At 65.5% G+C, this 448563-nt stretch carries 404 protein-coding genes, 3 tRNA genes, 1 other RNA gene and 6 pseudogenes (1 of these 414 only partly in view); 200 read left to right on the top strand and 214 right to left on the bottom strand.

Annotation, left to right across the window (positions count from 1 at the left end):
• From V3596_RS02070 to V3596_RS01985, 18 genes are all read right to left on the bottom strand, one after another.
• On the bottom strand, positions 1-85 hold the 5' end (the start) of the coding sequence (locus tag V3596_RS02070) for an LPD7 domain-containing protein (protein WP_334275927.1). The gene continues 1067 nt to the left of window position 1, outside the view; 85 of the gene's 1152 nt are visible here — the first part of the coding sequence; it begins with the start codon at positions 83-85; its stop codon lies beyond the left edge, outside the window.
• Between the two features lie 23 nt (positions 86-108).
• Complete coding sequence (locus V3596_RS02065; RefSeq protein ID WP_334275926.1) at positions 109-780, bottom strand: OmpA family protein; 672 nt, start codon at positions 778-780, stop codon at positions 109-111.
• Positions 781-792: 12 nt separating this feature from the next.
• Positions 793-2820: a type IV secretory system conjugative DNA transfer family protein gene (locus V3596_RS02060; protein ID WP_334275925.1), complete on the bottom strand. Its 2028-nt coding sequence runs from the start codon at positions 2818-2820 to the stop codon at positions 793-795.
• The gene (gene virB11, locus V3596_RS02055; protein WP_334275924.1) at positions 2817-3902 is read right to left on the bottom strand and encodes a P-type DNA transfer ATPase VirB11; all 1086 of its coding nucleotides are present in this window, start codon (positions 3900-3902) and stop codon (positions 2817-2819) included. The genes V3596_RS02060 and virB11 overlap by 4 nt, the downstream gene beginning before the upstream one ends.
• Before the next feature lie 4 nt (positions 3903-3906).
• Entirely contained in the window at positions 3907-5328 is a 1422-nt protein-coding gene (gene virB10, locus V3596_RS02050) for a type IV secretion system protein VirB10 (protein ID WP_334275923.1), read from the bottom strand.
• Entirely contained in the window at positions 5325-6287 is a 963-nt protein-coding gene (locus V3596_RS02045; RefSeq protein WP_334275922.1) for a TrbG/VirB9 family P-type conjugative transfer protein, read from the bottom strand. Before V3596_RS02045 ends, virB10 begins: the two co-directional genes overlap by 4 nt.
• Positions 6284-7066, bottom strand: a complete 783-nt coding sequence (locus V3596_RS02040) for a VirB8 family type IV secretion system protein (protein ID WP_334275921.1) — start codon at positions 7064-7066, stop codon at positions 6284-6286. The genes V3596_RS02045 and V3596_RS02040 overlap by 4 nt, the downstream gene beginning before the upstream one ends.
• Before the next feature lie 45 nt (positions 7067-7111).
• A complete protein-coding gene (locus V3596_RS02035) occupies positions 7112-7816 on the bottom strand; it encodes a TrbJ/VirB5 family protein (RefSeq protein ID WP_334275920.1) in 705 nt (234 codons plus the stop codon).
• 25 nt (positions 7817-7841) lie between these two features.
• Entirely contained in the window at positions 7842-8906 is a 1065-nt protein-coding gene (locus tag V3596_RS02030; protein ID WP_334275919.1) for a TrbL/VirB6 family protein, read from the bottom strand.
• 9 nt (positions 8907-8915) lie between these two features.
• On the bottom strand, positions 8916-9323 hold the full coding sequence (locus V3596_RS02025) for a hypothetical protein (RefSeq protein WP_334275918.1): 408 nt from the start codon (positions 9321-9323) through the stop codon (positions 8916-8918).
• On the bottom strand, positions 9320-11809 hold the full coding sequence (locus tag V3596_RS02020; RefSeq protein WP_334275917.1) for a VirB4 family type IV secretion/conjugal transfer ATPase: 2490 nt from the start codon (positions 11807-11809) through the stop codon (positions 9320-9322). The genes V3596_RS02025 and V3596_RS02020 overlap by 4 nt, the downstream gene beginning before the upstream one ends.
• Positions 11793-12125, bottom strand: a complete 333-nt coding sequence (locus V3596_RS02015) for a VirB3 family type IV secretion system protein (protein ID WP_334275916.1) — start codon at positions 12123-12125, stop codon at positions 11793-11795. The genes V3596_RS02020 and V3596_RS02015 overlap by 17 nt, the downstream gene beginning before the upstream one ends.
• A gap of 18 nt (positions 12126-12143) precedes the next feature.
• A complete protein-coding gene (locus tag V3596_RS02010) occupies positions 12144-12434 on the bottom strand; it encodes a TrbC/VirB2 family protein (RefSeq protein ID WP_334275915.1) in 291 nt (96 codons plus the stop codon).
• The gene (locus V3596_RS02005; protein WP_334275914.1) at positions 12431-12940 is read right to left on the bottom strand and encodes a lytic transglycosylase domain-containing protein; all 510 of its coding nucleotides are present in this window, start codon (positions 12938-12940) and stop codon (positions 12431-12433) included. The genes V3596_RS02010 and V3596_RS02005 overlap by 4 nt, the downstream gene beginning before the upstream one ends.
• A 10-nt stretch (positions 12941-12950) precedes the next feature.
• On the bottom strand, positions 12951-13523 hold the full coding sequence (locus V3596_RS02000) for a hypothetical protein (RefSeq protein WP_334275913.1): 573 nt from the start codon (positions 13521-13523) through the stop codon (positions 12951-12953).
• Positions 13524-14003: 480 nt separating this feature from the next.
• On the bottom strand, positions 14004-16493 hold the full coding sequence (locus tag V3596_RS01995; protein WP_334275912.1) for a DUF4238 domain-containing protein: 2490 nt from the start codon (positions 16491-16493) through the stop codon (positions 14004-14006).
• Positions 16494-16557: 64 nt separating this feature from the next.
• Positions 16558-18906 (bottom strand): AAA family ATPase, encoded by a 2349-nt coding sequence (locus V3596_RS01990; RefSeq protein WP_334275911.1) that lies wholly within the window; start codon positions 18904-18906, stop codon positions 16558-16560.
• Between the two features lie 71 nt (positions 18907-18977).
• A complete protein-coding gene (locus V3596_RS01985) occupies positions 18978-19655 on the bottom strand; it encodes a hypothetical protein (protein WP_334275910.1) in 678 nt (225 codons plus the stop codon).
• Between the two features lie 70 nt (positions 19656-19725).
• Here V3596_RS01985 and V3596_RS01980 point away from each other — a divergent pair, with 70 nt between their 5' ends.
• The 5 genes from V3596_RS01980 (at position 19726) to V3596_RS01960 (ending at position 27609) form a co-directional block, all read left to right on the top strand.
• Positions 19726-19968 carry a hypothetical protein gene (locus V3596_RS01980; RefSeq protein ID WP_334275909.1) on the top strand — a complete coding sequence of 81 codons (243 nt, stop codon included), beginning with the start codon at positions 19726-19728 and terminating at the stop codon, positions 19966-19968.
• A gap of 443 nt (positions 19969-20411) precedes the next feature.
• On the top strand, positions 20412-20912 hold the full coding sequence (locus V3596_RS01975; protein WP_334275908.1) for an RNA polymerase sigma factor: 501 nt from the start codon (positions 20412-20414) through the stop codon (positions 20910-20912).
• A 16-nt stretch (positions 20913-20928) separates the two neighbouring features.
• Positions 20929-21996, top strand: coding sequence for a FecR family protein (locus V3596_RS01970; RefSeq protein WP_334275907.1), 1068 nt, complete (start codon positions 20929-20931; stop codon positions 21994-21996).
• Between the two features lie 73 nt (positions 21997-22069).
• A complete protein-coding gene (locus tag V3596_RS01965) occupies positions 22070-25096 on the top strand; it encodes a TonB-dependent receptor (RefSeq protein ID WP_334275906.1) in 3027 nt (1008 codons plus the stop codon).
• 101 nt (positions 25097-25197) lie between these two features.
• Entirely contained in the window at positions 25198-27609 is a 2412-nt protein-coding gene (locus V3596_RS01960) for an alpha/beta hydrolase family protein (protein WP_334275905.1), read from the top strand.
• 36 nt (positions 27610-27645) lie between these two features.
• On the opposite strand, the gene V3596_RS01955 is transcribed toward V3596_RS01960, so the two are convergent.
• Both V3596_RS01955 and V3596_RS01950 read right to left on the bottom strand, forming a co-directional pair.
• The gene (locus tag V3596_RS01955; protein WP_334275904.1) at positions 27646-28668 is read right to left on the bottom strand and encodes a nucleotidyl transferase AbiEii/AbiGii toxin family protein; all 1023 of its coding nucleotides are present in this window, start codon (positions 28666-28668) and stop codon (positions 27646-27648) included.
• On the bottom strand, positions 28661-29257 hold the full coding sequence (locus tag V3596_RS01950) for a DUF6088 family protein (RefSeq protein ID WP_334275903.1): 597 nt from the start codon (positions 29255-29257) through the stop codon (positions 28661-28663). Before V3596_RS01950 ends, V3596_RS01955 begins: the two co-directional genes overlap by 8 nt.
• Positions 29258-29617: 360 nt before the next feature.
• Here V3596_RS01950 and V3596_RS01945 point away from each other — a divergent pair, with 360 nt between their 5' ends.
• Complete coding sequence (locus V3596_RS01945) at positions 29618-30316, top strand: glutathione S-transferase family protein (RefSeq protein WP_334275902.1); 699 nt, start codon at positions 29618-29620, stop codon at positions 30314-30316.
• On the opposite strand, the gene V3596_RS01940 is transcribed toward V3596_RS01945, so the two are convergent.
• From V3596_RS01940 to V3596_RS01920, 5 genes are all read right to left on the bottom strand, one after another.
• Complete coding sequence (locus tag V3596_RS01940; protein WP_334275900.1) at positions 30302-31204, bottom strand: LysR family transcriptional regulator; 903 nt, start codon at positions 31202-31204, stop codon at positions 30302-30304. The genes V3596_RS01945 and V3596_RS01940 overlap by 15 nt on opposite strands.
• Before the next feature lie 261 nt (positions 31205-31465).
• Positions 31466-33292, bottom strand: a complete 1827-nt coding sequence (locus V3596_RS01935) for an ABC transporter ATP-binding protein (RefSeq protein ID WP_334275899.1) — start codon at positions 33290-33292, stop codon at positions 31466-31468.
• Between the two features lie 30 nt (positions 33293-33322).
• Entirely contained in the window at positions 33323-35119 is a 1797-nt protein-coding gene (locus tag V3596_RS01930; protein WP_334275898.1) for an asparagine synthase C-terminal domain-containing protein, read from the bottom strand.
• 16 nt (positions 35120-35135) lie between these two features.
• A complete protein-coding gene (locus tag V3596_RS01925) occupies positions 35136-35864 on the bottom strand; it encodes a lasso peptide biosynthesis B2 protein (RefSeq protein ID WP_334275897.1) in 729 nt (242 codons plus the stop codon).
• A 109-nt stretch (positions 35865-35973) separates the two neighbouring features.
• Positions 35974-36108 carry a rubrivinodin family lasso peptide gene (locus tag V3596_RS01920; protein ID WP_334275896.1) on the bottom strand — a complete coding sequence of 45 codons (135 nt, stop codon included), beginning with the start codon at positions 36106-36108 and terminating at the stop codon, positions 35974-35976.
• Positions 36109-36409: 301 nt separating this feature from the next.
• On the opposite strand from V3596_RS01920, the gene V3596_RS01915 reads away from it, so the two are divergent.
• Complete coding sequence (locus tag V3596_RS01915; protein WP_334275895.1) at positions 36410-37447, top strand: hypothetical protein; 1038 nt, start codon at positions 36410-36412, stop codon at positions 37445-37447.
• A gap of 136 nt (positions 37448-37583) precedes the next feature.
• Positions 37584-38402 (top strand): NYN domain-containing protein, encoded by an 819-nt coding sequence (locus V3596_RS01910; RefSeq protein ID WP_334275894.1) that lies wholly within the window; start codon positions 37584-37586, stop codon positions 38400-38402.
• Positions 38403-38494: 92 nt separating this feature from the next.
• On the opposite strand, the gene V3596_RS01905 is transcribed toward V3596_RS01910, so the two are convergent.
• A complete protein-coding gene (locus V3596_RS01905) occupies positions 38495-38725 on the bottom strand; it encodes a helix-turn-helix transcriptional regulator (RefSeq protein ID WP_334275893.1) in 231 nt (76 codons plus the stop codon).
• A 135-nt stretch (positions 38726-38860) separates the two neighbouring features.
• Between V3596_RS01905 and sucA the strand changes: the two are divergent.
• Positions 38861-39385: pseudogene (gene sucA / locus V3596_RS01900) on the top strand (2-oxoglutarate dehydrogenase E1 component); the annotation flags it as partial.
• 633 nt (positions 39386-40018) lie between these two features.
• Complete coding sequence (locus tag V3596_RS01895; protein WP_334275892.1) at positions 40019-42322, top strand: TonB-dependent receptor plug domain-containing protein; 2304 nt, start codon at positions 40019-40021, stop codon at positions 42320-42322.
• A gap of 254 nt (positions 42323-42576) precedes the next feature.
• Here the strand turns inward: V3596_RS01895 and V3596_RS01890 are convergent, their stop codons facing one another.
• From V3596_RS01890 to hemP, 7 genes are all read right to left on the bottom strand, one after another.
• Entirely contained in the window at positions 42577-43221 is a 645-nt protein-coding gene (locus tag V3596_RS01890; RefSeq protein WP_334275891.1) for an energy transducer TonB, read from the bottom strand.
• Positions 43221-44024, bottom strand: a complete 804-nt coding sequence (locus V3596_RS01885; RefSeq protein ID WP_334275890.1) for an ATP-binding cassette domain-containing protein — start codon at positions 44022-44024, stop codon at positions 43221-43223. Before V3596_RS01885 ends, V3596_RS01890 begins: the two co-directional genes overlap by 1 nt.
• Positions 44024-45097 carry a FecCD family ABC transporter permease gene (locus V3596_RS01880; RefSeq protein ID WP_334275889.1) on the bottom strand — a complete coding sequence of 358 codons (1074 nt, stop codon included), beginning with the start codon at positions 45095-45097 and terminating at the stop codon, positions 44024-44026. Before V3596_RS01880 ends, V3596_RS01885 begins: the two co-directional genes overlap by 1 nt.
• On the bottom strand, positions 45094-45948 hold the full coding sequence (locus V3596_RS01875) for a heme/hemin ABC transporter substrate-binding protein (RefSeq protein ID WP_334275888.1): 855 nt from the start codon (positions 45946-45948) through the stop codon (positions 45094-45096). The genes V3596_RS01880 and V3596_RS01875 overlap by 4 nt, the downstream gene beginning before the upstream one ends.
• On the bottom strand, positions 45942-47048 hold the full coding sequence (locus V3596_RS01870; protein WP_334275887.1) for a hemin-degrading factor: 1107 nt from the start codon (positions 47046-47048) through the stop codon (positions 45942-45944). The genes V3596_RS01875 and V3596_RS01870 overlap by 7 nt, the downstream gene beginning before the upstream one ends.
• Before the next feature lie 20 nt (positions 47049-47068).
• Complete coding sequence (locus V3596_RS01865) at positions 47069-49267, bottom strand: TonB-dependent hemoglobin/transferrin/lactoferrin family receptor (protein ID WP_334275886.1); 2199 nt, start codon at positions 49265-49267, stop codon at positions 47069-47071.
• Between the two features lie 78 nt (positions 49268-49345).
• Positions 49346-49483 carry a hemin uptake protein HemP gene (gene hemP / locus V3596_RS01860; protein ID WP_282823787.1) on the bottom strand — a complete coding sequence of 46 codons (138 nt, stop codon included), beginning with the start codon at positions 49481-49483 and terminating at the stop codon, positions 49346-49348.
• 248 nt (positions 49484-49731) lie between these two features.
• On the opposite strand from hemP, the gene V3596_RS01855 reads away from it, so the two are divergent.
• Entirely contained in the window at positions 49732-49899 is a 168-nt protein-coding gene (locus V3596_RS01855; RefSeq protein ID WP_334276496.1) for a hypothetical protein, read from the top strand.
• A 277-nt stretch (positions 49900-50176) separates the two neighbouring features.
• Here the strand turns inward: V3596_RS01855 and V3596_RS01850 are convergent, their stop codons facing one another.
• Together V3596_RS01850 and V3596_RS01845 are read right to left on the bottom strand one after the other, a co-directional pair.
• Positions 50177-51463, bottom strand: coding sequence for a serine hydrolase domain-containing protein (locus tag V3596_RS01850; RefSeq protein WP_334275885.1), 1287 nt, complete (start codon positions 51461-51463; stop codon positions 50177-50179).
• Positions 51464-51758: 295 nt separating this feature from the next.
• Complete coding sequence (locus tag V3596_RS01845) at positions 51759-52679, bottom strand: LysR family transcriptional regulator (RefSeq protein ID WP_334275884.1); 921 nt, start codon at positions 52677-52679, stop codon at positions 51759-51761.
• 149 nt (positions 52680-52828) lie between these two features.
• Here V3596_RS01845 and V3596_RS01840 point away from each other — a divergent pair, with 149 nt between their 5' ends.
• The 8 genes and pseudogenes from V3596_RS01840 (at position 52829) to V3596_RS01805 (ending at position 62081) form a co-directional block, all read left to right on the top strand.
• Complete coding sequence (locus tag V3596_RS01840) at positions 52829-55246, top strand: TonB-dependent receptor (RefSeq protein ID WP_334275883.1); 2418 nt, start codon at positions 52829-52831, stop codon at positions 55244-55246.
• 5 nt (positions 55247-55251) lie between these two features.
• Positions 55252-56745, top strand: coding sequence for a purine-cytosine permease family protein (locus V3596_RS01835; protein ID WP_334275882.1), 1494 nt, complete (start codon positions 55252-55254; stop codon positions 56743-56745).
• The gene (speB, locus tag V3596_RS01830; protein ID WP_334275881.1) at positions 56738-57697 is read left to right on the top strand and encodes an agmatinase; all 960 of its coding nucleotides are present in this window, start codon (positions 56738-56740) and stop codon (positions 57695-57697) included. The genes V3596_RS01835 and speB overlap by 8 nt, the downstream gene beginning before the upstream one ends.
• Entirely contained in the window at positions 57694-59109 is a 1416-nt protein-coding gene (locus tag V3596_RS01825) for an aldehyde dehydrogenase family protein (RefSeq protein WP_334275880.1), read from the top strand. Before speB ends, V3596_RS01825 begins: the two co-directional genes overlap by 4 nt.
• Positions 59110-59135: 26 nt before the next feature.
• Positions 59136-59477 (top strand): cupin domain-containing protein, encoded by a 342-nt coding sequence (locus V3596_RS01820; protein WP_334275879.1) that lies wholly within the window; start codon positions 59136-59138, stop codon positions 59475-59477.
• A 17-nt stretch (positions 59478-59494) separates the two neighbouring features.
• Positions 59495-60925 (top strand): NAD(P)/FAD-dependent oxidoreductase, encoded by a 1431-nt coding sequence (locus tag V3596_RS01815; RefSeq protein ID WP_334275878.1) that lies wholly within the window; start codon positions 59495-59497, stop codon positions 60923-60925.
• A pseudogene (locus tag V3596_RS01810) lies at positions 60922-61122 on the top strand (aminotransferase class III-fold pyridoxal phosphate-dependent enzyme); the annotation flags it as partial. The gene V3596_RS01815 and the pseudogene V3596_RS01810, both read left to right, overlap by 4 nt.
• Before the next feature lie 100 nt (positions 61123-61222).
• Positions 61223-62081, top strand: a protein-coding gene (locus V3596_RS01805; protein WP_334275877.1) for an IS5 family transposase whose coding sequence is annotated in 2 segments (ribosomal slippage) — positions 61223-61629 and positions 61628-62081 — 861 coding nt in all. Because the reading frame shifts where the segments join, the coding sequence is not laid out codon by codon here.
• Between the two features lie 142 nt (positions 62082-62223).
• On the opposite strand, the gene V3596_RS01800 is transcribed toward V3596_RS01805, so the two are convergent.
• The 7 genes from V3596_RS01800 to nosZ are packed head-to-tail and all read right to left on the bottom strand — an operon-like array spanning position 62224 to position 71019.
• Entirely contained in the window at positions 62224-62835 is a 612-nt protein-coding gene (locus V3596_RS01800; RefSeq protein ID WP_334275876.1) for a nitrous oxide reductase accessory protein NosL, read from the bottom strand.
• A 13-nt stretch (positions 62836-62848) separates the two neighbouring features.
• The gene (locus V3596_RS01795) at positions 62849-63388 is read right to left on the bottom strand and encodes a nitrous oxide reductase accessory protein NosL (protein ID WP_334275875.1); all 540 of its coding nucleotides are present in this window, start codon (positions 63386-63388) and stop codon (positions 62849-62851) included.
• Positions 63385-64212: an ABC transporter permease gene (locus V3596_RS01790; RefSeq protein ID WP_334275874.1), complete on the bottom strand. Its 828-nt coding sequence runs from the start codon at positions 64210-64212 to the stop codon at positions 63385-63387. The genes V3596_RS01795 and V3596_RS01790 overlap by 4 nt, the downstream gene beginning before the upstream one ends.
• Positions 64209-65153, bottom strand: coding sequence for an ABC transporter ATP-binding protein (locus V3596_RS01785; RefSeq protein WP_334275873.1), 945 nt, complete (start codon positions 65151-65153; stop codon positions 64209-64211). Before V3596_RS01785 ends, V3596_RS01790 begins: the two co-directional genes overlap by 4 nt.
• Positions 65134-66399, bottom strand: coding sequence for a nitrous oxide reductase family maturation protein NosD (locus V3596_RS01780; RefSeq protein ID WP_334275872.1), 1266 nt, complete (start codon positions 66397-66399; stop codon positions 65134-65136). The genes V3596_RS01785 and V3596_RS01780 overlap by 20 nt, the downstream gene beginning before the upstream one ends.
• Positions 66396-69032: a 4Fe-4S binding protein gene (locus V3596_RS01775; protein ID WP_334275871.1), complete on the bottom strand. Its 2637-nt coding sequence runs from the start codon at positions 69030-69032 to the stop codon at positions 66396-66398. The genes V3596_RS01780 and V3596_RS01775 overlap by 4 nt, the downstream gene beginning before the upstream one ends.
• 55 nt (positions 69033-69087) lie before the next feature.
• On the bottom strand, positions 69088-71019 hold the full coding sequence (gene nosZ, locus V3596_RS01770; RefSeq protein ID WP_334275870.1) for a TAT-dependent nitrous-oxide reductase: 1932 nt from the start codon (positions 71017-71019) through the stop codon (positions 69088-69090).
• 567 nt (positions 71020-71586) lie between these two features.
• Between nosZ and V3596_RS01765 the strand changes: the two genes are divergently transcribed.
• Together V3596_RS01765 and V3596_RS01760 are read left to right on the top strand one after the other, a co-directional pair.
• Entirely contained in the window at positions 71587-71976 is a 390-nt protein-coding gene (locus V3596_RS01765) for a c-type cytochrome (protein ID WP_334276473.1), read from the top strand.
• Positions 71977-71992: 16 nt separating this feature from the next.
• Positions 71993-72997: an FAD:protein FMN transferase gene (locus V3596_RS01760; protein WP_334275869.1), complete on the top strand. Its 1005-nt coding sequence runs from the start codon at positions 71993-71995 to the stop codon at positions 72995-72997.
• Here the strand turns inward: V3596_RS01760 and V3596_RS01755 are convergent.
• The 7 genes from V3596_RS01755 to V3596_RS01725 are packed head-to-tail and all read right to left on the bottom strand — an operon-like array spanning position 72959 to position 78969.
• Positions 72959-74029, bottom strand: coding sequence for a hypothetical protein (locus V3596_RS01755; protein WP_334275868.1), 1071 nt, complete (start codon positions 74027-74029; stop codon positions 72959-72961). The genes V3596_RS01760 and V3596_RS01755 overlap by 39 nt on opposite strands.
• Positions 74026-74355: a metal-sulfur cluster assembly factor gene (locus V3596_RS01750; protein WP_334275867.1), complete on the bottom strand. Its 330-nt coding sequence runs from the start codon at positions 74353-74355 to the stop codon at positions 74026-74028. The genes V3596_RS01755 and V3596_RS01750 overlap by 4 nt, the downstream gene beginning before the upstream one ends.
• A gap of 4 nt (positions 74356-74359) precedes the next feature.
• Positions 74360-75547, bottom strand: coding sequence for an NnrS family protein (locus V3596_RS01745; protein WP_334275866.1), 1188 nt, complete (start codon positions 75545-75547; stop codon positions 74360-74362).
• 4 nt (positions 75548-75551) lie between these two features.
• Positions 75552-76958, bottom strand: a complete 1407-nt coding sequence (ccoG, locus tag V3596_RS01740; protein WP_334275865.1) for a cytochrome c oxidase accessory protein CcoG — start codon at positions 76956-76958, stop codon at positions 75552-75554.
• A gap of 5 nt (positions 76959-76963) precedes the next feature.
• Positions 76964-77446: an RrF2 family transcriptional regulator gene (locus tag V3596_RS01735; RefSeq protein WP_334275864.1), complete on the bottom strand. Its 483-nt coding sequence runs from the start codon at positions 77444-77446 to the stop codon at positions 76964-76966.
• A gap of 29 nt (positions 77447-77475) precedes the next feature.
• Positions 77476-78669 carry an NnrS family protein gene (locus V3596_RS01730; RefSeq protein WP_334275863.1) on the bottom strand — a complete coding sequence of 398 codons (1194 nt, stop codon included), beginning with the start codon at positions 78667-78669 and terminating at the stop codon, positions 77476-77478.
• A 15-nt stretch (positions 78670-78684) separates the two neighbouring features.
• Entirely contained in the window at positions 78685-78969 is a 285-nt protein-coding gene (locus V3596_RS01725) for a DUF2249 domain-containing protein (protein WP_334275862.1), read from the bottom strand.
• Between the two features lie 127 nt (positions 78970-79096).
• On the opposite strand from V3596_RS01725, the gene V3596_RS01720 reads away from it, so the two are divergent.
• Positions 79097-79516 (top strand): putative zinc-binding protein, encoded by a 420-nt coding sequence (locus V3596_RS01720; RefSeq protein ID WP_334276472.1) that lies wholly within the window; start codon positions 79097-79099, stop codon positions 79514-79516.
• A 206-nt stretch (positions 79517-79722) separates the two neighbouring features.
• Here V3596_RS01720 and V3596_RS01715 read toward each other — a convergent pair whose 3' ends face one another.
• Positions 79723-80127, bottom strand: a complete 405-nt coding sequence (locus tag V3596_RS01715; RefSeq protein ID WP_334275861.1) for a SirB2 family protein — start codon at positions 80125-80127, stop codon at positions 79723-79725.
• An 18-nt stretch (positions 80128-80145) separates the two neighbouring features.
• The gene (locus V3596_RS01710; protein WP_334275860.1) at positions 80146-80871 is read right to left on the bottom strand and encodes a TonB-dependent receptor; all 726 of its coding nucleotides are present in this window, start codon (positions 80869-80871) and stop codon (positions 80146-80148) included.
• 2 nt (positions 80872-80873) lie between these two features.
• Here V3596_RS01710 and V3596_RS01705 point away from each other — a divergent pair, with 2 nt between their 5' ends.
• Positions 80874-81146: a hypothetical protein gene (locus tag V3596_RS01705; RefSeq protein ID WP_334275859.1), complete on the top strand. Its 273-nt coding sequence runs from the start codon at positions 80874-80876 to the stop codon at positions 81144-81146.
• Position 81147: 1 nt separating this feature from the next.
• Here V3596_RS01705 and V3596_RS01700 read toward each other — a convergent pair whose 3' ends face one another.
• The 8 genes and pseudogenes from V3596_RS01700 to V3596_RS01665 form a co-directional block, all read right to left on the bottom strand.
• Complete coding sequence (locus V3596_RS01700; protein ID WP_334275858.1) at positions 81148-81858, bottom strand: Crp/Fnr family transcriptional regulator; 711 nt, start codon at positions 81856-81858, stop codon at positions 81148-81150.
• Between the two features lie 169 nt (positions 81859-82027).
• A pseudogene (locus tag V3596_RS01695) lies at positions 82028-82730 on the bottom strand (Crp/Fnr family transcriptional regulator).
• 91 nt (positions 82731-82821) lie between these two features.
• Positions 82822-83163, bottom strand: a complete 342-nt coding sequence (locus tag V3596_RS01690; protein ID WP_334275857.1) for a hypothetical protein — start codon at positions 83161-83163, stop codon at positions 82822-82824.
• Positions 83164-83249: 86 nt separating this feature from the next.
• Complete coding sequence (locus V3596_RS01685; protein ID WP_334275856.1) at positions 83250-85088, bottom strand: nitric oxide reductase activation protein NorD; 1839 nt, start codon at positions 85086-85088, stop codon at positions 83250-83252.
• Position 85089: 1 nt separating this feature from the next.
• Positions 85090-86079 carry a 4Fe-4S binding protein gene (locus tag V3596_RS01680; RefSeq protein WP_334275855.1) on the bottom strand — a complete coding sequence of 330 codons (990 nt, stop codon included), beginning with the start codon at positions 86077-86079 and terminating at the stop codon, positions 85090-85092.
• Positions 86072-86878 carry a CbbQ/NirQ/NorQ/GpvN family protein gene (locus V3596_RS01675; RefSeq protein WP_334275854.1) on the bottom strand — a complete coding sequence of 269 codons (807 nt, stop codon included), beginning with the start codon at positions 86876-86878 and terminating at the stop codon, positions 86072-86074. The genes V3596_RS01680 and V3596_RS01675 overlap by 8 nt, the downstream gene beginning before the upstream one ends.
• Positions 86875-88302, bottom strand: a complete 1428-nt coding sequence (locus tag V3596_RS01670) for a cbb3-type cytochrome c oxidase subunit I (RefSeq protein WP_334275853.1) — start codon at positions 88300-88302, stop codon at positions 86875-86877. The genes V3596_RS01675 and V3596_RS01670 overlap by 4 nt, the downstream gene beginning before the upstream one ends.
• A gap of 7 nt (positions 88303-88309) precedes the next feature.
• Positions 88310-88735 (bottom strand): c-type cytochrome, encoded by a 426-nt coding sequence (locus V3596_RS01665; protein WP_395385775.1) that lies wholly within the window; start codon positions 88733-88735, stop codon positions 88310-88312.
• Positions 88736-88901: 166 nt separating this feature from the next.
• Here V3596_RS01665 and V3596_RS01660 point away from each other — a divergent pair, with 166 nt between their 5' ends.
• The 4 genes from V3596_RS01660 to V3596_RS01645 all read left to right on the top strand — a co-directional run bounded on the left by V3596_RS01660 (position 88902) and on the right by V3596_RS01645 (position 92987).
• Positions 88902-89294, top strand: a complete 393-nt coding sequence (locus V3596_RS01660; protein WP_334275851.1) for a ribonucleotide reductase subunit alpha — start codon at positions 88902-88904, stop codon at positions 89292-89294.
• 665 nt (positions 89295-89959) lie between these two features.
• On the top strand, positions 89960-91990 hold the full coding sequence (locus tag V3596_RS01655; protein WP_334275850.1) for a ribonucleoside triphosphate reductase: 2031 nt from the start codon (positions 89960-89962) through the stop codon (positions 91988-91990).
• A gap of 59 nt (positions 91991-92049) precedes the next feature.
• Positions 92050-92244: an anaerobic ribonucleoside-triphosphate reductase gene (gene nrdD / locus V3596_RS01650; RefSeq protein ID WP_334275849.1), complete on the top strand. Its 195-nt coding sequence runs from the start codon at positions 92050-92052 to the stop codon at positions 92242-92244.
• Between the two features lie 20 nt (positions 92245-92264).
• Positions 92265-92987: an anaerobic ribonucleoside-triphosphate reductase activating protein gene (locus tag V3596_RS01645; RefSeq protein WP_334275848.1), complete on the top strand. Its 723-nt coding sequence runs from the start codon at positions 92265-92267 to the stop codon at positions 92985-92987.
• Between the two features lie 329 nt (positions 92988-93316).
• Here the strand turns inward: V3596_RS01645 and V3596_RS01640 are convergent, their stop codons facing one another.
• The 6 genes from V3596_RS01640 to ubiU form a co-directional block, all read right to left on the bottom strand.
• A complete protein-coding gene (locus tag V3596_RS01640; protein WP_334275847.1) occupies positions 93317-94861 on the bottom strand; it encodes a methyl-accepting chemotaxis protein in 1545 nt (514 codons plus the stop codon).
• Between the two features lie 115 nt (positions 94862-94976).
• Positions 94977-96611 (bottom strand): indolepyruvate/phenylpyruvate decarboxylase, encoded by a 1635-nt coding sequence (gene ipdC, locus V3596_RS01635; protein ID WP_334275846.1) that lies wholly within the window; start codon positions 96609-96611, stop codon positions 94977-94979.
• 11 nt (positions 96612-96622) lie between these two features.
• Positions 96623-97759, bottom strand: a complete 1137-nt coding sequence (locus tag V3596_RS01630; RefSeq protein WP_334275844.1) for a DUF1513 domain-containing protein — start codon at positions 97757-97759, stop codon at positions 96623-96625.
• Between the two features lie 29 nt (positions 97760-97788).
• Positions 97789-98235, bottom strand: coding sequence for a ubiquinone anaerobic biosynthesis accessory factor UbiT (gene ubiT, locus V3596_RS01625; RefSeq protein ID WP_334275843.1), 447 nt, complete (start codon positions 98233-98235; stop codon positions 97789-97791).
• On the bottom strand, positions 98228-99163 hold the full coding sequence (locus V3596_RS01620) for a U32 family peptidase (protein WP_334275842.1): 936 nt from the start codon (positions 99161-99163) through the stop codon (positions 98228-98230). The genes ubiT and V3596_RS01620 overlap by 8 nt, the downstream gene beginning before the upstream one ends.
• 11 nt (positions 99164-99174) lie before the next feature.
• Entirely contained in the window at positions 99175-100194 is a 1020-nt protein-coding gene (gene ubiU / locus V3596_RS01615; RefSeq protein ID WP_334275841.1) for a ubiquinone anaerobic biosynthesis protein UbiU, read from the bottom strand.
• A gap of 290 nt (positions 100195-100484) precedes the next feature.
• Here ubiU and V3596_RS01610 point away from each other — a divergent pair, with 290 nt between their 5' ends.
• From V3596_RS01610 to V3596_RS01595, 4 genes are read left to right on the top strand one after another with little or no spacing between them, the layout of a single operon-like run.
• Positions 100485-101084, top strand: a complete 600-nt coding sequence (locus tag V3596_RS01610; RefSeq protein WP_334275840.1) for a TetR/AcrR family transcriptional regulator — start codon at positions 100485-100487, stop codon at positions 101082-101084.
• Positions 101081-102271: an efflux RND transporter periplasmic adaptor subunit gene (locus V3596_RS01605; protein WP_334275839.1), complete on the top strand. Its 1191-nt coding sequence runs from the start codon at positions 101081-101083 to the stop codon at positions 102269-102271. Before V3596_RS01610 ends, V3596_RS01605 begins: the two co-directional genes overlap by 4 nt.
• Positions 102268-103482, top strand: coding sequence for an ABC transporter permease (locus V3596_RS01600; RefSeq protein ID WP_334275838.1), 1215 nt, complete (start codon positions 102268-102270; stop codon positions 103480-103482). Before V3596_RS01605 ends, V3596_RS01600 begins: the two co-directional genes overlap by 4 nt.
• A gap of 11 nt (positions 103483-103493) precedes the next feature.
• Positions 103494-104201, top strand: a complete 708-nt coding sequence (locus V3596_RS01595) for an ABC transporter ATP-binding protein (RefSeq protein ID WP_334275837.1) — start codon at positions 103494-103496, stop codon at positions 104199-104201.
• A 413-nt stretch (positions 104202-104614) separates the two neighbouring features.
• Here the strand turns inward: V3596_RS01595 and V3596_RS01590 are convergent, their stop codons facing one another.
• The 8 genes from V3596_RS01590 to V3596_RS01555 are packed head-to-tail and all read right to left on the bottom strand — an operon-like array spanning position 104615 to position 115955.
• Positions 104615-105319: a carbonic anhydrase gene (locus V3596_RS01590; protein ID WP_334275836.1), complete on the bottom strand. Its 705-nt coding sequence runs from the start codon at positions 105317-105319 to the stop codon at positions 104615-104617.
• A gap of 11 nt (positions 105320-105330) precedes the next feature.
• Entirely contained in the window at positions 105331-106197 is an 867-nt protein-coding gene (locus V3596_RS01585; RefSeq protein WP_395385781.1) for a peptidylprolyl isomerase, read from the bottom strand.
• Between the two features lie 19 nt (positions 106198-106216).
• Positions 106217-106936, bottom strand: a complete 720-nt coding sequence (gene narI, locus V3596_RS01580) for a respiratory nitrate reductase subunit gamma (protein ID WP_334275834.1) — start codon at positions 106934-106936, stop codon at positions 106217-106219.
• Entirely contained in the window at positions 106933-107637 is a 705-nt protein-coding gene (gene narJ / locus V3596_RS01575; protein ID WP_395385782.1) for a nitrate reductase molybdenum cofactor assembly chaperone, read from the bottom strand. Before narJ ends, narI begins: the two co-directional genes overlap by 4 nt.
• 8 nt (positions 107638-107645) lie before the next feature.
• Positions 107646-109169: a nitrate reductase subunit beta gene (narH, locus tag V3596_RS01570; RefSeq protein WP_334275832.1), complete on the bottom strand. Its 1524-nt coding sequence runs from the start codon at positions 109167-109169 to the stop codon at positions 107646-107648.
• Positions 109166-112948, bottom strand: coding sequence for a nitrate reductase subunit alpha (locus V3596_RS01565; protein ID WP_334275830.1), 3783 nt, complete (start codon positions 112946-112948; stop codon positions 109166-109168). Before V3596_RS01565 ends, narH begins: the two co-directional genes overlap by 4 nt.
• 26 nt (positions 112949-112974) lie before the next feature.
• Positions 112975-114627 (bottom strand): MFS transporter, encoded by a 1653-nt coding sequence (locus tag V3596_RS01560; RefSeq protein ID WP_334275829.1) that lies wholly within the window; start codon positions 114625-114627, stop codon positions 112975-112977.
• Between the two features lie 29 nt (positions 114628-114656).
• Positions 114657-115955, bottom strand: coding sequence for an MFS transporter (locus V3596_RS01555; RefSeq protein WP_334275828.1), 1299 nt, complete (start codon positions 115953-115955; stop codon positions 114657-114659).
• A gap of 251 nt (positions 115956-116206) precedes the next feature.
• Between V3596_RS01555 and V3596_RS01550 the strand changes: the two genes are divergently transcribed.
• Positions 116207-117055: a Crp/Fnr family transcriptional regulator gene (locus V3596_RS01550; RefSeq protein ID WP_334275827.1), complete on the top strand. Its 849-nt coding sequence runs from the start codon at positions 116207-116209 to the stop codon at positions 117053-117055.
• 319 nt (positions 117056-117374) lie between these two features.
• Here the strand turns inward: V3596_RS01550 and V3596_RS01545 are convergent, their stop codons facing one another.
• From V3596_RS01545 to V3596_RS01515, 7 genes and pseudogenes are all read right to left on the bottom strand, one after another.
• Positions 117375-118052, bottom strand: a complete 678-nt coding sequence (locus V3596_RS01545; protein ID WP_334275826.1) for a response regulator — start codon at positions 118050-118052, stop codon at positions 117375-117377.
• On the bottom strand, positions 118049-119959 hold the full coding sequence (locus V3596_RS01540) for a type IV pili methyl-accepting chemotaxis transducer N-terminal domain-containing protein (RefSeq protein ID WP_334275825.1): 1911 nt from the start codon (positions 119957-119959) through the stop codon (positions 118049-118051). Before V3596_RS01540 ends, V3596_RS01545 begins: the two co-directional genes overlap by 4 nt.
• 719 nt (positions 119960-120678) lie before the next feature.
• Positions 120679-120825: pseudogene (locus tag V3596_RS01535) on the bottom strand (IS3 family transposase); the annotation flags it as partial.
• Between the two features lie 51 nt (positions 120826-120876).
• Entirely contained in the window at positions 120877-121653 is a 777-nt protein-coding gene (locus V3596_RS01530; RefSeq protein WP_334275824.1) for a hypothetical protein, read from the bottom strand.
• A gap of 40 nt (positions 121654-121693) precedes the next feature.
• Complete coding sequence (locus V3596_RS01525) at positions 121694-123661, bottom strand: sensor histidine kinase (RefSeq protein ID WP_334275823.1); 1968 nt, start codon at positions 123659-123661, stop codon at positions 121694-121696.
• 13 nt (positions 123662-123674) lie between these two features.
• Entirely contained in the window at positions 123675-124736 is a 1062-nt protein-coding gene (locus V3596_RS01520; protein WP_334275822.1) for an ABC transporter substrate-binding protein, read from the bottom strand.
• Between the two features lie 201 nt (positions 124737-124937).
• Positions 124938-125915, bottom strand: coding sequence for a diguanylate cyclase domain-containing protein (locus tag V3596_RS01515; protein WP_334275821.1), 978 nt, complete (start codon positions 125913-125915; stop codon positions 124938-124940).
• Between the two features lie 34 nt (positions 125916-125949).
• Between V3596_RS01515 and V3596_RS01510 the strand changes: the two are divergent.
• Positions 125950-126813 (top strand): annotated as a pseudogene (locus V3596_RS01510) (ISL3 family transposase).
• Positions 126814-127179: 366 nt separating this feature from the next.
• Positions 127180-127743, top strand: a complete 564-nt coding sequence (locus tag V3596_RS01505) for a 2'-5' RNA ligase family protein (RefSeq protein ID WP_334275820.1) — start codon at positions 127180-127182, stop codon at positions 127741-127743.
• A gap of 14 nt (positions 127744-127757) precedes the next feature.
• Here the strand turns inward: V3596_RS01505 and V3596_RS01500 are convergent, their stop codons facing one another.
• Positions 127758-129005, bottom strand: a complete 1248-nt coding sequence (locus tag V3596_RS01500) for a nucleoside recognition domain-containing protein (protein ID WP_334275819.1) — start codon at positions 129003-129005, stop codon at positions 127758-127760.
• A 126-nt stretch (positions 129006-129131) separates the two neighbouring features.
• Between V3596_RS01500 and V3596_RS01495 the strand changes: the two genes are divergently transcribed.
• The 9 genes from V3596_RS01495 (at position 129132) to V3596_RS01455 (ending at position 136165) form a co-directional block, all read left to right on the top strand.
• Complete coding sequence (locus V3596_RS01495; RefSeq protein ID WP_334275818.1) at positions 129132-129707, top strand: 2'-5' RNA ligase family protein; 576 nt, start codon at positions 129132-129134, stop codon at positions 129705-129707.
• A gap of 33 nt (positions 129708-129740) precedes the next feature.
• On the top strand, positions 129741-129968 hold the full coding sequence (locus V3596_RS01490; protein WP_334275817.1) for a hypothetical protein: 228 nt from the start codon (positions 129741-129743) through the stop codon (positions 129966-129968).
• A gap of 159 nt (positions 129969-130127) precedes the next feature.
• Complete coding sequence (tadA, locus tag V3596_RS01485) at positions 130128-130697, top strand: tRNA adenosine(34) deaminase TadA (protein WP_334275816.1); 570 nt, start codon at positions 130128-130130, stop codon at positions 130695-130697.
• Positions 130694-131677: an LD-carboxypeptidase gene (locus V3596_RS01480; protein ID WP_334275815.1), complete on the top strand. Its 984-nt coding sequence runs from the start codon at positions 130694-130696 to the stop codon at positions 131675-131677. The genes tadA and V3596_RS01480 overlap by 4 nt, the downstream gene beginning before the upstream one ends.
• Positions 131678-132265: 588 nt before the next feature.
• Entirely contained in the window at positions 132266-132913 is a 648-nt protein-coding gene (locus V3596_RS01475; protein WP_334275814.1) for an ABC transporter substrate-binding protein, read from the top strand.
• 104 nt (positions 132914-133017) lie between these two features.
• Positions 133018-133842: a MotA/TolQ/ExbB proton channel family protein gene (locus tag V3596_RS01470; RefSeq protein WP_334275813.1), complete on the top strand. Its 825-nt coding sequence runs from the start codon at positions 133018-133020 to the stop codon at positions 133840-133842.
• Positions 133843-133866: 24 nt separating this feature from the next.
• Complete coding sequence (locus V3596_RS01465) at positions 133867-134292, top strand: ExbD/TolR family protein (RefSeq protein ID WP_289253251.1); 426 nt, start codon at positions 133867-133869, stop codon at positions 134290-134292.
• Positions 134293-134307: 15 nt separating this feature from the next.
• Entirely contained in the window at positions 134308-134745 is a 438-nt protein-coding gene (locus V3596_RS01460) for an ExbD/TolR family protein (RefSeq protein WP_334275812.1), read from the top strand.
• Between the two features lie 163 nt (positions 134746-134908).
• Positions 134909-136165: a hypothetical protein gene (locus tag V3596_RS01455; RefSeq protein ID WP_334275811.1), complete on the top strand. Its 1257-nt coding sequence runs from the start codon at positions 134909-134911 to the stop codon at positions 136163-136165.
• An 82-nt stretch (positions 136166-136247) separates the two neighbouring features.
• Here the strand turns inward: V3596_RS01455 and V3596_RS01450 are convergent, their stop codons facing one another.
• The 7 genes from V3596_RS01450 to V3596_RS01420 all read right to left on the bottom strand — a co-directional run bounded on the left by V3596_RS01450 (position 136248) and on the right by V3596_RS01420 (position 140967).
• Positions 136248-137006 carry a 3-hydroxyacyl-CoA dehydrogenase gene (locus V3596_RS01450; protein ID WP_334275810.1) on the bottom strand — a complete coding sequence of 253 codons (759 nt, stop codon included), beginning with the start codon at positions 137004-137006 and terminating at the stop codon, positions 136248-136250.
• An 89-nt stretch (positions 137007-137095) separates the two neighbouring features.
• Positions 137096-137749 (bottom strand): adenylate kinase, encoded by a 654-nt coding sequence (adk, locus tag V3596_RS01445; protein ID WP_334275809.1) that lies wholly within the window; start codon positions 137747-137749, stop codon positions 137096-137098.
• 168 nt (positions 137750-137917) lie between these two features.
• Entirely contained in the window at positions 137918-138673 is a 756-nt protein-coding gene (kdsB, locus tag V3596_RS01440) for a 3-deoxy-manno-octulosonate cytidylyltransferase (RefSeq protein ID WP_334275808.1), read from the bottom strand.
• Positions 138670-138876: a Trm112 family protein gene (locus V3596_RS01435; protein ID WP_334275807.1), complete on the bottom strand. Its 207-nt coding sequence runs from the start codon at positions 138874-138876 to the stop codon at positions 138670-138672. Before V3596_RS01435 ends, kdsB begins: the two co-directional genes overlap by 4 nt.
• A complete protein-coding gene (gene lpxK, locus V3596_RS01430) occupies positions 138869-139897 on the bottom strand; it encodes a tetraacyldisaccharide 4'-kinase (RefSeq protein WP_334275806.1) in 1029 nt (342 codons plus the stop codon). Before lpxK ends, V3596_RS01435 begins: the two co-directional genes overlap by 8 nt.
• Positions 139894-140310: an ExbD/TolR family protein gene (locus tag V3596_RS01425; protein ID WP_334275805.1), complete on the bottom strand. Its 417-nt coding sequence runs from the start codon at positions 140308-140310 to the stop codon at positions 139894-139896. Before V3596_RS01425 ends, lpxK begins: the two co-directional genes overlap by 4 nt.
• Positions 140311-140313: 3 nt before the next feature.
• Complete coding sequence (locus tag V3596_RS01420; protein ID WP_334275804.1) at positions 140314-140967, bottom strand: MotA/TolQ/ExbB proton channel family protein; 654 nt, start codon at positions 140965-140967, stop codon at positions 140314-140316.
• A gap of 333 nt (positions 140968-141300) precedes the next feature.
• On the opposite strand from V3596_RS01420, the gene xseA reads away from it, so the two are divergent.
• Both xseA and V3596_RS01410 read left to right on the top strand, forming a co-directional pair.
• Positions 141301-142593: an exodeoxyribonuclease VII large subunit gene (xseA, locus tag V3596_RS01415; protein WP_334275803.1), complete on the top strand. Its 1293-nt coding sequence runs from the start codon at positions 141301-141303 to the stop codon at positions 142591-142593.
• Between the two features lie 59 nt (positions 142594-142652).
• Positions 142653-143234: a superoxide dismutase gene (locus tag V3596_RS01410; RefSeq protein ID WP_334275802.1), complete on the top strand. Its 582-nt coding sequence runs from the start codon at positions 142653-142655 to the stop codon at positions 143232-143234.
• Positions 143235-143292: 58 nt separating this feature from the next.
• On the opposite strand, the gene V3596_RS01405 is transcribed toward V3596_RS01410, so the two are convergent.
• Complete coding sequence (locus V3596_RS01405; protein ID WP_334275801.1) at positions 143293-143745, bottom strand: DUF192 domain-containing protein; 453 nt, start codon at positions 143743-143745, stop codon at positions 143293-143295.
• Positions 143746-143806: 61 nt separating this feature from the next.
• Between V3596_RS01405 and V3596_RS01400 the strand changes: the two genes are divergently transcribed.
• The 9 genes from V3596_RS01400 to V3596_RS01360 are packed head-to-tail and all read left to right on the top strand — an operon-like array spanning position 143807 to position 151354.
• Positions 143807-146023, top strand: a complete 2217-nt coding sequence (locus V3596_RS01400; RefSeq protein WP_334275800.1) for a heavy metal translocating P-type ATPase — start codon at positions 143807-143809, stop codon at positions 146021-146023.
• Between the two features lie 2 nt (positions 146024-146025).
• On the top strand, positions 146026-146196 hold the full coding sequence (ccoS, locus tag V3596_RS01395) for a cbb3-type cytochrome oxidase assembly protein CcoS (RefSeq protein ID WP_334275799.1): 171 nt from the start codon (positions 146026-146028) through the stop codon (positions 146194-146196).
• Between the two features lie 57 nt (positions 146197-146253).
• Positions 146254-147693 (top strand): cytochrome-c oxidase, cbb3-type subunit I, encoded by a 1440-nt coding sequence (ccoN, locus tag V3596_RS01390; protein WP_334275798.1) that lies wholly within the window; start codon positions 146254-146256, stop codon positions 147691-147693.
• 20 nt (positions 147694-147713) lie between these two features.
• Complete coding sequence (gene ccoO / locus V3596_RS01385) at positions 147714-148331, top strand: cytochrome-c oxidase, cbb3-type subunit II (protein ID WP_334275797.1); 618 nt, start codon at positions 147714-147716, stop codon at positions 148329-148331.
• A 15-nt stretch (positions 148332-148346) separates the two neighbouring features.
• Complete coding sequence (locus V3596_RS01380; RefSeq protein ID WP_334275796.1) at positions 148347-148508, top strand: cbb3-type cytochrome oxidase subunit 3; 162 nt, start codon at positions 148347-148349, stop codon at positions 148506-148508.
• Entirely contained in the window at positions 148501-149409 is a 909-nt protein-coding gene (gene ccoP, locus V3596_RS01375) for a cytochrome-c oxidase, cbb3-type subunit III (RefSeq protein WP_334275795.1), read from the top strand. The genes V3596_RS01380 and ccoP overlap by 8 nt, the downstream gene beginning before the upstream one ends.
• Positions 149410-149415: 6 nt before the next feature.
• A complete protein-coding gene (ccoG, locus tag V3596_RS01370; RefSeq protein ID WP_334275794.1) occupies positions 149416-150822 on the top strand; it encodes a cytochrome c oxidase accessory protein CcoG in 1407 nt (468 codons plus the stop codon).
• 20 nt (positions 150823-150842) lie between these two features.
• Positions 150843-151076 carry a hypothetical protein gene (locus tag V3596_RS01365; protein ID WP_334275792.1) on the top strand — a complete coding sequence of 78 codons (234 nt, stop codon included), beginning with the start codon at positions 150843-150845 and terminating at the stop codon, positions 151074-151076.
• Positions 151073-151354 carry a hypothetical protein gene (locus V3596_RS01360; protein WP_334275791.1) on the top strand — a complete coding sequence of 94 codons (282 nt, stop codon included), beginning with the start codon at positions 151073-151075 and terminating at the stop codon, positions 151352-151354. The genes V3596_RS01365 and V3596_RS01360 overlap by 4 nt, the downstream gene beginning before the upstream one ends.
• 3 nt (positions 151355-151357) lie before the next feature.
• On the opposite strand, the gene fnr is transcribed toward V3596_RS01360, so the two are convergent.
• Positions 151358-152119: a fumarate/nitrate reduction transcriptional regulator Fnr gene (gene fnr, locus V3596_RS01355; protein ID WP_334275789.1), complete on the bottom strand. Its 762-nt coding sequence runs from the start codon at positions 152117-152119 to the stop codon at positions 151358-151360.
• A gap of 99 nt (positions 152120-152218) precedes the next feature.
• On the opposite strand from fnr, the gene hemN reads away from it, so the two are divergent.
• The 4 genes from hemN to icd all read left to right on the top strand — a co-directional run bounded on the left by hemN (position 152219) and on the right by icd (position 157982).
• Positions 152219-153622: an oxygen-independent coproporphyrinogen III oxidase gene (gene hemN / locus V3596_RS01350; protein ID WP_334275788.1), complete on the top strand. Its 1404-nt coding sequence runs from the start codon at positions 152219-152221 to the stop codon at positions 153620-153622.
• Between the two features lie 8 nt (positions 153623-153630).
• The gene (locus tag V3596_RS01345; RefSeq protein ID WP_334275787.1) at positions 153631-154317 is read left to right on the top strand and encodes a sulfite exporter TauE/SafE family protein; all 687 of its coding nucleotides are present in this window, start codon (positions 153631-153633) and stop codon (positions 154315-154317) included.
• Positions 154318-154443: 126 nt separating this feature from the next.
• Positions 154444-156681 carry an NADP-dependent isocitrate dehydrogenase gene (locus tag V3596_RS01340; protein WP_334275786.1) on the top strand — a complete coding sequence of 746 codons (2238 nt, stop codon included), beginning with the start codon at positions 154444-154446 and terminating at the stop codon, positions 156679-156681.
• Positions 156682-156728: 47 nt separating this feature from the next.
• Entirely contained in the window at positions 156729-157982 is a 1254-nt protein-coding gene (gene icd / locus V3596_RS01335) for an NADP-dependent isocitrate dehydrogenase (RefSeq protein ID WP_334275785.1), read from the top strand.
• A gap of 126 nt (positions 157983-158108) precedes the next feature.
• Here icd and V3596_RS01330 read toward each other — a convergent pair whose 3' ends face one another.
• Complete coding sequence (locus tag V3596_RS01330) at positions 158109-158372, bottom strand: cold-shock protein (protein WP_334275784.1); 264 nt, start codon at positions 158370-158372, stop codon at positions 158109-158111.
• A gap of 298 nt (positions 158373-158670) precedes the next feature.
• Here V3596_RS01330 and clpS point away from each other — a divergent pair, with 298 nt between their 5' ends.
• Both clpS and clpA read left to right on the top strand, forming a co-directional pair.
• Entirely contained in the window at positions 158671-159027 is a 357-nt protein-coding gene (gene clpS, locus V3596_RS01325) for an ATP-dependent Clp protease adapter ClpS (RefSeq protein ID WP_334275783.1), read from the top strand.
• On the top strand, positions 159024-161348 hold the full coding sequence (gene clpA / locus V3596_RS01320; protein WP_334275782.1) for an ATP-dependent Clp protease ATP-binding subunit ClpA: 2325 nt from the start codon (positions 159024-159026) through the stop codon (positions 161346-161348). Before clpS ends, clpA begins: the two co-directional genes overlap by 4 nt.
• A gap of 17 nt (positions 161349-161365) precedes the next feature.
• On the opposite strand, the gene V3596_RS01315 is transcribed toward clpA, so the two are convergent.
• The 5 genes from V3596_RS01315 to V3596_RS01295 form a co-directional block, all read right to left on the bottom strand.
• The gene (locus tag V3596_RS01315) at positions 161366-162127 is read right to left on the bottom strand and encodes a M90 family metallopeptidase (protein ID WP_334275781.1); all 762 of its coding nucleotides are present in this window, start codon (positions 162125-162127) and stop codon (positions 161366-161368) included.
• A 4-nt stretch (positions 162128-162131) separates the two neighbouring features.
• Positions 162132-162902, bottom strand: coding sequence for a UDP-2,3-diacylglucosamine diphosphatase (locus V3596_RS01310; protein ID WP_334275780.1), 771 nt, complete (start codon positions 162900-162902; stop codon positions 162132-162134).
• Positions 162889-163392, bottom strand: a complete 504-nt coding sequence (locus tag V3596_RS01305; RefSeq protein WP_334275779.1) for a peptidylprolyl isomerase — start codon at positions 163390-163392, stop codon at positions 162889-162891. The genes V3596_RS01310 and V3596_RS01305 overlap by 14 nt, the downstream gene beginning before the upstream one ends.
• Entirely contained in the window at positions 163389-163982 is a 594-nt protein-coding gene (locus V3596_RS01300; RefSeq protein ID WP_334275778.1) for a peptidylprolyl isomerase, read from the bottom strand. The genes V3596_RS01305 and V3596_RS01300 overlap by 4 nt, the downstream gene beginning before the upstream one ends.
• Positions 163983-164049: 67 nt before the next feature.
• Positions 164050-164595, bottom strand: a complete 546-nt coding sequence (locus tag V3596_RS01295; protein ID WP_334275776.1) for a tetratricopeptide repeat protein — start codon at positions 164593-164595, stop codon at positions 164050-164052.
• A gap of 238 nt (positions 164596-164833) precedes the next feature.
• On the opposite strand from V3596_RS01295, the gene cysS reads away from it, so the two are divergent.
• The 6 genes from cysS (at position 164834) to V3596_RS01265 (ending at position 170729) form a co-directional block, all read left to right on the top strand.
• Positions 164834-166210 (top strand): cysteine--tRNA ligase, encoded by a 1377-nt coding sequence (gene cysS, locus V3596_RS01290; RefSeq protein WP_334275775.1) that lies wholly within the window; start codon positions 164834-164836, stop codon positions 166208-166210.
• Between the two features lie 4 nt (positions 166211-166214).
• A complete protein-coding gene (locus V3596_RS01285) occupies positions 166215-166865 on the top strand; it encodes a DNA-3-methyladenine glycosylase family protein (protein WP_334275774.1) in 651 nt (216 codons plus the stop codon).
• Between the two features lie 85 nt (positions 166866-166950).
• The gene (locus tag V3596_RS01280) at positions 166951-167922 is read left to right on the top strand and encodes an acetyl-CoA carboxylase carboxyltransferase subunit alpha (RefSeq protein ID WP_334275773.1); all 972 of its coding nucleotides are present in this window, start codon (positions 166951-166953) and stop codon (positions 167920-167922) included.
• Positions 167923-167926: 4 nt separating this feature from the next.
• The gene (gene tilS, locus V3596_RS01275; RefSeq protein ID WP_334275772.1) at positions 167927-169207 is read left to right on the top strand and encodes a tRNA lysidine(34) synthetase TilS; all 1281 of its coding nucleotides are present in this window, start codon (positions 167927-167929) and stop codon (positions 169205-169207) included.
• 110 nt (positions 169208-169317) lie between these two features.
• The gene (locus V3596_RS01270) at positions 169318-170589 is read left to right on the top strand and encodes an aspartate kinase (protein WP_334275771.1); all 1272 of its coding nucleotides are present in this window, start codon (positions 169318-169320) and stop codon (positions 170587-170589) included.
• 47 nt (positions 170590-170636) lie between these two features.
• Positions 170637-170729, top strand: a tRNA-Ser gene (locus tag V3596_RS01265).
• Between the two features lie 65 nt (positions 170730-170794).
• Here V3596_RS01265 and V3596_RS01260 read toward each other — a convergent pair.
• From V3596_RS01260 to pdxR, 3 genes are all read right to left on the bottom strand, one after another.
• Positions 170795-171328 carry a hypothetical protein gene (locus V3596_RS01260; protein ID WP_334275770.1) on the bottom strand — a complete coding sequence of 178 codons (534 nt, stop codon included), beginning with the start codon at positions 171326-171328 and terminating at the stop codon, positions 170795-170797.
• Complete coding sequence (locus V3596_RS01255) at positions 171325-172125, bottom strand: DUF72 domain-containing protein (RefSeq protein WP_334275769.1); 801 nt, start codon at positions 172123-172125, stop codon at positions 171325-171327. Before V3596_RS01255 ends, V3596_RS01260 begins: the two co-directional genes overlap by 4 nt.
• Positions 172126-172226: 101 nt before the next feature.
• Positions 172227-173699 (bottom strand): MocR-like pyridoxine biosynthesis transcription factor PdxR, encoded by a 1473-nt coding sequence (gene pdxR / locus V3596_RS01250; protein WP_334275768.1) that lies wholly within the window; start codon positions 173697-173699, stop codon positions 172227-172229.
• Positions 173700-173773: 74 nt separating this feature from the next.
• Here pdxR and V3596_RS01245 point away from each other — a divergent pair, with 74 nt between their 5' ends.
• Together V3596_RS01245 and V3596_RS01240 are read left to right on the top strand one after the other, a co-directional pair.
• A complete protein-coding gene (locus tag V3596_RS01245) occupies positions 173774-174388 on the top strand; it encodes an FMN-binding negative transcriptional regulator (protein ID WP_334275767.1) in 615 nt (204 codons plus the stop codon).
• Positions 174388-174828, top strand: coding sequence for a GNAT family N-acetyltransferase (locus V3596_RS01240; RefSeq protein WP_334275766.1), 441 nt, complete (start codon positions 174388-174390; stop codon positions 174826-174828). The genes V3596_RS01245 and V3596_RS01240 overlap by 1 nt, the downstream gene beginning before the upstream one ends.
• 32 nt (positions 174829-174860) lie before the next feature.
• Here the strand turns inward: V3596_RS01240 and V3596_RS01235 are convergent, their stop codons facing one another.
• The 4 genes from V3596_RS01235 to V3596_RS01220 all read right to left on the bottom strand — a co-directional run bounded on the left by V3596_RS01235 (position 174861) and on the right by V3596_RS01220 (position 180001).
• Positions 174861-176546, bottom strand: coding sequence for an electron transfer flavoprotein-ubiquinone oxidoreductase (locus V3596_RS01235; RefSeq protein ID WP_334275765.1), 1686 nt, complete (start codon positions 176544-176546; stop codon positions 174861-174863).
• A 79-nt stretch (positions 176547-176625) separates the two neighbouring features.
• A complete protein-coding gene (locus V3596_RS01230) occupies positions 176626-177030 on the bottom strand; it encodes a DUF1850 domain-containing protein (protein ID WP_334275764.1) in 405 nt (134 codons plus the stop codon).
• The gene (locus tag V3596_RS01225) at positions 177027-179051 is read right to left on the bottom strand and encodes a TRAP transporter permease (protein ID WP_334275763.1); all 2025 of its coding nucleotides are present in this window, start codon (positions 179049-179051) and stop codon (positions 177027-177029) included. The genes V3596_RS01230 and V3596_RS01225 overlap by 4 nt, the downstream gene beginning before the upstream one ends.
• Positions 179048-180001, bottom strand: coding sequence for a TAXI family TRAP transporter solute-binding subunit (locus tag V3596_RS01220; RefSeq protein ID WP_334275762.1), 954 nt, complete (start codon positions 179999-180001; stop codon positions 179048-179050). The genes V3596_RS01225 and V3596_RS01220 overlap by 4 nt, the downstream gene beginning before the upstream one ends.
• Positions 180002-180224: 223 nt before the next feature.
• On the opposite strand from V3596_RS01220, the gene V3596_RS01215 reads away from it, so the two are divergent.
• The 5 genes from V3596_RS01215 to V3596_RS01195 all read left to right on the top strand — a co-directional run bounded on the left by V3596_RS01215 (position 180225) and on the right by V3596_RS01195 (position 183856).
• Entirely contained in the window at positions 180225-181007 is a 783-nt protein-coding gene (locus V3596_RS01215) for an SDR family oxidoreductase (RefSeq protein WP_334275761.1), read from the top strand.
• A 19-nt stretch (positions 181008-181026) separates the two neighbouring features.
• Entirely contained in the window at positions 181027-181671 is a 645-nt protein-coding gene (locus V3596_RS01210; protein WP_334275760.1) for a YceH family protein, read from the top strand.
• Between the two features lie 10 nt (positions 181672-181681).
• Positions 181682-182104, top strand: coding sequence for an acyl-CoA thioesterase (locus V3596_RS01205; RefSeq protein ID WP_334275759.1), 423 nt, complete (start codon positions 181682-181684; stop codon positions 182102-182104).
• Between the two features lie 165 nt (positions 182105-182269).
• Positions 182270-182677, top strand: a complete 408-nt coding sequence (locus V3596_RS01200; protein ID WP_334275758.1) for a hypothetical protein — start codon at positions 182270-182272, stop codon at positions 182675-182677.
• A gap of 15 nt (positions 182678-182692) precedes the next feature.
• The gene (locus V3596_RS01195) at positions 182693-183856 is read left to right on the top strand and encodes a hypothetical protein (protein ID WP_334275757.1); all 1164 of its coding nucleotides are present in this window, start codon (positions 182693-182695) and stop codon (positions 183854-183856) included.
• 43 nt (positions 183857-183899) lie between these two features.
• Here V3596_RS01195 and V3596_RS01190 read toward each other — a convergent pair whose 3' ends face one another.
• Positions 183900-186671 (bottom strand): TonB-dependent receptor, encoded by a 2772-nt coding sequence (locus V3596_RS01190; RefSeq protein ID WP_334275756.1) that lies wholly within the window; start codon positions 186669-186671, stop codon positions 183900-183902.
• Positions 186672-187014: 343 nt separating this feature from the next.
• On the opposite strand from V3596_RS01190, the gene V3596_RS01185 reads away from it, so the two are divergent.
• From V3596_RS01185 to V3596_RS01155, 7 genes are all read left to right on the top strand, one after another.
• Positions 187015-188205 (top strand): cyanophycinase, encoded by a 1191-nt coding sequence (locus V3596_RS01185; RefSeq protein ID WP_334275755.1) that lies wholly within the window; start codon positions 187015-187017, stop codon positions 188203-188205.
• A gap of 61 nt (positions 188206-188266) precedes the next feature.
• The gene (locus V3596_RS01180; RefSeq protein WP_334275754.1) at positions 188267-189382 is read left to right on the top strand and encodes a succinylglutamate desuccinylase/aspartoacylase family protein; all 1116 of its coding nucleotides are present in this window, start codon (positions 188267-188269) and stop codon (positions 189380-189382) included.
• A 12-nt stretch (positions 189383-189394) separates the two neighbouring features.
• Positions 189395-190783, top strand: coding sequence for a YfcC family protein (locus V3596_RS01175; protein ID WP_334275753.1), 1389 nt, complete (start codon positions 189395-189397; stop codon positions 190781-190783).
• Positions 190780-191778: a GlxA family transcriptional regulator gene (locus tag V3596_RS01170; protein WP_334275752.1), complete on the top strand. Its 999-nt coding sequence runs from the start codon at positions 190780-190782 to the stop codon at positions 191776-191778. The genes V3596_RS01175 and V3596_RS01170 overlap by 4 nt, the downstream gene beginning before the upstream one ends.
• Complete coding sequence (locus V3596_RS01165; protein WP_334275751.1) at positions 191765-192826, top strand: arginine N-succinyltransferase; 1062 nt, start codon at positions 191765-191767, stop codon at positions 192824-192826. Before V3596_RS01170 ends, V3596_RS01165 begins: the two co-directional genes overlap by 14 nt.
• Positions 192823-193569 carry an arginine N-succinyltransferase gene (locus tag V3596_RS01160; RefSeq protein ID WP_334275750.1) on the top strand — a complete coding sequence of 249 codons (747 nt, stop codon included), beginning with the start codon at positions 192823-192825 and terminating at the stop codon, positions 193567-193569. Before V3596_RS01165 ends, V3596_RS01160 begins: the two co-directional genes overlap by 4 nt.
• A gap of 82 nt (positions 193570-193651) precedes the next feature.
• Entirely contained in the window at positions 193652-194848 is a 1197-nt protein-coding gene (locus tag V3596_RS01155) for an erythromycin esterase family protein (RefSeq protein WP_334275749.1), read from the top strand.
• 9 nt (positions 194849-194857) lie between these two features.
• On the opposite strand, the gene V3596_RS01150 is transcribed toward V3596_RS01155, so the two are convergent.
• Together V3596_RS01150 and V3596_RS01145 are read right to left on the bottom strand one after the other, a co-directional pair.
• Positions 194858-195394, bottom strand: coding sequence for a LuxR C-terminal-related transcriptional regulator (locus tag V3596_RS01150; protein ID WP_334275748.1), 537 nt, complete (start codon positions 195392-195394; stop codon positions 194858-194860).
• Positions 195395-195411: 17 nt separating this feature from the next.
• Positions 195412-195813 (bottom strand): PaaI family thioesterase, encoded by a 402-nt coding sequence (locus V3596_RS01145; RefSeq protein WP_334275747.1) that lies wholly within the window; start codon positions 195811-195813, stop codon positions 195412-195414.
• 116 nt (positions 195814-195929) lie between these two features.
• On the opposite strand from V3596_RS01145, the gene V3596_RS01140 reads away from it, so the two are divergent.
• On the top strand, positions 195930-196637 hold the full coding sequence (locus tag V3596_RS01140; RefSeq protein WP_334275746.1) for a CoA transferase subunit A: 708 nt from the start codon (positions 195930-195932) through the stop codon (positions 196635-196637).
• Positions 196638-196639: 2 nt separating this feature from the next.
• A complete protein-coding gene (locus tag V3596_RS01135) occupies positions 196640-197278 on the top strand; it encodes a 3-oxoacid CoA-transferase subunit B (RefSeq protein WP_334275745.1) in 639 nt (212 codons plus the stop codon).
• Positions 197279-197379: 101 nt separating this feature from the next.
• Here the strand turns inward: V3596_RS01135 and V3596_RS01130 are convergent, their stop codons facing one another.
• A complete protein-coding gene (locus V3596_RS01130; RefSeq protein ID WP_334275744.1) occupies positions 197380-197907 on the bottom strand; it encodes a PEP-CTERM sorting domain-containing protein in 528 nt (175 codons plus the stop codon).
• Between the two features lie 251 nt (positions 197908-198158).
• On the opposite strand from V3596_RS01130, the gene V3596_RS01125 reads away from it, so the two are divergent.
• From V3596_RS01125 to V3596_RS01115, 3 genes are all read left to right on the top strand, one after another.
• Positions 198159-199898 carry a DUF1800 domain-containing protein gene (locus V3596_RS01125; RefSeq protein WP_334275743.1) on the top strand — a complete coding sequence of 580 codons (1740 nt, stop codon included), beginning with the start codon at positions 198159-198161 and terminating at the stop codon, positions 199896-199898.
• A gap of 139 nt (positions 199899-200037) precedes the next feature.
• Positions 200038-201426, top strand: a complete 1389-nt coding sequence (locus V3596_RS01120) for a DUF1501 domain-containing protein (protein ID WP_334275742.1) — start codon at positions 200038-200040, stop codon at positions 201424-201426.
• A 22-nt stretch (positions 201427-201448) separates the two neighbouring features.
• Positions 201449-203224 carry a gamma-glutamyltransferase family protein gene (locus tag V3596_RS01115; RefSeq protein WP_334275741.1) on the top strand — a complete coding sequence of 592 codons (1776 nt, stop codon included), beginning with the start codon at positions 201449-201451 and terminating at the stop codon, positions 203222-203224.
• Here the strand turns inward: V3596_RS01115 and ubiM are convergent.
• The 3 genes from ubiM to V3596_RS01100 form a co-directional block, all read right to left on the bottom strand.
• A complete protein-coding gene (ubiM, locus tag V3596_RS01110; RefSeq protein ID WP_334275740.1) occupies positions 203211-204404 on the bottom strand; it encodes a 5-demethoxyubiquinol-8 5-hydroxylase UbiM in 1194 nt (397 codons plus the stop codon). The two genes, V3596_RS01115 and ubiM, sit on opposite strands and share 14 nt — an antisense overlap.
• A 66-nt stretch (positions 204405-204470) precedes the next feature.
• Positions 204471-204956 carry a disulfide bond formation protein B gene (locus V3596_RS01105; RefSeq protein ID WP_334275739.1) on the bottom strand — a complete coding sequence of 162 codons (486 nt, stop codon included), beginning with the start codon at positions 204954-204956 and terminating at the stop codon, positions 204471-204473.
• A gap of 3 nt (positions 204957-204959) precedes the next feature.
• A complete protein-coding gene (locus tag V3596_RS01100) occupies positions 204960-205430 on the bottom strand; it encodes a RidA family protein (RefSeq protein WP_334275738.1) in 471 nt (156 codons plus the stop codon).
• Positions 205431-205480: 50 nt separating this feature from the next.
• On the opposite strand from V3596_RS01100, the gene V3596_RS01095 reads away from it, so the two are divergent.
• Positions 205481-207886, top strand: coding sequence for a DNA internalization-related competence protein ComEC/Rec2 (locus tag V3596_RS01095; protein WP_334275737.1), 2406 nt, complete (start codon positions 205481-205483; stop codon positions 207884-207886).
• Here the strand turns inward: V3596_RS01095 and mltB are convergent.
• Genes mltB through V3596_RS01075 form a run of 4 tightly spaced genes read right to left on the bottom strand, consistent with a single transcriptional unit; the run spans position 207832 to position 212947 of the window.
• Entirely contained in the window at positions 207832-208971 is a 1140-nt protein-coding gene (mltB, locus tag V3596_RS01090) for a lytic murein transglycosylase B (RefSeq protein ID WP_334275736.1), read from the bottom strand. The two genes, V3596_RS01095 and mltB, sit on opposite strands and share 55 nt — an antisense overlap.
• Positions 208972-208992: 21 nt before the next feature.
• The gene (locus V3596_RS01085) at positions 208993-211026 is read right to left on the bottom strand and encodes a transglutaminase TgpA family protein (protein ID WP_334275735.1); all 2034 of its coding nucleotides are present in this window, start codon (positions 211024-211026) and stop codon (positions 208993-208995) included.
• On the bottom strand, positions 211023-212003 hold the full coding sequence (locus tag V3596_RS01080) for a DUF58 domain-containing protein (RefSeq protein WP_334275734.1): 981 nt from the start codon (positions 212001-212003) through the stop codon (positions 211023-211025). The genes V3596_RS01085 and V3596_RS01080 overlap by 4 nt, the downstream gene beginning before the upstream one ends.
• On the bottom strand, positions 212003-212947 hold the full coding sequence (locus tag V3596_RS01075; protein ID WP_334275733.1) for an AAA family ATPase: 945 nt from the start codon (positions 212945-212947) through the stop codon (positions 212003-212005). Before V3596_RS01075 ends, V3596_RS01080 begins: the two co-directional genes overlap by 1 nt.
• A gap of 29 nt (positions 212948-212976) precedes the next feature.
• On the opposite strand from V3596_RS01075, the gene V3596_RS01070 reads away from it, so the two are divergent.
• Both V3596_RS01070 and V3596_RS01065 read left to right on the top strand, forming a co-directional pair.
• Positions 212977-213912 (top strand): histone deacetylase family protein, encoded by a 936-nt coding sequence (locus V3596_RS01070; protein ID WP_334275732.1) that lies wholly within the window; start codon positions 212977-212979, stop codon positions 213910-213912.
• 39 nt (positions 213913-213951) lie between these two features.
• Positions 213952-215232 carry a mechanosensitive ion channel family protein gene (locus V3596_RS01065; RefSeq protein ID WP_334275731.1) on the top strand — a complete coding sequence of 427 codons (1281 nt, stop codon included), beginning with the start codon at positions 213952-213954 and terminating at the stop codon, positions 215230-215232.
• Between the two features lie 23 nt (positions 215233-215255).
• On the opposite strand, the gene ahr is transcribed toward V3596_RS01065, so the two are convergent.
• The 3 genes from ahr to V3596_RS01050 form a co-directional block, all read right to left on the bottom strand.
• Positions 215256-216275: an NADPH-dependent aldehyde reductase Ahr gene (ahr, locus tag V3596_RS01060; RefSeq protein WP_334275730.1), complete on the bottom strand. Its 1020-nt coding sequence runs from the start codon at positions 216273-216275 to the stop codon at positions 215256-215258.
• A gap of 91 nt (positions 216276-216366) precedes the next feature.
• The gene (locus V3596_RS01055) at positions 216367-217911 is read right to left on the bottom strand and encodes a fumarate hydratase (RefSeq protein WP_334275729.1); all 1545 of its coding nucleotides are present in this window, start codon (positions 217909-217911) and stop codon (positions 216367-216369) included.
• Positions 217912-217972: 61 nt separating this feature from the next.
• Positions 217973-218599, bottom strand: coding sequence for a TIGR00645 family protein (locus tag V3596_RS01050; protein WP_334275728.1), 627 nt, complete (start codon positions 218597-218599; stop codon positions 217973-217975).
• Positions 218600-218749: 150 nt separating this feature from the next.
• On the opposite strand from V3596_RS01050, the gene acs reads away from it, so the two are divergent.
• The 3 genes from acs to V3596_RS01035 all read left to right on the top strand — a co-directional run bounded on the left by acs (position 218750) and on the right by V3596_RS01035 (position 224565).
• Positions 218750-220711, top strand: a complete 1962-nt coding sequence (acs, locus tag V3596_RS01045; RefSeq protein ID WP_334275727.1) for an acetate--CoA ligase — start codon at positions 218750-218752, stop codon at positions 220709-220711.
• 405 nt (positions 220712-221116) lie between these two features.
• A complete protein-coding gene (locus V3596_RS01040) occupies positions 221117-222352 on the top strand; it encodes a hypothetical protein (protein ID WP_334275726.1) in 1236 nt (411 codons plus the stop codon).
• Between the two features lie 260 nt (positions 222353-222612).
• Positions 222613-224565 carry a hypothetical protein gene (locus V3596_RS01035; RefSeq protein ID WP_334275725.1) on the top strand — a complete coding sequence of 651 codons (1953 nt, stop codon included), beginning with the start codon at positions 222613-222615 and terminating at the stop codon, positions 224563-224565.
• Positions 224566-224636: 71 nt separating this feature from the next.
• On the opposite strand, the gene V3596_RS01030 is transcribed toward V3596_RS01035, so the two are convergent.
• A complete protein-coding gene (locus tag V3596_RS01030; RefSeq protein ID WP_334275724.1) occupies positions 224637-224960 on the bottom strand; it encodes a c-type cytochrome in 324 nt (107 codons plus the stop codon).
• 118 nt (positions 224961-225078) lie between these two features.
• Here V3596_RS01030 and V3596_RS01025 point away from each other — a divergent pair, with 118 nt between their 5' ends.
• Complete coding sequence (locus tag V3596_RS01025) at positions 225079-225324, top strand: TIGR04438 family Trp-rich protein (protein ID WP_334275723.1); 246 nt, start codon at positions 225079-225081, stop codon at positions 225322-225324.
• A 30-nt stretch (positions 225325-225354) separates the two neighbouring features.
• Here V3596_RS01025 and ilvD read toward each other — a convergent pair whose 3' ends face one another.
• Positions 225355-227034 carry a dihydroxy-acid dehydratase gene (gene ilvD, locus V3596_RS01020; RefSeq protein ID WP_334275722.1) on the bottom strand — a complete coding sequence of 560 codons (1680 nt, stop codon included), beginning with the start codon at positions 227032-227034 and terminating at the stop codon, positions 225355-225357.
• Positions 227035-227135: 101 nt separating this feature from the next.
• Here ilvD and V3596_RS01015 point away from each other — a divergent pair, with 101 nt between their 5' ends.
• From V3596_RS01015 to V3596_RS00940, 16 genes are all read left to right on the top strand, one after another.
• Positions 227136-228065: a LysR family transcriptional regulator gene (locus V3596_RS01015; protein WP_334275721.1), complete on the top strand. Its 930-nt coding sequence runs from the start codon at positions 227136-227138 to the stop codon at positions 228063-228065.
• 70 nt (positions 228066-228135) lie between these two features.
• Positions 228136-229137, top strand: coding sequence for a tetratricopeptide repeat protein (locus V3596_RS01010; protein WP_334275720.1), 1002 nt, complete (start codon positions 228136-228138; stop codon positions 229135-229137).
• 99 nt (positions 229138-229236) lie between these two features.
• Complete coding sequence (gene lgt / locus V3596_RS01005; protein WP_334275719.1) at positions 229237-230046, top strand: prolipoprotein diacylglyceryl transferase; 810 nt, start codon at positions 229237-229239, stop codon at positions 230044-230046.
• A 3-nt stretch (positions 230047-230049) separates the two neighbouring features.
• Positions 230050-230763 (top strand): DNA polymerase III subunit epsilon, encoded by a 714-nt coding sequence (dnaQ, locus tag V3596_RS01000; protein ID WP_334275718.1) that lies wholly within the window; start codon positions 230050-230052, stop codon positions 230761-230763.
• 73 nt (positions 230764-230836) lie between these two features.
• A tRNA-Val gene (locus V3596_RS00995) sits at positions 230837-230911 on the top strand.
• Positions 230912-230985: 74 nt separating this feature from the next.
• Positions 230986-231060 (top strand) — tRNA-Val (locus tag V3596_RS00990).
• A 137-nt stretch (positions 231061-231197) separates the two neighbouring features.
• On the top strand, positions 231198-231563 hold the full coding sequence (locus V3596_RS00985; protein ID WP_334275717.1) for an ArsR/SmtB family transcription factor: 366 nt from the start codon (positions 231198-231200) through the stop codon (positions 231561-231563).
• A complete protein-coding gene (soxC, locus tag V3596_RS00980; protein ID WP_334275715.1) occupies positions 231560-232939 on the top strand; it encodes a sulfite dehydrogenase in 1380 nt (459 codons plus the stop codon). The genes V3596_RS00985 and soxC overlap by 4 nt, the downstream gene beginning before the upstream one ends.
• On the top strand, positions 232923-234008 hold the full coding sequence (locus V3596_RS00975; RefSeq protein ID WP_334275714.1) for a c-type cytochrome: 1086 nt from the start codon (positions 232923-232925) through the stop codon (positions 234006-234008). Before soxC ends, V3596_RS00975 begins: the two co-directional genes overlap by 17 nt.
• 79 nt (positions 234009-234087) lie before the next feature.
• Complete coding sequence (soxY, locus tag V3596_RS00970) at positions 234088-234558, top strand: thiosulfate oxidation carrier protein SoxY (RefSeq protein WP_395385858.1); 471 nt, start codon at positions 234088-234090, stop codon at positions 234556-234558.
• A gap of 53 nt (positions 234559-234611) precedes the next feature.
• Complete coding sequence (soxZ, locus tag V3596_RS00965; RefSeq protein WP_334275713.1) at positions 234612-234923, top strand: thiosulfate oxidation carrier complex protein SoxZ; 312 nt, start codon at positions 234612-234614, stop codon at positions 234921-234923.
• Positions 234924-235033: 110 nt separating this feature from the next.
• Positions 235034-235834 carry a sulfur oxidation c-type cytochrome SoxA gene (soxA, locus tag V3596_RS00960; protein WP_334275712.1) on the top strand — a complete coding sequence of 267 codons (801 nt, stop codon included), beginning with the start codon at positions 235034-235036 and terminating at the stop codon, positions 235832-235834.
• Positions 235835-235846: 12 nt separating this feature from the next.
• On the top strand, positions 235847-236488 hold the full coding sequence (gene soxX, locus V3596_RS00955; protein ID WP_334275711.1) for a sulfur oxidation c-type cytochrome SoxX: 642 nt from the start codon (positions 235847-235849) through the stop codon (positions 236486-236488).
• A gap of 69 nt (positions 236489-236557) precedes the next feature.
• The gene (gene soxB, locus V3596_RS00950; protein ID WP_334275710.1) at positions 236558-238291 is read left to right on the top strand and encodes a thiosulfohydrolase SoxB; all 1734 of its coding nucleotides are present in this window, start codon (positions 236558-236560) and stop codon (positions 238289-238291) included.
• Positions 238292-238393: 102 nt separating this feature from the next.
• Complete coding sequence (locus tag V3596_RS00945; protein WP_334275709.1) at positions 238394-239707, top strand: OmpP1/FadL family transporter; 1314 nt, start codon at positions 238394-238396, stop codon at positions 239705-239707.
• A gap of 28 nt (positions 239708-239735) precedes the next feature.
• Positions 239736-240314: a DUF302 domain-containing protein gene (locus V3596_RS00940; protein WP_334275708.1), complete on the top strand. Its 579-nt coding sequence runs from the start codon at positions 239736-239738 to the stop codon at positions 240312-240314.
• 39 nt (positions 240315-240353) lie between these two features.
• On the opposite strand, the gene V3596_RS00935 is transcribed toward V3596_RS00940, so the two are convergent.
• Positions 240354-240797 (bottom strand): DsrE family protein, encoded by a 444-nt coding sequence (locus V3596_RS00935; RefSeq protein ID WP_334275707.1) that lies wholly within the window; start codon positions 240795-240797, stop codon positions 240354-240356.
• A 102-nt stretch (positions 240798-240899) separates the two neighbouring features.
• Between V3596_RS00935 and V3596_RS00930 the strand changes: the two genes are divergently transcribed.
• From V3596_RS00930 to V3596_RS00900, 7 genes are read left to right on the top strand one after another with little or no spacing between them, the layout of a single operon-like run.
• Complete coding sequence (locus V3596_RS00930) at positions 240900-242027, top strand: YeeE/YedE family protein (RefSeq protein WP_334275706.1); 1128 nt, start codon at positions 240900-240902, stop codon at positions 242025-242027.
• Positions 242028-242031: 4 nt separating this feature from the next.
• On the top strand, positions 242032-242571 hold the full coding sequence (locus tag V3596_RS00925; protein ID WP_334275705.1) for a YeeE/YedE thiosulfate transporter family protein: 540 nt from the start codon (positions 242032-242034) through the stop codon (positions 242569-242571).
• Positions 242572-243186 carry a DUF6691 family protein gene (locus tag V3596_RS00920; RefSeq protein WP_334275704.1) on the top strand — a complete coding sequence of 205 codons (615 nt, stop codon included), beginning with the start codon at positions 242572-242574 and terminating at the stop codon, positions 243184-243186.
• A gap of 34 nt (positions 243187-243220) precedes the next feature.
• Positions 243221-243502, top strand: coding sequence for a hypothetical protein (locus V3596_RS00915; protein WP_334275703.1), 282 nt, complete (start codon positions 243221-243223; stop codon positions 243500-243502).
• Between the two features lie 26 nt (positions 243503-243528).
• The gene (locus tag V3596_RS00910; protein ID WP_334275702.1) at positions 243529-244161 is read left to right on the top strand and encodes a DUF6969 family protein; all 633 of its coding nucleotides are present in this window, start codon (positions 243529-243531) and stop codon (positions 244159-244161) included.
• Between the two features lies 1 nt (position 244162).
• Entirely contained in the window at positions 244163-245191 is a 1029-nt protein-coding gene (locus V3596_RS00905) for a sulfurtransferase (protein ID WP_334275701.1), read from the top strand.
• Between the two features lie 6 nt (positions 245192-245197).
• A complete protein-coding gene (locus tag V3596_RS00900) occupies positions 245198-245821 on the top strand; it encodes a c-type cytochrome (RefSeq protein WP_334275700.1) in 624 nt (207 codons plus the stop codon).
• 27 nt (positions 245822-245848) lie between these two features.
• On the opposite strand, the gene V3596_RS00895 is transcribed toward V3596_RS00900, so the two are convergent.
• Together V3596_RS00895 and V3596_RS00890 are read right to left on the bottom strand one after the other, a co-directional pair.
• Positions 245849-247144 (bottom strand): MFS transporter, encoded by a 1296-nt coding sequence (locus V3596_RS00895; RefSeq protein ID WP_334275699.1) that lies wholly within the window; start codon positions 247142-247144, stop codon positions 245849-245851.
• A 24-nt stretch (positions 247145-247168) separates the two neighbouring features.
• The gene (locus V3596_RS00890; RefSeq protein ID WP_334275698.1) at positions 247169-247828 is read right to left on the bottom strand and encodes an ArsR/SmtB family transcription factor; all 660 of its coding nucleotides are present in this window, start codon (positions 247826-247828) and stop codon (positions 247169-247171) included.
• 74 nt (positions 247829-247902) lie between these two features.
• Between V3596_RS00890 and V3596_RS00885 the strand changes: the two genes are divergently transcribed.
• The gene (locus tag V3596_RS00885) at positions 247903-248748 is read left to right on the top strand and encodes an energy transducer TonB family protein (RefSeq protein WP_334275697.1); all 846 of its coding nucleotides are present in this window, start codon (positions 247903-247905) and stop codon (positions 248746-248748) included.
• A gap of 67 nt (positions 248749-248815) precedes the next feature.
• Here V3596_RS00885 and V3596_RS00880 read toward each other — a convergent pair whose 3' ends face one another.
• Together V3596_RS00880 and V3596_RS00875 are read right to left on the bottom strand one after the other, a co-directional pair.
• The gene (locus V3596_RS00880) at positions 248816-250105 is read right to left on the bottom strand and encodes an NAD(P)/FAD-dependent oxidoreductase (protein WP_334275696.1); all 1290 of its coding nucleotides are present in this window, start codon (positions 250103-250105) and stop codon (positions 248816-248818) included.
• A 10-nt stretch (positions 250106-250115) separates the two neighbouring features.
• A complete protein-coding gene (locus V3596_RS00875; RefSeq protein ID WP_334275695.1) occupies positions 250116-250439 on the bottom strand; it encodes a c-type cytochrome in 324 nt (107 codons plus the stop codon).
• 123 nt (positions 250440-250562) lie between these two features.
• Here V3596_RS00875 and V3596_RS00870 point away from each other — a divergent pair, with 123 nt between their 5' ends.
• From V3596_RS00870 to V3596_RS00855, 4 genes are all read left to right on the top strand, one after another.
• Complete coding sequence (locus V3596_RS00870; RefSeq protein ID WP_416383951.1) at positions 250563-251516, top strand: MBL fold metallo-hydrolase; 954 nt, start codon at positions 250563-250565, stop codon at positions 251514-251516.
• On the top strand, positions 251513-252004 hold the full coding sequence (locus tag V3596_RS00865; protein WP_334275694.1) for a TlpA disulfide reductase family protein: 492 nt from the start codon (positions 251513-251515) through the stop codon (positions 252002-252004). The genes V3596_RS00870 and V3596_RS00865 overlap by 4 nt, the downstream gene beginning before the upstream one ends.
• 138 nt (positions 252005-252142) lie before the next feature.
• Positions 252143-253666, top strand: coding sequence for a methyl-accepting chemotaxis protein (locus V3596_RS00860; RefSeq protein ID WP_334275693.1), 1524 nt, complete (start codon positions 252143-252145; stop codon positions 253664-253666).
• Entirely contained in the window at positions 253666-255657 is a 1992-nt protein-coding gene (locus tag V3596_RS00855; RefSeq protein WP_334275692.1) for a sensor histidine kinase, read from the top strand. The genes V3596_RS00860 and V3596_RS00855 overlap by 1 nt, the downstream gene beginning before the upstream one ends.
• 5 nt (positions 255658-255662) lie before the next feature.
• Here the strand turns inward: V3596_RS00855 and V3596_RS00850 are convergent, their stop codons facing one another.
• On the bottom strand, positions 255663-256022 hold the full coding sequence (locus tag V3596_RS00850) for a carboxymuconolactone decarboxylase family protein (protein WP_334275691.1): 360 nt from the start codon (positions 256020-256022) through the stop codon (positions 255663-255665).
• A 96-nt stretch (positions 256023-256118) separates the two neighbouring features.
• On the opposite strand from V3596_RS00850, the gene V3596_RS00845 reads away from it, so the two are divergent.
• From V3596_RS00845 to V3596_RS00820, 6 genes are all read left to right on the top strand, one after another.
• Complete coding sequence (locus V3596_RS00845) at positions 256119-257687, top strand: methyl-accepting chemotaxis protein (protein WP_334275690.1); 1569 nt, start codon at positions 256119-256121, stop codon at positions 257685-257687.
• Positions 257688-257833: 146 nt separating this feature from the next.
• Complete coding sequence (locus tag V3596_RS00840; RefSeq protein ID WP_334275689.1) at positions 257834-257980, top strand: DUF3149 domain-containing protein; 147 nt, start codon at positions 257834-257836, stop codon at positions 257978-257980.
• Between the two features lie 70 nt (positions 257981-258050).
• Positions 258051-258566 carry a hypothetical protein gene (locus V3596_RS00835; protein ID WP_334275688.1) on the top strand — a complete coding sequence of 172 codons (516 nt, stop codon included), beginning with the start codon at positions 258051-258053 and terminating at the stop codon, positions 258564-258566.
• A gap of 195 nt (positions 258567-258761) precedes the next feature.
• Complete coding sequence (locus V3596_RS00830; protein WP_334275687.1) at positions 258762-259073, top strand: c-type cytochrome; 312 nt, start codon at positions 258762-258764, stop codon at positions 259071-259073.
• 75 nt (positions 259074-259148) lie between these two features.
• Positions 259149-259478 carry a hypothetical protein gene (locus V3596_RS00825; protein ID WP_334275686.1) on the top strand — a complete coding sequence of 110 codons (330 nt, stop codon included), beginning with the start codon at positions 259149-259151 and terminating at the stop codon, positions 259476-259478.
• 79 nt (positions 259479-259557) lie between these two features.
• Positions 259558-259914, top strand: coding sequence for an ArsR/SmtB family transcription factor (locus V3596_RS00820; RefSeq protein WP_334275685.1), 357 nt, complete (start codon positions 259558-259560; stop codon positions 259912-259914).
• 19 nt (positions 259915-259933) lie between these two features.
• Here V3596_RS00820 and V3596_RS00815 read toward each other — a convergent pair whose 3' ends face one another.
• The 4 genes from V3596_RS00815 to V3596_RS00800 form a co-directional block, all read right to left on the bottom strand.
• A complete protein-coding gene (locus V3596_RS00815; RefSeq protein WP_334275684.1) occupies positions 259934-260674 on the bottom strand; it encodes a Crp/Fnr family transcriptional regulator in 741 nt (246 codons plus the stop codon).
• A complete protein-coding gene (locus V3596_RS00810) occupies positions 260671-261996 on the bottom strand; it encodes a DUF3422 family protein (protein WP_334275683.1) in 1326 nt (441 codons plus the stop codon). Before V3596_RS00810 ends, V3596_RS00815 begins: the two co-directional genes overlap by 4 nt.
• A gap of 5 nt (positions 261997-262001) precedes the next feature.
• Positions 262002-263570, bottom strand: coding sequence for a sensor histidine kinase (locus V3596_RS00805; RefSeq protein ID WP_334275682.1), 1569 nt, complete (start codon positions 263568-263570; stop codon positions 262002-262004).
• 95 nt (positions 263571-263665) lie between these two features.
• On the bottom strand, positions 263666-264691 hold the full coding sequence (locus V3596_RS00800; RefSeq protein ID WP_334275681.1) for a GGDEF domain-containing protein: 1026 nt from the start codon (positions 264689-264691) through the stop codon (positions 263666-263668).
• Between the two features lie 218 nt (positions 264692-264909).
• On the opposite strand from V3596_RS00800, the gene V3596_RS00795 reads away from it, so the two are divergent.
• From V3596_RS00795 to V3596_RS00770, 6 genes are all read left to right on the top strand, one after another.
• Positions 264910-265311, top strand: coding sequence for a VOC family protein (locus V3596_RS00795; protein WP_334275680.1), 402 nt, complete (start codon positions 264910-264912; stop codon positions 265309-265311).
• Positions 265312-265459: 148 nt separating this feature from the next.
• On the top strand, positions 265460-267028 hold the full coding sequence (locus V3596_RS00790) for a peptide MFS transporter (RefSeq protein WP_334275679.1): 1569 nt from the start codon (positions 265460-265462) through the stop codon (positions 267026-267028).
• A 623-nt stretch (positions 267029-267651) separates the two neighbouring features.
• Positions 267652-268764: an ABC transporter substrate-binding protein gene (locus V3596_RS00785; RefSeq protein WP_334275678.1), complete on the top strand. Its 1113-nt coding sequence runs from the start codon at positions 267652-267654 to the stop codon at positions 268762-268764.
• Between the two features lie 49 nt (positions 268765-268813).
• Positions 268814-269719 carry a DMT family transporter gene (locus V3596_RS00780; protein WP_334275677.1) on the top strand — a complete coding sequence of 302 codons (906 nt, stop codon included), beginning with the start codon at positions 268814-268816 and terminating at the stop codon, positions 269717-269719.
• Between the two features lie 52 nt (positions 269720-269771).
• On the top strand, positions 269772-272147 hold the full coding sequence (locus V3596_RS00775; RefSeq protein WP_334275676.1) for a penicillin acylase family protein: 2376 nt from the start codon (positions 269772-269774) through the stop codon (positions 272145-272147).
• A gap of 79 nt (positions 272148-272226) precedes the next feature.
• Entirely contained in the window at positions 272227-273177 is a 951-nt protein-coding gene (locus tag V3596_RS00770) for an SH3 domain-containing protein (protein ID WP_334275675.1), read from the top strand.
• Here the strand turns inward: V3596_RS00770 and V3596_RS00765 are convergent.
• Positions 273174-274106, bottom strand: a complete 933-nt coding sequence (locus V3596_RS00765; RefSeq protein WP_334275674.1) for a DMT family transporter — start codon at positions 274104-274106, stop codon at positions 273174-273176. The two genes, V3596_RS00770 and V3596_RS00765, sit on opposite strands and share 4 nt — an antisense overlap.
• 71 nt (positions 274107-274177) lie before the next feature.
• Between V3596_RS00765 and V3596_RS00760 the strand changes: the two genes are divergently transcribed.
• Positions 274178-275167, top strand: coding sequence for a quinone oxidoreductase family protein (locus V3596_RS00760; RefSeq protein WP_334275673.1), 990 nt, complete (start codon positions 274178-274180; stop codon positions 275165-275167).
• Here the strand turns inward: V3596_RS00760 and V3596_RS00755 are convergent.
• The 3 genes from V3596_RS00755 to lspA form a co-directional block, all read right to left on the bottom strand.
• Entirely contained in the window at positions 275147-276646 is a 1500-nt protein-coding gene (locus V3596_RS00755) for an ATP-binding protein (protein WP_334275672.1), read from the bottom strand. The genes V3596_RS00760 and V3596_RS00755 overlap by 21 nt on opposite strands.
• Before the next feature lie 76 nt (positions 276647-276722).
• On the bottom strand, positions 276723-277520 hold the full coding sequence (locus V3596_RS00750; RefSeq protein WP_334275670.1) for a DUF2189 domain-containing protein: 798 nt from the start codon (positions 277518-277520) through the stop codon (positions 276723-276725).
• Positions 277521-277623: 103 nt separating this feature from the next.
• Positions 277624-278115, bottom strand: a complete 492-nt coding sequence (lspA, locus tag V3596_RS00745) for a signal peptidase II (RefSeq protein WP_334275669.1) — start codon at positions 278113-278115, stop codon at positions 277624-277626.
• A gap of 166 nt (positions 278116-278281) precedes the next feature.
• Here lspA and V3596_RS00740 point away from each other — a divergent pair, with 166 nt between their 5' ends.
• Entirely contained in the window at positions 278282-278794 is a 513-nt protein-coding gene (locus V3596_RS00740) for a DUF1269 domain-containing protein (RefSeq protein WP_334275668.1), read from the top strand.
• A gap of 62 nt (positions 278795-278856) precedes the next feature.
• Here V3596_RS00740 and ileS read toward each other — a convergent pair whose 3' ends face one another.
• The 8 genes from ileS to V3596_RS00700 form a co-directional block, all read right to left on the bottom strand.
• On the bottom strand, positions 278857-281703 hold the full coding sequence (gene ileS, locus V3596_RS00735) for an isoleucine--tRNA ligase (RefSeq protein ID WP_334275667.1): 2847 nt from the start codon (positions 281701-281703) through the stop codon (positions 278857-278859).
• A 104-nt stretch (positions 281704-281807) separates the two neighbouring features.
• On the bottom strand, positions 281808-282842 hold the full coding sequence (locus tag V3596_RS00730; RefSeq protein WP_334275666.1) for a bifunctional riboflavin kinase/FAD synthetase: 1035 nt from the start codon (positions 282840-282842) through the stop codon (positions 281808-281810).
• Between the two features lie 31 nt (positions 282843-282873).
• Positions 282874-284691 carry an ATP-binding protein gene (locus tag V3596_RS00725; protein ID WP_334275665.1) on the bottom strand — a complete coding sequence of 606 codons (1818 nt, stop codon included), beginning with the start codon at positions 284689-284691 and terminating at the stop codon, positions 282874-282876.
• A 178-nt stretch (positions 284692-284869) separates the two neighbouring features.
• A complete protein-coding gene (locus V3596_RS00720; RefSeq protein ID WP_334275664.1) occupies positions 284870-285586 on the bottom strand; it encodes a pseudouridine synthase in 717 nt (238 codons plus the stop codon).
• 7 nt (positions 285587-285593) lie between these two features.
• Positions 285594-286562 (bottom strand): P1 family peptidase, encoded by a 969-nt coding sequence (locus V3596_RS00715; protein WP_334275663.1) that lies wholly within the window; start codon positions 286560-286562, stop codon positions 285594-285596.
• Positions 286562-287101, bottom strand: a complete 540-nt coding sequence (locus V3596_RS00710; RefSeq protein ID WP_334275662.1) for a DUF3617 domain-containing protein — start codon at positions 287099-287101, stop codon at positions 286562-286564. The genes V3596_RS00715 and V3596_RS00710 overlap by 1 nt, the downstream gene beginning before the upstream one ends.
• 47 nt (positions 287102-287148) lie before the next feature.
• Entirely contained in the window at positions 287149-288258 is a 1110-nt protein-coding gene (locus V3596_RS00705; protein ID WP_334275660.1) for an acyl-CoA dehydrogenase family protein, read from the bottom strand.
• Positions 288259-288278: 20 nt separating this feature from the next.
• On the bottom strand, positions 288279-289457 hold the full coding sequence (locus V3596_RS00700; RefSeq protein ID WP_334275659.1) for an acyl-CoA dehydrogenase family protein: 1179 nt from the start codon (positions 289455-289457) through the stop codon (positions 288279-288281).
• A 143-nt stretch (positions 289458-289600) separates the two neighbouring features.
• Between V3596_RS00700 and V3596_RS00695 the strand changes: the two genes are divergently transcribed.
• Complete coding sequence (locus tag V3596_RS00695; protein ID WP_334275658.1) at positions 289601-290581, top strand: isoaspartyl peptidase/L-asparaginase family protein; 981 nt, start codon at positions 289601-289603, stop codon at positions 290579-290581.
• Between the two features lie 92 nt (positions 290582-290673).
• On the opposite strand, the gene V3596_RS00690 is transcribed toward V3596_RS00695, so the two are convergent.
• The 4 genes from V3596_RS00690 to V3596_RS00675 all read right to left on the bottom strand — a co-directional run bounded on the left by V3596_RS00690 (position 290674) and on the right by V3596_RS00675 (position 295768).
• The gene (locus V3596_RS00690) at positions 290674-291552 is read right to left on the bottom strand and encodes a PEP-CTERM sorting domain-containing protein (protein ID WP_334275657.1); all 879 of its coding nucleotides are present in this window, start codon (positions 291550-291552) and stop codon (positions 290674-290676) included.
• Between the two features lie 163 nt (positions 291553-291715).
• On the bottom strand, positions 291716-294526 hold the full coding sequence (gene prsT, locus V3596_RS00685) for an XrtA/PEP-CTERM system TPR-repeat protein PrsT (protein ID WP_334275656.1): 2811 nt from the start codon (positions 294524-294526) through the stop codon (positions 291716-291718).
• Between the two features lie 70 nt (positions 294527-294596).
• On the bottom strand, positions 294597-295253 hold the full coding sequence (locus V3596_RS00680; RefSeq protein ID WP_334275655.1) for a retropepsin-like aspartic protease family protein: 657 nt from the start codon (positions 295251-295253) through the stop codon (positions 294597-294599).
• Between the two features lie 20 nt (positions 295254-295273).
• Positions 295274-295768 (bottom strand): YajQ family cyclic di-GMP-binding protein, encoded by a 495-nt coding sequence (locus tag V3596_RS00675; protein ID WP_334275654.1) that lies wholly within the window; start codon positions 295766-295768, stop codon positions 295274-295276.
• Between the two features lie 86 nt (positions 295769-295854).
• Between V3596_RS00675 and murB the strand changes: the two genes are divergently transcribed.
• On the top strand, positions 295855-296883 hold the full coding sequence (gene murB / locus V3596_RS00670) for a UDP-N-acetylmuramate dehydrogenase (protein ID WP_395385896.1): 1029 nt from the start codon (positions 295855-295857) through the stop codon (positions 296881-296883).
• A gap of 4 nt (positions 296884-296887) precedes the next feature.
• Here murB and V3596_RS00665 read toward each other — a convergent pair whose 3' ends face one another.
• Positions 296888-298441 (bottom strand): S10 family peptidase, encoded by a 1554-nt coding sequence (locus tag V3596_RS00665; RefSeq protein ID WP_334275652.1) that lies wholly within the window; start codon positions 298439-298441, stop codon positions 296888-296890.
• Positions 298442-298509: 68 nt separating this feature from the next.
• Positions 298510-299844, bottom strand: a complete 1335-nt coding sequence (argG, locus tag V3596_RS00660; protein WP_334275651.1) for an argininosuccinate synthase — start codon at positions 299842-299844, stop codon at positions 298510-298512.
• Positions 299845-299997: 153 nt separating this feature from the next.
• On the opposite strand from argG, the gene V3596_RS00655 reads away from it, so the two are divergent.
• Complete coding sequence (locus V3596_RS00655; RefSeq protein WP_334275650.1) at positions 299998-301704, top strand: long-chain fatty acid--CoA ligase; 1707 nt, start codon at positions 299998-300000, stop codon at positions 301702-301704.
• 9 nt (positions 301705-301713) lie between these two features.
• Here the strand turns inward: V3596_RS00655 and V3596_RS00650 are convergent, their stop codons facing one another.
• Both V3596_RS00650 and V3596_RS00645 read right to left on the bottom strand, forming a co-directional pair.
• Positions 301714-302565, bottom strand: a complete 852-nt coding sequence (locus V3596_RS00650) for a DUF924 family protein (protein ID WP_334275649.1) — start codon at positions 302563-302565, stop codon at positions 301714-301716.
• Positions 302566-302568: 3 nt separating this feature from the next.
• The gene (locus V3596_RS00645) at positions 302569-304632 is read right to left on the bottom strand and encodes a prolyl oligopeptidase family serine peptidase (protein ID WP_334275648.1); all 2064 of its coding nucleotides are present in this window, start codon (positions 304630-304632) and stop codon (positions 302569-302571) included.
• 192 nt (positions 304633-304824) lie between these two features.
• Here V3596_RS00645 and V3596_RS00640 point away from each other — a divergent pair, with 192 nt between their 5' ends.
• On the top strand, positions 304825-304956 hold the full coding sequence (locus V3596_RS00640; protein ID WP_334275647.1) for a hypothetical protein: 132 nt from the start codon (positions 304825-304827) through the stop codon (positions 304954-304956).
• 12 nt (positions 304957-304968) lie between these two features.
• On the opposite strand, the gene V3596_RS00635 is transcribed toward V3596_RS00640, so the two are convergent.
• Entirely contained in the window at positions 304969-305532 is a 564-nt protein-coding gene (locus tag V3596_RS00635) for a YaeQ family protein (protein ID WP_334275646.1), read from the bottom strand.
• Between the two features lie 123 nt (positions 305533-305655).
• On the opposite strand from V3596_RS00635, the gene V3596_RS00630 reads away from it, so the two are divergent.
• The 4 genes from V3596_RS00630 (at position 305656) to V3596_RS00615 (ending at position 308056) form a co-directional block, all read left to right on the top strand.
• A complete protein-coding gene (locus tag V3596_RS00630) occupies positions 305656-306378 on the top strand; it encodes a hypothetical protein (RefSeq protein WP_334275645.1) in 723 nt (240 codons plus the stop codon).
• A 280-nt stretch (positions 306379-306658) separates the two neighbouring features.
• Entirely contained in the window at positions 306659-306952 is a 294-nt protein-coding gene (locus V3596_RS00625; RefSeq protein WP_334275644.1) for a hypothetical protein, read from the top strand.
• Between the two features lie 38 nt (positions 306953-306990).
• Entirely contained in the window at positions 306991-307758 is a 768-nt protein-coding gene (locus V3596_RS00620) for an SDR family oxidoreductase (RefSeq protein ID WP_334275643.1), read from the top strand.
• Between the two features lie 25 nt (positions 307759-307783).
• Positions 307784-308056, top strand: coding sequence for a hypothetical protein (locus V3596_RS00615; RefSeq protein ID WP_334275642.1), 273 nt, complete (start codon positions 307784-307786; stop codon positions 308054-308056).
• A gap of 12 nt (positions 308057-308068) precedes the next feature.
• On the opposite strand, the gene rsgA is transcribed toward V3596_RS00615, so the two are convergent.
• From rsgA to V3596_RS00600, 3 genes are all read right to left on the bottom strand, one after another.
• Positions 308069-308974: a ribosome small subunit-dependent GTPase A gene (rsgA, locus tag V3596_RS00610; RefSeq protein WP_334275641.1), complete on the bottom strand. Its 906-nt coding sequence runs from the start codon at positions 308972-308974 to the stop codon at positions 308069-308071.
• A 73-nt stretch (positions 308975-309047) separates the two neighbouring features.
• Positions 309048-309377, bottom strand: a complete 330-nt coding sequence (locus V3596_RS00605) for a 4a-hydroxytetrahydrobiopterin dehydratase (protein ID WP_334275640.1) — start codon at positions 309375-309377, stop codon at positions 309048-309050.
• Positions 309374-310669 carry a M48 family metallopeptidase gene (locus tag V3596_RS00600; RefSeq protein WP_395385905.1) on the bottom strand — a complete coding sequence of 432 codons (1296 nt, stop codon included), beginning with the start codon at positions 310667-310669 and terminating at the stop codon, positions 309374-309376. The genes V3596_RS00605 and V3596_RS00600 overlap by 4 nt, the downstream gene beginning before the upstream one ends.
• A gap of 55 nt (positions 310670-310724) precedes the next feature.
• On the opposite strand from V3596_RS00600, the gene orn reads away from it, so the two are divergent.
• The 6 genes from orn to V3596_RS00570 all read left to right on the top strand — a co-directional run bounded on the left by orn (position 310725) and on the right by V3596_RS00570 (position 318357).
• Positions 310725-311309, top strand: a complete 585-nt coding sequence (orn, locus tag V3596_RS00595) for an oligoribonuclease (RefSeq protein WP_334275639.1) — start codon at positions 310725-310727, stop codon at positions 311307-311309.
• Positions 311310-311331: 22 nt separating this feature from the next.
• Positions 311332-313167, top strand: coding sequence for a chorismate-binding protein (locus V3596_RS00590; RefSeq protein WP_334275638.1), 1836 nt, complete (start codon positions 311332-311334; stop codon positions 313165-313167).
• A gap of 21 nt (positions 313168-313188) precedes the next feature.
• A complete protein-coding gene (locus tag V3596_RS00585; RefSeq protein WP_334275637.1) occupies positions 313189-315027 on the top strand; it encodes a helicase-related protein in 1839 nt (612 codons plus the stop codon).
• A gap of 374 nt (positions 315028-315401) precedes the next feature.
• Complete coding sequence (locus V3596_RS00580) at positions 315402-317135, top strand: DEAD/DEAH box helicase (RefSeq protein ID WP_334275636.1); 1734 nt, start codon at positions 315402-315404, stop codon at positions 317133-317135.
• A gap of 68 nt (positions 317136-317203) precedes the next feature.
• Positions 317204-317848: a cold shock and DUF1294 domain-containing protein gene (locus V3596_RS00575; protein ID WP_334275635.1), complete on the top strand. Its 645-nt coding sequence runs from the start codon at positions 317204-317206 to the stop codon at positions 317846-317848.
• Positions 317845-318357: a GNAT family N-acetyltransferase gene (locus tag V3596_RS00570; RefSeq protein WP_334275634.1), complete on the top strand. Its 513-nt coding sequence runs from the start codon at positions 317845-317847 to the stop codon at positions 318355-318357. The genes V3596_RS00575 and V3596_RS00570 overlap by 4 nt, the downstream gene beginning before the upstream one ends.
• An 8-nt stretch (positions 318358-318365) precedes the next feature.
• Here the strand turns inward: V3596_RS00570 and V3596_RS00565 are convergent, their stop codons facing one another.
• Genes V3596_RS00565 through V3596_RS00555 form a run of 3 tightly spaced genes read right to left on the bottom strand, consistent with a single transcriptional unit; the run spans position 318366 to position 321493 of the window.
• On the bottom strand, positions 318366-319139 hold the full coding sequence (locus tag V3596_RS00565; protein WP_334275633.1) for a fumarylacetoacetate hydrolase family protein: 774 nt from the start codon (positions 319137-319139) through the stop codon (positions 318366-318368).
• A 6-nt stretch (positions 319140-319145) separates the two neighbouring features.
• The gene (locus tag V3596_RS00560) at positions 319146-319880 is read right to left on the bottom strand and encodes a hypothetical protein (RefSeq protein ID WP_334275632.1); all 735 of its coding nucleotides are present in this window, start codon (positions 319878-319880) and stop codon (positions 319146-319148) included.
• The gene (locus V3596_RS00555; protein ID WP_334275631.1) at positions 319877-321493 is read right to left on the bottom strand and encodes a mechanosensitive ion channel family protein; all 1617 of its coding nucleotides are present in this window, start codon (positions 321491-321493) and stop codon (positions 319877-319879) included. Before V3596_RS00555 ends, V3596_RS00560 begins: the two co-directional genes overlap by 4 nt.
• A 331-nt stretch (positions 321494-321824) precedes the next feature.
• On the opposite strand from V3596_RS00555, the gene V3596_RS00550 reads away from it, so the two are divergent.
• Together V3596_RS00550 and V3596_RS00545 are read left to right on the top strand one after the other, a co-directional pair.
• Positions 321825-323975 (top strand): TonB-dependent receptor plug domain-containing protein, encoded by a 2151-nt coding sequence (locus V3596_RS00550; protein WP_334275630.1) that lies wholly within the window; start codon positions 321825-321827, stop codon positions 323973-323975.
• Positions 323976-324057: 82 nt separating this feature from the next.
• Complete coding sequence (locus tag V3596_RS00545) at positions 324058-324306, top strand: DUF3297 family protein (RefSeq protein WP_334275629.1); 249 nt, start codon at positions 324058-324060, stop codon at positions 324304-324306.
• A gap of 10 nt (positions 324307-324316) precedes the next feature.
• On the opposite strand, the gene V3596_RS00540 is transcribed toward V3596_RS00545, so the two are convergent.
• Complete coding sequence (locus V3596_RS00540) at positions 324317-324739, bottom strand: PilZ domain-containing protein (protein ID WP_334275628.1); 423 nt, start codon at positions 324737-324739, stop codon at positions 324317-324319.
• Positions 324740-324985: 246 nt separating this feature from the next.
• Between V3596_RS00540 and V3596_RS00535 the strand changes: the two genes are divergently transcribed.
• Complete coding sequence (locus tag V3596_RS00535; protein WP_334275627.1) at positions 324986-325822, top strand: UDP-2,3-diacylglucosamine diphosphatase; 837 nt, start codon at positions 324986-324988, stop codon at positions 325820-325822.
• 9 nt (positions 325823-325831) lie between these two features.
• Here V3596_RS00535 and V3596_RS00530 read toward each other — a convergent pair whose 3' ends face one another.
• Complete coding sequence (locus V3596_RS00530; RefSeq protein WP_395385911.1) at positions 325832-326887, bottom strand: M14 family zinc carboxypeptidase; 1056 nt, start codon at positions 326885-326887, stop codon at positions 325832-325834.
• 234 nt (positions 326888-327121) lie between these two features.
• Between V3596_RS00530 and V3596_RS00525 the strand changes: the two genes are divergently transcribed.
• Positions 327122-328759, top strand: a complete 1638-nt coding sequence (locus tag V3596_RS00525) for an AAA family ATPase (protein ID WP_334275626.1) — start codon at positions 327122-327124, stop codon at positions 328757-328759.
• 20 nt (positions 328760-328779) lie between these two features.
• Positions 328780-329397, top strand: coding sequence for a general secretion pathway protein GspB (locus V3596_RS00520; protein WP_334275625.1), 618 nt, complete (start codon positions 328780-328782; stop codon positions 329395-329397).
• Between the two features lie 93 nt (positions 329398-329490).
• Here V3596_RS00520 and V3596_RS00515 read toward each other — a convergent pair whose 3' ends face one another.
• The 4 genes from V3596_RS00515 to V3596_RS00500 all read right to left on the bottom strand — a co-directional run bounded on the left by V3596_RS00515 (position 329491) and on the right by V3596_RS00500 (position 334538).
• The gene (locus V3596_RS00515; protein WP_334275624.1) at positions 329491-330936 is read right to left on the bottom strand and encodes a sigma-54-dependent transcriptional regulator; all 1446 of its coding nucleotides are present in this window, start codon (positions 330934-330936) and stop codon (positions 329491-329493) included.
• Complete coding sequence (locus V3596_RS00510) at positions 330933-332357, bottom strand: sensor histidine kinase (protein WP_334275623.1); 1425 nt, start codon at positions 332355-332357, stop codon at positions 330933-330935. Before V3596_RS00510 ends, V3596_RS00515 begins: the two co-directional genes overlap by 4 nt.
• Positions 332358-332424: 67 nt before the next feature.
• Positions 332425-333978 (bottom strand): InlB B-repeat-containing protein, encoded by a 1554-nt coding sequence (locus tag V3596_RS00505; protein ID WP_334275622.1) that lies wholly within the window; start codon positions 333976-333978, stop codon positions 332425-332427.
• A 20-nt stretch (positions 333979-333998) separates the two neighbouring features.
• Positions 333999-334538 carry a hypothetical protein gene (locus V3596_RS00500; RefSeq protein WP_334275621.1) on the bottom strand — a complete coding sequence of 180 codons (540 nt, stop codon included), beginning with the start codon at positions 334536-334538 and terminating at the stop codon, positions 333999-334001.
• 373 nt (positions 334539-334911) lie between these two features.
• Here V3596_RS00500 and V3596_RS00495 point away from each other — a divergent pair, with 373 nt between their 5' ends.
• Positions 334912-336156, top strand: coding sequence for an HD-GYP domain-containing protein (locus tag V3596_RS00495; protein WP_334275620.1), 1245 nt, complete (start codon positions 334912-334914; stop codon positions 336154-336156).
• Positions 336157-336362: 206 nt separating this feature from the next.
• On the opposite strand, the gene V3596_RS00490 is transcribed toward V3596_RS00495, so the two are convergent.
• The 4 genes from V3596_RS00490 to V3596_RS00475 form a co-directional block, all read right to left on the bottom strand.
• Positions 336363-338339, bottom strand: coding sequence for a TonB C-terminal domain-containing protein (locus tag V3596_RS00490; protein ID WP_334275619.1), 1977 nt, complete (start codon positions 338337-338339; stop codon positions 336363-336365).
• 278 nt (positions 338340-338617) lie between these two features.
• Complete coding sequence (locus tag V3596_RS00485) at positions 338618-338953, bottom strand: hypothetical protein (protein ID WP_334275618.1); 336 nt, start codon at positions 338951-338953, stop codon at positions 338618-338620.
• Between the two features lie 38 nt (positions 338954-338991).
• Positions 338992-339192, bottom strand: coding sequence for a hypothetical protein (locus tag V3596_RS00480; protein WP_334275617.1), 201 nt, complete (start codon positions 339190-339192; stop codon positions 338992-338994).
• Positions 339193-339295: 103 nt separating this feature from the next.
• The gene (locus V3596_RS00475) at positions 339296-339976 is read right to left on the bottom strand and encodes a DUF938 domain-containing protein (protein ID WP_334275616.1); all 681 of its coding nucleotides are present in this window, start codon (positions 339974-339976) and stop codon (positions 339296-339298) included.
• Positions 339977-340033: 57 nt separating this feature from the next.
• Here V3596_RS00475 and V3596_RS00470 point away from each other — a divergent pair, with 57 nt between their 5' ends.
• From V3596_RS00470 to V3596_RS00455, 4 genes are all read left to right on the top strand, one after another.
• Positions 340034-341398 carry a hypothetical protein gene (locus tag V3596_RS00470; protein WP_334275615.1) on the top strand — a complete coding sequence of 455 codons (1365 nt, stop codon included), beginning with the start codon at positions 340034-340036 and terminating at the stop codon, positions 341396-341398.
• Positions 341395-342186, top strand: coding sequence for a DUF4194 domain-containing protein (locus V3596_RS00465; protein ID WP_334275614.1), 792 nt, complete (start codon positions 341395-341397; stop codon positions 342184-342186). Before V3596_RS00470 ends, V3596_RS00465 begins: the two co-directional genes overlap by 4 nt.
• Entirely contained in the window at positions 342186-345029 is a 2844-nt protein-coding gene (locus tag V3596_RS00460) for an ATP-binding protein (RefSeq protein WP_334275613.1), read from the top strand. Before V3596_RS00465 ends, V3596_RS00460 begins: the two co-directional genes overlap by 1 nt.
• A 212-nt stretch (positions 345030-345241) precedes the next feature.
• Entirely contained in the window at positions 345242-347839 is a 2598-nt protein-coding gene (locus V3596_RS00455; protein WP_334275612.1) for a zinc-dependent metalloprotease, read from the top strand.
• Positions 347840-348558: 719 nt separating this feature from the next.
• Here V3596_RS00455 and V3596_RS00450 read toward each other — a convergent pair.
• From V3596_RS00450 to V3596_RS00430, 5 genes and pseudogenes are all read right to left on the bottom strand, one after another.
• Positions 348559-349317, bottom strand: a complete 759-nt coding sequence (locus V3596_RS00450) for an MgtC/SapB family protein (RefSeq protein WP_334275611.1) — start codon at positions 349315-349317, stop codon at positions 348559-348561.
• Between the two features lie 79 nt (positions 349318-349396).
• Positions 349397-349744 carry an FKBP-type peptidyl-prolyl cis-trans isomerase gene (locus V3596_RS00445; RefSeq protein WP_395386837.1) on the bottom strand — a complete coding sequence of 116 codons (348 nt, stop codon included), beginning with the start codon at positions 349742-349744 and terminating at the stop codon, positions 349397-349399.
• A 30-nt stretch (positions 349745-349774) separates the two neighbouring features.
• Positions 349775-350119 (bottom strand): annotated as a pseudogene (locus V3596_RS00440) (FKBP-type peptidyl-prolyl cis-trans isomerase); the annotation flags it as partial.
• A 25-nt stretch (positions 350120-350144) separates the two neighbouring features.
• Positions 350145-351035 (bottom strand): tRNA glutamyl-Q(34) synthetase GluQRS, encoded by an 891-nt coding sequence (gene gluQRS / locus V3596_RS00435; RefSeq protein ID WP_334275610.1) that lies wholly within the window; start codon positions 351033-351035, stop codon positions 350145-350147.
• Positions 351035-352006: a LysR family transcriptional regulator gene (locus tag V3596_RS00430; RefSeq protein ID WP_334275609.1), complete on the bottom strand. Its 972-nt coding sequence runs from the start codon at positions 352004-352006 to the stop codon at positions 351035-351037. The genes gluQRS and V3596_RS00430 overlap by 1 nt, the downstream gene beginning before the upstream one ends.
• A gap of 179 nt (positions 352007-352185) precedes the next feature.
• Between V3596_RS00430 and V3596_RS00425 the strand changes: the two genes are divergently transcribed.
• Together V3596_RS00425 and V3596_RS00420 are read left to right on the top strand one after the other, a co-directional pair.
• Complete coding sequence (locus tag V3596_RS00425) at positions 352186-352908, top strand: pirin family protein (protein ID WP_334275608.1); 723 nt, start codon at positions 352186-352188, stop codon at positions 352906-352908.
• A gap of 10 nt (positions 352909-352918) precedes the next feature.
• Positions 352919-353641, top strand: coding sequence for a DUF599 domain-containing protein (locus V3596_RS00420; protein WP_334275607.1), 723 nt, complete (start codon positions 352919-352921; stop codon positions 353639-353641).
• Here the strand turns inward: V3596_RS00420 and V3596_RS00415 are convergent.
• From V3596_RS00415 to V3596_RS00400, 4 genes are all read right to left on the bottom strand, one after another.
• On the bottom strand, positions 353638-354564 hold the full coding sequence (locus V3596_RS00415; RefSeq protein WP_334275606.1) for a TIGR01777 family oxidoreductase: 927 nt from the start codon (positions 354562-354564) through the stop codon (positions 353638-353640). The two genes, V3596_RS00420 and V3596_RS00415, sit on opposite strands and share 4 nt — an antisense overlap.
• A gap of 69 nt (positions 354565-354633) precedes the next feature.
• On the bottom strand, positions 354634-356019 hold the full coding sequence (locus tag V3596_RS00410) for a TolC family protein (RefSeq protein ID WP_334275605.1): 1386 nt from the start codon (positions 356017-356019) through the stop codon (positions 354634-354636).
• A 5-nt stretch (positions 356020-356024) separates the two neighbouring features.
• The gene (locus tag V3596_RS00405) at positions 356025-358040 is read right to left on the bottom strand and encodes an ATP-binding cassette domain-containing protein (protein ID WP_334275604.1); all 2016 of its coding nucleotides are present in this window, start codon (positions 358038-358040) and stop codon (positions 356025-356027) included.
• A 9-nt stretch (positions 358041-358049) separates the two neighbouring features.
• The gene (locus V3596_RS00400; RefSeq protein WP_334275603.1) at positions 358050-359243 is read right to left on the bottom strand and encodes an efflux RND transporter periplasmic adaptor subunit; all 1194 of its coding nucleotides are present in this window, start codon (positions 359241-359243) and stop codon (positions 358050-358052) included.
• Positions 359244-359352: 109 nt separating this feature from the next.
• Here V3596_RS00400 and V3596_RS00395 point away from each other — a divergent pair, with 109 nt between their 5' ends.
• On the top strand, positions 359353-359886 hold the full coding sequence (locus tag V3596_RS00395; protein ID WP_334275602.1) for an SLOG cluster 4 domain-containing protein: 534 nt from the start codon (positions 359353-359355) through the stop codon (positions 359884-359886).
• A gap of 30 nt (positions 359887-359916) precedes the next feature.
• On the opposite strand, the gene V3596_RS00390 is transcribed toward V3596_RS00395, so the two are convergent.
• From V3596_RS00390 to V3596_RS00375, 4 genes are all read right to left on the bottom strand, one after another.
• Positions 359917-360885 (bottom strand): alpha/beta fold hydrolase, encoded by a 969-nt coding sequence (locus tag V3596_RS00390; protein WP_334275601.1) that lies wholly within the window; start codon positions 360883-360885, stop codon positions 359917-359919.
• A 7-nt stretch (positions 360886-360892) separates the two neighbouring features.
• A complete protein-coding gene (locus V3596_RS00385) occupies positions 360893-361678 on the bottom strand; it encodes a sulfurtransferase (protein WP_334275600.1) in 786 nt (261 codons plus the stop codon).
• A 74-nt stretch (positions 361679-361752) separates the two neighbouring features.
• Entirely contained in the window at positions 361753-363723 is a 1971-nt protein-coding gene (locus V3596_RS00380; protein ID WP_334275599.1) for a DUF1631 family protein, read from the bottom strand.
• A 61-nt stretch (positions 363724-363784) separates the two neighbouring features.
• Positions 363785-364768, bottom strand: coding sequence for a peptidylprolyl isomerase (locus V3596_RS00375; protein ID WP_334275598.1), 984 nt, complete (start codon positions 364766-364768; stop codon positions 363785-363787).
• Positions 364769-364929: 161 nt separating this feature from the next.
• On the opposite strand from V3596_RS00375, the gene dnaE reads away from it, so the two are divergent.
• Together dnaE and V3596_RS00365 are read left to right on the top strand one after the other, a co-directional pair.
• Positions 364930-368424, top strand: coding sequence for a DNA polymerase III subunit alpha (gene dnaE, locus V3596_RS00370; RefSeq protein ID WP_334275597.1), 3495 nt, complete (start codon positions 364930-364932; stop codon positions 368422-368424).
• 94 nt (positions 368425-368518) lie between these two features.
• A complete protein-coding gene (locus V3596_RS00365) occupies positions 368519-369805 on the top strand; it encodes a patatin-like phospholipase family protein (RefSeq protein ID WP_334275596.1) in 1287 nt (428 codons plus the stop codon).
• Between the two features lie 4 nt (positions 369806-369809).
• Here the strand turns inward: V3596_RS00365 and V3596_RS00360 are convergent, their stop codons facing one another.
• Entirely contained in the window at positions 369810-370091 is a 282-nt protein-coding gene (locus V3596_RS00360; RefSeq protein ID WP_334275595.1) for a ComEA family DNA-binding protein, read from the bottom strand.
• Positions 370092-370100: 9 nt separating this feature from the next.
• Positions 370101-371843: an ABC transporter transmembrane domain-containing protein gene (locus tag V3596_RS00355; protein ID WP_334275594.1), complete on the bottom strand. Its 1743-nt coding sequence runs from the start codon at positions 371841-371843 to the stop codon at positions 370101-370103.
• Between the two features lie 132 nt (positions 371844-371975).
• On the opposite strand from V3596_RS00355, the gene V3596_RS00350 reads away from it, so the two are divergent.
• Positions 371976-373088 (top strand): glycosyltransferase, encoded by a 1113-nt coding sequence (locus V3596_RS00350; RefSeq protein WP_334275593.1) that lies wholly within the window; start codon positions 371976-371978, stop codon positions 373086-373088.
• An 82-nt stretch (positions 373089-373170) separates the two neighbouring features.
• Here V3596_RS00350 and V3596_RS00345 read toward each other — a convergent pair whose 3' ends face one another.
• The 13 genes from V3596_RS00345 to gyrA all read right to left on the bottom strand — a co-directional run bounded on the left by V3596_RS00345 (position 373171) and on the right by gyrA (position 387724).
• On the bottom strand, positions 373171-374001 hold the full coding sequence (locus V3596_RS00345) for a hypothetical protein (RefSeq protein ID WP_334275592.1): 831 nt from the start codon (positions 373999-374001) through the stop codon (positions 373171-373173).
• Positions 373998-374726 carry a glycosyltransferase family 25 protein gene (locus tag V3596_RS00340; protein ID WP_334275591.1) on the bottom strand — a complete coding sequence of 243 codons (729 nt, stop codon included), beginning with the start codon at positions 374724-374726 and terminating at the stop codon, positions 373998-374000. The genes V3596_RS00345 and V3596_RS00340 overlap by 4 nt, the downstream gene beginning before the upstream one ends.
• Before the next feature lie 22 nt (positions 374727-374748).
• Positions 374749-375528, bottom strand: coding sequence for a glycosyltransferase (locus V3596_RS00335; RefSeq protein WP_334275590.1), 780 nt, complete (start codon positions 375526-375528; stop codon positions 374749-374751).
• Entirely contained in the window at positions 375528-376682 is a 1155-nt protein-coding gene (lapB, locus tag V3596_RS00330; RefSeq protein WP_334275589.1) for a lipopolysaccharide assembly protein LapB, read from the bottom strand. Before lapB ends, V3596_RS00335 begins: the two co-directional genes overlap by 1 nt.
• Positions 376672-376968: a LapA family protein gene (locus V3596_RS00325; RefSeq protein WP_334275588.1), complete on the bottom strand. Its 297-nt coding sequence runs from the start codon at positions 376966-376968 to the stop codon at positions 376672-376674. Before V3596_RS00325 ends, lapB begins: the two co-directional genes overlap by 11 nt.
• Positions 376969-376999: 31 nt before the next feature.
• Positions 377000-377308 carry an integration host factor subunit beta gene (locus V3596_RS00320; RefSeq protein ID WP_334275587.1) on the bottom strand — a complete coding sequence of 103 codons (309 nt, stop codon included), beginning with the start codon at positions 377306-377308 and terminating at the stop codon, positions 377000-377002.
• Positions 377309-377419: 111 nt separating this feature from the next.
• Entirely contained in the window at positions 377420-379135 is a 1716-nt protein-coding gene (gene rpsA, locus V3596_RS00315; RefSeq protein WP_334275586.1) for a 30S ribosomal protein S1, read from the bottom strand.
• A 148-nt stretch (positions 379136-379283) separates the two neighbouring features.
• Complete coding sequence (locus V3596_RS00310) at positions 379284-381308, bottom strand: bifunctional 3-phosphoshikimate 1-carboxyvinyltransferase/cytidylate kinase (protein ID WP_334275585.1); 2025 nt, start codon at positions 381306-381308, stop codon at positions 379284-379286.
• A 24-nt stretch (positions 381309-381332) separates the two neighbouring features.
• Entirely contained in the window at positions 381333-382223 is an 891-nt protein-coding gene (locus V3596_RS00305) for a prephenate dehydrogenase (RefSeq protein ID WP_334275584.1), read from the bottom strand.
• Between the two features lie 21 nt (positions 382224-382244).
• Positions 382245-383354, bottom strand: coding sequence for a prephenate dehydratase (gene pheA, locus V3596_RS00300; protein ID WP_334275583.1), 1110 nt, complete (start codon positions 383352-383354; stop codon positions 382245-382247).
• Positions 383347-384459, bottom strand: coding sequence for a 3-phosphoserine/phosphohydroxythreonine transaminase (gene serC, locus V3596_RS00295; RefSeq protein WP_334275582.1), 1113 nt, complete (start codon positions 384457-384459; stop codon positions 383347-383349). The genes pheA and serC overlap by 8 nt, the downstream gene beginning before the upstream one ends.
• Before the next feature lie 11 nt (positions 384460-384470).
• Entirely contained in the window at positions 384471-385079 is a 609-nt protein-coding gene (locus V3596_RS00290) for a DUF2059 domain-containing protein (protein WP_334275581.1), read from the bottom strand.
• Positions 385076-387724, bottom strand: coding sequence for a DNA gyrase subunit A (gene gyrA / locus V3596_RS00285; protein ID WP_334275580.1), 2649 nt, complete (start codon positions 387722-387724; stop codon positions 385076-385078). The genes V3596_RS00290 and gyrA overlap by 4 nt, the downstream gene beginning before the upstream one ends.
• 270 nt (positions 387725-387994) lie before the next feature.
• Between gyrA and ompA the strand changes: the two genes are divergently transcribed.
• The 11 genes from ompA to V3596_RS00230 all read left to right on the top strand — a co-directional run bounded on the left by ompA (position 387995) and on the right by V3596_RS00230 (position 395218).
• Complete coding sequence (gene ompA, locus V3596_RS00280; RefSeq protein WP_334275579.1) at positions 387995-388669, top strand: outer membrane protein OmpA; 675 nt, start codon at positions 387995-387997, stop codon at positions 388667-388669.
• A 99-nt stretch (positions 388670-388768) separates the two neighbouring features.
• The gene (gene ubiG / locus V3596_RS00275; RefSeq protein ID WP_334275578.1) at positions 388769-389473 is read left to right on the top strand and encodes a bifunctional 2-polyprenyl-6-hydroxyphenol methylase/3-demethylubiquinol 3-O-methyltransferase UbiG; all 705 of its coding nucleotides are present in this window, start codon (positions 388769-388771) and stop codon (positions 389471-389473) included.
• Positions 389470-390168: a phosphoglycolate phosphatase gene (gph, locus tag V3596_RS00270; protein WP_334275577.1), complete on the top strand. Its 699-nt coding sequence runs from the start codon at positions 389470-389472 to the stop codon at positions 390166-390168. The genes ubiG and gph overlap by 4 nt, the downstream gene beginning before the upstream one ends.
• 96 nt (positions 390169-390264) lie before the next feature.
• Positions 390265-390637: a transfer-messenger RNA gene (gene ssrA, locus V3596_RS00265) on the top strand.
• Positions 390638-390810: 173 nt separating this feature from the next.
• The gene (locus V3596_RS00260; RefSeq protein ID WP_334275576.1) at positions 390811-392100 is read left to right on the top strand and encodes a tyrosine-type recombinase/integrase; all 1290 of its coding nucleotides are present in this window, start codon (positions 390811-390813) and stop codon (positions 392098-392100) included.
• A gap of 92 nt (positions 392101-392192) precedes the next feature.
• Positions 392193-392987: a hypothetical protein gene (locus V3596_RS00255; RefSeq protein WP_334275575.1), complete on the top strand. Its 795-nt coding sequence runs from the start codon at positions 392193-392195 to the stop codon at positions 392985-392987.
• Positions 392988-393101: 114 nt separating this feature from the next.
• Positions 393102-393353: a helix-turn-helix transcriptional regulator gene (locus tag V3596_RS00250; RefSeq protein WP_334275574.1), complete on the top strand. Its 252-nt coding sequence runs from the start codon at positions 393102-393104 to the stop codon at positions 393351-393353.
• A gap of 9 nt (positions 393354-393362) precedes the next feature.
• Positions 393363-393671: a helix-turn-helix domain-containing protein gene (locus V3596_RS00245; protein ID WP_334275573.1), complete on the top strand. Its 309-nt coding sequence runs from the start codon at positions 393363-393365 to the stop codon at positions 393669-393671.
• Positions 393668-393814: a hypothetical protein gene (locus V3596_RS00240; protein ID WP_334275572.1), complete on the top strand. Its 147-nt coding sequence runs from the start codon at positions 393668-393670 to the stop codon at positions 393812-393814. Before V3596_RS00245 ends, V3596_RS00240 begins: the two co-directional genes overlap by 4 nt.
• 3 nt (positions 393815-393817) lie before the next feature.
• Positions 393818-394396, top strand: coding sequence for a hypothetical protein (locus V3596_RS00235; RefSeq protein ID WP_334275571.1), 579 nt, complete (start codon positions 393818-393820; stop codon positions 394394-394396).
• A 294-nt stretch (positions 394397-394690) separates the two neighbouring features.
• Positions 394691-395218 carry a hypothetical protein gene (locus tag V3596_RS00230; protein WP_334275570.1) on the top strand — a complete coding sequence of 176 codons (528 nt, stop codon included), beginning with the start codon at positions 394691-394693 and terminating at the stop codon, positions 395216-395218.
• Between the two features lie 131 nt (positions 395219-395349).
• Here V3596_RS00230 and V3596_RS00225 read toward each other — a convergent pair whose 3' ends face one another.
• The 5 genes from V3596_RS00225 to V3596_RS00205 all read right to left on the bottom strand — a co-directional run bounded on the left by V3596_RS00225 (position 395350) and on the right by V3596_RS00205 (position 401460).
• Entirely contained in the window at positions 395350-396072 is a 723-nt protein-coding gene (locus tag V3596_RS00225) for a hypothetical protein (protein ID WP_334275569.1), read from the bottom strand.
• 166 nt (positions 396073-396238) lie between these two features.
• Positions 396239-396925: an SOS response-associated peptidase gene (locus V3596_RS00220; RefSeq protein WP_334275568.1), complete on the bottom strand. Its 687-nt coding sequence runs from the start codon at positions 396923-396925 to the stop codon at positions 396239-396241.
• A 528-nt stretch (positions 396926-397453) separates the two neighbouring features.
• Positions 397454-399259, bottom strand: a complete 1806-nt coding sequence (locus tag V3596_RS00215; RefSeq protein WP_334275567.1) for a DUF885 domain-containing protein — start codon at positions 399257-399259, stop codon at positions 397454-397456.
• Positions 399260-399300: 41 nt separating this feature from the next.
• Entirely contained in the window at positions 399301-401187 is a 1887-nt protein-coding gene (gene feoB / locus V3596_RS00210) for a ferrous iron transporter B (RefSeq protein WP_334275566.1), read from the bottom strand.
• Between the two features lie 6 nt (positions 401188-401193).
• Positions 401194-401460: a FeoA family protein gene (locus V3596_RS00205; RefSeq protein ID WP_334275565.1), complete on the bottom strand. Its 267-nt coding sequence runs from the start codon at positions 401458-401460 to the stop codon at positions 401194-401196.
• A 327-nt stretch (positions 401461-401787) separates the two neighbouring features.
• Between V3596_RS00205 and V3596_RS00200 the strand changes: the two genes are divergently transcribed.
• The 11 genes from V3596_RS00200 to dut are packed head-to-tail and all read left to right on the top strand — an operon-like array spanning position 401788 to position 412356.
• Positions 401788-402774: a BMP family lipoprotein gene (locus tag V3596_RS00200; RefSeq protein WP_334275564.1), complete on the top strand. Its 987-nt coding sequence runs from the start codon at positions 401788-401790 to the stop codon at positions 402772-402774.
• Between the two features lie 12 nt (positions 402775-402786).
• Positions 402787-404367, top strand: coding sequence for an ABC transporter ATP-binding protein (locus V3596_RS00195; RefSeq protein WP_334275563.1), 1581 nt, complete (start codon positions 402787-402789; stop codon positions 404365-404367).
• On the top strand, positions 404364-405488 hold the full coding sequence (locus V3596_RS00190; RefSeq protein ID WP_334275562.1) for an ABC transporter permease: 1125 nt from the start codon (positions 404364-404366) through the stop codon (positions 405486-405488). Before V3596_RS00195 ends, V3596_RS00190 begins: the two co-directional genes overlap by 4 nt.
• Positions 405481-406470: an ABC transporter permease gene (locus V3596_RS00185; protein WP_334275561.1), complete on the top strand. Its 990-nt coding sequence runs from the start codon at positions 405481-405483 to the stop codon at positions 406468-406470. The genes V3596_RS00190 and V3596_RS00185 overlap by 8 nt, the downstream gene beginning before the upstream one ends.
• A gap of 10 nt (positions 406471-406480) precedes the next feature.
• Complete coding sequence (cdd, locus tag V3596_RS00180) at positions 406481-406897, top strand: cytidine deaminase (RefSeq protein ID WP_334275559.1); 417 nt, start codon at positions 406481-406483, stop codon at positions 406895-406897.
• Between the two features lie 25 nt (positions 406898-406922).
• Positions 406923-407768, top strand: coding sequence for a purine-nucleoside phosphorylase (locus V3596_RS00175; RefSeq protein WP_334275558.1), 846 nt, complete (start codon positions 406923-406925; stop codon positions 407766-407768).
• A 2-nt stretch (positions 407769-407770) separates the two neighbouring features.
• The gene (gene deoC / locus V3596_RS00170) at positions 407771-408532 is read left to right on the top strand and encodes a deoxyribose-phosphate aldolase (RefSeq protein ID WP_334275557.1); all 762 of its coding nucleotides are present in this window, start codon (positions 407771-407773) and stop codon (positions 408530-408532) included.
• 22 nt (positions 408533-408554) lie between these two features.
• Positions 408555-409865, top strand: coding sequence for a thymidine phosphorylase (deoA, locus tag V3596_RS00165; RefSeq protein WP_334275556.1), 1311 nt, complete (start codon positions 408555-408557; stop codon positions 409863-409865).
• A 32-nt stretch (positions 409866-409897) separates the two neighbouring features.
• The gene (trmB, locus tag V3596_RS00160) at positions 409898-410638 is read left to right on the top strand and encodes a tRNA (guanosine(46)-N7)-methyltransferase TrmB (RefSeq protein WP_334275555.1); all 741 of its coding nucleotides are present in this window, start codon (positions 409898-409900) and stop codon (positions 410636-410638) included.
• Between the two features lie 33 nt (positions 410639-410671).
• Complete coding sequence (gene coaBC, locus V3596_RS00155; protein ID WP_334275554.1) at positions 410672-411901, top strand: bifunctional phosphopantothenoylcysteine decarboxylase/phosphopantothenate--cysteine ligase CoaBC; 1230 nt, start codon at positions 410672-410674, stop codon at positions 411899-411901.
• Entirely contained in the window at positions 411898-412356 is a 459-nt protein-coding gene (gene dut / locus V3596_RS00150; RefSeq protein ID WP_334275553.1) for a dUTP diphosphatase, read from the top strand. Before coaBC ends, dut begins: the two co-directional genes overlap by 4 nt.
• Before the next feature lie 6 nt (positions 412357-412362).
• Here dut and V3596_RS00145 read toward each other — a convergent pair whose 3' ends face one another.
• Positions 412363-412887, bottom strand: a complete 525-nt coding sequence (locus V3596_RS00145; RefSeq protein WP_334275552.1) for an FKBP-type peptidyl-prolyl cis-trans isomerase — start codon at positions 412885-412887, stop codon at positions 412363-412365.
• Positions 412888-412944: 57 nt separating this feature from the next.
• On the opposite strand from V3596_RS00145, the gene V3596_RS00140 reads away from it, so the two are divergent.
• The 3 genes from V3596_RS00140 to V3596_RS00130 all read left to right on the top strand — a co-directional run bounded on the left by V3596_RS00140 (position 412945) and on the right by V3596_RS00130 (position 414938).
• Positions 412945-414060 carry a JmjC domain-containing protein gene (locus tag V3596_RS00140; protein ID WP_334275551.1) on the top strand — a complete coding sequence of 372 codons (1116 nt, stop codon included), beginning with the start codon at positions 412945-412947 and terminating at the stop codon, positions 414058-414060.
• A 29-nt stretch (positions 414061-414089) separates the two neighbouring features.
• Positions 414090-414587 carry a hypothetical protein gene (locus V3596_RS00135; protein WP_334275550.1) on the top strand — a complete coding sequence of 166 codons (498 nt, stop codon included), beginning with the start codon at positions 414090-414092 and terminating at the stop codon, positions 414585-414587.
• Between the two features lie 156 nt (positions 414588-414743).
• The gene (locus tag V3596_RS00130; RefSeq protein WP_334275549.1) at positions 414744-414938 is read left to right on the top strand and encodes a hypothetical protein; all 195 of its coding nucleotides are present in this window, start codon (positions 414744-414746) and stop codon (positions 414936-414938) included.
• An 82-nt stretch (positions 414939-415020) separates the two neighbouring features.
• On the opposite strand, the gene V3596_RS00125 is transcribed toward V3596_RS00130, so the two are convergent.
• The 8 genes from V3596_RS00125 to V3596_RS00090 all read right to left on the bottom strand — a co-directional run bounded on the left by V3596_RS00125 (position 415021) and on the right by V3596_RS00090 (position 424064).
• On the bottom strand, positions 415021-415794 hold the full coding sequence (locus tag V3596_RS00125) for an MBL fold metallo-hydrolase (protein WP_334275548.1): 774 nt from the start codon (positions 415792-415794) through the stop codon (positions 415021-415023).
• A 23-nt stretch (positions 415795-415817) separates the two neighbouring features.
• Positions 415818-418409, bottom strand: coding sequence for a zinc-dependent metalloprotease (locus V3596_RS00120; RefSeq protein WP_334275547.1), 2592 nt, complete (start codon positions 418407-418409; stop codon positions 415818-415820).
• Positions 418410-418533: 124 nt separating this feature from the next.
• The gene (gene bamC / locus V3596_RS00115; protein WP_334275546.1) at positions 418534-419712 is read right to left on the bottom strand and encodes an outer membrane protein assembly factor BamC; all 1179 of its coding nucleotides are present in this window, start codon (positions 419710-419712) and stop codon (positions 418534-418536) included.
• Between the two features lie 74 nt (positions 419713-419786).
• Complete coding sequence (gene dapA, locus V3596_RS00110) at positions 419787-420668, bottom strand: 4-hydroxy-tetrahydrodipicolinate synthase (protein WP_334275545.1); 882 nt, start codon at positions 420666-420668, stop codon at positions 419787-419789.
• Positions 420669-420702: 34 nt separating this feature from the next.
• A complete protein-coding gene (locus V3596_RS00105) occupies positions 420703-421257 on the bottom strand; it encodes a class I SAM-dependent methyltransferase (RefSeq protein WP_334275544.1) in 555 nt (184 codons plus the stop codon).
• A 36-nt stretch (positions 421258-421293) separates the two neighbouring features.
• Entirely contained in the window at positions 421294-421416 is a 123-nt protein-coding gene (locus V3596_RS00100) for a hypothetical protein (protein ID WP_334275543.1), read from the bottom strand.
• Positions 421413-422636, bottom strand: coding sequence for an MFS transporter (locus tag V3596_RS00095; RefSeq protein ID WP_334275542.1), 1224 nt, complete (start codon positions 422634-422636; stop codon positions 421413-421415). The genes V3596_RS00100 and V3596_RS00095 overlap by 4 nt, the downstream gene beginning before the upstream one ends.
• A gap of 18 nt (positions 422637-422654) precedes the next feature.
• A complete protein-coding gene (locus tag V3596_RS00090; protein ID WP_334275541.1) occupies positions 422655-424064 on the bottom strand; it encodes an amidohydrolase family protein in 1410 nt (469 codons plus the stop codon).
• An 81-nt stretch (positions 424065-424145) separates the two neighbouring features.
• Between V3596_RS00090 and V3596_RS00085 the strand changes: the two genes are divergently transcribed.
• Genes V3596_RS00085 through parC form a run of 5 tightly spaced genes read left to right on the top strand, consistent with a single transcriptional unit; the run spans position 424146 to position 430735 of the window.
• Positions 424146-426131 carry a DNA topoisomerase IV subunit B gene (locus tag V3596_RS00085; protein ID WP_334275540.1) on the top strand — a complete coding sequence of 662 codons (1986 nt, stop codon included), beginning with the start codon at positions 424146-424148 and terminating at the stop codon, positions 426129-426131.
• Positions 426132-426133: 2 nt separating this feature from the next.
• Positions 426134-427174 carry a histone deacetylase family protein gene (locus tag V3596_RS00080; RefSeq protein WP_334275539.1) on the top strand — a complete coding sequence of 347 codons (1041 nt, stop codon included), beginning with the start codon at positions 426134-426136 and terminating at the stop codon, positions 427172-427174.
• Positions 427171-427689 (top strand): GNAT family N-acetyltransferase, encoded by a 519-nt coding sequence (locus V3596_RS00075; protein ID WP_334275538.1) that lies wholly within the window; start codon positions 427171-427173, stop codon positions 427687-427689. The genes V3596_RS00080 and V3596_RS00075 overlap by 4 nt, the downstream gene beginning before the upstream one ends.
• Positions 427686-428333: a lytic transglycosylase domain-containing protein gene (locus tag V3596_RS00070; protein WP_334275537.1), complete on the top strand. Its 648-nt coding sequence runs from the start codon at positions 427686-427688 to the stop codon at positions 428331-428333. The genes V3596_RS00075 and V3596_RS00070 overlap by 4 nt, the downstream gene beginning before the upstream one ends.
• Positions 428330-430735 carry a DNA topoisomerase IV subunit A gene (gene parC / locus V3596_RS00065; RefSeq protein WP_334275536.1) on the top strand — a complete coding sequence of 802 codons (2406 nt, stop codon included), beginning with the start codon at positions 428330-428332 and terminating at the stop codon, positions 430733-430735. The genes V3596_RS00070 and parC overlap by 4 nt, the downstream gene beginning before the upstream one ends.
• Before the next feature lie 4 nt (positions 430736-430739).
• On the opposite strand, the gene V3596_RS00060 is transcribed toward parC, so the two are convergent.
• Together V3596_RS00060 and V3596_RS00055 are read right to left on the bottom strand one after the other, a co-directional pair.
• Complete coding sequence (locus V3596_RS00060; RefSeq protein ID WP_334275535.1) at positions 430740-433817, bottom strand: NHL repeat-containing protein; 3078 nt, start codon at positions 433815-433817, stop codon at positions 430740-430742.
• Positions 433818-433981: 164 nt separating this feature from the next.
• Complete coding sequence (locus V3596_RS00055; RefSeq protein ID WP_334275534.1) at positions 433982-434491, bottom strand: DUF1993 domain-containing protein; 510 nt, start codon at positions 434489-434491, stop codon at positions 433982-433984.
• Between the two features lie 140 nt (positions 434492-434631).
• On the opposite strand from V3596_RS00055, the gene V3596_RS00050 reads away from it, so the two are divergent.
• The 3 genes from V3596_RS00050 to V3596_RS00040 are packed head-to-tail and all read left to right on the top strand — an operon-like array spanning position 434632 to position 437853.
• A complete protein-coding gene (locus tag V3596_RS00050) occupies positions 434632-435045 on the top strand; it encodes a GntR family transcriptional regulator (protein ID WP_334275533.1) in 414 nt (137 codons plus the stop codon).
• A 23-nt stretch (positions 435046-435068) separates the two neighbouring features.
• The gene (locus V3596_RS00045) at positions 435069-436028 is read left to right on the top strand and encodes an ABC transporter ATP-binding protein (RefSeq protein WP_334275532.1); all 960 of its coding nucleotides are present in this window, start codon (positions 435069-435071) and stop codon (positions 436026-436028) included.
• Complete coding sequence (locus tag V3596_RS00040) at positions 436021-437853, top strand: hypothetical protein (RefSeq protein WP_334275531.1); 1833 nt, start codon at positions 436021-436023, stop codon at positions 437851-437853. The genes V3596_RS00045 and V3596_RS00040 overlap by 8 nt, the downstream gene beginning before the upstream one ends.
• Before the next feature lie 461 nt (positions 437854-438314).
• Here the strand turns inward: V3596_RS00040 and V3596_RS00035 are convergent, their stop codons facing one another.
• The 4 genes from V3596_RS00035 to V3596_RS00020 all read right to left on the bottom strand — a co-directional run bounded on the left by V3596_RS00035 (position 438315) and on the right by V3596_RS00020 (position 445689).
• The gene (locus V3596_RS00035; protein WP_334275530.1) at positions 438315-440831 is read right to left on the bottom strand and encodes a hypothetical protein; all 2517 of its coding nucleotides are present in this window, start codon (positions 440829-440831) and stop codon (positions 438315-438317) included.
• Positions 440828-441511 carry a hypothetical protein gene (locus V3596_RS00030; RefSeq protein ID WP_334275529.1) on the bottom strand — a complete coding sequence of 228 codons (684 nt, stop codon included), beginning with the start codon at positions 441509-441511 and terminating at the stop codon, positions 440828-440830. Before V3596_RS00030 ends, V3596_RS00035 begins: the two co-directional genes overlap by 4 nt.
• 140 nt (positions 441512-441651) lie before the next feature.
• On the bottom strand, positions 441652-444540 hold the full coding sequence (locus tag V3596_RS00025) for a PKD domain-containing protein (RefSeq protein WP_334275528.1): 2889 nt from the start codon (positions 444538-444540) through the stop codon (positions 441652-441654).
• Positions 444541-444648: 108 nt separating this feature from the next.
• Positions 444649-445689 carry a quinone-dependent dihydroorotate dehydrogenase gene (locus tag V3596_RS00020; RefSeq protein WP_334275527.1) on the bottom strand — a complete coding sequence of 347 codons (1041 nt, stop codon included), beginning with the start codon at positions 445687-445689 and terminating at the stop codon, positions 444649-444651.
• 65 nt (positions 445690-445754) lie between these two features.
• Here V3596_RS00020 and V3596_RS00015 point away from each other — a divergent pair, with 65 nt between their 5' ends.
• The 3 genes from V3596_RS00015 to V3596_RS00005 are packed head-to-tail and all read left to right on the top strand — an operon-like array spanning position 445755 to position 448079.
• Positions 445755-446867, top strand: coding sequence for a 3-deoxy-7-phosphoheptulonate synthase (locus V3596_RS00015; protein WP_334275526.1), 1113 nt, complete (start codon positions 445755-445757; stop codon positions 446865-446867).
• A 21-nt stretch (positions 446868-446888) separates the two neighbouring features.
• A complete protein-coding gene (gene rpiA, locus V3596_RS00010) occupies positions 446889-447548 on the top strand; it encodes a ribose-5-phosphate isomerase RpiA (protein WP_334275525.1) in 660 nt (219 codons plus the stop codon).
• Between the two features lie 3 nt (positions 447549-447551).
• On the top strand, positions 447552-448079 hold the full coding sequence (locus tag V3596_RS00005; protein WP_334275524.1) for a BRO-N domain-containing protein: 528 nt from the start codon (positions 447552-447554) through the stop codon (positions 448077-448079).
• Positions 448080-448563: the final 484 nt, after the last annotated feature.

The raw sequence follows: 448563 nt of genomic DNA, 5'->3' as shown, positions 1-448563 counted from the left end.
TGGCAATGGCAGCGCGGTTGGCTGGCTCGACGCTGCCGCCGCGAATCGGCGCGGAGCGATGGTGCAAGGAATGGTCTTCGTCCATGATGTCGCCTCTCATGCGGCTGCTCAGTCCGTCGATCTGCCGTTCTGTGCCACAGCATTCATTGCCAAGGGAATGGCGCGGTAGATTTCGATTTCGACGCGCCGGTTGAGCGCGCGACCACGGGCAGTTTGGTTGTCGGCAGCGTGGTCGCCAGTGCCTTGATAGGTTGCCCTGATTTGCGACGGGTTCACGCCGGCAGCCAACAGGTAGTCGCTCACCGCTCTGGCGCGGGCCCGCGCGATGTGGCTCTCTATGGGCGCATCACCGATCCCATCGGTGCGGCCACGCAACAGGATCAGCGGCGCGGCCTTCGCCTCTCTAGTCAGGTCCAGCGCCACGTCCGTTGGGATGTTGAACCGGGTGCTGCCGTAGTCAAAGCGAACGGTGAAAATGCTGTTGGGCCGCACGGCCGCTGCGGGCATCAGAGCCTGCGCCTGCAGGCCGGTCAGGGCCTGCTGAAGCGCGGCGATGTTTGCCTGGGTGACTGCGCTGGTCTCGGCGGCGCGCCCGGATTCGATGGCTCGCAGCCGGGTGTTCTGAAGATCGTTCTTGCAGACCTGCAGCTCAACGGCCATTGCCGTGTTTGCGGGGCGCTTTCGCGATTCATCGACCGATGGCGGTTTTGGCGGTGCACTGCAGGAGGCCAAGAGCGCAAGCCAGGGCACCAAGGGCGTGAGCAGGATCGCTGGTCGCATGGTTTTCTCCAGTCAGGAGTGGGTGAGATCTGTGCTTCGGTCTGCAGTGGCAGTTGCGTCCGCGTGGGGCGCGCGGCTTGTCATCAGGACACCGTCGCCGTCGGCCATGGGCTCGACCGTGCCTCCTGCGGCAAAGGCCGCGGGCGCTGATGGGTTGAAGAACTCGATCAGGGCGGCCGCCAACTGCTCGGGCGGCAGGTCGAAGTTGTCTGGCAACTGCGACATGTCGTAGGCCAGCGCACTGATATCAATGCCCTCGCCAGGCGCCAACTCATCGTCAACAAAACGCCAGCGCTGCTGGACATGGGCGAGGTGGCGATCCATATCCATCGGAGCCACAACCGGCGCCGGCAGCAGCCGCTTCCTGAACGCCTCATCGCAGTAGTAGCGGATCTTTTCGCCGAGGATGGGCTTGCAGCCCTCCATGATCACCACCAGGCGTTCGCTGCCGAGTTCCTTGAACTCCTGCGGCAACAGCAAGGCGCGCCGCTGCTCGCTGTCGTTGCGGCTGATGGTCGTGTGGCCCTGTCCGCTGGTGGACCGGCTGCGGCCACGCGAGGTGGCCTGCTCGGTGAAATTGCCGAGCATGGCGCTGTATTCGTTCGCATCACGCTGCTCACGTGGCGCGAACAGAATCTGCAGCCCGTGGTTCGTTGCGAAGGTCCGTGCCTCTTTGTCGCCGTACAACGCATCGAGCTGGGACATCGCTTGGACCACCGTCAGCAGGCGCAGGTTGTAGCCCGCGAGAAAGGCGGCCGAGTTCGTGATCACGGACACGCGCCCCATGGCCGTGAACTCGTCGTTCACCAGCAGACATTGGTAGCGCAACGTCGGGTCGTGCTCTGGCAGCTGCTGCGTGTTGAGACTCACCAACTGCGAGAAGAAGAGATTCAGCAGAGGCCGCGCGCTGGCGAGCCGATGCGGAGGAATGCGCACGTAGATCGACATTCGCGTGCGGCGTGGGTCTGCCAAGCTGAAGTCGTCGGCACTGGTGGCGGCGTCGACGATGGCGTCCGCAAAGATGGTCAGCGGTGCCACGAAGGTGGCCACGATGCTCGACATGGTGTTGTCGGAGTTGGACAGCAGGCGCTGAAGGGCATCGGTGCATTCGTCCGACAGCGGCTTCCGCTGTTCATGGCGTTTTGCAATCACCCCCGCCAGGTGCCCTCGCAGCGCTTGCCCCTTGCCCGATGATTGCCGCAACATCTCGCCGATGCTGCGAGGCAGTTCTGGGGATTCCAGCAGCAGCAGGCCCAGGCCCAGAAACAGGTTGCGAGCCTGGTCGTTGAAGAAGGCTTCGGACGAGCTGCCGCTGCCGTCGTTCGGAAAGAACACTTGCCCGATGTTCAGCAAGTCGCCGACCCGGTGCAACTCGCTTGAGCGCACGGCTGTCAAGGGATTCCAGCGATGGCTTCGGGCCCCATCGTCGAACGGCGAGAACGCATAGACCGTCTGTCCGCAGGCGTGGCGATAGCCGGCTGTGACCTCGTAGTTCTCGCCCTTGATGTCGAGCACGACAACCGAGTCGGGCCAGTTCAGCAGATTCGGTATGACGACGCCCACGCCCTTGCCGCTGCGTGTCGGTGCAGACAGCATCACCGACAGCTGCCCCTGCAGGGAGAGGAACTTGCCACGATGCCGCCCGACGAGGATGCCCGGCCTACCCGTGTCGTTCAGGCCTGCGAGCCGAATCTCGGTCGCCGTGGCAAATCGGGCGCTGCCATGAAGCGCTCGCCGTCGCTGGCTTGCCGCGACGAGCGCCACTGGCAGGACGACGAGCAGGCCGCCTGCCGACACGCCGATGGCGGCCCAGAGCTTCTTGCGCAGCGGCGGATCGTCGGCGTAAAGCCGCCAGTACTGGGCAATGCTGGTGAGCCTCGCCTGCGCAGGGTTCGCCTTGTTCAGCAGCAGGAACAGCGCGCCCGACAGGTAGGTCGCCGCACAGGTCAGCACCGCATACCCGGCGAGCGCGAAGATCCCGGCTGCAAGTTTTCTGCCGGTCGACCAGGCCGCAGACGGCAGGGCACCTGGGCCGCTCATGGCGATGCGTCCGGTCTGCCGCCGTACTGCGCCAGGCGGCGTGCGCGGGGTTCGTAGTAGATCTCGGAGATGAAGCGTCCCCGCTCGTCCCGGTCGAACTGCACGATGATGTCGATGACCAAGTGAAGCAGCCGCTTGATCTCGTCCATGGTCATGGCACCGCCAGCGCCTGACTCGCGGATCATCAACGCCATCTGTTCGACGGCCAGTGCGCAGCTGCCGGCATGGACGCTGGTGATGCTGCCGGGGTGGCCCGAGGCGGCCAGTCGAATGAATTGAAAGCACTCTTCGCCACGGACTTCCGCGAGGAAGATCCGATCAGGCTTCATGCGCAGGCAGGCCTCCAATAGCGACTTGGCCGTGACGCGCGCCGTGCCTTGGCCGTCCTTGCTGTAGAACAGGTGAACAACGTTTGGGTGATGGGGCAAGGTGAGCTCGGCCGCGTCCTGGATCGTGATCAGGCGCTCATGCCTGGGGACCTCCTCGATCAGGCCTTTCATGAAGGTCGTCTTGCCCGAACCGGTCCGTCCGCTGACGACAATCGTTTGGCGCTGGCGCACGGCCAGCCGCAGGAAGTCGGCGTAGTGGCGCGCCTCCTGGAGCTGAAGCAGCTTGGCTTCAAAGGACGGAACATCATCGCCGACTGTCGCCGCGCAGGCTGTGCGCTCGAACAAGCCCTCCTGCTCGAATGCGCGCAGGTCCTTGATCAGCGTGGCGGGCTTGCGCAAGGTGATGGACACCATGCCACGGGGCACAGCCGGTGGAATGGCGAACTGCACGCGTTCTCCAGATGGCAGCGTGGCCGACAACAGCGGCCGTTCCTGGTTGATCTGTTGGTCGCAGAACGTCGCGACGGCAGTCGCCAGTGAAAGACACCGTTCTGCCGTCATGTCCGGCGCGGCTACCGCCCGCCAGCCTTCCGCACTCTCCACGAGCAGTTCGCCGGGGCGGTTCATGCAGACCTCCTGCACGTTCGGCGCATCCAATTGCTCGCGCATGGGCCTCAGGAACTCGACGACCGAGGTGGCTTCCCCGTGCCATGCGGTCTCGCCATCGGCGCGGTCAGGCAGGTGAATGGACATGGCGTCAGGGCCGAGCCGGCCCCCCGGCGGTGGGCACCAGCGCGTACACGCTCGAGAAATCGACATCGCGCACGACGTAGATGCCGACGATGCCGCCCTGGTTCTGATAGATCAGCGGTGGAATGTTGATGGTGCTGTCCAGCACCTTCTCGGCCAGCTTGCTGCCGTTGGCCGTGGTGGAGGGCAGCACGATGGTGTCGCCCTGGCGGTCGTTGGACTGGTGTTGAATGACGAGCTTCACCGAGTCGTCGATGAGCGAGAGCAGCATCGCAGCGCCGATCCGCTCGCTCCAGCGGTTGTCGACATGGCCATCGATCCCGGATTCGCCGAGTTGCCCGGTCGCTGGCGAGTCGAGGTCGACGGTCACTCCCAGCGGGGTGCGTACGCGCGTCCACAGCACGGGGATGCGCACCATGCCGGGACGAGCCGTGGTGACGCGGTACTCGCCATCCAGATGCGAGCCGCGCTCGATCAGCAGCACGCGCCCGTCATCGCCGTACACATTGCGCTGGACCAAGCAGCCGACCATGCCTAAGCTTGCCGTGACGATCCGTGTCTTGAGGGCGCAGGTGAAGGCGGTTCCCTTTGGCAAGGTGAGGCTGCGGTTGCCAATCATGGATGCTGCGACCTTCGGCGTAGAGGATCCGAGGAGCTGGCCGCCGAGCAATCCGGCGTGTGAGGGGCTGCCGTACGCGTTTGGCGCGGGCATGCCCGTCGGGGCCATCGCCGGCAAGGCGCTGGCGCTGCGGGCCAGGTCGGCCGTTCGGTTCAGGTTCTCCAGCAGGCCCTGGAGTTGTCGCTGGTAGGTCTGCAGATTGCGTGACGTCGCATTCAACGGGTCATGGGAGCCGGTGTCGGCGTCGCTGGCATCGACAGGCCCGTGCGTCTCGGCGGCACGAAGCCCAGGGCCCGTGACCGGACCCTGGCCGGGTCGGGTGCTGACCAGGAGCACCGGCGCGTCTTCGGGCTGCAGCGGTTTGATGCCTGTGGCGCTCGATGGACTTGATCCCGTCCGGCGAACGCCGATTGGCTCCGCCAACTCCTCTTCGGTTGGCACCAACGCAGGGACTCTTGGCCCTGGTGTGGACGACCTTGGGGCTGCCGCTGTTGCGATCGTCCCAAGCTCAAGCCTGCGTGGCTCGCCGGTCGCCGCAGCCGGCTTGTCGCGGAGCATCTTGCCGTCCTCTGCATGGGTCGTCGTGGTCCTGACTGTGAAGCGCTGAATCGCGAGGGCTGAGGCGACCACCAAGCTGCTGACGAGCAGTACGACTGCCACCACCCCCTTCTTGGAGACGGGCTGCCGCTGCTGTGCCGCAACATCGGGCAGGCCCATTTCGCCAGGCAAGGGGGAGAACGAGCCATCACCCGCGCCCGGAGGCTCAGCGGTGCCAGCGGCGCCCTCGATGCGCGGTGGTTCTGCGGTCATGGGGCACCTCCCGGGCGATCAGATCGAAGGACTGCTTGTGCGGGCCGTCCTGGTTGCTCAGTCGCCCTCAGCGTGCGCCGAAGGCCAGGGACGGTCGTTGCCTCTTCGGGTGGCACGCCGTCGAGGTCGAAAGCCTCGTTCCAAAGCCCCACGACAGCCGCGCCGGCGCGCAGCACGAGTCGGCGGCTCACCCGGTCAACCACCAGCAGATCGTCTTCAATGCGCGCATTGACAAGCGTCTCGCTGCCGTCCGGCAGGACGTGGAACACTGCTGGTATTTCACGGTTTCCGAGGAAGCGCAGGTAGGTGAAACGGCCGTCATCGAAGACCAGGGTCGGCACGATGTCCTGCGAGTAGGCGCCTTCGGCCAAGGCGTACTGAGTGTTGAGCACGACTGGCTTCGCTTGCAGCCGCTCCGACACCAGCTGCTCCGCCGACGGGCGTGGAGGCAGCGGCGCCAGTGAGGCGTTCAGCGCTGGTGCGGACTGCATTGCCTGGGCTCTTGCCAGAGGGGCAAGGGCTGGCGCCGCGAGGGGTGGGGCTTTGACGACGAGTCGGTGGAGCGACGGCCGGGGATCTTCGTCGGCGAGGACAACGAGCCGGAAGTTGTGAATGCGCCGGTTGGTGACGACCGCGAGATTGTTGGGTGAGGCAGCGATGCGCTTGGGCTTGATGAACAGCGTCCGCCCCCCAGGCTGGGCCGCAATGCACCAGGCTGACTCCAATTTGGCGCAGTCGCCGCCGAGACCGGCGCCCACCTCGCTGATGGCCTCGTCCGCATCGAGCACCACCAGGGTCACGACGCCACGCTTGACCGGCACCGCGACCACGGCATGGGGGTCGTAGTGGACTTCGCGAAGGTGAGCATCGGTTCCATGGGCCGTGGCTCGCTGGGCCATCGCTCCTGCGCAGACGACCAGCAGGCTGCAGGCCGTCGCAAGATGCAATTCAGTCTTCATGGCCGGCCCCCTACGGTGGCGGTGGCGATCTCGGGGTCGGATCGATACGCCAGAACGACGAAGCCGAAGGGGTTCTCAAGTCGATCCCGCTCCTTGGCAAAGACGCGAGGTTGGTACTGGAACACGACACTGGCGATATGGCGTGTGGTCACCTCGGGCAGATTGCGGTCCGCGACCCGCGCCACCTTGTCGTAGGTGACCGTGGCCTCGCCCCTGTTACCACTGCGCCCCGATGCGGACAGCCGGATGCTGACGATGCCGATGCGCCAGTCTTCGGTCGCACCGACCTTTTTCTGCAGGGCGCTGTCGCCCTCGAACTGGCGGTTGTAGTCTGCAAACACGGCTGGCACGGCCATGCGAGCGACCTGGTCGAAGTCGCGCTGCAGGAACATCCAGCTGTAGCCCTCCCGTGCGCGGACGAAGGCGGCCAGATTGTGTTTGTCGAGAGCCTCCAGCGGGGGCACGGTCTCGACGCTGAGCCGCTGCTGGATGGTGGTCTCGCCCGTGAGTCGATCCACCACAATCGGGATCTCGACCACCTGCCGCAGCGGACCTTGAACAAAGACTGCGGCGATCCCGGTCAGCCCGATGAGCATGCTGGCGCCAGCGACCCACCAAGCGCGGCGCTCTGAGTATTCGAGCATCAGCGCCCGGTCAATCTCCCAGGCGGCGTTGGCGCTGATCGACGTCGTCGCTTCGGTGTCACTGCGATCAGTGTTGTCTTGATCAATGGGACCGGGCAATGCAGCGGCTCGTCCTGGCATCAGGAGTGCACTCATGGCTGTTCCTCATAGGGCCGCGCGGTCGCGCGGTTGGGGCTGGGTTCAGGGCAGGTAGTCGGCGACCTTCCCTGTACGGGTCAGCATCTGGTACTGACGCTCTCGATCACGCGACCGCGCGATGCGTTCCTCACTGTCCGACATGCCCTGCAGCATCTGAATTTGGGACATCTCGTGGTTCAGCAGCGCGTTCTCTGCGCCGATGCGTGCCTGGATTTCCAGAACGGCCTTCTGATCGACCGTGGCGTTGATCTGGCGCATCAAGGACTGGATCTGGTTGAGCCGGCCCGCTGCGGACTTCATGGCGTCCTGCAGCATGCCCTTCTGCTGGTATGGCTGTGCCAGCGCCGCCTGACATCGGGTTTGATCGTCGCCGCTGCGGTCGAGGCAGTTGTAGACCATGTGCCGATCACGCAATGCTTTCGCGGTGATGTTGAGACCCGCGTAGCCGGAGGCGTTGACCGCGTTGAACAGGGTATAGGCCTCGGCCGGCACATAGTTCCGCAACGTCGGATTGTTGAACACCTCTCCGAGGTTGCGAATGCCGCTGATGCTGCGGAGCTGGTCCTCCAACTGGACGATCTGTTGCACCTGGTTGTTGATCGCGGTGATGTCGTTCATCACCTGCTGGACAGTCTGGATCAGGTTGGCGACGTCTATCACTGGGATGCCTTGCGCCTGCGCTCGGTGGGGGCCGAAGGTGCCCGCGAGAATGCAGACGGCGGCGGCCAGATGAAGTCGTTTGCGCATGGCAGTGCTCCTGTGCTGGATGGAGTTACGTCCGGCCGCGCGTCGCGGCGAGCTTGTAGGCGGCAGCCCGTGCCGCACCGTATCCGCGGCTAGCCGCAGCCCTTGTACTAGAGGCTGCCGCGCCGACGGCTTGACCCATCGCGTACGGCGCCCCGGTGCCGGCCCGAACAACGCCTCCCTGAGCACCGCCGGCCGCCCCTCTTGCGAACGACGCTGAGCGCAGGCCCGAGACCATCATGACGTTCTGGATCATCTGGACGCCTTGCTGTACGGCAGCCCCGCCGGTCAGCGCCGCAGCGAGGCTCGGCGCCTGGAAGCAAAGGATCGCCAGCAGGATCATCACGATGCTGTACTTCAGTGATTCAGCGACGACGTTGAAACTAGGGCCGAGGAAGCCGCCTTGATCTTGAATGACTTGCACAAGCCTTTCTCCCATGGCAGCGCTGAGCCCCAACGAGAAAAACGCGAACCAGGCGAGTACCACAGCATTGAGGACCATGGACAACCAACTGTCGAAGAAGCGAGCAGTCGGGCGCCAGGCTAGACATAGGATGAAGAGCGGGCCGACCGCCAAGCTGAATGTGAGGAACACTTTCGCCAGCGTCACGACGAACAGCGCCAGACAGAGGAAGATGACGTTGCCGAGCGCTGTGACGACGGCTGCGAACACCAGGTCCAGCCGCGTGATGCCAGCGTCTTTTAGAAGGTCGACGACGAGCTGGCTGGCTCGTTCATTGAATGCGTCAAGAATTGCGTAGGGCGTTGTGGTCGTTGCGGGATTCGCGGTTGACGGAAGGAAGGTCGCGGCGACACCGGTCGCCAGCGCGTTTGCCGTTTCTGCCACTTGTTTGATGTAGACACCCGACTGGAGGGCGAACGCGAGCACCATGCCGATCTTGAAAACCTTCCAGACGAAAGCCGGAACGTTGTCCGACACCTCGTTGCGCAGAACAGCCCAGCCGAACAGCGCGACCCAGATCGTCATAGCTGACAAGGCGACCGGCGTGATCGAAGTCATCAGCGCCGCAATCACGCCGACCACGTAGGTGTTCAACACACCGTCGAACTGCGAGCCGACCCAGGCGAACATGATGATTTCTCACTGAACGATGGTGTTGGGCAGCGTCTTTGTGGTGACGCACTTGCCATCTAGGCTTGGCCGTTCGCACTGCAGCCACTGCCCCTTGGACTTCACGACCCAAAGTCTCGGCCGCTTCTCAGCGCCGAACGACGAGGCACGGCAGGTGCCCGGCCGTGCATAGAGCTCGGTGCACTCCTGAAGCCCTCCATTCGTCTCAATCATCAGCCAGCCGCCAGCGGTGCATGCGGGGCTGGTGGCAGGGCACGGCTTGCCAAGAGTGGCCTTGGGCAACGGCGGCGTCTCGACCCTGGTCGTGCCGTCGGCATGCCGGCTGACCGCCTCATTGCCCGTCACGAATTGCGCGCAAGCGCCTGTGGCTGCCAGTGCCAGCGCACTCAACGCTGCGAGATGCTGAACTGCGTTCATGCTGCTCTCCCGATATTGCGAAGCCTTCGATCCTGAACCTCCCGCAGGAAAACGGGAAGCCACTGAAACGGATCGTTGCCATGGCGTTCACGCACCGTATCGAGCATGGCTACGTTGTCGGTGGTGCCCGACAGCACGGCGATGAAGTCATCCAGGCCGGTCAGGTCCAATTCGCAGATTGCGCTGGTGTGCCCCTGCTTCACCAGGAATCTCCGGCCGCCTTGCGCGCTGAGGCCCCGCACGATGTCGAACTCGGCCTGGGTGAGCCCGAAGCCTTCGACATACTCCTCTCGAACAGCCTCGGGATTGGCCAGGAAGATCTTGGTCACACTCTGCTCGATCATCGTGCGGCCGATGGGGTGGCGCAGCACGTCGGACGGGCTTTGCGTGTCAAAGATGCCCAGGCCGTTCTGCTTGCGGATCGTCTTCTGCTTTTGCTTGGCGAAGTCGCTGAAGACCTCGTGGTCGAGCGCCTTCCAGAACTCGGAGATCACGTAGATGAGCCGCTCACCATTGACGAGTTCTTCCATCACCTGCAGCAGGTACATCATCACCGGCGTGCGGACCTCGGGCAGGCCAAGGAACTCGGTAGTGTCGAAACCGATGACTGCCGCGGCCTGCAGGTCGAGCAGCCGGTCGTCGGCTTCGTCGAAAACCCAACCCAGCGCGCCACCCTGGCACCAGCGGCCCAAGCGCTCGAACAGGCTGTTCTCGCCAGACTTGGGTAGGTTCTGCCGTACGGTCGAGAACCGGCGCAACGGTGCCGGCATCATCGCCACGGCCCGGACGGCATCCGCGATGGCGCGTTCGTCGGCGGGGAGCAAGGGCAGGGCGACGGTACCGATGCAGGTGCGTACCAGCTGCTCCCAGAACTGGATTCGCGCCGGCGTGGGTTCGCGCTGCAGAGGGTTGCAGCCCGTGGGTTTGCCTGCTTCCAGCGTGAAGTAGCGGCCTCCCAGCGCGCGGATGGCGATCTCACAGCCACGGTCCAGATCGAAGAGCACCAGACGTGGCGCGGGGGACCATTTTTGTGTGAGCGTCAGCAGGAACATCTCCAGCGTGGTCTTGCCCACGCCGGTCGAGCCGATGATCAGCGTGTTGCCCGGCAGCTTCTTGTCGGCCGAGTCTTCGCCTTCCGGGCTGCTGTGCAGATTCAGGTAGAACGGTTGACCGGAGGGCGTGCGCAGCAAGGCCAGCGCCTCGCCCCAGGGATTGCCATCGCGCTTGCCGCTGGCGAAATTGTGCGCGCTGGCCAGCGCCGCAAAGGCGCGCGATGACAGCTTGGCATCCCGTGGCCGCCATTGCCAATTGCCGGGCATCTGGGCAAACCAGGCGGCATCCGCCACCAGGTCCACAGGCGACATCTGCAGACTCGACGCTTCGCCGACGGCGCCAATGGCCTGCGCGGCACGCCGGCCGGCGTCGGCCAGGTCCTGGCCGAAGACGACCAGGCTGTAGTGATACTCGCCCATGCAGAACTGGCCATCTCCGAGGTCGTTCAGCGCCGTGTCCATCTCGGCGATCTGACTCGCCACCACGTCCTCGCTGGCGATCAATTGGTCGCGCTGCAGTTCCAGTGCCCGCATGGCGTCGCGGCGAGGCAGGATGGAGAAGCTCTGCGTCTCGATGAACTCGCTGTTTTCATAGAGCAGGGCGTTCAGGATGCCGGGCTCGACCGCATCCGCGTACTCCTTGATGTCGACCAGGGCGGCGTAGCGCCGCGTGTCGCCATGCCGCAGTTCGAGCTTGTCTCCGCCGAAGGACAGACGCACCGTGGGCAAGGTTCGGTACAGCGGACCGGCCGCCATCGGCACAGGACTCGAACGACCGTTGACCAGATAGCCGAAGAACTCTGCGACCTCGGAGTAGCTGCGTCCGCCCCGATGCCGGGCGCCCAGCAGCCGAGGACCGAAGCCCCGGAGCACGCGCGCCACCAGCGCAGACCGCTCTTCCATCACGCGCATCGCGTCGGCCTGGGCCTCGGCAATGGCAACCCGCGAACGCGGCCTGGCCCGCAGCGTGCGGCTGAGGCGGGAGGCAGCGGCCGGTCGATAGACCAGCGTCAGGTAGAGCTCATTGCTCATCATCGGATGCGTGCTGATTCTTGCCTGGTAGGCTCGGGACAGGTCGCGAGCAAAGCCTGACTCCGGCGGCTCATGCAGCTGATCGGTGACATGGCGGTGCAGGCGATGGGTCCAGACTGCCCATTGGCCTCCGGCCAGGTTGCGCAGCAGGCTGCAAAGCGCCTCATGTCGCTCCGCGATCTGGTGCTCGTCGGCACATTCGAAGGCGATGCCCTCCAGGCGCCAGACCCGCAGAAAGTCTCCGCCGCGCGTGATGACGTCGTGCGGACTGAGCATCGACGAGAAGGGGACGAAAGCGGCGAGGGGGTTCTCCGCACGTGCTCGCTCCCAGTGCCGCGGCTGGGCCTTGCGGCGCCATGGCAAGCGGCGCGCCGCCTCGGGAGTGCTAGTTGTGCCAAACATCGCGGGCTCCTCTGTAGTGGCTGGGTGAGTAGCTGCGCGCGCCCCAGAACCGGTGGTTGCGGTCATGCAAGCGCAGCTTCAGCGCGACGAAAACTTGCCTGAAGCGCTGATCGTCCTTGGTGCTCACGAGTCGCATCCAGAGCCATGTGGGGCCAACGGCTGCGACGACGCACAGGGCGACCCACCAACTGATCAGGATGCCGCCCCACAGGATTAACAGCATGCCGGCGCCCAGCAGCACCACCAGGGGAGTGAGCGGGACGCCCAGCGTCATGGCCGGCCGCGTCGCGCCCTTGTAGATGGTTTCGCGTTGCATCGCAGTCACCGCCCTGGGTCAGCTCACGATGAACGCTGCAAACGCACCGGCGCCGCCAATCAGCGTGCCGCCGATCAGGATGTTCGCCACATCGACCAGGCGCGCCGCCTGAAAGATCATCTTGAACCCCGCCCAGATGATGGCGATGGTGACCACCGCGATCGACACCACCACCAGGATGGCGTTGACGTTCATGACCGTGGTGTTGATCTTCTCGAATCCCTGGGCGAGGGCGGCCTGAGTCAGTGTCCCCAGTAGCAACGGCAGCAATGCGCTCGCGGCCCGGCGAATCGTCGTGATGATCTTCATGGCTTTTCCTTTGGTTGCGCAGTGGTGGATGGGCGGGCCAGGTCGCCAGCCGCAGCGGCGACTTTGCGCACATAGCCGTGTTTGAAGCCGGTGACGAAGTCGCCGCTGTAGTAGCAGGACAGCGCCTGTCGCAGCGCGGTCTGCTCCGTACTCGGCAGGTTTTGGGGCGCTGGGACCCGGGCCATGCATTCGGTCAGCACCGCCTGCATGGCGCTCAGGTTGGTGCAGGGCTCAAAGGCCGTGTCCACCGTCAAGCCCAGGCGCTCGAAGTTGCCCAGGTTGATCTGGCCAAGCCCTACGCTGAAATTCCATCCGGTGGCGTGCAGGGCCTGGGCCGTGGCCAAGGCTTCAGGGCGGTTGCGGGGCTGGCGCGCCAGCTGGCCGCCGACCACGCCGATCGCCCATGGGTTGAAGGCGCTCTCGACGCTGACCAGCGCGCGTGCCGTGTCGGCATGCAGCTGCGGGGCGCAGGCCAAAGCCAAAGCGACGAAGGCGGAGGCATCCATGCTCACGCCCTCAGTTGGCAGTGCCAGCCGGCGGCGGCTGGTTGGCGAGCCAGGCGGCGTAGTCGTCGTCGAACCGCGTGTCCCAACTGCCGAGTTGAGCCTTGGCGGCCGGACTGAACTCGGTCACCGTGCTGCCGTCCATGCTCCACCAGGTGCGAGCGAAGGGTGTGCCGTTGACCGTGACGGACACGGCGCCGGCGTAGTCGCAGTAGTAGCGCGGGCCCTTGGAGCCAGCGGGGAGCCGTGTGTACTGAGGCGGGCAGAAGCCGGGCGCACTGGCCCAGGCGTGGCTAGCGGTGTTGTCGCTCCCGACCATCGCGCAGTTGGGGAAGGTCTTACCCCGAGCCAGGTCCCGCAGCAGCTGAGTGATCGTGGGCACGCATTGGGGAATGGAGCGCCAGCTCGGGGCGGCAAGGCAGAGCAAGACCTGGCACCCGTCGACCGCTGCTGCGGGCGTGCTCGTGCCCAGCAGCACGGCGAAGGTCGTCAGCGTGGCAGCGCCGCCGCGGATCCGGCGGATGGGCGTCGCAGCGGCATCCCTTCTGGATGGGCTGAGTGGTGCGGAGGTCAGGCAGGTAGTCATGGCGGAGCTGGCAGTAGTTGGGACCGAGGGGTTTCGCATCAGGGCGCGTTGCTGCGTCCTGTATGGAAACTCTAGGTGCCAAAACGGCTAGCTCGTGTGATGGCTTTTGACGAAGAATCAGCGGGGACGGTTTCCACAAGCTGTGCTGGTCGCGAGCGGCTGTTGCGCAGCGTCAAGAGCCAGTCACGACCGCCAAGCCTGCCCACGCTAGGTATCGATAGGCCGACATCCGATGCGGCGATCCGCATTGGGATGGATGGCCGAAGTTCGACGTACAGCGGACCATGGCCAGCGACTGATCGGCCGTACGGCTTGAACGCCTGCTTCGTCGTCATGCGAACTCACGGTGCCGACCCATTTCAGCCCTCGGGTTGCTTGGACTGGACGCCTATAACCTGCCGCTCAGAGATTAGCTCGCGCTGATGCGCGCCGTAGAAATGACAGTACACACACAATTCAATGCGGGCTGCGGTCTCGACTTTATCGGCGCAACGCTGCGTGCGGGGCGGGGATTCCGCCAGAGCCACTGGCCGGCTCCGGAGCATCTGCGTCGTCGGCTTCATCGAACACGAGGCGCAGCGCATACGGCACAGAACGGGGCCGGGTCGCGCCCGCGAACATCACCAGCAGCCGCTGCACCTCGTGGCGGAAGAAGCCCTCCGGCGGCACATGCAACTCCAACCGCGCGGTGAGCAGGTTGTTGTCGTCGATAGCGGGATCCTTGCGCTCAGCCTTGCCGCGGGCCTGCCGCAGCTGCGTGGCCAGGGCTTGGGGTTTGGCGCCTTTTTCCGGGGACGCGACCGAATCAGCCAGGCGTCGCAGCAGCGCATTGATGGGCGGTAGCTCGCCCTCGTTCAACCGCTCAGCCACGCGGACCGGATTCAGGTCCACCGGGAAGGTGATCGCGGCCAGGGCCTGTCGAACGCGCGCCCAGCCGTGCTGTGACGCCGCGCCTGCGGGCTGTGCGTCCATCAGCAGCTGTTCCCAGTGAGCGTCTGTATCCACGTGGATCACCGATCCGGTCAAAGTGGCCAGGTAGAGCGCGGACTCCAGGTTCAGCCCTTTGTAGATCTGGTGCTGCGCACCGGCTTCTCTCACGGGCAGCGGCTGCAGAAGTAGGTATGGGTCGGCCTCGGCCTGGCGCCGGAAGTACGCGACCATCTGATCCACCATCGCGTCGCCTGCGTCGGGGGCCTGGTTGGCAATGTGGCGGCGCAGGGAGTCTTGCGGCAGCATCCGGATCATCCGGCGACCCTCGTCCTCGGCGAGCTTGAGCCGTTGGTGAAGGCCGCCCTTGGGCGGTTTCCACCCAGCGGTGCGGCGGGTCAACACCTGCCTTACGTGCTGGCCGAGAGGGGCGCAGACCTCGCCGGGATCCGGCACGAAATGGACGAGGCCGGCACGGATGTACGGCTCCAGCTTTAACAGCAGCATGACGTTTTTGAGCGTCTGCATCTTGTGGCCGGCGGGCGAGTCGATTGGGCTGAACTCGGGCTTCAAGTTCCGCGCCACGAAGAACGGGTTCACGAGCACGATCTCATTGACATATGGCAGCCAGCCCAGCACCGCCGCTTCTACCGTGCGTGGATCGGCCAGACCGAGGAAGACCGAGCGCAGCTTTTTGGGATGGGGACGCGGCAGCAGCGTGGCGAGGTCGGTGTCGTCAGGCCAGAGGGACGAGAAGGCGCCGTTGATGCGCTGGACTTGGTCGTCGCTCAGGGTGCGGCGCACGTCATCCCAGGTCGCACCGTCCTGCAAGCCGAGGATGCCAGTGACGACATTGCAGAACATCAGGTTGCGCTCGCGCAGGCCGTAGACCTCCCACGGCGGGCGCTCGGCGAGGGGCAGGCGCTGGCAGCAGTCCTTGAAGGCGTACGCACTGCCGCAGCCGCAGTAGTCGTTGGCCGCGATGCTCTTGCACGGCGACTTGCGGGTCAGGAATTCGTGGGCCTTGGACGTGCGGCCGTGTTCGTCCCAGTACCCGGAGCTGCCATCCTTGTAGCCGACAAAGATCTCGCCCCCGAACTGCCAGAGGTCGGACTTCGGCAGCAGCACCTGGGCGATCTCGGCCCATGTGCCGCGGTAGTGCCGCTCAGGGTAGAGCCAGTCCTTGTGAGCCGCCGCGATGCAGCGCTTCGCGCGCAACTTGAGCAGGTGGTTGATCGCGATCACCTCGTCGCGGGTCAGGCGACGGTCGCGGATGAACGCGTCCGTGCGCACCAAGCCCATGCCCTGGTGCCGGGCGTTCGTGCGAAGGCGCGTCAGGTCTTGCCGGTCGGGCGCCTTGGCATATTCGAGGTGCGTAAAGATCAGGCAGGTGTTGGCGTCCAGCACGAACACGGTCTGCGTGCCAAGCGACGCCACCATCGGGTCCAACGGATAGGCGCAGTCCTGCTTCGTGGGATCGATCTGCGGGTTGTAGACCGTCACCGGGTGGTCCGTCACGATGAACTTCACGTCCGAGTCAGCCGCCGACACGACCTCCCGAACGCCCTCGGCCCACATCGTGCAGTGCATGGTCCGCAGGGCCTGCATTTCCACCATCAGGTCGATCTGGTCCAGCTTGCCGTAGCACGATCGGATCCAGTCCAGCCCCTTGGGCGTGCGTAGCTTCTGCGCGGCCATGTGCTCGAAGAAGTCCTCGAACAAGTCATGGACATCGGCGTGATCGCCCTTCACGAAAGCGAGCACCGCCTTGGCACCCTGGTCATCGATGGCGCCGAACAGGTGCTTCTCGATGTCGTCGCTAACGATCGAGCCGAAGTGCGTGGTGTACAGGTCGTACTCCACGAAGCAATTCACAGGGCCCCATTCGTGGAGCGCCTTGCGCGGGACCTGGCGGCCATCAAGCAGCGTCTTGCGGTCCGGATCGAGGTTGAGGTGGAAGAGACGAGACTGGCCCGGGGCGAGGAAGCCTCGTTGGTACCACTGCGGGACGTAGTGGTTGTTCCGGGTCTGCTGGTCGGTCATCCGCTCACTTGGGTCGTTCGGAATCCTGATTGTCCCTTGGGTGCGTCCGACCACCGTGCGCGCCTCATACGCTTGCAACGAGGTCGTTCATGCTCTTGAAGTGAGCCGCGTCACTGTGCTCGATCAGGGCAAACAGATCCCTGAGCACCGACGGCGTCTCGGCCAGCATCGACGGGTTGTGCTCCGGATCCGCGATCTGGTCCAAGTGCGAGAAGGCGTGCAGGAACCGCAGGATGCGCGTCTTGGCGGCGTTGTCGTGGTCGATGGCGTCGAGCTGCTTGTAGAGGTCGCCGGTCTGGTGAGGAACCCGGAAGGCGAGGAACGCCTCAAGCAGGCGTCGGGCCATGTTGGGCAGCGCGTAGTACGCCTCCAGCGTCGGCGCACTGGGCTTCTTGGACTCATCCTGCAGACGCTTGAAGAGGTAGTGGTACTCGGACTCGTAGCCCTTGAGCAGGGGATCCAGCTCGGAGAGCTTCGCGCCGCGCGTGCCGTCCTTCACCTCCGTGGACAACATGTAGAACCTCGCGGGGTGGAGCGCGGCATCCTTCTTGTTCTGCTGCGGCAGCTTGTCGAACCAGAGCCGGACCTGACGGAACAACGTGAAGTTGTGGGTCAGGACGAACAGCTGGCCCGCCGCAGCCGTCCGGGCCTTCATGTAGCCGAACGCGCTGAAGAGGGAGTTCGCATCGAGGCTGGAGACGGGGTCATCGATGACAACGACGCCGTTCTCCAGATCGAAGTCGGTGCCCTTCAGGGACTTCAGGAAATACAGGAACGCGATGGACGTACGCTCGCCGTCGCTCAGGTGCAGCGCGGGCTGGTCGCCGCGCATGATCTTGTAGCCGTTCTGCTCCACATCGAAGCGCAGCTCGTCGCGCCCGAGGTACGAGGCCAGTTCCTTGTTCAGCTCCTCGGCGGGCCGCCGGTGCTGGCGCACCTGTTGCTCCAGCGCGGCGATCTGCCTTTTGAGGTCGTTGGCGGTATCCGTCGCAGTCTTCTGATCGGCAGTCGCGGTGGAGACTGCGGCGGATCTCGTCCTCCAGTCGGGCAGGGCGCGGAGCAGCTCATCGCGGGCCAGCGACTTTCTCGCGTCGGCGACGATGGTCTCGAAGTTCGCGGTCTGGAGGTTGTGCTCGGTGATCAGCTCGCTGAGTTTCGCGAACGCGGTTTGCCCGAGCGCCGCGCCGACGACCGCCATGCCGGTGTACAGGCCGCGGAAGAGCGTTTCCCACCCGCTGGCCGGTGCGTCATCAGGCTTGTGGCTGCTGATGAACGGCATCAGCTCCATGCTCTTGAACGGCTCATCCCGCTTGGCGTGCAGGGCTCGAAGCAGGACATCCAGCGCCGACGTCATCATGCTAGCCTGGCTGTTGAGGGACTTGAGCGCCTCGCCGTAGGCGGTGCGCAGGTTGGCGTAAAGCGCCTCCTTGGGCGGGATCTCCAGCGATTTCTGAAACGCTTGGGCCTTCTGGACCTCGGCGATCAACTGGCCAAGCTCTGACTGGAATCGCTTGAACTCGTCGTTGAAGTGATCTTCAAGCTGCTGGACGCGCTCGGGCTTCAACGGGCCGCCGCAGAACTCGCAGGTGTCGGTCGCGTTCTCCCCGGTGTGTAGGGTCAGGCCGGAGGCCACCCAGGTGGCAAGGCTCGGGTTGGCTGCCAGCCGATCCACCACCTTTGACACGACGGAGCGCTCAAGCGCCGCTCGCGTCTTGTTGGTCATATCAACAAGATCGGGAAAACCCTCCGATGGCTCATTGACGGTGTCCATGATGGCGGCGTTCCTCGCGTCGAGGTGCTTCTTCCGGTCGACTTCCGACAGCTTGGCAGGCTCGGGGTTGGCCTGGGCGAGGCTCGCGACGTCCGCCTTGAAGTTGGCAGCGTTGTAGTTGTTGTACGGTCCACCACCGGCGACCGTCAGCAGGCTCTTGATGCCCTTGGCTTCTTCGGAGCAGAGCGACTCGAAAGCAGTGCTGGCGGTGGCCTCGTCCCTGCGATGCTTGACCGCCTGTTCCAGCGCCGTGTTCAGCTGGATCGTGAGCTGTTCGATCTGCTTTTGCTTCTCGACGCTGTCCTCGCCGAGGAAGAACACGGGAGGCAGTTGCTGGCCGGCGGACTCGAAGACGCTGCGGTCGACCGTATCCCGATTGAAGACGCGCAACGCGGGCAGGGGCGCGGTGCCGAAGTCAGCGCCGTTGACGATCGCCTGGTCGACGAGCACTTGCACCTGGCCCTCGGAAAGTGGCTGCTTGAGCTGGAGGTGCCGGAAGATGGTGGACAGCGAGGTCTTCCCCGCACCGTTCCATCCGTAGATGACGTTGTAGCGGCTGAAGTCGTGAAGGCCCGTCGCGGGCCAACTGAAATCCCGAAAGATGCGATAGCCGTGGGCCTTCGCAAGGCGTGCAATCCTCATCCGATCTCCCTGGTTCTCTGTCTCGTGCCGGGGCGCCTTTCATGCGTCATTGAAAAAACGCCTTTTGGCGCTCATGCGTAGACCTTGAACAAGCGATCCCGTCGGCCAGCGATAAAAACCTTGATGAAGATTCGTCGGCCATCGAGTGCTTTCGCGCTCCAACCGAAGTAGTCCGCACCAGTGAATCGCAGGGTCGTCGTGGAATGCGCCTCTACCTTTGAGTCCGAGTGGTCGTAGTCCGGACTCGCAATCACCTCAAACGAACGCAAAGGCCAATAGCCCGTTACGTAGTACAGCTCCCAATAGGTGAGCAGCAATGGGCTACCGGAAATGTTGCGAACCAGGACGCAGTTTCCTTCCTCGGGATTGCTTGTAAAGGAGTGGCTGAGGTTGGCGCCGGCTGGCGTTGGCACGATGAAGCAGGAACGGAATCCATACTGGCTTGCGAGATTGATGGCCTCTTGGTCTGCGCCTTCTTCGATCCTCACCTGGCGGTCGGTGCCGGGGATCGTGTGCGTGCGTGCGAATCGGAACCAGGGGTGCGTCAGGATGGGCCCGAGGCCGTCTTGCGCAGGCGCGTAGTCTGGGTGGCAGGCGAAGAGGGTGAGGCAGGAGGGTTCAGGGCCGCCCTCTGGGATGGCCGCGGAAAACAGGCTCGCGCTGGCGCCAATCGCCGCCGTGGCATTGACCAACCTGACGAGGAGTTCCGGCGGATCTGTCGCCGCAGGGATCTGCACGATGGCGTCCAAGGCTTGGGCTGGGTAGTTCGCCGTTCGCGCGCGCTCCCGAATGCTCATGCGAAGTGGGACTGTCAAAGACATGGGCGAACTCCTTTCTGAGCTGCGCAAAGCGGATCGGGTCGTCGAAGCGCAGCGGATCGGTGGCCAGGAATGCGTCGAATTGCTCGCGTGTGGCGAACAAGGTCCAGGACTGCGCATGGGCGTTGCCATGGACCCGCCGGGTCCGACTTGCCGCCACGCCGGACGGCACAGCGATCAGGCGGAGCCGGGCAGCGGGCGCGACATGTTGCGGGAGTTTCCCCGCGTGTTCTCCGGTGATTGACGCGATGTTGGCTGTGTTTCGGTGCGTCACGGTGTGCTCCCTGCAGACGCTGACTCAGTGCGTTGACTGCGTCTTGCGCGTACGGAATGATGTTGATGTCTGTGTGTGCTTTCAAGAGCTGATGAGGGTTTGAATTCCGCCGTTCGGAAAATCCGCACTTGACGTGGTGCGCGTCTCCACGCCGCTTCGATTTGCCGCAACGAAGCGTTCTTCCTGGGCAATGGCGTCTGGATCCGAGGTTGTTAGCTCGTGACGGTGCTGCGTGCGGCCAGATGAAACAGTCGGCCGGAAGCTGTTGGCTGGCCTTCGAACGTGGCGGTATTCGTTCGGCTCTCGGTGCTCACGCCGAATGTGGCTGGCGCTGTGGGGTTTCCCGCTCAGGGCCGCTGGCCTAAGATCGTGGCGATCAACTCCGATGGCTTCGGGCTGGAACGGGAGGTTCCATGGCAACGGTCAAGGATTGGCGAGCCCTGTTCTCGCGCGTGAAGGCTGCGCTAATGCACCGTGGTTGCACGAGCGACGACGCCGATGACCTGGCTCAGGAAGCCTACCTGAAGCTCATGTGCTACGAGCTCAAGCACACGGTGATGAAGCCCGATGCCTTTTTGATGCGAACGGCGCTGAACCTGGCGATCGACGCCTATCGGGTGCAGCGAAATCGCGGCGAACTGGTGCTGCTTGAAGAGATGACGCTCGACGAGTTGGTGCGGGCCGACCCGGTGCCGACCACCGAGGCCACTGTGTTGGCGAAAGAGCGGCTGGCACGACTCGCCGAGAGTCTGATGGACGTCGGCGTCAAGACGCGCCGGATCTACCTGGCGCATCGCTTGGACGGCATGACGTATCCGGAGATTGCGCAGCACCACGGGATGAGCGTCAGCGCCGTCGAGAAGCATATGGCCAAGGCTACGATGGCGGTGATGCAGTGGATGGAGGGCTGGTGAGATGGGAGCCGGTGGCATGAACAGCCTGGACGGGTCGGATAGCACGGGCGGCGATCCTGCGCCCGTCGTGACGCGCAAGATCGCTGCAGAGGCTGCGACCTGGATCGCCCGTCTTCACGGTCCCAGCAGGTCGCCTGAGATGGAACAGGAGCTGCGCGAGTGGCTGTCGCGTTCCGCCGCCCATCGCCACGCTTTCGAGAAATGCACCGATGTCTGGCAGGAGGTGGAGGGCGTCAGCGTGGCGGACGTCTACGCCGGCGTTGCGGCCCGGTCATTGAATGCCGCCCTGGCGGGCGAACGCAGGTGGGCACGCATGCGGTGGCCGCTGGCGGGCCTGCTGGCGGTGTTGATCGCCGCGGCAGCATTCGCGGCGCATCGGTGGTGGGGCGTGGATGTCTACGCCACCAAGGTTGGCGAGCAGCAGCTGTTGTTGCTGGAGGACGGCACCCGCCTGTCCCTGAACACGGACACCCAGGTCCGCGTGGAGATCGACTCTGCTCGAAGATCAGTGCGCGTCGAGTGGGGCGAAGCGATCTTCGAGGTCGCCAAGGACCCGTATCGCCCGTTCGTTGTGCGCGTGGCCGACAGCGAAGTGCGTGCCATTGGCACCGTCTTTGCGGTGCGCCTGCCCGGCCGCAGCACAGATCACCGCGATGAACCGGTGGCGGTGACCTTGATCGAAGGGCAAATCAGCGTGCGCTCCGCCGTCGGCGACGCGGGGCAGGGCGTAGCTTCGGCGCAGCCGGTGACGATGCAGGCGGGTGATCGCATGCTGCTGGTCGGTACTCAAGGAAGGCCCGGCGTTCCTGCGATGGAGCATCTGGATCGACCTCATCTCGACCGCCTGGTCGCATGGAAACGCGGTGAGATCGTGTTCGACAACATCCCACTGCCTGAGGCGGTGGCCGAGATGAATCGCTACACGCGCACGCCGATGGTGTTGATCGGTGATGCGACCGCGCTGCGCGTGAGCGGTCTGTACCAAACCAGCGACAGCCCCGCCTTCGCGCGGGCTATCGCCGCGCTTCATGGACTGCAGGTCCATGAACATGCGGGACGTCTTGAGCTGGCCACCACTCATTAGGAGTAGCCCTGACGGAAATCATTCGGTGCTCTCGTCATCTTGTTATCACCCCACAACAAGACGAGAGGCAAGAATGATTCGCAAGATCTTCCATGGCGCGCGCCTGAGCAGCAATCACTTTCGGGATGGCACGGTCATCGCACTGATCCTCTGTTGCGGCCTGGCCTGCGCGGCGGATGCCGTCAATGCAGTGCGCCATCGCATTGATCAGCCTTCGCAGCCACTGGCTGAATCGCTGCGCGCCATCGCCCGGCAAACCGGTATCTCCGTCATCTTCGATCCCGACAAGGTCAACGGACGAAGCGCTCGCGCAGTGTCGGGACAACTGACGGCAGAGGAGGCGGTGGCGCGGGCCTTGGAGGGCTCAGACCTGGTGTTGACGGTGATGCCGGACGGTCCGATCGTGATCCGGGCTGCGAGGACCTCGCCAGCCTCTGCTCCCCGTCCATCGACTCCGGCCGGCAAGCCAGGGCGCGCGGGAGAGTCTGGCACCGCTCCCGTTGCGGTCCTTGCGCAGGCTTCTCCTGCAACGCTGACCGATGCTGCGCGCGGGAGGGCCGCCGACACCGCTGCAGCCCCGACGTCGCTCACGCGTGTCGAGGTCACCGGATCCCGCCTCAAGCGCATCGACGCGGAGGGTCCGACGCCGGTCAATGTCTACACCCGGGCGGATATCGAGCGCAGCGGTCAACCGACGCTGGATCGCTTCTTGAGCGGACTGAACGAGGTCTCGATGAACCCGGGTGAGGGCGGATCAAGCCAGACGAACGGGCAAGGCTCGGTGCAATTGCGCGGGCTGCCGCTGGGATCGACGCTGGTGCTGGTCAACGGCCGTCGATTGCAGGCAGCGGGGTCGTCGCCGGGCAACTTCTTCAATCTCAGCGTGATCCCCATGGCGGCCGTTGAGCGGGTCGAGATCGTGCCTGTCGGATCGTCTGCCGTGTACGGCGGTGATGCGCTGGCAGGCGTGGTCAATATCATTCTCAAGAAGCAGATCGATGGCATCGTGCTCGACGCGCGGGCGGGCTCTGCCAGAGGCGTTGGCGACGGCAGCGTGTCCCTGGGCACGGGCGGCACCGATGAAACGGGCTCGTTCCTGGTGCTGGGCTCTTACCGCAAGGCCAGCCCGCTGACGATGTCCGAGCGCGGGTATTTTTCAGATGGGGACTACCGCCGCTTCGGGGGCGTGGATGGTCGGACGCGGTTTTGCACGCCAGGCACGGTGAGCAGTTCGACCGCCGCGAATCTGCCGGGTTTGAACAGCACCTTCGCTGGCATCCCTTCGGTTGTAGCGGGGCAGCCGCTCACCGTCGCCAGCTTTGCGGCGACATCGGGCCAAGCGAACTTGTGCAATTCGATGGCCAATGGCCACGGCAGTGCGCTGGTCCATGGCTTCGAGACCTTCGGCCTGCATGCCGGTGGCGAGCGTCATCTCAGTGAGGCCTGGACAGCGTTCGGCGAAGTGACGCTGGCGCGTGAGCGGCTCCATGCCGAGCAGGCCGGCCTGCTGCTCAACAACGTCCTGGTACCGGCGACCAATCCCTACAACCCCTTCGGTGTGGCGGTGCGCGTCAACGGCCGGCTTGGATTGGAGAACGGTGCGGAAACCTTGCACCGCGAGACCGACTTCAAGCGCATCCTGTTGGGGGTTCGCGGCGATCTGGGGCCGGGATGGGAGTTGGAGGCGACCGCCTCGACCACGCGGGACGATGGACTCAATACCCTGTCCAACACCACCGCGAATGTGGCCGCGCGCACCGCCGCGCTGGCGTCTTCGACGCCGGCCACCGCGCTCAATCCGTTTACCGCTGGTCGTGCGGCCAGCGACGAGGTGCTGCAGGCGATCTGGCAGGACTCGAATCGCGATGGGCGTGGTCGCAAGGACCAGGCCAGTGTGTTCGTCCGCGGATCGGCGCTGACCTTGCCCACAGGCAGCGTTGACGTCATCGTCGGCGCAGAAACGGCACATGACCGCTACCTCTCCGCCATCCGAGGCGGCAACAGCGTGGGCGGTAGCCGTTCGAACAGCGCGGTCTACGGCGAGGCGCGGATACCGCTGTGGAGGGCCGACGCTGCTGCCGGTCCTGCGCGGGATCTGGCCGCGCTCACGGTGGCCGCGCGCCGGGACGTCTACAGTGACTTCGGTGGCGCCAACACCTACCAGGCAGGGATCGAAGTTCGGCCCACGCGAGGCAGCCTGCTGCGCGCGTCCACGGCCACGTCTTTCAAGCCGCCCACGCTGCTGCAGACGAATGTCAATGACGTGTCGCTGACCACGGACGCCTATGCCCTCAGGGATCCCCGGCGAGGCAATGCACTGATCACGGGCGGCGAAGTCCTGCGGACGACGAATAGGAACCTGAATCCGGAGATGGGTCGGGCCATGTCGCTCGGCGCGGTGTGGGAGCCCGAGTCTGCCGCAGGTACCCGGCTCGGCCTGTCCGCCTGGCAGGTCAGGATCAATGGGTTGATCTCGCTGCTGTGGCCGCAGACTGCAGTGGACAACGAGGCGCTGTTTCCCGGCTTCGTTACGCGCGCACCGACGGTCGGCGGCGTACCCGGCGCGATCACTCGCGTGCTTTATGCCGAAGTGAATTTCGGGAAGGTGGACACCGCCGGCGTCGATATGGAGATCGCGCATGCCTGGAAGACTGCGGGCGCGAAGTGGACTGCATCGGCCAGTGCCACCCGCACCAGCAAGTACGACGTCGCGCTGGCGCCAGGAGCGGCGGTGACTCAGCGCCTGAGCCTGCGTGCAGTCGACTACTGGGCGCCCAAGTGGAAAGGCCGGATTCAGGCAGGGGTCGAGCAAGGTGCCTGGGGTCTGGGCCTGACGAGTCGCTACCTGGGGGCCTACCGGGACATGGCGCCGGACGGGCGGGCCCTCGGCAACTACTGGGTTCATGACCTGTCGGCCTCCCTGGACTTGAAGCGCTTCGGCCTTGGCGTCTCTAACCTCAGGGAAGCGCGCCTTTCTTTGGCGATTGCCAACGTCGCCGATCGCCAGCCCGAGTACGTTGGCACCTCTCCGTACTACGACGTCACCCAGGCGGACTGGCGCGGGCGCTACACGACGCTGCGTGTGTCGCTGAGCTGGTAGCACGAACGCGCTGCCCCGGGGCGGTAGTTGCGACCGCCTGCATTCCGTACTGGCTTCCTACCCCCTCATTCTCTGTCCCGGCCCTGTGCCGAGATTGCGCCATGCTGTCTAAAAATCTCTTCAATACGCTTCTTGCGGGCAGGGTTTGGCTCTGTGTTCCGAGGGCGCTTCTGCTGGTGCTCCTGCCGGCGCTCACCGTGGGGCTGGCCAGGCCATCGATGGCAGGCGTCGGCCCGAGCGTGCAGGAAGTGATCGAGTTCACTCGGATCATTCAACCTGTCAAGCTCGACGACGACACGTTGCAGACCCAGATCTCGCCGGACGGCGAGCAGCTGTTCATCGTCACTCGCAAGGCGGATGTGGCGACCGACAGGAACCGATTCGATATCTTGCTGATGGAGGTGTCGCCCGCGCGGCTCGCGGCCCTGAAGGGGCTGCCCCCGGCGCCCACGCGTTTGGTGTCGGTGGATGCTGTTCATGACAAGGCCGATGCGCATCCTTCCTTGCGGGATGCTCGATGGGTCGGCAACCGGACGATCGTCTTTCGGGCTCGGATGAACGATGAGCCGTACCAGGTGTACCGGGTGGACGTGCTCACGAGGAAGGTCTCGCAACTGACCTATGCGCCGCTGGGCGTCGTTGCCTTCGATGTGCCGGATGATCTGCGCCGGGTGATCTACCTCACCTATGAGCCCAATCCCGCCATTGCGCCCGGTTCGCGTAGCGTCATTGCCGGCGCTAAGTCGTTCTGGAGTGTTCACAGTCAGCAGGACAACCTGGAGGCGCAGCTCCGGCGATACCAGTTCTATCTGGCGGAGGCGGGATCGCGCACGCCGGCGCGTGCGCTCGGCACCTCGTTCGCGGAGAGTAGCAATGGAACACCGAGGGCCAGCATTTCGCCGGACGGCCGTTGGCTGCTGCTGCCGAAGTACCGACCGGATCGCCAACTCGCCTGGGGCAAGCTGTATCCGCCCGTCGCCGAAGCATCGAAGCAGGACAGCCCTTCCTTGATGCGGGATCCTCTGGGCTACTACTCGCGGCCGGCGAGCTACGTCACGCGCCAGATGATGGTGTATCGGCTCTCCGATGGCCAGGAGCGTGCGGTGATCGACGCACCGGATGACTCGCGGGGCGGCAATCAGCAGCGCACCGATCGTTTGTGGCTGGACGGCGGTCGGTCGGTGGTCATTGCTGGTACCTACCTGCCTCAAGGCGGTGGTGCCGGGGCGGCCAACGACGCGGCCTCGCACATCATCGAGTACTGGCCAGCCTCCGGCGAGTGGAAATCCATCGCGGTGCTCAAGCAACGCTTGCAGAACGCGCACGCCATTGCCGGCACGGAGGGCGACTTCATCGCGATCGATGGCGACCAGCGGCGCGTCTTCAAGCGTGACCCGAAAGGGGGCTGGCATGAGGCCTCGGAAGCGGCGTCCGGACAGTCCCAACGCCTGGACGCACCGCAGTCCTGGCGCGTGCTTGTACGGCAGGCCTTGAACCTGCCGCCTGACATTGTCGCGACGGGGCCATCCGGCCAGGAGGTGCGCCTGACCGCGCTGAATCCGCAGTTCTCTGCCGCGCAATGGGGCACGATGAAGGAGTTCAGTTGGACGGACGCGAAGGGCAGGAGGTGGGACGGCGGCTTGATGGTGCCTGCCGACTTCAATCCCCGCAGCAAGTACCCCTTGGTGATCCAGAGCTATGGATTCTCGGCGACGCGGTTCTATCGGGACGGTTCGAACATCTACGACGGTTTCACCAGCGGCTTTGCCGGCCGCGCATTCCTGCGCGAGGGCCTGCTGGTGCTGGCGCTGCCGTGGCGAGCCTCAAGCGGCGCACCGAGCGACGAGCACGGGTCCATCGTGGCGTTCGGCGATGGCGTGCGCGCGGCCATCGAGGCCCTGGTCGCCGAGGGCCTGGTGGACCGTGAGCGGGTAGGCATCTTGGGTTGGAGTGCCACGGGGGTTCGGGTGCTGAACCTGGTCACCTTCACCGATGTGCCGATCCGCGCGGCCACGATGATGGACGGTGATTCCAACACGCTCTACTCGATGACGATCACCTATGCGGTGACGGATGGGATCCAGGCGATGAAGGAGAACGCGAACCAGGGCGGGCCGTTCGGTGAATCCCGGGAACGCTGGATTCGCAATGACCCCTCGTTGCACACCGACTGCGTTCGGGCGGCGCTGCGGATCGAGTCTTACAGCGTCGAGCCGAAGAACAACTGGGACATCTATGCGCTGCTGCGCCGGCAGTACCGGCCCGTCGAACTGATCAAGTTCCCGGAAGGCGCCCATGCACTGTCGCGCCCCAGCGAACGGATGATCTCGCTGCAGGGGAACGTGGACTGGTACCGCTTCTGGCTGAAGGGGGAGAGGCGCTCCGAGCTGGTCATTCCCTCGGAGACTGCCGAGAGCCTGAAGGAGCAGTACGCACGGTGGGACCAGATGCTGCCGATGAAGGAGGCTGCCGATGCAGCGCCGCGGTGCGACCGTGTCGCGTCCCGCAATTAGGGCCTGAGATTTCGGCCATGTCGGCGTATCAGGCGTTCACAGCTGGCGGCTTGCCGCGTTCGCTTTCTCTTGAATGCTTCGGCATTGATGGAGGAGGGCATCGAAGGACTCGACCTCATCGAGAAACAGGCCGTCGTCAACCATGTGTTGGTAGTCGGTGGCCAACTTGGCCAAGGCACTGTCGTCGGGGACGAGTTTCAGACCTCCCGAGACCGCAGCTTGGTAGTCGATCGACTGGCCGTCCGGACCCTTCTCTGCGAAGAAGATGCTCTTGTGATCCGCCACCGCCTTCGCCAGCGCGGTGTCCTGGATGGCTAGGTCTGCAATACCTGCGGCGTCCAAGCGGGTCACGTCATGCCAGTGGCGGGCGAACCGGTCGCCGCCCCGAAAAACCCCTTGAGCGCAGAAAACGTGAATCGCTGTGGCCTTCTCCCAGAAGGTCCGTTCGGCGCGCATCACCTGCGGCGTCGCCTCGGGGAACTTCACGCCCTGCAAATGAGCGGCGGCATCGCAGACAACGGCGCGCTGCTCTGACGGCTCGCCCGTGGATCGAGCGCCGAATTCGAGCATGACGGCCGGCGGCACGTAGCCCGTTCCCGAGACCAGTGGCGTGTAGTCGATGAACACCTTGTCGTCTTCTGCCCGGGCTGTGGCCGGCAGGCCATGCTGCTGCAGGTCCTGCTGCAGCCGCGGGACGACTTCGGCCGCCACCCAGTGGGCCAGGCGGGTGCGTATTTCCTTGCTCCACCTCTTCTCCTGACTCTTGGTGGCCGGGAGCGGCGTGCCCGCATCGCCGATCAGATCGCCGGCGATGGCGCGAATGTCATAGGTGAGATCCACGTCCTCTGAGAACCGCTGGATGACGCCATAGGCCTTCGACAAGGAGGTGCCACCCTTGAAGACAAGGTGAGGCGCATAGGGCGCGGCGAAGACATGTCGCAGCGACCACACGACCCAAACGTCCTTTTCAAGGAGGTGGGGAGGGCGGCCGGACGCATCGGCGGCCTGCGCGAGTGCCTCCAGGCGCTCGTTGGCCGAGAGCTGGAAGAACTCAACCATGCTGTACCAGGGCGCTGACCTCCTGCGCCATCCACGTCGGCAGGCGCGCACGTGCAGCTACCACTTCCTTCATCTCGGACGGCGGCAGTTTGGCGCGCAATGCCCGCAGCGCTTCGCCGGCCTTCTCCGGCCCCAGCCAGGCCAGGGCCCGCACCAGGTCGCCGGCGGCTCGGCCAGGAAAGATCAACTGCCACACCGGCGCATGCCGAAGCTCCACCGTCTGGGCGCCCAGCTTCAAGCGGCGGCTGGGGCCGGACGTCAGGTAGACGGCCCGCATCGGCACTTGGGTGGTGAGGCCCAGTGCGTTGGCCGCCGCCGCACCATGCGACACGATGGTTTCCGCGCGCTGGCTCGCCAGCCCTTCGACCATCTTGGCGGTCGAAGGGGCCCTGGAACCGAACCGGCTCTCAATCGGCAGGACATAGATGCCGCGGCCAGCGCGCAGCAGTGTGCCGCGTTGCACAAGGCGGGACAGAACCTGGTCCACCGCGGCCCGGCTTCCCAGATGCAGCAGTTCCTTCGCGACCAAGGGGGTGCCTTCCGGCAATCCGGCGGCGTGCTCCAGAACCTGTTTGGCGAGGGTTTGCATGGGGATGGCTTTCAACTGGTAGAAGTATGAACGAGTTTCTGACAGTTTTCAAGCGGCTGCGGATGGCGGGGCTGGTATTGCATCCAGCTTGCATCGCAATTGACAGATGTGGTGCTGCGGCCCCTGCCATGCCTGGATACGTTGTCGTCGGCCTGCGGTCACGGCAAGGATTTCGCTTGCCACTGCGCTGGAGAAGCGGGCCATGTCTTGCTCCGGATGGTCAATGGGCACCTCTTCCAGTCGTCGCACGTGAGCGCGCGCCAGCCACTGCAAGTTTTCGCACAGTGGCCTGCACAAGCTTTCGATGGTGCCACGTGCAGGCGGTGCGTAAGGTCGTGTGCTCATCCACAAGGACCTGGCATGCACCACTTTGAACTCATCAGCAACATCCTTTGCCCGTTCACCCAGCGGGCGGCCATCCAGCTCGCCGAGAAGGGCCTGCAAGCCCGGCGAACCTACATCGATCTCGCCGACAAGCCGGCTTGGTTCATCCAGCTCTCGCCGCTGGGCAAGGTGCCGGTGCTGCGCGTGGGCGGCACCGCTGTCTTTGAAACGGCCGTCATCTGCGAGTACATCGAAGAGGCGGCCATCGGCCAGGCGCCCATGTGGCCGGCCCAGCCGCTGGATCGCGCTCGCCACCGCGCCTGGGCCGAGTTCGCCTCGACCGTGATCGCCGACGTGTTCGGCTTCTACATGGCCCCGGACGAGGCCGCCTTCGAGCGCAAGCGTGCGGAGCTCGCCGGGCGCTTTGCGCGGCTCGAAAGCCAGCTGGCTGGCGCGGGGCCGTACTTCGATGGCGAACGCTTCGGCCTGGTCGACGCCGCATTCGCGCCCATCTTCCGGCTGCTGGAGACCTTTGATCTGCTGGCGGACTTTCGGCTTCTCCAAGGGCTGCCTGCAACAGCCGCCTATCGTCTCCAGCTGGCAGCGAGGCCGAGCGTGCACGCGGCCGTCGTGCCCGACTACGGGCAGGTCTTCCTGCGCTATCTGGCCGGGCGGGGTTCCTACATGGCACGACTCGCGGCAGCCGCCGTCGAGTCGACCTCAGTTGAGGCCTGACATCAGCCGGGACGATCGCGCGATCTCCTCGGCCAGCGCCGCGCTCGCACGGCGCATGCGCGGCACGCGAGCGACATCCTCGTGCATCAACAGCCACAGCGGCTGTGCCAGCTCGTCCAGCGGCGGACCGAGCCGTACCAGCTCCGGGATCGACCCGCCAACGAAGCAGGGCAACACGGCGCAGCCGATTCCCGCGCGCGCCGCCTGCGCGGCGCCGAGCAAGGTGTTCGCGCGAAACCGCACCTCGTCGGCAGCGACGTTGCGCGCCAGCCAGCTTCCGGGCGCACTGCAGGCCAGGCCTGCGTCGAAGCCAACCCAGGGCAGACGGGCCGGCGGCGTCGACGCATCGCGCGTCCCGGCCAACTGACGCGGCGCATAGACCGCCATCGCCACGGTGCCCACCTCGCGTCCGCGCAGCGTCTCCTGCGGCGCCCGGGTCACGCGAAGTGCGATGTCCGCCTCGCGCTGCGCCAGCGAGATCACGTCGTTCGACACATGCAGCTCAAGCTGCAGCCCGGCATGCGCCCGGCAGACGGCGGCCAGCACGTCGGGCAGCAGGTACTCGGAGACCGCATCCGGCGCCGTGACGCGCACCGGCCCGTCATGGCCCTCGTCGCGCCCGCCAATACGACGCTCCAGGCTGGCGACCTCGTCTCGAAAGCGAAGCGCCAGCGCCCTGACTTCTTCGCCCGCCTCTGTCGGCCTCAAGCCACCCGGGGTGCGCTCGAACAAGCGCGTTCCGAGCCGCCGCTCCATCAGCTGCAGACGGCGCGACAGCGTTGGATGGCTGACATGCAGCGTGGCAGCCGCGCCGGACAAGGTGCCACTCTCCATGATGGCGAGGGCAATACGCAGGTCGTCCCAATCAAAAGCGGAGGTGCGGCTCATGGCTGCCATTGTCGCTGCACGCATCCGAGATGTTGACTCCCGATTCGCGGACCGCGCAAGCGCTCGGCTCTGCAAACAAAGTCCGCAATGAAAGCGGCTGGCGTCAGTCAGCTCGACGTAGTCAATGGCCGTAGCCGCTACATGCTCTCGCCTATTGCGTGTTTCGGGCGCTCGTGCCCATCTAATTCGGTAGCAACTGGACTGAATTGCCCCGGGTTTCGTGGAGGCCATTTGGTTTAAGTTGGGCCGCCATGGACATTTTCAGCAACAGGTTGTCTGCTGTCCATGCCACATTGAGGCGTAGATACCGCCGCGGGCGAGCAGCCGTGCGTGGTCGCCTCGCTCGACGATCCTGCCCTCTGCCAGTACGGCGATCTCATCGGCATGCTGGATCGCCGTGAGCCGGTGGGCGATTGTGATTGTGGTGCGGCCGACTGAGATCGCCTTGATGTTCTGCAGGATCGCGCGTTCCGTCGGGCCGTCGAGCATCGAAGTCGCCTCGTCGAACACATACACCAACGGGTCTTTCAGGATCGCGCGCGCGATCGCAATCCGCTGGCGCTCGCCCCCTGAGAGTTTGAGTCCGCGCTCGCCAATGGCCGTGTTGTAGCCACAGGGGAGGGCGGCAACGAAGCCGTGCAGGCCGGCCAGACGCGCGGCATTCTCGATCTGCAAAGGCGTTGCGCTTTCCAGGCCAAGACCGATGTTTGCAGCGATGGAGTTGTTGAACAGCGCCAGGTCCTGCGGCACGACGGCAATCATTGATCGAAGCTGGGCCACTGGAAGGGTGTTGATCGGAATGCCGTTGAGCGCGATGCTGCCGGCGTCGGGTTCGCAAAGTCGGAGCAGGAGTCGCACAAGGGACGATTTGCCGCAACCGCTCGCGCCGACGACGGCGATGGATCGGCCCGCCGGCACTTCCAGAGTGAAGTCATTCAACACCGGTCGGCCACCGTCGAACGCCAGTCGGACGCCCCGAAAACTCACGGTCACAGCTCGGCGCCCAGCTTCCGGGTCATCAATCGCGTGATCGCCGTAACGGGAGTCAGTGTCGACTGCGTGCTGCCTCTCCTGCATTGCCTCAGTTGGCGTTTGAAGAATCTCGATCAGGGGACGGACGAAGGCGAGTCCTTGGGACACGTCGCGCACCGCGCTGCACAGCATCTCAAGTGGGCGAACCATCTGCAGCATGTAGAGGTTGGCCAGCACGAAGCCCCCAACTGTGAGCGTCCCTTGGGACACCGCGTGCACGGAGATGGCGAGGGATGTGGCCAGGCTCAGGGTGAAGATCACAGTGACCGCGACACCTATGGCCGTGCGCGTCCGATGCAGGCGCATCCAGCACGCTTCCAGGGCGCGAGAGAGTTGCGCGAAGCGATCGACGGTGCTGCGCTCGGCGCCGAAGCACTTGATGGGTTCGTAGTTGATCAAGCTGTCGGCCAGATGCGAGTGGGCGTCGATGGTTGCCTGCGAAACGGCACGTGCGGTTGCGCGCAGCCGGGCCATGCGCAGGCTGATGGCGATCGAGAGCGCGACCGCGGTCATTGCAAAGCTTGCCGTCATTGCGGGAAGGCCGAGTGAGACCAGTACGAGCGCGACGGTCACGCTCTCGACCATCACGGGCACGACGCCATTGACGAGGCTGGAGAGAATGATCTGATAGCCTGAAACGGCCTGCAGCAGGCTGTGTCCCAAGGCCCCACTTCGCCGGGCCAGATGAAAGCTCAAGGGCAAGTCGAGCAGGTGCTTGAAGTAGCGCAGGCGCAGCCCCGCGTAGAGGCCTTGCTCCACAGTCCCGATGAGCAGGGGGCGGATTTCGGTGACGAGGCGGCCGATGCTGAGACATAGCAGGTATGCGAAGCCAAAGCCTGCGATGCCAAGTCCCGTCAAGGTGGTGTGGGGCGCCTGAGTACTGCCGCCACCGCTCGCGGTATCAATCATCTGCTTGAGCATCAGCGGCGCAATGCCGGCAAGGACGCCGCCTGCCAGAGCCATTGCGTTAGCCGCAGCGATGCGTCGGACCATGCCCGGATTCATTCCATCGAACAGCAGCCGAAGGGCGGAGCAGAACTCTTTCAGTGACGGCATGACGGCACTTTTCCGGTGGGGACGGCTTCGCTACTGCGTCCAGCGGGAGAGCCAGGCCTCGACGGCGACCAGGCCATGGATCTGGCTGGGAGAACAGGTCAACGTCGTCGGTCTACCGGACAAAAGCTCATCTACCTTGCGTCGGTCAAGGATGCCGCGGCGGCTGAGTTCACCTTCAAGCAGCAGATCCCTCACGAGATCGATGTTGGTGTCCAGCACGGCCTTGATGTGTTCCTCCATCCCGCCTTTGGAGCGGCGGTTGGCGATTTGCGGTGGCAGATCCGCCGCGAACGCGGTCCGGGCCAGGGCCCGTCCCCGTCCGCCGTGCGCCAGCACATAGGTCGGCAGTCGAAGGCACAGCTCCACCAGTGGCTGTGAAAGCAGGGGGTAGACCAGTTCCGGCGCCAATGCCTGTTCGAAGGGGTCGTAGTAGCCGACGGGATGCATCAGCGCCACGGTCTGCATGTACTTGCCGATCGGCAGGAGGAGGGCCCCCTCGGGCAGTGCTGGATGCATGTAGCGCTGGTCATCCGCGTGTGCCGATATCCAGTCGCGATCCAGCAAGGGGTGCTGCATTCTTGGCAACCTCGCCGACAGATCGGGGCGCATGCGCTCTCGCACAGCCAGCGCAAGCGTGCGCCAAACGGACAACTTTCCCAGCCGGGCTGCGTCGAGTGCGGCAGCCGGCAACCCAGCATCAAGGCCGTTGTCGTGCAGGTAGTCTGCTGCAGGCCACCAGCGGGGCAACTCATAAAACAGCGCATCGCCTCCCGCGCCGGTGAACATTGCGCTTGCGGCGTGGGCGGACGCCAGCCTTGCGTCAGTGGCGGTGTTCATGCCGCCCACATAGGTGACCGGGTTCGGCATGCGGGCAATTTGCAGTACGCGCTCGATCCGGAACCCCAGGTTGCGCTCGCTCAGCAGCAGGTCGCGCCCGACCCGGCTCGCGGCCATCAGCGCATAGGGACGTTCGTCGCTGTCGGCGCCTGGCGAGTGGTAGTTGACGCAGATCACGTCGGCAGGCGTGCTGCCAGGGGCCAGGCAGCAGAGAAGGATTGACGAATCGACGCCGCCGGACAGGCGAAGCAGCAGGCTGTCGTAGCACGACGCCCACGCACGCGTGCAGGACCGCACGGCCTGACCCAGCAGGTGGCTCGCTTCGGCGATGTCGTACCTTGTCGGCGTTCGGGCGATATCCACGGCGCTCCAAAGCAGGACCGATCGATCCGTGTCGAGGTCGAGAATCTCGCCGGGGAGGACTTGCGAAATGCCGGCCAGTGCTGTCTCACGACCACCCAGCGGGCCACGTAGCATCTGAGCCGTCAGGACATTCCAATTGACAGTGGGGCGCTCCGAGGGACCAAGCATCTGCAAGGCATCCTCAAGCCAGGAGAAGACGATCGAGACGCCCTGATATCGGAACCGGAAGCAGGGCAAGGTCCCGCTCGGATCTCGCATGACCAGGTTGTCCCCTGCGGCATTCCGAAGAAGTGCCACGTAGCGGCCCCAGTAGCGGTCCACCAGGACGCGGCCGCTGCTTTCGAGAATGCTGGCCGCGTCCGTGCAGTTGATGCTTGCGCTGGGCGCTGCGGTCGAATCGAGCTCCGCGCGTCGAAACAACTTGCCGAAAACCACCCCCAGCCCGCCTTGCAGCGGCCAAACCTCGTTGATGCCTGGCCTTGTTCCCGTCGCGAAAACATGAAGGCCCGGTCGCAGCAGGGCGGCATTCCAGTCGGCGTTCTGCTGCCACCCTAGGCTGAAGCGCTGAGCCACGGCAGCAGCTTCTGGCGACGACTCTTTCCAGGCGAGGGCGACATATCTGAACATGCTGGCAACGCTCGGGCTATACAACAAGGATCGGACGGAACTGACGAACGTACGCGTGTTGATCGTTCAACACGGTTTTGCCGCATTGCACCCATGAGTGCGCGCCGAAAGGACCTACCTTGACCCCAATGACCCAGCGTGGGGCGAATCCCTCTTTGGCAAGAAAGGTGACGAGCGTCAGTGAGTCCAGCAGGCACTTCTCTCGCGCTGTGAAGACAAAGGGCCGGAGCGCCTCGTAGGCAGCCACCCCTGACCTCATGCCCTGAAGCGATTCAGCCTCTGGCATGAGCAGCTGCGCACGGCGAGCGGCAATCGAACGGGCGACCGTCTGCAAAGAGTGGTATCGCAATCCCCACGCCGCGATCGCGACGCTGGTCGTGAACTGGAGGAGGCGTCGCGTGCCGAAGTTGCGAAACGCTGGCGAGACCTCAACATCCATCGACGCTGTCGCGTCCTCGAGGTTGATCATCGGTGGTGGGTCGGACAGATGCTTGGTCAGAATTCCTTGGGAGAGGAGACTGCGCGCACCGTCAGCGAATGCGTCTTGCCGCGTCTCAGCGTCTTCGGCCATCCCGGTGTGTACCGGCCAACCGTCGACGCGGCCAGCCAGCGCCCGCGATACCGATTCAGTGACACCAAGGTAGCGGTCGCGTTGCAGGTCGAGCAGGATGACGCCGCGGCCGCAATTGCATGCGCGGATATGGGATGCGAGTCTCAGTCGATCCGGGGATATGGCGTCTGGCATCGATCCCTCTGCCAAAGGTAGGGCCCATCGGTGCCGCCGCGGGTGAGGCTCGCGGCGGCGTACAGGGTGCTAGGCACGAACTGCGGATCGCGGTTCGCGCCTAGATCTGTCAGGGCTCAAGGCGCCCGGGGATCGACAGATCCTCCTCGGCGTAGATCACATCCGGGAAGCCCATGGTCAGTGCCTTGGCATCGCCGAGGTCGACGACTTGCGGCTCCAGTGCCGCTTGTGATTGCTCGTTCATGATGAACTCCTTCAAGTTTCGGTTGAGTCCGATGCCCTTTGGCCGGATTGCCATCGGGCGACCTGAAGTTAGTCCAAGCTGCCGACACGGTCGATGGATGCGAGGCTGCGATATGGATCGTTCGGCTGCCGATCCCGGGGCCTGACGCTGGGTCAGCGGAGACAAATCCCAGGCGCCTACAGCATGCCAAGCACCCTGTACTTGTTCGGCTGTTTCGATCATTGCAGTGGAGTTTTTATGAAAACTGCTGATCGCATAGCCAGTTAGGTGAGGGTTTGACTCACGGCATCGTCATACATGCATGGGAGTTGAAAAATCAGCGGAGGGCGCGCAGGGCGCCGGGGCGACGGTATGGAGTCTGACCTGGCAGTCGATAGCTGGCCGCGACTTTCTCGCGAGCAAGAATCTGATTGCGAGAATTCGAGAGCGCCTGATCCGCGCGCATCGGTCACCCAGCAAGGTGCTCCTCTACTTTGTCATGCTGCCATCGGAGATCCATGCCGTCGCGCGGATCGATGGCGGCGAATCGGTCGCAAGCATTACCCGCTCATTCAGCCACGTTTTGTCGCGATGGGTGCGCGAAGCGCAGGCCATGCGAGGTCCAGTGTTCGCCGGACCCTGCCATATCGAGCCCATCATGTCCGAGGCGGCCCTGCGCAGTGAAATCCGCATGTTGGCATGGCGACCGGTGAGACGGACCTCATGCAAGATCGCCACGCATTACCCGCATGCGGCACTTCGGGTTGCCCTGGGGGCCAAGGCCGGCGAAGGCTTTGATGCCGGGCCGTTACGCGCAGTATTTGGAGAGTCCAAGGCCGAGGCGCGCGCTGCGATCCGACGCTGCATTCGCAGGGCGCCGACGGACGATGAGTGGCGGGTCTGGGAGCTGATGCGCGGGCTTGAACTGCCGGAGGAGCATGTTGGATCTGAGCAGGTCAAGGTGGTGACCAAGCCGCTCGGCGTCGTCGCGGCATCCTTGATTGTGGCTGGAGGGAGCTTTCGCATCGATGATGCACTCCGTCTGCTCGAGGCGTGGGTGACAGCGAAGATTCATCCAGGTCGCAACATGGGCCATGCCAATCGATCTAGCATGTTGACTGTCCGAGGGCGTGCTTTGGTTGCCTGTCTGGCTGTCAGCCACGGACTTTGCTCAGCAGCGTTTGTGGCTCGACATTTTGAACGGGCGAAGGGCACGCTGAGCGAGCAGATGAAAGCGTGTCGATCACGTCACGCAGATCGGCTGATCCTTGCAACACCCCTTTCCCGCATCCTCGAAGAATCGGCTGCTCTGCGCGCCTCGGATGGCAGTCAACGGCATTGCGCGTGCAACCGGCAATGATCGCCGCTTGTCGCGGACGAGGACGTTTGACGTGACATGGCCCGATGGCCGTGGCCCGGGCCAAGATCAAGCCAGGTTGCCATTGCAGAGCATCAGCACAGTAGGATGCTGCGTCTGAGAGCTTTGGGAGAACAAGATGGCCTACGGGGATCGCGAGGAGAATCGATCGGTCGCGCTCTATTGGGACTTCGAGAACTTGCATGCGGGCTTGGCGGAGGCGAAGTTCGGCGAGGGCTACTACGCTAAACCTGACACCAGGTTCAAGCCGCAGGAGCCGCTCGTCGATGTCCAGGCGGTGACGGAGTTGAGTGCCTCCTTCGGCCCCATCGCAATCAACAGGGCCTACTGCAACTGGCAGTTCTACGGCCGCTATCGGGATGCTTTGCTTCAAAGCGCAGTTGAGCTCATCCAGTTGTTCCCGCCGGGCGCGTCCGCGAAGAACGGTGCGGATATCAAGCTCTGCCTCGATGCGACGGAGGACATCAGCCGCTTCGGGCATGTCGGCACGATCATCATCGTCGGTGGCGATAGCGACTTCATGCCCGTGGCGCAGAAGATCAAGGCTGCTGGAAAGATCCTGATCGGCGTCGGCACGCGCAGGAACACCAACCGCCATTGGGCAAAGAGCTGTCATGAGTTCAGGTATTACGAGAACTTGGTTGAGGATGACGTCGCCGAGTCGCTTGCCAAGCCAAACATTGGTCCCGCCGCTCCGCCTTTACCACCCGCCGACCCCGCAGCCGAAATCCTGAAGCGAGCCATTCGTCTGCTTGCTGAGACCAAGGGGGAGCCTTGGGTCAACAAGGGATCGGTCTGGCACATGGTCAAGCGGCTGGATTCGACGTTTGATCCCAAGGACCATGGTCACGCAAATTTCGCGGAAATGGTGAAAGCCTTGGATGCCTTGGTGGAAGTGCGAAAGGGCGACTCGGATCACATTGTTCGCCTCAGATAGGAAGCCGACACCCGTGGACGTAGATTTCGCGACTTGGCGAGACGCTGAAAATGCCCGGATGGCGAGGCGGTCTGGTCCCGATCATCCCGGCCCTAGTGTGAAGTTGGTTTGCGTGCACGGCTCCACTGTTCCAGGTCCGATAGCCGCCATCCAACGGCCCGGCTGGACAGTTGCACAGGCGGGGGGAATTGGCAAGCAGCCACAAGCCGATAGATTGTTGATCGGCCGAGCCCAGTCATCTGCCGGACCGCTGCAATTCGGACGAAGCGCGATGCCTGCGGATCAACGCCACCGGCATCGCTTGGGACGGGGAGAGCACTCATGGCCAGACTCCATCGGTGATGTTGTTTCAAGCGTAGGCCCGGTTGGCGGATAAGCGCACGATGACTTCTATCAATAATCAGTCGACGGCCATCAGGGGAGGTGGCCGTCAAGCAGCCAGGGAAGTGGAGGCACTGGCCACAACTGACGAAGGCCGCCACACGGTCGCCCCAGTGCTGACCAACTTCAAGAGCAAGTACGCCACTGACTGGTCGCCGTACCTGGGCAAGAAGTGGACCGCCAGCTGCGACACCGCGCTGCCGGTGGCCGAGTTCAAGCGCCTGGCCGAGAAGATCACCACCCTGCCTTCTACCTTCAAGGTCCACTCGTTGGTCGAAAGGGTCCTGGCCGCTCGCGCGGCCATGGGCCGGGGCGAGGTCAACATCGACTGGGACATGGGCTAGCACATGGCCTTCGCCTCCCTCGTGGCCAGCGATTACCCGGTGCGCCTTTCCGGTGAAGGCTGCGGTCGCGGCACCTTCACCCACAGCCATGCCGTGCTGCACGACCAAAACCGCGAGAAGTCCGAGGAAGGCTGCTACATCCCGCTGCAGCATGTGGCCGAGGGGCAGGCACCCTTCGTCGTCATCGACTCGATCTTGTCCGAAGAGGCGGTGCTTGCATTCGAGTACGGCTATGCACTGGCCGACCCGGTGACGCTGACGTATTGACGGCGTTCGAGGCACTGCATACAGTATTTACTGTATAAAAAGACAGTCCTATTTTTGAGATTCGAGGGAGCTTTCATGGGTACCAACACAAGGTCCACTTCCCGCGGAGTTGCCTCGCTGGCGGGCAAGACTCTCCAGAGTGGGACGGCAAGCGTCCGGCGCGCGTCAAGCTACTTGTCGCCTGAGTCATGCAGCTATTGGTTGTTTAGTGATCCCGCTTGACGACTTCGTGCCGTTCAAAAATCACGTTAACGATCTGCGCAGTCGAAGTCATCCGTAATCCTGCTGAGAGGGATTACGCCGAACCGCGGACTTGGGCGAGTAGCGCGCGCTTGACGCAGCGTCGATTTCAAGAGCGGTCGTCGACCAGCAGCAGTTATTCTTAGGTTTTCCATGGACTTAGCGCTCACTGGTCAAATCGGCATCCTCGTTTCGTAGATCACTTTTTGAGCGCAATTCGCACATATTTACAAACCTACCCACAAACCCGACCTGTTAGGTCTTACATCAGGTGGAACCCTGCATGCAGTCTTGAGAAGGCTCATTTGGAGCATTAGCTCTAGATCTCCACGCTAATATCCGCACGCCTCAACCTGCGCACTGGTTTGCTTACTTGCTATGCCCATGACGCCCGTTCTGTCGATTGCTTGCATTTCTCTTTGCTTGACATTGCCTGCCTTAGCGCAAGATCAGCAGCCAAGGAAGCCCGAGTCGACAGATGAGAAGGCGCCCCCCAAGACGGCGGCCAAGCCTGAGTCAGAGCCTCAGAAGCTTGATCGCGTCAATGTCTCTGGGAATGCGAATGACGACGACGCGCGTCGCGCTTCCACGGCGGCCAAGATCGTCATCGGTCGCGAGGAGCTCTTACGGTACGGGGACAGTTCGGTCAGTGAGCTGATGAAGCGTTTGCCCGGCGTCACCACAGGCGGCGTGGCTGGCCGCGGAGGAGATATCCGGATGCGAGGCATGGCAGGCGGCTATACACAGATCCTCGTCAACGGCGAACGTATGCCACCAGGTATGTCTCTGGATAGACTGCCTCCTGAGCAAGTTGAGCGCATCGAAGTAATGCGAGCGCCAACGGCTGAATATGGTGCCCAGGCCATCGCAGGGACTATCAACGTGGTGCTCCGTCAGGCACCGCCGCGCCTAGTCAATGAGCTTAGATTGGGCGTGTCTACAGAGAATGGAAATTTGAGGCCGACGCTCAACTGGAGCCGAAACGACAAGCTCGACGATAGGGGCATCAAGACCTACAACCTCACCGTCAACGCCCAGCAATCGGACTTCAGCAACGAGAACCATGGGCGCAGCGATGTACACGACCTGCGCAACGGTCAAGACAGCGTAATAGAGACTCAAGGCCGGAACGAGAACCACAGTCGCGGGCTTAACGTGAGTGGCAGGCTGCAGTGGAAGCCGTCGAACCGAGAGTTGCTGGCGATATCTCCCTTTCTCAATGCTGGCGATGGCAAAGGAGCAGGGGAATACCTGCGAACGCAGACTCCTACGCCGCTCCCTGGCGACCCACTATCGCGCTTTGATCGGTATCGCAATACCTTTAAGAACAACTTCTCTGGCGCGGGCCTGGGCGGTCAATGGCACACCGGCATTGGGAGCGACGGCAAGTTGGAATCAAGCGCGACCCTGGGGCATTTCGGAAGCACACTCACGAACGACACCAGCGAGTTCAAAGGCGCCACTTTAGTGACTGCGCGTCAAGATCGTAGCCAGTCCAACAATGGCAATTGGAGCCTGCGCAGTAAGTTCTCTCAACCGCTGATGGAGGACCACAGCTTCGTCGCCGGAATAGAGACTGAGGGGCGGAGCATGAAACAGGACCGCCGTTGTACGGAGAACGGACTTTCCTGCGACTACCTGCTCGACTTCGGCGATCAGCTCGACGCAGGCAGTCGTCGCTTGGCTGTCTATGCCCAAGATGATTGGAACGTGGGTAAGCAGTGGTCGTTCTATGCGGGCATTCGCTGGGAGGCTATCAACACGGAAAGCACAGCAAAGAACTATGACGTCAGCAACACCTCTCGGGTGTTCACGCCCTTGTTCCATGCACTCTATAAGTTCAGCGACGATCCCAAGAAGGGCCGAGATCAAATCCGCTTGAGTCTCACGCGCAGCTACCGCGCGCCCGAACTGAACGACATGATTGCCCGGCCCACAGTCAACTCGCTATACCCTTGCCCATCCGGCGGGCGCTGCCAAACAAGCAACGAGTTTATCTACGCAGATTTCGCAGGCAATCCGCTGCTAAAGCCCGAACTGGCGACCGGTATTGACGTCGCTTACGAACAGTACCTAAGCAAAGGTGGGCTGCTAAGTGCCAACATTTTCTTGCGCCAAATTAGCAACTTGGTGCGCCGAATGACGGAGTTGGAGAACGGCGTGGCTTGGTCCGATGCTCCGCGTTGGGTCTCCCGCCCACGCAACATCAGCTCAGCAGTGACGGCAGGTCTTGAGCTCGAAGCCAAGTTCCGCCTTGACCAGTTCATTGCAGACGCCTTGCCCGTCAACGTACGCAGCAATCTAAGCCTCTACAAGTCATCGGTCGATGGCATCCCTGGTCCGCACAACCGCCTGGCTCAACAGCCACGCTTCGTCGCGAATCTTGGCGGCGACTACCGATTGAAGGGCTTGCCGCTCAGCTTGGGCGCGAGTCTCAACTACACGCCACTGACAACACTGCAACAGACACAGCAAGTTGCGTCCCGCAACTCAAAGAAGCAGGTGCTGGACGGATACGCCAGTTGGAGCTTCGACACCAACACAGTGCTACGCCTCTCAGCAGCCAATCTTGCGCCCCTGGACTATCAGAACGACAGCTTCACCACTACCCCGGACAAGATCGTCAATGGCCGTAGTTGGGGGCGCACCTACACCATCTGGACCTTGAGGTTGGAGATGAAGCTCTAGCCAGTTGCGCATCTTTCATAGACCCCGGCGCACCAGCAACCGACCTTGATAGAGCTCAATGTGTCGTCGCACATCAGGCGCCGCTCCCACAGCCGACGCCGGCGCGAGCCGAGTAGGCTCACAGCCGTGGGCACGGGCAGCTGCAAGGGGCGCTGGGGCCGCCGACTTCGAGGGGCAGGCGGCTGAAAATGTGGCTGCTGTTGTTCTTCTCTTTGTCGCACATGGCATTCCTCCTTTCGGGAATCAATTGCTGCTCAATGCAGGGCGAAGCGGATTGGGTATTCGACCCAGGCCGGCAGGCGCTGCTCGCCACGCCGGGCCGGGAGGTACGGGCAGGCCAGCGCGATCTGGCGGGCCGCGTCGTCTAGCAGGCGCCAGCCGCTGCCGCCTTGCACCAGGACCTCGGCCGCGCGGCCCTGCTCATCGACCTGCACGCGCAGCAAGACATGACCCTGGACGCCGCGCTCGCGCAGCAGCGCCGGGTAGTACCGCTCGACACCGCGTGCGCTGCAACTGCCATGCTCGGGCGGCAGCGAGGCGGGCTGGTAGCTGCTTGAGGGCGGCGGCGGATCGGCGGTGGCGATGCTGGGCGCTGTTGTCGCTGCTGCCCTTGCCACGATGGCGACGGCTGGCGATGCGGCTGGCGCAGCTTGCGCGGCAGCCGGTTCGGCGCTGGCGTTGATCTGGATTTCAGGCGTCGGCAGCGGCGCGGACAGGGCCGGCATCGGCAACGCCGGCTCCTGCAGCTTGAGCAAGGAGACCGGCGCAGCCGCTGCCGGAATCAAGCGCGTTGTCAGCACGGCCGCCTGCGCCTTGGGTTGCAGGGGGCTGCCCGACATGACGAGCAGCAGCACGAGGCCATGCACGCCCAGGGTCAGCACTAGCCCGGTCTTGTTCATCACGCCGCCTGCGCCATCGCGCGGCCCAAGCTGGCCAGCACGGCGATGCCTTCGGCGTCGCGCAGCAGGCGCAGGCGCACGCCGTAAAGCTGCTCAAGCAAAGGCAGGCAGGCGGGCACGGCATCGCAGTCCGCGAGGATGCGGCCTTCGCGCAGCAGCCACAGGCGCTCGAAATGATTGAGCGCGATGTTGAGGTCGTGCAGCACGGCCACCAGCGCATGGCCACGCTCGCTGGCGAAACGCTGCATGGCCTGCATCAGCTCCAGCGTGAGGCCGGGGTCGAGCGCGGCCAGGGGCTCGTCGAACAGCAGCAGGCCGCCGCGCTGGTCCCAGGTCTGCGCGAACACGCGGGCCAGTTGCACGCGGGCCTGCTCGCCGCCGGAGAGGCTGTCGAAGCGGCGGCCGCTCAGGTGCGCAGCCTGGGCCTGCGCCAGCGCGAGCTCCACGATGCGGGCCTGCTGCCCATCGTGACCCCGTGCCATGTGACCCAGTGCCACGCGGCCCAGCGCCACGACCAGTTCCACCGGCAGGCCAAAGGCGACCGCATGCGATTGCGGCAGCACGGCGCGGCGGCGCGCCAGCGCGGCCACCGGCCAGTCCTGCAAGGCACGGCCCTCGAAGACCAGCTCGCCGCTGGCCGGCGGGAGCTCACGCGCCAGCAGCTTCAGCAGCGTGGATTTGCCGGCACCACTGGGCCCGAGGATGGCCACGCGCTCACCCGGCTGCAGCCGCAGCTGGAAGGGGCCGAAGCGCTGCTGGCCAAGCAGCAGCGCCGCATCATTCACATGCAATAGGGCACTCACTAAGCACTCCCCGTTCGGCGCATCGCGCCGCGCAGCAGCCAAAGGAACCAGGGCGCGCCTATCAGTGCGCTGAACACGCCCACCGGCACTTCGGCCGGTGCGGCCACGGTGCGGCCCAGGGTGTCGGCGACCAGCAGCAGCAGGGCGCCGCTGACCATGGCCATGGGGATCAGCCGACGCTGGTCGGCGCCCACGAACTGGCGTGCCAGATGCGGTGCCATCAGGCCGATGAACCCTATGCTGCCGCACCAGGCCACGGCCAGCGCGCTGAGCAGGGCCAGCAGGGCGATGGCGCGCACGCGCAGGCCCTGCACCTCGATGCCCACATGGGCCGCTGCGGCTTCGCCCAGGGCCAGCGCGTTGAGCCTTTGCGCCATGCGCAGCGCCGCCCAGCCGCCCAAGGCAAGGGCCACGAGCATCACGCCCGCCATGATCCAGTTGGCGCCGGCCAGGGAGCCCAGCGTCCAGAAGTTGATCGCCCGCAGCTGCTCGTCGTTGGCCAGGTTGCTGCACAGGCCGATCAGCGCGAAGCACATGGCTTGCAAGGCCAGGCCGGTCAGCAAGAGCCCGGCTATCGAGCCCGGCGCCAGCCAGCGCGCCATGCGCTCCAGGGCGAAGCAAACCACCAGCGCTCCGACGAAGCCCACGACCGGCAGCAGCCACATCCGCAGGGGCGGCGGCAGCGCGAATTGCAGGCTGGCAAACACCGTCAGCGAAAGCGCGACGGCCGCGCCCGCGCCGCTGCTGACGCCGAGCAAGGCCGGGTCCGCCATCGGGTTGCGGAACAGCGCCTGCGCCAGCGAGCCGGCCAGCGCCAGCGCTGCGCCCACCGCCAGGGCCAGCACCAGGCGCGGCAGGCGCAGCTGCCACAGCACATGGACACTGCCGCTGAAGCCTTCGCTCTCGACCCAGGGCGGCAGCAGCCAGTCGCCGAGCGGGATCGGCAGAGCGCCAAGCTGGGCGCAGACCACCGCCGCGAGCAGGGTGAGCAGCCCCATCACCACGACCGGCGACGGGCGGGGCAGCCTGCGCGAGGGCAGGACCGGGCCGCCGAGCGTCAGGTCTTGCTTCATGCCTTGTAGAGCGACTCGGCCAGCTTGGGCAGCAGCTGCGGCAGGCGCGGTCCGAAGCCCAGCAGTTCCAGCGCATCGAAGGACACGACGCGTTTAGCGCGGCCGGCCGGCGTCAGCGCGAGGCCCGGTGCCTGCAGGAGCGGCGCGATGCCGCCGGCGGCCTGCAGGCCTTCATTGGTCGTGAGGATCACGTCCGGCGCGGCGGCGATGGCGGCCTCGGGCGTCAGCTGCTTGTAGCCGCTGACGCCGGCCAACGCGTTGCGAACGCCGGCATAGCCGAGCATGGCATCGGCGGCCGTGCTCTCACCGGAGATGCGCAGCTGGGCCATGCTGTGGGCCAGCACGAAGAGCACGCGCGGCGGCTTGCCGGCCTGGCCCAGCTGTTGCACGCGCTGCTGGCCGGCGGCCCAGTCGGTGCGCATGCGCTCGACCAGGGCCTTGGCCTGCGGCGCGCGACCGAGCAGCTCGGCAACGCGCTCGATGCGGGCCAGCAGGCCCTCGAACCTGTGCTCCGAGCGCAGGATGTGCAGCGGCACCTTGGCCAGCTCCAGCTGGCGCAGCACGGGCGGCGGGCCGGCGTCTTCGGTGGCCAGTATCAGCGTGGGCGCCAGCGCCAACAGGCCCTCGGCCGACAGTGTGCGCATGTAGCCGACATCGGGCAGGGCACGGGCCGCGCTCGGGTAGACCGAGGTGCTGTCCACACCGACCAGCGAGCCCTCAGCGCCCAGCGCATAGACCACCTCGGTCAGCGAGCCGCCGACGCTGACCACGCGCTGGGCGGGCGCTGCCACGGCGGGCCGCAGGGCCAGCGCGGCCGGCGCCAGCGCCAGCAGTTGCCGGCGGCTCAGCATGCGGCCTCCAGCGGGGTGGTGTCGGTCAGGCTTTCCAGCAGCTCGCGCCAGTCGCAGCGCTCGGCCTGGCCGGGCTTGCGCTCGCCGAAGAACTGGGCGATCAGCTGCTGCCTGGCATCGAACAGTTCCAACGAGCAGACCAGACCGTCGCTGGTGGGCTTGCGCACCAGCCAGGCGCTGGCGATGTGGTCTTCGCGCAGGTGCAGGTTGAAGCCCGGATCCAGCACGTTGAGCCAGGGGCCCATCACGGCCACGCGTTTCACTGGGCCGCTGTGGATCTGGATCATGCCGGGGTTGCCGACGAAGCACATGAGGGGCACGGCTTCCTGGGCCGCGCGGCTCAGCAGCTCCTGGGCGCTGGCGGCCGCGAGCGGCTGGACGAAGCCGGCATCGGCGAGCCGCAGGGCCTGGGTGCGCGAGACGCCGAAGCGCTTGAGCATGCCGAAGAACTCGTGCGTGTCGCGCAGCGAAGCCCAGGCCTCGCGGAAGGCGGCGACGTCGACCTCCGCGTCGAGCTTCTCGGCAGCATCGGACCAGGCGGCGCCCAACTCGATGCCGGCTTGCTGGTCTTCGGCCAGGAACACCCCGACCAGCGACTCGAACGCGGCGACCTCGGTACCCGGGCGCAGGAAGATCTTGTGCACGGCCTGGCCGGCGGGATCAAAGAACTGCAGGCTGCGCTGGATCGCGCCGTCGGCGAGGCGTTCGGCGACCGCAAAGCCATGGGCCCATTGCGCATAGAACACGCGCAGGTCGATGGCGCCGCCCAGCACCAGGGCCACGCCATGCTGCGTGCTGGCATGGGCGTAGACGCCGACCTTCTCGTGCACGCAGGACTCGTTGCGGGTCAGGGCCATCAGCTCGCCCAGCGGTTCCAGTGATTCGATCAGCAGGCTCCATTCCTCGCGCAGGCGGCGGGCTTGCAGCGGCGATTCCCCGGCAGCGAATTCACCGCAGTGCGCGGCGATCAGTTCACCTTCGGAGAGGTCCAGCTGTGCCGCGATGTCGCGGTGGCGGGCGGGCCCTGCCTGGGCTTGGTCTTGGGCTGGCTGGCGGGCAGTGGCAAAGGCCTGGCGGATGTGGTCAAAGCTGGCTTGCATGGTCGGGTTCCTTTCCTCGATCAGAAATCGGCGCGCAGCGAGAGCTGCAGCTGGCGGCCGGGAGCGGTGTAGGCGTCGAGCACGGTGCTGGTGGCGGCGATGCCGCGCACGTCGGACCAGCGCCAGTACTTCTTGTCGGTGAGGTTGGTGACGTAGGCGGCGAGGCGCAGCGAGGGATTGATGCGGTAGCTGGCGCCCAGGTCGAGCACGTCGTAGCTCGGCGGCAGGAAGTTGGTGGCCGTGCTGCTGCGCGAAGCCTGCTTGGCCGCGCTGTGCAGCCAGGAGGCCTGCAGGTCCCAGTCGCCAACTTCCCAACGAGCGGCGAGGTTGGCGCGGGTTGGCTGCACGGTGTCCAGCGGCGTCTGCACGCCGGCGCGCTCGCTGTGGCCGCGCGTCTGCGAGATCGCGCCGCTGAAGCTCAGGCCGGCCAGCGGCTGCCACATCAGGCGCGCCTCGGTGCCGCGGATGCGGGCGGTGGCCAGGTTGACGTACTGGAACACCAGCGGATTGCTGGTGGTGCCGGCGCCGCTCACCACTTCCTGGCTGATGAAGTCGCGGTAGCGGTTGTCGTAGGCGCTCAGCTGCCAGTGCAACGTCTCGGCCAGCTTGCCGCGCAGGCCGACTTCCAGGCTGTTCGCATGCTCGGGTTTCAGGTCCGGGTTGCCGATGCTGCGATAGCCCTGGGTGGGGTTGGCGAAGCCGTTGTTGACCTGATCCGACGTCGGTGCGCGGAAGCCCTGGGCCCATTGCGCATAGGGCTGGAAGCCTGGCGAGGCGCGCCATATGAGGCCGAGGCGCGGCGTGACGGCCTGGTCGGAGAGTGCCACGACCGTGCCGCCGGTGTAGCCGTCGGCCTTAGGTCTGAGCGAGTAATGCTCAAAGCGCAGTGCCGGAATCAGGCTGAAGTCGCCGGCCTCGATCTCGTCCTGCACGAAGGCGCCGGCGAGAAGGTAGTCGGTGTCCGGGAAGGGCTTGTTCGGGAAGGTCTCGCCGGCCGGCGGCACGCTGCCGTCGCGCAGGCCGGAGATGCGGTTGCGGCTCAGGTCCAGGCCGTAGCTGAGGCGCTGGCCGCTCAACTGACTGAGTTGAGTTTGGCCAATGCTGGAGAGGCCGATCAGCTTCTCCTTGTAGTAGCCGTCGCGCGTGCGGTCGGCCGAGACATAGCGGTCCTCGGCGGCGTACTGGCGGGTCTGGCTGTCCTGCATGTAGACCGTGGTCTTCAGCGACTGCAGCCATTCGGCGTTCAGGTCTTCGTAGCGGTGCTCGAGCGAGAAGCGCTGGCGGTCGAGCTTGTCGTTGGCCAGCAGCGAGACCACGGCCGTCGGCGTGGCGGCGCTGAAGCTCGCGGCGCGGGCCGTGATCACATCGGTGTCGATCTTGCGGCGGCGCGCTTCCAGTGTGGCCATCAGGCGCTGGCTGCCGTTCAGCTTCAGGCCCAGCTTGCCCATCAGGGTCTCGGTCGAGATGTTGGTCGGGTTGGGCGTGGTGCGGGTGCTGTTCTGCGCCTCGTTCTCGCCCTGGTTCTTGGTCTCATGGCTGTTGCGGACCGTGGCCATCAGCAAGCCTTCCCAGTCGCCCGAGGCGGCGGCGAAGGCGGCGGTGGCCTTCTTCGAGCGGTCGGTGCTCAGCGTGCCGAGGGTGAGGAAGCCGGCCTGCTGCTTGCCGTTCACCAGCAGATCGGACGGCGACAGCGTGCGCAGGCTCAGGGCGCCGCCGAGGCCGTCGCTGCCGAACTGGGCCGAGGCCGGGCCGCGCAGCACCTCGGCGCCGGCCAGCATGTCGACCTCCAGATAGTCGGCGCGGCCGCTGGCGAAGGCGCCGAAGCTGAAGCTCTGCGGCATGCGGATGCCGTCGATCATCATCAGCACCTGGTTGCCCTCGAGGCCGCGGATGTTGATGCCTTCGTTGCCGCCCCGGCCGGTCGAGGCGCCGGCGGCGGTGAAGCGCGGTGCGACGGCGCGCATGGCGACGTCGACCTCGTTTTCCAGCAGGTCCTTGAGGTCGCGTCCCTCGCGCTGCTGCAGGCGCTTCTTGTCGTAGACCGTCACCGTGCTCGGCACGGCGTCGGTGCTGCGTTCGGTGCGGGTGGCGCTGATCGTCAGTTCGCCCAGGCGAGCGGGTTCAGCAGCAGCGGGCGTGGTGGTGGGAGCGGTCTGGCTCTGTGCAGAGCCGAAGAGGGCGACGAGCGCCAGCGCGACCGGAGTCTTGCGCGACAGCATGGGCGAGTCCTTGTGAGGTGACTGGCACGGGCTGGCGCGGGCTGGCTGGTGCGGTGATGACAGGTGAAAGGCGAAGGGCTACTTGGTCAGGATCAGCTTGCCCAGGGTGGTCAGGCGCAGGCGATAGACCTGGCCGGCATGCTCGATCTCGACCTCGCGGCGGCCCTGCAACAGGGCCTGGCTGCTCAGGCGCGGTGCCGTTGCAGGAGGCGCCATCGGCCAAGGGCTTGGGGCGGGGATTGAAGTGGACATGCAGTCACTATAAATGAGAATGAGTCGCAATTGCAATGCAATGAAGAGGCTGCAACACGATTCGCGGCGGGCGTCAAAGACCGCGTGAGTGTTGCTGAAGGGCGGAATCGGGACTATTTGCGCCCAAACCGAGACAATCCTGGGCGCGAGGACTCGCAGGCTCGGCCTTCCAGGCTTAGTAGCCGCTGGGATGCACCTTCATGACCTGACACATGCGCCGCACGCTGTGTTCACGCTCGTGGCGCTCGATGAACGCGTGCTTCATCTTCGCAACCGGCGTGCTGTTTGACATCAACAAGAACTACCAACTGGCCTTCGGCCTGATCTGCGTGTTGCTGGCACTTTCGCTGGCTGCGTCAACAAGGGTCAAGCGATATTGATCCGCATTGAAGAATTCAAGACGACCTGAGCGTGGGTCTTTCGGTGATTCGGCCCCAGATCGCTGGACGGTAACCTACGCATTTGCAGCGCTACTGTCTTCTGCGCAATCCGCAGGTCCACTGAAGCGGCGGCAGCTCAAGGGAATGCACACGTCTGATCTGTTGATGCATCTGTCAATCGGAACTTGGTCCACGGACGTATGTAGCGCTGGCAGCCCACCGGACATGCCTGATAGATATGGTCGATTCGGCGATTGCGCTCTGAACTCCCGAACATTCAGCCTCGCAAGGCTTCATTCCAAAGCAAGTCCTGGAGCTGCTCTTCCCACGCTGGAAAGCTGCTGCGTTGGCCAGGGTGCATCGAAGGGTTGGCGCCCGTACCGCTGATGGCATACACAATGCCACACTGGCGCTCGGGCACCATCAGGAAGGCCGACACCAAGCCATAGGCGAAGCCCAGATGTCCCCAGGCATGAAGGCCACCGTTGTGTAGCAGTCGATCGCCCCACCCCTCGCGTCCTCGATCGATGAAATGCTGCATCCCGACGCCCCAGGCCTGGAAGATGCCGGCCCCGTCGTCTCCGTTGTTCCCGTCAGATCGCCAGGTCTCTGACATTAAGGTTCGAAGGCTTTCCGGCTTGAGAAAGGTTTGACCTCGGTAATTGCCCCCATCGACCAGCACCGCCAGCAGCGTTCCGAGGTCGGCAACACGGGTACGAAGTCGCCCCTGGGGGCCGAACGCCGCACCCCGCGATCCCGGAACATAGCCGGCTGAATCCTCGAGGACTGGGCGTGGCGGGGTGACAAGGAAGTCGTCTGCTTGGGGCACCCAAGGACCCGCGGTGTCCCAAGGGCCATCATCGTCAGGCGCCTTCCGGTAGAGCGTGGCGACCTGGGACAGTTGCTTGACCGGTAGGCTGGCAGGATCGAATCCGCCCTGCATCGAGAGGGGATCCAGAACCAGCCTCTGCATCAGCTGATCAAACCGCGAGCCGGTCGCGCGCTCCATGGCCGCAGCCACCACGGCAAAGTTGATGTTGGCATATTCGAACCAACTGCCGGGCTCATGGCCATTCCAGGTGGGGCCGGATTGGCTGAGCAGCTGCCGCAGGTCAACCGCGGGGTCGGTGTAGTCGGTGCCGCGGTCAGTGAGTCCACTGCGATGGCTAAGCAAGTGCCGCAAGCATAGTGACTTGAACAGACGGTGGCCGAGGAGTTCGTCCAAGTTGGCGTCCAGGTCGAGCTTGCCAGCGTCCGCGAGGCGCATCACCCCGATGGCGACCACCAGCTTGGTGACAGATGCCATACGGAAAATCGTGTCGCGCGTGACGGGCAAGTCAGGGCCCACATGACGCCAACCGAACTGCGCCTCATAGACCACGCGTCCGTTCCGCCTGACGAGCACCGACAGGCCGGTGAGAGGGCACTGCCGATCGTTCACGAGCGCATGGAGGGCTTGATCGAGCGTGGCAGGGCGGGCCATGGAGGGCGTGCTGGGCAGCGCCAGCAGACCGATCAGGTCCCGGCGGCGCAAGCCCGGTGGAAAAGTGGAATCAATGGACATGAACGATCCTGCTGGAATCGGCACTTCCGCAGTTCATCTCGGTAGTTGCCGACGTTGATGGTGGCTGGGACGCTGATGTCCGAGCGAGCGTGACGGGCACCGCAAAGCGCGCTGCGACATCGGTTCCATCAAATCCTAGTGGGCACTCTCTGCGCAACAGGCTGAAGTTCTGTGGGGGGGCTCATAACCCAAGGACATGCCGAGTGGCAACCCGCACAGGGCATTCCCTGAAGACTCGGTGGGCAAGACCGCTTTAACGCGCGCAAATGTCCAGGGCTGCAAGGTCTGCAGTCGCTCAGCGACCGGCGCGGCAGTGTGCCAAATGGTCCACCAGGCCGTCGAGGAACAGCGTGAGCTTGCGTCGCCCACGCTGTCCTTGCGGATAGACCGCCCACAACTCGGCCGCTCCGTAGGCATCGCTTTCGAAGCGCCAGTCTTCCAGGCAGGTCTGTAGCGCGCCCGCATGAAGCTCCGATCCCACCAGCCAGTCGAAGCAGGGCAGCAGGCCGTCACCAGCGCGCACGCTGGCCAGCAGGAATTCATCGCTGTTGGCCATGACGGGGCCGCGGGGAACGATGACATGGGCCTCGTCGCCGCGGTGAAAGCGCCATCGCGCATCCAGCGGAGCGCACCGGAACGCCAGGCAGATGTGTCTTTCTAGCGCGGCGGGCGATTGCGGACGGCCATGCCGCTCGAAATAGGTGGGTGAGCCGACCAGGTGCACACGGTTGCTGCCAAGTGGACGGCCAATGAGGCCGGCAGCCGTGCCTTGCTCGTGGCGGACAGCCAGGTCAAAGCTGTGCCGAATGGGATCCAGGTCGATATCGCTGAGCTCGACGTCGATCTCGACTTCCGGGTGCTGCCGACGAAATTGCACGACGTAGGCTGCCAGCACGGCATGGCCCAGGAGCACCGACGCGGTGATGCGCAGCCGACCACTGATGCGACCGGACTGCTCTGCGATTTGGTCCTGGGCCTCGCGGAGGTTGCGCTGCGTTTCCCGTGCGACTTCGGCGTAAACGCGTCCTGTGTCGGTCAGGCGCAGCGGACGGGCTGCATGTTCCACGAGGGCATGGCCGACCTCACTTTCGAGACTCCTGATGATCTTTGACAAGGCCGACGGCGTTCGATGCAGGCGACTGGCTGCCTGGGCGAGGCTGCCGCATTGCTGCAACTGGAGAAGCACTTCAAGGGGATTCAGGGCATCGCAGGGCATTGATGCATGGTCTCCGATTCCACTGCTGCCGCCAATTCGGGAAAGACCAGCTTTCCAGTTGCGACCGCTATTGAGTGCCGCGGACCAAGAAGATGCGGGTCGAGCCGGTTTGGCTGGCCCTATCCACATCAACGGAAAGTAGAGATGCGATGAAAAAACGCCCTGCCTTGCACCCGCTGGCCGCCAGCCTTCTCCTGATCGGCAGCGGCCTGTCTCATGCGCAGACCGCTGCGCCGCCGGATGCCGCGGCGTCGGCCCCCAGGGCCGCCAAGCCCTCCGACAAGGATTCGAACGACCGCACCAAGCTCGACACGGTCATCGTTACGGCGAGCAAGCGCGAGGAAGCGGCCCACAAGCTGCCGATCAACATCGAGTCGATGTCGGAGCAGAAGCTGCGCGAGGAGAACATCACCGACCTGAAGTCGCTGATTGCGGCCAGCCCTGGTATCGATGCCCCCGGCAACAGTGCCCGCTTCACGGACTCCGTCACCGTGCGTGGACTGAACATTTCTTCGGTCAGCGCGAACAATGTTGAGTGGTTTACCCGCTCGACGCTGTCCTACTACCTGGACGATACGCCGCTGCCTGACATCGGCCTTCGCATCAAGGACGTGGCGCGCGTGGAGACACTTCTGGGACCACAGGGAACGCTTTACGGTGGCGGCGCACTCGGGGGGACGGTGCGCTACATCACCAACCGGCCCAAGCTTGACCGAACCCATGCGCGCCTGTCGACCAGCATCTATCAGACCCGAGGCGGTGGCATCTCCAACGACACCGACGGCGTGGTCAACCTTCCGTTGGGCGACGCCCTGGCTCTTCGATTTTCGTTCGCGCGGCTCGACGAAAAAGGCGTGACGGATCGCTACGCGTGCACGCCGACCTACCTTTCGGCGTCGCCATGGAAGGCCAAGCCAGACGCCAGCCAATGCCTCTACAAGGATGACGACTGGCAAAAGACCAACACCGGTCGCCTGGCGCTCTTGTGGCAGGCCTCACCGGATCTGAGCTTCCAGCTGTCCTATGCCAACCAGTCGCAATTGGCGCATGGCAGCAGCGGGGCCCAGCTCTTGCCCGCGACCGGCAATCCCGGCCGCTACAACGCCCCGCTGGCGTTCGACGACCAGACCGTTCTGTCTCCCTATCCAGAGTACACCGACCGCAAGATTGATCTGACCACGCTGGAGATCGATTGGCGGCTGCCGGGCGCCCGGCTGCATTCCGCCACCTCAGGCTACAGCGACAGCCGCGTCGGGCAGGGCGACTACCTGGGCACCGGTTCGTTCTTCTATGGTGACCTCGGTTACTCGCGTTTCAGGCTGGGTAGCGGAAGCTGGGCTGGGAACACCGCCTACATGACCTACAACAACCAATACCGGGGCACCGTGCATGAGACCCGTCTGGTCTCCGATCCTGGGATTTGGAGCTGGGTTGCAGGCTTGTACCTGGCTGAGCAGAAGCGCAGTCAGCAGTTCTCCGAGTGGATGCCTGGCCTGGAGCCACTCAAGACGCCCGGACGGGGTCGTACCGACGAGGGCTACTCTGAGACGCAGAGCAGCCATTACCGTGAGAGCGCCCTGTTCGGTGAACTGAACTGGAAGGCCCTTGACCGCCTGACCCTGACGGCAGGTGCGCGCGTGTTCGCTTACAAGGATCGCGCCGACACCCAGGTGGAGGACTACGCCTTCGACCTCGTGACGGGCAACATCCAGAACAATGAGAAGGGCAACGGCAAGAGCTATTACAAGTTCAACGCTGCCTACCAGCTCACGAACGATCTGCTGACGTACGCCACGTTCTCGCAAGGATTCCGACGGGGCGGCGCGAATGGATTCCGCGCCCAGGGGGGGCAGACCGTTGCACCCGAGACGCGACGCTACCTGCCAGACAGCACCGACAACTTGGAGGTGGGGTTCAAGGGATTCCTGCTTGATCGCACGGTCTACCTGCAGGCCGACGTCTACCGCCTCAACTGGAAGGACCCGCAGACGTACTTCTCGCAAGACGTCAACGGCTTCCCTGTGTGGGGCACCACTAATGGACCCAAGGCCTACTCGCAGGGCTTCGAAATGCAAGCGCGCTGGCGCGTCGTCCCAGACCTTGAGCTCAATGCAGCGACCACCTACTCGGAGGCCAAGTGGGACGGTACCAAGACCGTCTGCCTGTATGCCGCCAACACCGAGTGCCGGACCTACGAGAAGGGCGGCAAGCTGGGCGGCACGGCGCCCTGGAAGCACACCTTGGGCGTGCGTTGGAGTGGGGGTACGGACAACGGACTGGACTGGTGGGTGGCATTGAACGCCCGCCGCATCGCCAACAAGGCCAGCGATCGAGGCGACAGCCCCGACGAGACGGTATTTTCCTACCCCGCCTACAACACGCTGTCGCTGCGAGGCGGCCTGAGCTGGGGAAACTGGGACCTTAGCGGTTGGGTGAATAACCTGACCGACACGCGACCCCTGGTGTCCTTCCAGGGAACGTCTGCGGTCGCTCAGCGTGTGGGCCTGCGCGCCATCTACCTGACGCCGCGAACCGTGGGACTGTCGGCCAGCTACCGCTTCCATTGACCGCCATGAGCCGGCTCACCGACATCGAGACCCACAGCTTCGAGCAGATCCCTGCCCGCGACCGGTTGGCGCGGCCTGCGGATCTGTTCCGTCTGCTGTTCGGTGGGTGCAACACCTTCTCGACGTCGGCGCTGGGTAGCTTTCCGATCCTGGTGGGCTTGTCGCTGCGCGACGGCGTGCTGGCGCTGCTGGTGGGACTGGGCATCGGCAGTGTCCTGCTGGCGCCCATGAGCCTGTTCGGCCCGCGCAACGGCACCAACGATCCTGTGTCCTCGGGCGCCCACTTCGGCATCCACGGCCGGCTGGTGGGCTCGTTCCTGCTGCTGCTCACCGCCATCTGCTTCTTCGCGCTGGCGGTGTGGAGTTCGGGCGACGCGCTGGTGGGCGGCGCGCATGCGCTGCTGGGCCTGGCGGCCACGCCGCTGATGCTGGGAAGCGCCTACGCCTTCTTCGCGGCACTGGTGGTGGCCATTTGCATCTACGGCTTCCGGCTCATGCTGTGGGTCAACAAGATCGCCGTGTGGACGGCCAGCGGGCTGTTCCTGGTCGCCGTGCCGGCTTTTGCCGGCGCCTTCGACGGGAGCTATGCCGGCACGCTGCATGCTGGCGACACCGGCTACTGGCCGGCGCTGGTGGCAGCGGCCACCGTGGCGGCCAGCAATCCGCTGTCCTTCTCGTCCACGCTGGGCGACTGGGGCCGCTACATCCCCGAGGGCACGTCGCGCTGGCGGCTGATGGCTGCCGTGCTGGCGGCCCAGGCGGCCACGCTGCTGCCGCTGGGCTTCGGCCTGATCACGGCGACGCTAATGGCTACGCAGGCGCCCAGCTATGTGCAGGCCAGCGACTACATCGGAGGGTTGCTGGCTATCTCGCCCGGATGGTGCCTGCTGCCGGTCTGCCTGATCGCCATCGTCGGCGGCATTTCCACCGGCACCACGGCGCTGTACGGCACGGGGCTGGACATGGCCAGCATCTTCCCGCGCTGGTTCTCCCGCGCCGGCGGCACGCTGGCCGTCGGCCTGCTGTCGATGGCCGTGATCTTCGTCGGCCGCTTTGTCTTCAACCTGCTGGAGAGCGTTTCCACCTTCGCCGCCGTCATCTCCGCGGCCAGCTGCCCCTGGCTGGCCATCATGGTGATCGGCTTCGTCACGCGACGCGGCCACTATCTGCCTGCTGACCTGCAGGTTTTCAACCGCGGCCAGCGCGGTGGCCACTACTGGTTCACCGGCGGCTGGAATCTGCGCGCTCTGGCCGCCTGGGCGGTGGGCACCGGCCTCGGCTTGTTATGCGCCCATGTGCCAGGCCTGTTCACCGGTCCACTGAGCGCCCGCCTGGGCGACTTGGACCTCAGCGCACCGGTATCACTGCTGGCCGGTGGCCTCAGCTACCTCGCTCTGTTGCGGACCTTCCCCGAACCCGAGGCCGTCTACGGCCCGCGCGGCCCGGCGCTGCTGCCGCGACCGCGTCGCCTTCCTTCCGCCCTGCATCGCCATGCCTGACCCTCATCGCTTCAACCAGCCACTGGGCGGTAACGAGATGCCGCGCTTCGGCGGCATTGCCACCATGATGCGGCTACCCCAAGCCGCGACGACTGCTGGCCTGGACGCCTGCTTCGTCGGAGTGCCGCTGGACATCGGCACTTCCAATCGACCTGGTGCTCGCTTCGGCCCGCGGCAGATCCGTGCCGAGTCCGTGCTGCTGCGCCCCTACAACATGGCCACGCGAGCGGCACCCTTCGATTCGCTGCAGGTGGCCGACGTCGGCGACGTCCGCCTCAACCCCTACGATCTGAAGGACTCGGTGCGCCTCATCGAGGCCGCCTACACGGACATCGTCGCGAACGGTTGCCGCCCCATCACGCTTGGCGGCGACCACACCATCGCTTGGCCCATCCTTCGTGCGCTGAAGGCCCGGCATGGCCGTGTGGCCGTCGTGCACGTGGACGCCCATGCCGACGTCAACGACGCGATGAACGGCGAGAAGATCGCCCACGGCACGCCCTTCCGTCGTGCTGTGGAGGACGGGCTGCTGCTGAACGACCGCGTCACCCAGATCGGCCTGCGCGGCACCGGCTATCACGCCGACGACTTCGACTGGTGCCGACGCCAGGGCTTCACCGTCGTGCAGGCCGAGGACTGCTGGCATCGGTCCCTGGTGCCGCTGATGGCCGAGGTGCGGGAGCGCGTCAACGATGCGCCGGTCTACCTCAGCTTCGACATCGACGGCATCGACCCGTCCTTCGCCCCTGGCACCGGCACACCGGAGATTGGCGGGCTGAGCGTGCCGCAGGCCCTGGAAATCATCCGAGGCCTGCGCGGACTCAATGTGGTGGGGGCCGACATCGTCGAGGTCTCGCCGCCCTACGACACCACGGGCACCACGGCCTTGCTGGCCGCCAACCTCGCGTACGAGATGCTGTGCGTGCTGCCGGGCGTGGAGGTCCGGGCATGACGACGATCCGCCATCCTGCCGCTCTCTTGGGCGCCAACTTGCTCCGCGCCGACGAGGCCACGCCCATCTACGCCGCCGGCGACGGTGCGCTGGTCGCCTGGCAGGAAGCGGCCACGCCGGGCCACATCGACGCTGCTGTGGCCGCGGCCCGTGCCGCGCTGCCGGCCTGGCGCGACACATCGCCGGCCCAGCGGGGCACGATGCTGCGGGCCGTCGCTAGCGGGGTACACGAACACCGCGAGGCGCTGGCCGGGCTGCAGCAGCACATCAGCGGCAAGCTGGCGGCCGAGGCCGAAGCGGACGTCGCGGACGTCGTTGCCTGCTTCAACTTCTATGCACGGATGTGCGAGCAAGGCGAGGCGTTCGATGCCGAGCTGCTGGATGTCGGTGATCCCGGCGTGGTGGCACAGCGGCGCCATGAGCCGGTGGGTGTGGCCGCCCTGGTCGTGCCCTGGAACTTTCCCATGGTGACCACAGCCTGGAAACTCGCGCCTGCGCTGGCGGCAGGCTGCACCGTGGTGCTTAAGCCTTCGGAGCTGACCTCGCCGGCCGAGCTGGCACTGCTGGACTTGGTGGCTCACGCAGGCGTGCCTGCCGGTGTCGTCAACTGCGTGAATGGCGGCGCGGCCGTGGGCGCGGCGCTGGTGGCCCACCCGGGCGTGAACAAGATCTCCTTCACCGGCAGTACCGCGGCGGGCCGACAGGTCGGCCGCGTGGCGGCCGAGCAGTGCAAGCGCGTGACACTGGAGCTGGGCGGCAAGTCCAGCCTTATCGTGCGCGACGATGCCGACCTGGACCTGGCCGTCAGTCTGGCGCTGAGCGGGGCCTTCACCAACGCCGGCCAAATGTGCTCGGCCACGGCGCGCATCCTCGTCGACCAGCGAGTCCACCAGCCATTCCTGACTGCACTGGGCGACGCGGTCGAGGTCCTGACCATCGGGCCGCTGATCTCCAGCCTTCACCGCTCACGCGTTCAGGCGCTGGTCAGTCAGGGTCTGGAGGCCGGCGCCAACGTGCTGCGCAGTGGCCGCCTGGCCGGCCGCGCCGGCGACGGCTACTTCATGGCCCCGCTGCTGCTGGCCTGCGGGCCCGACAACCCGCTATGGCGCGACGAGATATTCGGCCCCGTCGCCTGCGTGCGCACCTTCGACAGCGACGCCGAGGCGTTGGCCGCAGCCAATGACACCCCCTACGGCCTGGTGGCCACCGTCGTCACCCGCAGCGAGGCTGCAGCGGCTCGCTACGAGCGCGACCTGCGCGCCGGCCTGGTGTGGGTCAACACGCCGCAGCTGATCTTTCCGCAGGTCAGCTGGGGTGGCCTGGGAGCCAGCGGCCTGGGCCGCGAGCTGGGCCTGGCCGGCTTGCGTGCCTACCAGGAGCTGCGCCACGCGGTGGGCGTACGGCGCGCCTGAACGACAACCATTTTCCGGAGAAGCACATGAAACTGATAGCCGACATCACCCGGCTGGGTGCCGGCGTGGGCGCGCACACGGCGCTGAACTACGGCATGGACGAGGACGATTGGTGCGCGCTGCGCGGACCGGCCAGTGGCTACACGGTGGGTTGGTGGGAGGGCCGCGTCGGCGCGGTGGACTTCCCCGCCACGACGGCCGACGAGATCGTCTGGCTCGCCGAAGGTCGCATCGCGCTGATCGACCAGGCCGGCGGCCGCATCGAGTTTCGCGCGGGCGACAGCTACCGCCTGCCGGCTGGTTTCGCAGGGCGCTGGGAGACGTTGGAGGACGCCAAAAAGCTCTACGTCCTGCTGGACAAGGCCTGAAGGCAAAGGTAGTTCGCATGCTTCAGGCCCTGGACTTCCACGCACTTCCCGCCGCAGGTCCGGTGGGGCTGGCCGCCGCCTTCGAGCACACCCGGCTGATGCCGTTCTGGTTGGACACGCCCGACGCTCCTGCGCCTACGCCGCCGCTGCTGGAGTCCACCGAGGCCGACCTGCTCGTCGTCGGCGGCGGGTTCACGGGCCTGTGGGCCGCGATCCAGGCCAAGGAGCTGATGCCCGAGCTGGACGTTGTCCTGATCGATGCGGGCCGCGTGGCGCATGGCGCGTCAGGCCGGGCCGGTGGCATCGTGTCCACGTCCATCATGCACGGCCTGCCGAATGCCCAGCGTGTCTTCCCCCAAGACATCGAGCGGCTGGAAGCCCTGGGCCAGGCCAATCTCGACGGCTTCGAGGCCGCACTGGCACGTTACGGCATCGATGCCGATGTCGAGTGGGGTGGCGAGATGACGGTCGCCGTCGACGACGCACACCTTGCCACGCTGCGCGCGGACTTCGAGCTGCACCGTCGCTATGGCCATCGCGTCGAGCTACTGAATCGTGCGCAGACGGCCGAGCACATCCGCTCACCGCTGTTCGCAGGTGCCCTGTGGTCGCGCCAGCGCAGCGGCACCGTGCATCCGGCCAAGCTGGCCTGGGGCCTGCGCCGTGCTGCGATCTCGCTGGGCGTGCGCCTGTCCGAAAACACCCCACTCACGGCCATCCACGAGCGCGGCGACCGGGTCGAGGTGCTCACGCCGAACGGCGCCATCACCGCCCGCCGCGTGCTGTTCGGCACCGGTACGGCCAAGGTCGGCGTGCCCGACATGAACCGCCGCGTGCTGACCGTGCGCGACCACGTGCTGGCCACCGAGCCGCTGACGCCGGAGCAACTGTCCCGCCTGGGCTGGGCGCGTCGCCAGGGCATTTACGACACCCGCACGCAACTCAACTACTTCCGGCTCACCAAGCAGAACAACATCATCTTTGGCGGTCTCGTCAGCTACCACTACGGTGGCCAGGGCGAGCCGGCCGTGGACGGGAACAAGGAGACCTACCACCGCCTTGCCGCGGCCTTTTACCGCACCTTTCCGCAGCTAGCTGACCTGCGTTTCTCGCACGCCTGGGGCGGCCCCATTGACTACTGCTCGCGCGGCTCGGTGTTTGCCAAGCCTTACCTCGGCGGCAAGGCTGTGTTCGTTGCCGGCTACACCGGCTTCGGCATCGGCGCCAGCCGCTTCGGCGCGCTGATGGGCCTCAACATGCTGTTCGACCGCGCCAGCCCCGAGCGCCAGCTCGACATCGCCCGCCTGAGTCCGAGCTGGATCCCGCCCGAGCCGCTTCGTTGGCTGGGCGCCCGCATCACCTTTCACGCCTTCGACGGCGCCGACGCGGAGGGCGGCTGGAAGCGCGCCTGGATCCGCGGCATCAAGGCGCTGGGCTTTCCGATGTGAACCTCATGACTGACCACCACAACACCCATTGGCTGGCGCGCCGCCAGGCCGCAACCGCCCGCGGCATCGCCGTTGCGCAGCCCTTCTTCGCCGACCGCGCGCTCAACGCCGAGCCGTGGGACGTCGAAGGTCGGCGCTACATCGACTTCGCCAGCGGCATCGCTGTGCTCAACACCGGCCACCGCCAACCTCGCTTGCCGCCCAGCTCGATGCCTTCCACCACACGGCCTACTAAGAACTTATCCGTAAATAAGGAATAATGACTTCCCATGCGCGATGACCGCGTTTGGAGCGGCGATGGCAAAAGCCAAGGCTTGGGAAGTCACGGATGATTTCTGGAAGCGGGTGGAGCCGCTGATTCCGGTTCGGCAACGTCCAGCCGATCAGAACTACGCCCGAAGCGCTGGCGGCGGCCGCAAGCCGAAGGATCCACGCCTTGTCTTTGAAGGGATCGTTTACGTTCTGCGGACAGGCTGCCAATGGAAGGCGCTGCCCGCTGAACGGTACGGTAGCGCCAGTGCCATTCACGCTCGATTTCTTGAGTGGAAAAAGGCTGGTGTCTTTGAGGCGCTGTGGAAATTGGGCCTGGCGGAGTACGACGAATTCGAGGGCATCGCGTGGCGATGGCAAAGCATTGACGGCGCGATGATGAAAGCGCCACTTGCACAGCAGAGCGTAGGGGCCAATCCGACGGATCGGGGGAAAAAACGGGAGCAAGCGCCATCTACTGGTGGACGGTCGTGGCGTCCCGTTGTCGCTCGTCGTGACCGGAGCGCATCGGCATGATGTCTCTCAACTGACGGCAGTATTGGATGCAGTCATGGTTGATCGTCCGAGTCCACCTCGACGGCGTAGCAAGCATCTTTGCGCTGACGCAGGCTACACCGGAGCGCCAGCACTGAAAGCCATGACAGAGCGTGGCTACATCGCGCATGTCAAAGGACGAGGCCAGGAAGCCAAAGAACTCAAGCGAAAGCCGGGCTCAACGGCAAAGCGCTGGGTCGTCGAAGTGGCGCACAGCTGGTTCAACCGATTCCGCAAACTCTTGGTTCGATATGAAAAGCTGGACCGCAGCTTCCTTGCCCTCAATCACTTGGCCGCCGCGATCATGACCCTTCGGAAGATCAAGTTCGCGACGAACATTATTTACGGATAAGTTCTAAGTCGTGCCCTATGCCTCCTACGTGGCGCTGGCCCAGCGTATCAATGCGCTGACGCTGGGCGCGGGCGTCAAGAAGACAGCATCTATCACTCAATTCGCGCTGACGTTCGCCCGTGTCGCTGGCTCCGTGAGGTGCTCAGTGGCGGTGGGGCGCTAGCTGCTGCAGATCCTTCGGCAAACGAACGCGCAGCTCTGCAGCGCTCGTTAGCGTGCCTCCGTGGCGGGCCCGGAAGGGAAGCGAGGCAGCTTCGCTTTCGAAGGCCGGCAAGTTGCCGGCACGCATTGGCCCCAGCAGGCTGGATTCCTGCAGAAAGCGCGCCTGTTCGGTCGGCAGCCAGATGCCGCTGGCGTAATCACTCACATAGACCTTCGCGATCTCCGCCGCCTGTCGTCCTGGCGTGTAGCGGCTGACCTGCTGCAGGTAGTGAAAGAGGCTTAGCGGTGAATCAAGGAATTGCACATGGCCATCGCTGAAAATCACCTGCGCCGCCCAACGCCGCTGGCGTGCCGGGAACATGCCGCATACCGGGCAGCGTGCCTGAGACGGCACCTCGCGCGCCGCCAACGGCGGCAGGCCACTGGCCGGGTCGTATGCAAAGGTGGGCGCGACAATGCACACGTCGTCAGGAACAGGCACGGCTGCCGCAGGCCTGTCCCGGACCCGTGTCGCCAGATAGCCGCTGCCAGCCAGTGAGGGCAGCGCAATCAGCAGGGCGCCGCGCAGCAGAGTGCGACGGGGGAGGCTCATGTCGATACTCGCGTCACATCCGAGTGTCGTGCAGGGCGCCGCCACTCAGGTCAACCAATTCAGGCTTCAGCTCGGCATAGCGCAGCACCTGGCCGCCCCATTGCTGCGCGAAGGACTTTGCCGCGGTCTCCTGGGCGAACGAAGCGGCGGTTGGGCCCATCGAGCCGCGGCGTTTGCTCCCCAGCACGTAGAAGGCGCTGCGGGCATCGATCCAGTGTCCGCGTGGCTGTTCCCAGTCCGCCAGGGCCATGTCCTGCACATGGGCTGATTGCAGCGCGCGCACCTGTTCGGGCCGTAACAGCGTGGACAGCAGCTCCACGGTGTCGCAAAACCATTGCGTTTGCGCCTCATCCGCATAGCGTAGCTGCCCCTTGGGGCCGGGGTACTCAGCCAACAGCATGCCGTCCAGCGAGCAGCTTGCCTGGGCGTCAAAGTCTTGCGGCCCGGTGCTCGCTGTGTCGTCCTTGCGGCCGCAAGCGGCGAGGCCTAGTGCGGCCAGACCTGCGCAGCCGCACAGCAGGCGGCGACGTCCTTGGTTGTGTTTCTCGTTCATGGTTTGAATCTCCAGCAGGCCAGAGCCAGCGGCCCGACGATCCAGGTCAACATGGCGCTGCCCATCAGCCAGGGCTGTCCCAGCGCGGGCGGCACGATGCTGGCCAGACCGTAGAGGCGGCGCACATCGTCCAGCGAAAACACATTGAGGATGCGGAATACATCCGCGGGATTGAGCAACAGCAGGTAGGCGAAGCTATCGCCACCCAACGCGCCGCCGCTGGCTACCAGCAGGCCCAGCAGCAGCAGGTCAAACACCAGCACCATCGCAAACCAAAGCGCGATGGCCAGGCCCGAGGCGCGGGTGCGGTCGCGTGCCAGCACCGACAGCAGCAGGGCCAGGCTCAGGAAGGCCAGGCCCAGCAACACCGAGCTCAGCACGAAGCCGGCGTAGTGGTAGACCCCGGCACTTCCGAAGCGCTGGAACAGCAGCACGGCCACCAGCGCAAATCCAGCCAGCGTTGACAGCGTCAGTGCCGCAGCCAGACCAAGGTACTTGCCCAGCAGCAGTTCCAGTCGCGTAATTGGCAGCGCCAGCAGCAGGTCCAGCGAGCCACGCTCGCGCTCTCCGACGATGGCGTCGAAGCCCAGCAGAAGCGCGATCAGCGGGATCAGGTAGATCACCAGGGACACCAGGCTGGCGATGGTCAACTCGATCGATCGTGGCCCGATCTGGCCCTGGGCAGCTGCGCCGAAATAGGTGATGGCCAGCGAGAACAGCGTAAACACCAGCGCCACCGCCAGCACCCAGCGATTGCGCAGGCGGTCGCGGAACTCCTTGGTGCCCAGGGCCGTGATCTGGCTGAGTTGCACGCGCCCGCTCATGAGGCCTCCCTGAGGTCGAAGTACACGTCTTCCAATGTGGGTTCCTTGATCTGCAGATCGTGCAGGCCGGCTGGCGCCAGCAAGGCGAGCAGCGGCATCTTGTGCTGGCGCGGGCAGCGCACCAGCAACTCGACGGGGCCGCGCCGTTCCAGCCGGAGATCGGAGCCGGGCAAGGCGGTCGGGATCGATTGCGCCAGGGCGTCCAGCTTCTCGGGTGGAGCGCTGACGAGTACGGTCAGCGGCATGCCCGAACGTTCGCGAAGATCCTGCACGCTGCCCAAGGCCAGCACGCGGCCGTTGCCCAGCATCGCCAGCGCGTCGATGCGCTGTTGAAGCTCGGCCAGGATGTGGGAGCTGATCACCATCGTCACGCCCTCGGCGCGCAGCGCGTCGAGTTGGGCGTAGAAGTCACGGATGGCGCTGGGGTCCAGGCCGGTGGTGGGCTCATCGAGCAGCAGCAGGCGTGGGCTGCCTAACAAGGCTTGGGCAAAGCCCAGGCGCTGGCGCATGCCCTTGGAGTATTCGCGCACCGCGCGGCGTGCAGCGCTGCGCAGGCCGACGCGCGCCAACAGCGGCTCACACTGGCTGGCGGGGGCGCCTTTGAGGCGAGCGAAAAACTGCAGCGTCTCCAGGCCGCTGAGGTTGTCGTAGAGCACCAGGTTCTCAGGCAGATAGCCGATGCTGCGGCGCGCCTCGCGGAAGTCGCGACCACCGACTTCGCAGCCGTTGACGCGAAGGCTCCCACTGCTGGGCGTGATCAGGCCCAAGACCAGCTTGAACAGCGTGCTCTTGCCGGCACCGTTGTGGCCGATCAGACCGAACAGCTGGCCTCGCGGCACGCGCAGGTCCACGCCGTCCAGTGCCAGCAGCGGCGCGCGTGCGCTGCCGTATTGCTTGGTGACACCCTCGAGGTACAGGGCATCAGCGGAATTGCTTGTCACGCCATTCGCTCCAGTTCTTGTGTTGCGGCAGCATGGCCGGATGGGCGTCCACGACGCTCGGTACGCGCAGCACCGGGAATTGCTGGCCGAGCAGTCGCAGTGCCTGCACCGCCGGGCTGCCCAGCAGCAGCTTGACCGAGGGGTGTCGCCACTGCAGGCGGTCCACCAGATCGTTGGCTTCGTAGGGCAGGTCGCCGACGCCGTCGCCGTCCCGGTCCCAGCCCAGGTAGTTGCTCCAGTGATTGCCCTTGCCGGGCTTGCTAGCGCCCCAGCGCTCGTCACGTGCGCCCACATAGCGCACCTGCTCGCGGTTGGCGATGAAGTCGTTGCTCTGCACGGTATTGCGCGTGGAGCCGGCCGACAGGTGGACGCCGACATGGTTGTCCACCACCAGGTTGCCACGCAAGGTCGCGTACTCGACGTCGTAGATGAAGAAACCGCGGTTGTTGCCAGCGACGACATTGCCTTCGATCACCGAGTCCTGCAGCGTGCGCAGCATGATGCCGTGGTCCGAATTGCCCCAGGTTCGGTTGTTGCGAACGATGTTGTCGCGCACCTCCATCAGCGCCAGCCCGCCGCGGTTGTTGTAGCTGTCGTTGTCCTCCCACAGGTTGTAGTAGGAGTTCATGTAGTGCGTGCCGTACCGGCTGTGGTGCAGCTTGTTGCGACGGAACTCCGCGTGGTGGGACACGTCCACATAGAGTGCGTCGCGCACGAAGCTGACGTTGTTGCCGCTGATTCGAGCGCCGCGGGTGTTGTAGAGCTGAATGCCGTTGCCGCGCTGCGAGGAATTCACGTCGCGCAGGCCGGTGATCAGGTTGTTCTCGATGCGCACGTCGTCGGCCTTCTCGATCCACAGGCCGAACAGGTTGTAGACCAGGTCGCAGTGGCGCACCACGGCGCGGTGGCTGCCGGGCTGGATGTAGATGCCAGCGTGCTGCTCCTTCAGGCCGTGGCCGGAGTCGCGCACGATCAGGCCTTCGATGGTCACGTCGGGTGCGGCCACGCGTATCGTGTCGCCGCGCTGGCCGCCACTGAGGGTGGGCCGGCCTCGGCCGCGCAGCGTGAGTGGCTTGGCGATGTGCAGATTGGTGTCGTAAAAGCCTCGCTCGACTTCCACCACATCGCCGGCGGCCGCGCGCGTCACCGCAGCCTGCAGGTCCTCGCCAGGCATGACGCGCCAGGTGGCGGCCCAGCCGGGGCCGGCCAGCAGCAGGCACAGCACAATGGCGATGCGTCTTCTCATGCGACCAACCGCCCCAGGGCCTTCAGCGTCAGGAAGAGCACGGCGCCGATCAGCAGGTTCTTGAACGCGACGTAGCTGATCATGTCCATCCAGCCGGCCACCCGGTAGTTGGCGCGCCACCAGGGGCCGTCCTTCACATAGCGGCGGCCGTTCATGCGGATCAGCACCTCGTAGGCGCTCCATCCGAACCACCAGCCGATGATGGCAGCGGACGACAGGCGACCGCTGGCAGCCAGCAGCCAGGCGAGCGTGGCTGCCAGAGCCAGTGAAATGCCTGCGATCTGCAGCGCGCGCTGTGACTGCCAACCTTCGCGGCTCCAGGGCAGCAGATGGTCGCGCAGTTCCAGAAGCAGCCAGCCCAGGCCGCTGCGGCCGGCCTTGTGATACGGCGCTGCAGGCTCAGTCGGCATGCGCGGGTCCGGCCCTTGTGCCGCCTTGGCGCTGACGGCCGGCACGGCGTCGATCGGGATGAAGTAGCCGTCACGGCCGATGGGCGTGATCAGCAGCCCGTCGCGTTCGCGGCGCTTGCGCTCCTTGGCCAGCGGCGGGCAGCCCATCTGGTCGGTGTACAGCACCATGCAGTCCAGACAGTGCAGGCATTCGCGATGGTCGATGCGGCCGGCGGCGTCAATCGCCTGGGCGCCGCAGCCGACCGCGCAGGCCTTGCAGCTGTTGCAGTCCTGCTTGCGCCTCAGGCCGAACCAGCGGAAGGTGCTGGGCATGGCCAGCGAAGCGCCCAGCGGGCAGATGTACTTGCAGTAGGGGCGCTCGATGAAGATCGACAGGCCCAGGATCAGCGCGACAAACAGGCCATAGGGCCAGGCCCGGTTGCCGATGCCCACCAGGAATGTGGTCTTGAAGGGCTCGACCTCGGCCAGGATCTCGGCGCGGCCCATGTCGAACATCGAGACCGCCAGCAGACCCAGGAAGATGGCGTACTTCAGCCATTTGAGCCTGTCGTGTAGCGCCTGCGGCACCGGCTTCTGCCAGCGCTTGAGGCCGATCTTTCGGGCGATCTTGAAGATCGCCTCCGACAGTGAGCCGAAAGGGCACATCCAGCCGCAGAACAGGCCACGGCCGAACAGGAACACCGTGACGATGATGAAGATCCAGAAGACGAAGATGAAGGGGTCGCTGAGGAACAAGGACCAGGTCCACTGGAACAGCAGGCTGTGGAACCAGGTCAGCACCTGGGTGATCGAGGGCTGGGCCATCACGCCGAAGCCGACGAAGACGATGGACAGTGCCCAGGCGCTGTACTTGAAGGCGTTGACCGGCCACTTGTTCTTGTGGGTTGAGAGGCGCGTGAGGCGCTCGCGCAGCGCGTAGACCACCGTCACGGCGATCAGCAGCGCGCTGAACAACGCGATCTCCAGCGCGCGGCTCTTCCAGATGCGCACCCAGGGGGCATCAGGCTCGATCACCTGCGGGCGGTCGCCCTCCAGCCATGCGCCTGGCAGCCAGTATTTGCTCTCGAACACTGCGAAGCTGCGCTGTCCCGTGGCGCGATCCACCCGGTTGCCCAAAAACGCCAGCTTCCATGGATAGGCGGCTGAGAAGGCGTCAGACCGGATCACGAAGATCGCCGACTCGGTGTAGGCCGGAGCCCCCTCTGCTTCCAGTCCGTAGAGGTTGTAGGCGTCCAGGTCGCGGAAGGTGAAGGCATCTGCACCCTGTTTGACCTGCACTCGGTCGTAGATGCCGCCGCGCACGAAACCCGAGCCCTTGAAGGACTCGGCACCGGCGCTGCGCAGCACGAAGAGCGCCTGCTCGCCCTCTTTCAGGCGCGAGCGCAGCGTGGCGAAGCCACTCTTGCCCAGCAGGCTTTCGCCCAGGTCCGGATGGTTGAGGTCGCCGAACCACAGCTCGATGAAGGGCTCGGTGCTGCGCTCAAGGCCAAGCTGCTCCGGCATCACGCGCAGTTGCTGCACGGCGCCGACCTGCACCAGTTCGTCCCAACGGTAGTGGCGGCCACTGCTCGCGAAGCGCGCGGCATCGCGGCGGGTCGGTTCGATGATGCCGACCTGGCGCGCCACGGCGGCGCCGGAGAGCTGCATCACCTGATTCTGCGCGATCACGGTGACGGTGGCGCCCGAGATGGCGTCGACGCCCAGCACGTTCTCGTCCGGGCGCGAAGGCCCCACCTCAATCTGGTCGGTGACTGACTTGCCGAGGTATTGGTTGTTGAACTTGATCAGCGTGGACTCGGGAATGCCCAGCAGAAGGATGGGCTCAGAATGCTTGAGCACCTTGACGCCCACATAGCGCCCACGCACATCCATGCCGATCAGAGTCACCACTGGCTTGCCGGAGTAGGCCGGCGTGTCGGTGATGTCGGTGGACAGCATCACATAGCCGAGCAACTGCTTCTTGCCGGGCTGCTGCGGATCGGCCGCGCCATAGGCCTCGACATAGGGCGGTTGCCCTTTGCGCGGCGAAAAACTGCTGGCGCCGGGAAAGACCTCGGCGCAGGGCACCAGCGCGCACAGATCGGCGGCAGTGGCCAGGTCGGCTGGCAGATGGGCCTCGTAGGCCTGGGCCATCGCGGACTGCGCGCCTATTTGCAGCAGCAGTGCAAGAAAAAGCGCGGCCAAGACCCGAAGGCTGGCCGCGAACTGTCGAACTACCGGCATTGTTATGTCCTCGGACCGCGCCCCGTGCTCGAAACGGGACGCGGCCGCTCCCTCATCAGGCTTCCACAATCATGCGAGTGCGCATCTCAAGGTGCAGTGCATGGCAGAAGTGCGTGCAGTAGCACCAGTACACGCCGGGTTCACCGGCTGTGAAGGTGACCGAGGCCGTCTCCTGCGGATTGACGATGAAGTTGACGTCGTGGTTCGGAATGGCGAAGCCGTGCGTCAAGTCCTCGATCTTGTCCAGATTGGTCAGGATCAGCGTGACCTCGTCGCCCTTCTTGACCTTGAACTCGCGCAGCGAGAAGGCTGGCGCCTGCGAAGTCATCTTCACGGTGACCTTCTTGCCGTTGCGGACCACGCCGGATTCCTTCGGATCCTTCACCGCGTTCGGGAAGTCGTCCAGTGCATAGACCTGCTTGGGCTTGACCAGATCGCGCTTGAAGATGATGAAGTCATGCGGCTCGCCACGCACCGGGTGGTCGGCCAGCAGCACCATCTTCTCGCCCGACATGTCGATGATCTGCTCGTTCTCAGCGTGCAGCGGACCCACGGGCAAGAAGCGGTCCTTGGAGAACTTGCAGCCCACCGCCAGATACTTGCCGTCGGCGGCGATGGTCTCGGACTGCGAGCCGTTGATGTGGCCCGGCTGATATTGCACGTCCAGACGATCGACGACGTATTTGGCGTTCTTGTCGCCCTTGTGGAAGGCGATCGCCTTTTCGACGTTCCACTTGACGATCTGGCTGTCGAGGAACAGCGTGGTGTAGGCGTTGCCGCGGCCGTCGAAGGCCGTGTGCAGGGGGCCCAGGCCGATCTCGACTTCGGCGGCGATCGCGCCGTCGATCTTCTCGAGCTTGCCGTCGAACCACTCCAGCACCTTGGCCAGCTCAATCACCGTAGCGGTGGGTGATAGCTTGCCGGCGCAGATGAAATACTTCTGGTCCGGGCTGGCGTTGACGCCGTGCGGATTCTTGGGCACCGACACATAGGCAGTCAGGGCGCTCTTCGGATCCTTGTTGGCTTCATGGGTTCCGTCCACCACCGGCACCTTGGAGTTGCCGAAGGTCTTGAACTTGCCGGCCTTCACTGCTTCTTCGATGCGCGCGATGTTGAAGAAGATGCAGGCGTCGCGCTCGGCGGACATCATGTCCTCGTACTTGGCACCCATCTCGGTGTTGTACTGGTTCGACGCTGCCAGCTTGCCGTCATAGGAAGTCGCTACCAGGTCGCAGTTGCCGTCGATCAGCACTTGCCAGCGCACCTGCATGGTCTCCGCATCGACGCAGCTGAACAGTGAGCGGTACTTGCTCGAATCCTCAGTGCCTGCGTTGGGCAGCGGGATACCGAACTCGCCACCGCAGAACACACGCGTGGTGTAGTTGATCGCCGGATCGACCGGGTCGCGCTTGTCCGGGAAGATGCCGTGGAAGCCCTGCACATTGGGCAGTTGCGTGATCTTGTCGCAGACGAAGTAGTCCAAACGGATACGGGCGATGCGGCTGTTGATCTTGTCGTTGATCCAGGCGTAGCGGCCGTCGTAGTTACCGTCCTTGTAGGAGGCGTGCGTGTGGTGGGTGTCGCCGACTGAGTAGCGCAGCGAGCCGTCGGCCTTGGTGCCCATGATCTTCTTCGACTCGTTGGTGTGGCCCCAGCCCACCAGTGCATCGGGAACGAAGCAGGGGATACGCAGCAGCTCGCGGCCGGAGGGCAGACCGAGAACGCGCATGTCACCGGTATGACCACCGCTCCACAGGCCGTAATAGCTGTCCAGCTCACCAGGTTTCAGGTGCGTGCTATTCGCTCCGTGTGCCGCGGCGGGTGCCGAGCCGGCTGCCGCTGGCGCGCCAGCTTCGGGCTTCTTCTCTGCGCAGGCTGCAACCCCCAGCGTCAGGCCGGTCAGTGCTGCGGTGTTGATGAAGCGGCGGCGGGCCATGCCTGCGGGCACGGTGTCGATGACGGTCTTCTTGTCTTCTTTCATGGTCATACCTCTCGGGGGAAAATTTCAGAGAACAGGGGGGGCGCGCGCGCTGGCGGCGGCGCGGCGCTGGCAACGGTGAGGGTGAATCGCTGTCTAAGGCCCAGCGTGGGCGGGCCCGGCGGAATGAAATCTGGCAGCCAAGCTGAGGCTGGAGGCGGGCCCCCGCCTGTGAGGCAGAGTGCGCAGTCGGGCATGGACGAGGAGGCTTCCTCGCCGGTCGACAGATCGACCAGACGCAGGCCGCCCGCGCTGCTGCAGACCAAGTCCAGCGCCGCGGGATGGATCAGCGGCGCGGCATAAGCCAAGCACCAGCTCAACAGCAGGCAGCCAAGCAGCCAGCGGCAGACACAAGGTCTGCGCAAGTGCGATAGCTGTAGGGTGCGCATGTTGGGAACTGGAGTGCAAGGGCAGGAGACGGGCGCATCCTCGCTACCGACGGTGAAGCTGTCCTTGAAGCAGTTCAAGATTCGCAATTAATCCAATAATATGTATCGTTGATATAACAATGTGCTGGTGCAGGAGTTCGCTAGCTCGCAGAATCCGCGCATGTTTCAACTGAGCGTCAGTTCCCACATGAAGATCATCAGCACCACTTTCCTTGGCCTGGCCTTGCTGGGTCTTGCCGCCTGTGGAAAACAGGAATCTGCCCCGACGGCGACGCCCGCGCCGGTCGCGGCAGCAGTGCCCGCGCCGGCTCCAGTGGCCGAAAACGCGCTGGGCAAGAGCGTCTATGGCAAGACTTGCGCCATGTGCCACGCTGCTGGCGTGGCCGGAGCCCCAAAGCCGGGTGACAAGGCCGACTGGGGTCCGCGCTTTGCCCAAGGCAACGATGTGCTCTACAAGCACGCGATCGAGGGCTTCACCGGCGCTAAGGGCATGATGCCTGCGCGCGGCGGCGGCGCCACGCTCAGCGACGATGAAGTCAAGGCCGCAGTCGACCACATGGTGGCGCTGTCGCGCTGATGTCATGAGCGGGCAGATGATGATGTTGCGGCGTCGGCCGCTGGTCCTCGGCCTGCTGGCGGTGGCATTGCTGCCGCGCCAGGTGATGGCCAACGGCGGATCCGTGCAGCGCGCCTCGGCACCGCTGCTGGGCACCCAGGTTGACATCACCGTCTCGCACCCCGATGCTGACCTGCGCCGCCAGGCGCTTGGCGCGGCTTGGCGCGAGATGCTGCGCCAGAGCGAGATGATGAGCCGCTATCGCAGCGCCAGCCAGGTGTCAGCTTTGGCGCGCGCCGCTGGAACTGCGGCCGTGCCAGTGGCGCCGGAGTTGATGCAGGTCTTGCTGGCCGGACAGCAGCTGGCGCGTGACAGCGAAGGACATTTCGACCTCACGGTCGGCGCCTATGCCGACTGGGGTTTTGAGCCGGGGCAGGCGCACATGGCCGAAGCCAGCGCCTTGCGGCGTCAGCAGCGCCTGGTGGACTACCGCGATCTGCAGCTCGATAGCGCGACCTTGAGCGCGCGCCTGCGCCGTCCCGGCATGCGTCTGGATCTGGGCGGCATCGCCAAGCTTCCGATTCTGCAGGCCGGGCTTCGCTCCCTGCAGTCCATGGGTATTCGCGACGCCCTGATCAACGGCGGTGGTGATGTGCTGTGCAGCGGCCAGCTGCAGGGGCGCGACTGGCGCATCGGTCTGCGCGACCCGCGCGAGCCGGCTCAGTTGCTGGGTGTGCTGAGCCTGTCCGGCGGCGTGGTTGCGGCCTCTGGCGATTACGAGCGCGGCTTTGACCTGGGCGGTCGTCGCTACCACCACATCCTGGACCCGCGCAACGGCCAGCCTAGCCAGGGCCTGCAAGGCCTGGCGCTGGTGGCGCGGGATGTCGAGGCTGTCAATGGCTGGGGCGCAGCCATGATGGTGGCAGGCGCGCCGATGGCAAGGCGTTGGTTGGCGGCCATGCCGGGCGTAGAGGCCATGCTGGCTGGCCCGCAGGGCCTGTGGCTATCGCCAGGCTTGCGCGGCCGGCTGGCGTCGGCATAGACGCGCCATAGTCAGTCCGAAGACCAGCAGTGCCAAGGCATGGCCGGCGCCGGCGAGAGCCAAGGCGGACGGCCAGCCGCGCAGCGTCGCCATTGTGCGCAGGGCCAGGCTCAGGCCCATGATGCCCAGCGCTAGCAAGGCCCAAGGGCTGTGCCGGGGCCGCAGCCCGGCCAGAGGTGGCAGCATCAGGGGCGCATGGCCGAACACCATCGCGAACACGAAGCCCAGCCACAGCAGATGCCAGGCGATGCCAAGGTTTGCCAGACCGGCACCAGCAGCCGCCAGCAGCCAGCCATAGCCGACCAACAGACAGATTGCCGTGTGCCCAGCCCAGCCGGGCGCGCGCCACTGCAGGCGCGCCAGATCGAAGCGCAGCAGCCACAAACCGAGCAGACCCAACAGACTCCAGCCCAGCTTCGCTGCGTGCTCCGGCGCCAGCCACAGCAGCAGCGGCAAGGTCGCGAACGAAGCCCAGCCCAGAAGGAAGGCCCGGCTAGCCCAGGCAGGCAGTGCGATGAAGCGCATCAGCTCGCGGCGCTCGCCGGCGATGGTCAGAACCAGGAACAGGCTCCAGCCCCAGCGCGCCGCCTCGAGCTCTCCCCACTTCAGGGTCAGTGCTGCGCCCAGCAGCGCCAGCGCGCCGCTGGCTTCCACCGCCAGGGGCAACGACCAGGCGCGCGTGTGACCGGCCCACAGATACAGCCCGCACAAGCCAGTCGCGCTGACAACCCAGGCGATCTGTGCCGGCAGCCAAGCTCCTGACAGGGCCAGCACCCCCCCCAGCGAGGCTGTGAGCGGAACCCAGAGTCCGCGTCGCAGCGCCGCCACCCGTTCCAGTGCAATCACGCTTCCAAAGAAGCCGGCCATCATCAGCGCTCCATGCATCAGCAGGGCCTGGCGGGCCAGTGGACCTTCGATGCTGAGGCTGCCCAGGCGCTGCAGGCCGCCGCCCAGACCGCATATGAGGTTCAGCACGGCGAGTAAGGCGCAGCCGGCCAGCGCCAGTCGCGGTGGACGCGCCGAGATATTCATGGCCTACCCGTCCATCCGAAGCGGGCGCGCAACTCAGGCGTCATGCGCTCTGGCGTCCAGATGCCGTCCCAGTCCATGTCGACCTCAATGACCCAGCCGGCGGGGCACAGGCGCTCCAGCGCGCAGCCAGCATCGTCGATCAGCTGGTCGGCCATCGGGCAAGTGGCGCTTGTGGGCAGCAGGATCAGCTCTGCCCGGCCCGGGGTCAGTGTCAAGCGCTCCACCAGGCCCAGCGCCACGATGCTTTCTCCAATCTCTGGATCGGCCACCTGGCCGAGCGCCCGCATGGCCTCGATGTGCAATGCACTCAGCGCCATCTCGTTCATGATTTCAGTCCTTTGCTGGTTTCGTTCGGCCGCGCAGCAGCCAGGGGCCGTAGCGTAGGGTCCATCCCACCGCGAGCAGCGCGAATCCGCCGGCCGCTGGCCCCAGCATCTCGGGGGCCATGGCCCCGAGCATGCGGGCGAGCGTCGAGGCCTGCAGCAGGCACTGCAGGGCCCACAGCAGCGCATCCACCGCAATGCTTCGGCCGTGCTGGACGGCGCTGACCCGGCTGACCATAGCCAGCAGCGTGGTTCCCATGAAGCCCAGGCTCAGCGCGTGCAGTGGCAGCAGTCCCAGCCGACCGGCCTGGCCAAAGCTGGTCAGCAGCAGCGCCGCGGCTTCCAGTGCGAAGCTCAGGGCCAGCCACAGGATTCCCAGATGCAACTGGGCCAGCAGCGGTGTCCTTAGTGCAGCAGCCAGCTCTCGACGCAGGCTTGCCTTCAGCAGCACAGCCGCGAGGCCCATGCAGGCCAGTGCCGCTGGCATGGTCATCCACGCCGGCGGCGCGGCGAGCCAGGGCGCTGCCAGATCCAGCCCACCGCGGAGCCAAGTTCCCAGCAGCAGTAGTATCAACAGCCACGGTGCGCGCTTGCCCTGCTGGTGCAGGAAGGGACTCAGTCGTTGCAAGGCGACGGCAAACACCGTGGCGACACCGAACCACAGGCCCAGGCGCGCAGCCTGGCGAATCAACAGTGGCTGCATCAGCGCTGCGCCGGCCGCTGCCAGTGCCAAGGCCAGGGCGCACACGGCCAGGCCGGACGTCACGGCATAGGCATGATGAGCATCACCAGCTGCGCCCCGGCGACACAGGCCCAGCAGTTGGCCGGAGAGTCCGGCCAAGCCCAGGGCTGCCAACGCGAGCCCCCAGGTCAGCAGCGTCATGCTCGCCAGCGGGCCAGCCGCCGCCAGCACCAGCAGCCAGCCCAGCAGGAGTGCCGTGACGCTGGCGCTCAGTCGGCGTGCGTCCACCGGGGGCAAGCCCAGCCAACGCGGTACCGTCGTGAAGCAAAAGCCGGCGATGAAGCAGGGCATGAAGCTCAAACCCATCAGCAAGCCGTGCAAGATCGTGACGTCCAGTGGCGTAGAGGTCGGCTCCCATAGCTGCACCATCCACCATACCGTACTGCTTACCCACAAAAGGCCGCCGACTAGAAAGAGCGGACGGTGTGGTGCGATCAGAGGATCCGCACGCATGGTGCTAGTGCGGCAGGTAGAAGCTCGCCTTGGCTTCGAACGTGGTGTTGAGTTGCTCTTGGTTACGGGCTTGCAGCCGCACTTCGTGAGCACCCGACGCCAGCGCCGGGCTGTGAGGCAGGCGCAACTGCACCGGCAGCGCCACAATGGCTGCCGGAGGCACTGTCACCGTGCCGACTGTCTGCAACTGCAGACCCGGAAGGCCGCTGGCGCTCAGTGTGAGGCGCAGCGGCCGCTCCGTGCGGTTGATCAGTTGCAGTCGGTAGACGTTTTCAGTTTCGCCGTCGCCTACCTGGCGTGCCAGCGTGTTTCGGTCCTTGATCACATCGATCACCAGGTCCTGCCGGTGCGTCAGAGTCCAGCCGAAAGCCATCAGCATGGCCGCGAGTGCTGAGCCGTAGATCAGCACGCGCGGCCGCAGCGCCCTGCGCATCATCTGTGCTCGTGTCCAGCCGCCGGCCACGCCGTTTTCTGTGGCGTAGCGAATCAGGCCGCGCGGCGCGCTGATCTTGTCCATCACCTGGTCACACACGTCAATGCAAGCGGCACAGCCGATGCATTCATTCTGCAGCCCCTTGCGGATGTCGATGCCGGTCGGGCAGACTTGCACACAGAGCGTGCAGTCGATGCAGTCGCCCGTGCCCTGTGCGAGCAACTCGGCACTCTTCTTGGAGCGGGCGCCGCGCGGTTCTCCGCGCCGGGCGTCGTAGCTGATGATCAGCGAGTCGGCGTCGATCAGCGCGCTCTGGAAACGCGCGTAAGGGCAGATGTACTTGCACATCTGCTCACGCAGCCAGCCGGCATTGCCGTAGGTTGCGCCAGCGTAGAACAGCACCCAGAACAGCTCCCAGGGGCCGAGGGTGGGCAGGCTTGATGCCAGCGTTCGGATTGGCGTGAAATAGCCGACGAAGCTGAAACCGGTGACTAGCGCCAATCCGATCCAGGCACCATGTTTGGCGCTCTTGCGGACCAGCTTGGCTGCGCTCCAGGGGGCAGCATCGAGCTTGATGCGGGCTTGGCGATCGCCTTCGGTATGGCGTTCGATCCACAGGAACAGCTCGGTATACGCAGTCTGTGGGCAGCTGTAGCCGCACCACAGCCGGCCGGCAAGCGCGGTGAAGAAGAACAGCGCCAGCGCACTGAGCACCAGCAGTGCAGCAAGGAAGATGAAGTCCTGTGGATACAGCACCAGGCCGAGCACGTAGAAGCGCTGTGCTTCCAGATCGAAAAGCAAGGCTTGGCGGCCGTTCCACTGCAGCCAGGGCATGCCATAGAAGAACAGCTGGGTGATCCAGACCATGGCCCAGCGCCAATTGGTGAAACGTCCACTGACCGAGCGCGGGTAGACCTTGGCCTCGGCGGCGTAGAGAGAGCTGACCTGGCGGGCGGCCGAGGCGGAATCAGGAGGCATGGAGATCAGGCTTCTAGACTGCGCTTGGGCGTGGCACGCTGCCCATTCTTCGGTAGTGCGATCACCTTGCCGCGCGTTGCAGCCGCGCGCCGAGGTCGCAGCATGTCAGCCAAGCTGTGTCGGTCAAGTTGTTCAAGAAAGGCAGCCAGCGCGTCGTTGAATACGCCGGTCAGCGCGCAGGCGCCGGTAATGGCGCAGGCGTTGTTCTGGCCCAGGCACTCGACCAAGTAGAAATCAGGCTCCACGGCACGAACCAGTTCTCCGAGCATGATGTCCTCGGGCGGCAACGCGAGCTTCATTCCGCCACCTTTGCCTCGCACTGTGTTGATCCAGCCGCCCAGCCCCAGTTGGTGGGTGATCTTGGTCAGGTGCGCCTCTGAGATGCCATAGGCTTGCGCCACCTCGGCGGTTGTGCACAGGCGCTCAGGATGCTGTCCCAGGTAGATCAGCAGGCGCAGCGCATAGTCAGTCATCGTAGTCAGTCGCATCGCGATTTCCTTGCTTGCTGGACCAGTGGCTATCCCGGCAGTCCATCGGCACGCGGGCGCAGCAGTATCGGTGTATACCGCCACAGGTACAAGGCGAAGGCCAAGCTCCATAGCGCAGCCGACATCTGCACGCTTAGCATCAGCGCTGAAGGGATGGCCAATGGCAAGAACACGCGCACCAGGGCGGCTCCCAACATCGCCAGAAATGCTGCCTGCTCGAAAGGCCCAGCCTTGAGCGGCCGGCCGGTATGACCCAATGCAGTGCGGGTGATCATGCCGAGCGTTATCAGGCCGATCACGCCGACCGTCAGAGCATGTGTGGCGGGGCCGGCAACGATCCAGCCTAGGCTGGCGGCGGTACGTAGCGCCAGATGGATCGGTAGCCACAGATACGCGGCATGCAACACCCATACCAGCGGGTTGCGCAGGCTCTTCCACGGTTGCCACAGCCACCAGCGCAGCAGATGGGCGCCGAACGCCAGCGGCAGGACGATACACAGAGGAACGCCATCGATGCCAAGACCGTCCAGCAGCATCAGCAGCAGCACGCTGCCCAAGGCCGCTTTCTCGACCAGCGGCTCACGCTGCGCCTGCATGCCCGGCACTCCGTTGTTGGAGAACATCGGCACCACCCGGCCAGCCATCACCGCCACCATGAAGAGCACGATGTCCAGCGCCAGTGGCAGGAACGATCCCGGCGCCGTCGGCAACCAGCCCAGCAAGCTCAGGTGCAGCGCACCACTGGCCGCGCCCATCATCAGCAGGAGAGCGACAAAGAAATAGTTGCGCCGGTTGCCACCAGCGCGCAGCGCGCGCCACAAGCCCCAGGCCGCGAGCCACGGCACGGCCACGTTGAGCAGTGCCGCTGCCTCGGCATACGGCGTCAGAACCAGGACGCGCGCGGCAATCCACAACGCGGCAAGCGCCATCAGCGGACGCCCGGTGGGCGTGGGCTGCCCCGACCAGTTGCGCCCGGCAGTGAACAGAAAGCCGATGATCACGGCAAGCGCGTAGCCGAACACCATCTCGTGTCCGTGCCACACGGCGCCGCGCAGCCAGGCGCGGTCTAGAAGTCCGGAAAATTGCAGCGCCCACAGCGGCACCGTCAGCAGTGCTAGCGTGGCCGCCAGCAGATAAAAAGGCCGAAAACCCAGTTGCCACAGCGCGATACCGCCCTGCGCACTGGGGCGAGGCTCCTGCAAGGGAATGAAGAGGCTGTTCATGGCGGGGTCCAGTGCTCAGCCGCCGCAACTGCCGCAGCAGGTTTTTGCCTGCGGGCGACGGCCGATTCGGGTGCGCCATTCGAGAGGTCCGGCTTGCATCACCTCCCAGTCGAACTGCCCGGTCCATTGCGCCTGAAACTGTGCCTTAAGCGGCAGCGGCTCATGGTCGCTCAGCAAATCGATCCAGCCACCCACCGGCAGCTGTTCGAAGGTCGCGAAGATGCGGGCGTGGCGTTCGCGGGGTGCGATCAGGCGCACATCGATCAGGGGCATCCCGTGGGGCATCTGGGCTGTGTTCATGCTTCACTCTAAAGGTGTATGTAAGATGAAGCTATTGTGGGGTGCTTGACCGGTAAATGCAACTTTTTATATGCAGCTTTTGATCTGGTTCAAGCCCATGCTCGCCCGCGCAGTGGAGCATGCGGGAATGAAGACTTCTGTCATTCCGCTGGTCTACAGCTGCTCTGGATGTTCAGATGCCGCGCAACTCGCGAATCACTTGGCGGTGCGCCTGGACCGCGCCGGGCTGGCGGAGATGTCCTGCATTGCCGGGGTCGGCGGCGGCGTGCCGAACTTGGTCCGAAAGGCGCGCGAAGCGGCCGAATCCGGCAGGAAGATTCTGGCGCTGGACGGGTGTGTGCTGGCCTGCACCCGCGCCTGTCTCGGCGCGCAAGGACTGACACCGAGCCAGCATTTGCGCCTGCATGAAATGGGTGTGCGCAAGCACTACCACGCAGATTTCGATGCCGGGCAAGCGGACCAACTGTTTCAGAGGGTAGCTGACATCGCTGTGTCGCTTGTTGCGCCAGCGCCTTGCTCTGATCGAAGCAGTCAAAGCGCGGTCTGAGCCTGGGCGCTGACTTCAGGTGCAGAGCCACAGCGGTGCTCTAAGGCGACGCTGAACAAGTCCCCGCGATAGGGCGCGCCCTGGTTCGGGATGAGCTGCAAGGCACGAACCGCAGACGTAGCTTGCGGCTACGGCGAGAATTTGCAACGCAGCAGATCGCCCAAAGCAGGGATGCGCAGTGCGCGAGGGACTTTTTCAGCGTTGCCCTAAGCTGCCAGCAGGCCCGCTGGGCTGTGCTTGAGCGCGACCGTGACCATGAAGCCGAACAAAACCAGCGCCAGTACGAAGAACAGTGCCTTGTGCCTGCGCGTACGGCCACGTTTGAGCGCAAGCGAGCCCAGCACGATATAGAGCAGCAGCAGGACCAGCTTGGTGCCTAGCCAGTGCTCTCGCGCCGGGTTCAGTCCCAGCATCGTCCAGAGAGTGAGGCCAGCTGCGAGAAGCAACACGTCGATGGCCACGCTCAGGCGCCGCACCCAGGCAGCCATCGGCCAAGTTGCGCCAGCCAGCACGCCCAAGCCGCGAGCGGCAAACAGCGCACCGCTGGCGCTGACCAGCCCGATATGACTGTTGCGGAGCGTCATGTAATGGTCCAGCAGGGTCGGGCTCATGATCCGATCATCTCAGCATCAGAAGCGCCCGCGCAGCGCCAAGCGCCAGGTGCGAGGCGCCTCACTCCAGGTGTAGAGCGCGGAACGTTGGGCCAGGTCAAGGTTACCCAGATTGCTGGCGCCGAAGTCCAGGTCGAGTTTGGGGCTCATCGCATAGCCGACGCTGAAGGCGGCTACTGTGATGTCCGGCACCCGCTGCGGCGCTTGTCCGGTGACACCCGTGGTCAAGACCATGCCGGCCGAATGGTCGGCGCGCAGGCTGGCACGCCAGGCGCCATGCACCCAGTCGAGGCTGGCGCCCAGGCTGTGGCGAGGGCGCTTCTCCAGCCGCAGCCCGGCGCCGTCGCGCGCGTCAAGATACTGGTAGTTCAGCTGCAACGCGAAGCCTGTGCCCAGACTGTGGCGCACGCCGAGCTCCAGCCCGCGCAGGCGGGCATGCTCAACATTGTCAAAGCGCAGGGTCTGGCGCGTGCCGGCGCTGCCGATCAGCGTGGAAAGAACCAAGTCCTCCACGCGGTTGTCGAACAGCATGGCCTGCACGCCAGCGTCGCGACTGTCCCAGGCCAGGCCCAGCTCGGCCGAGCGATTGCTCTCGGGGCGCAACGCGGGGTTGGAGACATAGGTGTAGGGACCTTCGTCCTCAGTGAAACCGGGCGTGATCTGCTTGAGTGTCGGGGGCTTGAATCCTGTGCTGTAGCCACCTTTGAGCGTCCAGCCGGGCGCAGCGCGCCAGACGGCATACAAGCGTGGGCTCAGCTGGGTGCCGACGCACACCGCTGGACCTGCCGCTGAGCGCTGCGCAGCTGGTCGAAGGGCAACCCTGGCTGGTGGCGCAGCAGGGAGCGGATGCCGTGTTGATTCATCTGGACGCACGCCGGCTTATCGCCAGGGTGCCAGCAGCCGATGCGCTGTCGGCGCGACTGCAGTTCACGCCGGATGGTGTGCGGGTTTTGGTCTTCGGTGAGGGTCAAAGGCAGCAGCGCCTCGACACCCGGCGATGGCTGTTGCTGGAGCCTTGATTCAAGCCTCAGCCTGCGAGTAATGCGCCAGCCGGCGTGTGTCCGGGATGTGGATGTCGCGCTTGTCCACCCGGATAAGGCCCGCCTCATCCAGCTCACGCAGCACCCGGGAAAAATACTCTGGCGTCAGCGAAAGGCGGGCCGCGATGGCCGCCTTGCTCACTGGCAGGGAAACCGTCAGCGGCCTGCCGCTGCTGCATTTCGAGGGGACTTCGTCCGCTTGATCAAGCAAATAGCCCACCACGCGTCGCAGCCCGCTGTGCAGGCAATAGGATTCCACGTCCCGCAACAGCCCCTGCATGCGCTGCGAAGCCCCGGCCAGCATCCGCAGTGCAAAGGCTGGATGCTTCAGTACCAGCGCGGTGACGGCGGTCTTGGGCACACGCACCAGCAGGGCAGGCGTCAGCGCCTGCACATTCAAGCCGTGGCTGTGCTCATTGAAGACGCACAGCTCGGCGATGGGCTGTCCCGGACCGGCCAGCTCAAACACCTTTTCTGCGCCGTTGTCAGCCACCGAGTAGACCTTCAGGTGGCCGGTGACGACCAGATGGAAGGCGTCACAGCGGTCGCCGGCCGCGAACAGCATTTCGCCGCGTTCCAGGCGCTGTAGGCTGCAGCCGTCACGGGCGATGCGCTCACGGTCCTGCGCCGGCAACTCGCTGAACAGCGGCAGCACGGAAAGATAGCGGACGAGATCGAAAGTGGTTGTCATGGTGCGCTCTCCCGGGAAACTTCTTGAGAGCGCGATTCTTCGGCCAGCGGCGCCAGCGAGTTTGACTAGCATCAAGCCTGAGCGGCGACTAGTTCGAGAGAACTATGTCGACAGGATCTACCCTCGTCCGTTCGAACGAAGCCGGGCCGCAGGCTCAGCGTCACGGCAGCTATACAGGACGTGCAGGGTAGTGTGACAGGCCTTGCACATCGAGAATGCGGATGTCGCGCTTGTCGATCTCGATCAGGCGTGCGGCCTCCAGTTCGTGCAGCACTCGGGAGAAGTATTCCGGCGTCAGGCTCAGGCGCGAGGCCAGCGTGGCCTTGCTGACAGGTAGTGAAACCGTTATCACCTCGCCGCTGACGCAATCCTCAGCCTGTTGGTCACGAAGCAGGTAGCCGATGACGCGTTGCACGCCGCTGTGCAGCGCGTAGGCCTCAACGTCATGCACCAGGCCGTGGAGGCGCCTGGAGATGCCGGCCAGCATACGCAGCGCGAAGCGCGGGTCGTGCGCAATCTCGGTCAGCACGGCCTGCTTGCTGACACTCAGCAGCAGTGTCGGTCAGGGCCTGTGCATTGATGATGTAGGGCTTGCCGGTGAACATCAGCGCTTCGGCGAAGCTGTGGCCGGGAGCGACCAATTCGATCACCTTCTCCTGCCCGGCGGGTGAGATCGCATAGAGCTTGACTTGCCCCGTCACCGTGACATGGAACTCCTCGCAAGGCTCGCCGACGCGGAAGATGGTTTCGCCGCGCGCCACCCGCAAGAGCCGGCAACCGCCGGACAAGCGCTCCAACTCCGTAGGCGACAGATCGATGAACAGCGGCAGTACCGAGAGATAGCGAGGAAGGTCAAAGCTGCGGGCGTCCATTGGAAAGGCTCCACCGCCCAGGGGACGGCCTGCTGCGATTGTGTCGATCTTGCGTCTGTGCTGCCTTGACTCCGGTTAAGTCCGAAGCCGATCAAGGGTGCAGCAGTTCAGGCTGCCCCTGATATGGTGTGGAGCATGAATCTCCTGGGGAGGAGAGGGAATTCCGCGCACCTGGCGCTTGCTTCGGCCGCAATACGTCTCGGCCGAGCAAGACCCACCGCAGGATGGTGCCGAAGGTGGCGGTGCCGATGCCGCCCAGCGCCCGGCCTGGATTGGCGCGGGTGTCCGAGTCGGCATGGCGGGTGTCGCTGAACCTCTCGATCACGTGCTGCACACCCATCACAGCAGTCTTCGGACAGGGCAGGGGTTCGTCAGGCGCGTCCACATCGGCGGGGGTGAGGCGCATGTCTCCGCCGCTGAACATCGAGCGCATGGATGGACGTCCTTCCGTTCTCTTGTCGCAGGGGCGCTCCACCGTGCCAAATGTGTGAGCAGGGTGGAGAGTCTCGCGACGCCGGTTCAGCCCTGGCGCGCCAATTGGGCGTAGAGCGCCGTCAGCCGCTGTGGCAGCTGGGTGGGCTGGCGCACCTGGGCCCAGCCTTGGCGGCCGAACAAGTGCGGCAGGTAGGCATGTGCCTCTTCGTCGATGCTCAGGCAGAAAGGCGTGAGCCCGGCCTCACGTGCCTGCGCCACGGCGTGACGCGTGTCCTCGATGCCCCAGCGACCTTCGTAGACGTCCAGGTCGTTGGGCTTGCCGTCGGTCAGGATCAGCAGCAGGCGCTGGCGCTCTGGGCGCTGCGCCAGGCGCTCGGTAGCAGCGCGCAGGGCGGCGCCCATGCGTGTGTAATAGCCGGGCTTGATGGCGCCCACGCGGGCCTGCGCCGCCGCGCTCCAGCGCTCGTCGAAGGCCTTGAGCAGCTGCAATCGCACATGGCTGCGCCGTACCGAAGAGAAGCCCAGCATCTCGAAGGCATCGCCGCAGCCGTCCAGCGCCTCGCCGAACACATAGAGCGCTTCGCGGATCACATCGATCACGCGCTGCTCGTTGCTGCAGTAGGCGTCAGTGGACAGCGACAGATCGGCCAGCAGCAGGCTGGCCAGCTGGCGTTCGCCGCGGGCACGGCGCGCGAACACCGCCGGCTCGGCGCCGCGGCGGTCGCCCTGGCTGCCGCAGGCGTGGCGCACCCACGCATCCAGGTCCAGCGCCTCGCCGTCGGTGCAGCCGCGCTGCCATTGCGGTGCGGCGCGCAGCACCTCGAGGCGGCGCCGCATGCGCCGGGCGGTCGCGCGCAAGGCCGGCGGCGGCTCGAACAGGGTGCCAGGGCGCGCCTGCAAGGTGTGCACGGCGCAGTACGCGGGCAGCAGTCGCTTGCGCTTCCAGTCCCATTCGGGCAGCGCCAGCGGTGCACCCAAGGGCACATCGTCCTGTGCGGCGCTGGGCAGGTCGAGGTCGAACTTGATGCGCGAGGCGCCAGTCTGGCCCTTGCGGCTGAGGGTCAGGCGCTCCATGTCGTCGGCGGCGCGGCTGGCATTGCCGTCGTCCTCGTCGTCCTCGCCGCGGTCCAGCGAGGCACGCTCGCTCCAGGTCATGATGGATTCCAGCTTGGAAGCCAGCAGCAGTGGCGCGCGCAGCTGCGCGTCGGGATCTGCCTGTCGGCTGCGTCTGCGGGTGGCACCACCGTTGGCAGCCGCCGTTGCGCGCTGCGAGGCCTGGCTATCGCTGCGCTTGCCAGCGCTTGCTGCGGCCGGTGTGTTCACGGCCTCCAGCCACATCCAGACTGGCGCCACGTTGACTGGGTCGGCACGGGCAGCTTCCGGCGGCGCTTGATCTCCGTCGCGCAGTGCCGCATGAACTGCGGCTTCGGCGGCGTCCAGCGGCCGGCCGCTGCGCGGCGCTGGCCGTAGTGCCAGTTCGGCATGTCGCAGGCGCTCCCAGCGCGGACGCAGGCCGGGACAGCGCTGCAACGCACGCGCGCTGGCGGCCAGGTTGTCGGCGATCCAGCCGTGGCTGGGCTGGTAGGCGGCGGCCAGTGCGGCCAGCCAAAGATACAGATCGCGGTTGAGCTGCAGCTCGGCGTGCACGGCAATGCGCGGCGGCAGGGCCAGCGTGTCGGCATCGAGCTGCGGGCGCTCCGCGCGCAGTCCGCTGCCGGCCAGGCGTTGCAGCCAGTCGCGTGTGCCACCGCTGCGGGCTGCACCGGCCGGCACCAGGCGCACCCCCGGCGGCCCGCCAGCGGCGCGGAACAGCAGGCCGGCGCTTCGCTCGACCTCGGCCAGCGTGACGGCGGCCTGCGCATGGCTGGAGTCAGCCACGCGCGTGATGAAGCGATGCCAGCGTTCGCCGATCCACTCTTCCATCTCAGCGCTGCTCCTCGCGGCGTTGGCGCAGCGTCTCGCGCACTGCCTCCAGGCCGACTTTCCATTCCAGGTTGACGCCTGGCGTGGGCCGCGCGGCATGCGAGCTTTCGCACTCGGTCACGCATTGGCCGCACTGCACGCAGGAGAACATCATGCGTTTGATGTTGCGCGGGTTCAAGCGCATCGGGCAGGCCACGTCGCAGGCGCTGCCTTGCGGGGCCTGCTCGGTCTCGCAGCCGCGGCAGTCGCGCGCGCGGCGGCGGTCGAATGCCACCACCAAGGCCTTGGGGTTGGCCATCCAGGCCAAACTCTGGAACAGGCCGACCGCGCAGCCGAAGCGGCAGAACAGATGTCGCGCCAACAGCAGCTCGGCAGTGAAGACGCCGCCAGCGATCAGGATGAAGCGGGCCTCGGCCGGCGTCAGCGAGGCGCTCAGCAGATGACTCCAGACCCGCACCGGCGGCAGCAGATAGGTGAGCAGCGTGATCGACCACAGGAAGCCGAAGAAGGCGCAGCTGATGAAGAACAGCGGCCACCAGCGCGCATCGGGCGCCTCGCCCGGGCGCAGCGTGCGCTGCCGGTCCCACAGGCTGAAGCGGCCGCTGGCCTTGTGCAGCAGCGCGTTCAAGCCTTCCACCAGCGAGAAATGCGGGCACAGCCAGCCGCAGTAGAGCCGGCCCCAGCGCCAGGCGACATAGAGAAAGCCGCCCACCAGCGCAAGCGCTGGAAGGATGCCGCGCATGATCAGCGCCAGCGCGGCCTCGGTGGGCGTGACTTGATGCTGCGCCAGCGCGTCGATCCCCAGACTCCAGCGCAGGCCCAACACCCAGAGCTGTGTCTCGGTGAGATCGAAGCGCAGCAGGTTCAGCGCCGGTGCCAGGAGGAACAAGGCGAAGAAGGCCGCCTGCGCGAGGCGCCGCTGGCGCTGCAGACGCGCCAGTGGCAGCGCGTCGTTGCGCTGGAACAGGGCAGCGCGGGCCGGATCAGGCATGGCCGAGCACCGCGGCCGCCACCTCGGCCAGGGCGGCCACGGTCTCGCCGTCGTCGCTCAGAGCGGCGATCACCGCGGCCTGCACCGCATCAGCCAGCGGCAGGCCTGCCACTGCCAGGCGAGCAGCCATGACCAGCAACCGGGTGCTGGCGCTTTCTTCCAGATCGTGGTCGGTTAGGCGGCGCAGCGCCTGCGCCAGCCATACCAGCTGCGCGGCCATGTCAGCCGTGCAGCCGCTCTCGGCCTGCACGATGCGGGCCTCGATCTCGGGCGTCGGGTAGTCCAGCGCGAGCGCCACGAAGCGCTGGCGCGTGCTGGGCTTCAAGCCTTTGAGCAGGTTCTGGTAGCCAGGGTTGTAGCTGATCACCAGCATGAAACCTGGCGCGGCGGCGATCTGCTCGCCGGTCCGCTCGATGGGCAGGACACGACGGTCGTCGGCCAGCGGGTGCAGCACCACGGTGGTGTCCTTGCGCGCTTCCACGACCTCGTCCAGATAGCAGATCGCGCCTTCGCGCACCGCCCGGGTCAGCGGGCCATCGCACCAGCGTGTGTCGCCGCCGGCGATCAGGTGGCGGCCCACCAGATCGGCGGCGCTGAGGTCGTCGTGGCAGCTGACTGTGATCAGCGGACGGTTCAGCCGCGCCGCCATGTGCTCGACCAGCCGCGTCTTGCCGCAGCCGGTCGGGCCCTTGATCAGCAGTGGCAGCCGCGCCGCATGGGCCTGCGCGAACAGTTCGCACTCGCGGCCCTGGGCCGCGTAGAACGGTGCCGTCTCGCAGGCCTGGGCCAGCATGTTCATGCCGTCCTCAGCGCTGCGTTGCCGGCAATCCGCTCGTCCTCATCGCGGCCAGGGCCAACGAAGAAGGCGGCCAGATAGGTCAGCAGTCCGGCCAGGAACATCACGCCGCCGGCGACCCGCACCCAATAGAAGAAACGCAGTTGGTCTTGCGTGGCCATGAAGCCCATTGCGCCTTCGGTGGGGATGCGTTGCAGCCAGACCTGCAGGATGCCGGCGCCGGTCAGTGCCAGCACCATCACGGCCATGCCGATGCTCATGATCCAGAAACTCCACATTTCCCAGGCCTGGGCGCGCTTGGAATTGGCCTCGCGACCGCGCAGGATGGGCATGGCATAGCTGATCACTGCGATCACGACCAGCACATAGGCGCCGTAGAAAGCCAGGTGGCCGTGTGCCGCTGTAATCTGGCTGCCGTGGGTGTAGTAGTTCACCGGGCTCAGCGTGTGGATGAAGCCCCACAGGCCCGCGCCCAGGAAGCCCATCACCGCACAGCCCACTGCCCACAGCACTGCTGCCTGGTTGGGATGTTCGCGCTTGCGACGCTGCACCATGTTGAAGGCGAACAAGGTCATCATGAAGAAGGGTATGGGCTCCATCGCGCTGAACACGCTGCCCACCCACTGCCAGTAGCCCGGCAGGCCGATGAAGAAGAAGTGATGGCCAGTGCCCAGGATGCCGGTGACCAGGGCCATCGTGATGATCAGATACAGCCACTTGTCGATCACCTCGCGGTCCACGCCGGTGGTCTTCACCAGCACGAAGGCCAGCAGCGCGCCCATGATCAGCTCCCAGGTGCCTTCCACCCAGAGGTGAACGACGAACCACCAGTACATCTTGTCGCGCACCAGATTGCTGGGGTTGACGAAGCTGAACAGGAACATCAACGCCAGGCCCCACAAGCCCATCAGCAGCACCAGGGTGATCGCAGTCTTGCGGCCTTTGAGCACCGTCATGCTGATGTTGAACAGGAAGGCCAACGCCACCACCACGATGCCTAGCTTGGTAGGTAGCGGCTGTTCGAGGAACTCGCGGCCCATGGTGGCGAGGATGTCATTGCCGGTGGCTTGCGCCAGGGTGGCGTAGGGCACCAGCAGATAACCCAGGATGGTGGCTGCGCCAGCGGCCAGGAAGATCCAGAACAGCGCGATCGCCAGTTTGGGGCTGTAAAGCTCGGTCTCGGCCTCCTCTGGCACCAGGTAGTAGGCCGAGCCCATGAAGCCCATCAGCAGCCACACGATCAGCAGGTTCGTGTGCACCATGCGGGCGATGTTGAAGGGGATGTAGGGGAAGAACAGATCGCCGATCAGGTATTGCAGGCCCAGCGTGATGCCAAACACGATCTGACCGATGAACAACCCGATCGCGCCGATGAAATACAGGCGAGCGACGGACTGCGACTTGAATTTGAGCGTAGCGGTTTTCATTTCGTGCTTACCCCTCGATATTGGGCGGCCACTTCTCGGTGTCCACGCCGTTGGTCCATTTCAGGAACTCGACCATGTCGTCAAGCTGGGCATCCGTCAGATGGAACTGGGGCATCTGGCGCCGGCCTGGTGCCTGGGTGGGTTGGGCCTTCATCCATGCCTTGATGAAGTCCGGGCCGCGGCGCGTGTAGACATTGCCCAGTTCGGGGGCGAAATACGCCCCTTCGCCCAGCAGCGTGTGGCAACCGATGCAGTTGCGGGTTTCCCAGATGTGTTTGCCGCGCACGACGGCCGGGGTGATGTCGCCCGACTTCGAGCGCGCCGGGATGCGTTGCTCGGTGTCGAAGATCAACACGGCAAACAGCAACACGAAGAATGCCGTGCCACCGTAGAAAATATTGCGCGCCATCTGGCTGGTGAAGCCTCGGCTCATGGTCATCCTCCGGGGATAGATTGGGATGCCGACAGCCTAGGGAAACGCTCGGGAATTTCCTTGAAGCTGTATAAGAAATCCAAGTTTTGCGTCGCTTGGGATCCCCTGCGTGGCGGCTACGCTGCAGAACTGCGCTCGGGGACTGCTCCCTCGTACACTGATCTGCATGAACATTTCCTCATTTGATGAACTCTTGCTGGCTGCTCGCCAGCAAGCGGAGCCTCAGCGTCTGCTGATGGTTTTTGTTGGCGCAAGCCTTGGCGAGGAGGCCAGCCAAGCCGAGCGCGCAGCCTTCGAGCAGGGAGCCGGCGGCGAGATTACTCCTCTGATGTGCGTCGACAAGTGCGTGACGGAGCTGTCCGACTTTGCATCTCTGGCCGGCGAAGCTGACACCATGGCGCAAGCCTGGGTGCTGGTTTTTGCTGGGGCAATTGCTGCCGCAGCCGAGGCGCGTGAAGTCGACACGGCGCTGCGCAAACTGGTTGAGTCGGTCCGTGTCGGGCAAGTGCAAAGTTTGGCCGTCTTCAATCGCGAAGGGCAGGCAGTGATGCTTCGCTGATGCGGCCGACTTGAGCCGCTGCGCCCCAGGGCCTTGGGGCAAGCAGGCGTTTTCGGGCGTCTCCTTCGGCATGGTCTGCTTGGCGCTACGACTCGGCGTTGGCTGAGACGCTACACCGCCAGAGGGGCCTCAGGGGGGCTGCCCTGTGTCGGCCAGGTGTTCCCGCTGCAGCGCAGTCGCGCCCGCGGTACTGGCCGAATTCCGCGTTTCAGCCACCGGTCGGGTCACCCTGCACGACGCGGTGATAGGCGACTCCTGCGCTGAGGTCTGCGCTATTCAGCGAGCGCGTCGAGCGGCTTGCATGCCGGCCTGTTGAACGCAGCCGAGCCTCGAACAACCCGTCATGCCCTAACGCCATATGTCGTGGAGCACTTCTGGCCTTGATGTGGGACTTGTCCTGGGTCAGTTCAGAACGATGCTCGCGCAATGTCGTCTCCCGCATCGGTGTTTTCAGCTGGCAGCGCACCGGGTTTGCGCCGGCGCAAACTCTGAGCAGTCTTTCGGTATTCGCCTCCTGGCACTACATATAGTGTCCGACATCGAATCGAAACACTAAATGTGTGTGTTTCATTCGGCTTGCCGCTGAAGAGAAGTGCCATGTGCGCGCATCAGAGACCTACCCTTCTTTGCCCAGACGCCGCCGCAGCGGCAGACACAACATGTCCATGAAAATCCCTGCTCAGACCGATTCATTGCCTGGACTGCCTTCCTTGATCAGCAAGCGCAATGGGCGTGAGCTGGCGTTCGATCCCGAGAAGATCGTTCAGGCTCTTGTCCGGGCGGGTGCTGCTTGCGATGAACTCGACGCTGGCGGCGCGCGGCGCCTCACCTACGAGCAGGTCTTGCCTTCGCTTGCCGCACAGCAGATCTGCAGGCCGTCTGTCGAGGCGGTGCAGGATCTGGTTGAGGCGGCGCTGTTCGACGCCGGGTACCGCCGGACACTTCGCGCCTATGCCGTCTACCGGGAACAGCACCGCAGCCTGCGCAAGGCTCGGCAGACCCTGGTCGATGTGCAGGCGACGATGGACGAGTACCTGGGTCAGCAGGATTGGCGCATCAAGGCCAATGCCAACCAGGGGTGGAGCCTGGGCGGGCTGATTCTGAACGTATCCGGAAAGGTTGTGGCCAATTACTGGCTGGACCAGGTCTACCCGCCTGAGATCGGCCAGGCCCACCGGGAGGCCGACATCCACATCCATGACCTCGACATGCTGAGTGGCTACTGCGCCGGCTGGTCCTTGCGTACGCTGCTAAACGAGGGGCTGAACGGTGTTCCCGGAAAAGTTGAAGCCGGCCCGCCCCAACATCTGAGCAGCGCGGTCGGGCAGATCGTCAATTTCCTCGGCACCTTGCAAAACGAGTGGGCGGGCGCACAGGCCTTCTCCAGCTTCGACACCTATCTGGCGCCCTATGTGCGCAAGGATGCTCTGGGCTACGCGCAGGTCCGCCAGGCGATGCAGGAGCTGATCTACAACCTCAACGTCCCTTCGCGGTGGGGCACGCAGACGCCGTTCACCAATCTGACCTTCGACTGGACTTGTCCGGACGACCTGCGAGAGCAGGTGCCGATGATCGGCGGGCGGGAGATGCCGTTTTGCTACGGCGATCTACAGGCCGAGATGGACCTGATCAACCGTGCTTACATCGACGTGATGATGGCCGGGGATGCCAAGGGGCGCGCCTTTACTTTTCCGATCCCCACCTACAACATCACCCGGGACTTCGATTGGGACAGTCCCAACTCGCAGGCTCTTTTCGAGATGACGGCGCGCTACGGATTGCCGTATTTCCAGAACTTCCTGAACTCCGAGCTGCAGCCGAATATGGTGCGCTCGATGTGTTGCCGGCTTCAGCTCGACCTGCGCGAGTTGCTCAAACGGGGCAATGGCCTTTTCGGCTCTGCCGAGCAGACCGGATCCCTGGGGGTGGTGACTGTCAACTGCGCGCGCCTGGGCCATCTGCACGCCGGTGATGAGTCTGGACTGCTGGCCGCACTGGATCGCCTACTGGAACTAGGGCGCGACAGTTTGGAGATCAAGCGCAAGGTGATCCAACGTCTGATCGATGAGGGATTGTTCCCCTACACGAGGCGCTACCTGGGAACTCTGCGCAACCACTTTTCGACGCTGGGAGTCAACGGCGTCAACGAGATGCTCCGCAACTTCAGCGCGGACCGGGAGAACATCACGACGCCAGCCGGCCATGCCATGGCGGTGCGTTTGCTGGACCATGTCCGTGCGCGCATGGTGGAGTTCCAGGAACAGACCGGGCATCTCTACAACCTGGAGGCAACGCCGGCGGAAGGAACGACTTACCGCTTCGCGAAGGAAGACCGCAAGCGCTTCCCAGGAATCCTGCAGGCGGGAACACCAGAGCAGCCCTACTACACGAACAGCTCGCAACTGCCGGTGGGCTTTACCGATGATCCCTTCGAGGCGCTGGAGCGCCAGGACGAGTTGCAGCGCAAGTACACGGGAGGCACCGTGCTGCACCTGTACATGAACGAGGCGGTGTCAAGCAGCGCGGCCTGCCGCGAACTGGTGCGCCGGTCCTTGTCGAGCTTCCGCCTGCCCTACATCACTGTCACGCCAACTTTTTCGATCTGCCCCAAGCATGGCTATCTGAGCGGGCATCACGAGTTTTGCCCCAGATGCGACGGTGAGTTGCTGGCCTGCAGCGAAGCTGCCTGCGCCTGAAGAACCTCACATTCCCCGATCTCTACTCTCCACAACCAGGCCCAAGGAGGCCAAGCACCATGCAACGACAACAGAACCAGTCCTTCAATCAAGTCCAGTCTCCGCTGTTGCGCGATGAGGAGCGGCAGCGCTGCGAGGTATGGACGCGGGTTATGGGATATCACCGCCCGGTCAGTTCCTTCAACACAGGAAAGCAGGGTGAGTTTCGCGAGCGGCTGCACTTCGAGGAGTCGCGTGTGCCTGCGGGACGCTGAGCACAGGGAAGGGCAGCCAGATGAAGGATCTTTGCGTAGGCGGGCTGACGCCGTTCAGCACGTCGGATTGGCCGGGACATCTGGCTGCTGTGGTGTTCGTGCAGGGGTGCCCCTGGCGCTGCACGTACTGCCACAACGAGGACTTGCAGCAGCGATCGGCAGCCAAGCTTGATGGCGGCACACTGTTGGCATGGTTGAAACGTCGTCGGGGCCTGCTCGACGGCGTCGTGTTCAGCGGTGGAGAACCTCTGATCGATAGGAGCCTAGCGAGCGCGCTTGAGCAGGTGCGCAATCTGGGTTTCGCGACAGGACTGCATACTGCTGGCATCTATCCGGCCAAGCTGAAGCAGATCCTGCCCTTGCTCGATTGGGTCGGGCTGGACCTGAAGGCTTCGCTCGATGCCCAAGGCAGCTACAGCCGGGTGACGGGGGCCAAAGGCGCCCATCGGCCCGTGCTGCAGTGCCTGGACCTGATTGTGGAAGCGCATCACCGCACAGGCCTCAGCTATGAGTGCCGCACGACCTATCACCCAGAGTGGATCGATGAACCTCAGCTGCTGAGGACCGGAACCCAGTTGGCCGCCCGGGGCGTGAAGCACTGGGTGCTGCAGGAAGCCCGGGCGACACAGCATTGGCAGCCGGCCCAACATCTGACGTCAAGCTTCGACAGGCTGTCGTGGCTGCTGGATCTGCTCAAGGTGCACGTTCCCAGTCTGGTCTTGCGACCAGCGGCGGTGGCGTGAGCGCGCGGGGTTTATGCCCACCATTTGTGGTGGCCTCGCGTTCACTCCGCCTTGCTGCTGCACACATCAATTCCCTTCTCCGCGTGCCCAATTTGCACAGTCAGCGGACGACGAAAATTCTCCGTTCGTCCGAGCCGTCGCCATCTTGCCGCCTTTGCTGTTGACGGGCGCTACAGGCTCCAGCAAGCCGAAGCCGGTAGATCAGATGGCCGCTCGTGTTCGGCAGCATCGATGCTCGCTCAAGAAGCGCCTACTGATCAGTGCAGCATGTGTTGCATCGCACAGACCGAAGAGCCGCGTGTAATGGTGTGGAGCTGTGGGCTGCTGAATCAACGCAGCTTGAAGCTCGCGACAAGCTCAGTCAGTTGCTGCGCCTGGTTGCGAAGGCTTTCGGCTGCGGCAGCGCTTTGCTCCACCAGCGCTGCGTTCTGCTGTGTTACCTGATCAAGCTGGCCAACTGCTTCGCCGACCTGGCTTATGCCGCGCGACTGCTCGCTGCTGGCGCTGGCGATCTCACTGATCAACGTGCTGACCCGCTGAACCTCGGCCACGATGTTCTGCATAGCGCCGCCGGCATGCTCGGCGAGCCGGTTGCCGTCCTCGACCTGGCGCTGACTATTGCCGATCAGACTCTTGATCTCGCGGGCCGCCTCGGCGCTGCGTTGAGCCAGGCTGCGGACTTCGCCGGCCACCACGGCAAAGCCGCGGCCCTGTTCGCCGGCGCGCGCAGCCTCCACCGCTGCGTTCAGCGCCAGGATATTGGTCTGGAAGGCGATGCTGTCAATGACACCGATAATCTCGACGATCTTGTTCGACGACACTGAGATCGCGTGCATGCTGCTCACGAGCTCGTTCATCACCTCGCCGCCACGGTTCGCGGCTTGGCTGGCTCCGCCAGCCAGTTGCTGTGCCTGGGCGGCTGTCTGTGCGTTGTTGCGCACGGTGCTGGAGAGTTCCTCCATCGTCGCAGCGGTCTGCTGCAGATTGCTGGCCTGACTCTCGGTGCGAGCGCTGAGGTCGGCGTTGCCTGTCGCGATCTCGCTGGATCCGGTGCTGATGCTCTCGCTGCTGTCTCGCACCTGGCTCACGATGACGCGCAGGTTCTCGGTCATGCGACCCAAGGCTTGCAGCAATTGAGCCATCTCGTTGCGGCCGCTGGCCCGTATGCTGGCGCTCAGATCACCGGCGGCGACCTGCTCTGCCAAGCCCAGGGCCTGGCGAATCGGGCCAGTGATGGAGCGACTCACTTGCCAGGCTAGCCAAGCGCCCAGCGCAATGGCGACGAGTGTGCCCACGATGTTCAGCATCAACACCTGACGCTCCTGCTGCCGGGATTCGGTGTACTCCTTGGCCGCCTCGTCGATCTGCAGCTTGATCAGTCCGTCGACACCCTGCTGGGCATCGGCGCCCATCGGCACGACCACCGACTTGTAGGTACGTGCAGCGATGTCCATGGACCTGTCCCTCACAGCGTCACGCACCGTCAGCAGCCCATCCTTCACATAGCGAGTCCGCACCGCGAGGAAAGCGTCTGCCATCGTAGATTCCTGGGCGGTCATGGTCGAAGCGGCGTAGGACTTCCAGGCCGCTGCGACCTGCTCAATGTTCGCGCGCAGCCTCGAGTCCAGCCCGCTCAAGCTGGCCGGTTCTGCCATCATTTCGGCAACCAAAACGCGGTTCTGCAACATCAACGAGTTGACCCGGGCCAGGTGCTGCAGCGGCACCGCGCGGTCTTCGTAGATATGGCTGCCACTTTGCGCAATGCTTCGCGCACCCAGACTGCCCATGACCGCGATCAGCAGCAGGAGTGCGATCACAGCAGAAAAACCCAGCGTCAGCCGGGCACCGATCGTCAAGTTCTCAACTGTTGGCATCTGCTTCTCCCTGTTAGGCGGCTGGCAGGTGACGCAGCTCTCTTGCCGCGTTAGGTCGTATAGGGAGTGTGCTTGCGCTGGACCACGGCCAGCCAGACCTGTCCCTTGAAAGAGCTCAAGTCGGCATCGACAGACGTTTGACTGCTGCCACAAAGCGCTGCAACTTAGGCGAAAGCACACCGGGTGCCAGCCGGATATCGATCAGCTGGAAGCTCCCGCGCCGTGCCTGGGCCCAGAACAGGGCTTCTTGCAGCTGGCCCACTGTCTCGACCCGGTAGCCGGTGCCTCCCATGCCGGAGGCCATCGAGGCGAAGTTCCAGTCGCCGCGGTCGTGGTACCCGCCCTCGGGCTGGAAGGTGCGCAGCATCTCCCAGCTCGCGTTGTTGAGCAGCAGCACGATGGGATCGCAGCGCAGGCGCCTCGCGTTGCCCAGCTCCCAGCCCGTCATCTGAAAGGCGCCGTCGCCCACCAGCACCAGGGGGCGTCGACCGGTAGCTACCTGCAGGCCCAACGCTGCGGGCACACCGTATCCCATGGTGGCGTAGTAGCCAGGTGCGATCAGGTCGGTGGGCAGCAAGTCCAGCGCCGTGAAAAGGCAGTCACCCACGTCGCAGGCGACAGGCATGCTCCCATGGGCGAGCATCAGCGCATTGGCAGCGGCGGCGATCGCCGCTGGTGTCACCGGCTCCTCAGGCGCCGGCAGCGCAATGGCAAATGGCGTCGGGGTTGACTCGGGCTTGGGTGCTCGGGTCGGGAGCCGCTGAAGCAGGGCTTCGACCAGTGCAGAGATCGGCACTTCTGGGTAGATATGGTGACCCATCTCGACCTGACCCTGCCAGACCCGGATCGCATGGCGGAAGTCGATGCGTCTGGCTGAAACTGCGAAATTGGTATCACTGACGATAGCGCCCAGCAGCACCAGCGCGTCTGAGCTTTCGACCTGCTCAGTCAATGCCGCATCGCCGGCCAGGCCCAGATAGGTGCCGGCCAGACGGCAGCCCGAGCCGTTCAGCAGGCCGCGGCCCATCAGCGTGGTGGCCACGGGAATTTCCAGCCGGAGCGCCAGTTCAGCCACCTGAGCTTCGATGCCGAAGCGGCGAATTTCTACACCAACCAGCAGCATCGGTCGGTACGCCTGGCGCAGCCGCGCCAGCAACTCGTCAGCGCAGGCGTCCAGTCGTTCGCGGTCCACGAGCACCGGCGCCACTTCCGGCACCGGGCCGCATTCGCGCTCGGGGCAGTCGCGCGGAATCTCCAGATACACCGGGCCGCAGCGGTGGAGCGCGCTGTCCAGTACCCGTGCAATCAAGGCTGGAGCGGTAGCGGGATCGTCGAGCCGCGCTCGGTCCACTGTCACCTCCTCGAAAAGCCGCCACTGCGAGTCCAGGGTCTTGACCTGGTGGTGCAGCAGCAAGCCGCTGGCTGCCTCATGGGCGGCCGGCGCCCCCGATATCACCACCAGCGGCACCCGCTCGGCGTAAGCGCTGGCGACGGGATTGATCATATTCAACGCACCGGCGCCATAAGTGACTGCAGCCACGCCCAGCCCGCCGCCAACTCGAGCTGCAGCGTCTGCCGCAAAGCCCAGGCCTGGCTCGTGCGAGAGCGTGTGAAGGGGCAGGATGGCGGCCTTCTCGATCGCGCCGAACAGTGGCAGTGCGAAGTCGCCGGGAATGCCGAAGACCTCAGTGGCGCCACGTGCCTTCAGGGCCAGCAGCAGTTGCTGGGTCAGGTTCATCGCAGTGCTCATCGGTTTGTCACTCACAGGATCAGCGCTGCATGGTTGTCGGGTGCCATGGCAACGGGCCAGGCCAGCATGCGTGCGCCGCTGCCTTGCCAGCGCGCAATGCCAGAGGCCGCCGCCATCAGCAGGCCGGTTTCGCCGGCTTGACTGCACCAGCTGACCAGCGCGCAGACTTCGCGCAATTCGGCCAAACGAAGCAGATCGGTCGGTGCGTCTGGATGCCACAGCAAGCCGCGGCCGGCCTTCTGTGCACTGAGCAGAAAGCTGCCGCCTGGGCCAGCGGCGATGTCTCCGGCATAGCCCGCACCATCAGCAGCCCAACTCGGCAGGCTGAGCTGCTGGCCATTGAAAACCGCCAGCAGCGGCGCCGAGCGGCGCGCCTCGGTGCTGTCGTGCTCGGCCTGCAAGCCGATGCCCAGCAGGCGGCGTTCGCCGCCCCGCGACCAGGCCATGTGGCGCAGGCTCAGCCGCTTGTCGGGCAGCTGCCAGCGGCCGAGCAGGCGCCCATCCTCGGTACTCAGCCGCACCAGACTTGGGTCCATCACGTCCAGTGAATGCTTGCGTCCGGCCGCATCGCGCGGGATGCCTCCGTTGGCTACCAGCAGGCTGGCGTCCGTCTCATCCAGCAGCAGATGGTGCGGGTCCATGCCATGACTGGGCCATGCCTCCTCGCAACGCAGGCTTTGCGCGTCGCGCCGGACAATCCAGCCTAGACCGCTACGCGCATCAGTCTCCGTGCTGTAGATCCAGCGTCCGTCAGCGCTGAGAAGCAGGTGACCGTTCAGGGTTCGCGACGAGGACTCGTCACTGATTGGGTTCAGCAATCGCGGGGGACGATTGGCGTCCGCATCGACATGAATGAGCCAGGTGCCAGGCCGCGTCGCCACAGCGTAGAAGCCGCCGCGGCGGTCAGCCACCAGGCCATGGGCACGGCCTGGCACGCGCAGGGCTCGCAGCAAGCTGATCTGCTTGGCTTGCCAGTCCAGCCTGACCAGTCCCACATGATCGGCACTGCCTGCGTCAGGCTGGCTGTCGCTCAGGGCGCTGCCGCTGCGCCATGCCAGGGCCAGATCCTGGGATGACGCCTCTGAGATGCTGGAAGCCCGGCTTTGAGCCGGGGTAAGGGTCGAGCTCAGCGCAGTCAGTGCGCTCATGAAAACACGTCTTTGCATCTGTCGCCTGATTACTGGTGCAGGCCGCTTGCCGGCCAGTCCTTGATGAGGGGGCCGATCGCATCCAGTGTGTTCTTGAGGATCAGCCCATACTCAGTGTCGCCCTCCATCACGAGGGCGCGTTCGAAGAAAAGGCGGTCTGCGTCCTCCTGACCTCGCAGCAGGCGCCAGATGGCCTCGCTGCGTGCACGCAAGGTAAGCGCTGTGGTGCCGTCCCTGGCCCGTGCGACTCGAAATCCTTGTGGCCCGAGCCGGAGCCTCAGCCGCAGCCCTGGCTCGATCAACTCCAGCTCGACGACACGGCCCTGCAGGGCCTGGCGTTGTGCTGCGTCCAGACGTGGCCATAGCAGCTGGTCCAGCGCACGCGCAGCCAGAAAGGAGGGGGGCTCCGCGGGCAGGCGCCGAACCAGAGAGCGTGCCGTCGCCAGCAAACGCCGCACAGCAGAGGTTTCAGACATGGGCGACCTCCAGCATGCCAGGTTGACGTTGGGCGAATCCATGAACCAGGGCGCCAGGCAGTGGCAGCGCCTGCAGCTGCTCCAAGGTGGCGGCGGCGCAAGCGCCTTGATTGAATACCGCGTCGAACTGCTGCAGCACCTCGGCAAAGCCCCGGCTGCAAGGTGAGAGCCGTAGGCGAGTAACGCCTGCGTTGCGCAGTTCTGGCCCTTGCGCGATCAGACATTGCATCGTCGCGGACTGTGTCGCAATCCCGTTGAGTGCAAGAAATGGCTGCCCCTCGCCGGTGCGCAGCAGCAGGCCATCGGCATCGTCCCGACATCGGAACTCGCATTGGTCCTTGCTCAGTCGGTGGTGGCGCGCGGTGAAACAGCGTGCTGAAAACGCCAGGGGCATACGGCCGAAGCCAAAAACCTCGGTCGGAACTGTCTGCCCGAGTCCCGGCGGATTGATGCGAGCGATGGCGTCCAGCGAGAGCTCCATGGCTGGTACCCAGGCGCTGATGCCGTGCTCCGTCAGATGCTCCTGCAGCGCGCTCGCGCTATAAATATTGAGGTGCGGACCCAGAACCAGTGGCCGTCTCTGAGTGATAGGGAGTCGGCTCCATGCCTGCAAGGCTGCAGCATCGCCAGCCTCGATCTCGAACTCCTCTTGTTCTACGCTGCGGCGCAGCGTGCGCAACTCGGCCTCGCTCATCAGCAGGGGCATGGTTGCCAGGCGCACGGTCTTCCCGCAGGCCTGCAAGTCGCGGCCCAGGGCCAGCCAATCGTTGAAGCTGAACTCATTGCGGCGCGAACAGGTCACCTCGCCCAGCACTATGGTCTGGGCCGGGCCTTCAGCCAGCTCGGCGTAGAACTGCGTCAGTTGCTGGCGTGGCCACCAGTACTGCAGGGGACCAACCGTGAGTGTGATCGGGTGGGTGGTTTTCATGTGCTGGTCTTTCATCTCCAGGGCCGGTCATAGGCGCCCAGGGTGTGCTGCTGGCCTTCGGCCCAGCGCGCAAGTTCGCTTTGCCATGCCGGCGCCACGACAAAACGGTTGCCTTCGGCCAAGCTGTCCAGGGCTTGACGCCAGACCCTCGTCACGCTGGCCACATAGCTGGGGCTGCGCTGCCTACCTTCGATCTTGATGGCCTTCACGCCGCTGGCTGCAAGTTGTGGCAGGAGCGCCAGGGTGTTCAAACTGGTCGGCTCTTCGAGCGCGTAATCGTGCTTCAGTGCAGTGCCTACATCGAAGCGCCCCTTGCAAAGGGTCGGGTAGGCGCGGCCTTCCTCCGGGCCATAGCGGTCGATCAACACGCCGCCCAGACGCGCCTCCACACCAGATGCTGTATCACGCCACTGCACTTCCGAGGGTGGTGAGCACACACCCGCGGTATTGGGTGACTGGCCGGTCGCGTAGGAGGAGAGGGCGCAGCGCCCTTCCACCATGACACACAGGCTGCCAAAGCCGAAGACCTCGATTTCCACCGTCGTGTTGCGTATGACGTGCTGCACCTGTTGCAGCGTCAGCACGCGCGGCAGCACCGCGCGTTGGATGCCGTAGCGCTGGCGGTAGTACTCAATGGCCTCGTAGCTGGTCGCTGAAGCTTGAACGGAGAGATGCAAGCGCAGCCCCGGGTGCTCGTCCCGCGCGTACGCCATCACAGCGGTGTCTGCCACGATCAAGGCATCGGCACCCAGCGTGGCGGCAGCATCCACCGCCTGCTTCCAGGGACTTTCGTCGCGCGCATCGGCGTAGGTGTTAAGTGCCATCAGCACCTGTCGGCCACGGGCGTGGGCATACGCAACGCCCTCGCGAACCTGCGCATCATCAAAGTTCAGGCCTGCAAAGTTGCGGGCATTGGTGGCGTTCTTTAGCCCGAGGTAAACGGCATCTGCCCCGGCATCTACAGCGAGCTTCAGGGCGCGCAGAGACCCTGCCGGGCAAACGAGGTGTGGAACCGATTCGATAGTTGACATGAGCCCAGTGGATGGCCAGCGAAGCGTCGTAATCTAGAACTGAGTCAATGGCATGGTTTTGCCTTGACGCAAAGACGCAGGCCCTTGGGGCGCTGTGACTGATCGGTCCTGACGACTGCGGCCATCTTTTTGGACTGGTGAGGGTTGGCTTGCGGTGGATTGCCGCACTGCGGCCCAGCGTGCACTACCCGTTGCTTCAATTCCTGAAATCACTGCGCACAGAGAAACGTAAACGTGTATCATGGTAAGTATTGGATTACTTACATACGTAGTCAGCGAAAGCCCTCAACATGCAGACCAGATTGCCCACCGAGCAGCGCCAGGCGGAAATCGTCATGGCTGCGTTGAATCTCGCCCGGGACATCAGTCCAGCGGCAATCACCACCGGTGACATTGCCAGCGCCGTTGGTGTCACGCAGGGCGCCTTGTTCAAGCATTTCCCGACCAAGGACGCGATCTGGCTGGCGGCAATGAAGTGGGTGCGCGAGCATTTGCTGCTTGAGCTGGAGCAAGCCGTGCGGGCAACATGCCCGGGCGCGCTCGCTCTCGAAGCGGCGTTCCATGCCCACGTGGCATTCGTGATCGCCCATCCCGGCGTCCCTAGGGTCATTTTTCACGAGCTGCAGCGGCCCGCAGACTCTCCCATAAAAGCGGAAGTCAGGGCGCTGCTGCAGGCCTATCGACAGCTGCTGCTAGAGCATTTCAATGCAGGAAAGAAGTCGGGAGCGTTGCCGACGAGGCTGGACTCTGAAGCCGCCTCTACGCTCTTTGTTGGCATCGTCCAAGGTCTGGTCATGCAATCGATGCTGGCGGGCAAAGCTTCAGTGATGAAGGCGCAAGCTGAAGCTGTGTTCAACCTGTACCTTCGCGGCATTCAGGCGGCGGCATGAAGTTTCCATCAAACTGGTCGCGCCGGCTCGGTCTGAGCCTGCTGGGGGTGATTCTCATCGCTGCACTCGGCTATGTGGTCATGCGATCAGGCCCATTGGCGCCTGTCCGCGTGACAGTGAACCATGTCACCGCCGGCAGCCTGTCGCCATCTCTATTTGGCATCGGCACTGTTGAGGCTCGCCGCGCTTACCTGATCGGCCCGACCACGGCTGGACGGGTCAGCAAGGTACTGGTCGATGTCGGTGATGCGGTCGAGGCGGGCCAACTACTGGCCGAGATGGATCCGGTTGACCTAGAAGAGCGCGTCAAGGCCTTGGACGCGTCGATCGCACGTGCAGCGCACGTGGTCGCTGCGGCGCAAGCGCAGCGACACGACGCTCAGGCACGCAGCGAGCTCGCGACTGTGATGGCTCGCCGTTCTGTCGAACTAGGCGCACAGAACTTCATGAGCGCTGGCGCTGTCGAGGCCAAGCAGCAGGAGCAAGCCTCGGCCGAAGCTGCGTCGGCAGCCGCTGACGCGAACCTGGCCGCCGCGCGCCAGGACACCCAGCGTCTGGCGGCAGAACGCGCCGCCCTGCGTCAGCAGCGCGAGAACGTGCGATTGCTCGCGCCTGCACAAGGCGTCGTAGTCAGTCGTGACGCCGAGGTGGGATCGACCGTGGTTGCTGGACAGGCCGTTTTGCGTCTCATCGAGCCCTCGTCCCTCTGGATTCGGGTACGGCTGGACCAGGGGCGCTCGGCTGGTCTGCGCACTGAGCTGCCGGCGTGGGTCGTGCTGCGCTCCGATCCGTCGACGCGCCTGTCCGGCAAAGTGGCCAGAGTCGAGAGCAGCAGCGACAGCGTTACTGAAGAGCGCGTGGCCTTGGTGTCGCTGGACACACTACCTCGCGGTCTGTCTGCCGGCGAGATGGCCGAGGTCACCTTGACGCTGCCTGCCACAGCCGAAACCTTGTTGCTGCCGAATCCTGCGATTCAACGCCGAGCCGATCAGGTCGGTGTGTGGCGACTTGAGGGCAGCCAGCCGAAGTTCACGCCTGTGCGTCTTGGATTGACCAGCCTTGATGGGCGAGTGCAGGTGCTTGAAGGCCTCAAGGCTGGTGACGAGGTGGTCGTCCACAGCGAGAAGACGCTCACACAGAGCACTCGCGTCAAGGTCGTCGATCAGCTCCGCGGCAGCACGCCATGATCAGCTTGGCCGGCCGCGACATACTCCACTCCTGGGGAAAGTTCGTGCTTACAGGGGGCGGCCTGGGGCTGCTGATCGGCGTGACGTTGACAATGGCAGGGGTCTACCGTGGCATGGTCGATGACGCACGTGCATTACTCGACAACAGCGGAGCCGATCTTTGGGTGGTGCAGCAGGGCACGCAAGGGCCATACGCGGAGTCGTCGAGCTTGCGCGATGACGTGGTGCGCAGTGTGCTGGGCCTACCGGGCGTGGCGCGAGCCGCAAATGTCACCTACTTGACGATGCAGGTGCGCGAAGGCGCAAGCCCAATGCGCGTCGAAGCCCGAGAGGTGCGCGCGATGATTGTCGGGTTCGAGCCGGGCCAACCGGGGGAGCCCGGCTACCTGGTGGCCGGCCGCCACATCACGCGCGGCCATTACGAGGCAGTGGTCGACGTGCGGACCGGCTACAAGCTGGGTCAGCTCATCCGGATCCGACGCCACGACTACATGGTGGTGGGTCTGACGCAGCGCATGGTGTCGTCGGGCGGTGACCCCATGGTTTTCATCCCGCTCAAGGATGCCCAGGAGGCACAGTTCCTGAAGGACAACGACGCTATCCTGAACGACCGCGCCCGCACCGCTGCAAACCCGGCGCTAAATCGGCCGGGGGTGCCCGGGCTGCTTGAGGCGATCCAGGCCTCGCAGGTCGCCAATCGCAATGTCAACACGGTACTGGTGCAAGTCCAGCCGGGTGTGTCAGCGCAGACCGTGGCCGAGCCGATCCGGCGCTGGAAGCATCTGGAGGCTTACACGCGCGTGCAGATGGAGGAGATCCTGGTCGCAAAGCTGATCGCCACCTCGGCGAAGCAGATCGGTATGTTCCTGGTCATTTTGGCCATCGTCAGTGCAGCGATCGTTGCCTTCATCATTTACACGATGACCTTGGGAAAGATCCGCGAAATCGCGGTGCTCAAGCTCATCGGCACCCGCAACCGAACCATCGCCGGCATGATCCTGCAGCAGGCACTTGGGCTGGGCCTGATCGGTTTCGTCGTCGGCAAGGTGTCCGCCACGTTCTGGGCGCCCATCTTCCCAAAGTATGTGCTGCTAGAAGTGAACGATGCACTGCTCGGGTTCGGCGCGGTGATGGTGATCTGCGCGCTGGCCAGCACGCTGGCGATCCGCGCGGCGCTCAAGGTCGATCCGGCTGCGGCCATCGGCGGGTGAAAGGGGCCAATGTGAGCGAAACCGGCATCCGCATAGAAGGTCTGCGCAAGCGTTACGGTGAAGGCGACACGGCGGTTGACGCGCTGAAAGACGTCAATATGGTCGTAGCGCCCGGCGAGGTCGTGGGACTGATCGGCCCCTCGGGCTCGGGCAAGAGCACCCTGCTGAAATGCCTGGGCGCCGTCATCGAGCCGACGGGGGGGCGCATGATCCTGGGCGGGCAGACCATTTATGACCATGGCTGGAAGATCCCCGACCTTCGAGCGTTGCGCCGCGACAGTATCGGCTTCGTGTTTCAAGCACCTTACTTGATTCCGTTCCTGGACGTCACCGACAACGTTGCCCTGTTGCCGATGCTGGCTGGTTGCTCGAACAGTGAGGCTCGCGCGCGAGCACTCGAACTGCTTGTGGCGCTGGATGTTGGGCACCGCGCCAAGGCGCAACCGTCCGAACTATCGGGCGGCGAACAGCAGCGTGTGTCGATCGCGCGGGCTCTGGCCAACCGGCCGCCGGTGATCCTCGCTGATGAGCCCACGGCTCCTCTGGACAGTGAGCGGGCCTTGGCGGTTACTCGCATCCTCAACCAGATGGCGACGCAGTTCCATACCGCCATCATCGTGGTGACGCACGATGAGAAGATCATCCCCACCTTCAAGCGGATTTATCAAATCCGGGACGGCCGAACTGACGAAGAGGCTGGGCAAGGGCTGAGCCTTTGATCAGGATTGCCCTGATGAGCCCAAATATCGCGCGTGGAGACGTCCTAGCGAGACCTGCAAGTAAAAGCTGCGAGTGAAAACCGCAGACCGTGCGCTTTGATCTGTTGTCGGGCATGGGCGCCTGCGTTGAACCAGCCTACAACGCAAGCCTCTAGGCGTGGCGCGACGGCGGCCGAGACCGGTTGGAAGTAGACGCGGCTGACCATACCAGGTGGCCAAATGGTTCAGGGCTCTTGCTTAGGCCGCATATGTCTCCCAGGCGGTTCCTCGACGGCCCGGAGCTTAGCCGAGGACCGCACGTTAGCGACGGACGTCCGGACACGATGATAGCCAGCTTGAGTTCCTGCCAAGGTTGTGTGAGAGCGAGAACCTGGCAGGCCATCTGTGATGGTCCGGTTCCAAGAAATCGACTTCTATCGGGGGCGCCATGCCTCGTCAATTTCGTTGAAGATCGGACTCACGCCATCGTGCACCGGAGTCAGGCTGTACGGGCCTGTTCCGCTGTGCTCTGAACTTGATGCCGGTACGAAGCGACCCTGATGCACGTCGAAGACGTTCACCTCTCCGGCCTCGATCACATAGTGCCAGCCGTGCAGGGCCAACTCTCCGCGTTCGACGCGCGAGCGCACCATCGGATAGTCCATCAGGCGTTCGAGTTGCAGCACAACCGAGCGCTCTTCCGTGCGGTGTAGCGCTTCGTCGCTGAGCTGCACGGGCAGGCAGGCCTCCCGGCCCAGTTCCAGCCAGGCCTTCAGGTTGCTGGCTTCGTCAGGCACCTCGCCATAGAGAGCACGGATGCCGCCACAATGGCTGTGGCCGCAGACGATGATGTGCTGCACATTCAGCGCCAGCACCGCATATTCGATTGCGGCTGCCGTGCCGTGGTGGCCGGCCGAGCCATCGTACGGGGGCACGAAAGCCGCGACATTACGCACCAGGAACAACTCCCCTGGGCCGGCGCCCGTGAGCATGTATGGAACCAGGCGTGAGTCCGAGCAGCCGATGAAGAGGGTGGTTGGGTGCTGTCCCTGCTCGACGAGGTCTTTGAAACGGTCCTGGTATTGCGGGAAGAAGTCCGTATTGAAACGCCGCAGGCGGGACAGCAGTTCGTCGGGCATTGCGGCCTCGGTTACTGCAGCAGCGGCGAGTCGGCGCCTTCGAGCGCCAAGCCTTCGATCTTGGCTGCACCGGCCAGCAGATTGAGGTACTGGCGCAGCGCCGTCACATAAGCCTGCTGGGCCAGCGTCTGGGCAATCGCGCCACGCACCGCTTCGAAGGGCTGCTGCACACCGGGTTGGCGTTCGTCGACCCGGACGATGTGGAAGCCGAAGCGGGTGCTGATCAGGCGCGGCAGCACGCCCACATGCGCATTCGCCTCGTCTTGAGCAAACAGCGCGGCGGCGAATTCCGGCGCGCAGTCCTCGCGGCCCAGCCAGCCCAGGGCGCCGCCTTCGGCGCCGCTGGGGCAGTTCGACTGCTCAGCGGCAGCGCGTGCGAAGTCTTCGCTGCTGCCGCAGCGCAGGCTCACCAGCAGTCCTTCGGCTCTGCGACGCAGGGCGTCCACGTCTACGCCGGGCGTGACGGCGAACAGGATGTGGCTGGCCAGCGTGCGCTCGCCCAGTTGATAGCGTGCCGCATGCGCTTCATAGAAGCGCTGGCAGGCGGCGTCGTCAGCTTGGGGTAGCTGCAACTCCCTGGCCAACAGCTTTTCAATGGCCTGGGAGGCCGCTTCGCTGAGCACGCCATCCAGCGCCGGCAGGTCGCCCACCGCCAGAAGCCCTGAGCGCTGCGCAGTCTGGCGGAGCAACTCGCTGTAGGCGCGCTGTCGCAGCGCTTCAGGGTCGGGCGACTCGCCAGCGCCGTGCAGAGGCACGCCGTTGACTGTCGCGAGCACTGAGGCAGCAGCCTCCTCCATCAGCGCTGTGGCGGTGTCGCTGCTTTGGCTCGATCCGCCGCAACCGCAACTGCCGCTTCCGCATCCACCTTGTTGTCCCATGATGAGCTCCTTATTTTTCTTAGCGTTGCGATTGCGTGTGATTGGCGGGCAGATTGATTCGCCGGCTGCGCACCATCTGGTAGGGGCGGACGATGTAGGCCAACGTGCCGAAGCCGCTCCACACATGCACCAGACGGGTGAAGGGGAAGACCAGGAAGATGCTCATGCCCAGGAACATGTGCAGCTTGAAGATCCAGCCGGCTTCCGCCAGCAGTTCCACCGCGCCACCGCGGAAGGTGACGATGCGCTGCGCCCACTCGGCCAGCTTCATCATCATGCCGCCGTCCAGATGCTGGGCCGACAGCGGGATGGTGGCCAGGCCCAGGGCCAGCTGCAGCCACAGCAGCAGCAGCAGCACGATGTCGCTAGTCTTTGAGTTGCGGCGGATGCGCTCGTCCGACAGGCGACGGTGCAGCAGCAGGCTGACACCGATGAAGCCCAACACGCCAGCGACGCCGCCCACAATCATCGCCATCAGCTGCTTGGCGCCGGCGCTCATGAAGGGCTCGTAAACGAAGTGCGGCGTCAGCATGCCGACGGTATGGCCGAAGAACAGCACCAGGATGCCGACGTGGAACAGGTTGGAACCCCAGCGCAGCGAGCCGGCGCGCAGCAGCTGCGAGGAGTCGCTCTTCCAGCTGTACTGGTCGCGGTCGAAGCGGATCAAGCTGCCGAGCAGGAACACGGCCAGGCAGATGTAGGGATAGAGACCGAACAAGGCAAAATTGAGCGAGTTCATGGACGCACTCCTTGGGAAGCTGCGGAAGACGCGGTCTTCCTGACAATGTAGATGGGCTGCGGCGCGCCGGGCTTGCTCTGGCCCTTGCTGGAGCAGCCGTCGAAGGCGGCAGGCTCGAGCCAAGCCTCGTCCAGCGGCTCGTCAACGGTGATGCTGACGGCCTGCGGTTTCTCGCCGGCCAGCTCCAGCACCGCACCGATGGCAGCGGCATAGGGCAGGTTGTCGCGCTTGATCAAGGCGCTGTGGATGGCATTGAGGATGTGCGCCATCTCGGCCAGAAATTCGCGCGCCACTGCCGGCGGCTGCGTGGAGGCGAACTCCAGCACCACAGGCAGGTAGTCGGGCAGCTCCTTCGCATCGAAGAAGACGCCCGCCTGCTCGTAGGTCTTGGCCAGGTCAACCAAGGCAGGCCCTCGCTCGCGCGAGTCGCCGTGCACATGCTCGAACATGTGCAGGCTGGTGGCACGGCCGCGGTCGAAGCTCTCGACATAACGAGCCTGCACCGCGTAACTCTCGCCGCGTGCGAGCACTGCAGCCAGTGCATCCAGTTCGGCCAGCCGCGCCGGGCTCAATGCGCTTTCCTGGTGCAGGGCTTCGCGCAACTCGGGCAGCACAGCCAGCATTTCGTCGCTGGGATAGTCGAGCAGGCGCGCCAGCACGCGGCAACTGAGCGAGATCGGGTGGTTCTTTGAACTCATCATGATTCTCCTCAGACCGTGGTCTTGATCGGGATGGTGCGCTTCTTGGCGCCGCCGAACAGGCTGGTCTCGGTCTGCCCGTCCGAGCAACCGTTGCCGAAGCTGAAGCCGCAGCCGCCGCGCAGGTCGTAGGCGTTTTCGGCGTATTCGCGGTGCGTGGTCGGGATGACGAAGCGGTCCTCGTAGTTGGCGATGGCCATGGTCTGGTACATGTCCTCGACTTCGTTCTTCAAGAGACCCACCTGGTCCAGCACCGTCTTGTCCTCGACGCCGTCCACATGCTTGCCGCGCTGGTAGGCGCGCATCGCCAGCATGCGCTCCAGCGCCCGCTCCACCGGCTTCACGTCGCCGGCGGTGAGCATGTTCGCCAGGTACTGCACGGGGATGCGCAGCTGCTTGACGTCCGGGATCTGGCCGTTCACGCCGATATGGCCGGCGTTGGCGGCCGAGCTGATCGGCGACAGCGGCGGCACATACCAGACCATCGGCAGCGTGCGGTACTCGGGGTGCAGCGGCAGGGCCACCTTCCAGTCCACCGCCATCTTGTAGACCGGGCTCTTGCGGGCCGACTCCAGCCAGGCTTCAGGAATACCATCCCTGCGGGCCTGCTCGATTACGCGCGGGTCGTTCGGATCAAGGAAGATGTCAAGCTGGGCCTGATAGAGGTCCTTGTCGTCCTTGACGCTGGCGGCCTCCTGGATGCGGTCGGCGTCATACAGCAGCACGCCCAGATAGCGGATGCGACCGACGCAGGTTTCCGAGCACACGGTCGGCTGGCCGGCCTCGATGCGCGGATAGCAGAAGATGCACTTCTCGGCCTTGCCGCTCTGCCAGTTGTAATAGATCTTCTTGTAGGGGCAGCCCGAGACGCACATGCGCCAGCCGCGGCACTTGTCCTGGTCGATCAGCACGATGCCGTCTTCCTCGCGCTTGTAGATCGAGCCCGAGGGGCACGATGCCACGCACGCCGGATTCAGACAGTGTTCGCACAGCCTGGGCAGGTACATCATGAAAGTGTTTTCGAACTGACCGTAGATGTCCTTTTGGACGTTCTCGAAGTTCGCATCCTTGCTGCGCTTGGCGAACTCGCCGCCCAGGATCTCTTCCCAGTTCGGGCCCCACTCGATCTTCTGCATGCGCTGGCCAGTGATCAGGCTGCGCGGTCGCGCAGTGGGTGCGGCCTTGGATTTCGGCGCAGACTGCAGATGGTCGTAGTCGAAGGTGAAGGGCTCGTAGTAGTCGTCGATCTGCGGGAGGTGAGGGTTGGCGAAGATGCGCATCAACAGCTTCCACTTGCCCCCCTGCCGCGGCTCAATCTCACCATTGGCCTTGCGGATCCAGCCACCATGCCACTTGTCCTGGTTCTCCCACTCCTTGGGATAGCCGATGCCGGGTTTGGACTCGACGTTGTTGAACCAAGCGTATTCCATGCCCGGACGGTTGGTCCAGACGTTCTTGCAGGTGACTGAACAAGTGTGGCAGCCGATGCACTTGTCCAAGTTCAGCACCATGCCGATTTGCGCGCGGACTTTCATGCGTGTGCTCCTTGATTTGCGCTTTCCTCATCCATCCAATCCACTTTGGCCATCTTGCGCACCAGCACGAACTCGTCGCGGTTGGTGCCGATGGTGCCGTAGTAGTTGAAGCCGTAGCTCAGCTGCGCGTAGCCACCGATCATGTGCGTGGGCTTGGTGACGATGCGGGTCACCGAGTTGTGGATGCCGCCGCGCGTGCCGGTGATCTCGGATCCCGGGGTGTTGATGATCTTCTCCTGCGAGTGATACATCATCACCATGCCCGGATTGACCCGCTGGCTCACCACCGCGCGGGCCGCAATGGCGCCGTTGGCGTTGAACAGCTCGACCCAGTCGTTGTCGACAATGCCGGCCTTGGCCGCGTCGTCCTCGCTGAGCCAGATCACCGAGCCGCCACGATTCAGCGTCAGCATCATCAGGTTGTCGCTGTAGGTGCTGTGGATGCCCCACTTCTGGTGCGGCGTGATGAAGTTGAGCGCGATCTCCTTGTTGCCATTGCTCTTGATGCCCTGCACCTCGACCAGGGTCTTCAAGTCCACCGGCGGGCGGTAGCTGCTGAAGCCCTCGCCGAAGGCCTGCATCCAGGGGTGGTCCTGGTAGAACTGCTGGCGGCCCGTCAGCGTGCGCCATGGAATCAGTTCATGCACATTGGTGTAGCCGGCGTTGTACGAGACCTTCTCGCTCTCCAGACCTGACCAGGTCGGCGAGCTGATGATCTTGCGCGGCTGCGACTGGATGTCGCGGAAGCGGATCTTCTCGTCCTCGCGGTGAAGCGCCAGATGGGTATGGTCCCGCCCGGTCTGCTTGCCCAGAGCCTCCCAGGCCTTCACGGCCACGTGGCCGTTTGTCTCGGGAGCCAGTTGCAGCACCACTTCGGTCGCGTCAATGTCCGTCTCGATCTTGGGCATGCCTTGCGTGACGCCTTCGTCACGCACCAGGCCGTTCAAGTCGCCAAGTTGCTCGACCTCGGTCTTGGTGTCCCAGCCGATGCCCTTGCCGCCATTGCCCACCTTGTTCATCAAGGGGCCAAGGGCGGTGAAGCGTTTGTAGAGGTTGGGGTAGTCGCGCTCGACCACCGCGATCTGCGGCGCGGTCTTGCCGGGGATCAGCTCGCACTCACCCTTCTTCCATTCGGACACGCCGAAGGGCTGGGCCAGCTCGGCCGGGCTGTCGTGCATCAGCGGCGTCAGCACGATCTCCTTTTCGACACCGAGATGGCCGACACACAGCTCGCTGAATTTCTTGGCGAAGCCCTTGTAGATCTCCCAATCGCTGCGCGCCTGCCAGGCCGGATCCACCGCCGTGGATAGCGGGTGGATGAAGGGATGCATATCGCTGGTGTTGAGGTCGTTCTTCTCGTACCAGGTGGCGGTGGGCAGCACGATGTCCGAGTACAGACAGGTGGTGCTCATGCGGAAGTCCAGCGTCACCAGCAGGTCCAGCTTTCCTTCCGGCGCCTTGTCGTGCCATTCCACTTCCTGCGGCTTGGCGTCGTCCTTGCCGAGGTCCTTGCCCTGCACGCCATTGGTGGTGCCCAGCAGGTGCTTGAGGAAGTACTCATGTCCCTTGCCCGAACTGCCCAGGATGTTGGAGCGCCAGACGAACATATTGCGCGGCCAGTTGGCCGGGTGGTCCGGGTCTTCGCAACTCATGCGCAGCGAGCCGTCCTTGAGGCCCTTGACCGCATAGTCCTTGGCGTCCATGCCGGCGGCCTGTGCGTCCTTGACCACCTGCATCGGGTTGGTCTGCAGCTGCGGCGCCGAAGGCAGCCAGCCCATGCGCTCGGCGCGCACGTTGTAGTCGATCAGGCTGCCACCGAACTGGGCCTTGTCGGCCAGGGGCGAGAGCACCTCGGCGACGTCCAGCTTCTCGTAGCGCCACTGGTCGGTGTGGGCGTAGAAGAAGCTGGTGGAGTTCATCTGGCGCGGCGGGCGGATCCAGTCCAGCGCAAAGGCCAGCGCTGTCCAGCCGGTCTGCGGGCGCAGCTTCTCCTGGCCCACGTAATGCGCCCAGCCGCCACCCGATTGGCCGATGCAGCCGCACATCATCAGCATATTGATGATGCCGCGGTAGTTCATGTCGGCGTGGTACCAGTGGTTCATCGCCGCACCGATGATCACCATGGACTTTCCATGCGTCTTGTCGGCGTTGTCGGCGAACTGGCGCGCCACGGTGATGATCTGCTCGCGCTTCACACCGGTGATGCTCTCGGCCCAGGCCGGGGTGTAGGGCTTGTTGTCGTCGTAGCTGTTCGGCGCGTCATCGCCCAGACCACGGCTGATGCCGTACTGCGCCACCTGCAGGTCAAACACGGTGGCCACCAGCACTTCCTCGGCGTCTTCATGCTTGCCCAGCTTGAGGCTGACAGTCGGCACCCGGCGCGAGATCACGTCTTGCTGCTTGTTGCTCTTGAAGTTCGGTGTGTCGATTCCGCCGAAGTAGGGGAAGCCCACTTCGTCCACCTGATGTGCCTGGGCACCATCTTCGAGCACCGAGAGCTTGAGCTTCACATCGCCGTCGTGGATCGCTTCCTTGGACTCCAGATTCCATTTGCCCAGGTCGGGGCGCTCGCCCGCGCCCCAGCGGAAGCCGATCGAGCCGTTCGGTAGCACCACCTTGCCGCTGGCATCGAAGGCCACGGTCTTCCACTCGGGGTTGTTGTCCTGGCCCAGCTTGCCGCCGAAGTCGCTGGCGCGCAGATAGCGGTCAGGCACCAGCAGAGCGCGGCCGTCCGGTGTGGTCTGCTTCTTCAGCTTCACCAGCAGCGGCAGGTCGGTGTAGCGGCGCGCGTAGTCGTCGAAATACGTGGACCGCTTGTCGAAGTAGAACTCCTTCAGGATCACATGGCCCATGGCCATCGCGATCGCCGCATCGGTGCCCTGCTTGGGGTGCATCCAGATGTCGGCCAGCTTGGAGATCTCGGCGTAGTCGGGCGTGATCGCCACCGTCTTGGCGCCCTTGTAGCGCACCTCGGTGAAGAAGTGCGCGTCCGGTGTGCGCGTCTGCGGCACGTTGGAGCCCCAGGCGATGATGTAGTTACTGTTGTACCAATCGGCGCTCTCGGGCACGTCGGTCTGCTCGCCCCAGATCTGCGGGCTGGCCGGCGGCAGGTCGCAGTACCAGTCGTAGAAGCTCATGCAGACGCCGCCGAGCAAACTCAGGTAACGGCTGCCGGCGGCATAGCTGATCATCGACATGGCCGGAATCGGCGAGAAGCCGATCACGCGATCCGGCCCATGCTTCTTGACTGTGTAGATATTGGCGCTGGCGATGATCTCGTTGACCTCGTCCCAGCTGGAGCGCACAAAGCCGCCCAGGCCGCGGTCCTGCTGCCATTCGCGGCGCTGCTCCGTGTTCTCGACGATGTTTGCCCAGGCGTCCACCGGCGTCTTGGTCACAGCGCGCGCGGCGCGCCAGTGCTTGAGCAGCGAGCCACGCACCATCGGGTACTTGACGCGATTGGCACTGTAGAGATACCAGCTGTAGCTGGCCCCGCGGGCACAGCCACGCGGCTCATGGTTGGGCAGGTCCGGGCGGGTGCGCGGATAGTCGGTCTGCTGGGTTTCCCAGGTGACGATGCCACCCTTCACATAGATCTTCCACGAGCAGGAGCCCGTGCAGTTGGTGCCGTGGGTGGAGCGCACGATCTTGTCGTGTGCCCAGCGGGCCCGGTACGCGTCTTCCCAGGTTCGGTCTTCGCCCGTGGTGCGGCCGTGGCCGTCGGCGAAGTCCTCTTTCGGTTGAGCGAAGTAGCTCAGGCGGTCGAGAAAGTGACTCATGGTTTGCTTCCTTGTCTTCTCGGGTATCAGGGATTCTTCACGTACGCATTGGCACGCAGATAGAACCACCAGTTCAGGATCAGGCACACGGCGTAGAAGACCGCGAAGCCGTAGAAGGCGAATTGAGGTGTGCCGGCTTTGATTTGCTGGCCGATGAGCACCGGTGCGATGAAGGCGCCGTAGGCAGCCACTGCCGAGGTCCAGCCCAGCACCGGGCCAGCTTGCTGGCGGTCGAAGATGAAACCGACGCTGCGAAAGGTTGAGCCGTTGCCGATGCCGCTGGCGGCAAACAGCAGAACGAACAGGCCCATGAACAGCGGGAAGTGTTGTTCGGGTGTGGCCGAGCCGTAGGCCTGCATCATCACGTAGCCCACGGCTGCCGAGGCGAACACCATGATGGCCGAGATGATCTGGGTCACGATGGACCCGCCGACCTTGTCGGAAATCCAACCGCCGATGGGCCGCACTGCAGCGCCCACGAAGGGCCCGATCCAGGCGTAGGTCAGGGCCGATGGCGCGTGGGGATTCTTGACCGTGTGCTGCATCACGCCGGCTGCGTCAGGCGCGTGGATGAAGCCGAAGATCACCGTGATCGCCAGCGGCAGGGCCATCGAAAATCCGATAAAGCTGCCAAAGGTCACGACGTAGAGCGCCGTCATTGCCCAGGTGTGCTTGTTGCGAAAAATCTCGAACTGCTTGGCGACGTTTTCCTTCATCGTGCCGAAGGCAGCCAGCTTCATCACCAGCAGTGCAGCGATGATGTCCAGTGGGATCGCCACCCACATGTTCAGCAGGCCCAGGCCCGTGGGTGCTGGCAGGTAGAGGTAGAGCATCCCGATCGACGGGATGAAGGCCAGCGAGTAGAGGTAGACGATCTTCAGGAAAGCGCTGATCGGTGAACCGGCGGCGGCCGTCACCGTCTTCAGGTTGTTCATGCCGAACCAGCAAAGGATGGACAAGGGCACCAGCGAAAGCACCCATGCGAAGCCAGCGTTTTGAATCCACGTGGGCGTTCCGGCGGCAATCTTGCCGAAGATCCAGCCGCTGTCCTTCAAGAGTGACTTCGACTCACCGCCCAGCGCGCCGAACAGTCCGACCGTCATCACAAGAGGAATGACGATTTGCATGGTCGTCACGCCGAAGTTGCCCAGGCCCGCGTTCAGCCCCAGCGCCGTGCCCTGCAGACGCTTCGGAAAGAAGGTACTGATGTTGGACATCGACGAAGCGAAGTTGCCGCCGCCCACGCCTGACCAGAGTGCCATCAGCTGAAATACCCATAGCGGCCACTCGGGGTGCTGCAGCGCGAAGCCTGTACCGATGGCCGGTGCCAGCAGCATGGCCGTGGTCAGGAAGATGGTGTTGCGGCCGCCAGCCATGCGGATCAGGAAGCTGGCCGGAATGCGCATGGTCGCACCCGAAATGCCGGCGATGGCCGTGAGCGTGAACAACTCGGCCTGGCTGAAGGGAAAGCCCAGGTTGAGCATCTGCACGGTGATGATGCCCCACATGCCCCAGACCGCGAAGCCGCACAGCAGGGCGGGTATCGAGATCCATAGATTGCGGTAGGCGATCTTCTTGCCAGTGTTTTCCCAGAACTGCTCGTCCTCGGGGCGCCAGTCGGCGATATCGCCGGCGCCTTGCGGGCCGGACGTGCGGGCGCCGGCGGTGCTGGTATTCATGAGTGAAAACTCCGGTTGAGTTGCGTTGTTCAGCGCTGGAAGGAGCGGCTGAAGGGGCCTTCAGGCGCTTCCTTGCCCATCACGTGGGTCTTGCGGACTTCGGTCCAGTACATCCAGATCAGCGAGACCCAGACCACGCCGTACATCAGCATGAAAGCGCTGGAACGCACGCCGGTGAGGTCCATCAGGGCGCCAAACATGATGGGCAGCACGAAGCCGCCCAGTCCGCCGGCCAGGCCGACGATGCCGCTGATGGCGCCGATGTTCTGGCCATAGTCGTCGCTGATGTACTTGAAGACGCTGGCCTTGCCGAAGGCCCAGGCGATGCCGAGGATGAACATCAGGCCGGTGAAGGCATAGACATTCAAGCCGATGTGGAAGGTCTTGGCGCCGTTAACCGTCATCACGGTGAAGTCGGTCTGCGGGTAGGACAGCAGGAACAGGCAGATCCAGCTCACCCACATCACCCACCAGGTGACGCTGTGTGCGCCGTACTTGTCGCTCATCCAGCCGCCGATCGCGCGCAGCACGCCGCCGGGCAGCGAGAAGCAAGCCGCCAGCAGCGCGGCCACGCGAATGTCCAGGCCGTACTCGCCGACGTAGTACTGCACCATCCACAGGCTAAGCGCCACATAGCCGCCGAACACGATGCTGTAGTACTGGCAGTACTTCAGCACCTTGGGGTCCTTCAACGCCTGCAGCTGGCTCATGAAGCTCGCATTGCTGACCACCAGATGCTTGTCATCCGAGTGGCTGAAGAACCAGAACAGGATGGCAGTGCCCAGCAGCACTGCGGCATAGACATGCGGCACCATGGTCCAACCGAAAGCCACCACCAGCCCGGGGGCGACGAACTTGTTGACCGCCGCACCCGAGTTGCCGGCGCCGAACACACCCATCGCGAAGCCCTGGCGACTCTTCGGGAACCAGCGCGCCACATAAGGTGTGCCCACCGAGAAGCTGCCGCCGGCCAGGCCAACGAACAGGCCGATCACCAGAAAGTGCCAGTAGGCGGTGGCGTAGCTCATCATCCAGATCGGAATGACGCAGGCCAGCATCAGCGCGAAGAACACGATGCGGCCGCCGTACTTGTCGGTCCAGATGCCCAGTGGCACGCGGATCAGCGAGCCGGTCAGCACCGGCGTGGCGGTGAGCAGGCCGAACTCGGTGGCATTGAGGCCCAGCTGCTTCTTGATCGGGATGCCGATCACGCCGAACATCATCCACACCATGAAGCACACAGTGAAGGCCAGGGTGCTGACGATCAGCACCGAGAGGGCCTTGCCGGAACTCGAGCCGTTTGTCGTTGTTGGGTTGTTGGCGCTCATGAACGCACTCCGTTGTTGATGCGTTTACTTTAGGAAGTTAGCCGCCCGCGCAACATCCTCTTCTGGACCTGCAGGCCGCGCGGCAAAAGAACTAGCTCGCCACAGCTTGACTAGTACCAAAGAACTATTCAGGCGTTTGATGCGCAGGAGTTTGTTGCAGATCAAATCCACACAGGACTCCGCGATGTTCGACTGCGGCCTTCTGCATGCGCCATCAGCGCGCATTCCGTAACACCTATTGGGGTGCCCACATGACCGCTCAAGCCTTCGAATTGCCACGCAGTGCTGCTCGAGCCGCGCCACTTACGCTGTTGACGTCGCCGCCAGCGCCGCCGCCGGAGTGGATGGTGCGCGGGGAGCCGACGCCGGCCCCGGCACCGCCCATCAATGCGTATCGCGGAAGCGTGCGCGAGGCCATCGCGTCAGCATGCCGACCCTATGCGCTCAGCGACTGGTCGGTGGCCGAGATGGCAGCCTTGGGGCAGGGACATCGCTACCGGGCGCGAAGTCAGGTGCTGTCCGCCGGCGGCTTGCCGGCGAGCAGCCTTTGGTTGCTGGTGCGCGGGCGTATCAGCCTGGGCAAGCGAGACGCTGGCGGCCGTTGGTGGCAGAGTCAGGGCCTGAGCGCGGGCGAATGGATCGACGTGTCAAGCGCCTGGATGGGAGAAAGCCATCCAGAGACCGCGCTCGCATTGACCCCCGTGAGGGTGCATGAGTTTCCAGTCGAGGAGGTGGTGGGGCACTGCCTCAACGATGCAGCGCTGGTGCGCGTGCTGCTGGCTTGCGTGGCGGCCCAGGCGCGTGGCGCAACCTTGCAGAAGCAGGCGCTGCTGACCAAGGACACACGTGCGCGCCTGGCTGCCTGGCTGTTGGACTGTTGCCAGGCTCAGGGTTGCGACCACGGCCAGCAGTTCCTGCTGCGACAGCAAAAGAAGGATCTCGCCTCGCAGCTGGGCATCACGCCGGAAACACTTTCCCGCTGCTTGCGCCAGCTGCAGGAGCAAGGGCTGCTCGAGATGGACGGCTACCGGATGTGCCTCACAAACGTTGGCGAGATGCGCGAGCTCGCCGAGCGCGAGCCGCCTCGCTATATGCGCTGAGGAGCAGAGGCGCCGCCAGTGCCTTGATCGGGTCTCGCGTCGGTAGCGCGTTTTTTTTTGGCGCTCAGCGCAAGCGTTCACGGGTCAATTGCGGATGAGATCCAGACGCACCGCTACGGAGCAACAAGTGGGGGCAGTGCGCCGCACACCTTTCGATTGGGTCAGCCCGACCCAGCAGCTGATCGGGAGTTGGCAGTGGCCGGCCTATGCGCTTGCAAGCGCAGGGCATGGGCCAGCGCCGGCGACCGGACTTCGCTTAGCAGCTGGCGGAAGGGTGGCTCGTTTGCCTCGTCTGGGAATTCCGAAACCCGCCTGGAAGTCAGCCCATGCCCTGCTCGTTGCCCCAGACGGCGGCCTGCACGCGTGAGCTCAGATTGAGCTTGCGCAGGATGTGCTGCACATGAATCTTTACCGTGGGCTCGGCGATGCCCAGAATGCGGGCGATCTCCTTGTTGCTGGCGCCGCGCGTCAGCTGCTTGAGGATGTCAATCTCGCGGGGTGACAGCTGCGGGGCGTCCTTGTCTGGCTCCGGCTCCGGCTCCGGCTTGGCCGGGCTGGCCGCGCCGCCGGCATTGCGCAGCGCGTTCAGCAGCTTGTGGCTCATCTCCGGGCTGACCACCGACTCGCCGCGCATCGTGCGTATCAGCGCCGCGGCCAGGTCCTCGCCGTCGATGGTCTTCAGCAGATAGCCCTGGGCGCCATTGCGCAGCGCCGCGCTGAGGTCTTCCTCGTTCTCGCTGACGGTCAGCATCAGCACCCGCGACGCCGGCACCACCTGGCGCAGCGCCGGCAGCAGCGCCACGCCGGTGACGCCGGGCATGTGGTTGTCCAGCAGGATCAGATCGGGCTGCAGCGCCTCGGCGATACGCAGCGCATCGCTGCCATCGGCTGCCTCGCCCACCACCTTGACGCCGTCCTCCTGTCCCAGCAAGGAAATCAGGCCGCGGCGAAACAGCGTGTGGTCATCGACGACCAGGATGGTGATGAGCTCTTTCATGAGTACTGGGCACTTTGCAATGTCGGTTCTGTGGCCTGCAGTGAACTCAGCAGGGGTAGCGTCAGGCTGACAAGGGTACCGCCCTCCGGCGCGCGGCTGACCTGCAGTTGGGCACCAATGCGCTGGGCACGCTCCTGCATGATCTGCAGGCCCACATGGGTCTGCCCGCTGCCGACATCGGCAGGCTCGATGCCGCGCCCGTTATCGCGCACTTCGAAGCGCCAGCGCGGCAGCTGATCAACGCTGACGCTGACATGGTCGGCCTCGGCATGTTTGCGGACATTGGACAAGGCCTCCTGGATAATGTGCAGCACCTGCACCTGATGATCGGGTGGCAGGGGCAGGCCATCGCCCTGCAAGCGCAGATGGGTGCTCAAGCCGCTCTGACGCTCGAACTTGGCCAGCGTGCTGCGCAGCGCATGCTCGATGTCTTCATGCCCCGGCCGCGTGCGGAAGTGCACCAGCAACTCGCGCACGTTGGTGTAGCACTCCTTCACGCCCGCATCGATCTCGTCGAGGCTGCGCGCCACTTCCTCGGGCCGCTGCCGGGCCAAGGCGCCGCGCAGCAGCTGCACCTGGATCTTCAGGAAGGCCAGCACCTGGGCGATCGAATCGTGCAGCTCCTGCGCCAGCAGATTGCGCTCTTCGGACACCGCCATCTCGCGGTCGCGCGCGGCGAGCCGCACGTTGTCGACCTGGATAGCGAACTGGCCCACCAGCGCATCCAGAAGCAGGCGCTCAGCCTCGACCAGGCTGCGCTCGCTGTAGAAGAACAGTTCCACCTCGCCGAGCAAGCGGCTACCGGTCCGCATCGGCACCGAAATGATGCTTTGGTAGCCCGCCGCTTCGCAGTGCCTCAGCTTCGGGGTTTCAAGGCTGTGGATGGTGATGACCCGGGCGCCAGGCGCGCCGGGTGTGGCGTTGCCGCAGGCGCAGTCGCCCTTGCGCAGGCAGCGCTCGGCGTCGATCATGGATTGGGGCATGCGGTTCTGGCCCATCAGCAGCCAACGCTCCTCGTCCTGCGCGGCCAGGCGCACGGCGCTGGCGTCGGCCCGTGCGATGCGCGCCACCTTGGCCGCAAAGGAGTGCGACATCGATTCGAGGCTGGCATCCGCCTGCCCCGCCATCAGTGCCACGTCAAACAGCGCTTCCAGCCGCTCGTTCTGCTGGGCCAAATGGGCAGTCTTGTCCCGCACCTTGCCTTCGAGGTTCTGATGGGCCTCGTCCAAGGCAACCGCCATCTGGTTGAAGCCTTCGGCCAGGCTGCTGAACTCGACCACCGAACTGGTTTCGTCGACCCGCACCCCAAGCTTGCCGGCTGCCATCTGCAGCAGGCCATCGCGCAGGCGCTGCAGCGGCTGGACGATCCAGACATAGGTGCCCGAGACAAACACCACCGAGGCCGCCACCACCAGCACTACCAGGCTGAAACACAAGCCTCCCAGGATGGCAGTGCGTGCGGCGATGGTGCGTTCGATGGCGCCCACCAGCTGATCGATGGTGGCCACGAAGCTGTCGACCTGGGGCCGCAGTCCAGGTCCCGGAGCCTGCAGCGCAGCACGCAATGTGGGCCAATTCTGCTCCACATCGAGCAGCCGCTCGCTGCATTCCTCGGTGTCTGGCACGAACAGGGGCCGCTGCGAATCGCCGACGCGCAAGCGATGCACCATCGCGTCGAACTCCTGCAAATCGCGCTGCAAGGCGGCGGGCGTGGCATCAGCGTGCGACAGCACCATGCGATAGCTCAGCATGCGCATGCGCCCGGCCTCGTTGATCGCGCCAGCGCCGCCCTCCAGCTGCCATGACACCCATAGCGTGAAGGCGATCGAGGCCAGGGCAACCACGAGGAAGCCGGTCTGTATCAAGGCCAGCTTCCCTACGAGGCTGCGGAGGTGGTAGTAGCTCATAGTTCAATCTTATTCTCACGAAGGGGGCGGGCGGCTTGGTAGCAACGTGCCTCGACTCATGCTGGCTATCCAATACGCGCGCAGATTTGCGCCCGACAAGCGCTTGCTGCGTTGATGTCACGCAGTTAGCTCCGGAAAACGCTGCACGATTTGGTCGGCGCGATACCTGCATACCGTGCCTCACACCGCGTCGGACATAGCTTCACTAGCAAACAACGACGGTTCAGGCGATGTGACTGCGGCGTACGCCCGCCACCGCAAAGCGCCATTCAGCCTAACTCATCGGCGCGGCGGGGCACGTGCGCACATGCACGCCGCACGCAGCCGCAGCCGCAGCCGCAGCCGCAGCCGCAGTCTGAACCTCTAACTTCGCAGCGCATTTGGCACAGCTCGGCGAAGGCAAGCTGGCGCAAGCTTGGACGGGGCTGTCGCGGAGCTCCTCAGGTTTTCCAGCAAGACGACGGGGCCTTGAGGGGGATTGCAAACCAGGGGCCTCGAGCAAGACGCGGCATCGCTTCTATGGCGCATCCCTGTGGCGTTTGCCTGGGCCGATGAGCTCCTTGGCCTTCGTCCCTCCGGCCAGCGCGGCAAGCAAGTCAGCCCAGGCCTGTAGCGCGGACAGTCGTTCGAAGTAGTAGTCATGGCGATCGTAGATGCCTTCCACGCCCTTCAGCTTGTGGCTCAGGGCGCGTTCTGCGACGAACCAATCGATGCCAAGCCTCGCCAATTTTGTTCTCGACGGATCCGTTCTGCATGGGTCTCCCAGGCTGAATCAGGATGTGCCGCACGCTATGGGCTTGGGCCCAGGCAATGAAGGCCCGGCAGGTGAGCTCCGGCCCGTTGTCGGTCCTCACCGCCGCCGGGTATCTTTTGCGCTGGTACGGCAGGGAGGGAGCAGCTCACTCGCACGACTCGACTCAGTCGCGCTGGAATTCGGGCAAATTTCGCATCCTGCCCATTGCTGCCCACAGACGTTCGGCAGTAGCGAAGTTGGCAGAAAGATGAAGCTGCGAGATCACCGCGAAGTAGTCATTGCGCCGCAGCGCTCGCGGCAGCACGACTGAAGACTGGACTTCGGGGTCGGCGAGCGCCACCTCCAGTTCTTCCTGCAGACCCAGGACCAGATCGACGCGATTTCCTACCAGCTTGCGCAGCAACTGCTTGGGAGTGTGGGCGGTATCGTCTACCTGGACCGACAGATGGCGGAGGGCATTGGTCGCCAGAAGTTGTCCAGCGCGGGTACCGACGACCAGCGCTTTGCCGGCTGGTGCCCCGGTCAATTGTTTGCCATCCCAGTCCAGTTGGCTGTCCGAGCGTCGCACCCAAATCAGGTTGATGTGGGCGACGGCTTGGTCTGGGTCAGGGATGCCAGCCTTCATGGGAAAGCGCCATTCGGCCAGATTCTCAGGCGTAGGGCCGCCCAATGTCATGTCTGAGTCGCCTGAACTGAGGGACGCACGGCAGCGCTTGTTCGGACAGCGCTGCAACATGACGTTCATCCCGATTGAGCGGCCAGCCTCGACAAGCAGGCGCTCCGCGCGGCCGAGGTGCTTGGGGTCATTGAGTACATAGGGGGGGACAGGTTGATCGCCCACACAGACCCGCCAGACCCGTGGCACGTCGGCTTGAGAAAAAGCAGTCTGGCAGAGGGCCATGAGGCTGGCACATATAGCTGCGTCGCGAAGTGTGGTCACGGCGCGCGTTTGAGGGGTCGGTTCAGTCCTGGGCAAGGTCTCACTCCTCGGGAACGCATGCAAGTCGCTCAAGACTTTCGCCACCCGAGTTGTCGCTCAGTTTGACGGTGCGGTCCTGCCCACTTTGTTGGACAACAGGCGCAACGCGCGGCAGGGTCAGGCAAAAACACGCGCCTCCGCCCACGGCTGTTTGCAGTTCAACCCGACCCGCCAATATGGTCGTCGTCACGGTGTACACAATGTTGAGGCCGAGGCCGCTGCCGCCCTGACCCAGCTTGGTGGTGAAGAAGGGATCGAAGGCACGTTTGGCCACGTGCTCTTGCATGCCTATGCCGTCATCCTCAAAGCGGATTTCGACTTGGTCCAACCCTATGAGCGTTGCGCTCAGCTTCATGGTGCCGGCGGAGCGGCCCTCGAAGCCGTGCAGCAGGGAGTTGTTGATGAAGTTGATGATGATGCGCGACAGCGGACCGGGGTAGCTGTCCATTTCCAAGTCGTCAGGAATGTCGAGTACCAATTGATAGGGGAGCACCTTCAACCTTGGCCTCATCGCCGTCAGGACCTCTTGCGCCAGTGACATCAAGGCGAACTTGCGGCGTTGGTCCGAGGTCTGGTCCATGGCCAACTGCTTGAAGTTGTTGATCAGCTCCACGGTGCGCTGCAGATTCGCCACCAGCATCGTCAGGCCGTCGACGTTCAGATTGAGATAGTCCTTCAGAGCAGCACGCGTCAGATTGCCAGGAGATTCTTGTGCAAACGCCAGCGAGCGATCCTTCAGCGTACTGGCAACCAGAACCGCATTGCCGACGGGCGTTCCCAGCTCATGTGACACGCCCGCCACCAAGGCGCCCAGACTGGCCAGCTTTTCGCTTTGCACCAGATCGTCGCGGGCCCGCTCGAGATTCACCAGCGTCTCAAGAAGCTTGGTGTTGGCCTGGTTGAGCTCCTTGGTACGGTCCTGAACCCGCTGTTCTAGCGTTGCGTTCAACTCCCGGATGGCGTGCTCGCTTCGTGCGATATAGCGTGCAGCCAGGGCGACCAGCGAAGTTACCGCCAGGAAGAAGATGATTCCCAGTCCAAGTAGGCGGGCAAACGTGGCGCGTATCGACGCCAGGGCTTCATCGGAGTCTCGCAGCGCCACCATGCTGAGACCTTCCGACGCGCCAAGGTGCAGGTGGCGGAAGGCCATCAGCATCTCGCGACCATCGCCAATAGGGATCACCTTGAAACCTTCGGAGCCTGGGTCCACATGGTTTCCGACCTTCTCGAGCGCAGCAGCTCCGGATCCTGACGCTGGGCTGCCCAGCACCCTGCGATCCGGCCCTACAAACATCAGCGCTCCGCCATGGCCTTGGGTCCGCTCTGTTGCCCCTCCCTCGTCCGTGAGATGTGCCCGCAAGCTGATCCCGGCAACGACGACCGCCAGAACCTCCCCGTCCGGAAGCCCATCGGCATCGCGGCCTTGCACTTGATTGCTGACCACCAACACCGGCTCACCGGCCTGTTGGATCAGGTACACGAACTCGGTCAGACCGGGCTGCAGCGCATCCTTGTGGATGGCTTCGTGAGACTGAACGAGGGCTGAGCCTGTCAAGATGGCGGCGTCCGATGCGGCGAGCACCTTGCCTTGTCGATCCAGCACGTAGAGGTAGTCATACGCACCGGGATTGACCTCCTGGATCATGCCCAGTCGCCGCTGAAGCGCCGCACGATGTGCAGAGCGGCTGCGATCGTCGTGCTCATTTGCGGCGCCCGCGTGTCTCGAAAAGGCTTCGTCACGAACGACGAGCTGCAGTTCACGCCGACGCTCGACAAACCACTTCTCAAACGCATCCCGGGACTTGTCGACAAGGTTCTCAAGCGATGCCACGGCCCGGCGGTGTTCGGCCGACTGAATCCCGTCAATGTTCAGTGGCGGAATGCCATACATCCACAACACGACAAACGTGACCGCCGCGGCCAGCGAGATCACGCCGAAGTAGATGTGCAGGCGAAGGCGAATCTGCATATGTCGCTGCCCGTCAACGGGCATAGTCAAAGCGGAACAGGCTGAAGCGCTTGGGGTCGGCCTGCACCTGCGTCAGGCCCTGGTAGGCAAATGCTTCACGCAAGGGCTTGTCGTCGCGATCCGACGCGATCCGCCCGATATCCTTCAGGAAGGCGAATTCGCGCGACAGGGGCGGAGCACCATCGACCAGCGGCGGCGTCGCCGGCGCACCAGGCACATCGAGCAGATCCTTGCGAGCAATTTCCATGGCCCGCTCCGCCGTAATGGCTGACTTGGCGCCCGTGAAAGCTTGGCCGTCCTGCAGAACCCAGCTGGCTGCGTGTTCAAGATTGGACTTCGACCTGCGCATCCAATTGATGGCGCGGACATAGGCTGCGATCAGGGATTGCGCAACTGCGGGCGAACTCGTGGTCAGTGAGCGCCGCAGCACCACCCAGTCGGTGCTCATGCCCTTGAAGATGGCACGATTCCTGGGATTGCGCGCCAGCGCAATCGACGGCGTCGGCTCCCAAGCGGAGAATGCATCGACCGCACCGCTTTCCAGCGCGTCCGGCATCTGCGCGGGATCCAGCGCGACCAACTCCACGTCACGCTCGCTGAGTTTCGCCGAGCGAAGACCATGCATCAGCACCAGATGGGAAGACGAGCCGGGTGAGTAACCCAGCTTGTGGCCACGCAATTCTTCCAGCCGAGCGTAGTCGCGCGAGATGACCGAAGAAAAATTGCGCTTGCCCAGACCGCCGATGGCGATGGGCATCCTGACGGCCAGGTTCACCGTCGGCATGTCACCGACAAAGGCCATGTCGAAGGCACTTTCGCTGGCGACCTGAACAATGTCATTGCCTTTGCGGAAAGCAAACACCTGCAGCTTCAACTGCGCCTTGTCGAGTTCACCGCCGAGTATCCGGTCGCGCTGCATGACCGAGCTGATGAAGGCCAGCGGATAGGCCATCGGTTGGACAGCCAAGCGGATGACACCGGGTTGCGGGCGCAAGTCGTAGCGCTCGTAGTACTCCTCCGCTCCCGCGGTGGTCAGGGCAAAAGACAGCATCAAGAGCAGAAGCGCCTTCAGCACCTTGGTCCAATGCTGCGGTTCAGTGGTGTCATTCATGAGTGTTCCTCGGGAAAGACTGCTCAGCGATCTCTGTGAGGCGTGAAGTTAGCATCTTCATTTCGCGTCCGCCAGACCTTGGGCCCGCCGGGTACTGGCTGAAGCAGGCAGCCGCTGTAGGTGATGTCTGTGCATTCAGCCTCTTGATGTGTCGGACGCCAACGGCTAAGCCGGCCGGCCTCTTTTGTTGAAGTACATGGCACTGTCGGCCTTCCTGAGCAGCATGTCAGCATCATCTGCGTCGCCCTGGAACAGAACCGTACCTAGACTGGCGGAACCCTTGTGGTGGATGTCGCCAAGCACATAGTCCTGATTCAATGCGGCCTGGACCTTGGCCTCTATCCGGGCTGCCTGCTGCCGAGCCAGCGCCGGGTCAGCGGCCAGACCTTCAAACAGCGCCACAAATTCGTCGCCACCGAGCCGAGCCACGGTGTCGCTGTCCCGTACCAATTGGCGAAGGCGCTTGGCCACTTCCACCAGCAACAGGTCGCCCACGTCGTGGCCGTGTGTATCGTTGAGTTGCTTGAACTTGTTGAGGTCGATGAAGACCAGCGCACCGTGGCTGTTCTGTCGCTTGGTCATACGGACGGCATGTTCAAGGCGGTCCAGCAGGAGGCGCCGGTTGGGGATACGTGTCAGAGGATCCTGAAATGCCAGGTTGCGCAGGTCGCTTTCCAGGTTCTTGCGCTCGGTCAGGTCGACGAACTGCACCAGCACATGCCTTTTCCCATTCAGCATGGTCGGTAGTATGTGGCAATCCAGCCAGACTTCCTTGCCAAAGGTGGTGACAGTATTCAGCTCCAGTTGCTGGGGTTGACCGCTTTGCAATGCACGATGGCAGGTCGCCAGCAGTCCAGATGTTTTCCAGGAGGCGGTCGTCTCGAAGTTTTGCGCCAGCAAGGACTTGAGCGTCCCTCCGACCAGCGTGGCATAAGCCTCGTTGGCCCGCACGCATTGGCCGTCCTCGGCATACACCCCGATGGGCAAGGGAGAAGCTCGCACAATGGTCTCGCTGAAGTCCATGGCTTCCGACAAATGCACGGTGCGCTCTCGGACCCGCAAGTCCAGCACGTCGCGCTCGACAGCCAATTGCTGGCGGGACTTCTTGCTGGTGCGCAGGGCATGTATCAGCGCCGCGATCAAGACGGACTCCAGGAGCATTGCCACCAGCACCCCGATGATTTGCCAGTGGTACCTTTGGGCTTCGGTGGACCAGAATGGCGAGCGCCTGAACAGCGCAGGCAAGTACGAGCTGTACATACGCAAGGACCAGTTCCCCAAGGTCGAGGCCTTCTGGTCGTTCACGATGTATCAGGACTTCAACCTGGTAGTCAACGAGATCAACCGCTGGGCCAAGCGCGTGCTCTGGCTCGGCCTGGGCTTAGGGCGTCAGAATGTGCGGCCCTTCTTCGAACTTTTGGGCCCTACCGGGCGTGCATCCATGCAGGCCGTGGCCATGAACATAAATGAGGGCTACGCACAGGAGGTGAGCGCGCAATGCCCGGCCGCCAAGATCGTCTATGACCTTTTCCACGTCGTGGCCAAGTACGGCCGGCATGTGACTAACCGCGTTCGTGCCGACGAGGCCAACCAGCTTCACCATGACAACCCGGCCCGCGAGCTGGTCAAGACCTCTCGCGGGCTACGGGCTAGCAACCCCGAGAACATCACGCGGCCTGAAGACCAGGTCCAGCTACGAGAGCTGCTTGCCAACAACCGCGCCCTGTTCGTCGTCTAGGTGATGAAGGACGACCTCAAGGCGCTCTGGACCTACCGCCACAGCGGCCACGGCGAACGCTTCTGGAAGCAGTGGTACAGCCGTACCTTGCACAGCCACATTGCCCCACTCAAGACCTCTGCTCGCAACATCAAAGCTTACCTGCCGGGCATCCTGTCGCACTGCCGCTGGATTCTGGGCACCAAACTTGTCGAGGGCATCAACAACAAGATCACGGTCATCAAGCGCATGGCCTACGGCTACAGGGATGACGCCTTCTTCTTCCTCAAGATGCGAGCTGCCTTCCCCGGAGATCGGCTATAAACCGTGAATTTCCCTGATCGCCCCCCACTGCCAAGCGGTGGGGGGGGCTGCCGAGTAGATACCGCTAACCCCTTGGAAGTGCCCTTGTGTGATACCGTCAGCGCTTGGGCCCGAGCCTTGTCTGATACCGTCGTCGCCCGAAGGGGCGGCCGCAGTTTTCTCTCAATTTGGGCTTCACAGTGATGTCTTGCAAAGATGATCGTGCAATCCCTTTGCAGGCACCTCGATGGCGAGACCGAATCTTGGAACCAAGGCGCTCGGGCTTGACGGCACGCGCGACGGTACGCCGAGTCGTTCTCGACACCTGGACCCGCGCCAAGCCTAGGCGGGGCTGCGGACTTGACAATCGAGTGGGAATGATTCGACATGTCACAACGCCCCGACAAATTCACCGATCGACTGTTCTTTGCCTTGCGCCCCGACGCAGCAGCTCTGGCGAGCATCCAGGCCGCGTGTGAGCGCCTGCGGGCCGAGCAGGGCCTGCTGGGCCAGCCCCTGAAGGCCGAGGACCTACATATCACGCTGCATCACCTGGGCGATTTCGTGCGCTTTCCGACAGCGCTTGCTGACAAGGCCATGGCTGCCGCTGCGACCGTCGCGGCGCCAGCCTTCGAGATCACGCTGGACCAGGCGGCGAGCTTCAAGCGCCGCACCGTCAAGAACCAGCCCTGTGTGCTGCTGGCCGGCGGCGCAGGCCTGGCCGCGCTGAAGGCATTCCACGGCCAACTGTCCGCGGCGCTCAAGGCCGTGGACCTGTATCGCTACGCCAGCTTCACGCCGCACCTGACGCTGCTTCATGACGCCATTGCGGTCGAGCAGCAGCCTGTCGAGCCGATCCGCTGGGCGGCTGACGAATTCGTGCTGGTGAACACCCGGCTCGGTACTGCCGAGCATGAGGTGCTGGGCCGCTGGCCCCTGGCCCAGCAATGAGCAAGTGAGCCGGCCTACTTGAAGAACCAGTAGCCGACGACGATGGCGCCCACCAGGCCCACCATGTCGGCTATCAGGCCGCAGGTCAGCGCATAGCGGGTCTTCTTGATGTTGACGCTGCCGAAATAGACCGCCAGCACATAGAAGGTCGTCTCGGTCGAGCCCTGGATGATGGCGGCCAGCTTGCCCTGGAAGGAGTCGACGCCATAGGTCTTCATCACGTCGACCATCAGGCCGCGTGCGCCGCTGCCTGAAAGTGTCTTCATCAGGCCCACGGGCAGGGCGGGCACGAAGTCGGTCGGGAGGCCGACGGCACCCACGCACCAGGCGATGGCACCCACCACGTAGTCCATGCCGCCGGTTGTGCGGAACACCGAGATCGCCACCAGGATGGCCACCAGGTAGGGAATGATCTGGATCGCGACACCAAAGCCTTCCTTGGCACCTTCGACGAAGCTCTCATAGACGTTGATGCGCCGCCAGGCGCCCACGGCAATGAAGGCGACGATGATGCTCATGATCACCAGGCTGCCCAGCAGCCCGATGTAGCGCGACATCTGCTCTGCGGGATAGTTGTGCAGCCAGCCCCACAGCGCAGCCATCAGCGCGCTGAAGCCGCCGAAGAAGGCCAGCATTGGCGCGCTGGTGAGCTTGATCTTCTGCACCCAGGCCACCGCTACCAGGCCGGCCACGAAGCTGATGAAGGTGCCGATCAACGTGGGCAGGAAGATGTCGGCCGCATTGAAGCCCACGATGTGCTGGTCGATGGCGATGGTCTGGCGGATCGCGATCACCGAGGTCGGGATCAAGGTGATGCCCGCGGTGTTCAGCACCAGGAACATGATCATCGCGTTGCTTGCCGTGTCCTTCTGCGGGTTGATCTCCTGCAGTTCCTTCATGGCCTTGAGGCCCAGCGGCGTGGCCGCGTTGTCCAGGCCAAGCATGTTGGCGGAAAAATTCATCACCATCGAGCCGCCCGCCGGGTGGCCCTTGGGCACCTCGGGGAAGATGCGCGAGAAGAACGGGCTGATGGCGCGCGCGAACAGCTGGATCACGCCGGCGTTCTCGCCGATCTTCATGATGCCCAGCCACAGGCTCATCACGCCCACCAGGCCCAGCGAGATGTCGAAGCCCGTCTTGGCGGTGTCGAAGATGCCGCTGAGCACCTGGCTGAAGATCATCAGATCGCCCTGCATCAGGCGTATCAGCGCCACGCCGAAGCCGGCCAGAAAGAAGGCGATCCAGATGTAGTTGAGCACCATGGCGGTTCCGAGTGGAGGGGAGCGGCGAAGCCGCGATTATTCAGGCTGGCGGCAAGGCTGGGTGGCGCTGCCCCATCGCCAACAGATGTCTGGCCATCACCACAGCTCATGCGCTAGGCTCGGCCGATGTCCGCCCCACCTGCAGCAGCAAAGCCGGCCAGGCCCACTGACCGTCTGTTCTTCGCCCTGCGGCCGGATGCAGCCACGGTCGCGGCCGTCAGCCGGCGACTTGATGGCCTGCGCAAGGAGCTGGGGCTCAAGGGGCGACCGCTCCTGGCCGAGCATCTTCACATCAGCTTGCATCACGTCGGTGACTTCGAGAGCTTCCCGGCGGACCTGGTCCATCGCCTGCTGGAAGCTGCGCAGGCTGTGCATGCGCCGGCGGTGCCGATCTGCCTGGATGCGCTGCTCAGCTTCGGCCGCACCAACCGCAGGAACAACCCACTGGCCCTGCTGGCGGGCGAGCCCCTGGAGCCGCTGCGTGCATTTCACCGCAGCCTGGGCGTGCACCTGCAGTCGGCTGGCATCACCGGATTGCAAGGCCGGTTCACGCCCCACCTGACCCTGCTCTACGATGATGCGCTGATTGAGCTGCGGGCAATCGAGCCTTTGCGCTGGACGGCCACCGAGTTCATGCTGATCGACCGGCTGATCGGCCAGACCCGGCAGGTGGTGCTGGGCCGCTGGCCCCTGCATGCCTGAATCCAATCACTGCCATTCAAAGGACCAAGAACCATGCGCGCAGCTTTCAGCATTCTGGGCCTGGTCATCGCGTTTGCGGTGGCCATGTTTGTGATGAAGAACCAGGCCAAACAGTTGCTGCCGCCCGTGCCTCAGCCGGTGGCGGGCACATCTCAAGCCGCCTCATCCGCCGCGCAGTTGCCGCTGCCGGCCGCGGTGGGTGCGCAGGTGCAAGGCGCCATCGACCAGGCCGCGGCACGCGCATCCGAAGCGCAGCCCTGAGGCATCAGGATCTGCCCGGCGCCGCGGTTTCGGCGCGACTGGCGCATCTGCCATGGCAAGCTTGCCAAACAGATCCTGCCGGGCCAAGGCGACCGGTTCTTCCTCTTCCATCATCGGGGCGCAGCGTAGCCGGCTTGCTACACTGACCGCGCCTCTGCCATGACCGACGACCTGCTCCTTCCCGCCGACGAATACGCGATGCGCCTGGCGCTCGATCAGGCCCACAACGCGCTGCTGGTCGGCGAGGTGCCGGTCGGTGCCGTGCTGATGCGCAACGGCCAGGTCATCGCCACTGGCTACAACCGACCGATCACGACGCACGACCCCACGGCGCATGCCGAAATCGTCGCCTTGCGACATGCGGCCACGCTGCTGGGCAATTACCGCCTGCCGGAATGCGAGCTCTACGTGACGCTCGAGCCCTGCGCCATGTGTGCGATGGCCATGATGCATGCCCGTTTGAAGCGGGTCGTGTTTGCGGCGCCCGACCCCAAGACCGGCGTGGCCGGTTCGGTGCTGGACCTGTTTGCCCAGGCCCAGCTAAACCATCACACGGCCGTGCAAGGCGGGGTGCTGGCTGAACCGGCGGCGCGCCTCTTGCGTGAGTTCTTCGCCGAGCGACGTGAGCAGGCTCGCCAGCGTCGCGACCTGGCGCGTGCCGCCGCCACCCAAGATCAAGAGCGCATTCCCACCGGGGATGCCATTCACCTGGACGACATCAAGCCATGACCTCTTTGACCCTGTACACGCCGGCCGGCGTGCTGGCCCAGGCCCAGCCCCTCAAGCGGGCGGCCAAGCGCCTGGCCCAGCTCGGCTTCGAGGTCGCCATCGATGAAAGCGCGCTGGCCAAGCATCAGCGCTTTGGCGGCGACGACGAGACCCGCCTGGCCGCCTTGCACCGCATTGCCAAGGCCAGCCCCAGCGTTGCGCTGGCCTCGCGCGGTGGCTATGGCCTGACCCGGCTGCTGGACCAGATCAACTGGAAGCAGCTCATCAAGAGCACCGAGCGTGGCACGCGCTGGGTCGGGCAGAGCGACCTGACCTCCTTGCAGCTGGGCATGCTGGCACACGCCAAGGACGGCCAGCGGCCGGTCAGCTGGGCCGGCCCCCTGGCCTGCGACGACTTCGGCCGCAGCGAGGAAGAGGGTGGGATGGACGAGATCACCCAGGACTGCTTCACGGAGGCCATGAGTGGCGCGCTGGAGGCCGTGGGCTTCCGCACCGAGGCTGGCTTCGAGGAGCTCGGCGTGCGCGGCACGCTCTGGGGTGGCAATCTCTGCGTGCTGAACTCGCTGCTGGGTACGCCGCATTTCCCCAAGATCAAGGGCGGCATCCTGTTCCTGGAAGACATCAACGAGCATCCCTATCGCGTCGAGCGCAGCCTTCTGCAATTGCAGCAGGCCGGTGTGCTGGATGCGCAGAAGGCCGTCGTGCTGGGTGACTTCAGCGGCTGGCGCAAGTCACCGCTGGACCGTGGCTACTCGCTGAAAGCTGCCATCGAGGCAGTGCGCGCCGCGACCCGCACGCCGGTCCTGACCGGTCTGCCGTTTGGCCATGTGCGAACCAAGGTATGCCTGCCCGTCGGAGCGAAGGCCGAGCTGTATGTGCAGGGGCGCGAGGTCCTGATCGGCTGGGCCAGCGAGCATGGGCATGACAACAATCATCATCATGATCATCACGATGCGCCTGGGCACTCGCATGGCCACTGATTGGGCGCAGGGCGCGCAGACAGTTGCAATCTAGGTAAAAACCCTTGCGCTCCTGAACCCGAGGGGTATTTGGATACCAATAAAATACCAGCAGTCGATGGCTGGGCGTGGCGTGTCTGATCATCAACCGGGAAGCCGCTTGACAAGGGCTCTTTGCAAGGAGGCTGGGGAATTCCCCAGGACCAAGCTAGGGGGCTGCTCGTTTATGATGGGAGGCGTTCGAGGGAAGCTGACGAGTAGTTCTGCTACATCGTTCATTGCCGACCCACGGAAGTCGCCCGCAGGTCTTTGGCCGGCGGGCATTTTTGTTGAGTGATGGCTTTCCATCTGACCCAGTGTTTTGAGACTTGATCTTCGTTCAGCCGGCGGCTGCGCAGTGCCCCTCTTGTCGTCGGGGCGCAGTGGTGCGAAAGTGCCAATCCCGCGCAGTCTTGCTGGTGACTTGCATGGCCAGCGGTTTGCAGTAATTTCGGCCCGGCTTCTCGAAGCTGGGGACATTGACAGAACTTTCAACGCGGGCGCTGTGCAGGGTCAACAACCCCCACATCAAATGATGGAAAAGATTGGCAGTCTTATGAAGGAGCGCGCATGAACTTTGCGCAGGAACAGAAGGGTACGTCGCGCGCTACAGGCTTCGGTATCGTGGTGTTGATCCACATCCTGATCATCTGGGCGCTGGCCAGTGGTTTGGCTCGCAAGATCGTCAAGGCCGTGGCCGAGCCGATCGAGACCAAGGTGATCGAAGAGAAGGTCAAGCCGCCGGAAGAGATCAAGAAGGTCGAACCGCCGCCGCCGAAGCTGGACACCCCGCCGCCGCCGTTCGTGCCGCCGCCTGAAGTGGTGATCACCGCCCCGGCGCCGCCGGCCGTGATCAATACGCCGACAACGTCGACACCCCCGCCCGCGGCGCCCATCGCGGCCACGCCGCCGGCCCGCCCGGCTCCGGCTCCGGCTCCGGTGGCCCGTACGGGCCCGGTCACGGCAGCCATGGTCTGCACCAAGATGGGCAAGCCCGAAGCTCCCAGCATGAACTGGAGCGGCGAGGCCCTGATCAAGGCAACTGCCACGGTTCGCTCCGGTCGCGTTGTCTCGGTCGAGTACGCCAGCCTGCGTGGTGGCGTGGAACGCAAGGCGCTGCGCGCCATGCAGCAAGCGATCGACGCGACGCTCAAAGAAGCTTACGAATGCCCGGGCGACCATGTGTTCGAACAGGAATTCCAGTTCCGCATCGAATAAGGCTCGCACCAACAAGCACGCATGGGGTGGCTTGAAAGCAAGCCCCCTCATTCTCAAAAACCGATATCTGATCGATATCCGATTTCTTCCTAGGAGTTGACTCCATGATCTCTCGTATCTCCGGCTTCCTGGCCGCCGTTGCAATGGCCGCGACCCTGGCGCTGTCCTCGCAAGCCTCCTTCGCGCAAGCTGCTGATGCAGCATCTGCCGCCCCGACCACCGAAGCTGCTGCCCCGGCACCTGCTGCCGCTGCTGCTCCGAAGAGCGAAGAGAATCCCTACGGCCTGGGCCACATGCTGTCGCACGGCGACGCCGTGTCCAAGGGCGTGCTGTTCCTGCTGGCCATCATGTCGATGGGTAGCTGGTACATCCTGATCACCAAGCTGTGGGACACGCAAAAGCTGTCCAACGAAGCCAAGGAAGTGCGTGCCACGTTCTTCAAGAAGGCCAGTCTGGCTGATGGCGTCAAGGGTCTGAAGGACACTGGCGCTTTCCGCTTCATCGCTTCGTCGGCCATCGAGGCTTCGGAGCACCATGAAGGCGCCCTGACCGAGAACATCGACCACAGCAGCTGGGTGACGATGAACGTCGAGCGCGCCGTTGGTGAAGTCAACAGCCGCGTCGGTTCGGGCCTGGGCTTCCTGGCTACCGTTGGTTCGACCTCGCCGTTCATCGGCCTGTTCGGCACGGTGTGGGGCATTCTGCAAGCACTGACCGCCATCGGCGTTGCCGGCCAGGCTTCGATCGACAAGGTGGCAGGCCCGGTGGGTGAAGCGCTGATCATGACCGCCATCGGTCTGGGCGTCGCTGTGCCGGCCGTGCTGGGCTACAACTGGCTGGTCAACCGCAACAAGGCCGTCATGGCCGAAGTGCGTGCCTTCGCTGCCGACCTGCACGGCGTGCTGATGGGCAACCGCGCCAAGCGTTAATCCCCGCTTCCCGGAGAACCCATCATGGGAATGAACGTCGGATCTTCTTCCGGCGATGATGAGGTGGTTTCGACCATCAACACCACGCCCCTCGTGGACGTGATGTTGGTGCTCTTGATCATCTTCCTCATCACCATCCCGGTGGTGACGCAATCGGTGAACCTGTCTCTGCCCAAAGAGACAAACATCGTCCGCGTCACCAAACCGGAAAACATCGAAATCGCGGTGACCAAGGACGGCGACGTCTACTGGAACACTGCGCTGGTGCCCGACATGGAAGCACTGGTCACCCGCCTGAAGGAAAAGTCGGTGCTGAACCCTCAGCCCGAAGTCCACATCCGCGGTGACGACCGGTCGCGCTACGAGTCGGTTGGCAAGGTCATCTATGCCTGCCAGCGCGCTGGCATCATGAAGATCAGCTTCGTCACCGAGCCTCCGGCTCGCAACTGAAGCTAGGAGCCAAGCATGGGAATGAATGTAGGTAGCTCTTCGGGCAGCGACGAACCCGAAGTCATGATGGACGTCAACACGACGCCCCTCATCGACGTGATGCTGGTGCTGCTGGTGATGTTGATCATCACCATCCCGATCCAGTTGCACTCGGTCAACCTGGACATGCCGCCGCCGAGCAACCAGACGCCCCCGAAGGAGCCGACGGTTGTTGAGTTGTTCATCGACTTCGACGGCGTTGTCAGCTGGAACGGCGTCCCGGTGGCCAGCATGGCTGAACTGGACAGTCGCCTCGGCGAGCAAGCCCAGATCCCGGTCGCGGACCAGGCTGAAATCCACATCAAGCCGAACAAGCTGGTGGAGTATGGTGTGGTTGCCGCGGTCATGGCCTCGGTGCAGCGCCACGGTTTGACCAAGATGGGCATGGTTGGCAACGAACAGTTCGCCAAGTGATTGCTGTCAAGCTTTGATGAACGCGCTGCCCGCAAGGGCCGCGCGTTTTTTCTTGGCTCTTTGCGCTTTAATTCGTGATCGCCAGGGAGGCTGTGTTGCTCCGGAAGCCTGAAGTTATCAACCAGCGCGCAAAGTGCCTGATCTTTCGCAGGAGATATTCGAGATGAAACTCAAGACTCTGGCCGCGGCCGCCGTCGGCGCCGCCGCCTTCGTGATCGGTGGCACGCCTGAAGGCGGCGTCGGTTTCCCGCAAGCCCAGGCCCAGGCCGAAGGCGTGCGCCCTGAGGTGGGCAAGCATCTGAAGGATGCCCAGACGCTGATCAAGGCAAGCAAGTACAAGGAAGCGCTGGCCAAGGTCCGCGATGCCGAAGGCGTCTCGGGCCGCAACGCGACCGAGAACTCCACCATCGAATACATGCGCATGGCCGCCGCTTCGGGCGCGGGCGATGCCGATCAGGTCGTCAAGGGCTTCGAAGCCCTGAAGGCAGCCGGCAAGATCGACAACGCCAGCCAGATCCGCACGATGGAAACCATTGCCGGCACCTATCTGCGCGCGGGAAATTCGGCCAAGGCGCTCGAGTGGGCCAACAAGTATTTCGCAGCAGGCGGCAACAGCCCGGGCATGAAGCAGGTGCAGCTCAACGCCCAGGTGAAGTCGGGCGACATGGCCACCGTGCTGAAGGACGCCATGGCAGACCTGCGCGCCGACGAGGCTGCGGGCCGTGTGCCGTCCAAGGACAAGCTGGACCTGGCGCACTTCGCTGCACTGAAGCAGAAGGACAACAACGCCGTCGCCCTGATCGAGGAAAAGAAGCTCAACTTCTATCCCACGAAGGACATGTGGACCCAGGTGCTGGCAGGCCTGACCCAGAAGAAGTACTTCTCGGACAAGTACACGCTGGACGTCTACCGCCTGAAGCTTGTCACCGGCAATATCGTCAAGTCCGATGACTACATGGAGATGGCTCAGCTGGCCGCGCAGGCTGGCTATCCCGACGAAGGCAAGAAGATCGTTGAAAAGGGCATTGCAGCCGGCGTCCTGGGTCAGGGTACCGAAGGTGCCCGCCACAAGCGCCTGGCTGACCTGCTGACCAAGAAGATCGCCGAAGCCAAGGCCGCTGCGCCCGAGGCCGAAAAGGTGGCGTCCGAATCCAAGGACGGCACGCCGATGGTCTCGCTGGGCCTGGCAATCGCGTTCCGCGGCGATACGCTCAAGGGTACGCAGATGATCAAGGCGGCCATCGACAAGGGCGTCAAGAGCAACGAAGACGCCAATCTGTACCTGGGCCTGGCCTACCTCAACGGCGGTGACGTCTCCAAGGCGCAAGCAGCCTGGAAGGCAGCATCGCGTGGTGGCGCCAACAATGCCGCTGCCGAGCTGGCGCGCCTGTGGATCGTCCAGTCCCGCAGCGCCAAGTAATGAAGCACGGGCGCCATGCGCCAAGAGCAAACGGGCCCCGAGGGGCCCGTTTTTTATTGCCGCGTCATGGGCGCCGCCAGCATCACTTCGGTGCCAGGCGGATCGCGCCGTCCAGGCGGATCACTTCGCCGTTGAGCATCTCGTTGGTGATGATCTGGTGCACCAGCTTGGCATAGTCGTTCGGCGTGCCCAGGCGCGAAGGGAAGGGCACATTGGCAGCCAGCGCGTCCTGCACTTCCTGCGGCATGCCGAACAGCATCGGCGTGCCAAAGATGCCGGGCGCGATGGTCATGTTGCGGATGCCGTTGCGGGCCAGGTCTCGAGCGATAGGCAAGGTCATGCCCACCACGCCGCCCTTGGAGGCTGCATAGGCTGCCTGGCCGATCTGGCCATCGTAGGCGGCCACCGAGGCCGTCGAGATCAGCACGCCACGCTCGCCGGTGCTTTCCGGCTCGTTCTTGCTCATCGCTTCGGCCGCCAGGCGGATCATGTTGAAGCTGCCGATCAGGTTGACCGTGATCGTCTTCGAGAAGCTGGCCAACGGATGGGCGCCATCCTTGCCTACGGTCTTGGTGGCGGGTGCGATGCCGGCGCAGTTCACCAGGCCCATCAGCTTGCCCATCGAAACAGCCTTGGCCACGACGGCCTGGCCATCGGCTTCCTGGCTCACGTCGCAGCGCACAAAGGCGCCGCCCAGCTCGGCGGCGATTGCTTCGCCGCGCTCGGCTTGCAGGTCTGCGATCACGACCTTGGCGCCTTCGCGCGCCAGCATGCGGGCCGTGCCTTCGCCGAGGCCCGAAGCGCCGCCGGTGACGATGAATACCTTGCCTGCGATGTCCATGATTTCTTCCTTACGTTGACGTAAACGTCAATTGTCGAACAAATGAAAGGCCGCTGGAAGCGGCCTTGGCAAATTGGCGTGGGCTGGTATCAGCCGAGTGCAGCCAGCGCGCGTGCAGTGATCTCGTCGACCGTGCCAATGCCTTCGATGCGGCGGTACTTCGGCGCCTGTGCATCACCTGCAGCGGCCCAGCCGGAGTAGTAGTCCACCAGCGGTCGGGTCTGGGCCGAATAGACCTCCAGGCGCTTCTGGACGGTTTCTTCCTTGTCGTCGTCGCGCTGCACCAGGTCTTCACCGGTCACGTCGTCCTTGCCTTCCACCTTGGGCGGGTTGAACTTGACGTGATAGGTGCGGCCCGAGGCCGGATGTGAGCGGCGGCCGCTCATGCGCTCGATGATGGCCGAGAAGGGCACGTCGATCTCGAGCACATAGTCCAGCTTCACACCAGCGGCCTTCATGGCGTCGGCTTGCGGGATCGTGCGCGGGAAGCCGTCGAACAGGAAGCCACTGGCGCAGTCGGGCTGGGCAATACGTTCCTTGACCAGGCCGATGATGATGTCATCGCCAACCAGGCCGCCCGAGTCCATCACCTTCTTGGCCGCGAGGCCCATTTCAGTGCCGGCCTTGACCGCGGCACGCAGCATGTCGCCGGTGGAGATTTGCGGGATGCCGAACTTTTGGCAGATGAAGGCTGCCTGGGTGCCTTTGCCGGCGCCGGGGGCGCCCAGAAGAATCAGTCGCACGGGGTCTCCTAATACTCAAGACAGGGCGCAATATGGGTACGGCCGCCCTGCAAAACTGCGGGCGAGGATAGCATGCACTGCCCTGCACCAAACTGACGCGCGCCCCGATTGACGCTGGGCTGAAACTGCACTCCCGCTGCGCTGCTTCGGGCTTCGGGGCGCTTCTGCTCAGTGTCCGGCGGCGATCAGTGCGCGCACGCGCTCCAGATCTTCGGGCGTGTCGACGCCTGGCCCCGGCCGCTCGGCGCTGACGTGCACAGCAATGCGCTCACCATGCCAGAGCACGCGCAGTTGCTCGAGCGACTCGATGCGCTCCAGCGGGCTCACAGCGAGCGTCGGGAAGCGGCGCAAAAAGGCGGCGTGATAGGCATAGAGGCCGACATGGCGCATCGCCGAACCTGGCTGTGGCCCGGGTACTTGCTCAGCGTCGCGCCACCAGGGAATCGGCGCGCGCGAGAAGTACAAAGCCGTGCCGCGCGCATCGGTCACCAGCTTGACCACATTCGGGTTCGTGAACTCGGCTGCGTCTTCCAGCGCATGGGCTACGGTGCTCATCACACAGTCGGGGCGCGCCTGCAATTGCGCGGCGCAGGCGTCGATCATGCCGGGCGCGATTAGGGGTTCGTCGCCTTGGACATTGACGACCAGGTCATTGCCATCAAGACCCAGCAGCGCGCAGGCCTCGGCCAGCCGGTCGCTGCCGGACGGGTGATCGGCGCGCGTGGCGACGGCTTCAACGCCGTGCGCTGCGCAGGCTGCCAGCACTTCCGGTGCATCGGTGGCGACGACAACGCGCGCGGCCTTGGACATGGCCGCCCGTTGCGCCACGCGCACGATCATCGGCAAGCCGCCGATGTCAGCCAGCGGCTTGTTGGGCAGGCGCGTGGACGCGAGGCGCGCGGGAATGACGACCGTGAAGCTCATCGCGCGGCGTTGAGTTTTTCCATCTCCACGGCGTCGATGGCGCGGGCTTCGTTTTCCAGCATCACCGGGATGTCGTCGCGCACCGGGAAGGCGAGGCGGTCGGCGTGGCAGATCAATTCGCGTTGGCTGTTGTCGCCGCGATGCAGGGTCAGCGGGCCCTTGCAAAGAGGGCAGACCAGCAGTTCCAGCAATCGGTTATCCATGATTCGAAATTCTCGGCTTGAGGCGTTGCAGCAGGGCTTGCTCGAACGCCGGATCGGGTCGGAAGTCTAGCGCCACCACCCAGACCCGGGTGGCTGAAATGGACTCCGGCCGCAGCTTGACAGCGTCCTTCTCGGTCACGCACACATCGGCAGTGTCTGCCGGCCAGGGCAGGGTGGCGAAGGAGGCATGGTCGGGCAGGGGCAGCTCGTTGATCTGCAGGCCCTGCTCGCGCAGCATCGAGAAGAAGCGCTGGGGCTGCGCCATGCCGGCCGCGGCGAGCATTGGCTTGCCCCGCAATGACTGCAGCGTGGCGACATCGGCCGGCTGCCCTTGCCACCAGTCCTTGAGGCTCACGGCGCCGCTGAGCCTGCGGTGGCCAAGATGGCCTGGCAGCGTGGTGGTCGGCGCAGTGGCGTTGTAGAGCACGAGGGCATCGCCAGGCAGCACGGGGCTCGCAGGCTGGCGCAAAGGGCCGGCGGGCAGCAGGCGGCCATTGCCGATGCCGCGCTCGTCGAACACGAGGACAGACAAGACCCGCGGCAAGCGCAGATGCTGCAAGCCGTCATCGCTGATCAGCACTTGCAACTCGGGATGGAGGGACAGCAGGCCTTCGGCGGCCGCCACGCGATCGCGGCCCACCGCCACGGGCACGCCGCTGCGCAGATGGATCAGGAGCGGCTCATCGCCGACCTCGGTGGCCAGGCTGTCTCGATGAACCATTTGCACGCTCTGCTCATCGCCGCGGCCATAGCCCCGCGAGATCACGCCGGCCCTGATGCCCTCGCGCTTCAGCAGGTCAAGCAGCGCGAGCGTGGTAGGCGTCTTGCCGGCGCCGCCGACGATCCAGTTGCCGACGACGACAACGGGCACCGGCAGGCTGGCCGTCTTTTTTACGCCGAGTCGGTAGAGGACATTGCGCAGCGCGAGCAGCGAGCCGTAGAGCCATGCCAGCGGCCGCAGTGCCAGCGCGAGCAGCCCGCCCTCGCTCCAGGCGCGCTGTACCCGCGCTTCCAGCGTCACTGCGTCGAACCTTGGGTCGCGAAGCTCAGCCGGTTCAGACCAGCGCGGCGCGCCCCATCCATCACATTGATCACCGATTGGTGGGCCGCGGCGGCATCTGCCGAAACAATTACCACGGCATCTTCACTGCCGTTGGCGGCAGCGCGCAAGGCTGCTGCCAGTTGCTCGGGCGTGCGGCCATCCACCAGCTGCTTGTTGATCGCATAGCGGCCATCCGCCGACACCGCGACGATGATCTCGGTGGGCCTGTCTTTCAGCTTCTCTGCGTTCGCTGTCGGCAGGTTGACCTGCAGCTCGGTGAACTTGCTGTAGGTGGTCGACAGCATCAGGAAGATCAGGATCACCAGCAGCACGTCGATGAAGGGGATCAGGTTGATCTCCGGTTCCTCGGCGCGACGATGTCTGAACTTCATGGCTCAGCCCTTGATGTTGCCATTGGCCGCGGGCGGCTGCTGGATCGCAAAGCGCATCAGGTGGCCCAGCATGCGATCGCTCGACTGCTCCAGCTCGAGGATGATTTCCTCGACCTGGCCGCGGAAGTAGCGATAGAACATCAGCGAGGGGATCGCAACGATCAGGCCGAAGGCCGTGTTGTAGAGCGCAATCGAAATGCCATGTGCCAGCTGCGCCGGGTTGCCGCCACTGGGCCCCTGGCTGCCGAAAATCTCGATCATGCCCACCACCGTGCCCAGGAGGCCCAACAGCGGTGCTGCGGTGGCGATGGTGCCCAGCGTGTTCAGGTAGCGTTCCAGCTGGTGGATGGCGCTGCGGCCGGCCAGCTCAAAAACCTGGCGCAGCTTCACCTCGGTGATGCGGGGCTCGACGATGACGGCGCGCAGGCCGCTGGCCAGCACTTCGCCAAGTACCGAGTTGTCGGCCAGCTTCTCGACCACGTCGGCGCTGGGCAGGCTGTGGCTGGTGACGCTGAGCACCTCGTCAAGCAGGCGCGGCGGCGTGACGCGACGGCGGCGCAGGCTGGAGATGCGTTCAATGACCAGGGCCAGGGCCACGATCGAGCACAGCAGAAGCGGGTAAATCGGCCAACCAGCGGCTTGTATGATCGAAAACAAGGGCGTCCCTCCGAGGCTTGCGGTGCGCGTGCCGACCGGTGTCGGCGTTCAGCGGGCGATTATGGGCCCAAGCCGAGGCCAGTTTCGGCCGGGTGAACCCGCCAACAATCCACCGATGCTGTGGATAACTTTGTGGGCAAATTTGCGCGCAACTGTCGCAGAGCACGCAGGAATGCGGCCTGGAACAGATTGCCTCATTCTTGAGCAGGAAAAAGGCCTTGAGATTCAAGCAGTTAACCCCTTGTGACAAACGCGTGACGCCAGCGATGCCCCGCCAGCCCAGCATTGGCGCGGCTGTGGAGTTCTGGACCCGCGCCAGCGTTGGCTTTGCGCATGGTTGAGCCTTTCAAAGCCGCGCCACAGCGTGTGGTCTGGGGTGTCGCCGGCCTGCTTGCAGCGGTGTCCGACAGCTTGCAAGCCCGCTTTTCGGTGGTCACGGTCCAGGGCGAAATCTCCGGCTTCACCCGGGCCGCGAGCGGCCATTGCTACTTCAGCCTGAAGGACGCCGAGGGCAACGCGCTGATGCGTTGCGCCATGTTTCGCCGGGCGGCCGGCATGCTCGGCTTTGCGCCACGGGACGGCCAACTGGTGGAGCTGCGCGGCCGGCTGGCGCTCTATGAACCACGCGGCGAGTTGCAGTTCGTGGCCGAGGCGATGCGCCAGGCCGGTGCCGGCGCCTTGTTCGAGCAATTCCTGCGGCTCAAGGCCCAGCTCGAGGCGGAAGGCCTGTTCGATGTCACTCGCAAGCGCGAGCTGCCGGGTTTCCCGAAGCGACTGGGCGTCATCACGTCCACTGCAGGCGCCGCGCTGCACGATGTGCTCACCGCGCTGGCGCGCCGAGCGCCGCAGGTCGAAATCATCATCTATCCAAGTCCTGTGCAAGGCGCTGAAGCACCGGCAGCGTTGATCAACGCGCTGCGCACGGCGAACGACCGCGCCGAAGTCGATGCCCTGATACTGTGCCGTGGTGGCGGCTCGATGGAAGACCTCTGGGCCTTCAACGACGAGCGGCTGGTTCGCATGGTGGCGGCCTCCGACATTCCGGTCATCTGCGGCGTCGGCCATGAAACCGACATCACGCTGTGTGATCTGGCAGCCGATCTGCGCGCGCCCACACCTACGGCAGCGGCCGAGCTGGCCGCGCCGGAGCGGGAGGCCTGCCTGGACGAGCTGGCCGGTCTGGCGCTGTCGCTCCAGCGTCGCATCCAGCAGCGCCTGGACGCTGCCGCCCAGCGCCTGGATCGCGCCGGCCTGCGCCTGGCCCGGCCCGGCCAGGCCCTGGGCCAGCAGCGCCGGCGCCTGGCCCTGCTGGCGCAGCGCTGGGGCCAGGTCTTGCCCAATCGTCAGCATCTTCAGCAGCAGAAGCTCGAGGCCCTTGACGCCCGCCGTGCGCGTGCCTTGCCTGCTCTATTGCAGGCGCACGACCGGCGACTCGAGGCGCTGAAGGCGCGCCTGGCGGCGCTCGACCCGGCCCGTGTGCTGGCCCGCGGCTATGCCTGGCTGGACGACGGCTCCGGCCGCGCGCTCACCTCGGTCGCGCAATTGCAGCCGGGCCAGAACGTGAAGGCGGTGCTCGCAGACGGCGCAGCGGAGATGGCGGTCATCCGCACAGACAAGAGGGTTTGATGATCGCTGCCTACAATCGGCGCCGACCTGCTCTTCCCACAACATCACAAGGAGTTGATATGGAACATACCCTGCCCGCACTGCCATATGCCAAGGATGCCCTGGCACCTCACTACAGCGCCGAGACGCTGGAGTTCCACCATGGCAAGCATCACAACGCCTACGTGGTGAACCTGAACAACCTGCAAAAGGGCACCGAGTTCGAGAGCAAGACGCTGGAAGAGATCGTCAAGACCTCCAGCGGCGGTATCTACAACAACGCTGCCCAGATCTGGAACCACACGTTCTTCTGGAACTGCATGAAGCCCGCAGGCGGTGGTGCTCCGAGCGGCGCGCTGGCGGATGCCATCAATGCCAAGTGGGGCAGCTTTGACGCCTTCAAGGAAGCCTTCGTGAAGAGCGCCGTCGGCAACTTCGGTTCGGGATGGACCTGGCTGGTGAAGAAGGCCGACGGCACGGTCGACATCGTCAACACCGGCGCCGCCGGTACGCCGCTGACCACGGCTGACAAGGCACTGCTAACCGTCGACGTCTGGGAACACGCCTACTACATCGACTACCGCAACCTGCGCCAGAAGTTCGTCGAGACCTTCCTCTCGAACCTGGTCAACTGGGAATTCGCTCAGGCCAACTTCGCCTGATTGCGCTTGCTCCAAGAAAAAGCCGGCTCAGCGCCGGCTTTTTCCATTGCGTCCGGGCTTACTGCGCCCAGGGCTTGCCGCGCAGCTTGGTGCCGGGCTTGATGCCCTTCTTGGCAAACCAGCCGGTATTCATCTCGAGCGCATAGCGCACCGGCTTGGCCGAGCAATGCGAGTCCAGCGTCTGCGGCTTCATTTCTTCGATGTTGACGATCGTGCCGTCGTCAGCGACGAAGGCGATGGACAGCGGCAGCAGGGTGTTCTTCATCCAGAAGCACTGCGGCTGTGGCTGATCGAAGACAAACAGCATGCCGTTGTTGGCCGGCATCGTGGGGCGGTGCATCAGGCCGATGGCGCGCTGCTCATCAGTCTGCGCCACTTCGGCCTGAATCAGGTGCATGCCGGCGCCCAGCTGGATGCTGGGCAGCTGTTGCGCCCGTTCCTGGGCGCTCGCCAGGGTGGCGCTCAGGCTCAGAATCAGGGCGGCGAAGCTGCGAGTCTTGATATGGATCATGTCGAAGGGCGGATGGTTTCTCTAGATTATGGTCCGAGGCCGCTGTCGCGGTTACGAAGCCATGACTGCTGCCAACACCGCTTTCCCCAGCCAAACCGCCGACGATCCGGACCTGCTCGCGCCCTTCACGCGCTGGGAGGGGACCGAGGCCTTGTCGGCCTTGCAGCTTTCGGGCCTTCATTGCTCGGCCTGCGCCGGCATCATTGAGCGGGCCCTGCTGAATGAGCCTGGCGTGCTGGCCGCGTCGGTGCATGCAGCCGCTGCGCGCCTGAGCCTTCGCTGGCAACCCGGCCAGACGACGCTGGCGCGCCTGGTGGCCGCGATCGAGCGCGCCGGCTACGGCGCCGTGCCTGATGTGGCTGCCCAAGCGCGCATGCTTCGCCAGCGCGAACAGCGCCAGGCGCTGTGGCGGCTGTTCGTGGCCGCTTTCATGATGATGCAGGTGATGATGCTCGCGGCGCCGATCTACTGGGCGGCGCCGGGCGAGATGGCAACCGACCTGGTGCGCCTGCTGCAATGGGGCGAATGGGTGCTCTGCCTGCCGGTGCTGCTGTTCTCGGCGACCCCGTTCTTCAGGGGCGCCTGGCAGCAGATCCGCCAGCGGCAACTGGGCATGGACGTGCCCGTGGCGCTGGGCCTTGCGGTGGCCTTTGTGGCCAGCAGCGGCGCCACCTTCGAGCCCGGAGGTCTGTTCGGGCATGAGGTCTATTTCGATTCCTTGACGATGTTCGTCAGCTTCCTGCTGGCGGGACGCTACCTGGAACTGCGCTGGCGCCATCGGGCTGCGCAAGAGCTGGAGCGCGTTGCGGCCAAGATGCCCGAGATGGTCGAGCGGATCGACAGCGCCGGCCGCAGCGAGCAGGTGCCGCCGAGCCGCCTGCGTGCCGGCGACCTCGTGCGAGTTTGCGCTGGTCAGGCCTTTGCAGCCGATGGTCGCGTTGAGCGCGGCCAGAGCTCGGTGAACGAGGCCTTGCTGAGCGGCGAATCCCTGCCAGTGATGAAGAACCAGGGCGACGCCGTGGTCGCCGGCAGCCTGAACCTCGATGCGCCCTTGCTGATGCGAGTCGAGCGCGTCGGCGCCGACACGCGTATCGAGGCCATCGTGCGGCTGATGCGGGAGGCGCTGAGCCAGAAGCCCGCCAGCGTGGCCCTGGCCGAGCGCGTGGCCGGACCTTTTCTGTGGGGCGTGCTCTTGCTGGCAGCGGGCGCTGCCGCCTGGTGGTCGTACTGGGAGCCTGCGCGGGCGGTGTGGGTGGCTGTGTCGGTGTTGATCGTCACTTGCCCCTGTGCGCTGTCGCTGGCGGCGCCCGCGGCTCGCGTGGCAGCGACAGGTGCTTTGGCCAAGCGAGGCTTGCTCTTGCGTCGCACCGAGCTGCTGGAATCTCTCTGTGAGGTGGACTTGCTGGTGCTGGACAAGACCGGCACCTTGACCGAAGAGCAGCTGCATTTGCGCCAGCATTGGTTGGCGGCTGGCGCCGATGCCGCCTTGCTCGAGCAAGCTGCAGCGCTCGCCGCGCATTCACGCCATCCGCTTTCTCAGGCGCTGGTGCGCGCCTGGCCTGATGCGAGTGCCGACTGGACGGACCTGCAGGAGTTGCCAGGTCACGGCCTGCAGGCCATGGATTCGCAAGGCCGGCAATGGCGGCTCGGCGCGCTCGCCTGGGTGGGCGAGGGCGTTGATCCTTCCGCGGGCCTTGCACAGCTCGCATTCGGCTGCGAGGGCCAGGTCTTGCTCTGGCTGCAGTTCGATGAGCGTGTACGCGAGGGTGCTGCCGAAGCCATTGCTGCCTGGCATGCCGCTGGCCTCGGTACCCTGCTGCTGTCTGGCGATGCGCCCGAGCGTGCCGAGCGCGTGGCTGCAGCGGCTGGCGTGCAGCGCTGCATTGCCGGTGCCAGCCCAGAGCGCAAGTTGGCCGTGGTGGCCGAGTTGCAGGCAGCGGGCCGCAAGGTACTGATGGTGGGCGATGGCATCAATGATGCGCCGGTGCTGGCACGGGCCGACGCCAGCGTGGTGATGGGGCGGGGCGCGCTGCTGGCACGTGCGCAAGCCGATGCCGTGCTGGTCAACGAGCAACTGGCCGTGTTGCCGCGTGCCCGTGCCATGGCGCTGCGCATGCGCAGGGTGGTGAAGCAGAACCTCGCCTGGGCCGCGGCCTACAACCTGGCCTGTGTGCCGCTGGCGCTGAGCGGCTGGCTGCCGCCCTGGGCAGCCGGCCTTGGCATGGCGCTCAGCTCATTGGCAGTGGTAGCGAATGCACTTCGCCTGGCGCGAGGCTGACGATGGAATCGCTCTACATCCTGGTTCCACTGTCGGTGCTTTTGGTGCTGGTACTGGTCGGCTTGTTCGGCTGGGCGCTCAACAGTGGCCAATTGGACGATCTCGAGCGCGAAGGCGAGCGGATTCTGGAGCCGGACTCGCCTGCAGTTGATGCGGATCAACCGGGCAAGTGAGCTGCCGCCAAACAATTCTTCGCATTCAAGCGCATTGACTGAAAAAGGAGTGTGGCGATGGCCCAATCTGCGCCAAGTACGGCGATCAACTATGAGGACGGACCGGTCCGCGCGTTCGCGCTGGCGGCGGTCCTATGGGGTGTGGTGGGGATGCTGGTTGGCGTGATCATCGCCGCCCAGCTCGCCTGGCCCGACTTCCTCGGCGGCATTTCCTGGCTCAGCTACGGCCGCCTGAGGCCGCTGCATACGAACGCGGTGATCTTTGCCTTCGGTGGCTGCGCCTTGTTCGCGACCTCCTACCACGTGGTCCAACGCACTGGCCAGACGCGCCTGTTCGCGCCGGGCCTGGCCTGGTTCACCTTCTGGGCCTGGCAGCTGGTCATCGTTGCGGCTGCAGTTTCGCTGCCGCTCGGCGTCACCAGTGGCAAGGAGTACGCAGAGCTGGAGTGGCCGGTGGACCTGTTGATCACGGTTGCCTGGGTCAGCTATGCCATCGTGTTCTTCGGCACAGTGGGTACGCGCAAGATCCGCCATATCTATGTGGCGAACTGGTTCTTCGGCGCCTTCATCATCGCGGTGGCGCTTCTGCACCTGGTGAACAGCGCGGCACTGCCGGTGAACCTGTTCAAGAGCTACTCGGCCTATGCCGGTGTGCAGGACGCCATGGTGCAGTGGTGGTACGGCCATAACGCCGTGGGCTTCTTCCTGACAGCCGGCTTCCTCGGGATGATGTACTACTACATCCCCAAGCAGGCTGGCCGCCCGGTCTACAGCTATCGCCTGTCCATCGTCCACTTCTGGGCGCTGATCTTCACCTACATGTGGGCGGGCCCGCACCATCTGCACTACACGGCGCTGCCGGACTGGGCGCAGAGCGTGGGCATGGTGTTCTCGCTGGTGCTGCTGGCGCCGAGCTGGGGCGGCATGATCAACGGCATCATGACCCTGAGCGGGGCCTGGCACAAACTGCGTGACGACCCAATCCTGAAGTTCCTGATCGTCTCGCTGTCCTTCTACGGCATGTCGACCTTCGAGGGACCGATGATGTCGATCAAGACGGTCAACGCGCTCAGCCACTACACCGACTGGACGGTGGGCCACGTGCACAGCGGCGCCCTCGGCTGGGTGGGCCTGATCTCGATGGGCTGCCTGTACCACCTGATCCCCCGCATGTACGGTCGCACGGAGATGTTCAGCAAGCGCGCCATCGAGCTGCACTTCTGGATCGCCACCCTGGGCATCGTGCTCTACATCGCCGCGATGTGGATCGCCGGCGTGATGCAGGGCCTGATGTGGCGCGCGGTCAATCCGGACGGCACGCTGGTCTACACCTTCGTCGAAAGCGTCAAGGCGACCTACCCCTTCTATGTCGTGCGCCTCACGGGCGGCCTGCTCTACCTCAGCGGCATGCTGATCATGGGCTGGAACGTCGTGAAGACGATGCAAGCGGGCAAGACCACGCCGGTGCCTGTGCCGGCCGTGCTGGCCCACGCCTGAAGCCACGGAGTCAATAAGCTATGGCAAGCCATAACGTCAAAGGTCACGAGAAGATCGAGACCAGCAATTTCCTGATGATCGTGCTGGTGCTGCTGACGGTCATCGTCGGCGGTGTCGTCGAGATCGTGCCGCTTTTCTTCCAACGCTCCACCACGCAGCCAGTGCCCGGGCTCAAGCCCTACACCGCGCTGCAGGTGGCAGGGCGCGACATCTATGTGCGCGAAGGTTGCTACAACTGCCATTCGCAGATGATCCGCCCCTTCCGCGCCGAGACGCTGCGCTACGGCCACTACTCGCTGGCCGGCGAATTCGTCTACGACCGTCCGTTCCAGTGGGGCAGCAAGCGCACCGGACCCGATCTGCAACGCGTGGGTGGCAAGTACAGCGATGAATGGCATCGCATCCACCTGATCAATCCGCGCGATCTGGTGCCTGAGTCCAACATGCCGGCCTACCCCTGGCTGGCCACACGGCCGGTTGACGACAGCGACATGGGCAAGAAGCTCAGCGTGCTGCGCACTCTCGGTGCGCCCTACAGCGATGCCGAGGTGGCCGGTGCCGCCGAGGCCGTGAAGGGCAAGACCGAACTGGAAGCCGTGATCGCCTACCTGCAGGTGCTGGGCACCTCGGTGAAATAAGCAAGAGAGGTCATCATGGATCTCAACCAAATTCGAAGCGTCGTGACCCTGCTTTCGCTGGCGTGCTTTGGCGCCATCGTGTGGTGGGCTTACCAGCGCGCGCGCAACTTCGATGAAGCCGCCGCACTGCCGTTTGCCGACGAACAGCCGGGCTCGCAAGGAGCAAGCAATGAGTGATTTCGTTTCTGCCAGCTGGTCCTGGTTCGTGGCTGGCGCCACCATCGTGGGTCTGGTGCTGTGCCTGCTGTTGCTGATCATCGCGGCGCGTCGCCGCGTCATGGCCACTGACAACACCACCGGCCATGTCTGGGATGAAGACCTGCGTGAGCTGAACAACCCGCTGCCGCGCTGGTGGATGGGCCTGTTCGTGCTGACGGTGCTGTTCTCCGGCATCTACCTGGCCCTCTATCCCGGCCTCGGCGCAATGGCCGGCAGCCTGGGCTGGAGCAGCCAGGGGCAACATGAGGCGGAGATGGCCAAGGCCAACGAGGCGATGACCAAGGTCTACGCCCAGTTCCAGGGGCAGCCTGCAGAGAAGCTGGCACAGGATCCCAAGGCCATGGGCATTGGCGAGCGCCTGTTCGCCAACAACTGCGCCGGTTGCCATGGCTCGGATGCCAAGGGCAGCAAGGGCTTCCCCAATCTGTCCGATGACGACTGGCTCTATGGCGGCAGCCACGAGACCATCGTCCAGACGATCGCCAAGGGCCGCCAGGGTCAGATGCCGCCGATGGCTGCAGCCGTGGGTGGTGCCGAAGATGTGAAGAACGTCGCCAACTACGTGCTCAGTCTGTCGGGCAGCCCGCACAACTCGATCGCTGCACAATTGGGCAAGACCAAGTTCGGCGCCTGCGCAGCCTGCCATGGCATGGACGGCAAGGGCAACCAGGCCCTCGGCGCGCCCAACCTGACCGACAAGGTCTGGCTGCATGGCTGGGGCGAAGAAGCCGTGGTGCGCATGATCAACGAAGGCAAGACCAACCAGATGCCGGCCCACGAGTCGCGACTGAGTCCTGATCAGATGAACGTGCTCGCAGCCTACGTGTGGTCGCTCTCGCACAACGGGCCCAAGCAGTAAACCCTGATGAATCAGTCCGAAGATTCCAGCGTCCAGGTCATCTCGCTGTACAAGGCCCAGGACAAGATCCATCCGCGCGCAGTTCACGGCTGGTTCGCGGCCTGGCGCTGGGCGCTGGTGTGGGGCACGCAGTTGCTGTTTTACGGGCTGCCCTGGCTGGAGTGGAATGCCCGGCAAGCTGTGCTGTTCGACCTCGGCAGCCGGCGCTTCTACATCTTCGGTCTGGTCCTGTATCCGCAGGACTTCATCTACCTGACAGCGCTGCTGATGATCTCGGCCTACGCGCTGTTCCTGTTCACAGCGGTGGCCGGGCGGCTCTGGTGCGGCTATGCCTGCCCGCAGACGGTCTACACCGAGATCTTCATGTGGGTGGAGAAGCTCTTCGAGGGTGACCGCCAGGCCCGCATCAAGCTCGACAAGGCGCCCTGGAACTTCAACAAGCTCTGGCGCAAGAGCGGCAAGCAGGCTGCATGGATCGTGTTCGGCCTGTGGACCGGTTTCACCTTCGTCGGATACTTCACGCCGATCAAGGTGCTTGCCGCCGAGGTCATGAGCTTCGGCCTGGGGCCCTGGGAGACGTTCTGGGTGCTGTTCTATGGTTTTGCCACCTATGGCAATGCCGGCTACATGCGCGAGCAGGTCTGCAAGTACATGTGCCCGTATGCGCGCTTCCAGAGTGCGATGTTCGACAAGGACACGCTGATCATCAGCTACGACAGCGAGCGCGGCGAGCCGCGTGGTTCGCGCAGCAAGAAGGCGGACCCGACAGCCCAGGGCCTGGGCTCCTGCATCGATTGCACGCTTTGCGTGCAGGTCTGTCCGACCGGCATCGATATTCGCAAGGGCTTGCAATACGAATGCATAGGCTGCGCCGCCTGCATCGACGTCTGCAACGACGTGATGGACAAGATGAGCTACCCGCGGGGGCTGATCCGCTACGACACCGAGAACGGTCTGTCGCAGCACCTGACGAAGCTGCAGCTGATACGGCGCATGTTCCGGCCGCGCGTGATGGTCTATTCGGCCGTGCTCTTGCTGGTCTGCATCGCACTGGTCTACAGCCTGGCCACGCGTGCCCCGGTGCGCATGGACGTGGTACGTGATCGTGCCAGCTTGGCCCGCATCGTCGAAGATGGCCTGGTCGAAAACATCTACCGCGTGCAGTTGATGAATGCCACCGAGCAGCCGCAGATGCTGCAGCTTGATGCACGCGGTCTGCAGGGCCTGAAGCTCGCGGCGCCGGTGAGCCTTACGCTGGCGCCGGCCGAAGCCCGCTGGGTTACGGTAGCGCTGCGCTTGCCGCCAGAGGCCGCCACGGCGGCCGGTGCTGGCGCTCAGCACATAGAGTTCGTCCTGAATGGCGCGGGTGCGGCCCCCCTCGCCGAGAAATCCACCTTCGTGGTGCCACGATGAATACAGAGCAAGGAGTCCCCATGTCCGACGCAATCCATGCAGCCAAGCCCTGGTGGCGCTATCGCTTCATGTGGCTGGTGATTGGCGGCCCTGCCGCCGTGGTGGTGGCGAGCTTTGCCACGCTGACCCTGGCCATCACGCATCCCGATCCGGTGATCGAGCAGGCCTCGCGGCCCTCGGCCGAGGGCATCGACGATGCCGCTCAGCAGCCTGCGATGCGGGCCCGCAACCACGCGGCCACGGGCGGCAAATGAGCACCGAGCCGGTCAGCGGGCGAGGCCTGGCGATGGTCGTGCTGTGGCCGGCCTTTGTGATGGCCGGTGTGCTGGAGGCCCTGGTCTTCGCGCAGGTCGACCCCAGCGAGCTCTGGATCAGCGAGCACCTGAGCCTGTCGAGCCAGGGCGTTTACACGCTGACCTTTCTCGTCCTGTGGCTGGTGATCAGCATTGCATGCGCCATCAGCGTGTTGATGGCCCGCATGCCGGATGAAGAAGAAAAAGGGCGCCGCAGCGCCCCTCACTGGCCCCGCTGAACGTCAGTTCGCGGCGCAGTTCGTGCCGTTGACCAATTGCTGCAAGCCTGCCTGGTCGATGATGCGGATCTGGCGCTGCTTCACTTCCAGCAGGCCGTCGTCCTGGAACTTCGAGAATGTGCGGCTGACGGTCTCGAGCTTGAGCCCGAGGTAGCTGCCGATTTCTTCACGCGTCATGCGCAGCACCAGGCTCGAAGCCGAGAAGCCGCGCGCCTGCAGGCGCTGCGTGAGGTTCAGGAGGAAGGCGGCGAGGCGCTCCTCGGCGCGCATCGACCCCAGCAGCAGCATCACGCCATGGTCGCGCACGATTTCGCGGCTCATGATCTTGTGGAACTGGCGCTGCAATTCATTGAACTCGCGCGACAGTTCTTCCAGGCGGCTGAACGGGATCACGCACACCTGCGAGTCCTCAAGCGCCACGGCGTCGCAGCTGTGGTGGTCGCTGCTGATGCCGTCCAGGCCCAGCAGTTCTCCAGCCATCTGGAAGCCAGTCACCTGGTCGCGGCCGTCTTCCGACGACACGCAGGTCTTGAAGAAGCCGGTGCGCACCGCGAAGATCGACTGGAAGGGGTCGCCGCTGCGGAACAGCGCTTCCCCGCGCGGCACCTGCTTGCGCTGGCCGACCATGTTGTCGATCTGGTCAATGTTTTCCTGGCTCAATCCGACGGGCAAGCAGAGCTCGCGCAGATTGCAGCTGGAGCAGGCGACCTTGAACGGCTCGGGCTTGATAGGGGTGCTGGCGCTCATTGCGGTATCGGTGAACATGATGATCCTCAATCGTTGGCGCATTGTTCTCTGCCGCAAGCGATGAGAGATTGATCCGGATCAAGTCTGAAGGCGGGGAGCTTGGTCACAGTGGCGTTCATGGTCAAGACGCTCACCGAATCCACCGCCGGCATCGATGCCGACCTCCTGCGCCGCTTCGACGTCGCCGGCCCCCGCTACACCTCGTATCCTACCGCCGACCGCTTTGTCGAAGCCTTCGGCAAGACCGAGTACATCCAGGCGCTGGAGCAGCGCAAGGAAATGGTGGGGGGCAGCGCGCCCTTGTCGGTCTACGTGCACATACCGTTCTGCGAATCGGTCTGCTACTACTGCGCCTGCAACAAGGTGATCACCAAGCACCATGAGCGCGCCGGTGAATACCTGGTCGCCTTGCGCAAGGAGATCGAGCTGACGCTGCGCCACCTCGACCGGCAGCCGCAGGTCTCGCAGATGCATTTCGGCGGCGGCTCGCCGACCTTCCTGAGCGATGCCGAGCTCGAGGGCTTGATGGGCGACCTGCGCCAGGCCTTCCGGCTGCAGCCGGGCGCCGAGGTGTCGATCGAGGTCGATCCGCGCACGGTCAATGCCGAGCGTCTGGCCCATCTGCGCAAGATCGGCTTCAACCGCCTGTCCTTCGGTGTGCAGGACTTCGATCCGGACGTGCAGAAGGCCGTGCACCGCGTGCAGAGTCATGACAGCGTGGTTGACCTGATGCGTGAGGCCAGGGCGCTGGGCTTCGAGTCGATCAATGTGGACCTGATCTACGGACTGCCGCTGCAGACGTCCACCTCGTTCGCGCGCACCGTGGCCCAGGTCGCGGCATTGAAGCCGGACCGGATCGCGCTCTACGGCTATGCGCATCTGCCGCAGCGCTTCAAGCCGCAGCGCCGCATCGACGCGGCCGAGCTGCCGCAGGCCGGCGACAAGATCCAGATGCTGGCCGGTGCGATCAGCGGCTTCCTTTCCAATGGCTACAGCTATATCGGCATGGACCACTTCGCGCTGTCCACCGATTCTTTGGCCGTGGCCAAGCGCCAGGGGCGGCTGCATCGCAACTTCCAGGGCTACAGCACGCAACCGGATTGCGACCTGATCGGTCTGGGCGTCTCGAGCATCGGCCGTGTGGGTGCCACCTACAGCCAGAGCGTGAAGACGCTGCCTGAGTATTACGACGCCCTGCGTCATGACGCGCTGCCCACCGCGCGCGGCCTGGCCCTGAATCGCGACGACCTGGTGCGCCGCGCGGTCATCATGGCCTTGATGTGCCAGGGCCGCGTGGAGTTTGAATCCATCGAGCTGGCGCACCTGGTCGACTTCAAGCGCTACTTCGCTGCCGAGCTGGAGAAGCTCCACGCGCTGGCCGAAACGGGCATGGTCGAGATTGAGCCCGGCGCGATCCAGGTGACGGCGCTAGGCTGGTACTTCGTCCGCGCCGTGGCCCTGGTGTTCGACCGCTATCTGCAGGCCGACCAGCAACGCGCGCGCTTCTCGCGAATCATCTGAACGCTGCCATGCTGGATGCTGCACTCGCCGGATCTGCCCTGCTGATGGGTCTCGCTGGCACGCCGCATTGCCTGGCGATGTGCGGCGCGGCGGCGACAGGCTGCAGTCGCGGTGGGCGCAGTTCTATGGGCGCTTTCCAGCTTGGGCGCCTGCTCAGCTACGCGCTTGGTGGCGCCATCGCTGCCGCCAGTGTTGGTGCCCTGGCCTGGCTCGGCGGTGCTGCGGCCTGGCTGCGGCCCCTGTGGTTGCTGGTTCATTGCGCGGCGCTGCTGCTGGGGCTTTACCTGCTGGTGTTCGCCCGGCAACCGGCCTGGCTGGGCCAGATTGGCAGGCAAGTCAGTGAGCAGGCAGGCGAGGTGAGGCTGGCGATGCCTGGCGCCGGGCGGGTCACCCTGTCCGCCCCGGCGCGGTCCGGTCTGCTCGGCCTGGCCTGGGTGGCCTGGCCCTGCGGCTTGCTGCAATCCGCCTTGCTGACCGCTGGCCTGGCCAGCAGCGCCCCTGCCGGTGCCCTGGTCATGGCTGCCTTTGCCTCAGCCTCGGGCATCGGGCTCGCGCTGGGTCCGACGCTGCTGCGCTCGCTGGGCGCACAAGGCACGGGCTGGGCCATTCGTCTGGCCGGCCTTGCCTTGGCCGCTGCGTCCACCTGGGCGTTGGCCATGGGCTTGTGGGACCAGATTGCTGCGTTCTGCAGCTAGCCCGCGCCGACCCGCCGAGCGCAAGACTTATATAAGACTGGGCTCCCAGTCTGGCCCGGCTGTCCTAGAATCGCCTCTCTAGTTGTCCCACCACTGCGCCTGATTGTTGGCCGACCTGGATACCCCATGACACTGCAGCAACCGACCATCATCTACACCTTGACCGACGAAGCGCCGCTGCTGGCGACGGCGTCGTTCCTGCCCATCGTCCGCGCCTTCGCTGCGCCTGCGGGCGTCAATGTCGAGACGAGCGACATCTCCGTTGCCGGCCGCGTGCTGGGCCAGTTCCCGGAATGCCTGCGTGAAGACCAGCGCGTGCCCGACCGCCTGTCGGAGCTCGGCCGCCTGACGCTGAAGGCCGAAGCCAACATCATCAAGCTGCCCAATATCAGCGCCTCCGTCGCGCAATTGAAGGCTGCGATCAAGGAACTTCAAGGCAAGGGCTACGCCATTCCGGACTATCCGGAAGCACCCAAGACCGACGAAGAGAAGGACATCCGCGCGCGCTACAACAAGTGCGTGGGCAGCGCGGTGAACCCGGTGCTGCGTGAAGGCAACTCCGACCGCCGCGCACCCAAGGCCGTCAAGGAATACGCCCGCAAGAACCCGCACAGCATGGCCGACTGGAGCCAGGCCTCGCGCTCGCATGTCTCGCACATGCATGCCGGCGACTTCTATCACGGCGAAAAGTCCATGACGCTGGACCGCCCCCGCAATGTCAAGATGGAGCTGATCACCAAGAGCGGCAAGACCATCGTCTTGAAGCCCAAGGTCGCCCTGCTGGACCGCGAGGTGATCGACAGCATGTTCATGAGCAAGAAGGCCTTGCTGGACTTCTACGAAAAGGAAATCGAGGACGCGCGCCAGACCGGCGTGATGTTCTCTCTGCACGTGAAGGCCACGATGATGAAGGTGTCGCACCCCATCGTGTTCGGCCACTGCGTGCGAATCTTCTACCGTGAGGCTTTCGAGAAGCACGGCAAGCTGTTCGACGAGCTGGGCATCAACGTCAACAATGGCATGGTCGATCTGTACAACAAGATCGCCACGCTGCCGCAGAGCAAGCAGGACGAGATCAAGCGCGACTTGCACGCCTGCCACGAGCACCGCCCCGAGCTGGCAATGGTCGATTCGGCCAAGGGCATCACCAACTTCCATTCGCCCAACGACATCATCGTCGACGCGTCCATGCCCGCGATGATCCGCAACGGCGGCAAGATGTGGGGCGCCGACGGCCGCCTGAAGGACGTCAAGGCCGTGATGCCGGAGTCGACCTTCGCCCGCATCTACCAGGAGATGATCAACTTCTGCAAGTGGCATGGCGCCTTCGACCCGAAGACCATGGGCACCGTGCCCAATGTCGGCCTGATGGCCCAGCAGGCCGAGGAATACGGCTCGCACGACAAGACCTTCGAGATCTCGGAAGACGGCGTGGCCAACATCACCGACCTGGACAGCGGCGAGGTGCTGATGAGCCAGGAGGTGGAGCAGGGCGATATCTGGCGCATGTGCCAGTGCAAGGACGCCGCGATCCGCGACTGGGTGAAGCTGGCCGTCAACCGCGCCCGCAATTCGGGCATGCCGGTGGTGTTCTGGCTCGACCAGTTCCGCCCGCACGAGGCGCAGCTGATCACCAAGGTCAAGATGTACCTGCACGAGCACAACACGCAGGGCCTGGACATCCAGATCATGAGCCAGGTGCGCGCGATGCGTTACACGCTGGAGCGCGTGATCCGCGGCCTGGACACCATCAGTGCCACCGGCAACATCCTGCGCGACTACCTCACCGACCTGTTCCCCATCATGGAACTGGGCACCTCGGCCAAGATGCTCTCCATCGTGCCACTGATGGCCGGCGGCGGCATGTACGAAACGGGCGCTGGCGGTTCAGCTCCGAAGCACGTGCAGCAACTGGTGGAAGAAAACCACCTGCGCTGGGATTCGCTGGGTGAGTTCCTGGCCCTGGCGGTCAGCCTGGAAGACCTGGGCCTGAAGAACAACAATGCCCGCGCCAAGCTGCTGGCCAAGACGCTGGACACGGCCACGGGCCAACTGCTGGACAACAACAAGAACCCCAGCCCCAAGACCGGGCAGCTGGACAACCGCGGCAGCCAGTTCTACCTGTCGCTGTACTGGGCCCAGGCCCTGGCTGCACAGACCGACGACGCCGAACTGGCCGCCAAGTTCGCGCCGCTGGCCAAGGCCCTGGCCGACAACGAAGCCACCATCGTGGCCGAGCTGGCCGCCGTGCAAGGCAAGCCGGCGGACATCGGCGGCTACTACCTGCCCGACATGGCCAAGCTGGATGCCGTGATGCGCCCAAGCGCGACCTTCAATGCCGCGCTGGCAATGGTCGCTGCCTGACGTTCCGCCGTCGACTTCCTGCATTCATTCCCGGAGACGCTTCCTACATGTATCAGCACATCAAGGTCCCCAGCCAGGGCAGCAAGATCACCGTCAACGCCGACATGTCGCTCAATGTGCCGGACGAGCCCATCGTCCCGTTCATCGAGGGTGATGGCACGGGCCTGGACATCACCCCCGTGATGCTCAAGGTGGTCGATGCTGCCGTGGCCAAGGCCTATGGCGGCAAGAGGAAGATCCACTGGATGGAGGTCTTTGCCGGCGAGAAGTCGACCAAGGTCTATGGTCCCGATGTGTGGCTGCCGGCCGAGACGCTGGAGGCGCTGCGCGAGTACGTGGTGTCCATCAAGGGCCCGCTGACCACGCCCGTGGGCGGCGGCATCCGCTCCTTGAACGTGGCCCTGCGCCAGGAGCTGGACCTGTACGTCTGCCTGCGCCCGGTGCAGTACTTCAAGGGCGTTCCCTCGCCCCTGAAGGAACCCGAGAAGACCAATATGGTGATCTTCCGCGAGAACTCGGAAGACATCTATGCCGGCATCGAGTACGAGGCCGAAAGCGAGAAGGCCAAGAAGCTGATCAAGTTCCTGCAGGACGAGATGGGCGTCAAGAAGATCCGATTCCCGAACTCCTCGGGCATCGGCATCAAGCCGGTCTCGCGTGAAGGCACCGAGCGCCTGGTTCGCAAGGCCATCCAGTACGCCATCGACAACGACAAGCCCAGCGTCACCATCGTGCACAAGGGCAACATCATGAAGTACACCGAGGGTGGTTTTCGTGACTGGGCCTATGCGCTGGCGCAGAAGGAATTCGGCGCTGAGCTGATCGATGGCGGCCCCTGGTGCAAGCTGATCAGTCCGAAGACAGGCAAGGGCATCACGATCAAGGATTCGATCGCCGACGCATTCCTCCAGCAGATCCTTCTGCGCCCGGCCGAATACTCCGTGGTGGCGACGCTGAACCTGAACGGCGACTACATTTCCGACGCGCTGGCTGCGCAGGTGGGCGGCATTGGCATTGCGCCGGGCGCAAACATGTCGGATTCGGTGGCCTGCTTCGAGGCCACGCATGGCACGGCGCCCAAGTACGCCGGCAAGGACTACGTGAACCCCGGTTCCGAGATCCTGTCGGCCGAGATGATGCTGCGCCACATGGGCTGGGTCGAAGCAGCCGATCTGATCATCAGCTCGCTCGAGGCGGCCATCGCCAGCAAGAAGGTGACCTACGACTTTGCCCGCCTGATGGACGGCGCGACCCAGGTTTCCTGCTCGGGTTTTGGGCAGGTGATGATTGACCAGATGTGAATCGAAAGTAACTCGCGGCGCAAGCTGCGATTTGATTTCGCCCAGCAGAGAAATTGATTTGCCAACTGCTTGGTAAATTAAAAAGGCCCGCGAAGCGGGCCTTTGTTTTTGCTGCCTGATATTGCTTCAGGCACTGGCGCTGTGTGCGAGCTCCTGCGCTGCAGGCGGTGGCAAGTCGCCTTCGCCGTCCATGGGGGTGATGTTCTGCGCCAACTGGCCCTTGGGGCCCTGCACCAGCTCAAAATTGACCCGTCCGCCCTGTCGCAGTGTTCGGAAGCCCTCCATCTTGATTGCTGAAAAATGGGCGAACACGTCGTCGCCGCCTTCTTCGGGTTCTATGAAGCCAAAACCCTTGGCGTCGTTGAACCACTTGACTGTTCCAGTTTGCATACTTTCTCCAATTCTCCATCCCGGTGTCTAACGCACCGAGGCGGATTCTCAAAGGCTAGTCAGCTTCGTGTCAATTGCGTAAGGACCCGGACTCCCCACTGAGATGGGTGGTCGGCTCCGCGGTGCAGTGCAGGCAACCGTTTGCTTCCTGGTTTGGCGCAATTGCGGGGCATCTGCAGGGCGGCAGCCAGGTGCCTGCATGAGCTGCGCACGGTGCTTGCATTGAAGGCCGGAGGCCCCAGATGGGATAGCAGTCCGCGGCCGGCAGGGCCCAGTCCCAGTCGATAGAATCAAAGCCATGTCAGATACCCCTCGCCAGCCGCCCGCGCCCCCCGTCGTCAAACCCGGCCGAGAAGATGTGGATGGCACGACCACGCTGGAGCGCGTGCCGCAGAAAACCGAGCCGCCGCGCCTCTACCAGGTGCTGCTTCTGAATGACGATTTCACGCCGATGGAGTTTGTCGTGATGGTGTTGCAGGAATTTTTTCGCCACGATCTGGATACAGCGACCCAGATCATGCTCAAAATCCATCACGAGGGCCGGGGCGTCTGCGGTGTGTTCACCAAAGACGTCGCCGCGACCAAAGTTGAGTTGGTGCTGGCTGCCGCGCGGCGTGCAGGCCATCCCTTGCAGTGCATTATGGAGGCCGCATGATTGCCCAAGAGCTTGAAGTCAGCCTGCACATGGCGTTTGTCGAAGCACGCCAGCAGCGCCATGAGTTCATCACCGTGGAACACCTGCTGATGGCGCTGCTGGACAATCCCAGCGCCGCCGAGGTGCTGCGCGCCTGTTCGGCCAATATCGAAGACCTGCGCAAGAGCCTGACGCAGTTCATCAAGGAAAACACGCCCACCGTGGGCGGCAGCGACGAGGTGGACACCCAGCCCACGCTCGGCTTCCAGCGCGTTATCCAGCGCGCCATCATGCATGTGCAGTCCACCGGCTCCGGCAAGAAGGAAGTGACAGGCGCCAATGTGCTGGTGGCCATCTTCGGCGAGAAGGATTCGCATGCCGTGTATTACCTTCACCAGCAGGGCGTGACGCGCCTTGACGTGGTGAACTACATCGCCCACGGCATCAAGAAGAGCGAGCCGCCCGAGCCGCCCAAGGGGCAGGACGGTAGTGGCAGTGGCCAGGAGAACAGCGAGCGCGAGGAAGCCGAACCGCAGGGCAAGGGTTCTCCGCTCGAGCAGTTCACGCAGAACCTCAACCAGCTCGCAAAGGAAGGCAAGATCGACCCGCTGATCGGCCGTGAGCCCGAGGTCGAGCGTGTGGTGCAGGTGCTGTGCCGCCGCCGCAAGAACAATCCGCTGCTGGTCGGCGAGGCCGGCGTGGGCAAGACAGCCATTGCCGAAGGCCTGGCATGGCGCATCACCGAGGGCGACGTGCCCGACGTGCTGGGCGACAGCGTGGTCTATTCACTGGACATGGGCGCACTGCTGGCGGGCACCAAGTACCGCGGCGACTTCGAGCAGCGCCTGAAGGCCGTCCTCAAGCAGCTGAAGGAACAGCCGCACGCCATCCTCTTCATCGATGAGATCCACACGCTGATCGGCGCTGGCGCCGCATCGGGCGGTACGCTGGATGCGAGCAATCTCCTGAAGCCCGCCCTGAGCTCGGGCGCGATGAAGTGCATCGGCGCCACGACCTTCACCGAGTACCGCGGCATCTTCGAGAAGGATGCGGCACTCTCACGCCGCTTCCAGAAGGTGGACGTGAACGAGCCCTCGGTCGAGCAGACCATCGAGATCCTGAAGGGCCTGAAGTCGCGCTTCGAGGAGCACCACAGCGTCAAGTACGCGCTGGGCGCACTGCAGGCGGCAGCCGAGCTCTCGGCCAAGTACATCAATGACCGCCATCTGCCGGACAAGGCCATCGACGTGATCGACGAAGCCGGCGCCGCCCAGCGCATCCTGCCCAAGAGCAAGCAGAAGAAGACCATCACCCGCACCGAGGTCGAAGACATCGTTGCCAAGATCGCGCGCATTCCGCCGGCCTCGGTGTCCACAGACGACCGTGGCAAGTTGAAGAGTCTGGACCGCGACCTGAAGAGCGTGGTCTTCGGCCAGGAACCGGCGATCGATGCCTTGGCCGCCGCCATCAAGATGGCGCGTTCGGGCCTGGGCAAGCCGGACAAGCCCATCGGCAGCTTCCTTTTCAGCGGCCCCACCGGCGTCGGCAAGACCGAAGTGGCCAAGCAACTGGCCTACATCCTCGGCATCGAGCTGATCCGCTTCGACATGTCGGAGTACATGGAGCGCCATGCCGTCAGCCGCCTGATCGGTGCGCCTCCGGGCTATGTCGGCTTCGACCAGGGTGGCTTGCTGACCGAGGCCATCACCAAGAAGCCGCATGCAGTGCTGCTGCTCGACGAAATCGAGAAAGCGCACCCGGACGTGTTCAACGTCTTGCTGCAGGTGATGGACCACGGCTCTCTGACGGACAACAACGGTCGCAAGGCCGACTTCCGCAACGTCATCATCATCATGACGACGAATGCGGGCGCCGAGACCATGAACAAGTCCACCATCGGCTTCACCAACGCCCGCGAGCAGGGCGATGAGATGGCCGACATCAAGCGCCTGTTCACGCCCGAGTTCCGCAACCGGCTGGATGCCATCGTGTCCTTCCGTGCGCTGGACCAGGAAATCATCATGCGCGTGGTCGACAAGTTCCTGCTGCAGCTGGAAAGCCAGTTGCAGGAGAAGAAGGTCGAGGTCACGTTCACCGACGAGCTGCGTCAGCAGTTGGCCAAGAAGGGCTTCGACCCGCTGATGGGCGCCCGCCCGATGCAGCGCCTGATCCAGGACACGATCCGCCGCGCGCTCGCAGACGAGCTGCTGTTCGGGCGTCTGGTCGATGGGGGGCGCCTGAGTGTGGGTGTCGATGCCGAGGGCAACACGACGCTGGACATCCAGCCGCTGAAGCCGGCCAAGGACAACAAGCCCAAGGCGGAGCCGGCAACGACGACCTGAGCGAGCTGAACCAGCGTCTAGTTGAAGAAGCCAGCGAGCAGCGCGTGCAAACGCGGCTGCTCGTTTTTCATGTCTGTTGGCGCCACGAAGAAGGCCTCCACCGCCACGGCAAAGAACTCTTCCAGGCTCTCGGCGCCGTAGGGGTCGATCAAGGTGGGCTCGCCGGCATCGACCCGCTCGCAGAATTCAGACCATTCAGCTTCGATCACGTCAAGCCAGGCCTCGCGCGCCGCGCTGCTCGCGAGCGGCGGCACGCCATCGGCCCAGCCGTCGCTCATGTCGATCACATGGGCGAACTCGTGGATGACGACGTTGTAGATGCTGTCGCCTGACTCGAAGGCTGCGTCGGCCTCGCTCCAGGCCAGCATCAAGGGCCCGCCTTCCATGGCCTCGCCGGCCAGCAGCTCCTCGTACTGGTGGACAACGCCATCCTCGTCCATGTACTCGCGCTGGGCCAGCACTTCGCTCGCATGGACGACGATACCGACGAAGCCGTCATACCAGGCGAGGCCCAGCTTCAGTACCGGCAGGCAGGCCTGCGCGGCAATGGCGAGCGCGATCTCGTCAGTCACCTCGAAGCCGGCGGCGCCGTGGAATTCCTTCTGCGCAAGAAAGAGCGAGCAGAGTCGGCGCAGCTCGATCAGCTCGCCGGCAGTGCGCTCGCTGATGAAGGGATAGCGCGCCAGCGTCAATTGCCAGAGCGGCTCGGGGATGGCGTGGCGTTCCAGCTGCGCAGCCTCGCGGCGCTGTTGCCAGGCCTTCAAGAGGCGAGAAATCACTGCTTCAATCGAGCTGCATGCGCTGCAGGCCGGCTGCGCTCAGGCGCAGCACGTCACCGCGCGGCTGCTCGCCGTCGAAGTCCCAGTCGGACAGCACATGGCGCTGCAGGCCCAGGCCCAGCTCATGCGCCATCGGCCGGTGCGTGTGGCCATTGATCATCTGCGTGCAGCCAGCGGCCCGCAGCCAGGCGATGCAGGCCTCGGTGTCGAGGTCGGCATAGGTTTCCTGCGCGGCCTGCTTCTGCTGGCTGGCGTCGCGCAACTGCCTGGCCAGAGCCTGACGCACGGCCAGCGGCTGGGCCAGCGTGCGCTGTTGCCAGGCCGGGTCGCGCACCATGGCGCGGAAGCGCTGGTATTCAACGTCGGCCAGGCACAGCGCATCGCCATGCGTCAGCAAGATTTGCTGTCCGAACGCCGAGAGCACGGTGGGATCAGCGAGTGGCTGCAAGCCGCAGTCTGCCAGCATCTGCTCGCCGACCAGGAAGTCGCGGTTGCCGATCATGTAGAACAGCGGACGCTGCCTGGCGGCTTCGCGGAGCAGGGCGGTGATTTCCGCCTCGAAGCCCTCGAAGCGGGCGTCGTCGCCCAGCCAGACCTCGACGACGTCACCGAGCAGCAGCACCGCCGAGGCCGGCGTTTCGGCGAGGTGGCGGCGCAGCCGCTCCACCGTGCGCGGCAGGGCGGGCGAGAGGTGCAGGTCCGACAGCAGATCGATCGCCGTCCATGTGGGCGGCGCTATCAGACTGGCGAACGCCGGAACTTCAGTCGACTTCAACCGCGCGCTCGATCACCACGTCTTCCAGCGGCACGTCGTCGTGGAAACCGCTGCGGCCGGTCTTGACCTTTTCGATCGCATCGACCACGTCCTTGCCGTCAACGACCTTGCCGAACACGGCATAGCCCCAGCCCGAAGGCGTCTCGGACTTGAAGTTCAGGAAGCCGTTGTTGGTGGTGTTGATGAAGAACTGGCTGGAGGCCGAGTGCGGCGCATTGGTGCGGGCCATGGCCAGCGTGTAGTGATCGTTGGTCAGGCCGTTGTTGGCTTCGTTCTGGATCGGTGCGTCGCTGCTCTTCTGCTTCATGCCGGCTTCCATGCCGCCACCCTGGACCATGAAGCCCTTGATGACGCGGTGGAAGATCGTGCCGTCGTAGTGGCCCTTGCGCACATAGCTCAGGAAGTTGGCGACTGACAGCGGCGCCTTCTCGACGTCGAGTTCAATGCGGATCACACCCTTGTTGGTATGCAGTTCGACGGTATTGCTCATTTCTTGGACTCCACAATGGCTTTGGTGATCAGAATGTTCTTGAGGGGCAGGTGCTGGAAGGCCTCGTTCTTTTGCGACGGTGCCACCGGCACGGCGCGGATCTGGTCGACAACTTCCATGCCTTCGATGACGCGGCCGAAGACAGCGTAGCCCCGGCCGTCAGGGAAATTCTCGGCATCGAGGCCGGGGTTGTCGACCGTGTTGATGAAGAACTGCGAGGTGGCCGAATTCGGGTCGTTGCTGCGGGCCATGGCAATGCTGCCGCGCACATTGGACAGGCCGTTGCCGCTTTCCAGCGGGATCGGTGGCTTGGTCGGGCGCTGGTCCAGCTTGGGCGTATAGCCGCCGGTCTGGATCATGAAGTTCTCGATCACGCGATGGAAGATCAGGCCGTTGTAGTGGCCGGCCTTCACGTAGGCAATGAAATTGGCCACGGTCTTCGGTGCCTTCTCGGCATCGAGTTCAACGCGGATGTCGCCGGCGGTGGTGGTCAGCTTGACCACGGTCTGCGCCAGCGCGCTGGCGCTGCAGGCCAGGCTGATGCTCAGGGCAGCGAAGACTTGCAAGCTCCGGGAAGCGAGGGTTTTCATCGGCAATCGTGTCTCGGTCTGTCGGTGCTGCACCCATGGCTGCAGCAAGCGGAATGGTGATTGTGGCTCAGCGCTTGTCGCTGCGGGCATTGCCTGCATTGCTGGCAATGAGTTCGCGGGAGCGCGCCAGCTTGACTGCGGCCTGTGCCTGTGTGGCGCTGGGCAGCTTGGCTGCCAGCTCGTAGGCACGGGCCGCCATGCGCAGAAGGATGTCGCCGAGGTTTTCCTGGGCCAGCACGTGGTCCGGCTGCAGGCGCACGGCCTGCTCCAGCGCCTGGTGCGCCGCGTCGAGCTCGCCGCGGGCGGCCAGGATCACGGCCAGGTTGTTGAAGGGGTCGGCCAGGTCCGGGAAGTCCTGCGTCAGTGCAGTGAAGAGCTTGGCTGCCGTGTCTGTTTCGCCGCGCTCCATGCGCATCACGGCCAGTGCGAAACGGGGGCGGGCCTCGTTCGGAGACTGGGCTACCAGGCGCTCGACAGCCGCGATTGCTTCGACCTGCTTGCCGGCATGCCAGAGGGCCTGCGCTTCATCCAGGGGCGCGATGGCGCCAGCCGCGAAGGGCAGGGCGAGGGCCAGGGTGGCGATGAGCCGTGCGAGGTGCCGGGAGGTGGGCATTGTCTGATGTCGTCCGGTTGGGGTGCGAAAGCGCACGCCGGGGCAGGGTCAGTGCGGGCGCGTTGCCAAACCCCTGTCGGTATACTGGACCGGCATTCTAAGGCGCTGCCGCCATTGACGCCCTGGTCCACAGCCGGAGGCCGCCGGGTCGGCACAAGCTGCCCGATTCATCCTGAAGTACTGAAGCATTCCCACTCTGTCGGCTTTCGCAGCCGTGGAAGTGGTCACCAGAAGTCCCATGTCCCTGCGCATCTACAACACGCTGACCCGAGCGGTCGAGCCCTTTGCTCCCATCGAACCTGGCCATGCGCGCATGTATGTCTGCGGCATGACGATTTACGACCTCTGTCATGTCGGCCATGCCCGCATGATGATGGCCTTCGACGTGGTGCAGCGCTGGCTCAAGGCCTCGGGCTTCAAGGTCACCTATGTGCGCAACATCACCGACATCGACGACAAGATCATCAAGCGCGCCGTCGAGCGCGGCATGAGCATCCGCGCGCTGACGGACGAAATGATTGCCGCCATGCACCGCGACATCGGCGCCCTCGGTGTCGAGCGCCCCACGCATGAACCGCGCGCTACCGAGTACGTGCCGCAGATGCTCTCCATGATCAGCACGCTGGAAGGCAAGGGCCTGGCGTACCGCGCCAGCAATGGCGACGTGAACTACGCGGTGCGCAAATTCGAGGGCTACGGCAAGCTGTCCGGCAAGTCGCTGGACGATCTGCGTGCCGGCGAGCGCATTGCCGTGGACGAAGGCAAGCTCGATCCGCTGGACTTCGTGCTCTGGAAGGCGGCCAAGCCGAGCGAGCCGGCGGATGCCAAGTACGAAGGTGAGTTCGGGGCCGGCCGTCCGGGCTGGCATATCGAATGCTCGGCCATGAGCTGCGCGCTGCTGGGTGAGCGCTTCGACATCCACGGCGGTGGCATGGACCTGCAGTTCCCGCACCATGAGAACGAGATCGCGCAGAGCGAAGGCGCGCTGGGCCATCCCTTCGTCAACACCTGGATGCACAACGGCTTCCTGAATGTCGACAACGAGAAGATGTCCAAGAGCCTGGGCAACTTCTTCACCATCCAGGACGTCTTGAAGAAGTTCGATGGCGAGACACTGCGCTACTTCATGCTGCGCACGCATTACCGCAGCCCCTTCAATTTCAGCGACGCCCATCTGGACGATGCACGCAGCGCCTTGCGCCGCCTCTACACGGCGCTGGACGGCGTGGGCGAAGTCGAGGCTGGCGAGATCGACTGGCGCCACCCGCAGGCGGCCGCCTTCAAGGTGGCCATGGACGACGACTTCAATACGCCGGGCGCGATCGCCCAACTGTTCGAGCTGGCCACCGAGGTGAACCGCAGCCGCTCGCTGGACGACGCCCGCTTGCTGAAGAGCCTGGGGGCCACCCTGGGCGTGCTGCAGCAGTCGCCCAAGGCCTATCTGCAGGCCGGCAGCGGCCTTGACGAGGCCGCGATCCAGGCCCAGATCGACGCTCGCGCTGCCGCCAAGGCTGCGAAGAACTTCGCCGAGGCTGACCGCATCCGCAAGGAGCTGTCGGCCCAGGGCATCGAGCTGAAAGACACGCCGCAAGGCACATCCTGGGTGAAGGCCTGAGCCGATGGCGCGCACATCGGCGGGGGTGACCCCGGACTATTGGGATGAGGCCTGCCGCCACCTGGTCAAGCGCGACCGGGTGATGAAGAAACTCATCCCGCAGTTTGGCGAGGCCAGGCTGCAGAGCAATGGCGACGCGTTCACGACGCTGGCCCGCTCGGTGGTCGGCCAGCAGATCTCGGTCAAGGCCGCGCAAGCAGTCTGGGACCGTTTCGCGGCGCTGACCTCGGGCCCGTCCACCAAGATCCAGCCGGCTGCCGTGCTGGGCCTGGCAACCGAGGCGCTGCGGGGTGTCGGCCTGTCCGCGCGCAAGATCGAGTACCTGTCGGACCTGGCGCAAAGCTTCGAGGCCGGAAAGGTTCATGTGCGCCAATGGACGCAGATGGACGACGAAGCGATCATTGACGAGCTTGTTGCGATCCGGGGCATCGGCCGCTGGACGGCCGAGATGTTCCTGATCTTCCACCTGATGCGGCCCAATGTGATGCCGCTGGACGACCTGGGCCTGCTCAAGGGCATCAGCGAAAACTACTTCTCCGGCGAGCCGGTGTCCCGCGCCGAGGCACGGGAGGTGGGCGACGCCTGGGCTCCCTACCGCTCGGTAGCCACATGGTACATTTGGCGCAGCCTCGACCCGCTCCCTGTCGATTACTGACAGCCGGCGGGTCACGCGCCCGGCACCTGATCAAGAGTTCTGTGCCGCCCGCCTGACGGCATCATCACTGAGAGACCCTAGCAGGATGAGCAAGAAACATTTCCTCGAATTCGAGCAGCCCATCGCCGAGCTCGAAACCAAGATCGAAGAGCTGCGCTACGTGCAAAGCGAGTCGGCCGTCGACATCTCCGAAGAGATCGACCGCCTCTCCAAGAAGAGCCAGCAGCTGACCAAGGACATCTACGGCAACGTGATGCCGTGGCAGGTCTACCAGATCGCCCGGCATCCGCAGCGCCCGCAAACGCTGGACTACTGCGCCGAGGTCTTCACCGAGTTCCAGGAGCTGCACGGCGACCGCCACTTCGCGGATGACCCGGCCATCGTCGGTGGCCTGGCCCGCTTCAATGGCCAGCCCTGCATGATCGTGGGCCACCAGCGCGGCTCAGACGCCAAGGAGCGCACGCTGCGCAACTTCGGCATGCCGCGCCCCGAGGGCTATCGCAAGGCCCTGCGCCTCATGAAGCTGGCCGAGAAGTTCGGCCTGCCGGTGTTCACCTTCATCGACACCATGGGTGCCTATCCCGGCATCGGTGCCGAGGAGCGTGGCCAGTCCGAAGCCATCGGTCGCAACATCTTCGAGATGGCCCAGCTGGAAGTGCCCATCATTGCCACCGTGATCGGCGAAGGCGGATCTGGCGGCGCGTTGGCCATCGGCGTGGCAGATCAGGTCCTGATGCTGCAGTTCTCGGCCTACTCGGTGATCTCGCCGGAAGGCTGCGCCTCCATCCTCTGGAAGTCGTCCGCGCGTGCCTCAGAGGCCGCCGAGGCGCTGGGCATCACCGCCCATCGTCTGAAGGCCATGGGTCTGATCGACAAGATCATCAGCGAGCCGGTGGGCGGCGCTCATCGCGATACCAAGATGATGGCCTCCAGCCTGAAGCGCGCCCTGGGCGACGCACTGCGCCAGGTCAGCGACCTGAAGCCGGACGCCCTGCTGGAGCGCCGCTACGAGCGCCTGCAGGCCTATGGCCGTTTCAGCGACACCAAGAACCGCTGAGCCCTTGCCGGTCGTTGCGGTGGCCTACAGCGGCGGCCGTGATTCCACCGCGCTCCTCCACGCAACAGCCCGCAGTGCCCAGGAACTGGGTCTGCGGGTTCTTGCTTTGCATGTCCACCATGGCTTGAGTGCGCGCGCCGACGGCTGGGTCGCGCATTGCCGCTCGCAATGCGAGGCCTGGGCGGCACAGGGCTTGCCGGTGCAGTTCTCGTTCCGTCGCTTGGCAGGAGCGCCTGCAGGGGGGCAGAGTGTCGAGGCCTGGGCGCGGGAGGGACGCTATCTGGCACTGCAGGCCATGGCTGAAGAGCAGGGCGCCGACTTGGTCCTGCTCGCTCAGCATCGCCGTGATCAGGCGGAGACCTTCTTGCTTCAGGCTTTGCGTGGCGGCGGTACGGCCGGCCAGGCGGCCATGCCAGCTTTGCAGTTTCGCGATGGCATGAGCTGGGCTCGGCCCTGGCTGGGTCAGCCGCGCGACGCCGTTGAAGCCTATCTGCAAGAGCATGGGCTGCGCTTCGTCGATGACGACAGCAACGCCGACCCTCGTTATGCCCGCAACCGTCTGCGCCTGCAGGTCTGGCCGGCCTTGTGCGAGGCCTTTGCGCAAGCCGAAGCCTCCTTGGCTCAGGCGGCGCAATGGGCACAGGAGGCGCTGGATTTGCAGCGCGAGATGGCGCAGCAGGACCTGCAGGCGCTGGAGGACGACTTGGGCATTGACCTGGCCGGCCTGCGACTGCTCTCGCCAGCCCGCGCCAGCAATGCCCTGCGCGCCTGGCTCCTGGAGCAACTGGCCCAGCCTGCGCCGGCGAGCCTCGTGGCCCGATTGCTTCACGAGGCTGATGAGCATGGCAGCTGGCCCTGCGCAGGTGGGCATTTGCGCCTCTATCGCGCGCGCCTGAGCTTCATCGAAGACGGCGCAGAGGCCGAACGCCCCGAACTTGAACTCGACCTCAGCAAGCCAGGTCGCTATCCACAGCCGGCTTGGCAAGGCGCGTGGTTGGTCGAGCGGGCCGAGATCGAAGGGGCTTCGGAAAATGTCTTGCGATGCTTGACGATGCGCGAACGCAGGGGCGGCGAGCAGTTCCAGTTGCACGCAAAAGGGCTGCCGCGCAGCCTCAAGAAATGCTTCCAGGATCGTGCGGTGCCAGCCTGGCTACGCCAGGGGCCGATGCTTGTTTGCGGCAGTGAACTGGTCTTTGTGGCGGGCCTTGGAGTGGACGCTCGTCACCTGGCTGAGGCGGGCTCGCCGCAGCTGCGCCTCAGCTGGATTCCTGACGCCGCGCCGTAACCGTCTGCGGGTAAATGCTGCATTGCGGTAGCTAGAATCGACGGTTCGCATCCGTGCGCCGTTCAGTGAGCGACGCACGCCGACGAATTCCGCGCTTCCAAAGAATTCCAATGGCACTAATCGTTCACAAGTACGGCGGCACGTCGATGGGTTCCACCGACCGCATCCGCAATGTCGCCAAGCGCGTCGCCAAATGGGCGCGTGCCGGCCATCAGATGGTGGTCGTGCCCTCGGCCATGAGCGGCGAAACCAATCGCCTGCTGGGCCTGGCCAAGGAGCTTTCGCCCGCCACCAGCAGCCCCGAGCTGAACCGCGAGATGGACATGATTGCCGCCACCGGCGAGCAGGTGTCCGTGGGCCTCCTGGCCATCGCCTTGCAGGCCGAAGGCATGGAGGCTGTCAGCTACACCGGCTGGCAAGTGCCGGTGGCGACGGACTCCTCGTACACCAAGGCGCGCATCGAAAGCATCGACGACAAGCGCGTGCGCACCGACCTGGCGGCCGGCAAGGTCGTGGTCATCGCCGGCTTCCAGGGTGTGGACGAGGACATGAACATCACGACCCTGGGTCGCGGTGGTTCGGATACTTCCGCTGTGGCCATTGCCGCCGCGATGAAGGCCGACGAATGCCTGATCTATACCGACGTGGACGGTGTCTACACCACCGATCCGCGCATCGTTCCCGAGGCGCGCCGCCTGCACACGATCAGCTTTGAAGAGATGCTGGAGATGGCGAGCCTTGGCTCCAAGATCCTGCAGATCCGCTCGGTCGAGTTCGCTGGCAAATACCGTGTGCCGCTGCGCGTGCTCTCGAGCTTCACGCCCTGGGACATCGACATCAACGAGGAAGCCAAGTCCGGCACCTTGATCAGTTTTGAAGAGGACGAAAACATGGAACAAGCCGTCGTGTCCGGCATCGCCTTCAACCGCGACGAAGCCAAGGTGACCCTGCTGGGCGTGCCCGACAAGCCCGGCATCGCCTTCCAGATCCTGGGCCCGGTGGCCGACGCCAATATCGATATCGACGTCATCATCCAGAACGTCTCGCAAGACGGCAAGACCGACTTCTCCTTCACCGTGCACCGCAATGATTACGCGCGCACGATGGAGTTGCTGGAGAAGGTGGTCGGCCCCGCGGTGCAGGCTGCGCGCGTGATGGGTGACCCGAAAATCTGCAAGGTCTCGATCGTCGGTATCGGCATGCGCTCGCATGTGGGCGTGGCCTCGAAGATGTTCCGCGCGCTGAGCGAAGAGGGCATCAACATCCAGATGATCTCCACGAGCGAAATCAAGACCAGCGTCGTGATCGACGAGAAGTACATGGAGCTCGCCGTGCGTGCGCTGCACAAGGCATTCGATCTCGACCAGGAAGTTTCGGCCTGATTGGGCTGAGAGCCACGAAAAACGCTGCTATACTGCGAGGCTCTTCTGGAGTCGTGACCGAGTGGCCGAAGGTGCTCCCCTGCTAAGGGAGTATGTGGGCAAAACCTGCATCGAGAGTTCGAATCTCTCCGACTCCGCCAGAACATGGAAAGCCCCCAAGCGAAAGCCTGGGGGCTTTGCTGTTTCTGGCCGGGTCGCGGGGCGTCTAAAGCTGCTGACCGAAGTACTGGGCGAGTAGCTTCCAGTCCTTGCCGACACGCGCCCAGGTCAGATGGTAGGTCACGTCGCGCTTGTTGCCATTGGCGTCGGTGAGGGTCAGGGTGTTGATGCTGATCGCGGTGTCGCAGCGTATGCCTCCAGCACCGTAATTCCAAAACGTGAGCCGCTGGCCATCGGTCTTGTTCAACAGCTCCGTGATCACGCGGTCCCGGGTGAGTACCGTTTGGGCGGCGTCATGCATCACGCCTTCTGCATGCATGGGCAGATCATCGTAGATTTCGGAGAGCGCTTTGACATCGCGCGCGATCACAGCATTGCTCCAGGCCCGGTGCCGGGCAATCATGTCGAATCCTTCGCCACGATTCCTCAGCTTGCATTGCGGATCGGGGTCGGGTGTGGCGGCAATGGGCAGCGGTGCGGAAGGCGCTGGTGGTGGAGTCGAGCAGGCGCCAAGCGCGGCGAGCGACGCCAGCAGTGCGATACAGAACAGGGCGACGCAGACTCTTTTCATGAGTTTCATTCCAGGCGATCAAGCAAGGCCATGGCGGCGGCCGGCGCCCGCTCCTTGGCGCCACTGATGAAGAACAGGAACACATCGCGCTCGCTGCCGGCTGCCGGCGCGGGCTCGAGCAAGGGCAGGCCACTGGGCGTCCCGCCTGCCTGCCACTTGCGGCAGCTGGCAGCCAGGCCATCCAGCACCGCGGGCGTGCAACCCTGCGGCAGCTCGGGCGCGGTGCGCATCACGCGGCTGTAGATGAAGGGGCCGGTCGCGTCGGCGATGGGCGGATGGTCTTCGGACTCGGTGAACACGGTGGCCACACCATGGCGGCGAGCCAAGGCCAGGTAGTCGGTGCTCTGGAAGCTGGCATGCCGCACATCCATGGCATGGCGCAGCGGCAATCCGCTCACTTCAGCTGGCAGCAGCTTCAGGAAGGCCTCAAAGTCGACCGGATCGAACTTCTTGGTCGGCGCGAACTGCCAGACGATAGGCCCGAGCTTCTCGCCCAACTCGGCAATGCCGCTCTCCACAAAGCGTTGCACCGATTCGCCGGCCTCGGCCAGCACGCGCCGGTTGGTGGCAAAGCGCGAGGCCTTCAGCGAGAACATGAAGCTCTCGGGCGTTTCGTCTCGCCACTTGGCGAAGGTCGTGGCCTTCTGTGAGCTGTAGTAGGTGCTGTTGATCTCGATGGCCGTGAGCTTGCTGCTGGCGTATGCCAGCTCACGGTGTTGGGGCAAGCCCTTGGGGTAGAAGTTGTCGCGCCAAGGTTCGAAGTTCCAGCCGCCGATGCCAACTCGGATCTTGCTTGCACTCATCATGATTCCTGCTGTTGCTGCTGCGGAGCTTGCGGAGCAGGCAATCTATCGGGCACGGCGTGGCGGCGCAAGCGCATCGGCCCTGTGTCAAGCCTTGCCAGTTTTCAGCCCCTGTTCCAGGCCTTGTGCAGCGTTCGTACCGCTTTATGCAAAACCTCGGGCGCGACGGCGGCAAAGCCCAGCACGATGCCGGCCCGGCTGCTGTGCGATGGCAGACCGCCGACCTCGCGCATGCCGATCAACTCCAGCCCGGCGGCCAGGCCCGCCTGCACGAGGCGCTGCTCCTGGCCCGGTTCATCCAGAGGCAGCAAGGCATGCAGGCCTGCGTCAATGGGCGCCAGCGGCAGGGCGCCGCCGAAGTTCGCCTGCCAGGCATCGAGCAGGGCATCGCGCCGCTGCGTGGCGGCGCGCCGGGCGCGGCGCAGGTGGCGCAGGAAATGACCTTGCTCGATGAAGTCGGCCAGCACCGTCTGCTCCGCTATCGGCGAATGGCGGTCCAGCAGCTTGCGCAGGCGCGCCAGCGTCGGTGCCCAGGCCGCTGGTGCAACGAGATAGCCCAGCCGCAGGCCGGGCACGAGGATCTTGGAAAAGCTGCCCACATAGAGGGTGCGCTGATGACTGTCCAGCGAGGCGAGCGGTGCCAAGGGAACACCGGCATGACGGTACTCGCCGTCGTAGTCGTCTTCGAGGATGAAGGCATCGTGGCGCTGCGCCCAATTGAGCAGCGCGAGGCGCCGCGGCAGGCTCATGGCCACGCAGGACGGGAACTGGTGCGAAGGCGTGACGTGAACCAGTCGGCAAGGGCCCGTCGCTTCCAGGGCGCCAACCTGCAGCCCCTCGGCATCGACCGGAGTCGGCAGCAGTTCGGCGCCGTTCAGAGCCAGCGCGGCCGCTGCGGCGCGGTAGCCAGGCGACTCCACCGCCACTCGGTCGCCGGGCTTCAAGAGGGCCAGCGAAGCCAGCGCAATCGCTTGCTGAGCGCCGCCGGTGATGATCACCTGTTCGGCCGTGCAGACCAGGCCTCGGCTGTGACTCAGGTAGGCGGCAATCAGCGCGCGCAGCCGTGGCAGGCCCTGCGCTTCGCCATAGCCGAGATTGTGCTGGTCGGCGCGCCGCCAGAAGCGGGCCAGCAGGCGCGACCAGGTCTCGCTCGGAAACAGCTCCAGCGCCGGCACACCGTGGCGGAAGGCGCGGGGCGGGCCCGTGAGAGCGCTTGAGGGTTCGAAGGCTTGCAGGCGCGCCCACATCGGCGTGTCAGGTGGTGGCGGCTCCGTCTGTTCGGTGCTGAGTGCCGCCGGCGCTGTGTTGCGCAGCGCTGCCACATAGGTGCCGTCGCCGGTGCGCGTGCGCAGATAGCCTTCTGACAGCAGCCGCTCATAGACCCGCACGACCGTGTTGCGCGAGATGCCGAGCGCATCCGCCAGCGCCCGCGTGGTGGGCAGGCGCAGCGCGGCGGGCAGCTGGCCTTGCAGGATGCGGGCTTTCAGTTGCTCGTGGAGCTGCGCTCCCAGGGCGGTACCCGGCAGCAGCGCGATGCCGGCTGCGTCGAGACCCAGGCTGGCATCGATTGGTTCCATGGAATCGGCAGATATTGGAGCTTTCATCGTACCAAGCTGGAACCTAAAGTCGCGCCAGGACTGAACGAGGCCCCATGTACAACCCCAAGCACTTCAATCTCAGCGATCTGGACCTTGCGCGCCAGTTGATCGACGAGCGCCCCTTGGCCGCACTGATCGGCCCCGATGCACAAGGGCATTCCTTTGTCAGCCACCTGCCGCTGGGCTGGGGCGCTGATGAATCCGGCTGGTGGCTGGAGGGCCATATGGCCCGCGCCAACCCGCATGGGGCCTGGCTGGCGCAACAGCGCGAAGCACTGGCGGTTTTCAGCGGGCCGGACGGCTACGTCTCGCCCAGCCATTACGACACCCACCTCGCTGTGCCGACCTGGAACTATCTGGCGGTCCATGTCTACGGTCAGGTCGAGCTGATCGACGCGCCACTCGCCAAGGATCACCTGCTCAAGCGTCTGATCGCCCGCCATGAGCCCGGGTATGCGGCGCAATGGATCGAGCTGCCGGAGGACTACAAGGAGAAGTTGCTTGGCGCCATCGTCGGCTTCCGCATCCGCGTCACGCGCTGGGAGGCCAAGGCCAAGCTGAGCCAGAACCGCGCTGCCAGCGAGCGCGAGCGGCTGCGCGCGCATTTCGCCGGGCAGGGCGCGCGAGGGCAGGACATGGTGTCGTGGATGGAAAGGCTGGGCATCTGATGACTGCGTTTGAGATCCGTCCGCCGCAGCCCGGTGACCGTGCCGGCTGGGAGCAGCTCGCGCGCGGCTACAAGCAGTTCTACGAGACCGAGCTGGACGACGCCGGCTACGAGCTGGCCTGGCAGCGGCTGCTGTCTGCCAACGAGGTCCACGGCCTGGTGCTCCTGGATGAGTGCCGGCTGGTCGGGATGGCGCATTACCTGATGCATGCCTCGACCTGGAGCGGCCCGGTCTGCTATCTGCAGGACTTGTTCGTGGCTGAGGCTGCGCGCGGGCGGGGTGTGGCCGCAGCGCTGATCGAAGCAGTGGCTGCAGCGGCGCGTGCTCGAGGCGCTGCGCGCTACTACTGGCTCACGCACCAGGACAACGCGCGCGCGCGGGGCCTCTACGACCGCGTGGGCCAGCACCGGGGTTTCCTGCGCTACGACTACAGCTTGTAGAAACGAAAAGGGCGACCGCGGCCGCCCTTCGATCACATGCCCGCGTAATTCGGGCCGCCGCCACCTTCTGGCGTGACCCAGACGATGTTCTGCGTCGGGTCCTTGATGTCGCAGGTCTTGCAGTGCACGCAGTTCTGCGCATTGATCTGCAGCTTGTCTTCGCCGGCATCGGTCTTGATGAATTCGTAGACACCGGCCGGGCAGTAGCGGCCCTCGGGGCCGGCGTACTTGGCCAGGTTGACCGCGACGGGCACGCCCTCGTTCTTCAAGGTCAGGTGGGCAGGCTGGTTCTCTTCATGGTTGGTGTTCGAGATGAACACCGACGAGAGCTTGTCAAAGCTGAGCTTGCCGTCAGGCTTCGGATAGTTGATGGGCTGACACTGCGCCGCCGGTAGCAGGCACTCGTTGTCGCGCTTGCTGCCATGCAGGGTCCAGGGCGGGGATTGCACGCCGACTTTGGGGAGCAGCCATTGCTCGATGCCGGTCATCAGCTGGCCGGTGAGCTTGCCCTTCTTGAACCACAGCTTGAAGTTGCGGGTCTGCTGCAGCTCTTCATTCAGCCAGCTCGCTTCAAAGGCCGTGGGGTAGGCGGCCAGCTCATCTTGCGCGCGGCCGGCGAACAGCGCATCGGCCATGGCGTCAGCGCAGAGCATGCCGGACTTGATGGCGGCATGGCTGCCCTTGATGCGCGCGGCGTTCAGGTAGCCGGCATCACAGCCGACCAGGGCGCCGCCCGGGAACACGGTCTTGGGCAGGGCTTGCGGCGTGCCGTTGTTGATGGCGCGGGCCCCGTAGCCGATACGCTTGCCGCCCTCGATATGGGCGGCGATGGCCGGATGGGTCTTCCAGCGCTGCATTTCCTCGAACGGGCTCATGTACGGGTTCTGGTAGTCCAGACCGATCACGAAGCCGAGCGTGACCTTGTTGTCTTCCAGGTGATACAGGAAACCGCCGCCGAAGGTGTCGTCGGTCATCGGCCAGCCGGCGGTGTGGACCACGAGGCCAGGCTTGGCCTTGTCGGCCGGCACTTCCCACAGTTCCTTGATGCCGATGGCGTAGGTCTGCGGGTCCTTGCCCGCATCGAGCTGGTACTTGGCGATCAACTGCTTGCCGAGATGGCCGCGTGCGCCTTCGGCAAACACGGTGTACTTGCCCAGCAGTTCCATGCCGAGCTGGAAACCATCGTGCGGCGCGCCGTCCTTGCCGATGCCGAGATTGCCGGTGGCCACGCCCTTGACCCGGCCCTGTTCGTCATACAGCACTTCGGCTGCCGTGAAGCCCGGAAAGATCTCCACGCCCAGGGCTTCCGCCTGCGTGGCCAGCCACTTGACCACATTCGACAGCGAGACGACATAGCAGCCGTCGTTGTGGAAATTGCGCGGCACCAGCCAGTCGGGCGTGCGGGTCGATCCGGTTTCGGACAGGAACAGGATGTCGTCGCCGGTCACGGCCTGACCCAGGGGCGCACCTTGAGCCTTCCAGTCCGGGATCAGCTCGCTCAGTGCCCGCGGGTCCATCACTGCGCCAGAGAGGATGTGGGCGCCAGGCTCGGAGCCCTTTTCGAGCACCACGACGGAAATGTCCTTGCCGTCAGCGGCAGCGCGCTGCTTCAGGCGGATGGCGGTGGCCAGGCCTGCCGGCCCGCCGCCCACGACCACCACGTCGTATTCCATGCTTTCGCGGGGGCCGAATTGGGCGAGGAGTTCTGCGGAGGTCATGTAGGAGGTCCTGTGAAGTACTGCTGTCTCTCGTTGGCGGCGCATTCTACTGGCGCCCACAAAAAATAGAACGGTCGTGCTATTTTTTGTGGCGAAGGGGACAAGACCGCAACACCGTCGGACCCTCTGCGTCGTGGTCCAGCGGCAGCCAGTCCGTGAGGGGGCGGCATCCCGCCGCCGTGCAGAGCTCGTAGTCAGGCACGAAGCCGGAGCGCGCCAGCACCAGTTCGCGATGCCAGCGTTCGGTCGGGCGGTAATGCCAGACGCCGTGCAGCAGCACCGCACCGGCCGGCGGCTCCATGCCTGCGCCGGAGCCGCGGATGCGGGCCTGCGACAGGTGCAGCCAGTCGCCGGCGAGTTCGTAGTCCTCGGCCCATTCGGTCTTCTCGATCGAGTGCCGCCAGCGCAGCGTGAAACTGGACATCGGCAGCTCGACCCGCAGTGCGCCGGCGCTGAGGCACAGGGCCAGCAGTGCCGTGCTCACGCAGGCGCGATGCGCCGCGCGCGCGGCACATGCCAAAGCACAAGCGCCGCCGTCATCAGGAGCCCGATCCCGTCGGTCAGCGGCACGGCGGAGATCAGCAGGGCCGCGGCGACGAAGGCCCAGACGCGCTCGTACCAGGCCAACGGCACGAGCCAGTAGCCGATGGCCGTGCCGCCCCATAGCAGGATGGCCAGCACAGCCTTGACGACCACATAGGCCGTGTCCCACCAGGTGCCGCCCTGCAGCATCAGCGCCGGCGCGTAGACCGCCATGAAGGGCACCACGAAGCCGGCTATCGCGATGCGCATCGCCTGCAGGCCGATCTTCATCGGCGATTCGCGCGCGATGGGCGCGGCCGCGAACGCCGCCAGCGCCACCGGCGGGGTCAGGTCGGCCATGATGCCGAAATAGAAGACGAACATGTGCGAGACGATCAGCGGCACGCCCAGCTGCAGCAGGGCCGGCGCGGCCAGCGAACTGGTGATGATGTAGTTCGGGATGGTCGGTATGCCCATGCCCAGCACCAGGCAGACCAGCATCGTCAGCAGCAGGCTCAGCAGCAGGCTGTCCTGGCCGAGCTGGATCACCATGCCGGCGAACGAGGTCGCCGCACCGGTGAGTGTCAGCGAGCCGATGATCACACCCACCAGCGCACAGGCCACGCCCACCGGCAGCGCATGCCGCGCGCCGTCGGCCAGCGCACCGAGCGCCAGGCGCAGCGTGTCGCGGCCCCCCTTGGCAAACCACAGCGCCGTGCCCAGCACGGCACACAGCAGCATGATGGCCAGGATGCCGAAGCGGAAGAAGCTCGACGCGGCCAGCCCGATCAGCACCCAGAACAGCAGCTGCAGCACGCGGCGCCCGAGCAGCGGCGTGAGCCCGGCGCCGAAGATCAGCACCACGGTGAGTGCCAGCCCCACCATGCCCGAGAACAGCGGCGTGTAGCCGGCGAACAGCAGCCACACCAGCACCGCCAGCGGCAGGATCAGGTACCAGCGCAGGCGCAGCGCGGCCCAGGGGTTGGGGCACTGCTCCTTGGGCAGGCCGACAAGGCCGGCACGGCCGGCTTCGAGATGCACCATCACGAACGCGGTGAGGAAGTACAGCAGCGCCGGAATGGCCGCGGCCTTGCAGATCTCCACATACGGCACGTTGATGGTCTCGGCCATGATGAAGGCGACGGCGCCCATCACCGGCGGCATGATCTGCCCGCCCATGCTGGCGCAGGCCTCCACGCCACCGGCGAACGAAGCCCTGTAGCCGAAGCGCTTCATCAGCGGGATGGTGAACTGGCCGGTGGTCACGACATTGGCAACGCCCGAACCGTTGATCGTGCCCATGAGGCCGGACGACACCACGGCCACCTTGGCCGGCCCACCCTTGGCATGGCCGAACAGGCCGAGCGCGAAGTCGGTGAAGAGGGTGATCATGCCGGCCTGCTCCAGGAAGGAGCCGAACAGGATGAACAGGAAGATGTAGGACGAGGAGACGTAGGTGGGTGTGCCGTAGAGGCCCTCGGTGCCGAAGCCCAGTTGCGACACCACCTGGTCGAGTCCGAAGCCGCGGTGTGCCAGGGCGCCGGGCAGATGCTCGCCGAACAGCGCATAGCCGAGAAAGGCCAGGCAGATCAGCGGCAGGGCCAGGCCCATGATGCGCCGTGCGGCCTCGAAGACCAGCACGATGCTGAGCACGCCCACCACCATGTCGGCCCGCGTCAGCTCGCCGGCCCGCTGCACCAGCTGCGCCTCGAACACCCAGTGGTAGAGCCCCGCCGCGAAGGCCAGGCTGCCCATGATCCAGCCCAGCCAGCCGCGCCTGAGCGGCGGATGCAGGGTGAAGGTGAGCAGCAACAGGAAGCCGACATGCACCGCCCGCACCACCGAGCTCGACAGCGGGCTGAAGGCGGCCGTGACGATCTGGAAGGTCGAGAAGATGACGGCAATCCAGAACAGCGCGCCGCTGAAGCCCCCGGCATGGCCGGGTTCCTGCAGTTGTGCGTCCGGCGTGCTGCCGGCGATCACTTGATCAGTCCCGCTTCGCGGAAGTACCTTTCAGCGCCCGGATGCAGCGGCACCGGCGTGCCGCCCAGCGCGGTGTCCTTGCGGATGCCCTTCGCGGCGTTGTGGGCAGCCACCAGGGTGTCGAGGTTGTCGTACATCGACTTGACCATGGCATACACAGCGTCGGCCGCCACACCCTCATGGGTGACGAGGAAGTTCTTGACCGCGATGGCCGGCACGTCGGCGGCCTGGCCGGCGTAGGTGTTGGCCGGGATCGGCGCGCTCTGGTAGGCCGCGTCGCCCACCCTGGCCACCACCTCGGGAGGAATGGGCACGATGACGATCTTGACCGCCGCCGCGAGGTCGCGGATCGAGGCCACGCCAAGGCCCGCCGACTGCAGGGTCACGTCGAGCTGGCGGTTCTTCATCAGCTCCACCGATTCTCCGAAGGGCAGGTATTCGACCTTGGCGAAGTCGGCATAGGCGAGGCCCGCGGCCTTCAGCACGGCGCGGGCATTCAGCTCGGTCCCCGACTTCGGAGCGCCGACCGAGATGCGCTTGCCCTTCAGGTCGGCCAGGGTCTTGATGCCGGCGTCGGCGCTGGCCACGATCTGGATGTAGTTGGCATAGATGCCCGCGACCGCGCGCAACTTCTTCAGCGGCACTGTGAAGCCCGCTTCGGCGTCGCCCTTCCAGGCGTCGGACAAGGCATCGGCCAGCGTGAAGGCGATTTCGCCGCGGCCGGCCTGCAGCAGGTTGAGGTTCTCGGCCGAAGCCTTGGTGGCCTGCACGGTGACCTTGGCGTCGGGCAGGGCCTTGCCATAGATCTGCGACAGCGCCACGCCCAAGGGGTAGTAGACGCCGCTCTGGCCACCGGTCAGCACCGTGATGAACTTCTGCTGGGCGAAGGCGGCGGGCGTCAGCCAGCTCAGGGCTGCGGACAGAGTCAGGGTGCGGCGAGTCAGTTGCATCGGAGTCTCCTGTGGTCGCCCGGTCAGGCGCCGGGGCTGGGTACGACTCTAGTGCGATTGCGGGGGCAAAGAATTGGTAGTTCCACGTTGGCGCCGCGGCCGAATGCTTGCCCGGGCCGGGAGGCTTCTGGATGTCGCAGCGTCAGTTGCAGCATGCGGATTGAGGTCGGCACGGTGCAGGGCGCGTGCTATCGTTTCCTCCAGGCTTTCACAGGACAAGGCGATGAGCTACAGCATTGATCTGGAAGGGCGCGTCGCCCTGGTGACCGGCGCTTCAAGTGGCCTGGGGGCGCAGTTCGCGCGCACCCTCGCCAAGGCCGGGGCCGGCGTGGTGCTGGCGGGCCGGCGCACCGAGAAGCTGAAGGACTTGCGCGCCGAGATCGAGTCGCAGGGCGGCGATGCCCATGTGGTGGCGCTCGACGTCACCGATCTCGACAGCATCAAGTCGGCCATCGCGCATGCCGAGACCGAGATGGGCACGATCGACATCCTCGTCAACAACTCCGGCGTGAGCACCACGCAGAAGCTCACCGATGTCGGCGCGGACGACTACGACTTCGTGATGGACACCAATGTGCGCGGCGCCTTCTTCGTGGCCCAGGAGGTGGGCAAGCGCATGCTGGCACGCGCCCGCGGCTCTGCGCCCGGCACCTTCACGGGCGGTCGCATCGTCAACATCGCCTCGATGGCCGGCCTGCGCGTCTTGAGCCAGATCGGTGTCTACTCGATGAGCAAGGCCGCCGTGATCCACATGACACGCGCGATGGCGCTGGAATGGGGCAAGTACGGCATCAATGTGAACGCCATCTGCCCGGGCTATATCGACACCGAGATCAACCACCACCACTGGGGTACCGAACAGGGCAGGAAGCTGATCGAGCTGTTGCCGCGCAAGCGCGTCGGCCAGCCGCAGGACCTGGACACGGCGCTGCTGATGCTGTGCGCCAACGAGAGCCATTTCATCAATGGCGCGGTATTGCAGGCCGACGACGGCTTCGGCGTCTGAGTTTTTGGAGTTTGAGTCAATGAGTCTTCGTGTGCTGACCGCGCTGGAAGCGCGGGTCCTGGCCGTCCTGGTCGAGAAGCAATTCACCGTGCCCGACAGCTATCCGCTGTCCTTGAACGCCCTGACGATGGGCTGCAATCAGAAGACCGCCCGCGACCCGGTGATGAGCGCGGGTGAGAACGAGGTGCTGCGCGCGCTCGACGAGCTGCGGGGCATGAGCTTGGTGAACCGCGTCAGTGGCAGCCGGGTCGAGCGCTATGAACACAATTTCCGCCGGGGCATCAATGTGCCGGGGCAGGCCGAGGCCTTGCTCACGCTGCTGATGCTGCGTGGCCCGCAGACGGCGGCCGAGTTGCGCAGCAACACGGAAAGGCTGCATCGCTTTGCCGACATCTCGTCGGTCGAGGCCTTCCTGGTCGAGCTGTCGGAGCGCCAGCCGCCGCTGGCGATCAAGCTGGCCAGAGCCCCGGGCGCGCGCGAAAGTCGCTGGGCGCATCTGCTTTGCGGCGAGGTGTTTGATGCCGTGCCTGCCGCTCCCGGCGAGCCAGCTTCGCGGGATGACGAGCTTCTGCAATTGCGTGCCGAGCAGGCGCGCCAGGCTGGCGAGATCGAGGCCTTGAAAGCGCAGATTGCGCAGATCAAGGCGGAGTTGGGCATCGCATGAGCAGGACCCCATGAGATTTGAAATCCCCGAGCAGAAGAAGCTGGTCCACGAGGCCCGCATCCCCTTGCGCTGGGGCGACATGGATGCAATGGGTCATGTCAACAACACGATCTATTTCCGCTACCTTGAGATCGTGCGGGTCGAGTGGCTGGAGTCCTTGAACGCGGCGCCCAACCCAGCCGGCGAAGGGCCGGTGATCGTCAACACCTTCTGCAATTTCTACAAGCAGCTGGAATATCCGGGCGAGGTGCTGGCCAAGCATTACGTCAGCAACCCGGGCCGCAGCAGCTTTGATTGCTGGATCACGCTGGAGCGGGTGGGCGAGCCGGGCGTGATCTGCGCCGCCGGCGGTGCCACCACGGTGTGGATGGATTTCCCAGCGCAGAAGTCGGCGCCGTTGCCCGACTGGCTGCGCCGGCATATCGAGGATTGAGCCGCGGGCATTCGCGCCCTGGCAGCCCAAGGCCTACCCCCGCACCGAGCGGGCCGTATTCCACAACCCTGCGGACGGCAGCGTGTCTTCTCGTCTCAAAGATGGATGGCCGCCTCTGTTCATTGCAAAAGAATCCTCGCCATCTCTTGACGCAAGGAGTTTGCAATGGCGACCGTACTTGATTTCACAGACAAGACCCTGCGCGCCTGCGCGCCCGGAACCCTGACGTTTGGCATGGTGGTGCCCTGGCCGGGTCTGGCCAGGCTTGGAGTGCGCGTTTTTCGCACCCCCATTGGCAAGGCCAACTGGCAAGTGGTCGACAGCAAGGTGCTCGACAACGACCCCGACACCTTCGACGGCATGACCGTGTCCTTCCAGGCTGTGAAGGGCATGCGCTACGGCCTGAGCTTCAAGGGCGATCTTCAGCTGATCGATGTCTCTGCCTCGACGTTGAAGCTGAGCTTCTACCTTGCTGGGAACGGGGCCGTGGTCTCCGATTTCGGCGGTGCCCAGACGCTTTCAGAGTCGATGTCCAGCGGTCTTGTCGGCGTGGTCAACGTCGACGCGCAGTAAGCCGGGAGCGCTGTCATGAAAACATGGATCCATGCCTGTTCCGGATCTGCTTTCGCGCTGATGTCGTTGGCTTCGAGTGGTGTGCTGGCGGCTGATGAGCCCAAGCCCACCACACTCAGCGAGACCATCAAGGGCACGCATGTCGACATGCCGATCACCACCTCGGTGGCTGCCTTCATGCTCGGTGCGTCCGGAGAAAACGTGCCGCGCCTGTCCAGCCTGCGCGAGTTCTCAGCCCAGGTCGGGCGGGCCTTCGACGCCAATGGCAAGGTGGCCAATGCCGTGTCGGCCGAGTTCATTCCGGCGATGGCCATAGGCAAGCTCGACTGGGGTCAGCTCAAGGACCCGCTGATGGGAGCATGGGCGCGTACGGCCTTGTCCGTCGCAACCAAGGTGAAATCGGACAAGGATGTGGCGCGTTCCGCCCTTGGCCTGCAAACCATTCTGTATGCACCAGCTTACCAAGAGGCCTTGCAGCAGTCTCGCGTTGAGTCCTGCTTGGCCACTGCACAGACATTTGTCAGGGAAGAGGCTCTCGAGAAGGCTCTTGCGGAAATGAACAAGACGGGCCAGACGACCATGCCCACCCCCGACTACACCGCAGAAGACGAGGCATCCCGGCTCAAGTGCGCCAAGGCCATCAAGACCGCGCTGACCCGCTGGAACCAGTCCATGGTCGCCGTGGGCTTTGGCCGCTCAGTCGCTTCTCTGGAAGATGGCGCGGCCTTGCCAACGGGCGTTGCGGGTGATTCCAACGTGGTGTGGTTCACCGCGGCGCTGGGCGGCGGCGGGCGCTCGCCGGCCCCCGCCAAGGCCGAGGACGGCAATGACGATGTCGGCTGGTTGCTCACCGCGCACTGGCGCCGCAACTCCAATGCCAGCGCCAAATCCACGCTCGGCGTCAGCACGCTGGCGCGGCAAGAGCTGGTGGGCCTGAACCTGCGCTGGGGCAGCGAATCGGGCGCCTTCATTGCGGAGTACTCGACCCTGCGTTCGCACGCCAGTGGTCACGCGTTCGCAGATCGCAAGCGCGCGGTCCTGGGCTTCGAAAAGCGCCTGGACAAGGACCTGTACCTGACCCTGGGTGCGGGCCGCGACACCGGCCTGGATGCCGCCAAGAACTCGGTGCTGATGAAGCTCAGCTGGGACTTTGCAAGCAAGCCCACATTGATGAAATGAAGGCAGGCCCGACCCTGCGCAGCAGGGCCGGGCCTTGGCCCGTTCAGCGGAAGCTGTAGCTCAGGCTTGCAAAGAATGAACGGCCGCGCGGGTCGCCGTAGGTCGGGTCCCAGGTCACCTGGAAGTAGCGCGACTGGTTGGTGAACGGCGGCGCGGTGTCGAGCAGGTTCAACACGCCGGCACGCAGTCGCAGGGCTGGCGAGAAGCGGTAGCTCGCGCTCAGGTCCCACAGCGAGTAGGGCTTGACGTCGCGGTTGTTCCACTCGGGCGCGGCCAGGCCGTCCACGTTCTGGTCGCGATAGCCGGCCAGGTAGGTGTTGGTCACCGTCAGGCTGACCGGGCCGTAGTCCCAGTCCAGGTTGAGCTTGTGGCGCCAGCGCTGCACGGCCTTGTCATCCTTGAACTTGCCCAGGCCGTCGACCAGCGGCGAGCGCGGGTCGGTGGCGAACTTGTACTCGGTGATCAGGGTGCCGCTGAATCCGGCGCCAAAGGTGCCGAAGCCGGTCTCCTCGCCGCGCCAGTTCAACGACACATCGAAGCCGGAGGTGTTCAGCTTGCCGCGGTTCTCCTTCTTGACGGTGATGTAGTCGACGAAGCCGTCATCGAAGCGCGCCACGACCTTGGGGTCGTTGTAGAGCGCGGGTGTCGTGAAGATCGTTTCTTCGCCGATCTGCGAAATGATGTCGGACTTGCGGATGCTCCAGTAGTCGATGCTGCCGGTCAGGCTGCGCATCGGCTCGAACACCACACCGAGGCTTGCCTGCTTGGACTTCTCGGGCTTGAGCTCGGGGTTGGAATAGCGGTCGATGGCGAGCTGGCCGACTTCGCCGCTCACTGGGTCGCGCACGAAGCTGGCGGTGATGCCCGAGCGCAGCGGCAGGAACATCTCGGACACTGTCGGTGCGCGAAAGCCGGTGCCGTAGGAGGCGCGGGTCAGCAGCTGCTTGCTGGGCCTCCAGCTCAGGCCGAGCTTGGGGTTGGTGGTGCTGAGGTCGGGCGAGGTCTTGTTGGTGGCGGCGTCGTGCACGCCGCTGTAGCGGTCGTGACGCAGCGCGATCTGCGCTTCGAGCTCCTTGGTAATCGGCGCGCTGAGCTCGGCGAAGATGCCAGCCACGTTGCGCGAGTGGCTGGTGTCGGCCAGCAGTTCTCCCGAGCTGGATCGGTCGCCGTTGACATCGTTGCCCTTGAGCACGTCGGTGGCGCGGAACTCGGTCTTCTCCTTGCGCAGCTCGGCACCCAAGGCCAGCATCAGGTCGCCGCCTTCCAGGGCGGCCAGGGCGCGGGTCAGCTTGCCGTCGATGCTCGTCGATGTGCCCTTGCTGATGCGTGCCGCGCCGTCCAGGCGGATCGAGTTCATGAAGGCCTGGCCGGCCGAGCGGTCGGCGGGTTTCACGAACGGGTTGTAGGTGCCCGCCTTGAGGCCGGCTTCCAGCTTTGTCAGCGATACCCAGCCCGACAGGTCGGTGTCGGTGGCCTTGTTCACGCTTTGGCTGAGGGCCGTGTCGTAGTCCCAGCCGGCCATGTTGCCGGTGGCGCCGATCACCAGGCGGCTGGCGTCGCTTTCCACGCGGCTGGTGCGCTTGCCGGCGTCCTCCAGGCGGAAGCGGAAGTCCACAGCTCCGGTCACGCCGGTGACGGCCTGCAGCGACGCGGGCAGGGCGATGCCCGAGCTGGTGCGGAAACGTGCCGTCGCCGGCGAGGCCGCGTAGTCCGTCTCGGCCTTGGCCAGCATCACCTCGGCGAAGACCTGGTTGTCATCGTCAAGCTGCGCCGTGAAGCGGCCGAGCAGGCTCTGCTTGTCAGCCTTGGGGTAGATCTGCGAGCCCGCCACGTAGTCGTACGAGCAGCCCTCACGGCCACCCAGGCTGGTGCCGTCGACGAAATTGGCATTGGGCGCACCGGTGCAGCTGGCCTTGTCAAAGCTCACGCGACGCGAGCCGGAGTTCGGCCCGCCCGGGTTCCAGGTGCCGTCGGCGTTCGTGCCCTTGAGCGCGGTGCCCGGGTTGGCGCGAACGAAGTTGTTCAGCGCGGTCAGCTGGGCGCTCGAGAGGTCGACGTTGGCCGGGAAGGAGTTGCTCGACGCCTGCGGTGGCAGGCGGGTGGGCAGGCTGTACTCGCGGATGAACTTGCGCTGCGAGGCATCCAGCTCGTCGAGTTTCTGCAGGTCCAGCGTGGCGAAGACGTTGAAGCGGTCCTTGCGCAGGTCGCCGAAGCCGCCGCCGAGGGTCGCGGTCTTCTTGCCGCCGCCGCCTTCGTCGGTCTTGAGGCCGTAGACGTTGAAGTTGGCGCCCTGGAAGTCCTTGCGGGTGATGAAGTTGATCACGCCGCCCATGGCGTCGGTGCCGTAGATGGCCGAGGCGCCGTCCTTCAGCACTTCGACGCGCTGGATGGCTCCGGAGGGGATGCTGTTCAAGTCGACGCCGGCGTCGTCACCCGGGCTGGCAAAGTTGGCCAGGCGGCGGCCGTTCAGCAGCACCAAGGTGCTGGAGACACCGAGTCCACGCAGGTTGGCGCCGTTGAAGCCGCGCTGACCGCCGCTTTGGTCGCTGATGGACGCGCCGTCGGTCAGGCCGCCGACGTTGGAGGTGATCTTCTGCAGCAGTTCTGCGGCAGTGGTGACGCCGAGCTTGTCGATGTCGGCGCGCTTGATGGTCTCGACCGGCAGGGCGGCTTCGCCGTCAATGCGCTTGATGCTGGAGCCGGTCACTTCGACCCGCTCCAGCTTGGCCTCCTGGGCCTGGACGGAGACGGTGGCAGCCAGGAGCAGGGCGGCCTGGGCCAGCGTCTGCAGCTTGAAGAATCGTTGAGGCGTCATGAGTGGGTCTTGCCTTGAAGAGGGGTTGGAAGGAGGGCGGTGAGCAGGAATGGCCGCGACTCTAGGAGCGGGCTTTGCCGCTTGCCTATGGGGTTTTGGCGGCCTGCGCACTTGCTCGCAAGAAGTTGTCGCAAAGCCGTAAAGCGGCAGCTGGGTGCCAGGAAATGCCTTGCTTCAAAGCGACATGCACTTGCGCGCCTCGCCCAAGCCGGCACCGGTCCGGCCTTTCCCGCTGGTGGGCAAGGGCGGGGGCTGACAAGATGCGGCCATGCAAACCCGAACCGTCCCTGTCCGCCGCCGTTACTTGCAGGCTCTTGTAGCTGCCGTTTGCCTGGGTAGCCTGGTGCCAACGCTCTCGCAGGCGCAGAGCAAGCCCGGCGTCGTGATCGCCATCGGCGGCGCCCTGCGCTCCGACAACACCGAGGTCTGGCAGCGCGTGGTGGATGAAGCGGGCGGCACGGGCGCGCGCATCGTGGTCTTCGGCACCGCTGCCGGCAATCCACAGCGCGCGGCCAATCTGATCGTCGAGCCGCTGACCCGTCACGGCGCCCGCGCCGAAGTCATACCGGTCGCGCCGCGCCTGGCCGGTGTCGACCTGCAAAGCAAGCTCAATGACCCGGCCCTGATCGAACAGGTGCGCACGGCCCAGGGCGTGTTTTTCGCCGGTGGCGCTCAGGAGCTGATCGTTGACACCCTGCAACCTGGCGGCAAGCCCACCGCAATGCTGCAGGCGATCTGGGCGGTGTTCAATCGCGGCGGCCTGGTGGCCGGCACCAGCGCCGGTGCGGCCATCATGAGCCACACGATGTTTCGCGATGCACCCGACAACATCTCGGTGCTGCAGGGCCGGCTGCGCGAGGGCAAGGAACTGGATCGCGGCCTTGGCTTCATCACCAGGCAGCTGATCGTTGACCAGCATTTCCTCAAGCGCGGCCGCATCGGCCGCTTGCTGCCGGCCATGCAGGCCACCGGCTACAAGCTGGGCCTGGGCATCGAGGAGAACAGCGCGGCGGTGATACGCGGTGAAGAAATCGAGCTGATCGGCGCACGCGGCGGCCTGCTGCTGGACCTCACCCAGGCCAGCAGCGATGCGGCGCTTGCAGCCTTCAACATCCGCAATGTGCGCCTGAGCTATCTCGACCATGGCGACAGGCACGACTTGCGCAGCGGCGTCAGCAAGCCTTCGACCGAAAAGCTGGTCGGCCAGAAGATCGACCCGCGGGCCGAGGGCTTCAAGCCGCGCTTCATGGTCGAGCCGTTCTACGTCGACATGCTGGCCGACAACGCCATCGTGAACGCCATGGGTCGCCTGATTGACAGCCCGCACCCGGAGCTTCGCGGCCTCGCCTTCAAGGGCCGGGCCGGCGCACAAGACCCGCAGCCCGATGTCGGCTTCGAGTTCCGCCTCTACAAGGCCAGCGACAGCCTGGCCTGGCTTGGTGGCGACGACTACACGGTGCTGGACCTGCGCCTGGACGTACAGCCGGTACAGATCAAGCGCCCGTTCTACACGCCGCTGGCCGCCTCGCACTGAAGCCCATCACCCCATCCATCGTGGCGCCGCCTGAGGCGCCAAGCAGCAAGAAAGCCTGACCATGCGCACCGTGCAGCACGCACTTCCTTCCAGCAGCAGCGGTCTTTGCCGTACGCTTCGCAGCCTGCACTTCGGCCCGGCCAGGAGCGGCCGCAAGGTCTATGTCCAGGCCTCACTGCATGCCGACGAAATACCGGCCATGCTGGTGGCCCAGCATCTGCGCGAGCAGCTCTTGCAGCTTGAGGCCGCCGGCCTGATCGACGGCGAGATCGTGCTGGTGCCGATGGCCAATCCGATCGGCCTGTCGCAAGACCTGCAAGGCACGCTGTTCGGCCGCTTCGACCTGAGCACCGGCGTCAATTTCAACCGGCACTACAAGCATCTCACCGCGCCGCTGCTGGAGCGTCTGAAGGGCAAGCTGGGTAGTGACGCAGCCGCCAATGTGGAGGCGATCCGCGCCGCCAGCCGCGACCTGCTCGGCGAGTGGGAGGCCACGACCGAGACCGAAGTCCTGAAGAAGACCTTGCAGACACTGGCCTGCGATGCCGACATCGTGCTGGACCTGCATTGCGACAACCAGGCCGTCCTGCATCTCTACACCGGCACGCCGCTGGCAGACCAGGTGATGCCGCTGTCTGCGCAGATCGGCGCCGAGGCCGTGCTGCTGGCCCGGATGTCGGGAGACGACCCCTTTGATGAATCGCTGTCGCGCATCTGGTGGGAGCTGGCCGAGCAGCTGCCGGCGCACCCGATACCGAATGCCTGCGTGGCCATCACCGTGGAGCTGCGCGGCGAGACGCAGGTGGAGCATGGCCTGGCCGAGCAGGATGCGGCGGCACTGGTCGCCTACCTGCAGCAGGCTGGCCATATCGGCGGCACACCGCGTGCGGCGCCGCCTGCGCGTTGTGCAGCCACGCCGCTGGAAGGCGTGGAGCCGATTGCCGCACCGCATGCCGGCTTGCTGGTGTTCAAGAAAGAGCCGGGCGAGCAGGTGCAGGCCGGCGATGTGGTGGTCGAGCTGATCGACCCGAACACCGATGAGCGCACCGAGCTCAAGGCCACGGTCTCGGGCATGCTCTTTGCCCGCGTGGCGCGCCGCTATGCTTCGCGCGGCATGCGCGTGGCCAAGATCGCTGGCGCCAAGGCTTTCCGCAGCGGCAAGCTGCTGTCGATGTAAGGGCAGGGCGCGATGAAGCTCAAATTCCCCAATACCTTTGTCCTGCTGTTCGGCCTGCTGGCCCTGATCGCTGCGGCCACCTGGCTGGTGCCGGGCGGGCAGTACGACACCACGATGCTCAATGGCCGCAAGGTCATCGACCCGAACTCCTTCCGCTACATCGCCGCCAACCCGCAAGGGCCGGTGCAATTGCTGATTGCGCCGATCAAGGGCTTTGTCGAGGCTGGGCTGATCATCGGCTTCGTGCTGATGGTGGGCGGGGTCTTCAATGTGCTGCACAAGACCCAGGCCATCGACGCGATGATCAAGTCGGTGGCCAAGGCGCACACGCGCTCGGCCTTTGTGCGCGCGGCCACGATTCCCGCTTTCGTCACCTTGTTTTCAATGGGCGGCGCCACCTTCGGCATGGCGGAGGAGGCGATTCCCTTCGTGCTGATCTTCATTCCGCTGGCCCTGGCCCTGAAGTACGACACGGTGGTCGGCGTAGCGATTCCCTTTGTCGGCTCGCAGATAGGCTTTGCCACCGCCTTCCTGAACCCCTTCAATGTGGGCGTTGCGCAGGGCATTGCCGGCGTGCCTCTGTTCTCGGGCATTGGCTTTCGCATGATCTGCTGGGTGGTGGCCACGACGGTCACGATCGCCTTCCTGATGTGGTACGCCGCCCGGGTCAAGCGCACGCCACAGCTGAGCCCCACGTTCGCGATGGACGAGGAGAAACGCCGCACCCTGAACCTGGCCGAGTTCGAGACCTTCTCGGGAATGACGCTCACGCACAAGCTGGTCCTGGCGATCTTTGCCGGCAGCTTGGGCGTGATGATTCTGGGTGTCGTCAAGTACGGCTGGGACATCGACAACATCGCGGCGCTGTTCCTGGTGATGGGCATTTCCGTGGGCCTGGTTGCCCGGCTGTCGGCGGACGACTGGGTGGCCGCCTTCCTGCAAGGTGCGCGCGACATGGTGAGCACAGCGCTGGTGATCGCGCTGGCCAAGGCCACGGTCGTCGTCATGCGCGATGCCCACATCGTCGACACCATGCTGCATGCGCTGGTGCCCTATGTGCAGAGCGACAGCCCGGTGTTCTCGGCGCAGAAGATGTTCCTGATCCAGTCGGTGATCAATTTCTTCATCCATTCGGGCACGGGCCAGGCGGCGCTGACCATGCCCATCATGGGCCCGCTGGCCGACCTGGTGGGCGTCAGCCGCCAGACCGCCATCCTGGCCTTCCAGTTCGGTGAGCTGACCACGCCGATGATTCCGACCTCGGGCATCACCGTGGGCGTGCTGGCTCTGGCCGGCATTCCCTGGACCAAGTGGGCGCGCTGGATGCTGCCGCTGCAGGGGCTCTATCTCGTGATGGCTCTGGGGCTGCTGGCGATTCCACACCTCATAGGCTGGCAGTGAACCCTGCGCCGCAGCGCCTGTGCGGCCTGGTCTTGCTGCCAGGCTGCTCGATGCTGGCCGTGGCGGGCGTGGTCGAGGCGCTGCAGGCGCTCAATGAATTGCAGGAAGAGGCCCGCTATGAGTGCCGGCTCCTGTCCGAAGCCGGGGGTTTGCTCGTTGCCGGGGGGGATGTCCTGCTGCAGACCCAGGCCTTCGATGCGGATGCGGACTGGCAGGCGCTCTTCCTGATCGCGGCCGAGGCCCCGCTGCCGTCACCAGCGCTCGTACAGGCGCTTCAATCGCACGCGCTGCGCGGCACCGTGCTGGCCGGCGTCGATGGTGGCGCAGCCTTGCTGGCGGCGGCAGGGCTGCTCGATGGCCAACGCGCCACGATCCACTGGACGCTGGCCGACGCCGCAATGCAGGAGCATGCTGGCGTGGTCTGGTCTGGCCATGTCTGGGAGATCGCGGCCGACGGGCGCTTGCTCAGCTGCGCGGGCGGCACGGCTTCGCTGGACCTGGTCCTGGCCTGGGCCGCGCGCCTGCATGGTGACCGTGTGGGCCAGGAGCTGGCGCAACATCTGGGCCTAGAGCGCGCGCGCGGTGCTGGCGAACGCCAGCGCGTGCCGATCACCGAGCGCATGGGTGGTGGCAGCCCCAAGCTGAGCGAAGCGCTGGCGCTGATGGAAGCGAATTTGAGCGAGCCGCTTCCTACCGAAGATGTGGCGCGCCTCGTTGGCCTGTCACGCCGTCAGCTGGAGCGCCTCTTCAAGCAGCATCTCGATGCCCTGCCTTCGCGCTACTACCTGGAGCTGCGGCTCAAGCGTGCGCAGCGGCTTCTGCAGCAGAGCAGCCAGTCGATCCTGCAGATCGGGCTGTCCAGCGGCTTTGCCTCGGGGCCGCATTTCTCCAATGCCTACAAATCCCATTTCGGCCACACGCCGCGCGATGAGCGCAGCCAGCGGGCCGCCGCCTGGCGCCAGCGTGCACCGGAGACCACTGATGAGCAGCCCTGACGACTTCCTCCTGCGCCCGGTGGCGCTCACCGACCTGACGGCCCTGGAGTGCATTGCCGCGGCCTCGGTCGACGGCATCAGCTCGCTGCCCAGCGACCGGCTTCAGTTGCAGACGCGCATCGAGCGCTCCATGCAGGCCTTCGCCAGCGAGGATGCCGCCAGCGGCGAGGAAACCTATCTCTTCGTGCTGGAAGACCGCCGCGCCGGGCGCGTGGTCGGCTGCAGTGGCATTGCCGCCAGCGCTGGTTTCCACGATCGCTTCTACAGCTATCGCAACGAGTTTGTCGTCCATGCCTCAAAGGCCATGGGCGTGAGCCAGCGCATGCACACCCTGCACCTGTGCCACGACCTGACCGGCTGCACGCTGCTGACCTCGTTCTACATCGAACCGGCCTACGAGCAGGGGCTGGCGCCGCAGCTCCTGTCGCGGGCGCGCCTGCTCTTCATCCGCCAGCACCTGGAGCGCTTCAACGAGCGCATCGCCGCCGAGAGCCCGGGCCTCGTTGATGCACAGGGCCAGAGCCCGTTCTGGGATGCGGTGGGCCGGCGCTTCTTCAACATGGACTATCCGCAGGCCGAGGCGGTGATCGGCGGCCGCAGCAAGGCCTTCATCGCCGACCTGATGCCGCATTCGCCCATCCATGTGAGCCTGCTGCCCGAGAACGCGCAGTTCGCGCTGGGGCAATTGCATCCGGTGGGCGAGCTGCCGTTCTCCATCCTGCAGGCCGAGGGCTTCGATGCCGACAGCTATGTCGACATCTTCGACGGCGGACCGACCGTCGAAGCGAGCCTGCATTTGCTGCGCAGCGTGCGGCATGCGCGTGAGCTGAGCCTGCGCAGCGGCGCGTTGGCGCTGGGGCAGGCGCATTGGCATGTGGCCGCGCGCCGCGACCGCGCCGGCTTCCGCGCGGTGCTCGCGGCCTTGCCGCTGGCGGCGCTGGAGCTGCCGCCGCGCCATGAGCTGGTGCAGCGGCTCGAGCTGGGCGAAGGCGAGCGCATCACCGTCACGCCAGTAGAGCCGATGGACGGCGAGGAGGGCCAACCATGAACCCGATCAAGATCCGCGCTGCGTCGAGCGCTGATGCCGTCTCCATGGCCGGCTGGGTCAACCAGACGGGCCATGCGGTCGATACCGACACCCAGGCCGAGGGCGAACGCCTGTACCTGGCCATCGATGAAGGGGATCGCCCCGTGGCCTGCCTGCGCCTGCGCGAGCATCTGGGCCTTGCGCTGCCGCGCTACAGCTATCACGTGGGGCAGGCGGTGCATGCCGCCTCCGAGCTGGGCCTGTTCCAGCGCCAGGCCACCTTGCTGCTGGGCAACGACCAGACCGGAGACAGCGAGCTGACCGACATCGCCTGCGCGCCCGGCCTCGATGAAGCGCTGCAACAGGCGGCCTTGCAGACCCTGCTGGACTCAGCCCTGGCCCGCATTGCCGGCGAGCCGCTGCGCCATGGCGCGCGCCTGATCGTGGAGCTGGGTGGTGTGCGCGATGCGGCAGGCAGGTCTGTCTTCTGGCAGGGCCTGGGGGCTCATTTCTGCCCGCGCGACCCGGCCGAAGCACAGGTCTCGATGGGCGAGGCCTGGCGCAGCCACTTGGCGGCGCTGCTGCCGCGCCAGCTGCTCTATCTTTCCTTCCTCGATGCCGCAGCGCAGGCGGCAGTCGGGCAGGCCGGCGTGGCAGCCCAGCCGGCCCTGAAGGTGCTGCGTGCCAGCGGCTTTGCGCCGGGCCGGCATGTGCGCATCGACGATGGCGGCCCGATCTGGGAACTGTCGCTGGCTGCAAGCTGACCTTCAGCCGCCCTTGAGGTGACGTTCAGACTCGCCCCTTGCGCGCCGCTATGCTGGCCGCACTCTTGGAGGAGCGAAGAAGATGACGAGGAAATGGATGGCGCTGGCAGCCCTGCTGGTGCCCATGGCTGCCGCATGGGCGGCCGATGAATCGATGGCCTGGGTGCAGGCCCGCATGAAACCGATGGTCGCCGGCCATGCCGCCGCGCTCACTGACGCGCAGCTGCAGGCCTTCGGCGATGCGCTGGGCGAGACGCGCGTGGTGGCGCTGGGCGAGCAGACCCATGGCGGCCGCCAGGAGTTCGAGTTGAAGACGCGGCTCCTGCGCTATCTGCACGAGAAGAAGGGCTTCGACGTGCTGCTGCTGGAAAGCGGTGTGTTCGACATCGCGCAATTGCAGCAAGCCATGCAGCGCGGCGAGAAGCTCGATGCGCTGGCCTCGGGCAATGTGTTCTACATGTACGCCAACAGCGATGCCGGCCGCGGGCTCCTGCGCTATCTGGACGAGCAGCAGGCGGGCCCGCGGCCGCTGCTGCTCTCGGGCATCGACAGCCAGCTCAGCGGCGGTTACAGCCGCAAGGCCTTGCTGCCGGGGCTGCGCAAGCAGTTGCAGGTTGATGCCACCGGCTGGCCGCTGTTCGAGCGGCTGGCCGGCGAGCTGATGCAGATGAAGCGCGAGGCGCCGAGTACGGCTGACCAGCAGGCCTTCGAAACCATGGCCCAGCGCCTGCGCAAGCGGCTGTGTGCTCCCAAGGGCGATGAGCTGCTGTGCCGCAGCCTCGCCGGCTTGCAAGCCCAGGCGGCCAACTTCTGGCGAGGGGACTACCAGCGTGACCACGAGATGGCCAACAACGTGCTGTGGCAGCTGAACAAGCTATATCCCGGCAAGAAGGCCGTGATCTGGGCCCACACCATCCATGTGGCACGCGGCGTGACGCTCGACGAGCAGCATCGCTATGCGGGCGACATCCTGGGCGAGAAGCTGGGCCGCGACTACTACGTGCTCAACCTGACCGCGCTGCAAGGCAGCTTCATGGAGTTCGCCTCCGGCGAGAAGCAGCCCATACCGCCGGCCTATCCGCGCAGCCTGGAGTCGGCCTTCGCCACCAGCAATGCCGAGTTCGCATTCCTGAATGCGCCGCAGCCGCTGAAGGCCGGGCTGGCAGAACGCAAGATGGAATTCGGCTACAGCACGCCTTATGCACGCTCAGGTCTGGGCTATCAATGGGACGGTGTCTTCTACATCCGGGATATGGAGCCGGTCACGATGCAGCGCTGACACGCAGCCTCATGCAATCAAGAGCTTGTGCACCAGCTCCGGCGTCGTCGCCGCCTCGTACTTCTTCATCAAGCGCGCACGGTAGACGTCCACCGTGCGAGGGCTGATGCCCAGCTTCTTGCCGATCAGCTTGCTGGTCAACCCGTCGATCAGGAGGGCGGCGATCTCGCGTTCGCGCGCAGTCAGCGTGGCGGTCAATTGCCGGTGGGCCGAGAGGTCTTCGAAGCTCCAGATGCCGCTCGCGTGGGGGTCCTGGGGGTTCAGTGCCCGGCCGGTCACATGACACCAGAACAGCTGGCCGCTGGCGCGCTTCATGATGCGGTCGTCGGCGTAATAGCCTTGCGTGTCGAGGCTGGCGACGATGCGCTCGCCGGTGCGCTGGAACTCGGCCGGTGTCGGGTAGAGCAGCTCGAAGCTCTGGCCTATCAGCTGCTCGCGCTCGGCGCCGAACATGGCCAGCACATGCCTGTTGCAGTCGCGGATGACGCGCTGCTCGGACAGGATCAGGCCGATGGGCGCGAGGTCGAAGGCGAGCCGGTAGTCCATGAGAGCCTTCACAGCCATCAGAGCAGGGCGTAGGTCGTCGTGGCCTGCGCCGCCAGCCGGCCTTCGTGGTCTTCGATGTCTATCGAGCCGAAGGCCATGGTCTTGCCCGAGCGCAGCACCCGGGCCTTGACGATGCAGTGCTCGCCGCCGATCGGCCGCAGGAAGGAAGTCTGCAATTGCACCGTGGTCATGGGCCGAAAGCCGCCCAGCTTGGCGCTGAGCGCCAGCACCATGGCCGTGTCGGCCACCGCCATGGCAGCCTGGCCGCACATCACGCCTCCCACATGCAGGTACTCGCGCCGCACCGGCAGGCGCAGGGTGATGCCTTCGACATCGACCGCGAGGACTTCGAGGTCCATCGCGATGATCCAGGGCGCAAAGATGGCGGGGATGCTGTCCTGCAGGGCTTGTGGCGTCATGGGCCGTACTGTAAGTGGTGGCAGTGCCTAGGCGAATTTACGTAACGACCCGGACCGGGCCTGCGTAGTACGCTATCCGGCGTTCCGAATACCCGGGAAGCCAGGAGATAAATTTCATGAACAAGCTCTTTCCCAGCGCGGCTGCAGCGCTGGATGGCATCGTCCGCGACGGCCAGTTGCTGGCCGTCGGCGGCTTCGGCCTCTGCGGCATTCCCGAGGCCCTGATCGCCGCGCTGCGCGACAGCGGCGTCAAGAACCTGACGGTGATCTCCAACAATGCCGGCGTCGATGGCTTCGGCCTGGGCCAGTTGCTGGAGACCCGGCAGATCAAGAAGATGATCTCCAGCTATGTGGGCGAGAACAAGGAGTTCGAGCGCCAGTACCTGGCCGGCGAACTGGAGCTCGAGTTCACGCCGCAGGGCACGCTCGCGGAGAAGCTGCGGGCCGGTGGTGCCGGCATCCCGGCCTTTTTCACGCGCACCGGCGTCGGCACCATCGTGGCCGAGGGCAAGGAACTGCGCGAGTTCGATGGCCAGACCTATGTGATGGAGCTGGCCCTTGTGCCCGAGGTGGCGCTGGTCAAGGCCTGGAAGGCCGATGAGAGCGGCAACCTGCTTTTCCGCCGCACCGCCCGCAACTTCAACCCGGCCGCTGCCATGGCCGGCAAGATCACCGTGGTGGAAGTGGAAGAGATCGTGCCCACCGGCAGCTTCGACCCGGACTCGGTTCATCTGCCCGGCATCTATGTGCACCGCATCGTGGTGAACGCGAATCCCGAGAAGCGCATCGAGAAGCGCACTCTGAGTGAAAAGAAGGGAGCCTGACCATGGCCTGGACCCAAGACCAAATGGCGGCCCGCGCGGCGCAAGAGCTGGAAGACGGTTTCTACGTCAACCTGGGCATCGGCATTCCGACCCTTGTTGCCAACTTCGTGCCCGCAGACAAGGAAGTCTGGCTGCAGAGCGAGAACGGCATGCTGGGCATCGGCCCCTTTCCGACCGAAGACGAGGTCGATGCCGACCTGATCAATGCCGGCAAGCAGACGGTGACCACGATCGCCGGCTCCTCGATCTTCGGCAGCCATGACAGTTTTGCCATGATCCGTGGCGGCAAGATCAACCTGTCCATCCTCGGCGCCATGCAGGTGACAGCCAGCGGTGACCTGGCGAACTGGATGATCCCGGGCAAGATGGTCAAGGGCATGGGCGGTGCCATGGACCTGGTGGCCGGCGTCAAGCGCGTCATCGTGCTGATGGAGCATGTGGCCCGCAAGAAGGACGGCAGCGAAGACATGAAGATCCTGCCCCAGTGCACGCTGCCGCTGACCGGCAAGGCCGTGGTCAATCGCATCATCACCGACCTCGCAGTGATGGATGTGACGCCGCAGGGCCTGAAGCTCGTCGAGCTGGCCGAGGGCGTGACGCGCGAGTTCGTGCAGAGCAAGACCGGCGTGCCGCTGATCTGAGAAGACCGCGCACCGCAATGACAGAGGCCCGCAGTGACGCGGGCCTTTTTCTTGTTCATGACGCAAGCGCCGAACCGCTTGCCTCAGGTCTTCTGCAATGCTCAGGCCTTGCGGCGGCGGGCAGCGCCGATGCCGAGCAAGGCCACGCCCACCAGGGCCAGCGAAGCAGGTTCCGGCACAGCGGCGGTGGCGGCACTGAAGGTCAGGTTGTCGAAGGTGAAGTGGTTGTCCAGAACGCTGACGCGGATCTCATCGATGCCGCCGAATGTCGCAGCGTCAAAGCTGAAGTGACCTGCGTCACCGCCAACTTCCACCGTGCCGATCAGGCTGCCGCCGTCATAGGCAGCGAAGACGGCTGGGCCAATGCCGCCGTCCCTGACCATGTCGACGCTTTCCAGGGTGAAGTAGCCATTGCTTGCGAGCTTGAAGATGGCCTCGCCGTCATCCATGTGGGCCATGCCCGCGCCGGGCCAGTTCCAGACGGAGGTGGACGTCATCGTCAGGCCAGCTTCAGAGTAGTTGGTGTTGCTGACCAGCGAGGTGAAGGTCATGACGCCAGCTTGGGCTGCCGTGGCAGACACGCCGATCAGGGCGGCCAGGCCGATGGTGCGAGCGATTTTGTTCAGCATGTCGTAGCTTCCAGTGGATCGTAGATGGCAATGTCTCAGCAGCTTTCGTGCCAGACCCCTAAGTCCTTGATCTGAAAGGAAACTAGGGAAGTGGTTGCCTCCACGGTGTAAACCCTGTCGACAATTTGAACGGTACTATTTCACGGTTTGTCGGCTGCGTGCAGCACGGCTTGCACTTCTTTACGCCTGAGACGTACCGGTTCGCCGGGCGCACCATCTAATCGGGTCGCAGCTTTGCACGAGGTCGGACGATGGCAAAAGAATCAATCCTGGCGACAAGCCTTGCTCCCGAGCCCGCGGATTCCCCAGCGCCGCCGCTGGCGCTCGACACCTCAGCGAGCTCAGCGCCATTGCCGGTACTCTTGAGCGCGGCACTGTTGAGCGCATGTGGCGGAGGGGGCGGTGGAGGCGGCAGCCCAGCACCGGTCCCCACGCCAAGCCCCTCACCGCCACCTCCGCCACCTCCGCCACCGCAGCCCACCGAAGCCGAAGCCTCGCGATTCCTGGCTCAAGCCGGCTTTGCAGCGAGCACGGCGGACATCGCCACGGTGCGCGCCAATGGCTATGCCGCCTGGATCGACGCGCAGCTGGCGCTGCCGCGAAGCCAGGGTCACTACGACTGGATGGTGGCCAAGGGCTACGCCGTGACGGCCAACCTCAACAGCCTGGCAGGCGCCGACAACACGATCTGGCGCCAGTTGATTGGATCGCCCGACCAGTTGCGCCAGCGCATGGTGCTGGCCTTGTCAGAGATCTTCGTGGTGTCGATGAACGGCCTGCCGGTCAACTGGCCGGCCTTCATGACTGCCGCCTATGTGGACTGGCTTGGGGAGCACGCCTTCGGCAACTACCGCGACCTGCTGAATGCGGTGACCTTGTCGCCGGCCATGGGCGTGTACCTGAACATGCGGGGCAACCGCAAGGAAGATGCGGCCACGGGCCGCGTGCCCGACGAGAACTACGCCCGCGAGGTGATGCAGCTGTTCACCATCGGCCTGGTGCAGCTCAATATCGACGGCACGCCCAAGCTCGGCACCGACGGCAAGCCTCTGGATAGCTACACGCAGGCCAATATCACCGATCTGGCGCGGGTGCTCACCGGCTGGGAATTCGACAATGCCTCGAGCACCGAGCCGGGCCATGCAAAGCGCCCGATGGTGCATCTCGCCAACCGCTTCTCGACCGGCGCCAAGAAGGTGCTCGATGTCGATATCCCGTCCACGGCCGATGGCCCAACGGCCCTGAAGACGGCGCTGGACACGCTGGCCAATCATCCCAATGTCGGCCCCTTCATCGGCCGGCAGTTGATCCAGCGCCTGGTCTGCTCCAACCCCAGCACTGCCTATGTGCAGCGCGTGGCCGCGGTCTTCAACAACAACGGCAGCGGCCAGCGCGGCGACCTGAAAGCAGTGCTGAAGGCCATCCTGCTCGACACCGAAGCCCGCTCGGCGCCCGTGGGCGATGCCAGCGGCAAACTGCGCGAACCGGTGCAGCGCTTCGTGCAGTGGGCGCGCAATGCCGGCCTCACGTCGCCCACTGACTTGTGGAACGTGGGCAATCTGTCTGACCCGTCCACGCGCCTGGGCCAGAGTCCGATGCGCAGCCCCTCGGTCTTCAACTTCTTCCGGCCCGGCTATGTGCCGCCGAACTCTGCCCTTGGCATCGGCGGTGTCACCGCGCCCGAGTTCCAGCTCTGCAACGAGAGTACGGTGGCCGGCTATCTCAACTACATGCAGACGGTGATTGCCAGCGGCGTGGGCGAGCTCAAGCCCAACTACTCGGCCGAGCTGACGCTGGCCAATGATGCGCCAGCGCTGGTGGACAAATGGGCGCTGCTGCTGGCGGGTGGCGGCATCAGCGTTGTCACGCTCAATGCAATCAAGACAGCCGTGGGCAGCATCACCGCCAGCAGCGACACCGCGCGGCTCAACCGCATCCAGGCCACCATCCTTCTGCTGATGGCCTCGCCCGAATACCAGATTCAGAAATGAGACCACCCCCTACGCGCTTCGCGCGCCCCCTCAAGGGGGCGAGCCCGCAGGCCCGGCAAAGCCGGATCCTCGGGCTCCGCTTGGCTCGACCTGCTTTTTGCGATGCGACCACTGGTTTGTGGCTGCCGAGGAGATTTCGATGAATGTCTCGAACCTGCGCGCGATGCAGCGCCGCGAATTCCTGCGCCGCGCCTCGGCCCTCGGTGTCACCGGCGTGGCCGCCCCCTGGGCCTTGAACCTGGCGGCCATCGGCGAGGCAGCGGCGCAGAGTGCGCCCTCTGACTACAAGGCCCTGGTCTGCATCTTTCTCTACGGCGGCAATGACTACGGCAACACCCTGGTGCCCTACGACCAGACGAACTACAACGCCTACGCGACCATTCGCCAGACCATTGCCACTCCGCGCGATCAGTTGACAGCGACCCTGTTGAACCCGGTCGTGGCCCTGCCCAGCGGCCGGCAGATGGCCTTGGCGCCGCAGCTCAGCCCGCTGATGCCGATCTTCAATGCCGGCCATCTGGGCGTGCTCGCGAACATCGGCACGCTGGTTCAGCCGACCACGCTCGCCCAGTACAAGGCGCAAAGCGTGCCGTTGCCGCCCAAGCTGTTCTCGCACAACGACCAGCAAAGCGTCTGGCAGGCCTCGACGCCCGAAGGCGCGATCTCGGGCTGGGGCGGCCGCCTGGGCGACCTGTTCATGAACAGCAACGGCAACTCGACCTTCACCTGCATCAATGTCTCGGGCAACGCGGTCTTCATGTCGGGCAAGCAGGCGGTGCAATACCAGCTCTCGACCAATGGTGCGGTGGCCATCAACGGCATCACGAAGGCGATGTATGGCTCGCAAGCCTGTGCCGATGCCATGCGCAGCCTGATCACGGCCCAGCGTTCGCACTGGATGGAACAGGAGCTCAACCGCGTGGTCAGCCGCTCGGTCAGTGCGCAGAGCATCGTCAGCACTGCACTGGCCGGCCTGCCGGCCTTGAAGACGCCGTTCAACACAGCGAACAGTCTGGCGGCGCAACTGCAGATGGTGGCCAAGCTGATCGCCGCGCGCTCCAGCCTCGGCGCGAGCCGCCAGGTCTTCTTTGTTTCACTGGGCGGCTTTGACCTGCACGACTTCCTGCCCGACCAGCATCCGACCCTGCTCACCAATATCGGCAGCGCCATGGCCAGCTTCCACGACGCCATGGTCGAGATCGGCGCCAACAACCAGGTCACCGCCTTCACCGCCAGCGATTTCGGCCGCACCCTGACCAGCAATGGCGACGGTTCCGACCACGGCTGGGGCAGCCACCACTTCATCATGGGCGGGGCGGTGAAGGGCGCTCGCATCTTCGGACAACTGCCTTCGGTCTCGATCAACGGCCCGGACGACGTCGGCCAGGGCCGGCTGCTGCCGACCACGGCCGTCGATCAACTTGGCGCCACCTTGGCGAGCTGGATGGGCGTGAGTGCGACCAACCTGCCGCTGGTGATGCCGCAGATCGCCAACTACAGCATGCGTGACCTCGGCCTGTTTGCCTGATGCTGCCTATGATGGCTGCACGATGCCATCAATCATTCGCAGCAAGCTGATCCTCACGCTGGCGCTCGGCGCCTCCCTGGCCAACGCGCAGGACGCCAACCTGCCCGAGGCCGATACCGGCCTCGTGCCCAAGCCGGGCTGGAGCTACAAGCGCGAAGCGGTGGCCGCGGCCAACCCGCTGGCGGCGGAGGCCGGCGCTCGCATCCTGCGCGAGGGCGGCAATGCGCTCGATGCGGTGGTGGCGGTGCAGATGGTCCTGAACCTGGTCGAGCCGCAAAGCAGCGGCATTGGTGGTGGCGCTTTCCTGATGCTGTCGGATGGCAGCAAGGTCCAGGCCTGGGATGGCCGCGAGACGGCGCCCGCGGCCGCCACGCCTGAGATGCTTCTGCGTCCCGACGGTCGGCCCATGGGCGTGGCCGAGGGCGAAGGCCGCGTGGTGGCAACGCCGGGCGTGCTGGCGATGCTGCAGGCAGCGCATGCCAGCAACGGCCGCCTGCCCTGGGCGAAGCTCATGCAGCCGGCCATCGAGCTGGCCGAGCAGGGCTTTGCCGTCAGTCCGCGCCTGAACAAGCTGCTCGCGCAAGACCGGTTGCTGGTTAGGGATGAGCAGGCGCGTCGTTATTTCTTCGATACCGAAGGCAGGCCCTGGCCGGTTGGCCACAAACTGAAGAACCCGGCTTTTGCCGCCGTCTTGCGCCGCGTTGCGGAGCAGGGCGCTGTGGTGCTGCAGGAAGGCAGTGCGGCGCAAGACATCGTCAAACGCGTGCAGGCTCGCCAGGGCGTGCTGAGCGAGGCAGACCTGAAGGCCTACAAGCCATTGCAGCGCGAGCCGATCTGCGCCGTCTGGCGCCAGCAGTACAAGGTTTGCGGCTTCCCGCCGCCGTCCTCGGGGCACCTGACGCTGGTGCAGGTGCTCAAGCTGCTGGACTATGGCGGTGCTCCGACCGACCCGATGCAAGCCAATGGCCTGCCCAATGCCGAATGGCTGCACCGCTATGCCGAGGCCTCCAAGCTCGCTTTTGCCGACCGGGCGCTCTACATCGCCGACCCGGCCTTCACGCCAGCGCCGGCCGGTGATTGGCAAAGCCTGCTGGATGAGGACTATCTGAAGCGCCGCGCCGCCTTGATCGGCTCGAAAAGCATGGGTCAGGCAGTGGCCGGCCAGCCGCGAGCGGCCGTCACGGCGCTGGCGCCGCAGCGGGACCAGCCCGAATACGGCACCAGCCACATCAGCGTGATCGATGCCGAGGGCCGCGGCGTGGCGATGACCACGACCATCGAAGCGGCCTTTGGCGCCCGCATCATGAGCGACGGTGGCACCGGCCTCACAGGCGGTTTCCTGTTGAACAACCAGATGACCGACTTCTCGCTGCGTTCGCGCGAGGCCGATGGCCGCCTGGTGGCCAACCGCATCGAGCCCTTGAAGCGGCCGCGCTCCAGCATGAGCCCGACGCTGGTGTTCGATGCCAAGACCGGCCGCCTGCTCCTGAGCCTGGGCGCGCCGGGCGGGCCGGCCATCATCTCGTTCACGGCCAAGACGCTGCTGGCCACCCTGGCCTGGGGCCTGACGCCGCAGCAGGCCATCGACCTGCCCAATGCCCTGAGCATGAATACCGGACCCTTCTACATGGAGCGGGACCGCTGGCCGGCCGAGCTCCAGGAGCAAATGCGCGAGCGCGGACACCAGATCCAGCAAAGCGAGTTGACCAGCGGTTTGCAGGCGATCCAGCGCACAGCCGACGGCCGCCTGCTGGGTGGCGCCGACCCGCGCCGCGAGGGCATCGTCAGCGGGCGCTGAAGCCGATGCGGCCCTGACCGGTCAGTTGCCGGGTGATCAAGGCCTTCAAGGGTGGCAGCCGGTCGGCCACGGCCAGCACGCCCTGGCGCAGCAGGCGTGCGGGCGGCCGTTCATCGGTGAACAGGCGCACCACCGCATTCGTGCCCTGGTAGATCGGCCAGGTTGTGCGCCGGTGCTCGGCGGCATAGTGGGTCAGGAGCGCCGCATCGCCCGGGTCCGGCGCGCCAGCCAGCAGGCTCGCCAGGCACTGCACGCCATAGAGCCCGAAGTTGTAGCCATGCGCCGTGACCGGATGCATGCCGACCGCTGCATCGCCGACCAGGGCAAAGCGGGGCGCGGCAAAGCGATGTGCGTAGGTGGCGACCAAAGGGTAGTGGTGGCGCGAGCCGGCCAGTTTCAGTCGCCCCAGTCGTCCCTGGCTGTGCTGCTGCACCCAAGCCAGCCATTGCTCCTCGCTCCAGGCCAATTGGGCCTGCGCCAGATCGGTCGGCAGTGTCAGCACCAGCGAGCTCAGCTGCGCCGAATAGCCGCCGAGCGGCAGCCAGGCCATGGTGTGGCCGTGGTGGAAGCATTCCAGCGCCTGGTCCTCGTGCGGTTTCTCATGCTCGATGCGGCAAAGGATCACGCTGCGGCCGAAGTCGCGCATCTCGGCGCCGATGCCGGCCAGGCGGCGCGTGGCTGAAAAGCGGCTGTCGGCTGCGATCACCAGCGGCGCCTGCAATTGCTCGCCGCCTTCCAGCGTCAAGCGGGCGCTGGCAGCCGAGAGTTCGAGGGCCGTGACCTTGGCCTGCGTGCGCACTTGCACCAGGGGGCGGCGCTCGGCGCCCAGCCAGGCAATGCGACGCAGCCAGTGGTTGGGCACCAGCGAGCCCAGGCGCTCGGCTTGACCGCTGTCGAAATGGAGGCATTGCGGCGCCGTGCCGTTGAAGACCCGTGCCTGCCGCAGCGGCGATATCGCTTCCGGGGGCAGGTCTTGCCAGGCTTGCAGGTCCTGCAGGATGGCCGTGCCGCGATGGGTCAGCGCAATCTCGCGGCCGTCTTCGCGCGGTTCGGCCAGCTCGGCTTCGGGCGACGCCTCGAGCACGGTGCTTGCGATGCCGGCATCGGCCAGCGCGCAGGCCATGGACAGGCCAGCCGGGCCGGCGCCGATGATGAGGACTTGTTGTGTGGTGTCTGGCATCCCGTCAGACTAAGGCTGGCACCGGCGCCGCGCCTTGCGCCGGGTCAGCCTTTGTTCACAGGCCTTTCAGCGCTGGTTCGATTTGAAAGCCAGCACGGCCAGCGCGATCAGGAGGCCGTAGAGCGCGCCGCTCCAGATTTCGTAGGGCAGGCCCAGCAGCCGGTAGGCCGCGGCTTCCGCGCAGGAGGCGGTCACCATGAAGACCTTGGGCCAAAGCTCCTCGACGCCGAAAAAGGTCAGGATCTTGTCGGCCACCGTCAGCTTGCAGGATTCCATCTGGCTGGCCACCTCATGCTGGTACCAGGCGGAGACCAGGCCGCCGATGGCCAGCAAGGGAACGACAGCGAGGCTGGCCAGCAGTGCCGGCTTGTAGCGCTGCAGGAGCCAGCCCAGGCCCGCCACGACCCCGATCACGATGAAGATCAGGCGCTGCAGCACGCACCAGGGGCAGGGCCGCACCTTGAAGCCATGCTGGGCGATCAAGGCGGCAGCCACGCCGGCAAAGCACAACAGGAAGATCAGCGCCAGGGCGCGGGCGGGCTTGAGCGTCATGGCTTATTCGACCTCGGCCACCATGTCGATCTCGACGCAGGCGCCCATCGGGATCTGGGCCACGCCGAAGGCTGCGCGGGCATGGGCACCGATCCGCGGGCCGAAGACCTGCGCCATCAGCTCGGAGGCGCCATTGGTCACGAGATGATGTTCGGTGAAGTCGCCGGTGCTGTTCACCAGGCTCACCAGCTTGACGATGCGCTTGACCTTGTTCAGGTCGCCGACGGCCGCATGCAGCGTGCCGAGCAGCTCGATGGCGATGGCACGTGCCGCGGCCTGGCCGGTGGCGGTGTCGGTATCGCGGCCGAGTTGGCCGACCCAGGGCTTGCCGTCCTTCTTGGCGATATGGCCCGACAGGAACACGAGCTTGCCGCTCTGCACGAAGGGCACGTAGGCAGCCACCGGCACGCCCACGGGTGGCAGCTCGATGCCCAGTTCCTTCAGCTTCTCATAGACATTGTTGGTGTTGCTCATGGGGCCTCCAGTGGCTTGAAATTGGCCGGCATCCTACACCGGGGAGTGGAATGAGGAGCTGCGCACCGACGGCCCTGGGCTGGGCCTGTCCGCTCGTCGGATGGCTGTTCGGCCTGGGGCTCTTGCAGCAATGCCCGCGCCTTCCTGGCGAGGGGGAGTTCGCCGCGCTTGTGCTGTTGATCATCGTGCTGGCCTGGCTTTGGAGGCGATGGTCATGGCTGGCCTTGCCCCTGGCGCTCCTGATGGCGATGGGCTGGGGCAGCTGGCGTGCGGAGCAGCGCCTGAGCGAGGAACTGCCCGTGGCCTGGGAGGGGCGTGATGTCTGGCTGCAGGGCGTGGTCTCTTCCTTGCCGCAGGCGCTGCAAAGCCAGTCGGGCGCAGCCGCCTGGCGCTTCCGCTTCACGGTGGAGCAGGCGCTGGATGAGCGAGGCCGACCGCTGCCGGCCATCCCGCGCGAGCTGCTCTTGAGCCAGTACGCGCAGGGCGATCAGGCGCTGAGCTACTGGCGCGCCGGGCAACGCTGGCAGCTCGTGGTGCGCCTGCGCCGGCCGCATGCGCTGTCCAACCCCTACGCGTTTGACTACGAACTCTGGCTGCTCGAGCAGGGCATCCGGGCCACCGGCGTGCTGCGACCCGTGGCGCCGAAGCGCCTCCAAGATTCACCCTGGCCGCAGATCGATGGGCTGCGCCAGGACCTGCGCGAGGCGATCCAGCGGCGGATTGCCGAGCCCGGCCACGCCGCCTTGCTCGCCGCCTTGAGCCTGGGCGACCAGGCGGCCATCGCTCGTTCGGACTGGGCCTTGTATCGCGATACCGGGGTTGCCCATCTTGTCGCCATCTCAGGCATGCACGTCACGATGCTCGCATGGGCCGCTCAGGCCCTGGCGTTTGCGCTCTGGAGGCGCAGCGGCCGTGCCTGCCTGTGGTTGCCTGCGCCCACTGCAGCTCGCTGGATTGGCGTGGCCACGGCCTTTGCCTATGCGCTGTTCGCGGGCTGGGGCGTGCCCGCACAGCGCACGGTCTGGATGCTCGCCGGCGTGGCGCTCTTGCGCAGCGCGGGCCTGCGCTGGCCCTGGCCCTTGCAACTGCTCGGGGCGGCTGCGCTGGTCGCGGCAATCGACCCCTGGGCGGTGGCGCAGGCCGGCTTCTGGCTGTCGTTCGCGGCCGTGGGCTTGCTGATGGCCGGCGGGCAATCGGCACCGCAGGGCTGGCGCGCGCATCTGCTCGCCGGCTTTCGCGCGCAATGGGTGGCCACCTTGGGGCTGGCGCCCTTGAGCCTGCTGTTCTTCCAGCAGATCTCGGTGGTCGGCCTGCTGGCCAATCTGGTCGCGATTCCGGTGGTCAGCCTGGTGATCACGCCGCTGGCCTTGGCCGGCGCCGTCCTGCCCGGGCTCTGGCATTGGGCGGCCTGGTGCGTGGAGGGGCTGCGCTGGTACCTGAAGCTCCTGCAAGGCCTGCCTGGCGCCGTCTGGTGGTTGCCGGTCGCTCCTGTCTGGGCGCAGGCCCTGGGCTTGCTGGCCGGTGCCTTGCTGGTGATGCCGCTGCCCTGGCGTTTGCGCCTGCTGGGCCCGCTGATGGCGCTGGCCTTGCTTTGGCCGGCGCCCATGCGCCTGGCTGCGGGGCGCTTCGAGATCCTCGCGCCCGACGTCGGCCAGGGCACGGCGGTGCTGGTGCGCACCGAACACCATGCCTTGCTCTTCGATGCCGGCCCGCAATGGGGGCCGGGCAGCGATGCAGGGCAGCGCGTGCTGCTGCCGCTCTTGCGGGCAATGGGGCAGCGGCGGCTGGACCTCATGATGCTCAGCCATCGCGATGCCGACCATGTGGGCGGCGCGGAGGCGCTCATGAGCGGGCTGGAGGTGGCCGCCTTGAGCAGCTCGCTGGCTTCGGACCACCCCTTGCTGACGGGGCGCAGCGCAGCGCGTTGTGAAGCCGGGCAACGGTGGACATGGGATGGCGTGCGCTTCGAGGTCTTGCAGCCAGCGGCGGCCGACTATCGCGAATCCGCGAAGAGCAATGCGCTGTCCTGCGTCTTGCGGATCAGCGATGCAGAGGGCCGTTCGGCCCTTCTGACTGGCGACATCGAAGCGGCGCAGGAGCGCTCGCTGATGGCTTCGACGTCATTGCTGCGAAGCGACCTGCTGCTGGTGCCACATCACGGCAGCAAGACCTCCTCGACGCCCGAGTTTCTCGCCGCTGTCGCGCCCTCGATGGCCCTCGTGCAGGCCGGCTACCGCAACCGTTTCGGCCATCCGGCGATCGAGGTGCTGGCGCGCTACCAGGCGCAGGGCATCAAGGTCTGGACCTCGCCCGATTGCGGCGCCTGGTCCTGGCGCAGTGCGGAGCTTTCAGCGCGCTGCCAGCGAGCGACAGACCAGCGCTACTGGCACAGCCGCCCGCTTCAAGGCGAAGCGCTGGGGCCGGAGCTGCCGGATGCTGCCGGTGCCGGCGGCTGAGCCGTGCCGATCATTCGCATGGCCTGCAGCTCGCGCCCCAGTTCGATCACCGCGAGGGCGTAGTAGGACGACTGGTTGTAGCGCGTCAGCGCGTAGAAGTTTTGCGTGCCCAGGCGATAGACCGGCGCAGCCCGCTCGCCCATCTGCAGCTCGATCACTGCCAGCGGGCCTTCGTGCATGCGCGCCGCGTCGGAAATCTGCGCGCCCATCTCGACCAGCTGTGCGGCGCTGAACGTGGGCCGGATGTCCGGCACTAGCATCTGCGCGCGCGCCGTGGTGTCGGCTGGCATCACCAGCGTGTAGTCGCTCGCCTGGCCGCGCAGCCAGCCATGCTCGGCCAGGAAATTGGCGACGCTGCCAATGGCGTCCACCGGGCTGCCGATCAGGTCGATCTGGCCGTCGCCATCAAAGTCCAGCGCATAGCGGTTCCAGCTGCCCGGCATGAACTGGCCAAAGCCCATGGCGCCGGCATACGAGCCTTTGAACCCAGACGGATCCAGGCCTTCATGGCGGGCCAGCAGCAGGAGTTCCACCAGCTGCTGGCGGAAGAAGGCGCTGCGGTCGCTGCGGCCCTTGGGAAATTCGAAAGTGAGCGTGACCAATGCATCGAGCGCCGAATAGCCGCCCATGATGCGGCCATAGAAGGTTTCCACGCCGAGGATGCCCATGATGACGCTGGCCGGCACGCCAAAGCGCTCTTCGGCGCGGGCCAGGGCCGCTTGATGCTCATTCCAGAAAGCCAGGCCGGCCTGCAGTCTTTGCGCTTCGATGAAGCGGGCGCGGTAGGCACCCCAATCCTTGGCCGCACCGGCGGGCGCCGGCATGATGAGTCGCTGCACCGAAGGCACGACTTTGGCTGCAGCCAACTGCCGGCGCAGCAGGGCTTCGTCAAATCCTTCCCTGGCAGCCAGCTCGGCGGCGAACCGGCGCATGTCTTCGCGCTCGCCCAGGGGCCTGGGCGCCGCATCGCGTGCCTTCTGCACCTTCTTCTGGCTGAGCTTGTGCTTGGTCTTGGGCTGCGCGGCTTCGGCCAGCGGCGCAGCAAACATCAGGGTGGCACTCAGCGCAAGGATTCTCAGGAGCATGGATTCGGCAACGACAGCATTTCAGCGATTGCTTCGCAGCATACGTCCTGCCGCGCGCACGCCGGCCCACCAGCGCTGCCTTGTGCGCCAGTCCTGTGCATGAGCCTGCGGCCCGTAGCGCGAAGCCTCCAGAGCCAGCAGCAGGTCGACCAGCGGTTGTGCGGCTTCGCCATGGCGGGCGTGCACAAGCTGCGCCCATTGTCGCGGCGCGTGGTGCGATTCGGCAGGCACATCGAGCCGGCGCAGCAGGGCGAGCACGCGAGCGCGCTGGCGGCTCCATGCATCGTGGGGCCGCATCTGCCAGCGCATCCAGACCCAGCCAGCCAGCGTGGCGGCGAGGATGAGCCCGGAAATCAGCTGGCCTAGCGCGTTCCAGTCCGGCTGTTCCCAGCCCAGGCTCTTCAAGAGATCGAACTGCTGGCCGCGCGAGTAGTTCAGGACCACCTGCTGCCAGCGGTTGTTGAGGGTCTCCCAGCCATTGCGCAGGCTGCGCCAGAGCTGCGGGCTCATCTGGCCCAGCACGCCGGCCAGCGCGCCAGGCGTGGGCTGCAGGGAGCGGCCGGCATTGATGCGCTCGGGCGCCACGGCCGCCGTCGGGTCGGCGCGCACCCAGCCGCGCCCGGCCACCCAGTACTCGGCCCAGGCATGGGCGTTGCTGTTGCGCACGATCCAGTAGTCGTCCTGCTGCACGGGGTCCACGCCCTGAAAGCCGGTGACCACGCGGGCCGGCACGTCCATGGCGCGCATGACCACCACAAAAGCTGCGGCGAAATGCTCGCAAAAACCCAGGCGCCGGTCGAACCAGAATTCGTCGATCAGGTGCGGGCTCTGCTCGCCATAGCGGCCCGGCTCCAGCGTGTAGGTGAAGTCGGCCTGGCGGATGTGCTGCATCACCGCCTCGACCAGGGCTGGCGTGTCGGCCGCATCGCCTTGCTGCGCGCGCACGCTGCTGGCCCAGGCCAGCGTTCGCGGGTTGAGGCCCACAGGCAGCGCGAGGTACTCGCGCAGCGTGGGTGTGCGCAAGAGCGGCCCGTGCTCATGCTGAAGCCAGACACGCTGGCTGAAGCGCAGCCGCTCGGTCACCGGCCGGCTGGCCAGCCATTGCAGGTCAGCGCCCCGTGTCAACTGCAGCTGGTCGATGGCCCAGATGGCGCCAGGCCCTTCACGGCCAAGTTCGAGCACAGGCAAGACCGGAATGCGCAGCGGCTCCAACGTCACCTCGAGCTGCAGCGGCGCGCCGCTGACCCGCGGTGCGGCATCGCGCATGGCGAAGGGGCGCGGGCTCGGCCGCCAGCTGCGGCCATCGAAGCTGGACAGCACGGGCCCGCGGAAGTACAGCGCCGAGCTGGGTGGCAGGGGGCCATCGAAGCGCAGCCGCATCGCCACGCTTTCGTCGTTGGCGATCTCGCTCATTGCGCCGAAGTCCATGCGGTCCGAGAGCCCGGTCTTGCCCACCGCATCGGCCGGCACGCCCCACAGCGGCGCGATCCGCGGGAACAGGAAGAACAGGGCCAGCATCAGCGGCAGGCCCAGGAGCGTGGTGCGCGCCGCCTGGCGCGCCGCGAGCGCGAGCGAGGGCTGGCCTATCGGCATCTGCGCGAGCACCAGCGCGCTCAAGAGCGCCCAGACGGTCAAGACCATCCACAGCGCCGTGAGCAGGGACTGCGAATAGAGAAAGCCGGTCAGCACCAGGAAGAAGCCGAGGAAGAACACGACGAAGGCATCGCGGCGGGCGCGCAGCTCCAGCGTCTTCAGGGCCATCAGGAGCGTCAGCATCGTGATGCCGGGCTCGCGGCCGAGGATGCTGCGGTAGTTCAGCCAGGTCAGGCCGGCGGTGACGACGAGCAGGGCGACGAGCGTCCAGCGCCCCGGCAGCGGAGCACCACGCCAGGCCAGTTGGCCGCGCCAGAGCAGGACCAGGGCCGTCATCGCGCTGCACCACCAGGGCAGATGGCTGGCATGCGGCAACACCGTGGCCGCGATGGTGGCGAGCAGGAACAGGGTGTCGCGCGTATCGCGCGGCAGGCGGGCAAGCCTGTCTCCAAGCAGGCTCATGAGCCACGCCCCGGTTCAGCCAGCGCCAGCAGCTCCAGGCAGGTGCGGCGATGCTCGGCGCCCTGGGCCGGGGCCAGGTCTTGCCCAAACAGCTTCAGGCCATAGGGATGGCCCTGGCTTTCAGCGGCGAGCACCCAGGCGCAGAGGCGCGAAAGCCTCGCTTCCCAGTCTCGGCCCGCCGTATCGGCAATGTCGAGCCAGAGGCGCTGGCTGGCGGGTGCGCGGGTCTCGCGCACCCACAAGGGACCGCCTTGCTCCATCGCCAGCGCGGCCTTCTTCCAGACGACTTGACGCAGGCTGTCGCCGCGGCGGTAGGCGCGCACGCCCTCGAAATCCTGGCCGGGCAGCAGCACAGCGCCGCTGGTCTCGCCGGCGTCTGCCGCCTGGGCGCTGGGTGCGAAGGGCGCGGCCGGGCTTTCCGGCTGCGGATAGACCCAGACCTGGGCTGCCGGCCGCCAGATGCTCCAGGCGCGGAACAGGCCCAGTGGGAAGCGCGTCTCGATCACCAGCGTGGGCAATTCACTCAGTCCGCGCCTCGGCGCCTTGAAGCGCACATGGACCAGCGCATGGCCTTGTGCCGGCACATCGCACCAGGCCGTCTCGCCGCCGTCCTGCACGCGGATGCCGACACCAAAGCGTGCGCGGCCGCTGTTGTGCACGCGCAGCTCCAATTGCAGGTCGCCGCCGGCAAAACCGGGCGTGGGCTCGCGCAGGTCCATTTGCAGGCCGCGCAGGTTGCCGTGCGTCGTGTGCATCGATGCAAAGCCCGCGCCGGTCAGCAGAAAGGTCAGCATATAGCCCAGGCTCAGCTGATCGTTGATCGAGGCGATGAGCAGCAAGCCCAGCGTGGCGCAGAAGAACAGCCCCGGCCGGCTCGGCACGATGTAGATGTTGTTCTGGCCCATGACATGGGTGTCGCGCCGCTGGTGGCGGCCGGCCCACCAGGCGTCGATGCGTTTGCGCAGGGGGGCCAGCATCAGGGAATCGGCAGGGCCTCGATCATGGCGCGCACCTGCTCGGCCGCGCCGCGCCCGGCGCCGGCCCGCGGGCGCAGCCGGTGGGCGATGGTCTGCGGCAGGATGGCCTGCACATCATCGGGCGCCACGAAGTCGCGCTGGTCCAGCAGCGCCCTGGCACGCGCGGCGCGCAGCACGCCCAGGCCCGCGCGCGGGCTCAGGCCTTCGGTAAACCATTGGCCGGAGCGCGTGGCGGCGATCAGCGCCTGCAGATAGTCCAGCAGCGCTGGCGAGGCATGGATGGTCTTCACGGCCGCCTGCGCCGCCTGCACGTCAGCCGGCGTCATGACGGCCTGCAAGGCCCGGATCGCTTCGCGGCTGTCCTGGCCCATCAGGAGCTCGCGCTCGGAAGCCGCGTCAGGGTAGCCGAGCGAAATGCACATCAGGAAGCGGTCCAGCTGAGATTCCGGCAGCGGGTAGGTGCCCAGTTGCTCGCTCGGGTTCTGGGTGGCGATGACGAAGAAGGGCTGGGGCAGGGCGTGGCTGGTGCCATCGATGCTGACCTGGTTCTCTTCCATCGCTTCCAGCAGCGCGCTCTGCGTCTTCGGGCCGGCGCGGTTGATCTCGTCAGCGAGCAGCACCTGGGCGAAGACCGGGCCGGGGTGGAAGACGAAGCCGGCTTTCTCCCGCTCGTAGATGCTCACGCCGAGCAGGTCGGAGGGCATCAGGTCGGCCGTGAACTGCAGGCGCGAGAACTTCAGGCCCATTGACACCGCCAGCGCATGGGCCAGGGTTGTCTTGCCCACGCCGGGCAGGTCTTCGATCAGCAGGTGGCCACCGGCGATCAGGCAGGCCACGGCGTCGCGGATCTGGGCCGGTTTGCCCTTGATGATCGTGCTAATCTGGCGCTGCAAGTCGCCGAGTTGCCGGGCCACAAGGGCTTGAGACTCTTTCGTTTGCGTCATGCGGCGACCTTAACCGAATCCAGCCCTGCATGCCGACAGCCTATATCAGTCACCCCGCCTGCCGCCGCCACGACATGGGCGCCGGCCACCCGGAATGCCCCCAGCGCCTGGACGCGATCGAAGACTGGCTCCTGACCAGCGGCATTGACGTGGCCTTGCAACGCCATGAGGCCGTGGAAGTGAGGCCGGCTGATCTGGAGCTCGCCCACACGCACCGCTATGTGGCGGAGCTCAGTGAAACGCTGCAAGGCCTGGCCGCCACCGGTGAATCCCGTGCGATGGACCCGGACACCGTGGCCGGCCCGCACACCTGGGCCGCTGCCCTGCGCGCGGCCGGCGCGGCGGTGCAGGCCACCGACCTGGTGATCGATGGCGAAGCCGAGAACGCCTTCTGCGCCGTGCGCCCGCCGGGCCATCACGCCACGCGTGACCAGACCATGGGTTTCTGCTTCTTCAACAACCTTGCCGTGGCGGCGCGCCATGCGCTGGATGTGCGCGGCTTGAAGCGCGTGGCCATCGTGGATTTCGACGTCCATCACGGCAATGGCACCGAAGACATCGTCGCTGGCGACGAGCGCATCCTGATGGTCAGCATCTTTCAGGACCCGCTCTATCCTTACTGCGGCGCCGTGCCCAAAGGCGAGAACATGGTCAACCTGCCGGTGCCTGCGTACACGCGCGGCGGCGAGGTGCGCGAAATGATCGAGGCGCAGTGGATGCCCGCGCTGGAGGCGTTCAAGCCCGAGATGATCTTCATCTCGGCCGGTTTCGATGCCCACCGAGAGGACGATCTGGGCCAGCTGGGCCTGGTGGAGGCCGACTACGAATGGATCACGCAACGGGTGATGAGCGTTGCCCAGCGCCATTCGAAGGGTCGCATCGTGTCCTGCCTCGAAGGCGGCTACGCGCTCGGCGCGCTGGCCCGCAGCGTCGGCGTGCATCTGCGCACGCTGGCCGGTGTCTGATTTCCCTTCTCTTCCTTTTCGATGAATCAAGCGCTCAGCATGAATGAGCTGCAAGAGCTTCTTGCAGCCCTGCTCAAACCCGCCGCCCTGACCGAACTGGCCCTGTTGCTGGCCAGCCTGGCCCTGGCCTGGCTGATCACCTGGCAACTGGCCCGTGCGCAGGCCAGCAACCAGCAAAGGCCGCTGTCCGTGTTGTTCGGTCGCCATGTGGTGGACGGCGTGCTGTTCCCGGTGCTGGCGCTGCTGCTGGCCATGGGCGCGCGCAAGCTCCTGATCCACTGGGGCGTGCACCTCGCGCTGTTCAAGCTGGCGATTCCGGTGCTCGTCTCGTTGATGGCGATCCGCTTCACGGTGCGGGTGCTGACGGTGGCGATGCCGAACTCGGCCTGGGTGCGCCTGGTCGAACGCTTTGTGTCCTGGGTCGCGTGGCTGGGTTCCATCGTCTGGATCACCGGGCTGTGGCCCGATCTCCTGAAGGAGCTGGAAGGCAATGCCTGGAAGATCGGCGGCAAGCCTGTCTCGCTGCTGGACATCCTGCAGGGCGGCCTGGCCGCAACCGTGGTGCTGGTGCTGGCACTGTGGATCTCGGCGGCCATCGAGGCGCGGATGATGCGCAGCGACAGCATCGACCTGTCGATGCGCAAGATCGCGGTGAGTCTCACACGCGCGGCGCTGCTTTTCATCGGCATGCTGGTGGCCTTGTCGGCAGCTGGCATCGACCTCACGGCCCTGGGTGTGCTGGGCGGCGCCCTGGGCGTGGGCATCGGCTTCGGCCTGCAGAAGCTGGCAGCCAACTATGTGAGCGGATTCGTCATCCTGGCCGAGCGGAGCTTGCGCATCGGTGACATGGTCAAGGTCGACGGCTTCGAGGGCCGCATCAGCGACATCAAGACCCGCTATACGGTGATCCGCGCCTTGAACGGCCGCGAGGCCATCGTGCCCAACGAGACCTTGATCACCACCCGCGTCGAGAACAGCTCGCTCGCCGACCCGCAGGTGCTCCTGAACACCGTTGTGCAGGTAGCGTACGACTGCGATGTCGAACAGGTGATGAAGCGGTTGGCGCAGGCCGTGGCGGGCGTGGCCCGCGTGCTGGCCACGCCCGAACCTGTGGTGCAACTGAGCAACTTCGCGGCCGACGGCCTGGAGCTGACCGTGAGCTTCTGGATCTCCGACCCGCAGAACGGCCAGGGCGGCGTGCGCTCGGATGCCAATCTGGCGGTGCTGAAGGCCTTGCGCGAGATGGGTGTGGAGATTCCCTATCCGCAGCGGGTGCTGCACGGCTTGTCGGCGCCAGCGCCGACACAGCCCGCCCAATAACAGCCTGCGCTCAAGCGCGCCACTCAGAAATCCGCGTCGAGCACGATGCGGTACCGCGCCTTGCCGGCACGCAGATGGTCCAGTGCCTCGTTCACCCGGCTCATCGGGAAGCGCTCCACCTGCGGCAGGATTTGATGGCGAGCCGCGAAGTCCAGCATCGTGGCCAGCAGGCGCGGCGAAGGCGTGGGCGAAGCCGAGAGGCCGCGCTGCCAGGAGAGCAGGGCGCCGCTCTTGAGCTGCAGCTTGTCGGTCACCACGCCCACGAGGTGGATGCGTCCCTTGGGGGCCAGGGTGCCGATCAGCGCATCCCAGTCGAGACTGGCACCAACGGTGACCAGGAGGAAGTCCAGCGAGCCTGCGGCAGCTTTGAGCTCGGCCTTGTCGACGCTGGAAACCGTCTTGTGCGCGCCGAGTGAGAGCGCCTCCTCGCGCTTGCTCGGCGACGAGGTGAAGGCCGTGACCTCGCAGCCCCATGCCCGCGCGAACTTGACCGCCAGATGGCCCAGGCCACCGATGCCGACCACGCCCACGCGGTCGGTCGGCTTGATCGAGTTGATGACGAACGGCAGGAAGACCGTGCCGCCGCCGCACATCAAGGGCCCGGCCGCGGCCGGGTCCAGGCCTTCGGGAATCGGCACCGCCCAGCTCCAGTGCGCGCGCAGCCGGTCGGCAAAACCGCCATGGCGGCCGATGATGGTGGGCTGGCGCTGGGTGCAGAGGTTCTGCTCACCGCCCAGGCAGAAGTTGCAATGGCTGCAGCTGCCGGTGTGCCAGCCTATGCCCACGCGCTGGCCGATCTTGCGGCCCTTGGCGTGCGGACCGACGGCCGTGACGATGCCGACCACCTCATGGCCGGGCACGACCGGATAGTTCGTCGGGAACCATTCGCTCTCGATCATCGCGAGGTCGGAATGGCAGATGCCGCAATGCTCGATGCGGATCTCTACCTCCTCGTCGCCGAGCGGGCCTGCCTCGTAGTCGAAACGCTGCAGCGGCTGGTCCTTGGCGTGTGCGGCCCAGGCCTGGATCTTGGTGTTGCTCATGCGCGGCTCCCGGAAAGAACAATGCCGGCCATTGTGGCCGGCATCTCGGGAGGTTTCGGTCGCCTTGGCGTCAGCTGACGCGGCCAGCGGCTCAGCCCTGCACGACCGGAATGCCCACCGCCCGACCGGCAGCGATCTTTTGCTGCCATTCGGCCGGGCCGGTGATGTGGGCGCTGGTGCCGCCGGCGTCCACCGCCACCGTCACCGGCATGTCGACCACGTCGAATTCGTAGATCGCTTCCATCCCGAGGTCGGCAAAGCCCACGACCTTGGCGGCCTTGATCGCCTTGGAGACCAGGTAGGCCGAGCCGCCCACGGCCATCAGGTAGGCGCTCTTGTGCTTCTTGATGGCCTCGATGGCGACCGGGCCGCGCTCGGCCTTGCCCACCATGGCGATCAGGCCGGTCTTGGCCAGCATCATCTCGGTGAAGCCGTCCATGCGGGTGGCCGTGGTCGGGCCGGCGGGGCCCACCACTTCATCGCGCACCGGGTCGACCGGGCCGACGTAATAGATGATGCGATTCGTGAAGTCCACCGGCAGCTGTTCGCCCTTGGCCAGCATGTCGGCGATGCGCTTGTGCGCGGCATCGCGGCCGGTCAGCATCTTGCCGTTCAACAGCAGGGTCTGGCCCGGGGTCCAGCTGGCCACCTCGGCCGGCGTGAGCGCATTGAGATCGACGCGCTTGCTCTTGTTGTAATCGGGCGCCCAGTGCACGTCGGGCCAGAGGTCCAGGCTCGGCGGCGTCAGGTAGCTCGGGCCGCTGCCGTCGAGCACGAAGTGCGCGTGCCGCGTGGCGGCGCAGTTCGGAATCAGGGCGATGGGCTTCGAAGCGGCATGCGTCGGGTAGGTCTTGATCTTGACGTCCAGTACGGTCGTCAGGCCACCGAGGCCCTGCGCGCCGATGCCCAGCGCATTGACCTTCTCGTACAACTCGATGCGCATTTCCTCGAGCTTGTTCTTCGGGCCGCGCTCCAGCAGCTCGTACATGTCGATGTCTTCCATCAACGATTCCTTGGCCAGCAGCGCCGCCTTCTCGGCCGTGCCGCCCACACCAATGCCCAGCATGCCCGGCGGGCACCAGCCGGCGCCCATGGTTGGCACCGTCTTGAGCACCCAGTCGACGATGTTGTCGCCCGGGTTGAGCATGTAGACCTTGCTCTTGTTCTCCGAGCCGCCGCCCTTGGCCGCCACGGTCACGTCCAGCGTGTTGCCCGGCACCACTTCCATGAAGACCACGGCCGGCGTGTTGTCCTTGGTGTTCTTGCGCTCGAAGATCGGGTCCGACAGCACCGAGGCCCGCAGCTTGTTGTCGGGGTCGAGGTAGCCGCGGCGCACGCCTTCGTCCACCGCGTCCTGGATCGAGCCCGGGAAACCTTCCCAGCGCACATCCATGCCGATCTTCAGGAACACGTTGACGATGCCGGTGTCCTGGCAGATCGGGCGGCGACCCTCGGCGCACATGCGCGAGTTGGTCAGGATCTGCGCGATCGCATCCTTGGCCGCGGCGCTCTGCTCGCGCTCATAGGCGCGGGCCAGGTGGGCGATGTAGTCGGTCGGGTGGTAGTACGAGATGTACTGCAGGGCGGCGGCGACGCTGTCGACGAGGTCGGCGTACTTGATCGTGGTGGTGCTCATGGCATGAACCCTTGGAATCGATGCGAAATTCTAGTGAGGCGAGCTTGCGCGAGCCTGATGCTCAGTGCTTGCCCTCGCTCGGCCCATGGCTGGCGCTCAGCAGCCGGTCGGTATAGGCGATGGCCATGGCCGAGAACAGGAAAGCGACGTGGATCAGCGTCTGCCACAGCAGCACCTTCTCGCTGTAGTTGTCGGCGTTGATGAAGGTCTTCAAGAGGTGGATCGACGAGATGCCGATGATGGCCGTGGCCAGCTTGACCTTGAGCACCGAGGCGTTCACATGGCTCAGCCATTCCGGCTGGTCGGGGTGGCCGTCGAGGTCCATTCGCGAGACAAAGGTTTCGTAGCCGCCGACGATCACCATGATCAGGAGGTTGGAGATCATGACGACGTCGATCAGGCCCAGCACCACCAGCATCAGCACCGTCTCGTTGAGCTTGACCAAGGGCTCGTAGCCGGTGACGTGGCCTAGCGCGTCCTTGATCGGCGCAGCCTTGTAGCCGATGCTCTTCACCAGAGTCGCGAGCGCTTCCTGGTTGCCGAAGGCAGCCTCAACCAGGTGCACCAGCTCGGTCCAGAACTGGAACACATAGACCGCCTGGGCCAATATCAAGCCGAGGTAGAGCGGTAGCTGCAGCCAACGGCTGGCGAAAATCAGGCGGGGCAGGGGGCGCAGCGGTTTGGTCATGGGGTGGGTTACCACTTGGTTTCTGGATTGACCGTGATTCTAGGTGGAGGCCCGGCTGGTCATTCTTCACGGTTAGAGTAAGCGGTTCGTCAGAGACAGCAAGCAAAGTGCGCAGCAGTTCGCATTCAAATCCGCCCCGGAGACAAGACCATGAGTGAGCTCAAGAAATACCCGCCCAGCGCTGCCTGGATGGCCAATGCCCATGTGAAGGGCCCAGCCGCCTACCAGGCCCTGGTGGCCGAGGCCGAGGCCGACCACGAGGCCTATTGGGGCCGCCTGGCACGCGAGCTCCTGAGCTGGAAGAAGCCCTTCACCAAGGTGCTGAACGACAGCGAGGCGCCGTTCTTCAAGTGGTTCGAGGACGGCCTGCTCAACGTCTCCTACAACTGCCTGGACCGCAATATTGAAGCGGGCCTTGGCGACAAGACAGCCATCATCTTTGAAGCCGATGACGGCTCGGTGAACAAGGTCTCCTACAGCCAGCTGCTGGCCAAGGTGGCGCAACTGGCCAATGCGCTGAAGAAGCGTGGCGTGAAGAAGGGCGACCGCGTCGTCATCTACATGCCGATGTCGGTCGAAGGCGTGGCCGCCATGCAGGCCTGCGCGCGCATTGGCGCCACGCATTCGGTGGTGTTTGGTGGCTTCTCTGCTCAGTCTCTGCGCGACCGCGTGCAGGACGCCGGCGCGGTGATGGTGATCACGGCCGACGAGCAGCAGCGCGGCGGCAAGTCACTGCCCCTGAAGGCCATCGTTGACGAAGCGCTGGAAGGTGGCAACTGCCCCACGCTGAAGGACGTCATCGTCTACAAGCGCACCGGCGGCAATATCGCCTGGGTGGCTGGTCGCGACCTGTGGCTGCACGAGCTCACCGCCAGCGAGTCGAATGTCTGCGAGCCGGAATGGGTGGAGGCCGAACATCCGCTGTTCCTGCTCTACACCTCGGGCTCGACCGGCAAGCCCAAGGGCGTGCAGCACAGCACCGGCGGCTACCTGCTGCATGCCGCGCTGACGACCAAGTGGACCTTCGACCTGAAGCCCGACGATGTGTTCTGGTGCACGGCCGACATCGGCTGGGTCACCGGCCACACGTACATCAGCTACGGCCCTCTGGCGCTGGGCGGCACCGAGGTCGTGTTCGAAGGCATCCCGACCTTCCCGGACGCCGGTCGCTTCTGGCAGATGATCCAGAAGCACAAGGTCTCGATCTTCTACACGGCGCCCACCGCCATCCGTTCGCTGATCAAGGCGGCCGAGAGCAATGAAGTCGTGCATCCGAAGAACTATGACCTGACGAGCCTGCGCCTCCTGGGCTCGGTCGGCGAGCCGATCAACCCGGCCGCCTGGGAGTGGTACTACCAGCACATCGGTGGCGGCAACTGCCCCATCGTCGACACCTTCTGGCAGACCGAGACTGGCGGCCACATGATCACGCCGCTGCCGGGCGTCACCACGCTGGTGCCGGGCTCCTGCACCTTGCCCTTCCCGGGCATCACCGCGGCCATCGTGGACGAAACCGGCAACGACGTGCCGAACGGGCAGGGCGGCATCCTCGTGGTCAAGAAGCCCTGGCCGTCGATGATCCGCACGATCTATGGCGACCCGGAGCGCTTCAAGAAGAGCTACTACCCGAGCGAACTCAAGGGCTACTACCTGGCGGGCGATGGCGCGATCCGCGATGCCGAGACCGGCTATTTCACGATTACCGGCCGCATCGACGATGTGCTGAACGTGTCTGGCCATCGCATGGGCACCATGGAAATCGAATCTGCCCTGGTCAGCTGCACCGATCTGGTGGCAGAGGCTGCGGTCGTGGGGCGCCCGGACGACACCACCGGCGAAGCGATCTGCGCCTTCGTGGTCTTGAAGCGCCCACGCCCGAGTGGCGACGAGGCCAAGGCGATTGCCAAGCAATTGCGCGACTGGGTGGCCAAGGAAATCGGCCCCATTGCCAAGCCCAAGGACATCCGCTTCGGCGACAACCTGCCCAAGACCCGTTCCGGCAAGATCATGCGTCGGCTGTTGAGGTCGGTGGCCAAGGGCGAGGCTGTGACGCAGGATACGAGTACGCTGGAGAATCCGGCCATCCTGGAACAGCTGGGTCAGGCTTACTGATCGGCCTTGAAAGATTGAAAGGCAGGCCCTTCGGGGCCTGTTTTTCTGTCAAGCCCCAAGTTCGCTTTCCATTGCTTGCAGCTTGGGCTGTAAGTTTGTGTTCCAGTACGGGCCATGAAATGTGATGAAGACAAGAAGGCGCGCAACCGGCGCGTTTTTCTGGCCCGCCTGGGTGCGCTGGCTGGCTCAGGGGCGCTGACGGCCTGTGGCGGCGGAGGTGGCAGCGCTTCGGTCGTGCCCAGCCCGAGTCCGGCGCCCGCGCCAACACCGGTCCCCACGCCAGCGCCGACACCGGCCCCCACACCAGCTCCTTCGCCCGTACCTGCGCCGGCTCCTGCACCGGCACCAACACCGGCCCCCTCACCTGCACCTTCGCCGACGCCAGGGCGGGTCAAGCCTGACCCCTTGCCACCAGCTGTGCCGCCCAGCGTGCCCAGCGCCATCGCGGCCCATGTGCCCAGCCCGGGGCAGAGCGCCAACATCAGCCTCAATGACTTGTCGGCCTTCAATCCCTGCCCGACCAACAACTGCTGGTATTCAGGCTCCACCAAGCAGGCCGCAGGCTGGCGCAACTGGACCGGCGCGGCCTTCGCGCCGGGGTACTCGCCCCATGGCGCGCTGATCTTCTACGGCGGTGGGCATGGCGGCGGCAATGACAGCGGTCTGTACCTGTTCGACTTTACGACGGGCAAATGGTCGCGCGTCGGCCCACCCACCCCGCCCGACAACTATCTTGGCGCCGATGAGATGTCCGGATTGGATCAGCAGTTCTATGACTATCTCTATCAAGGCAGCTACATCGTCCCCGGGCTGCACACCTACAACTACCCGGCCTACGTGCCGCCGGGGGTGTCCGGAAGCGGTTCGAAGGGATCCTGGGTGCTGCCGCAACTGATCGGTGGCCCGGCCTCGGGCGCAAAGCCGCATGCTGTGGATCTGGCCAGCGGCGTCTGGTCACGCTTTGCCACCGGCGCAGGCATCAGTGGTCAGTCCCCCTATGCCGGCAGCATCGAGGACACGCGACGCCAGCACCTGTGGTGGGCCGCCATGGAGCAGCCGACGATGAACATGCTGGACTGGACGCAGCCGCATCCGCGCACGATCCAGTCCTTCCCGATGCAGCCGAGCGGCAGCGTCTATGCCTTTGGCGGCTATTACGCGCGCCACGTCTACGTGGCCGAGACCGACATGGCCGTCGGCTTCTGGTGTCAGTACGGCCAGACGGCGGTGCTGGGCGAAGTGCTGGACTTCAGCAGCGGCCGTCCAGTGCGCATGGCTGGCAACCGCTGGCCGGCCATGACGGTGCGTGGTGCAGGCTTCGGCGTGGACTGGTGCGGCCCCACGCAGGCTTTCTACATTTATGAAGGCTACGGCGCGAATCGCGTGCTCAAGCTCACCCCCAGCAGTCTTGAGTTTCATGAATGCAGCTGGACCTGGACCGAAGAGCCCTTCACGAATGCTGCCTGGGAGACCCCGCCACCGGGTGACGACCGCGGCGGCGCCCAGGCGTTTTCACGCTGGCGCTATATCCCCTGGCTCCGCTGCTTCGCCTGGTGCGATGGGCCGGGCTACAAGGCCTTGTGCGCCGATGGCATGGTCCATGATGGCGTGATGCAGCTGTGGCGGCCGCTGGGAACCTGACGATGGCGAAGATGAGAGAGATGCGGTCCGGCCGGCGCGACTTCTTGCGGCTGATGTCCGGCAGCCTGGGGGCTGCCACACTGAGTGCCTGTGGCGGCGGTGGGGGAGGAACTACCCCCGCTCCTGCGCCAACGCCGGCCCCGAGCCCTGCGCCGGTGCCGGCTCCTGCTCCTGCTCCTGCTCCTGCTCCATCGCCGGCGCCTGTACCCGCCCCATCGCCAGCGCCCAGCCCAGCGCCTGCTCCTTCGCCGGCCGGCGCCATGCAGTTCAGTCTGCTGGCTCCGAGCACCGGCACCCATGCTTTCACGCTCGGATTCGCCTTCCGCCAGGGCGACGTGCCGGCCGACCAGGTGCCGGTATTGTCGATCGCTCAGAGCCAGTGCGTGGTCAAGAACCGCTGGCCGGACGGTAGTGCCAAGTTCGCTGTCGTGTCGGGACACTGCAGCCTGCAGGCCAACCAGGCGTCGACGCTGAGCTTCACGGCCCAGAGGCCTTCGGCGCCGGCTGCCGAGCTGGGGCTGGCCGAACTCAAGGCCACAGGTCTGAGCGCCAGCATCGACGCCGGCAGCCTCGGCGCTGCCGCCTGGTCGGGCAGCGACTGGGACAGCCCCTTCCTCGCCTGGGTGGCGGGGCCCGAGATGTCGTCCTGGATCTACCGCAGGCCGGTGGGCAGCGATCCCCACCTGGTGGCCTGGCTGGAAGTGCGGCTGTATGCAGGTGGCGCCGTGGAGGTCCTGCCCTGGATAGAGAACGGCTACATCCGCGTGGCTGGTGCGACCAACAAGAGTGCCAGCTACCGCTTCAGCCTGGGTGGCAACAGTCGCTTCAGCCGTAGCATCGATCTACCCCACCATTGCCGCACGCCTTTGCTCGACGGCGCGGGACTTGCCCACTGGCTGGGCAACGATCCGCAACTGAGCGTGCGCCACGAGCCAATGTATTTGCAGTCGACGCGCCTGGTGCCCAGCTACTCGGCCACCGTACCGGCCACGGCCGCTGCCGTGAGTCGCGTGCCTGCGACGTTCACGCCCTTGCAGCTGGGGGGCTTCACGGCCGGCATGAGTACGGCAGGCTACCAGCCCACCATTGGCGTGCTGCCCGAATGGGATGTGCTCTACCTTTGCAGCGATGCGGCAGGGCTCTGGGCCGGTCTTCAGCGCAATGGTTACAGCGCCGGCCGCTGGGGCATCCACTACCGCGACGAGAAGACCAACCGGCCGCTGCTGTTCAGCAGCTACCCGAAGACCAGCCTCAACGCTTCGACGACGGACGATCACCCGGTCGCCGGCAGCGGCACAGCCGCTCCTGCCTGGGCGATCTCGCACCATCCATCGGTCGGCTTCATGGCCTACCTGGTCAGCGGGCGCTGGTTCTTCATGGAGCAACTGCAGTTCGCGGCCACCTACAACTACCTGAGCAATGTGGATGGCGGCCCCTACCCGAACCGCAACGGCAGCGCCGGTCTGTTCAGGTCGAATGCAGGCGCCAACACTGTGCGCGGAGCCGCCTGGGCGGTGCGCACGCTGGCCCAGGCGGCCAGCCTGACGCCTGATGCCGACACCGCGCTGCGAGCTGAGTTCATCCGTTCGCTGGAAGCCAACATCGACTTCAACCACGCCACTTTCGTGGCCCAGGCGAACCACCCGTTTGGCATCGTCACGCCCTATGGCGACGCCTATGGAACGGCTACCGATGGCAAGGTCACCGATGCGGGCTGGATGCAGGATTTCTATACCGCGGCATACGGCTACGCGCTGGCGATGGCTCCTTCGATCAGCGAGGCGGCGCGCGCGCGGCTCGGTGAGTTTTTCGCCTGGAAGGCGCGCAGCATCGTCGGCCGCTTCGGAGGTGCCGGCGCGAGCGAGTGGCTGTACCGCGATGCGGGTGTCTACAACATGGTGGTGGCGCTGACCGACCTGCCCGACTGGGATGGCGGCAAGGGCCCCTGGCCTGCCAGCATGGGGGCGCTGTACGACGCCACCTTCAGCGCCGGCCTGCCGGGCCCGCGCAGCGCGGGCGATCTGCGTGGCGGCAACTTCCCCGAGTCCACCAGCTACTGGGGCAATCTGCAACCGGCCCTGGCCTATGCTGTGGAGCATGGCTCCTCTGGCGCGCAGGCGGCCTACGACCGCATGCGTGCGGCCTCGAACTGGGGGCAGATCGTGACGGACTTCAACGCCAACCCGGTGTGGTCCGTGCGCCCTCGGCGCTGAGCCGAGAGCATGAAACGTAAAAAGGCCATGCAGAGCACGGCCTTTTCGTCATTGCGGCAAGTGCCGCGGCATCACTTGATCGACAGCACCCAGGTGGCCAACTGCTTGGCTTCGGCCTCGGTGACTTGTGCGTTCGGAGGCATGCCCATGGGGCCGCCGAAGACGATCTTGCCGGGCACGCTGCCCTTGACGATGCGCTCGGCCAGGTAGGTCACAGCATCTTTCTGCCCCTTGTACTTGGCGGCCACTTCCTTGTAGGCAGGGCCGACCACCTTCTTGTCGACCTGGTGGCAGCTCATGCAATTCTTCTTCTGCGCCAGTTCGGCATTGGCGAAGGCGGCAGGAGCGGCCAGCAGGGCGGCGCTCAGGGCAATCAGGGTGGACAGGGACTTCATGATTTCCTTTCGAAGGAGGGAGATCGTTCTGGACTACAGTCAGGCCAGCGCAGTTTCTGCGGATGATTGTATGCATGCCCGGCCCCCTTGCCGAGCATGGCAACACAGGACGGAAGCCATGTTTTTTATCATCATCGGTGTGCTGGGCCTCGCGCTCAAGCTGATCGGCTTCGGGCCGGTCGAAAACCTGAGCTGGCTCTGGGTCTTGTCGCCCTTTGGCATGGCAGTTGTCTGGTGGGCCTGGTCCGACAGCAGCGGCCGCACCACGCGGCTGGCCATGGACAGGCTGGACCAGCGCAAGGAAGCCCGCCGCCAGAAGCAGATGGCGGCACTGGGCCGCGATGACAACTCGCGGCGCCGGTAGCCAGGGCGCCTTGCCCTCTTGCTTGCTGACTTACTCGAAACGGTCCAGCACCGCGCCAGAACTGGCGCTGGAAGCATTCTTGGCGAACTTGGCCAAGACGCCGCGCGTGTAACGCGGCGCCGGCTTGACCCAGGCGCTGCGCCGTTTGGCAATCTCCTCGTCGCTGACATTCAGCTGCAGCAGCAATTGATGCGCATCGATGGTGATCGAGTCGCCTTCCTGCACCAGGGCAATGGTGCCGCCCTCATAAGCTTCGGGCGCGACATGGCCGACCACCATGCCCCAGGTGCCGCCCGAGAAGCGGCCGTCGGTGATCAGGCCCACGCTCTCGCCCAGGCCCTGGCCTATCAGTGCGCCGGTGGGCGCCAGCATCTCGGGCATGCCCGGTCCACCCTTGGGGCCGAGATAGCGCAGCACCATGATGTCGCCGGCTTTGATCTGCTTGGCCATGATGGCGGCCAGGGCCGATTGCTCGTCTTCGAACACGCGGGCCGGGCCGGTCATCACCGGACTCATCAGGCCGGTGATCTTGGCCACGCAGCCTTCCGGTGAGAGATTGCCGCGCAGGATGGCCAGATGGCCCTGCGCATAGATGGCCTTCTCGACGGCACGGATCACGTCCTGCTCGGCGCTCAGGTCGGGCACGCTGGCCAGGTTCTCGGCCACGGTCTTGCCGGTGATGGTGATGCAGTCGCCATGCAAGAGGCCGTGCTTGAGCAGTTCCTTCATCACTGCCGGCACGCCGCCGGCCTTGTGCAGGTCCACGGCCAGGTACTTGCCGCTGGGCTTCAGGTCGCACAGCACCGGAATCTTCTTGCGCATGCGCTCGAAGTCGTCGATGGTCCAGTCGACTTCGGCCGCGTGCGCAATGGCCAGGAAATGCAGCACGGCGTTGGTAGAGCCGCCGGTGGCCATGATGACCGCCACGGCGTTCTCGATGGCCTTCTTGGTGACGATGTCGCGTGGCTTCAGGTCGGCCTTGACCGCCGCGACCAGGACCTCGGCCGCGCGCTTGGTGTTCTCGACCACCTCGTTCTCGACGTTGGACATCGAGGAGGAGTAGGGCAGACTCATGCCCAGGGCCTCGAAGGCCGAGCTCATGGTGTTGGCCGTGTACATGCCGCCGCAGGAACCGCTGCCGGGAATGGCGCGCTTCTCGATCTGGCAGAAGTCCTCTTCGCTCATCTTGCCGGCCGAGAACTGGCCCACGGCCTCGAACACGCTGACGATGTTCAGGTCCTGGCCCTTGTAGTGGCCGGGCTTGATCGTGCCGCCATAGATGTAGATGGCCGGCACATTGGCGCGCAGCATGCCCATCATGCCGCCGGGCATGTTCTTGTCGCAGCCGCCGATCACCATCACGCCGTCCAGCCACTGGCCGCCGACGCAGGTTTCCACGCAATCTGAAATCACCTCGCGCGACACCAGGCTGTACTTCATGCCCTCCGTGCCCATGGCCATGCCGTCGGAGATGGTCGGCGTGCCGAACAGCTGGGCATTGGCGCCGGCGGCCTTCAGGCCGATGACGGCCGCATCTGCGAGCTTTTGCAGGCCGGAGTTGCAGGGCGTGATCGTGGAGTGGCCATTGGCGATGCCGATCATCGGCTTGCCGAAGTCGCCTTCCTCATAGCCCATGCCGTAGTACATGGAGCGGTTCGGGGCGCGGGCAACGCCTTCGGTGATGTTCTTGGAACGGCGGTTGAAGCTCATGGTTCAGGCTGGATGGCTGGCTGGGATCGGCGCAGTATGAAGCGGTGGAGTTTGCTGATCAAATATATTCTTTCGCCTAGATTGATACGTTTGGAGAATCAATGAGCATCGAGCTGCGAAGCCTGCGCCAGTTCATCGCCGTGGCGGAGGAGCTGCATTTCGGCCGTGCCGCCACCCGGCTGCACATGACGCAGCCGCCGCTGACGATGGCGATCCGCAAGTTGGAGGCGGAGCTTGGCGCCACGTTGTTCGAGCGCAGCAGCCGTTCCGTGCAGCTGACGCCGGCGGGCGCTGCGCTCCTGCAGCCAGCCCAGCGCCTGCTCGCCGAGGCGCAGGCGCTCGCGCCGCTGGTGCAGGCTGCGGCGCAGGGCCAGCGCGGCCGGGTGCGCCTGGGGTTTGTCTCGACGGTGGGCTACGGCGACCTGCCGCGGTGGCTGCGCGCCTTTCGCGAACAGCATCCCGACATCGAGTTGAGCCTGCGCGAGGCCACGCTGGACGTGCAACTGCGGGAGTTCGCTTCCGGCGACCTCGATGCCGGCTTCATCATCCACGCGCCAGGCGCTCTGCCGGCAGGCTTCGAGGCGCTGACCGTGGCGCGCGAGCCGCTGGTGCTGGCGATGAGCGCCGAAGAGGCCCTGGCCGGCCGAGCCCGCCTCTCGGCCAAGGAGGTGCTGGCCCTGGCGCTCGTGATCTTCCCGCGCGAAATCGCGCCGTCCCTGTTTGACGCGGTGCTCGCTTTCTACCGCGACCATGGCGCCACGCCGCGCATCGTGCAGGAGGCGATCCAGATGCAGACCATCGTCAACCTGGTGTCGGCCGACATCGGCGTGGCCTGGGTGCCGGAAGGGCTGATGGAGCTGCAGCGCAGCGGCGTCGTGTACAAACGCGTCCGCGACGCGGCACCGGTGTGCGAGACCAGCTTGATCTGGCGGCCCGATGCGGCGCCGGCGGTGCAGCGCTTCGTTGCGCATGCAAAAGCGCAGTTGAAGCAGCACCGACAAGTGTCCAAAGTCAGTCGAGGGGCTCGGTGAATTCCCGGGTAACGGCAATGGGCGAGGGCCGTTGAGAGACGGCAGGAAATCATCTCTGGAGGAGAAACAATTGACCACCAAAAAAACGCATCGGATCACCGCGCTGGCAGCGCTGCTGGGCCTGGCCATGGGGACTGCCCATGCGCAGTTCAAGGACGCGCAATTGCAGGCACTGGTCGACTCGGGCAAGACCATCGAGCTGGAGCGGGTGGCGCAGGCACGGCTGTCTGCCAAGGCCGATGATGCCGAGGCGGCGGCCGCTCTGGGCATCATTGCCATGGGCTCGGGCGAGGAAAAGAAGATCGACGCCGCCGCCTCCCGCCTGGAGCATTGCACCGGCAAGCAGTCGCCGACGGCGCTGTGCCACTATGTGCTGGGCTCGCTTTCGGGCATGCAGGCGATGAATGCCAGCGTCTTTCGCATGCCAACGCTCGCCGGCAAGTCGCGCGACAACCTGAGGCGGGCCGTGGAGCTCGATCCGCAGCTCTATGAGGCGCGCGAATCGCTCTTGCAGTACTACGTGATGGCGCCGGGCATCGTCGGCGGCGGTGCGGACAAGGCGCAGGCGCTGATCGCCGAGTCTGAAAAGATCAATGCCGAGCATGGCAAGCTGCTGCGCGCCAAGATGGCGTCTGCCGAGAAGCAATGGGCCGTGGCCGAGCGCGAGCTGGCTGCGGTCAAGCCGGGCGAGAACAAGGAACTGCGCGCAACCCTGCGCAAGTCCTGGAGCCAGCTGGGCGCTTCGCAGATGGCGGCCAAGCAGCACGATGCGGCCAAGGGCGTGTTCGAGCGCGTGCAGCGCGACTTTCCGGAGCACGCAGCCGGCAGCTACGGACTGGCCCGGGTGCTGACCGAGTTGAACAAGCCCGACGAGGCGGTGGCGCTGCTGGAGCGCGCCCGCAGCCTGGAAGGCAGCGCGGGCTATCCGATCGACTACCGCCTGGGCTTGGCATGGCTGGCCAAGGGCGACAAGGCGCAGGCCAAGGCCGCGCTGCAGCGCTATGTGGGAGACAAGGGCGCCAACCTGCGCAACCTCGAAGACGCCCGCAAGCGCCTGGCCGAGCTGGGCTGACGCGTTGGTCGGGCCGGCATGGTCGGGTCTTGACGGGCGGGGCGCAGCCGTCGGGGCGCGCTGGCTATGATGCGCGCCTTGACCCGACCCTGATTCCCCATGCCGCTGGTTCATCCGCAGTTCAACCCGATCGCCCTGCAGCTGGGGCCCTTGGCCATCCACTGGTATGGCCTGACCTATCTGGCTGCCTTCGGCCTGTTTCTCTGGCTGGCCAACCGCCAGGTGGCCAAGCCCTGGAACGCCGCAGCCGGCTGGTCGCGCCGCGATGTGGATGACCTGCTGTTCTTCGGCGTGCTGGGCGTTGTGCTGGGCGGCCGCCTGGGCTATGTGCTGTTCTACAAGCCGGACTTCTATCTGGTGCATCCGCTGGACGCGCTCAAGGTCTGGGAGGGCGGCATGTCCTTCCACGGCGGCCTGCTGGGCGTGATCCTGGCCATGGCCCTGTTTGCCCGCCTGCGCGGCAGGAAATTCTTCGAGGTGACCGACCTGATCGCGCCCTGCGTGCCCACGGGTCTGGGAGCCGGCCGCATCGGCAATTTCATCAACGGCGAACTCTGGGGTCGTCCGGCGAGTGCGGACCTGCCCTGGGCCATGGTGTTCCCGCAAGCGCATGAGGCGGTGCCGGTGCCACGTCACCCTTCGCAGCTCTACCAGTTCATCGGCGAGGGTGTGCTGCTGTTCCTGCTCCTGTGGTTCTATGCCCGCGCGCCGCGGCGCACCGGCCAGGTGTCCGGGCTGTTCCTGATCGGCTACGGCCTGGTGCGCCTGGTCACCGAATTCTTCCGCGAGCCCGATTCCTTCCTCGGCTACCGCGCCCTGAACCTGAGCCAGGGCCAGTGGTTGTCGTTGCCCATGGTTCTGGCCGGCATCGCGATCTGGCTCTGGGCCTCACGCAAGAAGGTGGATTGAGCCATGCGCCAGATCTTTTTCGATACCGAAACCACCGGCCTCTATGCCGAGGGTGGTGACCGCGTCATCGAAGTCGGTTGCGTGGAGATGGTCAATCGCCAGCTCACCGGCAACAACCTTCACCTCTACATCAACCCCGAGCGGGCCAGCCATGAAGAGGCCTTGAAGGTCCACGGCCTGACCGAAGAGTTCTTGTCGGACAAGCCCAAGTTCGCTGAGATCGCCGAGCAGCTGCTGGCCTTCCTGGCCGGCGCCGAGCTGGTGATCCACAACGCGCCCTTCGACATCGGCTTCATCAATGCGGAGCTGAAGCGGTTGAAGAAGCCGCCGATCACCGACATCGTGGGCGGCGTGCGCGACACGCTCTTGATGGCGCGCGACATGTACCCGGGCAAGGCCAACTCGCTCGACGCGCTGTGTCGCCGCCTGGAAGTGGACAACAGCAAGCGCGAGCTGCACGGCGCCTTGCTGGACGCGGAGCTGCTGGCCGATGTCTACATCCGCCTGACCCGCGGCCAGGATGCGCTGCTGATGGACGAATCGGGCGAGGTTGGTTCGGCCAGCAAGGAAGTCGGCAGCGTCGCCATCGATTTCAGCCGTTTCCAGCTGCCGGTGCTGCAAGCCTCGGCAGACGAGTTGGCGGCGCATGAAGCGGTGCTCGCCGACCTCGACAAGGCCTCGGGCGGCAAAAGAATCTGGCAGGCCGCTGGTACTTGAAAATTTCCATGGCATAATCGCGGGCTTCCCGGTTGGTAGTCGACGCAAGTTGGTTGCCGCTAGCGACAAGACCGGGCGGTTAGCTCAGCGGTAGAGCACTGCCTTCACACGGCAGGGGTCGCAGGTTCGAACCCTGCACCGCCCACCAGAATTCAAGAGGCCGGCAATCGTATCGGCCTCACCAGTTCTGAATTTTGTCGCACGGTCCCGGTACCCAATACCGGGCGGTTAGCTCAGCGGTAGAGCACTGCCTTCACACGGCAGGGGTCGCAGGTTCGAACCCTGCACCGCCCACCAAGCCTTTGAAGCGCCCCGACGGTCTCGACCGCCGGGGCGTTTTTCATTGCGCATTTCCCTTTTCCCAGTTTGCGCGAGTAAACCCTAGTCGTCAGGAACTTCACTAAAAGCAAATATTCGGGCATAGTGATATTTGCATGACGAACAAGCAGGCCATTCCGAGTGAAGCCGTCTTCCTGGCGGCGGCGGACCTGTTCGGCTTGCTGTCCAACCCCTGCCGGGTGCGCATCGTGTACGAGCTCTGCCACAGCGAGCTCAACGTCGGTGACCTGCTGGGACGGGTCGGGGGTAGCCAGCCGAACCTCAGTCACCACCTCGGGGCCCTGTACCGGGCGGGTGTGCTGGGCAGGCGACGTGACGGCGCCCGTTCGTTCTATTCGTTGGTGCCGGGCAAGATGGACCTGCTCTGCGGCGCGTTGACAGGGGGCGTTGGCCCTTGTGGTGATGGTTTGAGGGCGACTCGCGGTCTGGCGGCCCTCGGCATGGAAGGAGACAGTCAGTGAGCACAGACGACAAATCCGGCGCGGCGACGCCGGGGCGGCTGATCAAGGCGCCGGAAAACTTCCTCGACCGGGACGGTATCCGTCAGGTCTTTGCCGAGGCCAAGGCCGGGCGGCGCGGATTCATCCGCAGCGCCTTTGCCGCCGCGGGCGCGGCTGCGGCGGCGCCGTTGGCGCTGGCGCAAGGCCCGGTGGGCGAGGGTGACCCCAACATTCTCCAACTGCCCGAGCACAGCAAGGGCCTGGGTCAGCCGGTCGTGACCGACGGCTACGGCAAGCCCTCCAAGTACGAGGCCAACGTGCAGCGGCGCCAGAGCCCGGGCCTCACGCAGACGGCCCAAGCCTCGGTGTCTTTCGCACCGCTGCAGTCGCTGTTCGGCATCGTGACTCCGAGCGGCCTGCATTTCGAGCGCCATCACCAGGGCTGGTGGGACATCGACCCGAGCAAGCACCGCCTGATGATCAATGGCTCCGAGCCGGCCCTGCTGAAGAAGTCCATGGTCTTCACCATGGACGAGTTGATGCGCCTGCCCTCGGTGTCGCGCTTCCACTTCATCGAGTGCGGTGCCAACACCGGCATGGAATGGGGCAATGTGGCCGTGCCGACCGTGCAGTACTCGCACGGCATGCTCAGTTGCAGTGAGTTCACCGGTGTGCCGTTGCGGGTGCTGCTCGACCTGGCTGGGGTGGACTACAAGAAGGCGCGCTACGTGCTCGCTGAAGGAGCTGACGGCTCCTCGATGACGCGCACCATCCCGATGGAGCTGGTCGAGAGCGGCGAAGTGTTCGTCGCCTACGGCCAGAATGGCGAGATGCTGCGCCCTGAGCAAGGCTACCCGCTCCGACTCGTGGTGCCGGGCGTGCAGGGCGTCAGCTGGGTGAAGTACCTGCGGCGCATCGAGGTGGGCGACAAGCCCTATGCCGCCAAGGACGAGGCGGTGCACTACATCGACCTGCTGCCGAGCGGCCAGCATCGCCAATACAGCAGCACCCAGGAGTGCAAGAGCGTGGTCACCACGCCTTCAGGTGGCCAGGTGCTCCTCGACAAGGGCTTCTACAACATCTCCGGCCTGGCTTGGTCGGGGCGAGGCAAGGTCAAGCGTGTCGACGTTTCGGTGGACGGAGGACGCAACTGGCGTACCGCGCGCCTCGAGGGGCCGGTCATGAGCAAGTGCCTGACCCGCTTCAACATCGACTGGGTCTGGGACGGCAAGCCCGCCCTGATCCAGAGCCGCGCCATGGACGAAACCGGCTATGTGCAGCCGAACTACCGCCAGCTGCGCGAAGTTCGCGGCACGCGCTCGATCTATCACAACAACGCGATCCAGACCTGGCTGGTTCAGGAAGACGGCGAGGTGAAGAATGTCCAGCTCTCGTAAATTGCTCATCGCGGGCCTGCTGGGCCTGGCCCTGGCCGGCGCCGGCTTCGCACAGGCGACCCAGCAGATGCCCGGCATCGGCCGTGCCGCTACGCCGAAGGAGATCGCGGCCTGGGACATCGACGTGCGTCCGGACTTCAAGGGCCTGCCCAGGGGTTCGGGCAGCGTGGCCAGGGGCCAGGATGTCTGGGAGGGCAAGTGCGCGCACTGCCATGGCATCTTCGGCGAGAGCGGCGAGGTGTTCTCGCCGCTGGTGGGCGGCACCACGGCCGACGACATCAAGACCGGCCATGCGGCGCGCCTGAACGACCGCGGCTTTCCGGGCCGCACGACGCTGATGAAGGTCGCCACGGTCTCGACCCTGTGGGACTACATCAACCGAGCGATGCCCTGGACGGCGCCCAAGTCGCTGTCGACCGACGAGGTCTACGCCGTGACGGCCTTCCTGCTGAACCTCGGTGGTGTGGTGCCGGACGACTACGTGCTGAGCGACCGCAACATCGCCCAGGTGCAGGCCCGCATGCCCAACCGCAACGGCATGACGCTGGAGCATTCGCTTTGGCCGGGCAAGAGCCTGACCACGGGCAAGTTCAAGCCCGACGTGCAGGCCCAGACCTGCATGAAGGATTGCCCCTCCGAGGCCCAGGTGGCGTCGGCGCTGCCCGACCATGCACGCAATGCGCACGGCAACCTGGCCGAGCAGAACCGGGCGGTGGGCGCGCAGCACGGTGTTGATACCACGCGAGCCGGTGGCACGCCGACGCCGCGGTCTGTGGCTGTCGCCGCGCCTGCAGCACCGGCGCCGGCCAAGGCCGGGGCGCCGATGGCGCTGCTGAACAAATACAGTTGCACCGCCTGCCATGGCATCGACAGCAAACTGGTGGGGCCGTCGTTCAAGGATGTGGCGAAGAAGTATGCTGGCCGCGCCGATGCCGACACCTATCTGGCTGGCAAGATCCGTGCTGGTGGCTCAGGCGTCTGGGGCGGCATCCCCATGCCCCCGCAGACACTGAGCGACGCGGAAGCTGCGACGATTGCGCAATGGCTCAAGGCGGGCGCGGCCCGCTGAGACCTGAGGTTCCTTAGGGGATGGCACCGATGGGCGGCCGCCATCCTTTTATTAGCATGTACCGATCAAGGAGACAGAGATGATCGCAAACCGCCGACAAGTGCTGGCCACCAGCGCCAAGGTCGCATCGCTGATGCTGGCCACCGGCCTGTTCGGGTCGCACGCCCTGGCTTCGGGCCCGGCTGCAGGCAAAGGCGCTTTCGACGCCAAGACCCTGGCCGACCTGACCAAGGCCCTGGGCCTCGGGGCCCCGACCGAGAGCAAGGATGTCACTATCACCGCGCCTGATATTGCCGAGAACGGTGCCGTGGTGCCCCTCGGCGCCGCTACCACGGTGGCCGGCGTCAAGCAGGTGATGCTGCTGGTCGAGAAGAACCCGTCCGTGCTCGCTGCGCTGTTCAATGTCTCGCCCGAAATCGAGCCGGCATTCAAGGCGCGCGTCAAGATGGGCCAGTCGTCGAACGTGATTGCCGTTGTCGTCACCGGCGACAACAAGGTCCTGTTCGCACAGAAGGAAGTCAAGGTCACGCTGGGCGGTTGTGGCGGCTGATGCCCGCACTGCCTGACGTCATTCATTCCGATACAGATTTTTAGGAGATTCCCATGGCAGATCCGATGCGCATCCGTGCCCAGGCCAGTGGCGACAAGGCCACCGTTCGCGTCCTGATGGCTCACGAGATGGAAAGCGGCCAACGCAAGGACAGCGCTGGCAAGCTGATCCCGGCCTGGTATATCAACGAGGTCAGCGCCTCGCTCAACGGCAAGGTCGTGATGACCGCCGAATGGGGCCCCTCGGTGTCCAAGAACCCGTTCCTGGAATTCGCCGTCAAGGGCGCCAAGGCCGGCGACAAGATCAGCATCTCCTGGACCGACAACAAGGGTGACAAGCGCACCGACGAGGCCGCCGTCTCTTGATGAGGGTCATCCCCGCTGCCCATCAGGCGGCGGGGCACTAGAGTTGGAACTGCAGTGGCATGACGTGACCGTACCCGAAGTCCGCACCCTGCAGTCAAGGAGACAAATCGATGAAGCGACTCACCGCGCTCCTGCTGTGCGCGCCGATGCTGATGCCGCTGCCGGGTGCAGCGCAGAAGACGGCGGCCGACGGCATTGCCGAGTACCGGGCCCTGCTGGCGGATGGCAATCCGGCCGAGCTGTTCGAAGCCAAGGGCGAGGACCTCTGGAAACGCAAGCGCGGTCCCAAGAACGCCTCGCTCCAGTCCTGCGACCTGGGCAAGGGGCCAGGCGTCGTGAAGGGTGCATTCGTAGAGTTGCCGCGTTTCTTTGCCGACACCGGCAAGGTGCAGGACCTGGAGTCGCGTCTGCTGACCTGCATGAGCAGCTTGCAGGGCCTGGATGCGGCCGCCATCGCCAAGACGCCGTTCGGCAAGGGCGAGCAGGCCAATATGGAGGCCCTGGCGGCCTGGATCTCGGCCGAATCGCGCGGAACCCGCATGAACCTGCCTCAGGGGCATGCCGAGGAGCGGCGCATGTACGAACTCGGCAAGCGGGCCTTCTTCTTCCGTGGTGGTCCGATGGACTTCTCCTGTGCGTCCTGCCACGGTGAGGACGGCAAGCGCATCCGCCTGCAGGACCTGCCCAACCTGACCAAGAACCCCGGCGACGGCGTCGGCTTTGCCGCCTGGCCAGCGTACCGCGTGTCCAGCGGTGAACTTTGGAGCATGCAGCGACGGCTCAACGACTGCTTCCGCCAGCAGCGCTTCCCGTACCCAGGCTATGCCTCCGATGTGACGATTGCGTTGGGGGTCTACATGGGTGTCAACGCCAAGGGCGCCGAATCCATCGCGCCCGCGATCAAGCGCTGAGGGAGACTGATCATGAACAAGAAAATTCTGCTGATCGGCCTGGGTGTAGCGATGGCCGCGGTCGGTTGCGCCACGCTGCCGAGCCCTGCCGAACTTGACGCCCAGGCGCTCGCGATGCTCAAGGCCTCGTTCCGCGACGAGGGCATCGCGACAGCCAAGCGCCTGGACCAGGACCTGGGCCAGAAGGCATGCTCGTCTGACCAGGCGCCGGCCGAGCCAGTAGCCAAGCAGATCGAAACCGAGGCACTCGCAACGGTCAAGTGGCCTGCCGGGGGACAGTACCTCGGCGACTGGAAGGAGGGCGAGAAGCTCGCCCAGAACGGCCGCGGCATGACCTGGACCGACAAGTCCGCGGCCCCCGAGGCCAACGGCGGCAGCTGCTACAACTGCCACCAGGTCAGCAAGGCAGAGGTGTCGTTCGGCACCATCGGCCCGAGCCTCTACAACTACGGCAAGATCCGCGGCGTCAAGGATGTGGCCGACCCGGCCTCCGCGGCCATCGTCCAGTACACCTGGGCCAAGCTGTGGAACTCCAAGGCCTACAACGCCTGCTCCAACATGCCCCGCTTCGGGCACGCGGGGCTGTTGAACGAGCAGCAACTGCGCCACGTGATGGCCCTGCTGCTCGATCCGCGCTCGCCGGTCAACCAGTAGCGCAACCGAGCCCGCCCGTCTCGCGACCGGCGGGCTTTTTTGGACCCAATACATAAGCGTTTACTTATCATGAACCTCAGCAAGCGCGAATTCCTCCAGGTGCTGTCGGCTGCCTCGGTGGCCGGCATGGGCCTGGCCCAGCACGCCGACGCCGACGCGGCCACCGCCGAGCGGGGCCTGTACGAACTGCCGCGCTTCGGCAAGGTCTCCTTCCTGCACATGACCGACTGCCATGCGCAGCTGCTGCCGATCCGCTTCCGCGAGCCCAATGTGAACCTGGGCCTGGGCTCCATGCTGGGCCGCACGCCGCACCTGGTCGGCGAGCAACTGCTCAAGGCTGCGGGCGTGCGGCCCGGTACGCCCTTGTCGCATGCCTATACCTACCTCGACTTCGAGAAGGCCTCGCGCCGCTACGGCAAGGTCGGCGGCTTCGCCCACCTTGCCACCCTGGTCAAGCGCATGAAGGCCAGCCGCCCCGGCGCGCTGCTGCTGGACGGTGGCGACACCTGGCAGGGCTCGGCCACCTCGCTGTGGACCAATGCGCAGGACATGGTCGACGCCTGCAAGCTGCTCGGTGTGGACGTGATGACCGGCCACTGGGAGTTCACCTACGGCATGGAGCGGGTCAAGGAGATCATCGACGGCGACTTCAAGGGCAAGCTCGATTTCGTGGCGCAGAACGTCAAGACCAATGACTTTGGCGACCCGGTGTTCAAGCCCTATGTGATCCGCGAGATCAACGGCGTGCCCTGCGCCATCATCGGCCAGGCCTTCCCCTACACCCCGATCGCCAACCCGCGCTACATGGTGGCCGACTGGGCCTTCGGCATCCAGGACGAGAACATGCAGGCCATGGTCGACGAGGCGCGCGGCAAGGGTGCCCAGGTCGTCGTCGTGATCTCGCACAACGGCATGGACGTGGACCTGAAGATGGCCTCGCGGGTGCGCGGCATCGACGCCATCCTGGGCGGCCACACGCACGACGGCGTGCCTTTGCCGGTGCAGGTGAAGAATGCCGGCGGCACGACCCTGGTGACCAATGCCGGCAGCAACGGCAAGTTCCTCGGCGTGCTGGACTTCGAGGTCAAGGACGGCAAGGTCAGCGACTTCCGCTACAAGCTGCTGCCGGTCTTCGCCAACATGCTCAAGGCCGACCCCGAGATGCAGGCGCTGATCGAGAAGGTCCGCAAGCCCTACGAGGCGAAGCTCAATGAGAAGCTGGCCGTGACCGACGGCCTGCTGTACCGGCGTGGCAATTTCAACGGCAGCTGGGACCAGCTGATCGTCGACGCGCTGATGGAGGTGCAGGGCGCCGACATCGCTTTCTCACCGGGCTTCCGCTGGGGCACCAGCCTGTTGTCGGGCGAGGCGATCACGCGCGAGCTGCTGATGGACCAGCTGGCCACCACCTACTCCTACGCCACTGTCACCGAGATGAGCGGCGCCATGATCAAGACGGTGCTGGAAGACGTATGCGACAACCTGTTCAATCCCGATCCGTATTACCAGCAAGGCGGTGACATGGTGCGTGTCGGCGGCCTGAGCTATGCCTGCGAGCCAGGTGCGGCCATGGGATCGCGCATCCAGGACATGCGCCTGCATGGCAAGCCGATCGAGGCCGGCAAGAACTACAAGGTGGCAGGTTGGGCGCCAGTGGCCGAAGAGGCGCGCACCATGCCCGGCACGCGCATGGTGTGGGACGTGGTCGAGCAATGGCTCAAGTCGCAAGGCCACGTGAAGGCACGCAGCATCAACACGCCGAGACTGATCGGCGTTCAGGGCAACCCGGGCCTGGTGGTATGAATCCGCTGCTCATGAGGCAGGCGGGCATGACAAGCGGGTAGGGCGCAGCAAGCGGTGCGGCGCGCGGTGCGCCGGCCACCGACAAACAAAGCAGGAGACAAGATGACGAAACGCTTGAACAGCGTGGCGGCGGCGGTGCTCGCCCTCACGATTCCGATGGCCGCGCAGGCCACCAACGGCATGCAGCTCGAAGGCTACGGCCCTATTGCCGCCGGCATGGGTGGTGTCTCGATGGCCCTGAACAACGGTGTGGCCGCATCGGCCAACAACCCGGCGACGCTGAGGCTGATGGCGACGTCCGCGCGCCTCGACCTGGCCATCGGCCATCTGGGCCCCGACGTGCAGCTTAGTGCCGGTCCCATGGCCAGCAAGTCGGGCGGCACCTCTTACACGATGCCTGCCTTCGGCTATGCGCGGCGCAGCGGCGATTGGGTCTACGGCGTCGGCGTGTTCGCGCAGGGCGGCATGGGCACCGAGTTTGGTGCCGACAGCTTCATGGCCATGGGCTCGGGCAAACCTGTCCGTTCGGAACTCGGTGTCGGCCGGGCCATCCTGCCCCTGGCCTACAAGGCATCGCAGCAGCTGACGCTGGGCGGCTCGGTCGACCTGGTCTGGTCGACGCTGGACCTGCGCATGGCGGCCAGCGGTGCCCAGCTGGGCCAGATGGTGACCGGGGCCACCGGCAACCTGGCCCAGGCCTTGCCGGCTTTGGGCGGCGCACCCTGGGCCCGCATCGACTTCAGCGACGGCACCGAGTATTCGGGCGAGGCCTGGTCGCGCGGCTGGGCCGCCAAGCTGGGCTTCCACTACAAGCTCAGCGACGAGCTGTCCGTTGGCGGCGCCTGGCACAGCCGCACCCACCTGTCGGACATGAAGACCAGCCCCGGCGGCGCCTCGATGAGCGCCATGGGCGGCTTCGCCGACTCGGGCAGCCTGCGCGTGCTCGACTTCCAGATGCCCGCGCAGACAGCCCTCGGCGTGGCCTGGCAGGCCACGCCCAGCCTGATGGTGGCCGCCGACGTGAAGCGCATCGCATGGAAGGGCGTGATGGACATGCTGCGCATGCGCTACGACAGCGCCGGCATGGGCGGCTCGGTCAGCTTCGGCCTGCCGCAGCAATGGAAGGACCAGACGGTCACCGCGATCGGCCTGGCCTGGTCAGCCACACCCGCGCTGACGCTGCGTGCCGGCTACAACCATGCGTCCAACCCGATCCCCGACCTCTTCGTGAACCCGCTGTTCCCGGCCACGGTCGAGAAGCACTACACGGCGGGCTTGTCGCTCAAGTTCGGCGAAAGCTCTGAGGTCAGCGCCGCGCTGAGCAAGTCTCCCGCGGCCCGCGTGGTCAGCGGCAGCGGTGTCGGCATCAGCCATGCGCAGCTGAATGGGCAGCTGATGATCAGCATCGGTTTCTGATTTTTATTCACAATATAAGGAAACAATCATGAACGGAATCAAAGGACGGCTGTTGCGCGTGGCCCTGCTGCTGGGCGTGGCAGGCATGCTGGGTGGCTGCGGCACTCTCTCGACCCTGGGCAAGCTCGAGGACGGTGCCGGCGCCGAAGCCGGCAAGATGTGGGATCGCTGGGTGGACAGCGGCGGCGACATCGCCGTGGCCACGACCTGGGAACGCAAGGTCAAGCCGGGTGTGACCCTGGATCAGGTCGAACAGGCGCTGGCCAGCGTGGCCACCGAACACAACATCCGTCCGGTCGGCGAGCTGCCTCTGTCCAAGGAACTGGAGGCCCGCAGCGGCAAGCCGCAGAAACTGCTCAAGGTCTACAGCTACTGCAACCCGCAGACGGCGCGCAAGATGGTGGACTTCTCGCCGCACATGGCGGCCTACCTGCCGTGCCGCATCAGTGTGGTCGAGCAGGCGGATGGCCTGTGGATGTACACGCTGAACATGGACATGATGATCCGCATGGGCCGCAAGCTGCCACCTGACCTGAAGTCCGATGCGCTGAAGGTGCGCGAGGCGATCTGGCAGATGATGGAGAAGGGCTCGCGCGGGGAGTTCTGAGAGACCTTGGGGTCGGCCTTGCGCCGACCCATCGATCCATCAGGGCTTCAGGTAGACGAAGCCTTCGCGCGCCTGCAGCCGACCGATTTCGGCCACGCCCGACGGCACGATCTTGGACTCCATCACCAGCTTGTCGGCCGGTATGTTGCGGGCCACCAGCGTGTTGTTGCAGACGCGGAACTCCACACCGCGGTTGGCCAGCTCGCTGATGTTGCCGGCGAAGGGCTTGCCGGGCGCCGCTTCTGCGCCGTCGATCAGAAAATCGATGCCGGCGCCATGCGCCACGACCACGATCCTGGCCGTTGGGTCGGCGGCCAGATGGTTGCGGATGTTGCCCAGGCCCCGGGCGGCTTGCGCGAGGCCCTCGCTCATGTGATAGACGATCTTCACCGGTCCATCGGCGGCCAGGCTGGCGGTGCTGGTCAGCAGGCTGCCGAGGCCCAGGGCCAGGGCCGCCAGCAGGCTGTGTCTGCGTGTTGACATGGATCACTCCTTGGGGTTTGCGCGGCATTACATTAGAAGCTGCGCATATTAGGATTAAGCGCGACTTTGACGTCCCTCACCACGGGGCAAACGCGGAGCCATATGTTCATCGACGGCTGGATTGAATCGGTGGGTCAGGCCCGGGCGCTGGCCTTTGGCGGCGTGGCCATCGGCTTTGTCTTCGGCTTCTTCGCCCAGCGCTCGCGCTTCTGCCTGCGCTCGGCCACCATCGAATTCTCGCGTGGCCTGCGCGGCGGCAAGCTGACCGTCTGGCTGTTTGCGTTCGCGTCGGCGCTGCTGGTCACGCAGGGCCTGGTGGCATTGGGCTGGGCCGATGTCAGCAGCGCGCGCCAGCTGGCCTCGCGCGGCAGCCTGTCCGGCGCGGCGATTGGCGGCGCATTGTTCGGCATCGGCATGATCCTGGCCCGCGGCTGCTCCAGCCGCCTGCTGGTGCTGGCGGCCCAGGGCAATCTGCGCTCGCTCTTGTCGGGCCTCGTGTTCGCGGTGGCGGCGCAGGCCGCCTGGACTGGCGTGCTGGCCCCGGCGCGCGAGGCGCTGTCGGCGCTGTGGACGGTCGAAGGCGGCGCGGCGCGCGACCTCGTCATGCTCACGGGCATGGGGCGTGGCGGGGCGCTGCTGTTCGGCGGCATCTGGCTGCTGGCGGCGATCCGCTGGGGTTGGCATCAGCGCGTCCCCACCTGGGGCTGGCTCGGAGCTGTCATGGTAGGGCTGAGCATTGCGGCGGCCTGGTGGTACACCGCGCATGTGGCCCAACTGGGTCTGGAAGCGGATCTGGCACCGATCCAGGCACTCAGCTTTACCGGCCCCTCGGCCGAGGTGCTGACCCGCGTGCTGTTCGCGCACGACAAGCCGCCCAGCTTCGACCTGGGTCTGGTCCCCGGCGTGTTCCTCGGCTCGTTCTGTGCGGCGGCGCTGTTCCGCGAGCTCAAGCTGGAAGGCTTCTCGGGCGGTGCGAGCATGCGCCGCTACCTGTTCGGTGCACTGCTGATGGGCTTTGGCGGCATGCTGGCCGGCGGCTGCGCGGTCGGGGCCGGGCTGTCGGGCGCGGCCGTATTCACGATCACCTCCTGGGTCGCGCTCGCTGCCATGTGGGCCGCCGCAGCTGCCACCGACCACGTGCTGGACTGGCGCACCGAGAAGGCATCGGCTGCGCCGGCCGTGCCGCTGGACCAGCCGGTGCCTCAGTTGTCTCGCTCCTTCACGCGTTGAAGACATGAATGACATAGAAACTTCCGACTTCTGCATCCGTCCGCCACGCCCGTTCTGGCCGGCCTGGCTGGCCGGCCTGGCGCTGGGCGCTGTGTTGCTGCTGACCTTTGTCTGGACCGGTCATGGCCTCGGGGCTACCGGTGCCACGACGCGGCTCACTGCAGCCATCGGCCAGACCGTGGCGCCGGTGGCCACGCAAGCCAATGGCTACCTGGGCCCCATGGTCGAAGGCGGTGTCAACCCGCTGCCCGGCTGGATCAGCTGGCAGGTGCTGGGCGTGGCTCTGGGCGCGCTGGCGAGTGCCTGGCAGGCCGGACGACTGCGCGTGCAGCTCGACGGCCAGCGCAGCGTGGGCTCGGCCCGGCGCCTGGCGGCAGCTTTCGGCGGAGGTCTGATGGCGGGCTTCGGCGCGCGCGTGGCGGCCGGTTGCACCAGCGGCCTGGGCCTGTCGGGCGCGGCCACGCTGGGCCTTTCGGCCTTCGTGTTCCTGGGTGTGTTCTTCGCGGTCGGCATCCTGGCCAGCCGCCTGGTCAAGGGGATCTGAATGCAGCTGCCTCTGAATGATGCCGGCCTGTGGTCGGCCCTGGTCTGCGGCGGCCTGTTCGGCTTCGTGCTTGAGCGTGCCGGCTTCGGCAGCCCCTGCAAGCTGACGGCCCAGTTCCGCTTCACCGACTGGTCGGTGCTCAAGGTCATGTTCACGGCCATCGTGGTCGCCGCAGCCGGGCTGGCGCTGCTGCGCGGGCTCGGCTGGCTGCCTGCGGACGCCGTGTTCGTCCCCACCGCCTACCTTGGTGCCGCTGCCATCGGCGGCGCCCTGGTCGGCGCCGGCTTCGCTATCGGCGGCTACTGTCCGGGCACCTCGGTGGTCGGCCTGATGTCCGGCCGGCTGGATGCACTGGTCTTCCTGGTGGGGCTGCTGGTCGGCACCGGTCTGTTCGCAGGCGCCTGGGGCTCGGCGCTGGACGCCTGGACCACGGCCGGCGAGCTGGAGAGCGGCGACACCCTGCTCGATGCCTTCGGCGTGCCCGACGCCGTTGCCGTGGGTGCAATGGCCGCGGCCCTGGTCCTCGTCTACTGGCTCGGCGGCCGCATGGAGCGCCGCAGTCGCGGGCCGGTCAGCGCGGCGGAGGCGGTGCAGGGCGCTGGCGCCGAGCGCTGATCCATTCCTACCTTTGTCCATCCAGGAGTTCTTCATGAAAGCAAGCCTCTCCCGACGTCGATGCGCCACCCAGGCGGCCCAGGCGCTGCCGGCACTGGCCATGGCGCTGGCCCTGCTGCAGCCGGCCGCTGCCGCCGAGCCGGCCAAGCCCGCACCCAAGGCTTCGGCACCCGCCAGCGCGCTGCCCTCATCGGCAAGCAAACCTGCCAATCCCTGCGGCCCGGCCAACCCTTGTGGTCCGGCCAAGAAGAAGCGCAAGAAGTCCGCTGACAACCCCTGCGGGCCGGCCAATCCTTGCGGCCCGGCCAAGAAGTGAGCCGCGGCGGCTGAGGCGGGCAGAGCATGCAGGCACAGGCAGCCTGGCAGGCGGTGCAGATCCCGCTGCGCGCGGCGCAGCGTGGCCGCAGCATGGCCGAACTGGCGCTGTGTGGCGCGCAAAGCCTGACCGCATGGCGGCACTACCCGCGATCCGACGCGCGCGACACCGCGAGCGGCTGCTCGTTCTACTTCCATGCCCACAACGACGCGCGCAGTGCCGAAGAGCACGGCCACTTCCACCTGTTCATGCGGTTGCCGCAGGCTGGCGGCTTCCAGCATCTGGCGGCGCTCAGCATCGACAACCTCGGCCGGCCGCTGCGCTGGTTCGCCACCAACGCCTGGGTGACCGGCGAGCAGTGGCAACCGGCGCTGCGCATGCGCGATGCACTGCCGCAGTTCGCGCTGCAGATGCGCGGCCCGGCCGCGCCGGTGGGCCGCTGGCTTGAAGCACTGGTGCGCCTGCACCAGGATGCGCTTGCCGAGCTGCTGGAGCGCCGAGACGCCACGCTCGGCGCCCGGCAGGCCGCCACGCTGGAACCGCTGGAGCGGATCCTGGCCGACCGCGACCTCGACCTGCTGGCCGAATCCCCCGTGAACCTCGGCCAGCGCCTGCAGCAGCTGCAGGCCTCTCTCGACAACGACCCCGGAGACGACTGACATGACCCTATCAAAGACCCTCCCTGCCTCGGTAATGCGCCGTGGCCTGTTCAAGCTGGCCGTGTCGGTCGGCGTGCTCTGCGGCGCCGGCCTGTCCTGGGCCGGCGTGACCCTGCCCGGTCCCGTGGTCGACAGCGCCTGGCTGGCGGCCAACCTCGACAAGGTGCAGGTGTTCGAGGTGCGCGCCAACGTCAAGAGCTTCACTGGCGCGCCCGAGTTCGAGACCGATGCCAAGTCGGGCAAGAAGACTCTGGTCGAGGTTGGCGGCCACATCCCGGGCTCGCGGCTGATGGACACCAAGCCGCTGCGTGTGGACCGCAAGATCGGCGAGCTGACCGTGAAGTACATGATTCCCGAGGGGCCGGCCTTCGAGAAAGTGATGCAGGCCATGGGCGTTGACGCCGACAAGCCCATCGTGCTCGTGCCCTTGGGGCTGGACATGACCGACCTGGACGATGCGCTGCGCGCTCACTGGCAGCTGAAGGTCTATGGCGAGGACAACATGGCCGTGCTGGACGGCGGCATGGCCAACTGGCTGCTTGAGGGCCGCGCGCACAGCAGCGAGGCCGCGACGGCGCGGCAGGGCAGCTGGAAGGTCAAGGCCGATCGCAGCGCCCAGTACATGGCCGACTCGCAGGCCGTGGCCGATGCCGTGGCCGCCAAGTCGGGCAGTGTGGTTGACGGGCGCGACCTGCGGTCGTTCCACGGCTTGGCCAAGCGCGACTACGTCCATGCGGCCGGCCACATCCCCGGCGCCAAGGTTCTGCCTCCCGAGTTGCTGAACAGGCCGGTCGCCGGTGGTGCCGTGAAGCTGCAGAGCACGGCGACCTACCGCGCCCTGGTGGCGGCTCTGGGAATCGACGCCGACAAGCCCGCCATCGCCTACTGCAACAGCGGTCACCTGGCCTCAGGTCCCTGGTTCGTGATGTCGGAGCTGCTCGGCATGCGCAATGCCCGTTTGTACGACGGCTCGATGCACCAGTGGACGCTGGAGAAGCGTCCGGTCGAAGGCGCGATTCCTCTACAGTAGGCGGCCATGAACACATCGACACCGTTCCATCGCAGCCTGCTGTTTGCGGGCCTGTGCATGCTGCCGCTGCTTGCGCAGGCGCAGCAGAGTGCCAAGGACCAGGCGCGCGCCGAGGAGATCGTGCAGGGCAAGTGCTTCATCTGCCATGGGGTCGACGGCGAAAGCTCGAGCCCCGTGTTCCCGCGCCTGGCCGGCCAGCACGGTGCCTACATGGCCCGACAACTGGCCGACTACCGCAGCGGCAAGCGCAAGAGCAGCACCATGCAGCCGATGGTGGAGGACCTCAGCGCCGAAGACTTTGCGGCGCTCGGCCGATACTTCGAGAGCCGCACGCCGCTCAAGCACGCGGTCGAGGATTCGGACCTGGCCCAGGTCGGCCGCTTCATCTTTATGCGTGGCAATCCGTACACCGGCGTGGCGGCCTGCGCCAGCTGCCACGGCGAGAAGGGCCACGGCACGCCGCAGCTGCCGCGCATCGCCGGCCAGCATGCGCAGTACACCGAGAACCAGCTGAAGGCCTTCAACAAGCGCGAGCGCACCAACGACAACGCGGTGATGCACGCGATCGCCAGCAAGCTGAGCGAGCTGGAGCTGAAGGCGGTGTCGGCCTACCTGAGCGGGCTGAACTGAGCGCAGCGACGGGCCTGGACCCCAGGGTCAGGTCATTTGCGCCGGGTTGAGCCGCGGGTGCGTTTCTTCGCCCAGCCACCACAGCAGGACGCCAGAGGCGCCCATCGACAGCGAGACGAAGCGGAAGGCGGCCTCCACATCGCCGCTCCACTGCGCCATCAGGCCGAGGCCCAGCGCGCCGATGCCGTAGCCCAGATCGCGCCAGAAACGATAGATGCCGATGGCCGAGCCGCGCCAAGTCGGGTGAGAGATGTCAGCCACGGCGGCGGACAGGTTGGGGTAGAGCAGGGCCATGCCCATCCCCGACAGCGCCGCTGACAGCGACCACCAGGTCATGCCCTGGCCCTGCAGCATCAGGGCCACGCCGGCGCCGCACAGCCACATGCCCGCGACGGTGGGTCGATGCCGGCCGATGTGGTCGGACAGGCGACCGGTGAACAGCTGTGAGGCTCCCCAGCTGAGGCCGTAGACGCCGATGACCGCGCTGCTCTGGGTGAGGCTCAGGCCGTGCTGCTGCAGGTAGATCGGATAGAACACCCAGACCAGCGCGTCGACGAACTTCTCCACCAGGCCGGCCTGGCTCAGGGCGAAGAACCGCCGGTCGCGCCAGCTCAGCAGCGCGAACAGCTCCCAGCTGCCGGGCTCGCTCGAGACCGGGTGGGGATAGCGCGCGGGTGGCAAGCCGGCCGAATGGCCCGCGGCGGCCTGTCGCGCCGCATCGGCGCGTGCCCAGGGCAGGGTCTCGCGCACCCAGCGCAGCGTCAGCACGATCGCGACGAGGACGACCGCGAGCCCGAACAGCAGCAGCCCCTGGCGGGGCCCCAGCCAGCTCGCCAGGGCGGCGGTGGCGATCCCTGCCAGGGCCACGCCCGCGTAGCCGGCGAACTCGTTCAGCCCCAGCGTGAGGCCGCGCTCGCGCGGGCTGGTGAGGTCGAGCTGGGCGGTCTGCGTCATCGACCAGGTCAGTCCCTGGTTCATGCCCAGCAGCACTGTTGACGCGACCACCCAGCCCCAGCTCGGCGCAAGGGCGACCATGACCGGCACTGGCAGGGCCGCCAGCCAGCCCAGCAGCAGCACGCGTCGGCGTCCGACCCGCTCGGACAGGCGTCCGGCCACGAAATTCATCACCGCCTTGACGACACCGAAGGCGATCACGAAGGTCGTCAGCAGCAGGAACGAGGTCCGCGGCACGCCGAACTCGCGCTCAGCCAGGGCGGGCACCACGGTGCGCATCATGCCCAGGGTCAGGCCCACCAGCAGCACCTGCAGCAGCTGGTGCAGGAACTGCGGCAGATTGGACTGGATGCCTTGCTGATGCTGCATGTGCGGGCGATCGGTCGCTTGGGCTCAGCTCGCCAACGGCATGCCGGCCGCTTGCCATTCGCTTACGCCGTCCAGCAGCTTGTGCACACGGTAGCCATGGCGGCTGAGCAGCCGATGCGCCTCTTCCGAGAACAGGCAGAACGGGCCGCGGCAATAGGCCACGATGTCCTTGTCGCGCGGCAGCTCGGTCATGCGGCTGGCCAGTTCCTGCAGCGGCATGGAGCGGGCGAACGGCAGGTGGGCCTGCTGATATTCCTCCTGCGGTCGCACGTCGATGATCAGCAGCTCGCCGCGCCTGGCGCGCCTGAGCAGGGTGTTGCGATCCAGGCTCAGCAGCTTCGAGGGCTCAGCCACCATGCGGTCGAGTGCGACGCGCAACTCGTCCAGGTGCGCCTCGGCCACCTCGCGCAGCCTGACCCACAGGCCGGCCACGTCGTCGCCGGCAAGCCGGTACACGACGTACTTGCCGTCCTTGCGCGAGCCCACCAGCTGCGCCTCACGCAAGGCCCGCAGGTGGGCGCTGGCCAGCTTGATGTCGATGCCGAGCTCGCCTGCCATCTGCTCGACCGATTTCTCGCCCTGCGCCAGCAGCCCCAGCAGCTCCAGCCGCTTGGGGCTGGACAGGGCCTTGCCGATGCGCGCCACCTGCTCGTAGAGCAGGTCCTTGGTGTGTCGCTTGTTCATGCCAATCATTCTAACGATGGTTAGAATGATTGGCGAAGCCGCGGCTGGTTGGCAGCACGCGGCAGGGACGTTCGATGGACCCCGACAGACTCAGGCATTCGCTGGCCGCCCTGGTCGTGCTGTGCGTGCACGGGCTGGCGCTCGTGCTCGCCGGCGGGCTGCTGCAGCGCGCCTCGAAGGGCGCCCGCGCGCCGCAGTCGGTCATTCAGCTTGTCCTCGTGCCGCCCGAGCCGCCCGCGGCGCCCGCAGCGCCAGAGGTGCTGCTGGCGCCTACCTTGCCTGAGCCATCCATCGAGGCTCGCGCGCTGCCGCTCGAGCCGCCACCGGTGCTGGACCGCCCACCCGCGACTCAGGCCGCGCCACCCGCGCCCACCGCGGCCGAGTGGGCGTTCGCCGCTGGCTACGCGCTGAAGAACAGCAAGGGCTATCGCCACAGCTGGGGTCGGCAGGTGCGCAGCTTGATGGGCACGGCGGTGGAGGGGCCTGATCAGGGACTGGTCCGCTTCCGTGTCGAGATCGCGCCGGACGGCCGCCTGATACAGCTGGAAACGCTGTGGAGCACCTCGCCGCTGGCCGAGCGCCTGGCGCGCCAGGCGATCGAGGCCATGCCCCCGCTCCCGCCCACGCCGACCGGCCAGCCTCTGATCTTCGAGCGGACGATCTCGTTCTCGCCCTTCGCCACCGACGATGCGCCGGTCTACCGGAACGACTGCCGCCCGGACCCGCCGGTGTTTCGCAATCCGTTTGCCTGGGATGGCCGGGCGCCGCAGGTCCGCGCCGAACAGAAGGTCGACGCGCCGCTCGACCCGCAGGCCCTGGCCGAATGCCTGAGGCAATTGCCTACCGACAGCCTCGAAGCGGAAAGCGCCAACGACCAGCGGCACATCGAGCGCGGCCGCTCGAGCAGGCTCGGGCGATGAGGGTGCCGCATGTGAAGAGGCCGGCGTCGCTGACGCCGGCCTTGTCCCTTGATGCGGCGCTGGTCGCTCAGCCCAGCATGTCGTCCCAGATGTTCTGCGCCCACGACAGCGCGTAGCGGCCTTCGACCTGGTTGGCCGCGGCCGACACGCCGCCGGAGCCCGGCACCGGCTTGAAGGTCTTCTCGGTTGCGTCGTACTGGTGCACCGAGGCCACGTGGATCACGTCGCGCGCGGTGACGAAGCTGTAGCAGGTGTTCATCACCACCGGCGTGGCATTGACCGCCTCGCCCTTGAGCAGCTGGATGATGGCCGCGGCCGCCACCTTGGCCTGCTGGTTGGCCATGTGGCCGGACTTGGGCATGCCGGGGCCGGGGAAGGTGGCGTCACCCAGCACATGGACGCCGGGCGCGGCGGTGGACTCCATCGTCAGCCAGTTGACGCCGCTCCAGCGCTGGTTGATGTTGACCACGCCGGCCTTCACCGCCAGGTCGGCGGCGCGCTGCGGCGGAATCACGTTCAGCACGTCGGCCTTGACGTCCTCGAACTCCAGCTTGGCGAGCTTGCCGCCATTGCTCACCTCCTTCAGCTCGGCATTGGCGCGGTATTCGAGAATGCCGTCGTAGTGCTGCTTGAAGGCCTTCTCGAACAGGCCCTTCTTGGAGGTGATCTCGGGGTTGGCATCGAGCACCAGCAGCTTGGACTTGGGCTTGGCCGCCTTCAGGTAGCTGGCAATCATGCAGGCGCGCTCGTAGGGGCCGGGCGGGCAGCGGTAGGGCGCCTTCGGGATGCTCATGGCCACCACGCCGCCGTCGGGCATGTCGAGCAGTTGCTTTCGCAGCGCTACGGTCTGCGGGCCGGCCTTCCAGCTGTGCAGCACCTGGCCGCTGTCCAGCGCGGCCTTGAGGCCGCCAATGCCCTCGAGCATGAAGTCGATGCCTGGCGAAAGGATCAGGCGGTCGTACGAGAGGCTCGTGCCGTCGGCCAGGCGCACGGACTTGGCCGCAGCGTCGATTGCCACCACCTCGCCCTGCACCAGCTTCACGCCCAGCGCCTTCAGGCCCTCGTAGCCGCGGCTGATGTCGGCCATCTGCTTGTGGCCGCCGATCACCAGGTTGGAGATCGGGCAGGAGATGAAGCCGGCATTGCGCTCGACCAGGGTCACGTCGATATTGCCGCCCCACAGGCGCAGGTAGCGCGCGGCCGTGCTGCCACCGAAGCCGCCGCCGATCACGACCACCCGGCCGAGGCTCGGCCCGCTGCCGGCCATGCCGGCGCAACCGGCGAGGCCGAGGCCAGAGAGCGCGAGGCCGCCCAGCAGCAGCTGGCGGCGCTTGAAATCCTGTTGTGTGTTCGTCATGGCGCGCTCCTCAGGGCTTGGCCGCCGGCAGCGCGGCGAAATGCTTGACCACCAGCTTCAGCTGGTCCTCGGTATAGCCCTTGACGATCTGGTGCATGATCGTCGCCGGCTGCGCCCCGCTGCGGTAGTCGGCCAGCAGCTTCAGCAGCTCGTCCTCCTTGCGGCCGGCGAGCGATTTCATCTCGCCCTTGGCCACGCCCGCGGTGCCGTGGCAGTTGGCGCAGGTGGCGGCGAGATTGCGCGCCAACAGCGGGTCGGGGCCGGCCTGGGCCTGTGCCAGCGGGGCCGTGGCCGCCAGGGCCAGGGCCCAGATGCTTGCTTGAATCGGTGTCATGGGCGTCTCCTTGTTGGGCAAGCGTGCGCCGGCCTGCTGTCAGGATCTTTACATTCGCCGGGCCCGCCCATCGGGACTAACCATGAGCGTGACAGCCCGAGGCGAAAGCCTTAATATCCGTACATGCTGATAAAGCACATTGTTTTTTCTGCCGCCCCTCGCCTGCTGGCCGCGGCGCTGGTGCTGGCCGGTGGCGCCGCGCTCGCGCAAAAGGTCACGCCGGTGCAGGTGGCTCCGCAGGCCTGGATGGTGCAGGGCGAGTCCGCGCTGGGCTCGGCGGCCAATCGCAACTTCATCTCCAACGCCGCGTTCGTGGTCACGCCAGAGGGCGTGCTGGTGGTCGATGCCCTGGGGTCACCTGGGCTGGCCGAGGAGCTGATTGCGGCGATCCGTGGCATCACCCCGGCGCCGATCAAGTGGGTGGTCGCCACGCACTACCATGCCGACCACATCTACGGCCTGCAGGCCTTCAAGGCCATCGGCGCACAGGTGATTGCCGAGCAGGATGCGCAGCTCTACCTGCATTCGGAAACTGCGGCGTTGCGCCTGCAGGCCAGTCGCGAAGAGCTGTTCCCCTGGATCGATGAGAAGACCCGCCTGGTCGAGGCCGACCGCTGGATCAGCGGCCCGGTCACCCTGCAGCTTGGCGGTCTGGATTTCGTGATCCAGCCGGCCGGCCCGGCGCACACGCCCGAGGACCTGGTGGTCTATGTGCCGCAGCTCAAGCTGCTGATGGCCGGCGACCTGGTGTTCCGCGCCCGCGTGCCCTTCGTCGGCCAGGCTGATAGCGGCCGCTGGATCGGGGCGCTGGACCGGCTGCTGTCCTTCGACACCCGTGTCATCATCCCCGGCCACGGCCCGGTCTCGACCACCGCGCGCGAGGACCTTCAGATGACCCGCGACTACCTGGCCTACCTGCGCAAGACCATGGGCGACGCTGCGCGCGACATGCAGCCCTTCGAGGAAGCCTACGCTGCCACAGACTGGTCGCGCTTTTCCAAGCTGCCCCTCTTCGGCGCTGCCAATCGCATCAACGCCTACAACACCTACCTGCTGATGGAGCAGTCCGCCCGATGAGCCTGCGTCGTCGTCAACTGCTGCCGGCGCTGGCCCTGCTGCCTGCCGCGCTGCAGGCAGGGCCTGCCCGGCGCGGCGAGCCTGTGGCCTGGCCGGCGTCGCTGCCTCTCGCTGACGGCACGGCCTGGACGCCGGAGCAGGTGCAGGGGCGGGCGGTCGTCGTGGTGTTCTGGTCGCTGAGCTGCGCTTATTGCGAGCGTCACAACGTCCATGTCGAGAAGCTGCACCAGGCCAGCCGCACCAGCCGGCTGCGAGTGCTGAGCACGGTGCAGGGCGGCGATGCCGCTGCCGTGCGTCGCCACATGGCCGCGCGGGGCTGGACCTTTCCGGTGGTGCTCGACAACGGAGCGCTGGCCGCGGCCCTGACCGCGCGCCGCAGCGTGCCGATGACGGTGACCGTCGACCCACAGGGCCGCCTTCGCGAGGCCATCCCGGGCGAGATGTTCGAGGCCGACGTGCTGGACCTGCTCAAGCTGGCTCCGGCCTGAACCCGGCAAGCGCCCGCGCCAGCGCCCGCGCGCTTCCGACTTTCCTGTTGCGCCGCTATGCTCAGGCCGGCTTGCAGCCTGCCGGCTGCGTGGCAGCGGCGCGCCAGTACACCATCCAGACTCTGGAGTCATTTCCTGATGAACTACACCCGACAACTGACGCTGTCCCTGCTCATTCCCGCCCTGGTGGTTTTCGGCGCGGGTGCGGTGGTTGCGGCCGCAACGCTGTATGGCGACCGTTTCGTCGGTGACTACTTCAGGACCACCGACGCCTTCGCGGCCAGCACCAGCGAACTGTATGCGCAGGGGCTGCAGATGGGTCAGGCGGCGCGCAACATCGTGCTGGAGCCGGGCAACAAGAAGGCCTACGAGAACCTGCAGATCGCGGCCAAGGCCTGGGACGAGGCGGCTGCCGCGGCCCGAGCCGCCGCGCCGAAGCCAGAGTCCTTGCGGGGGCTGGATCGTGTCGACAGCCTGCGCAAGGAGGTTGCCGCCACGCACGCCAGACTGGTTGAACTGGTGGCCACCGACCCCGAGGCAGGCAAGGCGTTGCTGGTCAAGACCGAGACGCCGCAATGGCGCCAGGTGCGCGATCTGCTGATCGAGCTGAAGAAGGGGGCGGCCGAGGAAAAGCAGGAGATCCGGGCGCGGGCACAAGGCAATCTGGCAAAGGCCGGCATCTTCGTGCTGTCGCTGGCGCTGCTGTGCACTGGCTTGTGCCTCGTCTTCCTGTTCAGGATGCGGCGCAGTTCGGTAGTGGAACTGGGTGGCGATCCGTCCCTGGCTCGCGCAGCGCTGCAGCGCATCGCCGATGGCGAGCTGCAGGCTGTGGTGCCGGTGCGGTCCGGCGATTCCGGCAGCCTGATGAGTGCGATCGAGCAGACGCGGCGGGCCTTGCTCGACATCGTGCGTTCGGTGCGCCAGTCGGCCGAGCAGATCGAGGTTGCCAGCCGGGAGGTGGCGCAGGGCAATCAGGACCTGTCGGCGCGCACCGAGGCTGCCGCCAGCAATATCGCGCAGACTGCGGCGTCGATGGTGAACCTGACCGAGGCGGTGCGCATGAATGCAGACGGGGCCGCCGACGCCAACCGGCGCGCGGACAGCACGGCCGCGGTGGCCCAGCACAGTCTTGGCGTGGTCAATGACGTCGTCTCGACCATGGACGCGATCAATCAAAGCTCGCGCCAGATCGCCGACATCATCGCCACGATCGACGGCATCGCCTTCCAGACCAATATCCTGGCCCTGAATGCGGCGGTCGAGGCGGCGCGAGCGGGTGACCAGGGGCGTGGGTTCGCCGTGGTGGCCGCCGAAGTGCGCAGCCTCGCGCAGCGAAGCGCGTCGGCGGCCAAGGAGATCCGCTCGCTGATCGGCGGCAGCGTCGAGCGCGTGGCCGCCGGCACGCAACTGGTTGGCACGGCGGGCGGCACGATGAACCAGGTCGTGGACAGCGTGCAGGCGGTGCGCGAGATCATCGGTCGGATCAGTGTCGGCGCGTCAGAGCAGAGCCGCGGCATCGACGAAGTCAATGTCGCCGTGACCCAGCTCGACACGATGACGCAACAGAATGCCGCCCTGGTGGAGCAATCGGCCGCGGCGGCAGAAAGCCTCCGAGGCCAGGCGGCGCAACTGCTCACGGCAGTCAGCAAGTTCCGCGTCTGATGATGCGGGTTCGGGCGCTGTTGCGCCGCCTGCTCGGAGATTCCCTGGCAAGCCGCGCAGCCTGGCTGGTCGGCGCGGTATTCGTCGTGACCTTCGCCCTGGTGGGCTGGCTGGCACTCCAGACCTTCGAGCGTCAATTCCTGAGGCAGGCCGGCGATCATCAGCTGGCCATGATGCATGCCCTGGCCGACACCCTGGACCACAAGCTCGATGCTGCACAGGAGGTGTTGCGTGGTGCCGCCCGGCTGGTGGAGCCGGCACAGTTGCGCGACGCCGGTCTGGCCGGGCGCTTTCTGCAATCGCGTACCTTCCTGCTGCGCAGCTTCGAGCAGGGCATCTGCCTGCATGACGGCGCGGCACGCCAGATCGCCTGCAGCCAGGGCGAGGGGCCGGAGGTGCGTCACGACGCAATCGAGCGGGCGCTGCGCACGGGGCAGGCGCAGCTCGGCGTGCGGGCCGGAGCGCCGCGAGAGGTCGAGGTGCTGATGGCCGCGCCGGTGTTCGCGGCCGACCGCCGGGTCGCCGGGGTGTTGACCGGCCGGCTCGCACTGTTCTCGACCCAGTATGCGGGCAAGCTGATGTCGACGAAGCTCGGGCGGACCGGCTACCTCTACATGGTGGACGGGCAGCGCCAGATGCTGATGCATCCGGACGCCAGCCGTCTGCTGAAGACTGCTGCGCGCCCGGGGCAGAACCTGGGTCTGGATCGCGCGCTCGGCGAGGGCTACCAGGGCAGCCTCGAGAACGTCAACTCGCAGGGCTTGCGCGCACTGTCGACCTTCGTGCGCCTGCCCAGACTCGGTTGGGTGCTGGCGGGAAACTACCCGATCGACGAGGTGCACGAGCCGTCGCAGCGATCGCTGCAGCTGGGGTTGGCGCTCCTGGCGGCCGCAGCCCTGCTGCTGACGGCCCTGCTGGTGCAGCTCTTGCGCCGACTGTTCCGGCCGGTGCAGAGCCTGGCTCAGCATCTGCGCGCGTTGGGGCAGGGCCGGCCCTTGCCGTTCCAGACGGTCAGCCATGGCGAGGTGGCACAGATCGCGACGGCCTATAACCAGATGCTGGCCGACCTTGGGCGCAGCGAACAGCAGCGTCGGGCCAATGAGGCCCGGGTGCTGGAGCTCAACGCGCGGCTGGAGCAGCGCGTGCGCGAACGGACGGCCGAGCTGCAGCATGCCAATCAGGAACTGGCCTCCTCGCTGACCCAGATCACGTCCATGCAGGATGCCCTGGTCCGCAACGGCAAGGTCATGGCCCTGAGCCGTCTCGTGGCGGGCCTGGCACATGAGCTGAATACCCCGCTCGGCAATGCGCTCACCGTGGCCACCACGCTGAGCGCCGGCAACCAGGACTTCGCCCGTCGGGCCGATGCTGGTGCACTTCGTCGCAGCGAACTGCGCTCGTTTCTGGATTCGTCCCGCGATGCCGCGCTGCTCGTCGAGCGCAGCCTGCAGATGGCCATCGCGCTGGTGGGCAATATGCGCGAGCTCGCCGATACGCGGGAGGTGCTGGAGAAGACGCGCTTTGATGTCGGCCGGCGTGTCGAGGCCTGGATCGACACGCAGCGACATAGGCTGGGTCGGGACGGTGTCGAGCTGCGGCTGCAACTGGAGCGCGGCTGCGACATCGAGAGCTATGCGGTGGCTCTGGATCGGGTGCTGACGCAACTGCTAGACAACGCGTTGGGCCACGCCTTCGCGGCGCGGCCCAACGGCTCGCCCGCACCGGCCATCACGTTGAAGCTGGAGACCTCCTCGGGCCAGGTGCCGGTGCTGGTGTTCGCGGACAACGGACTCGGCATCGATGCGGCACAGCTGGACCGGGTCTTCGACCCCTTCTTCGCGGGCACGCTGGGCCGGCAGGGGGCCGGACTCGGCCTCAGCATCGTCCATCACCTGGTGTGCAACGTGATCGGCGGCCACATCAGCGTGGAGAGCGACCCGGCTCACGGCACACGCTTCATGATCCGCTTTCCCGGGCTCGTGCCTGGCTGAGCCGCTCAGACGGCCGCCTCGCCGCCATACTGCTCGTAGGCATCCAGCGCGTGCGCGGCATACATCAGGGCCGGCCCACCGCCCATGTAGACACACATGCCCAGCATCTCTTCGAATTCCTGACGGGTGCAGCCGAGTTTCACCAGGGCCTCGGCATGAAAGCCCAGGCAGGGGTCGCAGCGGGCCGCGACCGACAGGGCCATGGCGAGCAGCTCCTTGGTCTTCTTGTCCAGCGCGCCGTCGCGGGTTGCCGCCTGCGCCAGCGCCGAGAAACCGCGAGTGGTTTCCGGGATGTCGGCGCGCAGCCGGGCCAGTGCATTCGAGACTTCTGCCGTGATTCCCTTGTAGTCCTTGCTCATTGGCATCCTTCAATTCCTTGGATACGAATATAGTGATCTCGTCTGCCCACGCGCGCCTTGATACAGGGCAATGCGCGGGTGTTTCGTGCACTGAGGACGAGCATGCTGAACAACCTCCGGATCTCGCAGCGATTCATCGCGATCATGGCCATGTACTGGGCCACCTTTCTGGCCCTGGCGGTGCTGGCGCTGTGGGGCCTGTTCTCCGGCGCCGACCAGATGTCCGACATCGCGGAGCGGCGCCTGCAGGCCGTCTCCAGCCTGAACCAGCTGATCAAGAACAACCAGGCCAATCGCACCGAAGTCCTGCTGGCGTTTCAGCATGCGCCCGGCAGCCCGCTCGCCTCGGTCCATGACCACGAGCTGGCGGTGCATCTGCAGAACATCGACAAGCGGCGCAAGGCCAACGATGAAGCCTGGCCCCGAATGAACGCCGCTTTCACGTCCGACGAGGGCAAACGCCTGCTGGACGCTGCCGACGTCAAGCGCCGCGCCTGGACCGCGAAGGCGGACGCGGCAATCGAGGCGGTTCGGCGCAATGACTTTTCCAACGAGGTGATGGCCGCCTTCCTGGCGGCGGGCCGCAGCGAAGGAGCGGCACTGTTTGAGGCTATGGAGGGGTTGGTCGCCTTCCAGCAGCAGCGCGCGACGGCAGCGGCGGCAGCCGCACAGGCGAGAGCCCAGAGCCTGCTGTGGATATTTGCCGGCATGGCCGCACTGATCGGTGTGCCGGCCACGTGGATGTTCGTCACGCTGCTGGCACGCATCCGATCCGGCTTCGCCACGGCCGACGAGGTTTCGACCGCGATTGCTGCCGGCGACCTGCGCGTGGACGCTCGGGTCGAGGGCCGGGACGAGATTGCCCATCTGCTGGGCCAGATGCACCTGATGCGCGAACGGCTGCTGGACCTGATTCGCGACGTTCGCAGCGCCGCTGAAGGCGTGCAGGTCGCAGCCAGCGAGGTGGCCTCGGGCAATATGGACCTGTCGAGCCGGACCGAGCAGACTGCAGGCAACCTGCAGCAGACCGCCAGCACAACGGACGAGCTCAGCGCCACGGTGCGCCAGAACGCGGACAACGCCGGGCAGGCCAACCAGTTGGCCAAGACCGCCAGCGAGGTGGCCGGTCGCGGCGGTCAGGTGGTGGGCGAGGTGGTCGAGACGATGAAGGGCATCAACGACAGCAGCCGGCGCATCTCCGACATCATCGGCGTGATCGACTCGATCGCCTTCCAGACCAACATCCTGGCTCTGAACGCCGCGGTCGAGGCAGCGCGGGCCGGCGAGCAGGGCCGCGGCTTCGCGGTGGTGGCCAGCGAGGTGCGCAGCCTGGCCCAGCGCAGCGCCGAGGCGGCGCGCGAGATCAAGGGCCTGATCGGTGCCAGCGTCGAGCATGTGGAGCAGGGCACCCAGCTGGTCGACCGAGCCGGCAGCACCATGCAGGAGGTGGTGGCCTCGATCCAGCGCGTCAGCGACATCGTGGGCGAGATCACCGTCGCCAGCAAAGAGCAGAGCGAGGGCGTGGCGATGGTGGGGAATTCCATCACCCAGATGGACCAGGCCACGCAGCAGAACGCGGCCCTGGTCGAACAGAGCGCGGCGGCGGCGGCGAGTCTGCGCGACCAGGCGGACCAACTGGTGCAGGCGGTGGCTGGGTTCAAGCTGCCCTGAATGCTCTGGGCGCGGCATTTGCGCGCCCAGGCTGTCAGCGCTTGAGTCAACGCAAGTCATTTGCGCCAGATCAGGGGCCCAGCCTATGGGCAGGCATCCAATGGAATCACGAAGCCAGGACTTCGGATGCTTTCAAGGACCCTGACATGAGACTGTTCATCGATCTCTTCAGCAGCGATGTGGGCCTGCTCAGCGCGGCCACCTTGTTCATCATTCTTGCGATGGGCGCGTTCTACGTTCGCTACTTCCTCTCGCACATGCATCAGGACGAGGCAAAGGCCCGGCAGCCCTAGTCTGGCCAGGCGCGGCATTCGCACGTTGGCACACGTGTCGGCGATGATGGGGCGCAAAGGAAATGCCACCGTGCCACAGTCACCCCTCGCTCGACAAATCGTTCACCCGTCACGCCGAGCGGCTGCCGGCCTGCTGGCCGCGCTCGGCCTGAGCCTCGGCACGGCCTGCGGCCAGACTCATGACCCCGCCCGCCATGCGAGCATGCCGGCGGCGGACGATGGGCGCATCGAAGTCATCTTCCCGCCAGTCCTGCGTGCGCACACGCTCGCCAACATGCGTGCGCACCTGGCGGTGCTGGGCCGCATTCAGCTGGCCTTGTCACAGAGCGACCTGGACCTCGCGGTCGACCTGGCCGAGAAGCAGCTGGGCATGTCCTCGCTGAGTCTGCATGGTTCTCACGAGGTCAGCCGCTTCATGCCGCCCGCGATGCGGGAGTCGGGTACGGCCATGCACCGCAGTGCCAGCCAGTTCGCCGTCGTGGTCAAGGATGCCTCGGCAACTGGCGACCTGAAGCCGGCACTTGCCGCGCTCGGCCGCCTGACCCAGACCTGCGTGGCCTGCCACGCGGCGTTCCGCCTGCGCTGAGCTGTTCCTCCTGGCTCGAGTTGGCTCTCGCTCCGGTTCCAGACCGGTGCGGCTCGCATTGCCTGATCCAAGTTCGGCGGCGTGGAGCAGGCGGGCGAGAAGCAGGGTAGGAGCACCAGGGCTTGCCCTGAACCTGCGGCCTTCCCGAATCAAATATCATTGACTGCGAATAAACCAATTCAACGGAGACGCGAGATGCAACACCGCCTGATCTGGGCCGCCCTGGCCCTGTCTACGATGGCCGCCCCGGCCATGGCCAACCTCGAGCTGGCCAAGAAGAACGCCTGCATGGCCTGCCATGCGGTCGACAAGAAGATGGTCGGCCCGGCCTATCAGGACGTGGCGAAGAAGTACAAGGACCAGAAGGATGCGCTGGCGGTCGTGACCGACAACATCAAGAAGGGCGGCAGCGGCAAGTGGGGACCCGCGCCGATGCCGCCCCAGGCGGCACTGAGCGATGCCGATGCCAAGGCGCTGGCGGCCTGGGTGCTGGGCGGAGCGAAATAGGGCCCGCGTGCGAACCCGATTGACGCCAGGGCTGCCCGGCCTACGATCGGGTCAGTCCAGAAAAGGGGGTACGCCATGATGACCAGGACTGCCATGCTGCTGGCCGCCGCTCTGCTCGCCTGTGCCGGCCCGGCCTGGCCCGCCGACGATGCCACGATCTTCAAGGGAGCGGACATCGACCTCGGGCGCAAGCTGCTCAAGGAGCATCGCTGTGCCGAATGCCATGCCAAGAAGTTCGGCGGCAATGGGTCCGATGTCTACCGGCCGATGGAGAAGGTCAAGACCGCCGGGCAACTGCGTGGCATGGTGGAGGCCTGCAACACCGAGCTCAATTTCGGCATGTTCCCCGAAGAGGTCACGGCCGTGGCAGCGGTGCTGAACAAGGACCACTACAAGTTCAAGTAGTGGCGGCGGGCGACATATCGGTGGATGCGAATACAATGAGGGCATCGCACTTGATGCCCTCTGCATGCACTCGCTCGCCATGGAATCCAATCCCGTCCAGGACAAGGTTTTTGAATCGGTTGCCGAGCTGTTTTCGTTGCTGTCCACGCCGATCCGGCTGAAGATCATCAGTGCCGTCTGCCACGGCGAGAAGAATGTGTCCGAGCTCCTCGAGGAGATCGACACCACGCAGCCGAACATGTCGCAGCACCTCTCCACGCTTTACCGCAGCGGCGTGCTGTCCAAGCGCCGCGAGGGCACGCAGATCTATTACAAGTTGCAGAGCGAGCGAGTGGCCGCTCTGTGTCGCGCCGTGTGCACCCAGGTTGCCATCGAACTTGACCCTCAGGCCGAGTTGGAAGTCAAGGAACGCCTGATGCCTGCGGCGGCGCGCTGAGGGGCCCAAGGTCAGCGATTCAATCGCCGTCGGCCGCCTGGAGCGCTTCGGCGAGGGCGGCAGTGTTCAGACAAGCTTGACGGCTCTGCACCTCCAGCAGCACACCCTCGCGCTTGAGGCTGCTCACCATGCGGCTGGCGGTTTCGATGGTCATGTTCAGCATGGCCCCCATGTCTTCCCGACTTGGCAGCCAGATGTTGCTCAAGGGTGCCGGCTCTGCGTATTCCGACAGCTTTCGCAGCAACTGCAGCACCCGGCGTCTTGATGGACCCATTGAGAGTTCCACCAACCATTCCTCGGAGCCCGACAGTGCCTGTTGCCACCGCTGCATCAGTCCTGCGGAAAGGCTCGGTTGGCTTGTGCTGAGCTCCTGCAGCAAACTGCGGGGAATCCTGCAGACCTCGACCTGCGTACAGGCCACCGCGGTAGCGCCGTAGGGCTGAAGTAGCATGGCCTCGAGCCCCAGCAGATCACCCCTCCCGGCAAGCCGGACCACACGGCGGTCCCCCCTTTCGTTGACCCGCTCCAACTGCAGAACGCCTGATCGCACGGTGTAGAGCGCGTCGGCTCTGTGCCCCAGTTCAAAAAGCGCTTGGCGCGGTGCGAGTCGTTCTTCGGCGATGTGTTGGTGTATCTGATCAAGTGCCTCGTCGGGCAGGGCGCCGAACAGCGCCACCTCTCGCACGCCGCAGCGGGCACAGGCCTGGGCCTGCGGGTGCGTGAAGTCTTGGCGGTACAACGGAATGATGCGTCCGGTCATCGTGATCGGGCCTGATGTTCGGTGGTGGATGACAGTCGCGCGTGGACGCGGCGCGTGGCCCGCCAGACCAGGAAAAGCACAAGTGGCATCACGATGCCGGCGAACAGTTCCGGGTTGAACAAGCCCCAGCCGCTCGCCTTGAGAGCCTTGCCACCGTACAGCAGCAGGCTGACAACGTAGTACGAAATGGCGGCGATGGACAGGCCCTCCACTGTGCTTTGCAGTTGCAGTTGCAGCGCCTGGCCCTGGTGGAGGCCTTCCAGCAGCCGCTGATTCTGGGCCTCGGTGGCAATGTCGACCCGCGTCCTCAACAGGGCGCTGGCGCGTGCGATGCGCTCCGACAACTCGGCGAGGCGTCGCTCTGCGGCATAGACGGTGGCAAACGCCGGCGTGAGCCGCCGCATCAGGTAGTCACCCAACATGCGCGTGCCGGCAATCGGGCGTTCTCGCAGCTCGCGCAGACGCTGATCCACCAGTCCGGCGTAGGCCCGTGTTGCACCAAAACGGAAGCTGTGTTCAGCAGTGGCTCGCTCGACCTGTGCGGCCAGGTGGATCAACTGGTCCAGCAGCGCGGCTTCGCCCACGCTGCGCGCTTCGAGGGCCGCTGTAAGTTCAGCCAGCTGACGCTCGCATTCGTTCAGCAGCGGCGAAATTAGCTTGGCCACTGGAAGCCCTCGCAGGGCCATCAGGCGGTAGACCTCCAGCTCGAGCAGTCGTTGGCTCACCCGTCCGGCGCGGCCGCTGCTTGCGCCTGGCGGCAGTATGACCACGAAGTGCTCATAGCCATCTTCCCGGATCTGGAAATCGGTCATGGCCAGCGAATGGCCCTGTCCGAGCAACGAGGCCGTCGTCTGCGAAGCGCCAAAGCGGGCCTGTGCGGTGGCAAGGGCGTCGGCCCAGGGTTCAAGCGGCCCCTCCATCAGCTGGAGTTCGATGGCGGCGAACATCGGTCCGGGGATGGCCCTGATCCAGTCGTCGCCAATCACCCCGGCATCCTCCGCAGCGGTCGTCGTGCCGCCGCTGAACATTGGCGAGATCACGCTGTAGCGGCTGAACTCGCTGTGCCGCTCCCAAAGCAGGGTGCTCGAGCCAAGGTCTATGCTCAAGAAGTTGCTGACCACAGCCAGATCGGGCAGGTCGGCCTGACCCGGCAAGGTTCTCAGGTGGGCCAGTTCCTGCGATGGGCTGAGGCCGTGGTTCAGTACGGCGACCAGGCGAACCCGGGCAGGCACCGGAATCTGGGCTGGCGGACGTGCATGGATCTCGTCATGGAGCGCACGCCGCAAGGCTTCTTCGGCCGGCAGCCTTTGTATTTGCTCCACCGGGCTCAGCCGCCCGTTTCTTCTGCGGCCGCCCGTTCGGGCGCGACGCGCGGAATGCGCACCAGCATGTGGCAACCCTTGGCCGGCGCGCTGATCACCTCGATGGAGCCGCCCAGCACATTGGTGACGATGTTGTGCACGATGTGCATGCCCAGGCCCGAGCCGCCGGTGCCCAGCTTGGTCGTGAAGAAGGGGTCGAAGATCTGGCGCCGCACCGATTCGTCCATGCCGCGGCCATCGTCTTCGACGCTCAGCTCGACTTCGTCCTCGCCCACATTGCGGCTGCTGATGCGCACGGTGCCGCTCTCCAGGCCGTCAAAGCCGTGCAGCAGCGCGTTCATCAGCAGGTTGGTCAGCACCTGGCCCAGGGCGCCGGGGTAGCTGTCCAGCGTGAGGCCGGGCTGCAGTTCGGTGATGATCTCGTAGCGGGTGCGCTTGAAGCTGGGCTCCACCATCACCAGCTGGCTTTCCACCACGCGGGTCAGGTCGAATTCACCGCGTGCGTCGTTGGTCTGGTTGATGGCCACCTGCTTGAAGTCGCGCACCAGGTCGGCGGCCTTCTGCACATTGCGCTGCAGGATGTCCTGCCCGCGCCGCGTGTCTTTCACCAATTCTTCGAGCAGGCTGCGCCGTATCGGCGTCTGCGAGCTCATCATCTGGTCGAGCTGGTTGTAGCGGTCTTCCAGGGCAGAGACCACGGTCAGGGCGTTGCCCAGCGGTGTGTTCAGCTCGTGGGCCACGCCGGCCACGAGGCGGCCCAACGAGGCCAGCTTCTCGGCCTCGACCAGCTCGCGCTGCGCCGTCTGCAGGTTGCGCAGCGTGGTGGTCAGCTCGGCGTTGGCGCGGGTCAGTTCGTTGGTGCGCTGGGAAACCTGGTCTTCCAGCGTGTTGTTGTGCATGCGCAGCGATTCGAACGCGGCCAGCAGGGCCTGGCGCATGCGCTCCATCGCGGTGCCCACGCGGGCGATCTCGTCGTCACCGGCGCCGATCTCAAGCGGTTTTTCCAGGTGGCCGGCCGCCAGCTCTTCGGCCGCGGCGCTGAGCCGGCTCATTGGCTGCAGCACGCGGGTGCGCAGGGCCAGCAGTGTGAAACCGGCGCAGATGATCAGCGTGCCCACGCTGCGCACCACCTGGTTCCAGAGGTCGGCCCGCTTGCGCGCCAGGAAGGGTTCGGCGCTCATGACCACCGTCAATTTGGCGATCTCGCGGGAGTCGCGCAGCACCGGGCGGGTTTCGCTGAGCGTGAGCTTGGGATCAACGTCAGCGCGTTGGGGTGTTTCGTAGAAGGGCTTGGGGTTGGAAGGCTCGACCACCAGCACCGAGACAAAGCGCGGGTCGTTGACCTGCGCCTTGATCATGGGCTCGGCGAGATCGGGCGAGACCTGCCAGACCGGTTCGGCCAGTGACAGTGCCAGCACCTCGGTGCTGCGGCTCAGGTCGCGCTGAAGGTCTTCCTTGGCCACGCTCTCGGCGTAGTTGGCCTCGACCACCAGGGCAACAATGGTGGGCACCAGCAGGCCCAGCCCCAAAGCCGCCACGACGGCATAGCGCAGCGAAGACTGTTTCAGCAGCAAGGCGAGTCACTCCCGACAAGTTCGCCGCTAATGGTTGCGGCTGTGCCGTCGGAGATTAGCAGATCGTGAGGGCTGTGACGGACTGCTTTGCGCGTTCAGGCTGCTGCGCGCGCGGCCAGCACCGTGACGCAGTTGCGCCCGCTGCGTTTGGATGCGTAGAGCGCGCGGTCGGCACGCTCAAAGAACTCGTTGGCGCTCTCGCCCACCGCAAGCTGGGTGACGCCGAAGGAGAGGGTGACTCTTTCGTCGTCCTGCGTGCTTGTGCCTCGGCGGATGCGGCCGGCGGCGATGCTCTGGCGCATCTGCTCGGCCAAGGCTTGCGCCTGCTGCAGCGTGCTGCCGGGCAACAACACCGCGAACTCCTCGCCGCCGACTCGGGCGGCAAGCGCCGGCGCCGCGGCGATGCCCTTCATGGTCTGGGCGACGCCGCGCAGCACCTGGTCGCCAAAGGCATGGCCATAGCTGTCGTTCAGGCGCTTGAAGAAGTCGATGTCTCCCAGCATCAGGCAGGGCGCCTGCAGGCTCTCGCCGCTCTGGATGGCCTGAGCCAGCTCCTGATCGAAGGCGCGTCGGTTGGCCAGGCCGGTGAGGGCATCCACCAGCGCTTCATTGCGCGCCAGCTCGACCTCACGGCGCAGCTCGGCAATTTCGTTGCGGCTGGCATCCAACTTGTGTTGCAAGGAGGACATCACGCCGCTGAGCTCGCGCACGCCGCTGAGGATCTCTCGCACGGTCTCGGCGGGCGCAGCGTCGCTCTCCAGCTTGAGGGACAGCTCGCTCAGCTCATTGCCGAAGCGGGCCGTGTGGTCGCCTGCATGCGCTGCCGAGGCGGCGATGCCATTGAGCACGCGCTGGAAACCATCGCTGATGCGTTTCGCGCCGGGGGAATCCCATTCGCCCACATGGGTGGTGTAGAGGCTCCAGGTCTGGGCCTCGTCCAGCGTGGCACCGTCTGCCAGCATCTGGTTCATCGCGTGTCGCAAGTCCGGGTTGCGGCCACTGACGTATTCGTACCAGATGGCATAGCTGGTGGGATGCAATGCGGATCTTTGGCGCGTCATCTGCGCCAGTGCCGCGCGCAAGTGCTCGGCACTGCGCTCCATGCTGTCTGTGTATCTCATCGGTGCTACTCCAAACGACTTCGCAGCACCAATCACGCGGCCTTGAGGCCTGAGGTGCCATTTATTACCGGCGCAAGCATGGGCGATCTGGCGATGGACGTGGGATGAGATTTGGGGCGAGAAGCGCACGCGATGGCGATACGCGTGCGGACTTCACATCCTGCCGCGCATCTGGTTGCAGAATTGCCGCAGTCCACAGAGCACAACAGGAGACAGCGATGAGCGAGAAGGTCATGGCCCGCGTTACCGGCATCGGCGGCATCTTCATCAAGGGCCGTGACGCACCCGCGCTGCGAGCCTGGTACCGCACCCATCTGGGCATAGCCATCGCGGACTGGGGTGGCGCCGTCTTCCAATGGAAGAACGAGGGCCGCACCGAGCCGGATGGCGGCATGACCCTGTTCACGGTGTTCGACGGTGACACCAAGTACTTCGACCCAAGCCCGGCGCCCTACATGATCAATTTCCGGGTCGCCGACCTGCATGGGCTGGTGGCGGCGCTGCGCGCCGAAGGCTGCCAGGTGGACGACAAGGTCGACGAGAGCGAGTACGGCAAGTTCGCGTGGGTGATGGACCCCGAGGGCAACCGCATCGAGCTGTGGGAGCCGCCCCCGGCTTGAGGGGTTCGGCTGTTGGGGAATGCCCCGGGGTAACCCTGAGGGGCCTGAGGCGACAATCCGGCGGCTTTGATTTTTGTCCCCCGCCAAGGCGGTGGTGCTACCCGCGCCCGGCCCTTGAAAGATTGTCTTCCTCTACTGAGGTTCAGATTTGAGCTCGACCACCACGACACTGAAACCGGGCGCAGCCGCGCCCGGCGCAGCGGCAGCGCCGCACACCATCCTCGGACATCCGGACGCGCTGTTCGTCCTCTTCTTCACAGAAATGTGGGAGCGCTTCTCCTACTACGGCATGCGCGCGCTGCTCGTGCTGTTCCTGACCGCCACCACGCTCAACGGCGGCTGGGGCTGGGACATCAAGGACGCCGGCAAGCTGTACGCCTGGTACACCGGCCTGGTCTACCTCACCCCCATCTTTGGCGGCTACCTGGCTGACAAGGTGCTGGGCCTGCGCCGCGCCATCGTTATCGGCGGCCTGATGATTGCCGCTGGCCACGTCTCGATGTTCATGGAGACCAAGCCGACCTTCTACCTGGGCCTGAGCCTGGTGGTGCTGGGTACCGGCCTGTTCAAGCCGAACATCTCGGCCATCGTCGGCCAGCTCTACGGCAAGGACAACGAGGGCGGCCGCGACAGCGGCTACACGCTGTTCTACATGGGCGTGAACTCCGGCGCCTTCTTCGGCATCCTCTTGTGCGGCTATATCGGCGAGAAGATCTCCTGGTCCTATGGCTTCGGCCTGGCCGCGGTCTTCATGATCCTCGGCGCGCTGCAGTTCTATTTCGGCCAGGGCATCTTCGGCAAGATCGGCCTGAGCCTCTCCCAAGCCAAGGCCGAGCATGTGCCGGTGGCCGAGGAGCCGCCCGCCAATGTTGTGAAAGACCGCCTGAAGGCCATCTTCACTTTCTCGTTCTTCACCATCTTCTTCTGGTTCGCCTTCGAGCAGGCCGGCGGTTCGATGACGATCTTCGCGCGTGACTTCACCGACCGCAGCCTCACCGGCTCGACCGGCACGACCTTCAAGATCGTCAATACGCTGATCACGGTCATTCCGCTGCTGATCCTGACCTGGCTGCTGATCAAGCTGTTCTTCGGCACGGCCAAGCGCTACCTGCTCTCCAACCTGCTGCTGGTCAGCTGCATTGCCGGCATCTGGTACCTGACGGTGTGGATGCTGATGCGCGAGTTCGTCAATCAGGATTCCAGCGTGCCGGCCAGTTGGTTCGGCATCCTGAACAGCCTGTTCCTGGTGGTGCTGGCTCCCATGTTCTCGCGCCTGTGGGGCAAGTACTGGAACCCGAGCGGCCCGATCAAGTTCGGCCTGGGCTTGGTGATGCTGGGTCTGGGCTTTGCCTGCCTGTCCTATGGTGCCGCCGGTATCCCCAACGGTGCCAAGACCGCCCAGGTCAGCATGATCTGGCTGACCTTGGCCTATCTGCTGCACACCATGGGTGAGCTGTGCCTGTCGCCGGTGGGCCTGTCCTACATCTCCAAGCTGGCGCCGCCGCGGCTCTTGGGCCTGATGTTCGGCGTTTGGTTCCTGAACACCTTCATCGGCAACTTCCTGGCCGGCATGACCGGCTCCTACATCGAGCAGATTGCCCACACCTATTCGATGTCGACCTTCTTCCTGATCTTCACTGTCATCCCGATCGGCGCCGGCCTGGTGATGATGCTGCTGAACAAGTGGATGCATCGCAAGATGCACGGCATCCAGTAAGACGAACTGCTCCGGCTTGACACCGCCGTCCCGTGGCTCATGCCGCGGCCGGCGGTGTTTCTTTTGGTTCTCCAACCAACTCCAGGAAAGACGCCAAACGGCACATTGCTGCCATTCGTTTTCTTGTTCCTCTGTTGGTCGAAGATCAGGCCGCCAGCGGGTTCCCCTGCGCTCGTGTCCCCCGGCCCTGGCTGCGCCAGGTCCTCCTCCTTTACCTCGCTTCGGGAAACCCACTGCCGACCTGATCCGCACCACTGTGGCCTTCGCCTGGTGGCATGCGCAGGTTCGGCCGAGGGTGTCGGGTGAGGGTTTGGGCGAGGTAAAGGAGGAGGATCGGGCGAAGCCCGGTCCGGGGGACAGGAGCACAAGCCCTCACCCGATGGCCTCGGCAGCGCGAACGAGCTTCAACGCGAACGGCTGCAAAGTGCCGGCAGGAGACGCCAACGGCGATGAACCTATTTGCTTCTCGCTGTTCTTCCGCGGGTCTATTGAACCCCGTGGCGGGGTTTCTTTCGGCACTGCCAAATCTTCACGCTCCTTCACGCCAGGCACCGGGATTTCACCGGTGTTTGTGCGAGGCACGCCCGCCACAATCCGCGCACTTCAACAAGTGGGGGTGGGCGATGAAGAAGCTGGCCGTGATGCTTTCTGCATTGACTTGCTGTGCCTTGCTGGGCACGGCGGCGCAGGCCCAGATCAAGATCGGTCAGACCGCAGATTTCAGCGGCCCGGCGGGCCTGATGGCACAGCAGAACCGCGACGGCGCCAAGCTGTACTTCGACCAGATCAATGCCACCGGCGGTGTCGGCGGCCAGAAGATCGAGCTGGTGACGCTGGACGACAAGTTCGACCCCAAGACCAGTGCAGCCAACGCCAAGGCCCTGATCGACCAGGGCGTGCTGGCGCTGTTCATGACCGGCGGCACCTCGCAGAACGAAGCCATCCTGCCGCTGCTCTCGCAGCACCGGCTCGCGCTGGTGGCGCCCACCAGCGGCGCGCTCCTGCTTCACGACCCGGTCAACCCGTTTGTCTTCAATGTCCGCGCCGGCTACCACCGCGAGGCCGAACGGGCCGTGAGCCATTTGCGCAATATGGGTGTGCAGAGCCTGACGGTGCTGCAGTCCGAAGACAAGTTCGGCAACGACGCCGCCCAGGCGGCGTTGCGGGGCCTGAGTGCGGCCGGCATGCGGCCGCGCGCGCACCTGAAATTCGCGCCGAAGGCCCCGGCCTACCAGGCCCTCGCACAGCAACTCGCCAAGGCCGACATCCCGGCGGTGCTCCTGATCTGCGAGGCCGATGCCGCCGCGGGCTTCGTCGCCGCGCTGCGCACCGCAGGGTCGATGGCCCAGGTCGTGACCCTGTCCAACAACGCCAGCCCCGTTTTCGTCAAGCAATTGAAGGAGCAGGGTCGGGGCGTCATCGTCACCCAGCTGTTCCCGAACGAGCGCTCGGCCTCGACCGAGCTGGTGCGTCAGGCCCAGGAGCAGGCCAAGCTGCGAGGCCTGGTCGAGCTGAGCCCGGCCCATCTGGAAGGCTATGCCTCGGCCAAGGTGCTGGTCGAGGGTCTGCGCCGTGCGGGCAAGGACCTGAACCGTGGCAGCCTGGTGAAGGCGCTGGACAGCATGCAGCGCTTCGACCTCGGTGGCCTCGAGCTGAGCTTCAATTCAAAGAAGCACAGCGGCCTGGATTTCGCCGATATCGCCATCATCGGACCCGATGGCAAGTTCTGGCGATGACGAAGGCTGCGGGCCTTCGAGCCTGCAGGGGCTCTGACAGAATGAGCCGATGCCCGGCTCGCCCACTGCAGGTTCCCGTTCGATAGCGCCTGGCCTGCTGCTGGCCGGCGCGGGCTCCATCGCCTTCTCGGGCAAGGCCATCATCGTCAAGCTGGCCTACCGGCATGGCGTCGACGCGGTCACCTTGATCATGCTGCGCATGCTCTTTGCGCTGCCGCTGTTCCTGCTGCTGGCCTGGTTCGCCGGCCGCGGCAAGCCGCCCCTGACCCGGCGCGACTGGCTGGCCTTGCTTGGTCTGGGCTTCAGCGGCTACTACCTCGCCAGCTTTCTGGACTTTGCCGGCCTGGCCTATATCAGCGCCAGTTTCGAGCGGCTGATCCTTTACCTCAATCCGACGCTGGTGCTTTTCCTCAGCTGGGCGCTGCTGGGCAGGAAGGTGCAGGCGCGCCAGCTCTGGGCCTTGCTCATCAGCTATGCCGGCGTGTTCGTGGTGTTCGGCCAGGAGCTGCACCTGCAGGGCAGCGACGTGATGCTGGGCGCGGTGCTGGTGTTCGGCAGCGCGCTCAGCTATGCGCTCTACCTGATGTACAGCGGCGAAGAGGTGCGGCGCCTCGGCGCCTTGCGCCTGACCGGGCTGGCCACCTCGGTTGCCTGCGTCCTGTGCATTGCCCAGTTCCTGGTCCTGCGGCCGATCTCCGGTCTGGCCGAGCTGGCACCGCCGGTGCTTTGGCTGTCCCTGCTCAATGCGACAGCCTGCACCTTCGCGCCGGTGCTGATGGTGATGATGGCGATCGAACGCGTCGGCGCGCCGCTGGCCGCGCAGACCGGCATGATCGGCCCCATGTCCACCATCCTCATGGGCGTGCTGATACTCGGTGAGCCGTTCACGCCCTGGGTCGCGGCCGGCACGCTGCTGGTGATGGGCGGGGTCTGGCTGCTGAGCCGTTGGCGCTGATCCAACAGTCTGTGGATTTGCCAGGGCCGCTGACGCGACGCCTGGGCCGAGAATGCCGGCACCTCGTCGTTGGGAAGAGCCGATGCTGTGGATACGCCGTGTTCTCTGGAGTCTTCTGTTCCTGGTCTTGATGCTGCTCGCCATGCTCTACCTCGGCTGGCGCGGCAGCCTGGCACAGCTGGAGGGTGAAGCAGTCGGGCCGGTGGCAGCGCCGGTGGAACTCCTGCGAGACGAGCGGGGCTACCTGACGGTCAAGGCGCAAAGCCAGCTCGACGCCGTGCGCGGCCTGGGCTTTGTGCACGGCCAGGAACGCTTCTTCCAGATGGACCTGATGCGCCGCAATGCGGCGGGCGAGCTGTCGGCGCTGGTCGGTGCCAAGGCATTGCCACTGGACAAGGGGCGGCGCCTGCATGGCTTCCGTCAGCGCGCCGAGCGCATGTTTGCCGGCCTGCCCGAAAGCCAGCGGCATCTCCTGCAGTCCTATGCGCAGGGCGTCAATGAAGGCTTCAGCCAACTCAAGGTTCGGCCTTTCGAATACGGCCTCCTGCGCCAGCCGCCCCAGCCCTGGGCGGCACCGGATTCGCTGCTGGTGGTGCTGGGCATGTATCTGGACCTGCAGAGCGCGCAGGGCCGCGACGACCTCGCCATGGCGCTGCTGAAGTCCTCCGTCTCGGGCGACTGGTACGCGTTCATGACCCAGCACAGCGCCGACTGGCAGGCACCGCTGGACGGCAGCCTGGTGCAGCCGGTGCCGGTGCCTGCGAGCGCCTGGCCCTGGGCGAGCAAGAGCAGCGCCTGCAATGACTGCGAGCTGCGCGACAGCCGCGACATCGGCAGCAACAACTTTGCTGTCGCCGCCTCGCGCAGCCGCCATGGTGGGGCCATCCTCGCCGATGACATGCACCTGGGCCTGCGCGTGCCCGGCACCTGGTTCAAGGCCAGCTTGCAGTGGCAGGAGGCCGGCCGCCCCTGGCGTGTTTCCGGCGTGAGCCTGCCCGGCACGCCGGCCATCGTGGCAGGCAGCAATGGGCACGTCGCCTGGGGCTTCACCAACGCCACGGCCGACTGGGCCGATGTGGTGGCCCTCAAGCTCAATGCCGCGGGCACGCACTACCAGACGCCTGATGGCGAGAAGCCCCTCAAGCGACGCGTCGAGCGGATTGCCGTGGCGGGTGGCGAGACGGTCGATGTGGAGTTCAAGGACAGCGAATGGGGGCCGCTCCTGAACGCCCCCCACGAGGGCCATGCGCTGCGCTGGGTGGCGCATGACCCGCAGGCCCTGAACTTCCGCGTGCAGGACCTGGCGCGTGCCGCATCGCTTGACGAGGCGATGAAGATCGCCGTCGGTGCCGGCCTGCCAGCGCAGAACATGCTGGTGGCCGATGCCAGCGGCAGGATCGGCTGGACGCTGGCCGGCGCCGTGCCGCTGCGCCAGCTGGCTGACTTCGACACTCCCCAGGACTGGAGCGTTGCGGGCCAGGGCTGGCAGGGCTATGCAGGCTTTGACCAGCATCCGCGCCTGCTCGACCCGGCGGACGGCCTGCTGTGGACGGCGAATGCCCGCGTCGTCGGCGGCGCGACGCTGGCCTTGATAGGCAATGGCGGCTACGACCTCGGCGCCCGTGGCCAGCAGATCCGCGACGGCCTGGCCAGGCTCGCCAAGCATGACGAGGCGTCCTTGCACGCCATCCAGCTCGACCAGCGCGCCATCTTCCTGCAGCGCTGGCGCAAGCTCCTGCTGGAACAGGTGCTCAAGCCCGAATTCGTGGCACAGCAAGGCCTGGCGGACTACCGAGGATTCGTCGAATCCGCAGCCGCCGAAGCGGCCCCTGATGCCATCGGCTACACGCTGGTGCGAGCCTTCCGCGACCGCGTGCTGGAGCAGCTGTTCGCGCCGCTGGCCGCCCAGTTGGAAGCGCGGCAGTTGCGCCTGCGCGATCTCAAATGGGTGCCCGAGACACCGGGCTGGGCCTTGATGCAGGCGCGTCGCGCCGATGCGCTGCCCAAGGGCTTCAGCAGCTGGGGTGCTTTCCTGCAGCAAGCCCTGCTGGACAGCCGCGCCACTGTCCTGAGCAAGACGGAACCGCTGGCTCAGGCCTCGTGGGGCCATCACAACCGGGCCGGCATCCGGCATCCGCTGAGCCCGGCCTTGCCCTGGCTCTCACGCTGGCTGGACATGCCCGACACGCCGATGGGCGGCGACCGCCACATGCCGCGGGTGCAGGTCGGCGGCCATGGCCAGTCCGAGCGCATGGTGGTGTCGCCAGGGCGCGAGGAACAAGGCATCCTGAGCGTGCCGGGCGGACAGTCCGGGCATCCGCTGTCGCCTTTCTATCGGGCCGATCACGAAGCCTGGCTGCAGGGCACGCCCTTGCCCTTCCTGCCCGGTGAGACGCGCCACCGCCTGCTGCTCAGACCGCAAACCTGAGATACCCTAGTCTCCAAGGGATTGGCACCGTCTCGTCGGCGGAGCAAGATCGATTTTTTTCAGCTGCGAGATGGTCCCCATGAACAAGAATGCTTCCACATTGCTGGCTGCGGCCTGCGTCCTTCCACTGGCCTTGCTGTCGACTGCGGTGCGGGCCGAAGACGACTCCAAGATCGAGACTTGCCCCAAGAAGCTGGGTGCCATCGCCGTGGTCGAGCCGCAGCAGGGTTGGCACCATATCTCTTCCTACGGCCTGGGCTCACCGTCGGCGCTGCTGCGCCTGATGATCCAGAAGTCGGGCTGCTTCGATGTGGTCGAGCGTGGCCAGGCCATGGCCAATATCCAGCAGGAGCGTGCCCTGGCCGCAGGCGGCGAGCTTCGCCAGGAATCGAATGTCGGCAAGGGCCAGATGCAGACGGCCGACTTCGTGATGACCCCGAATGTGCAGGTGGGCGCCAAGACCACGGGTGGCATCGGCGGCTTTCTCGGCGGCAAGCTGGGTGTGCTCGGCGCCATTGCCGGCGGCTTGAAGTTCAAGGAAGCCTCCACGAGCCTGATGATTGCCGACGTGCGCTCCAGCATCCAGGTGGCGGCTGCCGAAGGCAAGGCCAGCAAGACCGATTTCTCGGTCGGCAGCTGGGGCTATGGCGGCGGTGTGGTCGGTGGCCTCGGCGGCTACACCAGCACGCCCGAAGGCAAGGTCGTGGCAGCCAGCTTCCTCGACAACTTCAACAAGATCGTGATCGAGATCCGCGACAAGGAGAGCCTGATCAAGACGAGCAGCGCCTCCAGCGATATCAATGCAGCCGGCTCCACCAAGGCCGAGGCGCCGCAACAGGCCGGTCAGGTGCTGCATGCCAAGATCGCCAACGTGAAGGTCTTTGTCGATGCTTCGCGCGACTCCAAGGTGGTCGCCACGCTGACGAAGAACGACGACCTGGTGGCCAGCGGCGAGGTCAAGAACGGCTTTGTGCGCGTCGATGCCGCCAACTTCAGCGGCTGGGTGCAGCGCACGCTGGTCGGGCCTTAATCCGAGGATCGGCTTGGTTTGCCGGAGGAGATCCAGATGCCCCCGGCAATCAGCGCGAAGGCCGCGCCGTGGTACCAGGCCGGCCATTCGCCCAGGAGGGCCGCCGACATCAGCGCCGCGAACAGCGGCGTCAGGTTGACGAAGAAGGCTGCCAGCGCCGGACCGGCCTGAGCCACGCCCAGACCCCAGCAGCGGTAGGCGATCAGGGAAGGGCCGATGGCCACATAGGCCAGCACCAGGGCAAGACCTGGCCCCCAGTGCACGGCCTGCTCGGTATAGCCCTGTTCGAGGCCAGCCATGGCCAGCGCGATGGGGGCGCCAAAGGCGATCTGCGCCATCAGCATGGCGGCCCAGTCCCAGCCGGGCGCCTGCTCGTCGCGCATGCCGGCGGGCGGCTTGGCGAGCAGCCAGCTGTAGATTGACCAGCTGAACACCGCCAGCAGCATCAAGAGGTCGCCGGTCACGAAATGCACCTGCATCAGCGCCGCCCATGAGCCGCGCGCCAGCACCAGCGCCACGCCGACCAGCGAGAGCAGGGCGCCTGCCAGCTGCCGGCGCGTGGGCTGCACGCGATAGAAAAGCGCGCCGACCGAAAGCATCCACAAGGGCATGCTCGCGGCGATCAAGGTCACGTTGAGCGCGCTGGAACTGCGCAGCGCCTGGTACTGCAGCGCGTTGTAGCAGCCCATGCCCAGGAAGCCCAGCAGCGCCAGGTGCTGCCAACGCTGCCACATCGGCGCAGGGCTGCGCAGGAGGGCGCGGGCGTTCGGTGCAATGGCCAGCAGCAGCAAGCCCGCCAGCGCCCAGCGCAGGCCGTTGAGCAGCAGCGGCGGTATCTGGCTGGCCATGTGGCGGCCGACCACGGCGTTGCCGGCCCACAGCAGCGGTGGCATGGTCAGCAAGAGGGCCAGGCGAGGGGACAGCTTCATCGGCGGCGCGCTTCAGCAAAGGCTGGCAAAGGCTGGCACGATAGCGGAATTCCAATGACGGAGCAGCCGCGATGGCAACAGAGACCGCAGTACGGATCCACCAGGCCGGTGGCGTCGAGCAGATGAAGCTTGAGCAGGTCGAAGTGGGCGAGCCGGGGGGCGGCGAGATCCGCATCCGTCACCACGCCTGTGGGCTCAACTACATCGACATCTACCACCGCAGCGGTGTCTACCCGCTGCAATTGCCGCAGACCCTGGGCATGGAAGGCGCCGGTGTGATCGAGGCGGTGGGCGAGGGCGTCACGCATCTGCGCGTGGGCGACCGTGCGGCCTATGCCAGCCAGCCCATCGGCGCCTATTGCACCGCGCGCGTGATGCCGGCACGTTCGGTGGTGCGCTTGCCGGACGAGATCTCGTTCGAGACCGGCGCCGCCATGATGCTCAAGGGCCTCACGGCTCAATACCTCTTGCGCCGCACCCTGCCGCAAGGCGGGCTTCAAGCGGGCGATCAGGTGCTCTTCCATGCCGCCGCGGGTGGCGTGGGTCTGATTGCCTGCCAATGGGCACGCGCGCTGGGCCTGCAGATGATTGCCACGGCGGGCTCAGACGAGAAATGTGCGCTGGTTGTCGAGAACGGCGCGGCGGTTGCGATCAATTACCGCAAGGAGAAGTTCCCCGAGCGGGTGCGAGAGATCACGCAAGGCCGCGGCGTGAAGGTGGTCTACGACTCGGTGGGCGCCGACACGTTCGAGGGCTCGCTCGATTGCCTGAGCCCCTTCGGCCTGATGGTCAGCTTCGGCAATGCCTCGGGCGTGGTGCCGCCGGTCAATACCGGCCTGCTGGCAGCCAAGGGCTCGCTCTATCTGACGCGGCCGACGCTGTTCACCCACTTGGCCTCGCGCGAAGCGAGCCAGGCCATGGCGGACGATCTGTTCGCAATGGTGGTGAGCGGCAAGGTCAAGATCCACGTGTCGCAGCGCTATGCGCTCGCCGAGGTGGCGCAGGCGCATCGCGAGCTGGAAGCTCGAACGACGGTGGGCTCAGGCGTTCTTCTCGTCTGAAGCGGCCAGCGTCGGATCGAGGCCGCGCATCAGCGTGATCTCGAAGCTGAAGCTGCTGCCGGTGCCGGGCTGGCTTTCCACGTGCACGCGCCCGCCCATCAGCGCGACCAGACGCTGCACGATGGTCAAGCCCAGGCCCGTGCCACCGAAGCGCCGCGTGATGCTGGCGTCGCCCTGCGTGAACGGGTCGAAGATGCGCGCGATCTGGTCGCGGCTCATGCCGATGCCGGTATCGCTGACCGAGAAGCTCAGGTGCACCGGCTCCGGCCCGCTGCCAGCGCGGCCTTCGTCAAGGCGGCGCACCTCGATGCGGATCTCGCCGCGCTCGGTGAACTTGACCGCATTGCCGACCAGATTGGTCAAGACCTGGCGCAGCCGAAGTGCATCACCCACCAGATAGGGCGGCACGCCCGGCTGGATGCGCGAGCCGAGGATCAAGCCTTTTTCCTGTGCCTGCAGTTGCAGCGGCTGGGTCGTATCGCGCAGACAGTCGTAGAGCGTGAAGGGCTGGTGCTCGATGGCCACCTTGCCCGCTTCGATCTTGGCCACGTCCAGGAGGTCGTTGATCAGGCCCATCAGCGACCTGGCCGAGTCATGCGCCATCTGCACGAACCTGCGCTGACGATCATCCAGCTGGGTCTGCAGCACCAGCTCGGTCAGGCCCAGCACGCCGTTCATGGGCGTGCGGATCTCGTGGCTCATGTTGGCCAGGAAAGTGCTCTTGGCCTGGCTGGCGGCCACCGCTGTTTCGCGTGCGACCGTCAGCGCCTGTTGCGCCAGACGGAAGTCGTTGATGTCTCGCGCGTTGAACTGCAGCACCGGGTCGCCACTGACGGGGTCTCGCATCGGCCGTGCGTCAATGCTGTGCCAGCGAATGCCGTCGACGGTATTGAGTTCCAGCTCGGCCTGAAAACTCTTGCCGCCTTGCACGTGGCGGCGAATCAGCGAGGCCAGGTCGGGGCTGGCGAACACGTCGGCAAAACCCAGAGCGCCGGCCTCGGCCTGCACGCCGAAGGCCTGGGCAGCCGTCGGGTTGAGAAAAAGCGCCTGGCCATCGCGCAGGCTGAACATGGCGATACGGGCAGTGGTGTGCTGCAAGGCTTCGACGCCGCGCAGCATGCTCTTGTCGGTGCCGTGGGGCAGGGACTGGGCCGCCATCAGCATCACCACGCGGCGGTCCGGTGTCTGGATGCCTCGCGAGGCCAGCATCACCGTGGTCGGCTTGCCCTTGGGGTAGAGCGTCCATTGCTCGCGCACGATCTTGCCCTGGGCATGGTCGGCCGCGGTGACGGCCAGACGCTCGCGCACTGCTTCGGTCGGATCCTGGAAGTTGCGCGAGAGGAACATCTCGGCGCTTTCCACCTGCCAGAAGCTCAGCGCAGCCGCATTGGCCCAGAGATTGCGCTCGGCCTTGGGGTCGAACACCCACATCGGGGTGTCGAGCCAGTCATAGTGCGTCAGGCTGGAGAAATCAAGCATGGGTGGTCGGTGCGGCAGCGCGCATTGTGGCGCGTATTTGAGGCCTCCAACTGAGACAGCTTGTGAGTGGGAGGCTTCATCGCGTGCCGACGGCCGCACGGTAGGCATGCCAGCTGGCATGGCCGATCACGGGTCCGAGCACCAGCAGGCCTGCAAAGCCTGGCAGCATGGCCAGCAACACGAGCACGGTGATCAGGGCGCCCCAAACCAGCATCACGCCCGGCTGCGTCAGGCACAGGCGCAGGCTCGTGAGGGCGGCGGTGATGGCATCGACCTGTTCATCAAGGATCATCGGTATCGAGATCACGCTGATGGCGAAGATCAGCCCGGCAAACACAGCACCGACGCAGAGGTAGCTGACGAGGAAGCCGAGATTCTCGGGGTCCAGCAACTTGCCGAGCGAGCCGCCCAGCTCGGGCATGCCCTCGAAACTCACCGCGAATACGACGAGGGCGGATCGGCCCCAGAGCATTTCAAGAATCAGCAGCGCGAAGCCGAAGATGGCAAGTTGCGCGGTGCGGGTGCGCCAGGCGGTCAGTGCGTCGACCAGCGAGGGTTTCTCGCCACGTTCAAGCCGCAAGCTGACCTGGTAGAGGCCCATGCACAGCAGCGGCCCCAGCAGGAGGAAACCGGCCGAGAGCCAGAGAATCCAGGCGGGCGAGCGCTGGTAGGTTTCGAGGAGTGCCCAGCCCATGGCCACGAAGCAGAAGCCGAAGAACAGGCCGATGGTCGGCTGAAGACGGAAGTCCCGCCAGCCGAGCGCCAGCCAGTGCAATGGCGCGCTCAGACCGAGCCGGTTCAAGGGCAGATCGAAAGCCGAAATCGGGACTGCCTTGTCGTCGCCACCACCGCTGTCATTGCCAGGTTCTGCCATCGCGCATGCGCCTCCTTGCGTGGCAGCCTAGGTCGGGACTGGTGCCTGCACCAGCGTAGTTTCCAGCAGCCCTGGCTCTTGTTGCACAACCCGCTGCGTGCGCTCAGCCACGCTTGACGCGGCGCAATTCGTCCAGGATCAAGAGGATGGCACCCAGCGTGATCGCGCTGTCCGCCACATTGAAGGCCGGGAAGTACCAGCCGCCCGCATGGACCTGCAGGAAGTCCACGACATAGCCGTGCCAGAGCCGGTCGATCACATTGCCCAGCGCGCCACCGAGAATCAGCGAGAGTGCCCAGGCGAACAGCGTCTGGTGGCCGTGGCGACGCAGGAGCCAGAGGATGAAGCCTGTGGCCACGAAACCCAGGCCGACGAAGAACCAGCGCTGCCAGCCGTCGTGATGGGCCAGGAAGCTGAAGGCGGCGCCGGTGTTATGGGCGCGCACCAGGTTGAAGAAGCTGGTGACGAAGCGGCTGTCGCCGTACTGGAACTGGGAAACGATCAGCACCTTGGTCAGCTGATCGGTGATGATCACGAGCAGGGCAATCATCAGCCACTGGATCAGGCGGGGCGAACTACTCGGTTTGAAGGCCATGGGCAGGTGAACGGAAGGGATTCGGTTGGCGCAGCTGCGTAAGTGGCCGCTACTGTAGCGTTTTCCCCCGCGCCCCCGGTCTTGCGCAGTGTCAAGGCGAGGAGTAAAACGGTCGCACCCGGTCACGCGGCGCGTGCCGCCCAACCTCCGGGGCTAGGAGAGTTCAATGCGCAAACGCATCTACTGGTTGCTGCCCGACCTTGACGCAGCCCGCAAGACGATGAACGAGCTGCTGCTGGCCCGGGTCTCGGATCGTCATATCCACTTCGTCGCCGAGGACGGTTCGGACATGACCGGCCTGCATGCGGCCAACATCCTGCAAACCTCCGACCTCGTCGAAGCCGCGCAGACCGGTCTGCTGGTCGGTGCCGGTCTCGGCGCCGCCGGCGGTGTGGTGGCTGCCTATGTGCTCACCGGCACGGGCGCGGCTCCGCAGGCCGTCGTGATCGCCCTGGCCGGCCTGGGTGCTGTGCTCGGCACCTGGTCGTCCAGCATGATCGGCAGCTCCACGCCAAGCCGCCGTCTGAAGCGCTTCGAGAAACAGATTGCCGAAGGCCAGTACCTCCTGATGGTCGACGTGCCGCGCACCCGCGTCACCGACATCGAGGAGCTGCTGGAGCGCACCCATCCGGAAGCGCATTTCGAGGGCCTGGAGCCCAACGTACCGGCCTTTCCGTGAGGGCATGAAGAAGGGCGCCACGAGGGCGCCCTTGCTCCTTGCAGTGTCGTCAGAACACGAGTTCAGGCGATGCTGCGGGCCTCGCCGTCGCCGTACAGATTGCTGTCGCAGCGGCCGCAAAGCGTCGGGTGCGCCACGTTGGCGCCCACGTCGGCGCGGTAGTGCCAGCAGCGCTCGCACTTCTGGTTCGCAGAAGGCGTGACATTGATGCTCAGCTCTTGCGCTGCGGCAATCGTCGCGGCCGACGTGATCAGCACGAAGCGCAGGTCTTCGCCGAGGCTCTGCAGCAAGGCCAGATCGTCGGCTGGCAGGCCCAGGGCAACTTCGGCCTGCAGCGATGAGCCGACAGCGCCGGTCGTGCGCACCGCCTCGATGGCCTTGTTGACCGCCTCGCGGATCTCGCGGATGCGGCTCCACTTGGCCAATTGCGCTGCGTTGTCAGCACCGCTGTCGAACTGCCAGTAAGTCTCGACGAAGATGCTCTTGCCCGCATGGTCGCCATCGAAGGTCTGCCAGGCTTCCTCGGCCGTGAAGCTCAGGAAGGGTGCCATCCAGCGCAGCATTGCATGCGTGATCTGCCACAGCGCGGTTTGCGCGGAGCGGCGCGCCAGGCTCTTTGGTGCCGTCGTGTAGAGCCGGTCCTTCAGCACATCCAGGTAGAAGGCGCCCAGGTCTTCCGAGCAATAGACCTGGAGCTTGGCCACCACCGGATGGAACTCGTAGCGCTGGTAGTGCGAAAGGACCTCGGCCTGGAACTCGGCAGCGCGCGCCAGCGCATAGCGGTCCACTTCGAGCATCTTCTCCAGCGGCACGGCATCGCTCCTGGCATCGAAGTCCGCCACATTGGCGAGCAGGAAGCGCAAGGTGTTGCGGATGCGGCGGTAGCCGTCCACCACGCGAGCCAGGATCTTGTCGTCGATGCCCAGGTCGCCCGAGTAGTCGGTCGCGGCCGTCCACAGGCGCAGGATCTCCGCGCCCATCTTGTCGCTCACTGCCTGCGGCGCCACCACGTTGCCCACCGACTTGCTCATCTTGCGGCCCTGGCCGTCCACGACGAAGCCGTGCGTCAAGAGGCCCTTGTACGGCGCGCGGCCATACAGGGCGCAGGCGATCAGCAAGGAGGAATGGAACCAGCCGCGATGCTGGTCATGGCCTTCGAGGTAGAGGTCAGCCTCCGGGCCTTCAGCATGAGCGGCGCCGGCGTGGCTGCCCTTCAGGACATGCTGGAAGGTCGAGCCGGAGTCGAACCAGACGTCCAGGATGTCGCTGCCCTTGCTGTACTGCTCAGCTTCAGCGCCGAGCCAGTCAGTAGGGTTCAGCTTGGCCCAGGCTTCCACGCCGCCGGCTTCCACCAGCTGCGCGGCACGCTCGATGAATTCCAGGGTCTGCGGATGCGGCAGGCCGCTGTCCTTGTGCAGGAAGATGGGCAATGGCACGCCCCAGGAGCGCTGACGCGAGATGCACCAGTCGGGCCGGCCGGCGATCATGTCGCGCAGACGCGCGCGGCCGTTCTCCGGGTAGAAGCTCGTCGCGTCGATCGCTTCCAGCGCTGTCTGGCGCAGGCTCTTCGGCGCCTTGTCCTGCGTGAACAGGCCATCGCCGTCATCCATGCGCACAAACCACTGGGCGGCAGCGCGGTAGATCACCGGCGTCTTGTGGCGCCAGCAATGCGGATAGCTGTGGGTGATCTTGACGTGCGAAAGCAGTCGGCCCGCGTTCTCCAGCGCCTCGGCGATCACCGGGTTCGCTTTCCAGATGTGCAGACCGCCGAGCAGCGGTAGCTCGGCCTCGTAGGCGCCATTGCCTTGCACCGGGTTCAGGATGTCCTTGAAGGCCATGCCATGCGAGACGCAGCTCTGGAAGTCGTCCAGGCCGTAGGCGGGTGCCGAGTGCACGACGCCGGTGCCGTCTTCGGCCGTGGCGTAGTCGGCCAGGTAGACAGGGCTTTCGCGGTCGTAGCCCGCGTCGACATGCGCCAGCGGATGCTTGAACTTCAGCATCGAGAGGTTCTTGCCGACCGTCGTGGCCAGCACCGAGCCTTCCAGCTTCCAGCGGGCCAGGCATTTCTCGACAAGGGCCTCGGCCACCATGAAGATGCCGCGTGGCGTGTCCACCAGCGCGTAGCTCAGCTCGGGGTTGAGGTTGAGCGCCTGGTTGGCCGGGATGGTCCAGGGGGTCGTGGTCCAGATGACCGTGAATGCCTCTTTCGAGAGCGAACTCAAGCCGAACGCCGCAGCGAGCTTTTCTGGCTCTGCGCTCAGGAAGGCCACATCGACCGCGGGCGACTGCTTGTCGGCATACTCGATCTCGAACTCGGCCAGCGAGGAGCCGCAGTCGAAGCACCAGTAGACGGGTTTCAGGCCGCGGTAGACGAAGCCGCGCTCGAACAGGCGCTTCAGGACGCGGATCTCGCCGGCCTCGTTCTTGAAGTCCATCGTGCGGTATGGGTTGCTCCATTCACCGAGCACACCCAGGCGCTTGAAGTCTTCGCGCTGCGCATTGATCTGTTCGCCGGCATAAGCGCGGCTCTTGGCCTGCACTTCATCGCGCGGCAGGCCGCGGCCGAAGGTCTTCTCGATCTGGTTCTCGATCGGCAGGCCATGGCAATCCCAGCCGGGGATGTAGGCCGCGTCAAAGCCTTCCAGCTGGCGGGCCTTGACGATCATGTCCTTCAGGATCTTGTTGGCGGCATGGCCGATGTGGATCTGCCCATTGGCGTAGGGCGGGCCATCATGCAAGACGAACTTGGGCCGACCGACGCGGGCGTCACGCAGGCGTTGGTAGGTGCCTTGCTCTTCCCACTGCTTGACCCAGCCCGGCTCGCGCTTGGGCAGGTCGCCGCGCATCGGGAAGGGGGTGTCGGGCAGGTTCAGGGTCGAGCGGTAGTCGGGCTTGGCGGCGTCGGTCATGGCGTGCGATCAGAGGCGGCGGGCCGGACGACCCGCGGTAAGGAGGAGGGCGCGCGAAGAGTCGGCGCGCCGGCAGCAAGCAGCGGGAGCGGCACAGGGCCGCTTCAAATTCGGTCGCGCGTGGTCTGGCGACTGACCTTGACGTAGGAGGCGGCCTCTTGGGCCAGGTAGGCGCGTGCCTGCGCCACGTCCTGGCGAATCGCTTCGGTCAGGGCCGGGAGGCCGTCGAATCGGGCCTCATCGCGCAGTTTGTGCAAGAGTTCCACGCGCACGAGTTTACCGTAGGCCCCATCCGGCCCCAGTTCGGCCGGCCAGTCCAGGCAATGGACCTCCAGAAGGACCCGTCCGGCATCTTCCACAGTGGGCCGAACGCCGAGCGATGCCACGCCATCCGCCGGCCCGTCGGCAAGGCCATGAACGCGCACGGCAAAGATGCCTTGTGCGGCCGGTTTGTCGTGGTTGAAGCGCAGGTTCAGGGTGCGAAAGCCATCGGATGCGCCCGGCGCCGACTCGGCCAATTGGCGCCCGAGCTTCTGGCCGTGGACCACATGGCCGGAGATCGAATAGGGGCGGCCCAACAAGGCGGCGGCCGCTTCCATGCGGCCAGCCGCGAGCGCCTCGCGTACCGCCGAGCTGGAGACACGCAGGCCATGCACCTCGTAGCTCATCATCCGCGCCACGTCGAAGCCCTTGGCGCGGCCAGCGGCGTCCAGCGTCGCGTAGTCGCCCTGGCGCTTGGCACCGAAGCGGAAGTCATCGCCCACGAGCACATAGCGTGCGCCCAGGCCTTGCACCAGCACCTTGTCGATGAAGTCCGGCGCCGGCAGGCTCGAGAGCCGCTCGTCGAAGCGCAGCACGATCACCTGGTCGATGCCGCATCGCTCCAGTTCGCCGAGCTTGTCGCGCAAGGTGGCGATGCGGGCCGGCGCCATTTCGGGCTTGCCCAGGCGGGCGGCGAAATAGTCGCGCGGATGCGGCTCGAAGCTCATCACGCAGGATGGCAGGCCGCGGTGCCTGGCCTCCGAACGCAGCAGTGCCAGCATGGCCTGGTGGCCGCGGTGGACGCCGTCGAAATTGCCTATGGTCAGCGCGCACTCGGACGCGATGCCCGGGTGGTGAAAGCCTCGGAAGACATGCATGCTGCCGATTATCGTCGGCCGCGGCGGCACTTCAGGCGGCCAGCCGCTCGCCGGCGCGTAGGTGGCGTGCCAGCACCGCCATCAGGTCGCCCTGCTCGAAGGGCTTGAGCAGGTAGTCGTCCATGCCGGCGGCGATGCAGCGGTCGCGGTCGCCATTCACTGCGCTGGCGGTCAGGGCCACGATGGGCAGGCGCGCCAGCCCTTGCTCGAGCTCCAGTTCTCGCCAGCGGCTGGTGGTCTGGAAGCCGTCCATGCCATGCATCTGGCAGTCCATCAGCACCAGGTCGAAGCGCTGCGATTGCAGCCGGCTCAAGGCCTGCATGCCGGTCTCGGCCTGTTCGACACGCAAGCCGCCCGCCTCCAGCATGGCCGAGGCCACGAGCAGGTTGACCGCGCTGTCGTCGACCACGAGCACGTGGCCGCTGAGCTTGGCGCCGTCACCTTCGTCATTGGCCGCTTGCTCGGCCGCGGTGGGCACGACAGCGCGCAAGGGCAGGGTGAACTCGAACTGCGAGCCTTCGCCCGGCGTGGAGCTGCAGCACAGATCACCGCCCATGGCGCGTGCCAGCTCGCGCGAGATGGTCAGCCCGAGGCCTGCACCCTCCTGGCGGCGCAGGCCGGCGGCCGCTTGCTCGAAGGGCGCGAAGATGTGTTCCAGCTGGTCGGCGGCAATTCCTTCGCCGCTGTCCTGCACGACAAAGCGCAGGAGCGTGCCGGCGCGCATGTCCAGAACGGTGCCCAGCTTGACCAGCACCTGGCCGCGCTCGGTGAACTTGATCGCATTGCCTATCAGGTTGTGCAGCACCTGCTTGATGCGCGAGGCATCGCCCAGCACCAGGGCGGGCAGGCCGGGGCTCATCTGCAGTTCGAAGGACAGGCCTTTTTCATGCGCCGTCTGGCCCAGCAGGGCGCACACGTCGCCCGCCACTTCGCGCACGTCCAGCGGCCCGGCGTCCACCGCCAGCTTGCCTGATTCGATGCGCGCAAGGTCTAGCATGTCGTTGACCAGGGCCAGCAGATGGCGGCCCGAGCGGCGCACGATCTCGACCTGCTCGCGCTGCTGCGCAGCGAGGTCGCCACGGGCCAGCAACTGGGTCATGCCGAGGATGCCGTTCAGCGGCGTGCGGATCTCATGGCTCAGCATGGCCACAAAGCGGCTCTTGCTGGTGCTGGAATGCTCGGCCGATTGCAGCGCCTGCTGCCGCTCGTCGGCGATCAGCGCGTTCTCGAAGCGCAGGCGCAAGAGCTCGTCGTGGCGGGCTTCCAGCCGGCGTGATTCGAGCGTCAGCGTGGCAAGAAAGAGCACGAAGCCGCCGGCCACGAAAACGCCGGTCGAAGTGCCCAGGTTCAATTGATAGGCTGCCGAGGGCGCAAAGGCCAGGCTGCAGAACAGCAGGTTGGCGCGCCAGTGGCTGCCCAGCGAAATCAGACCGATGGCACCCAGGCCGACCACAGCGGCCAGCACGATGCCGTTCAATTCGGGCACGGCCGGCGTGTGGAAGAACCAGCCCATGGCGCCCCAGGACAGCGCGTCCAGCGCCATCAGGACGAGGTAGCGGCGTTCCCAAGGCAGGGCGGCACTGCCGGAGGGGCGCAGGCGCTGATAGCGCCAGACATCGATGGAGCGCACGGCCACCAGCGCCGCGCGCACCGCGAGCCAGGGCACAAGAATGGTGGCGGCCAGGTGTGGCCACAGCATCAGCGCAGCAAAGCCGCTGAACAACAGGCCCAACAGCAGCGGCGGCATGCTCAGGGCATACAGCGTGGCAATGCGCTCTGCCTGCACCTGCTCGGCAATCTGGGCCAGGCGGCCCGGCGTTCCTCGGCCCATCGTGGGGGCTTCACTCATCGGCATCTCTTGCCCGTCTGCTGCCGGCCCAGGTTTTGGGGCGGGTCTCAGCGTGCTGACGGGTGGCTCAAGCTCCCAAACTCACTGGGCGCCATTTCGGCACAGCGCTTGGAAGTCCCGGCCTAGGAACAACCCCGAAACGTGGTGCGGGCGCCGCAGCCGCTGCGCCGTCACCGGATCAGTGGGAAATCTGTGCTGGGTCGGCGATCCAGATCCAGCCGCCGGGTGGCAGGTCGGCCGGAATCGTCAAGGCGCCGAACTGGGGACGATGCAGTGCCTCGACCCGATTGCCCACGGCCGCGACCATGCGCTTGACCTGGTGGTATTTGCCCTCGATCAGGGTCAGGCGCAGCAGATGCTCGTCGACCCTTTCCGCACCTTCTGCGCGTGCCGGTTCGGGCTTGTAGTGCGCCGGCGCATCGGGCTCCCGCAGCTCGACGCCGTCCAGGAGGCGTTGCACCTGCTCATCGGTCAGCGGGTGCTTGCAGCGGGCCTCGTAGACCTTGGGCACATGGTGCTTGGGGCTGGTGAGCTTGTGGATCAGGCTGCCGTCATCGGTCAGCAGGAGCAGGCCGGTCGTGTCTTCATCGAGGCGACCCACCGGCTGCACATTGCGCTCGCGCAAGGGGCCGGGCAGGAGGCTCATCACGCTCGGATGGTGCTTGGGCTTTTGCGAACACTCATAGCCGCTCGGCTTGTTCAGGAGGATGAGTGCCTTCTCGTAAAAGGGCCAGGTCTTGCCGCTGACCTCGAACACGAAGCCCTTGGGATCGAATTCAGCATCGGGATCATCGACCACCTCGCCATTGACCTTGACCTCGTCGTTGTAGATCAGGCCGTTGCAAAGACGGCGGGTGCCGAAGCCCTGGGAATAGAGAATCTGTGACAAGCGCATGGCGCCATTATCCAAGCTCGCCCGCTGCGGGCAGGCCAGGCAGGCCGGTGGCGCTGCGAATCGCGCTCAAGACGGCTTGGCCCGTGACTTCAGCTGCCAGTGCCCCCAACCAGGTCAGATCGGCGCTGCAGCCGGCACCACCGGTTGCCAGCGCAAACATCACGTCGCCATCGCTGGGCGTGTGCACCGGGTTGATCGTGCGAGCCAGGCCGTCGTGCGACATCTGGGCCAGCTTGGTGGCTTGGGCCTTGTCCAGCTCTGCGTTCGTGGCAACGACGCCTATGGTGGTGTTCGCGCCTTTGAGCATCTGCGCCGGGGACTGGCCCGCTTTCAGGGCTGCCATGGTGTTGATCGGCTGGCCGTTGCTGCCGCGTGCACCTGCAAGCACCTGGCCCGATGCCGGGTCGATCACATCGCCAACTGCATTGACGGCTACCAGCGCTGCGACCGTGATGCCGTTCAGTGTCAACGAGGCGCAGCCGATGCCCCCCTTCATCGCCTGCTGTGGGCCGAAGAGCTTGCCGACCGTCGCGCCAGCGCCGGCACCGATGGAACCCATCACCGCGTCGACCGTGGCGGCCTCGCAGGCTGCATAGCCGGCGGCGGCATCGGGCGTGATGTTCGGATCGCCCAGCCAGAGATCGAACAGCACGGCGCCCGGCACGATGGGCACGCAGGCCGACCCGACCTGAAGGCCATGGCCGCGCTCACGCAGCCAGCGCATCACGCCGCTGGCGGCATCCAGACCAAAGGCGCTGCCGCCGCTGAGCAGGATGGCGTGCACTTGCTGAACGGTATTCTCGGGGCGCAGGAGATCGGTTTCTCGCGTGCCCGGCGCTGCGCCGCGTACATCGACGCCGGCAACGGCGCCCTGCTCGCAAAGCAGCACCGTGCAGCCGGTGGGGCGGCGCGTTTCCGTGAAATGTCCGACCCGCAGGCCGGCAATGGGGCCCAGCGAATTCAGCAGCGCCGCCATCAATGCTTGTGCGCCCCGTGAGGCTTGATATCGCCGCAATCGCCGCCCAGCCAGCGCGCTTCGCCTGTGATGGTCATGAGCTTGTCGCCGCGCTTGATGCTCAGCTTGTTGGTGTAGTGCTCGGGGCTGTCGAAGGTGAACTCGCCATCGCCTTCCGTTGCGGGGTCGGTGCAGACGAAGTGCGTTTTCACCGTCTTGCCGCTGCGCTGCACGTCATGCTTGCAGCGGCCGCTTTCGCTGACCGGCATTTCGTGCCGCTCGGCCTGTTCCTTGCTGATGCAGGTCTTGATGCTGATGACGCCGCCAGCCATCGCGCTCATCGACATGCCGCGCTGGCTCATCATCTGCTCCATCATCTTGCGCTGCTCGGCCGGCATGGCAGCCATCTGCTTCTGGGCCTGCTCCATCTTGGCTTGCTGCGCGGGGTCGAGCTGGGGCTTCTGCGTCATTTCCCAGAGGCCGGGCTTCATGCCTTGGGCCTGGACAAGCAAGGGCAGGCTCAACAGGCCGAACACAGTGAGGCGGACAAGATGCTTCATCCCAGACTCCTTCGGGGCCGATGTGGTCCGAAGGAGTCTAGGGTGCCTCAGGCAAACACGCCAGCCTGATCCTGCATGCCGGCGCTGACCTCGGCGAGCTGGTGCAGGCTGTCGCCGAACTGCATTTCCATCGCGGTCAGGCGCTTGAAATAGTGGCTGGAGATGTATTCGTCGGTCACGCCGATGCCGCCATGCAATTGCGTGCACTGCTGGCCAACGTAGCGGGCCGAATTGCACAGCTGCAGCTTGGCCTGCGCGAGCGCGCGGCGCCGCACGGCGGGTTCATCGCCGAGCTTCAAGCTGGCAAAGTAGCTCATCGAGCGCGCCAGCTCCAGCTGCATCTTTACGTCGGCAATGCGATGGCGAAGTGCCTGGAAGCTCGCAATGGCCACACCGAACTGCTTGCGCGTGTTCATGTATTCGACCGTGATGGCGAGCAGCTTCTCCATGGCTCCCACGCCTTCGGCGCACAGCGCGGCGATGCCGACGTCGACCGCCAGCTCAAGAACGGCAAGACCTTGCGACGGGCCCACCAGCAGCGTGGCCGGCGACTTGTCGAAGCTGACCTCGGCCGCACGCGAACCATCTTGCAGGCTGTAGCCACGCGTGCTCACCCCGCTCGCCGAGCGCTGGACCAGGTAGAGCGCGATGCCAGCGCCGGTGTCGGCCGGCACGATGAAGGCATCGGCCTGATCTCCGCAGGGGACGAGGCTCTTGGTGCCCGTCACTGTTTGACCGTCGGCGCGCGCCGTGACCTTGTCCAGCTTGTAACGTGCGCCGCGCTCCTGGTGAGCGAGGACGATCAAGGCTTCGCCGCCAGCAATCTTGGGCAGCCATTCGGCCTGCACCTCTGCCGGCGCTTGACGAAGGACGGACGGTGCAATCAGGCCGGCCTGGGCGTAGGGCTCCATCACGATGCCGCGGCCCAGCTCCTCCATCACCACCATGGCATCGACGGGGCCGAAGCCCATGCCGCCGTGTTCCTCGGAGACGGCCAATGCGGTGAGGCCCAGGCCCACGAGGCCATCCCAGGCTTCGCGCGAGAAGCCGCCGGCTTTCACAATGCCGCGACGGTGCTCGAAGCCGTAGTCCTTGTCCACCCAGCGGCGCACCGCGTCGCGCAGTGATTCCTGGTCGTCGGTGAAATCGAAGTCCATGTGCTTGTCTCCTTGTACATTCAACCGAGAACGGTCTGGGCAACGATGTTGCGCTGCACTTCGTTGGAGCCGCCGTAGATGGTGGTCTTGCGGTAGTTGAAGTAGTGGCTGGCGAGAGGCGCGCAATGCGCTGCGCCCACGTAATCGCCTTGCCATCCGGCTTCCATCGCCTCGTGGATGAAGGGTAGGGAGAAGGGCCCGCCAGCCAGCATCAGGAGCTCGGAATAGCGCTGCTGGATCTCGCTGCCGCGAATCTTCAGGAGGCCGGCCACGTCCAGGGACTGTTTGCCACTCTTCTCGGCCGAGAGTACGCGCAGCACCATCATTTCCAGCGCCACGATGTCGACCTCGAGCAGTGCGATCTGATCGCGGAAGCGCGAGTCCTCATAGACGCCCTCGGCCTTGGCGATGCGCTTCAGGCGCTCCAGCTCGCGCTTGGCGCGGTTCACGTCGGCGATATTGGTGCGCTCATGGGCCAAGAGGTACTTGGCATAGGTCCAGCCCTTGTTCTCCTCGCCGACCAGGTTCTCGGCCGGCACCTCGACGTTGTCGAAGAACACCTCGTTCACCTCATGCTCGCCGTCCAGCATGATGATGGGGCGCACGGTGACGCCGGGCGACTTCATGTCGATCAAGAGGAAGCTGATGCCGGCCTGCGGCTTGACCGAGCTGTCGGTGCGTACCAGGCAGAAGATCCAGTCGCCGAACTGGCCCAGCGTAGTCCAGGTCTTCTGACCGTTGACGATGTATTTGTCGCCCTTGCGCTCTGCTCGGCACTTGACCGAGGCCAGGTCCGAGCCCGAGCCTGGCTCACTGTAGCCCTGGCTCCACCAGACCTCGCCGCTCATGATGCCGGGCAGGTGACGTTGCTGCTGCTCGGGCGTGCCGAAGGCCATGATCACCGGCGCCACCATCACCGGGCCGAAGGGCACGATGCGGGGCGCGCCGGCCAGGGCGCATTCTTCTTCGAACAGATGGCGCTGCACCGCGTTCCAGCCCGGGCCGCCGAACTGCTTGGGCCAGGCCCAGCCATGCCAGCCCTGCTTGCCCAGGAGCTTGGCCCAGCGCTGCAGATCGTCCTTGTTGAGGCGCAGCGCGTTGTGCACCTTGTGGCTGATGTCGGCCGGCAGATTGGCGGCCACCCATTGCCGGATCTCGGCACGGAAGGCCAGTTCCTCGGCTGTGAAGTTCAGGTCCATGACGGCGTCTCCATCCATTGCGACCCGCATGCTGCGGGCGATGCCGATTTTTAGCACGAGCGTTCGCATTTTCCTTGTCTCTGTCGAGACAGGGCGGGCTTGCCTACACTGCCCAGCCATCAACAAGCTCGAGACACGACGCCATGCCCCTACCTGTTCTTGCCATCCACGGCGGCGCCGGCACCTTGCTGCGCAGCAAGATGTCACCCGAGATGGAGCAGCAGTACCGCGCCGAATTGCGCACCATCCTGCAAGCCGGCGAGCAGATGCTGGCGAATGGCAGAGGCGCCATGGATGTGGTCTGCGAAGCCGTGCGACGGCTGGAAGAATGCCCGCTGTTCAATGCCGGAAAAGGCGCGGTGTACACGGCCGACGAGCGACATGAGCTCGACGCCAGCGTGATGAACGGCCACACGCTCGCAGCAGGTGCAGTGGCCGGCGTCAGCCGCGTGCGCAATCCGGTGCTGGCGGCTCGGGCGGTGATGGAGCGCGGCGAGCATCTGCTCTTCATTGGCGCTGCCGCCGAAGCCTATGTAGAGAAGCTCGGGATGGAGATGGTCGATCCCGGCTGGTTCGGCACGCCGCAGCGGCTGGAACAGTTGCGCCGAGCCAGAGCCGAGGCGGCGGGTGCGCTGCTGGATCATGACGGTCAGGCGTCGACGCCCATCATGGAGAGCAAGAAGTTCGGCACTGTCGGCGCGGTGGCGCTTGATGCGGCCGGCCACCTGGCCGCGGCCACCTCAACCGGTGGCATGACCAACAAGCTGCCGGGCCGCGTGGGTGACTCACCGCTGATAGGCGCGGGCTGCTATGCCAGTGACGACAGCTGCGCCGTGTCTTGCACGGGCACCGGCGAGGCCTTCATTCGCGTGGCTGCGGCGCGCGAGGTGGGTGCGCTGATGGAGTATGCGGGGCTGAGCCTCGACGAGGCAGCACGCCGGGTCGTTTTCGAGAAACTCGGCCGTGTGGCCGGGCAGGGCGGCTTGATAGCGGTCAGCAAGGACGGCGCCGTCAGCCTGCCCTTCAATACCGAGGGCATGTACCGCGGCAGCGTGCAGCAAGGCCGGCCGCCCGTTGTTGGCATCTATGGCGAGGCCGAGGAAGCAGCAAACCTGGCGCATTAATGGCAATCGGCCCTTCAGGGCCGATTTTTGTGGAGCGCCAAAGCAAATCGGCCCCGAAGGGCCGATTCATGCGAAGCGCAGAGGTGCGACGCTCAGGCTTGCTGCTTGGCCTTGCGGCGCAGACCGACCATGCCGAACAGTGCCAGGCCAGCCAGGGCCAGGGAGCCCGGCTCCGGCGTCTTGCCGGTGCTGGTGCCGGTACCAGCGACCGTCAGCAGCTTGAAGGCATCGTTGCCGATGGCGGAAGCCGAGTTGGAGGCACTCACGAACCACCAGCTGGAGCTGACTGCACCTGCGCCAGTGTTGCCGAAGCTCATGGTGTCGGGTTCGGCCGAGCCCACATTGCTGTAGTGGTTGAGCAACTTCCAGCCATTGGCCGTCGAACCAGCCGTGGCCGGCAGGCCGCTGGAACTGATCGAGCCCATGGTCGGGCCACCGGAGCCGCCAACCCAGTAGAACACCGAGATGTCGGAGTCGGTATAGGAACCGGAGGGATTGTCGGTACCGTTCCAGCCCATGGTGACACTGTTCAGGGCCACAGACACGGTCTCACCAGGGTTGGTGAAGTTGAGCAGGAAGCCTTCCAGCTGACCGACGTTGTCGGCTGCATGAGGGCCGGTGCCCGGGTCGCAGATGTTCCAACCCGACGCATTGGACTTGCCAGCGCATTCTTCGGTGTTGACGATGCCGAAGCCGGCGCTGCTACCCCAGGGGGCGACGGCCGCTGCGACGAAGTTCTGTACTGAGGGGCTCAGATCGGACGACCATGCCGTGATGCCCATCTTGGCATCGGCCGGGGCCATCGAATCGGTGCAGGAGTAGCTGTTTCCGTAGGAAACCGAGGCAGTCGAGCAATTGCTGTAGTTCCAGGAACCGTTCCAGGTTGTAGCGGCTTGCGCGCTCTGGGTGCTCACCAGTCCGAGCAGGCTGGTTACGGTTGCCAGGATGAGACGCATGGTTTGTTTGTTCATTAAATTCTCCAGCTGGGCCCTGCAATCGCTGCGCGGCTTGATGATCTTGCAAGAAGCAATTTGTGGGCCAGTGTTTGGGAGTCTATGAAAATCAACGACTTACTGGTGGATCTGGGGCTTGCTTTGAGGCGACTGTAAATTGTTCCGACGGAAATAGCTCCCCCTACTTGAGGGTCTGGAGCAGGGCGCTGGCCCGGGCCGCCGATTCCTTGTCGAACTTGTTGTCGGCGGCAGGCTCGAGTTCCGCGCGCGCTTCAGCCTTGCGGCCGAGCTTGATCAGGACCTCGGCCAGGTGGGTGCGAATTTCGGCATTGCCGGGGTTGCGCAGGCGCGCGTCGCGCAGCAGGGGCAAGGCGCGCTCGGCCTGGCCCAACTGAAACTCCGACCAGCCCAGCGTATCCAGGTAGAGAGAATTGCCGGGGTCCAGCTGCACCGCTCGCTGTGCCAAGGCTATCGAGCGTGTGTTGCGCTGGGCGAGCAGCACGGAAGCCTGGCTGTTCAGGGCCTCGGCATCGTTGGCGTTGACTTGCAAGGCGCGCTCATAAGTCTTGCTGGCAGCGTCGAAGGCCTTGTTGCGTGCCTGCGCATCGCCAAGGGCCTTCAGCACGAGGCTGTCGCGAGGGTGCTGCTTGAGCCAGGCTTCCACCGGCTGTGACGCCGGACGCAGGCCCTCCAGGCTCTGCTGCAAGCTGAAGAGGCGCAACAGGCTGAGATTGGTAGGTTCCAGCTGGTGGGCGCGCCGCAGCGAGTCCAGTGCAGCGGCCGGTTTGCGGTTGGCCAGGGCGATATCAGCCAACAGGTGGTGGCCGGCTGCCAGTTTGGGCTGTGTCTGGGTCAGTTGCAGGGCGCGGCGCTCTGCCTTGCCAAGTTCACCCTGCATGATTTCCACGCCGGTCATCAGGGACTGGGCGCGCACCAGGTTGGGCTCCACGCTCAAGATCTTCTCGACCGAATAGTTGGCACCGGCTACATCCTTGGCCTCGAGTTGCAATTCGGCGATTGCCAGCAGCGTAGGTACAACGACTGCCGCTCGCCGTGAGGCTGCCGACAATGTGTTGCGAGCGCCCACCAGGTCGCCGTTGAGCAGTTGAACTCGACCATGAAGGGTCAGAACCTGCGCATCTTCGGGGGCCTTGCTCAGCAGCTTCTTGGAGGCTTCAAGGGCCTGCGGGTAGTCTCTCTTCTGAATCTGGTTGTGGACCATGGCCAGGCGGGGGCGGAGTTCAGACAGCTCGCTTGCGTCGTCCGCCTTGGTCAACCAGCGTTCAAGCTCGCTGCGCTTGTTCTGCGCTTCGGCCAGGTTTGCCAGCTCCATCAATACGTTGACGTCGCGGTCGTTGGCCCTGTTCAATGCTTCCAGTCGGGTACCGGCTGCCTGGAAGGCGCGGTCGGCAATGTCCAGTCGAGCCAGGCCCAGTTCGGCCTGGACCAGTCCGGGTGCATTTTTCAATGCCGCTTCATAGGCGCGGCGGGCCTGCTTGCGGTCTCCTGCCTGGGTGAGAGCCGTGCCCTGCAACACCAGCACGCTGGCGTTCTTCGGGAATCGCCGTGCCAGTGAGTCGGCTGCTGTGACGGCCTTGGCTACCTGGCCTCCGCGCAGATAGAGCGTGACCAGCGCGGAGCCGGCATAGGCCTGCCCAGGGTCCTTCTTGTAGGCCTGTTCCAGTGACTGAACCGCCTCGTCTGTCTTTCCGCCACGCAGCAGGCTCAGGCCGAGCACCGTACGAAAGGCCGGGTTGTCCTTGCTGGCCAGGGCTTCGCGCATCAGATTCGTGGCCTTGGCATGACGACCCTGAGCGGTCTGGATCGACGCCAGCAGCGTCAAGGCGCCACCGTCCCCAGGGGCCGTGCGCAGATAGGACTCCAGCACCTCGACCGCCTTGTCAGGCGCCTTGTCTTCCAGATAGACGCGAGCCAGTACCTTGGCGATCGGGCTTGGGCCCTGAACGCGAAGCGCTGCTTCGAGATAGGGCTTGGCCTTGATCATGTTGCCCAGGCCAAAATGCGACATGCCGCTCAGCAGCAGGAATTGCGGTCGGTAGCGAATGAACTCGAGGGGCACCGGATCCATCAGTGCCGTGATCTGGGTCAGGGCCTTCCGGGCTGCCACCATGTCGTTGGCCCGTTCGGCAAGCAAGGCCTGTACGTAGATGGCGCGCGGTTCATCCGGCACCCGGGTCAGCAGCATCTGAAGGTCGCGTTGGGCATCCTTGTCCCGGTTCAGGTCCAGCAGGATGCCCAGCCTTGCAACGGCAGCTTCCGTGTGATCGGGCGTCAGCTGCAGGACCTTGTCGTAGGCCGCCAGTGCATCGGTCAGCTTGGCTTGAACGTGGAGCAGCGAGGCTCGCTGAAAGAAGAACAGGCTACCTTGGTCGCCCAGCTTGGCCGCCTGCTCCAAGGCTGCGTTGGCCTCCTTGAATTGGCGTGTCCGGATGCGTTGTGGCACCTCGGCCAGCCACACCTCGGCAGCCTGGGGCGTCAGGCGACGGGCCTCATCCAGGGCCTGCAGCGCGCGCGCGCTTTGGCCGAGGTCGCCCCAGGCCTGTGCCTTGATCAGCAACAGGCTCTGCTGAATCTCGCGGGGCAGGCTGCTTGCCTCGAACTGCTGGGATTCGACCAGTTGATTGTGTTTGCCCTGGGCCAGCAAGGCCTCAGCCAGCGGCACGATCACCTCGACCTTGCTGACGCCGAGCCGCAAGGCCTCGTTGAAGGCGACCTCTGCACCCACAGGGTCCGAGTTCGCCAGCAGCGCCTTGCCCAGCAGCACCTGGACCGGCAGCATGGCCTTGTTGACCTGCAGCGCATTCTTCAACTGGATGATCGCGCCAGCAATGTCCTTTTTCTCGTAGCGGGCCAGCGCGTCCTCGTAGTAGCGGGCTGCCTTGTCGTTGGTATCCGCCGCGTGCAGCAGCGGCGACGCGCCGGCCAGCAAGGCAGCAGTGAGCAGCGAGGCGAGTGGCTTCAGGCGCGTCATGCGGTCCGATCAATTGAAGGTGGTGGCTTGAGATTCTTGCATGGGCAGCAAGCGGCCCAGTGGCGGCGCCTCAGTAGCGCAGCTCCAGCGTCATGACATCGTTCTCGCGCTTCATCAGAAAGCGCGTCAGGAAGCTGTTGCCCAGCAGCACATGGCTCATCTCGCCGGGGATGACGATGGCCTCGACATTGCGCACCAGCACATCGCCGACCCGGATGGAGTCCAGCACCGTGAGGTGGGCGGGCACGACGCCGTTGGCGGTCTGCGTCAGCACGCGGCGGCCACTGCGATAGCGCAGGCCGATCCGCTCGGCTTCAGCCTGGGTGATCGAAACCGAAGTGGCGCCTGTATCGACGAGGAACTGGACCGCATGGTTGTTGATGCTGCCCAGGGGCGTGAAATGCCCACCAGCGCCCGACGTGAGGATGATCTGCTTGGGGAGCGCACTGTCGGGCCCCGCGTTGTTCAAGCGGCCGGGCGAGGCGCCGAGCACCAGTACCTGGCGGCGGCCGTCGATCTCGACCGTGGCCCGGTCGTCCTGGATGGCGATCAGCTTGACGCCATCGACCACCTGCCCGAGCTGCACCGTGCGGGCCTCGCCATCGATCAGGAGGAGTGCTGCCTTGCTGCCCAGGCTGCCATTGAAACTGACGCCAGCCATGGCTGACGCCTGCAGGCCGAGCAGGGCGCCCAGCAGCAGGATCAGGCGCGGCAGGCTGGAGCGCATGGGGCGGGTGTGTGCAGGACTCAGTCGCGGAAGTTGTCGTAGGACAGCGGCGTCTCGGCGAACTCCTTCTTGAGCAGGGCGATGGCCTGCTGCAGGTCGTCCCGGTTCTTGCCGGTGATGCGGACCGTGTCGCCCTGGATCGAGGCTTGCACCTTGAGCTTGCTGTTCTTGACGGCAGTGGTGATCTTCTTGGCCAGGTCGGATTCGATGCCGGCCTTGACTTTGTAGACCTGCTTGACCTTGTCGCCGCCGAGCTTCTCGACCTTGGCGTCCATGTCGAGATAGGTGATCGCGACCTTGCGCTTGGTCAGCTTGTCGATCAACACGGCGGTGAGCTGCTCCAGCTGGAAATCGCTGTCGCCGTACAGCACGATCTCTTTTTCCTTGTCCTTCAGTTCGATGCGGGCGCCAGTGCCCTTGAAATCGAAGCGCGTGCCGACCTCCTTGGCGCTGTTGTCGACGCCATTGCGGATTTCGACCATGTCGGGCTCAAGAACGGTATCAAAACTGGGCATTGGGTGATTTCTGCTGAATGCATTGGGAAACAGGGGAAAATTCTGCCATGTCCCTCCCCCCTGTGAACCCCCCGAATGGACTGGCTTTGGATATCGAATCCGACGTCAACCTCAAGCCCTACAACACTTTTGGCCTGCCGGCGACGGCCCGGCGTCTGGTGCGCATTCGCTCGGAAGCCGATGTGAGGCGGGTCGTGGACCACCCGGAGCTTGGCCTGGCGCCGAAGTTCGTGCTGGGCGGTGGCAGCAATCTGGTGCTGACAAAAGACGTCGAGGCGGTGGTGCTGAAGATCGAGATCCCTGGCATCCGTCTCCTTGAAGAGCGCCGGGACGCCTGGATTCTGGAAGTTGGCGCCGGCGTGCCCTGGCATGAGGCCGTGGCGTGGAGCATTGCCCAGGGTTATCCCGGTCTGGAGAACCTGGCGCTGATTCCCGGCACCACCGGCGCCGCACCGGTGCAGAACATCGGCGCCTATGGCATCGAGCTGAAAGACCGCCTGGACAGTGTGGAAGTGGTCGACCTGATCACCGGCCGCAAGGCGGTGTTGCCGGCCGAGGTGTGCGCCTTCGGCTACCGGGATTCGGTGTTCAAGCAGACAGGTTTTGGCGGCCTGGCCGGCAAGAGCGTGATCACCAAGGTGCGCTTGCGCCTGCCCAAGCCCTGGCAGCCCTCGCTGGGCTACCTGGACCTGGAGCGCAAGATGGCCGAGACCGGCATCACGGCGCCGGACGCGAAGCAGATCTTCGACTGGGTCTGTGCCATCCGCCGTGCCAAGCTGCCCGACCCGGCAGTCATCGGCAATGCCGGCAGCTTCTTCAAGAACCCGGTGGTCACGGAAGAGCAGTGCCGCGACATCATCGGCCGCGATCCGCACATTGTTCATTACCCGATGCCGGACGGCACGGTGAAGCTGGCCGCCGGCTGGCTGATCGATGCCTGTGGCTGGAAGGGCAAGACGGTGGGCGGTGCGGCTGTCTACGAAAAGCAGGCCCTGGTCCTGGTGAACAAGGGCGAGGCCCGCGGCGCCGAGGTGGTGACGCTGGCCCGGGCCATCCAGGAAAGCGTCTACGGCCGCTTCGGCATCCGGCTGGAGCCGGAGCCGGTGGTCATTTGACCCTTCAATACTTTGCTGCCTGTCCGGGCGCCGGAGTGGCCTTCTTGATGAACTCCCGCAGGTGTTCATTCGAGGTGGCCAGGTCCTCCGAGCGCAGATACATCATGTGGCCGCTGCGGTAGCCCTTGAAGTCCATCCGGTCCTTCATGCGTCCGCTGGGGTCGAGCTGCCACATCGTGTACTTGGCGTCGAAATAGGTGGTGGCACCGTCGTAGTAGCCGGACTGGACGAGCAGGCGCAGATAGGGGTTCTGCGCCATGGCCAGACGCAGGTTCTCGCCGGTCTGGTCGTCGCTGTTGTCCCAGGGGTGGACCGGGCCGAAGAGGTTGTACTTCAGGTCGGTCTTGTACTTCAGCGTTTCGCGCAGGTAGTGGTTGATCGCCGGCGTGAACGAGTGCAGCCAGGAGGTGAGCTCGGCGTTGTAGTCGGGCGAACTGCCGGCTTCCATGCGGTCGATGCCCAGGTAGCGCGAGTCCAGCCGGCCCACGGTCTGGCCGCGCGTGCGCAGCAGGTCTTTCCAGAAGTAGGACGGCGGCACGGCCAGGTTGTGCTGCAGTACCGTCGTCTCGGACAGGCCCGAGTAGCGCGCAATCTTGGCGGCCATGGCCTTGCGTTGGTCCGGCTCGATGAAGCCGCCCTTGGCCAGCGCCGGGATGAATTCATTGAGGGTGAAAGCCTCCACTTCTGCCAGTACCGGCGCGAGGTCGCGCTGCTGCAGGTCGACGGGCAGCACCTTGTGGTGCCAGGCTGTTGCCGCGTAGTAGGGCAGGCTCAAGGCGTCGCGCACCGGGCCTTCGCGCTTGATGCCGAGGCCGGTTGGCGAGACCAGGATCACGCCGTTCAGATACATCCAGTGGTTGTTCTGCAGCTCCTTGGCAAGACCTGACACCCGGTTCGTGCCGTAGCTTTCACCGATCAGGTACTTGGGCGACTGCCAGCGGCCGTTGCGAGAGACGAAGGCGCCCAGCCATTCGGCCAGGTAGGAGATGTCGGCGTTCACGCCGAAGAAGAACTTGCGGTCGGTCTTCGGGTCCAGGATGCGAGAGAAGCCGGTATTGACCGGGTCGATGAAGACGATGTCGGCCACGTCCAGGATGGAGTGCGGGTTGTCGCGCACGCCATAGGGCTGGAGCGGATAGCCCTCGGCATCGATGTTGAGCATCTTGGGGCCGGTGTAGGCGATGTGCATCCACACCGAGGCCGAGCCCGGGCCGCCATTGAACGACATGACCAGCGGACGCGTGTCCTTGTTGGCCACATCGCTGCGCTGGTAGTAGGTATAGAACAGCGAGGCCACGACCTTGCCATCCTTGTCCCAGACCGGCTGGGTGCCGGCGGTCACCTTGTAGGGCACGGACTTGCCCTTGATGGTGACCTGGCCGGTCGAATGGACAGCCGACTCGGCCGCCACCTGGCGCTCGGCCGGCGCGCTCGCTGCCTTGGCGCGTTCGGCGGGCGGCGAAGCGGCCGCCTCAGCAGGCCGAGCGGCCTCTTGTGCTTGGGCGCCGACCAGCCACAGGCTGGCCAGCAGGACCGCGGACAACTGGATTTTCTTCATCGCCTCTCCCTCGTCGGCCTTCGTGGCCGGGCGGAGGAGATTCTCTGCGCCGGCGAACCGGCGCGCGATCAGTCTTTGCCCTTGAGTTGCGGCAGGCTGTTGGCGCCGCCCGCGGTCAGCAGGCCGGCCTGGGTGTAGGTGCGCAGCTTGTCGCGGGTGTCGACGATGTCCAGGTTGCGCATCGTCAGCTGGCCGATGCGGTCCAGCGGCGAGAAGGGCGCGTCCTCGACCTTTTCCATGGACAGGCGCTCGGGCTTGTAGGTGAGGTTGGGGCTGCGCGTGTCCAGCAGCGAGTAGTCGTTGCCACGACGCAGCTCCAGCGCCACTTCGCCGGTGACGGCGCGTGCCACCCAGCGCTGGGCGGTCTCGCGCAGCATGATGGCTTGCGGGTCGAACCAGCGGCCCTGGTAGAGCAGGCGGCCGAGCTTCAGGCCGTTCATGCGGTACTGCTCGATCGTGTCTTCGTTGTGGATGCCGGTGACCAGGCGCTCGTAGGCGATGTGCAGCAGGGCCAGGCCGGGCGCTTCATAGATGCCGCGGCTCTTGGCTTCGATGATGCGGTTCTCGATCTGGTCGCTCATGCCCAGGCCGTGGCGGCCGCCGATGCGGTTGGCTTCCAGGATCAGGGCGACCGGGTCGCGGTATTCGACGCCATTCAGCGCGACCGGCACGCCTTCTTCAAAGCGCACCGTCACCTCTTCGGCCTTGACGACCACGTCGTCCTTCCAGAAAGCCACGCCCATGATGGGGTTGACGATCTTGATGCCCGAGTTCAGGTGCTCCAGGTCCTTGGCTTCGTGCGTGGCGCCGAGCATGTTGGAGTCGGTCGAGTAGGCCTTCTCGGCCGACATCTTGTAGCCGAAGCCGGCCTTGGTCATGAAGGCCGACATCTCGGCGCGGCCGCCCAGCTCGTCGATGAAGAGCTGGTCCAGCCAAGGCTTGTAGATCTTCAGCGCCGGGTTGGTCAGCAGGCCGTAGCGGTAGAAGCGCTCGATGTCGTTGCCCTTGAAGGTCGAGCCGTCGCCCCAGATGTTGACGTCGTCTTCCTTCATTGCCGCAACCAGCATCGTGCCGGTGACGGCACGGCCCAGAGGCGTGGTGTTGAAGTAGGTGATGCCGCCGGTACTGATGTGGAACGCGCCGGCCTGCAGCGCGGCAATTCCCTCGTGCGCCAGCTGGCTGCGGCAGTCCACGAGCACGGCCTTCTCGGCACCGTATTGCATGGCCTTGCGCGGTATCTCTTCGTAGTCCGGCTCGTCCGGCTGGCCCAGGTTGGCCGTGTAGGCATAGGGCAGGGCGCCCTTCAGGCGCATCCAGTGCAGGGCGGCGCTGGTGTCGAGGCCGCCTGAGAAGGCGATGCCGACCTTCTGGCCGACGGGGAGGTGCTGAAGAATGGTGGACATGGCTGGCTAGGGGGAAGAGATCCGGCATTTTCTGTCAAAAACCGGGTGAAACCCTGGGGGCCTTCTGTCGAGTTCCTGTCAGCTCAGCGACAGGCGCACAGCGGGCGCAGCGGCAAGAATGGCTTCAAGCAAAGAAGCAGCGGAGACAAGCCGATGAGCAGCAGCCCTTCAACATGCCCTCAACGCATGGCGCAACGCAGCCATTGGCCGCGTCGATTGCCGCGCGAACTGGCCATTCCGGAGACCACGCTGTGGTTCAACCTGGAAGTCGCGGCGGCGCGCTATCCGCACAAGGCGGCCACCTTTTTCTGTGGCCAGACGATCAGCTATTCGGAGCTGCGCGACAAAGCATTGGCCCTGGCCGGCTGGCTGCAATCGCAGGGCGTCGCCAAGGGCGACCGGGTGGCGCTCTACATGCAGAACTGTCCGCAGTTCCTCATCAGCTTCTATGCAATCAACCGCGCCGATGCGGTCGTGGTGCCGGTCAACCCGATGAACCGGGCGGAGGAATTCGGCCACTACCTGACGGACCCTGACACCAAGTTGGTGATCTGCAGCGCCGATCTGGCAGGCATCGTTGAGCAGGCGAATTCGCAGTTGCCGGTCGAGAAACGGGCGAAAGTCTTGGTGACCCGGTACACCGATGCCTTGCCGGCAGAGGGCATTGCGCCCGACTTGGGTTTGTCAGAGGCGATGGCAGCCTGGTTGATGAACGAAGGCACGCTGCCCGCTGGCGCCGCCCGCTGGGTCGACGCACTGGCCGCCGGCCTCAAGCCGAGTGCCGCGACCAATGGCCCGGACGACATGGCGCACCTGCCCTACACCTCAGGCACGACCGGCCTGCCCAAGGGTTGCATGCACACCAACCGTACGCTGATGAGCAACTCGGTGGGTGGCGGGCTCTGGGGCCATGCCTCTGCCGAGTCGGTGAGCCTGGCGGTCGTGCCCTTCTTCCATATCACCGGCTTGCTTTACGGCGTGCTTGGGCCGGTGTTCCTCGGCGCCACCGTGGTCATCATGCCGCGCTGGGACCGCGAGCTGGCGGGGCGCTTGATCTCGGCGAAGAAGGTCACGCACTGGACCTGCATACCGACCATGATCATTGACCTGTTCGGCAGCCCGAACTACAAGAGCTTCGATCTTTCCAGCCTTACGTATCTGAGTGGCGGTGGCGCGGCCATGCCGGCCGCAGTGGCGGAGAGGTTGCTGGCGGAGTTCGGCCTGACCTTTGCCGAAGGCTATGGCTTGACCGAGACCGCAGCGCCCACGCATGGCAACCCGCCCGAGCGCGCGAAGTTGCAATGCCTGGGTATAGCAATCTATGGCGTGGATTCGCGCATCATCGATCCGGTCACACTGGAAGAGATGCCCATCGGCGAGGTGGGCGAGATCGTCAGCTGTGGTCCCATGGTGTTCAAGGGCTACTGGCGCCAGCCGGCGGCAACGGAGGCGGCCTTCATCGAGATCGAGGGCAAGAAGTTCTTCCGCACCGGTGACCTGGGCCGCATGGACGAGGAAGGCTATTTCTTCATCACCGACCGGCTCAAGCGGATGATCAACGCCAGCGGCTACAAGGTCTGGCCTAGCGAGGTGGAGCTCTTGCTCTACAAGAACCCGGCCGTGCAGGAGGCCTGCATCATCTCGGCCAAGGATGAATATCGCGGCGAGACGGTGAAGGCAGTTGTCGTGCTGCGCGCCGAAGCCAGGGGCAAGACCTCGGCGGAAGAGATCATTGCCTGGTCACGCGAACACATGGCGGCCTACAAGGTGCCGCGCATCGTCGAATTTGCCGACAGCCTGCCCAAGTCAGGCGCAGGCAAGGTGATGTGGCGGGTGCTGCAGGAGCGCGAACTGCGCTGAGGCCTTGAATCAGAAGCCGGCGCCGGGCTGGGCCAGATAGGCCAGTTCCGCCGCCGTGCTTGCGCGCCCGAGGATCGCGTTGCGATGCGGGAAGCGGCCGTACTGTGCCACCACCTCGCGGTGCTTGATCGCGTAGTCCAGTGCGCCTTTCATGCGCTCGTCTTCTGCTGCGAGCCGTGCGAATTCGGCGACCGATCGGTCTTGCATCGCCAGCGCTTCTGAGTGCTCCAGCGGGATCAAGGCAAACCAGCGCTGCAGCGTCGTCAACTCACCCGCCTTGCCGCTCTCAAGCAAGGCCAGGCTCATTCGCAGCGCCTCGGCGTCGCCGGCAAAGGCTTGCGCCGTGTTGCGGAAAGCGTTGCGGGTGAACTGGTCGAGCAAGATGATGCGGGCCAGGCTGCCAAAGGCGCTGCGTTCCCATTCCTTCAGGCCGCCAGCCAGTGCCTGCTCCAGCAGTGCGCCGAAACGGGACTTGATTTCATCGTCGAAGGCATCGCTCTTGCGGAACCATTCGCCGCGAACCTGCCCATCTTCGTCGCCACCCAGGAATCCGAACCAGAAGTTCAAGACCTTCTGAACATCCGCCGGCTCAGTGACGCGCTGCCAGGCCGGGTGGCGGCGCAACCAGGCCTGCACATAGCTGCAGGCTGCCACGACTTGCCGTTCCTGGCCTGATGCCCAGACCAGGCCATGCTCCACCATCTGGCTGGCGAAGCCCCGGCCCCGCAGCGCCTCGGCGGTAAGCGTGTGGTGGAAGATGATCTGATCGCCGCTGACCATGTAGTCCAGTTCCAGCGGCTCGCCTTCAACCTCGGCCGAGAAGCCGCCCATTCTTTGCACGATGTCCACCTGCTCGCCCATTGCTCAACGCCCCAGTTGCTGCCAGAGGTAGCTGTATTCCAGCGCGAGCAGGGTGGCGGACTGCTCGTTGTCTGCGGCGCCGCCATGGCCGCCTTCGATGTTCTCGTAGTACAGCAGATCATGGCCTTGCGCCAGCATCAGCGCGGCCATCTTGCGGGCATGGCCGGGATGAACGCGGTCGTCTCGCGTTGAGGTGGCGAAGAAGACCTTGGGGTACTTCACGCCGGCCTTGACGTTCTGGTACGGGCTGTACTTGGCAATGAACTCCCATTCGGCCGCATCGTCCGGGTTGCCGTATTCCGCCATCCAGGACGCACCGGCCAGCAGTTGGTGGTAGCGACGCATGTCCAGCAGCGGCACCTGGCAGACCACGGCGTTGAACAGCTCCGGCCGCTGCACAAAGGTGGCGCCCACCAGCAGCCCGCCGTTGCTGCCGCCCATGATGCCGAGGTGGCGTGGGCTGGTGATCTTGCGCTTGATCAGGTCTTCGGCCACTGCGGCGAAGTCGTCATAGCTGCGCTGCTTGTTGGCCTTCGTGGCGGCCTGGTGCCAGCTGGGGCCAAACTCGCCGCCGCCCCGGATATTGGCCAGCACATAGACCCCGCCACGCTCCGACCAGGCCCGGCCAACGCCGCCAGAGTAGCTGGGTTGCAGCGAGACCTCAAAGCCGCCATAGCCATAGAGCAGCGTGGGGTTCTTGCCGTCCGGCTTGGCATTCGCGGGCCAGACGACGAAGTAGGGCACCTTGGTGCCGTCCTTGCTGACGGCCTCCAGTTGCTCAGCCCGCATGCCTTCGGTCTTGAAGCGGGGCGTGCGTGTCTTCAGTGTTTCGCGCTCGTCGCTGCCGGCCCGGGCCAATGACAGATTGCCAGGTGTCAGGAAATCGGTGTAGCTGACCAGGTAGCGATCGCCCAGCTCATCCTTGGGCAATTCGCTGTCGTACAAGCTGACCGTGCTCAAGGTGCCGGGGAAGGGTGCCTTGATTTCGCGATGCTTTGGCTCCTTGCCCGCAAAGCTCCATTCCTCGAGGCGGCTGGCGACCTTGTCGCTGATGTTCAGGATCAGGTGCTGGCGCGTCACCGTGTAGCCAGCCAGGGAGCGCGTGGCCGTTGGGGTGAACAAGGCCTGGAGCTTGCGTTCGCCGCGCAGGTAGGCGGCGCTGTCTGCCAGCAAGAGGCTGCCGGCAGCGAAGGTTCGCCCCCCGACAGTCCAGGGCTTGCGCGGGCTCATCAGCAGGCGCGGGCCCCAGAAGGCTGCGCTGACGTCGGTGGGCACGTCCAGCTTTTGCAGCTTGTTGTCCTTCAGGAGGAAGCTGACCTGGTTGTAGAAGTCCAGCGCGCGGCTGAACTGGATCCGTTCATGGCCTGGTGTGTGGTCAACCTGGGCCGAGACCGACACGTCCTTGGCCTCACCTTCAAACACGATCTTGGCCTCGGCCAGTTTCTCTCCGCGATGCCAGCGCTTGATCTGGCGCGGATAGCCGGAGTCTGTCTGTGAGCCGGGGCCGAAGTCGCTGCCGATGAAGAGCGTGTTCTCGTTCAGCCAGGCCAGGTCGGTCTTGGCTTCGGGCACAAAGAAGCCGCCGTCGGCCGGCGCGACAAAGCGCTTGGCCACCGTGTCGAACTCGCGCACCACGACGGCGTCGGCGCCGCCTCGCGAGAGCATCAAGAGGCAGCGGCGATAGTCGGGCGCCAGGCATTGCGCGCCGCCGAACACCCAGTTCTCGCCCTCGGCCTTGCCGAGCGCGTCGATGTCCAGCACGGTTTCCCATTGCGGCTCGGCCTTGCGGTATTCGGCCAGCGTGGTGCGGCGCCACAAGCCGCGAGGCTGCTTGTCGTCGGTCCAGAGGTTGTAGAGCCAGGGGCCCAGACGCATGACGTTGGGAATGCGGTCCTTGGCGTTCAGGAGCTCCAGCATCTCGGCACGGATCGGCGCGTAGTCGGCGCGAGCCTGCAGCTGCCTGGTCGTGACGGCATTGCGCTCGCGCACCCAGCCGAGCGCTCGCTCACCCTGGACCTCTTCGAGCCACTGGTGGGGATCGGCCGGCGCCTTTGCGGAATCAGCCATGGCGGGGCAGGCGATGCCGGCCAAGCAGCACAGCATCAGGGCGGCCAGTGGCCGTGAATGGAGTTGGGGCAAGGATCACCATGATGTGGACAGGTCGGATCGCTGGAGTCTAGTGCGCCGGCGCAACGAGGCCGGATCACCCAAACGGTGGGCGCGGAAACCCTGGCCCCAGACCCGTGGCAGCGCTGATGCTTGCAGTTGGCATGCGGCGATCAGGAAAACCAGCGCCTGGGCATCAAGAGCTATCCGAGCTTCGTGGTGCTCGACCCGCAAGGGCGCTTCCTGGGCTACAAGCTGCTGCTTGCCAAGGACAAGGGCGGATGAAGCCCAGAGGTCTCAGCGGGCCTCGGCCCGGCGCAGCGCCTGCGGATGGATCTCCACCGAGGCGTTGGCGGTGGAGACATAGATGCTGCCGTCCTGGATGCTGATCTGCAGCTGCATGCTGCGCTCGGCCAGCGCGGCCAGGGCCTGCGACTGTTCGGCCGGAATCTGCCACACGTCCAGCTTGGGCGCGCGGATCAGCTTGCCTTCCAGATTGCTCCACCAGACCGGCGTGCTGGAGGCATAGCTGATCACGGTGACGCGTTCGGCACGACCATGGGCCTTCATGATGCGGCGCTCGTCGGGCTGGCCGAGGTCGATCCAGTGCACCACGTCGCCGGTCAGGTCGAGCTGCCAGAGTTCGGGCTCGTCCACGTCGGACAGCCCTTTGCTGAACTCCAGCCGGCCGCGCATGTCGTCTGCCGGCACGTACAGGGCATAGGCCAGCACGCGGATCATCATGCGCTCATCCGTCTCCGACGGATGGCGGGCGATCACCAGGTTGTGCTCGCCATAGACATGGCGGTCCATGTCCGAGATCTGCAGATGCGCTTTGTGGATGGTGGCTTTCAGTGCCATGGGCTCTTTCAAGGACTTGCTTGTGCGTGAAGGCGCGCATTATCCGCAGCCGCGGCTCATGGCATGATTCGTCCCTTGTTTTACAGCCCGACTGCCGGTTGGGCGCTAACCGAGCCGCCAGACATGAAACGTCTCCTGATCTCCGTCGCTGTTGTCGCCCTCGTGTCCACGCTGGCGCAGGCCCAGAGCACCGTCAACCCCAAGGCCAAGGTCGACCCCAAGAACAACAAGGTCAGCAGGCCCGTGGTGGACAAGCCCAAACCCATCCTGATGTCGCGCAACCAGATCCGCGAATGCCAGGAGATCGAGGAGCGCATCCAGGCGGAAGACCAGGTGCTGCCGCCGGTTGTCAAGGCCTGGGAGGCCGAACATGCCGAGCTGCTGGCCGCACTGGCCGAGAGCAACAAGACGGCGGATGGCCTCAACAAGGCCGGCGCCGACTTGAAGAACGACGCCGAGGCCCTGGGCAAGTTGCAGGAAGCCCTGAATGCCGAGATCAAGGGCGGCAAGCTCAAGAAGGACGAGCAGATCAAGAAGATCAAGGATTTCGAGGAAAGCCGGGCCGCTGTGCAGAAGCGCATCGATGACTTCAACACCCAGCGCGAGGCCTACGGCCAGAACAAGGCGAAGCTGGACCAGCGGATCAAGCCGCACGATGCGGCCAAGATTCCGCTGAACGAGCGCATCGAAGCGCTGGCGGACGACCGCGTTGACTTCAAGTCCAAGTGCGCCGACCGCACCTATGAAGAAGCCGACTGGAACGCAGTCAAGGCCGAGCGCACCAGGGCCAAGGCGGCTGCTGACGCCGCCTCGGCCGCAGCAGCAGCAGCCTCGGCCGCCAAGTAAGCACACCCGCTCCTCACGGAAACGGCGCCTTGGAGGCGCCGTTTTTCATGGCGCACGTGATCTGGCAGGTGCCCGGTCAGGAACGACCTGTTGAGCCCCTTGAACTAGGGGTTTGTCTGAGTTGACCCTGACCGACTCGTGACACTCGTCGCCGCCGGCTGCAGTTCGTCGCCCGATCCCGCCCTTGATCGCATTCGGTTTTTCCTCATGGTTATCCCTGGGCATAGTTCGGCCCATCGCAGCACAACAAGAACCGCTGCTTGGCTGTAGGAGGCCCGAGATGAACACCGTTTACTGCTATGACCGCAATGCCCAGATCAAGCGCCTTGGCGTCGTGGTCGCCATCATGATCGCCGCCGTCGGTGCTGGCGCGATGAGCGCCCAGGACGAGCGTCACGTGGCGATGAGCCAGCTGCCGCGCGTCGAGATCACCGGCCAAAGCATTCCGACCCAGATCGCCGTGGCCCGCGAGAACAACACCGTTGCCCAGTTGCCCCGTGTGGTGGTCGAAGGCCAGCGCAGCGTCGATGGCCAGCGCGTCGCCCAGCAAACCCCCTCGTCCACGGCTCAGTAAGAGCCTGACTATCATCACGCCTGTCCACAGGCGGATGCATGACAAACCCCAGCAACAATTCAGCAAGGATTGCCCTCGTGACCGGTGCCGGCAGCGGCATCGGCCGGGCCGCGGCCCTGGCCCTGCTGGAGGAGGGGTGGACGGTGGTGCTGGCAGGGCGGCGTTTGCCGGCATTGCAGGAAACGGCCGCGATGGCGCGTGAACCTGCCAAGGCGCTGCCGGTCCGGGCCGACATCAGCCAGCCCGATGACGTGAACCAGGTGTTCACCATGATCGAAACCGAGTTCGGCAGACTGGACCTGCTGTTCAACAATGCTGGCGTGTTTGTTCCGTCGGTACCTATCGATGAACTGCCGGTCGAACATTGGCGGCAGTCGGTCGATGTGAACCTCACCGGTGCCTTTCTCTGCGCCCAGGGCGCCTTCCGCCTGATGAAGAAGCAGTCGCCGCGTGGCGGACGCATCATCAACAATGGCTCGATCTCGGCCCATGCGCCGCGACCCAATTCCGCCCCTTACACCGCCACCAAGCACGCCATCACAGGACTGACAAAGTCGCTCTCGCTCGACGGCCGTGCATTCGACATCGCCTGCGGCCAGCTCGACATCGGCAATGCCCTGACCGAGATGGCCCAGCCCATGACCGAAGGCGTTCGCCAGGCCAATGGCGACATAGCCATCGAACCCACGATGGACGTGGCCCATGTGGCCAGCGCCGTTCTATACATGGCCCAGCTTCCGCTGTCGGCCAATGTGCAATTCATGACCGTGATGGCTTCGGCCATGCCCTTTGTCGGGCGCGGTTGAACCCACTCTTCGCAAGGAAGCTTTGATGTCCGGACTCTTGACCGTCGTGATTCGTGTGCTGCTGGGCCTGTTCACGCTGGTGTTGGTACTGGCGCTCGTGGGCGTGGCCATCGTCACGATGATCGGCCTGATGATCTGGAGCCTCCTGCGCGGCCGCAAGCCTGTGGTCGACATGGCGCGCTTCCGCCGTGCGGGCAAGTTTCGGCCGGGCCAGTCGCGTCGCGCAGAGCCGGCCGGCGAGGTCGTGGACGTCGAGGCGCGCGAGGTCAAGAGCCCGCTGCCACGGCTGGACACCTGATCCGCGCCGCGCTCAGTAGCGCTTGCTGCCCAGCTCCTGCAGGATCTCGCCGTAGATGCGGTACCGCGAGGCATTGATCTGGCCTGCGTCCACCGCCTCGCGAACACCGCAGCCGGGCTCGTGCTGGTGCGTGCAGTTGTAGAAGCGGCAGTGGTCCGCATGCGCGCGCAAGTCGGGCATCAGCAAGGGCAGCTGCATGGGCTCGATCTGCTGCAAGCCAAATTCCTGAAAGCCTGGTGAATCGATCAGCGCTGTTTGGCGTTCCGAATCGACCCAGTACCACTGCGTCGTGGTCGTCGTGTGGCGGCCCGAGTTCAGTGCCACCGAGATATCGCCGATCTGTGCCTGAGCGTTCGGTATCAGGAGATTGATCAGCGTGCTCTTGCCGGTGCCGCTGGGGCCCATCACGAAGGTGCGTTTGCCTCGCAGCCAGGGATTGAGAAGTGCGGACGAGCCTTCGCGGTCGGCCACGAAGGCGACATCCATCACCTCCAGACCCATGTCACGATAGGGCTGCAAGCGGGCGCGCGCCGAGGCCACGCCAGGCAGGTCGGTCTTGTTCATTGCAATGCGGGTGCTGATACCGGCGCTTTCAGCGGCTATCAGTGCGCGGGCCAACTGGCTCTCGCTGAACACAGGCTCCACGGCCACCAGCACAAGGAGCTGGTCGACATTGGCGGCAAAGCTCTTGGTCTTCCATTCATCCTGGCGGAACAGCAGGTTGCGCCGTGGCTCCACGGCCTCGATCACGCCTTCGTCGCCGGTCTCGGCCCAGCGGACCATGTCGCCGACCACGCAGTCGCTCCTCTTGCCACGCGGATGGCAGACCCGCCGCTTGCCTTCGCTGTCTTCCACGATGTAGTGGCGGCCATGGCCGCGCACCACGAGTCCCAGATCGAGATTGCCAAATCGGCTCATGCGGATGCCCGCACGTCCGCCCGAAGGGCATCGCGCCCCATCGGGGGGCAGGGAGTGAAACGACCGTGGGGGCTCATGGGAATGCCTCAGGCAGCGCGTCGGCTTGCGCAGCACAGATGAAGTCGTTTGCCGTCAGGCCACCGGCTGCATGCGTGGTGTAGCTCAGCGTGCAGGCCGAATAGCCAACGTGCATCTCCGGGTGATGGTCCTGGGCATGCGCAATCTCGGCAACGGCATTGACGAAGGCCATCACCTGGTAGAAGTTCTCGAAGGCAAAGCGCCGCGCGATCAGCTTGTGCTCGGGGTCGGCGCGCCAGGCCGGCACTTGCGCCAGCCACTCGGCCAGTTGTTCCAGCGGCAGGGTTTCACGCTGAGGCGTGCATTGGGCGAGCAGGAGATTCATGAGGCTTGTTGCAGCGCGGCCAGGCGTTCGCTGGCCGGCGGGTGGGAATAGTAGAAGCGGGCGTAGACCGGATCCGGTGTCAATGTGCCGGCATTGTCCTCGTGCAGCTTCAGGAGCGCCGCCGCCAGGTCCTCACCACTGCTTTGTGCGCGGGCATAGGCATCGGCCTCGAACTCATGCCTGCGCGACAGGTGGCTGCCGATCGGCGTGAAAAAGAAGGCGAACACCGGCAGTGCCAGCATGAAGAGCAGCAGCGCGAGTGCATCGTTTGGCGCGCCCATGCTGGGCTTGACGCCGAGGCCCACGTAGAAGCCCAACTGGCTGGACAGCCAGCCCAGGAGAGCGAAACCCAGGAGGCTCAGGGCGAACATGCTCACCATGCGCTTCTGCACATGGCGATGCTTGAAATGGCCCAGTTCGTGAGCGAGCACTGCCTCGATCTCGCCGGGCGCCAGGCGCTCCAGCAAGGTGTCGAAGAAGACCACGCGCTTGGCGGCGCCGAGGCCGGTGAAATAGGCATTGCCGTGGCCCGAGCGGCGGCTCCCGTCCATCACGAACAGGCCCTTGGCCGCGAAGCCGCAGCGCTTCATCAAGGCTTCGACGCGGTTCTTGACGCCTTCATCGGCGAGGGGCTCGAACTTGTTGAACATCGGTGCGATAACGGTTGGGTAGAGCACCATGATCAGGAGGTTGAAGCCCATCCAGGCGCCCCACGCCCAGAGCCACCACCAGGCGCCAGCGGCGCCCATCAGCCACAGGATCAGGGCCGCAATCGGCAGGCCTATCAGCGCGCCGATGAAGATGCCCTTGATCGCGTCGATGACGTAGAGCCTCAAGGTCATGCGGTTGAAGCCGAACTGTTGCTCGATCCGGAAGGTGTTCCACAGCTCGAAGGGCAGGTCCAGCAGCATGCCGATCAGTGCAAAGGCGGCCAGCAGGCTCAATTGATAGCCCATCATGCCGAGCGGCTCGGCGGTGAGGCCGTAGATCCAGCCGTTCAAGGCGTCGAGCCCGCCCAGCAGCGTCCAGCCCAGCAGCAGGGCGCTTTCGAACGCCAACGCCAGCAGTCCGAATCGGCCCTTTGCCACCGTGTAGTCAGCCGCCTTCTCATGCGCAGCCAAGGGCACGCTGGCCGCGAAAGCAGCTGGCACTTGCCCACGATGCGCCATCACATGGCGCATCTGACGACTGCTCAGCCAGAACTTCGTGGCGAGGCTCACGATGAGCGCCAACGCGAACAAGACGCTCAGCAGTGGTGCGGACAGGGGAGGTAGAAATGCGCTGGTCGACATGGGCGAAGTGTAGGGCTGCCACAATAGAGACCGTTCAAGAACCGAAGGAAGCCCCATGAGCAGCAGCCCGGACATGCCGAGCGCAGCCCCCACGCTGGCCATCAGCGATACCAACCTGATCTGGATCGATCTGGAGATGACCGGCCTCTATCCGGACACCGACCGCATCATCGAGATCGCCGTCGTGGTCACCGATGCGAACCTGAACGTGCGCATCGAAGGCCCGGTGTTCGCCATCCACCAGAGCGATGAAACGCTGGACAAGATGGACGCCTGGAACAAGGGCACGCACGGCCGCAGCGGCCTGATCGACCGCGTCAAGGCCTCGACCATCACTGAGGATGAGGCCGTGGCCCAGACCATCGCCTTCCTGAAGCAATACGTGCCGGCCAACAAGTCGCCGATGTGCGGCAACAGCATCTGCCAGGACCGCCGGTTCCTGGCCAACTACATGCCCAAGCTGGAAGAGTTCTTCCACTACCGCAATCTCGACGTCACCACTTTGAAAGAACTGGCCAAGCGCTGGAAGCCGGCGATCCTGGACGGCTTCAAGAAGGCGCAGGCGCACACCGCGATGGCTGACATTCACGAGTCCATCGAAGAGCTGGCGTACTACCGCGAGCATCTCCTGAGCCTCTGAAGACGCTGCGGTCCATCAAGCCATGAGCGAGCTGCACCGTCCGGAGGATCTCTGGGCGGCATTCGATTTCCCACGCCATCCGCTGGCCCGCGAGGACGGCGAGCGCATGCGCGGCGCTTTCTATGCGCCGCCTGCGCGCCGGCTGCGTGCCGAGCGGCTGGACCAGGTGGCTGGCGTGCTGGCAGAGGCTCATGCGGCAGCGCGCGCCGGTGCCTGGGTGCTGGGAGGCCTTCGCTATGAGGCTGCGCCGGCTTTCGATGCGGCGCTGCAAGTTCGATCCAGCGACCAGGCTTTGGCCGAGTTCGCCGTCTATCTCGATGAGCCGCAAGCCTGGCCCCAAGCCAATGCTGAAGGCACCGGCGTGCTGGGCTGGCATGACAGCCAGGGCGATGCCGATGAGGCGGCGCAGATCGAGCGCATCCGCGAATACATCCGCTCGGGTGATTGCTACCAGGTCAACCTGACCACGCGTATTCATGCCAAGGCTGCCGCGCCCGATCTGGGCCGGGCTTTCCTGGCCTTGCATGCCAGCCAGCCGGGTGGCTTCTCGATCTTCCTGCGCGAAGCGGGCGTGGCGAGTGTGTCGCCGGAGCTCTTCTTCGATTGGCGTGCCTTGCCTGAGGGCCCGCGCACCTGGCTGCTCGCAGCCCAGCCGATGAAGGGCACGGCGCCGCGCGGCCGCGACGTGGTCGAGGATGAGGCGGCTCAAGCCTACTTGCGCACCAGCGAGAAAGAGCGTGCCGAGAACCTGATGATCGTGGACCTCCTGCGCAACGACATGGGTCGCATCGCCTCGCTGGGTTCGGTCCGCGTGCCGCGCTTGTTCGAGCTGCATGCCTTGCCGACAGTCTGGCAGATGACCTCCACGGTCACGGCCGTCAGCCGCCCCGGCACCACGCTGGCCGAGGTGTTTGGCGCCTTGTTTCCTTGTGGCTCGGTCACCGGGGCGCCAAAGATCCGGGCGATGGAAATCATTGCGGAACTGGAGCCCGAGCGGCGCGGCTGGTACTGCGGCGCGCTGGGCCTGATCCAGCCTGGCGGCGTGGCCACTTTCAATGTGCCCATCCGGACGGTGGAGCAGGGCGCAGACGGCGCCTTGCGCTGTGGCATCGGCAGCGCGATCACGCTCGATTCGTCGGCCGACGCCGAGATTGCCGAATGGCGCGCCAAGATGCGGTTCTTGCGTCGCGCCGAAGGGCCGATTGCGGCGCTGGAAACCCTGCGCCTGGAGGAGGGCGAGTTCGTGCGGCTCGCCGCCCATCTGGCACGCCTGCAGCGCACCGCCCATCACTTCGGCATCAAGCTGCAGCCGGCCAAGCTGCGCAGCGCCCTGGCCGAACTCGCCGCTGCTCATCCCACCGGAGCCTGGCGCCTGCGTTTGACCGTCGCCGCGGATGGCCGCCTCAGCACTGATTTGCAGGCCTTGGCTGACACACCGTCGCCAGTGCTTCTCGCCCTCGCGCCGCATGCCATCGACACCGATGGCGCCGCGGCCGAGTTCATTCAACACAAGACCACGCGCCGCGAACTCTACGAAGCCTTCGCTGCGCACAAGCCGGCCGAGGCCTTCGATCTCCTGCTTTGGAATGCTCGCGGCGAACTGACCGAAGGCACGTTTGGCAATATTGCCTTGCTGCTCGATGGCAAGTGGCTGACGCCAACGCTGGCCAGCGGCCTGCTGCCCGGCGTGTTGCGAGAAGAGCTGCTGGCCCAGGGCCGCATCAGCGAAGCGCGCCTGACCGTGGACGATCTTCAGCGGGCCACCGGCCTGGCCTTCTTCAACAGCTTGCGGGGCTGGTGCCCGGCCGAGCTGCTGCCCTCCGACCCTCCCGCTGCGCGTTTCTCGCGCGGCGCCTGACCTGAATTCTTTCCTTCCTCCATGGCTACAACGACCAAGAGCCGCCGCAAGGCGGACGCTGCGCTTTCCGAAGCGCTGACCACGCCCGTGACATCAAGCGACGCCGCGACGCCAGCTGCCGAGCCCGACAGGCAGGCGGCGGAGCAGCCGGCCCGCAAGCCAGCTGCCAAGAGGACCGCACGCAAGCCCAAGGCCACAGCGACCAAGCCGAGCATTGCCTTTGCCGAACTGCTGGCTGAGCCTCAGGCTGACCTGCCGGCTGAACTGCCTGCACAGACGCTTCCAGCAAGCCACAGCGAAATCTGGCTGAACGATGGCCTTTCCCGCGAGCTCTGCTGGCGCGCCGGCACGGCGGCGCCGCTGGCGCTCTGCGAAGCTGCCGCAGCCCTGTTCGGAGAAGACGGCGCGTTGGACGCAGAGCAAGGGCAGACGCTGGATGGCTTGCTGGCCCTGTCTGCGGAGCTGGGCCATGAACTCCGCGTCGCTCCAGCGGTGTGGGAGCAACTCAGCTTCGCGGCAGATGCACGCGAGCGCGTTCGCCGACTGGAAACCACGCTGGCTGAAGGCGCCGACCTGCATGCGCTGGCTGGCTTGCGCCAGCCTTTGCCCGAGTTCCAATGGGAGGCCGCCCTGTTTGCGCTGTGCGCCGGACGCTCGTTGATTGCGGACGATCTGGGCCTTGGTCATCGCGCTACTGCCCTGACTGCGCTGCAGCTGTGGCGTCGCTTGTTTGGCCTTGGTAGCGTCGTGCTGCTGGCGCCGCTGGAGCGCCATGCGGCTTGGGTCGGCGATGCTGAGGCCTGGCTGGGCGGCTGGCCGACTGGCCTGCAGCTCCTGGAGCCGGGCGAAGCACCTCTGGCCGATGCAGAACTCTTGATCGTCGATGGCGTTCAATTGCTGGAGGGCCTGCCGCTGGTAGCGACACCGCACCTGCTCTTGCTGGCGGATCGCGAGCTGCTCGGTGAACCGCTGCTGGGCGAACTGGTCGACTGGATCGACAGCAATCGCCGCGGCCCCTTGCGCGTGTGGTGCGACGAGGCCGCTGCGGCCGGCAAGCGGCAGCAACGCGAGCTGCTGCAGACGGTGATGCTGAGCCGCCGCAAGCGCGACCTGCTGCCGCGCCTGCCTGTGGTGTTGGAGCAGGCCTGGTGGTCTGGCGATGCTGTCGAGCTTGATGCGCAAGCGATGGCGCAGCTGCAGCATTTGCAGGAGCGCTGGCAGTCGCAGCGCTACCTGAGCGCTGGTGAGCAACTGCGTCTGATGAGCGCGCTGCAAACCTTGCGACAAGTGGCTCAATCGCCTTCGGCACTGAGCATCAAAGGCCGGCAAGTGTTCGATCTGCTGCCGCAGCTCATTCCTGCCGCAGCCCAGCGCGTTGCGATGTTCGCTCAAGCGGACGCGACCGTGCAGGCGCTTGCTGCGAGATTGCGTGAACAAGGCCTGGCCGTTGCCGAGCTGCTGCTGGCGCAGATGCCCGAGCAGCGCCAGACTCAGGTGGATGCCTGGCGTGGCGATGCACGGCTGGTCCTGGCCGCCTGCGATGCTGCTTGCACTGGCATCGACCTGCAACATGAGCTTGCCGCGCTGATTCACGCCGACCAGCCCTGGAATCCGGCTCAGCGGGTCCTGCGTGCGCGACGTCTGAATGGTGACACCGGTCGCGGGCTGCCGGCCTGGAATCTCCTGATCAAGGGCAGTTTCGATGCGCTGCAGCGCGCCGCCCAAGCCGGGAAAGAACAATTGCCCGCGGCCACGCTGGACTTCGAACTCGGCGCACGGCCATTCCTGGCCGCAGCCGACCTGGCCACGCTGATGGATGCGCTCGCCGGTCAGAATTCACAAAGCAGGGCTTGCTGGTAAAAACCCTAGCGTGCTATAGTCGCGGCTTCGCTGCAGGACACCACGGGGTGAATGCAGCGGGTTCGTACGTCTCCTCTGACCTCGTTCAGGCCGCTTCTCTCCATCTCCGAGAGGTTCACAAGCGCAGCACTGAACACCCTCGGGTTCGGTCGGCGGCGATGCCGTCGCTTTGACTGTTCCCCCGGCGCCGCACCGGCCCCTTGATTCCAATTCAATGAATCAGGCCATCGTCCTTGACGATGACCAGGTGTGCGACGCGAGCTTGTCTCCCAGCGACTTCACTGTTCCTGCCTGCAGCGCCAAAAACAGCTGAGGCCGGAATTGTCTTGCTCGGCTCTCGCCAGGCAAGGCATGGTTTTGTTGAAAGAAAATCGATGTCATTCGAAACACTCGGCCTGCACGAAGCTCTCCTGCGCGCCGTCAAGGAATCCGGTTACGAGACCGCCACCGAAGTGCAAGCCCAGGCGATCCCGCACGGCCTGGCTGGCAAGGACCTGATGGGTTCCTCGCGCACCGGTTCGGGCAAGACCGCCGCCTTCATCCTCCCGGCCCTGCAAAAGGTGCTGGACCACCGCGCCACCGACACCGCCCGTCCGCGTGGCAAGAACTTTGGCCCGCGCGTGCTCGTGCTGGCTCCCACCCGCGAACTGGCACAACAAGTGGCCAAGGCCGCACAGACCTACGGCCGCTACGTGCCGGGCCTGCGCATCTGCACCGTCCTGGGCGGCATGCCTTACCCGCTGCAGATCAAGCAGCTGACCAGCTCGCTGGACATCCTGATCGCCACCCCGGGCCGTCTGATCGACCACCTGCAATCCGGCAAGGCCGTGCTTGAGAACGTGCAGATGCTCGTGCTCGACGAAGCCGACCGCATGCTGGACATGGGCTTCATCGACGACATCAAGATGATCGCCGAGCGCACGCCGGCCGAGCGCCAGACCGTGATGTTCAGCGCCACCTTCGCCGGCCATGTCGGCCGTCTGGCTCAAGACCTGCTGAACGACCCGATCCGTGTCGACGTTGCGTCGCATACCGACACCCACGAGAACATCACCCAGCGCCTGCACTGGGCTGACAACAACCACCACCGCGACCAGCTGCTCGAATCCATCCTGGGCGAGTCGACGCTGGACCAGGCCGTGGTGTTCACGTCCACCCAGCGCGATGCCGACTGGCTGGCCGAGCGCCTGCACGAGATCGGCCACGCTGTCGCTCCGCTGCATGGCGGCATGCCGCAAGGTCGTCGCAATCGCGTGCTGATGGCTCTGCGCCGTCGCGAAGTGCGCGTGCTGGTTGCCACAGACGTGGCCGCCCGCGGTATCGACGTGCCGACAATCACCCACGTGATCAACTACGGCCTGCCCATGAAGGCCGAGGACTACGTGCACCGCATCGGCCGTACCGGCCGTGCCGGTCGCGAAGGCCTGGCCGTGACCATCGCCTGCCGTGACGACGTATCGATGATCCGCCGCATCCAGCAGTTCACCACCCAGCAGATCCCGGTTGCTCACATCGAAGGCCTTGAGCCCAAGACGCAAGAGCCGCGCATCTTCCCGCCGCGTCCTGGTGGCGAGCGTGGTTTCGAAGACCGTGGCCCGCGCCAGGGTTATGCCAACAAGAGCGGCTTCAACAACAAGTTCGGCAGCAAGCCTTTCCATCGCGATGGCGGCCGCCCGTCCTTCAATCGTGACGGTGGCGCGCCGGCTTTCAATCGTGACGGTGGCGGCAAGCCGTTCAGCCGTGACGGCGGCGGCTATCAAGCCAACCGTGGCGAAGACATGGGTTTCCGCTCGACCGAACCGCGCAGCTTCAGCGGCGACCGCAAGCCCTTCGAGGCGCGCAGCTTCGACCGCGGCCATGACCGTGGCTTCGACAACGGCGGCCAGCAAGACCGTGGCTTTGCTCCGCGTGGTGAGAAGCCTGCATTTGCTCCGCGTGGCGACAAGCCTGCGTTCGGTGGCAAGCCCAGCTACGGTGCCAAGCCTTCGTTCCAGCGTGAAGGTGGCGATCGCCCGTCCTTCGGCGGTGATCGTCGCGGCCCCGGCGGCCCTGGCAAGCGTCCCGGCCCGCAAGGCGGCGCCCCGCGTCGCGGTGGCTTCGGTCGCTGATCAATTGCTCTAGCGATTGAACCCATGAAGCCCACCTCGGTGGGCTTTTTGCATTCCAATCAGCAGCCATGCCAGAAGCGACCAGAGATACCGGGAAACTGAGCCAGTGGGACGACACCAAAGGCTATGGCTTCATCACGCCTGATGCCGGCGGCCCCAAGCTTTTCGTCCACATCAAGTCTTTTGGCTTGCGTGCGCGCCGCCCGTTTGTCGGCGAGAAGCTGAGCTATCTGCCCGGGCAGGATGCGCAGGGCAAGGCGCGCGCCTTGAAGGTGCACAGCCTTGAGCCCAAGCCGGTCGCGCCCGCGGCGGCGCCAAAGCGCAAGGCCGCGTCCGCCGACAAGGGCGACATCAGCATCGGCCTGGTGCCGGCCTTTGCTTCGCTCTTGCTCTTGTGCCATCTGATGTGGCCTTTGCCCCAGGCAGTGCTGGGTATCTACATGTCGATGAGCATGGCGACCTTCATCGTCTATGCGCTGGACAAGCGTGCCGCTCGTCTTGGTGGCTGGCGCGTGAAGGAGGCGACCTTGCACGGCCTGGCACTGGCATGTGGCTGGCCTGGTGCCATGCTGGCCCAGTCGATCTTGCGACACAAGAGCATCAAGGCCAGTTTCCGGCGCATGTTCTGGCTGACCGTGCTGCTCAATGTTGGTGGCTTCGTCTGGCTGTTCACGCCGCTGGGCATCGGCCCTTGGCAAAGGCTGATGGCATGACGGTGGCATTGCGACCGCTCTGCGCCATCGACGTGCCGGCGGTCTTGAGGCTGCAGGCGCAATGCTATGAAGCGCAGTACCTGGAAAGCTCGCTGGCCTTTGAAGCCAAGCTGGCTGCGGCCGAGCCGCATCAAAGCAGCTGGATCGCAGCCCGTGGGGAAGAGGCGCTCGCCTATGTGGTGGCGCTGCCGGTGTGCATGCAAACGCTGCCCGCGCTCGACGCGCCGAGCATCACGCCGCCCGCGCAGCCTGAGCTGCTCTATCTGCACGACCTGGCCGTGGCACCTGAGGGTCGCGCACTGGGGCTCGGTCGTCGCTTGGCCGAGCAGGTCGAGCAAAGCGCCCGAGCGCTGGGCCTCGAGCGCATTGGCCTCATCGCCGTGCAAGGTTCGCAGGCCTACTGGCAGCGGCAGGGCTTCGTCGCCATCGAGCCACTGCCTGCAGTGCTGGCGGCCAAGCTCGCCAGCTTTGGCTTGGACGCCCGTTGGATGGAGCGTCGGCTGAATTGAACGCCGATTCAGGCCCGGGCCGACAACTCACCCAGTCCCGCGAAGCTGATCGCCACGAGCTGGCCCGGGCGCAGTGGCAAGTTGCCGGTCCAGGAGCCGGTGGTGACCACCGTGCCTGCGGGCACCGTGCGCCCCTCGCGGCAGGCGAAGCGCAGCCAGTGGGGCAGCAGCCAGGCGGGGTCGATCAATGAATGCGAGCCCACGCGGCGCACGGGCTCTGCGTCGCCGATGCAAATCTGGCAGGCCTGCGTCGACCAGTCGCGCTTGGGCTGCAGCGGCAGCCAGGGGCCGAGCAGCAGGGCGGCATGCGATTGCAGATCAGCCTGGCGCAATGAGTCCGGCGCCGCGCTGCCCTCCCGCCAGCGCGAGGCTGTGAGCTCGATGGAGATGGCCATCGCGTCGCAGAGGGCCAGCGCCGCGGCCTGGTCCAGGCCGGCTGCCAGTTCATCATCCACCTGGCGGCCGATCCGGAAAGCAATTTCCGCCTCGGCCCCGCCGTTCGCAAGCCAGAGGCCGCAAACCTCCAGGGACTCCGCCGCCCGGGCCTGCTGCATTCGCGAGCTGGGCAAGGGCGAATGCCCCAGGCGCTGTGGGTCACGCGCCGGGCCGCCGGACTTCCAGGTGCGCGCGGGGTGAGCATCGAGGGTTTCGGCGACAGCATGCTGAACCGCCACGATCTCGCTTGCGTCGGGCAAGGGCCAGGCCGCAGCATCCAAGGCCTCGCGATTGTGATGCGCCTGGAGCAGAGCGTTGGCAAGTGCCGGCATTGCTTGTTGCGTCATCTCAGCTCAGCGCAGTTGCAGTATTTCGCAGCGCTTGCTGTCGCCGGGGTTCGGGTCGGCGCCGAAGGCATCGTTGCTGCAGGCGCTGCCATTCCTGGCTTCGCGATAGACGTAGCGGCCTTGCGCGCCGTAGCGCAGCATGCCGGGGCCCTTGAAGCTGCAATAGCCGCCCTCGCGAGCGCACTGGCTCCAGGGCAGGCCTGAGGCGTTGTTGCCGCCATTGCCACCAGGCGATGCGTCGCTCTTGCGATACGCGCATTGCTTGGCCAGGCCGGGGCTCGGGTCGCCAAATACGCCGTTGTTGCAGGGGATGCCGCCGCTGCCGGCTTGTCTGTCGGCATAGCGGCCATCAGCGCCATAGCGGACCTTGACAGTGCCGCTGCCTCCCGGGACCCGGCAGTAGTCGCCCTCGTTGGCGCAGACCACCCAGTCGCGGTCCCTGTCGCCACCCCACCAGCCGCGGTAGCTGGCGTGCTGTCGCCAGCCCATCGACAGTTCGCAGCGCTTGCGTACACCTTCTTTCGGGTCTGATCCGAAAGCATCGACGGTGCAGGCCTGTGCGTCGCGCACCACCTTGAAGGCATAGCTGCCGGCGGCCCCAAAACGTACCAGCGCTTCACCCTTGATGCGACAGGTCTGGCCTTCCTCGGCGCAGGGGGTCCAGTCGCTCTGTGCCTGGGCCGAACCGAGGGTTGCGAGCCACACGGTGGCGGCAAGGAGTGCTTGGTAGCTTCGTTTCATGGGGTTTCCTTTTGAGGCGATATCGGGTTCGATGCGCCAGCCGGAGCGGGCGCTGAATGCAACGGAGGTGCGAGCACTGGCTGCTCGGGTTGACTCCTGAAATGCGGCGACATGATCTGCACACCGGCAGCGTTGAAGGCATCCTGGATGGCTGCATGCAGCCGGGAGAGCACGGCCACGCGCTCGATCGGCCGGTCGATGCTGACGATCAGCTCGTACTCGACATAAAAATCCGACAAGGCACGCTGAAACACGCGCGGAGCGGGCTCGGCTCGCAGGCCTTCGGTAGCGCGCGCGGCAGATTCGAGCAGTTGATGCACTTGGCGCCAGGGCGCGTCATAGCCGATAGTGACCTGTGTGGAGAGCAAGGTGCCTTGCGATTCAGCCAGCTTGGAATAGTTGTGGATGGGGCTGGCGATCAGCACCGCATTCGGGATGGTGATTTCCTCGTTGCGCAGATTGAGCAGTTTGGTGGCGAGCGGCGCGACCTCGATCACCACGCCTTCGACACTGCCCACTGCAACGTAGTCGCCCTTGCGCAGCGCACGGGCATAGATCACCAGCAGCCCGCTCATGGCCTGCGTGACGATGCCGGTGGCGCCCAGGGTCACCATCAGGCCGATCAGGACCGACAGCCCCTTGAAGGCATCGGTGTTGGCGCCGGGTAGGTAGGGATAGGCAATGGCGATGCCCAGCACCCAGACGCCGGCACCAACGATGCGTCTAGTGGCCGGCGTGGTCTCGGGATGCAGCAGCGGTACCGAGATGCGGCCCCGCTGCACGGCATCGAAGAAATAGCCCATCGCGTCGGAGACGGCGCGCGTCAGCAGCAGCACCATGGCAATGGTGACCAGGCCCGGCACGCTGCCGGCAACACCTTGCAGCAACCAGTCAAGTCGCTCGGCCCACCAGCGCTGCAGCTCGTGAGCCAACGGTTCGGTCAGCGCAAAAGCGCCGAGCACAAGGCGCAGCCAGGCATAGAGCAGCCCGGCCACCATCAGCCAGTGCACGATCTGCAACAGCCGTTGCACAAGCCGTGCCGCCAGTTCGCGCCAGTCCAGCATTTGCTGGTTGAGGGAGAGGCGGCGGCGCCGCAGCTCGATGGCGCGGGCCATGCGGCCCATCCCGAAGGCCAAGCCCCACAGCAGCAGACTAGCTCCAAGGCTGACAAGGCCGGCGCGCGCCAGGCCCTGCCAGAGCAGCGGTCGGTCACGCGTGCGGTGCCAGGCTTCGCGCGCTTCCTCGAGCCGTCCCAGCGTGCGGCGCGTCAGCGCCTCCAGGTTGTCGGTGTGCGCTTCTGCTTCCAGGTCGCCTTCGAGCAACGAGAACAGCAAGTGGTCGCCCAGCAGTATTTGCTGCCCACTGGCATCGCCGAGCTTGAACGGCAGGGCGCGCAATGGTGCATCGAGCTCGGCGGCGGGTAGATTGGCGATGCGCACGAGCGCGCGCTCGACGCGGGCCTGCGGTGCCGCACCGGCCAGGCTCGCGCGTAGTACGACGATGTCTCGATTCAGCCAGCGCATGGTGGCTTCGGGCGTGGCTGCTTGCTCTGCCTGCGCCATTGCACAGGCGGTGATTAGCAGGGTCAGCAAAAGGCGAGCGAGTGTCGGCATGTGAAGGTCCTGAGCATGTCGCCGGGGGCGCTGCTTGACAGCGTAGCATCGCAGTGGCCAGGGCAGCGCCAGGCCCTGTCCCTGAAGCAGGCACTGCATCGGTGCGATCAGCGCGCCGCCCGGCCACAAAGCCTTTACATCGGCGTGCTGTAATTTTGGCGTGATCTCCATATTCAATCGCCATGCGCCCGCGGCGCTTACCCTCAAGACCTGGCCCCATCTCATCTGCGCCTTGCTGATGCTCGGTGCGAGCCAAGGTGTGCGAGCACACAATGCAGACCTTGTCCCGCCAGGCAAGCCGGCTCAGCCGGCCAGTGCCTTGGCCGCCGCAGTGCCAGCCTCGGCGCCGGCCAGCGCGCCGCAATCGATGCCGCGCGTCGAGATCAGCGGCACACCCGAGACCGACGAGAGCAACCGGCGCCGCCAGAACGCCGCCATGTCGATCTATGGCCGCGAGGAGCTGGACCGGCAGGGCGACATCGACGTGACCGACGTGCTCAAGCGACTGCCCGGCGTCTCGATGGACGGTGGTGCGCCGCGTCTGCGCGGCCTGGGCGGCGGCTACACCAAGGTGCTGATCAATGGTGAGGATGCGCCGCCCGGCTTCTCGCTGGACACACTGGCGCCCGGCGATGTGGAACGCATCGAGGTGGTCAAGGGCGCCACGGCCGAGTTTCCGGGCGTGGCTGGCACCATCAATATCGTGCTGCGCGAGCCGCCGAAGTCGCGCTCGCGCGAATGGCGCGGCGGCTTGAACTTCCGTGCGGTACAGCCCGGCGGCAGCCAGGCGTTTCAGTGGGGCGATCGCATTGGCGGCTTCTCCTATGTCGTGCCGGTCAGCGTGGCTCGTTCGGCCCAGGGTACCGAATACCTGAGCGACCGGATCTCGCGCACGCCGGCCGGCGAGGTGCAGGAGCAGGAGATCAGCGGCAAGGATGTGGGCCGCAGCGGCAACGGCCAGATCGCGCCGCGCATGCAGTGGAAGTTCTCCGAGCTGGACACACTGACCGCCGGCGCTTTCCTTCAGCACAACGAGTCGCGTAGCCACAGCCAGCGCGAGTTCACCACCTTGCAGGGCACGCCCTGGCTGACCGCTGGTGATGGCTCGCAATCCGAAGGCGAGAGCGATATCAGCCGCGTCAATGCCCAATGGCAGCGCAAGTTCAAGGAAGGTGGCAAGTTCGAGCTGAAGGCTTCCTGGCAAGACACCGACCGCACCACGCTGGGTCACTACGAATCTCGTCGTTCCGACGGCAGTCGGCCGGTCGTGCGCGACTCGCGCACCGAGTTCGAGGAGTCGCGCACCTTGGTCGGTGCACGCTGGAACCAACCTGTGGGTGAAGCGCACACGCTGGTGGCCGGTATTGATGTCGAAAGCCGCCAGCGCGATGAATTGCGCCGGGTCTGGGACTATGGCATCGAGCGCCTGGACAGCGCCACCGGCATTCCATTCGCTGCCGACATTCAGCAGACAGCGGTCTTCATGCAGGACGAATGGACGCTCACCGAGCGGCTGTCCATGTTGCCCGGCGTGCGCGTGCAGGAAGTGCGCACGCGCAGCGGCGATGGCAGCGGGCCGATCAACAACGTGGCCCGCACCACTTCGCCGGTGCTTCACCTGAACTACCGCTTCGACCCCAAGGGGCGCGACCAGATCCGCGCGGCACTGTCGCGCAGCTTCAAGCTGCCCGATCTCAACTCGCTGGTGGCCCGCTATGTGCTCAACGGCAACTACGAACGCAATGAGACCAACACGCCGATCGCGGCCGACCGCGCCGGCAATCCGCTGCTGAAGCCCGAGCTTTCTACCGGTCTGGACCTGGCCTATGAGCATTACCCGAGCGCTGGCGGCGTGTTCAGCGTGGGCATGTTCTACCGGCGCATCGACGGCCTGACCCGCCAGCGCATCAGCCTGGAGGACAACCCGGCGCCGGGCGTGGTCGATGTGCCGCGCTGGGTGTCGCGGCCGGTCAATCTGGCGCGCGCCACCAGCGTGGGGCTGGAGCTGGAAGTCAAGGGCCGCGGCGAAGACTGGCTGCCGATGTTCTTCGCGCGCGGGCGCGAAAGCGGTTTGCAGCTGCGCGCCGCATTCAACTTGTATCGCTCGCGCGTCGAGCAGGTCGAGGGCCCGGACAACCGGCTCGAAGCGCAGCCCCCCTGGCTCGCGAACATGGGCTTCGACTGGCGCATTCCCAGCCATGCAGCCTGGACCGTCGGTGCCAGCCTGGTGATGCAGCCGGGTTACCGCACGATCCAGACCGACCGCCAGATCGCCCGACGCAGTGCCGTGCGCAATATGGATGCCTTCATCTCCTGGCGCATGGACCGGATGACGCAAGTGCGCCTGGGGGTTTCCAATATCCTTGCGGCCGACAATGTGAACGCCAGCAGCGTGACCGATCTCGACGGCTTCTCGGCCGGCAGCAGCACGCGGCGCAACACCTTGCGAGCCATCAACGCGAGTTGGGTGCTGCGCTTCTGATTCCGCGCCGAACGAGACGGGCGGAATTCGTGCCGGGAATCCCGGACAATCCGCCCATCACTGTTTTTTTTATTCCAGCCCCATGAGCGATACCGCCGCCAAGCCCGAACTCCCTGACCACCTGTCCGTGGACCCGCGCAGCCCGCACTACAACGCCGCCATCGTCGAGTTCGACATCGGTATCCGCTTCAATGACAAGGAGCGCTTCGATGTCGAGGAATACTGCATCAGCGAAGGCTGGATCAAGGTGCCCGTGGGCCGCAAGGTCGACCGTCAGGGCCGTCCGCTGACGATCAAGCTCAAGGGCAAGGTCGAGTCCTTCTACAAATAGGCCAGAGGCCTCAGGCCTTCACGGGCATCAGTACGCAGCGCAGCCAGACATTGGTGCCCGGTTCGACCTTGTAGTTCAGCAGGAACTTTTCGGCTGTCGAGTTGCGCTTGACGAAGCGCAGCCCGAGCAGGTTGCCAAAGTCGCCCAGCGGCCGCTTCCAGGCCGTTTCGACGATGCCGTTGAACCAGGTCACCGAGTCTTCGCCTTCCTCGCCCAGCAGGAGCACCACATCATGGCGCTCGGCACTGAAGTCGTCGGCCGCGCTGATCAGCACCTGCAGGCCGCCGTCGCTGATGTTCATCACCAAGCCGGCCGGCGCCTTGTTGAACTCCACCTTGCGGAAGGCCCAATCCGGCAAGAGGCCGCGCTCGTTGGACGGCGAGAAAAAGCTCACGCGCGGATGCTGGCGGTGTTCGGCAAATTCATCGGACATCGGTCGGGCTCCTCTTGGGTCGCGTCGTTGAGCGAATGCTCCATCATCGCCCAGGCGGTGGCCTTGGCAGCGCTCATATCGGGTAAGTCCCAGCGTGGTTCCCGCTTGCGCTGCACAAGTTCTCACTGGAAATCCGCTCGATCCTGATCCTGCGGTGGTGCAAGGTGAGGGGTGCTGGCAACAGCGTTCACGCCGGCGTCATCAGCGCCGGCCACCATGCATGGCGAATCCACTGCAGGAGTCGCCATGAGCAGCATGCACCAAGACCTCCGCGCCAGCCTTCGAGTCCGCACGGTCTGGATTTCAGATCTGCACCTGGGCACGCCCGGCTGTCAGGCCGATGCCTTGCTCGACTTCCTGCGCGAAGTCGAATGCGAGACGCTCTATCTGGTGGGCGACATCATCGACGGCTGGCAGTTGCGCCGCAGCTGGTACTGGCCACAAAGTCACAATGACGTGGTGCAGAAAATCCTTCGCAAGGCCCGCAAGGGCACGCGGGTGGTCTTCGTGCCCGGCAACCACGACGAGTTTGCACGCCGCTACGTGGCGCACAACTTCGGCGGCGTCGATGTGGTGGAAGACTGCATCCATGAAACCGCCGATGGCCGCAAGCTCTGGGTCACGCATGGCGACCTGTTCGACGGTGTGATCCAGTGCGCCAAATGGCTGGCGTATGTTGGCGACGCGGCTTATGAGTTCACGCTCAAGGTGAACCGGCACCTGAACCGATTGCGCGGGCGCCTCGGCCTGCCGTACTGGAGCCTTTCGCGCTATCTGAAGCTGAAGGTCAAGCGCGCGGTGAGCTATGTCTCGGATTTCGAGGAAGCCGTGGCCCGCGAGGCGCGCAAGCGCGGCGTGCACGGCGTTGTCTGCGGTCATATCCACCATGCCGAGATCCGCGAGATCGACGGCGTGCTCTATTGCAATGATGGTGATTGGGTGGAGAGCCTCACCGCCCTGGTCGAGCATGCGGAAGGACGGCTGGAGATCCTCGACTACAGCGCCCGCTCCGATGTGCATCGCCTGATCGACAGGGTGAAGAGCGGCCGCGTGCTGGCGCCGGTGGAAGACGCGCTGAGCTAGCTGGTACCGTCAGCGCTGCCGGCGGTACCAGCGGTCCAGTGCCGCTTCGCGTGCCAGCTCGCGCGCCAGGCCCTGCGGCCGCCAGCGCTCATGGCTCATGGCGGCGCGGGCAATGAAGTCGAGCCACACCAGGTGGCGTCGCAGCACGCGCTGCTGGCGGTGCTCGATCAAGGGGTTGAAGATGCCGTAGCGCGAGAACAGCTGGCGCGGATTCTTCTTGATCCACAGCCAGGAGCCCATCTCCAGCGTGAGCGGCAGGAAGGCATGTTCTCCGTGGTCGCGACGACTGGCGAGATACAGGTGATCCCAGAGGTCGCCATGGCATAGGTAGTGGCGGCTCTGCGGCTCCATCATGTAGCGGTGGTGCAGTAGCGTGCTGTCCTGGATCCGTGCCAGCGCGTGCAGCTCGGCAAGATGCTCGATGGGCCTCGCGGTATGAGCAAACGGGAACCAGATGCGGTCAACAAAGCCGAAGCCTGAATGGCAGTCGACCGCGATGCTGAATCGATGCGGCAGCAGTTGCTCCTGCACAAGCTTGCACAGCGCCGCACTTTCCAGCTCCATCGCAGCGCCCTGCGGCCCGCGGTACCAGGGCAGGCGCGCACTGATACGCTGGCCGCCCACCAGGGCCGGCGCGCCAGCCTCCGCCGAGATCGGCGCATTGCGCATCAGGTCGACGCCGTTCGGATTGGCGCGCGTGCCCATCAGGAGGCCGCCGGGGTTGACCAGGGGCATGAAGACAAGCCGCATCGCGCTCAACATGCGATGCAGGCTTTCATCCCAGCGCAGGCGCGGCACCAGGCTGCGCAGAAAGGCCAGCACCACTTCGCTGCCGATGCGCTCCAGCCCGTGCACGCCGCCGAAGTAGCCGACAGCCGGCAGCGATGGGTCGGCATTGCCCAGCGTGAACGCCAGCAGCGGCAGCTCGCGCTCGCCCAGGCTGACCCGACCCAAGTCGTGCATTTGCAGAAGCCCGCCGGCCTGCGAATGCAATTGCAGCAGTTGCTCCAGCTCGGGCAGGGGTTTCAGATCGATGCTCACCTTGGGTTGCCATCGTGCCGCCATCAAGTTGTCATCTGATGACGCGAGCATGACGGCGTCGCATCCACGCATCGAGGCGCCGCCGTGAAGCCTTCATCAACTCATCGCCTGGTCCAGCAGATCGCTGTTGCAGCCGCCTTGATCGGCGGCCTGCGCGAATGCCTGGCCCTGGCCTGGGCGCAGCGCCACCGCCGCCGCGCCTGAGCTGGCGCGGCCCTGCAGCCGCTACCATGCGGGCAGTTCCAATACCGCCCGCTCATGTACGCGAAATTCTTTGGCCTGCAACAGGAGCCGTTCTCTATCGCGCCTGACCCTCGCTACCTCTTCATGAGCGAGCGGCATCGCGATGCCTTGGCGCACCTGCTCTATGGCCTGCATGGTGGCGGCGGCTTCGTGCTGCTGACGGGTGAGATCGGCGCCGGCAAGACCACCGTCTGCCGCTGCTTCCTGGAGCAGATCCCGCAGGGCTGCAACGTCGCCTACATCTTCAACCCCAAGCTCACGGTGCACGAGCTGCTGAAGACGATCTGCGAAGAGTTCCGTGTCAAGCATGAGCATCCGGCGGGCGAGGCACAGACAGTCAAGCAGTACATCGATCCGCTCAACGAGTTCCTCTTGCGCACGCATGCGCAGGGCCAGAGCAATGTCCTGATCATCGACGAGGCGCAAAACCTGTCGGCCGAAGTGCTGGAGCAATTGCGCCTGCTGACCAACCTCGAGACCAATGAACGCAAGTTGCTGCAGATCGTCCTGATCGGCCAGCCCGAGCTGCGCGCCATGCTGGCCCGACCCGAGCTGGAGCAGCTCGCGCAGCGGGTGATTGCGCGCTTCCATCTCGAGGCGCTGTCGGAAGCGGAGACAGCGCAGTACATCGAGCACCGCCTCGGCGTGGCAGGCTTCTCCGGGCCCATGCCTTTCGACCGCAAGGCCAGCCGGCGCATCCACCAGCTCACGCGCGGCGTGCCGCGGCGCATCAACCTGCTATGTGATCGCGCCTTGCTGGCGGCCTATGCACTCGGTCGCCACGATGTCGAGCGCAAGACGCTGGACCGCGCCGCTGCGGAAGTGTTTGAGGGTGGCATTCACTCGGCGGCGCAGCGGCGCTGGATCTGGCCGCTGGCGGCGGCCGGTCTGCTGGGCGCGGCGGGCGTGGCGGCCGTCACGGCCACGCGGGGGACGCATGAGGCCGGGCCCATGCCGCCGGCCATCACCGCAGCCGCCAGCGCACCGGTCGCAGCGTCGGCGCCTGCTGTTGGCGCATCGGCTCCCGTGGCTGTCAGCGACGGCCCTGTCGTCGCACTGCGCAGCGAGGCTGAAGCCTGGCGTGCACTGGGCGCAGCCTGGCATCTGGACTGGCCTGCGAACGATCAACCATGCCAGGCCTGGCGGGCGCTGGATCAGCCCGTGCTCTGCTTCAAGAGCAGCGAGGGTGGCCTCGCCCTCTTGCGCCAGCTGGGGCGGCCCGCGGTGTTGACGCTGCATGATGAAGCCGGCCAGCTCAGCTATGTGACCCTGGTCGGCCTGGGCGATGGCCATGCGAGCTTGCGCGCCGGCGAGCAGACCCAGACCGTCAGCCTGCTTGCGCTCAGCAAGCTCTGGCGCGGCGAGTTCGTCACCTTGTGGCGCTCGCCCCCTGGCTATCAACAGGGCAGGGCAGCGGTGAGTGCCGAGCTGTCCGGCTGGCTGGATCAGCAGCTGCTCGCTGTCTTCAAGGAGAAACCGGCCGGCACACAGGCGCCCGATGCTGCGGCCTTGCAGGCCCGTGTCGCCACCTTCCAGCGCTCGCAAGGCCTGCGCAGTGACGGCGTGGCCGGGCCGGTCACCCTGATGCACCTGAGCCGGGCCGCCCGGGCTTTTGACGAGCCGCGCCTGCCGTCCGAGCTGCCACCGAAATAGCAGAGAAGAATCCGCGAGCCATGTCCTTCATCCTCGATGCCCTCCGCCGCGCCGATTCCGAACGGGAGCGCGGCCGCGTGCCGGGCCTGCATGCGCAAGCCCATGCCATGTCTGCAGACCATGCGGCCGATGACCATGGCCCAGCCGGTGGCCGCTTCGGTGTCATGCAATGGCTTGTCGGCGGCGCAGCAGCGCTGGCGCTGGTCTTGCTCGGGGCCTGGGCCTCGACATGGCTCTCCGCGCCGGAACCGGTGCATCCGCCAGTCGTGGCCGTGTCTCCTGTTCAGCCGGCGCCCCTGTCCGCGCCGCCTCCCCGCAGTACGCCAGGTCTCGTCGAGTTGCAGGCACCGCCGCTTGCCGCGGCGCTGCCACCTGTTCAGCCCGCAGCTTCAGTGCTGCCGAAAGAGCAGGCGCTGCCGCTCTTGAGCCAGTTGCCCGAAGAGTTGCGTCGGCAGGTGCCGGCCCTGACCTCGGGCGGCTCGATGTATTCAGAGACGCCGGCCAGCCGCATGCTGATCCTGAACGGACAGCTCCTGCATGAAGGCGACCTGGTTGGCGGAGTCTTGCTGCTTGAAGAGATCAAGCTCAACGGCGCCGTGCTGTCGATCAAGGGTCAGAAGTTCCGCATCAGCTTCTGAGCTGAGCCGGCGCGCTCAATGTTCGTGCGAATCGATCACGCGCTCGATCCGTTTGCCGGGTACCGATGCACCCGCGAATGCAGGCCAGCCTCGTCAGGCCGCGTCTTCGTCGCGCAGGTTCAGCCGCTCCATGCGGTAGCGCAAGGTGTCGCGCGAGATGCCCAACAGCTTGGCGGCCTGCGTGACATTGCTGCCGCTTCGTTGCAGCGCGCGTTGCACCAGGCGGCGCTCGGCGCGCTCGAGATTGAGATCGTCTGCGTCGTCGTCGTCGCCGCTGCCTTGCGGCGGCTGTTGGCTACCCGCTGTCGACAGAAACCCGAACTCGCGGAGCCCGATGCGGGGTCCTGGCGCCAGCAGCAGGGCCTGTTCGATGGCATTGCGCAGTTCCCGTACATTGCCCGGCCAGGGGTAGCGCTGCAGCGGCAGCAGCAACTCCTCGCCGAGTTCGGGCAGCTCTCGCCGGTAGCGCTGGGCATGCCATTGCAGGAAATGCCGGGCCAGCAGCAACACGTCGGTGCCGCGCTCGCGCAGTGCGGGCACCGGCACTTCGATGATGCGCAGCCGGAAGTACAGATCGGCCCGGAAGCGCCCCTCGCGCACCATTTGCTCCAGCGGGCGGTGCGTGGCCGCAATCACGCGCACATTGGCCCGCTGCTCGCGAATGCCTCCCAGGCGACGGAAGCTGCGGTCCTCCAGCAGCTTCAGCAGCTTGACCTGGGTGGCTGGGTCCGCCTCGCCGATTTCGTCGAGGAAGAGCGTGCCGCCGCTGGCGGCCTCCACCAGGCCGATCTTGCGCTGGCGGGCATCCGTGAAGGCACCTTTCTCATAGCCGAACAGCTCGGCCTCGATCAGCTGCGGGGGCAGGGCGCCGCAGTTCAGTTCCACGAACGGTTGGCTCGCGCGAGCACCGCCGAAATGCAGGGCCCGAGCCACGAGTTCCTTGCCGGTTCCTGTCTCGCCCTGGATCAGCACGCTGGGTGGGTTGTCGTCCGACAGCTGCCGCTCCGCGCTCACGAGCAGGCATACGCGTTCTCGCAGCGCCGTGACCTGGGAGGACTCACCGATGATCTTGTCCAGGCCGCTGTGATTCGCCTCGCGCTGGCGGTAGTACTCGACACGGCTTTGCAACCGACCTTGTGCCAGCAGCCGTTCGAGCAGCAGGCGCAGTTCACTCAGCGCGAGCGGCTTGGCCAGATAGTCGGCTGCACCCTGCTTGATGGCCGAGACGGCGAGTTCGATGCCGCCATTGCCCGTCATCAGGACAACGCGCGCTTCGGCATCCATGGCGCGCAGCTTGACCAAGGCCTCCAGTCCGGTCTGGCCCGGGAGGTTGTGGTCCAGCAGCACGATGTCCGGCCGGAAGCTGGGGTAGAGCTCGAGGCCCTCCTCGGCGGAGCCGGCCACCTGCGTGGTCCAGCCCAGGCGCTGCAGGTAGGTCGCGATGTTGCGGGTCAGCACGGCCTCGTCATCGATGATGAGAATGGCCTGCCCGAATGCAGCGGGCTTCTCCGGCAAGGTGGAGCGCGAGGCGGTGTTCAAGCTGCGGCCCCCGTCGTGTCGGCCGGCAGGTCTGTCACGGGCAGATGCAGGTTCACTCGCGTTCCCTGGCCTGCAGGACTCTGCAGTTCGACATCGCCGCCCAGCCGCTTCAGGATGCGCTGCGACAGGGCCAGGCCGAGGCCCAGGCCGCGGGGCTTGGTGGTGTAGAAGGGCTTGAACAGGTTCTGCATCTGCGCAGTGCCGATTCCAGTGCCGCTGTCGATCAGTGTGATGAGCGCCAGCTGCCCGCGACGCGAGGCTTGCAGGCTGATGCGGTCACCCGCCTGGGTGGCCTCGGCCGCATTGGCGAGCAGGGAATTGAACACCTGGGCCAGCACCATGGGATCGGCGGCCACCTTGCCCAGCTCCTGCGGCATCTCGATCAAGAATTGCTTGCCCTGTCTCTTCAGCTCAGGGGCAAAACGGGCCACGGCATCGCGCAGCACCGCCGCGAGGTCGGCGCTGGTCTGGTGTTCCGAGGGATCGCTGGCGTAGGTGAGCAGGGTGCGCACCAGATGTTCGATGCGATCGACGTTGCGCATGGTTTCCGCATGCACCTCTGCCTGCTCGCCACCCAGTTCATGGTGCAGCTCGGCCGAGGTGCGAATCGAGACCAGCGGGTTGCGGATGCTGTGTGCCACGGCGGCCGAGAGCTCCCCGACGATGGCCAGCGCCTCGGCCTCGATCAGGCGACGTCGTTGGTCCTGCAAGGCACGCTCGGTATGCCGCACGAAGCCGACCAGTATCAGAAAGAGCATGGCACCACCTGCCACGGCGCCGAGCTGTATGAGGTGCTGGCCTGCGCGGATCGCGGCAAACAGGGCATCCGGCTGTCGATAGAGCTCGATCACGCCGATCTGTTCCTTTCCACTCTGGTCGAAGACCGGAAGGTAGTCTTCGACGAACATGACGTCGGCGCGCAAGCCCTGATGTTCGGCCTTGTGCGCCTTGTTGGCTGCTTCCTCATCTTCTTCCTCGCGGTGGACGACCACGCGCCCCCGCAGGGCTGCGTCCAGCTCGTCGTTGGAGGGGAAAGTCTTGCCGATGAGCTCGGACCGGCTGGACCACAGCACCCGGCGGTTGGTTGCATAGACATTGGCGCGCAGCACGTCGGGCATGGCCGCGACATGGGCGAAGAACTCGGTGGTTTCCTTGCTCTCCGGGCCATCCGGGTCCTTGAAGAAGCTGCCGACCTGCTGGATGTTGGCGATGCTCTGCACGAAGTCGCGGCTGAGCGCCGCATCGCGTTCGAGCATCCGGGTCGCGAGGTAGTTGCTGAGCAGCCAGGCCATGCCGAGGCTGAACAGCCCGATGGAGAGGGCGCCCACCAGTGCGAACCAGCGTGTCAGGCCCAGCCCGGTGGTTGGATCGATCAGGCGTTGCGGCCAACGGCCGATGGAACTGGATGAGGCAGGGGGCATGTACGGGCTCCTTGTCGCCCGAAATGTAGCCGCGCTGTCCCCTCACAAGCCTTACGGCTGTGGTTCCTTACCTGCTGAAAGTCGGCTGCACCTTGGCGTCGGCTCCCAGCACTACCGTGCAGCTCGGCGCGCTGCCGCTGCAAGCACCGCTCCAACCGAGGAAGCTGGCGCCGGCAAGCGGTACCGCTGTCAGCGTGACCGAAGTGCCCAGCTTGTACTTCGCTGTGCAGGTGCCGCCACAGCTGATGCCTGCAGGACTGCTCACAACATTGCCCGTCTTGGATTTGGTGACCGTCAGCGTGACGCTGGAAGCCGCACCACCGCCGCCGCCGCCGCCACCGCCACCGCCACCGCCGGCCACAGCGCTGAACTGGGCCGAGACCGACTTCTCGGCATCGAGTCGCACGGTGCAGCTCAGGGCATTGCCTGCGCAGGCACCGGACCACAGGGCCAGTGCATTGCCGGAATCAGGCTTGGCCGTCAGCGTTACTGTGGTGCCCGGCGGGTAGACGCCGTAGCACTTGTTGCCGCAGCTGAAGACCTTGTCCGAGGACGAGACGCTGCCGCCTCCGGCGACCGTGACGCGCAGCGCGTTCAGGTCCAGGTTCGCTGCTGCGTTTTGCGCGCCTATGGCATCGCCGAGTTCTCCCGCGCTGGGTGCGGTGCAGGTGCCATCCGCGCACAAGGCCTCGTTGGTGATCGGGTCGAGTGCCCCGGCGTACTTGTAGTGCTCGTAGCGGCGCACCACGGCATGCTTGCCGTTGCCCAGGTTGCCCTGGTTCACCAGCTTGCCGCGCCGGCGCTGATTGCCGCCCGAGGGGGGCTCCTGCTGCAACAGCGTCCAGCTGACTTCCTGATGTTCGGCATCGGCGGCGACGACGGCGCGGTTGTCACCCATCAGCTCATGCAGGTCGACCTTGCGGTCGAGTTCGTTCTTGTAGACCTTGACCCACTGTGCCTCGCCGTACTTCGGCACCGGCGCGGGCGGCGCTGCTGGCACCTGGACCTCGGCCACCACGAGGGGTGGCTGGGCCGGATCGGCCGGTGGCTGCGCTGTCCAGATCGGGGCCGGCAGCGACACGTCTGTGCCTGCCCTGATCAGCTGACCCGGGTTGGCGGGGTCCGGCAGCAGCCAGCGATACAAGATGCGGGTCGGGTTCACATAGCTGGTGCTGATGCCGAAATGCTCGCAGCCTGCCGTTGCGTAGGTGCCGGGCATACCCAGGGTCCAGCACGACTCGCCGGGCACGGTGCTGCGGTTCACCGGCCTGGGCGTGCAGGACGTGAAGCGGCCGGAGGCGGCGTCATAGGGCGACATCCAGCGCACATGGGTGCCGCCGGGGAAGTCCGTGGCCTTGCCGAAGCCGTAGCGAATCACGCTGGCATCGAAGTTCGACGGGAAGATGCGGCTCAGCTGGGCTGCGTTCACGCCCCAGACCTCCATCTCGAAGCCGCAGGCTTCGCCGCCGGTGTTGTTCAGCACATCGAAGTTCTGGTAGGAGCCCGCCATGACCACCGCCTGGGCGCGAGCCTGGAAGGTCGGGGCCAGCAGCAGCAGGGCGAGGGCCAGGGGTTTGAGCCGCTGCAGGCGGCCGGGCTGGGGCGAGTGCGTGCTTGTCATGGTGTCTCCTGTCCCTGGGCTTATTTCGCGGGGCTGGTGACGCGGATGCGCAGGTTGTCCAGCGCGAGGTGGTTCCAGTCCTTGCCGTTGCTGTCGAAGGCGAGGGCGACGTAGTCGACCAGCCCGGTGTAGTTGGGACGGGCCATCGTGGGCGCGCCGGTGAAACGGATGCGGCCACGCTTCTTGTCGGTCAGGCCGTTGTAGACGGTCTTGCCCTTGAGGTAGAGCACGAAATAGACGTCGCCCGTGGCGTCCAGGCCGCGGCGGCTCCAGAGATCAATGCCATCGAAATAGAAGGGCGTGCCGTCGCTGTGGCGCCAGTAGGTGCCATTGCTCGAGCCCATGGCCAGGTACTTGTTGCCGGTGACCTCATTGGTCATGTAGTAGTAGCTCGACGACCAGTCGAAGCCGCCGTAGCCGTCCGGCAGGTTGGCGGCCAAGGCAGGTTTGGGCAGTTCGTCGAAGGCCAGCAGTTGTGAGCTGTAGCTCTGCGCCTGTGCCGCAGTGGCCAGCATCAGGCCGGTGGCAAGGAGGGAGAGGCGGTGGAGTGCGGAGGTCATGTTGTCTCGTCGGGGTGGGCAGTTGCGATGCCCTTGTTGGCGCAAGTCCCATGCCTGCCCGGTATCTGCCCAGGCGCCGATGTGAATCAATGACTTGGCGAGCCTCCTCCTGGCGGGTGCGGGGCAAATCGCGCAAAAGGGCTGGGGCATTTCCCCCAATCCATCACGATGTCCGGCCATTTGACGAGGTCCAAACACTGCCCGACTCAAAGCTTGGATATCGTGCAGGCAGACCGGGCCATGGGAGAAGTCATGATTTCTTGAGGTTCTTGATCATGGTCATGCGCCGCTGTGGCGGCCAATCAGAAATGCATCACAGAATGTGTGACGAGGACCTATTGCAGGGCTAGCGCGTGTCAGACGGAGTCGATGAATGCTGAAGAAGATCCCGACCGCCCAGGTCCGCACCGGCATGTTCATACACGCGCTGGATGGCCCGTGGCTGGCGCACCCGTTCTGGAAAACCAAGTTCGTGCTGCAGGAGCCCGCCGACCTCGCCGCCTTGCAAGGGAGCAAGGTGCCCGCTGTCTGGATCGACGTGAGCAAAGGCCACGACATGCAGGCCGAGGCCGAAGCGGTTGCGCCCCCAGAACCTGCCGCCGCTATTGCGCCGGATGCGCCTGCTGCACAGGCGCTCGCGCCGAGTCGCGAGGCATCGACCCTGAGCACGGGGCGGGTCTCCAGCGCGGCCGAAATGGCGCGTGCCGCTGCCCTGGTGAACCGTTCGCGCCAGCAGGTGATGACGCTGTTCGGCGAGGCGCGCCTTGGCAAGGCCGTCGATGCCGAGCAATGCCTGCCCCTGGTCGAAGATGTGGCCAGTTCGGTGGCGCGCAATCCGTCCGCGCTGATCAGCCTGGCCCGGCTCAAGACCAAGGACGACTACACCTACATGCACTCGGTGGCCGTGTGCGCCCTGATGGTGGCGCTGGCCCGCCAGCTCGGCATGGACGAGGCGAAAACCCGCGAGGCCGGCCTTGCCGGTCTGCTGCACGATGTGGGCAAGATGATGATGCCGCTCGGCGTGCTGAACAAGCCGGGCCAGCTGACCGACGACGAGTTCACGCTGATGCGCTCGCACCCGGTGCGCGGCCATGAGGCGCTGAAGAAGGGCGGGGCCGTGCCCGAGTCGGCGCTGGACGTCTGTCTGCACCACCACGAGAAGATGGATGGCACCGGCTATCCGCACAAGCTCGCCGGGGAGCAGATCAGCCTGCTGGCGCGCATGGGCGCGGTCTGCGATGTCTACGACGCCATCACCTCGACCCGGCCCTACAAGGCCGCATGGGATCCCGCCGGCTCGGTGCAGCGCATGGCGCAGTGGCAGGGCCATTTCGACCCGGCCGTGTTCCAGGCTTTCGTCAGGTGCGTGGGCATCTATCCGCTGGGCACGCTGGTGAAGCTGCACTCGGGCCGCCTGGCCGTGGTGGTGGACCAGCATCCGACCAATCTGGTGGCGCCCACGGTCAAGGTCTTCTTCTCGACCAAGTCACAGCTGCCCATTCCGGTGGAGCTGCTGGACCTGTCACGCGGCAGCGACCGCATCGTCGGACGCGAGCAGCCGGCCGACTGGGGCTTCAAGAACATCGACGATTTCTGGTCGCAGCAGGACGGGCGCTGAGCGGCCGCGGCCTGGTGTGTTCCCTGGGCGGCCCGCGAGGGCACGCCGGCCCAACTGGTCAAGGCCGGCTCGACGCTGACGGCCCAGCTGAGGCAAGAAGCTGGCAATGACGCCGCAGTACCTGTCTTCCGGTGACGAACCCTGGGTCGCGGCGGCCTTCTCGCCTTCGCTGTTCGGGTCAGGTGGCGTGATCTGAAGGACACGGTTCAGTACAGCCGCACTGCCGTATCGAAGTGCCAGGTGCGGCGGATCTCGATCACGTCGTATTCGCGGGCCAGTGCCGGCTGGAAGGCGGGGTAGTTGGCCTGGCCCTGGATGATCTGGCGCACCGCTTCATCGATGGCAGGCACGCCGCTTGAGCGCACGAAGGTGATGGACTCGACCGAGCCGTCGCGGCGCACCGCCACCGTCACCACCGGGTCGGAGTGCGGCTGCCTGGCAGCTTCGCGCACCACGTCCAGCGTCATGTTGAGCTGGATCTTGCGAGCCCAGGCCTCGCCGTAGAGCACCAGTTCGGCGTTCGGGTCGATGCGGCCGAAGAGCCGGGCGCGGCGTGCGGTGCTGAGCGAATACGGCAGATTGTTTTGCGCCGGCGAGCTCGCCGCCTGCCGCTCCGCAGCGGCCGCTGCCTTGGCCGCGGCCTCGCGGCGATCTGCCTCCTCGTTCAACTGGCGACCAATGGCCCGCAGCCTGGCTTCGCGCAGTTCGGCGGCTTGCGCGGCTTCCAGCCTCGCGGCCTCGATCTTGGCGGTGGCTCGGGCAGCCGCTTCCTGGCGGGCCGCCTCTTGCTGAGCGGCGGCCTGGCGCGCGGCGTCGGCACGGGCGGCGTCCTGCCGCGCCGCTTCCTGCCTGGCGGCCTCCTGTCGCGCGGCGGCCTGGCGTTCGCCCTCAACACGTGCAGCCTCAATGCGCGCCGCTTCCTGGCGCGCCGCCTCCTGCCTGGCTGCGGCCTGACGCACGGCTTCCTGCCGTTCGGCTTCAACCCTGGCGGCCTCGACGCGAGCGGCTTCCTGCTTCGCCGCTTCCACACGGGCGGCAGCCAGGCGCGCTGCTTCACGGCGTTCGGCTTCAGCGCGCGCGATGGCTTCCAGGCGCGCGGCCTCCTGCCTTGCGGCTTCAATCCTTGCTGCCTCCAGCTTCGCGGCCGCAACGCGAGCGGCTTCCTGGCGCTCAGCCTCCTGCCTTGCAGATTCAACGCGAGCGGCTTCCAGCTTCGCCAGCTCCTGCCTGGATGCAGCCTCGGCGACCGCGGCTTCGATGCGTGCGGCTTCCTGCCTGGCGGCCTCCTGCTTGGCGAGTTCCTGTTTCGCCGCTTCCTGTTTCGCTGCCAACTGGCGGGCGGCCTCCTGGCGCGCCGCTTCGGCGCGTGCGGCTTCGATGCGTGCCGCTTCCTGCCGGGCGGCCTCGCGCTTGGCAGCGGCTGCTTCCGCGGCGGCGGCTTCGGCCTGCTTCAGCGCGGCCTCCTGCCTCAGGCGCTCGCGCTCGGCCAGTTCGGCTGCACGCTCCCGCGCTTCCTGCTCGCTGCGAATGCGCGCTTCTTCCGCCGGGTCGCGCGTGGACGAATCATCAGACTGCGGGCTGGGTGCACTGGCTGCCGCCTTGATCGCAGGCGAGGGCAGAGGGGCAGAGGCGGCAGCGACGTTCCACTTGGCCGCCTGCGGCCTTTCCACCGCCAGCACCGTAGGCTCGGGCAAGGGCGGCGGCGGTGCGGGTGGCACTGCCCTGGGCTCGACGCGTGCCCTTTGCTTGGCCGGGTCGGCCGGGCTGTTGGCGCCTGCCGTGTCTGCTGTTTTGGGCAAGGCCGGCGCGATGGCCGGCTGGGCCTCCAAGGCAACGACCTGTGCCGTCCATTGCGAAGCCAATGAAGGCGCGGAGGCAGGCGTGCCCGGCGCGGATTCGCTCGCGGCGGCTGGCGGCTCTGCCGGTGTTTCGGCTGTCGGCGCCGATGCGGCCGGCGGCACGAGCACCACGCGCAGCTCCGGCACTTCGACCCTTCGGTGCTCCCAGGGGAAGCTCAGGCCCGGCAGCCCGAGCTCGGCGCTGCCAAAAGCCAGGCTCAGGAGCAGGGCGTGGAAGACCAGAGAAATCGTCAGTGCAAAAGCAGGGCGGCGTCGCTCGGCATTGCTGGTGAGGTGGCTCGGCCACTCATACACGGGCACGGCCGCTTGCCGGGACTCAGCCATTTGCTCATCGAGGGCAGGGGGCTGAGTCGTGTCGTAGCCGGAGGTCTTCCTGGAGCTCAAAAGCGCCCCACGGTTGCAATGCGCAAGCCGACCGGACCGCTGGGTCGGTCACGGGCTTGCAAAAGCAGGGCAGAGACATGCAGGCGCCACATCGGCCGCATTGTCCTATCCAAATTCACCGGTTTTGCGGCGCCGCTTCACGTGGTCTGGTCAGACCCACACGGGAAAACCCTTCCATCGTGGACAGGCAGGGCACTTCGGCCCAGGTCATTGCTGGACTAGGCCTGCCACACGCCGTAGCCAGCCTCTCGCAGGCCGATGGCGAGCTCCACCTCCATCTCGCGGGCCGCCTCGTAGGGCATCGGGTTGTAGACCTCGTACAGCTCGGGCATCAGCCGCACGCCGTACTTCAGGACGAAGCGGTTGGCCTGCACGCCGGCCATGTGCTTGTCAAAGCGCAGGTCCGGGTCCAGGCCGGTCATGCCGACATAGAGGCAGGGCTTGAGCACGTCGTGCCCGGGATTGGCCTTGCGGTAGGCCGGCTCGTTCCAGACGCGCTCGGACAGGAGCACGACGTAGACATGGTGGTGGTCGGGGCGTTTGCGGCGCGGCATTGCAGCCTATTGTCAATGGCGCCGCGTCACGCGCCCGCTCAGTGCTGTGCTTGCAGAAGCCTGGCCGACCAGTGCGGTTGGCACGCGAGCTCTGCGGCCGTGATCTCGTCCGTGGTCACCGTGTACTCCTGGCTGCTGCGCTCGACGAAGTAGGCGCGCCGGAAGCGCTGCAGAAGACTGCCAAGTTCGGGGCGAGCCTGGCTTGCCGGGCCGTTGAAGGTCATGATCAGCGTTTGCATGGTCTGCTTTCCGAAGGAAGCCCGGCATGGGAGTGCTGCCGGGTCCTTCCTGAACGCCACCGCGCAGTCGCAGTTGACGCAGCGGTCGATGCGTATCGGACAGTTACATGCCTGTGCTTGAAACGCCTGCCGCTGCGCCACAAGGCGCTTGGTGCGCTGCGCCGCCTGACTTCCGCCAGATCAGCGTGAAGTTGTTGGCCGGCATCGGCACGATCTCTTCCAGCGTCAAGCCTTCAGGGCGGGCGACCTTGGCCAACTCATCGATGTCGCGCACGCCCCAGCGCGGGTTTCTTGCGCGCAGGCTGGCGTCGAACGCCACATTGCTTTGCGAGGTGTGGGCGCCGCCGCGCAGGTAGGGGCCGTAGGTCACCAGCACACCACCGTCGGGCAGGAGGCTGCCGGCGCCCGCCATCAAGGCCAGCGTCGCCTCCCAGGGGGAAATGTGAATCACGTTGATGCACAGAACCGCGTCAGCCGCCGACAGGGGCCAGGGGCGCTGGGTGAGGTCGATGGCGAGGGGCGGCAACACGTTCGTGAGCTGGCCGGCGGCCGTCCAGGCCTCGATGGAAGCATGACGGGAGAGATCCATCTCGCTGGGCTGGAACCTGAGGGCGGGCAGGGCCTGGGCGAAGTGCGCCACATGCTGCCCGGTGCCGCTGCCGATCTCGAGCACGAGGCCTCCCGGCGGCAATGGGCGCAATGCGCCCGCCAGCACGTCAAGGATGGGCTGCTTGTTGCGTTCGGCGGCAAGGGCGGTCTCTCGGGCGGTCTCACGGGTATCCATGCAGGCATGGTAAGCGCCTAGCCGGCCCCACCGTGGCGCCCTGGGATAATCGCTGCCATGCATGAAGAGACCGCAAGTGCGGCGGGCGCTGTCCAGGACGAGACGGAGCTGCGCTTCGAAGACTATTTCCGTGAGGGATCCGCGCCGACCGAGGCGCTGCTGTGGTGGCAGCTGGAGCGCAACGAAGCCCAGCTGAACGCGCTGCGGGCCCTGTTCCATGGCCCGGCGGCCCTGGTGCGCCTGCGTGTCTGGGTGTTCCTGGAGCTGATGGCGCTGCCCGAGTCGCGCATGTCGCGCGAAACCCTCAACCGCCACTTCCATTTGCTGCGCGACGAGGCGCTCGAGCTGGTCTTGAAGCGCCTGCGCGAGGCCGAGCTGCTGGCCTGGGACGGCTCCAACCAGCATTACGGCGTCACGCCGCTGGCGCAGAGCATCGTCGGCCTGCTGGCGCCGCTGGCCCGGGCGCCGCAGCAGGACGGCGACCTGGCAGCGCTGCTGGCTGGCGTCACCGGCGCCCATCAGCTCGGCACGCTGGACCCGGCCCAACTGCAGCATCTGCAAGCCCAGCTCTCGCGGTTGTACGACGAATTTGCCGACGCCATCGCCAGCGGCTCGGAGTTTCACCTGCGTCGGGCGCGCCAGCGCTTCGAGCGTGCGCTCAAGCTGGTGGACAAGGCCGGCGATGCCCTGAAAGCCATCATCGAGCAGGCCCAGGAAGACGGCAATGCGCGGCTGGAGCGCCTGGCTCGCGAGCTGGGCCTGGCGCAGGCGCGCCTGCTGGCCATGGCCAGCCAGTTCAACCGGGCCTTGCAGCAGGCCGACCGCCAGCGCGTGACCCTGGGCTCCACCGGCATCACGACGACGGACGTGCGTCGCTGGCTGCAAAGCGTTCATTTCCTCGAGAACGTCGCCCTGGGTGCGCTCTCGCGGCCGGTGCAGCCGGTGCTGGTTTCGCAGCATGAATTGCTGGACATGGCCGAAGGCGAATTCGAGCGCGACCGCCCGCAGGACGGCAGGCTGCCTGAAGCCCTGCCGCAAGGCCAGGCAGCGCCGGAAGGCCAGTTGGCCGTCTTGAGCCTGCCACCCGAAATGGCCTTGATGCAGCAGCTGCTGAACCGCTGGAGCGGCGAAGGCCATGCCGAGCAAGACCTGGCCCCGGCCGTGCTGGGCGGCAGCTATGCGCGCGCCGCCTACCGCGCGCAACTTCTGCCGCTGCTGGGTGACCCTCAAGCCCAGCATCTGGCCGGCGCCACCGGTGACATGGCGCGCCAGCCGTGGCGCGTGCTGTGGTCGGTCGAGCAGGGCGAGATCGACGATGACTATGTGCGCTGGATGAGCCGCGGCCTCCTGCGCAGCACCGATGCCGCAGCGCCCGCCGCTGCCGCCACCGAACAAGAAGAATCTTCCTCCCCGAATCCATGAGCCAAAAACTGCAAGACGATGCCGCGCTCCTCGCGGCACAACTGCTGGCGCGCCGCTGGCTGCCGCGCAGCCATGCGCTGGTCAAGCGCGCGCTGATCGACGACGAGCTCTGGGCGGCGCTCGGTGAACGCCTCGCCGCCGTGGGCCTGCGCGTGGTGGACAACCTCTATGCCGACCACATCAGCGTGGCCATGCTGCGCTCCGCCGAGTCCGCCGTGTTCGGCGAGACCGGCCTTGCGGCCAACAACAACCTCGACCTGCCGCGCGATGGCGTGGCGCTCCTGGTGGTGCTGTGGTCACTGATCATCCTGCCCAAGCGCCAGCGCCAGGTTGCGCGGGCCGACGCCATCGAGGCGGGCCAGGGCGAGATGTTCGCCACCGACAAGCCGATGCCGCTGGCCAGCAGCGTGGCGCCCAGTGTTTCCTATCGCAGCCTCCTGGCCGACTTCGGCAACCAGATGGGCAAGAAGCTGCGTATCGACTCCAACCTGAAGCTCCTGGAGCGCCACGGCTTCATCGTGCGCCGCGGTGAAGACATCGCCGAAGGCCCGCTGCTGGACCTGATGATGGACTACGACACGCTGGCGCCGCGCATCCTCGATGGCGCGCTTGCCGACGTGCTGGGTCGCTCCACCGATGCGGTGGCGGGCGCCGAGACCAAGGCCGTGATCGAGAAGCGCAGGGAACCAGAGCTTGAGCCCGAGATTGAAGAAGAAGTGATCGAAGCAGCCGTGGTCAAGCCAGATGTGATCGCACAAGAAGAACGACAAGACGAGGGCCAGGCCTGATGTTTCACCTGCAATCGCTGGAACTGCTGCACTGGGACTACTGCCAGCGCGTCTCGATGCCGCTGGACGGCGCCATCATCACCATCGCCGGGCCCAATGGCTCGGGCAAGACGACGCTCCTGGACGCAATGCGCACCCTGCTGGGCCTTGAGTGCTCGGGCGGCCGCACCTTCCGCACCTATGCGCGCCATGCCAATGCCGACACCGCCTGGCTGCGCGCCCTGGTGGACAACCGCCCGCGCGGCCGCCAGAACTCGAGCCGTCCGTTTGCCAGCTCGCTGCTCTATGCCGACCAGGTGACGCTGGCCTGCCGCATCGAGCGCCACGGCGGCGACTGGCAGCGCAAATACATCCTGGTCGAAGGCGTCCACGAGATCGAGGAGCTCGCCAAGCGCCCCGACAAGGAATGGCTGGGCATCGAAGCCTGGAAGCGCCGCCTCGAAGCCGCGGGCCTCACGCGCGCCATCGGCCGCGTGCTGGCGCTTGAGCAGGGCCAGACCGACCGGCTCTGCGAGCTGAGCCCCAAGGAACTCCTGCGCCTGGTGTTCGAGGTTTTCGGCGACCAGGAAGTGCTGGACCGCTACGAACAGGCCCGCAACCATCAGCAGCAATTGCTGAAGGAAGTGGAGCAGGCCGCGCATGAGCTTTCACACACCCAGGCCCAGGTGTCGGACCTGGCCAATCGCGTCAACAGCTATCAGCAGTACCAGCTGCGCCTGAAGGAACGCGAGCGCCTGGCCACCGAGGTGCTGCCGGTCCTGCAATGGTCCGAAGGCCGCCAGCGCACCGCCAACCATCTGCGCGAGCTGCATCGCCAGCGCCTCTTCGCGGCGCAGGACCAGCGCCAGATGAGTGCCAAGCGCGCCGAGCTGCATTCGCTCTTCGTCGCGCATGAAGCGGCCAAGCACAAGCTCGTCGAACTGGAGGCACAGCGCAAGCAGGCGCGCGCAGACTTCGACGCCGCTCGCGAGGCCGAGCGGCCGCTGGAGTTGCTGAGCAAGCGCGAGGAGGAACTGAAGGCGCTGGCCGCCGTCGAGACCGACGCGAAGGAACTGGGCGAACGACTGGCCAGTCTGAGCGGTCAGCAGCATCAGCTGCGCGAGGCCTACACCCGCGCCAACGACCAGAGCCGCAAGGCGCAGGCCGCGATGGAAGCGCTGACCGGCCAGCGCCTGCCGCCGCCACCGGTGGAAGTGACGCGCTTTCGCAAGGCGCTCGATGAGGCTGGCATCGTGCACCACGTGCTGGCCGACTGCATCGACATCGCCGACGAAGCCTGGCGTGCCGCAGCGGAAGGCATGCTGCGGCCCTCGCGCTGGGTTGTCGTGCTCGCGCATTCAAGCGACGAATCTCGCGCCTTCGCGCTGGCAGCCAAGGAGCGTTACCGCCATTACGTGGTGGCCGATGGCGAGACGGTGCCGGCGCAGGTTCCCAAGGATTCCTTGCTGGCCGCCTTGAAGGTCAATGCCAAACTGCCGGGCTGGTTGCTGCGCCAGCTTGCCAGCATCCGCTGCGTGAAGGACACGGAAGCCGGCGCCCAGCAATCCACAAAATCGGGCGGCGAATGGATCACGCCCGATGCCTATTACCGCGACGGCCGTGGCGGCCGCAGCCTCTGGGTTGAGCCGCGCGACTACCAGTTCGGCGTCTCGGCGCTGGACTCGCAACGCGGTGCGCTGGAGCGCGAGCTCACGCGCTATGACGCCGAGCTGACCCGCATTGCCAAGGAGCAGGCCGAGGTCGAGCGTCAGCTCAAGGACGTTCAGCGTGCGGCGCAAGGCCACAAGGCGGCGCAGGAGCTGGCCGAGCGGGGTGCTGATTTCGCTGAAGCCCGCGCCCGCCTGCCGGCCCTGCGCCAAGCCCGCGTCGAGGCGTCAACACGCATGGGCCAGCTCGACCAGGAACATGACCGTGCGCTGACGCAATCGACCCGCAGCGAGCGCGACTACGAAGCCGCGCAGGGCGGCCTGAAGGCCAGCGAGGCCAATGTGCTGCGCGTGCAGCGCGAGCATGAAGGCCGGCGCGATGAGCTGCGCGCTGCAGCCAAGGCATCGCGCGAGGCGAGGGCGGCTTTCCCATCGAGCTGGGTGCAGCCCTCCCGCATTGCATCGCTGCGCGATGAATTCGAGAACGCCAAGCAGGCCGAGATCGCGATGCGCCATGTGCAGCAGGAGCTGGACACAGGCCTCAACAACGGCACCTGGGAAGTCGACCCGCAGGTCCAGGAACGCCATGCGCGCATGAGCGTCTCGGTGCTGGAGCAGACCACGCAGCTGGAAGATCGCCGCGCCAGCAACGAGATGGCGCGCATTGCCGCGTTCAACGCTCGCGAGCGCTACATCGACGTGCTGCGTGCCACCGTGCGCCGCTACAAGAAGAATGTGCAGGAGCTCGGTGAACTGGCTGGCGTCAATGCTCAAGCCGAATTGCCGCACCTGGACAACGACGACACCGTGCTGGCCCAGGCCGGCCTGCATGTGAAGTTCAACTTCGACGGCAAGGGCGAAGTCGGCCTGAACGACGGCGAAGCCTCGGGCGGCCAGCAGGTGCTGAAGAGCCTGATTCTCCTGGTGGGCCTGATGAAGGACGACGAGACGCCGGGCGGCTTCGTCTTCATCGACGAACCGTTTGCCCACCTGGACGTGCGCAACATCCAGCTGGTCGGCCACTTCCTGCGCTCGACCCGCGCGCAGTACCTGCTGACCACGCCGATCACGCACAACGTCGAGGTCTTCGAGCCGAGCGAGATCACGCTCATCACCTCGAAGAAGACCCGCGGCGACCGCTGGGCACCGCCGATCGCGGTGCTGGCGAGAAGGCCGGAGAAGGGTGTGTACGACTGAGTGTCAAGCGGCAGGGGCTTGAGCTGTCAGGCTTTACCCTCGGCATCCAGTGCCAGAGGTCAGGTCGGCACACCGGGGCACATCCCGAGATCGCCGCCGGCTTGCCCCGCCTATCATTTGCCGCCGCCGCAATGCCGCCCAGGTGGCGCGGCCAGCCGCTTCACCCATCCATCCTTCCACGAGAAAGACGCGGGATTGCCATGCACCTTCGTATGACCCCTCTGGCCAGCCTCCTGTCGCTGGCCCTGATCGCCGTTGCGGCCACTGCCGCCGAGGCGCCCGCTCCCAAGACACCGGCGCCGACGACGCCGTCAACGCCGGGCAAGCCCGGCCAGGATGCGCCGGCCGCGCGTCCGACCGGTGCTGCCGCGTCCGGCCCTGCTGCTGCGATGACGCCACCGCCCGGTGCCGATGAACCCAAGCCATACGACAAGGTCATCACCGCGGACGCCAAGACGCAGGACGGCCTGTTCAAGATCCACACGATCAAGAGCAAGCTGTATTTCGAGATCCCGAAGGCCATGCTGGACCAGCAGTTGCTGATGGTGGCCACGGCCATGGCCGTGCCCACCGGCACGGACCACATCGGCCGCGAGATCAATGAAGACGTGGTGCGCTTCGTCCTGAAGGGCAACAAGGTCCTGTTCCAGACGGTGTCGCACGCCTACGTGAGCGACCCCGGCCGCGCCATCGCGCCGGCCGTGCAGGGCTCGCAGCGTGACACCATCCTGGCCAGCTATCCCGTCGAAGCCTTCGCCAAGGACGGCTCGCCGGTGATCGAGGTGAGCAAGCTGTTCACCACCGAAGTGGGCGACTTCTCGGCCCGGCAGGTTGTGCGCGGCACCGGCCTGGACAGCTCGCGCAGCTTCGTCGACAGCTCCAAGGCCTTCCCCGGCAGCCTGCGCGTGGATGCCGTGCAGACCTATGGCTTGATGCCTGCATTCAACATGCCCACGATCCCGGGCATGCCGCCGCAGCCTGCGCCGCCAGCACGCAGCGGCAGCGTCAACGTGGCCTACAACATCGTCAAGCTGCCCGAGCAGCCGATGATGCCGCGCCTGATGGACGACCGCGTCGGCTTCTTCAACATCTCGCGCGTCGACTACGGCAGCGACGAGCATGAAAGCAAGCGCGAGCGCCTGATCACCCGCTGGCGGCTCGAAAAGAAGGACCCGACGGCCGCGGTCAGCGAGCCGGTCAAGCCCGTGGTCTGGTACATCGACAGCGCCACGCCGGCCAACATCGTGCCCTACGTGAAGAAGGGCGTCGAGCAATGGAACGTCGCGTTCGAGGCCGCCGGCTTCAAGAATGCGATCCAGGCGCGCCCCTTCCCGACCAAGGAAGAGGACCCCGAGTTCGATCCGGCCGACGTTCGCTACAGCATCATTCGCTGGGTGCCGTCGCCGGTGGCCAATGCCTATGGTCCGCACCTCAGCGATCCGCGCACCGGCGAGATCCTGAACGCCAACATCGTCATGTATCACAACATCATGCAGCTGCAGCGTGATTGGTACGTGACCCAGGTCGGCGCCGTCGATCCGCGCGCCCAGAAGCTGCCGCTGCCCGACGACCTGATGGGCGACCTGGTGGCCTATGTGGTGACGCACGAAGTGGGCCATTCGCTGGGCTTCCCGCACAACATGAAGTCGAGCTCGCTGTACCCGGTCGAGAAGCTGCGCGATCCGAAGTGGCTGAAGGAGATGAGCCATGTCGCCACGCTGATGGACTACAGCCGCTTCAACTACCTGGTGCAGCCGGAAGACAAGGTCGATCCGGCGCTGCTGATCCCCAAGATCGGCCCCTACGACATCTTCGCCACCAAGTGGGGCTATATGCCGGTGCCGGGCGCCAAGACGCCTGAGGCGGAGCGCACTGTGCTCAACGCCATGGTGCGTGAACAGGACAGCAAGCCCTGGCTGCGTTTCAGCACGCCCAAGGGCGAAGGCGACCTGGGCGAGAACACCGAGGCGGTGGGTGACGCCGACGCGGTGACGGCCACCACGCTGGGCACCAAGAACCTCAAGCGCATCGTCAAGATGCTGCCCGGCATGACGCTGAAGGACGCCCGCGAAGACAAGGCGCTGGAAGAGCTGTACGGCGCCACCTGGGGCCAGTGGAACCGTGAGCTGGGCCATGTGGTGGCCGTGGTCGGCAGCTACAGCACGCAGAACAAGCATGGCGACCAGCCAGGTGCCATCTTCACGCCCACCCCCAAGGACAAGCAGGTCCGCGCCGTGAAGTTCCTGTCCGAGCAATTGCTCGCCACGCCGACCTGGATCCTGGACCCTTTGATCACCGAGCGTCTGCGCCCGTCTGCCCCGGGCACCATGCTGCTGAACAGCCAGCGCAATGTCTTGCGCGGCCTGCTGGACCGTTCGCGCATGGCTCGCATGCAGAACCAGGAAGCCGCCGGCGGCGACAAGGCCTACCGCACCGATGAGCTGCTGGCCGACCTGCGTGCCGGCGTGTTCACCGAGCTGAGCAGCGGCGCCAAGATCCAGCCGGCGCGCCGCAATCTGCAGCGCGTCTATCTGGAGCTCCTGGGCGAGCGCGTCAATGCGGCTGGTTCTTCGGCAGGCGACGACAGCAAGGCCCTGGTTCGCTCCGAGCTGGGCGAACTGCGCGGCCTGCTGGCCGCCAAGGCCGGTGCCGCGGGCGACCGCGTGCAGCGCGCCCACCTGGCGGCCCTGGCCGACTATGCCGGCAAGGTGCTCGACCCGAAGATGGCCGACAACAGTTCTGCGGGTGCGAGCCCGGTGATCATCAGGACGGGCATGGACGAGCAAACCTGCTGGCCAACGGGCGACTGAAGCTGCACCTGCACCAGATGACGAGGCCGACCTTTCGAGGTCGGCCTTTTTCTTTGTACTTGCTCAAGGGTGGAGGTCTCTTGACGGCACGTTGCAGCCACTCGCGAAGCCACTTCGGGAGAGCGTTGCACGGCAACCCGGGCAGCCGCACGGTTCAGGCAAGGGGGCCGGCCTTGCAGGCCGACTTCCCTGCGCTGCTCGCAACTCGGGGCGGCACGCAACTCGCTTCTCTCACTTCGTTCGTTGCGCTCAGACAGGGCGTGCCAAGTCAGTCGTTGAGGCACGCTGCGCGTGCTGCCCCGAGCCGCTGTGCTGCTCGGCCCCTTGCATTCACCGCGCAGCTGCCCGGGTCACCGTGCAACGCAGCGCCGCGTGGGGGTGTTTGCTCGCAGGCCACGACCCCTCGCCGGCACAGGCTGGCCCCGCTGCCGGGCGATTTGTGCGCGGCCGAGAGCGCAGCAGCACGGGCCGGGCGTGCGCAGCACGCTTCAACAACTGACTTGGCGCGCCCTGTCTGAGCGGAGCGAGCCGAAGGTGAGCGCAGCGAGTTGCGCGCCGCCGGCCCGTGATGCGAGCACCGAGGGGAGTTGGCCGAGAGGCCAACCCGCGCACCCTGAGCCCGGTGGCGGGGCCAGCCTGTGCCTGCCGCCCGACCTCTGCAAGCGCGAAGCGAACGGCTGCTACGTGCGGTAGCAGCCCGCCTACGCCGCTGAACAGCATCAATTTCGGGCGTGGGTCACCCGGTACTCGGCAACACCAGGCAGGTCGTTCAGGCGACTGGAAAAGCGGATCAGTGTCTCGCCGCGGAAGTTGCGTTTGGCGGTGCAGACAAAGCGCCATTCCTCGCAGTCGCCTTTCTTCTCAATGGACAGCGAACCTGGCGCGAAGCGGTAGCCGATGCCATCGCTGAAGGATGACAGCTCGCGCTGCTCGAACTTTCGCCCCGGAGCGCCGCGTATCAGCACCGAGATGGCCGGGTGCGAAGGCAGCTTGGCTTCGAGCTTGGCGCCCCACATCATCAGGCTGGCGCACAACAAGGTCAGCGCGATGGCCGCGAAATAGAAGCCCATGCCCAGCACGATGCCGATGGCCGAGGCGGCCCACATCGAGGCGGCGGTGGTGAGGCCCGATATGTTCATGCCCTCGCGCATGATCACGCCGGCACAGAGAAAGCCGATGCCGGTGACCACGCCCTGGATCACGCGCGTCGGGTCCAGCATCGGCGGCGCGCCGCCGCCGGCCATATGGCCACCGAACCACTGATCGGGATAGCCCACGAGGATGGTCACCGCGCAGGAGGCCATGCACACCAGCGCATAGGTGCGCATGCCCGCCGCTCGACCGTGGTACGCCCGCTCGTAGCCGAGGATCAAGCCCAGCAGCATGGCGCCCATCAGATGCATCAGCATCAGCACATTGGCGGCCCATTGCGTGGCGTTCCAGTAGTGCAGCAGGTGGTCGAGATCGAGCATGGTCATGCGTCGATGCTAATGCTGGCGGCCGGCCGTGGCGCACAAAAAAGGGGCCTCGCGGCCCCTTGATGTTGTTGCCCGGCTATCAAACCGCCAGAAGTTCCACTTCGAACAGCAGCGTGGCGTTCGGCGGGATCACGCCGCCGGCGCCGCGGGCGCCGTAGCCCAGCTCCGAGGGAATCACCAGCATGCGCGTGCCGCCGATCTTCATGCCCTGCACGCCTTCGTCCCAGCCCTTGATCACTTCACCGCCGGCCAAGCGGAAGCGGAAGGGGTCGCGACGGTCCTTGCTGGAGTCGAACTTCTTGCCGCGGGTACCGTTCTTGTAGAGCCAGCCGGTGTAGTGCACCGTGACGCGCTGGCCGGCGCGGGCTTCGTCGCCCGATCCTTCCACGGTGTCCTGATACTGCAGGCCGCTCTCGGTGGTCTTCAGGTCCAGCGAGATTTCTTCATCGCCGCCGGCCAGGCCCAGCAGCTCCACTTCGAACAGCAGCGTCGCGTTCGGCGGGATCACGCCGCCAGCGCCACGGGCGCCATAGCCCAGTTGCGGCGGGATGATCAGCGTGCGCTTGCCGCCGATCTTCATGCCCTGCACGCCTTCGTCCCAGCCGGCGATGACCATGCCGCCATCGAGCTCGAACTGGAAGGGGTCGTTGCGGTCCTTGCTGGAGTCGAACTTGGCACCCTTTTCGCCGTCCTTGTAGAGCCAGCCGGTGTAGTGGACGGTGACGTCCTGGCCGGACTTGGCGACGGCGCCCGTGCCTTCGGTCGTGTCTTCAAACTGCAGGCCGCTTGGGGTGGTGTTCATGGTGGGTCTTTCTCTTCAGGAAAATTCAGCTGGCCGGCATCATGCCACGCCAGGCTTGCACCGCCGCTGCCAGCCAGTCCGGCAAGTGCCTGGCGTCCGCGTGCAGGCCGAGTGCGCAAGCGGCCTGGCGCAGGGCAGCCAGCGGGTCGGAAAGATCAAGCGCCTTTGCACCATTCTGCTTGGACAGCTTCTCGCCGTTTTCGCCCAGCACCAGTGGCGTGTGCAGGTAGCGCGGCAGCGGCAGGCCCAGCTGGCGCTGCAGCCAGATCTGGCGCGGCGTGTTGTCGGCGAGGTCTTCACCGCGAACGATGTCCGTGATGCCTTGCAGGGCGTCATCCACCACCACGGCCAGCTGGTAGGCCCAGAGGCCGTCGGCGCGCTTGAGAACGAAATCGCCGACCTCGCGCTCCAGATCCTGCCGTTGCCGGCCCAGGCGGCGATCCGTCCATTCGATGATGCCGCTGCCTTGCGTCAGCAAACGCCAGGCGCGTGGCTGCCGGCCCTGCAGGCCGGCGCGGCAGGTGCCGGGATAGACCAGCTCGCCATGCCGCTGCTGGCTCTGGCCGGCGGCTTCCCAGGCACGGGCGATGTCGGCGCGGGTGCAGGCGCAGCCATAGGCCAGGCCCATGGCCTGCAGGCGATTCAGCGCCTGCTGATAGATCTCGCCGCGCTGCGATTGCCAGACCGGCTCCTCGTCGCTCAGCAGGCCGCAGACAGCAAGCTGTTGAAGAATCGTCCGGTCAGCGCCGGCCACGCAACGCGGGCCGTCCACGTCCTCGATGCGGACCAGCCAGCGGCCGCCGTGGGCTCGCGCGTCGAGCCAGCTGGCCAGCGCCGCCACCAGCGAGCCGGCATGCAGCGGCCCGGTGGGAGAGGGCGCGAAGCGGCCAAGGTAGGGACGGGTGTCGCCGCCCATCAAAGAATCAGGCCCTCGTGCTGCTCCAGCAGGGCATGGCGCGTGGCCGGGCTCTTGAGCTTGTCCAGCCACCAGGCCAGTGCCTTGCCGGGTTGCTGGCCGCCGCTGTCTCGCCAGGCGTAGTGCAGCACGGCCATGCGCCGGCCCTGGTAGGTGTTCTTCTGGATCAGGCGGCCGGCCTCGATGTGCCGGCGCGCCATGCTGGCCGGAATGCCGCCGCAACCGAGGCCGCGCAAGAGGCATTCGAGCTTGACGGCCATCGAGGGCACGGTCAGCACGTCCTGACCGGGCACGATGCCGGCAGTGATCGGTGTCAGTTGCCGCGCCGTGTCGGCCACCGCAATCACGCGGTGCCCGACCAGCGTGGTGGCGCTGAGCGGCTCTTCAAGCGGCGCGAGCGGATGATGGGGCGCCACGCAGAACACCAGCTCCAGCTCACCCAGCGCTTCGCAATGGACCGCACTGCCTGGCAACTGCGGCGGGGTGCCGATGGCGAGATCGGCCTGGCCCGAGACCAGTGCTTCCCAGGTGCCCGAAAGCACCTCGGTGCGCAGCTTGAGCCGCGTGGGCGGGCCCTTGCTGCCGTCGCCGGCGTCCAGCTGATAGAAGGCCTCGAAAAGGTCGAAAAGCGCGCGCCGCGCCAGCGCGTCGTCGATGGCAATCGTCAGCTCGGTTTCCCAGCCGGTGGCCACGCGGCGCACGCGGTTGGCCACGGCATCGATCTCCTGCAAGAGGCGCCGGCCCTCGTTGAGCAGCTCCTGGCCGGCGGCGGTGAGCTGGGCCTGGCGGGAGCGGCGGTCGAAAAGAAGCACGTCCAGCGCGTCTTCCAGCTGGCGCACGCTGTAGGTCAGGGCTGACGGCACCTTGCCCATCTCGCGCGCGGCCGCTGCAAAGCTGCCGGTGCGGGCAATGCTGTCCATCATCGCCAGCGCTTCGGGCGTCAGGACATTGCGTTTGTCGGTTTGGGCCATCTCAGCGCCGCCCGGCCGCCCGTAGGCGCTGAGGCGCCCTCTTGGGGGGCAGCGAACGAAGGGAGCGTGGGGGTCTCATGCCCTTCATCTTATTTGAACGATGGCTTCAAGCTGCACCAGGCCTCAAGACATCGCCCCAGTCCTACAGTTGCCTTCATCGACACAAGGAGAGCAACACCATGATGGAACTGATCAAGTCCTGCGACCGCGGCCATGCCGACCATGGCTGGCTCAAGTCCTTCCACAGCTTCTCGTTCGCCGAGTACTACAACCCGCGCCGCATGGGCTTCGGTCCGCTGCGCGTGATCAATGAAGACCGCATCGCCCCGGGCACGGGCTTCGGCACGCACGGCCACCGCGACATGGAAATCATCAGCTATGTGCTGGATGGCGAACTGGCCCACAAGGACTCGATGGGCAACGGCCAGGCCGGTGGTGCCCATGCCGGGGTCATCAAGCCCGGTGATGTCCAGCGCATGAGTGCCGGCACCGGGGTGATGCACAGCGAATTCAACAATGCCAAGGGGCAGAACACGCATTTCCTGCAAATCTGGATTCAGCCGAACCAGCTGGGTGTGAAGCCCGGCTACGAGCAGCGCCACTACAGCGAGGCCGACAAGCGCGGCCGCCTGGCTCTCGTGGCCTCGGGTGATGCAGCCGAGGGCGCCGTGGCCATCCATGCCGACGCGCGGCTCTATGCCGGCCTGTTCGATGGCGCGGAATCGGCCGACCTGCCGCTCGCTGCGGGCCGCCTGGCCTATGTGCACCTTGTGCGCGGCAGCGCCACAGTCAATGGGCAGCAGCTGAAGGCGGGCGACGCTTTGCAGATGAGCGAGCAAGCATCGGTGAAGATCGAGCAAGGCGAGCAGGCGGAGCTGCTGGTGTTCGACCTCGCGCCCTAAACTGGCGGGCATGGACAGCCTGCGCACCCTCTTCACCTCCCTGCCCGCCACCGACTGGGGGGCCCTGCTGCTGTTCTTTGGTGGCTGGATCGGCTATGCCACGCTGGCCAAACGCTGGTCGGTGTCCAAGGGCTCGCTGCTGGTGGCGACGAACCGCGAGCGTCGACGCTGGATGCTGCAGGTCACCTACCGCGAGGTGCGTGTGATCGACGGCGTGGTGGTGCAGAACCTGTCGACCAGCCCGTCCTTCTTCGCCTCGACCACCATCCTCATCATCGGTGGCTTGCTGGCCGCCATGGGCGCGAGCGAGAAGGCCACGGAGCTGGTGCGCGAGCTGCCGTTTGCGGCGCGCACCTCGGCCCTGGTGTTCGACCTCAAGCTGGCGTTGCTGGCCGCCATCTTCGTCTACGCATTCTTCCGCTTCACCTGGAGCATGCGCCAGTACACCTTCGGCGCATTGCTGGTGGCGGCGGCGCCCGACTTCGAACGCTTTGCAGAACAGGGCGATGCAGCGCGCGAAGCCTTTGCCGACCGTGCCGGCCGCCTGATGGGCATGGCCGCCGAAACCTTCAACGACGGCCTGCGCGCCTACTACTTCGCCTTCGCCGCGGTCAGCTGGTTCTTCTCGCCCTGGGCCTTCATGGCCGGCACGCTGGCGGTGATCAGCATCCTCTACTCGCGTGAGTTCCGCTCGGATGTGCTGGCGGTGTTGAAGGACGAGTCGGGCGGCTAGGCCTTGGCGGCGCGGACTGCCAGATCCATCAGGGCAGCATCCAGCTTCGGATGGCGGAATTGGTAGCCCGCCGCCAGCGCCGCACGCGGTACGGCGTTCTGCCCATCGAAAAGCAGACTGGCCATCTCGCCCATTGGCAGGCGCATCGGCGCGGCCGGAACACGCAGGCGCGCCCGACGGCCGAAGGAGGCAGCCAGGGCATGTACGAACCGAGCCTGCGTCGCCCCGTCTGGCGCGACGGCATTGAAGGCGCCCTGGATGTCGTTGCGGTCCATGGCAAAGCGGACCAGACCGACCGCGTCGTCCACATGCAGCCAGGGCGCCGCCTGGCGGCCATCACCCAGCACGGCGCCCAGCCCGAAGCGCGCTGCCCTCGCCAACATTGGATAGGCACCGTCCCCAGTCCCGAGCACCACGCCAAAGCGCATCCGCACCACCCGCACGCCCAGCGCTTCTGCACGCTGCGCTTCCTGCTCGATGGCGGCGCACAGGTCGGACTGGAACTCGCCGGGTCGGGGCGGGCTTGCCTCGTCGCGCGGTTCGAACGAGGCCTCAGGTGAGGCGCCGTAGAAGCCGACCGCCGAGGCGCTGACGAGCACCCGAGGCAGCTGCTGCAGGCGCTGCATCAGAGCCAGCAATCGGGCCGTGGTACCGGTGCGGCTGAGCATCAGCTCGCGCCGGCGTGCGGCCGTCCAGGGCTGTCCGAGCACGCGCGCGCCCGCCAGATGGATCACGGCATCAATGCGGGTCTCGGAAGCAATAGCATCCAGGTTTTCAACCACCCGCACGCCAGGGCCCAGCAGGGCGTGCGCCCGCCTGGCGTTGCGGGACAAGGCAATCACCGGGCGGCCCTCGGCGCGCAATTCCGCCAGCAGTTGGCGGCCGATGAATCCGGTCGCCCCGGTGATGAGGACGGTGGGCATGGTGTTGGGCTCAGGCAGGGAGAATGACCCTTATACGGGTCATGCGAGACAACGGATCGATGGAGCGCCCTACTGTGCGCGCAGCTCCATCCCGAGGCTCGCGCAGAGTTCGGCATGCAATTGCCACTGCCGCAGCCGCAGCTGTTGCAGTTCCTGCTCGCTCGAGAGGCGCGCGTTGCGCGCCTGCAGCCAGTCCAGGCGGTTGATCAGGCCCAGCTCCAGCTTCAGCGCGGCGATCTGTTCGGCCTGCCGGGCTTCGTCAAGGCGCTGGCGCACGGCGGCTTCCTGCTCCTCGGTGCGGCGGGTTTCTATCAGCCGGCCTTCGATCTCGACCAGGGCCTTGTGCACCGTGTCGCGCAGGGCGAGGGCGGCCTGATCGAGCTCGCTGCGGGCCAGCTGGCGCTGCAGGTCCAGGCGCGGCCAGTCCACGAGGGGGACGACCAGGCTGGCGGCCAGCGATGCCAGGGGCTGGTCCAGCCAGCGCCGCCAGTCAGCGCTGCCACTCGAGATGCCGCCGCTCAGCTGCAGTGAGGGGTAGCGCGTGGTCTCGCTGAGGCGCAGACGGACGAGGGCGGCATCGACCGCCAGCCGGGCCCTGCGCACGTCGACTCGCTGCTCCAGCACCTCGGCCGGCGTGCCCAGTGCGAGTGGCGCAGGCGCAGCCAGCGGCGGACCCGCATGGGCCTGCTCGGCCACGCCAACGGGCATCTGGTCCAGCAGCAAGGCCAGTTGCTGATGCTGCTGCGTCAGCTCGTGGTCCAGGTCGGAGCGGCGCAGCCGGGCCGACTGCACGGTGGCCGCCGCGCGGTCCACCTCGATGGGCAGCAGCTTGCCCTCCTTGACTCGCAGCCGCGTGATGGCGAGCGCCTCCTCGGCCTGGGCCAGGATCTGGTCCTGCAAAGGCTTCTGCGAAGCCAGGCTGCCGAGCTGCCAATGGCGCGAGGCGATCTGCGCGAGCAGCAGGGCGCGCGCCGCCCGCTGATCGGCCTGCATCGCCTCCAGCTGCTGCTCGCGCAGGCGATCCGTCATGGCCAGGCGGCCCCAGAGGTCGAGCTCGTAGCCGGCCATGGCGCTGAAGCCATGGCTGCGCGCCAGACCATCGGCCAGGCCCGCGCCACCAAGCTGTCGGCTCTCGCTGCGCGAGGCGCTGATACTGGCCTGGACCGAGAGCCGCTGAGCATCGACCTGGGCCTGGGCGAGCGCATCGCGCAGCCGCATCGCCGTCAGCCGCTGGTCGCGATTGCTGGCCAGGGCGCGTTCTTGCAGCGCCGCCAGTTGCGCGTCCTTGACGACGGCCATCGGCGCCGCATGGGCCGGCATGCTGCTCCATTGCGTTGGCAAGGGCTCGTTGTCTTGAGGCGCTGGACCCGGCTTGATCGACAGGTTGCTGCAGCCTGCCAAGAGGCACAGAGCGGCGAGGGCGAGTGAAGAAGGCTTGATGAGGAAGCTCGTCATTTCTTTTATTCGCGTGCCAGCGCGTCCACGGGGCTGAGGGCGGCGGCGCGGCGGGCCGGCAGGGTGCCGAACACCAGACCCACCAGGCTGGAGATGCCGAAGGCCAGGCCCAGCGCCTGCCAGGACACCGTGACCACCAGCTGCTTCTGCGCTGCGTTGATCGCCTGGGCGCCGAGCCAGCTCAAGGCCAGGCCGGCAAGGCCGCCAATGCAGCACAGCAGCACGGCCTCGATCAGGAACTGCAGGCGCACATCGGACTGGCGTGCACCCACCGCCATGCGGATGCCGATCTCGCGGGTGCGCTCCGACACCGAGACCAGCATGATGTTCATCACGCCTACACCGCCCACCAGCAGGGCGATGGCGCCGATGCCTGCGAACACCAGCGAGATCGCGCCGGTGACCGACTGGAACTCGCGGAACTCGGCATCGAGATTGGAGATGCCGAAGTCCTCCTGGCCATGCAGGGCCCGCAGGCGGTGCTTGACCTGCGCACTGACGTCGGCCGGCGGCAGCGTGTTGTCCAGCAGCACATCGAAGGAGGGCACGTCGGTGCTGCTGTCCAGCTTGCGGGTGTAGGTGCTGCGTGGCATCAGGATCTTGTTGCCCCAGCCGCCGAACTCGCTGCCATTGGTCTTGTCCACGACGCCGACCACGGTCATCGGCAGTGGTGCCACGCCGAGCGGCTTGTTGGGATCGCTCATGCCGCGGCCGGCCGACATGCTGGCCATGCTTTCGATCATCACCGTGGCGCCGAGCACCCGCTGGCCGGGCTTGAACAGGTTCTTGCGCGTGGCCATGTCGATCAGCACCACGGGTGCCATGGTCTCGATGTCGAGCGCGTTGAGCGCGCGGCCCTCGACCAGCTTGAGCCGGCGGTCGGCCAGGTCACCGGCTTCAGCGGCGATGGCATTGCCGCGCACGTCCTTGGACTTGTGCCGCAGGCTGACCTGCGATTCGCGCTTGACCGCGATGCTCTTCACGCCGGGCAGGGTGGCCAGGGTGTCCAGCTCCGACTGGCGGAACGGGCGCGGCTGCACGCCCGGCGGCAGCTTGTCATTGCCCTGATAGACCGGGATGCGGCCCGACATGAAGCCGCGCAAGCTGGACTCGACCTTCTCGCGCGCCGCTGCCGACAGCGCCACGATGGTGACGACCGAGGCGATTCCGATGCAGATGCCCAGCATGCTCAGCGCACTGCGCAGGCGGTTGCCTTTCAGCGAAAGCCAGGCGGTGTTCAGGGCCTCGCTCCATTGGCCCAGCTTCTGGCGCAGCCAGCCGCTGCTGCCGAGGCTGGGTCCTTCTGCATCGGGCTTGGCGCTGGGCTGGTGGCCGGCCGGCGTGCCACTGTCGCTGAGCAGCTTGCCGTCCTGCATCTCGATCACGCGGCGGGCGTGCGTCGCCACCTTGGGATCGTGCGTCACCAGGATGATGGTGTGGCCACGGCCATGCAGCTCGGAGAGCAGGGCCAGCAGCTCGGCGCCGCTGTGTGAATCGAGTGCGCCGGTGGGCTCGTCCGCGAGGATGATCTGGCCGCCATTCATCAGCGAGCGTGCGATGGACACGCGCTGCTGCTGGCCGCCCGAGAGTTCATTGGGCCGGTGGTGGCTGCGATCAGCCAGACCAAGCCGCTCCAGCAAGGCCTCGGCACGCGCGTGCCGGCTGGCCAGCGGCGCGCCGGCATAGACGGCCGGCAGGCTCACATTGCCCACCGCATCCAGGTGGGGCAGCAGGTGGTAGCGCTGGAAGACAAAGCCGAAATGCTCGCGCCGGAGCCGCGCCAGCTCGTCGGGCTCCAGCTCGCCGACATCGATGCCGTCCAGCCTGAAATGGCCGGCCGTGGGCTGGTCCAGGCAGCCCAGCAGGTTCATCAGCGTGCTCTTGCCCGATCCCGAGGCGCCGACGATGGCCACGAACTCGCCGGCCTCGATGGACAGCGACAGGCCGTCCAGGGCTGGCACATCGATGTCACCAATGCTGTAGTGGCGCTGGACCTGGTCCAGCTCGATCAGGGCGCTCACGGTGCCCGCTCAGTCGCTGTAGACGACCACGGCCCCGGCACTGCCGGAAGCACCGGCACCGCTGGCCGGCGCCAACAGCAGCTTTTCGCCAACTTTGAGGCCCTCGCGGACCTCGGCCTTGCTGCCGTCCTGCAGGCCCAGCTTGATCTTGCGCGGCTTGGCGTTCTTGCCCGCTGCATCGACCACCTGGACCGAGTAGCGGCCTTCGGCGTCGCGTTCGCCCAGCGCCGCGATCTGCAGCGTGGGCACCTGCCTGGCCGAGCCCGTCACGATCTCGACCTGCACGGTCATGTCGGAGAACAGCTTGCGGGCCTTGTTGTCCACCTCGAACAAGACGTTGTAGAAGACGGCATTGCCGACCCGCTCCGGAATCGGCTGCACCACGCGGACCTTGCCTTCATAGCGCTGGGCATCGCCGGCCAGCGTCGTGAAGCGGGCGGTCTGGCCAGGCTGCACCAGCTGGATGTCGGCCTCCGGCACGCGGGTGCGCACCGTCATCTGGTCCAGCTGCGCCAGCGTCATCATGACCGGCGTGGTCTGCACCGCGATGACGGTCTGGCCTTCCTGGATCGGCAGGTTCACGACCATGCCGTCCATGGGCGCGCTGATGCTGGCATAGCCGAGCGACAGCTTCTTCTTCTCCAGGTCGGCCTGCAGGCGGGCGAGGTTGGCGGTCTGGCCGCGCAGGTCGGCTTCGAGGCGGATCAGGTTGTTGTCTGCCTGCTCGACCTCGATCGGCGTCGAGGCATTGCCGGCCAGCAGCCGGTGCTGGCGTTCGGCTTCACGCCTGGCCATGGCCAGGCCGATCTTGTTGCTCTCCAACTGTGCGCGTTGCTGGTCCAGCGTGGCTTCGGCCTGCGCCACGTCGCTGCGGGCGAGCTCGGGGTCGAGGCTGACCAGCAGCTCGCCCTTCTTCATGTTCTGGCCCAGCTGGACATGGATCTTGCGGATCTGGCCGCTGACCTGGGCGCCCACGTCGACCTTGCTCTGTGCCTGCAGCACGCCGGCAGCCTGCACGACCTGGGTCACGTCGCCCAGTTCAACGGCGCCGGTCGGTGGCGGCGGCAGCTCCACCGGGCGCTTCTTCCAGGCCCAGTAGCCGACGCCGGCCAGCACCAGCAAGCCCACGATGATCCGGCCGCGCCAGCGGCGCAGGCGGGACTTGCTTTTGCTACTGCCGTTCTTGCTTGTCTTGTTGTTCAATCCAGACTCCCTCGGCCACCGTCACGATGGCGGCGCAATATAACCGCTTCGAGGCGCGTGGCCGGAAGGCCTGGTTTCTGGCTAACCCTTGGAATGAGGAGTGCTGGCATTGAACGAGAGATCCCGCATCCGCCGGCCGCAAGTCTGTGTGCTCGGCAGCGCCGAGCCGGGCTCGACGGCCTATGAACTGGCCGGCGCTGCCGGCGAGCGGCTCGCCCAGTTGGGCATCACGGTGGTCAGCGGCTGCGGCAGCCCGGCCACGCGCGTGGCTGCCGAGCGTGCCCATGCGGCGGGCGGCCTGGTACTGAGCATCATTCCCGCCGACGAGATGCCGGCTGCCGATTGGCCGGCCACCACCGTCATCCCCTGCGGCATGGGCGATGCGCGCAACCTCCTGATGGCGCTGGCGGGCGACGCCTGCATCGTCATCGGCGGCCGCGCCGGCACGATCTCCGAGGTTTGCCTGGCCTGGCTGCACAGGCGGCCGCTCCTGCCGCTGGTGGGCTGCGGCGGCTGGTCGGATGGGCTTTTGCAAAACCCGCCGGATGAGCGGCAGAACTCACCCATCCTGCCCTGGTCTTCGGTGGATGAGCTGCAGGTCCAGTGCCGCGCACTGGGGCTGCTCAGACCTGGCGGCGGCTGATACCACACAGCGGGTCGCCGCTTGCGGCATTCAGTGCGGCAGGCGGTTCAGGAACTCCTGCACCGGTTTCAGCGTGGCTGCGGGCGCTTCCTCATGGGGCACGTGGCCCAGCGCCGGAAACATCACCAGCTGGCTGCCCGCAATGCTGCGCTGGAAGACAGCCGCGTTGTCGGGCGGAATCAGGCGGTCCTTGCCGCCCCAGAGAATCAGCGTTGGCTGGGTCAGCTCGCGCAGGCGATCCGCGTAGAAGCCGGGCTTCAACTGATCGATGCGGCGAGCCAGCGCCTCGCGGTTGCCTTCGCGCAGCGTCAGCTCGAAATAGCGGTCGACCAGAGCGGGTGTGACCAGGCTCGGGTCGCCGTAGACATTGCGCACGCTGCTCTCGACCAGGCGGCGCGGCAACAGATTGCGCGCCAGGTGCCGCACGCCGGGCAGGCGTGCCACGCGAAAGCCTGCTGGCACCGATTCGGACCTGAAAGCCAGGCCGCCGGCATCCACCAGCACCAGCGCAGCCACCCGTTGCGGATGCAAGAGCGCCGTTTCCCAGGCCAGCTGGCCGCCCAGTGAATTGCCGCCCATCACCACCTTGTCCAGCTGCAGGTGGTCGAGCAGGGCAACGATGGTGCGGACATAGGCCTCGTCGCTGTAGTCGCCGTCGATGCTGGGGCCGGTCAGGCCGAAGCCCGGCAGGTCGAAGCTGATCACGCGGCGCGTGGCGGCCAGGCCGGCCACCCAGCCTTCCCAGGCATGGAGGCTGGCCGAGGTGCCATGGATCAGCACGATGGGCATGGGGTCCTCGCGCGGGCCCTGGTCGCGCAGATGGATCAGCTGAGGGCCGGCGGGCCGCTGCAGCTCGATGAAGTCCGATGGCGCGGGCGCCCAGTTGGCGATCAGGCTCTGGAGCGAGCGCTCCGGTGCGTAGAAGGCCGCTGCCAGCATGCACAGGGCCAGCAGCAGCAGGCCGAGGGCACGGAGCAGCACGCCCTGGAGGATATTCATCCCCTCTTCATCCTCTGTGGGCCTCGCTGGCCGGGCGCTGCAGGTCGGCCGGCGTGTGCAGGCCGGCGTCCAGGGCCTCGCGCTGGTCGAACACGAAACAGCTGCCGTGATAGTGCTTGCCGCCGGCCAGCTCGAAGTACCTGAGGATGCCGCCTTCGAGCTGGTAGACGGGGCCGTCCAGCGCTTGCTGCTCAAGCACGATGGCGGCCTTCTCGCAGCGGATGCCGCCGGTGCAGAAGCTCACGACGGTCTTGCCGCGCAGCTCGTCCAGGTGATCGGCCAAGGCGCCGGGGAACTCGGTGAACTTCTTGATGCGCCAGTCGATGGCATTGTCGAAAGTGCCGTAGTCGACCTCGAAGTCGTTGCGCGTGTCCAGCATCACCACGGGCCGGCCGGCATCGTCCACGCCTTGGTCCAGCCAGCGCGAGAGCGTCTCGGGCGTCACGGCTGGCGGGCGCGCGGCCTGGTCGGGGCGCACGGTGGGCATGTCCATGCGGATGATCTCGCGCTTGACCTTGACCAGCAGCTTCTTGAACGGCACGGCCTCGCTCCAGCTCTCCTTGGGATCGAGATCGGCGAAGCGCTGGTCGGCCTTCAATTGCGCCACCCAGCCGCGCACGGCTTCGGCCGTGCCTGCCAGGAAGAGGTTGATGCCTTCCTCGGCCAGCAGCACCGTGCCCTTGAGGCCGAGGGCGAGCGCGCGCTGGTACAGCGTCTCGCGCAGGGCGGCGCAGTCATTCAGGCCGACGAATTTGTAGGAGGAGATATTGAGGATGGGCAGGGCGGCGGACATTCCGCGATTTTAGATGCGGGCAGCGGGCCTTCCGGGCCGAGCGCCGGGCCGCTCCCAAGCCGGCCCATCCCAAGTCACCTTGCCATCTTGTGCAGCATGCCTGTCACTGCCCGCTGCATGAGGCTGGCGCCGGTCACGTCGGTGGCCAGGCCCTCCGCGCGCAGCCGTTCCAGCGCCCGGCGCGTCATCGAATGCTGACCACCGGCGAGCTGGCTGGTGAACATGAAGAAGCTGCCGTTGTCGCTGCGCCAGAGCAGGTTGGCGCTGACCCATTGGCCTTGCAGGAAAAGCTTGCAGCGGGTGCCCGGCTGCAACTGCTCGGTCCAGCGCGCTGCGGCGACCAGCGGGCCGGTGTCGTCGTCCAGCCCCATGTGGACCGTGGGCAGGGCGGCGATGCTGGTTTCCTGGTTGCCCCATTGGTCGGCATCGGTTTCGGGCGGCAGCAATTCATGCAGCAGCTGGTCTTCGCTGAGCTCGTCCACCGGCTTCAGCGCCGGCTTGGCAGGCGCCGGTGGCCGTGCTTCAGCTTGCGCTGGTGCAATCGGCACTGGCTCACGAGCAGGCGCGGCTGCAGGAGCCGCTGCGGGCGCCGCCATCCGGGTGCGTTCACGATGGATCTGCATCAGTTCGTCGAGCACCGCATCGCGGTCGGCCTGCGGCAGCTTGATCAGGTCCATGCCGCGCTGCAGCTGCGCGATCAGCTGGGGCAGGCGCTGTCGCAGCGCGGAGCGCTCGGCGTCGTTGCGGGTGGGCTCAAGCGAAGCCAGCAAGGACTCGATGCAGGTCGTCAGCGCCAGCGTGAGCTCCGACTCCTCGCCATGTTCCAGCACCGATTCGGTCAGCGCCTCGCTCCAGGGGCCGAGCAGGAACTCGAACAGCAAGGGGCTCAGGTGGTGCGAGGCCTGCGCCTGCTCCAGCACCTGCTGGCGCAAGAGCGGCAACAGTTCGTCATGCCGCTCCTTCTTGGTGAGCGCCAGCCGCGCGAAGACCGAGGCCTGCAGCTCTTCTTCCTGCTCGTGGTCGATGAAGCCGCGCACATCGTTCAAGGCGCGACTGAACGCGGCCACGCTGGCCTCTTCGGGTGCGCTCAGGCGCTCGACCAACTGCTCGACGAAGGCAAGGAATTGGCCGCCCCGCGGATCGCTGGCCAGCGGATGGTCGCCAGCATGGGCGGCGATCTGGTTGATCAGCGCCCAGGTCGGGTGCTGCTCCGAACCCAGCAGTTCGGGCTCGTCGACCGCGAGCCGGAAGATGCTGGCCTGCAGTCGGCAGATCGTCTCCTTGACCTGGGGCTCCAGGTCGGGGTCGGCCATGATCTGCTTGAACAGCTGGCTGAGCATTTCGGCCGTCTGCTCATGCGCGCTGTCGTGCTGGTGCTCGGGGTCGGCGGCATGCACGCGATCGCGCAGATCGAGCAGGGCGCCGTGGCGGCTGACATCGATGTCCTCGACCACCCGCTCCTCGGGCAGGATGGCGGCAAAGCCCGCCGGCTCCAGGCCCCAGCCGCGCAGGCGCTGGGTGGCCTGCTGCGCCAGCTCGCGCATCTGCTCGGCCAGCGCCGAGGCCGCGGCGGAAATGCAAAGCGCGCGGGCCGGCTTGTCGGCCAGGCCGGCCGTGGCTTCGCTGAGTGCGCGCGCAAAGGCGGCCGGCTGCAGCGCGCCTTCGCCTGGCAGCTTGCTGGTCAGCTGGGTCAACTCGCGCAACTCCCATTCGGCCCGGGCCTCGATCTGCTGAATGATGCGCGAGATCTCGATGGCCTGATCGGCCTGGTCTTCATCGACCAGGGTCAGCTCGTCGATGTCCTGCAGCACCGGCCGCTCTTTCAGCACCGGTGCCGGCGTCGGCCGCAGTGCGCTGCGCAGTCCGTCGAGCAGGCCCGGCTCGATCGCGTACTGCTGGCTGCGCCAGCTCTTCAGTGCCGCCTGTGCCGTGTCGTCGGCGTGGCGTTGCACGCCTTCCCGCAATCGCTGCTCGGTGGCCTCGAGCAGTTGCCGGCACAGTTCCGGCAGCTTGGCTTCAAGCGCTTGCAGATGGCGTTCCAGCATGTGTGTGATCCGTACTGCTTGTGGGGGACTGCTCAGATCGGAGGCCGGAGCGACTTGTTTGTCAGGGCAGGCGTCGGGTGGGTGGCAAGGCGCTGCACAAATCCACACGATCAGGGCTGTGCACGAACCAGCCGCCGCGGAAACGCCGCGAATCGAGCCAGCGGCGGAAGGTGTCGGTGTCGGTGCGCAGGATCTGCAGCTTGGGGCGCTCGGCCTCGGGCACGTCAGTCAGCATGCGCACGCGCTGGATGGTGGTTCGCTCTTCGGGCTTGACGTAGAAGCCCAGCGTGCCGGTGCCGCGCGGCAGCGCCGAGAGACGCTCCATGCCCATGACGACGCGGCCGACGTTGGTGATGTTGAGGTCCAGCGCACGCGGCGCGTGGCCGATCACCGTGTAGAGGCCGCTGCCGTCGCTGGAGTCGGGCTCGTTGCCACGTGCAGCGCCGACCATGCTGTAGCAATGGGTCAGCCAGGCGCGGCCGGTCTTGGGGTCGGCCGCCACCGGCCAGCCATTGACGAAGCCCGCCTGCGGCGCCCAGCCATCGTGTTCGGGCAGCTTGTTGAAGGCCAGGCCCTTCAAGGCGCGATCGAATTCCACGGGAGCCTTGACCAGGTTTGCCGGCTTCGCCTTGACCTTGCTTTCATCTTCCTCGGCATCGCCCCATTGGGTGACGTAGTTGTCCTGCACGCGGATGATGGCCAGGTTGTCGAAATAACCAGCACGCACCAGAGCCGCGATATTGGCGGCATGCTTGGGCGCGAAATCGGCAGCCAGTTCGATCACTACGGGGCCCGAAGCCAGCTCCATCAGGAGCGACTGCTCGGGCGAGACATCGCGCCAGTCGCCCGGGCCGGCTGCGGCCAGGATGTCGGCGCTGCTTGGCAGCTTGGCCGCACTGGCGGCCGGTGCTGCAGCGGCGGCCTTGGCAGCCGTCTTGGCGGCCGGCTTCTTTGTGGGCTTGGCCGCCTCAGCGGAAAGCGAAGAAATGGCCAGCACGGCGGCGGCGCAAAGGGTCAGGAGGCTGGGCTTGAATGGCTTGGTCATCAGGCTTTGGGCAAGAGGCGGCTGACAGAATGAATCTATAGATTCTTGTGGCGGGCAGCATAGCGTGCGCCATGCGTCCTGCAGATGCCAATTCGGGTTGATGCGGACCGGGAGAGCCCGGGGTCGGAAGATGGCCATGCGCTGGCTCAATACAATCGCGCATGGCTTTTGTTCACCTGCGTACCCATACCGAGTTTTCCGTCGTCGACGGCACCCTGAGAGTCGACGATGCCGCTGCGGCGGCGGCCAAGGACGGCCAGGTGGCGCTGGCGATCACTGACCTGGCCAACCTCTTTGGTGGCATCAAGTTCTACAACGCCTGCCGCAAGAAGGGCGTCAAGCCCATCCTCGGCGCCGATTGCTGGCTGGAGCCCGAAGGCACAGACAAGTCGCCCACGCGGCTGCTCCTCCTCGTGCAGAACAGCAAGGGCTATCTGAACATCAGCGAGCTGCTGTCGCGCGCCTGGATTCAGAACGTGATCCGCAACCAGGCCTGCCTGAAGCTGGAATGGCTGGAGGAGCTGGGCGAGGGCCTGATCTGCCTCTCCGGCGCCCAGCATGGCGCGGTCGGCGTCGCGCTGATCAATGGCGACAAGGCCAAGGCCCGAGAGACCGCCAAACGCCTGGCAGGCATCTTCCCGAATCGCTTCTATATCGAGTTGCAGCGCGCCGGGCTGCCGGGCCAGGAGGGCCTGGTCGCGGCCTCGGTGCCGCTGGCCGCCGAGCTGGGCTTGCCGGTGGTGGCCACGCATCCGGTGCAGTTCCTCGAAGAAGACGACTTCGGTGCGCATGAAGCACGCGTCTGCGTGGCCGAGGGCGAAACCCTGGCCAACCCCAAGCGCATCAAGCGATTCAACAATGGCCAGTTCTTCCGTCCGCAGTCGGACATGGAGAAGCTGTTTGCCGACATTCCTTCGGCCCTGGCCAACACGGTGGAGATTGCGCGCCGCTGCAGCCTCTCGCTGGTGCTGGGCAAGCCGCAGTTGCCCGACTTCCCGACGCCCATCCTGGCCGACGGTTCGCGCATGCCGATGGACGCGTATTTCCGCCAGCTCTCCTTCGAAGGCCTGGACTTCCGCCTGAAGCAGCTGTACCCCGATGAGGCCAAGCGCGAGGCCGAGCGGCCACGCTATGTGGAGCGGCTGGAGTTCGAGCTGGCCACCATCATCAAGATGGGCTTCCCCGGCTACTTCCTGATCGTGGGCGACTTCATCAAGTGGGCCAAGGAAAATGGCTGCCCGGTCGGCCCCGGCCGGGGCTCGGGCGCCGGCTCGCTGGTGGCCTATGTGCTGCTGATCACCGACCTGGACCCGCTGCAGTACAAGTTGCTGTTCGAGCGCTTCCTGAATCCGGAGCGGGTGTCCATGCCCGACTTCGACATCGACTTCTGCCAGGGCAATCGCGACCGCGTCATCGACTATGTGAAGGACAAGTACGGCCGCTCTGCCGTCAGCCAGATCGCCACCTTCGGCACCATGGCGGCCAAGGGCGCGTTGCGCGACATCGGCCGCGTGCTGGGCATGGGCTTTGGCCATGTGGACTCCATCGCCAAGCTGGTCCCGGCGCCGCCCGGCAAGACCGTGACCCTGGCCAAGCTGCCGCCCGACTTCGACCCGGCCAAGGCCAAGATGGTTTATGCACGGCACGAGTCGCCCGAGATCGAAGAGCGCGAAAGGACCGACGAAGAGGTGGCCGGCCTGCTCGAGCTGGCGGCACGCGTGGAGGGCACGGTGCGCTCCATCGGCATGCATGCCGGTGGTGTGCTGATCGCGCCAGGCAAGATCACCGACTTCTGTCCGCAGTACCAGCAGCCGGGTTCCACGTCCGCCGTGAGCCAGTATGACAAGGACGACGTCGAGGCCATCGGCCTGGTGAAGTTCGACTTTCTGGGCCTGGCCACCTTGACCATCCTGGAGCTGGCCAAGAACTTCATTCAGGCGCGCTATCCGGAGCAGAAGGACTTCGACTGGGCCAAGGTGCCGCTGGCCGACAAGAAGGTGTTCGACCTGTTTGGCAAGGGCTACTCGGAGAGCGTGTTCCAGTTTGAATCGCCTGGCATGCAGCGCCTGCTCAAGGACGCCAAGCCCTCGCGCTTCGAGGACCTGATCGCGCTGGTGTCGCTGTACCGGCCAGGGCCGATGGACCTGATTCCGTCCTTCGTGGCGCGCAAGCACGGCAAGGAAGTGATCGAGTACCCGCATCCGCTGCTGGGCCAGGTGCTCGAGGAGACCTACGGCGTCTTTGTCTACCAGGAGCAGGTGATGCAGGCGGCCCAGGTGCTGGGCGGCTACAGCCTCGGCGGCGCCGACATGCTGCGCCGCGCCATGGGCAAGAAGAAGGCCGAGGAGATGGCGGCCCACCGCGAGCTGTTCCGCAAGGGCGCGGCCGAGAAGGGGCTTGACCAGGCCAAGGCCGACGAAGTCTTCGACCTGATGGAGAAGTTCGCGGGCTATGGCTTCAACAAGTCGCACGCGGCTGCCTATGCGCTGCTCTCGTATCACACGGCCTGGCTGAAGACGCACTATGCGGCCGAGTTCTACGCGGCCAACATGACTATCGAGTCGGACGACACCGACAAGCTCAAGGTGCTGCTGAACGATGCCAAGCTGTTTGGCATCGAGTTCGAACCGCCCAATGTCAATCTGGGCGTGCACCGCTTCGAGCCGCTGGGCCCGAAGCGGATCAACTACAGCCTGGGCGCCATCAAGGGCACCGGCGTCGGTGCCATCCACGCCATCGTCGCGGCCCGCACCGAGGGTGGCCCTTTCAAGACCTTCTTCGACTTCTGCGCCCGGGTCGACCGCAAGGCGGTCAACAAGCGCGTGGTCGAGGCCCTGATCAAGGCCGGAGCCTTTGATTCCATCGAGCCGGAGCGCTCACGCCTCCTGGCCAGTGTGGCCCTGGGCTACACCTATGCCGACAACCTGACGGCCAATGCCGACCAGGGCGGCCTGTTCGACTTCGATGACACCCATGGGTCCTCGGTGGCCGAGCCGCCGCTGGTCGAGGCCGCGCCCTGGAGCATCAAGGAGCGCCTGAGCCTGGAGAAGACCGCCATCGGCTTCTACCTGAGCGGCCATCTGTTCGACCAGAGTGGCGCCGAAGTGCGCCGCATGGTGAGGCGCCAGGTGGCCGACCTGCAGGACAGCCGCGAGCCGGTGCTGGTGGCCGGCATCGTGGCTGACCTGCGCATCATCAACGGCAATCGCGGTCGCGTCGGCATCTTCAAGCTCGACGACAAGAGTGATGCCATCGAGGCGGTGGCCAACGAAGAGCTGCTCAATGCCCACAAGGAACTGCTGGCGGACGACGAGCTCCTGATCGTGCAGGGCAAGGTGCAGAACGACCGCTTCTCGGGCGGGCTGCGCATGAATGTCACCGCGATCTGGGACCTGGCCGGCGCTCGCGCGCGCTTCGGCAAGTTCCTGCGCGTGCCGCCGGATGCCACCGTGCCGGCACTGGACGAGGTCTTGAAGACCTGGCCGGCGCGCGCCACCGAAACCGAGCAGGGCCGCTTGCTGCAAGGCCTGCCGCTGCGCCTGTCGATCCGCCGCCCTGGCGCGGTGGCCGAGCTGGACCTGGGCGATGCGGCCAGGTTCTGGCCTTGTGATGAGGCTCTGGAAAAGCTCGGCGACGCGCAGATCGTCTACGAGTGAGCGTTGCGGCGCCGATGCAAGGGGGTGAGTCCCGCTCCCTTGCGCGCATTTTCTGGGCGATGATGGCCAGCAAGAGAATGCTGCCGCCCGCCTCATGTCCGACCTGAACAGCGCCGATCGAACCAGCACTGGCCTCGTGCTGACCGGCGGCGGCGCGCGTGCGGCCTACCAGGTGGGCGTGCTGCAGGCACTGGCGCAGTTGCGGCGCGATGCAGGCGTGATCGGAGGCAACCCCTTTCCCATCATCACCGGCACCTCGGCGGGCGCGATCAACGCGGCCACGCTGGCCTGCCAGGCAGACGACTTCGACGCGGCGGTCGACGGCCTCGTCTACATCTGGCAGAACATCCATGTCGACCAGGTCTACCGGGCCGACTCCTTCGGCGTGATACGCACCGGCGCGCGCTGGATGACGATGATGAGCCTGGGCTGGGCGCTGGCGCGCTGGAAGCGCAGCCGGCCCAAGAGCCTGCTGGACAACGAGCCGCTCGGCGAGCTGCTGCGCCGCTGGGTGCGTCTGGAGCGGCTGGACGAGATGCTGGAAACCGGCCACATGGATGCGCTGGCCATCAGCGGCTCCAGCTACAGCTCAGGCCAGCATGTGACCTTCTATCAGACGGCCAAGGAGATCCAGCCCTGGCTGCGCTCGCAGCGCCTGGCCGTGCGGGCCCGGCTGACGATCGAGCACCTGATGGCGTCCTCGGCCATTCCCTTCATCTTCCCGGCGGAGCAGCTCGACCTGGAAGGCCAGCCCGAGTGGTTTGGCGATGGTTCGATGCGCCAGAGTGCGCCGATTTCGCCGGCCATCCACCTTGGTGCCGAGCGCATCCTGGTGATCGGTGCCGGCCGCATGCATGAGCCGCCTGGCCGGCGCGTGCAAGCTGTCGAGGCCCATCCGAGCATGGCTCAGATCGCCGGCCATGCCTTGTCCAACATCTTTCTGGATGCGCTGGCGGTCGATATCGAACGCATGCAACGCATCAACAACACGCTGTCGCTTCTGCCGCCGGAGGCGCGCCGCTCCACGGCCTTGCGGCCGGTCGAGGTGATGGTGATTGCGCCGAGCCGCCGCATCGACGACCTGGCCGCCAAGCATCAGGCGGCCTTGCCGGCCACCATGCGCGGCTTGCTGCGCAGTGTGGGTGTGTCGGGTGAAGGCAAGGCGGCGCACGGCTCGGCGCTGACCAGCTATCTGCTGTTCGAGCCCGATTTCACCGAGGAGCTGATCACGCTCGGTTTCACCGACACGCTGGCGCGCCGCAGCGAGGTGCAGGCCTTCTTCGGCTGGACCGGCGAGCCGCCACCGTTCGACCCGCGCCAGCAAAGGCGCAGCGCCGGCTTCGCGCAGGCGAGGGTGGCCGAGGTCGAGCGAGCGCGCTGAAGCCTCATCCAGGCAAGGCCTGACCCTGGATCCGCAAGCCCTGGTCTGAGAGCTTTTTTGCCTGCTTGGCACCGATGCCGCTGACCCGGCGGCGCAGGTCGGCCCAGCTCTCGAATGCTTTGACAGAGCGCACCTTCAAGAGGCGCTCGGCCAGTTCCGGCCCGACGCCGGACAGCGATTCCAGTTGCGCCTGCGTGGCCTGGTTGAGCTCCAGCAGCCTGTCCTTTGCAAGCGTGGCCGGTGACAGCATGGCCATCACGACCGACCAGAGCAGGCGCCGCCGCATCATTCGGCCCTAGTCGTGCTGGGCCCGCACCATGGCGGCATAGGCGCCGTCAGTGGCCAGCAACTCGGCATGCGAGCCCGATTCCAGCAAGCGGCCGTTGCTCATCACGTGGATGCAATCTGCGGCGCGCACGGTGGACAGGCGGTGCGCGATCAGGATCAGCGTCTTCTTGCCTTGCCATTGCTCCAAAGCCTGCTGCACCGCGCGCTCGCTTTCGGTGTCCAGCGCCGAAGTGGCTTCGTCAAACACCCAGATTGGCGCCTCCTTGTACAGCGCACGGGCAATGGCCAGGCGCTGGCGCTGGCCACCGCTGAGCTTGCTGCCGTTGGCGCCGACCGGCGTCTCGATGCCTTGCGGCAGCGTTTGGACAAAGTCCCACAAGTGGGCGGCGCGCAAGGCTTGCTCCAGGCGTGCTGCATCGCGTGGCTGTGCGTAGGCCACGTTGTCGGCCACCGAGGCATCGAAGAGCACGATGTCCTGCGAGACCACGGCGAACTGGCGGCGCAGGGCGGCGCGCCTGAGGTCCTGGATGTCGTGGCCGTCCAGCAGGATCTGGCCGCTGTCCGGCTGCGCGAAGCCCAGCAGCAGGTGGATCACCGAGCTCTTGCCGGCGCCCGAGGCGCCGACCAGGGCGGTGGTCTGGCCGGGCTTGATCAGCATGCTGAGGCCATCCAGCGCCGGGCGCTCGGCGCCGGGGTATTGCAGCTTCACTTCGCGCAGCGACAGCTCGCCGCGTGCAAGGGCCAGGTCTTGCGTGCCGCGGTCGGGCTCGGCCGGCGTGTCCAGCAGGCTGAAGCAGCCGCGGGCAATCACCAGGGCATTGGTGATGGGCTGGGCCAGGTCGCTCAGGTGGCGCAGCCGCGAGGTCATCAGGAGCAGGGCGGTGACGAAGGCGGCGAACTCCTCGACGCCGGTGTTGGTCTGGCGCGCCTGCAAGAGCGCCAGGCTGACGATGAGGGACAAGCCCACGCTGGCCATCAACTGCGACAGCGGCTGCGTCAGCGCATTGGTGGCCGAGACCTTGAGCGCGCTGCGCTGCACCTTGCGGGCGATGTCGGCGAAACGGCCGCGCTCATAGTCGCCGGCATCGAAGCTGCGCACCACGCGCCAGGCGCGCGTGATGTCGTCCACCTTGTTCACCAGCTCCAGCTGCGCGTCATAGTTGCGCGCACCGATCTGCTGCACGCGCCGGTTCACCCTCTTGACGACGAACGCCATGGCCGGCGTGGTGATCATCGAGAGCAGGGTCAGCTGCCAGTTCAGGTAGAGCAGGTAGCCCAGCATGGCGATGGCGGGCAGGCCGTCGCGCAGCACCGAGACCACGGTGCCGCTCAAGAGGGTCAGGACTTGATTCGGGTCGTTCACCACCTTGGTCACGGCCGCACCGGGCTGCAGGCTCGTATAGGCGCTGGCATCGGCGCGCAGCAATGCGTCCAGCAGCGAGCGGCGCATGTCCATGACGGAGCGCGTCAGCGTCTGGTTGAGCATGTACTGACCAAGGAAGCCGAACAGGCCACGCAGCGCGAACAGGCCGATCAGCACGACAGGCACCCACCAGACCGAGAACGACGAAGCCTGGAAACCCTTGCCGAAAACAGTGCGCAAGAGCTCGGGGATCAGCGGTTCGGTGCAGGCTGCGCCTATGTAGGCCAGCACCGTCCAGAACAGCCCCAGGCGATGCGGCAGCACGTAGCGAAGCACCCGGCGGGCGGTGGACTTCAGGTCGGGCGCGGTGGCGGCTTCAACAGTCATGGGGCCGAATTGTCGCTGCAGTCCGACAGACCGGGCCGCGCCCCCCGTCCAGGGGTGCTTGTGGGCTTGGCCGCCGGCAATTCATTGAGATACTGCGGGCGGCCCGGTCGCAGTGCAGGGTGTCTATCCCCCATGAAGTTTCCATCCTCAGCCCATCCGCGCCGCAAGGTGCTGCATTTCGTCACCGGCGGCTTCTCCGGTGCCACCCAGGTGGCCATAGACCTGGTGGCTGCTGCCCAGGAGAGCCGGGATTTTGAAGCCCTGCTCGTGCTGCGTCGCAAGCGCACCACCGATGACGCGCGTGTGCAGGCACTGCGCGACCAGGGGCTCCATGTGGAGGTTGTGCCCGGCTGGTTTCACTGGCTCTCGATCTGGGCATTGGCGCGGCTGTGTCGTCGCTGGCGGCCCGATGTGGTGATGGCTCATGGCTTTCCGGAGCACCTGATCGGCCGCTGGGCGGCTCGCGCGGCATGGGTGCCTGCCATGGTGCACGTGGAGCACAACTCGCGCGAGCGCTACAGCGCCTTCAAGCTCTGGCAGGCCCGCTGGCTGGCACGGCGCACGGCACGGCTGGTGGGCGTGTCCGAAGGGGTGCGGGAGACCCTCGTCGAGCTGGGCATGCCGGCCGAACGCACGCTGGCCATTCCCAATGGCATCGACCTCAACCGCTTTGCCGGTGCCGAAGCGCGGCCCTATGAAAGCCGCTCGCCGGGCATTGTGATGTCGGCCCGCTTTGCGCGCCAGAAAGACCAGATCACCCTGATCCATGCCCTGGCCCTGTTGAAGAAGAAGCGTGGGCTGGTGCCCAAGCTGCACCTCGCCGGCGCGGGCAAGGCCAGTCTGCGCACCCGTGCCGAGGCCCTGGTGCGCGACCTGGGCCTGGGTTCCCAGGTCTGGTTCATGGGCCACCACGCTGACCTGCCGGAGCTCCTGATGAGCCAGCAGATCTTCGTGTTGTCCACCCACTGGGAAGGCATGCCCCTGGCGCTGGTCGAAGGCATGGCCGCCGGTTGCGCCTGCGTGGCGTCCGACGTGCCTGGTGTGGAGGGTGTTTTCGTGGATGGCAAGAGCGGCCTGCTGGTGCCGGAGAGAGACCCGCAGGCGCTGGCCGATGTGCTGGAGCGCCTGCTGCTCGAGCCGGGCTATGCGGCCGGATTGGCATCTGAGGCCCGCCTGCATGCCATGCGCCATCACGACCGCAAGCTGATGATGCGGCGCTACGAGCAACTGCTGCTGTCGCTCTAGCCTTGTGTTGCGGCCGCGGGGGCCGCTTGCATGATGCCCGATGCCATCGCGCCTTTTTGTGCCGGCGGCTGTCCCGGAGTGTTCAGGTCGAGGTTTCGAGCCAGCGCCGCAGCGGCCGACCCAGGCCGTACTTGAGCTGTTGCCAGCGCGTGCGCGCATGACGCTGCTCGAAGATGCGTTGGAACCACTCAGTCTGCAAGAGCTCGGGCTGGCGTGACTGGATCAGGGAGATGCAACTGGCTTTCATGGCCGCCGCTTCCTGCGCTGCGGTGCGACCGTTGCGGTAGACCTTCTGGCCGCTCGTGACCGGGCGCCGATGGCTGGCCATCACCGCGTCGATGAGCGCGCAGCGCTTGAGGCCGGTGAGCTGCTGCAGCGTGGGCATCAGGTACTTGTCTATGCCCCAGGAAGAAACATTGCCCCGGTACTGCTCGCGGCCGGCCATGAAGAGGCTGCCGCGGTAGAAGGGCATCATCACCTCGATCCAGTCCACCTCACGGAACATCCTGCTCGGCTGGCGCAGCGTCCAGCGATGGGTGTAGACGCTGTCATGGCTGAGCACCGGTGAGCAGATGTCCAGGCCTTCGCATGCAGCCAGATGCAGGACGCGGTTGATGTCGCTGACCGAAATCAGGATGTCATCGTCGATCAGCGACACATAGTCCGGCACTTCGCTGTTGGCGGCCAGGTGGTCGGCGAGCGCCTGGTAGATCTCGCCCTTGCATTCGGTGGCGCCTGACAGCACCAGGCATTGCTGGCCGCGCAGCGTGCGCGGACCTGGGGCCTGGCGGCCGGAGAAGTCGAACAGGACCCAGTCGAAATCGGGCGCTGCATCCAGATGAATCATCTGCCAGGGCTCGCTCTGGCCGTCCCAGGACACCAGCACCAGGCTGCGCGTGCGGACCCAGCTCATCTTGTATACCAATGATTGAGGATCGTGTACGCCATCTTGTGGCGGAACTTGGTCCAGCGTGCAGCGAGACCGCCCTTGGGCTTGTCGCCGATGCTGCTCTCGAAGCTGGTTTCGTCCAGCTCGATGGCCGATGGCTCCACGCCCTGAACCTTCAAGCCGTTCTCCCAGAAATGCCGCAGGTCCACGTCGATGGGGCGGCCGAAGGGCAGGCGGGTGTTCAGGAGCTTGCTGGCACCGGAGCGGCTGATGACGTAGCCGGCGGTGAGACTGGGAATGCGGGCGTAGTCGACCAGTTCGGTGCCAGCGATCAGTGGCGCCTGGCCGCGCAGCTTTTCCTGCTTGCCGGTGGCGGGTCGGCCGAGCAGCTTGATCATGTCCCAGCCCGCCGGCAAGGCGGTGATGGCGTCAACCACGGCGGCGAATCCGGGCTTGAGCTTGACGTCGTCCTCCAGCACCACCAGGGCGGCATGGGGCGAATCAAGCAGCCATTGCCAGGCGCGCAGATGGCTGGCGTAGCAACCCTTCTCACCATTGACCAGGGGCTTGTGGAACAGGCGGGCGTTGAGCTCGGGGGAGTAGTAGCGAGCCTGTTCGGCTGCCGAAAGCGCCGTCCACAAGGTGGCTGGAAATCGCTCGCCTGCCACGCCATGCTGCTGCAACTCGGCCTCCAGCCGGGCGCGGCGCTCGGCGTCGCGATCCAGATTGATGAACAGGACCGGGATCATTCAGTGCGGCGACTCGAAGCCATCACTCGTGCCAGTGATCAGCAATCCAGGGCGCGGGCTTGGCATGGCGCCAGTTGCCGTTGCTGCGGCCAGCCAGGGCGTCGGGCGGGTTCATCACGCCGTGGAAGATCAGGATTCGGGCGTCCTTGGGAATGAAGGGCGCACGCCAGTAGTTGGTCGGCCAGCGCGGTATGCAGTGGTACTTGTAGCTGGCGCACCAGGCGTCGTCCCAGTACCGCAGCATGCCCTTGGCCTGCATCTCGTCGGACAGGTAGGCCTGCTCGTTGCGGAACTTCTGGCGGATGGCGTCGAACTCGGCACGAAACTTGACCAGCACCTCCGGATGGCGGCCCAGCTCGAAGCGGTAGACCGAGGAGTTGCCGGTGATGCGCCAGGGGCGCTTCCAGTCGTGAATGATCAGGAATTCGCCCGGCACGTAGAAGAACTGCGTGATGTCGCCGACGATCACCACGTCAAGGTCCAGGAACAGAGCCGTGCCCTTGAGACCATAGCCCTCGACCAGCTCGGTGCTGAAGGTGGTCAGCTTGGTCCAGCCGCGCTCCGGACTGCCGGCGGGCAGCTCCAGGCTCGGAATGGGGAAGCATTCGACTTCCGGGCGGATGCCTTCGGTGCGGTCGGTCAGGCAGACGAAACGGAACTCGCCGCGCAGGTGGCGGCGCACCATGGCATAGAGCCGGTTCACGTACTCGGGGCCGTACTTCGTGCCCCATTTCATGCACAGGATGACGCGCTCGGGGGCCACGACGGCTGGCGCTTCTTGCTGAGTGATTGGAGTCGTCATCAAAGTTCCTCGACATGGCGAGGCGGGTAGGAATCCCAGGTCAGGCAACCCGGGCACTGCCAGAAATAGTGCTGCGCTTCGAAGCCGCAAGCGGCGCAGCGGTAGCGCTGCAAGGGCCGGCTGGCGCGCTCCAGCGCGCTGCCGACCAGTGCCTGTTCGGCATCGCCTTGCAGCGGGCCGTGCTCCAGCAGCAGCCTGGCGGCCGAGAGCATGGGCTGGTCGCGCAGATGGCGCAAGAGGCGCTCACGCTGGCGGGCCGGGTCGCTGTCGAGCAGGGCGATGGCTTGCAGCAACTGCAGGCTTGGCGCGCGCTGGTAGCGCGCGCTCAAGGTGTCGAGCGCGCGGGCCGCCAGTTCGGGCTGGGCGCTGGCGCGGGCCGCTTCGGCGTAATCCTTGGCCACCAGATTGAAGGCCTCGGCGTTCGAGGCCAGCAGCTCCGCATACGCGGCCATGGCCTGCTCGGGCTGTTCGCGGCGGGCCAGCATCTGGCCGGCTAGCACATGGGCGCGGGCCGCTTGCGGCGCGAGCTTGCGTGCCTCGGCCAGGAGCTTCTGTGCCTCTTCGTCCTGATGGCGGGCCTGGGCTTCAAGAGCCAGCTCGCAGAGGAAGTGCGCGATGCGCGTGGCAAAGGAGCCGGTGCCCATCTGCTCCAGATGGCGCGCCACGTCGGCCGCCTTGCGCCACTCCCGTGAACGCTCGTAGAGCGACAAGAGGGCCAGCTCCGCCTCGGCTTCGAAGCGGCTGCCGGCGAGCGCCCGGAAGGCTTCTTCGGCGCGATCAAACAGGCCCGCCTTCAGGAAGTCTTGTGCCAGCGCATGTTGGGCGCGGTCTCGCTCATGGGTGGGCAGGTCGCCGCGCTGCAGCAGATGCTGATGCACGCGCACCGCGCGCTCGTATTCGCCACGGCGGCGGAACAGATTGCCGAGCGCGAAATGCAGCTCCGACGTGTCGGGGTCCAGCTGCACCGCTTCAATGAAGGCATCGATGGCCTTGTCCTGCTGTTCGTTCAGCAGCAGGTTCAGGCCCTTGAAATAGGCCTTGGGTGCATCGCGCTGTTCGCGCTTCAACTGGCGCGCATCAAGGCGCGAACCCAGCCAGCCCAGCGCGAAGGCGATGGGCATGGCGATCAGCAGCCAGCGCAGGTCAAAGTCCATCGCGGGGCAGAGGGGAGTTGTTCAATGGGTCGCCAGGGGCTTGGGTCTCCGGGGGCAGGTCTTGCCGACGGCGCGCCAGGCGGCGATGCCGCCACCAGGCCGGCACCATGGCGAGCACGCCGAGCGCGCAACCGATGCCGAACACCAGCAGCACCACGATGACCAGCGGCGCATGCCATTCGTGGCCGAAGAACCAGCGCACGGCAACGTCCTGCTGGTTGTTCAGCGCGAAGGCAAAGAGAGCGAAAAAGAGGAAGGCTCTGAGGAGCCAGACGATGAGTCGCATCAGGCGGCGATTCTAGGCGCGGCCGGGGGCTTCAGTCGTCGGCCAATTCGGTCTTGGGCGGCTGGGCGTCCACCGCTTCGCGCAGGGCCTTGCCCGGCTTGAAGTGGGGCACCAGCTTCTCGGGGATCAGCACTTGCTCGCCGCTGCGCGGATTGCGGCCCATGCGGGGCGGGCGGCGGTTGACCTGGAAACTTCCGAAGCCGCGGATCTCGATGCGGTGGCCCCGGGCCAGCGCGTCGGACATCGCGTCCAGGATGGTCTTCACGGCGAACTCGGTGTCGCGCTGCGTCAGCTGGGGAAAGCGGTCAGCCAGGAGAGCGGCGAGGTCGGATCGGGTCATGAATATGTTCTTGTGGTGTTGGCAAAAAAACAGGCTCGCACCCTTATCGAGTGGCGAGCCTGCGGCGGTCACCAGCAGGCAACCCCGGAGGGTTGCCGGTTGGGCGACAGTTTAGCCGTTGTTGTTGTCCAGCTTGGCGCGCAGCAGGGCGCCCAGGCTGGTGGTGCCGGCGTTTTCACGCTCGGACGTGGCCGACAGGCGCTGCATGGCTTCCTGGTTGTCGGCGTTGTCCTTGGCCTTGATCGACAACTGGATGTTGCGGGTCTTGCGGTCCACGTTGATGACGATGGAGGTGACTTCGTCGCCTTCCTTCAGCACGTTGCGGGCATCTTCGACGCGGTCGCGCGAGATTTCCGAAGCACGCAGGTAGCCGATCACGCCTTCAGCCAGTTCGATTTCGGCGCCACGCGCGTCAACCGTCTTGACCTTGCCGGTCACCGAAGCGCCGCGATCGTTGATCGTGGTGTAGGCGGTGAACGGGTCGCTGTCCAGCTGCTTGATGCCCAGCGAGATGCGCTCGCGCTCGACGTCAACGGCCAGCACGATGGCTTCGACTTCCTGGCCCTTCTTGAAGTTGCGCACTGCAGCTTCGCCAGTCTCTTCCCACGACAGGTCGGACAGGTGCACCAAGCCGTCAATGCCTTGAGCCAGGCCAACGAACACGCCGAAGTCGGTGATCGACTTGACCGGGCCCTTGACCTTGTCGCCGCGCTTGACGTTCTCGGCGAACTCTTCCCACGGGTTGGCCTTGCACTGCTTCATGCCCAGGGAGATGCGACGCTTGTCTTCGTCGATTTCCAGGACCATGACTTCGACTTCGTCGCCCAGGGAGACGATCTTCGAAGGTGCGATGTTCTTGTTGGTCCAGTCCATTTCGGACACGTGCACCAGACCTTCGATGCCCGGCTCGATTTCAACGAACGCGCCGTAGTCGGCGATGTTCGTGACCTTGCCGAACAGGCGGGTGCTGGTCGGGTAGCGGCGAGCAACGCCGAACCACGGGTCGTCGCCCAGCTGCTTCAGGCCCAGCGAGACGCGATTCTTCTCAGCGTCGAACTTCAGGACCTTGGCGGTCAGTTCCTGACCAACCGTCACGACTTCCGACGGGTGGCGGACACGGCGCCAGGCCATGTCGGTGATGTGCAGCAGGCCGTCGATGCCGCCCAGGTCAACGAAGGCACCGTATTCGGTGATGTTCTTGACCACGCCGTTGACGATGGCGCCTTCGGACAGCGTCTCGAGCAGCTTGGCGCGTTCTTCGCCCATCGAAGCTTCGACCACAGCGCGGCGCGACAACACGACGTTGTTGCGCTTGCGGTCCAGCTTGATGACCTTGAATTCCATGGTCTTGCCTTCGTACGGGCTCATGTCCTTGACTGGACGTGTGTCCAGCAGGGAACCCGGCAGGAAGGCGCGGATGCCGTTCACGAGGACGGTCAGACCGCCCTTAACCTTGCCCGACACGGTACCGGTCACGAAGTCGCCCGACTCCAGTGCGGTTTCCAGCGACAGCCACGAGGCCAGACGCTTGGCCTTGTCGCGCGACAGGATGGTGTCGCCGTAGCCGTTTTCGATGGCGTCAATGGCCACCGACACGAAGTCGCCGACGTTGACTTCGAGCTCGCCCTGATCGTTCTTGAACTCTTCGATAGGCACATACGCTTCGGACTTCAGGCCGGCGTTGACCACAACGAAGTTGTGCTCGACACGGACGACTTCGGCCGAGATGACCTCGCCGGAACGCATGTCAGACTTTTGCAGCGATTCCTCGAAGAGGGCTGCGAACGATTCCATGCCGGAGGCTTGGGCGGTTTGGGTTTGGGACATTGTGTTTCCTGTGCCGGCTGACAAGGCGTTTGACGGACGGCGTTGCAAGACGAGCTTGCGGGGTTAGGTTGATGAGTTCGCCGCCCTCGGTGAACTGACGTTCGAGAGGAAGGGCGGCGGGCCCGGTCTGGCCTTGCGGCCGGGTCGTTCAATGGCTCAACGCTGAACCCTTGAACGGCCTTGCTTCAGCCCACCAGCTGAGCACCAGATCCCTTGATTCCTCAATGGTCTGGGCCGAGTTGTCGAGCCTCCGCGCGTCTGCGGCGGCCTGGAGCGGTGATGCTGTGCGACCTTTGTCGCGAGCATCCCTGGCTTCCAGGTCTTCACGCAAGCCCGCGATATTAGCCGGAATTCCCTTGGAAATCAATTGCTTATGCCTTCTCTCGGCCCGCGTGGCAGCGCTGGCGGTGAGAAAGACCTTCAGGGGAGCATCCGGAAAGACCATCGATCCCATGTCCCGCCCATCGGCCACCAGGCCCGGCAGGCAGCGGAAGTCGAGTTGCAGCTGGTTGAGCGCAGCCCGCACCGGTGCGTGGGCTGCCACCTGGGAGGCGGCCAGGCCCGAGGCTTCTTCGCGCAGGGCGTCGGTGATGTCTTCATCGCCCAGCCAGACCCGGCCCTTGGCGAAGTGCAGGTCCAATTTTGCGGCGATGGCAGCCACGGCCTCGGCTTCGTCCAGTTCGACGCCGGCGCGGCGGGCCGCCAGGCCAGTGGCGCGGTACAGCGCACCGGAATCCAGCACGATGTAGCCCAGCTCGTGGGCCACCACGTCAGCCAGCGTGCCCTTGCCGGAGGCCGTGGGGCCGTCAATCGTGATCACCGGGATGTCTTCCGGCCGGGCCGAGACGACTTCGAACAGGGTCTCGAAATAGTCCGGAAAGGTCTTGGCCACGCACTGGGGCTCGAGGATGCGCACCGGCACCGGGCTTGCCGTCACCAGGCCATTGAAGGCAGCCAGAGAGAAGCACATGGCGACCCGGTGGTCGTCATAGGTGTGGATGGCTGCCGGCTGCCAGTCGCGCAGCGGGTGCACGCGCAGCCAGTCGGGGCCTTCCTCGACCTGCGCGCCGAGCTTGCGCAGCTCGGTGGCCATGGCGACGATGCGGTCGGTCTCCTTGACGCGCCAGCTGGCGATATTGCGCAATGTGGACGGGCCGTCGGCATAGAGCGCCATCACGGCAAGCGTCATGGCTGCGTCCGGTATGTGGTTGCAATCCAGGTCCAGTGCCCTGAGTGGCCAGGCGCCGCGCTTGACCTCGACGGCATTGGCCTCGGCACGCACCACGGCACCCATGGCTTCGGCGGCTTCAACGAAGCGCACGTCGCCCTGCAAGGACGCGCTGCCCACGCCCTCGATGCGGATCGGTTGACCTGTTGCAGCGATGGCACCCAAGGCCACGAAGTAGGACGCAGACGAGGCATCACCCTCGACGTGGATCTCGCCCGGCGAACGGTAGCGGCTGCCGGCCGGAATCGTGAAGCGCTGCCAGCCCTCGCGCTTGACCTCGATGCCGAAGCGCTTGAGCAGCTCCAGCGTGATGTGAATATAGGGCTTGGAGATCAGCTCGCCAACCACGTCGATGTGGATGTCTTGCTCCGCCACCAACGGCAACGCCAGCAGCAAGGCCGTGAGGAACTGGCTCGACACATCGCCGCGCACGCGCACCGGCTCGCTGAGCTTCAGCTCTGACGGGCCGCTCAGCCGCAGCGGCGGATAGCCTTCATTGCCCAGGCAGGCCACTTCGCAACCCAGGCCGCGCAAGGCATCGACCAGATCGCCGATGGGACGCTCGTGCATACGCGCCACGCCAGAGAGTTCAAATTCGCCGCCCTGTGTTGCCGCCAGCAAGGCCAGCGCCGCCGTAAGCGGGCGCATTGCCGTGCCGGCATTGCCGAGAAAGAGCTTGGCGGCATTCGTCTGCAGCTTCGCGCCGATGCCGGTGACCTTCAGGGGGCCGCCTTCGACTTGCTCCAGCACACAGCCAAGCTGCTTCAAGGAAGCCAGCATCACGGCGGTGTCGTCGGAATCGAGCAGGTCGTGCACCAGGGTCTGGCCTTCGGAGAGGCCGGCCAGCAGCAGCACGCGGTTGGAAATGCTCTTGGAGCCCGGCAGGCGCACCGTGCCTGCTGCGGCGCGCAGCGGCGGCAGGTCGAGGAAAGGAATCTTGAACATGAACGGGAAACAGGAAAGAGGGGGCTATTTCTGCTGCGAGCGAGGCACGGTCAGCTGACCCATCTGCCATTGGCTGCGGTCTTCCGAGACCAGGCGGATCTGCTCTTCCAGGCTGCTGGCATTGCCGCTGACCATGAGCATCTCGAGCCGATCGAGGGCCTTGCGGAAGGCGCGCGACTGCTTCAGCACCTCGGCCCTGTTGGCCATGAGGATGTCGCGCCATACGGCGGGCTCGCTGGCGGCGATGCGGGTGAAGTCGCGAAAGCCGGGCCCGGCGAGGCTCAGGAAGTCGCGACCGGCGGGTTGCCTGGCGACCGAAAGATAGTAGGCAAAGGCCAGCAGATGCGGCAGATGGCTGACGGCGGCAAAGGCCGCGTCGTGGTTCTCCGGCGTCATCTTGAGCACCTGAGTGCCCATGGCCGACCAGGCATCCGTTGCGCGCTGCACCAGTGCTGGCAGCGTCTCCGGCAGCGGCGTCAGGATGACCTGCCGGCCCTGGTAAAGGGTCGCGTCGGCATTCTGGATGCCACCGGATTCCTTGCCCGCAATCGGATGCGCGGGCACGAAGCAATTGATCTTTTCGCCCAGCACGCGGCGTGCGGCCTCCACGACATCGGACTTGGTCGAGCCCACATCCATGAAAAGCGTGTTCGGCGTGACCAGATGGCGGATTGCCTTCAGTGTCGGCTCGGTGGCCGAGACGGGCACCGAGATCAGGACGATGTCCGAGCCCGAAACAGCGAGCAGGGCTGACTCCGCCGCCACGTCGATCACGCCCATCTTCTTGGCGGTTTCGGTGGTGGAGGGCGACTTGCTGTAGCCAACGACGCGCTTGACCAGGCCGGCTTTCTTCAGCGCCAGTGCGAAGGAGCCGCCCATCAAACCGCAACCGATGACGCCGAGCTGGGTGAACATTGCTTTGCTGCCTCGCTGAACTCAGTGCACGTCCAGAGGATACGTGCCTAAGAGCTTGAAATAGGCACAGACGGCACGTAACTCACGTAAGGCCTGGGCCATGTTCGGCTGCTCGGGGTGACCTTGCAGGTCGATGTAGAAGTAGTACTCCCACTGGCCGGAGCGAGCCGGGCGCGATTCGAAGCGCGACATCGAGACGCCATGCGCCTTCAACGGGACCAGCATGTCGTGCACCGCGCCGGGCTTGTTCGTCACCGAGACGACGAGGCTAGTGCAATCGTGGCCCGAGGCCTTAGGTGCCGGGTGGCGGTCCGGGTGCGTGACGATGGCGAAACGGGTTCGGTTGTGCGCGTCGTCCTGGATGGCGGGCGCCACGATGTGAAGGCCGTATTCGCTGCCGGCGCGTTCGCTCGCCACGGCGGCCAGGCGCTTGTCCAGCGCTGCCAGGCGTGCGCCTTCTGCATTGCTGGAGACCGGCCGGCGCTCTGCGTGCGGCAGGTGCGTGGACAACCAGCCATGACATTGCGCCAAGGCCTGAGGATGAGCGCAGACCGCCTGGATGTCTTCCAGCGAGTTCTCGCGGCGCAGCAGGTTGTGGCGCACGAACAGACTGGTTTCGCCGATGATGAACAGCGGCGTGGTCAGGAACAGGTCCAGCGAACGGGCGACGACGCCTTCGGTCGAGTTCTCGACCGGCACGACGCCAAAGTCAGCCGCACCGGCCGTGGTGGTGCGGAACACTTCGTCGATGCTGGTGCAAGGCACTTGCACGATGGAGGTGCCGAAGAAACCGAGCGCCGCCTGCTCCGAGAAGGTCCCGGCCGGGCCGAGATAGGCCACGCGCGTGGGCGTTTCGAGCGACCGGCAGGCCGACATGATTTCGCGCCAGATCGGAGCCACCGACTCGCCGCGCAGCGGACCGGGGTTGTGGGCCTTGAGCCCGTCGATCACCTGCGCTTCGCGCTCGGGCCGGAACACCACCGAGCCTTCTTTCTTCTTCAACTCGCCGACTTCCTGCGCCAGCGCGGCACGCTTGTTGACGAGGTCCAGCAGTTCGCGGTCGACCGCGTCGATCTTGTGCCGCAGCGCCAGCAGCGCCGGGTCGGGTGTGGCGGGTGCGCCCTCAGCCATTTTGAGCCTCAAAGTCTTTCAGGTAGGTGCAAAGCGCCTGCACGCCTTCCAGCGGCAGGGCGTTGTAGATCGATGCACGCATGCCTCCCACCGACTTGTGGCCTTTGAGTTGCAGCAATCCGCGCGCCTTCGCTCCGGTGAGGAAGGCGTCGTTCAATCGCTCGTCGCGAAGATAGAACGGAACATTCATGCGCGAGCGGCAGTTCGCCGCGACGCGGTTTTCATAGAACTGGGACGAGTCCAGCGCTGCATAGAGCAGGGCGGCCTTGTCGATGTTGCGTTGCTCGATGGCGGCCAGGCCGCTCTTGCCGGCGTACTCGAACTTCTTCAGCCACTGGAAGACCAGGCCCGCGATATAGATCGAGTAGGTGGGCGGCGTGTTGAACATCGAATCCGCGTCGGCCACGATCTTGTAGTCGAAGGCCGAGGGGCAGCTTGGCAGCGCATGACCCAGGAGGTCTTCGCGCACGACCACGATGGTCAGGCCGGCCGGGCCGATGTTCTTCTGCGCGCCGCCAAATGCGAGACCGACGCGCGACCAGTCGACCGGGCGCGACAGCACATGCGAAGAGAAGTCGATCACCAGCGGCGCTGCGCTGCCCAGAGCCTTCAGGTCGGGCAGCTCATGGAATTCGACGCCGTCGATCGTTTCATTGCTGCAGACGTGCACATAGCTCGCGCCATCGCGCAACTGCCAGCTCGAAGCTGGCGGCAGGCTGCGGTGCCTGTCGGCCAGGTTGCTGGCGGCCACGTGCACGTCGGCATAGCGCTTGGCCTCATTCGTGCTCTTGGTGGACCAGGAGCCGGTGATGACCGCGTCGACCTTGCCCCCTCGGCTCAGGTTCAGCGGCACGATGGCGTTTTCGCCCAGGCCACCGCCCTGCATGAAGAGGATGCGGAAATTGGCCGGCACCTGCAGCAGTTCGCGCAGGTCGCCGACCGCTTGCTCGTAGATCGAAATGAACTCGCGCCCGCGGTGGCTCATCTCCATCACGCCCATGCCCGAGCCTTGCCAGTCCAGCATCTCGTCGGCCGCCTGCTGCAGCACTTCTTCGGGCAGGGTGGCAGGGCCGGCGGAGAAATTGAACGGGCGGGGCTGGCTCATCGTTGGCTGAATTACTTCTTGGCTGGGGGCTTGCTGGCGGCGGGCGTGCCCGAGCTGGATGGTGGCGTCAGGCCCAGGTGCTTGACGATGCCCCCGCGCAGCGTGTTGAGTCGGGCGTCCAGCGCCGGGCCCAGGTCCTGCATCACCTTGCCTTGCAGGGCTCGGCCCATTTCTGGACTGACGGAGTCGAACTTCTTGGCCACCGGAGACTCCAGCCAGGCCAAGATCTGGCGCAGCTCGTCTTCGCTGAAGCGGGCATCCAGGATCGGACTGACCACCTCGGGCGCCAGCTTCAAGATGCGCTCCTTGATCATGCGAGTCGCTTCCTCGCCGAACTTGTTGACGTCGTTTTCAATGGCCTTGGCCGCGGCTTCCCGCTTCTCGGCTGGTACCTGCTGCATCGCGATGCGCACTTCCTGCGCCATCGGGCCGAGGGGTGCGCCAGCCAGGTTGCGGGCCATGCCTTCGGCGTTGGCGGTCTGAATGGTCAACAGTCGGGTGATCAGCTCCTTCTTGGCCGGCGAGATCTGCGGCGCCGAAGCGGCCGTCTGCGCCTGCGCCAAGACGGCACAGGAGGCGAGGGCCAGCGCGGCCAGCTTGTTCTTGGTGATCACGTTCATTCCTTGGTGGAGTTGTCGTCGCCGGCCTGGTCGCCTTGCTCAAGGTCGCCGCCTTCGGCCTCATTGCTCTGCTCGTTCGCGTCGTTCTCGACGATGCGCTGCAGGCCCGACAGCTTCGCGCCATCGTCCAGCGCGATCAGGGTCACGCCTTGCGTGGCACGGCCCAGCTCGCGGATCTCGGAGACGCGGGTGCGCACCAGCACGCCCTTGTCGGTGATCAGCATGATTTCGTCATCAGGGTGCACCAGCGTGGCGGCCACCACGCGGCCATTGCGCTCGCTCTGCTGGATAGCGATCATGCCCTTGGTGCCGCGGCCGTGGCGGGTGTATTCGGTGATGGCGGTGCGCTTGCCGTAGCCATTCTCGGTGGCGGTGAGCACGCTCTGGTTTTCGTCTTCCGCCACCAGCATCGCGATCAGGCGCTGATCGGGTTCCAGCATCATGCCGCGCACACCGCGGGCGGTGCGGCCCATCGGGCGAACATCGTCTTCGTCAAAGCGCACGGCCTTGCCGCCGTCGCTGAACAGCATCACGTCGTGCTTGCCGTCGGTCAGCGCCGCACCGATCAGGTGGTCGCCTTCATCCAGGTCCACCGAAATGATGCCGGCCTTGCGCGGGTTGCTGAAGTCCTTCAAGGAGGTCTTCTTGACCGTACCCATGGCGGTGGCCATGAAGATGAAGTGATCTTCAGGGAAGCTGCGGAACTCGCCGGTGAGCGGCAGCACGACGGTGATCTTTTCTTCCTGCTGCAGTGGGAACATGTTGACGATGGGCTTGCCGCGCGAATTGCGCGAACCCTGCGGCACTTCCCAGACCTTCAGCCAGTAGACGCGGCCGCGGTTGGAGAAGCACAGGATCCAGTCGTGCGTGTTGGCGATGAAGAGCTGATCGACCCAGTCGTCTTCCTTGGTCTGCGTGGCCTGCTTGCCGCGGCCACCGCGCTTCTGGGCGCGGTACTCGCTCAGTGCCTGGCTCTTGATGTAGCCAGTGTGCGAGAGCGTCACGACCATGTCGGTGGGCGTGATCAGGTCTTCGGTGCCAAGCTCCTGCGCGTTGTGCTCGATCACGCTGCGGCGGGCGCCGAGCTTGGTCTGGCCGAACTCGAGCTTCACCTGCACCAGCTCTTCGCTGATGATGGTGGTGACGCGGGCCGGCGTGGCCAGGATGTCCAGCAGATCGGCGATCTGCGACATCACTTCCTTGTACTCGGCGACGATCTTGTCCTGCTCCAGGCCGGTCAGGCGCTGCAGGCGCATCTGCAGGATTTCGCTGGCCTGGTCGTCCGACAGGCGGTAGAGGCCGTCGTCCTGCATGCCATAGGCGGCGGGCAAGCCCTCCGGGCGGTAGGCCGAGCTGCCACCTTCGGCGCGGCTGAGCATTTCGCGCACCAGCGACGAATCCCAGCTCTTGCTCATCAGGGCGGCCTTGGCCACGGGCGGCGTCGGCGAAGTCTTGATCGTCTCGATGAACTCGTCGATATTGGCCAGCGCGACGGCCAGGCCTTCCAGCACATGGCCGCGCTCGCGGGCCTTGCGCAGCTCGAAAATCGTGCGGCGCGTGACCACTTCGCGGCGGTGTTCTAGGAAGACCGTGATCAGGTCCTTCAGGTTGCACAGCTTGGGCTGACCGTCGATCAGCGCCACCATGTTCATGCCGAAGCTGTCTTGCAGCTGGGTCTGCTTGTAGAGGTTGTTCAAGACAACCTCGGGCACTTCGCCGCGCTTCAACTCGATGACGACGCGCATGCCGGACTTGTCCGACTCGTCCTGGATGTGGCTGATACCCTCGATCTTCTTCTCGTGAACCAGCTCGGCAATGCGCTCCAGCAGCGTCTTCTTGTTGACCTGATACGGGATCTCGTCAACGATGATGGCCTGTCGCGCGCCCTTGTCGATGTCCTCGAAGTGCACCTTGGCGCGCATCACTACCTTGCCGCGGCCGGTGCGGTAACCATCGCGCACGCCATTGATGCCGTAGATGATGCCGGCAGTCGGGAAGTCGGGTGCCGGGATGATTTCCATCAGCTCGTCGATCGAGCAATCCGGGTTCTTCAGCGAGTGCAGGCAGGCATCGACAACCTCGTTCAGGTTGTGCGGCGGGATATTGGTGGCCATGCCCACGGCAATACCCGATGAGCCATTGACCAGCAGATTCGGCAGTCGCGTCGGCAGGACCAGCGGTTCCTTGTGGCTGCCGTCGTAGTTGGGGCCGAAGTCGACGGTTTCCTTGTCGATATCGGCCAGCAATTCGTGGGCAATCTTGTCGAGGCGGATTTCGGTGTATCGCATCGCCGCGGCGTTATCGCCGTCGATGGAACCGAAATTGCCCTGGCCGTCGATCAGCATGTGGCGCAGGCTGAATGGCTGCGCCATGCGCACGATGGTGTCGTAAATCGCCGAGTCGCCGTGCGGGTGGTATTTACCCATGGTCTCACCGACCGCCTGTGCCGACTTGCGGTACTTGGCGTTGTAGGTGTTGCCCATCTCGTTCATTGCGAACAGCACGCGCCTGTGAACCGGCTTCAGGCCGTCACGGGCATCGGGCAGTGCCCGTCCCACGATCACGCTCATGGCGTAGTCGAGGTACGAGCGGCGCATCTCCTCTTCGAGGCTGATGGGCAGTGTTTCCTTGGCGAACTGGGTCATGCGCTGGGCGCGGCTCGCACCTTCGCAGGTGGGCCGAGATGCTATGGATTCGGAAGCGTTTATTCTATTCGCGTGACGCTGTAGTACCTGCGCAACATTGGTGCAGTACCGCCCTGCAGCAGGGCGCCACAATGCGGACGGTCAAGTGCCCTATGGCACAATCGTTTGATCCCTGGGAGAAACCCGCATGTTCGGTTTTCTTCTTAGGTTTCAATCCCCGTGTATGGGCGTTCTCGCAGGGCAACTGCGGCATTCCTTGAGAGGAGAATCATGAAGAAATTGAATCGCGTGGCGTCGCTGTTCGCAGTCGCTCTTGTCGCCAGCTCCGGTGCATTCGCTCAAGCCTCGGCACCGCAGGTGATCGATAACTGGCGCGCCACCGACGGCTCCGTCTGGAAGAACGGCACCAACGAACACTGCTGGCGCAATGGTTTCTGGACGCCTGCCACCGCCGCCAAGGATTGCGACGGCGCTGTGAAGCCCAAGCCAGTGGCCGCACCGGCACCTGCACCGGCTCCTGCCCCCGCACCGGCTCCCGCTCCTGCCCCCGCTCCGAAGGCCGCTCCTGTTGCCCCGCCGGCACCGGTCAGCGAAAAGGTCACCTTCGCGGCTGACGCTTTCTTCGACTTCGACAAGGCTGTCCTGAAGCCCGAAGCCAAGGCCAAGCTGGAAGACCTGGTCAGCAAGACCAAGGGCATCAACCTCGAAGTGATCATCGCCGTCGGCCACACCGACAGCGTTGGCAGCGACGAGTACAACCAGAAGCTGTCGGTGCGTCGTTCGGAAGCCGTCAAGGCATTCCTGACGGGCCTGGGCGTCGAGAAGAACCGCGTCTACACCGAAGGCAAGGGCGAGAAGCAGCCTGTGGCCGACAACAAGACCACCGAAGGCCGCGCCAAGAACCGCCGCGTCGAAATCGAAGTGGTTGGCACGCGCAACCGCTAAGCAAGAGACTGCATCACCTCAAGGTGGTGCATCGATCTCCCAAGAACCCCGCTCCGGCGGGGTTTTTTATTGCCCATTCGCTATACGATTGCGCCCGCCATGACGATCAATGCCGACCCCCAAGAGCTGGCCAAATTCGGCGAGCTGGCCCACCGCTGGTGGGATACCGAGAGCGAGTTCAAGCCGCTCCATCAGATCAACCCCTTGCGCCTTGCCTGGATAGACGGCCTGTGCCCGCTCGCCGGCCTGCGCGCGCTGGACGTGGGCTGCGGCGGCGGCATCCTGGCCGACTCCATGGCGCGCAAGGGCGCCCAGGTGCTGGGCATTGACCTCTCGACGAAGCCGCTGAAGGTGGCCCAGCTGCATGCCATGGAAGCCGGCACTGAAGGCGTGGACTACCGCGAAGTGGCGGTTGAGGCACTCGCCGCCGAGCAACCCGCCAGTTTCGATGTGGTCACCTGCATGGAGATGCTGGAGCATGTGCCCGACCCGGCCTCGGTGGTGCAGGCCTGCGCCACTTTGGTCAAGCCGGGCGGTTGGGTGTTCATGTCCACGCTGAACCGCAACCTGAAGTCCTTCATGCTGGCCATCGTCGGCGCGGAATACGTCTTGAAGATGCTGCCTGCGGGCACGCATGAATACGCCCGCTTCATCAAGCCCTCGGAGTTGGCGCAGTACTGCCGCGATGCCGGGCTGGACCTGCACAGCAGCAAGGGGCTGACCTTCAATCCGCTGACCCAGCACTACGCGCTGGGCACGGATACGGACGTCAACTACCTGATCGCCCTGCGCAAGCCGGCATGAGCGCGGTGATGGAGAGCTCTCGGCCCGCCCAGGCCGCCGAGATTCGCACTGTGCTGTTCGACCTCGACGGAACGCTGGTCGACAGTGCCCCCGATCTTGCCGGTGCTACCAACGAAATGCTGGTCGCTCGCGGCTTGCCGGCCTTGCCGCTCGAGTTTCTGCGGCCCATGGTGGGGGCTGGCGCGCGCGGCATGATGGGCCTGGCCTTCCAGGTCGCGCCTCAGGATCCCCGCTTCGGGGCACTCAGGGCGGAGTTCTTTGATCGCTACGAATTGCGTTTGTTACAGGAGACCCAGGTTTTTGCTGGTGTCCCTGAATTGCTGGACGCGCTGAGCCATGCCGGACTCGCCTGGGGCATCGTGACCAACAAATCCGAGCGCTTCGCGCTGCCGCTGACAGCGGGCCTTGGGCTGGCTGTGCGAGCAGCGGCCGTCGTCGGCGGCGATAGCACGCCGCACACCAAGCCGCATCCTGCGCCGCTGCTGGAGGCGGCTCGCCGCGCCGGCGTGGCGCCTGAGCATTGCGTCTACGTCGGCGATGACCATCGGGACATCCTGGCCGGCCGCGCCGCCGGCATGTTCACGGTCGCCGTGTCCTGGGGCTACCTGGGGCAGGGTGAAGCCATTGAAGACTGGGGTGCAGACCTGATCGTCGATACGCCGGCGCAGCTGCTGGCATGGCTGCAGGCGCAGTGAGATGAGGTGCGCTTCCAGGGTATTATTCCCCTCGAGATGATCAATTTCTTGCGCCGGGTCTTGAACTTCGCCTGGCTGGCATAATCTAAGTCTTCTGGGGCCGACCAGGTTTCGACGTGGGTGCGGATCCGGAGTGGGGCATGCCGAGGACCAGTCACCTCGTAAATCCATCTGGAAACAAAGTAACTGCAAACGACTCTACGTTCGCACTCGCTGCTTAATTGCAGTTGAGCTTCTCAACGGTTGGCCAATGGGCCGGGCTCAAGTCGCAAGACGGAAAGCTGAGAAGTCACTCACATTGGCTGGTTCCTCGCCGGGTCACTCGGCGAGGGACGAGATTTAGTGACTGGCGGGAAAGCTAGCGTGCCCATGCGCGAGTTGACCGCGAGATTCAAATCAGAAGGCTAAGCATGTAGATCTGCCCGGTGATGGCTGACGGACGGGGGTTCAATTCCCCCCGGCTCCACCAATAAATGGTTCGTAATAGTTCGCGAACAATCGAAAGGCCCAAGTAAATCAACGACTTGGGCCTTTTTCTTTGTCCGCTGTCGTGCAGTAACTTCCGGGGACGACCGGGCATAAGTTGCAGTAACTTCCGCAGTAACCGCACAATCGGGCTGTCTGGATAGAGAAAGTTACTGCATGGCGCGCAACCTGATCCCTGGCGACACCACCCTGAAGGCCATCAAGGCCGGCGACGAGCGCAGGCGCATGAACGACGGGGCAGGGCTGTACCTCTTGTTGTTCGTCAAGGGTGGCTCGCACGGCTGGCGCTTCGATTACAGCTTCGGTGGCAAGCGCAAGACACTGAGCCTGGGAACCTACCCCGACACAAGCTTGGCGCTTGCCCGTTCAAAGGCCGACGAGGCACGCAAGCTTGTGAGTGCAGGTATAGATCCAAGCAGCGTCCGCAAGGAAGCCAAGGACCAGCAATTGCGTGAGCGTCAGGAAGCCGAGCGTGCCGATGCCGGGCTGCCCCCGCTTGACTCGTTTGAGGCTGTAGCGCGGTTGTGGCTCAAGACCATCCACGAGAACAAAGTCAGCGCCGGCCATGCTGAACGGACCAGGATCAGGCTGGAGCAGGACGTGTTCCCTTGGATTGGACGCATGCCCATCGCGGACGTGAAGGCGCCTGACTTGTTGGCCTGCCTGCGCCGGGTTGAGGCTCGCGGCGCGATTGAAACTGCCCACCGGATCAAGCAAGCGTGCGGGCAGGTGTTCCGGTTCGGCATCGCGGAGGGCAAGTGCGGGCGGGACCATGCTGCGGACCTCAAGGACGCCTTAACGCCTGTCGACGTTACGCACCGCGCTGCCATTACCGACCCCAAGCGAGTCGGGCAGCTGCTCCGCGCCATTCACGACTATGAGGGCATGCCCACCACTCGGGCGGCACTGAAGCTGGCTCCGCTGGTGTTTGTGAGGCCGGGCGAGTTGCGCAAAGCTGAATGGTCCGAAATCGACTTGGACGCCGCTGAGTGGAAGATCCCGGCCGAGCGCATGAAGCGCAGCAAGGCAGGCAAGGCCAATGGCGTGCCGCATATGGTGCCGCTGGCCACCCAAGCGGTGGAGATACTGCGCGACCTGCAGCCGCTAACGGGGCATGGTCGGTTCGTGTTCCCAAGCCCGCGTACTGGCGAGCGTCCTATGAGTGATAACGCCGTGCTGTCAGCGCTACGCCGCATGGGCTTTCCCAAGGACGAAATGACCGGCCACGGCTTCCGGGCGATGGCTCGCACGATGCTGGCCGAGCGCCTGCATGTTCCCGAAGCGGTGATCGAGGCCCAGCTGGCGCACGCAGTCAAGGACAGCTTGGGTCGCGCCTATAACCGCACTGAGTTTCTAGCGCAGCGGCGGCAGATGCTTCAGGTTTGGGCGGACCACCTGGACAAGCTGCGGGTAGGTGCCGAGGTGCTGCCGTTCAAGCACGCATAGAGTTAGGTTTCGCCGCGCCTAGGCTGATCCCCGAAAACCCGTTTCCCTGACGGGCTGGCGCAGCGATTCACTCAGGGGTGCTGGGGGCGCGCATGTTTTCTGATTTTCGTAATGAGTACTACCCGCACCATGCACAGCAATACCTAACGCTGAGGCATGAACCATTCTTCGGCGTTGAAGGAGACAGTTCTGAATGGACTCGCCGCGCAGACTATCCACTCCGATATTTCCTTTGGAAGATCAATCGAGATGCTTGGTTAAACCTCGGGGACTGGCGCATAAGCGTTGATGCAGTGCGTGCCTGCGTAGCCATACTTGAAAATCTACTCGCCGACATGGCCGCAGACGCAGAATTGCTCTCTGAGGACGCAGACGAGGAAGATGAGTGCTGCCCGTCGCAAATCACTCTGATCCAGGCTCAAACCTTGGAGCTAGACGCGTTCGGCTCTTGGGCGGATGTGGAGCACCTGACTTCAGAGCTGGTCGAGGAGTGGGGGGCCGAGTTCAAGATCACTCCAGCCCTGGAGATGTTCGACGCCGTGATGGCGCTAATCCATGTAACTGCTTCCGTTGATGCACTGGACCGAGGAGACACTTTTGCTGCGAGCGCGCTTGCCATAAAAGCACGAGAGTCGTACTTCTTCGGCCTCCTGGAGCGTGGGGAGCAAGCACGTGAATGGGTTACGCGGTGGCGTATGGCGAGGGAAGGCGCGGACCGGGCACATGAAGGTAACAGGCGCCTGAAGGCTGAGGCGCTGACCTTGTTCGACAACGGATCGTGGCCGTCAAAGATGCAAGCTGCGAGGGCAATTTCTAAGCAGGTCAATCGGACGGAGTTGGTTGTCCTTCGCTGGATTAGGGAGCACACCCGAAAGAAGGCTGAGTGACGACCTGATGGGGGGTACTCTGCCGGGACAGTAACTACTCTGCTTGCTTGGTGCCGTTTCCGTCGTGGTTCGTAATGGGTCTACTGCATTCGTGTTCATTAACGCGAGATCAGCATGACCGAAACAACCCGCAGAACGCCGGACAGCCGCGAAGTCATCCGCAGAACCGAGCAGCCACTTCAAGCAGCCAACATCCATGACGCGCTGCTCAATCTCCGCACCGTCCAGGCTTTATCTGGCTTGGGGAAAACTTCCATCTATGAGCGCATCAAGACCGGAGAACTGAAGTCGGTGAAACTTGGCTCACGCTGTACGCGCTTCCGGGCAGGTGACGTGCAAGCCTGGCTTCAGGCTCAAGGTAAGTAAGGGGGCTATATGGACGAAAAAAAGACCACCCCCGAAAAGGAAGCGGCCCTCAAGATTTTGCGCGATCAGTTTAAGGGCACCGACTCAGACACTCAAGTCCGGCGCCTGTTGGAAGCGCTGCGGCAGTTCCCAATCACCACGTTTGAGGCATCGCGCTTCCTGGACGTGTATCACCCGGCCGGGCGCATCAAGGATTTACGCGACGACGGCAACAAGATCATGACGCTGCGCAAGCCCGCTACGACCGAGGCAGGCGTCACGCACAGCGTTGGCCAATATGTGCTGATCGAGGAAGCGAAGCCGGAGCGTGCAGCATGAGCGGCCCGGAGCATTGGCTGTGCCAGCTGCAAGTATTGGCCGCTCGATTTCCACAGTACGGTTTCGGGCCGGACTTTGCAGGCATGGCGCTGGCGGACCTGTGGGGCGCCTACCGCTTCTTGTTGCACGTCGCGGAGGGCTGAGACATGGCCCGAGCTGATTCATATCAGACCGACGAGATGGGCGCGCACGCCAGGCTGTACGAGAAGATTGCTTACTCGCCTGCGTGGCTCGCGCTGAGCTTCTCGGCCCGAGCGCTTTATATGCAGCTGCGCGTGAAGCTCAAGCAGACCAACAACGGCAATATCGACGCGACCCTGAGCACGCTCAGACACGCAGGCTTCAAGTCGTCCAGCACTGTGGCCAAGGTGTTGCGTGAGTTGGAGGCGGTGGGCTTGATCGCCAAGACACGGCAAGGCGGCATCGCGGCAGGCGGGCGCCTGTGCAATCTCTATAGGTTCACCGACAAGCCGGTCTATGACATGCCCAAGCAGGAAGTGAAGGCCTGCAAGCCCACGCACGAATGGAAAGCCTGGACCGCCTTGCGTGAAGTTGAGGCTGCTGTCAGAGCTGCGCACGCCAATGCCAAGCAGACAGACGAGGAGAAAAACAGACGCAAGGCCCAAAGATTGAAGCGAATCAATTCGAAGGCCGAAGCGTTGCCCGCTGATCTCAGTTCGAAGTCTGGGCCAAGGCCAGGGGTGGCGCTTCGAAAAGTGGGCTAGGCGGCAAAGTGGTTGGCGTAGCTAAGTTCCTGTTTGGTAAAGGGAAAGTTGCCATAACTGGTGTTCGTGCCGTTGCAGCCCTCATGGCTCGAAATTCGAACACCTTTGCATTATTGCCAGGGGTGTGGGGTGGCAGGCTGAAAACCAATCGACCAACCAAGCGCCCCATTTTCATGACGCGGACTTAGCGCGCTGGCTAATGATTTCGTAATCTGTGGAGGTGTACCGATGGGGTCTGGCGGACAGCGATACGGGGCAGGGCGCCCAGCCCACAAGGTGAAGTCTGGGAACTGTTTGAGCATCGACGTGCGGCAATGGCACCGCAAGGGCTGCTTGCGACCGGGCTGGGTCGGCGGATGGGTTTGGAGCGACGCCGAGACAGGGGAGCAAACGTCCAGCATCGGCTTCCGTGCTGACGAGGAGGCGGTAATCCTCAACTACACCATGAGCGGCACGCCGGTGCAGCAGCATGTTCCATTGACTCGCACGCGCTGCAACTATGGCGGGACACGTCCCTGGTTTGCTTGCCCGCGCTGCCGGCGCCGGGTAGCCGTGCTGTTCCTGCGTGCCAACGTTGGCTTCGTGTGCAGACCGTGCGGGCGCATTGCCTACAGCAGCCAATGTGATGATGAGATGGCGCGGGCTTGGCGCCAACAGCGCAAGGTTGAAGGCCGACTTGATGAGAACTGGCGGCGGCCCAAAGGCATGCACCGCAGTACTTACGACAAGCTCTTGAACATCATCCTGGACTGCGAGGAAAGGCGCGACGCTGAGCTGGCCTCTTACATGCTGAAGAAGTTTCCTGGCTTTCTGCGGCGCTGACCTGTTGGCAATGTAGGCCCTGGGGGCGGGTCAAATGTCTACATGGCACGACGGCCAGACCACTAGGCATCTCACGCATGGAAAAAATCCCCCGCTGAATTGCAAATTCAAAAGGCGCTTGGCCAGGACGGTTAGGCAGTGTGTCCGGGGAGCTCGCGAGAGGTTCGATCTGCCTCGATCAAATCCCTGAGCAGCTGCGTAGGCTGCCGGTCCGGGCCTAACTGCGCGTTCTGAGGTTGGGACGGAGCGCCCGCCGCAGATTCGGCGTTCCGACTAGCTTTGGCCATCATCGCCTTGGTCAAGTGCGCGATTTCTGCAAGCGTCTTGCCAAACTGGCTGGCCGCAGCGCTGACGGTTGATGCGAGGTCTTTCAGGATTGAGCTGTTCAGCAAGTCCTTCGCACTGTTCAATACAAACGCGATCACGGCCTTTATGAGTTCCGCGCCTACTTGCAGCCCGTCGCAAACTCGCTTCAGGATGTCGTTGCGTTCCTCGTCGCTGAGGGCTGCCCAGCCGTAATAGATCGCACCGAAAGCAGCGCATGTCATCGCAATTGGATTTGCAGCGACTGCAGCCGTCGCCACGGTCGCCGCTGCGGCCAATTGATTTCCAAGCAGCAGTTGGCCAACGGCGACGACGATGACGGAACTGAGATAGCCAATGCCAAAACCGTACTTGACTCCTTCAAGGACCCGGCCAGTTCGCTCAATCATCAAATTGTCCGAAGCCTTCATCTTGTCGATGAGTTCATCGAAATAGTCGTTAAGGTCCTTGGCTATTCCATATAGGCTTTGGATTGCCGCTCCCATTCCGGTCAGTACAAAGCCGGCGGCGCCGAGTGCAGGAGATACCATGTTTTGCTTCCCTGTCGTGCGCCTCACATGCCGGGCGCTTGGCAATACAAATGTAGCGGGCCGTGTTGGCCAAGCTCGTTGAAACAGTCTTTAGAGCTATCGGACCCTTCTGGCAATAGGCCTGCGGTTGGGACCTTTGGCCTTCGCGGCCAGCATGGTGCCTGGCTCAAGTTCTCGCAGCAAGAGCGTGGTCAGTTCGCTGCGCGTCGGCCAGATCGAATGCCTCAATCGGCTGCGGGTGAATTAGCTCCATAGCTTCGTCAGTGGAGCCATGAAACCATTGCTCCCACTGCTCACGCCCAATATGGGCAACGGCACGCTTGTCCTGCGCATCGTCGGGCAGCTTTGGATCTGGCTTGTGAAGGCGTCCAAGCAGAGGATGGCCATCGCAGTTGCAAGTAATCATGCTGAAGTTGGGCACGATCTCTCCCGTCGCTGGATCTGTCCACTCAGACCAAATGCCAGCCAGTGCCCAGGGTGCGCCGTCTGCGCGCTGCAATCGCCACCAAATGTTTTTGCCAGTCTCCCAGTTCGGCTCCTGATACCAGATCGCCGGAATCAGACAGCGGCGCCCGGCCTTCCATGAGTCGCGATAGGTGAAGCGTTCGGCAATCGACTCGATGCGCGCGTTGTTGGTAAGAATCGCCCTGGAATCTGGCCGTCTGCCCTTGCTCCTGGGTGCAATCATTCCCCACTGCCCGTCAACGGCCTCAATGTCGTTCGCGGCGCCAGTGCGGATGAAAACGCCATGCTGGAAGGGCCCCACCGTGTGGGGTTCCCAGCCGATGCGGAACTGCTTGCGCACATAGCGCTCGAATTCCTCTTTGGGGCTGACGTTGTAGAGATTGCACATGGCGGCGACTGTACACAGGCCGTGGAGGCTAGGGCAGGTGAAAGCTGCCCCGTGGCTCACCCTCTGAGCCAGCAGAGGCAGACACTTGAGCAATGCCCACCCCTACAGAATTTTGGTTTTGGATGATGCGGAATGAATTTGGCCGAGTGCGCCGGAGCGCGTGTCGATTTACTGAAGCTGAGGCTTTGGCGCGCGACCCGCTGGCAACGCGCGTGCAAGGTAGCTGTGAGATACGAAATTGCCCCAACGGGCCAGACGAATGGGTCAATTTTTCTGCAGGCGATACAGGCTGGCCAAGCAGCGTGCGTCCGACGTGGTGGCTGGAGCCGTCTGCTGCTCCTGATCTTGACGGTCAAGCGTCGCGCTGATGCAGTAACTTTTACAGTAACTCAGTTCTCCCTTCCTCATGAAAGCTAGGAAATACGCGGCTTAGCGGCCAATGTTCGATAGACCCCGGCCCACCAAATTCAAAGGCCTCGATGATTCATTCATCGAGGCCTTTTTCCTGCCTGTTTGCGATCAGTGCAATCAGCGCTGCATCATCAGTTCGCGAATCACGTGCACCGGCGCACTCCCGTAGCTCAGGAACTGCTCGTTGAAGGCCTTGACCTTGAACTTGTCGCCGAGCTGGGCCTTGCGGGCTTCGCGCAGCTCCATGATCTCGCTGTAGCCTGAGAAGTAGCTGGTCAGTTGCACGGAGCTGAGTTGCACGCGGCGCCACTTTTCGCGGGCTTCCTGTTCGGTCTGGAAGGCCTGGCGGATCAGCATGTCCAGGGCCTCGGCCTCGCTGATGCCCTTCACGTGCACGCTGTAGTCGAGGATGGTGTTGGTGACGCTGCGCAGGTTCCACTTGCACCACATCAGCCACATCTCGGGCTCGTTGCCGCCGTACCCGCTCTCCAGCATCAGGCGTTCACTGAAGACGGCCCAGCCTTCCACCATGGCGCCGTTGCCGAACAAGGCCTTCACGAGGGAGGGTGACTTGTTGGCGTAGACGAGCTGCGTGTAGTGACCCGGGATGGCTTCGTGGATGTTGAGGATCTGAAGCATCCAGTGGTTGTACTCGCGCAGATTGCTCTCGGCCTCAGCGTCGCTGATGTCGTCCATTGGCGTGACGCTGTAGTAGGTGCGGTCCTGCGGGCGGTAGGGGCCGGGCGCCTCGATGCCGGCACCAGCCACACCGCGTGCGTAGACCGGCGTTTCGCGCACCACCAGCGGCTTCTTCGCATCCATGGTCAGCAGGTCGTGCTTGACCACCCAGTCCTGCAGCACTGGGATCTGGCGGCGGATTTCCTTGAAGAAGTCGGCGCGGGCCACGTGGCGCTCGCTGAGCTTGGCGATGACGTGGCCGATTTTCGCGGTGCGGTCGGCGGGCTTGGGCGCATCACCGAGGGTCTTGGCCCAGAGCTGGTCGGCGAGCTGGTCCATCTGCGCCAGCAGTTGCTCGCGCGCGGCCAGGGCCTTTTCGTAGGTCTGTTCTGCCGAGCGGCCGGACTGGATGTCGAGCTTGAACTTGGGTTCGTACAAGGCCGCCCCGATGCGGAAGGAGCGGGCGCTGGCCGGGTTGGCGAGGAGCTCCTTCTCCAGGCCCTTGAGGAAGTCGATCTGGCCCTGGATGGTTCCCTTGGCGGCGGCGATGCGCTCGGCCAGCAGGGCCTTCTCGGCCGGCTTCAAAGCCTTGGCGGACTGCCCGGCCTTGGCCACGTCGTCCAGCACGCTCACATTGCCGGGGGCCTGGCGGATGGCCAGTTGCGTGTGCTCCAGGGTCGGATTCTTGATGCTGGCCTGGGCGGCGCGGTAGTAGGCTGGAATTGCGGCGATGCGCTCGGACAGCGCGCGCAGCCGCGTGGGCAGGGGCGCGTAGTCGGTGCTGAGCATCAGGTCCAGGGCGCTGGCCACGCCGTAGGCGGCCGGGTTCCATTCGAATTCGCGGAAGCTGCCGAGGTAGAAGCGGTCGGACTCGAGCTTGTTGCGCAGCTGGGCCAGGTCGGTGCGCTGGTTGACGGTCAACTTCGCTTCGTCAACGTTGGCAAATCGCTGGAGCCAGTCTTCTGCGAAGGCCAGTTGCCGTGCTCGCGTCGCTGCGTCTGGCAGGGGCAGCTTGGCGGCCTGCTCGTAGCGGCCGGCATACAGCGCGGCATCCGGGTCAAGCAGCCACAGCGCTTCGATGAACTGATGGCTCAGCTGATTGAAGGCCTGGCCCTTGGCTGATGCCTTGTTGGCGGCTGTGTTGACAGGCGTGGCTGCCTGAATGGCAGGTGTGGCGCCCAGTGTCAGCGCGGCCAGCAGGCAGGCGCCGGTCAGGGCTGTGCGGGTGAAATTGTTCTTGGGCATGATGGCCTCTCGTCTCCTCGAAGGCGGGCAGCATAGCCGCTTCAGCCCAGGAGCCAGGTGCTCACACGGTAGGTGATGAAGGACGCCAGGTAGGCCAGGCCGAACAGATAGGCCGCCATGATCAGCGGCATGCGGTAGCCGCCGGTCTCGCGCTTCACCGCGGCCAGCGTGGCCAGGCATTGCGGTGCAAACACGTACCAGGCCAGCAGCGAGAAAGCGGTGGGCAGGCTCCAGCTCTGCGCGATCAAGGGGCCAAGGGCCTGCGCTGCATCGCCGGAGGCAGCCGAGAGTGCATAGACCGTCCCGAGTGCACTGATCGCCACTTCGCGGGCGGCAAGACCGGGCACCAGCGCGAGGCTGATCTGCCAGTTGAATCCGATGGGCTCGAAGATCACCGCCAAGCCGCGGCCCAGCCAGCCGGCAATGCTGTACTGGATCGGCGCCCCGGTGGCACCTTCGGGCGCGCCGGGGAAGCTCGACAAGGCCCAAAGCGCTACGGTCAGCACCAGGATGATGCCGCCCACGCGGCGCAGGAAGATCTCGGCCCGTTGCCACAGGCCGATGGCAATGTTCCGTGGCTGTGGCCAATGGTAGGCCGGCAGTTCCATCATCAGCGGCCGGGTCTGCGAGCCGTTGGTGAAGCGCTTGAGTATCCAGGCCACTGCCATCGCACCGACGATGCCGGCGAAATAGAGCGCGAACAGCACCAGGCCTTGCAGTTCGATGCCGCCCCGCAGCTCGCGCTGCGGGACGAAGGCGCCTATGAGCAAGGCATACACAGGCAGCCGCGCCGAGCAGGTCATCATCGGCGCGATCATGATGGTGACCAGGCGGTCGCGCGGGTTGGCAATCGAGCGCGTGGCCATGACGCCGGGAATGGCGCAGGCAAAGCTTGAGAGCAGCGGAATGAAGCTGCGGCCCGACAGGCCCACCGAGCCCATCATGCGGTCCAGCAGGTAGGCCGCGCGCGGCAGGTAGCCCGACTCCTCCAGCACCAGGATGAAGAAGAACAGGATCAGGATCTGCGGCAGGAAGGCCAGCACGCCGCCGGCGCCGGCAATGACGCCGTCCACCAGCAGGCTGCGCAGCCAGTTGTCGGGCATCAAGGTGATGGCTTGCTGGCCCAGCCAGGAAACGCCTGCCTCGATCAGGTCCTTGGGCGGCTCGGCCCAGCTGAACACTGCCTGGAACAGCAGGAACAGCAGCACGGCCAGCAGGGCCGGGCCGAAAACCGGATGCAAAACCCAGCGGTCCACGCGGTCACTCGGCAGCTCGCTGCTCTGTGCGGCCAGGCCCAGTTCACCGAGGATGCTGTTGACGCGGGCCTGGTCCGACTGATCGGCATGGCCCTGGGCGCTGAGCCCCGAGATCTGCAGAGGGCGCCAGTGATCGCGCTGCTCCAGCACGCCGGTAAGCTCGGCAATGCCATCGCCGTGGGTGGCGACGGTCTTGATCACCGGCACACCGAGGCTGCGCGAAAGCGCCTCGGCGTCGATATGGATGCCGCGCCGAGCCGCCAGGTCGGCCATGTTCAGGGCGACCACGCAGGGCAGGCCCAGGCGCTGGATGCCCATCAGAAGGCGCAGATTGCGCCGCAGGTTGGTGGCATCGAGCACGCAGACCACGAGGTCGGGTTTGCGCTCGCCCTTGGCACGGCCGGCCAGCACGTCGCAGGTCACGCGCTCGTCGGGCGAGCGCGGGTACAGGCTGTAGGTGCCGGGCAGGTCGAGCAGGCGCAGCGTCTTGCCGCTGGCGGTCTTGATCCGGCCTTCCTTGCGCTCGACGGTCACGCCGGCGTAGTTGGCCACCTTCTGGCGGCTGCCGGTCAGGCGATTGAAGAGTGCTGTCTTGCCGCAGTTTGGATTGCCCACGAGCGCCAGCAGCAGGCCGGCAGGATGGACATGGATGGTGGCGCTGTGCTGCTGCATGCCGCTTCAGGTGGCGGCAGTTGCCGAGACCCTGATGCAGGCCGCCTCCGCCTTGCGCAGGGCAAAGGTCGAATGCCCGATGCGCACCACCAGCGGGTCGCCACCCAGGGCGGCACGCGTCATCAGGCGGACTGGCTCGCCGGGCACGAAGCCGATCTGCTCCAGCCAGGGCCCCCATTCCGGGGCTTCCGCCGGCGCCTGCACCGCGTCGATCTGCATGTCGGCGCCAACGGGTGCTTCAGCGAGGGTGGTGGGGGTGGGTGTCGGAGTCATTGTTCTGTGCCGCAGCGGTTCTGGCATCTTAAACGAGACTGATTCTCATTGACTGATGTAAATCAAGCCCGGACCGGCTTTCGGTGGTGCCCCGAAACAGTGCTTGCATTGAGCCCCGAAATGCGCCCCGGAATGAGCGCCCAGAAAATTTGCGCAAACCCGCCAATGCTGGGGCGCAAACGTTTAGTAGTTCCCGCAGGCTGCTTGTACACTGCGGCTCCTTAAAATGCCGGCAAAGCAGTCTCGGGCAAGGGCCAGGGGCGCGATATAAAGCGGCAGGGTGCCGGGAATGGCGCCCACCTTCACAACAGCCTGATCGGTACTCCCATGAAGCTTGTTTCCTCGTTCAGCCTCGGCGTTGTCGCGGCGGCCCTGTCTGCAATTGCCAGCGTGCCCGCGGTGGCCGATCCGGCGGTGATCTTCGACATGGGTGGCAAGTTCGACAAGTCTTTCAACGAATCGGCCTACCGCGGTGTCGAACGCTGGAAGCAGGAAACCGGCAAGAACTACCTCGAGTTCGAGATCAGCAATGACACCCAGCGCGTGCAGGCGATCCGCCGCATGGCCGAGCGTGGCGCCAACCCCATCATCTCCATTGGCTTCGCACAGGCTTCGGCCTTGCAGCAGGTGGCCAAGGCATTCCCGAAGACGCAGTTCGCCATCATCGATGCAGCTGTCGTCGCGCCCAATGTGCAGTCGGTACTGTTCAAGGAGCATGAAGGCAGCTTCCTGGTCGGCGCCATGGCCGTGCTGAGCAGCAAGACCGGCAAGGTCGGCTTCGTTGGCGGTATGGACATTCCGCTGATCCGCAAGTTCCAGTGCGGCTACGAGCAAGGCGTCAAGACGGCCAATCCCAAGGCCGAGGTCTTCTCCAACATGACCGGTACCACGTCCACCGCATGGAACGACCCGACGCGCGGCGGCGAGCTGGCCAAGGCGCAGTTCGCCAAGGGCTCGGACATCGTCTTCGCTGCCGCTGGCGGCACGGGCTCGGGCGTCTATCAAGCCGCCAAGGATGCGGGCAAGCTGGCCATCGGCGTTGACAGCAACCAGAACCACATTCAACCCGGCACGATGCTGACCTCCATGGTCAAGCGCGTGGACGTCGCGGTCTACAACGTCCTGAAGGGCTTCCAGCCCGGCGTTCAGAACCTGGGCTTGAAAGAAGGCGGCGTGGACTACGCGATGGACCAGCACAACGCCAAGCTGGTGAGTGCGGCGGTCAAGGCCAAGGTCGATGCCTACAAGGCCGACATCATTGCCGGCAAGATCAAGGTGGCCGACTACATGGCCGACAACGCCTGCAAGTACTGATCCGTTCGCGGCATGTCTGAACCCCTTCGTGGCGCTTCGGCGCCATCCTTGCATCCTGCGGTCCGTCTCTGCGAGATCGACAAGCGCTTTGGCGCCGTGCAGGCCAACCGCGGCGTGAGCCTGGCGGTGGCCGAGGGTACGGTGCATGGGATCGTGGGCGAGAACGGCGCCGGCAAGAGCACGTTGATGGCCATCCTCTATGGCTACTACCAGGCGGATGGCGGGCATATCGAGGTGCGTGGCGATCGCGTGTCCATCAGCAATTCGCACCAGGCCATTGCGCTGGGCATCGGCATGGTCCATCAGCATTTCATGCTGGTCGATACGCTCTCCTGCCTCGACAACGTGATGCTCGGCGCCGAGCCCAGCTTCTGGCTGAAACCTGGCGCCAAGACAGTGCGTGCCGGCCTGCAGAAGCTGATGATTGATACCGGCCTGCAAGTGCGGCTCGATGCGCTGGTGGGCGAGCTGCCGGTGGGCGAGCTGCAGCGCCTGGAAATCCTGAAGGCCTTGTACCGCGGCGCCAGGATCCTGATCCTGGATGAGCCCACGGCCGTGCTGACGCCGCAGGAAACGCTGCAGCTGTTCGACACGCTGCGCAAGCTGCGCAGCCTGGGTACGACCATCATCATCATCACGCACAAGCTCAAGGAAGTGATGGCCTTGTGCGATGCAGTGACGGTGATGCGCGCCGGCCAGGTCATCAAGACCTGCGCCATAGCCTCCACGAACCCCGAAGACCTTGCCGAAGCCATGGTGGGCCGCAAGGTCAACCTTGGCCGCACCGCCGGCGCGGCCAAGCCTGGCGCTGATCTGCGCTTGTCGGCCGATGGAATTTCGCTGCGCAACGAGCAGGGCGTGGCCGTGCTCTCCGATATCAAGCTGCGACTTCAGGCAGGCGAGATCGTCGGCGTGGCTGGCGTCTCGGGCAATGGCCAGAGCGAGCTGCTGGAAGTGTTGTCGGGCATGCATGCGCCGGACGCCGGCGAGCTGCAACTGGCCGGCCAGAAGTTCACAGCCGCGAACTGGCTCAACCCCAGCCGCGCCCGTGAGCTGAAAGTCGCGCATGTGCCGGAAGACCGCCACGTCTGCGGCATGGTGATGAGCTTCCCCGCCTGGGAGACGGCGGCGCTGGGCTACCAGCAACAGTACGCGTCCAAGCCGCTGGCCTGGGGCATGGACCAGCAACGCATGCGTTCGCTGACCCGCGAGATGCAGGAGCGCTTCGACGTGCGCCCGCGCGACGAGAACCTGGGCTCCAGCAAGTTCTCTGGCGGCAACCAGCAGAAGCTGATCCTGGCCCGCGAGATCGGCCAGGCGCCCACTGTTCTGCTGGTGGGTCAGCCCACGCGCGGCGTGGACATCGGCGCCATCGAGTTCATTCACAACCAGCTGCGCGCCTTGCGCGATGCCGGCTGCGCTGTGCTGCTGGTCAGCTCGGAGCTGGACGAAATCCTGGCCCTGGCCGACCGCGTGATCGTGATGAACGGCGGCCGCATCACCGGCGAGCTGGGCATCGATCAGTGTGACGAAAAATCGCTGGGCCTCTTGATGGCGGCCCAGGCGAGCGAAGCCGCGGAGGCCGCTGCATGAGCCATCAAGCCATCTCCTTGCCGCGCTGGATCGACATCGGCCTCCTGCCGATGTGGAACCTGTTCGTGGCGCTGCTCGTCACCGGGGCTGTCGTGGTCCTGATCGGCCAGAGCCCGCTGCAGGCGCTGAGCATGCTCCTGCAAGGTTCGCTCGGCAGCGTGCGCGGAATCGGCTACACGCTGTACTACGCCACCACCTTCATCTTCACCGGCCTCGCGGTGTCGGTCGCCTTTCACGGCGGCTTGTTCAATATCGGTGGTGAAGGCCAGGCCACCTTTGGCGGCCTCGGCGTTGCGCTGATGGCGTTGGCCCTGGGCCCGCTGTTGCCGGCGCCGCTGATTCTGCCGCTGCTGGTGCTGGGCGCTGCGGTGTTCGGCATGGTGTGGGCGGCGATTCCGGCCTATCTGCAGGCCTGGCGCGGCAGCCACATCGTCATCACGACCATCATGTTCAATTTCCTGGCCAGCAGCCTGAACGTCTATCTGCTGGTCAACCACATGCGGCCGAGCGGCAGCATGGCGGTGGAGAGCGCCGAATTCGTCGATGCCGCGCGCATGCCGGCCCTGCACGAGCTGGCTGCGAACTTCGGTGTGGAGCTGCCTTCATCGCCCTTGAACCTGAGCCTGATCCTCGCGCTCCTGGCCAGTGCCTTTGTCTACTGGTTCCTGTGGCGCAGCCGTGCCGGCTATGCCTTGCGTGCCGTCGGCAGCGCGCCGCGCGCCGCCCATTACGCCGGCATCAAGCCGCGCATGCAGGTGCTGCTGGCGATGGGCCTGTCGGGCGCCTTGGCGGGCATGGTCGGCGTGAACGAGATCTCGGGCGTGCAGGGCAAGCTGACGCTGGACTTTGTTGCCGGCGCCGGCTTCACCGGCATCGCCGTGGCATTGATGGGCCGCAACCATCCGGTCGGCATCATCCTGGCCTCGCTGCTGTTTGGCGTGCTGTACCAAGGCGGTGTTGAAGTCGCTTTCGAGATGCCCGGCTTCAGCCGCGAAATGGTGGTGACGGCGCAAGGCCTGATCGTGCTGTTCGCCGGCGCGATGGCCGCGGTGAGCGCGCCCATGTTTGCCAAGCTCTACACGGCGTTCAAGAACAGGAAGAACGGAGCCGCCCATGGATGAAATCCTGATCGGCTCGGTGCTGGGTTCCACGCTGCGCGTGACCACGCCGCTGCTCTTGTGCGCCTTGGCCGGCCTGGTGTCGGAGCGCTCCGGCGTGATCGATATCGGCCTGGAAGGCAAGATGCTTGCGGCGGCCTTTGCAGCAGCGGCCGTCGGTAGCGTCACCCATTCCACCGGCTTCGGCCTGATGGCCGCGATTGCCGTGGCCTGCGTCTTCTCGCTGATCCACGGTTTCGCCTGCGTCACCCATCGCGGTGATCAGGTGGTGTCGGGCGTGGCACTGAACATGGTGGCCGCCGGCCTGACCGTGGTGCTGGGCATCGCCTGGTTCCAGCAGGGCGGGCAAACGCCGCCGGTCGACAGCTCGGTGCGCCTCACCGGCCTGATCCCGGCCTGGAGCGAGCCTGCAGGTGCCGCAGATGCACTGGGCCCCTGGCTCGGCGCCATCATCGGCCATGGTCTTCTGAGCCACAACATCCTCGTCTACCTGGCTTTTGCAGGCGTGGCGGGCGTCTGGTTCTTCCTGCAGCGCACCAAGCCGGGCCTGCGCCTGCGCGCGGTGGGCGAGAACCCGGCCATGGTCGATGCCGCCGGCGTCTCGGTGCCCAAGTTGCGCTATGCGGCGCTGATGATCAATGGCCTGCTGTGCGGCCTGGCCGGCAGCTATCTGGTGCTGGCGCAGAATGCTTCGTTCTCGCCGAACATGACCGCCGGTCGCGGCTTCATCGCCCTGGCCGCCATGATCTTCGGCAAGTGGAAGCCGCTGCCGACGATGTTTGCCTGCCTGCTGTTCGGCTTCCTGGATGCCGTGGCCATCCGCTTGCAAGGCGTGTCGCTGCCCGCTGGATTGGGTGGAGGCGAAGTGCCGGTGCAACTGATCCAGGCGCTGCCCTATCTGCTGACGGTGATTCTGCTCGCCGGCTTCATCGGGCAGGCACTCGCGCCCAAGGCGCTGGGCCGCCCCTACGTCAAAGAGCGCTGAAAGAAAGCTGATGTTCGAAATCTCTGACGCGCTGCGGCAGCAACTGCTGGCCGCCTCGCTGGGCGCACGCCAGCATTCGCATTCGCCGTACTCGAAGTACGCTGTCGGCGCTGCCGTGCTGGACGAGCAGGGTCGCATCCACGTGGGTGCCAATATTGAAAACGCCGCCTATCCTCAAGGCTGGTGCGCCGAGACCACGGCCCTGGGCGCGATGCTGATGGCGGGCGGTCGCAGCGTCAAGGCGGTGCTGGTCACCGGCCCGGGCCCCGACATCATCACGCCCTGCGGCGGTTGCCGGCAAAAGCTGCGCGAGTTCGGCGGGCCGGACCTGTTCATCATCGCCGGCGACCCGCGCGGCATCCAGCAGCAATGGACGCTGGACGACCTGCTGCCCTTCAGTTTCGGCCCCGAGCATCTGAAGCTCTGAGCCCACCTTCATCAGGAGAACAAGAATGATCGACAACAAGACCCTCGAACCCAAGATCGCCGAGACCGTGGCCAAGCTGAACTCGCTGTTCGGTGCTGCACCGGCCGTTGCCGTGGTGCTGGGCTCCGGCTGGGCCGGGGCCGTCAGCCATGTTCAGGAAGCCAAGCATCTGGCGTACACCGAGCTGTCGGCTTTCCCGCAGCCCAAGGTCGAAGGCCATGTGAACGAGATCGTCGTCGGCAAGATTGGCGAGCAGGCCGTGGTGATGCTGCGCGGCCGCGCCCACACCTATGAGAGCGGCGACTGCACCGGCATGGCCGGCGCCTTGCGCAGCCTGAAGCGCTGGGGCGTGCAGGTCGTGATCCAGACCAATGCCTCGGGCTCGCTGCGCGCGCACACGCCGCCGGGCAGCCTGATGCTGATTGCCGATCACATCAATGCACCGCAGCGCTCGCCCCTGATCGGCGAAGCCGGCAGCGAGCGTTTCGTGGACATGAGCACGGCCTACGACCTCGAGCTGCGCCAGCACGCCAAGAAGATCGCGCAAGCGCAGAACCTGATGCTGGGCGAGGGCACGTATTGCTGGGCTGTCGGCCCGCAGTTCGAGACGCCGGCCGAGATCCGCATGTTTGCCGCCTGGGGTGCCGACGCCGTGGGCATGAGCACCGTGCCTGAAACCATTCTGGCCCGCCATGCCGGCCTGCGCGTGATGGGCCTCGCCCTGATGACCAATATGGCCGCCGGCCTGTCTGCCGAGGCGTTGACGCATGCGCTGACGCTGCAGCAGGCGCAAGCCTCGGGCGAGCGCGCCTCGTCCTTCCTGGCCGCTGTGATCAGCAGCCTCGCCAAGCTGGAATCGCTGAAGGCCTGATCGTGACAACGCTTGAGCAAGCAGCGCGCCTGGCGCTGCAATGCCTGGACCTGACCAGCCTGAACGACGGCGACACCAGCTCCGATATCGAGGCCTTGTGCCGCCGCGCGCAAACGGCGCATGGCTCGGTGGCAGCCGTCTGCGTCTGGCCGCGCTTCGTGGCGCAGGCCCGCTCGCTGCTGCCCCAGACCATCAAGGTCGCGGCCGTGGCCGACTTCCCCGATGGCGAGTTGAACGTCGCCCGCGCGTTGGCCGATGTCGAAGCCATCGCGCAAGCCGGTGGCGATGAGGTCGACGTGGTGCTGCCCTACAAGGCCTTGATCGCTGGCGAGGGCAGCGAAGTGGCTGAGTTCCTCTCCGAGGTTCGCCACGCCAGTCGCCCGCTCACCTTGAAGGTGATCATCGAAAGCGGCGAGCTGAAGACGCCCGAGCTGATCGCCGAGGCCACGCGCCTGGCACTGATGGCCGGTGCCGATTTTGTGAAGACCAGCACCGGCAAGACACCGGTCTCGGCCACGCTCGAAGCGGCGGCCGTGATGCTGCACGAGATCCAGGCCAGTGGCCTCGCCAACGCCGGCTTCAAGGCCAGTGGCGGCATCCGGACGGTGGCCGATGCAGCGGCCTATATCGAGCTCGCCGCCGCCAAGCTGGGTGCAGACGCCGTGCAGCCGGGGCGTTTCCGCTTCGGCGCCAGCGGCCTGCTGAACGACATCGAGGCGCAGTTGTCGGGTCAGTCCGCAGCTGCGTCCACTGGCAGTTATTGAAGAAGAGAAAAGCAGGTTGCCCATGCTGGCCCAAGAAATCATCCGCGCCAAGCGCGACGGTCATGCGCTGAACGAGGCGCAGATCCAGAACTTCGTGCGCGGCCTGGTCGATGGCAGTTGGAGCGAAGGCCAGGTGGCGGCCCTCGGCATGGCCGTGTTCCTGCGTGGCATGGGTCGCGATGAAGCGGTCGTCTTGACCCGCGCGATGATGAATTCCGGCCGCGTGATGCGCTGGCCCGACATGCCCGGCCCGGTGCTGGACAAGCATTCCAGCGGCGGCGTCGGCGACAAGGTCAGCCTGATGCTGGCGCCCATGGTGGCGGCCTGCGGTGGCTATGTGCCGATGATTGCCGGCCGCGGCCTTGGCCACACCGGCGGCACGGTGGACAAGCTCGAAGCCATACCCGGCTATCGTGTCACGCCGGCGCCAGAAGATTTTGACCGTATCGTCCGCACGCTGGGCTGCGCCATCATTGGCCAGACGGGCGACCTGGCCCCGGCTGACAAGCGCTTTTACGCCACGCGCGACGTGACCGCCACGGTCGAGAGCGTGCCGCTGATCACCGCCAGCATCCTCTCCAAGAAGCTGGCCGCCGGCCTCGAGGGGCTGGCCATGGACATCAAGTGCGGCAACGGCGCCTTCTGCGACACCCGCGAGATGGCGCAGGAGCTGGCGGAGAGCATCGTTGCCGTCGGCAGCGGCGCTGGCCTGAAGGTCCGCGCCCTGATCACCGACATGAACGAGGTGCTCGGCTTCGACGCCGGCAACGCGATCGAGATCCGCGAGACGATCGCCTATCTGCGCGGCGAGGCGCGCGAGCCGCGCCTGCATGAGGTGACGCTGGCGCTGTGCGCCGAGATGCTGGTGCTCGGCGGCCTGGCCACCGACACGGCTGCCGCGCGCATCAAGCTGCAGGCTGCATTGGACAGCGGTGCGGCGGCCGAGAAGTTCGCGAAGATGGTGGCCGCACTTGGCGGCCCGGTTGATCTGATGGACAAGCCGGACAACTATCTGGCCAAGGCCTCGGTGATCCTGCCGGTGCCCGCATCGCGTGCCGGTTTCCTGCAGTCGGTCAGCACCCGCGACATCGGCCTGGCGGTCGTCGAGCTTGGCGGTGGCCGTCGCCAGGCCAGCGACAGCATCGACATGAGTGTCGGCTTCAGCAACTTCCGTCATCTCGGTGACCAGCTGGCTGCCGGCGAGCCCATTGCCATGGTGCATGCGGCAGACCAGGCCGCGGCCGAGCGCGCCGTGGCTGTGGTGCAGAAGGCCTGCCTGCTGTCTGACGAGGCCGTGGCTGCCACGCCCATCGTCATGGGTGTGGTTGGCTAAACTGCCGGCCCTGTTTCCGTTTTCGAGTTCCCATGCCTGCCGACCCGTCCGATCAGCCCGTCCCTACCGTCCCGCCGGAGGAGACCGACAAGTCCAAGCATCGTCCGATCAAGAGCTTTGTCGTGCGCCCTGGCCGCATGGGCACGGGCCAGACGCGTGCGCTGGCCGAGCTGGGCCCGCGCTTCGTCTTGCCCTTCAAGCAGGAGCTGGTGAAGCCGGCCGAACTGTTCGGCCGCAGCGCGCCGGTGGTGTTCGAGATCGGCTTCGGCATGGGCGCCGCCACGGCGCAGATCGCCACGACCTTGCCCGATGTCGATTTCATCGGCTGCGAGGTGCACGAGCCCGGCGTGGGCGCGCTCCTGAAGCTGATTGGCGAGCAGAAGCTCGAGAACATCCGCATCTTCCAGCACGACGCCGTCGAGGTGCTGGAGCACATGATCCAGCCCGGCTCGCTGGCCGGCATGCACATCTTCTTCCCCGACCCGTGGCACAAGAAGCGTCACAACAAGCGCCGGCTGATCCAGGCGCCTTTTGTGGCCAAGCTGGTCAACTACCTGGCGCCCGGCGGCTACCTGCATTGCGCCACCGACTGGGAGCCCTATGCCCAGCAGATGCTCGACGTATTGAGCGCCGAACCGGCCTTGCAGAATACAGCCGAGGCTGGAAGTGCAGGCTTCGCCGAAAAGCCGGCCTACCGCCCGCTGACCAAGTTCGAGAACCGCGGCATCAAGCTGGGCCACGGGGTCTGGGACCTGGTGTTCAAGCGCCGCTGAATCAGGCCGTTGCCGCTGATAGAGTCCGGCCTCATGGCTGAACCCACGCTCCCACTCGCCGGCAGGCATGTCCTGCTGGGCCTCTCCGGCGGCATTGCCTGCTACAAGTCGGCCGAGCTTGTCCGACTCCTCACCAAGGCCGGCGCCAGCGTGCAGGTTGTGATGACCGAGGCGGCCGAGCAGTTCATCACTGCGGTGACCTTGCAGGCGCTCTCCAACCGCCCGGTGCTGACCAGCCAGTGGGATGCGCGCGAGCCCAACAACATGGCGCACATCAATGCCAGCCGCGAAGCGGACGTGATGTTGATCGCGCCGGCAAGTGCCGACTTCATTGCCAAGCTGGCGCAGGGCAGGGCGGACGAGCTGCTGAGCCTGACCGCGCTGGCGCGGCCGATTGAACGCTGCCCCTTGCTGGTGGCTCCTGCGATGAACCGCGAGATGTGGTCGCACCCGGCCACGCAGCGCAATCTGGCGCAGATCGTTGCCGATGGTGCCACCATCCTCGGCCCAGGCAATGGCGACCAGGCCTGCGGCGAAATCGGCGACGGCCGCATGCTGGAAGCGACGGAGCTGCTGGACGAGGTGATTGCCTTTTTCCAGCCAAAGCTGCTGGCCGGCAAGAAGCTCTTGATCACGGCGGGTCCGACCTTCGAGGCCATCGATCCGGTGCGCGGCATCACGAATCTCTCCAGCGGAAAGATGGGCTTTGCCATCGCGCGAGCGGCGCGCGAAGCCGGCGCCGAAGTCACGCTGGTCGCGGGCCCGGTGCACTTGCCGACGCCGCGTGGCGTGCGCCGCATCGATGTGCAATCAGCGCAACAGATGTTTGATGCGGTGCTGCCCAGCGCACCGCGTCATGACGTGTTTGTTGCGACTGCCGCCGTTGCCGACTGGCGGCCGGCGATGAGCGCCGAACACAAGATCAAGAAGGATGGCTCCGGCGCAGCGCCCAGCATTGCGATGACCGAGAACGCCGACATCCTGGCCTCGGTGGCGGCCTTGAAAGATCGCCCCTATTGCGTCGGCTTTGCGGCCGAGAGTCAGGATCTTCTCAAGCACGCCAGCGACAAGCGGCTGCGCAAGAACATACCGCTGATCGTCGGCAATCTCGGCCCGGCCACCTTCGGCCGCGACGACAACGCCTTGCTGCTGATCGATGCCAGCGGTGCACGCGAAATTCCCCACAATGACAAGCTGAGCCTGGCCCGCGAACTGGTTCGCGAGATCGCCGCTCGACTCTCCACGCAAGTTTCAACCCAATGACGACCATCGACCTGAAAGTGCTCGACGCCCGCATGGCCGAGCCGATTTCCAATTTGCCCGCCTACGCAACCCCCGGCAGCGCCGGCCTGGACCTGCGCGCCTGCCTGGACGAGGCGATTACCCTGGAGCCAGGGCAGACCACGCTGATCCCGACGGGCCTCGCGATTCACATCGGCGACCCGGGCCTGGCCGCCCTCATCCTGCCGCGCTCGGGCCTGGGCCACAAGCATGGCATCGTGCTCGGTAACCTCGTGGGGTTGATCGACAGCGACTACCAGGGGCAACTGATGGTCAGTTGCTGGAACCGGGGCCAGACCCCCTTCGTGATCAACCCGATGGAGCGGATTGCGCAGCTCGTACTGGTGCCTGTGGTGCAGGCCACGTTCCGCCGCGTCGATGATTTCGACGCGTCAGAACGTGGTGAAGGCGGCTTCGGCTCCACAGGCAAAGCCTGAAAATCCTTAGTGCAACGGCTCGTCGGGAGGCGCGCCGTTCGTCACCAGGCTGAACACCGGCTCGCCGATCGAGCCGGCTTCGAGTTCTTCCTCGGTGGCTTCCCGCACGTCGCGCACCTTCAGGTACATGCGCAGACCGATGCCGGCGAGCGGATGGTTGCCGTCCAGCACCACATGCTCGGGGTAGACCTCGGTGACGGTGTAGATGGCTTCCTGGGGCATGTTCTCGGTGGCGGCGCCTTCGGGCATGCCTTCGAACTGCATGCCGATGGCCACGTTCTCGGGCATCAGCGTGCGTGATTCGAAGCACACGAGGCCCGAGTCGTAGTCGCCAAAGGCGTCTTCGGGTTCCAGGGCCACGCTGGCTTCAAAGCCGGCTTCCTGGCCATCAATGGCTTCTTCGACCTTGGTGAACAGGTCCTGGCCACCATAGAAAAACTCAAGCGGCTCGGCCAGCTCGTCGATCAGCTGACCTTGGGCGTCTTCCAGTCTCCAGCTCAGGGAGACCACGCAGGGGGCGGAAATTTGCATCGCCGGATTGTCTCATTGACGCCGCCCGGCCCGCTGCCTGCACGGCAGAATGCCAACATGGACATCACCGCAAACACCGCGCTGCTGGGCGGCCTCTCGCCCGAGCAGTTCATGCGTCGCCACTGGCAAAAACAACCACTGCTGGTGCGACAGGCCCTGCCCGGCGTCGTTCCGCCGGTTGACCGCATGCAATTGGTCGCGCTGGCCGCCGACGAAGACGTCGAGTCGCGCCTGGTCACCGCCTTCGATGGGCGCTGGGTGCTGAAGCAGGGCCCCACGCCCAAGCTTCCACCTTTCAGCAAGCCGGGCTGGACGTTGCTGGTGCAAGGCCTGGAGCAGCACTCTGGCGCGGCGCGCCAGCTGCTGGACCAATTCCGCTTCGGCCCCGAGGCGCGGCTGGACGACCTGATGATTTCCTACGCCAGCGATGGCGGCGGCGTCGGCCCGCATTTCGATTCCTACGACGTCTTCCTGATCCAGGTGGCCGGCCGTCGCCGCTGGCGCATCGGCGCGCAGAAGGATGCGGTGATGCGCGAGGACGTGCCGCTGAAGATCATCGCCAATTTCAAGCACGAGCAGGAGTTCGTGCTGGAGGCCGGCGACATGCTCTACCTGCCGCCGGGCTGGGCCCATGACGGCGTGGCCGTGGGAGGCGACTGCATGACCTGCTCGGTCGGCTTCCGCGCGCCCTGGCGTGCCGAACTGGCTCAGGACCTGCTGCAGCGCCTGATGGATGACGAGGACGAGCCGCGTGCCAACCGCATGTATGCCGATCCGAAGCAGGAGGCGACTGTCAATCCGGGTCTGATCCCGACGGCTTTGCAAAACTTTGCACGCGACGCGGCCGAGCGGGCGCTGAACGAACCTCGTGCGCTGGAACGCGCGCTGGGCGAGGCCTTGACCGAGCCCAAGCCGCGCGTGTTCTTCGAGCCTGGCGAGCCGCTGTCCGAGGGCATGGGCGTGCATCTGGACCGCCGCAGCCGCATGCTCTACGACGCCGATCATGTGTTCATCAACGGCGAGTCCTACCGCGCCAGTGGCAAGGACTTCCGGTTGATGCGTCAATTGGCCGACAGCCGCGAACTCGCCGCGCGCGAGGTGGCGGGCCTGTCCGAAGGCGCACTCGACCTGCTGGCGCAATGGTGCGACGACGGCTGGGTGCAAGCGGTCTGAAGCTGGATGACTTGCAAGGGCACAAGACGATGGAAATGGGCATCTTCACCGGCCGTGAGAGCTTTGTAGCCGCACTGCGGGAGGGCCTGGCCCGTGCCGAGCAACAGGGCGCGCGCGAGCTCTGCTGGCTGGACGCGGACTTCCTTCACTGGCCCCTGTCCGAGCCGGCCGTGCTGGACCTGCTGACGGCCTGGGCCAGGCCGCATCGCCGCCTGCGCATCCTCGCACCGCAGTTTGAATCCCTTCAGCAGCGCCATCCTCGTTTTGTCCTATGGCGCCGCACCTGGAGTCATGTGATCACAGCCGGTTCTTTCGAAGCCGAGCTGCTTAGCGGGGCCGAGCTGGTAGGCCTGATGCTGGCGCCTGGTGCTGCTTGTGTGCGCCTGTTCGATGCCGAGAATTGGCGCGGTGCGATCAGCGCACCGATGGCTGGCGTTCGCAGCGATGAGCTGCTCAGTCGGCAGTGGTTTGATGCAATAGAGCAACGTTCAAGCGACTCCTTTGCCGCCAGCACCTTGGGACTTTAAGGTCGTGCCAAAAACAACCGCTACAATCGCCGGCTAGGTGTTGGAAGCGCTCGCGGTTTCCATGCCTTGCTCTTGGAAGTGCCGGTTGCGCGAGTCGCCGGCATTTCGAAAATTACCGGTAATTAGTTCTTCGTCAATCAGATCTGAGGAAAAGTGATGAAAAAGTCGATCCTGTTGGCCTCCCTGCTGGCTGCTGTTGCCCTGACCGCTTGCGGCAAGAAGGAAGAAGCCGCTCCTGCACCGGCTCCTGCCGCTGCACCGGCTCCTGCTGCTTCGGAAGTCGCTTCGGCTCCGGCCATGGAAGCTTCGGCTCCTGCTGCTGACGCCGCTTCGGCTGCCGCCAGCAAGTAATCGGTCCTCCGATCACTGCGAAAGCCGCTTGGCGCAAGCCAGGCGGCTTTTGTCATTCTGGGGCCGCTGATTCAGATCCGGCTCAACCGACCTCGAACCACTCGGTGCCCTCGGCCTGATCCGCCACTGCCAGCCGCGCGCCGCCAATCACCGGCTGAAGCGCGGCCCGCGCCAGTTCGGGGCGGTTGTTTTGAGCGCTCAAATGCGCTGCCACCACCTGACCGAGGCCGGCATGCTGGCAGAGCCGCAAGATCTCGGCCGCCGTCTCATTGCTCAGGTGGCCGTGGCTGCCCAGAATGCGCCGCTTCAGCGAGGCCGGATAGCTGGAGGCGCGCAGCAGCGCCTCATCATGGTTGCACTCCAGCAGCAGGGCATCGCAGCGTTGCAGCGCTGACAGCAACTGCGGTGCGGCCGAGCCCACATCGGTCAGCACGCCCAGGTGGCGCTGTCCGTCGCTGCAGCGCAATTGCAGCGGCTCCTCGGCATCGTGCGGCACGGTGAATGGCTGCAGTTCGATATCGCCCAGGGCCAGCGTCTCGCCGTCCTTGGTGAGGTGAAGCAGGCTGGTGTCGAAATCCTCCCGACCCACGGCGCGCCAGGTACCGCGGCTCATCCACAGCGGAATGCGCCAGCGCTGCGCATAGCCCAGCGCGCAACCGATGTGGTCGCCATGCTCGTGCGTTATGAAGATGGCGGTGAGCTCCGATGCCGTGCTGCCGGCGCGCTCCAGGCGCCGGTTCAGCTCGCGCTGGCTGAAGCCGCAATCGACCAGGATCTGCGTGCTGGTGATGCCCTGGCTGGCTTCAATCAGCGTGGCGTTGCCACCGCTGCCGCTGCCCAGACTTCGAAAACGCATGCTTCACCCAGTCCTGACAGCCATCAGTTGGGCAGGAGCCAGCCTGGCGCCGCTTCTTCAACCGTCAGACCGCGGCCGGGAAGCACCACGTTGACAGGCACAAGGCCTGCTGCTGCCGGCGCCGTGACCTGCGGATCGAGTGATTTGCGCGCCAGGTCCTGCAGCTGCTCCCAGTGGGCTTGCGTCATCGGATCCTTGGCGCTTCGCTGGGCGGCGGCCGCGAACTGGCGCTCCAGCGCGCGGAGTTCGGCACGGGCCTCGGTCCGGCCTTCGTCGATGTTCAGCAGGTTGCCCAGCTGCTCCACATAGATCCGGTGCAGGCGGCGGCGCAATGGCGTCGGTGCGGCCTGGGTGGGTGCAAGCTCGCTGAGGATGGTCTGGCGCAGATCAGCCAGCAGCAAGGGCAGGCGGTAGGCCTTGTCACCGAGCATCAGCTCCTGGTCCTGCAAGCGTGCCAGCCGTGTGCGGTCCAGCAGGGTCCGCAGAGCGCCCCGCTGGTTGGCGATCAGCCTTGCAGTCGGCTCCTGCGGCGGCAGGCGCTCGATGATGCCGGGCTCGAACAGCCATTGCGGCGTGGTGAACAGCTGCTCGGCCAGGAAGCGCAGTGCGCTCGACTGGCGCTTGCGATCCAGGGCCTGGAAGGTGCTGCCGGCCTGCTCGCCGTGCTTGTTCTGGGTTTCATAGCCGCCGACGATATTCACCACGTGGACCAGCTCCAGCGTCCATTGGTTCCAGAGCGCTTCGTAAAGATTGGACAGCGTCTGGTCGTCTTCGCCTGCTTGCAACGCCATGCCTGGCAGGCGCTTGACGATGCGTTGCAGGTTCTTCATGCCAAGGCCGGAAGCGGTCACCGCATCGGCATCGCCCACGGCCTCCAGGTTTTCGCCGGCATCGCCGCTGCGGTTCGGTGAGGTGAAGCGCAGCCAGGGCTTGCTGTCCTGCTCGCGCAGCCAGGCGTTCAGTGTGACGCGCTCGTCTTCCGGCGTGGCCGCCTGGGGCAGCGGGGTGTAGCCCCAGCGCGCGGCGAAGAGGTCATAAGGGCCGACCTTGGGGATCAGCAGCGCGGGCTCGATCTTGTCTTCCGGCTGGGCCAGGTAGTTGAAGCGGCTGTAATCCATGATCGAGGCGACATGGCCCATCTGCTTCAGCCAGGCCGGGTCGCGCAGCTTGTCCACGGGGTACAGCGAGCTCGACTTCATGTTGTGCGGAAAGCCCAGTGCATGGCCCACTTCATGGCTGACGACATAGGCCATCAGATCGCCCATGAGATCGTCCGGCAGGGGCAGCTTGTGCGCCCGTGCATCGACCGCACCTGCCTGCACCACGTACCAATTGCGCTGCAGCTGCATGATGTTGTGGAACAGCACGACATTGCCGTTGAGGATTTCGCCGCTGCGGGGGTCGGAGATGGTCTGGCTGTAGGCGTTGGACGCGGCCGACGGCACCCAGCGGACGATGTTGTAGCGCACGTCCTCGGCATCAAACTCCGGGTCCTGTTCCTTGGTCGGGAAGGGTCGGGCCTCGATGGCGTTCTTGAAGCCTGCCGCTTCGAAGGCGATGTTCCAGGCCTCAACGCCACGCTTGATGTGCGGCAGCAGCCATTCGGGCGTGGCCTTGTCCAGGTACCAGACCAGGGGCTTGACCGGTTCGCTGAGCTCGGCGGCCGGGTCTTTCTTTTCGAGGCGCCAGCGTGTGATCAGGCGCTGCGGCTTGACGGCATGAGCGCTGCCGACGAAGTCGACGCGGCGCACGTCATCGAAGCCGATGCGGTCGTCCGCCAGTCGAGGTCGCATCGGCTCCTTGGGCAGGCGCACCAGGTTGTAGGCGACGTTCACAGTGCCGCTGCGAGCCGGCGCTGCAGTGGGCTGCATCGGCAGGCCGGGCATGGCTGGCGTGGCGCCAAAGCTGTAGGTGTGGATCGCGTCGACCCGGACGCTCTCGGCAAAGGCCTTGAACTGCTCGATCTGGCTGCGGCCGCTGTCCAGACCGCCAGCGCGCAGGGCGCTGCGGGTGGCGAATTCGCCCCATTCGCTGATGAAGAGCCGGCTCACGTCGATCACCGGCGCGCCCGACTTGGCATAGGCCTCGACGGGCAGCGTCAGGAGGATTGTTTCGCGCTGCGAATCCTGCACCGCACCGGCCAGGCCCTGGCCGGCCGGGCTCACGAAGGCATGCGAGACACCCTGGAGCGAGACCTTGTTGTTCTTCAGCTGGAAGCTCAGCAACTGCTGGTTCAGCGTGCGGCCCACATGTTCCACGCCGGCGGGCACAGCGGTGGCCGTGGCCACCAGCAGGAGCGGCTGGCCCAGCAGCGGCTTGGGAATTTCAAAGTACAGCTTGCCCTTGACCATGTGGACGGTCAGCAGGCCGCGCTGCGTGCTGGCGTCCGCCGTGATCACGCGCTCGTAGGGGCGTGGGTCGCCCGGCGCGCCACCCATGGCTGCGGCCATCGCTGCCATGGCTGCGAGGTTGGCCACAGCCGGGTTGGTCTGGCCGGCTGGCGCTGTCGGTGTGGGCGCCGAGGCGGGCGGGGTCGGCGGCAGAACCTGCGCGGCGACCATCGAACTGGCCAGCCCCAGGCAGGCGGCGGCATTCTTGAGATGGTGCTTCATCATGATGATTTTGTTCCCCCTGAGCGAAATGGAAGCAGCGCGATGACCAGCGCTGGTCCTGAATGGAAAACGGCGGCGCGGTGCAATCACCGGGCCGCCGTCATTCACCGAGGACGCTGTCCGATACTCAGCGCAGATCGTCCATCAGCAGGCCGAGGATGCGCTTGGCGTTTTCGTTGGTCTGCTGCTGGCCCTTGTCGTCCAGCACCATCACCGTGCTCTTCTCGCCTTCGGACTTGACCGAGACGCGATAGCGCGAGGCGGTCGAATCCTTGGCGCCGAACAGGCGGGCGAAGAAGCCGGCTTCTTCCTTGCCGACCATATTGGGGTCGGCATAGCGCAGGAAGAACAAGCCTTGGCTGCGGTCGCGGTCTTCGATCGTGAAGCCATGGCGGTCCAGCGACTGGCCGACACGGCGCCAGGCGCGATCAAAACCTTCGGCAACCTGCAACTGGTTCGGCACTTCGCTCAGCGGCCGGCGAGCGGCGCCCGGCAGCAGTGCGTCAGCCGGCGTGGCCACTGCAGATGCCGCTGCGGTCACTGTTGCCGCGGCAACCTTCGCCTGCTCCTGCTTGCCACCCAGGCGCAGCATCAGGCGCGAAATCATTTCGGCTTCCAGCGACGGGTCGCTCGGACGTGCCTGCCAGGCAGTGCTCTTGTCCTCGGAGCTGGAGTTGTAGACCTCCTGCATGCCGCGATGCGTCACGCGCACCTCGGTGCCGCCCTTGGCAGCGCGCTCCAGGCGGATGCGGTACTTGTCGCGCTCACCGGTGGAGTACATGCCATCGATCAGCCAGCCCAGGCTCTTGCGGATGAAGTCCTGCGGCAGCTTGGCACGGTTCTCGTTCCAGCTGGTTTCCATCACGCCGGTGTCAGGCTGCTCGACCGAGATCTCGAAGCCCTGGTCCAGCCAGAAGCCGCGCACCAGGGGCCACAGCTGCTCGGGCGTTTGCGGGCTGAACAGCCAGCGGTCGCTGCCGTTTCGCTCGACCTTGAGCTCGCCAATGCTGCTCAAGGCCACCTTGTCTGCGCTCGGGGCTGCGACCGCGGCGTTTTGCTGGCGCTGTTGCATGGCCGAGGCGCTGATGGTGCCGCCCGGGCCCATCTGGCTGCGCGCATCGCGGGCCAGCTGGGTCAGGTCCGGTGGCACGTCCAGACCGGTGGTCTGGCGGGCGCCGGTGCGGTAGTCGACCTTGTCATTGGAGACCAGGCCGGAGAAAGCACTGCAGGCGCTCAGAGCTGCAACGGCCAGCGCCAGCGTCGAAAGACGCAGCGCCTGCTTGGAAACTTGGTGGTAACGAATCACGCTTGGAATCTCCGCGGCCTAGTGCCGGGTCAGGATGAGGGTGCGATTAGAGCAGAGAAACAAGCCCGTTCTTTTCAGAGCAGGCCGGCCTCTTGCATCGCCTGCTCGACGCTGGCCTGTCCGGCCGGCGTGAGCTCGGTGATAGGCAGGCGCAGCGACTGGCCGCAACGGCCCAGACGCGACAGCGCCCATTTCGTGGGTGCGGGGCTCGGTTCGCAGAACAATTGCTTGTGCAGCGACAGCAGCTGGAAGTGGATGCGGGTGGCTTCGCGCACATTGCCGGCGAGGGCCGCCTTGCAGAGTTCGCTCATCGCCCGCGGCGCGACGTTGGCGGTGACGCTGACATTGCCATGGCCGCCCAGCAGCATCAGGGCAATCGCCGTGCCATCGTCGCCGGAATAGACCGAGAAGCCTTGCGGTGCGTTCTTGATCAGCCAGGCGGCGCGCTCGATGTTGCCGGTGGCTTCCTTGACACCGAACACGCCGGGCAGTGCGGCGCAGCGCAGCGTGGTCTCGGGCGCCATATCGGCCACGGTGCGGCCAGGCACGTTGTACAACATCATCGGGATGTCGACGGCCTCGGCGATGGCCTTGTAGTGCTGGTAGATGCCTTCCTGCGAAGGCTTGTTGTAGTAGGGCACGACCGACAGCGTGGCGTCGGCGCCCACCTGCTTGGCGTAGTGCGAGAGCTCGATGGCCTCGGCCGTGTTGTTCGCGCCGGTGCCGGCCAGGATGGGCACTCGGCCCTTGGCATGCTCGACGGCGATGCGGATCACCTCGCGGTTCTCCTCCATGCTCACCGTGGGCGACTCGCCGGTGGTGCCGACGACGCAGATGCAGTTCGTGCCTTCGGTGATATGCCAGTCAATGAGGCCACGCAGCGCGGGCACGTCAATGCTGCCGTCCTCGCGCATCGGCGTGATCAGCGCGACGATGCTGCCAACAATCGGTTCCATGGGAGAAATTCCTGTCAATTTGGGCGGATTCTACTCAGCGCGGGCAAGGCAACTGGTACCGCAAATGGTCTGGTCCGCCGGGTGCGGGCCGAATGGCGGCAACGCGCTGGACAAACCGGCCGTTGACGGGCCCGCCATCTTCTTCCCAGCCGTTTTCATAGGCGACGATCCTGAGCCCTTCACAAGCCTGCAAAAGCTCTCCCGGCTGCAGGAGAAATTCGGGGCGCGATGGTCGGCCCACGGTTTGCTGGCCGGCCGCAAAGGTCTCGTAGATCAGCCAGCCACCAGGAACAACGGCAGCCATGATGCGCGGCAGGAGCGGGCGCCAGAGGTAGTTGGTCACCAGCACCAGGTCGAAGCAGCGGTTTTCCAGCGGCCAGGGGCCGGATTCGATGTCTGACTCGATGATCTCGGCCAGGCTCCTGAGTGGCGCGATGGCGGCGGCATCGCGGTCCACGCCGGTGACCTTCATGCCCAGGGCTGCCAGATGGCGTACATGGCGGCCGGAGCCGCAGGCCAGGTCCAGGGCCGTGGCGCCGGCTTGCTGCGCCTGTGGCCAGCGCCGCAGCCAGGAAGAAATTTCAGACATGCGGACCCGGGTTCAAGCGCAGTTTCAAAAGCAGTTTCAAAAGCAGGCCCACAGCTGGTCAGCCATCTGCTGCATCAGCGAAGGCTCAGCATAGGCCATGAAAACCAGGCCCAGCGCCGCGGCACCAGCGATCCAGAGCAGCGCGCGCTTGAACATCATGCAGCGGCCACCTGGGGCCTGACGATGGCAGTTTCGCGCACGGGCAGGTTGATCAGCGCAGCCATCACACCGAAGGCCACAGCCAGCCACCAGACGATGTCATAGCTGCCCGACATGTCGTAGAGCTTGCCGCCCAGCCAGACGCCCAGGAAGCTGCCGATCTGGTGGCTGAAGAACACGAAGCCACCCAGCATCGACATGTGCTGGACGCCGAAAATCTGTGCCACCACCGCGTTCGTCGGCGGCACAGTGGAGAGCCAAAGCACGCCCATCACGGCCGAGAAGATGTAGACGCTCGTCGGTGTCAGCGGTGCCATCAGGAAGGTCACGATGGCCACCGAGCGCAGGGCGTAAATGCCGCTGAGCAGGTAGCGCTTGGGAATGCGCTGGCCCAGCGAGCCGGCGGCATAGGTCCCGAATACGTTGAAGAGGCCGATCAAGGCCAGCGCATAGGTGGCCACTTGCGGCGAGAGGCCGTGGTCCTTCAGGTAGCTGGGCATGTGCACGCCGATGAAGACGACCTGGAAGCCGCAGACAAAATAGCCGGCCATCAGGAGCTGGAAGCTGCGGTAGCCGAAGGCTTCGCGCAGGGCCTGCATGATCGATTGCTGGTGGCCGACCGGGCCGGCCGCCTTGGGCTCGCGCAGGCCGAAGGCAAAGGGCAGGATCAGGAGAGCGGCCAGCGCCAGATAGAAAAGGGCGTTCTGCCAGCCGGTGCCCGAGATCAGCCAGTTCTCCACCGGCACCATCAGGAACTGGCCGAAGGAGCCGGCCGCTGCCGCCACGCCCATGGCCCAGCTGCGCTTCTCGGCCGGCACGTTGCGGCCGATCACGCCGTAGATCACCGCGTAGGTGGTGCCCGACTGCGCCATGCCTACAAGCAAGCCCGCGCTGCCGGTGAAGGCCAGGCCCGAGGTCGAGAGCGCCATCAGCACCAGGCCCAGCGAATAGAGCAGGCCGCCGACGATCAGCACCTTGAAGGCGCCAAAGCGGTCGGCCAGCATGCCGGCGAAGGGGCCTGCCAAACCCCAGGCGATGTTCTGGATGGCCAGCGCGAAGGCGAAGGTCTCGCGCGTCCAGCCCCTCTCCATCGTGATCGGCTGCAGCCACAGGCCGAAGCCGTGGCGTATGCCCATCGAGAGCGTCACGATCATGGCGCCGCAGAGCAGCACCTGGGTCATGGAGAGTTTGGCGGCTGGGGTGGTTGCGGCGGCTTGCATCGGGTCAATGTAGCCAGATCAGGACTTTCTTGCTGACGCCGGTGCGACGACCTTGGCGGCAGGCTTGGCTTTGGCGGGCGTCGCCTTCTTGGGCGCAGGCTTGGCGGCAGGTTTCTTCCTTGCGGCCGGTGCGTCAGTGCTGATGCCGGGCTGGTCGTTGCCATCCGCCAGGCCTTCGACCTGGCTCAGGATGCGGCCCTGCTTGACTCGCAGCAAAGGCGTGGCAATGGACTTCGGATCCTGCAAGGGGTCGCTGCCCAGCAGAATGAAGCTGGCTTCGCAGCCTTCCTCGAAGCAGCCGAGGCGGCGCCTGGGATAGAGGGCTTGGGCAGTGTCCATGGTGGCCATCTTCAGCAGCTCGGCGGGGCTGAAGACGCCGAATTCGGCCAGTTGCCTGATCTCGGCCTGGGCCGTGCCGGTGAACACGTCGGAGCCGACCAGCAATGGCACACCCGCAGCCTTGAGCCGCTCCAGGTTGCGGCGCTGCACGCTGCGCAGCTTTTCCAGTTGCGCAGGCGTAGTCGGGAACAGGGCCGTGGCGGCCGTGGCCGTGATCACGCCCACTTTGGCCTGCGCGGCCCGCGCGGCTGCTTCCGGGCTGAGGGCCAGGCGTTCGGGGTCTTCGCCCAGCGAATTGAAGAAGCCGGGCAGGTCGGCGATCAGGTCCACGCCGATCTTGACGGCCACCTCGAAGTCGGCCGGGCTGTCGACATGGGCGACGACCCGCAAGCCATCGCGGTGCGCCAGCCGCACGACCGTGGTGGCGGTTTCCAGGTTCAGCCCCAGGCGGCCATTCAGTTCGGGCCGGGCACGCAGCTCGGGTCGCTCATGGTTGCTGAGGATGATCTTGATCAGGTCTGGCCGGCGCTCGGCCACCTTCGGCCACTTGCGCTCGGCTTCGCTCGGGCTGTCCATCACCAGCACGGCGCTGTCGTCCTTGCGGGCGGCCGGAGGCAACTGGGCCAGGGGATGGCCGTCCGAGGACGTGATGCAGGCGCTGGCGAACAGCGTATCGACGCTGTCTTCGCGGTTCAGCTGGCTGCGGGCGGCTTCGGCGCCGGCCGGATCGGCGCAGAGCTGGGCGCTGTAGAACACGCCGTCCTGCAGGTAGCGCTGGCCATAGTGCTCCAGGCCCCAGGCGTTCTGCAGATTGTGGTTGTGCGCCTCGGCCAGGGGCGGCACCAGGAATTGGCTGTGCAGGTCCATGCTGCGGTGGACCTTCCTGGGCTTCTTGCGCGTGAACTTGCCGTCCACCACATAGAGTGTGGCCTTCTGGAAGGCCTGGCCGTCGAACCAGCGGGCGCTCTTGAGCTCCAGCGTCAGGGGGCTGCTGGCCTTGAAGGGCTCGGGCGACGCCGTCTGGGCCAAGGCTGGGCTGGCCGGGAAGGTCAGGAGGACCAGGCAGATCAGGGAGAGAAGGCTTCGCATGCTGGGGCAGAAATCAGAGCGCGCATCCTAAGCCCTGCGGCCGGCGGGGCCGGCCTTGCGCTCTCCCTACAATCGCCGCCCATGGCGACATCCAAAGGCAGTACCCCCAGCGCCGAATACGGCGAAGGCTCGATCCGCGTCCTCAAGGGCCTCGAGCCGGTCAAGCAGCGTCCCGGCATGTACACCCGGACCGACAACCCGCTGCATGTGATCCAGGAAGTGATAGACAACGCGGCCGACGAGGCGCTGGCCGGTTTCGGCAAGCGCATCGACGTGACGCAGCATGCCGACGGCTCGGTCTCTGTTGCCGACGACGGCCGCGGCATTCCCTTCGGCCTGCACCCGGAAGAAGGCGTGCCGGTCGTCGAGATCGTGTTCACCCGGCTGCATGCCGGCGGCAAGTTCGACAAGGGCTCGGGCGGCGCCTACAGCTTCTCGGGCGGCCTGCACGGCGTGGGGGTGTCGGTGACCAATGCGCTGGCCAAGCGGCTGGAGGTGCAGGTCTGGCGCGAGAAGCAGGTGGCGCAGCTGGCGTTCGAGCATGGCGATGTGGTTGAACCGGTGACGTCTAGACCTGCCGTCAGCGGCGACCGCAAGCAGGGCACCACGGTGCGCGTCTGGCCCGAGGCCAAGTATTTCGAGAGCGCCGAGCTGCCCAAGAACGAGCTGGTGCACCTCTTGCGCAGCAAGGCCGTGCTGATGCCGGGCGTCACCGTGACGCTGAAGAACGAGAAGTCGGGCGAGGTGCAGACTTGGGCTTACAAGGGCGGCCTGCGCGACTACCTGATGCAGACGCTGAACGCGGATCCGCTGATCCCGCTGTTCGAGGGCGAGCAGTTCGCCACCTCGGCCGAGAGCGAGAACTTCGCCGAGGGCGAGGGCGCCTCCTGGTGCGTGGCCTTCACCGAGGAAGGTGCGCCGGTACGCGAAAGCTACGTGAACCTGATCCCGACGGTGGCCGGCGGCACGCATGAGTCGGGCCTGAAGGATGGCCTCTTTGGTGCGGTCAAGGGCTTCATCGAGATGCACAGCCTGACACCGAAGGGCGTCAAGCTGATGCCCGACGACGTGTTCTCGCGCGCCAGCTTCGTGCTTTCGGCCAAGGTGCTGGACCCGCAGTTCCAGGGCCAGACCAAGGAACGCCTGAACTCGCGCGATGCCCTGCGCCTGGTCTCGGCCTTCGTCAAGCCGCAGCTCGAGCTCTGGCTCAACCAGCATGTCGAGCATGGCAAGAAGCTCGCGGAGTTGGTGATCAAGCAGGCGCAGACGCGCCAGCGCGCCAGCCAGAAAGTCGAGAAGCGCAAGGGCTCGGGCGTGGCCGTGCTGCCGGGCAAGCTGACCGATTGCGAGAGCCGTGACCTGAACCTGAACGAGCTGTTCCTGGTGGAAGGCGACTCGGCCGGCGGCAGCGCCAAGATGGGCCGGGACAAGGAAACGCAGGCCATCCTGCCGCTGCGCGGCAAGGTCTTGAATTCCTGGGAGGTCGAGCGGGATCTCTTGTTCAAGAACAACGAGATCCACGACATCTCGGTCGCCATCGGCGTGGACCCGCACGGCAAGAATGATTCGCCCGACTTGAGCGGCCTTCGCTACGGCAAGGTCTGCATCCTCTCGGACGCCGACGTGGACGGCTCGCACATCCAGGTGCTCTTGCTGACGCTGTTCTTCCGCCATTTCCCCAAGCTCGTGGAGCTGGGCCATGTGTATGTGGCGCGGCCGCCGCTGTACCGCGTCGATGCGCCGGCGCGCGGCAAGAAGCCGGCCGCGAAGCTCTATGCGCTGGACGAGGGCGAACTCACCGCCACGCTCGACAAGCTGCGCAAGGAGGGTGCCCGCGACAACTCCTGGAGCATCAGCCGCTTCAAGGGCCTGGGCGAGATGAGCGCCGAGCAGCTCTGGGACACGACACTGAACCCCGAGACCCGCCGCCTGGCCGTGATCCGCTTCGGCCTGTTCGACGTGCCGCAGACCGAGGACGCGATGAACAAGCTGATGGGCAAGGGCGAAGCCGCCTCGCGCCGCGAGCTGATGGAAATCCACGGCGACTCGGTTGAAGTCGATATTTAGGCATGCGGACTGTCTACAACCAGCGGCACGCTGCGCATGCCGCCACGCACGAGTTCTTCCGCGGCCGGCTGGTGCCTGCCTTCGAGGTGCCGGCCCGGGCGGACTATGTGCTGCAGGCGGTGCAGGCCGCGCAGTTCGGGGAGATCCTGAATCCCGTTGACCATGGGCTTGCGCCACTGGAACGGGTGCACGCGCCGGCCTATCTGCGCTTCATCCAGGGCGCACATGCCGAGTGGCTGGCGCTGGGCGGCGAGGGCGACGCCTTCCCGGCCGTCTGGCCGGTGCGCAGCCTGCGCTCAGACGTGGAGCCGGCCAGCTTTGCGGCCCGCATGGGCCTGTACTCGATGGACAGCGGCACGCCGTTGACCGCCGGCAGCTGGGAGGCTTCGTACTGGGGCGCGCAAGCCGCGCTGACTGGCCTCGACCTGGCGCTGGGGGATGAAGGCAGAGCCTATGTGCTGACGCGCCCGCCCGGCCACCACGCGGGCGCCGATTTCTTCGGCGGTTACTGCTTCATCAACAACGCGGCGGTGGCCGCGCAGGCGGCGCTCGACCGGGGCCTCTCCCGCGTGGCCATCCTCGACGTGGACTACCACCACGGCAACGGCACGCAGGCCATCTTCTACGAGCGCAGCGACGTGTTCTATGCCAGCGTGCATGGCGATCCGCGCACCGAATACCCGTTCTTCCTCGGCCATGCCGACGAGCGCGGCGCCGGCGCGGGGCTGGGCTTCAATGCGAACGTTCCGTTGCCCTCCGGCAGCAGCAACGAAGCCTGGTTTGCCGCGCTCGAAGAGGCCCTGGCACCACTGGCCCGCTATGCGCCCGACCTGCTGATCGTGTCGCTGGGTGTGGACACCTATGCGCACGACCCGATCTCGCATTTCAAGCTCGACCGGCTCGAGTTCGGCCAGCTCGGCCAGCGCATTGCAGCTTTTGGTGCGCCCAGGACGCTGTTCCTCCAGGAAGGCGGATACGCCACCGAAGCCATCGGGCACAACGTGGTGGCCGTGCTGCGCGGTTTCGAGGAGCGCCGGCCGTGAGAGTGCATCTGCGGCCCACGATGCTGTCGGACCTGGACTATGTCGTCTCGGTTGAGCAGGACGGCTCGAACCTGCCCTTCATCACGCCCTGGGAGCGCACGCAGCATGAGGGGGCGATCCGCTTTCCTGACTCCCGCCACTTCATTGTTGAAGTGGGAGAGGGAAGTGAGCGCGCCGGCTTCGTGATCCTGCAGGGCTGCCGCAATCCGAACCGTTCGGTGGAGCTCAAGCGCATCGTGCTGGGCCCGAAGGGCCAGGGAATCGGCCGGGCGTGCGTGCGGCAATTGAAGAAGCTGGCCTTCACGCAGCTGCAGGCGCACCGCTTCTGGCTCGACGTCAAGGGCCTCAATGTGCGGGCGCAAGAACTCTACCGCGATGAGGGCTTTGTCGAGGAAGGCCGCTTGCGGGAAAGCGTCAAGGTGCTGGGCGCTGACGGCTACGACAGCCTGATCGTGATGTCGATGCTGGACCGCGAATACCAGGCCCGCGTGGCACTGGGCGAGGAGGGCGCTTGAGCCGCCTGCTCGTCGCCCTGGCGCTGAGCCTGTTTGCCGCATCGGCGCAGGCGCAGTTGTGGGGCTATGTCGACGCGAACGGCGTGGCCCACCTCGCGCAACAGCAGCTCGATGGCCGCTACAGCCTGGTGATGGGTCGCAGCGAAGTCGGCCGCGTGCCGGGCAAGCTGGACGGCAGCCATGAACTCCTGACCTGGCTGGAATTCGCGCCCGAGGTCAAGGCGGTGCAGCCCTGGCTGCGGGAGGCGGCCGGCAAGCATGGCGTTGACTTGGAGCTCCTGAAGGCGGTGATCGCCGTCGAGTCGGGCTTCAAGCGCGATGCGGTGTCGCCGCGCGGTGCGGTTGGACTCATGCAGATCATGGCGCCGGCCGACCAGCAGCAGCGGCTCCTCGAGCCGCGTCACAACATCCACACCGGCGCGCAGATGCTCGCCGGCCTGATCAAGAAATTCGGCCGCATCGACGCGGCCCTGGCGGCCTGGAACGCCGGCGAAGGCACGGTGCGCCGCAATGGCGGCCGCATGCCCAACATCGCCGAGACCCAGGCCCATGTCCATCTGGTGCTGGAGCTGTACTGGGCGCTGCTGCAACGCAGCCTGCCTGCCACCGCCCAGCGCCTGAAAATTCACGGCAGTCCCCGATGACCGAGCACAACGAGCAGAACCTTTCCTTCGATTTCGACGCGGACCAGCCTCCGGCGCCACCGTCGCCTCCTTCCCCGCCACCGCCGCCACCGCCGCCCGAGCCGCCCGCTGAGGACGACGGCACCAGCCTGACCCTGGCCGACTATGCGCGCCAGGCCTATCTGGAATACGCACTCTCTGTGGTCAAGGGCCGCGCCCTGCCGGACGTGTGCGACGGCCAGAAGCCGGTGCAGCGCCGCATCCTGTACTCGATGGAGCGCATGGGCCTCTCCTTTTCGGGCAACACCGGCGCCAAGCCGGTGAAGGGCGCGCGCGTGGTGGGTGATGTGCTGGGCCGCTTCCATCCGCACGGCGACCAGTCGGTCTACGACGCGCTGGTGCGCATGGCGCAGGACTTCAGCCAGCGCTATCCGCTGATCGACGGCCATGGCAACTTCGGCAGCCGCGATGGCGACGGTGCCGCCGCGATGCGATACACCGAAGCACGCCTGGCGCCCATCGCCCGGCTGCTGATGGACGAGATCGACGAGGGCACGGTGGACCTGGTGCCCAACTACGACGGCTCGACCGAAGAGCCGCGCCAGTTGCCGGCGCGCTTGCCTTTCGTGCTGCTCAACGGCGCCTCCGGCATTGCCGTGGGCCTGGCCACCGAGGTGCCCAGCCACAACCTGCGCGAAGTGGCTGCTGCGGCTGTGGCTTTGCTCAAGAACGAGAAGCTGTCGGACGACGAGCTCTACACCTTGTTGCCCGGCCCCGACTTCCCCGGCGGCGGGCAGCTGATCAGCAGCGCTGACGACATCCGCTCGGCCTATGCCAGCGGCCGTGGCAGCTTCAAGCTGCGTGCGCGCTGGAAGATCGAAGACCTGGCCCGCGGCCAATGGCAACTGGTGGTGAACGAGCTGCCGCACGGCACCAGCTCGCAGAAGGTGCTGGAAGAGATCGAGGAACTCACCAATCCCAAGGTCAAGGCCGGCAAGAAGGCGCTCACTCAAGAGCAGATGCAGCTCAAGGCCTCGTTGCTGGCGGTGCTGGACTGCGTGCGCGACGAGTCCAGCAAGGACGCGCCGGTGCGCCTGGTGTTCGAGCCCAAGAGCCGCACCGTCGAGCAGCAGGACCTGATCAATACCCTGCTGGCGCAGACCAGCCTGGAGAGCTCTGCCTCGGTCAACCTGACCATGATCGGTGGCGACGGCCGGCCGACGCAGAAGAACCTGCGCCAGATCATCACGGAATGGCTGGGCTACCGCCTGGCCACGGTGCAGCGCCGCACCGAGCACCGGCTGCAGAAGGTCAACGACCGCATCCACATCCTCGAAGGGCGGCAGCAGGTGCTGCTGAACATCGACGAGGTCATTCGCATCATTCGCGAGAGCGATGAGCCCAAGCCGGCGCTGATCGAGCACTTCCGCTTGAGTGACCGCCAGGCCGAGGACATTCTCGAAATCCGCCTGCGCCAGCTGGCGCGCCTGGAAGCCATCAAGATCGAACAGGAGCTGGCCAAGCTGCGCGAGGAGCAGGCCAAGCTGCAGGACATTCTCGGCAACCCGGGTGTGCTCAAGCGCACCGTGGTCAAGGAAATCGAGGCCGATGCGAAGCAATTCGGCGACGACCGCCGCACCCTGATCCAGGAAGAGAAGCGCGCCAGCGCCGAAGTGAAGATCGTCGACGAGCCGGTGACCGTGGTCGTCTCGATGAAGGGCTGGGTGAGGGCCTTGAAGGGCCACGAGGTGGACTCGGCGGCCCTGAGCTTCAAGTCAGGCGACCAGCTCTACGGCACTTTCCCCTGCCGCAGCGTGGACCCGTTGATCGTGTTCGGCACGAACGGCCGCGTCTATTCAGTGCCTGTGTCCTTGCTGCCTGGCGGCCGCGGGGACGGCACGCCCATCACCACCATGATCGAGCTGGAAAGCGGCACGCAGATCGCGCATTACTATGCAGCGGGCGCCACGCAGCGACTGGTGCTGGCCGGCACCGGCGGCTTCGGCCTGATCGCGCAAGTGGGTGATCTCGTCGGCCGCCAGAAGGCCGGCAAGACCTTCCTGTCGCTGGAAGGCGAAGAGAAGCCCTTGCCGCCCGCCGCCGTGCCGCAGGGCGATATGTTGGGGCAGCAGCTTGCCTGCCTGTCACTCAACGGCCGTTTGCTGACCTACGCGCTGGATGAGCTCAAGCACCAGCCCAAGGGCGGCCGTGGCCTGACCTTGATCGACCTGGAACCCAAGGATGCGCTCATCAGCGTCGCCGCCTTCACCACGGCCTTGCAGGTGCTGGGCCTGGGCCGGGGCGACAAGCTCAAGGACGAATTGCTGAAGGGCGCGACGCTGGCCGGCTATGCCAGCAAGCGGGCGCGCAAGGGCAAGGCGGTCGAAGGCTTCAAGAAGGTCTTGCGCGTGTTGGCGGCTTGACCGGTCAGTCGCTGGCGATGGCCTGTTCTGAAATGAAGATCAGGCGGCCATTGGGGCGGACGGCCAGGCCATAGGGAATATTGATCGCGCCATCTAGGCCCGGCTGCAGGGCCTGCACCCCATAGCGCCCCACCACTGTGTGGACAAAGCCGGCCGGCGTGATGCGCCGGATTGCACTGTTGCCCTTGTCTGCGACATAGAGGTTGCCATGGGCATCGATGGCCAAAGAGCCCAGGCCGTTGAACCGGGCCTTGGGAACTTCATTGTCTATGTAGCCGGGCCAGTCGCTGACGCCGGCCACCGTGCTGACACGGCCGTCGGGTTCGATGCGGCGAATGGCGTTGCTGCCGTCGGTCACGAACAGGCGGCCCTGGCCGTCCAGCACCAGGCCTTCAAGCGCACCGAACCTGGCCTGCGCACCTTCACCATCAGCGTTTCCGCAGGCCGTGCTGCTGCCGGCCAGGGTGCTGAGCTGCCCCCCGCTTGTGAGCTTGATGACCCGACAGCCGACGAGCGCATAGACCGCGCCACTTGAATCAACGGCAATGCCCTTGGCGCCGGGGAAGTCCTTGTCAGTGCCGGGCAAGGTGCTCACCACACCCGATGGCGTGATCTTGCGAATGGCGGCCTGCGCGTCGGCGACGTAGACGTTGCCGCTTGCGTCGCGCGTGAGCGCGATTGGTTGCTTGAAGCGCGCCTGTGTGCCCGTGCCATCCTTGTTGCCGCTGTCGCTGCCGGCAAAGGTGCTCACCAGGCCGTCGTTGCCAAGGCGACGGATGCGGCTGTTGTCGGTGTCGGCCACCAGGACCGACCCATCGGGCATGGGAAGCAAGCCGCGCGGGTTGTTGAAGGTGGCCGCCGCAAGACTGCCGTCGGCCTTGCCTGCTTGTACCGCCTGTCCAGCCAGTGTGTTGACAGTGCCATCCGCGGTGAGACCGCGCAGCGCCTGGCCGTTGTCCGCAATCACGAAGCTGTCGCTGCCGACACGAATGATCTTGTTGGCATTGCGAAAGCGCGCCTGGTCCCCCTTTCCGTCCAGGGGAGTGTCACCATAGAGGTAGGGAGAACCGATGCCGGCGATGGTTTGCGCGTAGCCGTATTGATCAATGCGCACAACCCGCGAACGCTCAAGCACCCAAAGCCTGCCGCTCGCGTCAATGGCCAGGCCGTTCGGCCTGTCGAAACGGGCGTTCAGGCGCTCGCCGTCGACGGCTGCATTTAGCACGTCGTACTCGCCTGCGTAGCGGCTGACATTGCCAGAGCTGTCGATGCGGCGGATGGCCGTTCCGTCAGTGACGAACAGCTCGCCCGTCGTCCCCTTGACGATGGCGCCGGGGCTGCCAAAGGACGCTGCGGTGCCGCGACCGTCCCTCACGACGACTTCCTTGGGCCTACCTGCGATGGTCGTGACAAGGCCGTCGGCGCTGATCTTGCGCACGGTGTGCCCGTCGGTCACGTAGAGAACGCCGCCGGCATCCAGCGTCATGCCGACCAGGAGCGTGAAGCTGGCTTCGGCGCCCTTGCCGTCTGTGCTGCCGATCACATCGGAACCGGCCAGTGTCGTCACCAAGCCGTCGGCTGAAATCTTGCGAACGGTTTGCTGCTCGGCCACGTAGATCGAGCCGTCGCTCGCGCAGGCCAGCGCGGTGATGCCCTGGAAGGTGGCGTCTGCGAGCCGGCCGTCGCGGCGGCTGGAAATCCCTGGCTTGCCGGCATAGACCGACACCTGTCCGTCCTGCGAATACAACCTGATGGTGTTGCCGTCGCTCACATGGACATTGCCCCAGGGATCCAGAGCCAGTGCCGAGATGCCGGCAAAGCGGACCTGAGAAGAGCTGCCGTCCGCATTGCCCGCCCCGCCCAGCCGGCCGGTGATCACCTGAACGTTTGCCTGCACAGCCACGAGCGCCGGCTCGCTGTAGGTCGTTGACTGCCCGTTGCTGGCGGCCAGCCGGACGAAGGAAGATTTGTCCGCCAGGGTGACGTTGCTGAGGCGATAGGTCGTCTCGGTGGCGCCCGCGATGGCCTGCCAGCTCCTGTCGAAATCCACGCTTCTTTGCCACTGGTAGCTCAGCGGCACGCTGGCCTCCGCTCTCGCTGTGAAGGTTGCGCTGCCGCCCGTCGAAAGACTGGCGTTCTGTGGCTGCAGCTTGAAGCTCGCTGCCAATGGATTGACCGAGATGAGCGCCGCCTGGCTCTCGATGCTGCCGGCGACATTGCTTGCGACAAGGGTGAAGCGCTGCCCGTTCTCCGCCATCGTCGCGGTGAAGCTGAAGGTGGCGGAAGTGGCGCCGTCGATGTTCTGACCGTTGCGCTTCCATTGATAGCTGACCAGCACACTGCTTGTCGCTGCGGCAGTCAGCGTGACGCCATCGCGTTCGGCGACGGTCTGGTTGGTCGGCTGGATCGCGAAAACCGGGATGGCGGGCGTGACCGTCAGGGCAGCGATTTCGCTGCGCACCACGCCGGCCGGGTTGCTCAATTCCACCTGGTACTTCGCGCCGGTTTCATCAACGGTCAAGGCCGCGGTCGTGTAGCTGGCGCCGGTGGCGCCTGGCAGGTTGCTGCCGTTGCGCAGCCACTGATAGCGGATAGGTCCGCTGCCGGTGGCCTGGACGGTGAAGCTGGCTGTCCGACCCTCGAGCAGCGTGCTGGACGCGGGCTGCTGGGCGATCGTGATCGGAACGAACTTGATGTTCACGCTGGCGGCGGCGCTCGTGATGCTGCCGCCCGGACCGGCGACGATCACCTGATATTTGTTGCCAACGTCCGCTGCCGTGAGCGCAGCGGTCGTGTAGCTGGCCTGCGTGGCGCCGGCAAGGTTGCTTCCGTTCAGCTGCCACTGGTAGGTAAATGGGCCGGTCCCACTGGCGACCACGCTGAAGCTCGCTGTCGCACCATCGGCGACGCTGGCGTCCTGAGGCGCGGTGGCGATGCTTGGCGCCACGAGCAGCGCCGGTGGTGGGCTGGTAGTGCCGGAGCCGGAGCTGCCGCCCCCGCCGCATGCCGCCAGGCCGAGGGCGAGCAGCGCAAGGAAAAGAAAGCGGCGCAGCGACGCGCACGGCCGGTCGTGGTCAGGCATCCAGTCCTCCCTGGAAAATTATGTTTTTTGCCGGCCGCATTTTGCAGTGACTTTGTGCTGTTCCCTCCCCACGTCCCCGGGGACAAGTACTGAGCAATCAGTCCTTCAGAAGCAAAATGGCCTGCAAGGTGCAGGCCGTTCGGACGGGCTGGATCGCGCCAGGTTCAGTAGGTGCCCATGTAGTCCTTCTTGCCCACTTCAACGCCGTTGTGGCGCATCAGGCCGTAGGCGGTGGCCACGTGGAAGAAGAACTGCGGCAGGCCGTAGTGCAGTAGATAGGCCTGGCCGGCGAAGCGGCGCTCCTTCGGGGTGCCGGGGCGGATCACGATCTCGCGCGTGGCGGCTTCGGCAAACTGCGCCGCATCCAGGCCTTCGATGAAGGCCAGGGTCTTGGCGATGCGGGCCTGCAGGTCGGCAAAGCTCTGCTCGGTCGCCTCATAGCTCGGCACCTCGGCGCCAGCCAGGCGGGCGCTGACACCGGCCGCAAAGTCGCAGGCCACCTGGACCTGGCGCACCAGGGCAAACATGTCGGGGAAGAGGCGCGCCTGCAGAAGAGCGGCCGGCTCGATGTTGCGCGCCGTGGCATGGGCCTCGGCCTTGGCCAGCACTTCGCTCAGGGCGCCCAGCATCTGCTTGAAAACGGGAACTGAGGCGGCGTGGATTTGGGGCTGCATGGCGTGGATTTCTGTAGAGAAGGAGAGAGGCCAACATTCTCTCAGCAGCGCTTTCACCGCAGCGTATGACTTCCAGCACCACGGTAGGCGCCCAAGTTTGTCTAAACTGTACTCATTGAACTAGTACAGCAAGGACGGCCATGCCACGCCAGACCCCTTTGATACTCGACATCGCGCCCGGCGACTCGCGCCCGATCACGCGGCAGATCGTCGATGCGATCCGGCGCCAGGTCGCGGCCGGCGAACTGGTGGTGGGCGACATGCTGCCCAGCGTGCGCGGCCTGGCCCAGCAGCTCCTGATCAATCCGAACACGGTCGCCAAGGCCTATCAGGAGCTGACTGCCGAAGGCTGGCTGGATGCGCGCCCCGGCCTCGGCCTGTTTGTGGCCGAGCCTCGGCAACGGCTGTCTTCCCAGGAGCAGCAGCGCCGGCTCGATGCGGCCTGCGACCGCTTTGTCGGCGACGTGGTGGGCCTGGACTTCACGCCCGAGCAGATGCTGGGCCAGCTCGCCGACGAGCTGGCCTTGCTCAGCCAGCCGCGCAAGCGTGCCTGACAGCGGTGCCGAGAGGAGTTCAGATGAGTGACTGGCTGATCGAAACCGAGGCGCTGTGCCGCAGCTTCGGCAAGGGCAAGAAGGCCTTGAATGAATTGAATCTGCGGCTGCCGCGCGGCGGTGTGCATGCCATCGTCGGCGCCAATGGCGCTGGCAAGTCCACGCTGTTCCGCATCCTGCTGGGCTTCATGGCACCGAGCAGCGGCAGCGCCCGCGTCCTGGGTGTGGACAGCCAGGCGCTGGGCCCGGCCGAGCGCGCACGCATCGGCTTCGTGAACGAGGAGCACAGCCTGCCTGGCTGGATGGGCGTGGAGCAATTGATCCGCATGCAGCGGCGCCTCTATGCCGCGCCGGGCATTGCGCGCTGGCAGGAGGCGATGCTTGAGGAGGTGCTGGGGCATTTCAATGTGGAGCTGCATCAGCGGGTCAGCGAACTCTCGCGCGGCGAGCGCGCCGGCCTGAGCCTGGCCTTGGCCCTGGCGCAGCAACCCGAGCTGCTGATCCTGGATGAGCCGACCCTGGGCCTGGACGTGGTGTCCAAGCGCGCCTTCCTGGAGGCATTGCTGTTCAGCGGTCAGCAGGGCGGGGCAACCATCGTCTATTGCTCGCACCAGATGGAAGAGGTCGAGCGCATCGCCGACCAGCTCGTGGTGCTGGAGCGCGGTGAGCTGCGCCACCAGTCCAGCCCGGACGATTTCTGCCAGCGCGTGCGTCTGTGGCAGATCGAGTTCCCGTTCAATGCGCCGGACCTGCGAGGCCTGCCCGGCTATCTTCAGAGCCAGGTCCTCGACGGCATCACCCATCTGCTCCTGCTCGATCAGGACGAGGCGACGGTGGCTGCGGCACTCAAGGAACTCGGCGCCCGTCGCGCCGTCAGTGCTGACGTGGGCCTGGATCGGGCTGTCAATGCCTTCCTGGCCAAGAACCATGCGGCGCCGCGCCGCCAGAAGAAGAATGAATCCAAGGAGGCGGTCCATGCCTGAGTTGATGCTCGCTGAAATGCGCCGCTACCGCGGCTGGGCGCTGGGCCTTGCGTTCCTGAACCTGGCCGGCCTGTCCTATCTGTGCCGCATGACCGACATGGCCCAGCCCAATATCGGCTTGCTGGTGGTGATCGGTGGTGTCTTTGTCGTCGTGGGGCAGTTGCTGGGCGCCTGGCAGATGTGGGGCCACAGCCGTCCCAACGCCTGGATGAATCTGCTGCACCGTCCGGTGCCGCCGCAGCGCCTGATGCTGAGCCTGGTGGGCGCTGCGGCGCTCCTGCTGGTCGCCGTGGTGCTGCTGCCCGTGGCGCTGGCATTGCCGGTCGCCAGCCTCTCGGGCGGCCTGGTCGAGACATGGCAGCTCGGCTTGGCGGTGCAGGCCTGGCTGCTGGCGATGGCGGGCTATCTGGCGGCGGCCATCGCCTTGCTGGCGCCTGGCCGCTGGGCCTTGCTGATGCTGATGAGCCCCTTTCTCCTGATTGCCGACTTCCTGGCCTTGCCCTGGCTGCTGCTGCCAATGGCGGGCCTGGTGCTGTGGCTGCTCGCCGCGCTGCAGCGGGTGTTCAAGCCCGACCTGGCCAGCATGCCCCGAGGCTGGTCTACGCCCGTGCTGCTGGGCCTGCCGATGGTGCTGGCCGTGACGGTGTTGATGCAGATCGGCAGTTCGCTGGCCACGCAGGCGGCGATGGCGGCGGCCGGCGTGCATCCGCAGTTCGAGCGGCAGCCGCAGGCCGGTAGCTATGAGGCCTTGCAACGCCTGAATCCGCGTGCCCGGCTGGCCGAGGCACTGGGCCAGGCCGAGGGGCGCACTATCGACGCGGCGCAATGGAAGGCCTGGCCTGCAGCCAGCCTGGGCCCGGAATTCGACCGCATGCCGGTGCGCTTCCAGCCCGGGCGGCGCAAATCGCTGAGCTGGGGCTGGGCCGAGCGTGGCTGGCGCATGGAGTACAGCCACGCCGAGCAGGTCTACCTGGCCTTCGACAACAACGGCCGGCAGGTGGCGCGCCTGGGCCGCCAGGGCTTGCTCGAGCCGGCCGGGCCGGTGCCCGAGGCACAGCGCTTCGAGCAGCCGCTCTTGCCCATGGGCCGCTGGCTGGCTGACGGCGCCGAGTTGCTGCAGCCGCAGCCCGGTGGTCAGCGGCTGCAGCGGGTGCTGCTGCTTCCTGATGCACAGGACCGCTTTGTCGCCCTGCCTGAAGCGCTGGGCGCGGCGCAGGAGAGCCTGCTGCTCAGCAACCGGGAGCTGCTGCTCGTGGACAAGGGCGGTGCGCCGCGGTGGCGGCTGGCACTTGCACATGGAGTGCGCGACCTGCGCAATGTCGAAGTGATCCAGCAGGGCGACACCTGGCTTGTCTCCATCTTCGAAGGTCGACCGTTGGAGCCGAGCCGGCCTTGGCAGACGCTCCTGCGTGTCGATGCGGCAGGACAGGTCAGCCAGCTGCTGTCGCGCAAGTTGAAACCCAGCTTTGCGGACGCCTACAGCTGGATCTACTGGATGGTGTCACCCCTGCAGCATGGGCTGCTTGTGGCGCTCGACGAGGCCTTGCACCGCAGTCAGAACGGCGTCGAGATGGCGGGACTGCCGCTCATACCGCCGCTTGAGATCCAACGCATCGGCTACTCGCTGCTGCTCCTGTCCGCGCTTGCCGGTGCCTTGCTGGCACGTCGGCGCCAGCTCGGTTTGGGGGCAGGTCTTGCCTGGACCCTTGTCTGCAGCCTGATCGGCTTGCCGGCGCTGCTGGTGGCAGCCTGCCTGATGCGTGCCGGTCAGTTGCCGGCCGCGCAGCGGCAGGGCTTGCAGGCCGCGCATCGCATGGCGGCATGAACGAAGCAAATGGTTCATCGCCGAATTTCAGGGATGTCTCTTGACGGCACATAGCAGCCACACGCTGTTTCCTTCTTTCGCGCTGCCGAGGCCATCGGGTGAGGGCTTGTGCTCCTGTCCCCCGGACCGGGCTTCGCCCGATCCTCCTCCTTTACCTCGCCCAAACCCTCACCCGACGCCCTCGGCCGAACCTGCGCCTGCCACCAGGCGAAGGCCACAGTGGTGCGGATCAGGTCGGCAGTGGGTTTCCCGAAGCGAGGTAAAGGAGGAGGACCTGGCGCAGCCAGGGCCGGGGGACACGAGCGCAGGGGAACCCACTGCCGACCTGATCTTCGACCAACAGAGGAACAAGAAAACGAATGGCAGCAATGTGCCGCTTGGCGTCGTCCCGCCGTTCGGCGATGAAGCACAAAAAAGCCCGGTCACTGGACCGGGCTTGAAGCTCACACGCAGTACCGCAATTACTGGTGCGCGCAGCGGCCCATCCGGGCACCGCCCTTGATCTTCTTGACGAAGGTCTCGGGGAAGCTGACCTTCTCGTCGCGGTGGTTGTCGCAGACGAAGACGTTCTTCATGTCCACGTACCAGGTCTGGTTCACGCCCATCAGGCCGCCGATCATCTCGTCACCGGCCGCATTGACCGAGATCGGGTTCTGCAGGCCGTAGCGATAGGCCTCGGCAACGCCTTGCTTGCGGAAGAAGTCGCTCAGCTTGATCCAGCCCAGACCGTCCAGGTACATCACGCCCTCGAAGCTGCCATAGAGCCAGGAACCGGCGCGGCCGACGATGACCTTGCCGTCGTCGCTGAGGTCGTTGAGCTGCATCGGGATCACACCGTATTCGGCGCGCACGGCATCGGCGCCGCTGGCGCAGGGGTCGTTCAGGTTGCCGGACCAGTCGATGAAGGCCGGGATCGGCATGTCCACGCACCAGCGCATCACCGGCAGCTTGGTGATCGCCGACTTGGCTCCAGCCTTGCCGTTCCAGACGATGGCGCCGTTGGAGATCCAGTCGTCATAGACCTGGCCGTCGATGACGCGCTTGATCTTCTTGACCGAGTCCATCGGCACCTTGCTGCCATCACGGTTTGCCGAATAGGCGCTGGTGCCGCCATACATCGCCCACAGGTCGACGCGCTTGCCTTCTTCCACCCAGGCGACCGCCTTGCCGTAGTTGGTTTCGCCGAGCACGACCGAGCCGTCGCCGGACAGGGCCTGGGCGCGCAGCCAGCCTTCGTTGGCGAAATCGTGGCCACTGGCGTCGAGCTTGCGCAGCCCGCCTCGCTCGGTCCAGATGACCGGCAGGACCTCGGGCAGGAAGCCGCTTTCGCAGGAGCCGTCGCCGTCCGAATCCACATAGCCCAGGCCCACCGCCGTCTTGCCATCGTCGGAGAGCGCGAAGCCATAGCTGGACATCGGGCCGGCGAAGCTGGAGCCACCGCACTTGTCCTTGTTCAGGCTGCCGAGGTTGGTGATCTTGCCCTTCTCCCAAAGTGCGGCCGACGAGATGCCGTTGCCGTCAACGTCGGTGTTGATGAGGAAGACGTCGCCACTCTTGTCCATGCCACCGTTGGTGGCAATGATCTCGGGCGGGAAGACTTCGATGCCCTTCTTGATGTCCCAGCTGAAGGCGGTGGCGAAGAAGACGCCCGATGCTTTGCTGCCATTCTTGGACAGCTTGATCAGGTTGGCATCGACGACCGGGTAGTAGTCAACGCCGTTGTCGTAGCCGTTGAAGACGAGGTCTGCCTTGGCCGTCGTGCCGGCGCCAGCCATGATCGGTGTCGATGTACAGGCTCGGTCGGCGGAGGGGCTGCTGCTTTCGCCGCTGTTCCAGTACTCGGCTTCCGAGACCAGGGCGCGCGGCGTTGTCGGGTAGCCACCGGCCACGATCTCTTCCATGTAGACCACGTACTGCTGGCCGGGCTTCAGGTTGTTGATCTGGAAGCGGCCGTCAGGCCCGACCTTGCCTTGCGTCTGGTCACCGGTCATCGCCGACACCGCATCACCCAAGGGGTTGTTGACGTTGCGGGCAATGATGTTGACGCCACTGTAAGGCGTGCGGCCGTCCTTCAGCTTCAGGGTGCCGGCGATGCTGCCGGTGCTGGAGCGGTAGGTGGCCGTCGGGTACAGGTTGGAGACGGCGGCGATGTCGTCCGGCATGTCGACCGTGCTCATCTCGTAGCCGATCTCCGCGCCCGGATCGATGAAGGGGAACATGGTCTCGACATGCTTGATCGGCATGTCGGTACCGCCATAGCCCGGATGGTGCAGCGGCGCCACGCAACCCGGCACGCCGGGATAGAGGTCGAAATAGCCCGGGATGCTGAAGAAGGCCAGCTGGCCGTTCACCTGCGCATGCGAGAGGTTCAGCGCGTGGCCGAACTCGTGCGTCATGATGCCGGTGAATTGGCGGCCCGTCGGGTCATTGATATTGACCGCGTAACCGTTCATCAGGGCCGTGGCTTCGACAATGGTGTCCTCGTAGCCGTCGCCATCGCTGTCTTCGGCGATCTCGGGGAATGCGATGCCCAGCACCGCGTCCTTGGGCAGGCCGAAGTAGTTTTCGAGGATGGAGCCGTCGGTGTCGTAGATGACGTGCATGCCGCCACCGTTGTACTGGCCGTAGACCTTGTCGACATTGGTCGCGTCGACGTTCGCGCCGATGCTGGGCACCTTGGTGAAGTCGCCGGCGACGTAGCCCTTCCAGGTAGAGGTCTTCACGTCGCTCCACTGCTTCACCGCGAAAGCCACCATCTCCCTGGCGCGCTCGTTGGTGATGAAGGGTGCGACGCCATCGACGTCATAGGCATAGACGCCGAGGTCGGTGTAGATCGGCACCGGCTTGCTGGTGTTCCAGCGCAGCGGCGTCGGCTTGCCCGGCTTGTCGGTGGTGTACAGCGGGCCGGCGGCTTGCGCCAGGCCCACGGCCAGCAGGGCGAGGGCGCCCAGCGCCTTGTGCAATGTCTTGAGGTTCACTTCATCATCCCCTTCTGGATCCATTGACCGGCGACGGCCTTGTTGACCAGGCCCATCAGCACGTTGGCATCGACGTCACCGCCTGACTTGCCGAGCATTTCGGTTTCCAGCGGGCTCAGGGTCACACCGCTGAAGCGCACGTTGTCGAACAGGCCGCGGTTGTTGAAGGCGTTGGCCGAGCGGCCGCCCATCACGTTGAACTTGCCCATGCCCATGCCCACCGTGGTGCGCAGGCCGGTGCGGGCGGCTGGCTTGTAGAGGAAGGCGAATACCTGCTCGTCCTTCGTCCACCTGGCCATGCCCTCCGGGGCCATGCCGAGGAAGAAGCGGCCGTCCGGCATCTTGCGGGCCTTGGCCAGACCGAACTGTCGGAACTTGTACTCCGAGCGCGTGGCGATCTTCTTCTTGGCCGAGCTGGCCACGCTGATCGTCACCTCGGTGTAGGGCACATTGCCCTGCATGCCGTCGGTCACGCGGATCACCTTGCCGGCGATGATGGTGTCGGCATCGTTGATCAGCTTGGTCAGGTTGTGCGGCTTGAGCTGTGTGGCTTGGGCCGGGGCGATGAGCCCGGCGCCGGCCATGGCAGCGGCGGCACCGGCCAGCGATTTGAGAAGGGTCCGCCGGTTGGGCGGCGCAGCGCCGCAGGCGTTGGCTGCGGACTGGGTGTCGAGGCTCATTGCGGGATCTCCATATCGGTCCGGCCCGGAGCGGCCAGCCACGGACGGGACGATAGGGAGAGCCCGCCCCCCTCGCGCCCCCCGCCGCGGGGGGCCTTGAGGCAGGGGGAGGCGGAACCCTTAGGGAATGGCCCGGGGGCTCAGTGGATGACGACGGCCAGGCTCATGCCAGGCGGCAGCATGATGCCCATGCGGCGATAGCGCGTGGCCCCGTTGGGCGCGTTGTCGGCGATGCGGATCGCGGTCGTGCGCTCAAATTTCTCCAAGGGCGATGGCACGTATTCGGGATTCTCCTGGCCCGCATTGGTGAAGTACGGCTTGGCTGCGTCGAACTCTGGCAACACGATCTTGTCCGACTGAGCCAGGGGCCAGCCGTAGCCAGCCGGCGCCTCGCCAGCGCTCAACGGCGTTTTCCCGCTTACATACAGGCGCACAAACTCATCGACAAAGCCATTGCCACCCGAGGCCCGGATGGCTGCATCCACGCATTGGTAGCTGGACTGGCCGGCCGAGCTGTCCGAGCATTGATTGATCAGGTACTGGAACAGCTGCAGGCCATGGCGGCGGTTCAGAAAAGCACCGAAACTGCCGCCCACGATGTACTTCTCATTGCCCCCATCCAGGGCCGAGAGGTAGCGGGTGTAGCTCTTGCTGGACAGGTCCGCTGCAAAGAACCTGAGCATGGAAATCACATTGCTGTAAGGCTGGCCCTGCTCATCTTTCAACAGCGCCGAGGCCACCAGGTCTTCACCCATCATGGCGCTCGTTTCCTCGAGCCAGGATTCATGCCAGACGCCGCGACGGGCCAGGCGCTGGTAGCCATTGATGGCGTGCGTAGCCTCATGTATGAGCACCGAATGCAGGTAGTGGCGGGTGCTGTTCGCGAAGTCGCGCATGTTGAGGAACAGCGCCACCGCCTCGTTGGAGTTGGGATTGGTTGCCTTCGTTCGCATGGCATCTATCCAGTAGTAGCCGCCAGCGCCGATTGGCTCCTTGGGGTAGCCGATGACGACGTTGACATCCTGCAGGGTGTCGTCGCTGATCAGCGTGCTGTCTTGATGCGGGCCCCAGAAGTCGCCCGCGATGGCGGTCAGCCGAGCGAAGGCACCGTCGCTGCCGCAGGCGAACTCTCGCATGGCATCGATCTGGCTGAGCTTGATCTGCCCGGCCAGCAGGCCGGCCGAGTCGATCCAGAAGACGATGTTGCGGCCATTCGCCAGCTGGCAACTGGCCTCGACCTGGGTCTGATAGGGCACTTTCTCTCCCAGCGCGCCCGTCCATTCACGTGTGCTGTGCAGGGGTGGCGCAGGCCGAGGCTTGCCACCGGTGCTGCTGCTGCTGCTGCTGCTCGCGCGCCGGCGGGTTTCTGCGGGTATGGCTCGGGCCTGCCGGGACGCCAGATAGGTCTCCACGGTGCTCTCGTGGTAGCGATGGACCAGAACCGATTCGATCGCGGTGCGTGCCGGCAGGGCAGCTTGCGCCGGAGTGCGCTGAGGCGCGTTGGTGGCCCCTGGCGCGGGCGCGACGCCGTAGGCGGGCAGGGGAATCGAGTCCTGCTCGCCAGCGTTCGCGAAGAGGAGCACCACGCTCTGCCCGGGCCCAACGTTGTCTATGTCCAGGTCCAGCACCTGATCGTGCGAGCTGGTGTTGTTGATCGTCCAGATGCCCACTCCGCTTCCGGAATAGCGGGTCGCACTGCTGGCGCCGCACCTGCTGCCCATGCAGGCCGGCTGCGGGCCGCCGGTCAAGGCTTCGGCCACGCGGACCACGGTTGTGACCGTGCTGCTCAAGCCCAGGCCATTGGTCGCCGTGACGGTCACTGCATACTGGCCTGGCGTGGCGAAGCGACGGCTCAGCGTTGCACCGGTGCCGGTGGTTCCGTCCGCGAAACGCCAGACATAGCTGACCGTGCCGTTGCCAGGGTCCAGCGCAGACACCCGCAAGCTCGCCTCTTGAGTCGCCAGGATGGGTTCGACCGGCAGGGTGATGACCGGTGTGGTGGGATGCTGCGAGCTGGCCGTCACCTGTATCGTGGTCGTGACCGGGAGGCTGTAGATGCCTTGCATGTCCTTGACGACCAGCTCGACTGTGTACGCACCAGGCAGGTCAACCCACAGCCTTGCACGCATCGACGTGGGAAGGATCATCCTGGCCTCGCTGCGTGCCGGCGCGGACACCACGCGCCAGGTGTAGCCGCCAATGCCGCCCCATTCCGCGACGCTGAAAAAGCCGTTCAGCTGCACCTCGGTGCTGGAACTCGCGCTCGCCGGTGCGGTGATCTTGGCCAGCGGACGTTCCTCGAGCCGAACGCAGTGCGAGGCGGGCAAGGACAGGCGGCCGCCGCTGTTGGGGTCGCTCACCTGCAGGTAGAAGCAGTAGTTGCCCATGATGTCGGGCGTGAGGCTGACCCGGGCGCCGGTGCTGGCATCGAGCGAGGCTTTGCTGCCATCCGGCTTCTGGCTGAGTGTCCAGGTGTAGCTCAGCGAATCGCCGTCCGGGTCGCTGCTGGCGCTGCCATCGAGCGCGAAGGTCTGCCCGGAAAGCACGCCGAGCGGCCCCTTGATCGCGGCCTTGGGCTGCCGGTTGGCCTTCAGCTCGAGCGTAGTGCTGCTCTCAAGCGTGCCGTCGCTGACCACCAGCGCGATGCGGTACTTGCCACCCTTGTCGGCGACAAAGCTGGGCTGCTTGCTCTCTGCGCCATCGAGGGTCGCCGCACTGCCTTCAGGGCGCTCCTGGAAACTCCAGCGATAACGTAGCGTGTCGCCATCGGGGTCGCTGCTCTGGCTGGCGTCCAGCCGAACCGTGTCTCCCTCCTGCACATTGCTGCCGCCGCTGGCGCTGGCCAAAGGTGCCCGGTTGGCCGGTGCCGGCGACGTGCTTGTCGGTGGGTTGCTGTTCCCACCTGTGGCAGGGGCGGTGCCCGCAGCACCTCCACCGCCGCCGCCACAGGCGACCAGGCCGGTCAGCAAGCCGGTAGCAAGTAGCAAACGTGCACGCCCGAAGGCGCGCGTCAAGGCGCGCGATTCCATGGATCCCTCCCCGATTATTCTTGGCGCGGACTATGCCAGCCCAACGCGGCTGTGCGCCCTGGGGCTAGCCCGGGACTTGCGGCACGGCTGGCCGCCGAGTTCGCTGCCCTAGACCCTGGCCAAGACCTCGGCGCATTCGCGCACCAGGGCCGGACCCTTGTAGATCAGCCCTGTGTAGAGCTGCACCAGGTCGGCACCTGCCTGGATCTTGGCGCGGGCATCGTCGCCAGACAGCACGCCGCCGACGCCGATGATGGGAAAGTCCTTGCCCAGCGCGGCGCGCAGGAGGCGGATCACGCGGTTGCTGGCCTCGAACACCGGCCGGCCGGAGAGGCCGCCCATCTCGCCGGCATGCGCCAGCCCTTGCACTGCATCGCGGGAGATCGTGGTGTTGGTCGCGATCACGCCGTCGATGCCGTTCTTCTGCAGCGTTTGCGCGATCACGGCGACCTGGTCTTCTTCGAGGTCGGGCGCGATCTTCACGAACATCGGCACCCGGCGACCACTGGCCTTCTGCAGCTGCTGCTTCCTGGCTTGCAGCTGCGAAAGCAGGGCGTCGAGTGCCTCGTCGCTCTGCAGCGCACGCAGGTTCTTCGTGTTGGGGCTGGAGATGTTGACGGTGATGTAGTCGGCATGCGGGAACACCCCCTCAAGGCCGATCAGGTAATCGTCCACCGCGTTCTCGATCGGCGTGGCGGCGTTCTTGCCGATGTTGAGGCCCACCAGGCCGCCCGCGGCACGGAAGCTGCGGGCACGCTGCACATTGGCGAGAAAAGCCGCCAGGCCCTCGTTGTTGAAGCCCAGGCGATTGATCAGGGCATCGGCTTGCGGCAGGCGGAACATGCGCGGTTTTTCGTTGCCCGGCTGGCCCTTGGGCGTGACCGTGCCCACCTCGATGAAGCCGAAACCCATGGCGCCCAGGCCGTCGATGCAGCGGCCGTTCTTGTCCAGGCCGGCGGCAAGGCCGATGCGGTTGGGGAACTTGAGGCCGGCCACGGTCACCGGGTCGGCAATGCGCGCTTGCGACCAGATGCACTGGGCGGGTGTGTTCTGCAGCCGGGCGATGGCGCCGAGCGTCAACTCATGGGCGTGCTCCGGGTCCAGGCCGAACAGAAAGGGGCGGGTGAGGGCGTAGGGAACGAGGGACATGGGCCGGGATTGTCGCATTGCAACATCCGGCGGACCATAATGTCCGGCTCACGCAGGACCGCATCATGACCACTCCCGAAGCCAGCCGCCACGACCTCGACGCCACCCGCGACAGCACCCGCACCGACGACACCCGCATCGGCGCGGTCCGCCCGCTGATCTCGCCGGCCCTGCTGTTCGACGAGCTGCCGCTGCCCGAGGCCTCGCAGGCGCTGGTCGAGCGCGCGCGCCGTGAAATTGGCGACGTGCTGCACGGGCGGGACGACCGGCTGCTGGTCGTCGTCGGCCCCTGCTCGATCCATGATCACGACCAGGCGATGGACTATGCCCGCCTGCTCAAGACCGCCGAGCAGGAGCTGCGCAAGGAACTCCTGATCGTGATGCGCGTCTACTTCGAGAAGCCGCGCACCACGGTGGGTTGGAAGGGCTATATCAACGACCCGCGCCTGGACGGCAGCTTCCACATGAACGAAGGCCTGCGCCTGGCCCGTCAATTGCTGCTGGATGTCACCGCGCTGGGCCTGCCGGCCGGCACCGAGTTCCTGGACCTGCTCTCGCCCCAATACATCGCCGACCTGATCGCCTGGGGCGCCATCGGCGCCCGCACGACCGAGAGCCAGAGTCACCGCCAGCTCGCCTCCGGCCTCAGCTGCCCGGTCGGATTCAAGAACGGCACCGATGGCGGCATCAAGGTGGCCAGTGATGCGGTGCTCGCCGCCAGCGCCAGCCATGCCTTCATGGGCATGACCAAGATGGGCGCGGCTGCGATCTTCGAGACCCGCGGCAATGCCGACTGCCACATCATCCTGCGCGGCGGAAAGGCGCCAAACTATGACGCGGCTTCGGTCGCGGCGGCCTGCGATGCGCTGCGCGGCTCGAACCTTCGCGAGCAGGTGATGATCGACTTCTCGCACGCCAACTCGAGCAAGAAGTACGAGCGCCAGATCGACGTCGGCAATGACGTGGCGGCCCAGATCTCGGCTGGCGACAAGCGCATCACCGGCGTGATGATCGAATCGCATCTGCAGCCGGGCCGGCAAGACCTGGCCCCGGGCCAGACCAAGAGCGACCTGAAGCCCGGCGTCTCGATCACCGATGCCTGCCTGGGCTGGGGCCAGACCGGGCCGTTGCTGCGCACCCTGGCCGAAGCCGTGAAGACCCGCCGCCAGAATTCCTGAACCTACTCCTTCTTCATCGACATGACCCAAGACGAACTCAAGACCCTGGTCGGCCAGGCCGCCCTGCAATTTGTTCCGGCCGGCGGCATCGTCGGTGTCGGCACCGGCTCGACGGTGGACAAGTTCATCGACGCCCTGGCCGCCAGCGGCCTGCAGATCAAGGGTGCCGTCTCCAGCTCGGTCCGCTCCACCGAGCGCATGAAGGCGCTGGGCATCCAGGTGCTGGAAGCCGGCGAGGTCGAGAGCCTGCCGGTCTACATCGATGGCGCTGACGAAATCGATCATGGCGGCCACATGGTCAAGGGTGGCGGCGCTGCGCTGACACGCGAGAAGATCGTTGCCGACCTGGCCGAGCGCTTTGTCTGCATTGCCGACGAATCCAAGCTGGTGCCGGTGCTGGGCCAGTTCCCCTTGCCGGTGGAAGTGATCCCGATGGCTGCAGCGCAGATCGCTCGCCGCTTTGCAGCCATGGGCGCCACGGCCACCCTGCGCGCTGGCGTCATCACCGACAACAGCTGCCAGATCCTCGACGTGCGCGGCCTGCAGATCAAGGACCCGAAAGCCTTCGAGGCCGAGGTGAACCAGTGGCCCGGCGTGGTCACCGTGGGCGTGTTCGCCCGCAATCGCGCGAGCGTCTGCCTGCTGGGAACGTCCACCGGTGTGAAGACACTGAGCTTCTGAGCCATGCGGCGCGGCAAGCCGGTTTATGACGCGCAGCGCCATGAGCGCTGGCACATGACGACTGCGCGCTGGATCAAGCTGGGCGCCTGCGTGCTCGGCACTCTGCTGATGCAGCACTGGCTTCAGAACTGGACTGCTGCGCTGGTGCTCACGGCCACGCTGTGGGGCATCTTCCTGGCGCCCGAGCTGATCGGCCTGTTCGGCGACATGGGGCGCTGGCTGCGCTGGGCGCGCTGGCATGAACGCGAGGGCCTGCACTACGAGTTCAAGGGCGTGCACATCCGTGTCCAGGAGGAGCATCGGGAGCGCTGGCTCTGCCTTGGAGACCTGGGCCGTGCGCTCGGCGAGCCACCCAACGAACTGGTGCTGCGACGCCTCAACGAGGACGGCGTGCGCGAGTACGAGCGCCAGCTCTATGTGCAGGACGAGCTCTTGCTGAAGTACCTGGCCGAGCGCAGCAGCGACCGCGCCATCAGCCTGCGGACCTGGGTGCAGCGCACCGTCTTCCACCCGGCGAGGCAACGCCGCTGAGCGACGGCCGGAAGAATTTGTGGATGCCTCTTGACGGCACGTTGCGGCCGTTCGTGTTCTGGTGTCTGGGTTCGTCGAAGATCAGGCCGCCAGCGGGCATCCCTCCGCTCATGCTCTGGCCAGAGGCCTGATCCTTCGCCAGGCACAGACAGTCCTCAGGACTGTCTGTGTCCGGGCTCAGTCCTCCGTCGCCGGCTTGCAGCCGGCGCCTCCCCCTGATATCAGAATCACGCTGCTTCGTTCCGCTTTAGCGAAGCCCGTCAGGGTGATGCCGCGCTCCCCCTATGGCCTTTGAGCCAGAGGTAAAGACTGGTGCCCCCGGCGGATTCGACACGACAGCTCGAACGGTGTCTTGGGGCGCTGCCGGAGCCTCTCCGGTGGCGACCCCGCATATCAGGGTGCGCAAGTCGGATAAGCGCTTTGCGAAGGAACGTCATGAGAACGAAGCTAGGTGTGGATATCAGCAAGAGGAAGTTCGATGTCG

The sequence above is a fragment of the Roseateles microcysteis genome, from assembly GCF_036880965.1.
In the GTDB taxonomy this organism is placed as follows: domain Bacteria; phylum Pseudomonadota; class Gammaproteobacteria; order Burkholderiales; family Burkholderiaceae_C; genus JAUASW01.
The sequence above is the reverse complement of the archived record's forward strand: the minus strand, read 5'-3'. Positions and strand labels throughout refer to the sequence as shown.

What these genes read in the sequence shown, in the direction of transcription:
- soxX (WP_334275711.1), top strand. Translation starts at nt 235,847, where the DNA reads ATGAACAAGAAAATTCTGCTGATCGGCCTGGGTGTAGCGATGGCCGCG.
- V3596_RS00620 (WP_334275643.1), top strand. Translation starts at nt 306,991, where the DNA reads ATGACAAACCCCAGCAACAATTCAGCAAGGATTGCCCTCGTGACCGGT.
- V3596_RS01945 (WP_334275902.1), top strand. Translation starts at nt 29,618, where the DNA reads ATGCACCACTTTGAACTCATCAGCAACATCCTTTGCCCGTTCACCCAG.
- V3596_RS01620 (WP_334275842.1), bottom strand. Translation starts at nt 99,163, where the DNA reads ATGAAAACCACCCACCCGATCACACTCACGGTTGGTCCCCTGCAGTAC.
- V3596_RS00470 (WP_334275615.1), top strand. Translation starts at nt 340,034, where the DNA reads ATGCATGAAGAGACCGCAAGTGCGGCGGGCGCTGTCCAGGACGAGACG.
- ahr (WP_334275730.1), bottom strand. Translation starts at nt 216,275, where the DNA reads ATGAGCAACACCAAGATCCAGGCCTGGGCCGCACACGCCAAGGACCAG.
- V3596_RS01930 (WP_334275898.1), bottom strand. Translation starts at nt 35,119, where the DNA reads ATGTTCAGATATGTCGCCCTCGCCTGGAAAGAGTCGTCGCCAGAAGCT.
- V3596_RS00875 (WP_334275695.1), bottom strand. Translation starts at nt 250,439, where the DNA reads ATGACACCGATTCAAGCAAGCATCTGGGCCCTGGCCCTGGCGGCCACG.
- V3596_RS01605 (WP_334275839.1), top strand. Translation starts at nt 101,081, where the DNA reads ATGAAGTTTCCATCAAACTGGTCGCGCCGGCTCGGTCTGAGCCTGCTG.
- V3596_RS01525 (WP_334275823.1), bottom strand. Translation starts at nt 123,661, where the DNA reads ATGCAGATTCGCCTTCGCCTGCACATCTACTTCGGCGTGATCTCGCTG.
- V3596_RS02040 (WP_334275921.1), bottom strand. Translation starts at nt 7,066, where the DNA reads ATGAGTGCACTCCTGATGCCAGGACGAGCCGCTGCATTGCCCGGTCCC.
- V3596_RS02005 (WP_334275914.1), bottom strand. Translation starts at nt 12,940, where the DNA reads ATGGATGCCTCCGCCTTCGTCGCTTTGGCTTTGGCCTGCGCCCCGCAG.
- V3596_RS00565 (WP_334275633.1), bottom strand. Translation starts at nt 319,139, where the DNA reads ATGACGCAACAAGCAATGCCGGCACTTGCCAACGCTCTGCTCCAGGCG.
- V3596_RS01505 (WP_334275820.1), top strand. Translation starts at nt 127,180, where the DNA reads ATGTCACAACGCCCCGACAAATTCACCGATCGACTGTTCTTTGCCTTG.
- V3596_RS00590 (WP_334275638.1), top strand. Translation starts at nt 311,332, where the DNA reads ATGAGCGAGCTGCACCGTCCGGAGGATCTCTGGGCGGCATTCGATTTC.
- V3596_RS00320 (WP_334275587.1), bottom strand. Translation starts at nt 377,308, where the DNA reads ATGACCCGATCCGACCTCGCCGCTCTCCTGGCTGACCGCTTTCCCCAG.
- V3596_RS00795 (WP_334275680.1), top strand. Translation starts at nt 264,910, where the DNA reads ATGAGCGAGAAGGTCATGGCCCGCGTTACCGGCATCGGCGGCATCTTC.
- V3596_RS00455 (WP_334275612.1), top strand. Translation starts at nt 345,242, where the DNA reads ATGACCCCTCTGGCCAGCCTCCTGTCGCTGGCCCTGATCGCCGTTGCG.
- V3596_RS00880 (WP_334275696.1), bottom strand. Translation starts at nt 250,105, where the DNA reads ATGACGAACACACAACAGGATTTCAAGCGCCGCCAGCTGCTGCTGGGC.
- V3596_RS01280 (WP_334275773.1), top strand. Translation starts at nt 166,951, where the DNA reads ATGAGCAAGAAACATTTCCTCGAATTCGAGCAGCCCATCGCCGAGCTC.
- ileS (WP_334275667.1), bottom strand. Translation starts at nt 281,703, where the DNA reads ATGACCGACGCCGCCAAGCCCGACTACCGCTCGACCCTGAACCTGCCC.
- rpiA (WP_334275525.1), top strand. Translation starts at nt 446,889, where the DNA reads ATGACCCAAGACGAACTCAAGACCCTGGTCGGCCAGGCCGCCCTGCAA.
- V3596_RS00580 (WP_334275636.1), top strand. Translation starts at nt 315,402, where the DNA reads ATGTCATTCGAAACACTCGGCCTGCACGAAGCTCTCCTGCGCGCCGTC.
- V3596_RS00730 (WP_334275666.1), bottom strand. Translation starts at nt 282,842, where the DNA reads ATGCATGTCTTCCGAGGCTTTCACCACCCGGGCATCGCGTCCGAGTGC.
- V3596_RS00220 (WP_334275568.1), bottom strand. Translation starts at nt 396,925, where the DNA reads ATGTGCAATCTCTACAACGTCAGCCCCAAAGAGGAATTCGAGCGCTAT.
- cysS (WP_334275775.1), top strand. Translation starts at nt 164,834, where the DNA reads ATGTCCCTGCGCATCTACAACACGCTGACCCGAGCGGTCGAGCCCTTT.
- V3596_RS00105 (WP_334275544.1), bottom strand. Translation starts at nt 421,257, where the DNA reads ATGTCTGAAATTTCTTCCTGGCTGCGGCGCTGGCCACAGGCGCAGCAA.
- V3596_RS00050 (WP_334275533.1), top strand. Translation starts at nt 434,632, where the DNA reads ATGCCACGCCAGACCCCTTTGATACTCGACATCGCGCCCGGCGACTCG.
- V3596_RS01055 (WP_334275729.1), bottom strand. Translation starts at nt 217,911, where the DNA reads ATGAGCACCACCACGATCAAGTACGCCGACCTCGTCGACAGCGTCGCC.
- V3596_RS01240 (WP_334275766.1), top strand. Translation starts at nt 174,388, where the DNA reads ATGACTGCGTTTGAGATCCGTCCGCCGCAGCCCGGTGACCGTGCCGGC.
- V3596_RS01760 (WP_334275869.1), top strand. Translation starts at nt 71,993, where the DNA reads ATGATGATGTTGCGGCGTCGGCCGCTGGTCCTCGGCCTGCTGGCGGTG.
- V3596_RS01065 (WP_334275731.1), top strand. Translation starts at nt 213,952, where the DNA reads ATGAATGAGCTGCAAGAGCTTCTTGCAGCCCTGCTCAAACCCGCCGCC.
- V3596_RS00020 (WP_334275527.1), bottom strand. Translation starts at nt 445,689, where the DNA reads ATGTCCCTCGTTCCCTACGCCCTCACCCGCCCCTTTCTGTTCGGCCTG.
- V3596_RS00540 (WP_334275628.1), bottom strand. Translation starts at nt 324,739, where the DNA reads ATGTCCGATGAATTTGCCGAACACCGCCAGCATCCGCGCGTGAGCTTT.
- ipdC (WP_334275846.1), bottom strand. Translation starts at nt 96,611, where the DNA reads ATGAGCACTGCGATGAACCTGACCCAGCAACTGCTGCTGGCCCTGAAG.
- mltB (WP_334275736.1), bottom strand. Translation starts at nt 208,971, where the DNA reads ATGCTCCTGAGAATCCTTGCGCTGAGTGCCACCCTGATGTTTGCTGCG.
- V3596_RS01220 (WP_334275762.1), bottom strand. Translation starts at nt 180,001, where the DNA reads ATGCAACTGACTCGCCGCACCCTGACTCTGTCCGCAGCCCTGAGCTGG.
- cdd (WP_334275559.1), top strand. Translation starts at nt 406,481, where the DNA reads ATGTTCGAAATCTCTGACGCGCTGCGGCAGCAACTGCTGGCCGCCTCG.
- V3596_RS01670 (WP_334275853.1), bottom strand. Translation starts at nt 88,302, where the DNA reads ATGAAAACCGCTACGCTCAAATTCAAGTCGCAGTCCGTCGCTCGCCTG.
- V3596_RS00425 (WP_334275608.1), top strand. Translation starts at nt 352,186, where the DNA reads ATGATGGAACTGATCAAGTCCTGCGACCGCGGCCATGCCGACCATGGC.
- V3596_RS00920 (WP_334275704.1), top strand. Translation starts at nt 242,572, where the DNA reads ATGCAGCTGCCTCTGAATGATGCCGGCCTGTGGTCGGCCCTGGTCTGC.
- lapB (WP_334275589.1), bottom strand. Translation starts at nt 376,682, where the DNA reads ATGGACTTTGACCTGCGCTGGCTGCTGATCGCCATGCCCATCGCCTTC.
- nosZ (WP_334275870.1), bottom strand. Translation starts at nt 71,019, where the DNA reads ATGACCATGAAAGAAGACAAGAAGACCGTCATCGACACCGTGCCCGCA.
- V3596_RS01550 (WP_334275827.1), top strand. Translation starts at nt 116,207, where the DNA reads ATGACCGCTCAAGCCTTCGAATTGCCACGCAGTGCTGCTCGAGCCGCG.
- narJ (WP_395385782.1), bottom strand. Translation starts at nt 107,637, where the DNA reads ATGATGAGTTCAAAGAACCACCCGATCTCGCTCAGTTGCCGCGTGCTG.
- V3596_RS01435 (WP_334275807.1), bottom strand. Translation starts at nt 138,876, where the DNA reads ATGGATAACCGATTGCTGGAACTGCTGGTCTGCCCTCTTTGCAAGGGC.
- V3596_RS00140 (WP_334275551.1), top strand. Translation starts at nt 412,945, where the DNA reads ATGGACATCACCGCAAACACCGCGCTGCTGGGCGGCCTCTCGCCCGAG.
- V3596_RS00740 (WP_334275668.1), top strand. Translation starts at nt 278,282, where the DNA reads ATGCGCAAACGCATCTACTGGTTGCTGCCCGACCTTGACGCAGCCCGC.
- V3596_RS00060 (WP_334275535.1), bottom strand. Translation starts at nt 433,817, where the DNA reads ATGCCTGACCACGACCGGCCGTGCGCGTCGCTGCGCCGCTTTCTTTTC.
- V3596_RS00815 (WP_334275684.1), bottom strand. Translation starts at nt 260,674, where the DNA reads ATGACCGGACGCATCATTCCGTTGTACCGCCAAGACTTCACGCACCCG.
- V3596_RS00480 (WP_334275617.1), bottom strand. Translation starts at nt 339,192, where the DNA reads ATGCAAACGCTGATCATGACCTTCAACGGCCCGGCAAGCCAGGCTCGC.
- narH (WP_334275832.1), bottom strand. Translation starts at nt 109,169, where the DNA reads ATGAAAGTCCGCGCGCAAATCGGCATGGTGCTGAACTTGGACAAGTGC.
- V3596_RS01145 (WP_334275747.1), bottom strand. Translation starts at nt 195,813, where the DNA reads ATGACGCCACAAGCCCTGCAGGACAGCATCCCCGCCATCTTTGCGCCC.
- V3596_RS01970 (WP_334275907.1), top strand. Translation starts at nt 20,929, where the DNA reads ATGAACAGCCTGGACGGGTCGGATAGCACGGGCGGCGATCCTGCGCCC.
- V3596_RS00255 (WP_334275575.1), top strand. Translation starts at nt 392,193, where the DNA reads ATGTTTTCTGATTTTCGTAATGAGTACTACCCGCACCATGCACAGCAA.
- V3596_RS00490 (WP_334275619.1), bottom strand. Translation starts at nt 338,339, where the DNA reads ATGGCTGAGTCCCGGCAAGCGGCCGTGCCCGTGTATGAGTGGCCGAGC.
- V3596_RS00855 (WP_334275692.1), top strand. Translation starts at nt 253,666, where the DNA reads ATGATGCGGGTTCGGGCGCTGTTGCGCCGCCTGCTCGGAGATTCCCTG.
- V3596_RS01085 (WP_334275735.1), bottom strand. Translation starts at nt 211,026, where the DNA reads ATGAGCCTGCTTGGAGACAGGCTTGCCCGCCTGCCGCGCGATACGCGC.
- V3596_RS01795 (WP_334275875.1), bottom strand. Translation starts at nt 63,388, where the DNA reads ATGAACGAGAAACACAACCAAGGACGTCGCCGCCTGCTGTGCGGCTGC.
- V3596_RS01700 (WP_334275858.1), bottom strand. Translation starts at nt 81,858, where the DNA reads ATGACAACCACTTTCGATCTCGTCCGCTATCTTTCCGTGCTGCCGCTG.
- dnaE (WP_334275597.1), top strand. Translation starts at nt 364,930, where the DNA reads ATGGCTTTTGTTCACCTGCGTACCCATACCGAGTTTTCCGTCGTCGAC.
- V3596_RS01050 (WP_334275728.1), bottom strand. Translation starts at nt 218,599, where the DNA reads ATGACCAAACCGCTGCGCCCCCTGCCCCGCCTGATTTTCGCCAGCCGT.
- V3596_RS01720 (WP_334276472.1), top strand. Translation starts at nt 79,097, where the DNA reads ATGAAGACTTCTGTCATTCCGCTGGTCTACAGCTGCTCTGGATGTTCA.
- V3596_RS00885 (WP_334275697.1), top strand. Translation starts at nt 247,903, where the DNA reads ATGGACCCCGACAGACTCAGGCATTCGCTGGCCGCCCTGGTCGTGCTG.
- V3596_RS00765 (WP_334275674.1), bottom strand. Translation starts at nt 274,106, where the DNA reads ATGAAGCTGTCCCCTCGCCTGGCCCTCTTGCTGACCATGCCACCGCTG.
- V3596_RS01115 (WP_334275741.1), top strand. Translation starts at nt 201,449, where the DNA reads ATGCCATCAATCATTCGCAGCAAGCTGATCCTCACGCTGGCGCTCGGC.
- V3596_RS01300 (WP_334275778.1), bottom strand. Translation starts at nt 163,982, where the DNA reads ATGAAAACCCTCGCTTCCCGGAGCTTGCAAGTCTTCGCTGCCCTGAGC.
- V3596_RS00895 (WP_334275699.1), bottom strand. Translation starts at nt 247,144, where the DNA reads ATGCAGCATCAGCAAGGCATCCAGTCCAATCTGCCGCAGTTCCTGCAC.
- V3596_RS01890 (WP_334275891.1), bottom strand. Translation starts at nt 43,221, where the DNA reads ATGAACAAGACCGGGCTAGTGCTGACCCTGGGCGTGCATGGCCTCGTG.
- V3596_RS01160 (WP_334275750.1), top strand. Translation starts at nt 192,823, where the DNA reads ATGAACCCGATCAAGATCCGCGCTGCGTCGAGCGCTGATGCCGTCTCC.
- V3596_RS00385 (WP_334275600.1), bottom strand. Translation starts at nt 361,678, where the DNA reads ATGTCCGCCGCCCTGCCCATCCTCAATATCTCCTCCTACAAATTCGTC.
- V3596_RS01585 (WP_395385781.1), bottom strand. Translation starts at nt 106,197, where the DNA reads ATGGGACAACAAGGTGGATGCGGAAGCGGCAGTTGCGGTTGCGGCGGA.
- V3596_RS00365 (WP_334275596.1), top strand. Translation starts at nt 368,519, where the DNA reads ATGTCCGACCTGAACAGCGCCGATCGAACCAGCACTGGCCTCGTGCTG.
- V3596_RS02025 (WP_334275918.1), bottom strand. Translation starts at nt 9,323, where the DNA reads ATGAACGCAGTTCAGCATCTCGCAGCGTTGAGTGCGCTGGCACTGGCA.
- V3596_RS00585 (WP_334275637.1), top strand. Translation starts at nt 313,189, where the DNA reads ATGGCTACAACGACCAAGAGCCGCCGCAAGGCGGACGCTGCGCTTTCC.
- V3596_RS01780 (WP_334275872.1), bottom strand. Translation starts at nt 66,399, where the DNA reads ATGAGAAGACGCATCGCCATTGTGCTGTGCCTGCTGCTGGCCGGCCCC.
- V3596_RS00755 (WP_334275672.1), bottom strand. Translation starts at nt 276,646, where the DNA reads ATGCTTGATTTCTCCAGCCTGACGCACTATGACTGGCTCGACACCCCG.
- V3596_RS01245 (WP_334275767.1), top strand. Translation starts at nt 173,774, where the DNA reads ATGTACAACCCCAAGCACTTCAATCTCAGCGATCTGGACCTTGCGCGC.
- V3596_RS01600 (WP_334275838.1), top strand. Translation starts at nt 102,268, where the DNA reads ATGATCAGCTTGGCCGGCCGCGACATACTCCACTCCTGGGGAAAGTTC.
- V3596_RS00495 (WP_334275620.1), top strand. Translation starts at nt 334,912, where the DNA reads ATGCTGAAGAAGATCCCGACCGCCCAGGTCCGCACCGGCATGTTCATA.
- rsgA (WP_334275641.1), bottom strand. Translation starts at nt 308,974, where the DNA reads ATGAGCCGATTTGGCAATCTCGATCTGGGACTCGTGGTGCGCGGCCAT.
- V3596_RS00015 (WP_334275526.1), top strand. Translation starts at nt 445,755, where the DNA reads ATGACCACTCCCGAAGCCAGCCGCCACGACCTCGACGCCACCCGCGAC.
- V3596_RS01360 (WP_334275791.1), top strand. Translation starts at nt 151,073, where the DNA reads ATGAGCACCGAGCCGGTCAGCGGGCGAGGCCTGGCGATGGTCGTGCTG.
- V3596_RS00485 (WP_334275618.1), bottom strand. Translation starts at nt 338,953, where the DNA reads ATGCCGCGCCGCAAACGCCCCGACCACCACCATGTCTACGTCGTGCTC.
- V3596_RS00500 (WP_334275621.1), bottom strand. Translation starts at nt 334,538, where the DNA reads ATGACCTCCGCACTCCACCGCCTCTCCCTCCTTGCCACCGGCCTGATG.
- V3596_RS00925 (WP_334275705.1), top strand. Translation starts at nt 242,032, where the DNA reads ATGAATGACATAGAAACTTCCGACTTCTGCATCCGTCCGCCACGCCCG.
- V3596_RS01070 (WP_334275732.1), top strand. Translation starts at nt 212,977, where the DNA reads ATGCCGACAGCCTATATCAGTCACCCCGCCTGCCGCCGCCACGACATG.
- V3596_RS00535 (WP_334275627.1), top strand. Translation starts at nt 324,986, where the DNA reads ATGAGCAGCATGCACCAAGACCTCCGCGCCAGCCTTCGAGTCCGCACG.
- V3596_RS02020 (WP_334275917.1), bottom strand. Translation starts at nt 11,809, where the DNA reads ATGTTTGGCACAACTAGCACTCCCGAGGCGGCGCGCCGCTTGCCATGG.
- V3596_RS01260 (WP_334275770.1), bottom strand. Translation starts at nt 171,328, where the DNA reads ATGAAACTCATGAAAAGAGTCTGCGTCGCCCTGTTCTGTATCGCACTG.
- V3596_RS00845 (WP_334275690.1), top strand. Translation starts at nt 256,119, where the DNA reads ATGCTGAACAACCTCCGGATCTCGCAGCGATTCATCGCGATCATGGCC.
- V3596_RS00525 (WP_334275626.1), top strand. Translation starts at nt 327,122, where the DNA reads ATGTACGCGAAATTCTTTGGCCTGCAACAGGAGCCGTTCTCTATCGCG.
- V3596_RS01025 (WP_334275723.1), top strand. Translation starts at nt 225,079, where the DNA reads ATGTTTTTTATCATCATCGGTGTGCTGGGCCTCGCGCTCAAGCTGATC.
- V3596_RS01135 (WP_334275745.1), top strand. Translation starts at nt 196,640, where the DNA reads ATGGCCTGGACCCAAGACCAAATGGCGGCCCGCGCGGCGCAAGAGCTG.
- V3596_RS00930 (WP_334275706.1), top strand. Translation starts at nt 240,900, where the DNA reads ATGTTCATCGACGGCTGGATTGAATCGGTGGGTCAGGCCCGGGCGCTG.
- V3596_RS00830 (WP_334275687.1), top strand. Translation starts at nt 258,762, where the DNA reads ATGCAACACCGCCTGATCTGGGCCGCCCTGGCCCTGTCTACGATGGCC.
- V3596_RS00260 (WP_334275576.1), top strand. Translation starts at nt 390,811, where the DNA reads ATGGCGCGCAACCTGATCCCTGGCGACACCACCCTGAAGGCCATCAAG.
- V3596_RS00605 (WP_334275640.1), bottom strand. Translation starts at nt 309,377, where the DNA reads ATGAATCTCCTGCTCGCCCAATGCACGCCTCAGCGTGAAACCCTGCCG.
- V3596_RS01910 (WP_334275894.1), top strand. Translation starts at nt 37,584, where the DNA reads ATGGCCTACGGGGATCGCGAGGAGAATCGATCGGTCGCGCTCTATTGG.
- acs (WP_334275727.1), top strand. Translation starts at nt 218,750, where the DNA reads ATGAGTGAGCTCAAGAAATACCCGCCCAGCGCTGCCTGGATGGCCAAT.
- V3596_RS02000 (WP_334275913.1), bottom strand. Translation starts at nt 13,523, where the DNA reads ATGACTACCTGCCTGACCTCCGCACCACTCAGCCCATCCAGAAGGGAT.
- deoA (WP_334275556.1), top strand. Translation starts at nt 408,555, where the DNA reads ATGCTGGCCCAAGAAATCATCCGCGCCAAGCGCGACGGTCATGCGCTG.
- V3596_RS02060 (WP_334275925.1), bottom strand. Translation starts at nt 2,820, where the DNA reads ATGAGCGGCCCAGGTGCCCTGCCGTCTGCGGCCTGGTCGACCGGCAGA.
- ompA (WP_334275579.1), top strand. Translation starts at nt 387,995, where the DNA reads ATGAAGAAATTGAATCGCGTGGCGTCGCTGTTCGCAGTCGCTCTTGTC.
- V3596_RS00800 (WP_334275681.1), bottom strand. Translation starts at nt 264,691, where the DNA reads ATGAGATACACAGACAGCATGGAGCGCAGTGCCGAGCACTTGCGCGCG.
- V3596_RS01940 (WP_334275900.1), bottom strand. Translation starts at nt 31,204, where the DNA reads ATGAGCCGCACCTCCGCTTTTGATTGGGACGACCTGCGTATTGCCCTC.
- soxY (WP_395385858.1), top strand. Translation starts at nt 234,088, where the DNA reads ATGATCGCAAACCGCCGACAAGTGCTGGCCACCAGCGCCAAGGTCGCA.
- clpA (WP_334275782.1), top strand. Translation starts at nt 159,024, where the DNA reads ATGATTGCCCAAGAGCTTGAAGTCAGCCTGCACATGGCGTTTGTCGAA.
- ccoS (WP_334275799.1), top strand. Translation starts at nt 146,026, where the DNA reads ATGGAATCGCTCTACATCCTGGTTCCACTGTCGGTGCTTTTGGTGCTG.
- V3596_RS01305 (WP_334275779.1), bottom strand. Translation starts at nt 163,392, where the DNA reads ATGAGCAATACCGTCGAACTGCATACCAACAAGGGTGTGATCCGCATT.
- V3596_RS00785 (WP_334275678.1), top strand. Translation starts at nt 267,652, where the DNA reads ATGAAGAAGCTGGCCGTGATGCTTTCTGCATTGACTTGCTGTGCCTTG.
- rpsA (WP_334275586.1), bottom strand. Translation starts at nt 379,135, where the DNA reads ATGTCCCAAACCCAAACCGCCCAAGCCTCCGGCATGGAATCGTTCGCA.
- V3596_RS00250 (WP_334275574.1), top strand. Translation starts at nt 393,102, where the DNA reads ATGACCGAAACAACCCGCAGAACGCCGGACAGCCGCGAAGTCATCCGC.
- V3596_RS00345 (WP_334275592.1), bottom strand. Translation starts at nt 374,001, where the DNA reads ATGAGCTGGGTCCGCACGCGCAGCCTGGTGCTGGTGTCCTGGGACGGC.
- V3596_RS00095 (WP_334275542.1), bottom strand. Translation starts at nt 422,636, where the DNA reads ATGCAAGCCGCCGCAACCACCCCAGCCGCCAAACTCTCCATGACCCAG.
- V3596_RS01470 (WP_334275813.1), top strand. Translation starts at nt 133,018, where the DNA reads ATGATCTCTCGTATCTCCGGCTTCCTGGCCGCCGTTGCAATGGCCGCG.
- V3596_RS00890 (WP_334275698.1), bottom strand. Translation starts at nt 247,828, where the DNA reads ATGAACAAGCGACACACCAAGGACCTGCTCTACGAGCAGGTGGCGCGC.
- V3596_RS00705 (WP_334275660.1), bottom strand. Translation starts at nt 288,258, where the DNA reads ATGGACTTCGATTTCACCGACGACCAGGAATCACTGCGCGACGCGGTG.
- pdxR (WP_334275768.1), bottom strand. Translation starts at nt 173,699, where the DNA reads ATGGAACCAATCGATGCCAGCCTGGGTCTCGACGCAGCCGGCATCGCG.
- soxB (WP_334275710.1), top strand. Translation starts at nt 236,558, where the DNA reads ATGAACCTCAGCAAGCGCGAATTCCTCCAGGTGCTGTCGGCTGCCTCG.
- V3596_RS01545 (WP_334275826.1), bottom strand. Translation starts at nt 118,052, where the DNA reads ATGAAAGAGCTCATCACCATCCTGGTCGTCGATGACCACACGCTGTTT.
- V3596_RS00820 (WP_334275685.1), top strand. Translation starts at nt 259,558, where the DNA reads ATGGAATCCAATCCCGTCCAGGACAAGGTTTTTGAATCGGTTGCCGAG.
- V3596_RS00760 (WP_334275673.1), top strand. Translation starts at nt 274,178, where the DNA reads ATGGCAACAGAGACCGCAGTACGGATCCACCAGGCCGGTGGCGTCGAG.
- V3596_RS00600 (WP_395385905.1), bottom strand. Translation starts at nt 310,669, where the DNA reads ATGTCGACCAGCGCATTTCTACCTCCCCTGTCCGCACCACTGCTGAGC.
- virB10 (WP_334275923.1), bottom strand. Translation starts at nt 5,328, where the DNA reads ATGACCGCAGAACCACCGCGCATCGAGGGCGCCGCTGGCACCGCTGAG.
- V3596_RS00915 (WP_334275703.1), top strand. Translation starts at nt 243,221, where the DNA reads ATGAAAGCAAGCCTCTCCCGACGTCGATGCGCCACCCAGGCGGCCCAG.
- V3596_RS00780 (WP_334275677.1), top strand. Translation starts at nt 268,814, where the DNA reads ATGCCCGGCTCGCCCACTGCAGGTTCCCGTTCGATAGCGCCTGGCCTG.
- nrdD (WP_334275849.1), top strand. Translation starts at nt 92,050, where the DNA reads ATGCAACGACAACAGAACCAGTCCTTCAATCAAGTCCAGTCTCCGCTG.
- ccoG (WP_334275865.1), bottom strand. Translation starts at nt 76,958, where the DNA reads ATGCCTCCTGATTCCGCCTCGGCCGCCCGCCAGGTCAGCTCTCTCTAC.
- speB (WP_334275881.1), top strand. Translation starts at nt 56,738, where the DNA reads ATGCCTGACCCTCATCGCTTCAACCAGCCACTGGGCGGTAACGAGATG.
- gyrA (WP_334275580.1), bottom strand. Translation starts at nt 387,724, where the DNA reads ATGACCCAGTTCGCCAAGGAAACACTGCCCATCAGCCTCGAAGAGGAG.
- V3596_RS00665 (WP_334275652.1), bottom strand. Translation starts at nt 298,441, where the DNA reads ATGAAGAAAATCCAGTTGTCCGCGGTCCTGCTGGCCAGCCTGTGGCTG.
- V3596_RS00530 (WP_395385911.1), bottom strand. Translation starts at nt 326,887, where the DNA reads ATGGCGGCACGATGGCAACCCAAGGTGAGCATCGATCTGAAACCCCTG.
- V3596_RS01165 (WP_334275751.1), top strand. Translation starts at nt 191,765, where the DNA reads ATGAGCAGCCCTGACGACTTCCTCCTGCGCCCGGTGGCGCTCACCGAC.
- V3596_RS00410 (WP_334275605.1), bottom strand. Translation starts at nt 356,019, where the DNA reads ATGACGAGCTTCCTCATCAAGCCTTCTTCACTCGCCCTCGCCGCTCTG.
- ccoN (WP_334275798.1), top strand. Translation starts at nt 146,254, where the DNA reads ATGGCCCAATCTGCGCCAAGTACGGCGATCAACTATGAGGACGGACCG.
- V3596_RS00225 (WP_334275569.1), bottom strand. Translation starts at nt 396,072, where the DNA reads ATGGTATCTCCTGCACTCGGCGCCGCCGGCTTTGTACTGACCGGAATG.
- gph (WP_334275577.1), top strand. Translation starts at nt 389,470, where the DNA reads ATGAGCGCGGTGATGGAGAGCTCTCGGCCCGCCCAGGCCGCCGAGATT.
- V3596_RS01895 (WP_334275892.1), top strand. Translation starts at nt 40,019, where the DNA reads ATGACGCCCGTTCTGTCGATTGCTTGCATTTCTCTTTGCTTGACATTG.
- V3596_RS00555 (WP_334275631.1), bottom strand. Translation starts at nt 321,493, where the DNA reads ATGCCGACACTCGCTCGCCTTTTGCTGACCCTGCTAATCACCGCCTGT.
- feoB (WP_334275566.1), bottom strand. Translation starts at nt 401,187, where the DNA reads ATGCAGCAGCACAGCGCCACCATCCATGTCCATCCTGCCGGCCTGCTG.
- V3596_RS00350 (WP_334275593.1), top strand. Translation starts at nt 371,976, where the DNA reads ATGAAGTTTCCATCCTCAGCCCATCCGCGCCGCAAGGTGCTGCATTTC.
- V3596_RS00390 (WP_334275601.1), bottom strand. Translation starts at nt 360,885, where the DNA reads ATGAATATCCTCCAGGGCGTGCTGCTCCGTGCCCTCGGCCTGCTGCTG.
- V3596_RS01745 (WP_334275866.1), bottom strand. Translation starts at nt 75,547, where the DNA reads ATGCGTGCGGATCCTCTGATCGCACCACACCGTCCGCTCTTTCTAGTC.
- V3596_RS01640 (WP_334275847.1), bottom strand. Translation starts at nt 94,861, where the DNA reads ATGCCAACAGTTGAGAACTTGACGATCGGTGCCCGGCTGACGCTGGGT.
- V3596_RS01380 (WP_334275796.1), top strand. Translation starts at nt 148,347, where the DNA reads ATGGATCTCAACCAAATTCGAAGCGTCGTGACCCTGCTTTCGCTGGCG.
- argG (WP_334275651.1), bottom strand. Translation starts at nt 299,844, where the DNA reads ATGTCCACCATTCTTCAGCACCTCCCCGTCGGCCAGAAGGTCGGCATC.
- dnaQ (WP_334275718.1), top strand. Translation starts at nt 230,050, where the DNA reads ATGCGCCAGATCTTTTTCGATACCGAAACCACCGGCCTCTATGCCGAG.
- V3596_RS00205 (WP_334275565.1), bottom strand. Translation starts at nt 401,460, where the DNA reads ATGACTCCGACACCCACCCCCACCACCCTCGCTGAAGCACCCGTTGGC.
- V3596_RS01995 (WP_334275912.1), bottom strand. Translation starts at nt 16,493, where the DNA reads ATGACCGACCAGCAGACCCGGAACAACCACTACGTCCCGCAGTGGTAC.
- V3596_RS00505 (WP_334275622.1), bottom strand. Translation starts at nt 333,978, where the DNA reads ATGACAAGCACGCACTCGCCCCAGCCCGGCCGCCTGCAGCGGCTCAAA.
- icd (WP_334275785.1), top strand. Translation starts at nt 156,729, where the DNA reads ATGTATCAGCACATCAAGGTCCCCAGCCAGGGCAGCAAGATCACCGTC.
- V3596_RS01030 (WP_334275724.1), bottom strand. Translation starts at nt 224,960, where the DNA reads ATGAAGTCCCTGTCCACCCTGATTGCCCTGAGCGCCGCCCTGCTGGCC.
- V3596_RS01555 (WP_334275828.1), bottom strand. Translation starts at nt 115,955, where the DNA reads ATGAGCGCCAACAACCCAACAACGACAAACGGCTCGAGTTCCGGCAAG.
- V3596_RS01870 (WP_334275887.1), bottom strand. Translation starts at nt 47,048, where the DNA reads ATGCAAGCCAGCTTTGACCACATCCGCCAGGCCTTTGCCACTGCCCGC.
- V3596_RS00695 (WP_334275658.1), top strand. Translation starts at nt 289,601, where the DNA reads ATGCCCCTACCTGTTCTTGCCATCCACGGCGGCGCCGGCACCTTGCTG.
- V3596_RS00910 (WP_334275702.1), top strand. Translation starts at nt 243,529, where the DNA reads ATGCAGGCACAGGCAGCCTGGCAGGCGGTGCAGATCCCGCTGCGCGCG.
- V3596_RS00725 (WP_334275665.1), bottom strand. Translation starts at nt 284,691, where the DNA reads ATGAGTGAAGCCCCCACGATGGGCCGAGGAACGCCGGGCCGCCTGGCC.
- V3596_RS00420 (WP_334275607.1), top strand. Translation starts at nt 352,919, where the DNA reads ATGGACAGCCTGCGCACCCTCTTCACCTCCCTGCCCGCCACCGACTGG.
- V3596_RS00335 (WP_334275590.1), bottom strand. Translation starts at nt 375,528, where the DNA reads ATGACGACTCCAATCACTCAGCAAGAAGCGCCAGCCGTCGTGGCCCCC.
- V3596_RS02030 (WP_334275919.1), bottom strand. Translation starts at nt 8,906, where the DNA reads ATGTTCGCCTGGGTCGGCTCGCAGTTCGACGGTGTGTTGAACACCTAC.
- V3596_RS00200 (WP_334275564.1), top strand. Translation starts at nt 401,788, where the DNA reads ATGAAGCTTGTTTCCTCGTTCAGCCTCGGCGTTGTCGCGGCGGCCCTG.
- V3596_RS00975 (WP_334275714.1), top strand. Translation starts at nt 232,923, where the DNA reads ATGTCCAGCTCTCGTAAATTGCTCATCGCGGGCCTGCTGGGCCTGGCC.
- V3596_RS00715 (WP_334275663.1), bottom strand. Translation starts at nt 286,562, where the DNA reads ATGGCGGCGCTGCTGAATTCGCTGGGCCCCATTGCCGGCCTGCGGGTC.
- V3596_RS01125 (WP_334275743.1), top strand. Translation starts at nt 198,159, where the DNA reads ATGGCAAAAGAATCAATCCTGGCGACAAGCCTTGCTCCCGAGCCCGCG.
- V3596_RS00825 (WP_334275686.1), top strand. Translation starts at nt 259,149, where the DNA reads ATGATGACCAGGACTGCCATGCTGCTGGCCGCCGCTCTGCTCGCCTGT.
- V3596_RS00900 (WP_334275700.1), top strand. Translation starts at nt 245,198, where the DNA reads ATGAACACATCGACACCGTTCCATCGCAGCCTGCTGTTTGCGGGCCTG.
- V3596_RS01105 (WP_334275739.1), bottom strand. Translation starts at nt 204,956, where the DNA reads ATGACGCTCAAGCCCGCCCGCGCCCTGGCGCTGATCTTCCTGTTGTGC.
- V3596_RS01645 (WP_334275848.1), top strand. Translation starts at nt 92,265, where the DNA reads ATGAAGGATCTTTGCGTAGGCGGGCTGACGCCGTTCAGCACGTCGGAT.
- dut (WP_334275553.1), top strand. Translation starts at nt 411,898, where the DNA reads ATGACGACCATCGACCTGAAAGTGCTCGACGCCCGCATGGCCGAGCCG.
- ccoG (WP_334275794.1), top strand. Translation starts at nt 149,416, where the DNA reads ATGAATCAGTCCGAAGATTCCAGCGTCCAGGTCATCTCGCTGTACAAG.
- V3596_RS01100 (WP_334275738.1), bottom strand. Translation starts at nt 205,430, where the DNA reads ATGAGCAACACCAACAATGTCTATGAGAAGCTGAAGGAACTGGGCATC.
- V3596_RS00935 (WP_334275707.1), bottom strand. Translation starts at nt 240,797, where the DNA reads ATGTCAACACGCAGACACAGCCTGCTGGCGGCCCTGGCCCTGGGCCTC.
- V3596_RS01365 (WP_334275792.1), top strand. Translation starts at nt 150,843, where the DNA reads ATGTCCGACGCAATCCATGCAGCCAAGCCCTGGTGGCGCTATCGCTTC.
- V3596_RS01215 (WP_334275761.1), top strand. Translation starts at nt 180,225, where the DNA reads ATGAGCTACAGCATTGATCTGGAAGGGCGCGTCGCCCTGGTGACCGGC.
- V3596_RS00460 (WP_334275613.1), top strand. Translation starts at nt 342,186, where the DNA reads ATGTTTCACCTGCAATCGCTGGAACTGCTGCACTGGGACTACTGCCAG.
- V3596_RS01735 (WP_334275864.1), bottom strand. Translation starts at nt 77,446, where the DNA reads ATGCGACTGACTACGATGACTGACTATGCGCTGCGCCTGCTGATCTAC.
- V3596_RS00310 (WP_334275585.1), bottom strand. Translation starts at nt 381,308, where the DNA reads ATGTTCAAGATTCCTTTCCTCGACCTGCCGCCGCTGCGCGCCGCAGCA.
- V3596_RS01015 (WP_334275721.1), top strand. Translation starts at nt 227,136, where the DNA reads ATGAGCATCGAGCTGCGAAGCCTGCGCCAGTTCATCGCCGTGGCGGAG.
- V3596_RS00650 (WP_334275649.1), bottom strand. Translation starts at nt 302,565, where the DNA reads ATGGGCGAGCAGGTGGACATCGTGCAAAGAATGGGCGGCTTCTCGGCC.
- ubiU (WP_334275841.1), bottom strand. Translation starts at nt 100,194, where the DNA reads ATGTCAACTATCGAATCGGTTCCACACCTCGTTTGCCCGGCAGGGTCT.
- V3596_RS00025 (WP_334275528.1), bottom strand. Translation starts at nt 444,540, where the DNA reads ATGGAATCGCGCGCCTTGACGCGCGCCTTCGGGCGTGCACGTTTGCTA.
- V3596_RS01450 (WP_334275810.1), bottom strand. Translation starts at nt 137,006, where the DNA reads ATGGACATCGCAGGCAAGGTATTCATCGTCACCGGCGGCGCTTCGGGC.
- gluQRS (WP_334275610.1), bottom strand. Translation starts at nt 351,035, where the DNA reads ATGGGCGGCGACACCCGTCCCTACCTTGGCCGCTTCGCGCCCTCTCCC.
- clpS (WP_334275783.1), top strand. Translation starts at nt 158,671, where the DNA reads ATGTCAGATACCCCTCGCCAGCCGCCCGCGCCCCCCGTCGTCAAACCC.
- V3596_RS01880 (WP_334275889.1), bottom strand. Translation starts at nt 45,097, where the DNA reads ATGAAGCAAGACCTGACGCTCGGCGGCCCGGTCCTGCCCTCGCGCAGG.
- V3596_RS02010 (WP_334275915.1), bottom strand. Translation starts at nt 12,434, where the DNA reads ATGAAGATCATCACGACGATTCGCCGGGCCGCGAGCGCATTGCTGCCG.
- ubiM (WP_334275740.1), bottom strand. Translation starts at nt 204,404, where the DNA reads ATGCCAGACACCACACAACAAGTCCTCATCATCGGCGCCGGCCCGGCT.
- dapA (WP_334275545.1), bottom strand. Translation starts at nt 420,668, where the DNA reads ATGGAACCGATTGTTGGCAGCATCGTCGCGCTGATCACGCCGATGCGC.
- ccoO (WP_334275797.1), top strand. Translation starts at nt 147,714, where the DNA reads ATGGCAAGCCATAACGTCAAAGGTCACGAGAAGATCGAGACCAGCAAT.
- V3596_RS00570 (WP_334275634.1), top strand. Translation starts at nt 317,845, where the DNA reads ATGACGGTGGCATTGCGACCGCTCTGCGCCATCGACGTGCCGGCGGTC.
- V3596_RS01630 (WP_334275844.1), bottom strand. Translation starts at nt 97,759, where the DNA reads ATGAGCGCACTGACTGCGCTGAGCTCGACCCTTACCCCGGCTCAAAGC.
- V3596_RS01965 (WP_334275906.1), top strand. Translation starts at nt 22,070, where the DNA reads ATGATTCGCAAGATCTTCCATGGCGCGCGCCTGAGCAGCAATCACTTT.
- V3596_RS00510 (WP_334275623.1), bottom strand. Translation starts at nt 332,357, where the DNA reads ATGCCCCCTGCCTCATCCAGTTCCATCGGCCGTTGGCCGCAACGCCTG.
- V3596_RS01400 (WP_334275800.1), top strand. Translation starts at nt 143,807, where the DNA reads ATGACTGCTGCCAACACCGCTTTCCCCAGCCAAACCGCCGACGATCCG.
- V3596_RS00375 (WP_334275598.1), bottom strand. Translation starts at nt 364,768, where the DNA reads ATGACCAAGCCATTCAAGCCCAGCCTCCTGACCCTTTGCGCCGCCGCC.
- V3596_RS00465 (WP_334275614.1), top strand. Translation starts at nt 341,395, where the DNA reads ATGAGCCAAAAACTGCAAGACGATGCCGCGCTCCTCGCGGCACAACTG.
- V3596_RS01180 (WP_334275754.1), top strand. Translation starts at nt 188,267, where the DNA reads ATGCGCACCGTGCAGCACGCACTTCCTTCCAGCAGCAGCGGTCTTTGC.
- tadA (WP_334275816.1), top strand. Translation starts at nt 130,128, where the DNA reads ATGACCGACGACCTGCTCCTTCCCGCCGACGAATACGCGATGCGCCTG.
- soxZ (WP_334275713.1), top strand. Translation starts at nt 234,612, where the DNA reads ATGGCAGATCCGATGCGCATCCGTGCCCAGGCCAGTGGCGACAAGGCC.
- V3596_RS01405 (WP_334275801.1), bottom strand. Translation starts at nt 143,745, where the DNA reads ATGATCCATATCAAGACTCGCAGCTTCGCCGCCCTGATTCTGAGCCTG.
- V3596_RS01800 (WP_334275876.1), bottom strand. Translation starts at nt 62,835, where the DNA reads ATGAGCCTCCCCCGTCGCACTCTGCTGCGCGGCGCCCTGCTGATTGCG.
- V3596_RS01975 (WP_334275908.1), top strand. Translation starts at nt 20,412, where the DNA reads ATGGCAACGGTCAAGGATTGGCGAGCCCTGTTCTCGCGCGTGAAGGCT.
- V3596_RS00520 (WP_334275625.1), top strand. Translation starts at nt 328,780, where the DNA reads ATGTCCTTCATCCTCGATGCCCTCCGCCGCGCCGATTCCGAACGGGAG.
- V3596_RS00340 (WP_334275591.1), bottom strand. Translation starts at nt 374,726, where the DNA reads ATGATCCCGGTCCTGTTCATCAATCTGGATCGCGACGCCGAGCGCCGC.
- V3596_RS01935 (WP_334275899.1), bottom strand. Translation starts at nt 33,292, where the DNA reads ATGCCGTCACTGAAAGAGTTCTGCTCCGCCCTTCGGCTGCTGTTCGAT.
- xseA (WP_334275803.1), top strand. Translation starts at nt 141,301, where the DNA reads ATGGTTGAGCCTTTCAAAGCCGCGCCACAGCGTGTGGTCTGGGGTGTC.
- V3596_RS01685 (WP_334275856.1), bottom strand. Translation starts at nt 85,088, where the DNA reads ATGGAAGAGTGGATCGGCGAACGCTGGCATCGCTTCATCACGCGCGTG.
- V3596_RS01150 (WP_334275748.1), bottom strand. Translation starts at nt 195,394, where the DNA reads ATGGACTACCGGCTCGCCTTCGACCTCGCGCCCATCGGCCTGATCCTG.
- parC (WP_334275536.1), top strand. Translation starts at nt 428,330, where the DNA reads ATGACCGAGCACAACGAGCAGAACCTTTCCTTCGATTTCGACGCGGAC.
- V3596_RS02015 (WP_334275916.1), bottom strand. Translation starts at nt 12,125, where the DNA reads ATGCAACGCGAAACCATCTACAAGGGCGCGACGCGGCCGGCCATGACG.
- V3596_RS00135 (WP_334275550.1), top strand. Translation starts at nt 414,090, where the DNA reads ATGGAAATGGGCATCTTCACCGGCCGTGAGAGCTTTGTAGCCGCACTG.
- V3596_RS00655 (WP_334275650.1), top strand. Translation starts at nt 299,998, where the DNA reads ATGAGCAGCAGCCCTTCAACATGCCCTCAACGCATGGCGCAACGCAGC.
- V3596_RS01790 (WP_334275874.1), bottom strand. Translation starts at nt 64,212, where the DNA reads ATGAGCGGGCGCGTGCAACTCAGCCAGATCACGGCCCTGGGCACCAAG.
- V3596_RS00545 (WP_334275629.1), top strand. Translation starts at nt 324,058, where the DNA reads ATGAGCGATACCGCCGCCAAGCCCGAACTCCCTGACCACCTGTCCGTG.
- serC (WP_334275582.1), bottom strand. Translation starts at nt 384,459, where the DNA reads ATGAGCCAGCCCCGCCCGTTCAATTTCTCCGCCGGCCCTGCCACCCTG.
- V3596_RS00305 (WP_334275584.1), bottom strand. Translation starts at nt 382,223, where the DNA reads ATGTTCACCCAGCTCGGCGTCATCGGTTGCGGTTTGATGGGCGGCTCC.
- V3596_RS01095 (WP_334275737.1), top strand. Translation starts at nt 205,481, where the DNA reads ATGAGGAGCTGCGCACCGACGGCCCTGGGCTGGGCCTGTCCGCTCGTC.
- V3596_RS01480 (WP_334275815.1), top strand. Translation starts at nt 130,694, where the DNA reads ATGACCTCTTTGACCCTGTACACGCCGGCCGGCGTGCTGGCCCAGGCC.
- V3596_RS01175 (WP_334275753.1), top strand. Translation starts at nt 189,395, where the DNA reads ATGAAGCTCAAATTCCCCAATACCTTTGTCCTGCTGTTCGGCCTGCTG.
- V3596_RS01205 (WP_334275759.1), top strand. Translation starts at nt 181,682, where the DNA reads ATGAGATTTGAAATCCCCGAGCAGAAGAAGCTGGTCCACGAGGCCCGC.
- V3596_RS01190 (WP_334275756.1), bottom strand. Translation starts at nt 186,671, where the DNA reads ATGACGCCTCAACGATTCTTCAAGCTGCAGACGCTGGCCCAGGCCGCC.
- V3596_RS01750 (WP_334275867.1), bottom strand. Translation starts at nt 74,355, where the DNA reads ATGAACGAGATGGCGCTGAGTGCATTGCACATCGAGGCCATGCGGGCG.
- V3596_RS01850 (WP_334275885.1), bottom strand. Translation starts at nt 51,463, where the DNA reads ATGTCCATTGATTCCACTTTTCCACCGGGCTTGCGCCGCCGGGACCTG.
- V3596_RS01725 (WP_334275862.1), bottom strand. Translation starts at nt 78,969, where the DNA reads ATGAACACAGCCCAGATGCCCCACGGGATGCCCCTGATCGATGTGCGC.
- V3596_RS01655 (WP_334275850.1), top strand. Translation starts at nt 89,960, where the DNA reads ATGAAAATCCCTGCTCAGACCGATTCATTGCCTGGACTGCCTTCCTTG.
- hemP (WP_282823787.1), bottom strand. Translation starts at nt 49,483, where the DNA reads ATGGCGCCTCCTGCAACGGCACCGCGCCTGAGCAGCCAGGCCCTGTTG.
- V3596_RS01195 (WP_334275757.1), top strand. Translation starts at nt 182,693, where the DNA reads ATGAAAACATGGATCCATGCCTGTTCCGGATCTGCTTTCGCGCTGATG.
- V3596_RS01500 (WP_334275819.1), bottom strand. Translation starts at nt 129,005, where the DNA reads ATGGTGCTCAACTACATCTGGATCGCCTTCTTTCTGGCCGGCTTCGGC.
- V3596_RS01920 (WP_334275896.1), bottom strand. Translation starts at nt 36,108, where the DNA reads ATGAACGAGCAATCACAAGCGGCACTGGAGCCGCAAGTCGTCGACCTC.
- V3596_RS02035 (WP_334275920.1), bottom strand. Translation starts at nt 7,816, where the DNA reads ATGCGCAAACGACTTCATCTGGCCGCCGCCGTCTGCATTCTCGCGGGC.
- V3596_RS00450 (WP_334275611.1), bottom strand. Translation starts at nt 349,317, where the DNA reads ATGACCATGCTCGATCTCGACCACCTGCTGCACTACTGGAACGCCACG.
- V3596_RS00380 (WP_334275599.1), bottom strand. Translation starts at nt 363,723, where the DNA reads ATGCTGGAACGCCATCTGCAAGCGCTTGAAGCCAAGCTGCCGGAACTG.
- V3596_RS01835 (WP_334275882.1), top strand. Translation starts at nt 55,252, where the DNA reads ATGAGCCGGCTCACCGACATCGAGACCCACAGCTTCGAGCAGATCCCT.
- V3596_RS01490 (WP_334275817.1), top strand. Translation starts at nt 129,741, where the DNA reads ATGCGCGCAGCTTTCAGCATTCTGGGCCTGGTCATCGCGTTTGCGGTG.
- V3596_RS00870 (WP_416383951.1), top strand. Translation starts at nt 250,563, where the DNA reads ATGCTGATAAAGCACATTGTTTTTTCTGCCGCCCCTCGCCTGCTGGCC.
- V3596_RS00430 (WP_334275609.1), bottom strand. Translation starts at nt 352,006, where the DNA reads ATGGCCCAAACCGACAAACGCAATGTCCTGACGCCCGAAGCGCTGGCG.
- V3596_RS00090 (WP_334275541.1), bottom strand. Translation starts at nt 424,064, where the DNA reads ATGCGAAGCCTTCTCTCCCTGATCTGCCTGGTCCTCCTGACCTTCCCG.
- V3596_RS00945 (WP_334275709.1), top strand. Translation starts at nt 238,394, where the DNA reads ATGACGAAACGCTTGAACAGCGTGGCGGCGGCGGTGCTCGCCCTCACG.
- V3596_RS00630 (WP_334275645.1), top strand. Translation starts at nt 305,656, where the DNA reads ATGAAACGTCTCCTGATCTCCGTCGCTGTTGTCGCCCTCGTGTCCACG.
- V3596_RS01960 (WP_334275905.1), top strand. Translation starts at nt 25,198, where the DNA reads ATGCTGTCTAAAAATCTCTTCAATACGCTTCTTGCGGGCAGGGTTTGG.
- V3596_RS00240 (WP_334275572.1), top strand. Translation starts at nt 393,668, where the DNA reads ATGAGCGGCCCGGAGCATTGGCTGTGCCAGCTGCAAGTATTGGCCGCT.
- V3596_RS01565 (WP_334275830.1), bottom strand. Translation starts at nt 112,948, where the DNA reads ATGAGTCACTTTCTCGACCGCCTGAGCTACTTCGCTCAACCGAAAGAG.
- trmB (WP_334275555.1), top strand. Translation starts at nt 409,898, where the DNA reads ATGCCTGCCGACCCGTCCGATCAGCCCGTCCCTACCGTCCCGCCGGAG.
- V3596_RS01255 (WP_334275769.1), bottom strand. Translation starts at nt 172,125, where the DNA reads ATGATGAGTGCAAGCAAGATCCGAGTTGGCATCGGCGGCTGGAACTTC.
- V3596_RS00030 (WP_334275529.1), bottom strand. Translation starts at nt 441,511, where the DNA reads ATGAGCCTCGACACCCAGTCCGCAGCCAACGCCTGCGGCGCTGCGCCG.
- V3596_RS01270 (WP_334275771.1), top strand. Translation starts at nt 169,318, where the DNA reads ATGGCACTAATCGTTCACAAGTACGGCGGCACGTCGATGGGTTCCACC.
- V3596_RS01825 (WP_334275880.1), top strand. Translation starts at nt 57,694, where the DNA reads ATGACGACGATCCGCCATCCTGCCGCTCTCTTGGGCGCCAACTTGCTC.
- V3596_RS01075 (WP_334275733.1), bottom strand. Translation starts at nt 212,947, where the DNA reads ATGACGCAAACGAAAGAGTCTCAAGCCCTTGTGGCCCGGCAACTCGGC.
- V3596_RS00130 (WP_334275549.1), top strand. Translation starts at nt 414,744, where the DNA reads ATGAAAAAGTCGATCCTGTTGGCCTCCCTGCTGGCTGCTGTTGCCCTG.
- V3596_RS01235 (WP_334275765.1), bottom strand. Translation starts at nt 176,546, where the DNA reads ATGACCTCCGCAGAACTCCTCGCCCAATTCGGCCCCCGCGAAAGCATG.
- V3596_RS00190 (WP_334275562.1), top strand. Translation starts at nt 404,364, where the DNA reads ATGAGCCATCAAGCCATCTCCTTGCCGCGCTGGATCGACATCGGCCTC.
- prsT (WP_334275656.1), bottom strand. Translation starts at nt 294,526, where the DNA reads ATGACGCGCCTGAAGCCACTCGCCTCGCTGCTCACTGCTGCCTTGCTG.
- V3596_RS00415 (WP_334275606.1), bottom strand. Translation starts at nt 354,564, where the DNA reads ATGCCCACCGTCCTCATCACCGGGGCGACCGGATTCATCGGCCGCCAA.
- V3596_RS00185 (WP_334275561.1), top strand. Translation starts at nt 405,481, where the DNA reads ATGGATGAAATCCTGATCGGCTCGGTGCTGGGTTCCACGCTGCGCGTG.
- V3596_RS01590 (WP_334275836.1), bottom strand. Translation starts at nt 105,319, where the DNA reads ATGCCCGACGAACTGCTGTCCCGCCTGCGGCGTTTCAATACGGACTTC.
- V3596_RS00750 (WP_334275670.1), bottom strand. Translation starts at nt 277,520, where the DNA reads ATGGCAGAACCTGGCAATGACAGCGGTGGTGGCGACGACAAGGCAGTC.
- V3596_RS01410 (WP_334275802.1), top strand. Translation starts at nt 142,653, where the DNA reads ATGGAACATACCCTGCCCGCACTGCCATATGCCAAGGATGCCCTGGCA.
- kdsB (WP_334275808.1), bottom strand. Translation starts at nt 138,673, where the DNA reads ATGAGCTTCACGGTCGTCATTCCCGCGCGCCTCGCGTCCACGCGCCTG.
- V3596_RS00215 (WP_334275567.1), bottom strand. Translation starts at nt 399,259, where the DNA reads ATGCCCAAGAACAATTTCACCCGCACAGCCCTGACCGGCGCCTGCCTG.
- V3596_RS00720 (WP_334275664.1), bottom strand. Translation starts at nt 285,586, where the DNA reads ATGCGCTTGTCACAGATTCTCTATTCCCAGGGCTTCGGCACCCGCCGT.
- ubiT (WP_334275843.1), bottom strand. Translation starts at nt 98,235, where the DNA reads ATGTCTGAAACCTCTGCTGTGCGGCGTTTGCTGGCGACGGCACGCTCT.
- lspA (WP_334275669.1), bottom strand. Translation starts at nt 278,115, where the DNA reads ATGGCCTTCAAACCGAGTAGTTCGCCCCGCCTGATCCAGTGGCTGATG.
- V3596_RS00360 (WP_334275595.1), bottom strand. Translation starts at nt 370,091, where the DNA reads ATGCGGCGGCGCCTGCTCTGGTCGGTCGTGATGGCCATGCTGTCACCG.
- V3596_RS00475 (WP_334275616.1), bottom strand. Translation starts at nt 339,976, where the DNA reads ATGGATACCCGTGAGACCGCCCGAGAGACCGCCCTTGCCGCCGAACGC.
- V3596_RS01210 (WP_334275760.1), top strand. Translation starts at nt 181,027, where the DNA reads ATGAGTCTTCGTGTGCTGACCGCGCTGGAAGCGCGGGTCCTGGCCGTC.
- V3596_RS01690 (WP_334275857.1), bottom strand. Translation starts at nt 83,163, where the DNA reads ATGCGCTCGATGTTCAGCGGCGGAGACATGCGCCTCACCCCCGCCGAT.
- V3596_RS00770 (WP_334275675.1), top strand. Translation starts at nt 272,227, where the DNA reads ATGAACAAGAATGCTTCCACATTGCTGGCTGCGGCCTGCGTCCTTCCA.
- V3596_RS00690 (WP_334275657.1), bottom strand. Translation starts at nt 291,552, where the DNA reads ATGAACAAACAAACCATGCGTCTCATCCTGGCAACCGTAACCAGCCTG.
- V3596_RS01130 (WP_334275744.1), bottom strand. Translation starts at nt 197,907, where the DNA reads ATGCTGAACAAAATCGCTCGCACCATCGGCCTGGCCGCCCTGATCGGC.
- V3596_RS00195 (WP_334275563.1), top strand. Translation starts at nt 402,787, where the DNA reads ATGTCTGAACCCCTTCGTGGCGCTTCGGCGCCATCCTTGCATCCTGCG.
- V3596_RS01855 (WP_334276496.1), top strand. Translation starts at nt 49,732, where the DNA reads ATGCGCCGCACGCTGTGTTCACGCTCGTGGCGCTCGATGAACGCGTGC.
- V3596_RS00985 (WP_334275717.1), top strand. Translation starts at nt 231,198, where the DNA reads ATGACGAACAAGCAGGCCATTCCGAGTGAAGCCGTCTTCCTGGCGGCG.
- V3596_RS01120 (WP_334275742.1), top strand. Translation starts at nt 200,038, where the DNA reads ATGAATGTCTCGAACCTGCGCGCGATGCAGCGCCGCGAATTCCTGCGC.
- V3596_RS00710 (WP_334275662.1), bottom strand. Translation starts at nt 287,101, where the DNA reads ATGAAGCATCTTGTCCGCCTCACTGTGTTCGGCCTGTTGAGCCTGCCC.
- V3596_RS01200 (WP_334275758.1), top strand. Translation starts at nt 182,270, where the DNA reads ATGGCGACCGTACTTGATTTCACAGACAAGACCCTGCGCGCCTGCGCG.
- V3596_RS01665 (WP_395385775.1), bottom strand. Translation starts at nt 88,735, where the DNA reads ATGAGCCGAGGCTTCACCAGCCAGATGGCGCGCAATATTTTCTACGGT.
- V3596_RS01845 (WP_334275884.1), bottom strand. Translation starts at nt 52,679, where the DNA reads ATGCCCTGCGATGCCCTGAATCCCCTTGAAGTGCTTCTCCAGTTGCAG.
- V3596_RS00635 (WP_334275646.1), bottom strand. Translation starts at nt 305,532, where the DNA reads ATGGCACTGAAAGCCACCATCCACAAAGCGCATCTGCAGATCTCGGAC.
- ilvD (WP_334275722.1), bottom strand. Translation starts at nt 227,034, where the DNA reads ATGAGCTTCAACCGCCGTTCCAAGAACATCACCGAAGGCGTTGCCCGC.
- V3596_RS00245 (WP_334275573.1), top strand. Translation starts at nt 393,363, where the DNA reads ATGGACGAAAAAAAGACCACCCCCGAAAAGGAAGCGGCCCTCAAGATT.
- coaBC (WP_334275554.1), top strand. Translation starts at nt 410,672, where the DNA reads ATGGCTGAACCCACGCTCCCACTCGCCGGCAGGCATGTCCTGCTGGGC.
- ubiG (WP_334275578.1), top strand. Translation starts at nt 388,769, where the DNA reads ATGACGATCAATGCCGACCCCCAAGAGCTGGCCAAATTCGGCGAGCTG.
- V3596_RS01815 (WP_334275878.1), top strand. Translation starts at nt 59,495, where the DNA reads ATGCTTCAGGCCCTGGACTTCCACGCACTTCCCGCCGCAGGTCCGGTG.
- hemN (WP_334275788.1), top strand. Translation starts at nt 152,219, where the DNA reads ATGGTCAAGACGCTCACCGAATCCACCGCCGGCATCGATGCCGACCTC.
- V3596_RS01765 (WP_334276473.1), top strand. Translation starts at nt 71,587, where the DNA reads ATGAAGATCATCAGCACCACTTTCCTTGGCCTGGCCTTGCTGGGTCTT.
- V3596_RS01465 (WP_289253251.1), top strand. Translation starts at nt 133,867, where the DNA reads ATGGGAATGAACGTCGGATCTTCTTCCGGCGATGATGAGGTGGTTTCG.
- V3596_RS01755 (WP_334275868.1), bottom strand. Translation starts at nt 74,029, where the DNA reads ATGAATATCTCGGCGCGTCCACCGCGACTGGCGCTGGCCGGCTGCGCC.
- V3596_RS00045 (WP_334275532.1), top strand. Translation starts at nt 435,069, where the DNA reads ATGAGTGACTGGCTGATCGAAACCGAGGCGCTGTGCCGCAGCTTCGGC.
- V3596_RS00860 (WP_334275693.1), top strand. Translation starts at nt 252,143, where the DNA reads ATGAACTACACCCGACAACTGACGCTGTCCCTGCTCATTCCCGCCCTG.
- V3596_RS00040 (WP_334275531.1), top strand. Translation starts at nt 436,021, where the DNA reads ATGCCTGAGTTGATGCTCGCTGAAATGCGCCGCTACCGCGGCTGGGCG.
- V3596_RS01460 (WP_334275812.1), top strand. Translation starts at nt 134,308, where the DNA reads ATGGGAATGAATGTAGGTAGCTCTTCGGGCAGCGACGAACCCGAAGTC.
- V3596_RS01875 (WP_334275888.1), bottom strand. Translation starts at nt 45,948, where the DNA reads ATGCTGAGCCGCCGGCAACTGCTGGCGCTGGCGCCGGCCGCGCTGGCC.
- V3596_RS00905 (WP_334275701.1), top strand. Translation starts at nt 244,163, where the DNA reads ATGACCCTATCAAAGACCCTCCCTGCCTCGGTAATGCGCCGTGGCCTG.
- V3596_RS00625 (WP_334275644.1), top strand. Translation starts at nt 306,659, where the DNA reads ATGAACACCGTTTACTGCTATGACCGCAATGCCCAGATCAAGCGCCTT.
- V3596_RS00700 (WP_334275659.1), bottom strand. Translation starts at nt 289,457, where the DNA reads ATGGACCTGAACTTCACAGCCGAGGAACTGGCCTTCCGTGCCGAGATC.
- V3596_RS00775 (WP_334275676.1), top strand. Translation starts at nt 269,772, where the DNA reads ATGCCGGCACCTCGTCGTTGGGAAGAGCCGATGCTGTGGATACGCCGT.
- V3596_RS01540 (WP_334275825.1), bottom strand. Translation starts at nt 119,959, where the DNA reads ATGAGCTACTACCACCTCCGCAGCCTCGTAGGGAAGCTGGCCTTGATA.
- V3596_RS01730 (WP_334275863.1), bottom strand. Translation starts at nt 78,669, where the DNA reads ATGAACAGCCTCTTCATTCCCTTGCAGGAGCCTCGCCCCAGTGCGCAG.
- V3596_RS01950 (WP_334275903.1), bottom strand. Translation starts at nt 29,257, where the DNA reads ATGCAAACCCTCGCCAAACAGGTTCTGGAGCACGCCGCCGGATTGCCG.
- V3596_RS00680 (WP_334275655.1), bottom strand. Translation starts at nt 295,253, where the DNA reads ATGCGCTCCAGCCTGCCGCGCCTGATCCTGCTGCTGGGCGCCCTGCTC.
- V3596_RS00325 (WP_334275588.1), bottom strand. Translation starts at nt 376,968, where the DNA reads ATGCGACTCATCGTCTGGCTCCTCAGAGCCTTCCTCTTTTTCGCTCTC.
- V3596_RS00865 (WP_334275694.1), top strand. Translation starts at nt 251,513, where the DNA reads ATGAGCCTGCGTCGTCGTCAACTGCTGCCGGCGCTGGCCCTGCTGCCT.
- V3596_RS00840 (WP_334275689.1), top strand. Translation starts at nt 257,834, where the DNA reads ATGAGACTGTTCATCGATCTCTTCAGCAGCGATGTGGGCCTGCTCAGC.
- V3596_RS01840 (WP_334275883.1), top strand. Translation starts at nt 52,829, where the DNA reads ATGAAAAAACGCCCTGCCTTGCACCCGCTGGCCGCCAGCCTTCTCCTG.
- orn (WP_334275639.1), top strand. Translation starts at nt 310,725, where the DNA reads ATGAGCAGCAGCCCGGACATGCCGAGCGCAGCCCCCACGCTGGCCATC.
- V3596_RS01330 (WP_334275784.1), bottom strand. Translation starts at nt 158,372, where the DNA reads ATGCAAACTGGAACAGTCAAGTGGTTCAACGACGCCAAGGGTTTTGGC.
- V3596_RS00175 (WP_334275558.1), top strand. Translation starts at nt 406,923, where the DNA reads ATGATCGACAACAAGACCCTCGAACCCAAGATCGCCGAGACCGTGGCC.
- V3596_RS01925 (WP_334275897.1), bottom strand. Translation starts at nt 35,864, where the DNA reads ATGCCAGACGCCATATCCCCGGATCGACTGAGACTCGCATCCCATATC.
- V3596_RS00080 (WP_334275539.1), top strand. Translation starts at nt 426,134, where the DNA reads ATGCGGACTGTCTACAACCAGCGGCACGCTGCGCATGCCGCCACGCAC.
- V3596_RS01775 (WP_334275871.1), bottom strand. Translation starts at nt 69,032, where the DNA reads ATGCCGGTAGTTCGACAGTTCGCGGCCAGCCTTCGGGTCTTGGCCGCG.
- V3596_RS01560 (WP_334275829.1), bottom strand. Translation starts at nt 114,627, where the DNA reads ATGAATACCAGCACCGCCGGCGCCCGCACGTCCGGCCCGCAAGGCGCC.
- V3596_RS00575 (WP_334275635.1), top strand. Translation starts at nt 317,204, where the DNA reads ATGCCAGAAGCGACCAGAGATACCGGGAAACTGAGCCAGTGGGACGAC.
- V3596_RS00560 (WP_334275632.1), bottom strand. Translation starts at nt 319,880, where the DNA reads ATGAAACGAAGCTACCAAGCACTCCTTGCCGCCACCGTGTGGCTCGCA.
- V3596_RS01035 (WP_334275725.1), top strand. Translation starts at nt 222,613, where the DNA reads ATGCAGTTCAGTCTGCTGGCTCCGAGCACCGGCACCCATGCTTTCACG.
- V3596_RS01345 (WP_334275787.1), top strand. Translation starts at nt 153,631, where the DNA reads ATGCTGGATGCTGCACTCGCCGGATCTGCCCTGCTGATGGGTCTCGCT.
- V3596_RS01140 (WP_334275746.1), top strand. Translation starts at nt 195,930, where the DNA reads ATGAACAAGCTCTTTCCCAGCGCGGCTGCAGCGCTGGATGGCATCGTC.
- V3596_RS01475 (WP_334275814.1), top strand. Translation starts at nt 132,266, where the DNA reads ATGAACTTTGCGCAGGAACAGAAGGGTACGTCGCGCGCTACAGGCTTC.
- V3596_RS00005 (WP_334275524.1), top strand. Translation starts at nt 447,552, where the DNA reads ATGCGGCGCGGCAAGCCGGTTTATGACGCGCAGCGCCATGAGCGCTGG.
- lgt (WP_334275719.1), top strand. Translation starts at nt 229,237, where the DNA reads ATGCCGCTGGTTCATCCGCAGTTCAACCCGATCGCCCTGCAGCTGGGG.
- soxA (WP_334275712.1), top strand. Translation starts at nt 235,034, where the DNA reads ATGAAGCGACTCACCGCGCTCCTGCTGTGCGCGCCGATGCTGATGCCG.
- V3596_RS01820 (WP_334275879.1), top strand. Translation starts at nt 59,136, where the DNA reads ATGAAACTGATAGCCGACATCACCCGGCTGGGTGCCGGCGTGGGCGCG.
- V3596_RS01080 (WP_334275734.1), bottom strand. Translation starts at nt 212,003, where the DNA reads ATGCTGGCCCCCCTGCGCAAACGCATCGACGCCTGGTGGGCCGGCCGC.
- V3596_RS01285 (WP_334275774.1), top strand. Translation starts at nt 166,215, where the DNA reads ATGGCGCGCACATCGGCGGGGGTGACCCCGGACTATTGGGATGAGGCC.
- V3596_RS01425 (WP_334275805.1), bottom strand. Translation starts at nt 140,310, where the DNA reads ATGAAGTTCAGACATCGTCGCGCCGAGGAACCGGAGATCAACCTGATC.
- V3596_RS00355 (WP_334275594.1), bottom strand. Translation starts at nt 371,843, where the DNA reads ATGACTGTTGAAGCCGCCACCGCGCCCGACCTGAAGTCCACCGCCCGC.
- V3596_RS01675 (WP_334275854.1), bottom strand. Translation starts at nt 86,878, where the DNA reads ATGAACATGCTGGCCCAGGCCTGCGAGACGGCACCGTTCTACGCGGCC.
- V3596_RS01915 (WP_334275895.1), top strand. Translation starts at nt 36,410, where the DNA reads ATGGGAGTTGAAAAATCAGCGGAGGGCGCGCAGGGCGCCGGGGCGACG.
- V3596_RS01610 (WP_334275840.1), top strand. Translation starts at nt 100,485, where the DNA reads ATGCAGACCAGATTGCCCACCGAGCAGCGCCAGGCGGAAATCGTCATG.
- V3596_RS01980 (WP_334275909.1), top strand. Translation starts at nt 19,726, where the DNA reads ATGGGCGAACTCCTTTCTGAGCTGCGCAAAGCGGATCGGGTCGTCGAA.
- V3596_RS01495 (WP_334275818.1), top strand. Translation starts at nt 129,132, where the DNA reads ATGTCCGCCCCACCTGCAGCAGCAAAGCCGGCCAGGCCCACTGACCGT.
- V3596_RS00645 (WP_334275648.1), bottom strand. Translation starts at nt 304,632, where the DNA reads ATGGCTGATTCCGCAAAGGCGCCGGCCGATCCCCACCAGTGGCTCGAA.
- V3596_RS01660 (WP_334275851.1), top strand. Translation starts at nt 88,902, where the DNA reads ATGAACATTTCCTCATTTGATGAACTCTTGCTGGCTGCTCGCCAGCAA.
- V3596_RS00085 (WP_334275540.1), top strand. Translation starts at nt 424,146, where the DNA reads ATGGCGACATCCAAAGGCAGTACCCCCAGCGCCGAATACGGCGAAGGC.
- V3596_RS02065 (WP_334275926.1), bottom strand. Translation starts at nt 780, where the DNA reads ATGCGACCAGCGATCCTGCTCACGCCCTTGGTGCCCTGGCTTGCGCTC.
- V3596_RS00120 (WP_334275547.1), bottom strand. Translation starts at nt 418,409, where the DNA reads ATGATGAAGCACCATCTCAAGAATGCCGCCGCCTGCCTGGGGCTGGCC.
- virB11 (WP_334275924.1), bottom strand. Translation starts at nt 3,902, where the DNA reads ATGTCCATTCACCTGCCTGACCGCGCCGATGGCGAGACCGCATGGCAC.
- V3596_RS00145 (WP_334275552.1), bottom strand. Translation starts at nt 412,887, where the DNA reads ATGCAAATTTCCGCCCCCTGCGTGGTCTCCCTGAGCTGGAGACTGGAA.
- V3596_RS01340 (WP_334275786.1), top strand. Translation starts at nt 154,444, where the DNA reads ATGACACTGCAGCAACCGACCATCATCTACACCTTGACCGACGAAGCG.
- V3596_RS00235 (WP_334275571.1), top strand. Translation starts at nt 393,818, where the DNA reads ATGGCCCGAGCTGATTCATATCAGACCGACGAGATGGGCGCGCACGCC.
- fnr (WP_334275789.1), bottom strand. Translation starts at nt 152,119, where the DNA reads ATGTTCACCGATACCGCAATGAGCGCCAGCACCCCTATCAAGCCCGAG.
- V3596_RS01715 (WP_334275861.1), bottom strand. Translation starts at nt 80,127, where the DNA reads ATGAGCCCGACCCTGCTGGACCATTACATGACGCTCCGCAACAGTCAT.
- V3596_RS00125 (WP_334275548.1), bottom strand. Translation starts at nt 415,794, where the DNA reads ATGCGTTTTCGAAGTCTGGGCAGCGGCAGCGGTGGCAACGCCACGCTG.
- V3596_RS00940 (WP_334275708.1), top strand. Translation starts at nt 239,736, where the DNA reads ATGAACGGAATCAAAGGACGGCTGTTGCGCGTGGCCCTGCTGCTGGGC.
- V3596_RS01680 (WP_334275855.1), bottom strand. Translation starts at nt 86,079, where the DNA reads ATGCCTGATCCGGCCCGCGCTGCCCTGTTCCAGCGCAACGACGCGCTG.
- pheA (WP_334275583.1), bottom strand. Translation starts at nt 383,354, where the DNA reads ATGGCTGAGGGCGCACCCGCCACACCCGACCCGGCGCTGCTGGCGCTG.
- V3596_RS01155 (WP_334275749.1), top strand. Translation starts at nt 193,652, where the DNA reads ATGACGAGGAAATGGATGGCGCTGGCAGCCCTGCTGGTGCCCATGGCT.
- V3596_RS01295 (WP_334275776.1), bottom strand. Translation starts at nt 164,595, where the DNA reads ATGCCCACCTCCCGGCACCTCGCACGGCTCATCGCCACCCTGGCCCTC.
- V3596_RS01455 (WP_334275811.1), top strand. Translation starts at nt 134,909, where the DNA reads ATGAAACTCAAGACTCTGGCCGCGGCCGCCGTCGGCGCCGCCGCCTTC.
- V3596_RS01955 (WP_334275904.1), bottom strand. Translation starts at nt 28,668, where the DNA reads ATGGTTGAGTTCTTCCAGCTCTCGGCCAACGAGCGCCTGGAGGCACTC.
- V3596_RS00615 (WP_334275642.1), top strand. Translation starts at nt 307,784, where the DNA reads ATGTCCGGACTCTTGACCGTCGTGATTCGTGTGCTGCTGGGCCTGTTC.
- V3596_RS01990 (WP_334275911.1), bottom strand. Translation starts at nt 18,906, where the DNA reads ATGAGGATTGCACGCCTTGCGAAGGCCCACGGCTATCGCATCTTTCGG.
- V3596_RS00055 (WP_334275534.1), bottom strand. Translation starts at nt 434,491, where the DNA reads ATGCAGCCCCAAATCCACGCCGCCTCAGTTCCCGTTTTCAAGCAGATG.
- V3596_RS00290 (WP_334275581.1), bottom strand. Translation starts at nt 385,079, where the DNA reads ATGAACGTGATCACCAAGAACAAGCTGGCCGCGCTGGCCCTCGCCTCC.
- narI (WP_334275834.1), bottom strand. Translation starts at nt 106,936, where the DNA reads ATGAACTCGCTCAATTTTGCCTTGTTCGGTCTCTATCCCTACATCTGC.
- V3596_RS00850 (WP_334275691.1), bottom strand. Translation starts at nt 256,022, where the DNA reads ATGCCAATGAGCAAGGACTACAAGGGAATCACGGCAGAAGTCTCGAAT.
- V3596_RS00100 (WP_334275543.1), bottom strand. Translation starts at nt 421,416, where the DNA reads ATGATGTTCAAGCGCGCGCTGCTCTGGATCGCTGGTGCCGCGGCGCTG.
- V3596_RS02045 (WP_334275922.1), bottom strand. Translation starts at nt 6,287, where the DNA reads ATGAAGACTGAATTGCATCTTGCGACGGCCTGCAGCCTGCTGGTCGTC.
- V3596_RS01865 (WP_334275886.1), bottom strand. Translation starts at nt 49,267, where the DNA reads ATGCTGTCGCGCAAGACTCCGGTCGCGCTGGCGCTCGTCGCCCTCTTC.
- V3596_RS01905 (WP_334275893.1), bottom strand. Translation starts at nt 38,725, where the DNA reads ATGAGTGCTCTCCCCGTCCCAAGCGATGCCGGTGGCGTTGATCCGCAG.
- ccoP (WP_334275795.1), top strand. Translation starts at nt 148,501, where the DNA reads ATGAGTGATTTCGTTTCTGCCAGCTGGTCCTGGTTCGTGGCTGGCGCC.
- V3596_RS00675 (WP_334275654.1), bottom strand. Translation starts at nt 295,768, where the DNA reads ATGCCCAGTTTTGATACCGTTCTTGAGCCCGACATGGTCGAAATCCGC.